Here is a 456,037-nt window from a genome sequence, read left to right as displayed (position 1 = left end):
GTTTGCGCGTTGGCGCTCCAGTCACGGGTGGCGCCAGCCCAGGATTGGCCGGCATTCAGTTGCGCGTTGAGGTTGCTGCTCACGCCAGGCTCTACGTAGGTGTAGGGCTTGGCCGCCGGCAGGTTGGCGATAATGGCCTTGGAGAAGTCGAGAATATTGGTGGTATAGCGCCCGCTGTTGCTGAACAGCCGGCTGCGGTAGTAATCCAGGCGTGAGGCATAGTCCAGTGGGCGTTTGGTATCGCCGAGCATGGCGCCGATGGTGAGGTTTTCCGGTTGCAGTTCATAGTTTTGCTTGAGGGCCGAATCGAACTTGCCGGACTGTGCGGCAAAGTCCTTGGCCGCAAGGTCGACGATATCGGCGTAGGCGAATCGCAGGTTTTTATACACATCGGTGTTGGGGCCAAACGAGGCAACGGCTTTTCTGAAGGCCGACTCCAGCACTTGCGACGTGTAGGGGTTGGCGTCATCGGCCCAGGCCACGGAGCCTTGGCCCAGCCACAGGGCCAAGCCGAGTGCGATAGGTGTGAGGGGTATCGATTTGGAGCCTGTAGCGCGCTTGCGTTTTTGCGACAAAGTGAAGCCATTACCTGCTGCGTCCATTTTCCTTTCCCTTTGAATATGTGCTTCGTCAATGAGCGATGTATCGGGCTTTTTGTAATAGGCAGGATCACGCGCAAGACCAACGCCGGGCCTTGAATAAATCGTCGAGTCAAAGCGATCGCGTTTCGACGGGGTGACGCAGTTTTCTTATAGTTTTCGGCGATAAAAAATGTAACAAAATAATTACAAAGCCTACAAGCACCCAGGACGCATTAACGAAGACAAATGTCGCCCATAACAAAAACCCCGAACTTCGCGAGAAATTCGGGGTGTTTTTTGGCATTTAGCCACTAACTACAGCATGGGTGATTACAGATGGGATTCGGCGTACTCGGCCAGAATCGAACGTGGCACCCCTTGCAGCGCGATGTGCACGCCGTTGGGGAAGTCTTTGAAGCGCTCCGTCAGGTAAGTCAGCCCGGAGCTGGTCGCGGACAGGTAAGGGGTGTCGATCTGTGCCAGGTTGCCCAGGCACACCACTTTGGAACCGGCACCGGCACGGGTGATGATGGTTTTCATCTGGTGAGGTGTGAGGTTCTGGCATTCATCGATCAAAATCAGGCTTTGCTGGAAGCTGCGACCTCGGATGTAGTTGAGGGATTTGAACTGCAACGGCACTTTGCTGAGGATGTAGTCGACGCTGCCATGGGTGTTTTCGTCATCCATGTGCAAGGCTTCGAGGTTGTCGGTGATCGCCCCCAGCCACGGCTCCATTTTTTCCGCTTCGGTGCCGGGCAGAAAGCCGATTTCCTGGTCCAGGCCCTGCACACTGCGGGTGGCGATGATGCGGCGATAGCGTTTGGTCACCATGGTCTGCTCGATGGCGGCCGCCAGGGCGAGGATGGTTTTCCCCGAGCCTGCGGCGCCGGTCAGGTTGACCAGATGAATATCCGGGTCGAGCAGCGCGTACAGCGCCAGGCTCTGATAGATATCACGCGGTTTCAGGCCCCAGGCTTCCTGGTGCAACAGGGGTTCCTGATGCAGGTCGAGGATCAGCAGCTTGTCGACCTGAATCTCTTTGATCCAGCCCACAAACCCCTGTTCGTCGATAATGAATTCATTGATGTGCACGGCCGGCAGGTTGTCGATCAGCTGTACCTGGTGCCAGGTGCGGCCATGGTCCTGACGGGTTTCGACCTTGCTCACAAGGTCCCAGAAAGAGCCGGTCACGGTGTGATAACCCCGCGACAGCATCGACACGTCGTCGACGAGCTGGTCGGTACTGTAGTCCTCGGCAGCGATCCCACACGCTCGTGCCTTGAGGCGCATATTGATGTCTTTGGTCACCAGCACCAGGCGCAGGTCCTTGTCGCGCGCGTGCAGGTCGATCAATTGGTTGATGATTTTGTTGTCGTTGAGGTTTTCCGGCAGCAGGCTGTTGGGCTCGCTGCGTTTACTCATCAGAATCGACAGCAAGCCCTTCGGCCCGCTTTTGCCACGCTGGATCGGCACGCCGACTTCAACGTCCTCGGGCGAGGCTTCACCCAGGGTCTTGTCGATCAGGCGGATCGCCTGGCGGCATTCGGCAGCCACGCTGTGGTGCCCGCTTTTGAGTTTGTCGAGCTCCTCAAGCACGATCATCGGGATGGCGACGTGGTGTTCTTCGAAGTTAAGCAGTGCGTTTGGATCGTGGATCAATACGTTGGTATCAAGCACATAAAGGATTGGCTGGTCGGAAGAAGGGTTACGTCCATGATCATCCATACTCGGTCACCTTTGTGGGAGCCATTCGACGCAATACCTGGGCGGTGCTGCGCCTCGATTCGACCACCGACTGCACCTGAGTGACGTCAAGTGCAGTGCCCACATGAGGAGTCTTGAAAGACGCCACCTGTGTTGCAGGGTTCGGCGATCTGACTTCGTAATACCGCAAAACCCATGACAGGAAAAAGCACTTTGACGCTTTTTTGAAGTTTATTTTTCAGGATGACGAATAGCACTAGCCGAGTCCCAGTGACCCCGTTAAAGTCGGAAGTCCGCCTGCATCGAAATGTCGCACAAAATCACCCCTGAAGCCCCCAATCCCTAACAGGGCCGGGCACTTCAGCGAAATGCCTCCCGGCAGTCCTGCCACCCCAAGCCACTTTGCGCCGTTGCCTGCAATAACATCGGCAATGCCACCCGCGCCTTGTCCTGGGTGTCGTGAAACACGATCACGCCCTTACGCCACAACAGCATCAACGTCAGCACCCGTTGCGCCGACTCATCGGCCTTGAGTTTGCCCGGTTCGTCCTGGGAGTCGATGTCCCACAACGCCACCTGCAAACCCTGGGACTGGAAGAAACCCTGGCTGTCGGCACGTCGCTGGCCATAGGGCGGGCGAAACAGCGGCACATAGTTTTCCGGCATCAGGTTCTGCACCAGCGCGGCGCTGCGGGTAATCGAGCTTTGCCACTCGACCCAATGGCTATGGGACCGGTATTGCCAACCCTGGGTGCCCACGCACTGGCCTTGGTACAAGGCCTGCACGTCACTGCTGGAACTGCGCTCTACGCGGGTTTGCAAACTGCTGCCAAGGGCGAAGAACGTGGCGTTCATCTTCTGCTTGCGCAGGTAGTCGGTGAGCCAGTCGGTATTGCCGCTGACCGGCGCCGGGCCGCCGTCGAAGGTCAGCAGGAACAGCCGGTCGTTCAACTCGTCGCCATTGCGTTCGTGGTCACCAAAGCGCAGCACCTCGCTGCCGATCTGGGGGAACAGCGCGGCTTTGCGCAACAGTTCGTCCAGGTAGCGCTCATGGAAGTTATGGCTGGGTCCGGCCCAGCCTATATAAAAGGAGTTATCGCTGACCTGGAACTTGCCGGCCTGCTCGCGCAGATCGTCCATGTTCTCCACCAGGTAGCAGAACGAGGCGTCCTCTTCACAGCTTTGCTGGGCGGCCGTGTAGTTTTCCAGCAAGCGCTGCCAGAGCTGTCGACGCAGGTCGTCGATGGCGGCCAGGTTGATGATCTTCAGGCCAAGACGTTGTTTGAGGGCGGCCTCATCCTGATTTTCGCTGGCCAGCAGGCTATGGGAGAACATCAGGATTTCGGCGCGTGAGGCGACATCGAACAGTGCCGGGCTGCTGAGCTTTTCGGGCCAGGTGCCACGGTCCAGGCTGGCCACATCCACCGGCGCGGCGTGGGCGTTCAGGCACAGTAAGCAGGCTGACAATAAAAGTGCTAGGCGCACGCAGGGTCTCCCTCTCCAGAGTTACCGCCCATCATAGCGGATCGTGCCTATCGCCATCATAGGTGGAGTCAAACCACTCAACCCCCTAGAATCCCTGCCACGATTACAGGAGCCAACTTCATGCTGATGGTGATTTCCCCCGCCAAAACCCTCGACTTCGAGTCAAAGCCGGTCACCCCGCGCTTTACCCAACCGCAATACCTCGACCACTCCCAGGAGCTGATCGAACAATTGCGCGAACTGAGCCCGGCGCAAATCAGCGAGTTGATGCACGTCTCCGACAAAATCGGTGGCCTCAATGCCGCCCGTTTCGGCAGCTGGACCCCGGCCTTCACGCCGGCCAATGCCAAGCAGGCGCTGCTGGCATTCAAGGGCGACGTGTATACCGGCCTGAATGCCGAGACCTTCAGCGATGCCGATTTCAGCTACGCCCAGGACCACCTGCGCATGCTCTCGGGCCTCTACGGCCTGCTGCGCCCGCTGGACCTGATGATGCCGTACCGCCTGGAGATGGGCACCAAACTGCCCAACGCCCGCGGCAAAGACCTCTACGCGTTCTGGGGCACGCGCATCAGCGAATGGTTGAATGAAGCGCTGGCCGAACAAGGCGACGACGTACTGCTCAACCTGGCCTCCAACGAGTACTTCTCGGCGGTCAAGCGCACAGCCCTGAACGCACGCATCATCAACACCGAGTTCAAGGACCTGAAGAACGGCCAGTACAAGATCATCAGCTTCTACGCCAAAAAGGCCCGGGGCATGATGAGCCGTTTTGTGATTGAAGAGCGCATCAATGATCCTGCCAAGCTCAAAGCATTTGATGTGCAGGGTTACCGCTTCAATGCGGAGCAGTCCAAGCCGGATAATCTGGTGTTCCTGCGCGATCACGCACCGGAATAGGGCCCGCTCTCACGCTGTAGTTCAACTGTGGGAGCTGGCTTGCCTGCGATAGCGGAGTGTCAGGTTAAGAAATACTGACTGATCCACCGCTATCGCAGCGATGCGGCGACCCGACAAGCCAGCTCCCACAGTTTTGTCTGCATTCCACGCCGAAAAAGTCATTTATTTGACGTCAAAAAATAAGCAGGCAGATTTCTAAAGAATCTTTCACTCGACATTCGTCATTTTTTTTCGTAGTGGCACCACTTTTTTCAAACACTAGTGGCACAAAACTATCCCCTCTCTTCAACTCCCCATAACCACTCGCCCAAATAGCAAGTGCTATCAATATAGTACCAGTGCCATCTTTTCTAATATTTCAAGAAATTTCCGGAAACAGGATGAGCGGCCAGGAACTTCACCCTCAAGCACCGCTCATACCACCGGTAACGAAATTCTCTGTTGCTGTAAGAGATGACTTACATGACCAACCCACGGAAGTAGCGAAGTTGTCATATTTCAACTTTGACTCAGGAGTCATATTGCCAATTGATCAGTTGATAGCGGCGACAAGGATGAATTGCCACGCACTATAAGGCCAAGCTTCCCCTAATGGGTCAGTGAGACAACCCAAGGCATTGATTTTCAAAGGCTATCAGCCTCTATCAAGGCCCTGCGGCACTGACGCCAGGCCCTTCTCCCAGGAAGGCCGGCTGCATTTGAGGGCAAGCTCCAATAACAAGGCCACGTTGCGCACACCTTGGGTGCACTTATTAGTCACTCGTCATTAAACATGCCTGCACGCGGTAAGTCGGCGTCTATTCGCCCAACTTTCGCGGCATCAGTGACGCTTGCAAACATGAACTCCAGCCATCTAATGGCCTGTATTAAACAAAGAGGTAATTGCGATGCGCATCAGCATATTTGGTTTGGGTTACGTTGGCGCAGTCTGTGCCGGTTGCCTGTCTGCCCGTGGCCACGAAGTGGTCGGCGTAGACATCTCCAAGGATAAGATCGACCTGATCAACGCGGGTAAATCGCCGATCGTTGAACCGGGTCTGGGCGAACTGTTGAGCCAAGGCATCGCAAACGGTCGACTGCGCGGCACTACCAACTTCGCCGACGCCATCCGCGATACCGACCTGTCGATGATTTGCGTGGGCACGCCGAGCAAGAAAAACGGCGACCTGGAACTCAACTACATCGAAGCGGTATGCCGCGAGATCGGTTTTGTCTTGCGGGACAAAACCACCCGTCACACCATCGTGGTGCGCAGCACCGTACTGCCAGGCACCGTGGCCAACGTAGTGATCCCGATCCTGGAGGACTGCTCCGGCAAAAAAGCCGGTGTCGACTTCGGCGTGGCGGTGAACCCTGAGTTCCTGCGTGAATCCACGGCCATCGCCGACTACGACTTGCCGCCGATGACCGTCATCGGCGAATTCGACAAAGCCTCCGGCGATGTCCTGCAGTCGCTGTACGAAGAGCTCGATGCGCCGATCATCCGCAAGGACATCGCCGTCGCCGAGATGATCAAGTACACCTGCAACGTGTGGCACGCCACCAAGGTCACGTTCGCCAACGAGATCGGCAACATCGCCAAGGCCGTCGGCGTCGACGGTCGTGAAGTGATGGAAGTGGTCTGCCAGGACAAGACCCTCAACCTGTCCCAATACTACATGCGCCCAGGTTTCGCCTTCGGCGGTTCGTGCCTGCCCAAAGACGTGCGCGCCCTCACCTACCGCGCCAGCTCGCTGGACGTGGAAGCGCCGCTGCTCAACTCGCTGATGCGCAGCAACGAGTCCCAGGTGCAGAACGCCTTCGATATCGTCGCCGGCCACGACAAGCGCAAAGTCGCCCTGCTGGGCCTGAGCTTCAAGGCCGGCACCGACGACCTGCGCGAAAGCCCGCTGGTGGAACTCGCGGAAATGCTGATCGGCAAGGGCTTTGACCTGAGCATCTACGACAGCAACGTCGAATACGCCCGTGTCCACGGTGCGAACAAGGACTACATCGAAGGCAAGATCCCCCATGTGTCGTCGCTGCTCAATTCCGACTTCGACGACGTGATCAACAACTCCGATGTGATCATCCTCGGCAACCGTGACGAGAAATTCCGTGCCCTGGCGCACAACGCTCCCCACGGCAAACAGGTGATCGACTTGGTGGGCTTCATGTCCCGGGCCACCAGTGTCAGTGGCCGTACCGAAGGCATTTGCTGGTAACAGCAACGGCAAGTTTCGCGCTGCACGTGTCCTGATCCCCAGCACGTGCAGTGCGGAGCCTTCTTCACCTTCGGATGACGCTCATGTCCAAGTTAAAACACGTACTGCTCCAATCCGCCGGCTGGCTGTTCTTCCTCAGCCTGCTGATGGGTCTCGCCCTGCTGCTGCCGGCGAGTACGTTCGACTCCGAGTCGAAGAATTTTATTTTCCTGATTGGCGCCGTCGGCATCTGGCGCTACTCGATGGGTGCTACGCATTTCTTTCGCGGCATGCTGTTCCTGTACGTGGTCTACCCGCACTTGCGCCGCAAGGTGCGCAAGCTGGGCAAGGCTGCCGACCCGTCCCACGTATTCCTGATGGTCACCAGTTTCCGTATCGACGCGCTGACCACCGCGCAGGTCTACAGCTCGGTGATTCGCGAAGCCATCGAGTGCGGCTTCCCAACCACCGTGGTGTGCTCGCTGGTGGAGATGTCCGATGAGCTGCTGGTGAAAAGCCTGTGGGAACGCATGAACCCGCCGGAGCGCGTAAAACTCGACTTCGTGCGCATCGCCGGCACCGGTAAACGCGACGGCCTGGCCTTCGGTTTCCGCGCCATCTCGCGCCACCTGCCGGATGACCGCGCCGTGGTGGCGGTGATCGATGGCGACACCGTGCTCGCCGAAGGCGTAGTGCGCAAGACCGTGCCGTGGTTCCAGCTGTTCGGCAATGTCGGTGGTCTGACCACCAATGAATTCTGCGAAGTGCGCGGCGGCTACATCATGAGCGAGTGGCACAAGCTGCGCTTCGCCCAGCGCCACATCAACATGTGCTCCATGGCCCTGTCCAAACGCGTACTGACCATGACCGGGCGCATGTCGGTGTTCCGTGCCAACGTCGTGACCGACCCGGGCTTTATCGCCGACGTGGAAAGCGACTCGCTGCAACACTGGCGCCTGGGCCGCTTCAAGTTTTTGACCGGTGACGACAAGTCGAGCTGGTTCAGCCTGATGCGCCTGGGCTACGACACCTTCTACGTGCCGGACGCCGCGATCCACACCGTGGAACACCCACCGGAAAAGAGCTTTATCAAGGCCAGCCGCAAACTGATGTTCCGCTGGTACGGCAACAACCTGCGCCAGAACTCCCGCGCCCTGGGCCTGGGTATGCGTCGGTTGGGCCTGTTCACCAGCATCGTATTGTTCGACCAGCGCGTATCGATGTGGACCTCCCTGCTCGGCCTGACCGTGGCGGTCATCGCCACCTTCAAATACGGCGGCGCGTTCATCCTCGCGTACCTGCTGTGGATCGGCATCACCCGCCTGATCCTGACCCTGCTGCTGTCGTGCTCCGGCCACAAGATCGGCCCGGCTTACCCGGTGATTCTGTATTACAACCAGATCATGGGCGCGCTGGTGAAGATCTACGTGTTCTTCCGCCTTGATCAACAGTCCTGGACCCGCCAGGACACCAAACTGACCCGCGATTTGGCCAGCTTTCAACGTTGGTTCAACACCTGGTCGTCTCGGACCATGACCTTCTCCGCCGGCAGCATTTTCGTCGCCGTGTTGCTGATGATGGTCTGACCCAGCCAAGCCTGAATTAACTAGGAAATCGAACATATGAACAGCCCAGTAAACGCCAACGTTGTCCACGAATCCGAAGCCCAGCGCCAACATGCCCGGGTCAAAATCCCGGCCAAGCTGCGTTTCTTCAACACCGACCGCACCCAGACCGAAGCACGGGTGATCGACCTGTCCGCCGGTGGCCTGGCGTTCACCGCCACCCAGCCGCTGACCGTCGGTGAAGTGCACAAGGGCCGCCTGCAGTTCGTGATCGATAACCTCGGTCTGGCGATGGATGTAGAGCTGCAGATTCGCTCCTACGACCGCCAGAGCGGCCGCACCGGTTGCCAGTTCCAGAACCTCGACGCCCAGGATATTTCCACCCTGCGCCACCTGATCACCTCGCACCTGTCCGGCGACATCGTGACCATGGGCGACGTGCTTGCCACCCTGCAACGGGACAACTTCACCAAGGCGCGCAAGGTCAAGGACGGCGGCAGCGGCATGAGCGCGTTCGGTCGCTTGCGCGCGGTGGTGTTCAGCGCCGGGATCTTCATTGTCGGCCTCGCCGCGTTCGGTTTTGTGTTCAAGTCGGTGTACGGCATGTACTTCGTCAGCCACGCGCAGGCGGGCCTGGTCAGCGTGCCCGGCATGAACGTGACCATGCCGCGCGACGGCACTGTGCAGAGCCTGCTCAAAGGCGACGCGGTTGCAGCCAAAGGCGCGCCACTGGCGACGTTCAGCACCAGCATGCTCGATGTGCTCAAGGGCCATCTGGACGAAGACCAGCTGCAACCGGCCAAGGTTGAAGAGCTGTTCGGAAAGCAAATGACCGGCACCCTGACCTCGCCGTGCGATTGCGTGGTCGCCCAGCAATTGGTCGCCGACGGCCAGTACGCCAGCAAGGGCGATGTGATCTTCCAGCTGGTGCCACGCGGCAGCCAGGCCAATGTGGAAGCGCGCTTTACCTATCGCCAGTTCGGTGACGTACGCCCAGGTACACAGGTGAGCTTCCAGGTCGCCGACGAAGAACAGCTGCGCACCGGCACCATCGTCAGTAGCACCAGCCTGAACAGCGCCGACTTGTCCTCCGACATTCGCGTGCAGATCAAGCCGGATGCGCCGCTGGACAGCACCTATGCCGGCCGCCCGGTGGAAGTCACCAGCGACCGTGGCCCTTCGCTGAACTGGCTGATCGATAAAGCCATGGCTCACGGTCTGTAAGCGGAGGACATGCCTGTGATGAGTCTCTCAAATACACCGAGGCCCCTGTGGGAATGCTCTTCTGTGGGAGCCAGGCTTGCCCGCGATGGCGGCGGCGAATCCAACACCGCCATCGCAGCGGTGCGGCGTCCCGACAAGCCTGCTCCCATACAGAGCAGATTTCACTCAGCCTCTGTGTTCTGCACATTGGCATTGGCAGTCTCTCTGACCGGTTGCGCCGGGCTGCCCGACCAACGCCTGGCCAACGAAGCGTTGAAGCGTGGCGACACGGCCACCGCCCAACAGAACTACCAGCAGTTGGCCGACCTCGGTTACAGCGAAGCCCAAGTCGGCCTGGCTGACATCCAGGTCACCACCCGCGATCCCGAGCAAATCCGCCAGGCCGAGGCCACTTACCGCGCAGCCGCCGATACGTCGCCACGTGCACAGGCACGTCTGGGCCGCCTGCTGGTGGCCAAACCCGGTGCTACCGAAGCCGAACAGCACGAGGCCGAAGGCCTGTTGAAAAAAGCCTTTGCCAATGGCGAAGGCAACACCCTGATCCCGCTGGCGATGCTGTACCTGCAATACCCGCACAGCTTCCTCAACGTGAACGCCCAACAGCAAATCAGCAAATGGCAGGCGGCGGGTTACCCGGAAGCAGGTTTGGCCCAGGTGCTGCTGTATCGCACCCAGGGCACCTACGACCAGCACCTGGATGATGTGGAGCGCATCTGCAAGGCGGCGCTGAACACCACCGATATTTGCTACGTCGAGCTGGCCACGGTTTATCAGAAGAAAGCCGAGCCGGAAAAAAAGGCCGAACTGCTCAAGCAGCTCGAAGCCGGTTACGCCCGTGGCACCGTCACCGCCCAGCGTGTCGACAGCGTGGCTCGCGTATTGGGTGATGTGACCCTCGGCCAGCCGGACGAAAAAACCGCCCAGGCCCTGCTGGAAAAAATCGCCCCCGGCTACCCGGCCTCCTGGGTCAGCCTGGCGCAACTGCTCTACGACTTCCCCGAACTGGGCGACGTCGACCAGATGATGAAGTACCTGGACAACGGCCGCGCCGCCGACCAACCGCGCGCCGAGCTGTTGCTGGGCAAGCTCTACTACGAAGGCAAGTGGGTACCGGCAGACGCCAAGGCCGCCGAAGCGCATTTCGAAAAAGCCGTGGGCCGTGAAGTCGCCGCCGATTACTACCTCGGCCAGATCTACCGCCGTGGCTACCTGGGCAAGGTCTACTCGCAAAAAGCCCTCGACCACTTGCTGACCGCTGCGCGTAACGGCCAGAACAGCGCCGACTTCGCCATCGCGCAATTGTTTTCCCAGGGCAAGGGCACCAAGCCCGACCCATTGAACGCCTATGTCTTCAGCCAATTGGCCAAAGTCCAGGACACGCCGGAGGCCAATGACCTGGCCACGCAGCTCGAAGCCCCGCTCACGCCTGAGCAACGCGCCGAAGGCCAACGCCTGGTGCAACAGGAGCTGGCCACGCGCGGCACCCTGGCCCAGAGCACGCTGCAACTGCACGCCCTGCAAGAAGAAGACGGCGAGGAATCCCTATGAAGCTCAACCCATTCGTCAAGGCCGGTATCGGCCTGACCTTCGCCCTGCTGTGGTCGTGCCCGACCCTGGCCGCGCTCACCGAAGCCAAGAACTTCGGCCTGGAAGTCAAAGCCACTGCGCAGTCCGAAGATGACCGCGACCTCGGTACGCAAAAAGGCGGCGACGTCAACGGCATCGGGCTCGACCTGCGCCCGTGGGTCTACGGTGAAAGCGGTGCGTGGAGCGCCTACGCCATGGGGCAGGCGGTCGTGTCGAGTGACATTATCGAGACCGACCCCCTGCAAGAATCGGCCGATGACGAAAATCAGCAAACCACCAACAACGACCGCAAGTCCAAGAAAAACTACCTGGCCATGCGCGAGTTCTGGGTCGGCTACAGCGGTTTCACGCCTTACCCGGGCGAACTGCTCAAGCTGGGTCGCCAACGCTTGCGCAATGACGACGGCCAATGGCGCGACACCAATATCGAAGCGCTGAACTGGACCTTCGATACCACCCTGCTCAAGGCCAATGTCGGCGTCGCCGAACGCTTCAGCGAATACCGCACCGACCTCAAGGAGCTGTCGCCCAAGGACAAGGACCGCCAGCACCTCTACGCCGACGCCGCCTACCAGTGGACCCCAGGCCAGTGGATCGGCCTGCGCGCCCACCACACCCATGACAACGGTAAGCTCGACTACCCGGAACCGGGCGTGGCGACCGACTCATTGGACAAGCGCGAAAACGGCGACCTGACCTGGCTCGGCATCGAAGCCAACAGTGACGCCTATAGCTTGAACAACAGAAACACGGTCAACTACTGGGCCAGCGTCACCGGCATGAAAGGCAACCGCGACACGGTCAATGCCCTCAATGCCGACGGCACCCGCCCAACCCAGGCCAAGCGCAGCGACGACGTGAATGGCTGGGCCACTGACATCGGCGTGCGCCTGCGTCTCGACCCGCAGTGGCAGGTCGGCGCGGCTTATTCCCGCGCCAGCGCCGAGTACGAGCAGAACGGCCTGCAAAGCAACCGTTCGAACTGGACCGGCACCCAGTCCCGCGTGCATCGCTTTGGCGAAGCGTTTCGCGGCGAGATGAACAACATGCAGTCCATGAGCCTGTTCGGTTCCTGGCAGCTGCGCGAGGACTACGACGCCAGCCTGGTTTATCACAAGTTCTGGCGCGTCGACGGCAACAAGCCGGTGGGCAGCAACGGCATCGATGCGGTGCAGAACAACACCGACGACGTGACCGGCGCGATCCTGTCCAGCACCTCGTTACCGCTGGCAGACGGCAAGAAAGACCTGGGTCAGGAAATGGACTTGGTGGTCACCAAGTACTTCAAAAAGGGCCTGTTGCCGGCCGCCCTCAGCCAGTCGATCGACGAGCCGTCGGCGCTGGTGCGCTTTCGTGCAGGCGTGTTCAAGCCGGGTGACGCCTACGGCAGCCAGGTCGACTCGTACATGCACCGCGCGTTTGTCGACGTGATCTGGAAATTCTGATGGGAGCCTGCGCAATGAATGCTCAAAGCCTACTCGTCGCGGCAATGCTGATGGCCAGCGCCACAGCCTTTGCCGATACGGCGGCCAAGGCGCCGACCATCGCCAAGGAACTGCAACAGGCCAAGACCTACACCATTTCCAGCCCGCCGACCGCGCCGCTGGAATTGCCCAAGCCTGCGCTGCCCGACCTGACCGGCTACACCGCGGCGGCGATGGAAAAGAAGATCGTGCGCAGCAAGCCGGGCAAAGTCAGCATCCGCCGCATGATGCAGGAAGACGCGCTCAAGGACTTTATCGGCGGCGATAACAAGATGGCCGAATGGGTGGTGCGCCAGCACGGCATACCCCAGGCGATCTTTGTCGACGACGGCTACATGAACCTCAAGGACCTGCTCGGCAAAGTGCCCAAGCAGTACCTCAGCGAAACCTCGCCGGGGGTGTTTTTGGCCAAGCTGCCGATTGTGGTCGGGCGCAAAGGCATCCTCGACATCGACAAAAAGACTCAGGAGCTGCGCCTGTCCCAGCAAGCCGGTTCGTTCCTGATCAACGACGGCCAGCTGTTTGTACGTGACACCAAAATCACCGGCTGGGACGAAAAGACCAACGGCCCGGCACTGTTCAAGTCGCCCAAGGAGTTCCGCCCGTTCCTGCTGGCCTGGGGCGGCACCGAAACCTACATCTCCAAGACCAAGATGGCCAGCTTCGGCTACGCCAACAGTAAGTCGTACGGCGTGAGTATTTCCCAGTACACGCCGAACATGGCCAAGGTGCTCAAGCGTGCGGAACCGACCGGCTGGATCATCGACTCCGAGTTCTCGGACATGTGGTACGGCTTCTACTGCTACGAGACCACGGGCTTTGTGATCAAGGGCAACACCTACAAAGACAACATCGTCTACGGCATCGACCCGCACGACCGTTCCCACGGCCTGATCATTGCCGACAACACCGTCTACGGCACCAAAAAGAAACACGGCATCATCATTTCCCGTGAGGTCAATGACAGCTTCATCTTCAACAACCGCAGCTTCGACAACAAGCTCTCAGGCCTGGTGATCGACCGTAACAGCGTCAACAACCTGATCGCCGACAACGAGATCTACCGCAACCACACCGACGGCATCACCCTCTATGAGAGCGGCGACAATCTGCTGTGGGGCAACAAGGTCATCGCCAACCGTCGCCACGGCATCCGCGTGCGCAACAGCGTGAACATTCGCCTGTACGAGAACTCCGCCATGGCCAACGGGCTGACCGGCGTGTACGGGCACATCAAGGATTTGACCGACACCGACCGCGACATCGCCCTCGACCCGTTTGACGCGAAAGTCTCGTTGATCGTGGTCGGCGGCGAGCTGGCCGGCAACGGCAGCGGGCCGCTGTCGATTGATTCGCCATTGAGCATCGAGCTGTACCGCGTATCGATGCTGGCGCCGACCAAATCCAGCGGCATCAGCTTTGCCGGCGTGCTGGGCGATCGCCAGGAAGAGATTCTCGACCTGCTGGTGCGCCAGCAGAAAGCCGTGCTGATCGACCCTGTCGAACGCCAGACCCAAATGCAGGACTGAGGATGACCCTTATGCACCCACACATGATCAAACTGCTGAGCCTCTCGGGTCTGACCCTCGGCCTGCTGGCGGCCAGCCAGGGCGTGCGCGCCGATGAAGTCAAAGCCCCCACGTTCACCGCCGAGCCGTGCTGCAGCCTGTGCCCGGCCGCCCATGACGCAAAGAACTACACCACGCGCTACCAGCAGAACTTCACCACCCTGGTGCAAGCCCAGGGCGACTGGCTGTTCCGTACCCAGGAAGATTTGCGCACCGAATTCGACACCAGCCCCGCCGGCTACAAACGCATGCAGCAACTGCACGATGCGTTCAAGGCCAAGGGCGTGGAGCTGGTGGTGGTCTATCAGCCGACCCGTGGCCTGGTGAACCGCAACAAGCTCAATCCCGAAGAAAAAGCCAAATTCGATTTCGACAAGGCGCTGGGCAACTACAAAACCATGCTCGGCCGCTTTGCCAAGATGGGTTATGTGGTACCGGACCTGTCGCCACTGACCAACGAACAACTGCCCGATGAACTGCCGGCCCACGACTTCTACTTCCGTGGTGACCAGCACTGGACCCCATACGGCGCCCAACGCACGGCAAAAATCGTCGGCGCCAAAGTGCGTGCCATGCCCGAGTTTGCCGATATTCCCAAGCGCGAGTTCGAAACCAAACGCTCCGGGCGCATGGGCAAGACCGGCACCCTGCACAACATGGCCGGGCAACTGTGCGGCACCAGCTACGCGATCCAATACATGGACCAGTTCACCACCGAGCCTAAAGGCGAAGCCGGTGACGGCGACCTGTTCGGCGATTCGGGTAACCCGCAGATCACCCTGGTGGGCACCAGCCACAGCGGCAAGAACTACAACTTCGCCGGCTTCCTGGAACAGGAAATCGGTGCCGACATCCTTAACGTCGCCTTCCCTGGCGGCGGCCTGGAAGGCTCGATGATCCAGTACCTGGGCAGTGACGAGTTCCAGAAAACCCCGCCGAAAATCCTTATCTGGGAATTCTCGCCGCTGTACCGCCTCGACCAGGAAACCATCTACCGCCAGATGATGGCGCTGCTCGACAACGGCTGCGAAGGCAAGCCTGCACAAATGAGCGCCAGCACCACGCTCAAACCCGGCAAGAACGAGTTGATGGTCAACAGCTCGAACAAAGACCTGCGCAACGCCAACCATCAGGTCGATATCCGCTTCGCCGACCCGTCGGTGAAAACCCTGCAAGCCACCCTCTGGTACATGAACGGGCGCCACGAGGACATCAAGATCGAGAAACCCGAAACATCCGATACAGACGGGCGTTTCGCCTTTGAACTGCGCACCGATGAAGACTGGGCCTCGCAGAACTTGCTGGCCGTGGAAGTGCAAGGCCCCGAAGCGGGCACTGCCGCGCAGAAAGTCGAAGCGAAAATTTGCACACGCAACGTGTTCCCGGCGAGTGGTCAACAGACCGCCCAGCTTGGGAAGTGAGGTTACTTATGCAGAAATTATTGATTCCAACGCTGCTGGGCCTGGCGATGTTCGCCGGTACAGTCAACGCCGCCGCACCACTGCGTCCACCCCAGGGCTACTTTGCGCCGGTGGAAGCATTCAAGACCGGCGACTTCAAGAATGACTGCGACGCCATGCCGGCGCCGTACACCGGCTCGCTGCAATTTCGCAGCAAGTACGAAGGCTCGGACAAGGCCCGCGCCACCCTGAATGTGCAATCGGAAAAAGCCTTTCGTGACAGCACTGCCGACATCACCAAGCTGGAAAAAGACACCAGCAAACGCGTGATGCAGTTTATGCGCGACGGCCGCCCGGAGCAGCTGGAATGCACACTCAACTGGCTTACGAGCTGGGCCAAGGCGGATGCGTTGATGTCCAAGGACTTCAACCACACCGGCAAGTCCATGCGCAAATGGGCGCTGGGCAGCATGGCCTCGGCCTATGTGCGCCTGAAGTTCTCCGACTCGCACCCGCTGGCTAATCATCAGCAGGAATCGCAGTTGATCGAAGCCTGGTTCAACAAGCTCGCCGATCAAGTCGTCAGCGACTGGGACAACCTGCCCCTGGATAAAACCAACAACCACTCCTACTGGGCCGCGTGGTCGGTGATGGCCACGTCCATCGCCACCAACCGTCGCGACCTGTTTGATTGGGCGGTGAAGGAATACAAGGTCGGCGCCAACCAGGTGGACGCCCAGGGCTTCTTGCCCAACGAACTGAAGCGTCAGCAACGTGCCCTGGCGTACCACAACTACGCGCTGCCGCCGCTGTCGATGATCGCCAGCTTTGCCTTGGTCAACGGTGTGGACCTGCGCCAGGAAAATAACGGCGCGCTCAAACGCCTGGGCGACAAGGTGCTGGCCGGGGTGAAAGACCCGGACATCTTCGAGCAGAAGAACGGCAAGGAACAGGACATGAAGGACCTCAAGGAAGACATGAAATTTGCCTGGCTTGAGCCCTTCTGCACCCTCTACACCTGCGCCCCCGATGTAATCGAGCGCAAGCACGGCATGCAGCCGTTCAAGACCTTCCGCCTCGGCGGTGACCTGACCAAGGTCTACGACCCGACGCACGAAAAAGGCAACAAAGGCAGCTGATATACAGCTGATCGTTCCCACGCTCCGCGTGGGAATGCAGCCAGGGACGCTCCGCGTCCCAAAAGCGGACGCAGAGCGTCCAGTGAGGCATTCCCACGCAGAGCGTGGGAACGATCACAACCTCCCGCGAAATCGTGGGGGGTTTGGGGGGGGCCGTTGGCCCTTAACTGTTGGTTAAACATGGAGAGATCGGGATGGTTTTCTCGTCCAATGTGTTCCTGTTTTTGTTCTTGCCGATCTTTCTCGGCTTGTACTACTTGAGCGGGCAACGCTATCGCAATCTGCTGCTGCTGATTGCCAGCTACGTGTTCTACGCCTGGTGGCGAGTGGACTTCCTGGCGCTGTTCGCCGCCGTGACGCTGTGGAATTACTGGATCGGCCTCAAGGTCGGTGCCGCCGGCGTGCGCACCAAACCGGCCCAGCGCTGGCTGTTGCTCGGCGTGGCTGTCGACCTGTGCATCCTCGGCTACTTCAAGTACGCCAACTTCGGCGTCGACAGCATCAATGTGATGATGAAGTCGGCGGGGCTGGAGCCGTTTATCCTCACCCACGTGCTGTTGCCGATAGGGATCTCGTTCTACATCTTCGAGTCCATCAGCTACATCATCGACGTGTACCGCGGCGACACCCCGGCAACCCGCAACCTCATCGATTTTGCGGCGTTCGTGGCGATCTTCCCGCACCTGATTGCCGGCCCGGTGCTGCGTTTTCGCGACCTGGCCGACCAGTTCAACAACCGCACGCACACCCTCGACAAATTCTCCGAGGGCTGCACGCGGTTCATGCAGGGTTTCATCAAGAAAGTCTTTATCGCCGACACCCTGGCGGTGGTGGCCGACCATTGCTTCGCCCTGCAAAACCCGACCACGGGCGATGCCTGGCTCGGCGCGCTGGCCTATACCGCGCAGCTGTATTTCGACTTCTCCGGCTACAGCGACATGGCCATCGGTTTGGGCTTGATGATGGGTTTCCGCTTTATGGAGAACTTCAAACAGCCGTACATCAGCCAGTCGATCACCGAGTTCTGGCGGCGCTGGCACATCAGCCTGTCCACCTGGCTGCGTGACTACCTGTACATCACCCTGGGCGGCAACCGTAAAGGCACGCTGACCACCTACCGCAACCTGTTCCTGACCATGCTGCTCGGTGGCCTGTGGCACGGTGCGAACATCACCTACATCGTGTGGGGCGCCTGGCACGGCATGTGGCTGGCGATTGAAAAAGCCATCGGCCTGAATACCGCGCCACGCAGTTTCAACGTGGTGCGTTGGGCCTTTACCTTCCTGCTGGTAGTCATGGGCTGGGTGATCTTCCGCGCCGAAAACCTGCACGTCGCCGGGCGCATGTACGGCGCGATGTTCAGCTTTGGCGAGTGGTCGCTGTCGGAACTCAACCGCGCCAGCCTCACCGGCCTGCAAGTGGCGACGTTGGTGGTGGCCTACGCAACATTGGCGTTCTTTGGCCTGCGCGACTTCTACACCAACCGCCCTGCCGAAAAAGCCAAACCGGCTGACCCAAGCCTGATCAAGGCAGTACCCGGCGACAACCCAGGCAGCATCCACCAGCCAGGTTTCAGCGTAGGCCAGGACGCCGCCGTGCAACCGGCCTACTGGACCGCTGACTGGCCACGCTACGCCATGCGCGCCACCGTGCTGCTGCTGTTCGTGGCGTCGATTCTGAAACTGTCGGCGCAGAGTTTCTCGCCGTTCCTTTACTTCCAATTTTGAGGGAGCCGACCATGACCCGTTCATTTCGCGTCCTCTATATCACGCTGTTCCTGCTGGTGCTGCTGGCCTTGGGCGTCTGGTCGACGCGCAGCTTCTTCGGCTTCAGCACCAACGCCGACGCCACCGTGCTCAACGGGCGCTGGACCAAGGCCGTCGAGACCCACTACGACGACGAGTTCCCGATCAAGCGCCTGGGCACCAACCTCTGGGCGGCGCTGGACTACAAGCTGTTCAATGAAGGCCGCCCCGGCGTGGTGCTGGGCCGCGACCACTGGCTGTACAGCGATGAGGAATTCAACCCCATCGTCAACGAAGACCAGAACCTGCAAGGCAACTACGCGCTGGTCGAAGGCGTGCGCCAAAAACTCAAGGCCCAGGGCATCCAACTGGTGATGGCGATCGTGCCGGCCAAGGTGCGCCTGTACCCGGAACACCTGGGTGAAGTGAAACCGGCGAGCATCCACGCCAACCTGTACGAGGACTTCCACGCCCGTGTAGCGGCCGACAAGATCATCGCGCCCGACCTGCTTGGCCCGCTGCAACAGGCCAAGCTGGGCGGCACGCAAGTGTTCCTGCGCACCGACACCCACTGGACCCCGGACGGTGCGGAAATCGCTGCCAAACAGTTGGCCAGGACCATTGCCGACAAGACGCCGCTGAGCGGCGAGCCACAGCGCTTTGTCACCGAAGCCGAAAAAACCGAACCGCACAAAGGCGACCTGCGCCTGTTCCTGCCGCTGGACCCGCTGTTCGAAAACCTGATGCCGCCTAAAGAGCCACTGCAAAAACGCGTCACGCACCTGGCGGAGAACAAAGGCGACGACGCCCTGTTTGCCGACAGTGAAACGCCAGTGGCCCTGGTGGGCACCAGCTACAGCGCCAACCCCAACTGGAACTTCGTCGGCGCCCTCAAGCAAGCCTTGCACAGCGACGTCATCAACTACTCCGAAGACGGCCACGGCCCGATCCTGCCGATGCTCAGCTACCTGAAAAGCGATGACTTCAAGAACAGCCCGCCCCAAGTGCTGATCTGGGAGTTTCCGGAACGTTATCTGCCCGTCAACAACGAAATCGGTGATGCCGACCCACAGTGGGTTGCGCAGCTTAAACAAGCCGGTTCGCGCCAACAGAACATGGCTTTGAACACTCAAAAATCCGAGACGCCCGACCGGGCGCAAAACTGAAAGAGAGGTAACTCACATGACTTTCACTACTACTCCGCGTCGTCTCGCCAAGACCCTGGCCATCGCTGCCGGCTTGAGCTTCGTATCGATGTCCGCCTTCGCCGGTGGTGACGCTGCGCTCTACGGCCCGACCGCACCGAAAGGTTCAAGTTTCGTGCGGATCTACAACGCATCGAACCAGGAAGTCAGCGCCACCGTCGGCGCGACCAATTTGAGCGATGTGGCGCCGCTGGCCAGCAGTGACTTCAGCTTCATGCCGGGCGGCGACTACAGCGCCAAGGTCGGCAGCCAGACCGTACCGGTCAAGCTCGCGGCCGATCACTACTACACCCTGGTCAACAGCGGCAGCGGCCAGCCCCAGCTGATCGAAGAGCCGCCGTTCAAGAACAAGCAAAAATCCCTGGTGCGTGTGCAGAACCTCAGCGACAAGGCCCTGACCCTGAAAACCGCCGACGGCAAGACCGACGTGGTCAAGTCGGTGGCCGCCAAGGGCCGTGGCGAGCGCGAAATCAACCCGGTGAAAGTGAGCCTGGCGTTGTACGACGGTGACAAGAAAGTCGGCGATGTAAAGCCGGTGGCTTTGGAACGTGGTGAAGCGGCGGTGCTGTACGTGACCGGCTCGGGTTCGAGCATTTCGCCAGTGTGGGTCAAGCGCCCCGTGTCGACCCGCTGATTAGTTTTCTGAACTGACACCCGCCCCTGTGGGAGCCGGGCTTGCCCGCGATGGCGGTGGTGAATCCAACACCGCCATCGCAGGCAAGCCAGCTCCCACACTGACCGAGGCAGTCAGTTCAGACCGAGACAAAAACAAGAGTGAAACGACAAACCTTCGTAGCTCTGACCCAATCGATTCAAGGAGAAACACCCATGATCCCAGTAATCCTTTCCGGTGGTAGCGGCTCACGTCTTTGGCCGCTTTCCCGCAAACAGTTCCCCAAGCAATTCCTGGCCTTGACCGGCGAACACACACTGTTCCAGCAAACCCTGGAGCGCCTGGTGTTCGAAGGCATGGACGCCCCGATCGTGGTCTGCAACAAGGACCACCGCTTCATCGTCAACGAGCAACTAAGCACGCGTAAGCTCGAATGCCAGCGCATCCTGATGGAGCCGTTCGGCCGCAACACCGCGCCGGCCGTGGCCCTGACTGCGATGATGCTGGTCAACGAAGGCCGCGACGAGCTGATGCTGGTGCTGCCCGCCGACCACGTGATCGACGACCAGAAAGCCCTGCAACGCGCCCTGGCCCTGGCCACTGTGGCGGCCGAGCGTGGCGAGATGGTGCTGTTCGGCGTCCCGGCGACCCGTCCGGAAACCGGTTACGGCTACATCAAGTCCAGCAACGATTCGCTGCTGCCCGAAGGCGTCAGCCGCGTGCAACAGTTCGTGGAAAAACCCGATGAAAAACGCGCCGTCGAGTTCGTCAAAAGCGGCGGTTACTTCTGGAACAGCGGCATGTTCCTGTTCCGCGCCAGCCGCTTCCTCGAAGAGCTGAAAAAACACGACCCGGACATCTACGACACCTGCGTGCTGACCCTGGAGCGCAGCGAGCAGGATGCCGACACCGTAACCTTCGACGAAGCCACTTTCGCCTGCTGCCCGGACAACTCCATCGACTACGCGGTAATGGAAAAAACCCAGCGCGCCTGCGTGGTGCCGCTGAGCGCCGGTTGGAGCGACGTGGGTTGCTGGGCCTCGTTGTGGGCGGTCAATGACAAAGACGTCAATGGCAACGTGAGCAAAGGCGATGTAGTGATCCAGGACAGCCGCAACTGCATGGTGCATGGCAACGGCAAACTGGTGTCGGTGATCGGCCTGGACAACATCGTGGTGGTGGAAACCAAGGACGCGATGATGATTGCCCACAAGGACAAGGTCCAGGGCGTCAAGCAGATGGTCAACACCCTCAACGAGCAAGGCCGCAGCGAAACCCAGAACCACTGCGAAGTCTACCGCCCGTGGGGCTCCTACGACTCGGTGGACATGGGCGGCCGCTTCCAGGTCAAGCACATCTCGGTCAAGCCGGGCGCGTGCCTGTCGCTGCAGATGCACCACCACCGTGCCGAACACTGGATCGTGGTCAGCGGCACCGCTGAAGTCACCTGTGACGAAAACGTGTTCCTGCTCTGCGAGAACCAGTCCACCTACATCCCGATCGCCTCGGTGCACCGCCTGCGCAACCCGGGCAAGATCCCGTTGGAGATTATTGAAGTGCAATCGGGCAGCTACCTGGGCGAAGACGATATCGAACGCTTTGAAGATATCTATGGGCGCTCCACCCCGGTCGAACGTGGCGTGTCGGTGAAAACTATCGCGCAGTAACACGGTCGTACAAGAAGCCCTCATCCAGCCCGTTGCGTCCCCTATCCGCAGTGGGCTGGGTGGGGGCTGCTCGTTCCCACGCTCCGCGTGGGAATGCCGCCTGGGACGCTCCGCGTTCCGATTCACGCCCGGTGCATGGGTGACGCAGAGCGTCACGGGATGCATTCCCACGCAGAGCGTGGGAACGATCGACAAAGCACCCCGCCAGCATTGACCCTTGCCCCCATCCTGCCTATCCTCGCGCCTGTCACGACTCATTCGTGATGAGGTTTGACGGCCTCGCAAACTCATAGGATCCCATTTTCATCAGGAGATCCATCATGTCCAAACAAACCACCCGCCCCACCCCCTTCGGCCCCAGCGACCGCAGTGAAGAACCTCTTTTTTGCGTACAACCCGGCATTCCCATCGAACATGCACTGGAACATGCCAGCTATGTTTTAGGCACCGCGCGCGTGCTCACCTTGGCGGCTCAAGACCTGTGCACCGAACACCAGAGCTACCTGAACTGGGCCAGCCTGCAATTGGCTGAAACCGGCTTGGCACTGGTTGAGGCTTCCATCGAAGGCTTGCAGGCAGATTCTTCTACTCAGTAAGTAAGTCTTCGCAGGCAAGCCAGCTCCCACAGGGGAACGCGCTCCAACGGTGGGAGCTGGCTTGCCTGCGATGGCGTCCGTCCGCTCAACACTTATCTCAAGCTACCCAATCCCACCTACGCTTACGTTAGGATGCTCGTTCCCTATTCGAGGTGGTCTCCATGTTCTTCGGCGTTCTCCTGATCATCACCTGGCTGATCCTGCTGCTGCGCTACCCCGCCAAAGCCTTGCCGGTATCGCTGGCCGCCGCCGTCGGCCTGGGTTTTGTCGCCATCTGGGTGGTGTGGCTGGACAGCCGCGAAGCTTCGCAACTGGCGCGCCTGGAACTGCGCATCAGCTACGCGCCTCAAGAGTGCCCGGCCGACCGCCCGTTGAAACTGGTGCTGATCAACGGCAACGACGTGCCCCTCACCGAATTGCGCTGGCGTCTCGCGGCCTATGCGCCGGGTGACACGGTGAACCTGGCCGATAACGTTTATGCGGCCCCACGCTATCGCGGCCCCGGCGAACTACAAGCCGGCGCCACTTGGGATGACTGTTTGCCCACGCCGCCCCTGCGCCCCGGCTACCGACCGCAAACCCTGGAATTTCGCGCCGAGCACCTGCAAGGCAGTTTCTCGGACTGACAAAGGATTGATCCATGCCCAACGTACTCATCACCGGTTGTTCCAGTGGCATTGGCCGCGCCCTCGCTGACGCCTTCAAATCCGCCGGCTTCGACGTGTGGGCCAGCGCCCGCCGCGAAGCAGACGTCGCCGCACTTGCCGCTGCCGGCTTCAATGCCGTGCTACTGGACGTCAACGACAGCATGGCCTTGCAGCGCCTGGCCGAACAACTCGGCGAACTGGATGTGTTGATCAATAACGCCGGCTATGGCGCCATGGGCCCGCTGCTCGACGGCGGCACCGAAGCTATGCAGAGCCAGTTCGAGACCAATGTATTTTCCATCGTCGGCGTCACCCAGGCGCTGTTCCCCGCACTGCGGCGCAGTAAAGGTTTGGTGGTGAATATCGGCAGTGTTTCGGGTGTGCTGGTCACGCCGTTTGCCGGTGCGTACTGCGCCTCGAAAGCGGCGGTGCATGCGTTGAGCGATGCCTTGCGTATGGAACTGGCACCGTTTGGTATTCGGGTGCTGGAAGTACAGCCGGGAGCAATCAACACAAGTTTCGCGAAAAACGCCGGCGCCCAGGCCGAACTGCTGATCAACGAACAATCGCCCTGGTGGCCCTTGCGCGAAGGCATTCGTGCACGCTCCCAGGCCTCGCAGGGAAACCCGACTTCGGCCGAGCAATTTGCAGCTCAAGTGCTCAAGGCTGTGCAACAACCAACACCGCCACGGATGTTGCGTGCGGGCAATGGCAGCCGAGCGCTGCCGTTGATGGCGGCGTTGTTGCCAAAAGGATTGCTGGAGAAAGTCCTGAAGAAGCGCTTTGGCTTGAGTGGCGTGTTGTAAGCAATCATGAAGCGCACCTGCCAAAAAACGGGATGAGTGCCATAATCGCCGCCTGCCTATTGAAACTGACTGGCCCCACAAGGGTATTGCGATGGAAATCAGAAAAATTCGACTGAATAACGTCGGTCGTTTTACCGACCTGGAAGTCGCCTTTGCGCCTACCGAAAAGCATGCGTCGAAAGTGACGGTGTTTGTGGGGAATAATGGGGCGGGGAAGACGACGATTTTGAAGTCGATAGCCACGTCGCTAAGTTGGCTGGTTGGCCGCATTCGCACCGACAATGGCGGTGGCAGTCCCATCCAAGAAGATGTGGTCACTAATGGTGAGCGATTCGCCTCAATTGATGCAGAAGTTAGTGGTATATCTCACCCGTCAGCATCAGCTTCCGCGAACTACTCATGGACACTTGCTCGCACCTTGCGAGGCCACAAAGCAAAGGTAAATAGCTCTCTAACTAAATTAACCGATCTGGCTGATCTCTATCGCTTTCATTTAGGGTTGGTTGACGAAAACGGCTCACTTCCACTTGTGGCTTTCTACCCTGTCGAAAGATCCGTCCTTGACGTTCCACTAACAATCCGAAAATCCGAAAAACCATTCGATCAGTTTGATGGATATGAAAACGCTTTAAATGGTGGCGTAGATTTCGGACGCTTTTTTGAATGGTTCCGTGACAGAGAAGATACTGAGAACGAGCAGGGCATATCCTCAGCCGTAATGGAACAGTTGAAAAAAATCTCTAGTTCGGATGAAAAACTAGCATCTGAACTGAAAAGTATGCACTTAGCATCACGCGATCCTCAATTAAATGCTGTGCGGTCTGCCGTCAACAAGTTTATGCCTGACTTTAGCAACCTTAGAGTCCAGAGAAAGCCTAGATTGCATATGGCCATCGACAAGCTAGGCAATACACTCAGTGTTTCTCAGCTTTCTCAGGGGGAAAAATCACTGATGGCACTTGTCGGCGACATTGCTCGCCGCTTGGCACTCATGAATCCATCATTGAAGAACCCACTTGAAGGCGCGGGTGTCGTCCTAATCGACGAAGTAGACCTCCATCTTCACCCTCAATGGCAGCGCCGTCTGATCCAGCAACTCACTGAAACCTTCCCCAACTGCCAATTCATCCTGACAACGCATTCTCCACTGGTGATCAGCGATACAAAGGATGTTTTGTGCTACGTCCTCGACGACGGTGAACTAGAAGAGCGCACTGGTCTCTACGGTCTAGACGCAAATCAGGTCCTGCGCAGCGTCATGGACACCGATGCACGCAACAGCGAGGTGCAGGACCGCCTAGATCGTCTACTGGATCTGCTGCAAGACAAAAAATTGAAAGAGGCTAAGGCTCTTTTCGAAGAACTTTCAGCAGACCTCCCCGCAGGTCATATTGAGCTGACTAAAGCATCCCTCCTGATTCGCAAGCTGGAGCTGCGCAGTGCGTAAGATCACCAAAGGAAATGAACCCGTAGCACTGACGCAATGGAGACGCATACACCCGAGGGGGCGCTATCCCGAGTTATCGCACGTTGAAAGAAACGCTATTCGACAAGCTTGTATAGAAGAGCAATACGGCCTATGTGCCCACTGCTGCAACGCAATTGCACTGAATAGCGCTCACAACGAGCACGTAGAGGCGCAAAGAGACGCCCAAAACCGCACGGTGGACTTCTCGAACATCGTAGCGAGCTGTAATCGACCTCAACAATGCGGGAACGCGCACGCACATCAGGCATTGCCACTCACCGCACTGATGGACGAATGTGAAACAGAGCTGAAATTTTATCTTTCAGGGCGAGTGGAAGGGTTGAGCCCAAGAGCTATCACGTCTATTCAGGTTCTGAATTTAGGGGATAGCCGCGAGAAAAACCGGGCGCTGTTCAATGATCGACGAGACATCATCAACGCGCTTCTTTTCAACAGCCGAATGGATGGTTCTGATCTCACTATAGAAAACATCGACCTGCTGATAATTCTTGAAGAAGAACTACAACAACCGGATGAGAACCGACAACTCAAGCCTTTCTCTCCTGTCTTGATAAACGTTATTCGCCAAATCACCGCCTGACCCTAGCCCTTCATAAAATCAATAAACGCCCGCACCTTCAGCGGCAAATGCCGTGTATCCGGGTACATGGCATAAATGCCTTGCGGGGCAAAGCGATGGTCCGCCAATAACCGCACCAACCGCCCCGCCTCCAGATCGCCCTGCACCAGCCATTGCGGCAGCACCGCCACACCATGCCCACGCACGGCGAAGGCCTGGAGAACCGAGGCGCTGTCGGCCACCAGCGCAGCAGGGCCGGAACGGTATTGATGCTCGCCGCCGGCGGGGTCGGTCAGGCTCAGCTCCGTCAAGCGGCCATGGCCTAACTTGGGCACGCGCTCCAACGCATCCAGGGTCTGCACCTGGGCAAACTCGGGCGCGGCTACGGCAAACACCTCATAGGTCGACAGCTGCACCGCCCGGTGATTGGAGTCGAGCAGTCGCCCCAGCCGAATCGCCACGTCAAAGCGCTCGGAGATCAAATCGGCATGGGTGGAAGATGTGGATAAGTGAATGTTCAAGTCTGGGTGCAGGCGCCGAAAAGCCTCCACCGCCGGGGCGACGACTGCCAGCGCGTATTCCACCGTGGTGGTGATGCGTAAGGTGCCTTTGAGTTGCGCATGTTCAGAGCGGGCTTCTTCCACCGCCAACCGGGCTTCTTCGAGCATGCGCGTGCAACGCAGGTAAAAGCGCTCGCCGGCATCCGTCAACGCCAACTGGCGGGTGTTGCGGGTCAAAAGGGTCACGCCCAGTTCTGCCTCAAGGCGCTTGAGGTTGAAGCTGACCACGGCGCGGGTCTGGCCCAGCCGGTCGGCGGCGGCGGTGAGCGAGCCAGCCTCGACCACGGCCTTGAAGGTGTCGAATCGGTCCAGGCTGACCATCGGCAGCCGCCTCCTTTGTCAAAATATTTTTGACAAACTAACAGGCAAACCGACGTATCCCAAACCCTGCATCACGCCTACCCTGCCCGCTTCACTCGCAGGATCGCGTTTATGACCTACCGCTCGAAAGTCGCCTGGATCTTTCTGCTGGGCTTTGCCCTGGACCTGGTGAACATGTTTGTCGCCACCGTCGCCTACCCGGATATCGCCCTGGAACTGCACGCCTCGGTGACGCAATTGGCCTGGGTCAGCAACGCCTACATGCTCGGGTTGACCGTGATCATTCCTTTTAGCGTGTGGCTGGCCGCCCTGTTGGGCGAACGCAACCTGATAGCCACCAGCCTGTTGCTGTTCGCCGGCGCCTCGGTGATGGTCGGCCAGGCCGGTTCGATTGAAGCGCTGATCGGTTGGCGTTTGCTGCAAGGTTTGGGCGGTGGCCTGCTGATCCCGGTGGGGCAAGCCTTGGCATATCGACATTATCCGCCCGCGGACCGCAGCTCACTGACGGCGCGCGTCATGTCGGTGGCCCTGCTGGTGCCAGCGTTGTCCCCCGCGTTGGGTGGCGTGATCGTCGACAGCGTGTCCTGGCGCTGGATCTTCTACGCCAACCTGCCGCTGGCGTTGATCACTTTGCTGCTGGCAGTGCTGTGGATAAAACCCGACGTGCCCGCGACCGTGCGCCCGGCACTGGATGTGGGGAGTCTCTTCACGCAAATCCGCAGCCCGATGCTGCGGGTGGCGATGCTGGTCTACCTGTGCATCCCTGGGATATTTATCGGCACCAGCCTGATCGCCATCCTCTATCTGCGCGGCCTCGGTTATGACGCCACACAGACCGGCGCACTCATGTTGCCGTGGGCACTGGCGTCGGCAGTGGCGATTTACCTGAGCAAAAAACTGTTCAATCGTTGCGGCCCAAAACCGTTGCTACTGGCAGGCATGGCCCTGCAATGCCTCGGCATCGTGTTATTGAACCAACCAACCTGGGTAATTCCCGCCTACGTTTTGATGGGCCTGGGCGGCAGCCTGTGCAGCAGCACCGCGCAAACCCTGGCGTTTCTCGATATTGGCGCCGAGCGCATGGGCCACGCCAGCGCCCTGTGGAACATCAACCGGCAGGTGAGTTTTTGCCTGGGCGCGGCGGCACTCAGCGCGCTGTTGTCGGCCTTGGATTCCTTCCCCATAACCTTCACGATAGCCGCAGCCCTGACACTGCTGCCCCTTTTTGCCGTGTTGCGCCTGGATACGTCTAGAGTCCGCACGCTGCTTCACCCTGCCAGCGAGGCATAGCCATGATTGATTACAGCGATTTTTTTGAAGAAGTGATCCAGACCCACGTCGAGATCGAACAATGGTTTGCCGGGGTTGCGCCCGAGGGCACGTTGCAGAACTTGCTCGCGCGGTTTTCGCCTGAGTTCAGCATGGTTGCGCCTGCCACCGGCGCACGGGTCAATGCGGCCGGTGTAAATGCGCTATTCACCCGCTTGGGCGGCATGCGCCCAGGGCTGAAGATCACCCTGAGCGAAATGGCCGGGATCGACCGGCATGCACGCGGAGCCACGGTGACTTATCGCGAGCATCAAATTGATGACAGCGGCACGCAGACTGACCGCCGCGCTACGGTGGTGTTCGAGAAGCGGGCCAGTGGCGCGCTGTTGTGGCGGCATTTGCACGAAACTTTTATAGCGCCCTAAAGTAATTAATTAGCTAGTTCCTACAAAAAAACGCGAACCGCCTGACATATCTAAAAGGCACGACTTATCAGGCTCTTTCACCTCTGTTTGCTTACAGGTGAAAGGATGCCAAGTGATTTCCTGAGAAACGGTGTACCGGATGCGCACACCACGACTCGCCAGCGACTGATCAATCTGCTGGACCTGCCCAAGCTTTATCGAACCATTGACGCCGACCCGGCCATTGTCGGGGCCGGGGTGGTGCATATCGGCAGCGATTATCAGGTGACGGTGCTTCGAGAGTTTGTGCCGCTTTGCAGTATCAACCCCAAGCGCGTGATTTTGCGGGAAGTGGCAGGGCAGACGATGACGGCCGATGAGTATGCCGAGCGGGTAGCAAGTTCGCCGCAAGAGTCGCAGCTATGGAGGGAGGCAGTGGGAATGACCCTGGCATGCGGTGGGGCTGTGATTGCGGTTATTGTTGCCAAGGCAGGCATCGCGTCAGCCCCTCTAAGTGCCGGCTCGAGTCTTGCTGTGACTTACATGGCTTATACCGCCGCAGCCGCCAGTGCTTTGCAATGCGGCAACGGTATTTGGCGAACCTACAAAGAACTCACCAACCCTGCTGAGAACACGTATTACGACAGTCTGAGTTGGTATCAGGCAATGACCGTCGCCTTGGACGGCATTTCGCTAGTGGGTGCGGGCAGCACGACCTTCGCCACGGTAAAGACCGTCATAACTATCAAAAATACAACAGGCCGCAACGTGGCCGACATCTTGAGGCATATGAGCCGCCAGGAACGCGCAAAGCTCACGAATGAAGTGCTGCGCCTGCAAAACCCTCGTCACCCTCGCGAAATAATTCGGTTAAAGCAGCTAGCCGGAACACTCCCCAAACGATTCAACAATGTCCAACTACGCCAGGACGTACTCATTCAATTAGCTGATCAAGTGAGTGCCGCGCTGGCCGTTACAGGCAGCGGTCTGTCCGGCAATATCAACTCTGTCGCTATCGGTATCTATGAGGCGTTTAGCAACCATGAACACTGACATTGTGAGTAAGCAGGGTCCCCAAACTTTACGTTATTACACCCGGCGCTTTGCATTCACGGTGGGCATGGCAGTATCCATGAGTCTGGTCAGTATTTCCGGCAACTTGTCACATAGCCTGTTGTACTACGCCCGCATAAATTACTTGCCAAGCGAATATGCCATCGTGGCGGCTCTGGTATTGCTGCTGGTCTTGTGTATTGGCATGGCCTTGACGGCGGTGGGGTTTCGTTTTGGCTCTGCGTTACTGGTAGGTGTTGCGTCGTTGAACGCTGTGCTTGCGGCCGACTATCTGGGAAACCACCGAGTGACGATGTTTGCAGTGCTTCCTTTATTGCAATCACTGTTCGGGCTGTTTCTCCTCCACACAAAAAATCATCGCCGCTACATCAGCATATTGCGTGTAAAACGTCGACGCAGACTCAGAGCCAACGCAGCATTTCTCTAGTCGCCCATGCATCTGAAGCGTGGTGCGGGGTTTTGGCAGCATGCGCATGAGACATTTGTGCTGCACTCCTAAAAGGCCATTGGCCATTTAATACCTGTCAGATCTGACAGTAGACGAGGTATTCCTCCAAGAACAGACTCAGACTGTTGCTTCGGCTATAAACGTCCCGTGCCGGCATGGCAGCGCCCCGCTAACCGATAAAGGCATACCAGCATGAACGCGGCCAACGCCCCTTCACAGTCCGGCACTCATGACCCAAGCTTTGGCGTAAAAGGAGAAATCACATTACATGAGATTCTGGCCGGGCATCCTGAACTGGTCGTGTTGCAGCTCTTCAAGGGGCTGACGACCGATAAAGAAGGCAACATTCTGTTCTGTGCCAACTTTTTTCAACACGGCCTCAATAACATATTTGGCTTAGGCCGCTTAGACGCCAACGGCAAACTTGATAAAGCGTTTGGCAAGGATGGCTTGGTCACCGGTAACTTCGCCCCCTCTGTGCCAGCCGGAGGTTCGAGGCTGACAGTTCAGCCCGACGGGAAAATCCTGATGCTGGGCTGGACATGGCGTGACAAAGGCAATGGTTGGGCAGACATAGTCGTTGCGCGCTTCGAAAGCAACGGTGCATTTGACACAACTTTTGCCAATCAAGGCATGTGCACTCTACTCACCCATCAGGACGAAGGGCTGACGGAAGACTCGACGACCGTGCACGTACAGAATGATGGACACATTCTGATCACCGCCAACTACTCCAAGCGCCACAATTCGTACTCGACAGTGGGCACCGTATTTCGCTTGAAACCCAATGGTGAATTGGACGCAGATTTGAACGGCAATGGCAGACTGGACTTCAAACTGGAGAACACCGCTGCCGCGACTACCGTTAACGCCTGTATCAGCCAGGGCGACGACCATAAAATCGTTATTGCCGGCCATGCCCGATTCACCCCTACACTCCATTCCGCAATGTTCGCCCGACTCAACCACGACGGCACGTTGGACAAAACCTTTGGTGATCCGCAAAACCCAGGTGTCTTCCGGGTGCAGGGCATTACCGACCACACCACCTTCAACGACCTCACCGAGCGCGCAGACCGCAGTCTTGTAGGCGCCGGCCAAGTCGGCATGAACTATGTCGAAGCTACAAGCGGGTTACTGTGCGCCATTACCCCCAATGGCGCACCGCATCAATTGTTCAATCAAGGCAACCCCTTGGTCAGTCAATTCAATAGCGCTTACGACAATGGCTGGTACACCATCATGAATACCGGCGCAGGCGACCTTGTCACAGCCTCATCAGGCAACATGATCTACGTGGCCAAATTCAACGCCGGCGGCGCACCGGATCCGGCCTTTAACAACCAAGGCTATAACGACTTGGATTCCCCAGTCAGGAACAACCCCGTGCTGCTAGCCGAGCTAGGCGAACAGAGAATCCTCATCGGTGCCAACATAGTCGGTGTGAACCCAGAGGGTATGGGGTCTCTGCAGTGTTTCTTTGGATAGTTTGAATATCAAGGAGACTCAAAGGTCGCGATCGACAATCACGGTGCAAGTGATGCCCGCCGCCAACAACACCCCGTCCGGCACCTGATCAATATGAATCCGCACCGGCACGCGCTGGGCCAGGCGCACCCAGTTGAAGGTCGGGTTCACATCGGCGATCAGCTCACGGCTCTCGGGGTTGTCGCGGTCGTAGATACCCCGCGAGATGCTTTCCACATGGCCCTTTAAGGTTTCGCCGCTCATCAGTTGCATGTCGGCTTTGTCGCCCACCTTCACATGGGGCAGCTTGGTTTCTTCGAAGAAGCCGTAAACCCAGAACGAGTTCATATCCACCACGGCCATTTTCGCCTCGCCGATTCGCGCGTAGTCGCCGCGATGCACATTGAGGTTGGTGACGTAGCCGTCCACTGCTGCCACCACTTGCGTGCGTTTCAAGTTCAGCTCGGCGGCTTCCAGCTGCGCCAGCGCGTGCTGGTAATCGGCCAGGGCCGAGTCGGCGATGTTGCTGGCGTCGTCGCGGTTTTCCCTGGAGATCACCAGCGCATCCAGGTCGGCACGGCGATGGGCGTTGACCTTGCGCATCTCCCAGGTAGCTTTGCGCGAAGCCACCAACGACTGCGCCTGCTTGACTGCGATGCGGTAGTGCTCAGGGTCGATCTGCATCAGCAGGTCGCCCTTTTTCACCAGCTGGTTATCACGCACCGGCACGTCGACCACTTCACCCGTGACGTCCGCCGCCACATTGATAATGTCGGCGCGCACGCGGCCGTCGCGGGTCCAGGGCGTTTGCATGTAATGCACCCACAGCGTGCGGCCAATCCAGATAGCCAAAGCCAGTACCAGCAAGGTCGCGAGCAGGCTGAAAAACTTTTTCATCGGGGCATTCTCAACGGTAGACGCTCAGCGCCAGGGCGCCGAACAGGCAAACGAACAGGCTCAGGCGCAACAACGCCGGGTGCCAGAAAAAACGGTACAGGTCGAACCCGGCCAGGAAGCGGTCCAGCGCCCAGGCCAGCACGGCCGCAATCAAAAACATCAGGGTCATGGTCGGCATATACAGGCCGTGGAACGCGATTTCACGGGGCATGCGGGGCTCCTTTCAGGGCCGCCAGTGGCGATTGCGGGTCGAGCAACGAGGTGCGGATAAAGTGCAGGTAGCTTTTGACCCGGCGCAGGGCCGAGGTGTCGAAGTGCGGGGCGAAGGGTTCGTCGGTGGCCTGCACGCGGCTGATCGCGTGGTCGACGGCGACCAGGCCACGCTCCAGGTTGCTTGCGCTGGGTTGCAGGAACAACCGCACCAGTGAGCGGCCCATCACGCGGATCGCCTGGCGCCATGGCTGGGATTCGGCATACGCCGGGTGCACCGGCAAAATCGCCTGTTCCTTGCGCAGCTCGATGATTGCGTGGCCGACCTCCAGCACCACGAACATCCAGCGCAGCAGGTCGCGCTGCACGTGCGGCTGGCCGGCGGCGAGGCCGTAGGCCTGGTGCAGCAAATCGCGGGTGCGGCTTTCAAAACTCGAGGCCAGGCCCTTGAGCTTGCCGCTGATCGCGTACACCACTTGCTCGCGCAGGTCCTGCTCCAAGCGGCGCCACAACCAGCGGCTGTTGGGCGGCAGGATAATCGCCCCCGCCGCCGCGCACACCAGCATGCCGATGATCATGGCGATGTAGTCGTTGATAAAGGTGTAAGGGTTGTAGACCGTGAGGTTGTCCGGCACCGAGCCGGTGCTGAAGAAGATCAACAGGCCGACGCCCACGCCGGCATATTGCGGGCGTGAGGCCAGGAACGCGCCGAAGATGATCACCGGCGCGAGCATCACGCACAGCAGCGGGAAGCCGTCGATCCAGGGGAACACGAAGAACATTTCGACAAAGCCCACCAGTGCGCCGATCAAGGTGCCGCAGGCCATCTGGAACGCCATGCGCTTGGGGTTGGGCGTGGCGGCGGACAGACCGACCGTGGCGGCGGCAATCAGGGTCATGGTTGCGCCGCTGGGCCAGGCGGTGGCCACCCAGTAGCTGCCCAGCACGACGAGGATGAACGATGCTCGAATCCCCGAAGCCGCGCAGGCCAGCCAGTTGGTCTTGGGGATAAAGGTCTCGTTCCACTGTTCGCGTTCATGGCTGTGTTCGGCCAGGGATGCGTGGGTCAGCGCGTAGTTGTGCAAGTCATCGACAAAGCGATAAAGCAGCTCATAGGCGGTATGAAAATCCAGCTGCTCGGCTTCGCTCGGGTTGCCCTCTTGAAAGGCCGCACGCAGAGCACGCACCTTGGCGGGCAGGCCGTCCTTGTAGGCGCTGAGCTGGTTGGCCAGCCGTGCGGCGTCGGGGCTGGTAAGTGCCCGGCCGGAGAAGCCGTCGAGCACTTCGGCAAGGTCCTGCAGGCCAGGCTTGATCGCCGCAACCACGTGATCGGCCGCATCGGTACGCAACCGTTCGAGCAACTGGTGCAGGGCGTTGAAACGCGTGGTGATGCTCATGAATTCGCTGTTGAGGCGGCTGAGCCGACCATTGCGCCGACGCATGTGCGGGTCTTCGAACACGGTGACACTGCGCAGCCCTTCCAGGCCCACCGCTTCAGCGATAAAGCGCACGTTGCTGGCCTCGAAACCTTCACGCTGGCTGCGCCCACGCAGGCCATCGGTGACGAACAGCGCAAATACGCCAAAACGCTGATACAAGGCGTTGCGCATCGCCGCGCTGGAGGTTTGCGGCAGGATCGCGGCGCTGACCACGGTGGAGCAGATAATCCCCAGGGAAATTTCCAACACCCGCCAGACCGCCGCCATGAACGCGCCGTCCGGGTTCGCCAGCGCCGGCAAACCCACCATCGCCGCCGTATAGCCGGCCAGCACAAACCCATAGGCGCGAAAGTTGCGATTACGCGTGGCACCCGCCGTGCAGATACCCACCCAGATCGCCAATGCGCCGAGGAACAACTCGGTGTTCTGCGCAAACAAGGCAATCAACAAGACCATCACCGTCGAGCCCGCCAAGGTGCCGAGGAAGCGATAGAAACTCTTGGCAAACACCTGGCCGCTCTGCGGTTGCATCACGATAAACACGGTGATCATCGCCGTGCGCGGTTGCGGCAACTCCAGGCGCATGGCCAACCATAGCGTGAGGAATGCGGCGATCAGCACCTTGAAGATATACACCCAGGTCACGCCATCACTGCGTGCCCAGTCGAAAAAACCACGGCGCCACTCAAGGGCGTGCAACCAGCGCAGCGGTGCAGGCAAGGGAGTCATTGCAATCTACTCAGTGATCGAACACGGCGAGCGCCGCCGGGGTTTTGCCGGGAAGTGTCTTGGCGTCCTGTGGTACGTCGTCGCCGGCGCCGAGCCCGCCACCCAATGCCGTAACCAGCTCGGCATGGGCACTCAGGCGCGCGGCCTGCACCTGTTGCTCGACCTGTTGCTGGCGGAACAACAAGGTCTGGGCGTTGAGCACATTGAGGTAATCGGTGAGGCCGCGCTGGTAAGCGATCATGGCGATGTCGTAGGTTTTCTGCGCAGAGGCCACCGACTGCGCGGCAAAGGTGGCTTGCTTGTCCATGGATTCGCGGCGGATCAACTGGTCGCTGATGCCCTTGAGCGCGTTGACCAGCGTCTGGTTGTACTTGGCCACGGCGATGTCATACCCGGCGCTGGCTTGGCCCAATTGCCCGCGCAAACGACCGCCGTCGAAGATCGGCAAGCTGATCGCCGGGCCCACGGTGTAGTTGAATTTCTGCCCGCTGAGAAACCCCAGCATCGTACCGCCGGTGGCCATATAGCCGAGGCTGCCGACCAGATCGACGTTGGGGTAGAAACCGGCATGCGCCACATCGATGCCGCGTGCCTGGGCGGCGACCTGCCAGCGGCTGGCGACCACATCCGGGCGTTGGCCGAGCAATTGCGCGGGCAGGCTTGAGGGCAGCTTCAGCGGCGCGGCCAGGGACAAACTCGGGCGTTGCAGTTGCGCGCCTTGGCCTGGGCCTTTGCCGGCCAATGCCGCGAGTTGGTTGCGGCTCAGGGCGATGTCTTCGTCGAGGGCATCGAGCTGGCGATGGGTTTCCGGCAGCGGCGTTTCGGCCTGGCTGACGTCGAAATGCGTGCCGATCCCGGCATTCAGGCGCTTGTTGGCCAGGTCGAGAATCTGCTGTTGCTGGGCCAGGGTGGCGGCGACGATATCGCGGTTGGCGAAGTGCAACGACAGCTGGATATAGGCGCGTACCACATTGTTCTGCAATTCGAGCTGGGCCTGACGCGCTTCGGCGGCGCTCATGTGCGCAAGGTCCACGGCGCGTTCGCTGGCATTGCTTTCGCGGCCCCACAGGTCGAGGGCGTAGCTCAGGCCCAGGGACGAGGTGTTGTCCCAGGTATTGGCACCGCTCAAGGCTCCCGGCCCGTAGAACTGATCTTTCGGCCAGCTGTGACGCTTGAGGGTGGTGTCACTGTTGACCTGCAGCGACTCGGCCGACTCGGCAATCCCTGCCATGGCCCGCGCTTCCCGCACCCGCGCGGCGGCCATGGCCATGCTCGGGCTGTTTTGCGTGGCGAGGTCGACCCAGCGGTTGAGCTGCGCGTCGCCATAGGCTTGCCACCATTGTGTGGTGGGCCAATGGGCGTCCTGGGCGGCGCTCTGGATCGCTTGGTCGGTAGCCAAGTGATTGTCGTCGAGGGCCTGGCCTTGGGGGGCGATTCCTCCGGTTCCGATGCAGCCGCTGATTGCTAACGATAAGGCCAAAACACTGAGAGCCTTCAGCGCTCTGTTGATGAGAGCCTTCAGCTCTCTGCTGATGCGACGCGGCACGGCGAACGAATTCCTGAGGTGGTGAGGCGGGGAAGGTGGCGCAATTCTAGGGGGCGCCATGGGGAACGATAAGCTGGCATTCCTGTGAATCTTTGTTACCGTTCAGGCGATAATCCGTTGGTAGGGATCACTGGACGGCGTAACTTTCTGTCACAATTTGCTATCTCCCTTGAGAACACTCCATGGACACTTTGCAAAACATGCGCGCCTTCAGTTGCGTGGCCGAGGCCGGCAGCTTCACCGCCGCCGCCGTGCAACTGGACACCACCACCGCCAACGTCTCGCGCGCGGTCTCCAACCTTGAGGCCCATCTGCAAACCCGCTTGCTCAACCGCACCACTCGCCGCATCGCGCTGACCGAGGCCGGCAAGCGCTACTTGCTGCGTTGCGAGCAGATCCTCGCCTACGTCGAGGAAGCCGAAGCGGAAGCCAGCGACGCCCACGCGCGCCCCGCCGGGCAGTTGAAAGTGCACACCATGACCGGCATCGGCCAGCATTTCGTGATTGATGCCATTGCCCGTTACCGGCGCACCCACCCCGACGTGACCTTCGACCTGACCCTGGCCAACCGCGTGCCGGACCTGCTCGACGAGGGTTACGACGTGTCCATCGTGCTGGCCAGCGAGCTGCCGGACTCGGGTTTTGTATCCCAGCGCCTGGGTATCACCTACAGCATCGCCTGTGCCTCGCCGGATTACGTCAAGGCCAAAGGCTGCGCGCAGCGGCCTCAGGACTTGCTCAACCACGCCTGCCTGCGCCTGGTCAGCCCGGTGGTGCAGCTGGATAAATGGACTTTCAATGGCCCCGAAGGCCAGGAAAGCGTGGCGATCAACACCTCGCCGTTCCTGGTCAACTCGGCCGATGCGATGAAAACCGCGATCACCAGCGGCATGGGCGTCGGCCTGCTGCCGGTGTACGCCGCCATCGAAGGCCTGCGCAACGGCTCGCTGGTCCGGGTAATGCCCACCTATCGCTCGCAGGAACTGAACCTGTACGCCATCTACCCGTCGCGTCAGTACCTGGATGCGAAGATCAAGACCTGGGTGGAATACCTGCGCGGTTCGTTGCCGGAGATTCTGGCGGCGCATCAGGCAGAGTTGGTGGCGTACGAGTTGAGCGGCAGCCTCGGCGGCACGCGCCTGGCGAACTGATTTATACCTGGCAACACAGATCAACTGTGGGCACATGGGGTCGGCGGTGTCCTGACAATTGTCGGCAGGAATGTTAGCGTGCTTACCATTCTCCCGTAGTCGATGAGCCCGCCTGCAATGAAAAAGACTGTCCTCGCCTTCAGCCGCGTCACCCCGGAAATGATCGAACGCCTGCAACAGGATTTCGAGGTGATCGCGCCGAACCCCAAGCTGGGTGACCTCAACGCTCAATTCAATGAAGCCCTGCCCCACGCCCATGGCCTGATCGGCGTAGGCCGCAAGCTGGGGCGTGCGCAGCTCGAAGGCGCGAGCAAGCTGGAAGTGGTGTCCAGCGTGTCGGTGGGCTACGACAACTACGACGTGCCGTACTTCAATGAGCGCGGGATCATGCTCACCAACACCCCCGACGTGCTCACCGAAAGCACCGCCGACCTGGCCTTCGCCCTGCTGATGAGCAGTGCCCGCCGCGTGGCCGAGCTGGATGCCTGGACCAAGGCCGGCCAGTGGAAAGCCAGTGTTGGCGCGCCGCTGTTTGGCTGCGATGTACACGGCAAGACCCTCGGCATCGTCGGCATGGGCAATATCGGCGCAGCCGTGGCCCGGCGTGGGCGCCTGGGCTTCAATATGCCGATTTTGTACAGCGGCAACAGCCGTAAGGCCCAACTGGAGCAGGAGCTGGGCGCGCAGTTTCGCAGCCTGGACCAACTGCTGGCCGAAGCGGATTTCGTCTGCCTGGTGGTGCCGTTGAGCGACAAGACGCGCCACTTGATCAGCACCCGTGAGTTGGGGCTGATGAAATCCAGCGCGATCCTGATCAATATTTCCCGTGGGCCTGTGGTGGACGAACCGGCACTCATTGAGGCGCTGCAAACCCAGAAAATCCGTGGCGCCGGGCTGGATGTGTACGAGCAGGAGCCGCTGGCCGAATCGCCGCTGTTCAAGCTGAGCAATGCGGTGACCCTGCCACATATCGGCTCGGCCACCCATGAAACCCGTGAAGCCATGGCCAATCGCGCCCTGGACAACCTGCGCAGCGCCTTGCTGGGCCAGCGTCCGCAGGATCTGGTCAACCCGCAGGTCTGGAAGGGCTGATACCAAGCTCATATGAGACGGTTTTTGTGTGGGAGCTGGCTTGCCTGCGATGGCATCACCTCAATGCAACTGGAAGACCGAGGTGGCTGCATCGCAGGCCAGCCAGCTCCCACACAAGCCCAGCCCGACAAAAAATCCGGTTAAAGCCTGGCTCCCCCAAGTCGATAACCTTCCATAGATCGTCCTCCCTGATCCACAGAAGGTTTTTATGTCCACCACCAAAGCCCGCGCAGATTCACTCTCGCTTCTGCTCTTTACCTTGCGCAGCGGCAAGCTGATGGCCATCAACCTGCTCAAAGTCAGTGAAATCATCCCCTGCCCGCCGCTGACCAAGCTGCCGGAGTCGCACCCGCACGTCAAAGGCATCGCCACCCTGCGCGGCGCCTCGCTGTCGGTGATCGACCTGAGCCGCGCCCTCGGCGAGATGCCGCTGCAAGACCCGAACGGTGGCTGCCTGATCGTCACCGATGTCAGCCGTTCCAAGCAGGGCCTGCATGTGCAGGCGGTGAGCAAGATCGTGCACTGCCTGACCACCGACATCCGCCCGCCGCCCTATGGCTCCGGCGGCAATCGCTCGTTTATCACCGGCGTGACGCAGGTCGAAGGCGGCCTGGTGCAGGTGCTGGATATCGAAAAGGTCATCCACGGCATCGCCCCGGCCCCCGTTGAAGCGGCGCCGACCGACTTGACCATGGAAGAAGCCGAAGTACTCGGTAACGCGCGAATCCTGGTGGTGGACGACAGCCAGGTGGCTCTGCAGCAATCGGTGCACACCCTGCGCAACCTCGGCCTGACGTGCCACACCGCGCGCAGTGCCAAGGAAGCCATTGATGTGCTGCTGGAGCTGCAAGGCACGGTCGAGCAGATCAACGTGGTGGTGTCGGACATCGAGATGTCTGAAATGGACGGTTACGCCCTCACCCGCACACTGCGCGAAACCCCGGACTTCCAGGAGCTTTACGTGCTGCTGCACACCTCTTTGGACAGCGCGATGAACAGCGAAAAAGCCCGCCTGGCCGGTGCCGACGCGGTGCTCACCAAGTTCTCGTCGCCCGAGTTGACCAAGTGCCTGGTGGTTGCCGCGCAAACTGTGGCGCAAAAGGGTCTGTAAGCGGTGGCGGAGTATTTTCAACTGCTGCGCCGCGACCTTACCGCCAGCCTGCCAGCCCCGCAGTGGCCGGCCAATACCCGGCTGGATCATTACCGCGATGAGCTGGCCCCGGCCATCCATGCCGTATTGCGCATGACCCAGGAACAGGGCGGCGGCCGTGTCCCCAGCCTGGCAGAGTGGCGCCGGCAGTTCATCACCGACGCCGAGTTCGATCCCACACTATGCCTGGTGGCCAGTAACGCAGACGGCATTCTGGGCGTAGCCCAGTGCTGGACCAGCGCGTTTATCAAGAACCTCTCGATCCATCCGTGCGCCCAGGGCCAGGGGCTGGGGCGTGCCTTGTTGCTGCACACCTTCCACGTGTTCAAGCAACGCGGCGAGCCCTATGTGGACCTGAAGGTACTGGAAAGCAACCAGCGCGCCCGACAGTTGTATGAAAGCGCCGGCATGGTGTTTGTGCTGCGCGACCAGGTGCCCGAAGACTGACCGGCACTGGCGCATAACTTGCTTCCACTGAGCCTGAACAGTGAATAGAGGCAAAAACCCGTCACCGTTCAAGAGTGCCCTCTGACCTTGCCTGGTGACAGATCCTCCATGAACACTCACTTTTCCTGCGTCGGTTGCGGCAAATGCTGCAGCGACCATCACGTCCCCCTGACCCTCGAAGAAGCCCGCAGTTGGGCGGCTGACGGCGGTGACGTCATCGTTCTGGCAGAAGGCTTTCTCGCCAGCGGCCTGGGCTTGCCGGTGCAACAACGCGAGCACGCCCAACTGCGCTCAGTGGTGGTCCCCAGCGGCAATACCGAGGCGTTTGTGGCAATTACCTTTGCCGCCTACAACGCCGGGCGTTGCCGGAATCTTGACGAAGACAACCGTTGCCGCATCTATGAACGTCGCCCGCTGGTGTGCCGCATCTACCCGATGGAAATCAACCCGCACATTCCATTGAACCCCGCCGCCAAGGATTGCCCGCCAGAGTCCTGGGAACAGGGGCCGGCGCTGATCGTTGGCGGTGAATTGATGGATGCCGAGTTGGCCGAGCTGATCCGCCGCTCACGCCAGGCCGACCGTGACGATGTGCAGACCAAGGAGGCCGTGTGCGCCTTGCTGGGTATTCGTACTACGGCGCTCAAGGGCGATGGGTTTACCGCGTACCTGCCGAACATGGCGGCCTTCGCCCAGGCGCTCGAGTGGGCGATTGGGCAACCCTCGGTGGCTAATGAGTGGGTGTTTCATGTGTCCGGCATGGACATCGCCGAGCAGGTGCTGGATGCGGGGGCGCAGATTGCCACTGAGGTGCCGGCCAACTATGCGTTTATTTCGTTGAGAGCGGCTTAGGCTCGATGCGGCCAGCTCCCACAGTTGAACGGGTATGGCTGCCTGTTGGCCATGGCATGCAAAACACTGGTGCAGCTCATGCTCCGCTCAATTAATTGGCCATCATTGAATGGAGGGCGGCTCATCCAAGTGATAACGCGCCAGGATCCGCTGGTATTCGCCGTTGTGCATCAATTGTTCAAGCGCGTGGTTGAGGTCGTTACGCAAGCGGGAGTCAAACTTGCGCACCGCAATGGCAATGCCGTTGCCTAACAGCTCACCGGACAAGGGCGGCCCCAGGAAGTCGAAATCCTGGCCATCCGGGGTGTCGAGCAGCGCCCTGCGAATTTCCACAGTGCCTTGCAGCGTCGCATCGATAGTGCCGGCCACCAGGCTGCGGGTCAGTTCGTCGTTGAGCCAGAAACTCTTGATGATGACGCCCGCCGGTGCCCACTGCGACCGCGCAAAGGCTTCGCGGTTGCTGCCCAGCAGTACACCGACACGCTTGCCCTTGAGCGAGCGTGTGTCGGGCAACAAGCCGGAGTCCCTGCGGGCGACCAGACGCGTGGTAAAGGGATACAGATTATCGGTGAACCCCACCAACCGACGCCGCCCGGAGGTGGCGGCCATGCCCATGATCGCATCGAACTGCCGGGCTTCGAGGGCCGGGAAGTCTTCGACAAGCACCTGGTCGACCCAGGTACAGCGCACATTCAACTGTGTACACAGGGCATTGCCCAAGTCGATGTTCAAGCCCACCAATTGACCTTGCGGGCTGCGACTCTGAAACGGCGGGAACTGCGCGGCAACGGCGAAGCGGATTTCGCGCCGGGGTTGATCATCGTCGGCCACGGCGTTGATCGACAGCAAGAGAGCAAGTGCTGCACACAGAGGTATCAGAGCCACGGGAAACATCCTTTTCCAGAAAGACCAGCCTTGAGCACCCGACACGATCCAAACGGTCGGGATGCAATCAAGGCGGTGCAAGCTTTCTAGAAACGGTCGTGGGTCTTCAATCAGAAATATCAGCAGGCGTTGTAGTCCACACCTGATAAAACGCTGATGGTTCTATTCTCAGCGTTTACCCATCGAGCGGCGAGTGCCCGGCGGCGCCATGCCCGGCGACTTGGTGTGACCGTTCTTGGCGCCATTCTTGTACCAGGGCTGGACGGCGTTTTTGGCCCCGGCCAGTTCACCCGGCTTGAACGGAAACTTGAACGCCGGGATCTCGGCTTTTTCAACGCTTTGAGCGTCAGCCGGATCGACGAGGTCGGCCGCTTCAACAGGGGGTTGTGTCGGGGAAGTCATGGAAGCTCCGGAGCGTGCAGAAAATGAGGCGGCGGCCGGCTTGCGGGCCACGCTGGCGCGCAGTATACCTGCGCGCCTCGGATCTTTAACCACCGCCGGTACGAATGGTCGGACTTTACTGACAGCGCTGTCAGTTAGCAGTCACCGTACTGACCGGGTTGGCGGGCTATAAAGAACCCTCACACTCCCGACCCTTTGCCCCGGCGCCACACCCCATGCACATTCAACGAAAAACCGCCCTGTTCGTGGGTGCCCTGGTGGTCGTGGCGATTGCAGCCTGGGCCTTCAACCGACCGGCGAAAAGCAAACTGGCGGTGTCTACCGCCATCCCGGTGCGGGTGGTGAGCGTCACGCAGCAGGACATTCCGCGATTTGTCAGCGGTATCGGCTCGGTGCTGTCGTTGCACAGCGTGGTGATCCGCCCGCAAATCGACGGCATCCTCACCAGGCTGCTGGTCAAGGAGGGCCAGTTGGTCAAAGCCGGTGACCTGCTGGCGACCATCGATGACCGTTCGATCCGCGCCAGCCTCGATCAGGCCAAGGCGCAGTTGGGTGAAAGCCAGGCGCAGTTGCAAGTGGCGTTGGTGAACCTCAAGCGCTACAAAGCGCTGAGCGTCGACGACGGCGTGTCCAAGCAGACCTATGACCAGCAGCAAGCCCTGGTCAACCAGCTCAAGGCCACGGCGCAAGGTAATCAGGCCGCAATTGATTCGGCCCTGGTCCAGCTTTCCTACACCCAGATTCGCTCGCCGGTCACCGGCCGTGTCGGCATTCGTACCGTGGATGAAGGCAACTTCCTGCGCATGAGTGATACCCAAGGTTTGTTCTCGGTGACGCAAATCGATCCGATCGCCGTGGAGTTTTCGTTGCCGCAACAGATGCTGCCGACCCTGCAAGGCTTGATCGCCGCGCCCTCAAAGGCCAGCGTCGATGCCTACATGGGCGCCGACACCGACGGCCAGACCGGCGACCTGCTCGGCGAAGGCCACTTGAGCCTGATCGACAACCAGATCAGCTCCACCACCGGCACCCTGCGCGCCAAGGCTGAATTCAATAACGCCTCGCAGCGCCTGTGGCCGGGGCAACTGGTGACCATCAAGATCCAGACCGCCCTCGACAAAAATGCCCTGGTGGTGCCGCCGACCGTGGTGCAACGTGGGCTCGATGCGCACTTTGTGTACCGCGTCAAAGGCGACAAGGTTGAGATCGTGCCGGTGCAGGTGGCGTATCAGGACAGCGACGTGAACATCATCAAGGGCGTGCAAGCCGGTGACGTGCTGGTCAGCGATGGCCAGTCACGGCTCAAGGCCGGCGCGCAGATCGAGGTGCTCAAAGAACCCCCGCAAGTGATCCAGACCGCCCAAGCCAAGGTGCAACCATGAGCGGCAGCCGTTCGCCGTCCGCCTGGTGCGTCGACCACCCGGTTGCCACCCTGCTGCTGACCTTTGCGCTGGTGCTGTTGGGGCTGATTGCCTTCCCGCGCCTGGCGGTGGCGCCACTGCCGGAAGCGGAATTCCCGACCATCCAGGTCACCGCCACCTTGCCCGGCGCCAGCCCGGACACCATGGCCTCATCCGTGGCCACGCCCCTGGAAGTGCAATTCAGCGCCATCCCCGGCATGACCCAGATGACGTCCAGCAGCGCCTTGGGCTCAAGCCTGCTGACCCTGCAATTTACCCTGAACAAAAGCATCGACACCGCCGCGCAGGAAGTGCAGGCGGCGATCAACACCGCCTCCGGCAAGCTGCCCAGCGACATGCCGAGCCTGCCGACCTGGAAGAAGGTCAACCCGGCGGACAGCCCGGTGCTGATCCTCAGCGTCAGTTCCGACAGCATGCCCAGCACCGAGCTGAGCGACTATGTGGAAACCCTGCTGGCACGCCAGATCAGCCAGATTGACGGCGTTGGCCAGATCAACATCACCGGCCAGCAACGCCCGGCGATTCGTGTACAGGCTTCGCCGGACAAACTTGCGGCCATCGGCCTGACCCTCGCCGATGTGCGCCTGGCCATCCAGCAGTCCAGCCTGAACCTGGCCAAAGGTGCGATTTACGGCGAGAACAGCGTGTCGACGTTATCCACCAACGACCAACTGTTTCACCCGGAGGAATACGGCCAACTGATCGTTTCCTACAAGAACGGCGCGCCGGTGCAGCTGCGTGATGTCGCCAAAGTCATCAACGGTTCGGAAAACGCCTACGTGCAGGCCTGGTCCGGTGACACGCCCGGGGTCAACCTGGTGATTTCGCGCCAGCCCGGTGCCAACATTGTCGAGACCGTGGACCGCATTCAAGCCGAGCTGCCGCGCCTGGAAGGCATGCTGCCGGCCTCGGTGCAGGTCAGCGTGTTGAGCGACCGCACCAAGACTATCCGCGCGTCCTTGCATGAAGTGGAAATGACCCTGCTGATCGCCATCTTGCTGGTGGTGGCGGTGATGGCGCTGTTCCTGCGCCAATTGTCGGCGACGCTGATTGTGTCCAGTGTGCTCGGCGTGTCGCTGATCGCCAGTTTCGCGCTGATGTATGTGCTCGGCTTCAGCTTGAACAACCTGACGCTGGTGGCGATCGTGATCGCCGTGGGCTTTGTGGTCGACGATGCCATCGTGGTGGTGGAGAACATTCACCGTCACCTGGAGGCGGGCCTGGATAAGCGCGAGGCGGCGATCAAGGGCTCCGGCGAAATCGGTTTTACCGTGGTGTCCATCAGCTTCTCGCTGGTGGCGGCGTTTATTCCGCTGCTGTTCATGGGCGGCGTGGTCGGGCGGCTGTTCAAGGAGTTTGCGCTGACGGCCACCTCGACCATCCTGATTTCGGTGGTGGTCTCGCTGACATTGGCGCCGACCCTGGCCGCCCTGTTCATGCGCGCGCCGACTCATCATGCCCATGACAAACCGGGTTTCAGCGAGCGCCTGCTCGCCGGCTACGCGCGCAACCTGCGCCGTGCGCTGGCGCATCAACGCAGCATGGCGGCGATCTTCATGGTGACCCTGGCGTTGGCCGTGGTCGGCTACGTGTTTATCCCCAAGGGTTTCTTCCCGGTGCAGGACACCGGCTTTGTACTCGGCACCAGCGAAGCGGCGGCCGACGTGTCGTACCCGGACATGGTCGCCAAGCACAAGGCTCTGGCCGAGATCGTCAAGGCCGACCCGGCGGTGGCCGCGTTTTCCCACTCGGTGGGCGTGACCGGCAGCAACCAGACCATCGCCAACGGCCGTTTCTGGATCGCCTTGAAAGACCGCGGTGACCGCGATGTGTCCGCCAGCCAGTTCATCGACCGCATCCGCCCCAAACTGGCCAAGGTGCCCGGCATCGTCTTGTACCTGCGCGCCGGCCAGGACATTAACTTGAGTTCCGGCCCAAGCCGCGCCCAATACCAATATGTGCTCAAGAGCAACGACGGCCCGACGCTCAATACCTGGACCCAACGCCTGACCGAAAAACTGCGCGCCAACCCGGCCTTTCGCGACCTGTCCAACGACCTGCAACTGGGCGGCAGCATCACCCACATCAGCATCGATCGCCAGGCGGCGGCACGCTTTGGCCTCACCGCCACAGACGTCGACCAGGCGCTGTATGACGCGTTCGGCCAGCGCCAGATCAACGAATTCCAAACCGAGATCAACCAGTACCAGGTAGTACTGGAACTCGACACCCAGCAACGCGGCAAGGCCGAAAGCCTGAATTACTTCTACCTGCGCTCACCGCTGACCAACGAGATGGTGCCGCTGTCGGCACTGGCCAAGGTCGACCCGCCCAGCGTGGGGCCCTTGTCCATCAGCCATGACGGCATGTTCCCGGCGGCCAACCTGTCGTTCAACCTGGCACCCGGCGTGGCATTGGGCGATGCGGTGATCATGCTCAACCAGGCCAAGAACGAAATCGGCATGCCGACCACCCTGATCGGCACCTTCCAGGGCGCCGCCCAGGCGTTCCAGAGTTCGCTGGCCAGCCAACCGTGGCTGATCCTGGCGGCGCTGGTGGCGGTCTATATTATTTTGGGTGTGCTGTATGAGAGCTTCGTGCACCCGCTGACCATCATCTCCACCTTGCCCTCGGCGGGCCTGGGCGCGTTGATCATGCTGTGGCTGCTGGGCCAGGACTTTTCGATCATGGCCTTGATCGGGTTGGTGCTGCTGATCGGTATCGTCAAGAAAAACGGCATCCTGATGATCGACTTTGCCCTGGAAGCCCAGCGCGTGCGCGGGCTGCCACCTGAGGAGGCGATTTATGAAGCCTGCGTCACCCGGTTCCGGCCGATCATCATGACCACCCTCGCCGCCCTGCTCGGCGCCGTGCCGTTGATGCTGGGCTCCGGGCCAGGCGCGGAACTGCGCCAGCCGCTGGGGATCGCGGTGGTCGGCGGCCTGTTGGTGAGCCAGGCGCTGACGCTGTTCACCACACCGGTCATATACTTGTACCTTGAGAAGTTTTTCCACAGGCCCAAACCAGCGCCGGCGCTGGCGACCACACACTAAAGGCGGGGTCATGCGCGTCCTGATTATTGAAGATGAAGAAAAAACCGCGGACTACTTGCACCGCGGCCTGACAGAGCAAGGCTACACCGTCGATGTAGCACGTGAAGGCGTCGAGGGCTTGCACCTGGCGCTGGAAAACGACTACGCGGTGATCGTGCTTGACGTGATGCTGCCCGGCCTCGACGGCTTTGGGGTGTTGCGCGCACTGCGGGCACGCAAGCAGACGCCGGTGATCATGCTCACCGCCCGCGAGCGTGTGGAGGACCGCATCCGTGGCCTGCGTGAAGGCGCCGATGATTATTTGGGCAAACCGTTTTCGTTCCTCGAACTGGTGGCGCGCCTGCAAGCGCTGACCCGCCGCAGCGGCGGGCATGAGCCGGTGCAAGTCACCGTGGCCGACCTGTGGATCGACCTGATCAGCCGCAAGGCCAGTCGCAATGGCCTGCGCCTGGACCTGACCGCCAAGGAGTTCTCGCTGCTCAGCGTATTGGCACGGCGTCAGGGTGAAATCCTGTCCAAGACCGCGATTGCGGAAATGGTCTGGGACATCAATTTCGACAGCGACGCCAATGTGGTGGAAGTGGCGATCAAGCGTCTGCGCGCCAAGCTCGACGGGCCGTTCGAACACAAGTTACTGCACACCATTCGTGGCATGGGGTATGTGCTGGAGAGCAGAAGTGTCGGCTAACTCCATCGCCGTGCGCCTGAGCGGCATGTTCACGTTGGTGGCGCTGCTGATCTTCGTGTTGATCGGCGGCGCGCTGTACCAGCAAGTGGATCGCGGCCTGGGCTTGTTGCCGGGCGCCGAACTGGATGCGCGCTACAGCGTGCTGGAGTCCTCGGTGAACCGCTTCGGTACACCCGATCACTGGGCAAAAATCACCGCCAAGTTGAAGTTGCTCGGCGAAGAAGACACGCGCATCCGCTTCTGGGTGGTGAGCAGCGACCCGAGCTACGAGTACGGCAACCCCACTGCGCAGATCCGCGCATTCGCCCAGGGGCCGACCGGCAAGCGCGACCTGCGCCTGCCTGGCCATGAATACCCGTTCAAAGTGTTGGTGAGCCAGTTCGCGGCCAAGGATCAACGCCCGTCACTGCGCTTTATGATCGCCATCGACACCGAGAACTTCCGCGCCACTCAGCACCATCTGTTGATGGTCTTGATCGGCCTGGCCTGTGTCGGCGTCGCGCTGGCGGCGCTGCTGGGCTTTTGGGTCTCGCGTATCGGCCTCAAACCGCTGGGCAAGCTCTCGGATGAAGCGCAAAAACTCGCCCCGCCCAAACTCTCCGGGCGCTTGCAGTTGTCGCCCTTGCCGCCGGAGCTGAGCCAGTTCGTCAACTCATTCAACGCCACGCTGGATCGGGTCGAACAGGCGTATTCACGCCTGGAGTCATTCAATGCCGATGTGGCCCACGAACTGCGCTCGCCGCTGACCAACCTGATCGGCCAGACCCAAGTGGCGCTCACCCGTGGTCGTTCGGCCGAGCATTACTTCGAGGTGCTGCAATCGAACCTCGAAGAGCTGGAACGCCTGCGCTCGATCATCAATGACATGCTGTTCCTGGCCAGCGCCGACCAAGGCAGCAAGGCCACCAAACTGATCGAAAGCTCCCTGGCCGATGAAGTCGCCACCACCCTCGACTACCTGGACTTCATCCTCGAAGACGCCCAAGTCAACGTGCGCGTGCGCGGCGACGCCTTGGTGCACATCGAAAAAGCCCACCTGCGCCGCGCGCTGATCAACTTGCTGAGCAATGCGGTGCAGCACACCGCGCCGGGGCAGATCATCGACGTGAGCATTGAAGTGCAGGAGCAGTGGGTGGCGATTGGGGTGACCAACCCCGGCGATGAAATTGCCAGTGAGCATTTGCCGCGCTTGTTTGAACGCTTCTACCGGGTGGACGCGTCACGCAGTAACAGCGGCGCGAATCACGGCCTGGGGCTGGCGATCGTCAAGGCGATTGCGCTGATGCATGGCGGCGATGTGTTTGTGCGCAGTGAGGGTGGCGGCAATACCTTTGGCATTACCTTGCCGGTCTAACTCTCCAAAACACCTCAATTCAATGTGGGCCAGCTCCCACACTGGATCTGCAGCCCCCCGACTGTTGCGGTTTGGGCAACAGTCATTATCTTGTTACACTCTATATCGCACCGCTCACCTGCGTTACTTTGACGCACCGATGAGCGCGACGGCAAGGCAGCTTCCCGCTCACCCGAATTTCCCTCGACTTATTTCCAGGGCTCTACACTGGGAATCTGTTTAAAGCCGCTGACTTCAGCGGCTTTTTTTTGCCGTAAAAAAAGGCCAGGCACGCCCTCACGACATTGGCCGTTTTCGATTGACCAAAGGAGCTAAACCGGTGAAGAACTCGCTGACGTTCACCCCGTTATTCCTCGCGATTGCAGCAACGATCGTCCCCCTTGCCCACGCGGCAGACTCGACCCCCGCTGACGGTTTCGTCGAAGGCTCAAGCCTCAAGATCAACACTCGCAACTACTACATGAACCGCGACCGCCGCGACATTCACACCGATGACAGCAAAGAATGGGGCCAGGGTTTTATCGGCACCTTCGAATCCGGCTACACCCCGGGCACCGTCGGCTTTGGTCTGGACCTCAATGCCATGCTCGGCCTCAAGCTCGACGGCGGCGGCGGCACTGACGGTTCCAGCATCCTGCCTTACGGCAGCGGCAACGGCAAAGCGCCTGGCTCGTTCTCCACCGCTGGCGGCACCTTGAAAATGCGCGCGTTCGACACCGAGCTCAAAGCCGGCGACCTGTTCCTTAACAACCCGGTGATCGCCGGCGGTATGACTCGCATGTTGCCGCAGACGTTCCGGGGTGTGGGCCTGACCAACCACAGCTTCGACGGCTGGATGCTCGAAGGCGGCCAGGCCAGCTTTACCAAGCTTTACAACCAAAGCGGCCACCGGCGCATCGGCACCAGCTACGGCACCTTGCCCGCCAACGCCGACAGCCAGCACCTGAACTGGGCCGGTGTGTCCTTCAGCGGCGTTCCGGGCCTGACCAGCAACCTGTACGCCTCCGAACTCAAGGACGTGTGGCACCAGTACTACTACGACCTGGACTACACCTACGCGCTGAACGACCTGGTCAGCCTCAACCCGGGCCTGCACTACTACCACACCCAGGACACCGGCCAGTCGTTGCTGGGCAGCATCGACAACAACACTTACAGCCTGCATTTCACCGTGGGCGTGGGCAACCACAGCCTCACCGCCGCGTACCAGCGGGTCAACGGCAACACACCGTTCGACTACATCACCCAGGGCGACAGCGTGTACCTGGACAATTCCCAGCAATACTCAGACTTCAACGGCCCCAACGAGCGCTCGTGGAAGCTCAAGTACGCCTACGACTTTGCAGGCCTCGGCATGCCTGGGCTGACGTCCGCCGTGTCGTATATCAGCGGCAAGACCGACCTGACCAGGGTCGACCCCAACAGCCGTGGCTACAGCGCCTGGTACAGCACCGACGGCAAAGACGCCAAGCACTGGGAACGCGACATCGACTTGAAATACGTGGTGCAAGGCGGCAAAGCCAAGGACCTGGCCGTGCGCCTGCAATGGGCAACCAACCGCGGTGGCAATGGCTACTCAGCGGTGGACCGGGATGTGGATGAATACCGCGTGATTGTGGATTACCCGATCAACGTGTTCTAGGCCAGAATCTGCCTGACGATGAATAGCTGATGTGGGAGCCAGCTCCCACACCAAACCTGCGTTTGCCTACTACGCTATTGGCATCCTCGAAGCAGAAGTACGCCCGATGAGCCCAAGTCTCAACCGACCCACCCGTCGCCCGGAACGCTTGTTGATTCTGGGCAGTTGCCTCACCGTGTTCCTGATCGTGGCGATCGTCACCGCGCTGCTGATTCGCGAACATGCCAACACCTTGCAGACCGCCAAGCGTACCGCCAATAACATCACCCAACTGATCGACGCCGATGTACTGCGCAACGTCGAACTCTACGACATGGCCCTCAAGGGCCTGATCGCCGCCACCGAACGCAGCGACCTGCAGGGTGTGTCCGCCAGTATCCGCCACCTGGTGCTGTTCGATCGCTCGGCCGCCGCCCCCTTCAAGGGTGACATTCTGCTGCTGGACCCCAGTGGTGAAGTGATCGCCGACTCCTCGCTGCTCACCCCCAAGACCGGTAACTTCGCTGATCGCGACTATTTTCAGGCACACCGCAGAAACCCTGAGCTGGGGCTGTATATCAGCCGCCCCTTCCTGGCCCGTTGCGTGTGCGATGACCGGTGGCGCATCGCATTCAGCCGCCGCGTGTCATCCCCGGACGGGCGCTTTCTGGGCGTGGCGGTGGCCTCAATGCGTCTGTCGTACTTCAAACAGTTGTTCAGCGGCCTGAACATCGGAAGCAACGGCACCATCAACCTGATCAACCACCAAGGCATCCTGCTGGCGCAACAACCGCTGCTGGAAGCGGACATGATCGACAAGGACTTGAGCCAACGCCCCAATGTCGCGCGCATGCTGCGCGAACGCGATGGCAGCTTTCGTGGCGTCTCCAGCGTCGACAACCAGCCCCGGCTGTATAGTTTCTCGAACGTGGGCACCTTGCCGTTGATTGTCGCGGTGGCGTTGTCCAGCGATGAAGTGTTTGCCCCATGGCGGCGTGCAGCGTGGCTGGTCAGTATGGCCACGGGCGTGTTGTGCATCGGCCTGTTGTGGCTCACCTGGATGCTGAGCAAGGAGCTGCGCCGCCGCCATCGGGCCGAACAAGTGCTGTCAGAACTGGCAGCCACCGACGCCCTCACCGGCCTTGCCAACCGCCGCACCCTGGACCAGCGCCTGCGCCTGGAATGGGACCGCGCACAACGCTCGACCGAGCCGCTGAGCCTGCTGATGATCGACGTGGATCACTTCAAGGACTTCAATGACCTGCATGGCCATCACGGCGGTGATGAAGCCTTGCGTGCGGTCGCCCAAGTCATCGAAGACAACATCCGCCGACCGGCTGATCTGGCGGCGCGCTACGGTGGCGAAGAGTTTGCGGTGGTGCTGCCGCATACCGACGCCAAGGGCGCCTGGTTGATTGCCGAACATATCCGCAGCAGCGTCGAGCATTTGCCACGGGTGGCCGGTGCCGACGGGCCGATCACGGTGAGCATCGGCATGGGCACGTGGCAAAAACGCAGCCGCATGGCACTTGAGGACTTGCTGCTCAATGCAGATCAGGCGTTGTATGAGGCCAAGCACACCGGGCGTAATCGCATCGTCGAGGCCGCAGCCCGCTAGACCTGATCGTTCCCACGCTCCGCGTGGGGATGCAGCCCTGGACGCTCCGGCGTCCCAAAGCGTGACGCAGAGCGTCAGAAGAGGCATTCCCACGCAGAGCGTGGGAACGATCGGCGCTCGGGGCGTGGGAATGATCGGCATAAAAAAAGGCCACCCGAAGGTGGCCTTTCAAAACTAAAGAAAGAGAGTTGTTACTTACACCGCCGCAACGGGACGCATGTAAGAGATCGGTGCGGTGCTGGCATCTTCGAAGGTCACGACTTCCCAAGCGTCTGTCTGCTCAATCAACTTGCGCAGCAGCTGGTTGTTAAGGGCGTGGCCCGACTTGAAGCCTTTGAACTCGCCTATCAGGCTATTGCCCAGCAGGTAGAGGTCACCGATTGCATCGAGGATCTTGTGCTTCACGAATTCGTCTTCATAGCGAAGGCCGTCTTCGTTCAGTACACCATCCGCGTCGACCACAATGGCGTTTTCAACGCTGCCGCCGAGTGCGAGGTTGTGCTTGCGCAGGTACTCGATGTCACTCATGAAACCAAAGGTACGGGCGCGGCTGACTTCTTTTACAAACGAAGTGCTGGAAAAATCCACGCTTGCACTTTGGGTGCGGTCACGGAATACCGGGTGATCGAAATCGATCTCAAAGCTCACTTTAAAGCCTTCGAACGGAACGAAGGTGGCGCGCTTGTCGCCGTCTTCTACTGTCACTTCCCGCAGAATGCGAATGAACTTCTTGGCTGCGTCCTGTTCTTCCAGGCCGGCAGATTGAATCAAGAATACGAAGGGTCCAGCGCTGCCATCCATGATGGGGACTTCGGACGCGGAGAGCTCGACGTAGGCGTTATCGATGCCCAGGCCAGCCATGGCCGAGAGCAAGTGCTCCACCGTGTCCACTTTGACGTCACCGTTGACCAACGTGGTCGACATCGTGGTTTCGCCAACATTTTCCGCGCGAGCAGGAATCTGCACCACAGGGTCCAGGTCGGCACGAACAAACACGATGCCGGTGTCGACAGGTGCAGGTTTGAGAGTCAGGTATACCTTCTCCCCGGAGTGCAGACCTACACCTGTGGCACGGATAATATTCTTCAGGGTGCGTTGTTTAATCATGGCTTGGACCGCTTCAGCGCAAATTGCGAACTGGTATCAACAAAGGCTGGCGATAATAGCAGACCAGACCTTTGCTGAACACCAATCACCTTCATAGCCCTGATACATTCCATTAATCGGCCTGACGACGCAAGAATGCCGGAATGTCCAGGTAGTCCAGATCATCCTGCGGGTTCAGGCTACGGGACGCCGCAGCACCGGCCTGAGCCTGGTTGCGCATCACGGTCGGACGGTCCAGGTCACGGTAGTTCACAGACGGCAGTTCCTGGCGCGCAGGCGCTGGAGCGGCAGCTTGCTGGCTGGCGTGGCTGTTGTGGCTGGTATGAACGGTATTGTCGATGACCTTCACAGGCTTCTCGATTTTTGCGCCCAGGCCGGTCGCAACCACGGTCACGTGCAGTTCATCGCGCATGTCCGGATCAATAACGGTACCGACTTTGACCATCGCGTGCTCGGAAGCGAAGGCTTCGATGATGCTACCCACGTCGGAGTACTCACCTAGGGACAGGTCAGGGCCGGCGGTGATATTCACCAGGATGCCGCGTGCACCTTGCAGGTTCACGTCTTCGAGCAACGGGTTGCGGATCGCCGCTTCAGTGGCTTCGCGTGCACGGTTCGGACCGCTGGCGCAGCCAGTGCCCATCATCGCCATGCCCATTTCGCTCATCACGGTACGCACGTCGGCAAAGTCGACGTTGATCATGCCTGGGCGCTTGATGATGTCGGAGATACCGCGAACGGCACCGGCCAGTACATCGTCAGCCTTGGCGAACGCGGACAGCAGGCTGGCGTCCTTGCCCAGGATGGTCAGCAGCTTCTCGTTGGGAATGGTGATCAACGAGTCGACGCTTTCAGACAGCAGACGGATACCTTCGTCGGCGATCTGCATACGCTTGCGACCTTCGAACGGGAACGGACGCGTCACCACAGCAACGGTCAGAATCCCCATTTCCTTGGCCACTTCGGCAATGATCGGGGCTGCACCGGTACCGGTACCGCCGCCCATGCCGGTGGTGATGAACACCATGTTGGTGCCTTGCAGCACTTCAGCAATACGCTCGCGGTCTTCCAGCGCGGCTTGACGGCCGACTTCCGGGTTGGCGCCAGCGCCGAGGCCTTTGGTCACCGCTGTGCCCAATTGCAGGATGGTCCGCGCGCCGATGCTTTTCAGCGCCTGGGCATCAGTGTTGGCGCAGATGAATTCAACGCCTTCAATGTTGCTCTTGACCATGTGATTGACAGCGTTGCCGCCGCCACCGCCAACACCGATTACTTTGATAACCGGGCTTGCGGGGATGTTGTCTACGAGTTCGAACATGTTCCCTCTCCTTTCGTTTTCTCTAGTTTTTTCGCCTACTACTGACTGCGGTGTTGCGGTAAATCTTTAGAAATTGCCTTTTACCCAAGCCTGCAGCCGCTCGAACAACGGCGCTTTGGCTTCGTCGTCGCCGCCACGGTAGCTGTCACGGATGCTCGGGCCCGACAGGGAAATGCCGTCGGTCTGCTTTTGCAGCCCGTACAACAGCAAGCCCACACCGGTGGAATAAATCGGGTTGCGCACCACGTCGCCCAGGCCTTTGACGCCATGGGGCACGCCCAGGCGCACGGGCATGTGGAAGATTTCCTCGGCCAGTTCGACCGCGCCTTCCATCTTCGAGGTGCCACCGGTCAGCACGATCCCGGCCGGGATCAAATCTTCGTAGCCGCTGCGGCGCAGTTCAGCCTGGATCAGGGTGAACAGCTCGTCGTAGCGTGGCTCGACCACTTCGGCCAGGGCCTGGCGCGACAGTTCGCGCGGTGGACGGTCGCCCACGCTCGGCACCTTGATGGTTTCACCGGCGCCGGCCAGTTTGGCCAGGGCGCAGGCGTAGCGGATCTTGATTTCTTCGGCGTACTGGGTCGGTGTCCGCAGCGCCATGGCGATGTCGTTGGTGACCTGGTCGCCCGCAATCGGGATCACGGCGGTGTGACGGATCGCACCTTCGGTGAAGATCGCGATGTCGGTGGTGCCGCCGCCGATGTCGACCAGGCACACGCCCAGCTCTTTTTCGTCGTCGGTGAGTACGGAGTAGGCCGAGGCCAACTGCTCAAGAATAATGTCGTCGATTTCGAGGCCGCAGCGGCGCACGCATTTCTCAATGTTCTGTGCGGCGTTGACGGCGCAGGTCACCACGTGAACCTTGGCTTCCAGGCGTACGCCCGACATGCCCAGCGGCTCGCGCACGCCTTCCTGGTTATCGATCACGTAGTCCTGCGGCAGGGTGTGCAGCACGCGCTGGTCAGCCGGGATCGCCACGGCCTGGGCAGCGTCGAGTACGCGCTCAAGGTCGGCCGAGCTGACTTCACGGTCGCGAATCGCCACGATGCCGTGGGAGTTCAGGCTGCGGATATGGTTGCCGGCCACGCCGACGAACGCCGAGTGAATCCGGCAACCGGCCATCAGCTGCGCTTCTTCAATGGCGCGCTGGATCGACTGCACGGTGGACTCGATGTTCACCACCACGCCTTTCTTCAGGCCCCGGGACGGATGCGTGCCGATACCGACGATTTCGATCACACCGTCTTCCCCGACCTCGCCGACCAGCGCCACCACTTTGGAGGTGCCGATATCGAGACCGACGATCATTTTTCCGCTTTGCACGTTTGCCATGGGTCCTGCCTCTTCTTAATTCTTCGCGACAGCGGGTTTGGCTGTCGTCGGCGCAGCTGGTTCACGCCAGCCGACGGCCAGGCCGTTGGCGTAACGCAGGTCGACGCTCGCAATGTTCGTAATCTGTTCTTTCAAGGTCTTGTCATAGATGGCAATAAAGCGGCGCATCTTTTCCACCAAGCGGTCGCGTCCCAGCAACAACTCGATGCCCGGGCCGGAACTGCCTGCCCCGGTGGTCAAAAACCAGCTGCCCCGCTCACGCAGTTCCAGGCGTGCGATGGAGAAACCCAGTGGCCGCAGCATCTGGCTCAACGCCTGATACTGCTGCATCACTTGCTGCTGCGCCCGCTGCGGCCCGAACAGCTGCGGCAGGTGCTCATAGTTGGCCACTTCACGCGGCGCAAACGCCTGGCCCTGGTTGTTCAACAGCGCGCCATCGCCCCAACGGGCCACGGGCAGTTGTTCTTCCAGGCGAATCGTCACCTGGTCCGGCCATACACGGCGGACTTCGGCGTGGGCGATCCACGGCATCTGTTCCAGCTCTGCGCGCATGCCCGCCAGGTCGATGGTAAAGAAGCTCGCCGCCAGGTACGGGCCGATGCGCTGCTGTACCGCTTGCTGGCTGATGTAGCTCAAGTCGCCCTGCACGCTGATCTTGGTGATCGGCCGGTCGGCATACGGCAACAGGCGTTGTGCGCCCTCGTAAGTGCCGAAGCCCAACGCCACCAGCAATACCGGCCAGAACAGCGCTTTGAGAAAACCAAAGTTGGCTTTCGGCAGGCGCGCCGACATCGGCTCTTTAGCCACCATTCGGCTGGCACCTCGGGGCACCGGCTTGCGGCTGGGCACTGGAGGTGGCTGATGACGAAGCGATGCGCCGTTCATGGGGTTAGCCTCTTGGCTCAATGCTTGCGGCCAGGATCGCCAGCACCAACTGCTGGAAGTCCAGACCGGCAGCACGGGCTGCCATAGGTACCAGGCTGTGATCGGTCATGCCCGGAGCGGTGTTGACTTCAAGGAACCAGAAATGCCCTTGGTCATCCTGCATCACGTCTGCCCGCGCCCAACCGGCGATACCCAGTGCCTCACAGGCTTTCGCCGTGAGGTCCATCAATTCCTGTTCCTTGGTTGCGTCGAGGCCACACGGGATCCGGTACTGAGTATCGGAAGCCACGTACTTGGCGTCGTAGTCGTAAAAGGTGTGGGGCGTGCCCAATGCGATAGGTGGCAATACCTGGCCACGCAGGGTGGCGATGGTGTACTCGGGACCCTGGATCCACTGTTCCACCAACACTTGCGAATCGTAGGTACTTGCCGCTTTCCATGCGTCGATCAATTCAGCGGCCGAGTTCACTTTGGCCATGCCGATACTGGAGCCTTCATGGGCAGGTTTGACGATCAAAGGCAGGCCCAGTTCCTTGGCTGCAGAAATACAATCGTCTTCGCTGCACAGCACGCTGTGACGCGGGGTTGGAATACCCAGGCTGTGCCACACCTGCTTGGTGCGCAACTTGTCCATGGCCAGTGCCGACGCGAGGATGCCGCTGCCGGTGTAAGGAATACCCAGGCACTCCAGCAAGCCTTGCATGCTGCCGTCTTCACCGCCACGGCCGTGCAGAATGATGAAGGCACGGTCGATCTTCTCGGCCTGCAAGCGGGCGAGGAAATCGTCGCCCACATCGATTCCGAATGCATTTACGCCGGCGCTTTGCAGCGCTTGGAGCACGGCATTGCCGGACTTGAGCGAGACCTCGCGCTCAGCGCTTTTACCGCCGAACAACACGGCCACACGGCCGAAGTCGGCAGGCGTGATGGTCGAGAACAGGGAGCCGTAGTCAGTGATCATTTCGACTTCCCCTTCGCCGCCGCAAACAGCGGGCTGGCGAGCAGCTTGGGCGCAAGGCCACCGATATCTCCGGCGCCCTGGCACAGCAGGATGTCACCGGCACGCAGCAGCGGCTTGACGATCGGCGCCAGGTCCACACCGCGTTCGATGTAGATCGGGTCCAACTGGCCGCGCTGACGGATGCTGTTGCACAGCTTGCGGCTGTCGGCGCCCGGAATCGGCTCTTCACCGGCCGGGTAGACTTCCATCAGCAGCAGCACGTTGGCATCGGCCAATACATTGACAAAGTCGTCGTACAGATCGCGGGTGCGGCTGTAGCGATGCGGCTGATACACCATCACCAGGCGACGCTCCGGCCAGCCACCGCGCACGGCTTTGATCACCGCAGCCACTTCGGTCGGGTGGTGACCGTAGTCGTCCACCAGCATCACGTCGCCGCCTTCTACCGGCAGTTGGCCGTAGACCTGGAAGCGCCGACCAACACCGGCAAAACGCGACAGGCCTTCGACGATGGCCTCATCGCTGACGCCTTCATCGGAAGCAATGCAGATGGTCGCCAGCGAGTTCAATACGTTGTGATTGCCCGGCATGTTCACCGACACGTCCAACGGCTCGCGGTCAGGGCGCAGCACGGTGAAGAAGGTTTGCATGCCTTCCTGGCGCACATTGATCGCGCGCACGTCGGCGTCTTCGCTGAAGCCGTAGGTCACGGTTGGGCGTTTGACCGATGGCAGGATCTCACGCACCACCGGATCGTCCAGGCACACCACGGCCAAACCGTAGAACGGCAGGTTGTGCAGGAACTCGACGAAGGTTTTCTTCAACTTGTTGAAGTCACCGTCGTAGGTGGCCATGTGGTCTTCGTCGATGTTGGTCACCACAGCGACCAGCGGCTGCAGGTGCAGGAAGCTCGCATCACTTTCATCGGCTTCGGCGATCAGGTAACGGCTGGTGCCGAGCTGGGCATTGGTGCCGGCTGCATTCAGGCGGCCACCAATCACGAAGGTCGGGTCCAGGCCACCGGCGGCGAACACCGAGGCGATCAGGCTGGTGGTGGTGGTTTTGCCGTGCGTACCGGCCACGGCAATGCCATGGCGATAGCGCATCAGCTCGGCCAGCATCTCGGCGCGTGGCACCACTGGAATACGGCGCTCAAGAGCGGTGGCCACTTCCGGGTTGGAGGTGTTCACGGCGCTGGACACCACCAGCACGTCAGCCTCGGCGGCGTTCTCGGCGCGGTGGCCGATGAAAATCTGCGCGCCAAAAGACTTGAGGCGATCAGTGACCGGCGACTCTTTCAAGTCCGAGCCGGACACCTGGTAGCCCAGGTTCAGCAGTACTTCGGCAATCCCGCACATACCCACGCCGCCGATGCCGACGAAGTGGATACGACGGATGCGGCGCATTTCGGGCTGCGGCATGGCTTTCTGATTCTCAACCATGGGCCACCTCCAGGCAGATATCGACCACGGTGCGGGTTGCGTCAGGTTTAGCCAGGCGGCTTGCGGTGCTCGCCATGCTGTTGAGTCGTTCCGGTTGCATCAAAACCTCGGTCAGGCGTGCGGCCAAATCGGCGGCGCCAGTCGTTCTTTGCGGCAGCAGGAAGGCAGCGCCCTCCCCGGCCAAATATTCGGCGTTGCGGGTCTGGTGATCGTCGATGGCGTGGGGCAAAGGCACCAGCAAGGACGGCAGACCGGCGGCGGCCAGTTCACTGACGGTCAGCGCACCAGCGCGACAGACCACCAGGTCGGCCCAGCCATAGGCATGGGCCATGTCTTTGATGAAAGGCTGTACGTTCGCCTCGACACCGGCCTCGCGATAGCGGGCAGCGGTGATTTCATCGTGGTTTTTACCGGCCTGGTGGAACACCTCGGGACGCAGGTCCACGGGCAGCAGCGCCAGGGCTTCGGGCAGCAATTTGTTCAGCGGTTCGGCGCCCAGGCTTCCGCCCAGGATCAGCAAGTGCGGCTTGCGCCCTTCCAGCGCCTGACGAGCAATGGCCATGAACAGTTCGGTGCGCACGGGGTTACCGGTGGTACGCAATTTGTCCGAGGCGCCGAAGGTCTTCGGGAACGCCTCGCACACCCGGCTGGCCAACGGCACCAGCAGGCGGTTGGCCGTACCGGCGACGGCGTTCTGTTCGTGCACGATCACCGGTACGCCGGCGAGCTTGGCGGCAACACCACCCGGGCCGGTCACATAACCACCGAAACCGAGCACGCACACCGGCTTCAACTCACGAATCACTTTGCGCGCCTGCCACACCGCCTTGAGCAACACGAACGGTGCCTTGAGCAGGGACAACTTGCCCTTGCCACGCAAGCCGGTGACGTTGATCAAGTGCAGCGGCAAGCCGGCATTGGGGACCAATTCGTTTTCGATGCCACGTGGCGTACCGAGCCAATGCACGGTGTAGCCACGGTTCTGGAATTCACGCGCGCACGCCAGGGCCGGGAACACATGGCCCCCGGTGCCGCCCGCCATGATCAGCACGTTAGCGCCCATGGTTCGGCTCCTCGGCAAAATCGCTCTCGCTGAATTCCATCTCTTCGCTGCCAAGGTGAGTACGGCTCTCCCACTCGATGCGCAGCAGCAAGCCCAGGCACACGCAGCAGATAACCAACGAGCTGCCGCCGTAGCTGAGAAACGGCAGGGTCAAACCCTTGGTCGGCAAGCGACCGATGTTTACCCCGATGTTGATCAGCACTTGACCGATCCACAAAAACGCCAGGCCGTAGGCGACATAGGCTGCGAAAAACTGCTTGGCTTTCTCGGCCCACAGACCGATGTAAAGCGCCCGCACACAGACGAACATGAACAGTGCAACGGTGCACAGCGAACCCACGGCACCCAGTTCTTCGGCAAGCACGGAGAACACGAAGTCGGTATGCGCTTCCGGCAGGTAAAACTGCTTCTGCACGCTATTGCCCAGCCCCACACCCAGCCAGCCGCCGCGACCAAAGGCGATCAGCGCCTGGGTCAACTGGTAGCCGGAACCGAACTGATCGGACCAGGGGTCGGTAAAGGTAATCAGGCGCGCCATACGGTACGGTTGCGCTTCCACCAGCAGGTAAACCGCGACCACCGCCAACACCACCATCATGGCGAACCGGAACAAGCCCACACCGCCGAGGAACAGCATGGCTGCCGCCGCGCCCATCATTACGACGGTGGCACCGAAGTCGGGCTCCATCAGCAACAGGCCAGCCATGGGCAGCAGCACGATGAACGGCTTGAAGAAGCCCATCCAGCTTTCGCGCACTTCCTTCTGGCGACGCACCAGGTAACCGGCGAGGTAGATCACCACGAACACCTTGGCGATTTCCGACGGCTGCACGTTAAACGCGCCGAAGCCGATCCAGCGCATCGAACCGTTCACCTCACGGCCGATGCCGGGCAGGATCACCATAATCAGCAAACCAAACGCGCCGATCAGCATCATCCAACCCAGGCGCTGCCAGGTGGCGATGGGGATCATCATGGTGACGATACAGGCGCCGAGGCCAATCACCAGGTACACCAGGTGACGGATCATCATGTACAGGGTGTTGCCCGACTGCACCGCGGCCACTTCCGAGGACGCCGAGGTGATCATGACCAGCCCCAGGCCCAGCAGCGCCAGGCAGCCGGCGAGCATCGGGAAATCGAGGTCGATACCACGACCGGTGATGATCGGCGATGGGTACGGCTTGATGATATTTCTGAAATTCATGCCAAGGCCTCCACGGCGCGAGCGAACAGCTGGCCGCGCTCTTCGTAGTTCTTGAACATGTCGAAACTGGCGCACGCCGGCGACAGCAGCACCGCATCCCCCGGCTGAGTCAGGGCCTTGCAGTGGGCAATGGCATCGTCCAGCGAGGTGGCGCGCACCTGCGGTACAGCGTCGCCCAACGCGGCGGCGATCAGGTCCGAGTCACGGCCGATCAGCACCACGGCGCGGCAATGTGCAGCCACCGGGCCTTTAAGGTCTTTGAAGTCGGCACCCTTGCCGTCGCCACCGGCGATCAGCACAAGCTTGCCGTCGATATCAGCGCCAAGCCCTTCGATGGCTGCCAGTGCGGCCCCCACGTTGGTGGCCTTGGAATCGTTGTAGTAGCTCACGCCATTGAGGTCGCGCACCCACTGGCAGCGATGCTCGAGGCCGCCGAAGGTGCGCAGGCTCGAGAGCATCGCATCAAATGGCAGGCCGACGGCGTGACCCAACGCCAAGGCCGCCAAGGCATTGGATTGGTTGTGCGCGCCACGGATTTTCAGCTCGCGCACCGGCATCAGGTTCTGGAATTCGAAGGCCAGGTATTTCTCGCCGTTCTCTTCACGAATGCCGAAGGCTTTGAAATCAGGTTTGCCCAGGCCAAAGGTCCAGCAAGGCATGCCTTCGCCCATCAGCGGACGGCTCAGGGCATCCTGGCGGTTGACCACAAATTGCCTGGCACCGCGGAAAATCCGGTGCTTGGCCAAGTGGTACGCCGGCAGGCCGCTGTAGCGGTCCATGTGGTCTTCACTCACGTTCAACACGGTGGCGACTTCAGCCCCCAGGTCGTGGGTGGTTTCGAGCTGGAAGCTCGACAGCTCCATCACGTACAACTCGACATCGTCACTGAGCAGGTCCAGCGCCGGCGTGCCGAGGTTGCCGCCCACGGCCACGCGCTTGCCGGCCGCAGCCGCCATTTCGCCGACCAGGGTGGTCACGGTGCTTTTCGCGTTGGAGCCGCTGATGGCCACGATCGGTGCCTTCGCGTGACGCGCAAACAGGTCGATGTCGCCGGACAGCTTCACGCCACGGGCCGCAGCTGCTTGCAGGGCCGGTGTCGCCAAGGCCAGGCCGGGGCTCACGTAGAGCTCGTCGGCACGGCACAGAAACTCGACATCCAGCTCGCCACAACGCACTTCCACGTGCGGGTAGTCACGGCGCAGCGTGACCAGCTCCGGTGGATTTTCCCGCGTATCGGCCACGGCAAACGACGTGCCCCGGTTCGCCAGGAAGCGAACCAGGGACATGCCGCTCTTGCCGAGGCCGACAACGATGCGGAAGTGGTCTGAAGCGATCAGGGACACTCGTTTCTACCTCAGTTTCAGGGTGGCAAGGCCGACCAGTACCAGAATCACGGTGATGATCCAGAAGCGGACAATCACACGTGGCTCGGGCCAGCCCTTGAGTTCAAAGTGGTGGTGAATCGGCGCCATGCGGAACACACGACGCCCGGTCAATTTGAAGGAAGCCACCTGGATGACCACCGACAGGGTTTCCATCACGAACACACCGCCCATGATGAACAGCACGATTTCCTGGCGGACGATCACCGCGATGGTGCCCAAGGCTGCGCCCAGCGCCAGCGCGCCGACGTCGCCCATAAAGACTTGTGCGGGATAGGTGTTGAACCACAGGAAGCCAAGGCCCGCGCCGATCAGCGCGCCGCAGAACACAATCAACTCACCCGCGCCCGGTACATACGGAATCAGCAGGTATTCAGCGAATTTCACGTTACCCGACAGGTAGCAGAAGATACCCAGCGCACCACCGACCATCACGGTCGGCATGATTGCCAGACCGTCGAGACCATCGGTCAGGTTCACCGCGTTGCTGGAGCCGACGATCACGAAGTAGGTCAGCACCACAAAGCCAACGCCCAGTGGAATGCTGGCGTCCTTGAGCATCGGAATGATCAAGGTGGTTTCGACGGCGCTTGGCGCGGTCATGTACAGGAAGATCGCGGCGCCAAGGCCAAACACCGACTGCCAGAAGTACTTCCAGCGGCTGGGCAAACCCTTGGAGTTTTTCTCGATCACTTTGCGGTAGTCATCGACCCAGCCGATCGCACCGAACAACAGGGTCACCAGCAGCACGGTCCACACATAGCGGTTATGCAGGTCGGCCCACAGCAAGGTGCTGATGCCGATGGAAGACAGGATCAGCGCACCGCCCATGGTCGGGGTGCCGGATTTGGACAGGTGCGACTGCGGGCCGTCATTACGAACCGATTGACCAATTTGCAGGTTCTGCAGGGTGCGGATCATCCACGGCCCCAGGAACAGCGACAAAGACAGCGCAGTCAGCACACCCAGGATCCCGCGCAGGGTCAGGTACTGAAAGACCGCGAAGCCTTTGTGGAACTGTTGCAGATACTCAGCCAGCAGCAGCAGCATTAATGTTTCTCCGTACTTGAGCCACACAAGGCCGCGACGACGTTTTCCATCACCGCGCTGCGCGATCCCTTGATCAAAATGGTTGTTTGTTTGTCGTGTTCAGCCGCCGCCAGCGCCTGGATCAGCTCGGCCTGGGTAGCGAAATGCCGCGCGCCGAGGCCGAAGGTGTCAACGGCGTGGGCCATGTTCGGGCCAACGGCGTACAGCGCGTCGACTTTGCCGCTCGCGTAGGCGCCCACTTCGCGGTGGGACTGCTCGGCCCAGTCGCCCAGCTCAGCGATATCGCCCAGCACCAGCACCTTGCGCCCGGCGAAGCTTTTAAGCAGGTCGATAGCGGCGCAGATGGAAGACTGGTTGGCGTTGTAGGTGTCATCAATCACACGCATGCCGTTGGTCGCCAGTTGCGCCACGGTGCGGCCCTTGACCGGCTGCACCGCGCCCAGGCCGGTGGCGATACCGAACAGCGATACGCCCAGGGCGCAGGCGGCAGCGGCGGCGGCCAAGGCATTGGCGACGTTATGGTTGCCCAGCAGGTTCAGTTGCACGTGCTCGCTGCCTTGCGGTGTGTGCAAGGTGAAGGACGGGCAACCACGGGCGTCGACGGTGATGTCGGCTGCGTGGAAATCAGCGGCGGCGTTGAGCACGGCAAACGTCAGCACCTTGCGACCGGCGGCGCGTACACGCCAGGTCTCGAAGGCCTTGTCGTCGAGGTTCAATACAGCCGTGCCCGAGGCATCCAGGCCTTCGAGAATCTCGCCCTTGGCTTCGACGATTTTCTCCGGGCCACCGAACTCACCCACGTGGGCGGTACCGGCATTGTTGATAATCGCCACGTGAGGCTTGGTCAGCGCCACGGTGTAAGCGATTTCGCCGACGCGCGAAGCGCCCAGCTCGATGACCGCCGCCGTGTGTTCCGGGGCCAGTTCGAGCAAGGTCAGCGGCGCGCCGAAATCATTGTTCAGGTTGCCACGGGTGGCGAGTACCGGCCCGCGCGTGCGCAACACGCCGGCGAGCAGCTCCTTGACCGTGGTTTTGCCGCTGGAACCGGTGATGGCCGCAACCGGCTTACCAAATGCGGCACGGTTCAGCGCGCCCAACTGGCCGAGGGCCAGACGGGTATCGGCAACCAGCAATTGCGGCAGCGCCGAGTCCGTGACTTCACGCTGCACCAAGGCCCCCACGGCACCTTTGGCGGCGACTTCGTTCAGGTAGTCGTGCCCATCGAAACGCGGGCCGGCCAGTGCAACAAACAATTGCCCCGGCTTGATGTTACGACTGTCGATACTGACGCCGTCGAAGCTGCAATCGCTCGACACTACGCGGGCCGACAAGGCCTGGGTCAGTTCGCTGAACGTCATCGCCTTAAGCATGGGCGACCTCCCAGGCAGTCAAGGCGTGATCAGCCTCGACCAGATCAGAGAAGGCATGGCGTTCGCCGTTGATTTCCTGATAGTCCTCGTGACCTTTACCGGCCAGCACCACCACGTCGTCAGCACTGGCGCTGGCGATCAATTGGGCAATGGCGGCGCCGCGACCAGCAACGAAGGTGGCCTTGGTGGCGTCTTTAAAGCCGACACGGATGTCGTCGAAAATCTGGCGCGGGTCTTCGCTGCGCGGGTTGTCGTCGGTGACGAGCACGCCATCGGCCAGGCGCTCGACGATTTCAGCCATCAGCGGGCGCTTGCCGCGATCACGGTCACCGCCGCAGCCGAACAGGCAGAGCAATTTGCCTTTGGCGTGTGGGCGCAGGGCTTCGAGGACTTTTTCCAGCGCGTCCGGGGTGTGGGCGTAATCGACCACCACCAGCGGCTGTGAACCGCCACCCAAACGCTGCATGCGACCGGCCGGGCCTTCGAGCTTGGGCAGTACCCGCAGGATTTCGTCCAGGGCGTAGTCCAGGCCAAGCAATGCACCAACAGCCGCCAGCACGTTGCTCAGGTTGAAACGCCCGAGCAAGGTGCTGCGCAAGTGATGTTCGCCCTGGGGCGTGACCAGCGTGGCGAGCACGCCTTCGTCATTAAATTGGGCTTCGCGGCAATACAGATACGCGCTGGCGTCTTCCAGGCTGTAAGTGATCAGGCGTGCTTCGCTGTCGTCGGCAGCCAGTTGGCGGCCGAAGGCGTCATCCAGGTTGACCACCCGGCACTTCAAGTCATTCCAGGCGAACAGCTTGGCCTTGGCGGCGGCGTACGCCTCCATGGTGCCGTGGTAGTCGAGGTGGTCGCGAGACAGGTTGGTCATCACCGCCACGTCAAACGCCAAGGCCGTCACGCGGCCCTGGTCCAGGCCGTGGGAAGAGACTTCCATGGCCACCGCCTTGGCACCGGCCTTTTTCAGGTCGGCCAGGGTCGCTTGCACGGCGATCGGGTTCGGTGTGGTGTGCAGGCCGCTTTGCAGCGATCCGTAAAAACCAGTGCCCAGGGTGCCGACAATGCCGCAATGCTGGCCCAGCAGATCGAGTGCCTGCGCGACCAATTGGGTCACGCTGGTCTTGCCGTTGGTGCCGGTCACGCCGATCAGGTTCAACTGACGGCTCGGGTCACCATAAAAACGCCCGGCGATGTCCGACAGCTGTGCAGCCAGACCCTTGACCGGAATCAATGGCACATCGGTGATCGGCAGCACGGTGGCGCCATCCACTTCATAAGCCACGGCGGCCGCGCCACGTTGCAGGGCATCGGCGATGTGCGCACGGCCATCGAGCTTGCCGCCGGGCACCGCCAGGAACAGGTCACCGGCGCGTACATTACGGCTGTCCAGGCTCAGCTCACGAATCAGCAGATCGCGTCCGGCGTGGGCAAAAATCTTGTTCAGGCTAAGAGACATCAGCCGCGCCCTCCATTGGCTTTGACAGCTGCGGCCGGTGGCCCGGCGTTCGCTTGTTGAGTCGGCGGCAGGTTATCCGGCGTGATGTTCATCAGGCGCAGGGTGCCGGACATCACTTTGCTGAACACCGGCGCCGATACCAGGCCGCCGAAGTAGCCGGCCTTGCTGGGTTCATCAATCACTACGACGATGGCGAAGCGCGGATCGCTCATCGGGCCGAAGCCGGCGAACAGCGAGCGGTAAGAGTTTTCGGCGTAGCCCTTGGTACCGACCGAGGTCTTACGTGCAGTACCGGACTTGCCGGCCACGTGATAAGCCGGCACCTGCGCCCGGAACACACCGCGCGGAGCTTCGATCACTTGTTGCAGCATGCCTTGCATGGTCTTGGCGACGTTTTCCGGGATCACCTGGGTGGCTTTCGGCGCTTCGTCGATGTGGATCAAGCTCAGCGGAACCATTCGGCCATTATTGGCCAATACAGAGAAAGCGTGGGCCAGCTGGATCGCGGTAACCGACAGGCCGTAGCCGTAGGAGAGCGTGGCAGTCTCTGCTTTTTTCCAGTCGCGGTAGTTCGGCAGGTTGCCCACGCGTTCGCCTGGGAAATCCAGGCCGGTGGGTTGGCCCAAACCGATTTTTTGCGCCAGGTGATAGATGGTCTCGCCGCCGATATCGAAGGCAACCTTACTCATGCCGACGTTACTGGAGTTGATCAGAATACCTGTCAGATCCAGCACCGGACCTTCGCTGCGGGACACGTCACGAATGGTGTATTTGCCCAACTGCAAGGTGCCTGGGTAAACCTCGACCTTGTCGGTCGGCTTCCAGCGCCCGGTTTCCAGGGCGGCACTCATGGAGATGGCTTTCATGGTCGAACCCGGCTCGAACACGTCGATCATGGCGCGGTTACGCATCATCGCCGGTTGCAGGTTGCGACGGTTGTTCGGGTTGTAGGTCGGCTGGTTGACCATGGCGAGAATCTCGCCGGTCTTGACGTCCATGATCACCAGGCTACCGGCCTTGGCGCCGTTCTCGATGATCGCGTTGCGCAGCTCGCGGTTGGCCAGGTACTGCAGACGCAGGTCAATCGACAACGCCAAGGGCTTGCCGGCCTTGGCGTTTTTGGTCACCTGGACATCTTTGATCAGTCTGCCGCGTCGATCCTTGATGACCTGCCGTTTGCCGGGCACGCCGGCCAGCCATTCGTCGTAAGCCAGCTCCACACCTTCACGGCCGTGGTCATCAATGTCGGTAAAGCCAACCATATGCGCGGTGGTTTCACCGGCCGGGTAGAAACGACGAAACTCCTCGATGCCATAGACACCGGGGACTTTAAGGTCGAGCACTTGCTGGCCCTGCTCGGGCGTCAGCCCACGCACCAGGTAGATGAATTCTTTGTTGGCCTGGGCTTCCAGGCGCTCGCTCAAGGCTTTAGGGTCCTGGCCCAGCGCGGCAGCCAGCTCAGGCCATTTGTCCTTGGCGGTTTGCAGTTCCTTGGCATTGGCCCACAGGGTGGTCACCGGCGTACTCACGGCCAGAGGCTCGCCGTTACGGTCGGTGATCAGGCCGCGGTGCGCAGGAATCGGGATATGCCGCAGGCTACGGGCGTTACCCTCGCCGATCAGGAAGTCGCGGTCGATCACTTGCAGGTCGATAATCCGCCAGGCAATCGCGCCGGCCATCAGGGCCAGGATGCCGAGCATCAGGCGGAAGCGCCACGGATAGAGTGCACCTTCGAGTTTCATCATGGCGCCACCATCCGCACTTCAGCTGCGCCAGGGATGTGCATTTTCAACTGCTCGGTGGCGAGCGTTTCGATGCGGCTATGGGCCGTCCAGGTGCTTTGCTCAAGAATCAACCGGCCCCATTCCGCCTGCGCTTTATCACGCACACTCAATTCCCCGTACAGGGTGTTGAGCAGTTGACGGTTGTAGTGGGCGCTGTAAGACACCGCAATCGCGGACACCAGCACGCCGACAAACAGCAGCAACATAAAGAAGCTGCCGCCCGGGAGGGGCTTGGCGAAAAGCTTGCTCACCGCAGCTTCTCCGCGACGCGCATAACGGCGCTACGGGAACGTGGGTTGGCCTTGAGTTCGGCTTCGGAGGCGAACTGCGCTTTGCCATGGATTTTGATTTTCGGCACAAAGGCCTCGAAACGCACCGGCAGGTTGCGCGGCAGGTTATCGGACTCGCCCTTGACCAAACGACGCATGAACAGTTTGACGATGCGGTCTTCCAGGGAGTGAAAGCTGATCACCACCAGGCGACCACCCACTTCCAGGGCGTCCAGTGCGGCTTCGAGGCCGGCTTCCAGATCGCCCAATTCGTTATTGACGTGAATGCGCAGGCCCTGGAACGCACGGGTCGCCGGGTTCTTGCCCTTTTCCCACGCAGGGTTCGCGACCTTGAGCACTTCAGCCAGGTCGGCGGTGCGCTCGAACGGCTGGATTTCACGGCGCTCGACCACGGCACGGGCCATACGGCCGGCGAAGCGTTCTTCACCGTATTCCTTGAACACGCGGGTGATTTCTTCATGGGGCGCAGTGGCGATGAACTGCGCAGCGCTGATGCCACGGGTCGGGTCCATGCGCATGTCGAGCGGACCGTCGTTCATGAAACTGAAGCCGCGCTCGGGGTCGTCAAGCTGTGGCGAAGATACGCCCAGGTCGAGCAAAACCCCGGCCACCTTGCCTGCCATGCCGCGCTCGGCGACTTCGGCACCCAACTCGGCAAAGCTGCGCTGCACAACGACAAAGCGGCCGTCTTCGGCCGCTAGCGCTTGCCCGGTGGCAATCGCTTGAGGGTCTTTGTCAAACCCGAGGAGTTTACCGTCGGACCCGAGCTGGCTGAGTATCAACCGGCTGTGCCCGCCCCTGCCGAAGGTGCCATCCACATAGCAGCCATCCGCGCGTACGGCGAGAGCCTCAACGGCTTCGTCAAGCAGTACGGTGATGTGGTTAAAGCCGCTATCAATAGTCACAGGATCAAATCACGCAGTTCGTCAGGCATAGCGCCCGGTTGTTGAATAGCAGCCAGGTCTGCTGCAGAAACAGCATCCCAGGCATCTTCGTCCCACAATTGGAACTTGTTCAGTTGGCCCACCAGCATTGCGCGCTTATCCAGCTTGGCGTACTCGCGCAAGCGCGGAGGCACCAGGAAACGACCACTGCCATCGAGTTCAAGGTCGACGGCATTACCTATCAGCAGACGCTGGAGGCGGCGGTTTTCTTCACGCAACGAAGGCAGAGCGCGCAACTTGGTTTCGATCAACTCCCACTCATCGAGGGGGTAAACACACAAACAAGGGTCAACGGCGTCAATCGTGATGATTAACTGGCCTGAACTTCGCGAAATGAGCTCGTCACGATACCGGCTCGGCATGGCGAGACGGCCTTTTGCATCGAGACTGATAGCGTTAGCTCCGCGAAACACAGATGCGTTTCTCCAAATTTTAGCGTTTTACGTTCAAAAAACCCACTTTGTGCCACTTTCCGCCACTTGCGCACACTATAGGAATGCGCCCACCACACCGTCAAGGCACGGATTCAAGGAAAAGCCTTACAGAACGGAGATTTAGGAGCGTAAAAGGAGGAGAAACGCGAGTTCAGCGTTGTTTTTGACTCAACAACCGCAAATAGCTCATGGAGCTATGGCTTAAAGTTAAAGTGATTTATTAAGAGTAAGATTTTTTTGGTATTACGAAGATGCATCTGCCAATGATTTGGCAGGGAGGGATTCTTGCGTTACTACCAGGTTTCTGTACGAGACTCGGACAGAAGGAAAAAAGGTGGAGAGTCGATCTATAAGCCGGGTTCTGTCTTGAACAGTCATTCGTCTACGATGGCCATCACTGGACATCTTTAGCAACCTACCCGGTCCCAGCGCGGGCCACGCCTTGGGACCCTATTTGGTCTTGCTCCAAGTGGGGTTTACCTAGCCACGAACTGTTGCCAGACGTGCGGTGCGCTCTTACCGCACCTTTTCACCCTTACCGGCACCGAAGTGCTTAGGCGGTTATTTTCTGTGGCACTTTCCGTAGGCTCACGCCTCCCAGGCATTACCTGGCACTTCGCCCTATGGAGCCCGGACTTTCCTCCCCCCCCTAATTTTCATAGAGGGCAGCGACTGTCCAATCGACTCTCCGCCGCGCAGGTTAACGGCACGACGGCTTCAGGACAAGTATTAAAAGTGCAGCAATGCCATCACGTTCGGACGGGATACCGGTTTAACCCCGGAACTATTCGGCCTTCTGCTTATCGAGCGCGACTTGATACAGCACATTCTTACGCAAGCCGGTAATTTCAGCCGTCAAGGCTGCCGCACGCTTTAGGGGCATCTCTTTAAGCAATAAATCGAGAATACGCATGGCCTCGCTGCCCACCGCGTCTTCATTTTCCGGTGCGGTCCAGCCGGCCACCAGCACCACACACTCACCGCGCTGCTGGTTGCTGTCGCCCTCGACGAACGCCCTGAGCTCTTCCAGTGGCAAGCCCTTGAGGGTCTCAAAGGTCTTGGTCAGCTCCCGGGCCAACAACGCCAGGCGTTCGCCGCCGAACACCAGCTCCATGTCCTGCAAGCACTCGAGAATGCGATGCGGTGCCTCGTAAAAGATCAAGGTACGCTGCTCTTCCTTCAACGCTTGCAGGCGCGCACGGCGCCCAACCGCCTTGGCGGGCAGGAAACCTTCGAAGATAAAACGGTCCGACGGCAACCCGGCAGCCGATAATGCCGCAATCAGCGCGCACGCTCCCGGAACTGGCACTACATTGATACCAGCGGCACGCGCCTGGCGGACCAGGTGGTAGCCAGGGTCGGAAATCAACGGAGTGCCGGCATCCGAGATCAACGCCACATCGTCGCCCGCCAGCAAGCGCGTGATAAAACGGCTGCCTTCTTCGCGTTCGTTATGCTCATGGCACGCGGCTAATGGCGTGCTGATACCAAAATGCTGCATCAAACGCTGGGAGTGCCGTGTGTCTTCAGCCGCGATCAATTTTACGTCGCGCAACACTTTCAGCGCCCGAGCACTGATGTCGTCCAGGTTGCCAATGGGCGTCGCCACGACAAAAAGCGAGCCTGCAGTGGAATTCAAAGGACCTGGAGCAGTCAAAACGCACACCTCGATGGTAAGGAAAAGTCGCATTGTAGCGCGTAGGCGCCTCGATAATATGCCCTCGAGGTCGGCCATCGATGCCGGCTCGCAACATTTACACGACCTAAATCGATGGTTTCACGCCAGTAACATCGCGCCTGGGCCAGTGCTTGGGTACAATTCCACGCTAATTTGATCGGTATCAGGAACACTTACATGATCGCTTGCCTGCGGCTGCTCTCCGCCCTCTGCCTCGCTGCCTTACTGGCCGCGTGCGCCAGCTCGCCCTCGTCCAGCCTTGGCGACCTCCCCCGGACCCCGGATGCCAGTATCGAGCAACTGCTCGAACAGGCCACCAACGCCAGTACGCCAGAAAAGGCCGCGATGTTGCGCCTGAGTGCGGCAGACCTGGCCTACCACCAGAACAACCCTGGCCGTTCGTCGCAGATTCTTGCGCAGGTGCCCCTGGATGTCCTGAAGCCGGCCGCCCAAGTGTTTGCCAGCACCCTGGCCGCGGAACTGGCCATGGCGCGCAATCAGCCCAAAGCGGCGCTGGCCGCCCTGAACCACCCCAGCCTGCAAAGCCTCAAAGAGCTGCCGGCTGACCAGCAGGTGCGAACCGGCAGCGTGCATGCACGCGCCTATGAAGCCGATGGCCAGACCCTGGCTGCCGCGCGTGAGCGGGTCGCCATGGCGCCCTTGCTGACGGGCGATGCCGCCAAGGACAACCACGAAGCCATCTGGGCGCTGGTCGCCGCGCTGCCTGCAGAGCAACTGCAAGCCAGCGGCAACCCGACCCTCGACGGCTGGATCACCCTGGCCCAGGCCATCAAGGGCGCCGGCACCCTGGAGCAACAGCAAGCCGCCATTGATACCTGGCGCGCGCAGAACCCAGGCCACCCGGCGGCAGTCAACCTGCCGACCCCGCTGACCAAGCTCAAGGAGCTGGCCAGCCAGCCGTTGACCAAAATCGCATTGCTGCTGCCGCAGGAAGGCCCATTGTCGGCGGTCGGCAAGGCGCTGCGCGAAGGCTTCATGGCCGCGCATTTCCAGGCTGAACAAGCCGGACAGAAGCCGCCGGTCATCGAGTTCTATGACAGCTCGCGCCTGACCTCCCTGGACGACTTCTATGCCAAGGCCAAGGCCGCCGGTGTGCAACTGGTGGTCGGCCCGCTGGAGAAACCCCTGGTCAAGCAGCTCGCCTCCCGTGGGCAATTGCCGATCACCACCCTGGGCCTCAACTACAGCGAACTTAACGAAAACCCGCCGCAACTGTTCCAGTTCGGCCTGGCCGCCGAAGACGAAGCCCGCGAAGTCTCGCGTCGCGCCCGTGCCGACGGCCTGCACCGCGCCGCCGCCATGGTGCCCCGTGGCGAATGGGGTGAGCGTGTCTATAAAGCCTTCCGTCAGGACTGGGAAGCCAACGGCGGCACCGTGGTGGGCGTCGAGTACGTCGATCAGCCGGTGGCCCTCGCCCAGCAGATTGCCGACCTGTTCCAGTTGCGTAAAAGCGAAGGCCGCGCCAAAAGCCTGCAAAGCACCGTCGGCACCGACGTCGCCGCGCAACCTTCGCGCCGCCAGGACATCGAGTTCATTTTCCTGGCTGTAACCCCGCAACTGGCCCAGCAGATCAAACCAACCCTGAACTTCCAGTACGCCGGTGATGTGCCTGTGTATGCGACGTCCCACGTGTTCAGCGCCAGCGGCGACAAAAACCAGTACCTGGACATGACAAACGTGATGTTCTGCGAAACCCCATGGCTGCTCAACACCACCGACCCGCTGCGCAACCAGGTTGCCGCGCAATGGCCGCAAGCCAATGGCAGCCTTGGCCGCCTGTATGCGATGGGCGTGGACGCCTACCGCCTGGCACCGCGCCTGGGCCAACTCAAGGCACTGCCGGACACTCGCATTGACGGCCTGTCGGGCAACCTGGGCATCGGCGCCTACCAGCGTGTCGACCGCCAGATGCCATGGGCGAAATTCGTCGGTGGCGAGATCCAACGCCTGCCGGACACCCCGCGCTGATGCCCGAGCGGTCCAGCGCACAAAGCGGCAAGGATGCCGAACAGCAAGCTCTGAACTATCTGCAACAACAGGGTCTGCGCCTTCTGGCGCAGAACTGGTTATGTAAACGCGGTGAGCTTGATCTGGTCATGCTTGACGGCGATACAGTAGTATTCGTCGAAGTCCGCTACAGAAAACACGCACAATGGGGTGGCGCGCTCGCCAGTATCGACGGGCGCAAGCGTCAGAAGCTGATACTCGCCGCGCAGTTTTTCCTGCAAAAAGAGCATCGCTGGGCTGACAGCCCTTGCCGTTTCGATGTGGTTGCCATGGAAAGCACACCGGCAGGCCCAGCTGATTTGAACTGGCTCAAAAATGCCTTCGACAGCTGATTGCCCGGATATCTTCACCACACACTTTTGCTCTTTGCTTTGCGGGCTGCACATTTCTGTGCCAAACAGCCGCGCTACTTAAGGTCACACAGATGGACATGCAATCCCGAATTCGCCAGCTTTTCCAGGCCAGCATCGACACCAAGCAACAGGCGATGGACGTACTTGCACCGCACATCGAGCAAGCCAGTCAGGTCATGGTCAATGCCTTGCTCAACGAGGGCAAAATGCTTTCGTGCGGCAACGGCGGTTCGGCCGGTGATGCCCAGCACTTCTCCTCCGAGCTGCTCAACCGCTTCGAGCGCGAGCGCCCGAGCCTGCCGGCCATCGCCCTGACCACCGACTCGTCGACGATCACCTCGATCGCCAACGATTACAGCTACAACGAAATCTTCTCCAAGCAGATCCGCGCCCTGGGCCAACCCGGCGATGTATTGCTGGCGATTTCCACCAGCGGCAACTCGGCGAACATTATTCAAGCGATCCAGGCCGCACATGACCGCGAAATGATTGTCGTAGCCTTGACCGGGCGCGACGGCGGCGGCATGGCCTCGCTGTTGTTGCCTGAGGACGTGGAGATCCGCGTTCCGGCCAACGTCACTGCACGCATTCAAGAAGTCCACCTGCTGGCGATCCACTGCCTGTGCGATCTGATCGACAGCCAACTGTTCGGGAGTGAAGAATGACCGTTAACCGCCTCAGCCTTTTGGCCATTACGCTGTGCCTCGCCATCAGCGGCTGCAGCACGGCAATCACTGCGACACGCGACACACCCATTCAGGATGACCGGGGCACACGCACATTCGGCAGCACCATCGATGATTCGCTGATCGAAACCAAGGTCAAGGTCAACGTCGCCAAGGCTGCTACCGACCTGGGCAACGGCGCCTCGCGCATTGTGGTCACCAGCTTCAACGGCGTGGTACTGCTGGCCGGGCAGACGCCGCGTGCCGACCTCAAGGCCCAGGCCGAACAAGCCGCCTCGACGGTTCAGCGGGTCAAGAAGGTCCACAACGAGCTGCAGGTCATGGACCCGATCACCCTGCTGGCCATCAGCAACGATGCGCTGCTGACCACCAAGATCAAGGCGCAGATGCTCACCGACAGCGGTGTACCCGGCTCGCGCATCAAGATCGTCACCGATAATGGCATCGTCTACATGATGGGCCTGCTGACCCAGGCAGAAGCCACCCGAGCGGCCAACCTGGTCCAGGGCGTGTCGGGCGTGCAGAAGATCGTGAAAGTGTTCGAATACATCGACTGATGTAATCGCCAGCCACAAAAAAGGGCGCCGTGCATTGACTGCACGGCGCCCTTTTTATTGCCCAGGGTTCACTGGTATTGCTGGTACGGGTTGCCCTGGAACTGGTTGTTCTGCTGCGGCGCCTGTTGTTGCTGCTGTTGACCAGGCTGGCCGTATTGCTGGCCGGGGATCGGGCCGAGGTTAACTTCTACGCGACGGTTCTGGGCACGGCCATTGACGTCAGCATTGCTGGCAATCGGGTTATCCGGGCCGGCACCACGGGCGCTCAGGTTGGTCGGGCTGACGCCTTGGGAAGTCAGGTAGTTGGCCACGCTCTGGGCACGACGCTGGGACAGGTCCATGTTCAACTGGCGGCTGCCCGTGCTGTCGGTGTAGCCGACGATCTGGATAGTGTTCTGATTGAACTGCTTCAGAGAGCCAGCCAGGTTATTGAGCGGCGTGTAGAAGCTACTGGCGATGGCATCGGAGTTAGTCGCGAAAGTGATATTACCCGGCATGATCAACTTGATCTGGTCACCCTGGCGCTGCACCTCAACACCGGTGTTGGCCATGCTTTCACGCAGTTTCTTTTCCTGCTGGTCGGCGTAGTAGCCATAACCGGCGGCGCCCAGGCCTGCAATAGCACCACCGATCAGTGCGCCCTTGCCACGGTTGTTATGGTCGATGGCAGCACCCGCCAGGGCACCGGCCAGAGCACCCAGGCCGCCGTATTTGGCGGTTTTGCTGATGCCCCCTTCGGAACCATTGCTGGCCTGTCCCTGGCTGCCGTCATAAGGATTAGGTGAAGCGCAGCCGGACAACAAGGCTACGGCGGTGGCAACAACAAGAAGACGACGCGGAGTAAACATGAAGGGAGCTCCTACTTTTGCATTCTGTGGTGCAAAGGACATTGGCAATCGACCTGTGCGGAGTTTGGAACGCGACAAGCGGTAAAAATTCCGTGGCCGCGCCCCGCGCCAGAACAAACTACTGGCCGCTATCACCGCCAGGGAAACCGTAGCAGACGCAGGCTGAACGCGACCTGCGTTTTTTTGCTACTGCGGTGCTTGAGAGAGAACAGCGCCGGTAAACGAATTATTGGCAGGCGTCCCCTCAAGCCCGCACAAACGGGTTCTCGCGCATCTCATCGCCCAAGCGGGTGTCCGGCCCATGCCCTGTCACCACGGTCGCGCCCTCATCCAGGGTGTACAACCGCTGCTTGATCGAGCGCACTATCGTCGCCTGGTCCCCGCCCCACAGGTCGGTACGCCCCACGCCGCGCTTGAACAAGGTGTCGCCGGCGATCAGCAGCTTGGCATCGGCAAACCAGAAGCTCATCGACCCCGGCGTGTGCCCCGGCGTATGCAGCGCCACCCCGCAACCACAGGCCAGCTCCTCGTCGTCCTCCAGCCAGCGGTCCGGCGACGGCACCGGCGTGTAGGGCACACGAAACATCTGGCATTGCATTTCCAGGTTATCCCAAAGAAATTGGTCTTCTTTGTGCAAATGCAGCGTGGCGCCGGTCTTCTCTTTCAACTGGCCGGACGCCAGGAAGTGATCAAGGTGAGCGTGAGTGTGGATAATGCTCACCACCTTGAGGCCCAGCGCATCGAGGCGCGCCAGGATCAGTTCGTGATTGCCGCCCGGGTCGACCACAATGGCTTTTTTGCTGATCGGGTCGCCGATGATCGTGCAGTTGCACTGCAACGGACCGACGGGGAAGGTTTCGCGGATCAGCACGGGTTTTTCGATATTCATGGGCGTTCCTGCAAGCTCTATGGCACATTCCAGGCGCAGTATGGTGGAGCTTGCTCCGGATTCGAAGAGCCTCAACTGCTAAGCTACTCAAGCGCCATGGAACCCGCACCGCAGCGTCGCATTTGGAGCAAGACGTATGGCCAATTCTCGGATCATCTGCGAACACTGCGATTGCGTGTACGAAAAGGTCACGCTCGCCAAACATCAAAAAGCCCTGTGCATCCGTTGCGCAGGCGTGCTGCAGCGCTACAACGGGCTGTCGGTGCAACAACGCCTGGCACTGACCGTCACCGCAGCGGTGCTGTGGACCTTTGCCAATTTCTATCCGGTGATGAGCATCAGCCTGCAAGGCCTCAAAAACAGCGCGACCCTGTGGGACTCGGTGGTCGCGCTGAGCCTGGGGCCGATCACTTTTATTGCGCTGGTGGCGGCGATCTCGATCATCATCGCGCCGGTGTTTCAGTTGCTGTTGCTGATATGGGTGCTGAGTTTCGCCCTGGCCGGCAAGCGCTCGCCAGCGTTCAAAGTGTGCATGCGCTGGCTGGAAGCGCTGAGGCCGTGGAGCATGCTCGAAGTCTGCCTGCTGGGTGCCATGGTTGCGGTGTTCAAGCTGGCGGGCATGCTCGACGTGATCCCCGGCACCGGCCTGTTCGCCCTCGCCGCCCTCGCCTTGTTGCTGATCCGCATCGCCGGGCGTGACGTACGCGACTTGTGGGACGCCGTATGAACTCGCCACCGACCGCCCGCGAACTCAACCTGTGCCTGTGCCATACCTGCGGCCAGCCGTGCGACATGCGCGACGAACCCAGCGAGTGCGAGCGCTGCGGTGCGCCGCTGCATCGGCGCAAACGCCACTCGCTGACCCGCACCTGGGCCTACATGCTCACGGCACTGGCGTTTTATATCCCGGCGAATTTATTGCCGGTGATGAACACTACGATGCTCGGTTCAGGCGCCGAAAGCACCATCATGAGCGGTGTGCTGGAGTTCTGGCAGCATGGCGCCTGGGACATTGCCCTGATCATTTTCATTGCCAGCATTGCGGTGCCGGGCATCAAGTTTCTCTCGCTGACCCTGCTGCTGGTCACCGTGCAACGCAACAGCCAGTGGGCGCGCAAAGAGCGCTCGAAGCTGTTTCGGTTTGTCGAGCTGATCGGCTACTGGTCCATGCTCGATGTCATTGTGGTCGCGCTGGTGGCCGCGCTGGTGAAGTTCCAGGCGCTGGGCACCATCGAGCCACGTCTGGGCATTTTGTTTTTTGGTCTGGTGGTGGTGTTCACCATGCTCGCGGCCATGAGTTTCGACCCGCGCCTGATCTGGGAAAACCCACACAACGAGGAGATCTCGGATGAGTTCACACAACACTGACACGGCTGCCGGTTCACCGGCGATCAAAACACGGCGCTTCAGCGTTTCGCTGGTGTGGATCGTGCCGATCGTGGCGGTGCTGGTGGGCATCTCGCTGGTGGTGCACAACGTTCTGCAACAGGGCCCGGTCATCGTCCTCAACTTCAAGACCGGCAACGGCCTGGTCGCCAATAAAACCGAGGTCAAATACCGCAACGTGGTGATCGGCCAAGTCTCGGATGTGGCCTTGAGCGATGACCAGAAAAGTGTCAACGCCACCATCAAGCTGGCCAAACAGGCGGAAAGCTTCACCCGTGAAGACTCCAAGTTCTGGGTGGTACGCCCGCGCATCGGTGCCGGTGGCGTGTCCGGCATCGATACCTTGCTGTCCGGTGACTATATCGGCGCCGATATCGGCCAGTCCGATACGCGCGCCAAACAGTTCAAAGGCCTGGAAAACCCGCCGCCCATCACCTACGGCGAGCCGGGCAAGCGCTTCACGTTGCATACCCAGGGCCTGGGCTCGCTGGATATCGGCTCGCCGGTGTACTACCGCAAGATCCCGGTGGGCCAGGTAGTGGCCTACGAGCTGGATGACGATGGCAAGGGCGTGAAGATCGAGGTTTTCGTGCATGCGCCCAATGATGTGTACGTCACCGAAAACACGCGATTCTGGAATGCCAGCGGCATTGACCTGAGCGTCGGCGCCAATGGTTTCGCGCTGAAAACCGAGTCCTTGTCATCGATGTTGGCCGGCGGCATTGCGTTCCAGGCGCCGCCCTACAGCCCCAACGACAAACCGGCCAACGAAGATCACACCTATGAACTGTTCGACGACCAGCAAAGCGCCCTCGCCCCGCCCAGCGGTCAAGGACAATACATGGCACTGCGTTTTGATCAGGCACTGCGTGGGCTCAAAGTGGGCGCGCCGGTGGAATTTCTTGGGGTCGAATTCGGCAAGGTGGTGTCGATCAACCTGGACTTCGATGCTAAAAAACGCAGCTTCCCGATCAACGTCGGCATCGTGATTTACCCGCAGTTGCTCGGCGAAGCCAACACCAAGCTGCTCAAGGCCACCAACCATGACCCCAACGATGAAGCGGGCGGCGTGCGCCTGATTGGCACCTTTATCGAAAACGGCCTGCGCGCCCAGGCCCGCAGCGGCAGCCTGCTGACCGGCCAGCTGTACATCGCTCTGGATTTTTTCCCGAAAGCCGACAAAGTCGCGTTTGACCCGAACCTGCGCCCGGTCAACATTCCGACCATCCCCGGCAATCTGGAACAGTTACAGGAGAAGCTCGAAGGCATCGTCAACAAGGTCAACCAACTGCCGATCGAACGCATCGCCGGCAACCTCGACGGCAGCCTGGTGGAGTTGCGCAAAAGCCTTGCCCAGTTCAACGCCAAGACCCTGCCTGGCGTGCAGAGCACCCTGGGTGACGTGAGCAAGACCTTGCAGTCGGCCAACTCAACCCTGGCCGAAGACTCGCCGCAGCGTGAACAACTGACCCAGACCCTGGATGAACTGGCGCGCATGTCGCGCTCCTTGCGCGAACTGTCGGACTACCTGGGCCGGCATCCGGAATCGCTGATCCGCGGTCGCCCTGACAACGCCGCGCCAACAGACCTGCAAGGGCCACCGCGCAAATGACCATTGGAGCCGCCATGACCTTTCCCTTGAAACTCACCCTGGTCGCCGCGCTGGTGCTGCTCGCGGCCTGTCGCAGTGAGCCGATTGCCTTCCACACCCTGACCCCGGTGCACTGGACTAACAGCACTCAAGCACAGGCCGGTGATATCCGCGTTGAAAGCATCAGCGTGCCGCCCCAGGTGGACCGCGCACAAATCGTGATTCGCCAGGGCGACAGTGGCGTGGCGATCCTTGAAACCCAGTGGTGGGCCGCAACCCTGGCCGATGAGCTGAAAAGCGCGCTGGTGGATCAACTGGCCAACAGTCATTCCCGGCAGCCCCTGTCGTTACGCGTTGAAGTGCAGCGATTCGACTCGGTGCCGGGTCAATATGCACTGCTCGACGTGCGCTGGCGCCTGCGGTCCACCAGTGGCGCAGATGTCGCACCGCTGGCCTGCCGCACTACCTTGCAGACACCGGCAGGCCCGAGCATTGATGACCTGGTGGTGGCGCATCAGAACAACCTCAAGCGCTTTGCCGCGCTGGTCAGCAAAACCGCCGACACGTCGCTCAAAGCCTGCCCGACTGCGCCGTAGCGAGACCACTAAGGGTGTACTCGGTCAAATGTGGGAGCCAGCTCCCACATAAGCCAGCTTCCACAGGAAAGCTCGCCCATTATCAGGCCAGCAGCCCCATCGACTTGGCCCGCGCCACCGCTTGAGTCCGGCGCTCGACACCCAGCTTGCTGTTGATATGGCTGGCGTGGGTTTTCACGGTGTGCAGAGAAATAAACAGCTGATTGCTGATCTCCTGGTTCGAACATCCTTGGGCAATCAACTGCAGCACCGCCAGTTCACGTGCGCTCAAGGTTTCAAGATTGGGCAAGGCCTCAACCACCGCAGCCACCGGCAACAGCGCCAACAAGCTCTGGTTCAGCACACCATGAGCCTCCCGGCCAAGCTGCTCACGCATCCAGTCCGGGTAACTTTCCAGCAGCCGCTGAAAGGGTTGCAACGCCCCACCGGAGCCAGCCTCAAGGGCGCGGGCCAATGCCCGTCGGGCCTGGTCTTGCTGCCCACACTCCAGCAGCAACTGCACCTGCTGGGTCAGGGCCATCAAGGCAATCATTTGCCGCCCACTGTTATGCGCCTGCTGCGCCAGTGCTTCGAGCCGTTGCAACGCGGCGGCCGGCTGATGACGGGTGGCGTCCAACGCGGCCTGTTGCAGCCCGATATGTTGCGGCAAGTGCGGGTGAAATTCCGGCGCCGCCGCTGCGTGTTCACCGTTGTAGGTTTGCCCCAGCCGGGTTAACCAGGCTTCTGCCAGGTCTGTGCGGCCTTGAGCCAGCCACAGCTCGCATTTGATCAAGGTGATCATCGCCAGGTAGTAGATCGGCGGCACATCCCAGATGTGCATCAAGCGCTCAGCTTCGGCAAGCTCGGCAAACGCCGTGGGGAAATCCCGGCGGCGCCCTTCATAGCTGGCAATCACACAATGCCCGATCAGTACACTGATATCCCGGCAGGCGCGGGCTTCGTTCAGACCCGCGCGTAGACGGACAAGGCCGGCCTCGGGCTGATAGCGCACCAGCAGCAGATAACCCTCGTACAGCGACAACCGCGCGCGCACCGCGTAGAGCCGCTGCGGCGCCAAGCCGTGCAGGCGTTGCAGGCCCTGGCGCACTTCGTCCAGGGAACGCAGGATTTCGCCGCGCGCCTGCAACACCCGCGCGCGATCGTAATGGGCCAACGCCTCGAACAGCGGGTTACCGACGCGCTGCGCCAGCTCCAGGGATTCGCGATTCAGGCCACGGGCACGCCACAAATCGGCATCGACGATGGCCAGGTTGGACAAGGTCGACAGGCACATCAGGCGCTGGCCATAACGTTTTTGCGGCAAGCTTTCCAACGCCTCGCTGCAATAACGCAGGGTCGACTCACGATCGCCTCGGCCACGGGCGATAATCCCGCTCAGCGCCAGCCATTGGGCCAGCATCGACTTTTGCGCAGTGGCCGACGGCGCCGGCAAAAAGCGGCTGAGGTAGCTGGACAGTTCTTCGGCCGCATCGAGTTGGCAGGCCAGCCCCAATGCCCAGCTGTAGAGCACGATCAAACGCGGCGTGCTGATCAGCAGGCTGTCGGGCAAGTCCATCTTCCAGCGCAGCAGCATGCCGACATTTTGCTCGGCCAGCAGTTGCTCCTCCGACAGGTTCTGCACCAGGTTCGCCGCCACATCCAGGTGGCCGGCACGTAACGCCTGCTCCACCGCTTCATCGATCAAGCCCTGGGTGTTGAACCAGCGGCAGGCCCGCAGGTGCAGGCTGGCAATCGGCACGGTGGCACTGCTCGCACGGCGGGTACGCAACAGGTCGGAAAACAGATGGTGGTAGCGATACCAGTGGCCCTGCTCATCCAGCGGCACCAGAAACACTTGGTGGGCCTGCAAATAACCGAGGATATGCGCGCTGTCGTGGGCTTCGCGCACGGCGTCGCACAGCTCGCTGCAAAAACGATCCTGTGGGGCGGTGTCATACAGAAAGGCTTGAACGTCTGCCGGCAGGCAATCGATGACTTCTTCCAGCAGATAGTCGCGGATCAGCCCTTCGCCACCGTGCAAATGTTGTGGCAACGCAGCCTCATTACCGGCTTCGGAAAGGGCCAGCAGCCAGAAGCGCAAGCCCGCCACCCAGCCCTCGCTGCGACGAATCAGGTTGTCCAGGGCTTCGCCGCGCAACGAGCTGCTGTGCCTGTCGAGTACCGCCAGCGATTCGTCGTGAGTCAGGCGCAGGTCTTGTTCATGCAGTTCCAGCAGGTGGCGCGAGAGCCGCAGCCGCGCCAGGTGCCAGTCCGGGCGTTGGCGGCTGGTGACCATGACCAGCAGCCCATCGGGTAGATGATTGAGGAAAAATTGCAGGCAGCGATCCAGCACCGGGCCCTGGGCCAGATGGTAGTCATCCAGCACCAGCAGCAATGGCGCTTGGGTGGACAGGTGCAGCGTCAGTTCGTCGAGCAAGCCGTCGAGCCATTCTTCAAAGGCAAAGGGTTGGTGACGCTGACGCATTTTCAGCAGGCCCAGGGATTGGCCACCCAGTTGCGGGAAGTATTGCTGCAAGCCGTCGAGCAAGCGCTCAAGGAAGCGGCCGGGGTCGTTATCCCGCGGGCTCAGGCCCAGCCACAGGCTTTGCCAATGCGTCGGCAGACTCTGGCAAAACTCCACCGCCAGCGAACTCTTGCCGAACCCGGCCGGGGCGCTCACCAGCAACAGTCGTCCCGCAAGGCCGGCACTCAGGCGTTCGCACAGGCGCGGGCGCAGCACATAGCCGTCAGGCAGCGGTGGCCTGTAGAAACGCGATTCCAGGGTCGGAATCACCGCGCTCGCAGGCCCTTGGATTCGGGACAGATCAGTCATCGCCGGGCTCTTGTAGAAGGCTGTTGTCGGCACTGCAGATGTCCGCAGACTAGCGGTAAAAGCGGCGGGTTTGTAGATTTTTGCGACATTTGCCTGAAAAAGAACTGCGACAAAAAATATCCCCACATAAAAAAGCCCCGAACCAGTCGGGGCTTCACGCTGAGGATGCGGCCTCAGTTAAAACAGCTTAGCGAACCCCATCCTGGCGCAAGGCCGCCGGGGAGAAGTCTGCGGTGGAGGCGGTGAAACCGAAGTCATAGGCCTGCTTCTCTTCGTTCTTCATGCCCAGGGCCAGGTAGCGGCCGGACTGCAGGTCGTAGAGGGTTTCGATGGCGTACCACGGCACTTGCTTGTCGTAGTAGTTCTCGGCATGAGCTTCGGCGACGCGCCACAGTTGGCCGCGACCGTCGTAGTGGTCGATGACCGCTGCTTGCCAGGTGTCTTCGTCGATGAAGAAGTCACGCTTGGCATAGATGTGGCGCTGGCCTTCCTTCAGGGTCGCGACCACGTGCCAGACGCGGCGCAGCTCATAGCGCGCCAGGTCCTGGTTGATGTGGCCGGCCTTGATGATGTCGGCGTACTTGAGCTTCGGATCGTCGATCTTGTAGCTGTTGGAGGCGATGTAGATTTCTTTCTTGCCTTCAAGCTTCCAGTCGTAGCGGTCCGGTGCGCCGTTGTACATGTCGAGGTTGTCGGAGGTACGCAGGCCATCGGCAGCAGTACCCGGCCCGTCATAGGACACTTGCGGCGCCCGGCGCACACGGCGCTGGCCGGCGTTGTAGACCCATGCCGAACGCGGCTCCTTAACCTGGTCCAGGGTTTCATGCACCAGCAGTACACCACCGGCCAGACGCGCCGGTGCGGTGACTTGCTGCTTGAAGTAGAACAGCACGTTGCCCGGGTTTTTCGGGTCGTAGTCCTTCATCTTGTCGCGGAACACGAACTGATCGCGGAAGTACACCAGGCTGAACGAGCCGTTGGTTTGCGGCGTGGCCTGGGTCACCAGGCGGGTCACGCTGCCGCCGCGATAGCGGGTGATGTGGTTCCAGATGACTTCCACGCCGCTTTTCGGAATCGGGAACGGAACCGCGGTTTCGAAGTTTTCCAGGCCGTTACCGCCGGACACCAGGTTGGTGTTGGTGGCGTTTTTCTTGATCGAGGCAAACACATCGGCCGGCACGGTAGCGCCACGATGGGTCGGATAGACCGGCATCTTGAAGGTGTCCGGGTAGCGCTTGAACATCGCGTACTGCCCCGGCGCCAGCTTGTCCTTGTACTGCTCGACGTTCTGCGCGGTGATGGTGAACTGCGGCTGTTCGCTGGCATACGGGTTGGCCAGGAAGCCACGGGCATCCACGGCGCCGGCATTGGTCGGCAGCGGCGACCATTTAGGGATGGTGCCGGCTGCGTTACCAGCCATTTCGGCGCCCATCGGCGTCAAGGTCGTGCCCAACTTGGCGGCTTCATCCGCCGAGACTGCCGCCATGACGTTGCTCGCCAGGATCGACAGCCCAAGCACACCCACGTGCAACAAACTTCTAGTTATTTTCATGTTCTGGTTCTTCCTGAAAACAGACTGCTTAAAGAGGTTGTGCTTAGAAGTTCACGCCGGCGCTCAGCGCGATGAAGTCACGGTCATCCACGGTGGTGAACTTGCCACCAAAGAAGTTGGTGTAGTTGAGGCTGACGGTGTAGGTGTTCTGGTACTCGGCATCCACACCCAGGCTGACGGCCTTGCGACCTTCTTCAAAGTTGCCGCCAGGGCCAGGCGAATACCCTTTGACGTCATGGGACCAGGCCACGTTGGGCTTGAGGTTCACGCCGGCAAACACATCCGGGTATTCCCAGATGGCCCGGGCGCGATAACCCCAGGACGTGGCGGTGGTGTAGCCATCATTGTTGCAGTTGGTGTTCAGGCCGGACGCATTCGGCAGGCCTGCGCCGTTGGCTGTCGAATTGTTAAGCGCATTGCAGAAGCCGCCGGGCAGCGTGCCAGGGCCGAAGACCGGATCACGGCCGTAACGTGCCTGGTTTTTGCTCTCCAGGCCGCCGACGTGGGTCACACCGATTTCACCCACGGTGGTCAGGCGGGTGGCGCCCATGACCTGGTCGAAGAAGTGCGTGAAGGTGGTCTGGAACTGGGTCACTTCCTTGCGGTTGTAGCCGTGCAGGTCCTGGCCCGGTGTGCCCTTGAGCACCGACGCATTGCCAAAGCCCGGAATCGGCGTGACGCCCGCGTACAGGATATCGGTGGTGCTCAGTTGTACCGGCGCGTTTGGCCGGTAGCTCAGTTCACCACTCCAGGCGGTGCCGGTAGGCAACGTGGTGGAGAAGCTCAAGCCGTAGAGGCGGATATCTTCCGGGTACTCGACGAAGTACTGGGAGCTGCCTGCCACGATCAATGGCCGCAAGGCCGCCAGCGGCCCCAGCGGACGGGTGAAGGCCGAGTTTGGCGCACCGGTGGCGCTGAAGATCGGCGCACGGCTGTGGTAGTTCATGAAGTACGCACCGAACTCCGTGTCCAGCGGCTCGAAGTTGTAGTGCATGGCCACGCCGAACTGGCCGCTGTCGCGTGCATCACGGTCACCGCCGCGACGTACCAGCACCCCTTCGTTGTTCACATCCACGCCCAGGGCGTTAAGGGTCGGCAAGGCCGCGCCAGGGATGGTGGAGCGCTTGTTCAGCACCCGCAGGTTATTGCTGCAACCATCCGAGATGACGTCCGGCTGGGAGAAGAATGTGCCGCAGTTATCCGTGACGGTCTGGTCCCATTCGAGCTGGTAGAACGCTTCGGCCGAGAGGTTATCGGTGAGGGTTTGCGACACGTAGAACATGTTGACCGGAATCAAGCCTTCCTTGATTTCGGCGCCCGGACGACGGAACGCAGACACGTCGATCGGGTTGATGGAGTTGATACCGCCACCGATGAAGGTGCTTTCACCCCAGCTCACCACCTGTTTACCGAACCGCACGTTACCCGGCTGATCGGCGATGGTGTAGTTGTGGTAGATGAAGGCATCGAGGATCTGCCCGCCGGAAGACTTGGCGCCCTCTTTGCGGTTGTTGTTGCTGACGTTCTTGAAGTCCAGGTCTTCGTTTTGCAGCGCGAAGTCATACCAGTACTTGCCACGCACAAAGATGCCGGTGTCGCCGTATTTCAACTCGAGGTCATGGATACCCTTGAAGATCTTCGAGAAGGAATCACCCTTGTCAAAGTTCAAGTGGCCGTCATCGGAGGTCTGCGATAACCCCCTGCCACCGTTGTTGGCACCGATCAGGTCTTTATTGCGACCGGCAGTCGACCAGCTCGCCCCCACCGACAGGGATGAGTCGAAGCTGCCTTCGATTTCACCGATGTTGAAACTGACGCCGAATGCAGGCCCGGCGAGCGTAGAAGCGAGACTGACGGCCAGGGGCAGTCTTGCCCGGCGCCAGAACTGGTTTACTGAGGTCATCGACGCTACTCCATGTGCATTATTGTTATGGCAGTGAGTTCTTTCGTCTGGATGCATGTAACGGCCGGAATACAACGACTCCAATGCCGAACGGCAACCGGGCCCCCATGGCCCGCAGCGCAACATCCGTGAAAAACTCTGAGTGGGACTATAGCCAGCAGGGGGTACCGCTTGATCCCTCTAAAGTGTGATTTGCATCACCAACCCGTCTGCCACAGTCCTTTCGCCACGCCGACGAAGGCCGGCGAGGCAAGGATGGCTGAAAATCCCAAAATCACAAGTGAAGCCACGAGTTAGAGCATTGCCGCGCCCGAACGGGCGCGGCGAAGGGGGTCAGAGCGTGGACAGGAACGTGCTGTTGTTGGCCTGCCATTCGATGATGTCAACGCGGATACGTTTTTTGTCGAGTTTGCCGACACTGGTCTTGGGAATTTCGGTAACAACGGCGATCTGGCTTGGAATCGCCCACTTGCTCAAGTGGCCCAGTTCGACAAACGGCTTGAGATGCTCTTTGAGCTCGCGGGCACCTATCACATGGCCATCACGCACCACCAGCAACGCAAACGGGCGCTCGCCCCACTGTGGGTCGGCGATGCCCACCACCGCTACTTCGCGTACCGCCGGGTGACGGCTGACCAAATCTTCGAGGGCCAATGACGAGATCCACTCGCCGCCGGTCTTGATCACGTCCTTGATGCGATCGCGAATATCGATCACCCCAAACGCGTCCAGCGTGGCCACGTCGCCGGTGTGCATCCAGCCGCCTTCCCACAGCTCGGCGCCCTTTTGCGGCTCGTTGAAATACCCTTCGCTGAGCCACGGTGCACGCAGCACCAGCTCGCCCTGTGACTCGCCGTCGGCGGGCAAGAAGTTGCCGTTGCCGTCGATAATTGCCGCTTCCACCAACGGCCCGGGCACGCCGGCCTTGATGCGGTAGGTGGTGCGCTCGTCCTCGGTGCCCGCCATCAACTCTTCGTTGAGGTGAGCGCAGGACACCAGCGGCCCGGTCTCGGACATGCCATACGCGGCCGTCAGTTGAATGCCCCGCGCCTTGGACGCTTCATACAACGTGCGGTTGAGCGCGCTGCCGCCGATGACGATTTTCCAGCCACCAAAATCCACATTCTGGGCGGCCTTGGCATTGAGCACCATTTGCAGGATGGTCGGCACGCAGTGGGAGAAGGTGACCTTCTCCTTGCGCCACAGCTCCACCAGGTATTCCGGGTCGTAGCGGCCGGGGTAGACCTGTTTCAAGCCAAGCATGGTTGCCACATACGGCAGGCCCCAGGCGTGCACGTGGAACATCGGCGTGATCGGCATGTACACGTCGTTGGTGCCCAGCAGGCGCACGCTGTCGACGCTGCCCATGATGGTCGCCACACCGATGGTGTGCAGCACCAACTGGCGGTGGGTGAAATACACGCCTTTGGGGTTGCCGGTGGTGCCGGTGGTGTAGAAGGTGGTGGCGACGGAATTTTCGTCGAAGTCCTGGAAGTCGTACTTGGGGCCGGCGGCCGCCAGCAGGGTTTCGTACTCACCGACCAGATTCGGCAGCTCGGCAGTCCTGGCCTCACCGTCGGTGAGCAGCAGGGTTTTGTCGACCGTGGTCAGTTGCCCGGCAATCGCCTGGTAGAGCCCCACGAACTCGCTGTTGACCAGCACAAAGCGGTCTTCGGCGTGGTTCATGGTGTAGAGAATCTGTTCCGGCGACAGACGCACGTTGATGGTGTGGATCACCGCGCCGATCATCGGGATGGCGAACATGCACTCCAGGTAACGGTGGCTGTCCCAGTCCATCACGGCAACCGTGTCACCGGCCTTGACCCCGGCTTCAGTCAGCACATTGGCCAGCCGTGCGACCCGCTCGATCAGGGTTGGGTAGGTATAGCGCAGCTTGTCGCGATAGATGATTTCCCGGGTTTTCTCGTAACGCGCCCCGGACATCAGCAGGCGTTTGATCAACAGCGGGTATTGGTAAGCGCCTTCGGCGGGCGGGATAACACGGGTCTGCAACATACGAATCCCTTATCTGACTGCACGGTCTTGGCTAAGACCTGCACTGTAGAGCGCTAATGTTTCAGCCAAATCAGCCAAAGGAATGATTTGCAGCGGCCAATGAATGCTAGCTTTGCGCCAGCATCCAGGATTTACATAGATCGAAATGTGGGAGCGGGCTTGCTCGCGAAAGCGCTGGGTCAGCCAACTTTTCAGCCACTGATACACCGCCTTCGCGAGCAAGCCCGCTCCCACATTTTGTCCGTGCCCACTCAGGTACAGCGTTATTTCATGCTGGTAAACGCCAACTTCACGCCAATGGCAATCAGCACCGCGCCCATGGTCCGATCAAACCAATGCCCCATCCGCGCAAACCCAGCGCGTACGCGCTGCTGGCTGAACAACATGGCCACCAGACAAAACCACAACGCCGTCGCCACCGCCAGGTACACACCGTAACCGGCCTGGATCGCCAGCGGCGTGTGCGGGTTGATCACCACCGTGAACAACGACAGGAAAAACAGTGTGGCCTTGGGGTTCAAGCCATTGGTCACAAACCCTGCGGTAAACGCCCCGCGTGGGGTGCGCTCGCCGACTTCAGGGTGCAACTCGCCTTCGGCGGGCGGCTTGGCCGGCTGCGCGCGCAGGGCCTTGAAACCGATGTACAGCAGGTACGCAGCGGCGGCCCACTTCAGCGCGTTGAACAGCACAATGGACTGCGACACGATCAAGCCGATGCCCAGCAGCGAGTACCCCACGTGCAGGAAAATCGCCGAGCCCACGCCCAGCGCGGTCCAGGTGCCGGCGCGACGGCCATGGGTCACACTTTCACGCACCACCACGGCGAAATCCGGGCCGGGGCTGGCCACCGCCAACAAGTGAATCAAGGCTACGGTCAAAAACTCGGCGACGTACATGCTCACTCCATTAAGTAACTGATTATTTCATCTGATAGGCTCGGCAGATTACGCCTTCGAACCTCGTCGCAAAAGGTACAGTTGAGAATGAACAATCGCCGCGCCGTCTTCCTTGATCACCCGTCCCTGGACCTGGGCGACCTCGACCTCAGCGAACTGCGCAACCGCTTCAGTGACTTGCAGTTGTTCACCGACACCACGCCGCAGAATGTGCTTGAACGCGTGCAAGGCGCCCAGGTGGTGATCAGTAACAAGATCCTCCTCAACGCGCAAACCCTGGCGGCCTGCCCTGAGCTCAAGCTGATCCTGGTGTCGGCCACCGGCACCAACAATGTCGACCTCGACGCCGCCCGCGCCCACGGCATTACCGTGAGCAATTGCCACGGCTACGGTACGCCGTCGGTGGCGCAGCACACGATCATGCTGCTGCTCAACCTGGCGACGCGCTTGAAGGACTATCAACTGGATGTGGCGGCAGGCAAATGGCAACAGGCCAGGCAGTTCTGCCTGCTGGACTACCCGATTGTCGAGCTGGAAGGCAAAACCCTCGGCCTGCTCGGCCATGGTGAACTGGGCGGCGCGGTGGCACGCCTGGCCGAAGCCTTCGGCATGCGCGTGGTGCTCGGCGCCATTCCCGGGCGCCCTGCCCGCGCCGACCGCGTGCCGCTGGATGAACTGCTCGCACAGGTCGACGCACTGACCTTGCACTGCCCGCTCAATGAACACACGCGCGACTTTATCGGCGCCCGCGAACTGGCGCTGCTCAAGCCGGGCGCGTTTATCGTCAACACCGCGCGCGGTGGTTTGATCAACGAACAGGCGCTGGCAGATGCCTTGCGCAGCGGCCATTTGGGCGGCGCGGCCACCGACGTACTGAGCGTCGAACCGCCCGTGAATGGCAACCCGCTGCTGGCCGGCGACATTCCTCGCTTGATCGTTACCCCCCACAATGCCTGGGGCAGTCGCGAAGCGCGCCAGCGTATCGTCGGCCAACTGGCTGAAAACGCCCGAGGCTTTTTCAGCGGTGCCCCGCTGCGCGTCGTCAGTTGATAAACTGCGCCCCTTTTCAAGGAGCAGACTATGGATCCGCGCAGTGAAGTACTGCTTCGTCAGGCCGAACTTTTTCAAGGCAACCTGCTACTGGTAGGTTTGCCTGCCGACGACTTGCTCGGCCGCCTGCCCAATGCCCACGGCTGGAGCTGGCATGCCGGCGACCAGGCGGCACTGGATGCGCGCTTTCCCGAGCGCAGCCAGTTCGGCGTGAACGTGCCCGAATGCGGGTTTGATGCGGCGGTGATTTTCCTTCCAAAATCCAAAGACCTCACCGACTACCTGCTCAACGCCGTGGCCGCACGCTTGCCCGGCGCCGAGCTGTTTCTGGTCGGGGAAAAAAAGGGCGGCATCGAAAGCGCCGCCAAGCAGATGATCCCGTTCGGCAAGCCGCGCAAGCTCGACAACGCGCGGCACTGCCAACTGTGGCAAGTCACCGTGGCCAACGCTCCGCAGGCGGTCGCGCTGGAAAGCCTGGCGCAAGTCTTCGAGGTGCCGCTGGCCGAAGGGCCGCTGAAGGTGGTGAGCCTGCCCGGCGTGTTCAGCCATGGCCGCCTGGATCGCGGCACCGAGCTGCTGCTGGCGCATCTGGATAAGCTGCCGAGCGGGCATCTGCTGGACTTTGGTTGCGGCGCCGGCGTGCTTGGGGCGGCGGTCAAACGCCGCTACCCGCATAACAGCGTGACGATGCTCGACGTGGACGCCTTCGCCGCCGCCAGCAGTCGCCTGACCCTGGCAGCCAATGGTCTGGAAGCCGAGGTGTTGACCGGTGATGGCATCGACGCCGCGCCGATGGGTTTGAACGCGATTTTGAGCAACCCGCCGTTCCATGTCGGTGTGCACACGGATTATTTCGCCACGGAGAACTTGCTGCGAAAAGCGGCGAAACACTTGGCAAAAGGTGGCGAACTTCGCTTAGTCGCCAACAGCTTCCTCAAGTACCAACCGCTGATCGAAGAGCATCTGGGCGTGTGTGCGGTGAAGGCCGAAGGCAATGGTTTTCGCATTTATCGTGCCAAACGCGGCTGATGGCGATTTGAAAAAGAACGCTTGCCGAATGGGTTTTGCCTTGGCAGAATCCGCTCCGTCCTAGGGGAGTAGTCTCCCACGAGCCTTACGCTCGTCCGGCATACGTCAACATACTTGGTCAGCAGACCATGGCGTATGCGACCCAGGAGTCCGCACAGACGGACCGGGGTTTGACAAGACCTATGACACGCACACCTTACCCGGGGCGGGAAGGCTGTACGTGTCATAGCCGTGTCGACCCGCCCCTGGAAACCTACCTGATGCTGGATTCATTACTCGTTCCTACCGCAATCGTTGCCTTGGCCGAAATCGGCGACAAGACGCAGCTGCTCGCGCTCATCCTTGCCGCACGCTTTCGCAAACCCTGGCCGATCATCGCCGGCATTGTCGCCGCGACTCTGGCCAACCATGCGGCCGCCGGTGCCGTAGGGGCCTGGTTCGGCAGTTTCTTCTCGGACGCGGTGTTGCACTGGATCCTCGCAGCGAGCTTCTGTGCCACCGCGCTGTGGACTTTGGTGCCGGACAAACTCGACGATGACGAAGCCAGTACCACGCGCAAATTCGGGCCGTTCCTGACCACGCTGATTGCGTTCTTCCTCGCCGAAATCGGTGACAAGACCCAGATCGCCACGGTGATGCTGGCGGCGCAGTACCCGGAGTTGTGGCTGGTGATTATCGGCACCACGCTGGGCATGCTGATTGCCAACGTACCGGTGGTATTGGCGGGTAATTTTGCGGCGGAAAAACTGCCGCTGACCTTGATTCGTCGACTGGCGGCTACGGCGTTTTTCGTCCTGGCGGTGGTGGCGGTGTACAAGGCCATGCAAAGCAGCGGCTGGATCTAAAGCTGTAAACCCCAACCAATGTGGGAGCGGGCTTGCTCGCGAAAGCGGTGTGTCAGTCGGTAAATATTTGACTGAACTGACGCCTTCGCGAGCAAGCCCGCTCCCACATGTGGATCTTCACAAGTCCTAGAATATCAGGATTTTTTGGCCTGCTGGTAAAGCGGCATCACCTTCGGAATCGCCGCCTGCAACGAGGCGATTCGGCTGTCGGAAGCCGGGTGAGTGCTCATGAACTCCGGCGGCGCGCCTTCCGACGCCTTGGCCATCTTGTTCCACAAGGTGATCGCGGCATTCGGGTTGTAGCCGGCGCGGGCCGATAGCTCGAGGCCGATCAGGTCGGCTTCGTTTTCATTGGCGCGACTGTTAGGCAAGGTCATACCGTAGTTGGCCACGGTATCGGCCAAGGCCAGGCTGTCCTGGCCCAGGCCGAACAACGCACCGGCGCCCTGCTTGGCCATCTCGATGCCATACGCCTTGGACATGGCCTCACGCCCGTGTTCACGCAAGGCGTGGGCGATTTCATGACCCATCACGGCGGCCAGCTCGTCGTCGGTGAGCTTGAGCTTGTCGATCAACCCGCTGTACACGAAGATCTTGCCGCCAGGCCCGCAGTTGGCGTTCATCTCATCGCTTTTGATCAGGTTCACTTCCCACTTCCACTGCGCCGCATCCGGGCGGAAAGTCGGCGCCTGGGCGATCAGACGGTTGGCGATGGCCTGCACGCGCTTGGCGTTGGCACTGGTCTTGTCGAGCATGCCCTTGCCGCTCGCCTCGCCCAGCGTCTGCTGGTAGGACTGGGCATACATCTGGTCGACTTCCTGGCTCGACAGCATGCTGAACATGTACTGCTTGCGCTCCACGCCAACGGCACCGCCGCTGGTGGTGTTAACCGACTGGCAACCTGCCAGCAGCATCGCTGCGCTGAGTACGCTTACTGCCAATGACTTTTTCATGACGCTCTCCCTGAAACCTGGTGCGTATCCTAGGCGGTCATTTGTATCAACGCCAGATACACGCGACGTTTAACCACTAACTTTCAGATACATCCCACACCCCCACAGCGGCGGCGAACAGCTCGTTTGCGACATCTCGCACTATTTTACCGGCCAAGCCTTAAGCCTCCAGAGCCCATGGCCGATACATAAAAGGCAGCCCACCTGCCCCTGCGCCTGGAGCCTCCATGAAATTCAAGTCGATTCAGTTTTCTGTCGCCGCACTGACCGGAGCCATCGTGCTGAGCGTGGTCGCGGTGCTGGTGCTCTATGCAGTGTTTGCCGGTGCCCGCACCCAGGAGTTGGTGCAGGAGCGCACCCAGGCACAGTTCGAGCAGATCATCGAGCAGCGTCTCACCGCCCTTGTGCAAACCCAGGCCACGCTGGTCCAGCGCGAACTGGAAGCGCCGCTGGTGACCGCCAAAGGCCTGGCCACCGCCAACGCCCTGCTCGCGATGAAAGACGCCAAGGGCGAACCCGCGCTGCAGGTCGGCCGTGAGCAATTGATCAACCTGCTGCATGAAACCGTGGCGCGCAACCCGAAAATCCTCGGCGCCTACATCGGCTGGGAACCCAATGCCATCGACCATAACGACGCCGCCTATGTAAACACCCCAATTGTCGGCATGGCCGCCGACGGCCGTTTCCTGCCGTGGTGGTACCGCAACGCCGATGGCAGCCTGGGCCTGGATAAGCTCGCCGACGTCAACGACCAGAAAATCCTGTCCACCGGCGTGCGCGCCAGTGAGTACTACCTGTGCTCCAAAGAGAGCAAGAAACCCTGCGCCATCGACCCGGCGCCTTACAAGGTCGGGAATGCGATGGTGATGCTCGCCTCGTTTATCGAACCGATCATGGTCGACGGCACGTTCCAGGGCATCGTCGGCGCCGACCTGTCGGTGAACTTTATCCAGGACATGCTCACCCGCGCCGACCAGAACCTCTATAACGGCGCCGGCGAACTCGCGCTGATCTCCAGCAACGGTCGCCTGGTGGCCTACACCAAGGACGCCGGCAAGCTTGGCGAAAAAGCCAGCGACCTGCTCGACAGCAACGAGCTGGCCAACCTGGCCCAGTTGAAAGTCGGCGAAGTGCGCTACGACATCGACAAGGAACACGGGCATATCGAACTGTTCCTGCCCTTCAACATCGGCCAGACCGAAGCGCGCTGGACCTTGATGCTGCAACTGCCGCTGAGCGCTGTGATGGCCGACTCGCAGAAGCTGCAAAGCGACCTGCAAGCCCAGCGCAAGACCGACACCTTCGGCATGGCTATGGTTGGCCTGTTGATCGCCGGTATCGGTTTGCTGGTGATCTGGCTGGTGGGCCATGGCATCGCCCGCCCGCTCAAGCAGATGGTGGCGATGCTTAACGATATCGCCCAAGGCGAAGGCGACCTCACCCGCCGCCTCACCAGTGATCGCGCCGATGAGCTGGGCGCGATTGCCAACGGCTTCAATACCTTCCTGATCAAGTTGCAGGGCATGATCACTCAGGTAGTGAGTTCGGTGCAGAAGGTCAGCGACTCTTCGGAACACACCGCCGACATCGCGATTCGCACCAACCAGGGCGTGCATAAACAGATGGTCGAGATCGACCAGGTGGCCACCGCTGTGCACGAAATGACCGCCACTGCGCAAGACGTGGCACGTAACGCCACCCAGGCCGCGCAAGCTGCCAGCCACGCCGACCAGGCCGCGAGCCAGGGCATGCGCATTGTGCGCGAGACGTCCACGTCCATCGGCGCGCTGGCTGAAGAAATCGGCAAAGCCGTGGGCGTGGTGCAAACCCTGGCCAAGGACAGCGAAAACATCAACGCGATCCTCACGGCGATTCGCGGAATTGCCGAGCAGACCAACCTGCTGGCGCTCAACGCCGCCATTGAGGCGGCCCGTGCCGGCGAACAAGGCCGTGGTTTTGCGGTGGTCGCCGATGAGGTGCGCAACCTGGCACAGAAAACCCAGAAGGCCACCGAAGAAATCCAGACCATGATCCAGCAGCTGCAACAAGGCACGCGGGATGTGGTGCGGGTGATGGAAGACAGCCAGAACCGTACCGACGAAAGCGTGCAGCACGCGGCGAAGGCGGCCCAAGCGCTGGAGACCATTACCCAGGCGGTGTCGGTGATCAACGACATGAACACGCAGATCGCCAGTGCGGCCGAGGAACAGAGCGCGGTGGCCGAGGACATCAATCGCAATGTGATCAATATTGGCCAGGTGGCCAATGAGGTGGCGGGTGGTGCGGATGAGTCCAGTGCAGCGAGTGCGGATCTGACCAAGCTGGCGGAGCAGCAGCGGCGGTTGATCAATCAGTTCAAGGTTTAGTGATCTGCGGTGGTTTTGAGCCCGCCTTCGCGAGCAAGCCCGCTCCCACATTTTGATTTGTGAACACCGTCAAATGTGGGAGCGGGCTTGCTCGCGAAGAGGCCAGCACATTCAACCTCAACCTGGCGTCAGGCACTCCGGCCCATTCAACTTCGGATCATTGACCATATTGGCCAACACCCGCTCGCGCAACGCGGCAGGCTCGCTGGCCAACAACCCCTGCAACACGTGCAGCGGCGTCTCAGGATTGAGCCACGCCTCTTGCCCCGCCGCATCCAGAATCAACGGCCGCCGCTGGCTCTGCGCGGCCTGGGTCACCACCGCTGTACTCAGCCACACCTGCTCCTGCACCGGATAAGCCTCCCAGATCGCCGCAAAAAACAGCGTCGAGCCTTCGCCCGGCGTCAGCCAATACGGGCGTTTACGCTGGGTGCCGCGCCATTCGTAGAAACCGTTGGCCGGCAACAGGCAGCGGCGCTGGCGCAAGGCTTCGCGAAACATCGGTTGTTCGGCCAGGGTTTCGGCGCGCGCGTGGGCTGGCGTGCGCGACAGGTCGGTGAGCCACGGTGGCGTGAGGCCCCAACGCGCACGGGCCAGGGTGCGCTGGCCTTCGCTCAGGCGCTGGATCAGCACCGAATCATTCGGGGAGATGTTCCACTGGGCCTGCTGGTCGGCCGGGAAGCCCGGCAAGGCAGCAAAGGAAGGGTTCCAGCGAAACAGGGCATAACGTCCACACATGGGGCAACACGACTCTTGGGGTAAACCGACCGACAGCCTAACAGACCAACACGTCGGGGAAGCTGTCGGGTTCATCGCCGGGCATGGGTTGGGCGCCGTTGTAGGCCGTAATCAATTCACGGGCGTAGGCAGCCTGGTCGTTGTGCACTTCCAGGCCCAACAGGCCGAAGATCGGCAATTCGCCGGTACCACCGAGCAAATGGCGCCCCACCAGGTGCGCCTCGATGCCTTCGCTGGCAAGCATCTGTTGCAGCAGCTCGCCTTCCATCAGGTTTTCCGGTTCATAGATCCGCTGCATGGGGTGTACCTGTTACTCGTTTTCGCTGCGCACGTTCAGCATCCATTCATCGCCGTGCACTTGCAGGTCGAAAATAATCGGCCGGCAACAGACCGGACAGTCCTCTATATATTCTTGATCACCGCCGGAAAGGTCCAGAACCGCTTCAGCCGGTTCACCACAATAAGGACAATCGTACGACTCGGTTTCCAGCATCGCGGTCTCCCAGGTGACTTGTGCGTATAATCGCCGGTCTATTTACAGGGCTATTCACGGCAGAGCCAATATTGCGGCCGCACCCTGATATTTCCTTTACTTACCCTAGCCGTTTCTAACAAGAGAGCATGATGGGCGAATTCGATACCATCCGACCTTACAACGACAGCGAAGTCCCGGCCGTGCTGGCGCGTCTGTTCAGTGACAAGGCCTTTCTGGACATCCTGACTCACTTTCGCTTCCCGCGCTTTGCCGGCGCCCTGGGCTGGCTGCTCAAGCCGATGATCGCCCGCAAGCTGCGCCGTGAATTTGCCGGCGTCACCACCGTGGCCACGCTGCAGGACAAAGTCGAGTATTACGTCGATCACACCATTGATCGCGCGACGGACGGCGTGACCTACACTGGCGTCGAGCAGCTCAAGTCCGGCACCGCCTATCTGTTTCTGGCCAACCATCGCGATATCGTGATGGACCCGGCCTTCGTCAACTATGCCGTATACCACGCCGGCCTGCCGACGCCACGTATCGCCATCGGCGACAACCTGCTGCAAAAGCCGTTTGTCAGCGACCTGATGCGCCTGAACAAGAGCTTCATCGTGCACCGCTCGATCACTGGGCGAAAGGAGAAGATGGCGGCGTATAACCTGCTGTCGGCCTATATCAACCATTCGATCCGCAACGATTGCCAGTCGATCTGGATCGCCCAGGCCGAAGGCCGCGCCAAGGATGGCGATGATCGCACCGAGTCGGCAATCCTCAAGATGTTCCATGTCAGCCGCAAGGACGAGCCGTTTGCCGAGGTGATCCAGTCGCTGAACCTGACGCCGGTGTCGATCAGCTATGAATACGACCCGTGCGACAGCGCCAAGGCCCGCGAACTGTACATCCGCGCCACCACCGGCACCTACAGCAAGGCGCCAGGCGAAGACGATGTGAGCATTGCGCTGGGTATTACCGGCTACAAGGGCCGCGTGCACGTGAACTTTGCCCCGCCGATTACCGAGCGTTTTGAAGACACCAAGCTGCTGGCCGTGGAAATGGACCGGCAGATTCTCGGCGGTTATCGCCTGTTCCCGGTGCATTACCTGGCGTACGCGCAGTGGAGCGACGCCGACCCGCAATTGCAGGTGCCGGCGGCAGCCGACGTGTTCCCGGCCGATGAGTTGGCCAAGGCCAAGGCGGAGTGGGAGCGGCGTTTGAATGAGTGCCCGGCGGAACACCGGCCGTACTTGGTGACGCAGTATGCGACCCCGGTAAGGAATCAATACCGGGTCAAGGCCGGGATTGCTCTCTAATCACCGAAGCAAAAAATGTGGGAGCGGGCTTGCTCGCGAAAGCGGTGGTTCAGTCAAAGATGTATCGACTGACACCCTGCATTCGCGAGCAAGCCCGCTCCCACATTTTGGTTTTGCAGTGGTTTTAGAGGTGGGTGCTGAGCCAGGACACGGCCAGCGCCAGGGCGAGGCAGCCAAACCCGACGCGGTAAGCCAGGCGATGCGACCGTTCGGTACGCACATCCAGAAACAACATCGGTTGGTCGATCGCGCGGTCTTCGCTTTGGGCGGTCAGGTCGGCCTGCGCTCGCTGCTCGCGCAGGCGGGTAATGAACAGCAGCGCTGCACCCGAGCAGGCCACCAATAAAGCCACAGCATTGATCAACAGTGCGGGCAGCGCCATCGCAAACCTCGGTAGACGAGTGTCCTGGTACCAATTCAGATACAAACCTGAATGATATTGGCCTCCTGCCGCTGAAACGTTCCGTCCCCCATGTACGGCTAATGTATCCAGTAATTTACAGCGTCACCTGAACGTCACCTTAACAAGCCACTCTGTTGCCCTTCGAACGCTTGGGAGCTTGTCATGCTGCACGCACAAAACCAGGATCGGCTGTACCTGATGGCCCAGAACGATGAGCAGGAAGCGCTGGTCGGCGGCCTCGCATTCAACGTCCAGGACCGCCACTGGCTGGTGTATTGCGCCCTCGGCGGGCACCAGCATGCCGACCTGCCGGAGCTGGACCTGCTCACAGGCGTGAGTGTGCTGGACTTTTATGTCGAAACGGCTGCATGAAGGCTACAGGCATAAAAAACCGGGCTCATTGCTGAGCCCGGTGATCGGGGCGTTGCGCGCCCGCCTGACGCTTACTGCGCGTTGAGAAGCGAACCGATGCTCGGGTCTTTGAACAAGCGCGTCAGGGCGTCGCTCAACACGTCGCTGACCAGCTTGGTGTTGGTTTCCTGGTTCGGCGACATACCGAAGCGCTGGTTCAGGGACGCGCCGTAGCGGCCACTGTAGCGGCGTGTACCGGCGCTGACGTCGGACTTGAAGGTCGCGCCGATGGAGGCTTCCGTCACATACAGGCCTTCTTTGGGCGACTGGTACTTGAGCTCAGCCAGGGTGATGGTCAACTGCGGCGCGCCCGGCGAGTTGGCCGGGGTAAAGCCCAGCAGGCGCACGGCGGCTTCAGCCTGGGCTTGCAGCTTGGGCAGCACATCCTGACCCTGGACCGAAATCAGCGCAGTCTCAGGGTACAGGCCACCACGGGAACCCAGGGTGGGCGAAGGACGACCATCTACCACGCGCACCGACACCGGCTGGCCATGGCCGACAGGCGCCAGTTGCGCCGTGACTTTAGGTTGCGGGCTGAGTTGTTGCGGGCTGTTGGCGCAGCCAACCAGGGTCAAACTGGTCACAGTGATCAAACCGAACAACAGGCGTTGCAACATACTCATTTCTCCAGGACTGGGTGCAAACAGGCCGCCAGTATAACGGCGCATGTGGGCCACCCACCAGCCATCCTGAACGTCAGCTGAAGGCGGGCTGAAATTACAATTTCGCATAATTTCGTCACTCCACTGTCATGGCACACTGGCAACCTTCGAGCATGTAACGTAACAGGTACAAAGCCATGCGCCTTCTTAAATCATTGTTCATGTCACACCCCCGCCATCGCCATTACGCACGGCTCGATGCCAACGGCCATTGCGTGGCGTTCAAGCAGTGCAGCCTGCCACCTGTGGGCGAGGGCTGGGTGGAAGTCTCGGAGACTCACCTGGGCTGGATGCACCGTCCATTGCCGATGAGTGCCCGAATCAGCCCGCAGGTTGCTCACAGGCATTCGCGGCACGCACTGGCTTCCTGAACAGCCCTAATAAAAGTCACAAAACACGCCCATTTCCCCGACGTTCTTCGCTACAATCTCCCCCCGATTATAAGGACGTCTCCTGATCGGGCCCCGCAGCACCGTTAATGCCTCGGTATTAACCCCCCAATCGCCCACAGAGAGCCGCCCACACAGATCGAGTGAAGCTGGCGCGCTTGCTGATTTCTTTGCAAACCACCCCTCTTTGCCGAATCTGCCAGAGCTGCCATTGCGCTCGGCCACTTGAGTTGTTTGCCCGTCTTGCTGCGTGTCGGCAGGGTTTACGGGCCAGGTGCCAGGCTGGGGCAGCCCTTTTTTGAGGTTCACGTCTTCAAAAGAGCGTGAAAAAACGGGTTTTCACAACTTCACAAGAGTGTGGCGAGCAAATGAATAGTTTGGCGTTTGTACAAGCACCATCAGCGTCTGGAACAGCCCAACCACACAGGACCGAGTACTCCTCAAACACCGGAGCTTGAGCCTGTCCGCTACGGATTGGTTGCACGAATCGCACGCTTTGACCATAAGTCGAATTGCCACAGGCGCCCATGAATGCGTTCATAGGCAGATTAGCCGGCAGGAAGCGTGTGCTGAAGTTGCAAAGAATTGCGAAACGGACATGGCGATCCTGGCCATGGGTAACCTGGGGCAACACGTGAACCGCCCCGTCACTCCTGGCAGCCATGCCGTCAATTTGGTGCTGCAGATTTTGGAGACGCGTTAAATGGCGCATAACGAAGCAGTCGACGTAGTACTGGTAGGGGCCGGCATCATGAGTGCCACCCTGGCCGTATTGCTCAAAGAGCTCGACCCCGGCCTCAAGCTGGAAGTCGTTGAGCTGATGGATTCGGGTGCCGCGGAGAGTTCCAACCCGTGGAACAACGCCGGCACCGGCCACGCCGGGCTGTGTGAGCTGAACTACACGCCGCAGGCCGCCGATGGTTCCATCGACATCAAGAAAGCCGTGCACATCAACACCCAGTTCGAGGTATCGAAGCAGTTCTGGGCGTACCTGACCAAAAAGGGCACCTTTGGCTCGTCCAAGTCCTTTATCAGCCCGGTGCCGCACCTGAGCTTCGTGCAAGGCGACAAAGGCGTGTCCTTCCTCAAGAAGCGCTTTGAAACCCTCAGCCAGCACCATGCGTTCTCGGACATGCATTACACCGAAGACCGCAATGAGATGGCCGAGTGGATGCCGCTGATGATGCCGGGCCGCCCGCTCGATGAAAAAATCGCTGCCACCCGCGTGATGAACGGCACCGACGTCAATTTCGGCGCCCTGACCAACCAACTGCTGTCGCACCTGACCAGCGCACCCGATGCCCAGGTCAAGTACAGCAAGCGCGTCACCGGCCTCAAGCGCAATGGCGCGGGCTGGACCGTGAGCATCAAGGACGTCAACAGCGGCAACAGCCGCGAAGTCGACGCCAAGTTCGTCTTCCTCGGCGCCGGCGGCGCGGCCCTGCCGCTGCTGCAAGCTTCGGGCATCGAAGAGAGCAAAGGCTTCGGTGGCTTCCCGGTCAGTGGCCAGTGGCTGCGTTGCGACAACCCGGAAGTGGTCAAGCACCACCAGGCCAAGGTTTACAGCCAGGCCGCCGTGGGCTCGCCGCCGATGTCAGTGCCGCACCTGGACACCCGCGTGGTCGACGGCCAGAAATCCCTGCTGTTCGGGCCATACGCCGGCTTTACCACCAAGTTCCTCAAGCACGGCTCGTTCCTCGACCTGCCGCTGTCGGTTCGCGCCGGCAACATCGGCCCGATGCTGGCGGTCGCTCGCGACAACATGGACCTGACCAAGTACCTGGTCAGCGAAGTGATGCAGTCCATGGAGCAGCGTCTGGAATCCCTGCGCCGCTTCTACCCTGAAGCCAAAGCCGAAGACTGGCGCCTGGAAGTGGCCGGCCAACGGGTGCAGATCATCAAGAAAGACCCGAAAAAAGGCGGCGTGCTGCAATTCGGCACCGAGCTGGTCGCGGCCAAAGACGGCTCGCTGGCCGCCCTGCTGGGCGCGTCCCCAGGTGCTTCGGTGACGGTTTCGATCATGCTGGAACTGATCGAGCGCTGCTTCCCGGCCAAGGCTGCCGGAGAGTGGGCGGCCAAGCTGCACGAGATCTTCCCGGCGCGGGAAAAAGTGCTGGAGACGGATGCTGAGCTGTATCGCAAGATCAATGCGCAGAACAACATCAGCCTGGAGCTGGTTGAGCAAAGCAACGAGGCTGAAAGCTTCGCTTGAGGTCTTGACGCGGAGCGTCAGTGGAGGCATTCCCACGCGGAGCGTGGGAACGATCAAACGCCCTTCGGGGCGTTTTTTTGTGGCCCGAATAATCAGCCGCGAGCGTTTTCGATCAGCTCGATGTACTCGGGTGCGTTGCGCTGGTCCTTGATCAGCTCGACGAAGGTCTGGCCATGCTCGTCCTTGCCGTCCAGGTCCAGGCCAGCCTCTTTGAAAAAGCCCAGGAAGCGCTCGAAGTCATCGATACGCAGGCCACGGTAGGCCTTGATCAGCTTGTGCAGGGACGGTGAAGTCGCGTCAACTGGCTCAAAATCCAGGAACAACTTGATCTGGTCGTCGCCGATCTCGTCACCAATCACCTGTTTCTTATCTTTACGCATTACCGACTCCAGCCTGCAGACATTACACGGGATTAGCAGTTTACCTGCGGCACACACGCTTCGGAAGCAACGAAAACCACTGTGGGAGCGGGCTTGCTCGCGAAAGCGGTGTATCAGTTTAAGTTGAGTTGATTGACCCACCGCATTCGCGAGCAAGCCCGCTCCCACATTGGATTACCTGCGGCCTCACGATTTAGCGCGAACGGCGCCTGTGTGCAGGTCCGCCCAGATATGCCCATTGGCATAACTGAGAAACTGTACATACACCGTGTCATTGCGCAGCAGGTCGACAATCACTCGATATTGCGCCATCGGGTAAGAAAGGGTCAGGGTCTTGCTGGCGTCATCAAACAGCGGCTTTTTCAGGCTTTTGCTTTCGGCGTCGAAATTGAGCACCACCTGGGCGATGGTCGCGCCTTTGTTCAAGGATTTGCCCTTGAGGCGGATCATCAACGGCGAAGTCACCGGAATCGGCTGTTGCGTTGATTGCCGCTGGTTACCCACCACCACCGCATATTCGGTAACTTGCAGCAGTTGCTGCTGGTCGGGCGTTTGCGCGCGCAGGGTGAGGTCATCCGGCGGCAGGAACTGGCTGTGCATCGGCGCGGGCGCGGCAGCCAGTGGCAAACTGAGAGTCAACGCCAGGGCGGCGCAGGTGCGTGTCAACAGGCTCATGGGCCGCTCCGTAGAAAGATAGCCGAGCACTGTAGCTCAATCGAACTGGGCGAGCATCCAGCGTTGGTACTCGGCCACACCGGCTTCGCCTTCGCGGGGCGCCCAGTCGGGTGACTCGCCCACGCCTATCGGTCGATACGGCCCGGCCTTGCATTCAAACATCACGCTATCGGGTTCCAGCACCACCAGGCCATGAAACACGCCTGGCGGCAAATCGACGCCTGCGCACTCACCGCCAGCCTGCAAAATGCGCTTGGCAATCACCTGGCCGGTGTCGCTGAACACCAGTATGCCGAGGCTGCCCTTGAGCACCAGCAAGGTTTCCGCCTTGTCGGCACTCAGGTGCCGATGCGGCGGCACATAGGTGTCGGGCTGCAGTCCGACGGCCAGGCGATGGCAGGGTTCTTCCATCTGATGCAAGTTGTGATGGTGCCGGCCGCGAGGGCTGGCAGCCGCTTTCTCGGCCAATTGCGCGAACAACGTCTGATCAAGAAAGCGCGCCATGGTTTACATCCCTTTAACCGCGTAGATGCCATTGGCGTTACGCCAGTAGCCTTTGTAGTCCATACCGTAGCCGAAAATGTAACGGTCGATGCACGGCAGACCGAAGTAATCGGCTTTGAGGTCCGGGCGGGCTTTGCGGTCGTGGTCTTTGTCGATCAATACGGCGGTGTGCACTTTGCGCGCACCGGCGTGTTTGCAGAAGTCGATGATCGCGCCCAGGGTGTGACCTTCATCGAGGATGTCGTCGATGATCAGCACGTCGCGGTCGATGAACGACACTTCCGGCTTGGCTTTCCAGAACAGGTCGCCGCCGCTGGTCTCGTTGCGATAACGGGTGGCATGCAGGTACGAGGCTTCCAGCGGGAATTGCAGATGAGTCAGCAATTTGCCGGCGAAAATCAGGCCGCCGTTCATCACGCAGAAGACCACCGGGTTGGTGTCGGCCATTTCGCGGCTGATGTGTGCGCCGACCTTGGCGATCGCTTCTTCGACTTGCGCTTCGGTGTACAGGCAGTCAGCCTCGCGCATGATTTGACGGATATGCTCGAGATCAGCGGACATGGCGCTCTCCAAGGGGGTGCTGTGGCAAGAAAAGCGGGCAAAGGTACGCATGTGAGGCGCAACGATCAAGCCTTAATGGACTAACGTACTAGATGTCTATAGGACAACACCCTCGGATAGATTAATCTAGGCCGGTTTTTTTGCCCGCCGCCGGAGCCTTTCCCATGCCCACTCGCGAGATCCGCCACCCGCTGATCCGACACAAACTCGGCCTTATGCGCCGTGCCGACATTAGCACGAAGAATTTCCGTGAGCTTGCTCAGGAAGTCGGAGCGCTGCTGACTTATGAAGCGACCAAGGATTTGCCGCTTGAAACCTACGAGATCCCCGGTTGGGCCGGTCCCGTACAAGTGGAGAAAATCGCCGGTAAGAAAATCACCGTAGTGCCTATCCTGCGCGCCGGTATCGGCATGCTCGAAGGCGTGCTCAGCCTGATCCCGGGCGCCAAAGTCAGCGCCGTGGGCGTGGCCCGCAATGAAGAAACCTTGCAGGCGCACACCTACCTGGAAAAACTCGTCCCGGAAATCAACGAACGCCTGGCAATGATCATCGACCCGATGCTCGCCACCGGCAGTTCCATGGTTGCCACCATCGACCTGCTGAAAAAGGCCGGTTGCAAGGACATCCGCGCCATGGTGCTGGTGGCTGCGCCCGAAGGCATCGCCGCCGTCGAAAAGGCTCACCCGGACGTGCAGATCTACACCGCCTCCATCGACGAGCGCTTGAACGAACACGGCTACATCATCCCAGGCCTGGGCGATGCCGGTGACAAGATCTTCGGCACCAAGCAGAAGGACGCGTGAGCATGCAGGATGAATTCAACGACCCGCTTTGGCGCCAGATCCTGTCTGGCGCACAAATGCTGTTTGTAGCATTTGGCGCGCTGGTGTTGATGCCACTGATCACAGGTCTTGATCCAAACGTCGCACTGTTCACCGCAGGCCTGGGCACGTTGCTGTTCCAGGTGGTGACAGGGCGGCAGGTGCCGGTATTCCTGGCATCGAGCTTTGCGTTTATCACCCCGATCATTCTCGCCAAGGGCCAGTTCGGCCTCGCGGCGACCATGGGCGGCGTGATGGCGGCCGGTTTCGTTTACACCTTCCTGGGCCTGGCTGTTAAGGTCAAAGGCACGGGCTTCATCGACCGCCTGCTGCCGCCGGTGGTGATAGGCCCGGTGATCATCTCGATCGGCCTGGCCATGGCGCCGATTGCCGCCAACATGGCGATGGGCAAAGCCGGTGATGGCAGCGAGCTGATCCATTACCAGACGGCGATGCTGATTTCGATGCCGGCACTGCTGACCACCCTGATCGTCGCGGTATTCGGCAAAGGCATTTTCCGCCTGGTGCCGATTATCTCCGGCGTGCTGGTCGGCTTTGCCATGTCGTTCTACTTTGGTGTGGTCGACACGGCGAAGATCGCCGCCGCGCCGTGGTTCGCCCTGCCCCACTTCACCGCGCCGGAGTTCAACTGGCAGGCGATTCTGTTTATCGTCCCGGTGGCCCTGGCCCCGGCGATCGAACATATCGGCGGTGTGATTGCGGTGGGCAGTGTGACCGGTCGCGATTACCTGAAAAAGCCCGGCCTGCACCGCACCTTGCTGGGTGACGGGATTGCCACCACCGCTGCCGGCCTGTTCGGCGGCCCGCCAAACACCACCTACGCCGAAGTGACTGGCGCAGTGATGCTGACCAAGAACTACAACCCGAAAATCATGACCTGGGCGGCCGTGTTTGCTATCAGCCTGGCGTTTATCGGCAAGTTCGGCGCGTTGCTGCAAAGCATCCCGGTACCGGTGATGGGCGGGATTCTGTGCCTGCTGTTCGGCTCGATTGCGGCGGTGGGCATGAACACGCTGATTCGCCACAAGATCGACCTGGGCGAAGCGCGCAACCTGGTGATCGTCTCGGTGACGTTGGTGTTCGGGATTGGCGGTGTGCTGGTCGGCACCGGCACTGGCCCGGATGACTTCGGCCTCAAGGGCATCGCCCTGTGTGCGGTGGTAGCGATTGGTTTGAACCTGCTGCTGCCGGGCAATGATGGCTGGAAGAACAAGAAGCCGGATGAGCCGTTGATCTAACTGGCTCAACGCAAAATAAGTGTGGGAGCTGGCTTGCCAGCTCCCACATTTTTTTATCTTCAGTGTGGCTTAGAGCTCACCGAGGCCATCGATCAGCGCCTGGTTCTGCTCTGGCGTACCGATGCTGATCCGCAGGAACTGGGCAATCCGCTCCTGCTTGAAGTGCCGCACAATCACCCCTTGCTCACGCAGCTTTGCGGCCAAACCCGCGGCGTCGTGCCGTGGGTGACGAGCAAAGATGAAGTTGGCCGCTGAAGGCAACACTTCAAAACCCTTGCCCTCCAATTGCGCGACCACCGTGTTGCGGCTGTCGATCACCTGCTTGCAGGTCTTCTCGAAATATTCACGGTCCTCAAACGCCGCCGCCGCCCCGACAATCGCCAGGCGATCCAGCGGGTAGGAGTTGAAGCTGTTCTTGACCCGCTCCAGCGCTTCGATCAGGTCCGGGTGGCCCACGGCCAGGCCTACACGCAAACCGGCCAGTGAGCGCGATTTGGACAGGGTCTGGGTCACCAGAAGGTTCGGGTAGCGATCCACCAGGCTGATGGCGGTTTCGCCGCCGAAGTCGATATAGGCTTCATCCACCACCACCACCGAATCCGGACTGGCCTTGAGGATCTGCTCCACCGCGTCCAGCGCCAGTACGCAGCCAGTCGGCGCGTTCGGGTTGGGGAAGATGATCCCGCCGTTGGGCTTGGCGTAGTCGGCCACGCGGATCTGGAATTGCTCATCCAGCGGCACCGGGGCGGACTTGATGCCGTAAAGGCCGCAGTACACCGGGTAAAAGCTGTAGCTGATGTCCGGGAACAGCAGCGGCAAGTCGTGCTGGAACAGGCCGTGGAAGATGTGCGCCAGCACTTCGTCGGAGCCGTTGCCGAGGAACACTTTGCCGGCGTCAACGCCGTAGTACCTGGCCACGGCCTGCTTGAGCAGGTCGCTGTTGGGGTCGGGGTACAAACGCAGGTTGTCGTTCAACTCGGCCTGCATCGCCGCCAGCGCCTTGGGCGATGGGCCGTAGGGGTTTTCATTGGTGTTGAGCTTGACCAGTTTGGTCAGCTTCGGTTGTTCGCCGGGTAAGTAAGGCACGAGGTCCTTGACGAAGGGGCTCCAGAATTTGCTCATGCCTCATTTCCCCTCTTCAAGGATGCGATATTCGGCGCTACGCGCGTGGGCGCTCAGCGATTCACCACGGGCCAGCACCGAGGCAGTCTTGCCCAGTTCGGAGGCGCCTTGTGGCGAGCAGAAGATAATCGACGAACGCTTCTGGAAGTCATACACCCCCAGCGGCGATGAGAACCGCGCGGTGCCGGACGTCGGCAGCACGTGGTTGGGGCCGGCGCAGTAGTCGCCCAGGGCTTCGCTGGTGTGGCGGCCCATGAAGATCGCACCCGCGTGGCGGATCGACGGCAGCCAGGCCTGCGGGTCGGCTACAGATAATTCCAAGTGCTCCGGCGCAATGCGGTTGGCCACTTCGATGGCCTGTTCCATGTCACGCACCAGAATCAGCGCACCACGGCCATTGATCGACTTCTCGATGATCTCGGCGCGGTCCATGGTCGGCAGCAGCGTGTTGATGCTGGCGGCGACCTTGTCGAGGAACTCGGCGTCCGGACTGACCAGAATCGCCTGGGCGTCTTCGTCGTGCTCGGCCTGGGAAAACAGGTCCATGGCGATCCAGTCCGGGTCGGTCTGGCCGTCGCACACCACGAGGATTTCCGAAGGGCCGGCGATCATGTCGATACCGACCTGGCCAAACACGTGGCGCTTGGCGGTGGCGACATAGATGTTGCCTGGGCCAACCACCTTGTCGACCTTCGGCACGCTTTCGGTACCGTAGGCCAGGGCTGCAACGGCTTGCGCCCCCCCAATGGTGAACACACGGTCGACGCCGGCGATGCAGGCAGCGGCCAGCACCAGCTCGTTGATTTCACCACGCGGGGTCGGCACCACCATGACCACTTCGGTTACGCCCGCCACTTTGGCCGGGATCGCGTTCATCAGCACCGATGACGGGTACGAGGCCTTGCCGCCGGGCACGTACAGACCGGCGCGGTCCAGCGGCGTGACCTTTTGGCCCAGTACGGTGCCGTCGGCTTCGGTGTAGCTCCAGGAATCCTGTTTCTGTTTTTCGTGGTAGCTGCGCACCCGCGCCGCCGCCACTTCCAGGGCTTGGCGCTGGGGTGCTGTGATGCGTGTCAGCGCCAGCTCCAGGCGTTCACGGGGCAGGATCAGGTCAGCCATGGACTTCACGTCCAGGCCGTCGAACTGACGGGTGAAATCCACCAGCGCCGCATCACCGCGCTCACGCACAGCCTTGATAATGTCGAGCACTCGCTGGTTGACCGAGTCGTCAGACACGCTTTCCCAGCTCAGCAGATGATCCAGATGATGGGCGAAATCCGGGTCGGCAGCGTTGAGTCGGGCAATTGCAGTGGACGTGGTCATAGCGAGGGCCTCAATAGAATTGGCAAAAACTCAGGCGCCCTAAACTAGCAGTCATTTCCGCTTGGGCACCTGAGAATTCTGGCTATGAGGCGGATAGACGGGCGCAGCCTAAGGCCGCGCGGGTGAGTCAACCGCGGTGTCGAGACTCCACTGCCTTGCGCAGGGTGTCGATCAACGCCTGGATACGGGCGTGCTGCATTTTCATGGAAGCTTTGTTGACGATCAGGCGGGAGCTTATGTCAGCAATGAAATCCTGGGGTTCGAGGCCGTTGGCACGCAGGGTGTTGCCGGTGTCGACCACGTCGATGATCTTGTCGGCCAGGCCGATCAGCGGCGCCAGCTCCATCGAGCCGTAGAGCTTGATGATGTCGACCTGACGGCCTTGCTCGGCGTAGTAGCGTTTGGCGACGTTGACGAACTTGGTGGCCACGCGCAGGCGACCTTTAGGCTCAACATCACCGACACGGCCGGCGGTCATCAGCTTGCACAGGGCAATACGCAGGTCCAACGGTTCGTACAGGCCCTGGCCACCGTATTCCATCAGCACGTCTTTACCGGCAACGCCGAGGTCGGCGGCACCATGTTCAACGTAGGTCGGCACGTCGGTAGCCCGCACGATCAACAGGCGCACATCGTCCTGGGTCGTGGGGATGATCAGCTTGCGGCTCTTGTCCGGATTCTCGGTCGGCACGATGCCCGCTTCAGCCAGAAGCGGCAAAGTGTCGTCAAGGATGCGGCCCTTGGACAGTGCGATGGTCAACATGGGAAACGTCAGTCCTTCATCAGGCTATTGCTGTCCGGTCGCAAACGGCGCCAGACACAGATCGAGGCCATTACAGCCTCGATTTGAAACAAATTCAGCTAACAGCAAACACAGCCCAGTGACGGTGTTTGCTGCTTCAGGAACTAGCCCGGTACGCGGCGGATTTTAGCGCCGAGCATCTGCAGTTTTTCTTCGATGCACTCGTAACCACGGTCGATGTGGTAGATGCGGTCGATCAGGGTGTCGCCGTCGGCGCACAGCGCCGAAATCACCAGGCTGGCCGAGGCACGCAGGTCGGTTGCCATGACTGGCGCGCCCTTGAGCTTGTCGATACCGGTAACGATGGCGGTGTTGCCTTCGACCTGGATCTTGGCGCCCATGCGGTGCAGTTCATACACGTGCATGAAGCGGTTTTCGAAGATGGTCTCGATCACAGCGCCTGTGCCTTCGGCAATCGCGTTCAAGGAAATGAACTGCGCCTGCATGTCGGTCGGGAACGCCGGGTACGGAGCCGTACGCACGTTCACGGCTTTTGGCCGCTTGCCGTGCATGTTCAGCTCGATCCAGTCCTCACCGGTAGTGATTTCAGCACCGGCTTCCTTGAGTTTTTCCAGCACGGCTTCCAGGATGGTCGGATCGGTGTCCTTGACCTTGACGCGGCCACCGGTAACGGCGGCGGCAACCAGGTAGGTGCCGGTCTCGATACGGTCCGGCATCACTTTGTAGGTGGCCGAGTGCAGACGCTTCACACCGTCGATAGTGATGGTGTCAGTGCCGGCGCCGGTGATGTTGGCACCCATGGCGATCAGGAAGTTGGCCAGGTCGACCACTTCCGGCTCGCGCGCAGCGTTTTGCAGCACGCTGCGACCGTTCGCCAGAGCGGCGGCCATCATGATGTTCTCGGTACCGGTGACGCTGACGGTATCGAAGAAGAAGTTGGCACCGCGCAAACCGCCTTCCGGCGCCTTGGCCTTGATATAGCCACCTTCTACGTCGATGACCGCGCCCATGGCTTCAAGGCCACGGATGTGCAGGTCGACAGGGCGCGAGCCAATCGCGCAACCGCCAGGCAGTGCGACTTCAGCTTCGCCGAAACGGGCAACCATCGGGCCCAGCACCAGGATCGAGGCACGCATGGTTTTCACCAGTTCGTACGGAGCGATCAGGGTCTTGATGGTGCGCGGGTCGATTTCGACAGACAGCTTCTCGTCGATCACCGGCTCAATACCCATGCGACCAAACAGCTCGATCATGGTGGTGATGTCGTGCAGGTGCGGCAGGTTGGCCACGGTTACCGGGCCATCGCACAGCAGGGTCGCTGCCAGGATCGGCAAGGCGGAGTTTTTTGCACCGGAAATGCGGATCTCGCCATCAAGGCGGGCACCACCGGTAATAATCAATTTATCCATAAGAATCTCGACGCCTTGGGGGCTCAGGTGCGCTCGGCCCAGGCCGCGCGGCTGAAAAATTTCATAGTGACCGCATGGATGCTGCCATTGGTGATCCACGGGTTCAAATGGGCATAGATCTGCTGTTGACGCTTGACCGGGCTCAATGCCGCCAGTTCATCGCTAATCACGTTCAGCTGGAAATTGCAGCCTTCGCCTTCAACTTCGACGTTCGTTTCGGGCAGCTTTCCTTCAAGGAAGCTTTTAACTTCTAGGGCCTGCATGCTCAACCTCTATCGGCGCCCAGTGCGCACGGGTCGCACATCATACAAAAAAGCCCCGCGCCTGCGAACCCCGCATAGCAGGACTCTGACGGGGGGCTTCTCTAATAATGTGTATTAAGGATGCGCCAACAGCTCGGTAATACCGGAAACCTGCGCGATTTCGCGCATGTCTTCGGGCATTGAGCGGATGCTGACCGGTTTCCTGGCCGCTTGCGCATCACGCATGAAGCACAGCAACAACGACAAGCCGACACTGCTGGACTTGGTCACCGCCGAGCAATCAAGCACCAGCGCAGGCGCGTTGCTGCTGTTGATCAGCGCCTGGCCCTGCTTGCGCAGCTCAGGCCCGGTGCGGTAATCCAGCACGCCGCTGAGGAACAACTCGCCGGCGTCACCAAGACGAACAGCCGACTCGGTCATTGCGCAGGCTTCCCGGCTTGTTTGTCGGTTTCTTCCTTGGCTTTGGCGACTTCACCGGCCCAACCATTGATGGTTTTGTCCAGGTTATTGCCATTACGCTGCATCGCATCAGCGAACTGATCGCGGAACAGCTTGCCGATGTTGATGCCGTTGATGATCACGTTGCGCAGTTTCCACTCGCCGTTGACCTTCTCCAGCGTGTACTGAACCGGGTAAACCGCGCCGTTGTTGCCCTTGACGGTCATGTTGACGCTGGTGCGGTCACCCGACTCATCCCCGGCTGGAGCGACGGTAATGCCTTGGTTGTTGTACTCAAGCAGGGCATTGCCATAGAACTGGAACAGGCCCTTCTTGAAGTTTTCCTGGAAGGTCTGCATCTGCGCAGGCGTGGCCTTGCGCGAATACTTGACCGTCATGATGCTGCGGGAAATGCCCTCGGCATCGACCACAGGACCCACAATGGTGTTGAGCGCTTCGTAGAACCTGGTGGGGTCTTGCTTGTACTGCTCTTTGTTGGCAGTCAGGTCAGCCAGCATCTTGTTGGTCGTGTCCTGCACCAGATCGTGCGCAGAACCCGCCGCGTTGGCCATCAACGGCAGCGCTGCCAGCAGCACCAGCAGGCCACGTCGCAAGGTAGAGATCATGAACAGGTTCCTCATTTGGCGTCTTTATTGACCGTATTGAGCAGGAATTTACCGATCAAGTCTTCAAGCACCAACGACGACTGTGTGTCGTGGATTGTCGAACCATCCTTGAGCAGGGCTGTTTCCCCACCCACGCTGACGCCGATGTACTTCTCGCCCAGCAGCCCAGCAGTGAGAATAGATGCAGTGGAGTCAGTCGGCAGATTATCTACCTTCTTGTCGACTTGCATGGTCACCCGGCCAGTGAAGCTGTCGCGATCCAGATCGATTGCCGTGACCTTGCCGATGGTTACACCAGCCATGGTCACTTTAGCTCTGACCGTCAAACCGGCGATATTGTCGAAGTACGCGTAAAGTTTATAAGTATCGGCGGTGGGGCTGGCCGAAAGGCCGCTGACTCGCAGGGCGAGCAACAGTAAAGCCAGGATGCCAGCCAGCAAGAAAAGGCCGACACCGATTTCCACAGTGCGGTTTTGCATCAGAAATCTCCAAACATCAAGGCGGTCAAAATGAAGTCAAGGCCCAGTACCGCCAGCGAGGCGTACACAACGGTCTTGGTGGTGGCGCGACTGATCCCTTCTGAAGTGGGCTCACAGTCATAGCCTTGGAATACGGCGATCCAGGTCACTACAAAGGCGAAAACGATGCTTTTGATGATGCCATTGAGCACGTCGCCGCTGAAGGTCACGCTGTTTTGCATGTTGCCCCAGTACGAGCCGTCATAAACGCCCAACCAGTCAACCGCCACCCACGAACCACCCCAGATGCCCACCACGCTGAAAATCATCGCCAGCAGCGGCAGGGATATGAAGCCGGCCCACAGGCGCGGGGCAACAATATATTTGAGCGGGTCCACGCCGATCATTTCCAGGCTGGACAACTGTTCGGTGGACTTCATGTTGCCGATTTCGGCGGTCAATGCAGAACCCGCACGCCCGGCGAACAGCAAGGCGGTGACCACCGGCCCCAGTTCACGCAGCAGCGTCAGGGCAACCATCTGCCCGACTGCCTGCTCCGAACCGTAGCTGGAGAGGATATTGAACCCCTGCAACGCCAGCACCATGCCGATGAATATCCCGGACACCACGATGATGACCAGGGACATCACACCCACCGAATGCAGCTGCTTGATCAGCAGGCCGAAACCGCCGCCAATGCCGCCACGCCCGAGCAGCGCGTGAAACAGGAAAATCGTCGAACGCCCCAGAACCTCGATCAAGTCGATGCCGGAGCGGCCGAAAAGGCGAACCTTCTCGATTAAAGATGTCTTGCGCATCAGCGCTTCCCCAGAAGATCTGAGCGGTAGTCCGCTGCCGGAAAATGAAAAGGCACCGGGCCATCGGGATCGCCGGTCATGAATTGGCGAATGCGCGGGTTGTCAGCGTTCATGAGCTCTTCGGGCGTGCCCTGCCCCAGCACCTGGCCATCGCCGACGACATAAAGGTAGTCAGCAATGCTCGCGGTTTCGGCCAGGTCGTGGGAAACCACGATGCTGGTGATCCCCAACGCATCGTTGAGCAGGCGGATCAGGCGCACCAGAACGCCCATGGCGATCGGGTCCTGGCCCACGAACGGCTCGTCATACATGAGAATCTGCGGATCGAGGGCAATCGCTCGCGCCAGCGCAACTCGGCGCTTCATGCCACCGGACAACTCGTCGGGCATCAGGTCGATAGCACCGCGCAGGCCCACGGCCTGCAATTTGAGCAGCACAATGTCACGAATCATTTCATCGGACAGCTGGGTATGCACCCGCAGCGGAAACGCTACGTTTTCGAAAACGTCGAGGTCGGTAAACAGGGCACCGCTCTGGAACAGCACGCCCATATGCTTGCGCGCATCGAACAGATCGCTGCGCGACAGGGTCGGCAGGTTCTGGCCGTTGACCCACACTTCGCCGGCGCTGGGCCGCAATTGCATGCCCATCAGGCGCAACAAAGTGGTCTTGCCGCAACCGGAAGGCCCCATGATGCCCGTGACTTTACCGCGGGGAATGCGAATATCGACGTTATTGAAGATGCTGCGCGAACCGCGCTTGAAGGTAAGGCCCTTCAGCTCGACCGCGTAGGCGTTATCGGCACTCATCTAATCTCCTTGGGATGCAGCCTTTCACTCAGACACCATGCGTGCGACTTTCGTTTGCAACAGATGCACAAAAGTTAGCGGCGTGGCTTGGGCCGACCGAACTGGCGGCGAACTATATCACTGCTGGTACAGAGCCCCCAAGGCCGGAACAGCCCTTGTTCAGATTCGGGACAGGGAAAACACCTGACTGAGCATAAATCCCAGGCACTTACAGAATAACTAGCGTGAGGGATTTGATCATTACCGCTATAATCGCCGACTTTTCGTCAGGCTATACGACTTCAGACATGAGCCAATCCAGCGACCTTATTCAATCCGCACAACGCACCATCCGCCTCGAGCTTGAAGCCGTAGAAGGTTTACTGGCCCATATCGACGCAGATTTCGTACGTGCCTGCGAGATGATTCTGGCCAGCAAGGGCCGCGTGGTGGTGGTCGGCATGGGCAAATCCGGCCACGTCGGCAACAAGATCGCCGCCACCCTGGCCAGCACCGGGACCACGGCGTTTTTCGTGCACCCGGCCGAAGCCAGCCACGGTGACATGGGCATGATCACCAAGGATGACATCATCCTGGCGCTGTCGAACTCCGGCACCACCAACGAAATCGTGACCTTGCTGCCCTTGATCAAGCGCCTGGGCATCAAGATGATCAGCCTCACCGGCAACCCGGAATCCACGCTGGCCAAGGCTGCCGAAGTCAATTTGAACGTGCATGTGGCCCACGAAGCCTGTCCGCTTAACCTGGCACCGACCTCCTCCACCACCGCCGCCCTGGTGATGGGCGACGCCCTGGCCGTGGCGTTGCTGGAAGCCCGTGGTTTTACCGCTGAAGACTTCGCGTTTTCGCACCCGGGCGGCGCGCTGGGTCGTCGTCTGCTGCTCAAAGTGGAAAACGTCATGCATTCGGGGGATGAGCTGCCCCACGTACAACGCGGCACCCTGCTCAAAGACGCACTGATGGAAATGACCCGCAAGGGCCTGGGCATGACCGTGATCCTGGAAGCCGACGGGCGCCTGGCCGGAGTCTTCACCGACGGCGACCTGCGCCGCACCCTGGACCGCACCATCGATATCCACACCGCGACTATCGATGCGGTGATGACGCCCCACGGCAAGACCGCCCGCCCCGAGATGCTTGCAGCCGAAGCGCTGAAGATCATGGAAGACCATAAGATTGGCGCGCTGGTGGTGGCCAATAGTGACGACCGCCCGATCGGCGCCCTGAACATGCACGACTTGCTGCGTGCGGGAGTGATGTAAATGACCAGCGACCTGCTGCAACGCGGCAAAAACATCAAACTGGCGATTTTCGACGTGGACGGCGTGCTGACTGATGGCCGCCTGTATTTCCTCGAAGATGGCAGCGAATTCAAGACCTTTAACACCCTCGACGGCCAGGGCATCAAAATGTTGATGGCCGCCGGTGTGCAAACGGCGATTATCAGTGGTCGAAAGACACCGGTTGTGGAACGCCGCGCACAAAACCTGGGGATTCCTCACCTGTATCAAGGCCGTGAGGATAAACTGGTGGTTCTGGACGAGCTTCTTGGCCAACTCAACCTAAGCTATGAGCAGGTTGCGTACCTGGGTGACGATCTACCTGACTTGCCGGTCATTCGCCGAGTGGGCCTGGGTATGGCCGTCGCAAACGCTGCGGCATTTGTTCGTGAACACGCCCACGGCATCACTACCGCGCGTGGCGGCGAAGGTGCTGCCCGCGAGTTCTGCGAATTGATCCTGCGTGCCCAGGGCAGTCTTGAAGCGGCCCACGCCGCCTACTTATAGAGCGTTTTATGCTGAGCAAAAAGATTCGCAACTTCCTGTTATTCGGAGTCATTGCCGCGCTGTTCCTGGCGGTGGGCTACTGGAATATCAGCCCGGAGCGCTTTCTCGACAAGCCTGTTGCCCAGGTTGACGAGGGGCTGATCGACAATTTCGCCACCAATGCCTATACGGTGCAGTTCACGCTTGAAGGCAAGGTCCAATACGAGATGACCGCGGAAAAAGTCGAGCACGTCAAGGCATCCGAAGTCAGCCTGCTGACCAACCCGGACCTGAACCTGTTCCGCGGCACCGACTTTCCGTGGCACGTCACCAGCAAACGTGGCGAGGTCAATGCGGACGGCACCCAGGTTGAGTTGATCGACTCGGTACGCGTTGCGCGCACCGATGAACAGAAGCGTGACACCATCATCACCAGCAGTCGCATGACCGTTTTCCCACAACAGCAATATGCGCAGACCGAGCAAGACGTTAGAATTGACGGCGCTGGCGGTGTATCGACTGGCAAGGGAATGAAAGCGTATTTGAAAGAAAGCAGGATACACCTGCTATCGAACGTAAGAGGACAGTATGAGGCTCGTTAAAACCCTCCCTATTTTGCTCGGTCTGGGCGCAGCACTGGGAAGCGTGAGCGCCTGGGCTCTGCCGAACGATAGCCAGCAACCGATCCGCATTCAGGCTGACGATGCGCAGCTGGATGACAAGCAAGGTGTCGCGACCTATTCCGGCGGCGTGGTCATTATCCAGGGCTCGATGAAGATTACCGGCAACACGGTAACGCTGACTCGCACCCCGGCGGGTGACATCGACGTGGTGACTTCGGTAGGCAACCTGGCTTACTTCGAACAGATGCAGTCGGTTACCGACAAGAAGCCGATGCAGGGCTACGGTAAGACCATCCAGTATCACGCTCAGCAGAACCGCATTGTCCTGATCGACCAGGCACGGGTTGTCAGCACTGACGGCAACACCACCGAAGGTGAAAAAATCACCTACGACACCGTCAAGCAGATCGCCACCGCCGGTCGCGCCAATGGCAGCAAGGTCACGCAACCCCGTCCTCGCATCGACATGGTGATCCAGCCGAAACAGAAAGACGCTGCCGCCCCTGCGCCTAAACCCGCTGCGAAGAAGACGAACTAATGGCAACCCTGAAAGCCCAGCATCTGGCCAAAGCTTATAAAAGCCGTCAGGTCGTACGCGACGTCAGCCTGTCGATCGACAGCGGCCAGATCGTCGGCTTGCTCGGCCCTAACGGCGCCGGCAAGACCACCTGCTTCTATATGATTGTTGGCCTGGTCCAGGCGGATCAGGGCCGTGTATTGATTGACGATCTGGACGTAAGCCACCAGCCGATGCACGGTCGTGCACGCGCGGGTATCGGCTATCTTCCCCAGGAGGCGTCGATCTTCCGCAAACTGTCGGTGTCCGACAACATCATGGCGATCCTCGAGACCCGCAAGGAGCTCGACCGTGACGGCCGTCGCAAAGAACTGGAAAGCCTGTTGCAGGAGTTCCACATCAACCACATCCGCGACAACCTCGGCATGAGCCTGTCCGGTGGTGAGCGTCGCCGTGTGGAAATCGCCCGCGCACTGGCTACCGCGCCGAAGTTCATCCTGCTGGACGAACCTTTTGCCGGTGTTGACCCGATCTCGGTTGGCGATATCAAGCAGATCATCCATCACCTCAAGGCCAAGGGGATCGGTGTACTGATCACCGACCACAACGTGCGTGAGACGCTCGATATTTGCGAAACCGCCTATATCGTCAACGATGGGCAACTGATTGCAGAAGGTGATTCCGCCACTATCCTGGCCAATGAACTGGTGAAGGAAGTGTACCTGGGTCACGAGTTCCGCCTGTAAACACGGTGATATCAGGCAGTTGCCAGGGGCGCGTGCAAGTCAATAAAAACCTCGGTTTTTTTATTGTTACCGCGCTCTAGGCAAAGCCCCTGATATCAGGCATATAATTTGCTTATGTTTGGCGCTCACGCGCCCTGTCGTGGATGGCGCATTGCGCCGGCGAATAAGGTGTTAAGCCCCTGCCATGAAACCATCGCTAGTCCTGAGAATGGGCCAGCAGCTGACGATGACACCGCAGCTGCAACAGGCCATCCGCCTGCTCCAATTGTCGACCCTGGACCTGCAACAGGAAATCCAGGAGGCCCTGGAGTCCAATCCGATGCTCGAACGCCAGGAAGAAGGCGACGACTTCGATAATGCAGACCCGCTGGCCGACAACATCGAGCAAAAACCCAACCCCGACGTGCAGGAACCGTCCTATCAGGAAACCGCCCCTACGGTGGATAACCTTGAGGAAGGCGAATGGAACGAACGCATTCCCAACGAGCTTCCCGTCGACACCGCCTGGGAAGACGTCTACCAGACCAGCGCCAGCAGCCTGCCCAGCAATGACGACGACGAGTGGGACTTCACTACCCGCACGTCCGCCGGTGAAAGCCTGCAGAGCCATTTGCTGTGGCAACTGAACCTGGCGCCGATGTCCGACACCGATCGCCTGATCGCCGTAACCCTGATCGACTGCATCAACAATCAGGGCTACCTGGACGAGACGCTCGACGAGATTCTGGAAGCCTTCGACCCGGAATTGGACATCGAACTGGATGAAATCGAAGCCGTCCTGCATCGCATCCAACAGTTCGAGCCTTCCGGCATTGGCGCTCGCACCTTGAGCGAATGCCTGTTGCTGCAACTGCGCCAACTGCCGGCCAAGACCCCGTGGCTCGTCGAGGCCCAGCGCCTGGTCACCGACTACATCGACCTGCTGGGCAGCCGCGACTACAGCCAGTTGATGCGCCGCATGAAGCTCAAGGAAGATGACCTGCGCCAGGTCATCGAACTGGTGCAGAGCCTCAACCCGCGCCCCGGCTCGCAGATCGAGTCCAGCGAAGCCGAATATGTCGTGCCTGACGTGATCGTGCGCAAAGACAACGAACGCTGGCTGGTGGAGCTGAACCAGGAATCGGTGCCACGCCTGCGGGTCAACCCGCAGTACGCCGGCTTTGTACGCCGCGCCGATACCAGCGCCGACAACACCTTCATGCGCAACCAATTGCAGGAAGCGCGCTGGTTCATCAAGAGCCTGCAAAGCCGCAACGAAACCCTGATGAAAGTGGCCACCCAGATCGTCGAGCACCAGCGCGGCTTCCTGGAATATGGCGACGAGGCGATGAAGCCGCTGGTCCTGCATGACATTGCCGAGGCTGTGGGCATGCATGAATCGACGATTTCCCGCGTGACCACACAGAAATTCATGCATACCCCACGGGGTATTTATGAGCTGAAATACTTTTTCTCCAGCCACGTCAGCACCTCCGAAGGCGGTGAATGCTCGTCCACGGCGATCCGCGCGATCATCAAAAAACTGGTTGCGGCGGAAAATCAGAAAAAGCCATTGAGTGACAGTAAGATCGCTGGTTTACTGGAGGCACAAGGCATTCAGGTCGCCCGTCGAACCGTCGCCAAGTACCGCGAGTCCCTCGGGATCGCGCCTTCCAGCGAGCGTAAGCGTTTGATGTGACGGGCGGGCCACAGCGTTCCAGTGGCAGGCGCTTTTGCCTGTCGCTTTATGCACTGGCAACGAAGGAGAAGCTGTATGCAAGTCAACATCAGTGGACACCAACTGGAAGTCACCAAGCCCCTGCGTGAGTACACCGAGAGTAAGCTGAACAAGCTTGCGGGGCATTTTGACAAGATCACCAACGTGCAGGTCATCATGGAGGTCGATAAGCTCAAGCAGAAAATCGAGGCCACCCTGCATGTACCGAATGCGAAGCTCGTCGCCAATGCCGAGCATGAAGATATGTATGCGGCGATTGACTCGCTCTACGACAAGCTGGACCGCCAACTCATAAAGCATAAGGAAAAGAATCTGCACCTGATGCAAGGTACAGGTCGTTAACTCTCCCCCATGATCCAACTTGAAACCATCCTGACCCCCGGCCGTTCCCTCGTGAACGCGCCGGGCGGCAGTAAGAAAAAAGCCCTCGAACACATCGCCAACCTGATCAGCCGTGAAGTGCCTGAGCTGGATGAGCAAGTCGTGTTCAAGGCCCTGATCGACCGTGAAAAACTGGGCTCCACCGGTTTTGGCAACGGCATCGCCATTCCTCACTGCCGCCTTGAAGGCTGCACCTCTCCCGTCAGTGCGTTATTGCACCTGCAGGAGAAAATCGATTTCGACGCCATCGACGGCGCCCCGGTTGACCTGCTGTTCGTTCTGCTGGTCCCGCAAGCCGCCACCGATGCGCACCTGGAACTGCTCCGGCAGATCGCCAGCATGCTCGACCGCAAGGACGTACGCGACAAACTGCGCAGTGCCAGCAGCAACGAGGCGCTATACCAGGTTGTACTCGATGAGCAAAACAGGCAGTAATCATGCGTTTGATCATCGTGAGCGGCCGTTCCGGCTCGGGTAAAAGCACCGCCCTCAACGTCCTTGAGGACAACGGCTTCTATTGCATCGACAACCTGCCGGCGGGCCTGCTGCCGGAGTTGGCCGAACGCGCCCTGATCCACACTGAACTGGCGCAACCCCTAGTGGCCGTCTCGATTGACGCCCGCAACCTGCCCAGCCACCTTGAGCGCTTCCCGCAACTGCTCGAGGAAGTACGCGCCAAGCATATTCATTGCGATGTGCTGTACCTGGATGCCGACGAGGAGACGCTGCTCAAGCGTTTCTCCGAAACCCGTCGACGTCACCCCCTCAGCAGCCCGCATCGCTCCCTGGCCGAAGCCATCGAGGACGAAACCTCGCTGTTAGGGCCGATCATTGACCTCGCTGATCTGAAGATCAACACCACGGACCTCAACCTGTATCAGTTGCGCGATGCGATCAAACTGCGCCTGCTGAACCAGCCGGAGCCGGGCACGGCCTTTCTGGTTGAGTCGTTCGGGTTCAAGCGCGGGATGCCGGTGGATGCCGACCTGGTGTTCGACGTGCGCTGCCTGCCCAACCCTTACTGGAAGCCGGAGCTGCGTGACCAGTCCGGTTTGGACCAGCCGGTGGCCGAGTACCTGGCGGCGCAACCGGATGTCGAGGAGATGTTCCAGGATATCTCCAGCTACCTGCTCAAATGGTTACCGCGCTTTGCCGCAAGTAATCGGGCTTATGTCACCATTGCCATCGGCTGCACCGGCGGCCACCATCGCTCCGTCTACCTGACCGAACGCCTGGGCCAGGTGCTGCAACAAACCCTCAAGAACGTCCAGGTTCGCCACCGCGACCTTAGCTGAAAGGAACACCCCCGCGATGCCCGCTCTGGAAATTGAAATCATCAACAAGCTGGGCCTGCACGCCCGCGCCTCGGCTAAATTCGTCGGCGTTGCCGGGCAGTTTCCTTGCCAGATCCGCGCCGGGCGCACGCCAGAGTCGATGGTCGACGGCAAAAGCATCATGGCCATGATGATGCTGGCCGCGGGCAAGGGCACTAAAATTCACTTGAAGACGGAAGGCGAACAAGAGCAGGAAGCGATGGACGCCCTGGTTAAGTTGATCAATAACTACTTTGACGAGGGTGAGTAAACCCACCCCTTGAGACAGGTGTGAGGCTGCAACGGCCTCACCCTAATGCGGTGTCCATCACCATCATCAGACAAAACCCGATGCACAACCCCAGGCTGGCAAGCTTTTCGTGACCGTTGCGGCGCGATTCCGGGATCACTTCGTGAGTCACCACCAGCAACATAGCCCCCGCCGCCAGCGCAAGCCCCAATGGCAACAGAACCTCAGCCAGACTCACCAGCCATGCACACAGCACGGCGAATACTGGCTCGACCAATCCTGACGCAGCGCCGATCAAGAACGCTTTGACCCGCGACATGCCCGCCCCTGCCAGCACCAGCGCGATCACCAACCCTTCCGGCACATCCTGCAGGGCGATGCCCATGGCCAGGCTGTCGGCATCCGGCATGCCGCCACCGGCAGAAACCCCCACCGCCATGCCTTCCGGAATGTTATGGGCAATGATGGCGAACACAAACAGCCAGATGCGCGGCGCAATAACCGGTTTGTCCGGCGTGCCCACCAGCATCTCCGGGCTCGCGCCGGAGACCTTGCGGTCCACCAGATACAACCCGTACGCGCCGAGCATGATGCCGAAGCTGATCAACCCACTGGCGCCCCAAGGTGAGAGCCCGAGGCCTTCAGCGGCTGCAATACCGGGCACGATCAGCGAAAATGCCGTCGCCGCCAACATTACCCCGGCACCAAAGCCCAGCAAGGTATCGCTCAGCGCGACCGGCATGCGGCGCATGACCAGCACGGGCACCGCGCCCAGCGCAGTGCCGAGCGCGCAGATCGCCCCACCCTGCAAAGCGCGCAGGATACGCGGTTCAAGGTTCAGCCAGGCCAGCCCATGGACCACCAGCAATGCAGTCCCTGCCAACAGCAACAGCGAGCCAAACGCATAACGAAACATTCGCCCGCTGCTGATCGCCAGTGTTTCAGTGCCCATAGTCGGCCTTAGATCTTGTTATAGGTTAAATATCAGGCCAGGGCGGCCTGGTAGCGTGCGGCGACTTCCGGCCAGTTGATCACGCTATAAAAGGCGTTGATGTATTCCGGGCGACGGTTCTGATACAGCAGATAATAAGCGTGCTCCCACACGTCCAGGCCGAGGATCGGCGTGTTGCCGCTCATCAACGGGCTGTCCTGGTTACCACTGCTTTGCACCACCAGCGTCTTCTGCGGGGTGACGCTCAGCCAGGCCCAGCCGCTGCCGAAGCGGGTCAAGGCGGCCTTGGTGAAGGCCTCTTTGAAACTGTCGAAGCCGCCCAATTGCTCGTCGATGGCTTTGCCCAGTGCACCTTCGGGTTTGCCGCCGCCTTTTGGCGACATCACCGCCCAGAACAACGAGTGGTTCGCATGACCACCGCCCTGGTTGATCACGGCAGCACGCAGTTTTTCCGGCAGTTGCTCCACGCTGGACACCAACTTCTCTACCGGCCAACCCGCAAACTCCGTGCCTTCGACCGCAGCATTCAGGTTGTTGATGTAGGTCTGGTGATGCTTGGTGTAGTGGATCTCCATGGTTTGCGCATCGATATGCGGTTCCAGGGCATCGTAGGCGTAAGGCAGGGCAGGCAAGGTGTAGGTCATATCAATGTGCTCCGTAGTGTGGAGTGATCGGTTGCGCCGCAGCACCACCCAGCAGGCGATGGGTACGCGGGTATTCGCCGTGATCGCTGATGAAATTCAACAGTTCGACATAGGTCTTGCTGCTCTGGCGCAACGCCGCCTCGCGCAATTGCGGGCTCAGACGCGGGTCCTGCATGGTCTGCAGCAGCCGCTGGTGAATGGCGCAGAGGTATTCCGCACTTTCCTCCGGCTGGTTGAGGCGCAGGTGCAGGTCCGCCAGGTTGTGATGGGAAATGACGCAAGCCGCCACTGCTTCGTCGGCATCCGCCCAACGCTCGAACAACACTTGAGCCAGGGCCAGGGCTTGCAAATAGGCTTCGCGAGCGTCGACCAGCTCGCCCGCCATAAAACAGCGATTGGCCCGTTCGATCGTGCGTTTCCAGTGCTCCATGGTGAGCCTCCAAAGCAGGGTCGGTGATTACACGCCGCCGGCCGTGAGCTTTTCCGGGTCCAGCAGGATCTCCAGTTGGCTACGTGGCAAGTCGGTGTGCTCGAGGGCGACATCGATCACCGGGCGGCCTTGCTGATAGGCCTTCTTGGCGATTTCAGCGGCCTTTTGGTAACCAATGATCGGGTTAAGTGCGGTGACCAGGATCGGGTTGCGCGACAGCGCTTCCTTAAGCTTGGCTTCGTTGACCTTGAAGCTGGCAATGGCCTTGTCGGCCAGCAGGCGGCTGGAATTGGCCAGCAGTTCGAGGCTGCTGAGCAGGTTCTGGGCGATGATCGGCAGCATCACGTTCAATTCGAAGTTGCCGGACTGCCCCGCCACAGTGATTACCGTGTCATTGCCGATGACCTGGGCGGCAACCATGGCGGTGGCCTCCGGAATCACCGGGTTGACCTTGCCCGGCATGATCGAGGAGCCTGGCTGCAAGCCTTCCAGTTCGATCTCACCCAAGCCTGCGAGCGGGCCGGAGTTCATCCAGCGCAGGTCGTTGGCGATTTTCATCAGCGACACCGCGGTGGCTTTCAGCTGGCCGGAAACGGCGACGGCAGTGTCCTGGGAGCCGATCAGCGCAAACAGGTTTTTGCCCGGTGTGAATTTCACCCCGGTCAGGCTGCTCAGTTGCTGACTGAAACGCGCAGCAAATTCGGGGTGTGCATTGATCCCGGTGCCAACCGCTGTGCCACCCTGTGCCAAGGCCTGCAAGCTCGGCAGCAAATCCTGCAGGTGGCCGATATTGGCCTTGAGCTGTTGCGCCCAACCATTAAGCACCTGGCTCATGCGCACCGGCATGGCGTCCATCAGGTGCGTACGACCGGTCTTGATGAACGGGTGGACTTCTTCGGCCTTTTGCTCGATGACCTGTACCAAATGCAGCAAAGCCGGCAGCGTTTGCTCATGCAGCACCAAGGCTGCGCTGACGTGGATAGTGGTTGGGATAATGTCGTTGCTGCTCTGGCCACAGTTCACGTGGTCATTGGGGTTGACCGGCTCGCCCAGCAAACGGCTGGCCAGGGTCGCAATCACCTCGTTGGCATTCATGTTGGAGCTGGTACCGGAGCCGGTCTGGAAGATATCCACCGGGAAGTGCGGCATGAAGTTGCCTTCGAGCAGGCCCTGGGCCGCGTCAACGATGGCCTTGCCTTGCCCTTCGCTGATTTGCTTGAGGTCGACGTTGACCTTGGCGGCGGCGGCCTTGGCCAGGATCAGGGCGCGAATGAATTGCGCCGGCATGCGCTGATGGCTGATCGGAAAATTGTTCACCGCGCGCTGGGTTTGCGCGCCATACAGGGCCTCGGCGGGTACTTGCAGCTCGCCCATGCTGTCGCGTTCGATACGAGTGTTACTCATCGTTTGATCCTTGCACCAGGTCGGAGTGAGAAATAGACGGCAGCAATTGGCAGGTCGCCAATTGCCAGGCAAAGGTCTGCCAGCGCTTGAGGCGGCAGGCACAGTGGGAAAGTTTTTCCAGGTCGCGCAGCGGGCGCCAGGCCTGGTCCAGGCACATGGATCGCCAGTGCCAGGGCAAGGCGATGTCGCCGGCGGTGTCGATCAAAAGGCGGAATGACGTTTCGGCGATCGTCCACGGATGGGTCGCGGTGCAGCACGCCAGGTATCGACCCTCGTTGAGGTAATGTTCGATCAGGCGCGGTTCATTGGGATCGAGACCGCAGCGAATCTGACGACTCATCCAACGCCAACTTTCCAGGTACGGATCCTCATGCAGGACAGAACTCATGATCCACGCTCATTCGGTAATGATATTTATTATTAAATGATATTGAGAATCAAAACAAGCATGGCAAATCGCGGCCATTAAAAAAGGCACGCCATCTCGAGGATGGTGTGCCTTTACATGAAGCGCCGCGCCGTTAACTGCCGGCGACGGTCATTCGCTCAATCAGCACCGAACCGGTGCGAATGTTACTGCGCAGCTCAAGGTCATTCCCCACTGCGACGATCTGCTTGAACATATCGCGCATGTTGCCGGCAATCGTCACTTCCTGGACAGCGAACTGAATCTCGCCATTTTCTACCCAGAAACCCGCCGCGCCGCGCGAGTAATCACCGGTCACCATGTTCAGGCCACTGCCCATCAGCTCGGTGACCAGCAGACCGCGCCCCATACGACGCAACAGCGCTGCCTGGTCTTCGTCGCCATGGGTGACGAACAGGTTGTGCACGCCACCGGCATTCGCCGTGCTTGGCAGGCCCAGCTTGCGACCGGCGTAAGTGCCCAGTACGTAGGACACCAACTCGCCGTTCTCGACGAACGGTTTGGCATAGGTGGCCAGGCCATCACCGTCGAATGCCGAACTGCCCATGGCACGCATCAAATGCGGGCGCTCATCGAGGGTCAGCCATTCAGGAAACAGCTTCTGGCCAATCGCACCCTCAAGGAACGAGGATTTTCGGTACAGATTGCCGCCGGAAATCGCGCCCAGGAAACTGCCGAACAACCCACCGGCCAGCTCAGCCGAAAACAGCACCGGCACTTCACAGGTTGGTACCGGGCGCGCGCCCAGGCGGCTGGCTGCACGTTGCGCCGCGCGCTGGCCGATGCTGACCGGATCGGCCAGCAATTCGCCCTGACGGCTCACGTCGTACCAGTAATCGCGCTGCATCTGGCCATTGGCTTCGGCGATCATCACGCAGCTCAAGCTATGCCGAGTGGAGGCATAACCGCCGATAAAACCATGGCTGTTACCGTAGACACGGCAGCCTTGATGTGTGCTCAACGTGGTGCCATCGGCGTTCTTGATGCGGGCATCGGCATCAAACGCGGCGGCTTCGCAGATCAGCGCCTTTTCGATCGCTTGCTCGGGCGTGATGTCCCAGGCGTGAAACAGATCAAAGTCCTTCAAGTCCTTGGCCATCAGTGCTTTGTCGGCCAGGCCCGAGCTTTCATCTTCGGAAGTGTGCTTGGCAATCGCCAGCGCGGCCGCGACGGTTTCACGAATCGCTTCCGGCCCACTGGCGGAGGTACTGGCCGAGCCTTTGCGCTGCCCGGCATACAACGTGATACCAAAACCCTGGTCGCGATTGAACTCGACGGTTTCCACTTCACGCTGGCGCACCGACGTCGACAGCCCCTGCTCCAGCGAAACGGCTACTTCACAGGCACTGGCCCCCTGGCGCTTGGCCTCGGCAAGGATCTGCTCGACTTGTTCCTGCAGTGCCGGTAACGCTTGCGGACCGACGCTTTGGGCTGCACTCATGGTTTTCTCCACTCAAATTCTGCTTTCGGTTAAGGCCATCGAGCGACCGGGCCGGACAAGCGGCCCCCGACTGGTTATCATGGCGGCGTTTCTTTGCGGACTGCCACCATGGTTGATTCTTACGACGACTCCCTCGATGGGGAGAAAAGCAAAACCCAGGTCAAACGCGAGCTGCATGCGCTGGTTGACCTCGGCGAGCGTCTTACAACGCTCAAGAAAGACTTGATTGCCAAATTGCCATTGACCGACGAAATGCGCCGGGCGCTTGCGGATGCTCCCAAGCACACCGCGAATATCGCGCGTAAACGGCACATCATGTTTATCGGCAAGCTGATGCGCGATCAGGACACCGACGCGATTCTGGCGTTGCTTGATCAAACCGATGCCTCCACTCGCCAATACAACGAACGCTTCCATAACCTGGAGCGCTGGCGTGACCGCCTGATTTCGGGCGATGACGCGGTGCTGGAGAAATTCGTGCTGGACTACCCGGACGCGGACCGCCAGCAACTGCGCTCCCTGATCCGTCAGGCCCAGCACGAGCAGGCGCATAACAAGGCGCCGGCCACCAGCCGTAAAATCTTCAAGTACATCCGTGAGCTGGACGAGACTCAACGCGGCCTGCGTTGATCCTCTTCCCCGGGTGGCGTTCTTCGCCACCCGAAGCTTGGGCCATTACGACCCCGTGCCACCCACGGTAATCGCATCGATTTTCAAGGTTGGCTGACCGACGCCGACCGGCACCGACTGCCCATCCTTACCGCACGTGCCCACACCGCTGTCCAGCGACAGGTCGTTACCGACCATCGACACCTTGCTCATCGCTTCCGGCCCATTGCCAATCAACGTCGCCCCTTTGACCGGCGCGGTAATCTTGCCGTCTTCGATCAGATACGCTTCGCTGGTGGAAAACACGAACTTGCCGCTGGTGATATCCACCTGGCCGCCGCCGAGGTTGGCGCAGTAGATCCCGCGTTTTACCGAGGCGATGATTTCTGCGGGGTCGCTTTCGCCACCGAGCATGTAGGTGTTGGTCATGCGCGGCATCGGCAGGTGCGCATACGACTCGCGACGGCCGTTGCCGGTACGTGCCACACCCATCAGGCGGGCGTTGAGCTTGTCTTGCATGTAGCCCTTGAGCACGCCGTTTTCAATCAGCGTGGTGCATTCGGTCGGCGTGCCTTCGTCGTCGACACTCAGCGAGCCACGCCGGCCGGCCAGGGTGCCGTCATCGACGATGGTGCAGAGCTTGGACGCAACCATTTCACCCATCCGCCCGCTGTAGGCCGAACTGCCTTTGCGGTTGAAGTCACCTTCCAGGCCATGGCCAACGGCTTCGTGCAGCAGCACGCCGGACCAGCCCGAGCCCAACACCACCGGCAAAGTACCGGCCGGCGCCGGAATGGCTTCCAGGTTGACCAGCGCCTGACGCAGCGCTTCACGGGCATACCCCATGGCGCGGTCGTCAGTGAGGAAATAACGGTAGTCGGTACGCCCGCCACCGCCATGGCCACCGCGCTCGCGGCGACCATTCTGCTCGACAATGACACTCACGTTGAAACGCACCAGCGGCCGCACGTCTGCCGCCAGCCCGCCGTCCGTGGACGCCACCAGAATGCGCTCCCATACGCCGGCCATGCTCACGGTCACTTGCTGAATACGTGGGTCGAGGGCGCGGGTGGCGGCGTCGATACGCTTGAGCAATTCAACCTTTTCCGCGCGGCTGATCACTTCCAGCGGGTTATCCGGTGCGTACAACTGGGCCACGTCCTGAGTGCTGAAGGCCTGCACGGTGCCATTCTGACCAGCGCGGGAAATCGAGCGCGCCGCACGCGCCGCCAGGCCCAGGGCTTCAAGGGTGATGGCGTTGCTGTAGGCAAAACCGGTCTTTTCACCGGATTGCGCGCGCACGCCTACGCCTTGGTCAAGATTGAAACTGCCTTCCTTGACGATGCCGTCTTCAAGGGCCCACGACTCGGAAATCTGGCCCTGGAAATACAGGTCGGCCGCGTCGATGCCTGGCCCGGCCAGATCACCGAGCACGGTTTGCAAACTTTCGATGGTCACGCCACCGGGTGCCAGGAGGTGTTCACTGACTGAGGACAACAACTCGCTCATAGGTTTGGCCTTAAATTCATCGTTCTGAAGCAGGCCGCTGCGCGCCCTGCGAGAAAAAGCGCCGATGATTGACCACCGGCATGCGCGTCCTTATCGACGCCTGTTCGCTGCTATCACGTTCGGCCAACAACACCGCTTCGCCTTGATCCTGTTGTGCCAGCACACGCCCCCAAGGGTCGACAATGGCTGCGTGGCCAAAGGTTTCCCGTGGCCCCGGGTGCACACCGCCTTGAGCGGCGGCCAATAAGTAGCATTGGGTTTCGATGGCCCGTGCTCGAATCAGTACATCCCAATGCGCAGCGCCGGTCACCGCCGTAAAGGCCGAAGGCGCAGTAATCAATTCTGCCCCCGCCGCACGCAGTTCGCTGTACAGCTCGGGGAACCGCAGGTCGTAGCACACCGTCAGGCCCAAACGCCCCACCGGCGTGTCCGCCACCACCACATTGCTGCCGAAAGCATAGTCGTCGGATTCACGATAACGGCCCCTGGCATCTGCAACGTCGACATCAAACAGGTGCAATTTGTCGTAACGGGCGACGATTTCGCCCTGATCATCGATCAATAGCGAGCAAGCGTTTGACTTGGCGTGCGGTTGGTCCTGGGGCGGCAACGGCAAAGTGCCGGCCACTATCCATAAGGTGAGGTCGCGGGCGGTCTGTTTCAACCAGGGCAGGATCGGGCCTTCACCCAAGGCTTCGGCGCGACCAATATCGGCCACGTCGCGGCGGCCCATGGCGGCGAAGTTTTCCGGCAGCACCGCAAGCTTGGCCCCGCCCGCTGCCGCTTGCTCCAGCAAGTGCCGGGCCTGGGCCAGGTTGGCCAGCACATCGCTCTGGCTGACCATTTGAATTACCGCAAAGGACATGGGCCGACACTCCGTAATAGGCATGCGGCCATGCTACTCCACAGGCTCTCAGTTTGGCTTTTCAAATGGCTTGTCGAAGGTGATTTTTGGATCCTTCCACGGGCCCTGCACCTTGTATTGCACGCTGGCGAAGCGCGAAACACGGTCACCGATCAGCTTGTCGATCAGGAACAACGCGCCGCCAATGGCGGGCGCGCCGACAATCAGCGCAGCAATCGGCAGGTTGTTGGTCACCGGCAACGTGACCAGCAGTTTGGCGTCGACACGGTCAGCCACCAGGTCCAGGGTGCCATTGAGTTCCAGGTTGGTGGAAGGGCCGGTCATGGTGATGGGTTCACGGGTGACGAACACCCCATCACTGGCGGCCAGCAAGCCTTTGACCCGGTCATAACTCAAGCCCTTGCCAAGCAGGTCCGAGAAGTCCAGGCGCAACCGGCGACCGATGGAGTTGAAGTTGAGCAAACCAAACACACGCAGGGCCTGGGCGCCACCTTCAACTTCGACAAACTGGCCTTTACGAAATGCCGCATCCAGGCTACCGGAGAAACGCTTGGGGCCCACCCACGCCGGCGAACCCGGCCAACGGCCATCCACATCCAGGTGGAAGTCTTCGCTGGTCACGGTCGGCGCAAAGCCCCAGCCCTTGAGCACATCGGCAATGTTCTTGCCGTCCAGGCGGCCCTTGTACCAACTGCTGCTGGCCCCCGGCGCGCCTTCCCAACCGCCGGCACCGTTAAGCTGCATGCCCTTGAGGCCGAGGTTGAGGTTGTTGAAGGCCAGGCCTTTGGCAGTCGGGCGGATCTTCAGCGACCAGGCGCCCACCAGATCGGGGCCCTGGAACAGCTGGTTGATCGCGATATCCAGCGCAGGGATGTCCTTGGGGTCGATATCCGCCAACGGGTCCGGTGCGTTTTCGTCGGCCTGCACGGTCGGGTCCACAGCCGGCAGTTTTACGTATTGCAGGTTGATCGCAATCGGCGCGCCCTTGGCGTCCGGCAGGTTGACCGTGCCCTTGGCCTGCTGGCTGTCGAGCTGCAAGCCCCAGGCGGCGGGCTTGCGGTCGAGCTGAAGATTGGCCTGATCCAGCTGGGTGCCAAAACCGGTCAGTTTGCCGACTTTGAAGTCGGCACCACTGAGCAATTGCTTGGCGCTGCCGCCCGGGTCGTTACCGGCGTAACGGTTGGCCAGTTGTTTCCACGGGTCGATGTCCAGTTCCGACAGCACACCGCGAATACGCAAACCTTTGGCTGCGGGCAATACGGCATTGCCGGCGCCAAGGAACAACTCCCCGCGCCCGTCATTGAATTTGTCCGGCGGCGAGGCAAAGGTGAAGCTCGCCAGCTCGCCATAATCGAACCAGTAACGCCGCTCGGCACCCTGCAAGGTCATGCGAAACACACTGTCACGGCCCTGGTTGGCGGGCATGCCGAAGGGCGCCGGCAGGTCTACCGCCACGCCTTTCATGGTGGAGCTGACCATCAGTTGGCTGTCGGCGCCGTCCAGTGTGAGCTGCAGCTGGTACGGAATATCACCGGACACCGGCAACGGTTGGCTGATTTTCAACCAATCGGTCAGGCGTTTGACCGTGACCTGGCCTTTGGCGGTGACGCGGGTACTGATGTTGCCCGACTTGCCATCGGCAGCAATTTGCGCGGTGATCGGCCGATCGAATGCCTGGGCCGAGATGTTCTGGCCACTCAAGCCCTTGCTGCTGTCGAAGCGGAAGTCGCCCTTGAGCTGTGTCAGGTCCAAGGTCGGCTCCGCCAATTGCAAACGGGCTTTGTCGGTCTTGAAGTCCACCACGATCTTGGGCTCGGTGCCTTTGACCAGCGGAATGTCCAGGTCCAGGTTGCCTTGCAGGTCACCGTCGCCCTTCCAGCCGGCAAAGGTTGACCCTGTACCTATCGGCGCATCCTGCAGGATCTTCAGACCATCACCCAGGCCGCCCGAAAACCCGCCGGTGATCAGCAAGTGGCTGTCTTTACCGGCCGGTGCGTGGGGAATATTGACGTAGACGTCCTTGACCTTGGTGTCGAGCAACTGGCCCTTGCTGGCCAGGATGCGCACGCCGCTCTCCTCGACAAACACTTCGCCATTGACCTTGCTCACATGCGGCCAACCCGGCTGGAAGGCCAGTTCGGCGTCATGCACCTTGAAGAACAAGCTGATGTTGCGCGCAGCGGGCAGCGCGTCATGGTTGAGCGAGCCCTGGTACTGGAAGAACCCTTGGTCCACCGCACCTTTGAGAATTGCGGTGCGCAGCCATTCATCCAGGGACGGGCTCAACACGGCCGGCAAATACTTGGGCGTGAAACGGCCATCGCCATCGACCATACCGACCCGCAGGTCCATGTAATCTTCCTGGGCATGGTCAAAATGCAGGCGAATCAAGAAGTCGGCAGCCACTTTGCCCTCTTCGCCCAGCACCTTGATGTACGGGGCTATCAGGGTGAAGCCTTCCTTATCCAGCTTCCATGTCAGGCGCGCGTTGGCCTGAATGTACTGCCAGGGCTTGGCGAAGATCGGGTACAGGTGCAGGGAAAAATCCTTGCTGTCCATACGCAACTCACCCTGGCCCAAATCGCCACTGATGCTCCCGGATACGTTCCGTGCGGCCGGCGCACCGAAGTACGCGTCAAAACCGATGCGCTCAAGGTTGGCGGCGAAGCTGACTTTTTTATCGGTGGTGTCCTGCGGACGGAAATCCACCAATACATTGCGCAACACGCCCGTGGCCTTCAGGTGCTCAATGGTCTTGGCAAAACCTTCCGGCAATGGCGCCAGGGCATTCAACAGCGGGGTAATCGGGGTGAGGTCAAGACGATCAGCCTGAAGCTTCCAGGTTTCCAGGTCTTTGTCGGTTGCCACGCTTTGTTGCAGTTGCAGGTGTGATTCCCAACGGGTGTCGCCGATGTTCATCGCCAGCGAATCGAACAACACCTTTAGGCCACTGTCACTGCGTTGCAGGTAGGCGGTCAGGGCGAGGTTTTCGATATGCACAGGCTTGCGGTCGGCGTAACTGCCCTTTACTTGCGCTGAGTTGAGGCGCACCACGGCACTTTGCACGGTGCCCTTGGCCCAATTGAGCCAGAACTCGCCACCGGCTTTGAACTGGGCGAGCTTCCATTGCTGGGTCAGCCTGGCGGGAATCCATTTGGCCCAGTCACTTTGGGGCAGGCTCAGGTAGGCTTCGACTTCACCCTCTTTCCATGCGCTGGCGCGAATACGGCTGCGCAGGCTCAGGGCCAGAGGCTGGCCGTCCGGCAGGGTGAGGCGCGCATCCAGGCGTTGGCGGGTGTTGCCGGTATGCAGGCTCAGGCCCACATAGGTCAGGGTCAATGGCGCCTGGTCGAACGGCTGCAATGTCACCTGGCTGTCGAGCAACGACACGCGCTTGACCATCTGCATGCGCGTGAGCAACTGCTGCGGGTCCAGCGGCTGGTCGTCCTGTACCGGCAAACCTTGCAGCGCCCAGTGGCCGTCCTGGTCTTCCTTGACACTCAACTGCAGGCCGCTGACTTCGAGGTGGGCGATACGCACTTCGCGGGCCATCAGACTGGCCCAGATATCCGGCACCACTTCAACCTGATCCAGGCGCAAGGCGCTGTTGCCTTCGCCGACCATCACGTCGTGGGCCATCAATATCGGCGCGAAACCACTCCAGCGCCCTTCGAGGCTGCCGATGTGCAGGGGCATTTGCACCGCAGCCTGTGCCTTGGCTTCAACTTCGGCGCGGTACTCCGCCACCAGTGGGACCAACTCACGACCCAGGCTCACGTACACCGCCGCCAATACCAGCAGCAAGGCGCACAGGCCCAGGCCCCAACGGGTCAAGGCGGCAAAAAAGCGTGTCAGACGCTCCATGTCAGGCGACCCTCAAGGCAGTTAGCGGACGGCAGATCAATGCCTGCCGGTCTCGAATAAAGAAAGCGATTGGGGATCAGAGCAGCACCACGTCGTATTGTTCCTGGGAATACATGGTTTCGACCTGGAAACGAATGGTGCGCCCGATAAAACCCTCCAGCTCAGCGACGTTACCGGACTCTTCATCCAGCAATCGGTCGACCACTTTCTGGTTGGCAAGCACTCTATAGCCTTCGGCCTGGTAGGCACGTGCCTCCCGTAAGATTTCGCGGAAAATCTCGTAGCAAACCGTTTCCGGGGTCTTCAGTTTGCCGCGTCCCTGGCAACTGCTGCACGGCTCGCACAGCACTTGTTCAAGGCTTTCGCGAGTGCGTTTGCGGGTCATCTGCACCAGGCCAAGCTCGGTGATGCCGATGATATTGGTCTTGGCGTGGTCGCGCTCCAGTTGCTTCTCCAGGGTGCGCAGCACTTGACGCTGGTGCTCTTCGTCTTCCATGTCGATGAAGTCGATGATGATGATGCCGCCCAGATTGCGCAGGCGCAGCTGACGGGCAATCGCAGTGGCCGCTTCGAGGTTGGTCTTGAAGATGGTTTCTTCGAGGTTGCGATGGCCCACGAACGCGCCAGTATTGACGTCGATGGTGGTCATGGCCTCCGCCGGGTCCACCACCAGATAGCCGCCGGACTTGAGCGGCACTTTGCGCTCCAGGGCTTTCTGGATTTCATCTTCGACACCATACAGGTCGAAGATCGGTCGCTCGCCAGGGTAATGCTCCAGGCGGTCGGCAATTTCCGGCATCAGCTCGGCGACAAATTGCGTGGTGCGCTGGAAGGTTTCCCGCGAGTCGATGCGAATTTTCTCGATCTTGGGGCTGACCAGATCACGCAAGGTACGCAACGCCAGACCGAGGTCTTCATAGATGACGCTCGGCGCACCAATGGTTTTGATCTGTGCGCCGATCTGGTCCCACAGCCTGCGCAGGTAGCGGATGTCCATGAGGATTTCGTCGGCGCCGGCGCCTTCAGCGGCGGTACGCAGGATAAACCCGCCGGCTTCCTTGATGCCTTCGGCCGCTACGCAGTCGCTGACCACCTTTTTCAGGCGCTCACGCTCGGCTTCGTCTTCGATCTTGAGGGAAATACCCACATGCGCGGTACGCGGCATGTACACCAGATAGCGCGAAGGAATCGACAGTTGCGTAGTGAGCCGCGCGCCTTTGGAGCCGATGGGGTCCTTGGTGACCTGCACCACCAGGCTCTGCCCTTCGTGCACCAGGGCGCTGATGCTTTCCACTGCTGGGCCTTCACGCAGGGAGATTTCCGAGGCGTGGATAAACGCAGCACGGTCCAGGCCGATGTCGACGAAAGCCGCCTGCATGCCCGGCAATACGCGCACCACTTTGCCTTTATAGATATTGCCGACGATCCCGCGCTTCTGGGTGCGCTCGACGTGCACTTCTTGCAGAACACCGTTTTCTACCACCGCCACGCGCGATTCCATCGGCGTGATATTGATCAGAATCTCTTCACTCATGGCTGGGTCTCGTTCAGGCGTTTTCACAATAGTGACCGATCGCTTAAGGCTTGGCGCGCAAATCAAGGCGTTCAGCGCGCGGTAAGGTTTTGCCAACAGGGTATGCCGAATTGGTCGAGCAGTTGCGCGGTTTCGCACACCGGCAGGCCGACCACAGCGGAATAGCTGCCATTGAGCCCGGCGACAAACACCGAACCCAGCCCCTGGATAGCATAGCCGCCCGCCTTGTCCGCAGGTTCGCCACTGTGCCAGTAGGTTGTAGCTTCCTCGACAGAAATAGTGCGAAAACCTACACGACTGCTTACACAACGGGTTTCGCAGCGCTGGCCGTCGGTGAGGGCTATGGCGGTGAGCACTTCATGTTCACGACCGGAAAGCGCCATCAGCATCGCCAAGGCATCGGCCTGGTCCACGGGCTTGCCAAGGATCTGGCCATCCACGATCACCGCCGTATCGGCGCCCAGCACACAGGCGCCCGAGGCGTGTTCAAGCGCGGCAAAACCCGCCGTGGCCTTGCCGCGCGCAAGGCGCTCGACGTAGGCAACGGCGGGTTCATGGGTAAGAGGGGTTTCGTCAATGGCGGCACTGACCACGGTGAAAGGCACACCGATCTGGGTCAACAGTTCACGCCGCCTCGGTGAGCCCGAGGCCAGGTAAAGCGAATTCATTGCAGACTCTCCCTGTAGGGTTTGATAACCAGGCAGAGCCTCGCAATCCATTCAATTGATTTTATAGCGACGACGTAACCCACGCAGGCCGAAACTGACCCAAGGCCACAACAGCGCACTGACTAACGCCGGCAACACCAGCGCCAAGGTTGGTTGGCGGTTGCCGGTCAAGGCGCTGAGCCACAGTTGCACCAACTGCGCGAGGCCGAAGATCACCAGGATCACCAGGCACTGTTGCCACATCGGGAACATGCGCAAACGCTGCTGCAACGACAGCACCAGGAAGGTAATCAGCGTGAGGATCAATGCGTTCTGACCCAGCAAGGTGCCATAGAGCACGTCTTCCGCCAAGCCCAGGCACATTGCCGTAACCATCCCGACTTTGTGCGGCAGGGTCAGCGACCAGAAGGCCAGCAGCAACGCCAGCCAGAGCGGTCGCAGGATCTCCATGAATTGCGGCAGCGGCGAAACGCTGAGCAGCAAACCGATGGCGAAAGTCAGCCAGACGATCCAGCCATTACGCGAATGAGTACCGGCCATTATTCCTCCCTCTGCCGCGTGGTTGCCGGGGCTGCGGCCGCTGGCCGAGCGGCAGGCGTGGCGGCAGGCGTTGTCGCAGGCGGTTTGGCTGCGGCGGGCTTAGCCGGGCGGGCGTTGTGGGCGGCAGGTTTGACGGGCGTCGCCACCGGCGCTGCCGGAGTTGCCACCGGTGCAGGCGGCCCAACAAAGGCTGGCTTGGGCACCGTTGCGGGAACGATCGGCGTTGTACCGTTCTGCTTGTCTTCCGCTTCCTGGGCTTGAGCGGCGTCGTTGACGCGCTCTTCCGGGGTGCGGTTGTCGCTGAACACCAGCAGCAGGTAGCGGCTGCGGTTCAAGGCAGCGGTCGGGACTGCACGCACAATGGCAAACGGCTGGCCGGAATCGTGGATCACTTCCTTGACCGTCGCCACCGGGTAACCCGCCGGGAAGCGCTGGCCCAAACCGGAGCTGACCAGCAGGTCGCCTTCCTTGATGTCGGCGGTGTCGGCCACATGCCGCAATTCCAGGCGTTCCGGGTTGCCGGTGCCGCTGGCAATGGCGCGCAGGCCGTTACGGTTGACCTGTACCGGAATGCTGTGGGTGGTGTCCGTCAGCAACAATACCCGCGAGGTGTAGGGCATAAGCTCCACTACCTGGCCCATCAGGCCTCGGGCATCGAGCACCGGCTGGCCCAGCACGACACCGTCGCGCTCACCCTTGTTGATGATGATACGGTGGGTAAAGGGGTTGGGGTCCATGCCGATCAACTCGGCCACTTCGACCTTCTCGTTGACCAGTGCCGAAGAATTGAGCAACTCGCGCAGCCGAACGTTCTGCTCGGTGAGGGCCGCGAGCTTTTGCATGCGCCCCTGCAACAGCAGGTTTTCAGTCTTGAGTTTTTCGTTCTCGGCGACCAGCTCGGTACGGCTGCCGAATTGGCTGGCCACACCCTGGTAGAGACGCTGCGGCAGGTCGGTGATCCAGTAAGTCTGCATCAACACCAGCGACATCTGGCTACGCACGGGCTTGAGCAGTGCAAAACGGGCATCGACCACCATCAGCGCGACCGAAAGCACGACCAGCACCAATAAGCGCACGCCCAATGAGGGGCCTTTGGCGAAAAGCGGTTTAATAAGCCGCTCCTCCCAGGCAAATGTTCTCTTTATTCATACGGCATCAAACCGGCCTGGATGCAGATTGAAGAAGATAAACGCCAACAGGCAGCACTGCAAAGTGCTGCCTGTGGGCGAAGCATGGCGCAACCAACGATCTTATTCGCTGGAGAGCAGGTCCATGGTGTGTTTATCCATCATTTCCAGTGCACGACCACCGCCACGGGCAACGCAGGTCAGCGGGTCTTCGGCGACGATCACCGGCAGGCCGGTTTCCTGGGCCAGCAGCTTGTCGAGGTCACGCAGCAAGGCGCCACCACCGGTCAGCACCAGGCCACGCTCGGCGATATCGGAAGCCAGTTCCGGCGGCGATTGCTCCAGAGCGCTTTTCACAGCCTGAACGATAGTGGCCAGGGACTCTTGCAGAGCTTCCAGCACTTCATTGGAGTTCAGGGTGAAGGCACGTGGAACGCCTTCGGCCAGGTTGCGACCGCGAACATCCACTTCGCGAACTTCGCCGCCCGGGTAAGCGGTGCCGATTTCCTGCTTGATGCGCTCAGCGGTAGATTCGCCGATCAGGCTGCCGTAGTTACGACGCACATACGTGATGATCGCTTCGTCGAAACGGTCGCCGCCTACACGCACGGATTCGGCATACACCACACCGTTCAGGGAAATCAGGGCGATCTCGGTAGTGCCACCACCGATATCCACCACCATCGAACCGCGCGCTTCCTCAACCGGCAGGCCGGCGCCGATTGCGGCAGCCATAGGCTCTTCGATCAGGAACACTTCGCGGGCACCGGCGCCAAGGGCCGATTCACGGATGGCACGACGCTCCACCTGGGTGGACTTGCACGGAACGCAGATCAGCACACGAGGGCTGGGCTGCAGAAAGCTGTTTTCGTGAACTTTGTTGATGAAGTACTGCAGCATCTTTTCGCAGACGCTGAAGTCGGCGATCACGCCGTCTTTCATCGGACGAATGGCAGCAATATTGCCTGGTGTACGGCCGAGCATGCGCTTGGCCTCGGTGCCTACGGCAACGACACTTTTCTGATTACCATGGGTCCGAATGGCCACAACCGATGGCTCATTCAGAACTATACCGCGCTCGCGCACGTAAATAAGGGTGTTGGCAGTGCCCAGGTCAATGGAAAGATCGCTGGAAAACATGCCACGCAGTTTCTTGAACATGGGGAAAGGACCCTAGGCAACGCGTGGGTAAAAAAGTGCGGCAAACTCTAACAACGACAGGGATTTTGGGCAAGGCGCCAATGTGCTAAATTGGCCGACTTTCTGTGCACCAACCCCCACAATCGCGGCCTTATGACCGTAGAAATGCGGTAGTGTTCCGACAATCTAACACACGGATGCCCTCCGTTCTGTTTTCCACTGGAGAAACCCATGGCGCTTGAACGCTCCGACGTGGAAAAAATCGCGCATCTGGCCTCGCTTGGCCTGAATGACGCCGATCTTCCACAGACCACCGCAGCCCTGAACAGCATTCTCGGGCTGGTCGACCAAATGCAGGCCGTGAATACTGACGGCATCGAGCCCCTGGCTCACCCGCTGGAAGCCAGCCAGCGCCTGCGCGCAGACGTTGTGACCGAGCGAAATAATCGCGAGGCCTACCAGTCCATCGCGCCAGCGGTCGAAAACGGCCTGTACCTGGTTCCGAAAGTCATCGACTAAAGGGAAAGAGCCTTTCATGCATCACATGACTCTGGCCGAGATCGCCCGCGGTCTCGCCGACAAAAAGTTTTCTTCCGAAGAGCTGACCCAGACCCTGCTGGCGCGTATTGCCGCGCTGGACCCCAAGGTCAACAGCTTTATCAGCCTCACCGAGGAGCTGGCCCTGAGCCAGGCCAAGGCCGCCGACGCACGTCGCGCCAACGGTGAAAACGGCGCACTGCTGGGCGCACCGATCGCCCACAAAGACCTGTTCTGCACCCAGGGCATTCGCACCAGCTGCGGCTCGAAGATGCTCGATAACTTCAAGGCGCCCTACGACGCCACCGTGGTGTCCAAGCTGGCTGCCGCCGGGGCCGTGACTCTGGGCAAGACCAACATGGACGAATTCGCCATGGGTTCGGCCAACGAGTCGAGCTACTACGGCGCAGTTAAAAACCCGTGGAACCTGGAACACGTGCCCGGCGGTTCATCGGGCGGTTCGGCTGCCGCCGTTGCTGCGCGCTTCCTGCCGGCCGCGACCGCCACCGACACCGGCGGCTCGATCCGCCAGCCCGCAGCCTTCACCAACCTCACCGGTTTGAAGCCGACCTACGGTCGCGTTTCCCGCTGGGGCATGATTGCCTACGCCTCCAGCCTCGATCAGGGCGGCCCGCTGGCACGCACGGCAGAAGACTGCGCAATATTGTTACAAGGTATGGCCGGGTTCGATAAACAGGACTCCACCAGCATCGATGAGCCGGTGCCGGACTACAGCGCCAGCCTTAATACCTCGCTTAAAGGCCTGCGTATCGGCGTGCCGAAAGAGTATTTCAGTGCCGGTCTCGACCCGCGTATCGCCGAATTGGTGCACAACAGCATCAAAGAGCTGGAAAAGCTCGGCGCCGTGATCAAGGAAATCAGCCTGCCGAACAACCAGCACGCGATTCCTGCGTACTACGTGATCGCGCCGGCAGAAGCCTCCTCGAACCTGTCGCGTTTCGACGGCGTGCGTTTCGGCTACCGCTGCGAAAACCCGAAAGACCTCACCGACCTGTACAAACGCTCCCGTGGCGAAGGCTTCGGCGCCGAAGTGCAACGCCGGATCATGGTCGGTGCCTACGCGCTGTCCGCCGGTTACTACGACGCGTACTACCTCAAGGCGCAAAAGATCCGCCGCCTGATCAAGAACGACTTCATGGCCGCCTTTGAAGAAGTCGACGTGATCCTCGGCCCGACCACGCCGAACCCGGCCTGGAAGATCGGCGCCAAGACCGGCGACCCGATCGCCGAGTACCTGGAAGACCTCTACACCATCACCGCCAACCTCGCGGGCTTGCCGGGCTTGTCCATGCCCGCAGGTTTCGTCGATGGCCTGCCGGTCGGCGTGCAATTGCTCGCCCCGTATTTCCAGGAAGGCCGCCTGCTCAATGTGGCGCACCAGTACCAGTTGAACACCGACTGGCACACTCGCACCCCTACCGGCTTCTGAGGAGAACACTATGCAATGGGAAGTTGTGATCGGGCTGGAGATTCATACCCAGCTCGCCACCCAATCGAAGATTTTCTCCGGTAGCGCCACCACGTTCGGCGCAGAACCCAATACCCAGGCCAGCCTGGTAGACCTGGGCATGCCCGGCGTACTGCCGGTGCTGAACGAGGAAGCGGTGCGCATGGCGGTGATGTTCGGCCTGGCGATTGACGCCGAGATCGGCCAACACAACGTGTTTGCGCGCAAAAACTACTTCTACCCGGACCTGCCCAAGGGCTACCAGATCAGCCAGATGGAATTGCCGATCGTCGGCAAGGGCTACCTGGACATCCCCCTGGAAGACGGCACCATCAAGCGTGTCGGCGTCACCCGTGCGCACCTGGAAGAAGATGCCGGCAAGAGCCTGCATGAAGAATTCAACGGCGCCACCGGCATCGACCTGAACCGCGCCGGCACGCCGCTGCTGGAGATCGTCTCCGAGCCGGACATGCGCAGCGCCAAGGAAGCCGTGGCTTACGTCAAGACTATCCATGCGCTGGTGCGTTACCTGGGTATCTGCGACGGCAACATGGCCGAAGGTTCGCTGCGTTGCGACTGCAACGTGTCGGTGCGGCCAAAAGGCCAGGCCGAGTACGGCACGCGCTGCGAGATCAAGAACGTCAACTCGTTCCGTTTCATCGAGAAGGCGATCAACACCGAAGTGCGTCGCCAGATCGAGCTGATCGAAGACGGCGGCAAGGTGATCCAGCAAACGCGCCTGTATGACCCGAACAAAGACGAAACCCGCGCCATGCGCAGCAAAGAGGAAGCCAACGACTACCGTTACTTCCCCGACCCGGACCTGTTGCCGGTGATCATCGAAGACTCGTTCCTGAATGACGTGCGTGCCACCCTGCCGGAATTGCCGCCGCAAAAACGCGAGCGTTTCCAGGAACAGTTCGGCCTGTCGGTCTACGATGCCAGCGTACTGGCCTCCAGCCGTGAACAAGCCGACTACTTCGAAAAAGTCGTGAGCATTGCCGGCGACGCCAAGCTGGCGGCCAACTGGGTGATGGTTGAGCTGGGCAGCCTGTTGAACAAGCAGGGCCTGGAGATCGACGAAGCCCCGGTGACCGCCGAGCAGTTGGGCGGCATGCTGCTGCGCATCAAGGACAACACCATCTCCGGCAAAATCGCCAAGACCGTGTTTGAAGCGATGGCCGCAGGCGAAGGCAGCGCCGACGACATCATCGAGAAGCGTGGCCTCAAGCAAGTCACCGACAGCGGCGCTATTTCGGCCGTGCTCGATGAGATGCTCGCCGCCAATGCCGAGCAAGTTGAACAATACCGTGGGGCAGACGAAGCCAAGCGCGGCAAGATGTTCGGCTTCTTTGTCGGCCAGGCGATGAAAGCCTCCAAAGGCAAAGCCAACCCGCAACAGGTGAACGAACTGCTCAAAAGCAAGCTCGAAGGCTGACACTTGATCGTTCCCACGCTCCGCGTGGGAACGCCTCACTGGACGCCCCGCGTCCGCTTTTGTGACGCGCAGCGTCACGGGCTGCATTCCCACGCAGAGCGTGGGAACGATCAATTGGGGGGGTTGTTGAACATGAAGCGTCTACTCGGCCTCCTGGCCCTGTTCTCTCTGCTGGCCGGTTGCGCCAGCGGCCTCATCGACCCCAACGGCTACGACGAAACCGGCACCGCCTCCTATTACGGCGCCAAGCACCATGGCAATAAAACCGCCAGCGGTGAACCCTTCAACCAAAACGCCCTGACCGCCGCCCATCGGCGCTTGCCCTTCGGCACGCGGGTCAAGGTGACCAATCTCGACAACAACAGATCCGTGGTGCTGCGTGTGAATGATCGCGGCCCGCACACCCGTGGTCGCCTGATCGATGTTTCCCGCAAAGCGGCTGAGCAGCTCGGTATGCTGGGCCGTGGCACCGCGCGGGTTCGCGTGCAAGCGCTGAGCAACTGACAGGAGTCTTGGCTATTTCCGCACTCACCGCCCTCTCGCCCTTCAGCCTGCTCGAATTGGTCAGCGGCCTGCTGCTGCTGATCCTCGGCGCCGAAATCCTGGTGCGCGCCGCCGTGCGCCTGGCGGCCAGCCTCAAGGTGCGGCCGCTGATCATCGGCTTGAGCATCGTCGCCTTCGGCAGCAGCGCGCCGCAGATGACCGTCAGCCTGCAAGCCACCCTGGCCGGCAATACCGATATCGCCGTGGGCAGCGTGATCGGCAGCAGCATTTTCAACATCCTCGTCACCCTGGGCCTGTCTGCGTTGATCATCCCGCTGCGGGTATCGCGGCAACTGGTGCGCCTGGACATCCCGGTGATGATTTGCGCCGCGCTGCTGGTGTTTACCCTGTCGGCCAATGAAGAGCTGACGCCCGCTGACGGGCTGGTACTGCTCGCGGCGCTGGTGGCCTACCTGGGTGTGCTGCATTACCAGACCCGCCATTCCCGGCGCCCGCGCACGCTGGACACCGTGGCCAGGGCGCCGTGGTTGAGCAGCGTGTTGCTGATGCTCGGCGGGCTATTGATTCTGGTGCTGGCCGGGCACTTGCTGCTGGGCGCGGCGGTGGACGTGGCGAGCGACCTGGGCTTGTCGGAACGCATCGTTGGCCTGACCTTGATCGGCGTCGGCACTTCGTTACCGTGCCTGGCCACCTCATTGATTGCCGCCGTGCGCGGCGAGCGCGAGATTGCTGTGGGCAATGTGATCGGCAGCAGCCTGTTCAACCTGCTCGGTGTGTTGGGGTTTACTGCATTGGTAGCGCCGTCACCGCTGTCGGTATCGCCCAACGCCCTCGATTTCGACTTGCCGGTGATGCTCGCCGTGGTGGCGCTGTGCCTGCCGGTGTTCTACACCGGTTACCGGGTCACCCGCGCCGAAGGCCTGGTATTGCTGGGCCTGTACCTGGTGTACGCGTTGCATGTGGTCTCGTTCACGTTCGGCATGCCCCTGGCTACCCGGCTTGAAAAACTGATGCTGTATTACGTCCTGCCGGCGCTGGTGGCGTTTCTGCTACTCAGCACGCTGCGCGCCTGGCGCCGCCAACACAAGAGGGAAGCGCAATGACCGATCAGAAAAAGCCCGGAGTTGAGATGCGTCGCTAGGTAATGGGCGACGTGTTCGTCGATCGCGCCCTGGGCAACGCCACCGAGTTCACCCAGCCGCTGCAGGATTTTGTCAACGAACATGCCTGGGGCAGCGTGTGGAATCGCGAAGGCTTGCCCTTGAAGACCCGCAGCCTGATCACCCTCGCGGCCCTGACCGCACTCAAGTGCCCACAGGAACTCAAGGGCCACGTGCGCGGCGCACTGAACAATGGCTGCACGGTGGAAGAGATTCGCGAAGCGCTGCTGCATTGCGCGGTGTATGCGGGTGTGCCGGCGGCGATTGATGCGTTTCGGGCGGCGCAGGAAGTGATTGAGGCGTATCAGGCAGACCGGTAGTGACTGTTAGATAGCCATCGCAGGCAAGCACACCAAAAACCTTAGATCCACCCACCCGCCTGCAACACAAAAATCCCGATATTGGTGGTCACCGCCGCCATCAAGGTGGTGATCACAATAATCGCCGCCGCCAATTCATGGTTACCCTCGGCAGCCCTGGCCATGACAAAACTCGCCGCCGCCGTCGGCGCACCGAAATACAGGAACAAAATCCCCAACTCCGGCCCGCGAAAGCCCAGCAGCCACGCGCCCAGCGTCGCGAACAGCGGCAGGCCGATCATCTTCACCAGGCTGGCACTCAAGGCCATGCTGCCGCTTTTGCGCAAGGCCGCCAATGACAAGGTGCCGCCAATGCAGATCAGTGCCAGCGGCAAAGTCATGTCCGCCAGGTACTGCCCGGATGACTCCAACCACCCCGGCAAGCCGATCTTGAAGATCGCGAACGGCGCAGCGACGATCACGCTGATGATCAGCGGGTTGGCTATCACGCTTTTGAAGATGCTCCACGGGTCGGACTTGATCACCGGGCTGTACACCGCCAGCACGATGGTCGACAGCGTGTTGTAAAACAGAATCACCAGCGCCGCGAGAATCGCGCCCAGGGAGATGCCGTAGTCGCCGTACATGCTGGCCGCCAGCGCCAGGCCGATCACGCCGTTATTGCCGCGAAACGCGCCCTGGGCATAAATGCCACGGTCTTCACGCGGGCAGCGAAAGATCGCCCAGCCCCAGGCCAGGGCAAAGCTCAGCAGCGTGGCGACGGCAAAGTAGATCAGCAAACCGGGCTTGAGCGCCGAATGCAGGTCGGCGTGGAGGATGCCGAGAAACAGCAGCGCCGGCATGGTGACGTTGAACACCAGCGACGATGCAACGTGGATGAAGTTGTCGTTGATCCAGTTGATGCGCTTGAGCAGCACCCCCAAAAACAGCATGGCAAACACCGGCGCGGTGATGGTCAGGGTGGTGAGGAAGATAGCCAGCATGCCGGGGAAAACCTTGGTGGGTGTCGTCAGGTGACTAATGATAAGCCAGATTCACCTGGATCGTTCCCACGCTCTGCGTGGGAATGCAGCCCAGGACGCTCCGCGTCCCATTCACAGCGGACGCAGAGCGTCCAAAGAGGCATTCCCACGCAGAGCGTGGGAACGATCAGTCGTCGGTCTCAGGTAATGGGTGCAGGGTTGAACAGGGTGATGTCGTTATGCAGCTTATGTTGCTCCGCCCACGTCTGTTTCTTGCCGCTGGCCACCTCCAGGTAGAAGTGGAACAGCTCCCAGCCCAACTCCTCGATGCTCGCGCGCCCGGTGGCGATGCGCCCGGCGTCGATATCAATCAAGTCCGGCCAGCGCTGCGCCAATTCCGTGCGTGTCGACACCTTCACCACCGGCGCCATCGCCAGCCCATACGGCGTACCACGCCCGGTGGTGAACACATGCAGGTTCATCCCGGCCGCCAGTTGCAGGGTGCCACACACAAAGTCGCTGGCCGGCGTGGCGCAAAAGATCAGGCCCTTGCCCTTGAACCGCTCACCCGGGCCCAGCACGCCATTGATCGCGCTGCTGCCCGATTTGACGATGGAGCCCAGGGACTTCTCGACAATGTTCGACAACCCGCCCTTCTTGTTACCCGGCGTGGTGTTGGCGCTGCGATCCGCCTCACCCTTGGCCAGGTAACGGTCGTACCAGTCCATTTCCCTGACGAGTTCCTGGGCAACTTCCTTGTTCTCGGCGCGCGACGTCAGCAGATAGATGGCATCGCGTACTTCCGTGACTTCGGAAAACATCACCGTCGCCCCGGCGCGCAACAGCAAATCCGAGGCATAGCCCAACGCCGGGTTGGCGGTGATACCGGAAAACGCATCACTGCCGCCGCATTGCATGCCCAGGATCAACTCGGACGCCGGCACGGTTTCCCGGCGGCGCTGGTCGAGTTTCTTCAAGCGGGTTTCGGCCAGCGCCATGATCTGCTCGATCATTTCGGTAAACCCGTGGCTGGAGTCCTGCAAGCGGTACAGCCAAGGCTCCCTGAGGTCGACGGAACTGTCGTTGTCGTGCATCACCTGCCCGGCCTGCAACTTCTCGCAGCCCAGGCTGATCACCAGCGCTTCGCCGCCCAGGTTGGGGTTGCGCGCCAGGTTGCGCACGGTGCGAATCGGAATATAAGCATCGGTGGCAGTGATGGCCACGCCACAGCCGTAGCTGTGGGTCAGCGCCACCACGTCGTCAACGTGCGGGTACTTGGGCAACAACTCGTCCTTGATGCGCTTGACCGCATGGTCCAGCACACCGGTGACGCACTGCACCGTGGTGGTAATGCCAAGGATATTGCGCGTGCCGACGGTGCCGTCGGCGTTGCGGTAACCCTCAAACGTGAAGCCTTCCAACGGCGCCTGAGTGGCAGGCACCTCGGTCGACAGCGGCAAGCTGTCCAGCGGCGGCGCAGTGGGCATGCGCAACTGGTCTTCCTGCACCCAACTGCCGCGCGGAATCGGCGCCAGCGCGTAGCCGATGGTCTGGCCGTAGCGAATAATCTCACCGCCTTCGGGGATGTCTTCCAGGGTGACCTTATGGCTCTGCGGAATGAAATCCACGGTGACCAGGCCGTCCGGAAACTCGGTGCCGGCCGGCACGCCCTGGTCGTTCACCACGATCACCACGTTATCGCGCGCGTGCAAACGGATCGAGCGCGGCGAGTCGGCATGTTCAATCAACTGCATTACATCGCCCCTCAGGAGTGCGCTTGGGTAAGGTTAGTCAGTTCCGGCCCTTTGCTTGGCGGCTCTTTGAGCACCACGCGCTTGATCGGGCCGACAATCACCAAATAGCTGAACACCGCCAGCAGCGCGTTGGCGCCGACGAACACCAAGGCCCATTTGAACGAGCCGGTGGTGGCGATGATGTAACCAATCAGGATCGGCGTGCTGATGGACGCCAGGTTGCCGAACATATTGAACAAGCCGCCACTGAGCCCGGCGATTTGTTTCGGTGAGGTGTCGGACACCACCGCCCAACCCAGTGCGCCAACGCCTTTGCCGAAGAAGGCCAAAGCCATGAAGCCCACCACCATCCATTCAACGTCAACGTAGTTACACGCGATGATACTGCTGGAGACCAACAAGCCGGCAATGATCGGCGCCTTGCGCGCAAAAGTCAGCGAATGGCCTTTGCGCAGCAGGTAGTCGGAAATCACGCCGCCGAGTACGCCGCCGATAAAGCCGCAGATCGCCGGCAACGAGGCAATGAAACCCGCCTTGAGGATGGTCATGCCGCGCTCTTGAACCAGGTACACTGGAAACCAGGTCAGGAAAAAATAGGTGATGCCATTGATGCAGTACTGGCCCAGGTACACGCCGAGCATCATGCGGTTGGTGAGCAGTTGGCGGATGTAGTCCCACTTCGGCCCGTCGGTTTTCTGGCCTTTGGTTTTGTCCTGGTCCATGTCGACCATCGCACCGTTGGCCGCGATGTGGTTGAACTCGGCCTCGTTGATCATCGGATGCTGGCGCGGGCTGTGGATAAGTTTGAGCCAGATCAGCGAGAACAGGATGCCGATGCCGCCCATCACAATAAACACATGCTGCCAGCCGAAGGTGTAGACGATCCAGCCCATCAGCGGTGCAAACAGCACCGTGGCGAAGTACTGCGCCGAGTTGAAAATCGCCGACGCTGTGCCGCGCTCAGCCGTAGGAAACCACGCCGCCACAATACGGGCGTTTCCGGGAAACGAAGGCGCCTCAGCCAGGCCCACCAAAAAGCGCAGCATGAACAGCGCCACAATCGCGGTGGAGACCCCAAATTCACCCACATAGCCTTGCAGCACGGTGAACAGCGACCAGGTGAAAATGCTCAGCGCATAGATTTTTTTCGAGCCGAACCGGTCCAGCAGCCAGCCACCGGGAATTTGCCCGGCCACGTAGGCCCAACCGAATGCAGAGAAGATGTAACCGAGGGTGACCGCGTCAATGCCGAGGTCTTTTTGCAGGCTGGAGCCGGCGATGGCGATAGTGGCTCGGTCGGCATAGTTGATCGTGGTCACCAGGAACAGCATGAGCAGGATCAAATAGCGGACGTGAGTCGGCTTGGTCGCTTGCATGAAGAAGTACTCCCACTAATTATTTTTTTTGCGGGTAATCATTTCTGTTTTAAGTGCAGGAACCGCTTTGTGTGGGAGCTGGCTTGCCTGCGATACAGGCACCACGGTGTGTCAGTTACACCCTGGTGATGCAATCGCAGGCAAGCCAGCTCCCACATAAGCCGGTGCCTACCGGGCCATTTCCTACGACCCGATGTAGCTGGTTTTCACCACTGTGTAGAACTCTTGCGCATAGCGACCTTGCTCACGCGAACCATAGGACGAACCCTTGCGGCCACCGAACGGCACGTGATAATCCACGCCGGCGGTCGGCAGGTTGACCATCACCATCCCGGCCTGGGAGTGACGTTTGAAGTGGTTGGCGTATTTGAGCGAGGTGGTGGCGATGCCCGCCGACAAGCCGAACTCGGTGTCATTGGCCATGGCCAGCGCCGCCTCGTAATCGGCGACACGCACCACGTTGGCCACCGGGCCGAAGATCTCTTCACGGCTGATACGCATGGCGGCTTCGCTGTCGGCAAACAGCGTCGGCGCCAGGTAGTAGCCTTCGGTGTCACAGGTCACCAGGCCGCCACCGCTGACCAGCCGCGCGCCTTCGCTTTGGCCGATGTCGATGTACTTCATGTCCTGGTCCAACTGGGCCTGGGAGACCACCGGGCCAATGTCAGTGCCGCTTTTGAGCGCGTGGCCGACTTTGATCGACTTCATGCGCTCGGCCATGGCCGCGACGAACCGGTCGTGGATACCGGCAGTGACGATCAAACGGCTGGAGGCCGTGCAACGCTGGCCGGTGGAGTAGAACGCGCTCTGTACCGACAGTTCGACGGCCTGCTTGAGGTCGGCGTCATCGAGGATGATCTGCGGGTTTTTACCGCCCATCTCCAACTGCACTTTGGCCTGGCGCGACACGCAGCTGACCGCGATCTGCCGGCCCACGCCCACCGAACCGGTAAAGCTGATGCCGTCGACTTTCGGGCTGTTGACCAACACATCGCCGACCACACGGCCGCTGCCCATCACCAGGTTGAACACACCGGCCGGGAAACCGGCGCGGGAAATGATCTCGGCCAAGGCCCAGGCGCAGCCCGGCACCAGTTCGGCCGGTTTGATCACCACACAGTTGCCGTAGGCCAGGGCCGGGGCGATTTTCCACGCGGGAATGGCAATCGGGAAGTTCCACGGCGTGATCAGGCCGACCACACCAAGGGCTTCGCGGGTGACTTCCACGTTCACGCCCGGGCGCACCGAAGGCACGTAATCGCCAGACAAGCGCAGGCACTCGCCGGCGAAGAATTTGAAGATGTTACCGGCGCGGGTCACTTCGCCGATGGCTTCGGGCAGGGTCTTGCCCTCTTCACGGGCCAGCAAAGTGCCGAGCGCTTCGCGGCGGGCGAGAATTTCGCTGCCGACTTTATCCAGTGCATCGTGGCGCGCCTGGATGCCGGATGTGGACCAGGCCGGGAACGCGGCGCGGGCGGCATCGATAGCAGCGTTGACTTGGGCTACGTCAGCCTTGGCGTATTCGCCAATGACATCGGACAACTCCGACGGGTTGATGTTGTTGCAGTAGTCGGCACCGGCCACCCACTCGCCGTTGATGTAGTTTTCAAAACGTTTGGCTTGGGACACACATTCTCTCCTGACGCAAAAGGCCGCTGATTGCTCAGCGGCCTTGTGGATAAGTTACTGCGGACCTTGCTTGTCGATCAGCGCGGCCAGGGCTTCGTATTCTTCCGGCAGCAGGTCGGTCAGTGGCGTACGCACCGGGCCTGCGTCGTAACCAGCAATCTTGGCGCCGGCCTTGACGATGCTCACCGCGTAACCGGCTTTACGGTTGCGGATATCGAGGTAAGGCAGGAAGAAGTTGTCGATGATCTTGGCAACAGTGGCGTGATCGTCCTGGGCAATCGCGTGGTAGAAGTCCATCGCGGTTTTCGGGATGAAGTTGAACACCGCCGAGGAGTACACCGGCACGCCCAGGGCCTTGTAGGCTGCGGCGTAAACCTCTGCAGTCGGCAGGCCGCCGAGGTAGCTGAAACGGTCGCCGAGACGGCGGCGGATCGACACCATCAGCTCGATATCGCCCAGGCCGTCTTTGTAGCCGATCAGGTTCGGGCAGCGTTCGGCCAGGCGTTCGAGCAAGGGCGCAGTCAGGCGGCAAACGTTGCGGTTGTAGACCACTACGCCGATCTTGACCGACTTGCACACGGCCTCAACGTGGGCGGCGACGCCGTCCTGGCTGGCTTCGGTCAGGTAGTGCGGCAGCAGCAGCAAGCCTTTGGCGCCAAGGCGCTCGGCTTCCTGGGCGTATTCGATGGCCTGGCGGGTCGAACCGCCGACACCGGCCAGAATCGGCACGCTGGTGGCGCAGGTATCAACAGCAGTCTTCACCACTTGGGAATATTCGCTGGCGGCCAGGGAGAAAAACTCACCGGTGCCGCCGGCGGCGAACAAGGCGGTGGCGCCGTAAGGGGCCAGCCATTCCAGACGCTTGATGTAGCCCGCCTGGTGGAAGTCACCCTGGGCATTGAAATCGGTTACCGGAAAAGACAGCAGACCGTGGGAGAGGATGGACTTCAGTTCTTGTGGATTCATTATTCGAACACCCTGGATGAAGACTTTCTGTCGAAAGGTTGTTGTTGGTTTTGGTGATGTCGTACGTCATCGTACAACTATAAAAAGATTCGTCAACAGCAATTCATCCGGCTTCATTCGTAACCACGTGTTTAAACGCAGCTTCTTGACGTAGGAAATTATTCCTCTATGCTCCGAACAACTGTATATACATACAGTTATTACGGAAGATTCCTACGACATAGCAAGGAGCTAACATGTCAGGTCTTGAACTCGCAGCCCCCGAAAAAACACCACCCACCCTACGTTTTGAAGGCGGTGAACACACTGCCATCGGCGATGACACGCTGCTGCGTTTCGTCAAGGAGGCCCCGGCGATCCCTGCGCGACACGTTGAACTGCACCTGCCCAACGGCCTGGCGCTGACCTACGGCCAGGTAATCGCCCTGGGCGGCGACTTCTATGGCGTTCCCGGCCAGGCCATCAGCGAAGGCGCCTCCCCGACCGAGCGTGTGCAACGCTTTACCGCCGCCTTCAACTCGCTGGCGGTGCTGCCGGCCTCGCGTGAAGAAGCCGGGAAAATCCTCGCGGTCATGCAAAAGGAAATCAACGCAGTCAACCAGGCAATCCGTGACGGCAAACAACGCCATGAAGCCTATGACGCGCTGGGTGATACGTTGTCCGAGGAATGGAACCGCATCACCGGCGGCGGCAGTGCGGTTTCGGCGCTGATTCCACTGGGGCGTTACTTGAAGCTGGCCGCAGACAACGCCGACCACTTTGGCGAATGGGCGCTGTCGGCGTACCTGGCCGGCCATACGGCGGCGCTGCAACAGGCGGTCATCGCGCACCAGACCGGCACCGACCAGGCACTGGAACTGGCGTATGCAATGAACAGCTTTGCCGATCACTTTTTGACCGATCTGTTTTCAGCTGGCCACCTGCGCGTGCCGCGCAAGCAATTGGCGGCGGTGGTCACACCCGGAGAATTGGGCTCGCTGATCAGCCGCTTCATGCACGACGAAGACAGCAAGTTCGGGCTCAAGGTACGCAATGCCAAAGGTGATCAATGGCACGCCTATGGGGACAAGCGCTACTTCGATGCGATCGACGCGGACAATCGGGCCATGGTCAAACGTGCGGTACAGGCGTCGGCCGATGAGATCTTCGAGACCTTTATCAGCGGTATCGCGCCCTCCCCGGCCAGCTTCAAGGCACCGTTATATGTGCCGGACCTGAATGCTGCGCAGAACCCGGCGAACAACTTTTCGCCGCTGTTCAAGATGGAGGGTGACAAGGTGCTGCGCCGCAAGGACGTGAATGACCTGAACGACAAGCACTGGACCAATGATTGGTGGGGTTGGAGCACTTACCTGCTGCTCAAGGACTACAAGCCCAACCAACCGGCCAATTAAGTAAACACAAAACTCCAGGCCAAAGAGGTCAAAATGTGGGAGCGGGCTTGCTCGCGAAGGCGTTTTTTCAGTGAATGCATGTGCAGACTGACACACCGCTTTCGCGAGCAAGCCCGCTCCCACACTTGGATCGATTTACTCCCGACACCGCTCGGTTGTCCGGTTAACCGCGCTGCGCCTGCGCCTCTTCATGGGCATGGCGCAGCCGCTCACGGCTGTTGGTCAAATGCAGGCGCATGGCTGCGCGCGCCGCGTCCGAATCCTGGCGGGCAATCGCCTCATAAATCTCTTCGTGTTCGCGGCTCAGGCGGCCCATGTAGTGCTGCTGATCATCATGGGCCAGGCGCGCCGAATTCAGGCGGGTACGCGGAATGATGCTGGTACCCAGGTGGGTCATGATGTCGGTGAAGTAGCGGTTGCCGGTGGACAGCGCGATTTCCAGGTGGAACGCGAAGTCTGACGCCACCGCGTCCCCTGCGTGGGCCGCGCTTTCATTCAACGCATCGAGGGCTGCGCGCATCGCGGCCAATTGTTCGTCACTGCGGCGCAACGCGGCAAGGCCGGCGGATTCCACTTCCAGGCTGATACGCAGCTCCAGAATCGCCAGCACATCACGCAGCGTTACTACCGTGGCCGGGTCGATCCGGAAACCGCTCGGGCTGGGTGTGTCCAGCACAAAGGTGCCGATACCGTGGCGAGTTTCCACTTGGCCCGCCGCCTGCAAGCGCGAGATGGCCTCACGCACCACGGTGCGGCTGACCCCATGGGCTTCCATGATGGCCGACTCGGTGGGCAACTTGTCGCCGCGTTTGAGCTGGCCGTTACGGATCTGCTCGGACAACACCGTGACCAATTCCTGGGCAAGGCTGCGGCGCTTGCGGGGAAGACGAGGGGCGGTGTTGGCGTTTTCCATGACGAATGATCTTTCTCGGCGAACTTGAGCCCGCATCATAGCCCATGGCGGTTGTACGATCACCGTTCTGACACGACTTTCATCCATATCCTTTACGCAAAAAAATGCCCCGGCACAGGCCGAGGCATTTTCAGGGCTCACACGAAGGTGAACGCCGCTTACTTCACCACTTTCAGGCTCGGCCGACCGCTTGGACGCGGCGGCTCGGAGTCCGGTGGCGGTACATCATCACCGTCTTCGCCTTCGATCGCTTCGTCATCCTCGAAAGGCGACTCCAGATCAAACACCATGCCCTGGCCATTTTCCCGGGCATAGATCCCGAGGATGGCACCAATCGGCACGAACAGCGTATGCGGCACGCCGCCAAAACGCCCTTCGAAGCTGACGGCTTCATTGTCCATGTGCAGGTGGCGCACAGCACTTGGCGAAACGTTCAGTACGATCTGCCCGTCACTGGCAAAACCCTGCGGCACGTCAACCTTGGGAAATTCAGAGTTGACCAGCATGTGCGGGGTGCAATCGTTGTCCACAATCCACTCATAGAGCGCGCGGACCAAATAGGGTCGACTGGAGTTCATCAGCGGCTCCTTAAGCCTTAGCGCATGTCGCGTTCGACACCAGACAGACTCGCCTGGAAAGCCTCACGCGCAAACTGGCGCTCCATGTAATCAAGCAACGGCTTGGCCGGCCGTGGCAGTTCAATGCCCAGGATCGGCAAGCGCCAGAGTATGGGTAATAGGCAGCAATCCACCAAGCTTTGTTCCTCACTGAGGAAAAAAGGCTTGTCGGCGAACAGCGGCGAAACGCCGGTCAAGCTCTCGCGCAATTCCTTGCGCGCTTGCACACGAACGGCTTCTTTACTGCGTGTATCCAGGATCACATCCACCAGCCCGCACCAGTCACGCTGGATCCGATGGATCAGCAGGCGGCTGTTGGCACGCGCCACCGGATACACCGGCAGCAAAGGGGGATGCGGGTAACGCTCATCCAGGTATTCCATCACCACGGTTGACTCCCACAACGCCAGGTCACGATCGACCAGGGTGGGCAAGCTGCCGTAAGGGTTCACTTCGATCAGTTTCGGCGGATGACGACCTGCCTCCACACTGATGATCTCGGCGCTGACACCCTTCTCTGCGAGCACGATGCGTACTCGGTGGGAATAGTGGTCGGCGGGGTCGGAGTAACAGGCCAACCGATTGGTCACGCCCATGGCGGTCCTCCTCGCTTGTTGAAATTATGGAAAGCTCAAAAACGAGCGCGCCCAGAGAGCATCCCTGTAGTGCCTGGTTCAACCAGACCGCTACGTATTCAGAGATGCCGCTGGGCGCGCAAGATTAACAGCAATTGCTTACGGTTGGATCAATGCACATCCTTCCAGTATTCGCGTTTAAGCAGATAAGCGAACACGAAGAAGAAGGCCAGGTACAGCAACACATAGGTACCGATGCGCTGATGCTGCAATTTGACCGGGTTGGCCGAGTAGGCCAGAAAGGTCACCAGATTCTTGACCTTCTCGTCGAACTGCTCTTCGTTCAGCGTACCGGTCTTGGGCACGATGGTCAGTTGATCGCACGCTTCGTGTGTCAGAGGCGTGCCGGTCAGCGGATCATATTGCTTCTTGCCGTCTTCAACGACCTGAACCTGCTTGCATCCTACCACTTGGCGACCCTGCAGGCCGACCAGAACGTTAGGCATGCCGACGTTCGGGAAGACTTTGTTGTTCACGCCGTAAGGGCGCGCCGGGTCTTCGTAGAAGGATTTGAGGTAGCCATACAGCCAATCGGTACCGCGCACGCGCGCCACCAGGGTCAGGTCGGGCGGCGCAGCGCCGAACCAGGCCTTGGCATCCGCCGGCTGCATGCCGATGTTCATGTGGTCGCCGATCTTGGCGCCGGTGAACACGGCGTGGCTGAGCATCACCTCATGGGGAATGCCCAAGTCATCGGCAACCCGCTCGTAACGCTGGAATTTGGCGCTGTGGCAGCCCATGCAGTAGTTGGTGAACGTACGCAGGCCATCTTGCATGGCGGCCTTGTCGGACACGTCGATATCGACTTTTTCCAGCTCCGCGCCGTGCTCGGCCGCGAAGGACAGTAGCGGCAGCGCCGCAAGGATCAAAGCAACGAATAACTTTTTCATCAGCCAGTCACCCTTTCCGGAACCGGTTTGGTCTTCTCGAGCCGGGTGTAGAACGGCATCAGAATGAAGTAGGCGAAGTACAGGAAGGTGCAGACCTGCGACAGCAGCGTGCGCTCAGGGGTCGGCGCCAATACGCCCAATACGCCCAGGATCACGAATGCAATGCAGAACACCCACAGCCAGATCTTGCTCAGCCAGCCTTTGTAGCGCATCGACTTGACCGGGCTGCGGTCGAGCCACGGCAGTACGAACAGCAGCGCAATCGACGCGCCCATGGCCATTACGCCCATGAGCTTGTCGGGGATCGCCCGCAAGATCGCGTAGAACGGCGTGAAGTACCAGACCGGGGCAATGTGCTCAGGCGTCTTGAAGGCGTTGGCCTGTTCAAAGTTGGGCTTCTCGAGGAAATAACCGCCCATCTCCGGGAAAAAGAACACGATCGAGCAGAAGATGAACAGGAAGACCACTACGCCGACGATGTCTTTGACGGTGTAGTACGGATGGAATGGAATGCCATCCAGCGGGATGCCGTTTTCGTCTTTGTGCTTTTTGATGTCCACGCCATCGGGGTTGTTGGAACCCACTTCGTGCAGCGCCAGGATGTGCAGTACTACCAGGCCCAGAATCACGATAGGCAATGCAACGACATGCAACGCAAAGAAGCGGTTCAGAGTGATGCCGGAGATCAGGTAGTCACCACGAATCCACTGGGTCAGGTCGTTGCCGATCACCGGGATAGCACCAAACAGCGAGATGATCACCTGGGCGCCCCAGTACGACATCTGGCCCCACGGCAGCAGGTAGCCCATGAAGGCCTCGGCCATCAGCGCCAGGTAGATCAGCATGCCGAACACCCACACCAGCTCGCGTGGCTTCTGGTACGAACCGTAGAGCAGGCCACGGAACATGTGCATATACACGACGATGAAGAACGCCGATGCGCCGGTGGAGTGCAGCAGACGCAGGATCGAGCCGTACTCGACGTCACGCATGATGTATTCGACGGAGGCGAACGCCTCTTCCGCCGACGGCGTGTAGCTCATCGTCAGCCACACACCGGTGACGATCTGGTTGACCAGCACCAGCAACGCCAACGAGCCGAAGAAGTAGAAGAAGTTGAAGTTTTTTGGTGCGTAATATTTGCTGAGATGGTCTTCCCACATTTTAGTGGCGGGGAAGCGCGCATCCACCCAATCCATGAACTTGCTCATCAGGCTTTCTCCCCCTCGTCGACGCCAATGACAATGACACTGTCAGTCTCGTAGTGATGTGGCGGCACTGGCAGGTTCAGTGGTGCGGGTTGTGACTTGTAGACGCGACCGGCGAGGTCGTAATGGGAGCCGTGGCAAGGGCAGAAGTAGCCACCGACCCAATCCTTGCCAAGGTCGGCAGGAGCAACTTCCGGGCGGAAGGTAGGCGAGCAACCCAAGTGGGTGCAGATACCGATCAGCAGCAGGATCTCTGGCTTGATCGAACGGATTTCCTTATCGACGTAGGCGGGCTGGTCGGAGTTCTTAGAGTCGGGGTCAGACAGCTGACCTTCGATTTTCTTCAGATTCCCCAGGATCTCCTCAGTACGACGAACGATGAAGACCGGCTGACCGCGCCACTCAGCAATCATCTGCTGGCCTGGGTCGATCTTGCTGACATTCACCTTCACCGGTGCACCTGCGGCTTTCGCCTTGGCACTGGGAAACCATGACCCCACGAACGGGACCGCAGCCCCCACCGCTCCTGCAGCACCCACCACGGATGTGGCTGCTACCAAGAAGCGACGCCGGCCTGCATTCACGCCGTCATTGCTCATTCAGTCCTCTCCCATCAGCTTTTTGGCCTGTTAAATCAGGCGTCTACTAAGTGTTGAATCTTTACTTATAAAAATTTTGTCGGATGGTAATGAAAAGCCCCACGTATGACAAGGGAATTGCCCTGGGCTCAGCCTCCAGGCCTTGTAGTATAGGGGGTCTACGGATGTGGCAAGTTGTCACGGCGAAATTTATGCATAAATCGCAGGCAATAAAAAACGCCCAGCTCCGTGAGGAGTTGGGCGTTTTTGTGGAACGTAAAGCGAATTAACGCTTCGAGTACTGCGGACGCTTACGCGCTTTACGCAGACCGACTTTCTTACGTTCTACTTCACGAGCATCGCGAGTTACGAAGCCAGCTTTGCGCAGAGCGCCACGCAGGGTTTCGTCGTACTGCATCAGAGCGCGAGTGATACCGTGGCGGATTGCGCCAGCTTGACCACTTACACCGCCACCGATAACGGTGACGTAGATGTCGAACTTTTCAACAGTCTCGGTCAGTTCCAGCGGCTGACGAACTACCATGCGGGCAGTTTCGCGACCGAAGAAATTTTCCAGAGTGCGGTTGTTGATCGAGATGTTACCAGTACCCGGACGCAGGAAAACGCGAGCGGTAGCGGTTTTGCGACGGCCAGTGCCGTAATTTTGAGTCGCCGACATAATGAACTATTCCGTTAAAACTTCAGTTCTTGGGGCTGCTGAGCAGCATGAGGGTGTACAGCGCCCGCATAGACTTTCAGCTTGCGAAACATATCGCGACCCAGTGGGCCCTTAGGCAGCATACCTTTGACCGCGATTTCGATCGGGGCTTCAGGCTTCTTGGAGATCAGGCCTTCGAAGTTCGAAGACTTGATACCGCCTGGGAAACCGGAGTGACGGTAGTACATTTTGTCTTGCGCTTTGTTGCCGGTAACACGTACCTGCTCGGCGTTGATGATGACAATGTAGTCACCGGTGTCAACGTGAGGGGTGTACTCAGGCTTGTGCTTGCCACGCAGACGGCTGGCGACTTCAGTGGCCAGACGACCCAGGGTCTGACCAGCGGCGTCGACGACAAACCAGTCGCGCTGAACTGTTTCCGGTTTTGCAGTAAAAGTTGTCATTCTTTAATAGCCTCAGGGGCCGCCCTGTAAATTAGACGGCGGATCTTACTGAATAGTGCGTACTTTGACAAGTCAAAGGCAGCCGGATACAGACGCTATCGGGGGCTCGGGTCGGCGCGTCCGTTCAACGGCAAGATTCTTCGGCAGGCGGCGCATCACTTCCACTGCAGAAAGAGGTGGGCAATTATGCAGATTGCGAAAAAAAATTCAACCTGCTTTTATGATTGTTTTCCCCGAAGGAGTACCCGATGGATTATCGACAGCTGGGCCGCACCGATCTGAACGTAAGCGCGATCGCCTTGGGCACCATGACCTGGGGTGAGCAGAACAGCGAGGCAGAGGCCTTCGCACAGATCGAACGGGCCAAGGCCGCAGGGATCAACTTCCTCGACACCGCCGAAATGTACCCGGTGCCGCCCAAGGCCGACACCTATGCCACCACCGAGCGTTATATCGGTAATTACTTCAAGAGCCGCGGCGACCGTGCCGACTGGATCCTCGCCAGCAAGATCGCCGGCCCCGGCAATACCATCGACTACATCCGCGACGGCCACCTGCGCCACAACCGCAAGCACATCGTCGACGCCCTGGATGCCAGCCTCAAGCGCCTGCAAACCGATTGGATCGACCTCTACCAGCTGCACTGGCCGGAGCGCAGCACCAACTTCTTTGGCCAACTGAGCTACAAGCACAAGGACGAAGACGACCTGACCCCGCTGGAAGAAACCCTCGAAGCGCTGGACGAACAGGTCAAGGCCGGCAAGATCCGCCATATCGGCCTGTCCAATGAAACCCCGTGGGGCACCATGAAGTTCCTGGCCCTGGCCGAAGCCCGTGGCTGGACCCGCGCCGTGTCGATCCAGAACCCCTACAACCTGCTCAACCGCAGCTTTGAGGTGGGTTTGGCGGAAGTGGCGATTCGCGAGCAATGCGGCTTGCTGGCCTATTCACCGCTGGCCTTCGGCATGCTCAGCGGCAAATACGAAAATGGCGCACGCCCGGCCAAGGCGCGCCTGACCGAGTACAGCCGTTTCAGCCGCTACTTCAACCCGCAGTCGGAAGCCGCGTGCAGCCGTTATGTGGCCCTGGCGCGGGAACATGGCCTGGACCCGGCGCAGATGGCCCTGGCGTTTGTGACACAGCAGCCGTTTGTGACCAGCAATATTATTGGCGCCACGAGCCTGGAGCAATTGGACAGCAACATTGCCAGTGCTGACTTGAAGCTGTCCAAGGAAGTGCTGGACGGGATTGAGGCGATTCAGAAGGATCATCCGAACCCTGCGCCTTGATTGATTTGTAGATAGCTATGATCGTTCCCACGCTCTGCGTGGGAATGCCGCCCTGGACGCTCCGCGTCCGCGCTTGAAGGTATGACGCAGAGCGTCACCGGATGCATTCCCACGCAGAGCGTGGGAATGATCCGATGGGCGTCAAAGCGCCCGCGCAATAATCTCCTTCATGATCTCATTGGTCCCCGCATAAATGCGCTGCACCCGCGCATCCGCCCAGGCCCGCGCAATCGGGTATTCCCACATGAAGCCGTAGCCACCGTGCAACTGCACGCACTCGTCGAGCACCTTGCATTGCAGGTCCGTGGCCCAGTACTTGGCCATCGCGGCAGTGGGCACGTCGAGCTTGCCTTCCAGGTGCAGCGCCATGCATTTATCGACAAACACGCGGCCGATCTGAATCTCGGTGGCCATCTCCGCCAGCTTGAAGCGGGTATTCTGAAAGTCGGCAATCGCCTTGCCGAACGCCTTGCGCTCGCGGGTGTAGTCCAGGGTCCACGCCAGCGCAGCTTCGGCGGATGACAGCGCGCCAATCGCCACCGTCAGGCGCTCCTGCGGCAGTTCCTGCATCAAATACGCGAAGCCCATGCCTGCCTGGCCGAGCAGGTTTTCCTTGGGCACGCGTACATCCTGAAAGAACAGCTCCGAGGTGTCCTGGGCCTTCATACCGACCTTCTCCAGGCGCTTGCCCTTGTCGAAGCCTGGCGTATCGGCTTCCACCAGAAACAGGCTGGTGCCCTTGGCGCCGGCCTTGGGGTCGGTCTTGGCCACCACGATCACCAACTCGGCGAGGTAGCCATTGGTGATAAAGGTTTTGGAGCCGTTGATCACGTACTCATCACCATCCGGCACGGCGGTGGTCTTCACACCTTGCAGGTCCGAACCGGCACCCGGCTCGGTCATGGCGATGGCCGTGACCATCTCGCCGGAGATCAATTTTGGCAGGTACTTTTGCTTCAGCGCCTCACTGCCGTAATGCAGGATGTAGGGCGCGACGATGTCCGAATGCAAGGAAAAACCGATGCCGGTAAGGCCCAGGCGGCTGATCTCTTCGATCACCACGGCGCTGTATAAAAAGTCCGCGCCCAGCCCGCCGTATTCTTCCGGCAAGTGCGAACACAGCATCCCCGCCTCCCCCGCCTTGCTCCACAGGTTACGGTCGATATAGCCCTGCTTTTCCCACTGCCCATGAAACGGCGCGGCGTGCTTTTCAAGGAAGGTGCGCACGCTCTCGCGGAAGAGTTCGTGCTCCGAGCTGAACAAGGTTCTGGGGATCATGGGTCACCTGCGTGGATTGTCGGACAAAGACCAGACCACAGAGCCTATGCCGCGAAGGCGTCACAGGACACTGGACACATGCGACAAAAAATAAGACGATCCAGCCGTCTGGTGACCACTTTCCCCTATAAGAATAAATGAAATTATGTCTAACCAAATCTCCACGCCCTTGCGGCGCGTCAGCATTTTGGCCATTGATCGGGTATTCGCTTCCACCCTCATGCAAGCCAAGGATTTCTTCCACCTCGCCAGCCTGCGTTATGGCAAACAGCAAGGCCTGGGCCTGACTCCGGCATTCGAAACGCGCCTGGTAAGCCCCGACGGGCAGTCGGTACGCAGCTTCAGCGATGTGATCATGCCGGTGGACGGCGGCCTGGAAAACGCCGACATCATCGTGTTGCCGGCCTTCTGGGATGACTTCGAAGCCCTGTGCACCCGCTACCCGCAAGTGCTGCCCTGGTTGCGCGAACAACATGCGCGTGGCGCGGTGCTGTGCGGCGAAGCCACCGGCGTGTTCTGGCTGGCCGAAGCCGGGCTGCTCGATGGTAAAGAGGCGACCACTTACTGGCGCTTCTTCAACGCCTTCAGCGAGCGTTTCCCCAAGGTGCAGCTCAACCAGGACAAGCACCTCACCGACGCCGACAACCTGTACTGCGCCGGCGGCACCACCTCGGCGTGCGACCTTTACATCTATCTGATCGAGCGCTTCTGCGGCGCCAACATCGCCCAGGCGGTGGCCCGCGACATCCTTTACGAAGTGCAGCGCAACTACGCGCCAGGGCGCATCGGTTTTGGCGGGCAGAAGCTGCACCAGGACGTGATCATCCTGCAGATCCAGCACTGGCTGGAAGAGCACTTTGCCGACAAGTTCCGCTTCGAAGACGTCGCCCGGGAGCACGGCATGAGCATTCGCAACTTCATGCGCCGCTTCCAGACGGCCACGGGTGACAAGCCGCTGCATTACCTGCAACGGCTGCGCATCGAGACGGCCAAAGGTTTGCTCTCGGGCAGCCGCAAGAGCATCAAGACCATCAGCTATGAGGTGGGGTACGACGATGCGAGCTTCTTTGCGCGGCTGTTCCGGCAGCATACCGAGCTGTCGCCAAACCAGTATCGGCAGCAGTTCCAGCAAGCCGCTTGAGCCCGGGTGTACACAGTCCCATGTGGGAGCTGGCTTGCCTGCGATAGCGGTATATCAGCGGATACACTTGCTACTGACACACCGCCATCGCGGGCAAGCCCGGCTCCCACAAGCGATCTCCATTGCTCTGGACACCCCCATAAAAAAGGCCTGCATCACTGCAGGCCTTGGTCATCTCATGCCCATCGCTTACGGCTTGTGCCCACGCGACAGGAACTCGTGGGATTGCATTTCCAGCAAGCGGCTCAGGGTGCGCTGGAATTCGAAATTCAAGCGACCGCCCGTGTAGAGGTCCTTGAGCTCGACTTCCGCCGAGATGATCAGCTTGACGTTACGGTCGTAGAACTCATCGACCATGTTGATGAACCGCCGCGCGATGTCATCGGTAGTAACGCTCATCTGCTCCACGCCGCTCAAGATCACCGCGTGGAAGATCTTGCCCAACTCGATGTAGTCGTTCTGGCTACGCGGGCCGTCGCACAGCTGGCGAAATTCGAACCAGGCCACGTCATCGCAGGTACGCAGGGCGATGATTTCGCGGTTCTCGATCATCAGCTTGTCGTTTTCCACCGCCTGGGTGCATTCCGGCGTCAGCGCGCGGAAGCTTTTTTTCAGGCTTTCATGCGCCGCTTCGTTCAGCGGGAAGTGGAACAGTTCAGCCTGCTCAAGGTGACGCAGACGGTAGTCGACACCGCTGTCGACGTTGACGATCTCGGTGTTCTGCTTGATCAGCGCGATGGCCGGCAGAAAGCGCGCACGTTGCAGGCCGTCCTTGTACAAGCCGTCAGGCACGATGTTCGAGGTGGCGACCAGGGTCACGCCGTTCTTGAACAGCTCTTCCATCAGGGTACCGAGGATCATGGCGTCGGTGATGTCGGAGACGAAGAACTCATCGAAGCAGATGACCCGCGCCTCGTCGGAGAAGCGCTTGGCGATGATGGTCAGCGGGTTTTTCTCGCCCGGCAGCGTCTTCATTTCTTCGTGCACACGCTTCATGAAGCGGTGAAAGTGCGTACGCACCTTTTCCTTAAAGGGCAGTGCTTCGAAGAAGGTGTCGACCAGGTAGGTCTTGCCACGGCCCACGCCACCCCAGAAGTACAGGCCTTTGACCGGCGTGTGGTCTTTCTTGCCAAACAGCTTGCTGAACATCCCTGGCTTGTTGTGCGAGGCCGCGACCAGGTCGTCGTACAGGCGCTGCAAATGACGCACCGCATTTTCCTGGGCCGCGTCATGGAAGAACTCAGGGCGTTTCAGATCAGCTTGATATCGTTCTAGGGGCGTCATAATTTCGTTAGCAAGGCAACAAAAACGGGCCGTCACTGTAACGACGGCCCTGGATAATGGCAATCAACCCTTGGTCGGGTTAATCCTCGATGGGGGTCAACGCAACGCGCAAGGCGGCGATGGCTGCATCGCGCGACGTTTCGTCGGCAAAGTCAGCGCTATCGGCCACGGCCGCACCGTCCAGCCATACGCTGAAGCCTGTGGCCTCAGTACGTAGATCAAGCGCGTCGCCGTTTTGCAGTTGCTTGGTCACTGCGCCCGCTGTTTTGCCATCGGCAAAATTGCGCGACAACAGCAATTGCTCGCCCTCGGCCGACAGCAGGCGGAAGCGGAAACTACCGTCGTCTTCACGAAAGCTTACAAATCGCGCAGCTTTCGCGGCTTTCTTCTTGGCCGCCACCGGCGCGGCGCCCTGGTTGACGAACGAGCGCAGGCCCACGGCTTCACGCAGCTCGGCAAGGAACGGTGCGGCCACGGCGCGGGCTTTCTTGGCGCCGATCAGCAGCAGGTCTTCCATGTCCGAGGGGCGCGACATCAACTGGTGGTAACGCTCGCGCGGCTCGCTCAGTTGGCTGTCGAGCAGTTGGAACAGGCGGTTCTTCGCTTCGCCCCAGCCCAGGCCTTGCAGCAGCTCGGCGCGGAACTCTTGTTCCTGAGCCTTGCTGGCAAATGCCTGGAACAAGGTGAACAGGTGCGAGTTGTCCGGGTCCTTGGCTTCGCCGGGCGCGCGCGAGTCGGTGACGATCCGCGAGATGGCGTCCTTCATGTCCTTGGCGCTGGTGAACAACGGGATGGTGTTGTCGTAGCTCTTGGACATCTTGCGGCCATCCAGGCCCGGCAAGGTGGCGACGCTTTCTTCGATCAACGCCTCGGGCATGGTGAAGAATTCTTTACCGTTGCCGAACAGGTGGTTGAAACGCTGGCCGATGTCGCGGGCCATTTCCACGTGCTGGATCTGGTCACGGCCCACCGGCACCTTGTGCGCGTTGAACATCAGGATGTCCGCCGCCATCAGCACCGGGTAGCTGTACAGGCCCATGCTGATGCCCGCGTCCGGGTCTTCACCGCTTTCGACGTTCTTGTCCACCGAGGCCTTGTAGGCATGGGCACGGTTGAGCAGGCCCTTGGCGGCAACACAGGTCAGCAGCCAGGTCAGCTCGGGGATTTCCGGGATGTCGGACTGGCGATAGAAGGTCACCCGGTTCACATCCAGGCCACCGGCCAGCCAGGTCGCGGCGATTTCCATGCGCGAGCGCTGGATGCGCTGCGGGTCATCGCACTTGATCAGGGCGTGGTAGTCGGCCAGGAAGTAGAAGGAATCGGCATTCGCGTCCTGGCTGGCGAGGATCGCCGGGCGGATCGCACCGGCGTAGTTGCCCAGGTGCGGCGTGCCGGTGGTGGTGATGCCGGTGAGGATACGGGTACGAGTCGTCATGGGTAATCGCTTATCAGACTGCTATCAATTCGAGAGGCGCGGCAGCACCAGATCCTTGAGATCGGTGAGCTTGCCATGAAAAAAGTGTCCGCATTCTGCCACTTTCAGCAGCTCATGGGGGCGTTTGAGGGCGGCGGACCAGTCGTAGACCAGTTGAGGGTCGACCACTTCGTCGGTTTCCGGCTGGATCAGGGTCAGTGGGCAACCTTGGGGCAGCACATCGCTATCACGCAGGCGCATCACCGCAGCGGCGACCATAAACAGGTGCGCAAGCTTTTCGCCCTTGGCTTCCAGGCGGCCACCGAGGCTGGCCGCGACATAGCCGCCGAAGGAAAAGCCGAGCAGGGTAATCGGCAGCTCGGGGTGTTTTTCCCGCAGCCAGGTAGCCGCCGCTTCGGCATCGTCCACTTCACCGTTGGCCATGTCGTGAGTACCGGCGCTCGCGCCGACGCCACGGTAATTGAAACGTAAAGTAATCAAACCAGCATCGCGGGCAGTACGCTGCAGGGTCGAAACGACTTTATTGAGCATGGTGCCACCTTGCACCGGGTTAGGGTGGCAGATCAGCGCCAGGCCACGTGGCTCGGGGTGATCCAGGTACAAGGCTTCCAATTGGCCTACCGGGCCAGCGATCAAAACGGGGGTTTCACGCATGAGCAAGGAATGAACTCCGTGACCTCTCAAAGGGTCGACTCGTCTAGCTAAAAGTCTGTGCATGGCATCATTGCGAGCTTAATCGCGGTATACAGCGCAGGTTTGAGCCGTTAACGTAAAGCAAAGCCGTTTATAGAGGAAGGACTCGTGGAACACTCGCTCTTAGTTTGGTTGTTGCCGACTCTTGCCCTGGTTGCCGGTGTCGCCATTGGATTCCTGGTTGCCCGCTTGCTGCCGAATGCCGCGCCTAACCGCACGCAGCGTCAGTTGGATGACATTCAGGAACGTTTTGACAGTTATCAGAACGAGGTTGTTACCCACTTCAACAGCACCGCGACCCTGGTCAAGAAGCTCACTCAGAGCTACCAGGAAGTACAGGATCATCTCGCCGATGGCGCCAACCGCCTCGCCCTCGACGACATCACCCGCCAGCGCCTGCTGGCCGCGTTGCATTCCGATGCACCGCAAGCCCCACGGGAGCGCTTGACGCCACCGCGGGAAAATCAGGAGCCACCACGGGACTACGCGCCAAAAACGCCGAACGCCCCAGGCATGCTGGACGAGCATTACGGCTTGAAGAAGTAAGTTATTTTCAAGCGATAAAAAGCCCGGCTGATCGATGATCAGCCGGGCTTTTTTGTGGGTGCTTATTCTCAAGAACAGTGGAGATCCACTGTGGGAGCGGGCTTGCTCGCGAAAGCGGTGGATCAGTCAAAACAACTGCAACTGACAGACCGCATTCGCGAGCAAGCCCGCTCCCACATTTTGATCGAGCTCGCCTCAGGAGACGGGTTGCTCCTGCAACAGCCCACCCTCAATCCGCACATGCCGCCCATGAAAACGCTTGAGGCTGCTGCGATGGCCGACACTGACGATACTCAACCCCGGCAGCTCATCGATCAACGCTTGATACAAGCTCGCCTCATCCTCTTCATCCATGGCCGAGGTGGCTTCGTCCATGTACATCCACTGCGGCGCGAACAACAAGGCACGGGCAAAGGCCAGACGCTGCTGCTCACCGGGTGAGAGCATCCGCTGCCAGTGGTTGGCCTCATCCAGGCGGCTGACCAGATGGGGCAAGCGGCAGGTTTCCAGGACCTGTGCATAACGTTCGGCCGGGTAGGTGCTGTCGTCTTGTGGATAACTCAACACGGCCTTCAGGCTGCCAATCGGCAAGTAAGGCTTTTGCGGCAGGAACAGATAACGCGCCGCCGGCAGGCGAATGCTGCCGTGGCCCGCCGGCCACAAGTTGCCCATGGCGCGCAGCAACGTACTTTTGCCGCTACCGGAACGCCCACTGAGCATCACGCGCTGGCCAGGCTCTACGGTCATGTCGGCGTCGGTGAGCAGATGGCGGCCGTCGACCAGGTCCATGCCCAGGTCTTTGACCACCAGTTGCTCGCCTTGCGGGCGCACATCAATGGCCGGAGCACGTTGCTCGTTTTCGCTCATGGCCTGGTGGAAGCTCAGCAAACGGTCACTGGTCGCGCGCCAGCTGGCCAAATCGGAGTAAGCGGTGATAAACCAGCTGAAATTGCCCTGCACATTGCCGAATGCGGAGTTGATTTGCATCAGCTCGCCCAGTTCGATCTTGCCGGAGAAATAGCGCGGTGCTGCCACGATAAACGCAAAGACGATTGCGATCTGCTCATAACCGGCGGTGAAGAAGGTCAGGCGCTTGGACACTTTCATGATGTCCCAATAGTTGTGCCAAACCTTGCCGAACCGCGCACTCAAACGCTGATTTTCGTTTGGCTCGCCATTGTACAAAGCAATGCTTTCGGCATTTTCCCGCACGCGCACCATGGAGAAGCGCAAGTCTGCTTCGAAACGTTGCTGCTGGTTGCTAAGACCGATCAAACGACGACCGATCAGGTGCGTCAGCCAACTGCCGACGGCGGCATACAGCAATGCGCACCAGAACATGTAGCCGGGGATGGTGATACCGAACACTTCGATGCTGCCCGAAACGCCCCACAGAATGATCGAAAACGACACCAGGCTGACAACGTTGCGCAGCAGCCCCAGACTCAAGCTCAACGTCGTCGACGTGAAGTTATTGAGGTCTTCGGAAATACGTTGGTCCGGGTTATCGGTATAACCGCCCTGTTCCAGCTGGTAGTAGTTCTTGTGGCTAAGCCAGCGCGCGAAATACTTTTCGGTGAGCCAGGCACGCCAGCGAATCGTCAGCATCTGAGTCAAGTACAGGCGGTAGACCGCAGCGACAATCGCCACGGCGGCGAGCATGCAGAAATAGCCGATCAGTTGCCAGAAGGCGGCCGTGTCCTTCTTCTCCAGGGCGTTGTAGAAGTCCTTGTACCAATGGTTGATCCAGACCGAAAAGGCCACACTGAACAGCGAAAGAGCAATCACTGCTGCCAGCAATACCCAGGCTTTGCCCTTCTCTTCGCTGCGCCAGTAAGGCGCTATCAGCGCCCAGGTTCGGCGAAAAAAATGCCCACGCACCGCGTCGTTGACCGCGGAATACTCAGCGTTCTGATTCATCGTTCAGGCTCTGTAAGAAAATGTGACAGGCGTTTGAACCGATCATAGACGATCGGTTCAGGGCTCCGTGCAGCCTGAAGCGGATTGTTCAGACTTTGTTCAGCGCCGTACCGGGCGTTTCTGCAACTTGCGTTGCAGCGTACGTCGGTGCATGCCCAACGCGCGGGCGGTAGCGGAGATATTGCCTTCGTGTTCGGTCAGCACGCGCTGGATGTGTTCCCACTGCAGGCGGTCCACCGACATCGGGTTTTCCGGCACCAGGGTGTCGAGGTCGGCGTGCTCGGAGAGCAAGGCAGCCAGCACGTCGTCGGCGTCGGCCGGCTTGCACAGGTAATTGCAGGCACCGCGCTTGATGGCCTCGACGGCGGTGGCGATGCTGGAGTAACCGGTGAGGATCACCACGCGCATTTCCGGGTCCAGCTCCAGCAGCTTGGGCAGCAACACCAGGCCGGAGTCACCGTCCATTTTCAGGTCGAGCGCGGCGTAGTCCGGCAGGTCGGCCTGGGCGATGGTCAGGCCTTCTTCAGCCGAACCTGCGGTGCTCACGCGAAAGCCACGACGGCTCATGGCGCGCGCCATCACGCGGGTAAAGGTGGCGTCGTCATCTACCAGCAACAGGTGCGGCAGTTCTTCGCCTTCGACTTGGATCTCGTCACTCATCGATATCTCCTCGTGCGACACGGGGCAGGCGCAGCTCGGTGAGCGTGCCACCTTCCTCATGACTATAGAGCTTCACTGAGCCGCCCGCGCGGGTCACGCTGGCCTTGCTCAAAAACAGGCCGAGGCCGAAGCCTTTGCCCTTGGTGGTAAAGAACGGTTTGCCGATCTGTTCGGCAATGGCCAGCGGCACGCCCGCGCCGTGGTCACGAATACTGATGGTGACGTTTTCCGCGTCCCAGTCCAGCTGTACGCCCAGGCCTTCGGGGCAAGCGTCGGCGGCGTTGTTCAGCAGGTTGAGCAAGGCCTGGGTCAGGTCCGGCGGCGGCGCCATGCGCGGCACACTGCCCTGCCCTAATAGATGAAAACGGTAACTGGCTTCGGGACGCATCAGGTGCCAGCGGTTCAGGGCTTCGTCGAGCCACTGGGTCACGTCCTGCATCTCTACCGCCAGGCGGCGATTGGCTTCGGCCGCGCGCACCAGTTGCTGCAAGGTCTGCTTGCACTGCTTGACCTGTTCGCGCAACACACCGAGGTCTTCTTGCAGCACCGGGTCGTGATGGTCCTGGGTCATTTCGTTAAGCAGCACGCTCATGGTCGCCAATGGTGTGCCCAATTCGTGGGCGGCGCCGGCGGCTTGAGTGGCGACGGCCAGCAATTGCTGGTCGCGCAGGCCTTCTTCGCGGCGAATAGCGCGCAGTTCTTCCTGACGGCGCAGTTCTTCGGCCATGCGTGCAGCGAAAAACGTGATCACCGCAGCAGACAGCGCGAAGCTCAGCCACATCCCGTAGATCTGCAGGTTTTCGCGGGCGATGGGAAAGGTTTGCAGCGGATAGAACTGCGCCAGCAGCAAGGTATAGAGCGTCAGCGCAATTCCCGACAGCACCACCGAGTAGCGCCATGGCAAGGTCACGGCGGCGATGGTCAGTGGCACCAGGTAATAAGAAACGAACGGGTTGGTGGAACCACCGGAGAAATAAAGCAACACACTGTGGATAAACAGGTCGCAGGCCAACTGGAGCGCATATTCCAACTCGGTCACCGGCCACGTAGTGCGCAAACGGATGGCGGTGAACGCGCACAGCACCGTGGAAAACGCCAGGGTCACACCCAGTTGCAGCCACGGCAGCGGCAGCAGGTCGAACCAATAGGCAAGCCCGACGGAGCCGGCCTGTGCGGCCAGTACCAGGGTACGGATGAACGTCAGGCGCCAGAGGTTCTGGCGTGTGGCGGAAGTCAGTTTTACGGCGGCGAGCATGAGCTCTCCCGGTGAGCGCTGCAGGCGGATCGGCACGAGTATAAACGAAGCAGACCCGCTGGCACGGCGCGTGTGGCTCTTTGACGCAGGCCGGCCAAACGACCGTTCGTCGGCACCACCACCACTTGTAGCGAATGTGTAAACCCGAAGAACCCGATGCCACCGTCTACAGTCTTAACCAACACGACTACCTCAAGGAGCTTCCATGTCTCGTTTCACTCGCAGTGCAGCTGTTATTACCCTCGGCGTCGCCACCCTGGCCAGCCTGCCTGCGCTGGCAGCCGAAGGGCTGAACTACAACCAGATTTCCCTGCGCGCCGAGGTCAGCCAGGAGGTTGCTCGCGACAAGATGATCGTGACGCTTTACACCGAGTCGCAAAACGCCGACCCGGCCAAACTCGCCGCAGAAATCACCACCACCATGAACAAGGCGCTGGGCCAGGCGCGCGAAGTCAAGGCTGTGACCCTGCGTCAAGGCAGCCGTAACAGCTACCCGATCTACGACAACAAGAACCAGAAGATTACCGGCTGGCGTGAGCGCGCCGAACTGCGCCTGGAAAGTGCCGACTTCCCTGCCCTGTCCAAGCTCACCGGCGAGCTGCTCAATACCTTGAAAATGGAGAATATGGACTTCGCCATCGCGGATGCCACGCGCAAGTCCAGCGAAGACGCGTTGCTTAAAGAAGCGGTTGCCGCATTCAAGGCCCGCGCGCAACTGGCCACCGATGCACTGGGCGGCAAGGGCTACAAGATCGTCAACCTGAACTTCAACACCAACGGTTACCCGATGCCTTACGCCCGTGGCGGCATGATGATGAAGGCAGCCATGGCGGATTCGGCCCCCACACCGGAAGTGGAAGCGGGCACCAGCCAGGTCAGCATGAGTGCTGATGGGGTGATTGAAGTCCTGCAGTAAGTCTTACGATTAAAAAACGGTGCAGCCTTGATGGCTCGCACCGTTTTTTTTTGATTGTTTAATTTGGAGGACGGCGAGCTGTCAGTTTTTTCCCAAACGCCGTAGGCCGCGCCTTATAAAGGTTATTTTCGTACAACGTACCCGCCCGCCGTGGAACCCTGCGCAAGTATTAAACCACCCAGTTACGAGCAACTGATGCTTTCAAACTCTAACCCGTAAATTCCATTTAGCGGATGTACGAGTAAATCAGTTTTCCTCTTTGGCTTATGCCATTACGCAACCGTAAGCACATAAGTCGATCAGAGGTAAAACAAGCGTGTTCAGAACCCACATAAGTCATGACATATCGTAATGTCGCGGCGTGCGTAATGCCGGCCCTGATATTTCGCGTCATGCAACTATTGTTGATAACTCATGAGTAAAGCGCCCCGATCATGAATATACGCCCGCCCGTGCTGTCGCCCTATACCAACCCTGCCAATACACATCCGAAACCTGTCGTCACGCCGCCAGCGGAAAATACACGCCCAAGTGCGCTGACCGGTCCAGGAGCGGAAACTTCAGGCCCGGGGCAAAAACCGAGCACCGCCCCAACCCCCAACCATGAGCTTGATTTCGCCAAAGGGGTGATTTATGGGTCAATCACCGTTCCCCCGCCCACGGCAAGCTATACGCAACAGGAGCGCCTACAGCGGGTCGACGCCTTCGCCGGTCGTGTAGTAACGCAAATCAAGAACATAGAAAGTGGCGAAGAAGGTGAAAGCAATATCCGGTTCCAGAAGACTCGTCAGTTCATGGAACCTGCCGGTTACTTTAGCGGCGGGTTACTGGCTGCCGGCTTGGATCCACATGAGAAAATAACGGTAACATTTAACTCATACGTTGGAAAATGGAAGCCGGAAGTCAAGACCAACACCGACACACGCACTTATTTTGCTTGGGAGATTGCAGCGGGCGCTCTAAAGCACGATAGGCCGGCCGCCGGCGGCCTACTCAACTTCCAAACAATGGAAATCAAGCCAGAAGACCGGAGCAAAATTAACGATTTGGAGGCCCTGGGCAAAAAGCTTCAAGACCACTGGAAAGATGACATAGCCAAACCCATGAGCGACAAGTCGGGTGCATTGGCAAAGCGCTCGGGCAAAGCCGATGCCTATGTCGTCAAGGGCACCTTACAAAGCCTGCGAAACGACAAGGCTATTTATAAAGCGCTGACACCTGAAGGTCGAGCAGCGATTGATCGCACGCTCGACAAGAACGGCAATGTGGTCATCCCAAATATATACGGCTACCCACTGGCCGGTTATGCGTTTATCCCTTATGTCAATTATCACGGCGATTATGACACCCGCCCCAATCAAGGCCTGATGATTGACTTGAAAAACGGTACGGTCAGTGAGCTGAAGGGAGATGATGAATTTGCGCGCTGGGCCAAAAACAATCGTGAAGCACTACTGGCCAGCTTCAATGGCGAAGACAAACAAGGTGGGAAAGATGCTCATTGGCCACCGGCGAGCACCGTCCTCGACAACTTGATTGCGGGTAATCATGCGCACTACCCCGGACGTCATAACCTTCTCAGCGATAAACAAGTCTCCGTCAGGGAGACATTTAATTACACCCAGTCGCGCAAAGAAAGTTATTACTTAAATTTTGGAGACCTGAAATCCGGCATTGCAAGGGATTATCAGGAGATTAACGCCAACAATGCAAAGTGGGCCGATCAAACCCAGGTATTTGGTTCTTCGCAGCAAACGTGGAAGGAAGCCAAAGAGTTGTGGGGACGCACCTTCGGCTACGTGCCCGTCCTTGGTAATGCGGGCAACATTTTCTTCGGTATTCATGACTCCATTTATGGCAAGACCGCCGAAGATCGCGTTGGCGGCACCGCTGCTGCGGTGATATCGAGCCTGCAGCTGGTGCACGAAATCACACCTGCCGTGGTAGAGGCCGGCCTTGGCGACATCCCGACAGCCGTTAACCCCTCATCATCCGGGCACTACAGCTGGAACTACAACGAGCTGACAACAGATTTTGAACTGGTGCGAAAATCACAAACATCTAACGATGTTGATACCGGCTCAGCTATACCAGCGAGTGCACCCAGCGTCCCGGCGGCCGATAAGCCTTCCCTGACCTTTGCGGGAATGCGTGAAGTGGAGTTCAGGGGCAAGGCGTATTTCGCAGCCGATAAGCCCGATGCCCTGGACGGCACAAGTTACTTGTTACGTGTGCAAGATCCAAAGGATCCAACAAAACTGGTGAGTAGCGGGATTGTTGCCAAGCCTGATGCAGCGGGCGTGTGGAAAAAAATCGGGGTGGAGGGTGGTGGAAAATGGTTCTGGGATCGTACACCTTCACCCACGCTCAGTGATGACCTGAAGTCGCCACCTTCGTTTGCCAATCAATTCCTCGATCTGGAGGGAAAAAAAATTAACGCGGCTGAAAGAGTCGATGAATTCTTGAAAATAAATGAACGGACGCACTATGAGTTTGCCACCCGAAACTACGAAGAGAACGGGAAAATCAAATCGAACTTCAATGTGTCCTGGAAAATCGACGAGACTGATTTTTCCGTTGAGCCAGGAGAAAAAGCACGCGTTACGGAACACAGTACCAGCGAGTACTCACCCAACTTTGTCCTGGATGTAAATCGTAATACTTACATCGTCACACGCACCGAAAACGGGCTGCTGAGTACCGCACCGTTGGATGCCGTGGCAGACTCGGCTGAAAATATCAGGAAAGCACGGCTGAAACAGTTTGAGGATGCCATCCCTGACGCCGACTTGCGCGCCCGCATTTCCGAGGTAGCCCATCAGGGCTCCATAGCACCCGCTATCATCGAGTTGAATACGGATGGCTCGATGCTGCAAGAGGGCTACCGCTTCGGCGCCGACGACACTCAGTATCACATTGAATACGACAGTTCCAAGAACGAGGCCAAGGTTCAGATCATTTCCAGAGGGCACCTCAATAACGGGGACCTGGATATAGAACACGTTCCCGGCGTAGAGGTAACGATCAAGAGAACGTTCACGATACGAGAGGGTAACGAGTTGGACAGCGCCTATACGATCGACAGCAACGCTCCATCCAGCATTGAAGTAACCGTCAAACCCCAACCGGAGCCGGAGAATAAACCAGCCCTTACCTGATCCCCTGAACGGCGGTAACCTCGGTGACCGCCGTTTTCGTTCGGGCAGCTTTTACAGGCTTGCCACTTCAGGGGTCTTTAATGGACAGAATCACCTTAAAACCGTTGCTACTCGCCGCCGGCCTCTTGGCCTGCATGCCCATGGCTCACGCCGCGAGCACCCTGGTCTACTGCTCCGAAGCCAGCCCCGCCGGCTTCGACCCCAGCCAGTACACCAGCGGCACCGACTTTGATGCCTCCGCTGAAACCGTCTTTAACCGCCTGACCCAGTTCAAGCGCGGCGGTACCGAGGTAGAACCTGGCCTGGCAACAAGCTGGGATGTCTCCAAAGACGGTCTGACCTACACTTTCCACCTGCGCGACGGGGTCAAGTTCCACACCACTGACTACTTCACCCCGAGCCGCGACTTCAACGCAGATGACGTACTGTTTACCTTCAATCGCCTGCTGGATGCCGATAGCCCGTTTCGCAAGGCTTATCCATCCGAATCGCCGTACTTCACCGACATGGGTTTGAACACCACGATCAAAAGTGTCGAAAAACTCGACGAGCACACCGTGCAGTTCAACCTGAACAACGTCGACGCCTCGTTTGTGCAGAACCTGGCCATGAGCTTCGCCTCGGTGCAATCGGCCGAGTACGCCGCCCACTTGCTGAAAGAGGGCAAGGCCGAGCAAATCAATCAAAAGCCCGTAGGCACCGGGCCATTTGTGTTCAAGCGCTACCAGAAAGACTCGCAGATTCGCTACGTGGCCAATAAACAGTATTGGAAACCTGAGGATGTGAAGCTCGACAACCTGGTATTCGCCATCACCCCGGACGCCGCCGCGCGCCTGCAAAAGCTCAAGGCCGGGGAATGCCAGGTCAGCGGTTACCCGCGCCCGTCCGACATTGAAATAATGAAACAAGACCCCAACCTGCGCGTGCTGCAACAGGCCGGTTTCAATTTGGGTTTTCTGGCCTACAACGTGACGCATCCTCCGCTGGACCAGCTCAAGGTGCGCCAGGCGCTGGACATGGCCATCGATAAGCCGGCAATTATCAAGGCTGTTTACCAAAGCGCCGGACAATTGGCGCAAAACGCACTGCCACCCGCGCAGTGGTCTTATGACCCGACTATCAAGGATGCGCCCTACGATCCGACCAAGGCCCGGGCGCTACTAAAAGAAGCAGGGGTTGCACCAGGTACCACCATCAATTTGTGGGCCATGACCGTCCAGCGGGCTTCCAACCCCAACGCGCGCATGTCGGCACAAATGATCCAGCAAGACTGGGCGAAGGTCGGTATCAAAGCCAACATCATCAGCTACGAATGGGGCGAATACATCAAACGCGCCAAAAATGGCGAGCATGACGCGATGATTTACGGCTGGACCGGTGACAATGGCGACCCCGATAACTGGCTCGGCGTGCTCTACAGTTGTGCCGCCGTGAAGGGCAGCAACTACGCCAAATGGTGTAACCCGGCCTACGACAAACTGGTGCAGCAGGCCAAGGTCAGCAACGACCGCGAGCAACGCATCAAGTGGTATCAACAGGCACAGAAAATCCTTAAGGAACAGGTACCTATAACGCCTATTGCGAACTCGACGGTTTTCCAGCCACTGCGTAAAGAAGTGCAGGACTTCAAAATCAGTCCGTTTGGGCTGACGCCGTTCTACGGTGTCAGTCTAGATAAGTAACAAGGGCGCCCCAACCGAGTGCGCCAGACGCCTCGGCTGGGCTTTTTTGGTGCGCTCGATGCACCGAAAAAACCCTCTATATATATGCATTTATGTACAAACTTTCATAAATGCGACATTCCTGTACGTTCGTACCACAGTTTGCCTCTTGCAACGGTTCAGCATCTTGCAATGGGTATGGCCCCTGCATAAGTATCCGCAGGCCGACTCACGAGGTCGCCCTCACCACCAAAAATGACAACAAATCATGAGGCCAACATGCTTAAACACGCAGTCCTTCCGCTTTTAGTGAGTGCTGGCCTTATGGCCGCTGCTCCTTTCGCCCATGCGGCGAGTAACCTGGTGTTCTGCTCCGAAGGGAGCCCGGCCGGTTTCGACCCAGGCCAGTACACCGCCGGAACAGACTTCGATGCCTCGGCCGAAACCATGTTCAACCGTCTGACCCAGTTCGAACGCGGCGGCACCGCTGTGATTCCTGGGCTGGCCACCAGCTGGGACGTGGCCCCGGATGGCCTGACGTACACCTTCCACCTGCGTGATGGCGTGAAATTCCACACCACTTCGTACTTCAAGCCGACCCGTACCTTCAATGCCGATGACGTTCTGTTCACGTTCAACCGCATGATCAACAAGGACGATCCGTTCCGTAAAGCCTACCCCACCGAGTTCCCGTACTTCACGGACATGGGGATGGACACCAACATCAAGAACATCGAGAAAGTCGATGACCACACCGTCAAGTTCACCCTTGGCACTGTGGACGCCGCCTTCATCCAGAACCTGGCGATGAGTTTCGCCTCCATCCAGTCGGCCGAATACGCCGCTCAACTGTTGAAGGAAGGCAAGCCCGCGGACATCAACCAGAAGCCAATCGGCACTGGTCCGTTCGTGTTCAAGAGCTATCAGAAAGATTCGAACATTCGTTACACCGGCAACAAGGACTACTGGAAACCTGAGGATGTGAAGATCGATAACCTGATCTTCGCCATCACCACCGACCCGTCGGTGCGCATCCAGAAGCTCAAGAAAAACGAATGCCAGATCACCTTGTTCCCACGTCCGGCCGACCTCAAGGCGCTGGGCGAAGACAAGGACCTGAAACTGCCGCACCAGGCCGGTTTCAACCTGGGCTACATCGCTTACAACGTCATGCCGGTGATCAAGGGGCAGACCGCCGCCAACCCACTGGCCGACCTGCGTGTACGTGAAGCGTTGGACATGTCGGTGAACAAGCAGCAGATCATCGACTCCGTGTACCAGGGCGCAGGCCAACTGGCCGTCAACGCCATGCCGCCGACCCAGTGGTCCTACGACACCACCATCAAGGATACGAAGTTCGACCCAGCCAAGGCCAAGGAACTGCTCAAGGAAGCCGGCATTAAAGAAGGCACCGAGATCACCCTGTGGGCCATGCCGGTTCAACGGCCGTATAACCCGAACGCCAAACTGATGGCCGAGATGCTGCAGAACGACTGGAAACAGATCGGCCTGAAGGTCAACATCGTCAGCTACGAGTGGGGCGAGTACCTCAAGCGCTCCAAAGGCGGCGAGAACCAGGCCATGATCATTGGCTGGAGCGGCGACAATGGTGACCCGGACAACTGGCTGAACGTGCTGTTCGGCTGCGACTCGCTGGCCGGTAACAACTTCTCCAAATGGTGCGACAAGAAATTCGACGGCATCGTCAAAGAAGCCAAAGCCACATCGGACGTCGCCAAACGCACCGAGCTGTACAAGCAGGCGCAACATATCCTCAAAGATGCAGTCCCGATGACACCTATCGCGCACTCGACGGTGTATCAACCCATGCGCAACACCGTGCAGGACTTCAAGATCAGCCCGTTTGGCTTGAACTCCTTCTACGGCGTTAGTGTAAGCGGCAAGTAAGACTCAGTAGCGGCGACGTTTCATAACGTCGCCGTTATTGCATCCGCCTAGACCGTAGGAAACAGACCACAACCGCAACATTGCCTTCCTACAGCAATGAACTGCGACTTGTGCATCCGTTACCTACAAGGTCAATCCGTTTTGGCGCATTTACTGCAAGCTCCGCGACCCATACCGTCGTAGGACAGCAGAAGCGCCAATCCAGGAAAGGCACTTGCTGCGTGTGGGATCAGTGATGTCCACCAGGCCTGACGCCTGGGTGATTGCTCGCTGATGACAACAACAAACAAGGATCGGGATCGTCATGCGCCATACCACTGTTCTATCCGCAATTTTTGGCACCAGCCTGCTGGCTGTGGCCACGATGGGCCAAGCTGCCGAAAAGAAGAGCCTGGTGTTCTGCTCTGAAGGCAGCCCGGCAGGGTTCGACACCGCGCAGTACACCACCGCCACCGACAACGACGCGGCGGAACCTTTGTACAACCGCCTGGTTGAATTCGAAAAAGGTGCGACTGACGTGGTGCCTGGGCTGGCAACCAAGTGGGATATTTCCGAAGACGGCCTGACTTACACCTTTCACCTGCGTGAAGGGGTGAAGTTCCACAGCAACAAGGAATTCAAGCCGACACGCGACTTCAATGCCGACGATGTGCTGTTCACCTTCAACCGCATGCTTGACCCTGAATACCCGTTTCGCAAGGCCTACCCCACCGAGTTTCCGTACTTCAACGGGATGAGCCTGAACAAGAACATCGCCAAGGTCGAGAAGACCGGCCCCTACACCGTGGTGATGACCCTGAACACGGTCGACGCCGCGTTTGTACAAAACATCGCGATGAGCTTTGCCTCGATCCTGTCGGCCGAGTACGCCGAACAGTTGCTCAAAGAGGGCAAACCCAGCGACATCAACCAGAAGCCGATCGGCACTGGGCCGTTTGTATTCCAGCGCTACCAGAAAGACTCGCAGATCCGTTATGTGGGCAACAAACAGTACTGGGACCCAAGTCGCGTCAAGCTGGACCAACTGATTTTTGCCATCAACACCGACGCCTCGGTGCGGGTGCAGAAGCTCAAGGCCGGCGAGTGCCAGATCACCCTGCATCCGCGCCCCGCTGACGTCGACGCGCTCAAGGCCGATCCAAACCTGCAACTGTTGACCAAGCCAGGTTTCAACCTCGGCTACATCGCCTACAACGTGCGCCACAAACCCTTCGACCAGCTCGAAGTGCGCCAGGCGCTGGACATGGCGGTGAACAAGCAGAGCATCCTGAATGCCGTGTACCAGGGCGCGGGCCAACTGGCGGTCAACGCCATGCCGCCGACCCAGTGGTCCTATGACGACAGCATCAAGGACGCCGCCTACAACCCGGAAAAGGCCAAGCAACTGCTCAAGGCTGCCGGCGTTAAAGAAGGCACCGAGATCACCCTGTGGGCCATGCCGGTGCAGCGCCCGTACAACCCCAACGCCAAGCTGATGGCCGAGATGCTGCAAAGCGATTGGGCCAAGATCGGCCTCAAGGTCAAGATCGTCAGCTATGAATGGGGCGAATACATCAAGCGCACCAAGAACGGTGAGCACGATATCAGCCTGATCGGCTGGACCGGCGACAACGGTGACCCGGACAACTGGCTGGGCACCCTCTACAGCTGCGACGCCATCGGCGGGAACAACTACTCCATGTGGTGTGACCCGGCGTACGACAAGCTGATCAAGCAAGCCAAGGTCGTGACCGACCGCGAACAAAGGACTGTTCTGTACAAGCAGGCGCAGCAATTGCTTAAACAGCAAGTGCCGATCACGCCAGTCGCCCACTCGACGGTCAACCAGCCGTTAAGCGCCAAAGTCGAAGGTTTCAAAGTCAGCCCCTTCGGCCGCAACGTGTTTTCGGGCGTCAGTCTCAACCCATAAGAAAATAACCGGATGGTGCGGAGCCAAATCGGCTCCGTGGCAAACGTGCAGCCTTTTGTTGGGATTTATCCTACGGCAAACGTTTGCACTAGCTTGAACGAGTTACACACCCAATAGCCGGTTCACCTAAAAAGACCGGCATTAAAAAGAGAACCAAAGGAGCTCCACCCATGAAACTGAGCAGCAAAGCGCTTCTGGCCCTGGCCATCAGCAGCATCACGGCCACCGCATTTGCGGAAACCCAGAGCCAGGACTTCGTCCCCACCACATTGGCCGGCACCAGCGCCCAAAGCGAGGCCAAGGGCTTTGTCGACGGCGCAAGCCTGGGCGGTACCACCCGTAACTGGTTCTCCAACGAACAGAAGTTCCGTGGCGGCAAGTTCACCTACCAGAAGCACGGCGAAGCGCGCACTGATGCTTACCGTACCAACTGGGTACAGGGCACCATCCTTAACCTGAGCTCAGGCTTTACCCAAGGCACCGTGGGCGTCGCTACCGAAGTCGCGGCCTACAACGCTATCGTGCTGGACCGCAGCAAGCGCGACATCAAGGGTGGTTCCAACCGTACCCTGGCCGACTCCGACGGCGATGCAGTCGATCAGTGGAGCAAACTGGGCCTGGCCAACGTGAAGTTCCGTGTGTCGAACACCACCTTGACCGCCGGTCGCCAGAACTTCAGCAGCGGCATCGTCGACACCATCGGCAACCGTGCACTGCCATCGAGCTTCGAAGGTTTCGCCCTGAACAGCGAAGAATTCAGCAACCTGTCGTTCCAGGGCGCTTACTTCGACCGCGTGTCGCCACGTACCGAACAGAGCCTGTCGAAATTCCGCAGTGAATACGGCAATGGTCAGGAAGCGGATCACGTCTACACCGCCGGTGTGAACTACCAGCCGTTCAAGAGCCTGAAAACCAGCTTCTTCGGCGCTCAAGTCAAAGACTTCTGGAACCAGTACTACTTCGGCGCCACCCACGAACTGGGTGATGCTCAGACCCTGGCCCTGACCACCGGCCTGAACTACTACAAAACCGTCGACGAAGGCAAAAAGTTGATGGGCAAGATCGACAACGACACCTACTCGCTGTCGCTGGGCCTGACTCACCAGGCTCACAGCCTGACCTTCTCGTACCAGGAAGTTAACGGTAACGAATACTTCGACTACCTGCACGAAACCAACGGCATCTACCTGGCCAACTCCCTGACGTCCGACTTTAACGGTCCGAACGAGAAATCGTTCCAGGTCGCTTACGGCATCAACATGGCCGAATACGGCGTGCCGGGCCTGAAGTTCAACATCTACTCGGCTCGCGGCTGGGGCATCGACGGCACTCACTACACCGGCGACGGCGGCCGTGCCGGCTTCGCTTACAACGGCATCCAGTCCCAGGATGGCGAGAAACACCAGGAATACGGCATCGGCACCTCGTACGCCCTGCAAAGCGGCCCACTCAAGGCCACCACCATCCGTGGTACCTACGTGACTCACCGTGCCAGCGCCAACCAGGCTGACGGCAACATCCGTGAGTTCCGTCTGGTCACCACCATCCCGTTCAACATTCTTTAATTAGCGCCAGGTAGACGGCGGGCTCATCACGAGCCCGCCGTCTACGCTTGTCTGGTTTAATCGATTGCAGAGGGCTCTGAATGAAAATGCTCCCGCTACAAGCTGCCATTGCCGCTGCGCTGCTGAGCGTTGCGATCGGCGTTTCGGCCAAACCGCTGGTGGTCTGCACCGAAGCCAGCCCGGAAGGTTTTGACCCGGTGCTGTACACCACCGCTGTCACCGCTGACGCTGCCGCTGAAACCATGTTCAACCGCCTGGTGGACTTCAAGCCCGGCACCACCGAAGTTGTACCGGCACTGGCCAAGGCCCTGCCCGAGATCAGCGCCGATGGCCTGACCTACACCTTCCACCTGCGTGACGATGTAAAGTTCCACACCACCGACTACTTCAAACCCACGCGCAACATGAATGCCGACGACGTGCTTTGGAGCTTTCAGCGCCAGCTGGACCCGAATCACCCTTGGCACAAAAAGTCCCTCGTGGGCTACCCGTACTTTGAAAGCATGGGCTTCAAGGAACTGCTCAAGAGCGTAGAGAAGACCGACGATCACACCGTCGTCTTTACCCTGACCCGTCCTGAAGCACCGTTTTTGGCCGACCTGGCCATGGCGTTTTCCTCGATTCACTCCGCCGAATACGCCGACCAGTTACTCAAGTCCGGCAAGACCGATGACCTGAACGCCAAGCCTATCGGCACCGGCCCGTTCATCTTTACCCGTTACGCCAAAGACGCGCAGGTGCGTTTCAAGGCCAACCCGGACTACTTCCGTGGCAAGCCGCCGGCTGACCCGCTGATTTTGGCGATCACCACCGACAACAACGTGCGCTTGCAGAAGCTCAAGGCCAACGAGTGCCAGATCGCGCTGTATCCGAAACCGGATGACGTGCCGAGCATGAAGGCCGACCCGAACCTGAAGGTTGCGGAGCTGGCGGCGATGACCACCGCCTACACTGCGCTGAACACCACCCACAAGTACATGAGCGACGCGCGGGTGCGTCACGCGATCAACATCGCGTTCGACAAAAAAGGCTACAACGAATCCCTGTACGGCAAAGGCAACGCCATCGATGCCACCGGCCCGTACCCGCCAACCCTGCTGGGTTTCAGCGACAAGCTGAAAAACCCGTCGCGTGACCTCGACAAGGCCCGCGCCCTGCTCAAGGAAGCCGGTGTACCGGAAGGCACCGAGTTCACCCTGTTCACCCGTAATGGCGGCGGCCCGACCAACCCGAACCCGATGCTCGGCGCCCAGCGCATGCAGGCGGATCTGGCGCAGATCGGCCTGAAGGTGAACATCAAGGTCATGGAATGGGGCGAGATGCTCAAACGCGCTAAAAATGGCGAGCACGACATGGTTTCCGCCGGTTGGGCAGGGGACAACGGGGACCCGGATAACTTCCTCACGCCAAACCTGAGTTGCGACGCAGCGAAAAACGGCGAAAACTACGCCCGCTGGTGTAACAAAGAGTTTCAGGACTTGATCGACAAAGCGCGCGCCATCGAGGAACCCTCGAAACGGGCCGCACTCTACGAACAAGCCATGGATGTCTTCGAAAAAGACCAACCGTGGATTCCCATGGCTTACCCGAAAATGTTCACCGCCATGCGCAAAAACGTCGAAGGCTTTACCCAAAGCCCTCTGACCACAAATAACTTCGCCACCACCCAGGTGAAGTAAATAAGAGAAGACGCTCGGCACCGTCGACATTGACGGTGCCGAACCTGCCTAACCGGCTGATTGAGGTACACAACAAGATGTTTAGTTTTATTGCCCGCCGATTGGGGTTATTGATCCCCACGTTTTTCGGCATCACGTTGCTCACGTTTGCGTTAATTCGCATGATTCCCGGCGACCCCGTAGAAGTCATGATGGGCGAACGCCGTGTCGACCCCGAGATGCACGCACAGGCAATGGAACGCCTTGGCCTGAACAAGCCGCTCTATGCGCAATACTTTGACTATGTAGGCAAGCTCGCCCACGGCGACCTCGGCGAATCGCTGCGCACACGCACCAGCGTGTGGACCGAATTCACCGCCCTCTTCCCTGCGACCCTGGAACTGTCCATGGCCGCCCTGTTGTTCGCCGGTATCCTGGGCCTGTTGGCCGGGGTGATCGCGGCCCTTAAACGAGGATCCCTGTTCGACCATGGGGTGATGGGCATCTCCCTCGCGGGATATTCGATGCCGATCTTCTGGTGGGGCCTGATCCTGATCATGTTCTTCTCGGTGAGCCTGGGCTGGACCCCGGTTTCCGGGCGTATCGACCTGCTCTACGACATCGAGCCGCGCACCGGCTTCATGCTGATCGACACCCTGCTGGCTGACGAGCCGGACGCATTCTGGGATGCCCTGCACCACCTGATCCTGCCCGCTATCGTGCTCGGCACCATCCCGCTGGCGGTGATTGCGCGGATGACCCGTTCGTCGATGCTCGAAGTGCTGCGCGAAGACTACATCCGCACCGCCAAGGCCAAAGGTCTGTCGCCGGCGCGCGTGGTATTCGTGCACGGCCTGCGTAACGCGTTGATTCCGGTGCTTACCGTCGTCGGCTTGCAAGTCGGCACCCTGCTGGCCGGTGCGGTACTGACCGAAACCATCTTCTCGTGGCCCGGCATCGGCAAATGGCTGATCGAAGCCATTGGCGCGCGGGACTACCCGGTGGTGCAAAACGGCATTTTGTTGATCGCCTGCCTGGTGATCCTGGTGAACTTCGTGGTGGATATCCTCTACGGCTTCGCCAACCCACGCATCCGTCACCAGCGCTGAGATCATGACCATGACCACACCTACTCAAGTGTCAGCAGTCGATCAAAGCCTGCTGTACCCGTCCCCGTACAAAGAATTCTGGCAAGCCTTCTCCAAGAACAAAGGTGCGGTTGCCGGCCTGCTGTTCATGTTGCTGGTGGTGTTTTGCGCGCTGTTTGCCCCGTGGGTAGCGCCGCATAACCCGAGCGAGCAATACCGTGACTTCCTGCTCACCCCGCCAGCCTGGCTGGAAGGTGGCCAGATGCAGTTCCTGCTGGGCACCGATGAACTGGGCCGTGACCTGCTCTCGCGCCTGATCCAGGGCTCGCGCCTGTCGTTGCTGATCGGTTTGTCATCGGTGGTGATGTCGCTGATTCCGGGCATCCTGCTGGGTCTGTTCGCCGGGTTCTTCCCGCGCCTGCTCGGCCCAACCATCATGCGCTTGATGGACATCATGCTGGCCCTGCCATCGCTGCTGCTGGCTGTAGCCATCGTCGCGATCCTCGGCCCTGGCCTGATCAACACCGTGATCGCCATCGCTATCGTGTCGCTGCCTTCGTATGTGCGCTTGACCCGCGCTGCGGTGATGGGCGAGTTGAACCGTGACTACGTGACCGCCGCCCGCCTCGCCGGCGCCGGCCTGCCACGCCTGATGTTCATCACTGTGCTGCCCAACTGCATGGCGCCGCTGATCGTACAGGCCACTTTGAGCTTCTCTTCGGCGATCCTCGATGCCGCGGCCCTGGGCTTCCTCGGCCTTGGCGTACAACCGCCAACCCCTGAGTGGGGCACCATGCTGGCTTCGGCCCGTGACTACATCGAACGCGCCTGGTGGGTGGTGAGCCTGCCTGGTTTGACCATTTTGCTCAGCGTGCTGGCAATCAACTTGATGGGTGACGGCCTGCGCGACGCGCTGGACCCGAAACTCAAGAACGCCGCCTGAGGAGATTCCCATGTCACTGTTAGAAATCAAGAATCTCAACGTGCGCTTCGGCGACAAGACCGCCGTACCGGTGGTCGATGGCCTCGACATCTCGGTCGACAAAGGCGAAGTACTGGCGATCGTTGGCGAGTCGGGCTCGGGTAAATCCGTGACCATGATGGCGCTGATGGGCCTGATCGAGCACCCCGGCATCGTCACCGCTGACGCGCTGAACTTTGACGGCAAGGACATGCTCAAGCTGAGCAACCGCCAGCGCCGCCAGATCGTCGGCAAAGACTTGGCGATGGTATTCCAGGACCCGATGACCGCGCTGAACCCCAGCTACACCGTGGGTTTCCAGATCGAAGAAGTGCTGCGCCTGCACCTGAAAATGTCCGGCAAGCAAGCACGCAAGCGCGCTATCGAACTGCTCGAAAAAGTAGAGATCCCAGGCGCTGCCAGCCGTATGGATGCCTACCCGCACCAACTGTCCGGTGGTATGAGCCAGCGTGTGGCAATCGCCATGGCAATCGCCGGCGAGCCGAAACTGCTGATCGCCGATGAACCGACCACGGCACTGGACGTGACCATCCAGGCGCAGATCATGGAACTGCTGCTGGCCCTGCAAAAAGAACAGAACATGGGCCTGGTGCTGATCACTCACGACCTCGCGGTCGTGGCTGAAACCGCCCAGCGCGTGTGCGTGATGTACGCAGGCCAGGCCGTGGAAGTCGGCCAGGTGCCGCAACTGTTCGACATCCCGGCGCACCCGTACAGCGAAGCACTGCTCAAGGCGATTCCCGAGCACAGCCTGGGCGCCACGCGCCTGGCCACGCTGCCGGGTATCGTGCCCGGTCGTTATGACCGTCCGCAGGGTTGCCTGCTGTCGCCGCGCTGCCCTTACGTGCAGGAATCCTGCCGCGCCCAGCGCCCCGGCCTTGACCCGAAAAGCAACAGCCTCGCGCGCTGCTTCTACCCCTTGAACCAGGAGGTGGCGTAATGGCCGTCGTTCTTACCGCCCGCGACCTCACCCGTCACTACGAAGTGTCCCGTGGCCTGTTCAAGGGCCATGCGCTGGTACGTGCGCTCAATGGTGTGTCGTTTGAACTGGAAGCCGGCAAGACCCTCGCCGTGGTAGGCGAATCGGGTTGCGGCAAATCCACCCTGGCCCGCGCATTGACGCTGATCGAAGAGCCGTCTTCGGGCTCCTTGAAAATCGCCGGCCAGGAAGTGGCCGGCGCCGACAAGGCCCAGCGCAAGCAATTGCGCAAAGACGTGCAGATGGTGTTCCAGAGCCCCTACGCCTCGTTGAACCCGCGCCAGAAGGTCGGTGACCAGCTCGGCGAGCCGCTGCTGATCAATACCAACCTGTCCGCCGCCGAACGCCGCGAGAAAGTGCAGGCAATGATGAAGCAAGTGGGCCTGCGCCCTGAGCATTATCAGCGCTACCCGCACATGTTCTCCGGCGGTCAGCGCCAGCGCATCGCCCTGGCCCGCGCCATGATGCTGCAGCCCAAGGTGCTGGTGGCGGATGAGCCGACCTCGGCGCTGGACGTGTCGATCCAGGCCCAGGTACTCAACCTGTTCATGGATTTGCAGCAGGAATTCAACACCGCCTACGTGTTCATCTCCCACAACCTGGCAGTGGTGCAGCACGTCGCCGACGACGTGATGGTGATGTACCTCGGCCGCCCGGTGGAAGTCGGCCCCAAGGAAGACATCTACGCCCGCCCGCTGCACCCCTACACCCAGGCGCTGCTGTCGGCCACCCCGACCATCCACCCGGACCCGAACAAGCCGAAGATCAAGATCGTCGGCGAACTGCCCAACCCGCTGAACCCACCGCCTGGCTGCGCGTTCCACAAGCGCTGCCCGTATGCCACGGCGCGGTGCAGCAGTGAGGAGCCGCAGTTGCGCGCATTGGATAACCGTCAGGTGGCTTGCCACTACGCGGAGCAGTTTGTGGCATAACGAGATCGCTGGATCGTTCCCACGCTCTGCGTGGGAACGCCGCCCAGGACGCTCTGCGTCCGTCGCTCGATTGAGGCGTGACGCAGAGCGCCACAGGATGCATTCCCACGCGGAGCGCGGGAACGATCGACTTAGAGGAGTTCTACCGCCCCACCCGTCGGATTGCGCATCAGTCCGGCAGGTGGGGCTTTTTTTCATCTCGACTCAGGTATCGCTGTCACCTTCAGGGGTGTCATCGTCATCTGACGGCGCTTGCTGGTCATCGTCATCCTTGGAACCGCCCTGGTCTTCATCACCAGGCTCTGCCTCGCTGTTGGCCAACTGCAAGCCACCCACCTGCGCCGTCTTCGCCGCCACATAGCCTGGGGCCTGGCTCTGTACGGCCGTACTGGCCCACGCCGATGAAGCGCCCAGCGATAACATCACCAACACTTTCAGCAACAGCACCAAACGTTGAAAGATAGTCATGGTCGATTTCCGTCCAGTCAGTGAAACACGTGCGCCAGTGTTCGACCGGCGCTGTGAATGAAGCTAGTTCCGTTCTCGGGTTTCTGCCAATAAGGCCTCAGGTATCGCCGTCATCGTAGGTTTCGCTGTCCTCACCTTCGTTGTAGGGGTTTTCTTGATCTTCCTTGGGCGCGGGCTGAGCCTGGGGCTGCCAGCTGCCGGAGTTGACCTCCTTCTGCTTTTTCTTGGTGACCGGGCCCGTGTCTTTCCACTGTGGCGTGCCGGTATCCGCCAGCGCCGCTGTGCCGGCCAGCCCCAAAGCCGCCAGCAGCATCAGCTGGACGGCACGTTGAGTTATACGCAAGGTCGCCTCCGGATCCGTCGGTGAATGGGTGAAGTATTTGAATACGCTAGTCCGGATGCGGGGTTCGCGCCAATGTCCCAGACAGATGAAGATCAAAATGTGGGAGCTGGCGTGCCTGCGCCCACATTAGGTCGGCAGCGCGCGCACAAAAAAGGGCGAAGCCATGACAGCTTCGCCCTTTGGTGTACCGCGCGGACCTTAGTGGTGTTCGCGCGTCGCACGGAATTTCACATCCGGCCAGCGCTCTTCCATAAGCGCCAGGTTGACCCGCGTCGGCGCCAGGTAGGTCAGGTGACCACCGCCGTCGATCGCCAGGTTTTCCACGGCCTTGTTGGAGAACTCTTCCAGCTTCTTCTTATCGCTGCAATCGATCCAGCGCGCGGAGTACACAGTGATGGGCTCGTAGGAGCATTCAACCTTGTATTCCTCTTTCAAGCGGCTGGCGACCACATCGAACTGCAGCACACCGACGGCGCCGAGAATGATGTCGTTGCTGCGCTCAGGGAAGAACACCTGGGTGGCGCCCTCTTCGGCCAATTGCTGCAAACCTTGGCGCAGTTGCTTGGACTTGAGCGGGTCACGCAGGCGCACGCGGCGGAACAGTTCCGGGGCGAAGTGCGGGATACCGGTAAAGCCCAGCGCTTCGCCTTCGGTGAAGGTGTCGCCGATCTGGATGGTGCCGTGGTTGTGCAGGCCGATAATGTCGCCGGCAAACGCTTCTTCCAGTTGCTCACGCTCGGAGGAGAAGAACGTCAGGGCGTCGCCGATGCGCACGTCCTTGCCGGTGCGCACGTGGCGCATCTTCATGCCTTTTTCGTATTTGCCGGAGCAGATGCGCATGAAGGCAATACGGTCGCGGTGTTTCGGGTCCATGTTCGCCTGGATCTTGAACACGAAGCCGGTGAATTTCTCTTCGACCGGTTCCACGGTGCGCTCGTTGGCAACCCGGGCCAGAGGCTTGGGTGCCCAATCCACCACGGCGTCGAGCACGTGGTCGACACCGAAGTTGCCCAGGGCAGTACCGAAGAACACCGGCGTCAGCTGGCCGTCTAGGAATTCCTGCTGATTGAACTCGTGGCAGGCGCCCTGCACCAATTCGAGCTGGTCGACAAAACGGTCGTACTCGTCACCCAAGTGGGCGCGGGCTTCGTCCGAGTCGAGTTTTTCGATGATCTTGGTTTCGGTGCGTTCGTGACCGTGGCCGGCGGTGTAGACAATGATGTAGTCATCAGCCAGGTGGTACACGCCCTTGAAGTCGCGGTAGCAACCGATCGGCCAGGTGATCGGCGCGGCCTTGATCTTCAGGACCGCTTCGATTTCATCCAGCAGCTCGATCGGGTCGCGAATATCGCGGTCGAGTTTGTTGATGAAGCTGACGATGGGCGTGTCACGCAGGCGGCACACGTCCATCAGCGCGATGGTCCGTGGCTCAACGCCTTTACCGCCGTCGAGGACCATCAAGGCCGAGTCCACCGCAGTCAGGGTGCGGTAGGTGTCTTCGGAGAAGTCTTCGTGGCCCGGGGTGTCGAGCAGGTTGACCATGTGATCGCGATACGGGAACTGCATGACCGACGTGGTAATGGAAATACCCCGTTGCTTTTCCATCTCCATCCAGTCGGATGTCGCATGGCGGTCGGATTTGCGGGATTTCACCGTGCCGGCCACAGCGATTGCCTTGCCCATCAGCAACAGCTTCTCGGTGATGGTGGTTTTACCGGCATCGGGGTGGGAAATAATGGCGAAAGTGCGGCGTTTCGCGACTTCGGCGGCCTGGTGGGTCATGGGAAATCGCCTGGCAGGTGAGTCAAAAAAGGGCGGCGAGTATAGCGCAAACCCCAGGCGCCGGACCACCGTTCACCCGATTGGGGGTGGCTAAATGCTGCCAAGTATGGAACCTTTTAAAAGGTAGAGACGTCCACTCCCCTGCTACCGCACTCGGAACAGGGGCTGAAAAATCAGCAAGTTAGCCTGACGAGGCTGCGCTCATGGCTCGATCGCATACCGCGTTGCCGGTATCGGCGAGCTGCTTTTCGCGAACCTATTCGAAGGCAGCCAGCAATGGCATTGCCGCCGGAGAATGTGTTCGCCGACAAAAGAAAAAAAGGAGTCCGCCTGTGGCTATTCGCTATGGCAAAGGGCTGATAGGAGGTGCGGTTGTCGTCGCACTCCTGGCCCTGCTGGTCCACTGGATCGGCATCAACACGATCGAGATGTACCGCGACGATTTGTTGTTTTACCTGCAAGCACACCTGATCCTCGTTCTAGTCTCCATGCTGGCCGCCCTTGTTGTGGGCATCCCCGCCGGTATCCTGCTCAGCCGACCGAACATGGTCGGGCGCGCAGAACGCTTCATGCAGATCTTCAACATCGGCAACACCGTCCCTCCCCTGGCTGTACTGGCCATCGCCCTCGGCGTCCTCGGCATCGGCAGTGGCCCCGCCATCTTCGCGTTGTTTCTCGCCTCGTTGCTGCCCATCGTGCGCAACACCTACGAGGGCCTCAAAAACGTTCAAGGCTCACTCAAAGAAGCCGCCACCGGCATCGGCATGACGCCGCGCCAGGTGCTGTTTCGGGTGGAACTGCCTAACGCCGTGCCAATCATCATCGGCGGCGTGCGCGTGGCCCTGGCGATCAATGTGGGTACTGCGCCACTGGCGTTCCTGATTGGCGCCAACAGCCTGGGCAGCCTGATTTTCCCCGGCATCGCCCTGAATAATCAGCCGCAACTGCTGCTCGGCGCCGCGTGCACCGCGCTGCTGGCCTTGCTGCTCGACGGTCTGGTGACCATGGCCAGCCGCCTCTGGCTGGAACGCGGAGTGCGTGCGTCTTAAGGCTTGGCAAAGGAAATCACATGAAAAAACTGACCTTGATATTGAGCTGCGTCCTGCTGTTTGCAGGCATTGCGCAAGCCGCCGAAAAACCAGTAATTCGCATCGGCGCCCGGGTGTTCACCGAACAGACCCTGCTCGCCGAAATCACCTCCCAATACCTGCGCACCAAAGGCTACGACACTCGCGTGACCGGCGGCCTGGGCAGTAACCTGGCGCGCAGTGCCCAGGAAAGCGGGCAGCTGGATTTGATCTGGGAGTACACCGGCGTGTCGCTGGTGGCTTACAACCACGTCGATGAGAAGCTCGACAGTGAACAGTCCTACGCTCGGGTGAAAGAACTCGACGCGAAAAAAGGCCTGGTCTGGCTCTCTCCGTCGCACTTCAGCAATACCTACGCCCTGGCACTGCCTGAAAAAGTGGCCAAGGAACATCCTGAGATCAACAGCATCAGCGACCTCACCCAGGCCATGGCGCAACACACCCAGGAAAACCGCCTGGTCGCCCTGGACACCGAGTTCGCCAACCGCTCCGACGGCCTGGCCGGCATGGTCAAGCTGTACGACATGAACCTCACGCGCAAAAACACTCGGCAGATGGACGCCGGCCTGGTCTACACCGCGCTGCGTAATGGCCAGGTGTTTGCGGGCTTGGTCTACACCACCGACGGTCGCCTGAATGCCTTCAAATTGAAGCTGCTGGAAGACGACAAGCACTACTTCCCGGACTACACCGCCGCGCCGGTGGTGCGTCAGGTTTATCTCGACGCCCACCCGCAATTGGCCGCCGACCTGAAACCGCTGGCCGCGCTGTTCGACGACGAAACCATGCGCCAGCTGAACGCGCGGGTCGACGTCGACCATGAAAGCCCATCCGCCGTGGCCGCAGATTTTCTGCGCCAGCATCCCATCAGCCAATAAGAGGAGAAGACATGGAATTTTTAAACGCCTTTTCCCATCTTGATTGGGCCCAGGTCCTGCACCTGACCTGGCAGCACATCACGCTGGTCGGCATTGCGGTCATCCTGGCAATCGTCGTGGGCGTGCCCCTGGGCGTGCTGATGACCCGTTTCCCGTCACTTGCCGGCCCGTTGCAAGCCAGCGCCACGGTGCTGCTGACCGTGCCGTCCATCGCGTTGTTCGGCCTGCTGCTGCCGTTCTACTCCAAGTTCGGCCAAGGCCTGGGGCCGATGCCGGCGATCACCGCCGTGTTCCTCTACTCGCTGCTGCCGATCATGCGTAACACCTACCTGGCACTGACCGGCGTTGAGCCGGGCATTCGCGAAGCCGCCAAAGGCATCGGCATGACCTTCGGCCAGCGCCTGCGCATGGTCGAACTGCCGATCGCCGTGCCGGTGATCCTCGCCGGTGTACGCACCGCCGTGGTGATGAACATTGGTGTGATGACCATCGCCGCCACCATCGGCGCCGGTGGCCTGGGTGTACTTATTCTGGCTTCCATCAGCCGCAGCGACATGTCGATGCTGATCGTTGGCGCCGTACTGGTCAGTCTCCTGGCCATCTTCGCCGACCTGCTTCTGCAATGGCTGCAACGCTCGCTGACTCCAAAAGGACTGCTCAAATGATCGAACTTCAAAACCTGACCAAGACTTTTCAAAGCAACGGCAAAACCGTATCCGCCGTGAACGACGTAAGCCTGACCGTCAACGAAGGCGAGATTTGCGTATTCCTCGGCCCGTCGGGCTGCGGCAAGAGCACCACGCTGAAAATGATCAACCGCTTGATCAAGCCCACTTCGGGCAAGATTTTGATCAATGGCGAAGACACCACCGACCTCGACGAAGTGACCCTGCGCCGCAACATCGGCTATGTGATCCAGCAGATCGGCCTGTTCCCGAACATGACCATCGAAGAAAACATCGTGGTGGTGCCCAAGCTGCTCGGCTGGGACAAGCAGAAATGCCATGACCGTGCTCGCGAGTTGATGAGCATGATCAAGCTCGAACCCAAGCAGTACCTGCATCGCTACCCACGCGAATTGTCGGGCGGCCAGCAGCAGCGCATCGGCGTGATCCGCGCGCTGGCGGCGGATGCGCCGTTGCTGCTGATGGACGAGCCGTTCGGTGCGGTCGACCCGATCAACCGCGAAATGATCCAGAACGAGTTTTTCGAGATGCAACGGGCGCTGAACAAGACCGTGATCATGGTCAGCCACGACATCGACGAAGCGATCAAGCTGGGCGACAAGATTGCGATTTTCCGTGCCGGCAAGCTGCTGCAGATCGACCACCCGGACACGCTGCTGGCACACCCGGCTGACGAGTTCGTGAGCAACTTTGTCGGCCAGGACAGCACCCTCAAGCGCCTGCTCCTGGTGAAAGCCGAAGACGCGGCGGACAACGCCCCGTCGGTAAGCCCGGAAACCCCGGTGGCCGAAGCGCTGGAGTTGATGGACGAGACGGACCGCCGTTATGTGGTGGTCACCTGCGCCGAGAACAAGGCACTGGGGTATGTACGACGCCGCGACCTGCACCGTCAGACCGGTACGTGCGGCCAATACCTGCGCGAGTTCAACGCCACGGCGGCGTATGACGAGCATTTGCGCATCCTGTTGTCGCGTATGTACGAGTTCAACCGTTCGTGGTTGCCGGTGATGGACGCTGAGCGGGTGTTCCTCGGTGAAGTGACCCAGGAGTCGATCGCCGAGTACCTGAGCTCCGGTAAGTCGCGTGGGGGCAAGACCAGCATCGTGTCGCCGGCCGAGACTGCACTCGCATGACCTGACGCGCTGCGGTCAAAATGTGGGAGCGGGCTTGCTCGCGAAGGCGGAGTGTCAGTCACAGGATGCATTGGCTGATACACCGCATTCGCGAGCAAGCCCGCTCCCACATTGGATCTTCACTGTGCCTGAAACACCTCAAATTGCCCCATCCGGGGAACATCAATCCGTCACACCTGTCGGTTACATAAGTAGCTGCACGCGACCTCGCGACGAACGCGTGCAAAAACGCGACATTTTTAGTTGATCTATGGCCCCTCACGTCCTAAAGTTCGCGCCGAACGTCCATGCTGGAAACGATCCATCCGGCTCAAGTACTGACGACGAGACAGCAAGGCCAAGGGAAGCGGTTATTCCCATGGCCTTTTTGCTTTCGGCGACATGCCTTGGGAAGTAGGCGAACCAAAGTGGGGATACGGAGGACGTTCATTTGCACCCATTGATCAATTTAGTTTGCCCTTAGGAGTCCCCAGCATGTCGATCAACGTCGAAGATTATTTCGCGCGCGCCACTTTTGACAAAATGAAGGCGTTCGCCGACAAGCAAGAAACCCCGTTCGTGGTGATCGACACCGCGATGATCAGCCAGGCCTACGATGACCTGCGCGCCGGTTTCGAATTCGCCAAAGTCTATTACGCGGTCAAGGCCAACCCGGCCGTCGAGATCATCGACCTGTTGAAAGACAAGGGTTCGAGCTTCGACATCGCGTCTATCTATGAGCTGGATAAAGTGATGGACCGTGGCGTCAGCCCGGACCGTATCAGCTACGGCAACACCATCAAGAAATCCAAGGACATCCGCTACTTCTACGAGAAGGGCGTGCGTCTGTTCTCCACCGACTCCGAAGCCGATCTGCGCAACATCGCCAAAGCCGCGCCGGGTTCGAAAGTGTATGTGCGTATCCTCACCGAAGGCTCAACCACGGCCGACTGGCCGTTGTCGCGCAAATTCGGCTGCCAGACCGACATGGCCATGGACCTGCTGATCCTCGCCCGTGACCTGGGCCTGGTGCCTTACGGCATCTCCTTCCACGTCGGCTCGCAACAGCGCGACATCAGCGTGTGGGACGCGGCGATCGCCAAGGTCAAAGTGATCTTCGAGCGCCTGAAGGAAGAAGACGGCATTCATCTCAAGCTGATCAACATGGGCGGCGGCTTCCCGGCCAACTACATCACCCGCACCAACAGCCTGGAAACCTACGCCGAAGAAATCATCCGCTTCCTCAAGGAAGATTTCGGCGACGACCTGCCGGAAATCATCCTGGAACCGGGCCGTTCGTTGATCGCCAACGCCGGTATCCTGGTCAGCGAGGTGGTACTGGTTGCACGCAAATCGCGCACCGCCGTCGAGCGTTGGGTGTATACGGACGTGGGCAAATTCTCCGGCCTGATCGAAACCATGGACGAAGCCATCAAGTTCCCGATCTGGACCGAGAAGAAAGGCGAGATGGAAGAAGTGGTCATCGCCGGCCCAACCTGCGACAGCGCCGACATCATGTACGAAAACTACAAGTACGGCCTGCCGCTGAACCTGGCGATTGGTGATCGTTTGTACTGGCTGTCGACCGGTGCGTACACCACCAGTTACAGCGCGGTTGAGTTCAACGGCTTTCCGCCGCTGAAGTCTTACTACGTGTAAGAACGTTGCACACAAAAAACCCATGACATGTCATGGGTTTTTTATGGGGGCTATGTTTCATCGATCTTCGCAGCCCACAGCGTGACGCGCCTGATAGATTCAAACAACAATGTCCTCACGTGCCACTTTTCCGCGGACATAAACTTGCATGTCCATCTTGCCATCACCTGTAGTGTCCATCCTCAACAGCGTCTGCTGGCCGGTGCGGTCGTAACTCACAAGCACGTCACCGGGCTGGGTGATAAACGTTGGATTGTTCGGGTTTTGCGGTTTTGTGCGATCAAGGGGCAACCTGGACACAAGGTTCAGCGGGCCTGATTGTCGGCGCATGCCGGAAAGGTCGATCTTGTCCTTGCCGCTGACAAAATCCATCACCAGGTTCGGCTTGCCGCTGGAGGTGGCGTCAAAGACAAAGGTATCCGCCCCCTCTCCACCCCACATCTGCGCGCCACCACTGCCGCCGTAAAGGAGATCGCGATTGCCACCGCCGCGCAGGACATTGAAAGCGGCATTGCCGATCAATATGTTCTTGCCTTTGCCGCCCCTGGCCTCCTCAATCGTCACGCCATGAGCGATGCCAACGTTACCCAACAACCCGCCGACTGAAGAAAGCGAGCCCTCATTAAGGTTTATCGTCTGATCTTGAGTGAATTCAGAAAAATCGAGGGTGTCCCAACCGCCACCATCCCATACCGCGAACAGCGGCTTATCCTGGGAAGTTTTCAAGCTGTAGTGATCACGATGGGTATTGGAGTTGAAGCCGTAAACCGTATTGCCTTTACGGGTGGAATAGTTGGCACCATATTTTGATTGGATCCCCGCCATGTCATCAATCATCAGGCTGACCGGGTGCACACTCTCTTCAGCGGCGTTGAATAACGGAGTGTTATAGCTCATGACCGTGTAGTTTTTCCAATCCTCCAAATAATCTGGGGGTTCAAGCGCTTCATTTCCTTCAGGATGCGGATGGTCCAGACCAAGGCCATGCCCCATCTCGTGGATCAAGTTAGAGCGCCAGCTTTCCTCACTGACTAAATCTTCATCAAAACCCTCCAACGTAGTGAACTTGCTGTTCCGATCCAGATGGCGCAGCCAGACTTCGCCCTGATGCTCTGCGTTGCCCGGAAGCGGCAGGTAAGCAAACCCTCCTCCGGCGGCTTTATTGCCAGTGCTGTAAGCTCTATAGGTCAGGTGCCCTTCACCTGCAGCGCTGCCTGTTTTTTCTGTGAACGTTACATTGGCAACATCGGCATATTCCTGCTGTGCTTTCCTGAAAAATTCTTTCTGCCTCAAGGTAAGCGGTATTATTTTCTCGACATTCTTTTTGCTGAGGTCAGCGCGGTATTCTTCGGACTGCCGTGGTTGAGCGGTGGAGAACTCATAAGTAAGTTCCGTCTTGCCGTTACGATTGCGATCGCTCCAGCCTGCGCCTGAACGGGTCAGTCGGGCGGCCACTTGAGCGCTGGTCAGTGAAGGTTCATCGTCCTCAGATTTGAGGTCACCGCCTCGTTGGTTGTGTTCGAGAACTTTCTGAATCCGCTCATATCCCGTTAAGCCAGATGGCTGATTGACGTTCATCATCAACACTTACTCCAGAGGTTTGCCAGGAGCAGTGCCTACCTAAAGGCACCCTTCTGCCGTTTGTGGAAAAGAGCCACAAACATGTCACTTATCAAGCCATAAAATGACCAGACTCATCTGGCAGCAAGATCAGACCATTCGGCTTCAATTGTAGTCTGCACGCGCTTGCTCGCTGCGCCAGCGCCGGTATCCTGGTCAGCGCAGTAGTCCACCGGCTGCAGCGCGATTGAGTTCAACGGCTTTGCACCGCTGAAGTCATACTACGTGTAAAATCCGCGTACATAAAAAACCCATGACATATCATGGGTTTTTTTATAGGTGTCTACATTTCAACGATCTTCGCGCACGTGCCATAAGCGCAAAATATAGAGTGTTGATTCTTGAATTTCGTAGCGCATTTCGTAATGACCCACCAACAGTCGTCTTACGCCCTGCGGTTCAATTTCTTCAACGCATTCACCGATGCGCGGGTTACTCAACGCGCTCAAAGGTGCTTGGGAAAGTGGCTGCACCGTACGCGCCGCCGCCATGGGATTTACAACGGCCAGGAAGTCGAAAAGTCGAGCCAGATCTGATAAGGCCTTACTGGTCAACTTCAACGCCATCAGCGAGGTACCGGCAGCGGCGTATCAGTGCTTAAACTATCCGCCCAGGCTTGAACCGCTTGCTGATCAATCACCCGACCGGCATCGACATCGGCCATGGCCTCACGTGTCAGCCGACTGCGCTCTTCCTCCATATCGACCCAATCGGCGAGCGCTTGCTTGACGATCCAGCCACGCAAACGATCCAGCCGTGCCGCCATCTGATCGACTTTTTGCGCCAAGGCCGTGGGGACGTGAGCGGTCAGTACTTTAGTGTCAGCGCCCATAAATCCTCTCTTCGCAGCACTGCGAAACATACGATTAAATCTGAATCAGCTTCATTCATAGTGATTTAGAGTGGTGCAGCAACCGCTAACCCATGCCGCCCATCGTTAAATTGAGCCACTCGCTGCTCGAAGTCCTTAGCCAAAGACCTGATTTGCGGCTGCGCTGCCTTTAACAGCGCCTTGTGCGCGGTGCGCAAAAACTTGAGGTTCCCCCCAGCCAGCGCCTTGCGCAGCCAGCCCAGCGCCTCCTCGATCTGGCCCCTATCAGCCAACACCGCCGCATAACTGAACTGCCCGCGAAAATCCCCGCCTTCGGCTGAGCGCCGATACCACGCCACGGCCGCGTCCAGATCCTGAGGGCAATACTGCCCGTCTTCCAGATACCGCCCCAGCAGGTTCATCGACTTGGCATGGCCCTGCTCTGCCGCCAGCCGGTAAAACGCCAGCGCTTGCGGCCGGTCTTCAACAACACCTCGGCCGGTGGCCAGCAGATTCGCGTAGTTGTACTGGCCCCAATCCAGCCCAGCGTCTGCCGCCAGACGATAATTGCGCGCCGCCGCTGCTTCATCGACGGCGCAACCCCAGCCATGCTCCAGGCAACGCCCGGCCATATTGCGCGCCATCCAATGCCCGCCATGGGCCGCGATCTGGAACCAGCGCAGTGCCAGCGCTTCATCGCGTGCAATGCCGCGCCCTTCCAGCAGGATTTGCCCGAGCAACGCTTGAGCGTCGACCACGCCTTCCTTGGCCGCCATCAAAATCGCCTGGGCGGCGCGCACCGGGGAGTCGTCGAGCATGCTTTGCAGTTGCTCGACGTTGAGCACTTCTTCGCGGCGCAATAAAAAACCCATGCTTACACCTCAACCCAGCGGCGCAGCAGATTGTGGTAGGTGCCGGTGAGCTGGATCAGCGCCGGGTGGTCGGGTACGTCACGGGTCAATTGCTGGATAGCGCCGTCCATCTCGAACAGCAACGTGCGCTGGCTGTCTTCGCGCACCAGGCTTTGGGTCCAAAAGAACGAGGCATAGCGCGCGCCACGGGTCACGGCGTTGACTTTGTGCAGGCTGGAACCGGGGTACAAGACCATATCGCCCGCCGGCAGTTTTACCCGTTGCAGGCCGAAGGTGTCCTGAATCTCCAGCTCACCGCCGTCGTATTCCTCCGGGTCGCTGAAGAACAGCGTGGACGACAAATCCGTGCGCACCCGCTCATGACTGCCCCGCGCCTGGCGCACGGCGTTGTCGATATGGAAATCAAAACTGCCACCGGCCGTGTAGCAGTTGAGCAACGGCGGGAAGACTTTGTGCGGTAACGCCGCCGACATAAACAACGGGTTGTTCCACAAACGCTCGAGCATCGCCGCACCGATTTCCTTGGCCAGCGGGTGGCCTTCGGGCAACTGCAGGTTGTGCTTGGCTTTGGCGGATTGGTGCCCGGCAGTGATTTTACCGTCGGCCCACTCAGTGTTTTCCAGGGCTTGGCGAATGCGCAGCACCTCCTCGCGAGAGAACAGGCCGGGAATATGCAGCAACATGAGGCAATACCTGAAATCAGAGAGGCGCTAATGGTATTGATTCTTATCTGCCCTGTAAAACACGGCAGACGAATGAGTGGGTAAAAACCGTAAGGCAAAAGTGTAAAGAATGTAAATTCAATGCGAATAGTAATGTATCGCAATTGATAGAAAGTCTTGTTGACCCTATATTCCGCGGCCTCACCTCCTTGGGGAAAGGACTTGTTATGTCGCGCACTACGCTAAAAACACCTGCCAGTTCACCACGCATGCTGGCTTCGGCCATCGGCGTTGCACTCAGTGCCAGCTCTGCCGCCCAACTGGCGCAAGCGGCCGAAAGCACCGAACCAAAAGGCGAGCGCAACAGCATCTCCCTCGGCGCCACCAGCATTACCGGCCAGGAACAGGACAACACCTCCTACCAGGTCGAAAAAGCCTCGTCGCAAAAGTACACCGCGCCGCTGGTGGACACCCCGCGCTCGGTCACCGTGGTGCCGCAGCAAGTGCTCAAAGACACCGCCGCCACCTCGCTGCAGGATGCCTTGCGCACCGTACCGGGCATCACCTTTGGCGCGGGTGAAGGCGGCAACCCCCAGGGCGATCGCCCGTTCATCCGTGGCTTTGACGCCCAGGGCGACACCTACCTGGATGGCGTGCGCGACACCGGCGGCCAGAGCCGCGAGATCTTCGACATCGAATCGATCGAAGTCAGCAAAGGCCCCAACTCCTCGTTCGGCGGTCGCGGTTCGGCCGGTGGCAGCATCAACCTGGTGAGCAAGACGCCTCAGGCGCGTGACTTCACCAACGGCGGCTTTACCTACGGCTCCGACCAGACCCGCCGCTACGTGCTCGACGTGAACCGTCAGTTCCTCGACAACGCCGCGTTCCGTTTGAACCTGATGAGTCACGAACAGAATGTGGCCGGCCGCGACACCGTCAACTACGACCGCTGGGGCGTGGCACCGTCGCTGACCTTCGGCCTGGGCACCCCGACCCGTGTCAACTTCAGCTACTACCACATGGAAAGCAACGACCTCCCGGATTCGGGCATTCCGTATGGCTACAGCTCGCCGACCGCCACTGCCCACGGGCATGACAAACCCACCGATGGCGGCGACAGCAACAACTTCTACGGTTTGAAAGACCGCGACTTCCGTAAGACCCGCGCCGACATCAGCACGTTCTCCATCGAGCACGACCTGAACGACAACATGACGCTGAAAAACACCCTGCGCCATGGCAGCACCGGCCAGGATTACGTACTCACGCAGCCGGATGACAGCCAGCGCAACGTCAGCCGTTTCGGCACCGTGTGGCGCCGCGCCAACACCCGCGTGTCGACCACCGACACCACCACCAACCAGACCGATCTGTTCGGCAACTTCCAACTGGCGGGCATGAAGCACACCTACTCCACCGGCCTGGAATTCACCGGTGAAGAAACCCGCGTCAGCGGCTACACCGTCAGCCCGAACAGCAACCCGACCTGCACCGTGGCCAAAGGCAGCCTGGGCGGCCAGTGCACCTCGCTGAGCAACCCGACACCGGATGACGCCTGGACCGGCAGCGTAGCCCGCAACTACATGGGCACCAACACCAAGGCCACCAGCCGCGCCGCCTATGTGTTCGACACCATCGAGCTGGACCCCAAATGGCTGCTGAACGTCGGCCTGCGTTACGACACCTTTGATACAGAAGCCAACACCAACGCCGCTGCCGGCCGCAGCAAGCTCAAGGACGACAGCCAATTCTTCAACTGGCAGGCGGGTCTGGTCTGGAAGCCGCTGGAAAACGGCAGCATCTATACCTCCTACGCCACTTCGGCACAGCCGGTTGGCGGCCTGGTGGGTGAAGGGCAAGAAACCAATGGCTTCGTTACCGGCATCAACACCAGCGACCTGAAACCCGAAGAGACCGTCAACTACGAGCTGGGCACCAAGTGGGACCTGTTCCACAACCGCCTGTCGTTGACGGCAGCCGTGTTCCGTACCGAGAAGAAAAACACGCGAATCCTGGTGGACTCCAATACCTTCGAAAACGGCGGCGAATCCCGTGTCGATGGCCTGGAACTGTCGGCCAGCGGCAAGCTCACCGATCAATGGCAAGTGTTTGCCGGCTACAGCTACCTGAAAAGCGAACTGGTCGACCCAGGCAAAATCGGCAACCGTCAAAACGTAGTGTCTGCCGGCTCCAACAAAGGCAACCAAATGCCTAACACGCCGAAGAACACCTTCAGCCTGTGGACCACTTACGACATCACGCCAAAACTGACCATCGGCGGCGGCGCGTTCTACGTCGATCAGGTGTACGGTGACCCGGCCAACACCGTCTACGTACCGGCCTACACCCGCTACGATGCGATGGCCAGCTACAAGCTGACCAAGAACGTCGACCTGCAATTGAACGTGCAAAACCTGACCGACAAGACCTACTACGACAAAGCCTATGCGGCGCACTTCGCCAACCAGGCCGCCGGGCGTACGGCGCTGTTGACCACCAGTTTCCACTTCTAAACCCGGTCAACGTTCAGCCAGAAGCCCCACGCATCGGATGCGTGGGGCTTTTGCGTGTAAAACAGAATATTTCTCGTTAGCCCACGGCATAATGCGCGCCGTGACAACGACATCCAGATGAGCGAGGCGGTCCGACGTGTTGAAAAAAACCCTGTTCCAATTGCACTGGTTCTTCGGCATCACCGCCGGGCTGGTGCTGGCGTTGATGGGGATGACCGGGGCTGCGGTCTCGTTTCAGGATGAAATCCTGCGGGCGCTGAACCCCACAGTCTTGAAGGTCGAAAAACGCGAAGCCGGTGTGCTGCCGCCAGCCGAACTGGTGCGCAAGCTTGAGGCCACCGAAGGCAAGACCGTATCGATGCTGTGGGTGGAAAGCGACAGCGGCAACGCCGCGCGCGTGTTCTTCACCGCCCCGCCGGGCGAACGGCGTGGCCAGATGCGCTACTTCGACCCCTACACCGGCGATTACATGGGCGATGCCGTCGGCCAGGATGTGCTCGGCTTTATCTTGCAGTTGCACCGCTTCCTCGCCATGGGCGAAACCGGGCGTAACATCACCGGCGCCTGCACCCTGATCCTGGTGTTCTTCTGCCTCTCCGGCCTGTACCTGCGCTGGCCGCGCCAGGTGGCGAGCTGGCGCGCCTGGCTGACGCTGGACTGGCGCAAGAAAGGCCGCAGTTTCAACTGGGACCTGCACTCGGTATTCGGCACCTGGTGCCTGCTGTTCTACCTGTTCTCGGCGCTCACCGGCCTGTATTGGTCCTACGACTGGTACAGCCAGGGCCTGAACAAACTGCTCTCCGACGCACCGCAAAACGAGCGCCTGCGCAAGCGGGGCCCGCCGCCCGAAGGCGCGGCGCCGGTGGCCAACTATGACGCGATCTGGAGCAGCATCTACGCCAACGCCGGCCCCGGTTTGATCGCCTACAACATTCGCATGCCGTCCGTCGCCGGGGAGCCGGCCATTGTGTATTACCTGCTCAACTCATCGCCCCACGACCGCGCGCTGAACCAGATCAACCTGGACCCTGCCACCGGCGAGGTCAAATCCCACGACCCGTACGCCGGCAAGACGCTCAAGTCCCAATTGCTCACCAGCATTTATGCACTGCACACCGGCAGCTATTTCGGTTGGACCGGGCGGATCATCCTCACCCTCAGCTCGCTGATGATGCCGTTGTTCTTTATTACCGGCTGGCTGCTGTACCTGGACCGTCGCCGCAAAAAACGCCAGGTGCGCGACGCCCGCAAAGGCCTCGGCGCCAACCACAGCGACGCGCCGGCCTGGCTGATCGGCTTTGCCAGCCAGAGCGGTTTCGCCGAACAGTTGGCCTGGCAAACCGCCGGGCAATTGCAGGCCGCCGGTTTGCCGGTGAAGGTGCAGCCGCTGGGCAGCGTCAGTCAGGACGACTTGAGCCAAACGCAGCACGCGCTGTTCGTGGTCAGCACCTTCGGCGATGGCGAAGCGCCTGACAGTGCGCGGGGTTTTGAGCGCAGCGTACTGGGTCAGGACTTGTCGCTCAAAGGCCTGAACTACTCGGTGCTGGCCCTGGGTGATCGCCAATATGAACACTTCTGCGGGTTTGCCCGGCGCCTGCATTTCTGGCTGACCCACCAGGGCGGCACGCCGTTGTTCGCGCCGGTGGAAGTCGACAGCGGCGACAGCGAAGCACTGCTGATATGGCAACAGCAACTGGGCCAACTCACCGGCCACGCGCCGGCAGCGACCTGGCAGGCGCCTCAGTTTGAAAACTGCACCCTCACCCATCGCACCCTGCTTAACCGCGACAGCGTTGGCTCAGACATCTACCTGCTGGGCCTCACGCCGCCTGCGTCGCAAAGCTGGCTGGCCGGTGACCTGGTGGAAGTGCTGCCGCGCAATTGCCCGTGGGCCATCGAGCATTTCCTCGCCGGCCTGGGCCTGGTCGGCAGCGATGGTGTGTTGATCGACGGCCTGGCGCAAACCCTCAACCAGGCTTTGGCCACCCGCCAACTGCCGGACAACCGCGCGCACCTGGTCGGCCTGCACGCACAGGCGCTGGTCAACGCACTGGTGCCCTTGGGCACGCGCGAATACTCCATCGCCTCGATCGCCAGTGACGGCGTGCTGGAGCTGATCGTACGCCAGGAACGCCACCCCGACGGCAGCCTGGGCCTGGGCTCCGGCTGGCTGACCGAATACGCCGCCATCGGCTCCGGCATCAGCCTGCGCCTGCGCCGCAACAGCGGCTTCCACTTGCCCGAAGCGCCGGTGCCGCTGATCCTGCTGGGCAACGGCACCGGCCTGGCCGGCCTGCGCAGCTTGCTTAAAGCGCGTATTGCCGATGGCCAACAGCGCAACTGGCTGTTGTTCGGCGAACGCAATATCGCCCACGACTACCTGTGCCAGGACGAGCTGCAAGGCTGGCTGGCCAGCGGTGACCTGGCGCTGCTGGACCTGGCGTTTTCCCGCGACCAGGCAGAGAAAATCTACGTACAGGACCGCCTGCGCGAATCGGCAGACGTATTGCGTAGATGGCTGGCCGAAGGCGCCGCAATTTATGTGTGCGGCAGCTTGCAGGGCATGGCCACGGGTGTGGATCAAGTGCTGCACGAGGTGCTGGGCAGCGAAGCGGTGGAGCGCTTGATTGAGCAAGGCCGCTATCGTCGGGATGTGTACTAAGCCCTCATACCGATCGTTCCCACGCTCTGCGTGGGAATGCATCCTGTGACGCTCCGCGTCACCGCCCTAAAAGCGGACGCGGAGCGTCCATGGCGGCGTTCCCACGCAGAGCGTGGGAACGATCGTCCTCAGGCGGGTTGCAGTTTTTGCTCGAACACCGAGACCCCATCCAGGTCGCGCAGGATCACGGTCAACTCCGCCGTCTGACCATCAATCTGCACCTCACCAAAAAACTGAAAACCGGCAAACGGCGAGGTGTTCTGCGCAGGCGGTGCCTTCTGGAACACCACCTCCGGCCCGAAGGTTTTATCCAACTGATTAGGCCCGAAGCTCCCCGCATTCAGCGGCCCCGCCACAAACTCCCAGAACGGCTCGAAATCCTGGAACGCCGCACGGTCCGGGTGGTAATGATGCGCCGCGCAGTAATGCACATCCGCCGTCAACCACACATGGTTGCGCACCTGCTGCGCGCGTAAAAAACCCAACAGCTCGGCAATCTCCAACTCACGACCCTGGGCCGGGCCTGGGTCGCCGTTGGCGATGGCTTCCCAGCGCGGCACGCCAGGGCTGACTTCACCGTCGGGCACGCCCAGGCCGATAGGCATATCGGCGGCGACGACTTTCCACTGCGCTTGCGAGGCCTTGAGTTCGCGCTTGAGCCAGTCCAGTTGCTCACGGCCCATAAAAGGTTTTTCGCCGCCCAGGTTGTTGTCGTTAGGCCCGCGATAGCTGCGCATATCCAGCACAAACACATCCAGCAACGGCCCATAGCTGAGCTTGCGATAGATGCGCCCGCCGCCATCGGCGCTCTGGCGGCGCATCGGTGAATATTCCAGCCAGGCCTGGCGTGCGCGGCCAACCAAGGTGTTGATGTCCCTGGTCTGGTAACGCTCGTCGAGCACCTTGCTCGGCGACCAGTTGTTGATCACTTCGTGGTCGTCCCACTGCCAGATCTGCGGCACTTCGGCATTGAAGCGGCGCACGTTTTCATCCAGCAGGTTGTAGCGGTAATTGCCGCGATACTCGTCGAGGGTTTCGGCGACTTTGCTTTTGGCTTCTGTGGTGATGTTGCGCCAGATGCGCCCATCTTCAACGGTCAGCTGCGCCGGCACCGGGCCGTCGGCGTAGATGGTGTCGCCGCTGTGGATAAAAAAGTCCGGCAGGCGCAGGCGCATGGCTTCATAAATGCGCATGCCGCCGATGTCCGGGTTGATACCAAAACCTTGGCCCACAGTGTCGCCGCTCCACACAAAACGGATGTCGCGACGTTGCTGCGGCACGCTGCGCAAGTGGCCGAACCACGGCTCGCTGGCGACGCCGGTCTGGGCGTCTTCAAAGTGCACACGGTAGAAAATCGCCTGATCAACCGGCAGCCCGGTGAGTTCGACACGAGCGGTAAAGTCGGTGCGGCTGTCGGCCAGCGGCGAAATGAATTTGCGCGGGTTGCTGAACACGCTGCGGGTGTCCCACTCCACCACCATCTTCGCCGGGCGGTCGCTGCGGCTCCAGATCATCGCGCGGTCGCCCAGCAAGTCGCCGGACTGCACGCCGTCGGTGAGTTGCGGGCGGTCCTTGACCGAGGCGATCACCGCCGGCGCCAGCCCCGGCAGCAACAGCCCGGCGCCAACGGCTTGCATCACACGGCGACGGCCGAGATCGAAGTGGCTCATGCGGGTGCCCTCTTGAGTATCAAAAGGGAAACTTAAACACGGGAGCATGAAGCGGATGTGACACCGACCGTAAGAACACCAGCTCCCACATTTTGAACAGTGTCAGGCCTTGGCTGAAGTGACCGCCATCTCCGCCGCCTCCGGGCGTTTGATCAGCGCATACACCAACCCGGTCACCAGGCTGCCCGCCACAATCGCCAGCAAATACAGGAGCGCATGGTTCATCGCATTCGGAATCACCAACACAAACAAACCGCCATGGGGCGCGGCGAGTTTGCAGCCGAAATACATCGACAGCGCGCCGGTCAAGGCACCACCGGCGATGCTGGCCGGAATCACCCGCAGCGGGTCTTTGGCCGCAAACGGGATCGCGCCTTCAGAGATAAAGCACAGGCCCAGGATCATCGCGGCCTTGCCCGCCTCGCGTTCGGTCTGGGCGAATTTGCGCCGCGCCAGGAAGGTGGCGATGCCCATGCCAATCGGCGGCACCATGCCAGCGGCCATGGTCGCCGCCATCGGTGCACCGCTGGACGCGGCCAGCAGGCCGACCGAAAACGCATACGCTGCCTTGTTGATCGGCCCGCCCAAATCCACGCACATCATGCCGCCCAACAAAATGCCCAGCAGCACCGCATTGGTGGTGCCCATGGTGCTGAGAAAATCCGTCAGCCCCGTGAGCAACCGCGCCACCGGCGGGCCGACCAGGTAAATCATCGCCAGGCCCGTGAACAGGCTCGCCAGCAGCGGAATGATCAGGATCGGCTTGAGCGCCTCCAGGCTTTGCGGCAACTGCACCGCGCGGGTGATCAGTTTGACGCAGTAACCAGCAAGAAAACCGGCAAGGATGCCGCCGATAAATCCGGCGCCCAAGGTGCCCGCCAGCAAGCCGCCGATCATGCCCGGCGCGAGGCCCGGACGGTCGGCAATCGAATAAGCGATGTAGCCCGCCAGCAACGGCACCATCAGCATAAAGGCCTGGTCGCCGACGGTTTTGAGGGCGGCGGCCAAGGTGCCCTTTTCTTCAAAAGCATGGATGCCGAACACAAACGACAAAGCGATCAACAGCCCGCCCGCCACCACCATCGGCAACATGAACGACACGCCGGTGAGCAGGTGTTTGTACACGCCGGTTTTTTCTTTTTTGGCGACCGCACCGCTGCCGGCGTTTTCTACCGCGCCTTCGGCCAGCGCCTTGTTGAGCGTGGCCTCGGACTGCTTGAGGGCGATGCCGGTGCCGCAGCGGTAAATCTTCTTGCCGGCGAAACGCTCGGTGGCGACTTCGATATCCGCCGCCAGCAACACTACATCGGCATCGGCGATGGCCTGCGCGCTCAACGGCGTGCGTGCGCCCACCGAACCCTGGGTCTCGACCTGCAAGTCATAACCCAACCGCTTGGCCGTTTGCTGCAAGGCTTCGGCGGCCATGAAGGTGTGGGCCACGCCGGTCGGGCAGGCGGTGATCGCGACGATGCGCGGGGCATTCTTCGCCGCCACCGGGGCTTGGCTGGCGACGTACTCCTGGGCTTCTTCGGCGCCACGGCGCAGCACCGCGTCGACATCCGCCAGCGCCTGGGCCGGCGTGCTCTGGAAGACACGCTTGCCGACAAACCGCTGCATATCCACCGGTGTGCTGCTGACCAGCAACACCCACTCGGCCGCATCGATCGTGGCTTGGGACAACTGGCGCTCCGGGCGCTGCACATCCACGACTTCGGTGCTGGTGCTCCAGCCCTGGCGCTGTGCGGCGGCGTCCAACAAGCGGGCGCACAGCACACTGGTGACCATGCCGTTCGGGCAGGCGGTAACAATGGCTAACTTCATCACAAACCCTCTTATTGTTCTGTCAGCGTGCGCACGTGGACGCCGCTTTCGAGGCGCGCCAACTGCGCGTCATCGCTGATGCCAAAACCGATCTGCGTGACCGCCATGGCGGCAATCGCCGTGGCCCGGCGCAAGGTGACTTCCGGCAGATCACAGCTGAGCAACCCGTGCAGCATCCCGGCCAGCAACGAATCGCCTGCACCCACGGTGCTGGCGACGCTGACCTTGGGCGGCGTGGCCTGCAGCGCGGTGCCCGGGCTGAACCAGTTGACACCGTCGGCGCCGTGGGAGACCACCACATGCTCCACACCTTGAGCATGCAAACGTTCGGCGGCCTGGGCCTGTTGTGCGATGGTGTCGGTGGGGCAATCGAGGGCTTCGGCGAGTTCTTCGGTGTTGGGTTTGATCAACCACGGGCCGGCCTTGATGCCGGCGCGCAAGGCTTCGCCGCTGGTGTCGAGGGCGACTTTCAAACCAAGGTCTTTCAACGCGTGTATCAGTTCCTGAAACCACTGTGCACTGACGCCACGCGGCAAACTGCCGGCGACCACCACCGCATCGAATTCAGGGCCGATGATCGCGACCATTTTGAGCAGTTGTTTTTGCGCCTGCTCACTCACCAACGGCCCCGGCGCATTGATGTCGGTGACCCGACCATCCTGCTCGGCAATCTTGATGTTGCTACGGGTTTCGCCCGGCACGCGGATGAACACGTCACCAAACCCGCGGCTGGCGATCAGTGCCTCGAAAGCCTCAGGGTTTGAAGCGCCGAGAAAACCGCCCACGCTCACGTCATGCCAGAGGTCCGCCAGCACCTGGGCGACATTCACGCCCTTGCCGGCAGCATGGGTCAGCAGGGTTTCGCTGCGGTTGACGGCACCCGGTTCCAGGTGTGCCAGACGTACCGTAAGGTCCAACGCCGGGTTCAGCGTCAGGGTCAGAATCTTCGCCATTTACACGGCCTCCACTAGGGCTCGTACTTCGGCGGGCGAGCCCACCACGAGCGCTTTTTGCGCCAGGCCCTGGGCCTCGCTCAGACTGAATTCACGCACCCGCGCCTTCACTTCGGGAATGCTGCGGGCCGACACACTCAACTCATCCACACCCAGGCCGACCAGCACCGGCACCGCCAGCGGGTCCGCCGCCAGTTCGCCGCACACGCCGACCCATTTGCCATGGGCATGGGCGGCGCGCACGGTGATGTCGATCAGTTGCAACACGGCCGGGTGCAGGCCATCGGCCTGGGCCGACAAGGTTGGGTGGCCACGGTCGATGGCCAGGGTGTACTGGGTGAGGTCGTTGGTGCCGACGCTGAAAAAGTCGACTTCCTTGGCGAGTACCGGCGCCAGCAAGGCGGCGGACGGTACTTCGATCATGATGCCCAGTTGCAGGTCGGCTACCGGGATTTCCAGGCGCAGGCGCTCGGTCATATCGCGGGCGGCACGCCATTCATCGACGCTGCCGACCATGGGAAACATGATGCGCAGCGGGCGGTTGTCCGCCGAGCGCAACAGCGCACGCAATTGCGCCTCCATAATCTGCGGGCGCTGCAAGGTCAGGCGAATGCCGCGCACACCGAGGAAGGGGTTTTCTTCCTCGGCAATCGGCCAATACGGCAGCGGTTTGTCGCCGCCCACATCCAGGGTGCGCACCACCAGCGGGCGACCGCCCAGGCCGTCGAGCACACGGCGGTACTCGGCTTCCTGGGTGGCCTCATCCGGTGCCTGCGGGTGGGCCATAAAAATCAGTTCGGTGCGCAACAGCCCGATGCCTTCGGCGCCCTGCTCCACCGCCGCCGCAACGCCGGCGCTTTCACCGATATTGGCGAACACTTCCACGGCATGGCCGTCGCGGGTCATGGCCGGTTCGTGACGCTGGGCCGAGGCCGCTTGCAGGCGCTGTTCGCGGGTGTCGCGTTCGACCGTGGCGCGTTGCAGCGTGGCCGCGTCGGGGTCGACATGCAGGCGGCCGCGCTGGCCGTCGAGCAATAGCTGTGTGCCAGCGGCCAGCAACAACACCGCCGCGCCGGCGCCTACCAACGCGGGGATGCCCAAGGCACGCGCAACAATCGCACTGTGGGCCGTGGCGCCGCCACGGGCGGTGAGGATGCCGGCGACGCGGGTGGGGTCCAGGCGCGCAACGTCAGAGGGGCCGACTTCATCCATCACCAGGATGTAAGGTTCGCTCGGCTCCTGGGCGGTCTCAAGGCCGCACAATTGCGCCAGCACCCGGCGGCCAATATCACGCAGGTCGGCGGCGCGCTCGGCGAGCAAGGCATCCTGCAACGACTCCTGCTGCTTGGCGGCGGCTTCGATCACGCTCATCCACGCCGCTTGCGCGCTCTCGCCTTGCTTGAGGCGCGTGTCGACTTCGTCGGTCAGCTCCGGGTCGTCGAGCATTTCCTGGTGGGTGATGAAAATCTCGCGGATCGCCTTGGATTGGCTGCGCTCGATCAAACCCTGGATATCAGCGCGCACCTCGGTGAGCGCGGCGTGCAGGCGCTGGCGCTCAATGGCCGCAGACTCGCCACGCAGCGGGTAATCAAAAACCTGTTGGGTCTGGATATGCGCAGGGCCGATGGCAATGCCAGGCGCGGCGGCGATAGCCTGGACCTGGCTGCCGGACACGGGTGCGCTGATCGCGGGTTCATTATCAAGAGGCGCTGGCTGGGCACTGACGGTCGGCAGCGGCTCGACTTCTTCGCCAAGCCCTTGCTCCACCGCTGCCAACAGCGCGGGCAACGCATCATCGGCAATCGCAGGTTCGGCGACAAATTCCAGCACCTGGCCGCGACGGGCGCCGAGGCTCAGCAATTTGCTCAGGCTTTTTACCGACACCGCGCCCACCGGGCCGTCGACGATGCGCACGCGGATATCGCCGTCAAAACTTTTCGCCAACTGCGCGAGGATCTTCGCCGGCCGTGCATGCAAACCATGGGCATTGGCCAGGGTGATGCGCGCACTCGGCCAGTCCGGTGGCAACTCGCCGCCAAGCACTTCAAGCACGGCACGGCTGCTGGTAGCACGGCCCAATTCCTGGCCGCGCCCTTCAATCAACAAGGCGCACAGGCGTTCGAGCAAAGTCTGATGGGCTTCCCCAAGGCTGGCCAGGCAGAACAGGCCATTGAGGGGCTGGCCGAGGTAACGCATCGGTTTGTCCGGCGTCACGAACGCAAGGCCAGGGCGCTTCACCGTCTGCTCACTGTGCAGCCACCACAGGCCATCGCCCAACGGCAGCGCGTCGACTTGCTGCAAGACGGCGGCGAAACCATTACTCACACAATCGGCCTGACGCAACAGGCGTGCGCCGCGCCAGACCAGCTCTTCAAAATCGTCGGCCGACACGCCCAGGCTGATCATCTGCGCATCCAGCGCCAGTTCCTGCGGTGCGCCTTGCAGCAGTTTCAGCAAGGCTTCGGCCGAGCCGGCACGGCGCAGCGCCTGGCCCAGGTCGGTTTCACCGAGGGCGCGGGTGAGCAGTTGCAGCAGGCGCAGGTGTTCATCGGATTTGGCCGCGATGCCAATCGCCAGATAGACGATCTGGCCGTCGCCCCAATCCACCCCTTCGGGGAATTGCAGCAGGCGCACGCCCGTGGAAAACACTTGGTCGCGGGTTTCCGGCGTACCGTGGGGGATGGCGATACCCTGGCCGAGAAAGGTCGAGCCTTGGGCTTCACGGGCTTGCAAGCCGCTCAGATAACCCTCGGCGACCAGGCCGTCGGCCACCAGTTTGTCCGCGAGCAGGTGCAAGGCAGCAGATTTATCCACAGCCACCTGGCCCATGGAAATCTGCTCTACAGTGAGCTCAAGCATGCCGTTCTCCTAGTTAGTGCAATGTGGGCACTAGGTATTGTTTTGAATAAATCAGCGCAGGCGCGTTCAAAAATAGCTGACTGAGTGGTCAATTGGCAGTAGCCACTCAGCGGCGAACATCGTAAAAATACGCCTGCTGAAACGTTTAATCTAGAATTTATGGCAGATTATGCGCTAATTATGCAAGCTTGAAGGACCACTCGGCACTTGAGCTCAGACAATAGTCGTGTGCAGGAATCGGTTACGATTGGACAAAATGTCGGGGCAAGCTCTAAAAAACAAGGAAATCCCGGTTTGAAACTCAGTGATATTGCACGTCTGGCCGGTGTGTCCGTTACCACCGCCAGCTATGTCATCAACGGCAAAGCCGAGCAGCAACGCATCAGCAACGCCACCGTCGAGCGGGTGCGTGCCGTGGTCCAAGCCCATGGCTTTACGCCCAACCCTCAGGCCGCCGGGCTGCGCAGTCGGCACACGCGCACCTTGGGTTTTATCTTGCCCGACCTGGAAAACCCCAGCTACGCGCGCATTGCCAAACTGCTGGAACAAGGCGCGCGGGCGCGCGGCTACCAACTGCTGATCGCCAGCTCCGATGATGAAGCCGACAGCGAACGCCAGCTGCTGCAACTGTTCCGCGCGCGGCGCTGCGATGCGCTGTTCGTCGCCAGTTGCTTGCCGGCCAGCGATGACAGCTACCGCGAGCTGCAAGCCAAGGGCCTGCCGATTATCGCCATCGACCGGGTGATGGAACCCGGGCACTTCTGCTCAGTGGTCAGCGACGACCGCCAGGCCTGCCAGCAACTCACCAGCAGCCTGTTGCAGCCGTTGCCCAAGCAGATCGCGCTGATCGGTGCGCACCCGGAACTGAGCATCAGCCAGGAACGCGCCGCGGGTTTCCGTGAAGCCTTGCGCGACTTCGAGGGCGAGGTGCTGATCGAACAAGGTGAGGCTTTCAGCCGTGACTGTGGCCGCCAGTTGATGGAAGAACTCCTGCAACGCCTGGGGCATTTGCCTGACGCGCTGGTGACTACGTCCTACGTGCTGCTGCAAGGTGTGTTCGATGCGCTGCATGACTTCCCGCTCAAATCCCGGCCGTTGCGCCTGGGCACGTTCGGCGACACCCAACTGCTCGACTTCCTGCCCTTGCCGGTCAACGCCATGGCCCAGCAACATCAACTGATCGCCGACACCGCCCTGCGCCTGGCCCTGGCGGCCATCGAAGAAGAACAGTACGAGCCCGGCGTGCATGCCATCGGCCGGACCTTCAAGCAGCGCATACACGAGGCTTGAGCGTGGAGCTGATCGACACCCACACGCACCTGGACTTCCCGGATTTCGACACCGATCGCCGGGAAGTCCTCGCTCACAGCCGCCAACTCGGCGTGCAACGCATGGTGGTGCTGGGTGTGTATCAGCAGAACTGGCAACGGCTGTGGGACCTGGTCCAGGACGATGAAGGTTTATTCGCCGCCTTCGGCCTGCACCCGGTGTATCTGGATGAGCATCGCCCCACCGACCTGATCGAGTTGGGTGATTGGCTGACCCGCCTGCACGGCCATCGGCAACTGTGCGCCGTCGGTGAGATCGGCCTGGATTACTTCCTCCAACAGCTGGACCGCGAACGCCAGCAAAGCCTGTTTGAAGCGCAGCTGAAACTGGCCGTGGACTTCCAGCTCCCGGCCCTGCTGCACGTGCGCCGCAGCCACGCGGCGGTGATTGCCACCCTCAAACGCATCCGCCTGCCACGGGGCGGCATCATTCATGCGTTTGCCGGCAGCGTTGAAGAGGCCCGCGAGTACATCAAACTCGGTTTCAAACTGGGCCTGGGCGGCGCGGCCACCTGGCCCCAGGCGCTGCGCATGCACAAGGTGCTGACCCAGTTGCCGCTTGAGGCGCTGGTGCTGGAAACCGATGCGCCAGACATGGCACCCGCCATGTACCCCGGCCAGCGCAACAGCCCGCAACACTTGCCGGACATCTGCAAGGCCTTGGCCGAACGCATGGGCATCAGCCCTTCAATGCTGGCCGAAACGAGCACACGCAACGCGTACGAGCTCTTCAACTGGTAGCCCATTGACCGCCTGCAGTTCCAGGGTGAGCCGCTGCCGGTGGCGCACATAGCGCAACATCAGAAAGTGGATCAGCACCCCCAGCAATGAAACGTTGAGCTGCCCGACCATGCTGATCAGGCCCAGCCACTCGGCCACCATCGCCACGATCAGCACCACGCTGGTCAATACCATCAAGCTTGGGTGCACCATGGCCCAGTGATCCAGGGATTTGAACTGGCGCAGTTGCCTGGGGCAGTTCACTTCCAGAACCCACTGACAATACGGGCAATCAAACGGCTCACGGATGGCAATGGCGTTCAATTGCCAGGGCTTGAGTTCGAAGGTGATGTCGCAATGGGCGCAGTGCCCTTTGATGCCGATAACCGCCGTCATCGCGTTGCCTCCCGAGACCCCTGAGTGGGTAAAACAAATTCTCACCCAATCACAGTCTCAAAACAGACACAGCGAAAAATCGGGACAGGCACCACAAACAATCGAGTCTATTCCTACGTACAGGTCTTACACGCGAAATGCCCCGATCAAGTGCTTCAGCTCAATGACCTGCAATGACAGCTGCCGGCTGGCGGCCTCGGTCTGCTGCGCGCCCTGGGCCGCATGTTCGCCGGCTCGATTGATTTCGACGATGTTCTGATCGATATCGTGCGCGACGGCGGTTTGCTGCTCGACGGCAGCGGCGATCTGCTGGTTCTGGTCGACGATCATGCCCACGGCGCCAAGGATATTTTCCAGGGCCTGCTGGACCTTTTCCGACTGAGCCACGGTGCCGTTCGCCATGGTATGGCTGGTGCCCATGGCCTTCACCGCCGCGCCGACACCGCTGTGCAAACGGCTGATCATCTGTTCGATTTCTTCAGTGGAATGCTGGGTACGTCTTGCCAGGGTGCGCACTTCATCGGCCACCACCGCAAAACCACGCCCCTGCTCACCGGCACGCGCCGCCTCGATCGCCGCATTGAGCGCCAGCAGGTTGGTTTGTTCGGCGATGCTTTTGATCACCTCCAATACGCTGCTGATGGACTGGCTGTCGGTGGCCAACTGGTTGATCACCCGCACCGATTCATCAATCTCCGAGGCCAGGCGTGCAATGCTGCCTTGCTGGGATTGCACCAGGCCACGGCCGGTGACGGTTTCGTCGTTGACGCTTTGGGCGCTGTTGACCGCCGTCGCCGCGCTGCGTGCCACTTCCTGGGCGGTGGAAGACATCTGGTTCATCGCCGTCGCCACCTGTTCAATCTGGCTTCGCTGGCCGGACACCGCCTGATTGCTTTGCGAAGACACGGCCTGCACCTGGCCGGCTTGCAGCTCGACCTGGCTGACGGTGTGCCCCACGCGTTCGATCAAGTCATGGATCTTGGCCACAGTGCCGTTGAACACTTGGCCCAGGTCGCCCAGTTCATCGCGACTGCGGGCCTCAAAGGTGACGGTCATGTCGCCGGCCGCCACTTTGTCCATCATCGCGCCCAGGCGGCGCAAGGTGGTGCGCGTGGAGGCATAGAAGCCTGCATACAAATAGAAGATCAGCAGGAACACCGCCACCAGGGCGCACACCAGCACCACCATGTGCAGGCGGTTTTGCGCCAGGCGCTGCTGCAGTTGCTGCTCAAGGAACGTCAGGGTGGCGTCATTGAGCTGGTAGGTCTGGGCCATCAGTCGGCTGACATCGTCGTAGAAACCTTGCCATGGCGCGTCGAGGGTTTGCGCCATGACAACCTGCTCTTCGAACAACTCGCTGCCTTGCTTGAGGCTGGCACTGCTGGCTTGGGCCTGGCTGTCGAGCGCCGTATGCGCGGCGGTACTGGCGCCCAAGGCATCCTGCAGCTTCAAGGCGTATTCAGCCTGGAGTTTTTCCAACTGTTGCAACAGTTCTTCAAAGCGCGTGCTGGAGGATGAATTGAGAAAGCCCTGGCCCAGGGAGTACGCGCCCATGGCCCGCCCCTCGCCGAGGGTTTGGGTGACTTGCGCGGTGACGCTGGTGAGCAGCTCACTGAGCTGGCGCAAATCAGTCTGAGGGTCACGGCTCAAGCCGGACTGGCTGGCAATGATCTGGCTGAGCATCTGCGCCTTGTTGAGTAATTTGCCGATCAGCGCGCTTTTGCTCAGCAGCGAGGTTTCCTGTTGCTGGGCCTTGAAGGCGGCGATCAACTCGTCGCGCTTGCCCTCGAAGGCGCTGGCTTGCTCGGGGTCGGCGGTCATGGCGTTGAGGCTTTGCAGGCGGCTCAGCACGCCCTGCTCCAGGGCACTGATCTTGCCTTCAAGATCGCCGGCCTTGCCTGATTGCCCCAGCACCGCGTTGATCTGCACCTGATTGTTCAGAGTCTCCAGGTCACGCCGCAACGCCAGGCTGCTGCCGAGCAAATCGAGGCTTTGCAGTTCGATACGGGTGCCCTGGAATTGCGACCAGGAGTCACGCACCAGAAAATAGTTGGTCGCCAGCATCGGCAGCAGGAACAGCACGCTGATCAGGCTGAACTTCATGCCGAAGCTCAGGCGGTTCATCAGGGCGACAGCGGGATAGAGCAAGCGCTTCACGGTTGAGCTCCCTTTCTTATTTTTATTGAGGCGCAGGGCGGCGGCAGATAGCCACTATTTGGCGCTCTGACTGTATAGCTCAATTTGAAAGGGAGTTTTGTAACGTAAGGTTAACGGCTTGGAAATTCACCACAGACTTGTGTGGGAGCCGGGCTTGCCCGCGATACAGGCACCGCGGCTTTTCAGTTATGCCGAGGTGATGCTATCGCAGGCAAGCCAGCTCCCACATTTTGAACACATGCAGCCTTGCTGTTGCTCTGGGCTAAGGCAACACCGTCCAGATCGCGAACCCGGCATACCACAGCACAGCGGCCCGCAGCAGCAGTTCCCACAGCCGATCCAAACTGTTGATGCCATCGGCGCCCACCACCGGTGGTGGAATTTCAGCCGCCACCAGGCCGACTTTTTCCATCAGTTGCGCGGCGCTGATGTCCCAGCTCAACAGCTCATGCAGCATCACCCGGCTAACCGCGACAAAATTACCCACCAGGGCAAAGCTGGCCGCCAGCAAACGCACCGGCAGCCAATCAAAGGCGTGACGCAATTGCCCGGCGCGCTCGGCGACCAGCGGGTTCTGGCTGTTCTCGCTGGCCAATGCCAACAAGCGATAAGCCAGGGCCGCGACCGGGCCGAGCAGGAAATACCAGAAAATCACCGCAAAAAAGCTTTGGTAGGCCTGCCACAGCAAATGGCCTTGAACCCGCTCCAGCAGTTGCTCGCCACTGTCGGCGGCCACTTTCAGGTCGCGCTCGGCTACGTGCTCGGCAGCTTGCAGGTCACCGCGCCGCCAGGCGTCGCGAAACGGCCCAAGCTCGCCCAGCAGATCGCCGCGCCCCAGGCTGTAGATCACCACCAGCAAATGCACCGGCAACGCCAACAGACCATAAGCCACGGGCTCCAGCACCAACAGCAACAACCCCAGCAAGGCCACCGGCAACAACACCAGCAGTACCAGGATCAGCCAAGGCTGCTTGCCCATGCGCGGGCTCGTTTCCAGCTTGGCCAGTTCGCGCAGCCATCCGCCATCACGTTGCAACCGCCGACGCAGGGCCGAGAACTTCTCGATCCACACCGCCAGCACCAATACCAGGAAACTCATCGTGCGTGTCCTCCATCCTGCAGGGCGCTGCGAAAGCGCGTCCAGTCAAAAGCCGGGCCCGGATCGGTCTTGCGTCCCGGTGCGATATCACTGTGGCCACAAATACGCTGCGGGGTAATGCCTGGGTAGGCCGCCAACAGCTGCCGGGTCAGGTCGAGCAGCGCCACATATTGCGCATCGGTAAACGGCAGTTCGTCCGTGCCTTCCAGTTCGATCCCGAGGGAGAAGTCATTGCACACTTCACGCCCCTCGAAGCTGGAAATACCAGCATGCCAGGCACGGTCCAGGCACGACACAAATTGTGTCACCGCGCCGTCACGTTCAATCAGAAAATGCGCAGACACACGTAGGTCGACAATGCCTTCAAAGTAGGGATGTTCCGTGACATCCAGGCGATTCTGGAAAAACTCATGCACCTTGCCAGTGGCAAACTGCCCCGGCGGCAGGCTGATGTTATGCACCACCAACAGTGAGATCTCGCCGGCGGGGCGCTCGTTGAAGTTGGGCGACGGGCAATGACGGATGCCCTTACACCAACCGCTGGTGGGGTCCAACTGCATACGGGCTCCTTGAATAAGTCGAGGTGTTACCAGTATGCCGCGTTCAGCCCTGCGGTTGCGATCACTTGCCGCGATTGAGTTGGCGCAGGGTGCCAATCACCGAAGCCAGCGCGCGGTCGAACAGCAGCCCCTCGTCAAGGTTGCGCAGCGCGCCCTGCTTGAGGGCCATGGCCAATTGGCCGGCACTTTTATCGAGGACTTTGAGCCCCGTGCGGCTGACAAAAATATAGCGATTGGTCGGCGCCATGATGGCCTTCAGCTTGCAACGCAGCCGGCTGCCATCGTCTTGCTGGAACTCGAACCAGTTGCCAATGCGCAACTGCTGGACCTTGAACAACGCCGGGTCATCACTGGGCAGGCTCGGGGTGGGGTCAGGCACGTCGCTACCGAGCGAAAACGGCTCACGCACTTCGATCAGCGTGTCCAGGCGCTCGCCGTCGAACGACTGCAGGTGCATGGCCTGCAAACGTACAAAAAATTCGCGGGTGCTGAAGGGGTCGAACGCTGCACTGGTCAACCCATCACGCAAGGCTTTGAGCAGGCCGGGCAGTTGTTCAAGCAAGTGCCGGCCGGCCTCGGTGTCTTTTTGCAGGCTGACGCTCCAGATCAATTCGTCCAGGGTGCGCACGGCCGCCTGCCATTGCACTGACTGCTCGCCCTGCTTGAGGCTGGCCAGCAACAGCACCTGGCTCCAGGCCTGCTGAATAAATTGCACCACGGCCTGGGGCAATACTCGGCCCACCAGTCGTCGATTGAGCACCTCGGCCACCCGCTGGCGTGCAGCGTCTGTGCGCACCCGGCCTTCCTCGGCCTCACAGGTATGCTGTTCGAGCAATTCGCTGCGCTGGCGCTCGTCTGCGGTAAAGGCGCTGAACTGCGCCAGCACCTGAGGAAAAATCGCCACGTCTTCGACGAACTCATTCAACAGCCGCTGTACCACCTGCTCAGTGCGCAGGTACAGGTTGTCACGCTGATAGTCATCACGCGGGCTCCATGTCATGGCCGCACCGGCGATTTCATTGAGCAAGCGTCGCGCCGGGTGGCCGGCGCGGCTGAAAAAACTCTTGTCCAGCACCGCCACCTTCAACAGCGGAATCTGCAAACGTGCGATCAAGGCCTTGAACACGTCAGGCACGCAGTGGTCAGCGAGGATGAACTCGAACAACAGCGCGACCAGGTTGATCACATCCTCATCGGCGTCTTCCACCACACGGGATTTACCGCTCTTGACGCTCACACGGGTCAACAACTGCTCAAGCTGGTTGCGCAGGTCGAAGTCGTCCTCGGCCTCGGGCTCCGGCACATATTGCTGCAGGTGGGAGAGTAGGCGCAGCAAATCGCGGGTGGCGATGGGCTGGGGTTCGGCGCTGGCTTCCAGGGTGGGCGCGACGCTGCCACGCACGGCAGCGAGCAACTTCTGCAACGCGGCGAAGGCTTGCTGGCCGTTTTCATCCATGGGCGGGTCGACAATCGGGAGGTTGCCTTCAGGCTGCTGTTCACGCGCCGCACACCCACCGGGGCGACGGGACGGCACGGCCTTGAGCTGCGGCAAGACGCCAGTGGCGACCAACAGTTGGTTGGCCTCCGCGTACAGTTGGTCGGCGTCACTGAGCACATACTTCTCGAACAGCTTGAGCATGATCAGCTTGACGCGAATCTCCACTCCCAGGCTGCGCCCCGCACGCAGGAAGAACTCGCACAGGAGTGCCGGGCCCAGCGGGTTATCGCGCTCATCCAGGGGGTTGCCGAGCAACGCGCCCAGACGCGCGGTCAATTGCCCCAGCGCCAGGCCATCGCGATGGCGCACCCGGCCGAGCATGGCCTCCAGCGCGACAGCTTTTTCCAGCTCATCACTGGACGTACCCGGCGCTGCCTCATAGGACACCACCGGCACCAGGTGAAACTCACCGCGCTCGGCCTGGCCCAGGTCGATAAATGCGGCGAACAATTGCTCCATGAACACGCGCTCGAAATTCTTGCGCTTGAGGCGCAGGTCACGCATGGCTTCAAAGAAAATATGGTGGTCAACATTGCTGCGGGCCTTGTCGGCCATTTCAAACAAGGTGTCGTCAGCGTTATCGAACAGTTCCTGCAAACCTTGCTGCAACTGCTGCGCAGCCTTGTCGCGAACCTGCAACAACACCACCGGTAGGCGCGCGAGCGGCGATGGCGTGGCCTGTGCCCGATTGATGGGCACCACCTTTCCGTCAATGTGCATCCTGGCCTCCTGAAACGGCGGTGTTGAGTTGGGGAAAATCGGCTACAGGCCCCATCGGGCGGTAAACACAGGTTATCTCCAGGACGTCAAAGCTATGACGCCAATCGCAAGGCGCGAGATTATCTTGCAAATGGGGGCTGTTGCGCCAGTGAACTCTGCCAATGCGCTGTAAATGAGTGGCGAGTATGGGTTCGGCGGCGCGCTGCCCCTATAATCGAGGCACTTTGTTTGTGGAGCCTGTTATGCCGAATCTCCGTCTTGCCGACCTCACCGCCGAAATCGAAGCCAACGTGCGCCGCGCACTGCTGGAAGATATCGGCAGCGGCGACATCACTGCGCAACTGATCCCGGCCGAACGGCTGGCCAAGGCCACCATCATTACCCGCGATGCGGCCGTTATTGCCGGCACTGCCTGGGTGGACGCGGTGTTCCGCCAGCTCGACCCACGGGTTGCAGTACATTGGCAGGTGGCCGACGGTGAGCGTGTGAGCCCCAATCAAGTGCTGTTCCACCTGGAAGGCCCGGCACGCTCGCTGCTGAGCGGCGAAAGGTGTGCGCTGAACTTTCTGCAGATGTTGTCAGGCGTCGCCACGCGCGCGCAGTACTTGGCGGACTTTGTCGCCAGCACTCAGGTCAAGTTGCTGGACACCCGCAAAACCCTGCCGGGCCTGCGCCTGGCGCAGAAGTACGCCGTAACTTGCGGCGGTTGCCACAACCATCGCATCGGGTTGTATGACGCGTTCCTGATCAAGGAAAACCACATCGCCGCCTGTGGTGGGATTGCCGAGGCGATTACCGCCGCCCACAAGATCGCGCCGGGCAAGCCGGTGGAAATCGAAGTGGAAAGCCTGGAGGAGCTGCGTGAGGCACTGGCGGCGGGCGCCGATATCATCATGCTCGACGAGTTGAGCCTGGATGACATGCGTGAGGCCGTGCGCCTGAATGCCGGCAAGGCCAGGCTGGAAGCCAGCGGCGGGATCAATGAAACCACCTTGCTGCCCATCGCGCAGACCGGGGTGGATTACATTTCCATCGGCGCAATGACCAAGGATGTGAAGGCGGTGGATTTGTCGATGCGCCTGAGCCTCTGAGCAAGCAACATCCGAGCAAAAGGAGCGAGGTTGCTCGCTCCTTCAATTTCGCGCTCAGATCGCGAGATTATTCATCCCGCAATACTCGTTCCAGTCAACGCCCAGTACCTCGGCGGCCTCCTTGTGCAAGGCCAGGCGCGCCGCTTCGAACTCTTGCGGCGTCGAGGTGTACTTGAGGCTCAGTTCCCACGGCTGCAGGCCCTGGGCCTCGGCCTCATCCTCGAACGCCCACTGGATCTGGTCCTTTTGATCATCGGCGCTCAGGTCCTTGATCTCGTCCAGCAGTTCCGGCGATTCCGCGACGTATTTTTTAAGGGCTGCTTCGTGCCGCTGTTCCTGGGTCATTTCTTGTGTGGTCATGTTGTTCTCTTAGATCATGGAATGGGGATGCATCTGGGTCATCAAGGTTGCGCAGATACAAAAGAGTGGGCACGAATGCCGCCTCGTCTGGCCTTCAGAACCATTCTGGGATCATCTGAAAACGTTGCCTTTGAAACAGTGTCGCCGTTGAAACAGTGTTGCCTTGTGCCCGAGACAGGAGTCGAACCTGCGACCTTCGCGTTACGAGTGCGCTGCTCTACCAACTGAGCTACACGGGCGGTGGGCTAAAGCTAGCACCGCATTGGGCAGGCGGCAACAAACTCGCTGACCGCCCGGCAGGCATTACGCCCCGTCGGCGCCGCAACCCTTGGCGGCATACTGCGCCTCGACCGTGGTGGCACAGGCCCAACCCTGGGTGGCGCTGCGCGTCAAGGTAATGGTCTTGCCCAGTACCGGCGCCGGCGCGTCGAGGATTTCGCAGGTGATGGAGCCGGCGCCCGTGGCCACATCGCCGGCTACGGTGATCGTGCAATTGGCGGTCGGGCTGGTGCCACCGACCAGCGCCAGGGTCGGCACAGTGCCCTGGTTAAGGGTGTCTTCAAAACCCGCCTTCAACGCCGCAATTTCAGCCAGCCCCGCCGTGAACTTGGCCTTGGCCTGGTGCTTGGTGTACATGGGCAGACCGATGGTGGCCAAAATGCCGATGATTGCCACGACGATCAACAACTCGATCAAGGTAAAACCTTTCTGACGCATCACATTCACTCTCCAGAATAAAAACCTTATCAAGGCGCGTCCTGCGCCCCGCAGTGTGCAGCGGCGCCAGTGTACTCATCCGTGAGCGCCCAATTGTGGGTAAGACGCACATTCTGACATTTTATCGTGCGCCAACGAGCGGTCCGAATCCGTCACCTGACTAAGCTATAAATCTACGACGACCTGTGTGCGGACCTTTGCCATGAATGACGCTTCAACGATGTACGCCTGGGAAGGCACCAACCGCAAAGGCCGCCGGGTGGCCGGGCAAACCACCGGGCATAACCTGGCACTGGTCAAGGCACAATTGCGCCAGCAGGGGATTTGCCCAGGCCGCGTGCGCAAAAAGTCTTCGCACCTGGCACCTTTTGCAGCGCCGATAAAACCCGCCGATATCGCGCTGTTCACGCGCCAATTGGCGACCCTGTTAAAAGCCGGCATTGCGCTGCTGCAGGCGTTCGACATCATCTGCGAAGGCTTCGAAAACCGGCAGATGCGCGCGCTGATAAAAGCCTTGAAACAGGAGATTGCCGCCGGTAATAGCCTGGCGGCAGCGCTGCGCAAACAGCCGCGTCACTTTGATGATTTGTATTGCAACCTGATTGCCGCAGGCGAACAGGCAGGCGCCCTGGAAACATTGCTCGAGCGGGTGGCGATTCACCTGGAGAAAAGCCAGCAGCTGAAAGCGCGAATCAAAAAAGCCATGACCTACCCTATCGCCGTGATCGTCGTCGCCTGCCTGGTCAGTGCAGTGTTGCTTATCCACGTGGTGCCGCAGTTCCAGAACCTCTTCGCCGGGGTAAATGGCCAACTGCCAGGCTTCACCTTGCTGGTGATTGCGCTGTCCAACTTCCTGCAGCACGCCTGGTGGATGCTTGCCTTGGGGCTAGGTTTGGCAATAGCCGCGCTGCGCCATGCCTATCGGGCTTACCCGGGGTTTCGTGACGGGCTGGATGCCGCTTTGTTGAACGCGCCCCTGGCGGGCACACTGCTGAGGCGCTCAGCCATCGCCCGCTACGCCCGCACACTTTCAACCACCTTTGCCGCGGGCGTGCCATTGGTGCAGGCTCTGGACTCCGTGGCTGGCGCGACGGGCAATGGAGTGTTCACAAAGGCGATCGAACATATGCGACACGATGTATCCACAGGTGTGCCGTTGAACCAATCCATGGCCCACAGCGGGCTGTTCCCCGGCATGGCCATCCAGATGACGGCCATCGGTGAAGAGTCAGGCACCCTGGACCTCATGCTGGAAAAAGTCGCCAACCACTATGAAGCCGATGTGGAGAACCTGGTCGATAACCTCACCAGCCTGATGGAGCCGCTGATCATGGTGGTGCTGGGGGGTATTGTCGGCGCATTGGTGATTGCCATGTACCTGCCGGTGTTCCAGTTGGGGTCGGCGTTTTGAGCCTGCTGCCGAGTGAACAGCCCTGGGTCTTTGTCGGGATGGCGTGGGTGCTCGGCCTGATCGTCGGCAGCTTTCTCAACGTGCTGGTGTGGCGCCTGCCGAAGATGCTCGCGCGCGAATGGCGCGCCCAGGCCCAGGAAATACTCGGTCTGCCAGCCGATCCTGTCGGCCCGACCTACAACCTGATGCATCCCAACTCGTGCTGTCCGCATTGCAGCCAGCCGATTCACCCCTGGGAAAATATCCCGGTACTCAGCTACCTGATGCTCAAAGGCCGCTGCGCCCGCTGCCGCGAATCGATCAGCGCCCGCTACCCCTTCACTGAACTGACCTGTGCGCTGCTCTCGGCCACTGCCGCCTGGCATTTTGGCTTCGGCTGGCAAGCTGGCGCAGTGATACTGCTGAGTTGGGGGTTGCTGGCCATGAGCCTGATCGACGTCGATCATCAACTGCTGCCGGATGTGCTGGTGTTGCCACTGTTGTGGCTGGGGCTGATCCTCAACAGCGGCGGCTTGTTGGTGACGCTGCCCGATGCGCTGTGGGGCGCAGTCATAGGCTACATAAGCCTGTGGGCGGTGTTCTGGGTGTTCAAAGTGATCACCGGCAAGGACGGTATGGGTTATGGCGACTTCAAGCTACTGGCCCTGCTCGGTGCCTGGGGTGGCTGGCAGATCCTGCCGATGACGCTGCTGATAGCGTCGCTGCTGGGGGTGTTCGCCGGCCTGATCCTGATGCGTTTGCGCAAGTCCCAGGCATCGGTGCCGATGCCATTTGGCCCGTGCCTGGCAATTGCCGGCTGGATTGCATTGCTCTGGGGTGGTCAAATAACCGACTTCTATTTGCAGTCTGTCGGTTTCAGATGACCACTTGTGTCGCAACACCCTGGATTCTAGGCCTCACCGGCGGCATCGGCAGCGGTAAAAGCGCGGCCGCCCAGCACTTTATCGACCTGGGCATTGACCTGGTCGATGCCGACCATGCCGCGCGCTGGGTGGTCGAGCCCGGCCGGCCGGCACTCGCACGCATTTCCGAGCATTTTGGTGCGGGCGTGTTGCACCCGGACGGCCAGCTGGACCGCGCCGCCCTGCGCAAGCTGATCTTTGAAGTGCCCGAAGAACGTCGCTGGCTGGAAGCCCTGCTGCACCCGTTGATCGGCGAAGAAATTCGCAGCCATCTGGCGCGTGCGCAATCGCCTTACGCAATCCTGGTGTCGCCGCTGCTGATCGAGTCCGGCCAGTACAGCATGACCCAGCGCATTCTGGTGATCGACGTGCCGCAATCGCTGCAGATTCAGCGTACCCTGCAGCGCGACGGCATCAGCGAACAGCAGGTGCAGGCGATCCTCAAGGCTCAGTCCAGCCGTGAAGACCGTCTGAACCATGCCGATGACGTGCTGGTCAACGACAAGGACCTCGCCTGGCTGCACAGCGAGGTCGAGCGACTGCACCACTTTTACCTTACTTTGCGTGGAGGCCGATCATGAGCCAACCCTTGACCGTCGACTGCCCAACCTGCGGCGCACCCGTGGAATGGAAACCCGACAACCTCAACCGGCCGTTCTGCTCGGACCGCTGCAAGCTTATCGACCTTGGCGCCTGGGCCGCGGAAGAACACAAGATTCCGGTGAGCCCGGATGCCGAGGACGAGCTGTTCTCCGAAGACCTGCCGCCGCGCCATTAAGGCCGCATAAAGGCGTATTCCTGCTGGTCGTCGAGGTTCTCTGCAAGGTATTGCAGCTCGTCGGCCAGGTCTTCAAAGCTGCGCACACCCTTGCTCTGCTGCACCACCGCACTGAGCATGGCGCGCAGCGTGAGGCCTGGGTCAAAGCCGATTTCCTGTGCCGCGTCCTGGCTTCTGCGCAACTCTTGCCGCGCCCATTCGTACACACTCATAGTCCGTGCCCCACCCTGCTCAGTAAAATTTCGCAGAGCATGGGCCTGCGCGGCCGCCTGGGATTTGATCTGGATCAACGCCGCGAATCGTCGTCCTTCCACGGCGCCGACAGGTAGCGCGTGCGGTTGAAGGTCTCCAGCCACTCCGGGCAGAACACCACCAGGGCACTAATGACCATGCCGTTGATAAACGCCTCGGGGAAGATGATCAGCCACAGGTAACCGACGAAGTCCTCCAGCCACTCCGGCATGGCAAAACGGCCGTCAAACCACAGCAGTCCCAACGCCGCCAGCAGGCACAGCAGTGCTGACAGCGCCGCGGCGAAAAAGCCGGAACAGAAGATATACACAAAAGGGTTTCGCGGTTGCGCCCGCTCAACCAGCAGCGCGCAGGTCTCGGTGACCAGCACCGGCAAGCCGATCAGCAGCAGGCCATTGACCCCGACGGCTGCAAGATCTTGACGCCCGAGCAACACCAGCCCCATCTGCGCGGCTAACCCGCCGACGATAGCCAAAGGCCAATCCAGCAGCAGCGTCACGGCGGTCATGCCGATAAAGTGGTAAGACACGCCCGTGTCGAAATCCCGCCGTACCAGCCAGAGCATAAACAGCGCAAACACGGTGCCGAAGAGCAGATGCTGGCGCCGCCGGTCGGCAAACAACTCGACCCACGGCGCTCTCAGGGTCGCCCAAATAACCAACGGCGCATACAACAGCCAGCCGATGACGAGCGTTTCCGGCGCCAGCACTGCAGCGCTGATCACGAGCGTAATGCCTTTGCAAAAAACCTCACCACACACCTCGTCCATGGAGTTGCTGTTGAGTGGCCAGTCTACACCGGCGTTTCAAAGCAAGACTTCCTGTGGTCATCAATTGGACGCTAAGCTGCCAATATGGATGACTCAGATTATTTGCGCCTGCTCACCGTAGCGGCCGAACAAGCCAACGCGTTCTTGTCCAATGCCCGCAAATGGGAGCGTGAGCGTTGGGTCTGCCAGCGCCTGCTGCAGGGCCTCAACGTGCCCTACCGTGTCGAAGAGTTTCACCCCGCCGGCCAGGAGCCTCCGGACGTGTTGTTTCGCGATGCCAGTTTCGAAGTGTTTTTCGTGCTCGATGAAGGTCGGCGCCTGAACGACGAATGGCGTGATGAATTACTGCGCCGACGCAGTGCGTTTTCCCTGAGCCAACTGGTGCGACGCGAAGCCAAGCCACGGCGTATCCCCGCCCACGAGTTCCTGTTGCGCCTGGCGCCGACGTTGCGCAAAAAAGCGCATAACTACAAAGAACGCGGCATGGACCTGGGCGAGCTGGACCTGATTGCCTTCACCAGCCTCAAACGCGAAGTGCTGGACCTCAACAGCCATTTCCCACCGCCTACCGAATACCTGCGCCAGGGTTGGCGCTCGCTGTCATTGGTAGGCCCGACCTTTGCGCGCGTGCTGTTTGCCCACCCGGACGCACCCGACTTCTTGCGCAACAACCTGGGGCGCAGCATAGTATTCGACGTGGGCATCAGCCTGTGACGCGGGCACCGGCTACGCTTGTGGCGAGCCCGCCAACCTCCTGACTGTAACGTGGCGCCCTTTTGCAACGTCTACCTGACGAGGCCTTTATGACCAGCCGCCTGAACCCCGATGACCAACAGCATGTCGAAGAGTACCTGCAACTCTCCCAAAACCGAGTTGAGCGCAAGCCTTTCCGGCCGTGGCTGCTCCTGGGTGTGGTGCTGCTGGTGGTGATCGGGCTCGGCCTGCTGAGCCGCCTTTTGAGTTACCTGACGCTATGAGCTGCGTGGCGCTCGCGAGGGTAACTGCTCCGATTTCTTTTAGCCTTGCGAGATATCCCCATGACCCATCGTATTATTATCGTCGGCGGCGGCGCCGGCGGCCTGGAGTTGGCTACCCGCCTGGGTAAGACTCTGGGCAAGCGCGGCACCGCCAGCATCACGCTGGTGGACGCCAACCTCACCCATATCTGGAAACCGCTGCTGCACGAAGTGGCCGCCGGTTCGCTGAATTCTTCGGAAGACGAGCTCAATTATGTCGCCCAGGCCAAATGGAACCACTTCGAGTTCCAACTGGGGCGCATGAGCGGGCTTGACCGCGAACAGAAAAAAATCCAACTGGCCGCCACCCTCGATGAAGAAGGCCGCGAGCTGGTGCCCGCACGCGTACTGAGTTACGACAGCCTGGTGATCGCGGTCGGCAGCACCACCAACGATTTCGGCACCGAGGGCGCGGCGCAGCACTGCCTGTTCCTCGACACCCGCAAACAGGCCGAGCGCTTCCATCAACAGTTACTCAACCACTATCTGCGCGCCCACGCAGGCCAGACCGATGTGGAAGAGAACATCAGCGTCGCCATCGTCGGCGCTGGTGCGACCGGCGTCGAGTTGGCCGCCGAGCTGCATAACGCCGCCCATGAACTGGCCGCCTATGGCCTGGACCGCATCAAACCGGAAAACATGCACATCACCCTGATCGAAGCCGGCCCACGGGTACTGCCCGCGCTGCCGGAGCGAATCGGCGGGCCTGTGCACAAAACCCTGGAGAAGCTTGGGGTGACGGTACTCACCAACTCGGCGGTCAGCGAAGTGACGGCGGATGCCTTGATCACCAGCAGTGGCCAGGTCATTCCAGCGAGCCTGAAGGTGTGGGCTGCGGGTATCCGCGCACCGGCCTTCCTCAAGGACATTGACGGGCTGGAAACCAACCGCATCAATCAATTGCAGGTGTTGCCGACCCTGCAAACCACCCGCGACGAAAATATCTTCGCCTTTGGCGACTGCGCCGCCTGCCCACAACCGGGCACCGACCGCAATGTGCCGCCACGCGCCCAGGCCGCTCACCAGCAGGCTTCACTGTTGGCCAAGTCGCTGAAACTGCGGATCGAAGGCAAGGACCTGCCGAGCTACAAGTACACCGACTACGGTTCGCTGATTTCGCTGTCGCGTTTTTCGGCAGTGGGTAACTTGATGGGCAACCTGACGGGCAGCGTGATGCTCGAAGGCTGGCTGGCGCGGATGTTTTATGTGTCGCTGTACCGCATGCACCAGATGGCGTTGTACGGGTTCTTTCGCACGGCGATGCTGATGCTGGGCAGCAAGATTGGGCGTGGGACTGAGCCGCGCCTTAAATTGCATTAACAACACGGTCCTGAATGGGACCTTGTAAGTGTGGGAGCGGGCTTGCTCGCGAATACGGTGGCTCAGTATTAGATGTACTGGCTGGCACACCGCTTTCGCGAGCAAGCCCGCTCCCACATTTGTTTTGTGGTGAGCCAAGGATTTGCGCGCACAAAAAAAATCCCCGTATCTTTCGATACGAGGATTTTTAATATGGTCGGGGTAAGGGGATTCGAACTCCTGACATCCTGCTCCCAAAGCAGGCGCGCTACCGGACTGCGCTATACCCCGGTAAAAAAAAGGCGACCTTTCAGTCGCCTTCTTCGATCAGTGCTTTTGGCCTCTGATCTTAAGATTCGATTCCAGCGTTAACTGGTCTCAAAAATGGTGGGTCGTGTGGGATTCGAACCTACGACCAATTGGTTAAAAGACAATTGGTTCTAGTGCTTCAAAGCCCAGGATCGTGTTCGCTACACATAGCTGTTTCCGTGGCCTCGCAGCCTCTAATGAACCCACATTAGAGGCTCCAAACCATGAAAATCTCTGCGGTCGTTTCGACCAAAGGCGGCGTAGGCAAAACCACCATCGAGGCCAACCTCGGCGCTTTTTGTGCGGATGCAGGCCTGCGCGTGCTCCTCATCGACCTAGATCCTGCACAGCCCTCACTCTCCTCGTATTACCAATTGGTCGACGAAGCTCAGGGGGGCATCTACGACCTGCTGGCATTCAATATCACCGAATCAGCCAAGATCATATCCAGCACCGCGATACCAGACCTGTCGCTTGTCATTTCCAACGACATCAACAACCAACTGAACAGCCTGCTCCTGCAAGCACCTGACGGACGGTTGCGGCTCGCCAACCTGATGCCGGCGTTCAAAGATCATTTCGACCTGGTACTGATTGACACCCAAGGCGCCAGATCGGCCATGCTCGAAATGGTGGTCCTAGCCTCTGATTTGGTCATATCCCCACTTCCGCCCAATATGCTCGCTGCACGGGAGTTCAGCCGGGGAACCATGCAGATGTTGGACGGCCTGCGCGCCTATGGGCGCCTGGGCATGAAAATCCCACCCGTGCGGATAGTCGTCAACAATCTCGACCAAACCACTGACGCGCAAATGATCGAGCAGTCGGTACGGGAAATTTTCCAGGACAATGACGAAATCAACGTTCTGGATAGCGTCGTCCCCAGCGCAGTGGTGTTTCGTAGCGGTTCTTCCCTGGGCGTCCCAGTACACCGCCTGGAATACCGACAGCCTTCAAACCGAATATCCCCGGCAGCCCTAGTCGTCATCCGCCGTTTGGCCATTGAGCTTTTCCCAGAATGGCGTGACCGCTTCGAGGCCATGACCGAGGAAAAGGTAGCCAACTTGGTGAGGGAGGGTCGTTGAAATGGCGAAGCCCTCCATTACCGACGCCCGCAGTATTACTGCAGATCTCATCCTAGAGGTTGGCAAGTACTACAGCGCTCAGCAATTGCGCAGTTTGCAAGCCAAGCTCAGTGGAACCGCACGAGAAATCCGAGCCCTGACAAGCGGTTGCCATCTACCCGGTCGGATTGGCGCCCAGTTGAGCGTTGAACAGATTCAGCTTTTGCAAGACGCCGCGAAGCTAATCGAGTCAGTGAACTCGAACATAAAGCACGCGAAGGAAAAGCGCGGCCGCGACGAAAGCCTAGCCAAACGCCGTCAGCAAAGTCGATATGCCGAAGCCAAACGCCTGGTAGCTGAAACATATCTAGAACCTTTTGTTCCTGAGTCAACGGCTTTGGACCCTCTCCTAGATACTCTTAAAACAGCGCTGACGCTCAATCGCGCAGACGTTTTCAGGAATGGTTATTCACCTAGGGAGTTCAATCTCAGGCTCCGTGATTACCTGTCGCCTGCCAGAACTCGAAAGCTTATTGGCTGGACCAGTCCAAGTGCTTTTTGGATAAGCACGGTTCTCTCTCTGCGTAATGACGTTGCGCAAACTGTTGAGCAAGAGATTGCTTACGACGATGGCTCGAGTGTTCAAGACCGTCTTGATGCCTTGAAACAGAAGGTTGCGGACTGTCTTGCACAGACTCACCTCTCTGCTGATGAGGAAGAAACACTTCGCCTGTGGTCAGAGGCGCTCTCCCCCAGCCTTCAGCAGGAAGGGGGCGAATGATGGACAAGCAAAAAGTCCTCAGCAAGGTTGCCAAACTCATGGCGCTGGCCAAGTCACAAGGCGCTGCCCCAAACGAAGTGGAAATTGCACTTCGTCAAGCTCGCCATTTGATGAAGCAGTACAACCTGGAACACACCGAAGTTGCTGCCCATACAATCGAAGAAGCCATTGTGGGTACCAAAACCCGTAGGGCACCGCAGGATTGGCTGCACAACCTGGCCTCAATCTGCTCCCAAGCCTTCGATTGCAGCCACTTGGCGTATTTCAATCCGCTGCTTGGCTGGTCCTTCAAGTTCTTGGGGAAAGGCATTTCACCCGAGCTGGCAGCTCACACCTATTCAACGCTGCATCACCAGCTTGTCGCAGCCCGACGAGCTCATGTTGCCCAGCAGAAGCGCTGCCAACTAAAAACCAAACGTCACCGTGGCCAACTGTTTGCAGAGGGCTGGCTCAATGCCGTCGCCTCTAAGGTGAACCAGTTTGCAGGCGGGATAGACGAAAACACTGCGCTGGAGATCCAAGCCTACCTGGAATGGCACCATCCAAAACTAACACTAGCCATTATCAAGCCCATCGAAGCCAAAGGTCATGACACCCGCTCTTTGCAAGCGGGATGGGACCAGGGCAAGCATGCCAGGCTGCATCGTGGTGTTGGACAGCAGTCACAAGGAGCCCTTGGGCATGGGGGGTAGCCAGTGAGAACTCATTCGCTTTCACCTTTGGCCATGGCGGCGCTGGAACAAGCCCGATCCCAACTTGGGCTTGCCCCGGTTCACACACACCATGTTTGGAGTGAGGCTGAAGAGCGCACGCTCATTGCCCGCTATCCAGATGAACCGACTCAGGTCCTAGCCGCCGAATTGGGGCTCAGCGTCTATCAGGTCTATGCCAAAGCCAAACGGCTGGGCTTGAGCAAAAGCGCCGAGTTTCTTCGCAGTAGTCTCTGTGGCCGGCTTGACGGCAAGTTGGGCGCTGAATTCCGCTTTCCCAAGGGTTCTGTCCCATGGAATAAGGGCCTTAAGGGGCTCCCCTCCTCTGGCCGCATGACTCAGACGCAGTTTAAGGCGGGCAATAAACCGGGGAACTGGCTGCCTGTTGGCAGCCTGCGCACGACTCCTGACGGCTATCAGCAGAAGAAAATCACCGATACCGGTTACCCACCTGTTGACTGGAAAGCGGTGCACGTACTGCTTTGGGAGGAGCATCACGGTCCTGTCCCTTTAAACATGTGCGTGTGCTTCAAGGACGGCAACAAGGCCCATATAGCCCTGAATAACCTGGAGTTGCTGACGAGGGCAGAACGCATGCGTCGTAACACCATTCATCGGTATCCGGAAGAGCTGAAATCCGCAATACGCGCTATCGGCAAACTCAAACGCACCATCCGGGAGGTTGAAAATGAAGAACAAGATTGAAGATCTACGTAATCACCTGTTCGTCGCGATCGAGAGCCTCCTGGACCCGGAAAAACCAATGGAAATTGAACGGGCTAAAGCGGTAGCGGAGGTTGCTCAGGTCATGATCAATTCAGCGAAGGTTGAAGTCGACATGGTCAAAGCCCTGGGGGCACGCAACGGGAGTGGTTTTCTTCAGATAGGTCAGGAGTCAGGGAAATGAATCACCTTGACCTCTCACCGCCCTACTCCGTAGAGGCTGAACAAGGTGTGTTAGGTGGGCTACTGCTCGACAACAACACCTGGGATCTCGTCGCGGACAAACTGGATGCCTCTGATTTTTTTCGACACGACCATCGGTTGCTGTTCCGGACAATGGCAAGCCTTGCTGACAAGTCGATTCCGTTCGACCTCGTCACCGTCCACAACGCGTTGGAGGAGCCTGACGAAGCCGGAGGGCTGGGCTATCTGGGCGAGCTGGCCAAAAACACGCCGTCTGTAGCCAACATCGAGCATTACGCATCCATCGTGCGTAATCGCTCTCGGCTCAGACAGCTCATGTCCCTTGGATACCAATGCTCTCGCGAGGCGACAGACCCGTTGGCAAGTGCGGAGGATGTTCAAGAATCAATTGAACAGCAACTGTTCGCTTTGGGTGAGGGCAAGAGCGCAACGGAATTCGTCAATATCAACCAGTGCCTGACGAATGTCGTCGAACAAATAGACGAACATTTCAACGGCAATATCACCGTGACCGGCCTGCCTTCAGGCCTGGAGGATCTGGACGAGCTGACGTCGGGTTTTCAAGAAGCCGACCTGATCATCCTCGGCGCGCGCCCGTCTATGGGGAAGACCTCTCTGGCCTTGAACTTCATAGATACGGCTCTGCAGGCAAAGCTTGATCGTACAGTTCAGGTTTTCAGCATGGAAATGCCGGCCAAAGCATTGATGTATCGATTGATGGGCATCCTAGGCCATATCGATCTGGGCAGGCTATTGAAGGGCAAGCTCGATGATGATGATTGGCCGAAGCTGACAGCAGCGGTTTCTCGTATCAATGGCTATGGCGAGCGCCTGGTCATCGACGACTCATCAGCGCTCACGCCTGCAGTAATCAGAGCCAAATCTCGTCGAGCAGCTCGTCGCTTCGGGCACCCGAGCTTGATCCTGATCGATTACCTGCAGCTCATGCGCTGCCCAGGCCAGGAAAACAGAGCCAACGAGATCAGCGCTATATCCCAATCCCTCAAGGCCCTGGCGAAAGAGATGAATTGCCCGGTGGTTGCGCTTTCCCAGCTCAACCGAGAACTGGAGCGTCGGCCAAATAAGCGTCCGATCAACGCAGACCTGCGTGATAGCGGTGCGATTGAACAGGACGCGGACCTGATTATGTTCGTCTACCGGGACGAGGTGTACCACCCTCAGAGCGAACACAAAGGCATTGCAGAAATCATTCTCGGCAAGGCGCGTAACGGCCCAACTGGGACCGTACGAACAGCCTTCATCGCCAATCAGACCCGGTTTGCCAACCTCAGTCCCAACGCCGGCTGGCAAGGGGCTCAAATATGAAAAAGCACACCTCAGCGATGAATACTCTCGTCCTCATCACTCACTGGTGCCTTCAATGCGATAGCCACCACCCAAAACATCAAGTGAGTGGCGCTCCAGCCTTACCCGGCGGTGAAGTGGACGAGCTTATTTGCCCTACTTGCAATAGCTATAACATCGAGGAGCTTCAGGAGGTGTCGGATGCACAGTAGCACCGAGCTATTTCCTAGAATCCATGCCGGTGCCGTGTTCGAAGCCTCTGCCGTGGCTCATGCCCATAAATCTGGGATAAACCCAGTGGAGCTCGACGCATTAGCTCAAGCGATCGGCCGCGTTGCTCGTGACCACAGCACCGTGGTCCCAATGAGCATGCGTGAGGATCTGTTGGAGTTTGAGAAGCTCGGCTACGTCGAGCTGACCAACACGCCCAGCGCAACAATTACCGTTGAACTGCTCTGCGCGGGCGCCTTGCTATCCAGCTACTTCTGGTCGGTTTGGGTGCCCCGCTACCTCCAGTGCTGCTCGCTGAAAGTGGCCGTCATGTCTCACCTGCAACACCCCGCGGAAGTTCAGCACTGCAGCGTGGTGTTCCGCGTCCCGGGAGCACGTGAGGCTACGCGTCACTTTTTGCATGAGCTCGGTACCAAGTTTCCTGGCGACCAGGCTGAAATCATCGCGATCCAGACCGGTAACGTTCTGGCAGCCAGGGATGCAGAGCTATGACCACCAATCTCCTACGCGGAAAAAGCGAGAGCCTTCGTGTACTCGTGAAGTTTGCTGAAGCGAATGGCTGGACGGTGTCTCGCACTCAAGGTGGCCACATCAAGTTCACCAAGTCTGGCCTTGGATCGATTTACACCTCATCAACCGCAAGCGATTACCGCTCAGGCCTTAATGCCAAAGCCTGTATTCGTCGTGCTGATCGAGCTCAAACCCTACACTCGCAGGAGGCAATCTAATGCCTATCCGTCATTGCATCGTCCACCTGATCAACAAAAAACCCGATGGCACACCAGCTGTTCTCCAGGCACGCGATTCGGAGCTATCCGAATCGGTCGCCATCGAGAACATGCTTGCCGACCTCAACGAGAGCTATAACGCCAAACAAGGCAAGGCCTGGGGTTTCTTCCATGCCGAGTCCGGCGCGCACCCGTTTAGCGGCTGGTTAAAGCAGTACTTTGAAGGTGGCCAGGACTTCACCGCCTTCAGCCACACGGCGGTCGAGCATCTGCAAAAGCTGATGGAAGAATCCAACCTCTCCACCGGTGGCCACGTACTGTTTGCCCATTACCAGCAAGGCATGACCGACTACCTAACTGTTGCCCTGCTCCATCACAGTGAAGGCGTGGTGGTCACTGAAGATCTGGACGTCACTCCTTCACGCCACCTGGACGTTGGCCAGCTGCAGCTGGCGGCGCGTATCAACCTGTCCGAGTGGCAGAACAACAAACAGTCCAAGCAGTACATCTCCTACATCAAAGGCAAGAACGGTAAGAAGATCTCGGGGTATTTCAGCGACTTCATTGGCTGCATGGAAGGCGTCGACGGCCCGGGCGAAACCCGCACCCTCCTCAAGGCGTTCAGCGACTTCGTTGAAAACGAAGACCTGCCAGACGAATCGGCCCGCGAGAAAACCAAGGCCCTGGTGGACTACGCCACCAGCCAGGCCAAGCTCGGTGAACCCATGGGACTGGAGGAGCTGTCGGGCTTGATCGATGAAGATCGGCCCAAGGCGTTCTACGACCATATCCGCAATAAGGACTACGGCCTGTCGCCGGAAATCCCCCTGGATAAACGCACTCTCAACCAATTCCGTCGGTTCACCGGCCGTGCCGAAGGCTTGTCCATCAGTTTTGAAGCCCATCTGCTAGGGGACAAGATCGAGTACGACGAGGCGTTCAATTCATTAGTCATCAAGGGGTTACCGACCCAACTCACTGATCAGTTGAAACGTCGCTGAACACACTTTCTACCCTAGGCACCGGAGCCCACTATGAGTAACAAACCAAAGCGTCTGCATGAAGAAAAATTCGTTATTCGCCTTCCCGACGGGATGCGCGAACGCATCGCGTTGGAAGCACGTGACAACGCCAGGTCGATGAACTCAGAAATTGTTTATCGGCTGGAAACAACTGCCGAACTTGAAGCCGCTCTGGATCGTGCTTTGAAAATCATTGACCAGCTCTTGGCGGCAAGCCCGGCTTACGAGCAGCCAGGAGCCAGAGTATGAAAGCGTCTTTGGCCCAGACCATGAAAGATAAGCTGTTGCTGCCGGCGTTTGAATCGAAGTCGCCCGTGGCAGAGCGAATGAGTGACCCCATCGTCGATACCCCCATGCTGTTGACCCTCGACGAAACGCTGCCGTATGACGAAAACCCAAGGACGACTCGTAACCCGAAGTACGATGAAATTAAGGAGTCGATACGAAATCGGGGCCTCGATACGCCACCTCCCGTCACCCGTAAACCTGGGGAAGACAAGTACCGGATCCGCAACGGCGGCAACACTCGCCTGGCAATTTTGAACGAGTTGTATCGTGAGACCGGCGACGAGAAGTACTTCAAGTTCCACTGCCTATTTCGCCCCTGGGACGCCGTTCGGGGCGAAATCATCTCGCTCACCGGCCACTTGGCAGAAAACGACCTGCAAGGCCAGCTCCTGTTCATTGAGCGGGCTATTGGGGTCGATAAAGCGAGAGCCTTGTATGAAACAGAGGCAGGGGATTCTATCTCATTGCGTGAGCTTTCCCGGCGGCTGTCATCGGATGGCTACCCTGTCTCTGCATCTCACTTGAGTCGTATGCAGGACAGCATCCGTTACCTGCTCCCAGCAATACCTGGAGTACTTTACTCAGGGCTGGGCGTAGATCGGATCTCCAAACTGCTTGCGCTACGCAAAACAGCTCTTCAGTGCTGGGATCGCAATTATCAAGAGCAGGAGCAGCACCTTGATTTCGATACGCTCTTCCAAGATGTACTGTCCCAGTTTGAAGGCGACGCTGAAGAATTCCTATTCCAGCGATTTCAAGACGAACTGATAGATCAGCTAAAAAAACCGCTGAACCTCGGCTACGAGCAGATACTGTTGGAAATCACTCAGAACCAGGACCAATTGCGCCGGTCTACGCCGGTTCTTGAGCTGCCACAGTACCCTGCATCGCAATTTGATGGGGGGACTCAACTTAACGTTTCAAACAATGGCATTGAGGCTAATCAGAGCCCTCTACAACTACCCCCTATTCCTTCGGGGGGCAGCACACATAAGACGACGCCCTCCAAAGAGAGTCCTTCACCTCAAGGGGTGCAACGGCAATTGGCCCCTACTCCGCAGGAGCAAATGAGCCCACAAGATCGCCAAGCACGTATCGATGGGCACGTTGCGAGCCCTGTGAAGACTTCTCCCAGAGTCGACAAGATTAAACGGGAGCTCGCTGCGCTTGACGGTGAGGTCTTGCCCGACTTCGCCTCCAATGCCTTGGTGGCCATCCCTGTTCAAGCTGGCGGACTCAATCCCATTTCTGACCTTTGGTACATCGAACGCGAAATAGACAATACCGCGACCCTGCGTCAGCACATCGCTCAATTGGCTCGCGAAATAGCCAGCTCGGTCAAAGCCCCAGGTCAATTTATCGATATCAATGGTGGCGTCGGGTTCAGCTACCGACACCCCGAGGCGGAAGTCGAAATCACTGCCACAGCCCAACATACCTTGACGCTGCTCCAGTCTTTGAGCGGCTCGATGGCCATCGTACTGAAAATGATTCAGCAGCAACCCGAGCTTCAAATCGACGCGTTGGCTGACTTCGAGTTCGCAGCCGGGCTGGGCCACATCTTACTGGGCCAGCCTCACACAAAAGATCAGCCCCCTGAAAGTGAATGCCGTCTCAGCGACGGCGCTCTAGTGAAGCTGTTCCGCATTATCCGTCTCGCAAGACGTTTGATTGACCTGGAAATCCATTCAGTCGCCAACAACGGTCCGAGTTCAGCCAGTTAACACACGGACTCTACAAGGGGGAGTCGTCATGTCCAAGACACCAATAAATGAAGCAATCCTGTCACAGGTGCTTCATCACATGCGTAATGGTCAACTTCGGCGCTGCATCGAAATGGGTCTGGAGCCAGAGATATTGGCTCAGCTCCAACAACCCTCAGTTCTGAGCTTGCTGCTTAACACTCCCGTGTCTTGGTGCAACGTCACCATTGATGGGGACATGGTAAAAAAACTACTGTCAGGCGCGCAGCGTTCTGATGAAGAAGTACGCATGATTGAACGTGCGCTGCGACTTGGCGCGACCACTCAAATGCTGCAACAGTTCTTCGGGCTGTCTCCGCAGGATGTGGCACTTCAACGCCTCATGATCGGCGTGACGGCACGTCGTGGCCGTTGGCGGGAATTCAGTGAGGAGATGGACGCTCAGCTTTGGTACCGATGGACGCACCTAATGCAAGAGCATCAGGTTGAGCTTGGCGACAGTCTCGCGCTGCTGGACATCGCCATGTTGGTCGCCGAGGAACTGAATGCTCCACAGGATATTAGCCCAGATGAAACCCACGAAAACTTCAGCCTGGCCATCATCTGGCATCGCATTCAGTCCTGGATAAAGGAAGGGCTTTATCCTCCTGCAAACCCTGGCCTTCCGAGAAGGCTACAGCTTGTGTCTTCTCAACGACTTGCACAGCCTGCAGCGACATCGGTGGAAGGTGACTCTGTATTATGAGGTTGTCTCGGCTCCCCTTGTCGACGCTTTTAGACTCGGCCTCGGGTCACCTTGAAGCTCACTTGCTTCAGAAAAAAGAGTCGGCGCCTCCGGGGATTGAAGGGTCTTCCCCCTACTCCGGAATTATTTTCAGCGGGAACCCACACGAAACGGTACCTCGCCGATTGCTTTTGGATGATCGCTTAACTCCGCTTGAAAGAAACACCTGGCAGGTATTTCGCCTACTGATCAATGACGACGGCCTTACGGCGTTCCCAACCTATGACCAACTGCGGCCATATTTGGGTATGCAACCCGGTAGGCCGGCCTCACGTGAAACTGTGTCAAAAGCATTAGTAACCCTACGGCTTACCCGTTGGCTTAGCCTGGGGCGACGGGTGCGCAATGACCTGAGCGGACAAGTGCAAGGCAACGTCTACCTGCTTCATGACGAACCGGTCACACCGGCCGAAGCTCTAGAGTTCGACAAGGATTACTTGCAGCTACTCGCGCAGTCAATGCAGCACCAGACCAATGTGATTCGCGAAGTAGCAGAAATTGCCTGGAAGGAATTTGCAGCTGATCCTGACGTTGGCCAACGCTTACCTAGCCGGCTGGACATCATCGAATCCCGAATGAATAGCCAAGCCTGGACCAAAGCGCAGGCTCCAGTCGCTCTTAAAGCGGCTGAGTTCGGAATCCGAACTCAGCGAAATATAGCTCTATCCCCACTGAGTTCGGATACCGAACTCAGTAAAAAAGACGAAGAGCGAATCGCTTTTGAGCAGAGTTCGGATGCCGAACTCAGCCGTAAATCCCTGAGTTCGGACTTAGTTCGGCATCCGAACTCATATAGTACGTATACAGATACACACAAAGATGTTTGTAAAAGCTCTGTACATGTACCGCCCACACCAAACGACATGGCTGCCGATTTACTCGGTGCGCTGCATCGTCTACCGGTCGAGCAGAAACAGAACGCGGTTTTGGCGCTGCAGAAGGTTCCTGCAGAGTTGAAACCGGCGCTCATCAAACAATGGGTCCACCGCTGTGACTCGGGAGGGGTCCGTAACCCGCTGGGTTACTTGATGACGCTCGTCGGAATGGCCATTCGTGGCGACTTCAACAGCCAATGGAGCCCTGACGACAAGGCAACAGCGAGCTCCGAGCGTGAAGATGCTTCAGTCCCGCCAGAGGGCCCAGAGCAGCCTACGAAGACGGTTGCTCAGCCTCGTAGCCCTGAGTCGATACAAACCGCGAAACACACACTCAGCGGAATGTTGCATTTGCTGAAGCCCAATCGGGGTACACCTCCATGAAGTTTGGTGTAGAGCGAGCCTATGGAAGTGATGCGGCCCGCATCACCCTGGCAGGATTCGATATCGGTGTCGGCCACCACGCGAGTGGTGTGGCCCACACCACCCAGCTAAGTTCCGGCATCAGTGGTCGACGCTACGCAAGTGTTGCGGGCCGCAACACCCTAACAGGATCCGGCATCAGCGGAGATCACTACGCAAGTGGTGCGGCCCACACCACCCAGACAAGATTCGGTATCAGTGGTCGTCGCTACGCAAGTGTTGCGGCCTGCAACACCCCGACAGGATCCGGCATCAGCAAAGCATTCGATTACAGCCCGAAACGCTGCGCAGCGCTGTCGCGCTACTCAGATTACGGTGCTGTACCCATTGACAATAATTGGGCAGAGAACCAGATCCGACGATGGGCTCTTTGACGTAAGAACTGGCTCTTAGCAGGGTCGCTACGCAGCGGGCCAGTGAAATTGGGCAACTGCTCTCCCGCATCAGTGTGGCTGGCCTGATTTATCAAAGCCTAATTCACCAATATTGGTTCACGGGACTACATCCAAATGCGAGTCTCGCCACATAGCCAACAGCCAACCTCCTTGGTTTTTAAAGCCATCATTGAGGAGTATCAGGGATTGAATTCGATTCAATATGAAGTGCCTGAAGTCTCTGCGAGATTCACACCATGCAGCTAGGATTTCCATACCTTCAAAGTAGCCAACACCCATTGGCCAGACGGTACGCTCCGTCTCGACGGATTCTTTACTCACATAAACTATGCGAATTTTTTTCTCATGCCGTATGGCATCGCGTAAGCGCTTAGCGTCGAAACCGTATGCATCGCGAGCTTTATGGGATGCAGCGAATAATGCCGTTTTGAACAATCTATCAGCAACGGATGGCGGTAGTACGGCTTCTGCTTTTGACAGCACATCGAGCGCCGCTTGAGCTAACGATCTGTCAGGTTGCTGTGCTACCCAACGCATGCCGAGCATCAGTGCATCAAGTTCTTGTTCATTGAACATGAGAGGCGGAAGTATGAACCCTGGGCGTAGGATGTATCCAATGCCCGCCTCACCCCGAATGTCGGCGCCTTGGGCTTGCAACGTGGCAATATCACGGTACACCGTACGCAGACTTACTGACAGCTCTTGCGCAAGCCTTCTTCCGGTCACTGGATGACGGCATGCGCGCAAAATTTGTACAAGGGAAAGAAGCCGTTCAGTGCGGGTCATGCATTAATGCTGACATTTTTTGTCAGCAGAGTCGAATAGCATGTGAGCTTCGACATTCGAGGACATCTCATGAAAAGCCCAAACTTGTTCCTGTTGTATGTAAAAGATCCTCAGAAAAGCCGCGTTTTCTACGAAAGTTTGCTTGACCGGAAGGCGCAATCTGCATTCCCCAGTTATGTATCATTTCTGCTTGATAATGGTACAGCTCTGGGCCTCTGGTCGACTGGCGCCAAGGACTTCAAAAGTGGAGGCAGCGGTAATCGTAGCGAAGTTGCCTTTCTGGTTGAGACGGAAGTCCAGGTCGAGAGTCTCCATCAACAATGGACAGCTAAGGGCTTCGACATTGAGCAATCGCTCCACCATGCTGTATTTGGACTGACATTTGTTGCACTCGATCCCGATGGTCATCGATTACGCGTGTGCATGCCTGACTGACTTTTGATTCTGGGTATGGGACTGAAGAAAAGTCCACGCTTTGCTTGCTTCGGTCATGACAAAGCCAGCGAAACTGACGCACGCATACAGTGTCCGTCAGTTTCGCTTTGCCGTGAGTTCGCCGGACGCTTACGTTGAAACTCCAAATGGAAGACTTGGAATGACTCGAATTATTGAAATTCTGATGTACACCTTAAAGCCAGGATCGGGACTGGACTTTCATCAAATAATGCAGAATGTAAGTGTTCCGCTTCACCTGGAAGCTGGCATAGATGTCGTTTCTTATGGCTGCTCATTACATGATTGTGATAGCTATCACCTGATTCGTTCCTATGAAAGCGAGACCCATCGCCAAGCCTCTCAAAGGACTTTTTACGCAAGCGCTGCCTGGAAACAGGGCCCGAGAGAAGACATTATCAGTCGGATTGAAATCAGTACAACGACAGTTATAGCGCTCACTCTAGACGCAATTGATGCCATCAGAGCTTCCGTAGATCTCTCTAGAGTCGGAGCTCGACCCGCGTAGCTAACATCGACCGAGGCAGACCCAGTAGCCCTAAACGCCGGATCCAGGAAGATATGTTAGACGGACAGTTACGACGCTAAGCAAGTGTTGCGGCCCGTAACACCCCGACAGGATCCAGCATCAGCGGAGGCCACCACGCAAGTGGTGCGACCCACACCGCCCGAACAAGATTCGGCATCTGTAGTGGTCGACGCTACGCAAGTGTTGCGGCCCGCAACACCCCAACAGAATCCGGTGCCAGCGGAGGCCACCACGCAAGTGGTGCGGCCCAAACCGCCCAGACAAGATTCGGCATCAGTGGTCGACGCTACGCAAGTGTTGCGGCCCGCAACACCTCAGCAGGATCCAGCATCGATGGTGGCAGTAATGTGAGTGGTGCGGCTCGCATCACCTTGCCATTAACCGATATCGTCCCCGACAGCAACACAAGTGATGCGGCCCGCATCACCCCGGAAGGATCCGGCATCAGTGAAGGCCATCAGCTCACTGGCGAGTTACAGCTCTTCTTATATAGAAGCATCAACAAATCCCCTTCCATCGGGCTACGCATTTAATGCTGCGTCTCCTATAACCAAATTGCAGCATTGGGCAAGTCAATCCTATTCCCAAGGAAACACTGCACCATGGCTGATAACTTCCGGCTCAACATCGGTTCACTGCGCAGCGATGTGAAGCTCACCCTTCACACTCACCATGCCGCTCGTATATGGATGGGGCGCCCTAAAAATGACCTCAAAGCCGGCATCATCGGTCTGTCGGGGTTCTGCACTGTCGTCAATCGAATGTCTCGTGGCGCCCAACAGGATGACCCCTACTCTGACTGGTGGATGATCCTCCTTGAAGAAAAGATTAACGACTCCAAGGAAGCGCTAAAGACCATCGAAGATCGCCTGGACACAGCCATGGCCTCTCTTCCGCCGGCCATCAGCATTAGCGAAAACCTCTCGATCCAGCCTGTCAGCCTCCCGCTGTACATCTCCAATCCCCTGGGATTTCAGGCTGTGTACCTCCTGACGAACTACGACGAAATTGTCAGACGCATTCTGCTGGCCCAGCACGTTGGCCTTGTCGGGCGGCACGATATGGAAACCTGGATTGATGAAGGCGCAGCGGTACTGCGGAGACTGTTTGGCCTGGCCCAGATCTATAAATACTCAGGCGCTGCTCGCGACGACTTTGCCGCAAACAATGCCAAAGCTGAAGCAGCCCGCAAAATGTACGAGCGCTACGGTGAGCTGCCACAGGACATCCTGGAAGGCACCCGCCGTTCGAATTTCGCTCCACCGATCATCCGCGGTCAGCAGCAAACCGAGACGGATGATCATCTCGATGACTCCGTTGAGGGTTAAAGAGCATGGGCCAGATTCCCTCCAATGAAGGGTCGCTGCAACAGACCGCCTTCCGGCCACTGCAACAGGAAGCCTTCCAGCGACTGCAACAGGCCGCCTCACTAAAAGGCCTTTTAAAGCCTTTTAAAGGTAAGGGGGAGCTGACCCAATTTGCCGATCTTTGCCGAGCTCAAGAATCGGACTTAAAAGCTCTTGCCCAGGAAGTGCTGAGCCAGGCCCGCCGATATCCATTCACCCTTGTTCCAGTGCGACTCACTGAACAGAACACCCAAGCCGGTACCCAGTTTCTGCGCTGGCAGAAAGTGACGGACCGTCGGATGGGCGTGGGAGTTTGGGCAGAGATGATGAGCTCACCCAGAACACCGGAATCCATGCTGCAGGACCTCTACGTGATGGAGCTGCAGCGCATCACCTTGAACATGCAAATGAGTTTGTTGCACTCGATTACCAAACAGGCCGCCGAGTGCGCCGAAAAAATGGGCCAGGCAGAGGCCGTGTACACCGCTCGACTGCAGCAGCTCACCAATCAAACGCAACATCCATAACGTCGGAGAACACTCATGTCCACACCCGTACAAGGCTGGGAAGGCAATATCGGCTCCACCCCGGAATTCAAAGAGTTCGCCAACGGCAACAAGGACCCACGAAGGCTCATGCGGGCCAACGTCTACTTCGACAACTCGATTCCGGACGGTAAAGGCGGATACGAAGATCGAGGGGGATTCTGGGCAAACGTCGAGTGGTGGCACAAAGATGCTGAACACTACTCGCACCTATTTCAGAAGGGCATGCGCGTGATCGTTTCCGGCCGAGCCGTAATGGATCGCTGGGAAAAAGACGGTGAGGAAAATGCAGCTCTGAAGGTTCAAGCCTCGCGGGTCGCCATCTTGCCGCACAGGATTGCGAGCGTGACCCTGTCACCTTCGCAGAGCCAAGGCAGCACGTCACGTGATCAATCCAGTCCGCAGCCTGCGCCTGATTTCGACGAATACCCGGACCCTGACCGTCCGTTCTGATTACAGGGGCTTAATTTCGGGCCCCAATCGTGAAGCTTGTGGTGGAGGGAAACCCTCAACGTCTTTCCCTCCCCAACCGTGAAGCCTTAAGGTGTATGACAATGCGGGACGATGATGAGATGAGGTGTCCAGATGGCTGGCTTCTGGTGGCTGCGGATCACCCCACTTTGGGGCGGCTGTACTGGCGGTACTGTGATGAAAGCGACGTAAACGCAGCAGACTACTACGGTATCACCGATAACATTCAACTCGCCTCCTGGATCAAAGCTGGTTGGCGTGATAAAGACGTCTGGGCGAATGACTATAGTGACATGAGCTCATTCGTCGCACGAAGATTCATACAAGAGCTTTTAAATCCGGATCGCTACGACACCAACTACTTCGAACTTTTCAACTGGGATGATGAGTCTGAGGATCTTGAGCTTCATGGCGATTTACACGATTTGCAACGTCGAAGTGGTCAATCTGTCGAGTTATTCGTACATTGGCTAAAGGCCGCCGATTGGTTCGACGCCCCGGCATCTGACTGTAACAATTTCCCGTAAAAAATCGCGCCATGCGCGGATCTGCTGGTAGATGAATTTTAGCATCGAGGAGCAACCGGCATGGGTGATAACGCCTTCTTGCCTAAAACCTCTGACAAGCGACATTCCAACAACCCTCACCTGACGGTTTTTGCCACTGGTGCGGCCGCTGCGCGGAAAGGGCTACGGGTGTATGACTGCCCTTACCAACACCCCGCTATGCGTGCGTCGTGGCTAAAGGGCTTTGCCCAGGCACAGCAGCTATCGCTGGACCTATAGCCACATAATGCCCTCCCCCACGCATTGACCATTTCCTATTGAAGCCCTACCTGCCTGACGCAACAGTCCCGCTCTGATTATTTGAGAGGGACACAACGTGAAGCTATTGATCATCGAAGCACCTGGTAAGCTGAAAAAGCTCCAGCCAATGATGAAGAAACTACGCCCAGGCGAAGACTGGCAGGTGGTTGCAAGTGGTGGGCACATCCGCGACCTGCCGGCCAAAGGTCAGGACGACAGCATGATCACCACCGGAGTACGTAAAAACTACACACCCGTGTATGAGATCCTGGATAAGAGCGCCAGGGCCGTCAAAACCATCAAGGCAGCAGCGAAACAGGCCAGTGAAATTTACCTCGCAACCGACCCTGATCGTGAAGGTGAAAGCATCAGCTGGCACATCCAGCAGGTACTGGCGGTCAAATCCTACAAACGCATTACCTTCAACGAGATCACTCTCAAGCGCGTTGAAGAGGCACTGGCCAATCCTCGACAAATCGATCTGAACAGAGTTGCCTCACAGGAATGCCGGCGTGTGCTTGACCGCTTGGTGGGGTACCTGGTGACCCAAGAGTTGCGGCGCCTGATGGGCAAACCTACTTCCGCTGGCCGCGTTCAATCACCCGCCGTGTTTCTTGTGGTCTTGCGCGAACGCGAGATCCGCAACTTTCAGGTGATCAATCACTTTGGCGTGCGTCTGTTCTTTGCCGATGTAAGTCGGGGCACCACTTGGTATGCCGAGTGGCAACCGGTACCGGATTTCGCAAGCAAGGACTTCCCCTATGTTCAGGATAGCAACCTGGCTCAGCACGTCGCCGGCACTCGAAATGTGGTCGTCGAGTCCTGCGAGGATCGCAAGGCCGAGCGTCATCCTCCTGCACCATTCATCTCATCCACTCTTCAACAGGCCGCCAGCAACGCGTTGAAATGGGATCCGGACAAAACCATGCAGGTGGCCCAGCGCTTGTACGAGCAAGGCGTGATCACTTATCACCGGACGGACAACCCCAATGTTCCGGATGAAGCCATGGACGATATTCGAACGGTTGCTAAAGCCCTCGGGATGACGGCCGTCGACGAACGGAGGACGTTTAAGTCCGCGGAAGGCGCGCAGGAAGGCCACCCTGCCATCACACCAACATATTGGTCCGAAAGATCCGCCGGTGAAAACGATGACGAACTGGCCCTGTACAAGTTGATCTGGGTTCGGGCATTGGCCAGCCAGCTCGAAGCCGCCATCTACGACGTGCGCACTGCTAAGCTGCTCGCCATTGGTCCTGGCGGAAAAGCGCTGCGCTTCACTGCATCGGGCAAAACACTCTGCCACCAGGGATGGCTGAAGGTGCTCAAGGGCGATGATACGGATGAGGAGGAAGACGCAGAAGCAAACAACCCCGTGCCAGCGCTCACTCCAAAACAGATTCTGTCAGTCCACAGCGGCGAACTGCTCAAAAAGAAAACCCAACCACCTTCACGCTACACCAAGGCCAGCCTGATCAAGGAAATGGAACGGCGCGGTATCGGTCGTCCCAGTACATTCGCCTCGATCTTGAAGAACATCACCAACAAAGGCCTGATCGAGGAAAAGAGCCGCAAGCTGGTACCGGCGCAGCTAGGGGAGGAAACTATCGCGAAGCTGGAAGGGTTCTTCAGTTTCGTGGAGCTGGATTTTACGCGGGAGCTGGAGCGCGACCTGGACAAAATCGCCCAGGGCCAAGACACCTACGGCGCCGTCGTTGCACGTCTGCATAAGCGACTGGAAGAGGAACTGTCTCAGCAACGTGGAATGCCGAGTGTGGCCATGACCTCCGCGCCACGCGCAGCTGCATCTGGTGGTGCTTTCAACTGTCCGAAATGCAATCAGCCCCTCGCAAGGCGGCAGAAGAAAGGAGACGGTGGATATGACTTTTGGGGGTGCACGGGCTTCAAATCGAATGGTTGCAAGGTGAGTTTTCCAAACTTGAATGGCAAACCCGATCTCAATAAACCCAGAGGGGGTTGACCTCTGCCATTGTCGATACAAATCACCGTCAACGCCGTTACGCATTAACCCTGGAAGCCGACCGCGCCTATACCTGACATTCCTCTGCGAAATTGCAGAGGAGGTCATGGGTGAGCGAACAGAAGAGACAATCGGTGTTGGGACTGCGCCTCTTAGCGCCGAATCTGGAGAAGTTCTCTGACCGACAAATTGAAGTTGCTCAGACCTGGGCTTTGCATTTTAGCGTACCGCCCGCCCGACTGACCTCATTCATAGAAACCTACCTGAGTTCAACCGTTCACACTCGGTGCTGGTGCGTCACCCTGCCCTCACCAAATGATCAAATACGTCCAGTGTTGGCCAGAATCGGCGATCACCTCCAGTACTTCGATGGTCATCTGGTGAAGGCCTGCAAAATCACTGGCAAGGACCGCGTCCACAAGAAAAAACCCACCGCACTAGTGGCCCAGCAGCTCTTGCTCAGGTTTGAAAAACGCTGGTATGCAGACGTCCTCCTGACCTCTTTCTGCAGGTCGGCTGGAGAGAGGGCGCAAGACCTATCGATTGAAGATCTCGGGAGCTTCAATCGCAGTCGCTACGATGCAACGGTGAGCAACAATCGGTACTTCAATCCTCGAAACCGCTTTTACCTGAAGCAGATTGGCAGCACGCTGAAGCAGTTTTGCCAGTGCCTGGACCAGGAGCTTCTGTTCGCTATCCGTTCGGCGCAATGCCCTTCCCCAAAGCTCTATAACTGGCTGGCTCAAGGCGACCGGATACGCCGAATGCAGGCGCTTAAAGCTCAACCGGTGCTGGTCCCCCTCTTATTGTTGGTAAATCAGTGGCCGTGGCCGTGGGATGGTCAGCAACAGGTTTTCCTAGACAGTCCCTGGGAACAACTCCAAGAGTTTAGACCCACCTGGTGCGACGACACCTACTTGGTGGAATCCAGAGAGTGCCTGGTAGGCCGCATCGCGGACGCTGGCCTCCCACTTATCGACATCTTGGCATGGCTCTTACAAGCGCCAAGAACATCAGTTCGGTACTTGGGCCAACAACGCGTTTTTGATACCGGCAGCGCATTGACGCGAATAAGCCGAGAAGGTCCGGAGACCCCGTGGCATCGATTGGTGCTTGGAGCCTCAATGGGCAACCGCCGCCCCTCGACTAAGACGCACTGGAAGACTTTTTTTGCATTGCTGGATAAGATTCCCTATCAACTTTTGGAACATACAAAAGACTGGGGCAGGTTGTTCTCAGGATGCCCGATAGAGTGGTCCAACCCTGATTGGCCTCAAATTGCTGATCAGCTGCAAGATCTGAATGATGTTTTTAATAGCATTGATGAAAGCCACGGACCCGATGCCCGTGAAGCACTGCAAAAACTCAAAAGCTTCATTGCTACTGCAACTTATCACCAGATCGCCAGCTTGGTAGATGGCTTCCACCTGGCATTGATAGACATACGTGAAGCTCTTGATGCCGCAGATCCGCAAACAAAAACAGACTCTTTAACTCCGTGGAGACCGCTGCTTAGTTCAAACGACACACCACTCGTAAGCCCGAATGGGCTGCAAATTGTCGAGCTGACATGCCCAGCGGACCTTGATGCAGAACATCGAGCGCTGGGCCATTGCATTGATGGTTACGACTACAGCGCTTATCGGGGCAACTGTCGTCTTTTTTCAGTACGCGAAAACGGGCAATCATTGGCCTCTGCCGAAATCCAAATGGATGAGAGTGCCTGGGGCGAGACACCGGCAACATTGACTCCTAAACACCTGGTCACGATACAACTGAGGGGGCTCCGCAATCGCACACCTAAATCGGGCTCAAGGGTTGACCGGGCTTACCAGTGGTTTTGGGCAAAGATCAAATCGGGTGAACTGGCCATCAATCTGGAATGGCCCGACCAAACCCTATCCATGTCTCGCTATACAAATCGAAACCGGAAACAACTACACGCTCAAGGGTGCGCGGAATGGATCAACCTGCGCCTGAGCAGAACATGAGCCGTCCGCGTCTCATAAACGGCCGGCAGGAACTGGTCGAAAAGGTGACCTTCGACGGCTATGACTTCGGGATCCTGCTGCAGTACGTCGAGGGGGCCAACCGCCTGTTTCTTGAGCGTGATGGTTTCTACATCCGTCGTGCGGAGCATCCACATCATCGATATTGGCGATTGCCGAAAGGCAAGTTATTGGACGACCTGAATCTGCTCTTTCACCGCCTGATGGAGTTGACCGAAAGCCGTTTCAACGAGAGCTGGCAGACCTTCTCCGCAAAATTTGCAGACGCGCAACAATCACCAGACCGGCAAGCATTCACCTGGGGTTTAACTTTCAGAATTGCCCCTCTGGCACAGGGCGGTGTTCTGCTGTCGGGCGATTATCACCCTGGCGCAGTCGCTGTATCACGGCGCATGCACGGCGTGTTCCTCGGTCAGTCCAAGTCTTGGCGCATTGACTCGACCGCCGAACTGGTGCGCTCCAACCTCATCCTAGAGCTTGGGCTTTCTGAAGATCAGTTCGAGATCCTCGACACCGTGCAGGAGCTGCTGACCGACGGATCTATTGTTCCAGCTGATGAAGTAACTCGCATTAGCCTCGGAGGTCCGCCCCAGGAGCGCGCTGCTCAGTCTGGTAACGATGACGTTTCAACCGACGTTTACCTTGCCGCTGTGCCATCGATCGAGCGGACCGAGTTCACCACTGAACAAATCGACCAGGCCCTGGCGAGTTATTCATTGCTCGGCCATCAACCAGCGGGCATCCGGCATCTGCTGCAACGGACCAGCGCATTGCTCGCCGATGATATGGGCCTAGGAAAAACACGTCAGGCCATCATCGCTGCCGCTATTCGAGCGGGAGACCGCCCCATCCTTGTCATCACTTTGTCGACTCTGATTATCAACTGGCAACGTGAAATCCAGATGGTGTATCCCGAAGCCAGAATAGGTCAGCAGGTATTTGATCCGTCGTTGCAGTGGACCATCATCAACTACGAGCGTTTGGGCGACTATGTCCTGCAGGCCGGCCATTTTGAAGTGATGATCATCGATGAGGCTCACCGTCTGAAAGAGCCCACCGCCGCGTGGACGCGCCATGGCTTCGACATTGCAGCCAAGGTTCCCAATCGCTATTTATTGACCGGGACTCCGGTGCTCAATCGAGAATCAGAACTTCACACGCTTCTACGACTGTCAGGGCACCCCGTTGGAAAGCTGTCACTGAAGGAGTTCTGCGAACAGTTCGCCGGCAGTCCGGAATTTCGCAAGAATCTTCGAGATGCGATTGGCGACTGGATGCTTCGTCGACGTAAAGACGTGCTCACAGATCTCAAGGGCAAGCAGCGTCAGACTTTGCCGGTAGAGCTTTCAGTCGAGGAACGTCGTGAATACGACCGGATACGCCTTGAAGACAGACCAAGTCTCGCCAGGCTCGGTTCATTGCGCCAATTGCTGGAGCAGGTGAAGGTTCGGGTCGTCATGGAGCTGCTGTGCGAACTGGATGTGGAAGACAAAGTCATCTTGTTCTGTGAGTTCAAGGACACTGTCAGCACCATGCGAGCGGAGTGCGAGCAAGCCGGATACGGTTGCGTTACTGTGGTAGGCAGTGACTCCCTCGGCAAACGCCAAAAAGCGATCGACCGCTTTCAAAGTGATCCTGACACCAGAGTGTTCGCTGCGACCACATCTGCCGCCGGTACCGGAAATAACCTGACTGCTGCCAACTATGTCATGTTCCTGGGGCTGCCCTGGACGCCAGGACTACAGGATCAGGCTGAGGATAGAGCCTACCGGAATGGGCAGCTACGCATGGTTGTGGTGAAAATCCCGCTGGTGGAGAACACCATTGATCAGATGCTATGGCAAATGCTGATGGATAAACGACAACTAGCGAGCGACCTGATAGAGCCGGATGCAGCGGCCAACGCAAGATCCGAACTGGTGAATTACTTATAAGCAGTTCATTAGGCTTTCCTCAAGTCTGGATTCCACAATATTCTTGTGCAGACAGCTTGGTTTAAGCACCCGCCTTATGTGTAAAATTCGCGAAGGTAGAAAAATTGTTATGGGGTAGTTATGAGAAGAACGTCTTTTCCAGTTAAGCTGTACTTTCTAGTAGCCACCGCCCTCATGTGTGCGCTATTTGCGCTCTTAAGCCGCTACGAGACACACCTCCCAATACGTGCCATTTTCAAGCTTGTTGGATTTGGAAATGCGAGCCTTGTTGAACACTTCACCACAGGCTTCGCGGTACCAGCTGCATTTGTAGCGATAATTCTATTCGCCACCTCCATTACAAATAAGCCACATTTCATAAAGTCGGAGATTCGAATATTGGCATTTGTGAAGTTTCGTAGATGGCTGACGACAAGGGTACGCCCCAGTTACCTCACCCATTGGACGGGTGCTTTAGCATGTAGTTATGTCCTGCTCTCCCTGCAATGGGAAATGGGCCAGGTTGCAGCTCATGGTTTTTTTCAGACGGATCAGTTCTGCATGGACCTTGGGGGAGCTGCAGCATTTTGCGTGAGCATGTGGGCTCTTCTTGAAAAAAACCGCAGGCGTGCGAAAACAAATCGATCATTTTCATTGGCGTAAGAAATCGCCGTTCTAGCAAAGCTAACGCTCGCTTAAAAACCTTACGACGCAGTTCTCTATTTCCTGCTGCGTCGTCTATGACTGGCTGTCACTGTGCCTCCATCATCAAAGGGGGCCTTTCGGCACATGATCAGGCACTTCACCACACTCTCCCTGCTCGCACTCGTCGCCAGTTGCGCAACTCATACGCCGCAGACGCCTAAGCCGGCGTTTGATAGTAGTCGTAACCCGGATATGTTGACGCCGGACCTCTACCCCAGCGGCGCCGTGCCTGAAAAGGAATCGGTCGTGCGCTACGGTCGTTACACCCTGGTCAGTACCTTGCCTGACTCGGGTCAACGTGACCTGATGGCTCAGATCATTGACATCAGCATTCCTGCCAACATGCAACCCAATGTGCGCGATGCCATGCAATACGTCGTCGACCGTTCAGGCTACACGCTGTGCTCGCCCGACACCGGTCACGTCAACATCCTTTACACACGACCACTCCCAGCGGCCCAGTACAAGCTAGGACCAATGACACTGCGTAACACGCTGCAAGTGCTCGCGGGTCCGGCCTGGCAGGTGAAGGTGGATGAAGTGAATCGCCAGGTGTGTTACGTACTGCGGCCTGGTTACCAGCTCCCGGATTCATCGCGACCTGTGCCAACACAAGTGGCAGCTGCCTCCACACCTTCAACTCCATTGCCTTCAACGACTCCGAAAAACACTACCAGCGGCGAAACGCCCAGTACCGTTGTCGTCGCCGCCGTACCGACACCGACGCCAATCAACACGGCTTCAGCGGCACCTACAGCAGCAACGCCAGTATCTACCCCAGCAGTACCCGCCAAGGATGGCTCCATTACGACCTCGTCAGGTAAGCCCACATCGAGCCAGACAGTCATCTCCCCAATCAAGGCTGCGTCCACTCAGACTGCAAGTATTGGAAAATCTGAAAACGTTGCCCCAAATACTTCCGTCGCGCCAAAGCCTGCTATCGCGGTGGTAACCGCTCAAAAGCCGCTGGCCCAGATATGGACGGCGTCCACTGGCTCAACCCTTCGGCAAACCGTAGAAGCCTGGGCGGCTAGGGCTAAGTGGACGCTAATTTGGAAGGTCGACGACTTGGATTACCCCATCGACGCCCCGCTTCGGTTTGAGGGCAGCTTTGAGGAGGCTATCAAAGAGATCTTTCCGCTGTACGACTCAGCCCCTCGCTCATTCGTCGTAGACGGCAGCCCAGCACAGTTGGTGCTTTACATCGCAGAGAGGAAAAAATGATGACTGCAGGCCTCTGGATCCGAGGCACAGCCTCATTGCTGATCATGACTCTGATCAGTTCCTGCTCACTGCAGCGGGTGAATGAGTCGGCCAGCCGTGCCGAAAACGACGCAGCGACCGCCTCTCAATACAGCCGCTTCCTTCGCAATCAGCAGCAAGAGCCTGCACGCGAAACCGTGGTATTCAGCGACAAGCCATGGGTCTCAAAACAACCCATGGTCGCCAAGCGCGGTTTGCCACTGTCCATGGATTGCGACATTACTTATCGCCCGTCTTATAACGTTGGGATCGCAGAGGTCGCGAACTACATCACGAGCGAGTGTGGCGTTCCAGTCATCGTGGCTCCAGATGCGATCGACCCAAGCGTTCTATCCATTCGTAATCAAGGTAACGCAGGATCTAATACGCCACCGGTTATGGCATCACCGGATAACCTGTCCAGTTTCATGCCAGCCGGTGTCATCGGCAACATGCCGAGCAACGCCCGATCTACGGGTATGGATGGTCTCTTTGCGACTCGTACGTTCCCAGTTAAGTACAGCGGCAAGCTTTCTGGTTTGTTGAATCAGGTGACCGCTCAACAAGGCCTGGCATGGAACTATTTATCCGATGATCGCAGCGTGCACGTTACCTACTTCGATACCAAAACCTTCGATGTCTGGGCGTTTGGTGATGATCAGGTCATCGAAAGCACCGTGAAATCCGGTTTGCTGACCTCCACTGGCAGTGGGAGCTCCGGAGGGGGCGGCGGATCTTCATCATCTGGCGCTTCGGGCGAGTCTGGCAGTAACCAGAGCACAACCGTCTCAATCAAGACATCACTGATCGGAGATATCGAAAAAAACGTCACGGCGATGCTCAGCCAACAACCACCAGGCCGGATGTTTCTCTCTCGGTCGACCGGCACATTGACGGTTAGCGACCGACCAGAGGTCCTTTCCAACGTTTCGAAATACTTGAGCTCGATCAACCGCAGCATCACTCGCCAGGTGCTGTTCAACGTCAAAGTCTTCGAGGTGACCCTCAGCGATAAGGACCAGAATGGGCTGGACTGGACCGCGGTCTATACCAACCTGAACAACAAGTGGGGCTTCTCCCTTAAAAATGCCACAACGGGCATTGGCGCAAATGCGGTCTCAGGCTCTCTGAGCATCTTGGACACCTCCAAGTCGCCCTGGGCGGGATCTAACTTGATCATAAAGGCACTGTCGGAGCAGGGCAGAATTTCAAATGTCCGTTCGCCGTCGGTGACCACGCTCAATTTGCAACCGGCCCCTATCCAGATCGGCAACGTCCAAAGCTACATCGCCTCGAGTTCGACAACTACGACCGCCTCTGTTGGATCGTCTACCTCACTGACCCCGGCGACGATCACCAGCGGTTTCAACATGATGTTGCTTCCACGGATTATTGATCAGGACAATCTGCTGCTGATGATCACCCTGAGCATGAGCAGCAAGCCCACCTTCACCCCCTTCACAAGCAATGGTTCAAGCGTTCAAACCGCCGATTACGACACCAAGAACCTGTCTCCCAAAGTCAAATTGCGTAGCGGCCAAACCTTGGTTTTGACCGGGTTTGAGGAGAACAGTGAAAACGCGACCAAATCCGGTGTCGGTGATCCTGGATTCTTCGGCCTGGGCGGTAGTCGCATCCGCAACACCGAGCACAATGTGTTGGTCGTGCTGATTACACCTGTTGTTGATAGCGACACTGGCAGCCCGAGCGCCCTGAATCTTCCAGCCGCCAACGATCCGTGGGGCTCTTGCCCCAGCCCTTTGCTGCGTTGCAGCGCATTCAAGGGGTAAGCCATGGTCGCGGAGATCGCCAAAAGCACTCGCTCGGCGCGCGTGCAGGTGCTGCAGCACAGAGGAAAATCGTTCGTCACAGGCCTACGCTGGCATCCATTGGGTAGCGTCACCGGCCACATGAAGGAAGCCCGGCAGTACGGCCGTGAACACCAGTTAGATATCGTCGCCATTCGCAGAACACCGGCAATCATTCAGGCTGGTTTCGTTGCGCGCAGCGACGAAGTCACCAAAGGCATGTACTCACTCGCAGCGACGCTCGCTGGTCAATTGGGAGACTCGTGGATTGCGGCCTGGAGAACGGACGCTGACCTCGACCAATATGCCCTTGTCGCGGTGTTTCAAGGTGGCGTGATCTCTGGCTGCGACATGATCGGCACCGGTGCCGAGGTTCGTCGTAGAGTCGTTCAGCAACGCAGTCGCGGCATCAACTTCGACCAAGAGTACCTGCCCACAGAGTTTGAAATGGGTGGTCAACCACTGGACGTGGAAGAGCTACTGCAACCCTCGCATCTGAAACGTGAATACCGGCTTCGACCACTTGTCTTTGGGCTATCCAAAGCGGAACTGGTGCAACTGGCGATTGTTGGTGCGCTGATCGCTGCTGGCACCATCGGGTGGCTTCAATGGCAGAGTCATCAGGACCTGATAGCCAAAGAAGCAGCTTTCCAGGCCGAACAACTTCGCCTGGCAGAGTTAGCCAGGCTGCAGCAAGAATCTGGCGTGGAGCAGTTGCCCCAGGCGCTGGAGCATCCTTGGGCTAAACGCCCTTCTGTCCAAGACTTCCTTGAGGGTTGCAGCAGCGGCATTTATCAGTCTCCCCTGTCCATCAAAGGCTGGTTGTTCACAAGTGCCGCCTGCGACGGTGCAAAGGTCTTGTCATCGTACAAACGCACGGGCAATAGCACAGCAGACGCTCTGATACAGGCAACACAGGGCCACTATGCTGATCGGCCGGTCTTCTTTGACGACGGCAATTCGGCCACGTTGAAGCTCGACATTTCCTTGCCAGCAGCCGGTGATGAACCTCTCAAGGAAGCGATCGTCATGCTGGCGAATTTGTCTTCCTGGCTGCACAACTTCGGCCAAAGCCCCGTTTTGAAAGAGGTGCCGGTCGTAGTGCCCATCCAGCCGGCATTACCTGGTCAGCCTGCTCCACCACCCCCACCACCTCCTCAATGGAAACAATTCGAGTTGCGCTACACCACGGGGATTACACCACTCGACTCTTTATCCGGCGCTCCAAGTCAGGGGCTTCGTCTTACAGAAATCAAAGCGGATTACAAAGCCGACCATCTTGAGTGGTCAGTTATAGGTGACCTATATGCGAAGTAAAATTCAGCAGTTTTTCTGCCTGGTTATTGCTGCCGGACCCTCTATTGGCTGGGCAGCGGAAAACAGTGTCTCCGGTGTCAACGTAGGAGAGCTGGCCATCGTTCAAAGTCAGACGATCCTCCTCAAAGCGCAGGCTGAAAGAGCTCAGGCTCAGCGGTCAATCAATGGCGATGACAACCATTCAACCGCTCAGTCACCGGCCTCATTCGTCCCTCAAGGCCTTCTCCCACCACCTATTACCGCCGCACGCGCAACTGATACCCAGCAAGAACTGCCTGTCGTCAAGGCCATATTCGGCTCCGCAAGACGGCTTCGTGCCACGTTGCTCTACAGCAGCGGATTTGAAGTGAACGCAGATGCCTTGTCGCGGGAACTCCCAGGAGGCTACCGAGTGGCGAACCTCACCGTAGACAGCGTGACACTGGAACGTGATGGCAAGCGCTTCCCCCTCGGGTTTTCCAATGTTCCACCGGGAAGCGCTTCCAGTACCAACAACCCCGTCTCCAGCAGTATCCCGCCGGCCTCCATGCTGCCCGGGTTGATCCAAGGTCAACGGTGAAGGTACGACCCAATGACGACTTTGACTGAAACACCAACTGAAGCAGAACCAGTCCTCGATGATGCCGCTGCCGCGCTGCTGAGTTCGCATCAGCAATTGCTCACTGCGCCTGGCGGATCTTTCGAGCTGAAACCGGAGTTACGTCAGCTGTGCGCATTGACCAGCGATGGAATTCTGTATGTGTCCGCCCAGCACCAAACGGATGCCTATGTCATGGCATTCGAGGATGAGTTGGAACACAAGAATCATCAGTTTGAAGTAAAGATCTGCCCGATGAGCACGATCAAGGCGCTCTACCAGGCGAATGACGACGCGAATGGTAGAGCCCTCTCGACCACCGAGACCAAACGCCAGGCGCAGGTCGTACAGCTGCTAGGCAAGGCCCACAGGGATAATGCAAGTGATGTTCACTTTGTGGTGGGCCACGACATCACCAGGATCTTCTTTCGTATCCACGGGCTCTTGTGGGAAGCAGAGCAGCATCAAAGTCAGGTGGGTCTTGAGCTCTGCTCATCCCTCTACAACAGCATGTGTGATGTTGCGAAAGACCACTACCAACCACAAGTCAGTCAGGACGCACGTATCAAACGATCCTACGTGGATCAACTTGGTCTGTTTGGTGCTCGGGTTGCCACCAGGCCGCTCGTAGAGGGTCCTTTGATGGTTCTGCGTCTGCTGTATGACGACAAAACCAAAATGACCCTTGAGGCTCTCGGTTTTCTCCCTGAACAAATTGAGGCGTTCAGCCGTATCCGAAGCTTTCCTTATGGCGTGAACTTGGTCACCGGTCCCACAGGCTCCGGCAAATCCAAGACTCAGCAGGTCAACCTAAACCTGCTCTATGAAGAGTGTGGTGGCACAAAACACATTTTGACCATGGAGGATCCGCCCGAATATCCAATCATGGCCAACCAGTCCCCTTTGGGCTCAGGAGAAACCTGGAGCGACGGCATCACCAACACGATGCGACTCGACCCGGACGTCCTGATGTATGGGGAAATCAGAGACCTGGCATCGGCCCAAGCGGCTTTCCGTGGCGGGATGACCGGGCACCTGGTGTCTTCTACTTTGCACACCAATAACTCGGTGGCAGGGCTTCAGCGGCTAATTGATATGGGGGTAGACCGCTACCTTGTGACAGATCCCGCGTTGATGACCAGCATCGTCAATCAGTCCTTGCTTCCCGTGCTATGCCCCCACTGTCGTGTACCTGCCGCAGCTCACCTGGACCAGCTCAACGGTGCATTGGCGCAACGCCTACGCGTCCTGGATGCGGTCGATCTGACCTATCTCAAAGGCCCTGGGTGCCCTCAATGCAAAGGTTTGGGTGTCGTTGATCGTACGGTAGCCGCGGAGGCGCTCATCACCGACAACAATTTCATGCACGTTTTCAATAAAAAAGGGGCCAGTGCAGCACGTCGTTACTGGGTGAAGGAAATGGGCGGCATCACTAAAACTGCCCACACAATCCTCAAGCTCAAACAAGGTTTGGTAGATCCACGTCACGCCGAAATGATGGTGGGGCCCTTGGACTTTGACCGGCAAACCCTGGAGCTCGCCCATGCTGAGTGAAGTCAGAGCCGTGCTAAACCGCTGGGCAGAAACCTTCTACGCCAAACAGTTCGGCAAGAACGAGCGAATTCAATTTTATGAAAGCCTTATGGGCATCCATGGGGATGGCGTTCAACTTGAGGATGCCCTGAATACTGTTGCGCGAGCATTCAGTGATAACGGCCAAAAACGGCATCCCGTGTCGATTGCCTGTCGTGAAATCGCGCAATCGGTCAAAGGAGGTAAGTCGTTCAGCGTGTCATGCGAAGGCTGGGTGCCTTATGACGAAAACTCACTGATCGCTTCCGGGGAAGATACCGGCAACCTGGTGCAGGCCTTTAGAGACTGCGTGAGGATCATTGAAATACGCCAGAGGATCGGCAAGCTGGTGGCCTCAGCCACAGTTTACCCTTCGGTGGTGTGGAGCGTTATGGCAGCGCTGCTTTACGTCATCGCCATGTGGATGGTGCCTTCAATGACAAAGCGCTCCAATCCCGATGCCTGGACAGGTGTGCCGGCGTTTCTCTACGCCCTATCGAATTTCGTGACCCACTACGGACTGGTGACGCTGATCGCGGTCGTCATCTTCATCCTCGTATCGATCTTCACCCTGCCTGTGTTTTGCGGACTTCAGATCACGGCCGCCAGCCCGTCATGGAAGCTACAGTTGAACAAATTGCTCCAGGTCCTGAGAGTCCGAGCAGAGCGCCTTCCCCCTTGGTCGGTCTACAAGGCGCTTCACGGTTCCATCTTTTTGCTCAACATGGCCGTGATGTTGCGCTCGGGCATCAACCAGCTCGATGCATTGAAGTCGCTGCAGCGCAACGCCTCTCCGTGGCTCAAGGAACGGTTGAGCGCCATTCATTACGGCGTCAGTGCCGGCAAAAACTTCGGTACCGCCTTGAAACTTGCAGGCCATGAGTTTCCAGACCCAATGGCCATGCATTTTCTTGAAGTGCTCGCCACCCGCAAAGGCTTCGCCGAGTCGATGGAAAGGTTTTCCAACCGTTGGCTGGAGCAAACGCTCCAGCGTGTCGAGGCCATCGCGAAGTCGCTTATTGGGGTGTCCTCGATGGCCATGGGAATCATGATGATTCTGGTGGTGATCGGCATCTTCCAGTTGGCCGGCAATGTGACAGAAACGCTTAAATAAACCCAAATGAGGTCGTAAAGATGAGAACTAATACCCGCCAAAACCAACGCGGATTTCTTTCCCTGGACGGGATGTTCTGGCTGATGCTGATCGCCGTGGCACTCGGTTTTATCGTGTTCATGGGGTACAGGACGTTCGGCAGCTCGGACGTCACCATCGAACAGAGCAACCTGGGCACCTTGCTGAGCAATACAAAAAGGCTGAAAAGCACAACTGGGTACGCAACAGCCGGTACCAACCTGGCCCCGTCTTTGATCAACCTGGAGGCCACGGGCGGTATGAGCATTAACGGCAACGCCTTATCCAACCGTTGGAACGGGGCCGTTACTGTGACCAGTAATGGTATGACCTTCACCATCACCGAATCCAACCTTCCTAAGAATGCCTGCATCACGCTTGCGTCCAACATGGCCAAGGACAAACAGACCACGACGGCGATCAACGGTGGTACTGCCATTGCCGGCGAAATCACAGCGGTAGCCGCTGCGACCAGTTGCTCATCGGATGCCAATACCATCGCCTGGACTTCGTACTAAGGAGTCCAGTGTGAGCGTGATCTCCGAAGCAGAATTCGTCGACCTGTACCTAGGCGACGGTTTTGCCGACGCAAAAGGCCTACCGGGACAGGCGCGAAGGGTTGAAGCACCTGTCGAGTGGCGAACATCGCTTGAGCGCTTACGTATGCAATGTGAAGCGAAATACGCCGAGACTCAGGATCCTGAGTTCGCTCTGATTGAAGATGGAGTGGTCCTTCGCGTCACCCAGCTACTGGACTTAAACGGCAAGCCCGTTTTCGTCCTGAGCAAATCATCGGTTCAGATCCGCCCCTTGGACATGTTGGGCTTGCCTGATTACCTCCAGGATGAACTGATGAGTGAAACAGTTCGTGGCCTGATTTTTATCTGCGGCGAAATGGACTCTGGGAAAACTTCCAGCGCGGCCTCGCTGGTAAAAGCGCGTCTAGAAACCTGGGGGGGGATTTGTGTCGCTGTGGAGGATCCACCGGAACCCTATTTGAACGGTCAACACGGCAATGGACGCTGTATCCAGGTTCCAGTCTCACGCAGGATGGGCGGCTACGAGGAAGCATTGATATTGGCATTACGCACCCGAGCCGATTTGTTGTTTGTCGGTGAGATTCGCGACAGTGCAACCGCCGCACAAGTTATCCAGGCGTCCATCAACGGGCACCTGATTATTTGCACCGGCCATGCCGGCAGCGTCACTCAAGGTATTGAGCGTATATCAGCCCTAGCTCAGCCCCTGCTGAATAACGCCCGTGAATTACTTTCCAAAGGGCTTGTAGCCGTCATTCACCAGGCTTTGTCGACGGGCAGTGAAGGCAGTCGTCGACTGACACTGCAGAGCCTGCTCTTTACGGGAGCTGACAGTGCCAGCATTCGAGAAAAAGTCCATGCAGGGAAGACCACACTGCTGGAACAAGATATCGCCCACCAATCATCAAGGAGCCTCTGGAATGACCAGTAAAAATAAACAGCGAGGCTTCCTAAGCCTGGATATGGCAATCGGATTGCTCGTATTTGGTGTCGTTGTGACTTTGGCGATGGTATGGCAAATCAAACAAATGGATGCCCAGGATTATCGAATTGCGGCCGATCAACAGCGAACAATTTCAGAGGCCCAGGCTAAGTACCTGAAAGATAATTTCAACGTAGTACTCGCCAACGCGTCGGCGACCGTGCCAGTGCAAATTACGGTGCCGATGCTCATCAACGCTAACTACCTGCCTGCCGGTTACAGTTCCACCAATGTTTTCGGGCAGACCATCCTAGGCCTTGCCCGAAAACCAAATCCCAATCAGCTAGAAGCGATTGTCGTCACCACGGGCGGACAGACGCTCCCAGAAATGGGGGGCCGTGCCATTGCTGAAAACCTTGGAGGACCTGGTGGTTTTATATCTACATCCAACCCGAACGTCGTTCAAGGCATCCGCGGTGGCTGGCAAGTCGCGCTGAGTAATTACTCCATTGCGCCTGGGCCAGGCCACACCGCCAGTGCACTGTTTCTCATGGACGGCGCCTTGGCCAACGACTACTTGTATCGAAATGCTGTGCCAAACCACCCTGAGCTCAACACGATGAATACTGACCTCGGTATGGGCAACCACAACATTAATAATGCGGGGAGCATCTCCGCCTCTGGCAACGTTACGACTGGTGCCGACGTGACAGCGCGCAACGTCACAGCCACGGCGAATGTGAACGCGGCGAACGCGAACGTCACGGGCGAAACGTACACGGGTGGATGGTTCAGAACTCGGGGCGACACTGGCTGGTACAGCGAAAAATGGGGAGGTGGTATCTATCAGAACAGCCCCGATTGGGTCCAGGTGTACAACGACAAAAACTTCTCCACAGGCGGCCAGCTTTGGGGTGGAAAGATCACTTCAACCGGCAAAATAACTGCCTACGATCGAATCGCTACCAACGAATTCATCTCCGTCGGTGGACTTGCTACAGAAGGTTCCGCCTGCAGCGATCGCACGCTCATTGCAAAGAGTGCAGTGGGAATAATGCTCTCTTGTCAGCAAGGTGTATGGACAGCGAATAAGGGCGATCCAGCTGGTGTAGGAACTGGTTTCATGACAGGCATCGCAGGGCAGTATGTAAACAGAATCACTGGGGGCTATAGCTGCCCGACTGGATTAGTCCCAAACTTAATTGGAGGTATCCAAATTGGTGGCTGCAACCCTTGTTTGAGTTATTCCTGTAGCAAGCCGTAGACCAATCAGCAGCTTGCCAGCTCGCTGATTGAATTAGTTACAAGGAGCGATGACCATGACATTGAATTGGGCTGTTTTGATGATTCTGATCATTGCAACGGGGATCTTGATGGAAACCCAACAGCAAGCGCAAACCGCTTCCGACTTCGCCACTATTGATTCGCTAGGACGCAACTTTCTGATTTACCGATCCGCTGCCGCTGGATTCGCGCAGTCCAATCCAAGCTTTTCTGGAAGACCTGATGACGCTGCACTGAACCTGCCGACGTGGTTTGTGAAACCGCTCGGTATTGAGGCCTACATCAATGCCGGAACAACCTACACCTTTTACAACGGCACTGCGCCGGCAGGGATGCCCTCGACGCTGGTCGATCTGACTCAGTCGACTACTGTTGGCGTAAATCGCGCGGGAGTGCTTGTCTCCCCGAAAGCTGGAGTGACTGGTATCCCGATTCCATCTGTTATACCTGACGGTGCCGTCACTGCAGTGAACTGACCAAAGCCCAGGTCAACACTGGCTATGTTGCATATCGCCCAGCCTAACAACATAATGCACGCAACAACGTTTCCACCCCGTTGGCTACTGGCGGTCATCAGTAGCGCCCGGAGATGCGGTTCGCCTCATCTCCATCCCCAAAGCACGCTGAGCTCCGGGAAGGGCGTGCGGATCTGGTTCAAAGCTCTCCCTGTGTCTCCCTGTTCAAGCCAGACACGCAGCCGTCTAACTCGTGAATTGCGAGTTCAAAGGCACAAAGAGCTTTGTTGAGGTTCGAAGCACAGTAATCTCAGGGCCACACTGGTGTTGTGGCCCACATTTTTTAAAGCTCACACAATGGGTAGCCTGATGATCTTGTGAAGGATTATCAGGCTACCCCTTGGTAGCTGCTTTTCCCTGCCGGTGGCCCGCCGGCGAAACGCAGGGCTCCCTTTGTGCGCGGATGCGTGCCTTATGCTAGCTGGCCTCAGCCACGATAATCGGCCAGGTGTTGGAAGTAAGACGTTCAGATCACAGCCCAGGGATCAATAACGCCTTCATCCCGCACAGGTGGTATTTTTTTCTTAAAGACGCTTCTTACTACATCCGAGAGTGACTGTTGACCCAGCTACTCTCGGTAGCTTCTCCTGTCGACCTGAACCTGTTTTGCCCTCCCCGAAATATCCCTCCCCGCTTGACACATCACCATCCCCCCTTCGATGATATGGACGTGCTTTGCTGACGTCGTCAGCATCATGCCCAGGCAGTTAGGATCTTGAAGACTGCGATACGATGTTCGTGTCAGATCCGCCCAAGACCGCTGAGCTTCTGGTAGCGCGGTCGGTCGACAATCGTCGATGGAAGCACCTTATGCAACTCACCTCGCGGGGAATCACTTCCCCAACAGGGTCAGTGGGTTCTCCGCATTCATCCTGCAGGAGAATCACCATGTCCAAACTTGCTTATGGCTTCGGCTTCGCGCTTGGCACCATCACGCGACAATTTCTGCGTGCGGTAAAGAAAACCAGCGCTGCGCCCACAGCTATCCATACCAAAGCAGCTCCGTTGCTTCCACCGCCCTGCGTACCTGAGCGTCTCGTACGTGAGATGGATCATGTACCGGCAATAACTCGTAAAGGTGTCGACCTGAACCTTTGGTACGCGGCGAACACTCGAGTGGTCCAAAAGCCTGCTCGTAAATCGCGTAAGAAGCCGGCTGCACCCTCGTTGGTGCCAGCAACTTGCTAAGTCTGCGCCCTTCGCCTCTGTAGGGAGCCTTCCCAACGGGAAGGTTTCCTCGGAGTTTTCCCGGTAGGGGCTTGACAAGCGACAATCGTATTTCCATGATCTGCACATGTATCGCTGACGTCGTCAGCAACATGCCCAAGTAGTCTGGATCCGCAAGACTACGATGCGGTTTTCCGCATTGATCCACTCCCAAGATCGCCATAGCTTCCGGTAGCGCGATCAGTCGACTTAGTCGATGGAAGCACCTTTCCCACCCATGACGGGCCTATCCCGTCAGGGCAGGCCTCTCACTTTTGGAGGTCTGATGAAAACTGAACTGGCTCTCTACCAGGCGTTGATTTCGATTAACGTCCCGGAACAGAAGGCAAATGCTGTTATTGAAGCTTTGGAGACCGACATGCTTTCACGTTTGGCTACCAAGGCAGATTTAACTGCTATTGCTGCAGAGTTCAAATCTGAAATTTCTCAGCTTGAAGTCAAGCTCACCATTCGCATGGGCGTCATGTTGTCTGCAGCTGTCGGTGTAATGATCACTGCAATGAAGCTGATGCATTAAACAACCTTGAGCTCCACCCACCCTCGCGGGGAATACTTTCCCCCCTAGGGCGAAGTGTTTCTCCGCTTTCTGTTATTTCGAAACTGGAGAATCACCATGAGCACTAATCAATCCAACGAAGCAAAATTCTTCGACCTTCACACCACTGGTATCGGTTATCTCAACCGTATCCGTGAAGTGAAACCTCGCGGCAAAGGTAAGCCATTCATGGCAGTTACCGTTGCGGCACTGCGCGGCTCGATGGATGATGCCGAGTATTCCTATATCGACTGCAACGTGGTCGGCGCTGAAGCTGAAAAGCTGATTCGTCGCAGCCAAGCAGCCGTTGAAGCCGGAAAGAAGGTCCTTGTGAGCTTCCGCATCGGTGATATCTGGACCGACGCATTTACCTACGAAAAAGGCGATAAAAAAGGTCAACCTGGAGCAAGCCTCAAGGGACGCCTGTTGTTTATCGGCTGGATCAAGGTGGATGGGGTAACTGTCTATGAAGCCAAACCGAAAGACTCTGCTGAGCCCCTTCCTGCCGAGGATGGTGCTGCTGGAGATGATTCGGATGACGCCCATGGACAACCAGAACCTGAACAACGTCAATCTGCATGATTGAAATCATGGCGCCCCCTGGGCGCCTTTCAATATTCGTACCGAAGGGAACGCCACCCTTCGGGATTGGTGATTTCCGAACCCTGGAGATAAACCATGATGATGAATCCTCAACGACTGCCGCTGCTGACCGAAATTGGTCTTTTAGCTGCTCAAGCTAGTGTTTACAGCCAGCTGGATAAACTACTTCCGAGCAACCCGGCGCTCGATCCCGATGACGACCCGCGCTACACCCTTACTTCTGACCTTTGGTTAGAGGTCCTGGATGGCGTTATCTCATTGGCAAAGATGGACCATCGAGATGAATTCACTCCCAAAAACAGCCCACTGTTATCGGAGTACGGACTTCTCAAGGAATATCGAAGAGCTCGCTGGGAGTTGGAAGATGAACTTATTCATCCCGAATACTACTAACTCGCTATTAACACACTCTGCAAACTCTGCATCAACCCCTTCAACTGCTACTTGCGCAGCGGAAATGGAGAAGGCGCAGAAATCAATTAACCTCTGGCTTTCTCAAGGGGCAGAAGCGGAAAGGATGGGCGACACGTTCTGGGCAGAGTTATCGGCCGAGAAGGTGACTAAGTACCAATCGATTCTAGCAAGCCTTCAAAAGACAGCATAAATCACACAGCTGACAATACCCCGCCGGGAACCATCTCCCGAACGGGCCAGGTGGTTTTCGCACCTGGAGATAAACATGCAAACCACCACTAACCTCGTGTCATCTGACCTGCTCAAGCTCCCGGTCGTTTTAACACCTCGGGCCTGGCAGGAAGCGGTGCATATTGAAAACCCAAAGGATGCAAGTGTTGTCAGTGAGCGACTGGGCGAAGTTGTCCTGGAAGCCTACCGAGAACTGCATTTGCAACCTGACAGCACACAGATCCATTTCGGCCTCTATCGTTTATTGCCTGCCGGCAATAGCACTGATCGAGTCTGGCTGGACCTAAAACTTGACCGCATAGAATCACCGCCAGGCGTTTTCTATCTGTACATCTCACTCAAGGAAGAAACTCATACTTCTTGCCCGTAATCCTTCGACATTCACAGCACTACCCAAAGCCCGACACCTGTCGGGCTTTTTTCGTTCGTAGCAGTGTGGAGCTGCCCCATGATCAACATCCCCGGCCAACTGGCCATCCGTACCATCAGCGGCCGTAATGGCGAATTCAACGTCGGACGGCTTTCGACCTCTATCGGTGAGTTCGTGATCAAAGACGCACTCCTTGATCAGTACGATGAAGGCAAATACCGAGGCGACTTTCTGATAACGGAGATCCGTCCTTCGTATTACTCCACAGCAGGCCGCCTGGTCGTTGAGATCCGTGCAAAGCTGGAAAGCATGAGCCTCGACGACGTCGACAATCTGACACCAGAAGACGCCGCCAGGCTCTCGCCAAACGAGCCTGACCCTATGGATGAAGAGTCTTCCTCCAACCTCTCCAAGCCAGTGCAGCGGAATAATCCGCCCGCAGTACCGGCCTCCAATAAACAGGTATCAAAAGAGGATGCCCCGTTTGGGATGACCCCGACCGGCGGAACCAACGACCTCGAGGCAGATGCCGAGTTGTTCGGCACAATCTGGCCTCTGAGCGATACAGTCAGGCTGGACACAACTGTTGATCGTCAGCAACTACGCCAACAGTGCAGTCGGCTCTCTGAACTCGGCTATGTACACAACTTCAAACTGCAGGTATGGAATATCTCCGATACCTGACGAAGCCCGCGATACGCCAAGCCAATCGGCACAACCCATGAGGGGCTCCCTCCTGGGCGCTCCTCGACTTAGCAGGAGCAGCACATGAATCCAATCTTCAATAACCTGACCCAAGAAATCCTTGAAAACATCGAAGATCAGCTCGCAATAACGAGGTATCGACGAATGAGGAGCTTTGGGACTTCTTCGTAGAGGAGCTCGAAATGACGGCAGAACAAGCCGATGCCGCCGTTGCCCTTCGCCCCAAATACCTGGGGCAAATCTTTCTCACTGGGCACAGCCCTCTATTTCAAGACGAGACGGTCTCGTTTGACCCGAACGAAAAAACGCTCAAATCGGACGACCAGCTGTTTCCCAAGCAATAACACTTACTGCTAACACCCCCGAGGGGCTCACCGCCCCTCGGGGCGGGTTCCCCCTCCATTATGGAGGTTCCCATGCCCAGCCCTACCCCGCTCTTCCCAATCGAGGAGTGCAATGATCTCTTCGTCGACGCTTGCGCGTGTGACGAACAACGCAACCTGGTGTTCCTCTCTGCATGGGGTCGAGACACGGCGCTGCAGGAGTTCCTGGCCAGGCTGACCCTCGGCACGACAGAAGATGGTCTAAGCCAGTTTCACATCGTTGTAGATGGCCAAAGTCTTCCTGTCTTTCCCAACATCGATCTGTTGGAAAAGAGCACCACGCGACAATTGCGCGGTACGTTATTCGGCAGCTTGATTCACCTCTGGTTGTTTGACCGACGCTGCGTACAGCCGGATCGGGCCAACCACTTCGCCTACGCCCTTCTTGAGAATGGGCAGTCACCTCATCAACGGCTTTGGCCGTTGATACAGGACACCTGTCCATTACCGCTGCTGCCACATTGGCAGGAGCAGGTAATGGGGTTGCTCACCCAACACGACATGCTGCAGCTGTTACCTGGAACGTCCGGCGCTGTAGCGGCATGGCGTTTGTCGTTGCAACTCGACGTCCTCGAACCTGCTTTAGGCGATCTCATTCGCCAAGGGCAACTCTCAACCCACGCTCAGTTTTGAGCCTTGATCCAGGAGCCTCATCATGGCCTTGATGTTCCCACGCTTGGCGCGCAACTTCGCTCGCAATGGCTACTACCCCACTGACGAAACGACGCTGGAACGGGCCCTGCAGGCGCTGGCACCCTCTCCAACCGGCAAGATGCGGATTTTTGATCCCTGTGCTGGTGAGGGTGTTGCACTGGCTGAAACGGCTCATGCGCTCGGACGTGACCGCGTAGAAACCTACGCAGTCGAGTATGACCAGGAACGTGCCAATCACTGCAAGACACTGCTGGATCGCGTGCTGCATAGCGATCTGATGGACACCATGATCAGTCGACAGGCCTTTGGCTTGCTCTGGCTCAACCCACCCTACGGTGACCTGGTCGCTGACCATGCAGGTGCCTCACAGTACCAAGGTAACGGCCGTCGGCGCCTGGAGAAGATGTTCTATCAACGGGCGCTTCCACTGCTGCAGTACGGCGGGGTAATGGTACTGATTGCTCCGCACTACGTGCTGGACGATGAGCTGTGCGGTTGGCTCTGCAATCACTTCACTGAACTGCGGATCTACAATGCCGCTGATCCAACCTTCAAGCAGGTGGTGATTTTCGGTATACGGATCCGCCGCCAGGACCTGGCTCGACCGCAAGAGGTCAAATACGTACGCGCACGCCTTCAGGCAATCGGCGCCGGCACATTGAGTGCGGAAGCGTTACCAACGAGTTGGCCATGGGAGCCCTACAGGGTTCTCCCAGCATCCACTGAGCTGGAACACTTCTACCGTATTAGCCTTGAACCTGAGCAGCTAAGCGATGAGGTGAAACGCCTTCGTGGCATGTGGCCGGACTTCACACTGCATTTTGGTCAAAGCGGCGCTCAGCCACGACCTCCAGTAAGGGAACTCTCGCGTTGGCACTTGGCGTTGGCCTTGGCTGCCGGCGCGATATCCGGCGTGGTGACATCCAAAACCGGTCGCGTATTGGCACTCAAGGGCGACACCTACAAAGATAAGGTCCGCAAGACCGAGTTCACCGAAGACCAGGACGGCAACGTCTCAGAGGTAAGGATCCTGACAGATCGTTTCGTACCCATTATCCGGGCATGGGACATGACACCAGGCTCTAACAATCTCGGACAGGTCATCACCATCAGCTCATCGGCGGATACGCCGCATGAACCTGATGAGGCGGTGGCACAGCCAACACTGACCCCACCACCACGAGTGACATTTGAACCGGGCCGCTTAGTGCTGACCCAGTCGGTGCACCATCTGGTGGAGCATGGACATCTCGATCCAAGCACTTACTTGCGACGGCATTTCTCCGGCGACTGGGGTGAACTGCCCAATGAAGACTGGAGCAGTAACCAACGGGCTCTGACATCTGGGGATCGATTGTTCTCCTGTTATGACATATGCGCCGGCGATGAGACCCGGCTCTGGATCATCACCGAAGCTGACCGAAGTGCAACAACCGTGTTGCTGCCATCGGACTACTGACCCACCACGCCAACCTGGCCATCCATAAATCAACCCGCAGGGTATTCACAATACCCGTCGGGGTGTCGTGCATGCCCTGTTTCATTCCTTACGGAGAAACAAACATGAACGACCTATCAAACACCGCACGCCCACCTTTGACTATCGGCTTGACCGAATTCATCGACGAATTCGGTGATGAGTTGCTGGATTCGCTCAACCGCTCTAACCCACCGGTTTACGCTGGCAACATCAACGAAATTCGCCAACGGATCATGAACACGCTCAAACGCCAACCGTTCCCGGCGCAAGCCGAGGTTGTCCAGGCCGTTACCGCACTGCTGCTGGACCGCAGCGAGCAAGCCGCTGTCATCAACGCCGAAATGGGCACAGGTAAAACCATGATGGCCATTGCTATTGCGGCCGTGATGCACGGCGCTGGCTACCGTCGCACGATGGTGGTTTCACCTCCTCACCTGGTCTATAAATGGCGGCGAGAGATTCTTGAAACCATCCCAGATGCTCGGGTTTGGGTGCTCAACGGCCCCGATACCCTGGTCAAGCTGCTCAAGCTGCGTGATCAACTGGGAGATCCCTACGATGGTCGACAGGAGTTCTTTATCCTAGGGCGCGTGCGCATGCGGATGGGGTTTCACTGGCGTCTCGCGTGTTGGTCACGTCGCTCTGCCGGCGGACACCGCTTTGCAGGCTGCCCAGATTGCGGTCGACTTCTGGAGGATCTAGAAAGCAACCGGATCACTGTCGAAGAGTTTCACCGAGAGGAACGCCGTCAAAGCTGCCCTCACTGTCATGGCCAACTCTGGACGCTGATGCGTCCAGGCAAGGCTGAAAACGGAACGCGTCGGGCAACCATACTGAAGTCGATGTGCCGAATTCCGACCATCGGCCCAATACGTGCAGACAGATTGCTGAATGACTTCGGGGAGGATTTTCTCGCCTCGATGCTGATCGATAACGTCAGCGAATTCATCAACCTAATGGACGCCAAGGCCAACTTCATCTTCAGTGACCGGCAAGCCAAACGCATGGAACGTGCCATGGCCAACATTGAGTTTGGCTTTGGTGAAGGCGGCTATCAACCCACGGAATTCATCAAGCGGTACTTGCCTGATGGATATTTTGACCTGCTGGTGGTGGACGAAGGGCATGAGTACAAAAACAGCGGCTCTGCCCAGGGCCAAGCCATGGGAGTACTGGCAGCAAAAGCACGTAAAACCGTGCTGCTGACTGGAACCCTCATGGGTGGCTATGCCGATGATCTGTTCTACCTCCTGTTCCGAATACTTACCCGGCGAATGATCGAGGACCGTTACAAACCAAACTCGCGCGGAAGTATGGCTCCGGCCGCGATGTCATTCATGCGCGACCACGGCGTATTGAAGGACATTTACACCGAGCGGGACAACGTGTCACACAAAACAGCCAAGGGAAAAAAACTCTCGGTGCGGACGGTGAAAGCCCCAGGCTTCGGCCCTAAAGGCATTCACCGCTTTGTGTTGCCGTTCACCGTGTTTCTGAAACTTAAAGATATCGGTGGCAACGTGTTGCCGGCGTACCAGGAGGAATTTGTCGATATCAGCATGTCTGCAGAACAAGCGTCGGTCTATCAGCAATTGGCAGGAAAACTGACGCAGGAACTTCGCCAGGCATTGGCCCGTCGAGACACTACCTTGCTAGGGGTAGTACTCAACGTGCTGCTGGCTTGGCCTGACTGCTGCTTTCGACCGGAGATTGTTAAGCACCCTCGTAGCAAAGATACCTTGGCGTTCGTCCCCTCGATCTTTGCAGATGAGCAAAAAATGCCGAAGGAGAAAGCACTGCTCGACCTCTGCCTCACGGAAAAAGCCAAAGGCCGGAAGGTTCTGGCCTATACCGTGTACAGCGGCACTCGTGACACCACCTCTCGCCTGAAACGAATGCTGGAGCAATCTGGTTTAAAAGTAGCGGTCCTGAGGGCGTCAGTGGATACCGCCAGGCGCGAGGATTGGATCCTCGACCAAGTAGACAGAGGTGTTGACGTACTGATCACTAACCCGGAGCTGGTAAAGACCGGATTGGATTTGCTCGATTTTCCGACCATTGCGTTCCTGCAGACGGGGTACAACGTGTACACCTTGCAACAGGCAGCTCGACGGTCATGGCGGATTGGGCAAAAGCGGCCGGTGCGGGTGGTTTTTTTTGGCTATGCTGGCAGCTCGCAGATCACCTGCCTGCAGCTGATGGCCAAGAAAATCGCCGTGGCTCAAAGCACGTCGGGAGATGTACCAGACTCTGGTCTAGACTCCCTGAACCAAGATGGGGATTCTGTTGAGATGGCACTCGCAAGGCAACTCATTGCTTCATAGTTTGGCGGCCACCTTCGGGTGGCCGTTTTTATGATAAAGCCCCAATTTACTAGAGCCCCCTCGACGAACCAAAAACCATGCGCCCTAGAAAACCTATTTCCTACTGCGCCTGACAGACAGGTTTGAGAGGGTGTCTTCGCTTTTGCGCGAGGACGCTCATGAACCTATCACGCCCGACTCGAACCACTCTGATACTAAGCCTCTGCCTTGTAGTTCTGGCAGGCACGCTGGGCTATCAGCACCATCAACTCTCTCAGCTCAGCAACAGTATGGCCGCAACCGCTGACAAGGAGTCGCTAGATGCACTGCTGGCACGGCTAGGCAAAGTCGATGAGCGACTAGACACGGTAGATGGCAAGCACCTGGTGACCAACGAGGACTTCCGCTCCGGCCAGCAGGCATTGTCGAACCGGATCGATGCCGTACAGGCTTATGCAAAGCAAGCGACCGAGTCGACGCAAGAACTCACGCGTAATGCTGCGTCCTCAGGGGAGCTGGTAGTGCTCAAGGCCAGCGTCGAAACACTTGATAGCCGTATTCACGAACTAAGTAAAACCCAGATCAAGCAACCTGCTGCTCCCTCCAAGCCTAAAGCCGTTGCCCGCAAACCACCTCCTACCCCAAAGCCCAACACCGGTGTCGTTATACCTCAGGCGCCGCCCTTCACCGTCGTCGGTATCGAATATCGCGGCGGTGAACGCTTTTTGTCCGTAGCACCGCCTGGCAGCACGCAGTTGAATCAAATTTACCTTATCCGACCTGGTGACGCTGTGGCGGGCACCGCCTGGCGACTCAACGCGCTGGACGGAAGATCCGCACGCTTTGACGTGGCCGGAACACCTCAAACCGTAACCGTCGCGCAATAGGACCTCCTTTATGCACTCCCCTACCACTTCTTCGAAAACGATGAAGCCCAAGAACATTTTGGGTTTCATTGCAGGCTTGGCCACCTTCGCGTTTGCATACGGCTGTCATGCGGCTTCGGGGCAATCAACGTCGATCTCGAACACTCAGAACAGTGAAGTTCACAACTTTTCTCAAGGAGCCAGTCAGACAGAACTCGCCCGCGAGTGGGGATTAACCCCTCAAGAATGGTCCCGTTTTCAAACTGTGATGGAGGGCCCTCGCGGAATCTATTCGCCAGGCCTGGATCCTCTGACAGCACTTGGCATCGAAGCGAAGTCGGAGGAGGAGCGCCGACGCTATGCAGAGCTGCAGGTGCGAGCCGAGCGACAGCGTATCGATAAGGAATTGGCGTACCAAAGGGCCTATGACCAAGCCTTCGCACGTCTTTACCCCAATGAAAAAGTCATCCAACTATCGTCCAACCCTGCATCTGCTCCTGGCTCGGGAGCGTTAACTGCTGTGAAAGGCACTGGACGACTAGCCGTCTTTGTTCAAGACAGTTGCAACGCATGTATTGACCGCGTCAAAGACTTACAAAACCAGAAACAGTCCTTTGATCTGTACTTCGTTGGTAGTCAAGGTGATGACGAAATAATTCGCCGCTGGGCCATCTTGGCCGGAGTCGAACCGGCCAGCGTGCGAAGCCGACAGATCACACTGAATCACGATGCCGGTCGATGGCTTGGCCTTGGACTCGGCGGTGAGCTGCCGGCCTTGGTACGCGAGGTGAATGGACAATGGCAGCGTCTGTAATTCGCGCGGCTTTAACGGGGGGGCTACTGCTCACCGCGGCATTTGCTAACGGTGCCGAGGTTCCGCCACCGGCCTATCAGTTGATTGCCCTGCCAGCTGGCGTTCCGTCCGAGGTGCTGTACTCAGTTGCACTGCAAGAGAGCGGCACCCGACTTCGCGGCCAGATCGTCCCCTGGCCCTGGACGTTGAATGTCGCCGGCGCCGGATATCGCTTTGCGACACGCAGCGATGCTTGCAGAGCGTTGATGATCGCGCTTCAGACCGCAGGCCCAAATAGAGTCGACGTCGGTCTTGGACAAACCAACATCGGTGCCAACGGCCACCGTTATAGCTATCCCTGCGAAGGGCTGGATCCGTACAAAAACCTCTCGGTGACGGCCCAGATCCTGGCTGAGCAAAAAGCCAAAGGAGGCGATTGGATCACCGCTGCTGGCCGATACCACCGCCCTGCCGGAGGCGAACCCGCTGCCCGATACCGACGAGCTTTTGCCAAACACCTCAGCCGGGTCACCGGTATCAACCTGATGGCGAATAATCCATGAATAGATTGCTACATCTGCCTGTTTTGCTGTCTTTGGCCTCCCCCATGGCAGTGCATGCCACCTCGCTGATTGTTGTTGAAGACCGAGGGGGGGGTTCCGCTCTGCCCTACTACCAGGACTTGGCTCCAGAACCTACCGAGCAGTCAGCACAGTCAGAGAATATTGGTGTGCGTGGGCAAGGCTCGTTTCCAGTGCGCTCTGACCAACTGACACCCGGGCAGGTCCAGGGCCGGGTAATCAACGCACCTGGCCTGCAACCATTGTTTCTTGTAGGTGACGATGAAGGCTCCAGAAAGTGGTTATCACAGCGTCGCGATCAGTTACAGCAACTGCAGGCAGTTGGCCTGGTGGTTAACGTGGCCAGCGCCGAGCGGTTTGCCGAAATCCAACGATGGGCAGGAAATCTACATGTGGTCCCGGCACCATCAAATGATCTGGCACAGCGCCTTGGAGTCCAGCATTACCCGCTGCTGATCACTGCCACAACGATCCAGCAGTGACCAGGGTATGGCCTCTCTTACGCACATCACCTTGGTTATCAAGCAACCGGATGACCCTCGAGCAGGCCAGTTGCTTTTTGAACAAGTCACCTATGTCGCCAAGCTCTATGGCGGCACCGTCATCGCTCGCGTACCTGGTGACGAGGTGGAGCTATGTCAGCGGCTGAAAGAACGCCTGCCCGAGGCAGTTGAGCAAGCGAGGCAAGAGTTGGCCAATTCATCATCACGCATCAAAGGAGGATCCCGGCCCCATGAAGCTGACCAAGAAGCAACGCTGCGAGCTTCACGCTAAATTCGCGGGCCATTGCGCATACTGCGGTGTGCTGTTGGGTGACCGGTGGCATGCGGACCACAAGGAAGCAGTATGGCGAGAACCTGAAAGGGTGAACGGCAAGTACACCGGCGCCATCATTTTGGGGCTGCCGGAGAACCACACCATCAGCAACATGATGCCCGCGTGCGTGCCGTGTAACTTGAGCAAGGCAGCGATGCCATTGGAGGTCTGGCGAAAGCGCATTGCTGATCACGTCAACTCCCTTAACAGCTACCACCCCATATACCGCCTGGCCAAGTCCTATGGGCTGATCGTTGAGACAGGCAAGCCAGTCGTTTTCCATTTCGAAACAGTGGGGCCACTGTCCCCTTTCACTCATAGGAAGTGATCCATGGCCACCTCCTACACAATTGAGTCGCTACTACGCCCTGCCGTCGAGCTGTACACAGTTTGCGTATGTGTCGCTGCGGCATTGCTTTGTATTTTCGCGCCATGGGCGGTTGCTCTGACGCCATTATTCGGCATGGTTGCCGGTACAGGCTTTCTAGGGCTGGGGTTCGTCCGCCTCAAGCAGGCGTTGGTGGTGCTGCGTTACCGACGCAATATTCGGCGTCTACCCCACTACACCATGACCAGCAAAGACATGCCGGTCAGCAATGAGCGGCTATTCATCGGTAAAGGCTTTCGCTGGACCCAAAAACATACTCAGCGGTTGATGGAGACTTACCTCCCAAAATACGCCGAGTATGTCGAGCCCACCTCTATCTATACCTTTGCTCGCAGAATTGAAGAGCGTTTGGAGTTCGCGCCCTTTCCACTCAAATTGCTGTCAAAGGCTACCTCGTGGGATGTGCCATTTAACCCGGCGCGTCCACTTCCTCCAGTCGGGGGGCTACCGCGCTTGCACGGTATAGAGCCGAACGAAGCGGATGTCAGCCTGCCACTGGGTGAGCGGGTTGGACACTCCCTTGTATTGGGGACTACTCGTGTTGGAAAAACCCGCCTGGCAGAGTTGTTTATCACCCAAGACATCAGACGTACCCGCCGTAGCCCCCGGCGCCGCGTTCGGATGGGGCGTCGTGTGCAACCCGTTCATCGAAGCCAGCGCAATGTAGAAATGAACCTGGACCGCGAAGTGGTGATTGTCTTCGACCCGAAAGGCGATGCTGACCTGCTCAAGCGCATGTACATCGAGTGCAAGCGTGCCGGCAGACTGGAAGAGTTCTATGTATTCCATCTGGGCTGGCCCGACCATTCCGCACGTTACAACGCCGTGGGCCGGTTTGGACGGATCTCAGAGGTTGCAACCCGCATTGCCGGTCAACTTTCTGGTGAAGGCAACTCAGCGGCATTCCGCGAATTTGCCTGGCGGTTCGTCAACATCATCGCGCGCGCTTTGGTGGCCCTGGGACGTCGACCGGATTACGAGCAGATCCTCAAGCATGTGACCAACATTGATGCGTTGTTCCTTGAGTATGCACAGAAGTACTTCGCCGAACATGATCCCAAAGGCTGGCAAACCATCGTTGAATTGGAAGGCAAGATTGATCGTAAGAACCTGAGTTTTGCGATGAAGGATAGACCGCTGCGCGTGGTGGCCCTGGACATGTACCTTACCCAGCAACGCAACTCCGACCCCGTGATGGAGGGCCTGCGATCAGCGGTACGCTATGACAAAACCTATTTCGACAAGATCGTGGCCAGCCTTCTGCCATTGCTGGAAAAACTGACTACCGGACGAATTGCAGAGCTGCTATCTCCCGACTACATGGATCTTGAAGATCCGCGCCCAATCTTTGACTGGATGCAGATCATCCGCAAACGCGCAGTGGTCTATGTCGGCCTGGACGCTTTATCTGATACAGAGGTGGCTGCAGCGGTGGGCAACTCGATGTTCAGCGACCTGGTGTCAGTTGCGGGCCACATCTATAAGTTTGGCATCGATGATGGCTTGCTCGGGGCTACCGGCGGCAAGGTAGCAATTAACGTGCATGCGGACGAATTCAACGAACTGATGGGCGATGAATTCATACCGATGATCAACAAAGGCGGTGGTGCCGGAATGCAGGTCACGGCCTACACCCAAACCATGAGCGATATTGAGGCAAAAATTGGTAACCGGGCTAAAGCTGGCCAAGTCATCGGTAACTTCAACAACCTGTTCATGTTACGTGTACGTGAGACTGCAACCGCCGAGTTGCTGACCAACCAGTTGCCCAAGGTCCAGGTGTTTACCAGCACACCAGCGAGCAGTGCAAATGACGCTATTAACGGCAACACCGCTTTCACCTCTAACACCCACGATCAGATCCAAAGTGTCAGCGTACCGATGATCGAACCGGCGCATGTGGTTGCCCTACCCAAAGGGCAATGCTTTGCCCTGATAGAGGGCGGGAATTTGTGGAAGATTCGTATGCCGTTGCCGGCAAGCGATCCCGATGAAGTGATGCCCAAGGATCTTCAGGCCTTGGTTGAGGGCATGCGTAAAGGATCCGGAACCAGCAGCGACTGGTGGCAAGCGCCGGGATATGACGCATTAAGTGAATCGCTTCCTGATGACTTGGTAGACGACTTCCGTCAGATGGCCAATAACGGAAAAGACGCGTAGGCCTGAGAGAAAATAGCCATGGCCGATATCGCGGAAAAAGCCCAGCAACAACAGAAAGGTCAAAAAAACTTCCTGGGCATGCTGTTCTCTACCCCTTTTCATTTCTTGGGGGTGATGTTCGGCTCCCTGCTCGGCGCCATCGTCGTTGAATGGCTTTGCATGTACACGTTCTGGCCGGATGCCGGCTGGAATCACGCTCAGCAGATGTTCCAACACGAACTGGGCTGGCTGTCCCAGGATCTGCTGCACAGCGTTGTCATCAAAGAACCGGGGCGTACGGCAACCTGGCTGGCACAAACGGTCTATGACTGGCTGATGGTGAAAACCGGCATGCAGGACAACATAAATTCACTGACACAGTACGCTCGCTCAACATCACCACAACAAACGGGAACCTTGAACCTTCGCTACGAACTCGGTCGGGCGATGATCAAATTCCAGGACTATGGCTTAGCCGCGTTATACACAGTCCTGACCTTCTGTGTGCGAATGGTCATTCTGACGTTGACGATTCCACTGTTCGCCCTGGCGGCGTTCACTGGCTTGGTCGATGGCCTGGTGCAACGTGATCTACGAAAATTCGGCTCCGGCCGCGAGTCAAGTTACCTGTATCACAAAGCCCGGGGGACGATCATTCCGCTGACCATCGTGCCCTGGACGGTCTACCTGGCCATCCCCATCAGCATCAGCCCCCTTTTGATTCTGTTGCCCTGCGCCGTGCTGTTGGGTGTGTCCGTTTACATCACCGTCTCAAGCTTCAAAAAATACCTTTAGGAGCTGCCCATGCAGTGGACTCAAGAACAGCAGCCCATCATCCATTCCACGGCTGACAAGCTGCTGGTTCAGGCTTTTGCCGGTACCGGCAAAACCACCACACTGGTGGGCTACGCCACACAACACGCCTCGGTAAAAATGCTATACCTCTGCTACAACAAATCCGTCGAGCTCGCTGCCAGGGGCCGCTTTCCACGCAGAAACGTGGTGTGTAAGACGGCGCATGGCCTCGCATATGCAGTCTATGGCAGTCAGTACGCCACCAAGCAGACCAATAACTTGCGCCTGACGGATATCGCAAGGGCCATCAACACCCAGGACTGGGAGCTCGTGCGGGATGTCCTCAGTACGCTTAACAACTTCATGGCCAGCGCCGATGACGAGTTGGGCCGTCTGCATTTTCCCAGGTTCCAGGGGCAACGAATGCTCACAAGTGCCCAGGAACGTTTCCTAAACAATGCTTTAAACGTGGCTAAAACCATCTGGAACCGGATGATCGATCTGCATGACACAGGAATGTCGATCACCCATGACGCGTACTTGAAGCTGTATCAGCTAAGCAAGCCCGACCTGAGCGAACGATTTAACGCCATCCTGCTCGATGAAGGTCAAGACGTGAACCCAGTTATTGCCGACATAGTAAAAATACAACGGGTCCGCAAGGTGGCAGTCGGTGATCCCCACCAGCAGATCTATCGCTTCCGCGGCGCAGAAGATGCGCTCAACAGCGACTGGATGGCCGACGCCGAACGTCATTACCTGACCCAAAGCTTTCGCTTCGGCCCTGCCGTCGCGCATGTGGCCAACATCATTCTTTTCTACAAGGGTGAGACAAGAAAGCTGCAGGGGTTAGGTTGCAATACCCTGGTTAAACGGGCTCTGCCTGAAGATCTACCGCATCGCACGTTTATCCATCGTACTGTCACCGGCGTCATCGAGAACGCTCTGCAGCTAGTCGCAAGCAACCCCAAGATTTTCTGGGTCGGCGGTATCGACAGCTACTCGCTACGCGACCTGGAAGATCTATACCTATTCAGCCGCAACCGTAACCAGGAGGTGCAGAACCGCAGGCTGCTGCGAGATTACCGGGAATTTTCACAGTACGTGGAAATTGCCGAGGTAAGCCAGGATACGGAGATGTTGCGATCGATCAAGATTATTACAGCCTATCCGGACCTGCCCCAGCGGATCCATACCTTACGTTCCCGCTCGGTAGATAACGAGCTAGACGCCACAGTGACACTCACGACTGGGCACAAGGCCAAGGGGCTGGAGTGGGACTTTGTCAGCCTGTATGACGACTTTAGCGCTGATCCGCTTTCACCCGATATCGAGCAAGGTCGTAAAGATGACGAGTTGAATTTGCTGTACGTGGCGGTGACGCGAGGGATGAAGATCCTAGCGTTGAACTCAATGGTGCTTTCTATTATGCAGCGCTATGTCGATGCTCGGCCAAAAGCAGACTTATGACAGAGCAGCTCGGTTAGCCAGTGTCCACTTATTCTCCTGGCGGCTGACCAGCGTAGCGCGTACTACGCCGCCCTCCACCAGGGCGCGCAGTGCTTCTTCTTGAATTCCATTGTTCATGATTAACCGTGCCTCCTGACTCGATCGGTAAAGTCGCTGACCTGCGTGGGCGTCAGGCAATTCAACTTACCGAAGGTCGCTAGGTGCTGGATCATTGCTTCCTGACTGCCGGGCTCGCGGGCGGCCATGCGCCGGCAGGTCTTGTCCAAGATCAACGCGGCCAACTCCGGGTTTTCGACCCTCGTGGCGTCGAAGGCCTGTGCGATGGCGATGGCCAGTTCGCCCAGGTCTGGGTCCTCCCGCTGAAGCGCCTTTAGCGCATTCATCTGCCGCGCGGTGATGGGTAGCGACACGTCTCGATTCCTTTGCAAGCACGCTCACGCCAAGCGCAGCGGTAATGGTAGACCAGCCTGCCGGAGCCTGGTTTCCACCGGGCGCAAAAAAGCCCGCCGGATCTGGCCTTGATGTGGGGGCCTTTTGAACATAAGCGGCGTTATTAGAAACGCAAAATGAAACGAGTTTTGCTCGAAGGTAGTTTTAAGCCGTGGAAAAAAGAATATTCTCGTTTGGCAACTCGACATTCCAGCGTTTCGATCGATATAAAGAATCGCTATCCCTTGTAAGCAATCTCGTACAAGGAAGAGCCTTTCCAAGCCTAAATCAACCTGGCGCGTGTAAGAGATTGGCTATACCCGACGCTAACAATTGGTCAATTAATATACAGATTCGAATTAATTTTTTTGGATGAAGCTTCAAGGCCGAATACATTAGCCATAATCGGTATTCGTATATAATTTTATCCACAGCTTTATGCACAGAATAAAAAGTTATCCCCGACAAAAAAAGATGAAGAAATGTCTTGCTGTTGGCGCGCGCCGTCATTACAGTGGCACAAGAACGCAAAAAGACGCGATTAGTCAAATTAATGACAAGCGTCACAAAAGATTGGCTTTGGCCTAAAAGAAAAGTCCTGCGAAAGCAGGACTCAATCGGCCGTAAAGGGGGAACGTTGTCGAGACTCCCCCCCAATACGGCTACCCAAGTGCATGACCTGAGGAGCGAGATTCTAAGCGTACGCACCTAGTTGTACAAGCTATGGCTAATTGCGACTGCTTTTCCTCGGGAATTGCGCATTAAACGCCTAAGGAGAATCCTCATGGCTAATGGCAAAACTCCCGGTTCGAACACCGGTAAGAATGGCGGTATTTTTCAAGAACAAGGGCCACGCGGCGGTAAGCGTGACAACTTCACTACTGTTCCTGACAATACGCGCCTTCCTCCAACCAGCCGTCCTGACTCTACATGGGTACCAACCCATAGGACTCCAGATAGCAACCGCTGACGTTAGATAAAGAAACCCACCTGAGAAAGGTGGGTTTTTTTTGCCCTAAATTCAGCCCCCCCGTGCCCACCTCGCGCCACATACTTATGCACCAAAGTAGCGCACCAGTCCCATGGTGGTCCCATGGGGCTATTTTTTGGACGCAAAAAACCACAAACCCCCGACTTTCTCTAGGAAAATCAGGGGATTGCGTTTTCAGAATGTGGCGGTGAAGGAGAGATTCGAACTCTCGCACATTACCACTGGCCGATTGCTGCCCCTGGCGAGAGGCATAAAACGGCCGATTCTGTTGAAAAAGTCGGTTCGCCCAAATGGCCTGAATATTGGCCGGTGAAAACGCCTTTTTTACACGCTGCTACGTGAAATCTGAGCCTGAAAGCCTCAGCCCAAAGTAAAAATCTCAATCTCAGGCGCGTACTTTTCTGCCGTGGCAACCATGACCGAATTTTTCAACAGAATCGGCCAATAGCTGCCTGTCGGGACCGGCTGGAAACGACCCGAAGCGGCTGTTCACGAGTGAGTTCTGTCGTCCAAAAACGGAAACCAAGAATGTCTACGAAAACCAGGGTGATTCAAATTGCCTTGAGCAGCTGCGAGTTACTCGGAACCTAAGAGCTTTCTAACCTCGGCGATAATTTTGATTTAGGGATGCGTTTCCAGCTTCGATACTGAGATTCATTTAGGCGCAGAGCGGATACCTCAGCGATGCTGACCGGATAACCAGATACCCTCGTCAAGCCAGGCGAGAAGGGCGACCGGGGATAATGGTTTGGAGAAGTAATAACCTTGGCCCTGCGCACAGCCCCAACCTCGCATCAGGTGGTAGTGCAGCTCCGTTTCAATCCCTTCCGCCACGACGGAAAGACTAAGATTCCGCACCAAGCTGATCAGGCCTCGGATGATGTGCCATTCGTTGTTACCCGGCTGAAGATCAGCCAGCAGTGAACGATCGAGCTTGACGCTGGTTGCCGGAATCTGGCGCAGGTAGGCCCAGTTACTGTAACCACTGCCAAAGTCATCAATCCCAATGGCAACGCCGAGGTCGCGAAAGCGTTGCAGCTGATCCCTCACGGCCTGGAAGTCGGTTACCAAGACACTCTCGGTGAATTCGAGCTCAATGAGTCTTGGTTCTACCTCGAAGGCTTGCAGGGCCTCGACCAACTGACTGAACAGATTCCCGTCAGTCAGATCCAGTGCCGAGACGTTCAAGGAGACTGTCATTTCCAAGCCCTGAGCTCGCCATTCTGATATCTGCTCGCAAACGCGCCGCACTACCCAGCCGGTGATGTGGCGAATGGAAGCTGTGGTTTCGGCCAGCGGGATGAATTCAGCAGGGCGAATCTCACCTAGCGTCGGATGCGACCACCGCAGCAGTGCCTCAACAGCAACGCACCGGTTGCTGGCAAGATCTACACGAGGTTGGTAGACCAGCCTGAACTGATCAGCGGTGGCAAGTGCCGGTTCAATGTCATTGAGCAGTGCGGTGCTGCGACGCAGGCCCGAATCGATCGCGGGATCGTAATCGAGCCAACGCTGCTCGCTTCGGCGCGCAGCATCAGTGATGCTGGACATCAGGCGCACGATATCCGTGGGCGGGCCGGATTCGCGGTTAAGCTGCAGTACGCAAATCCCTACATCGGAGAAAACGGGGATATCCGCACAGTACAGAGGCCTTTCGAACGCAAGCACTATGCTGTCGACTAGGTTGGACAGTGACAGTGTCCGGTGACTTAGTAAGGCGACGAAGCCCATGGTGCCAGAACGGTACAAACGCGTCTCTCCTGGCAGCAAGTTCAAGACCAGCTCTTTGACCGCCAGCATGAAGTTGGTAAAAAACTCGCTGCCTAGCGACTTCGCCAAACTGTCCATCCCCGATGCGGAGAGCGGCTCTATAAGGATGGCGACCCGGTCCTCCTGATCAGGTGCCCGCAGAATGTCTGCCTCAAATCGCTGCCGGTTGGGTAAGCCAGTCATCGGATCGATGTAATGCGAGCGATGCATGGATTCCAAACGCGCCACCACTACCTGGGCCGCGTTGCGCAGAAAGGTTTGCCCTTGCTCGTCCATCGGCGCGTGCGCTGTATTGTCAATCACGCAGAGCCTGCCCAAGTTGCGCCCTGATGTGACCGTCAGCGGAGCACCTGCGTAATAGCGGATGAATGGAGCGCCTATTACCAACGGGTTGCTCAAGAAACGCGGGTCAGTGACAGGGTCGCATATTTCCAACACGCCCCCTTCGTCGAGACTGTGGACGCATAAGGACATTTCGCGTGACGTTCGTTCGATTTCCATGCCCACACGGGCTTTGAAAACCTGGTAGTCGCGCTCAATGATGCTGACCAGCGAAGTAGGCACCTTAAAATAGCTGGCGACCATCGCCACGATGTTGTTGAGCACAGGGTCTGAGCCGCTTTCAACGTCAGAGGTCAAACGGTCTACGTCGACCAGCCGAGCGCGTTCCTCTTCGGACGATAAGTTGCACGTGGTCATGTCGGCTACTATGAGTGATAAGTCGGTTGAAAACACCAAGAGCAGGCGTTGATTCGATTCCTTGAGCTTACCACGGAGCCAAATTCCCGCAATTATGGTTAGTCATTACACTGTTAGTCACAAACTATAGGCCCTGGTTGTGAGCCGCTTAATGCTGAAGGAGCGGTTGCCGATAATTATCTGCGGTGGCGAACTGTAGTCGTACCGGCTACCGACAATTCGCTCCTCAGTTCTCCGACCGAGCCCCCGAAGGAGCAACATTTGATCAGTATTCTCTCTCGCTGTCTCGAGTTGGTACGCCGATTAGCGCGAAATCAGCCAAGCCCTCCGGTTAGCTACGCGGGTACCGTCATGGTGATTGCGCTTTGTGCCGCCGTGCGCGCTCAGCTTCCATTCACAGCACTACCGTACCTGTTTTTCATACCGGGGCTGATGTTCATCGGTTTCTTCTTCGGCGTTGGATCGTCGGTCCTGGGCTGCGTGCTGGCAGTGCTCACCGCACAATATTTCTTCATTGGTGAGATTGGATTCAATGATGGTTTTGCCGCCTGGGCCAGTAGCGCGAGTTTCACCCTCGTGACTTTTGGAATGGCTTTTGTTTGCGCTTTGTTCCGAAGAACCTTGAGCGCCCTCTACGATGTCAACGATCGCCTGGAGCATGAGGTCGAGCGTCGTACATTGGAGCGAGATGGTATCTGGAACGTATCCCCTGATCTGATCTGTACGCTGTCCGAGGGCGGGGACGTCGTGGCGATGAATCCGGCCTGGCATTCCGAAACTGGGTTTACAGATCAGGAACTCAAGGGCGGTGCATTTTTCAGCTTCATCTCCCCCTCACAGCTGTCGGATACTCTACGCACCTTGGGCACAGAGGCTATCGCAGAGCTCGATACCCTGGGCTTTCGGGCGAATGGCAAACCGCTCCACCTGAACTGGCGAATAACACGTCGACAGGGGCTGTATTTTGCGGTCGCGCGGGACATTACTCTATACAAGGAACGACAAGAAGCGCTCGAACAAGTGAGCTCGCAGTTGCAGCAGAGCCAGAAGATGGAAGCAGTGGGCCAGCTAACAGGTGGACTGGCCCATGACTTCAATAACCTGCTGACCGTGATCACTGGCAGCTTGGACATGCTCGACCGACGTATCGCCCAGGGCAAGCAAGAGGATCTACCACTGTACTTAGGGCTCGCACGAAATGCTTCTGCCCGAGCAGCGTCTCTGACCCACCGGCTGCTGGCCTATGCTCGACGTCAACCACTTGCGACCTCAGTGGTCGACCTGGCGTTGTTAGCTCAAGAAATGAGGGAGCTCATCAGCAGGAGCCTCACGCCGCGGATCGAACTGGAGCTAGTGGCGCCAGAAGAAACTTTGCTGTGCTTATGTGACGGCCACCAATTGGAAAATGCCATACTGAACCTTTGCATAAATGCACGCGACGCTATGCCTCATGGAGGTCGGCTGCAGATCGAAATTAGCCAAACCCGCGTTGATACCGTGGATGGCGTTACAGCGCTGAATGCAGGGCAATACGCACTTTTCCGGATATCTGACAACGGGGTGGGTATGCCACAAAGCGTGCTTGAGCGCGCTTTCGACCCATTTTTCACCACCAAACCCCTAGGCTCTGGAACCGGCCTAGGCCTCTCGATGGTCTATGGCTTTGCCCAGCAATCATCAGGTGAAGCCTGGATCGAGTCAGTAATGGGGGTAGGGACTACGGTGAGCCTTCTCCTGCCATTGCATCATAGTCAGGCCGCTACTGTTGACGTCAGCGTACCTAGTAGTATTGAACACGATTTCCAGGCAGATAACGCCAGAATAATCGTGGTCGATGACGAGGTCGTTATTCGTGACCTTATTAGTGAAGCGCTGGAAGAAGTCGGCTATCAAGTGACCAAGGCTGGAACCGCTGCACAAGCACTTCGGGAGCTGGAAGCACAAGCAGAGGCAGCGTTACTGATCACGGATATCGGTCTGCCGGGCAGTATGAGTGGCGATGAATTAGCGATGGTGGCGCTCGACAAACGTCCGACGCTCAAAGTCCTTTTCATTTCCGGCTTCGTAGAAAACGCTGTCCCGGCGATCGCACTAAAGAGCGACCAGATCGAACTCCTGCTGAAGCCCTTTGCCCTAAAAGAGCTGAAAGCAGTTGTGAATCGCCTAATCTCTTAACGATGAGCAGGCTCGATGGCTCAGGCACACGCCGTGCAATTGGCCACCTTCGTGCCTGACCGCCCTCGAAGTCAATGACGGCATCTTTTACAGTTTGCGAACTACCGTCAGCCAATCCCATTGCTTACATTGCGTTCAACCGAGCACTATTCCTTGATCGAGTAGCTCACAGCAGCTTCGACGTAGGCTCACGACAAACTTGCAGATAAATCCTGTGGGCGCCTGGTGGCGATCAGGAGCGCTGGGGTGGTGTGTTTCATTTGCGGAGTAAGCGGAGGACGGGCTTCTTGCTTGCAGAGCGAAGGCTGCAGGTTGGCACGCGACCGCTTTTGGCCGAGGCTGTGTAAAAACGTTTTCGAGCACGTCAGGTACTCACCACGGGACTGGAAATCGCGCATCTGCGCGAAATCCACATCTGCTGACGTGCCGATAAATTTCAGATTTAACGTAGGCGCGCGCACTTCAATTTTGGCGAAGTGTTTTTACACACTCTGGGCCGATTTCTGCCGCTGGTGACGGGCAGCATTCGGCCCAGAGTGTGTAAAAACGCTCAAGGCCTCGTCGTCTTGGATCATTGACGTTCGTGGCTGAACGAGCGCATGGCAAATACTGCGTATTGCATCAGCCGCGACCTGGAACACGTCAACTCTGTTTATAGCCTCTGGGATGGGCCAAAATCAGCTTTTTTATGCCGATAGCGCCTTCATCAAACCGTGAGCACCGATGAGTTTCATGACTCGTTTCATGTTGTAGGCGAGCACATTTAAACTCATCTCCGCGCCCACCCCGGCCAGCTTTCGCGTCAGGAAGTGCGTCGCACCCATCCATTGTTTGAGCGTCCCGAAGGGATGCTCAACCGTCCGCTTTCGGACTCGCATCATCTCCGGCGCTTTGCTCAGCCGAAGCTGCATCTCCTCCAATACGGCTTCATGCTCCCAGCGTCGAACCCGTCGTTCCGTGCTCGGAGTGCATTGCGACTTCAACGCGCAGCCCTGGCATTTCGAACTCCAGTAACGGTGCAACGTCAGGCCTTTTTCAACGTTGGTATAGCGCCAGATCAGCGCCTCTCCAGCCGGGCAAATGTATTCGTTTTTTGCCGCGTCATAGAGGAAGGCATCGTTATTGAAACGCCCGTCTGCCTTGGCTCCAGAGGTCATCGGCTTGGGCACATAGGCGGTGATGCCGGCAGCGTGACAAGCCAGGATTTGTTCGCTTTTGAAGTAACCTCGATCAGCCACTACCGACAACGTTTCTGACGCCATAGCCTCGCGGGCCTGCTTGGCCATTGAGCTGAGTTGATCGCGGTCGGAACCGACGTTGGTCACCTCATGTGCAACGATCAAATGGTGCTGAGTATCGACCGCTGTCTGCACGTTGTAGCCGACGATTCCCGTGCCACGCGTCTTCATGGAGCGGGCGTCTGGATCGGTCAGTGAGACCTGTTTATCCGGCGATTCATTGAGCTGGATTTCGATCGCTTGAAGCTCCTTCATTTGAGTTTTGAGCTTGGCGATTTTCTCTTCCAGCCGCACGGCGCTAGGCTCGGAAGCTGTGGGTTCTTGCCGATCGGCAGCATCGAGTGCAGCCAGGTAACGCTTGATGCTCGATTCAATTTCTTCCATTCGCCGCTTCAATTTGGCGCTGGTGAAATTGCGGTCGCGGTTGTTGACTGCTTTGAATTTACTGCCATCGATGGCGACCAGATTTTCTCCGAACAGTCCCAACTGCTGACACAGCACAACGAACTGGCGACAGACGCCTTGAATGGCCTTGCTGTTGTCTTTTCGGAAGTTGGCGATGGTCTTGAAATCCGGCATCAAACGCCCGGTCAGCCACATCAGCTCGACGTTGCGTTGGGCTTCTCGCTCCAAACGTCGGCTCGACTGGATGCGGTTGAGATAACCGTAGATATAGATCTTCAGCAGGATCGCGGGGTGGTAAGCCGGCCGGCCTGTGTCAGCAGGAATAGCACCCTCAAAACCCAGACTGACCAGGTCGAGTTCGTCGACAAAGACGTCGACTACCCGCACCGGATTGGTATCGCTGACGTAGTCGTCGAGGCTCTCGGGAAGTAAGGTGCCTTGGCCTCGATGTTCACCTTGGATAAAGCGCTTCATGGGCGATCCCTGCGATGAAATCCTCAGAAATCATAGCAAGAGTTCGCGAAGGCGTTTTTACACACTCTGGGCCAGAAGCAGTCGTTCAATTCTCTACAAAATCAGGGGCGGTTCATTAAAGCCAGATTACTGGTCGCCATCCTCGTGAGCCATCTGAACAAACCGATATAGCGGTGAGTCCTCTGGCGCATGTCGATATACCAGTGTGAGAGGAACCGTGTAGCTGGATTGAGTATCAAGATCTCGATATTTCACACTTTCTCGATGCAACGATCTCAAGGTTTCAGGCACGATAGTGATCCCCTTGCCCGCTGCAACCAGCGTGACTGCGGAAAGCAATCTTGGTACATCGGCTACGATGTGCGGCGTGAACCCGGCCTCTAAAAAGGCAGCAAAAAGCACGTCCTGGATGCCTGGTCCACTAGCCCGCCGATAAAGAACAATGCCTTCTGCTCTCAAAGCTGACAAACCAATGGGACCGGATTCCTGCGCCAGATGATGTCCGATCGGCAACGCGACAACCATGGGCTCTTGACACAGTACAACCGATTTCAGCATGGGATATCGCAGAGTTGTTGATCTTACAAACACAGCATCCAGCGACTCCTCCAACATCGCGTCAAGTAAATCCCGCGTTGTATCTTCGTGAGTATCAAGCGCGACCGTTGGATATCTCGTGTTAAATGCCCGTATCAGCTGAGGAACTTTTGGGTGCAAGGATGCAGAGCTCGTATATCCAACGGCGATCCGTCCATACTCGCCGCGAGCAGCCTGCTGTGCCCGCGTGACCGCCCGATCTACGTTGGTCAGCAGCTCTCGAGCTTCCTTTAAGAACACATGGCCCGCTGCATTGAGACGAATGCTGCGAGGGGTGCGGTCGAACAGTTGCACCTCCATTTCGCGCTCCAAATCCCGAATTTGTGAGCTGAGTGGCGGCTGCTGAATATTGAGGCGCTGCGCTGCACGAGTCATATGTTCTTCTTCGGCGACCACAACGAAGTAGCGCAAATGACGAAGCTCCATGACGATAATACCTTTTATATATGCTTATGATATTTTTGATATATTTTACATTACATATGAGCGTCCATACCATCTTGTAGTCGCAATAATTTGCAGGGTCTGTTATGAGTATCGACTTCCACTCCAGTAACAACAGGTATACCTACGCCGCCCGAGACGCCGACAGCGGATGGGCAACGGCTATTAATTCCATGCTCGCCCCATCAGGTAAACGCGTGGCGGATATCGGATGCGGAGGCGGGATCTACTCCATCGCCTGGAGCAAGCTGGGAGCTAGCGAGGTTACTGGCGTCGATTTTTCCGCCGAGATGGTCGCCGCCGCTCGGGAAAAATCAGCAGGGCAGCCTGGAGTTTCCTTCCAAGTGGGCGCCGCTGAGAACACACACTTGGCGAATGAAAGCATGGATATTGTTTTCGAGCGTGCACTTATTCACCACCTCAAAGACTACGACGCTTGTTTTTCCGAAGCTTTTCGCGTGCTTGCCCCTGGCGGGAAGTTGCTCATTCAGGACCGCACGCCTGATGACGCGCACGTTGCTGGGTCGCCTGTGCACATTCGCGGGTATTTTTTTGAATGCTTTCCTCGACTACAGGAAATTGAAGCCAGCCGAAGGCCTACTGATGATCGAGTTGTAAGCGCCTTATTGAAGGTCGGGTTTGAAAATCCACAGGCTACCCAGCTCTGGGAAATCAGAAAGACCTACGAGAATTTTGAAGACTTGGAATCTGACCTGCGCAATCGTACCGGCCGATCTATCTTGCACGAACTTGATGATGAAGAATTGACCCACTTGATCTCATTCATTGGTGCCCGTGTCGATACTGATAAGCCGATCAAGGAAATGGACCGTTGGACATTATGGCTTGCTGAGAAACCTTAGGCTTGCTTACGATTTAAATTAGTGAGTGGCCGCTCTGGGTCGAAGGCTGCTGCCCGCGGGTTACTGTTTGGACGCATCGAGGTCATTGATGACGTCCAAACTTATCCAAACACCGTTCTGCCAATAGTTTGTTTAAAGTTTGGCGTGACAGTGTAAGCTTCAATAGAAACGTAAGCCGAGCTTAGTTTTTTGGCATCATATGGCTAAGGGACTGGCCGATCATCAGAAGCGCTCATTGAATATCGCGGGCAAGGTGAGCTCCTTGACGAAGCTTGCTGAAGATAGGCTCAAGGTCATGCGAACTACCTGTACGACGTCATGTACAGGAATCAAGTAGCCTTCACCACGTTGCTCGGCAAGCCCCCTCGGAGTGCTCATTGGGTCTTCGGTATTTAGATCGCCTAAGTTCAAACAGGTCACGCCCAGGCGTTGCTGTCTGTAACCTTCGCGCAATGCATCGGCGATACCCCGCAACGCAAACTTCGAGGCTCCAAAAGTGACTTCTGATCTACCACTTTGCGGCAAGCCAGAAGTTGAACCAGTCAATATGATTCTTGGGTTAGCGCTTCTGAGCAGAACTGGGAGCAGCCGTTTTATCAGCATAATGGTCGAAGTGATATTGCAACTGACAATAGCTTCCACTTGGTCGTCGTTGTCTGCCAGGAAGTTGTATGCGGGATTAAAGGCAAACTCTTCCCATATTCCTAAGTTGTAGATCAGCGTATCAAGCCCGTCATCCACCACGGCCTGCTCGATTATTTGAGCAGCCTTTACGGGTTCACCAAGGTCTGCTTCTACCCAACGCATAACGACACCGGCGTTATGTGTAAGGTTTGTGGGGCGGGTGCGAGAGACACCTATCAAGGTGTCCCCATGCTCGCCCAATCCGTCAATTAGAGCTCTGCCCAACCCCTTGCTCGCCCCGACTACCAAAGTTCTCATTATTGCCTCCTTGACCTACGCGGCCACCGCATGGCGTGTATGTAAGCACACGATTAATCGCCTAGAAACAAAGGTCCCCCTAGTCTTCAGCGCGCTCGTTCGCTTCCTTGATGATGCCCGGTGTATCTCGCAGCCGGAAGGTAGCGGTGCCTTCGCCGGCAAACCGGCTTCTTTAACGGTTATTCGACAGTATCAGTTTCGGCTTGCCTGGGTACGCCACAACACAGGCCAATACACCTGATCCAGCCCCATGCATGGGATCATTTCAGCCGCATGCGTCAGCGTGAAACCGTTTCCATCGTAACGCCAGCGCAGCGCAGTGCCACAATTGCCCATACTCATCGCCCTTACCTGACTGCTAAGTTCACCCGTGGCCGGATCAAACTCTACGAAGCCCTGGGGCTCTCTTTCCGGCAGGTTTGGCACTTCGGCGATCAGCGCTGCACGCGCCTGCTCTGGGTGGTCCAGGGGCGATTGGTAAATAGTGTAGAAACAGTTGTAGGCCCCACAGCCGGTTTCGATGATCACTAGCGCTTGATCTGAACCCAAGGCGTACGCTTTGGCTTTTGGCGCGACACCTTCATTCAGATCTTCTTGCCATGCCTCGCGCGTGGCAACCAACACGGCATCCGTGATCTCTTTTGCTTTGTCCGGAGTCAGCGCGGCAGGTGCCTGCCAACTTGGCGCTATTGGAGCGACAGAGGCTTGCGGCACGCTGCCAGCGGGCGCCGGCCCCTTGGAGATCAGTGCGTCCTGCGTGCCGACCCGACCCTGAACCGAGTCCATCAGCAGCAGCGCCGCACTCATCCCGCTTAGCGATGCGTACGATTTACCCTCCTTGAACGGCAGTACCAGGTAGTTCCCGTTGCGCAATTCTGTGATCAGGGCTTGGGCTGACTTACCGTTCAGCGCAAACACCTCGGGTGTATCGCCTTCTTTCAGTTCGCCAGGCTCAAATTGAGACTTGAGTGGTTTGTCATCCAGTGTTGGCTGGCCGCGTGGTTTTGTGTAGCTGAACACCCCGACATGCAAGGCGCCCTGCGGGCCGGCTTCACGTGTGATTCGTACGCTGAACGTTGAAAAGCCAGTGTCGTCACGCTGCTGTACGGCACTTATGGCAGTGCATGTTCGTGTGTTATCGCAGCCGATAATCCAGTCTTTGATTTCGCGCGCCAACGGCACCTTCTCGGCAGCGTGGACGCAGCCAATGCCTGCAGCCATAAGGAATATGAAAGTGCTTCGTATCATCAGACAGACGCCTTTGAACAAGTAAAGCCTATTAGGACAGAATTATTTGCTCATACCTATTGCATGGCCGCCAGTCACAACAGAATCGCCGTATTGAACAATCGGCAAGCAAAAATGGGGGCAGCCCCTAATCCCAGTCAGTTAAGCGAACATCGCCCTCTGTAGGAGCGAGCTTGCTCGCGAAAAACGTCAACGATAACGCGTGTTTCCTGAATGAACGCGGTGCCTGTGAGTTTTTCGCGAGCAAGAGCTAGGCGCCCCCTCGCTCCTACAAAAAGCCTTAACTGACTGGCATTAGGGGCAGACCCTGATTTCACGCAACAACCATAACCCGGCTCTACCATACAACCGCTCAGGAATCGCGCCGAGTGCCCTGGCGCAGCGCATCAAGATGTCGCTGTGCGTGCGCGGCTTGGCAATAGCTGTTGAGGATGTGTGCAATCTGGTCGCAATCCAGGGTGATGCCTTCATGCACCAGGCCGGCAGACAGGATGCGGATCTGCGGCTGGGGCTTTTTGAGGGCCATGGCCTGGTTGCCGAATATCTGTCGCGCGGAGCGATGAACAGGCAGGGGCGCATCGGCACGCAACATCAGTTTCTGCTCCGTCAGCCAGCCTTCGTCATTGATGGAGACGTCGACAATGTCCAGCAGATCCACGGGTGCGCTCAGGGTGTCCGCAAACAGCTGGCGGCGGGTCAAACGCATAAACACGTGTTGCCCGGCGTTGCGGTGCTGCCAGGTGATCAATGCAAACACCACCGCCATCACCGCAGCACACACGGCCAGGCTGGTGGCCCCGCTATTCAGGGCGTACCCCAGCAAGCCCAGGGCAACCAGCAAAAACAGCGGGCTGCGCACCTTGTAGCGGCGCGAGTTGGTGAATTCGGTCTGCTCGGGTACACGCTGGATAACTTGCTCAAGTTCGGCGATCGCACGCTCGCGCTGGGCGTCGCGGGAGTCGGCGTATTCCTGGCTGAGTGCGCCGGCGAGATCCGACAGCGGATCGGAAGGTTGGGTCATGGGTCATCCTCTTTGGACGGTTGGTATCGGCGGTGATACGGGCTGCGTGGCAGCCGACGACGCCGTATGGGTGAGCTGGCTGAACCAGTGTCGGTCGTGTTCGGTGGGTACACGGGTGGCCTCGGCCAGCAGCGCGTCATCCAGGGTTACGCCCAGTTGCTGGAGGCGGAGTGCCGTCGGCGGGTGTGTATCGAACGGGTGCGCGATGGCGTGGTTCAGCGCCGCGTGGTTCAGACGCAGCGGCGTGTGTCGAAGGTGGTCGGCCAGGGCCTGGATTAGGTTGGAGTGGCGCTCGGCGAGCAGCGTGTTGATTTCAGCGTCCAGCGCGATCACCCGCAACAGCGCCTGGCAGAACAGGCGCTTGCCGCCGATGTTGCCGCCCACCCTATCCGCGGCCAATTCCTGAGCGCGGCCCCAGTGATGCACCGCCAGTTGAAAGTAATGCAGGAAACGTTGCGTCATCCAGATCGCCGGGCGCTCGATCCAGGCCGGGTCGGCATCCTCGGCACGGATAAACGCAAAGTGCAGGCACATCAGGCTGAAATGCGCACCGATCTCGCTGCCCCGCTCGGTGTCACGGCTACAGAAATGGCCCAACTCATGACCGATGATCGACTCGGTCTCGGCCTGGCTCAGGGTCGAGAGGTAGGTCAGCGGCAGGTAAAGGGTGCGCCCGCGGAGCAAGTCGCCGGCCGGTTGCAGGGCTACATCAACGCTGGTGACGAAAAACGATTGGTCGATGCCCACCACTATATGTTCGGGCACCGGCGCACCGGTGGCTGTGGCCAGTTGCTCAATCCATGTCCACAAGGCCGGGGCTTTGTCACGCCCCATCCGGTGCCCCAGGAACGCCGAGGACGGGCTATCCAGCGCATGCCATTGCTGGCGCAGACGCCCGATCAACAGGCAGCCCGCCCATAGCACGGCAGTCAGCGGCACCGCCACCAGCAGTATGAGCCAGCCACCGGCTTTCAAATGGCTCCAGCCCCAGCTCAGCTCATACAACAGACTCAGGGCCAACGAGCCCATCAACAGCCCGGTGTACGCCGCCAGCCAATGCCCCAAGGCACGCCAGCAGAGGAACAGGCGGTCGTAGAGAAAATCCCTGGACTTCAGCGCACGCCAGGCATCCAGCCTCAGTTTGAGCCACGTCGCAGGCCCGGCCACCAACGCGGCGAGGGCCAGCCAGTAGGCCAACCCTGCCAACACCTGACGCACGCGGAGCCAGGCGTAGTCGCCGCCGATATTCTGTGCTTCGCGCAGCACGTCATCGACGCGTCCGCTTTGCACACTGGCCCAGGTCATGAGCACCACCGGCAGCAGCAATATCGTCAGCGGCCACGACCACCGCACGAACCGGCCCATGGCTCAATTGGCCTGCAAATAATCGGTCAAAAACGCCTGTGCATTGCCTTGGCTGGACAGGAACTCGTCATAGCCGACATTCAGCGCCTGCGATTCGCCAGGCAGGTACAGCTCGCCCCAGCCTTTTTGCAGCACCAGTACCACGAATTTTTGGCCGTCCACGGTGATGGAATAGCGGGTGTCCTTACTGGTCTTTTCCACGGTCATCTTCTGGATCTTCATGTTCCAGTCGTGGTCCACACCCTCCAACTGCACCAGCGCCTGATTGTCATTGCGCGCACCGATGCGCAGAGTCCAGACTTTCACGCCGCCTTCGCCGGCATAGGCCAGCACTTTTTCCGCGACTTCCGGGCGGTTTTCAGCCTGGGCGCCACCCGCGATCACGGCCAGAACCAGGCACAGCAGCGCTGCCCACTTGCGATACATCAACATTTAGGGTTTCCTCGGCAGTTCAAAGGCGACCATTGAAATCAACGCTCCGGCGCCTGCCAAGGGGTGCGGCCGTGACGCACAACAATAAGGCCGTGACGCACAACAAATGATCGGGCCGCCCAATGTCGATATCATGCAACGCTGCCCACCAGCCCTGACGGACACTTTGCCAATGGACCGCCGAAACCCCTATCTGGACACGCACTTCTGCTTCGATCACCCAGAGGCCCTGAACCAGGCCGGTGTATTCGATGACAGCGCGCGGCAGGTCATGGGCAGCGCGATCGGCCATTACCGCGCGCAGACGCTGCGGTCGCAGCTGCAGTATTTCGACTGCGATCTGCAATTCCCCGACCCGTTGCGCATCCACAAGGTGCTGCCAGACAGCGTGTGCATCGTGCACGTACTGGGTGGGCAATGGCAGCATCGGGTTGACGGTTGGCTAAATGAATACACGCCCGGCGCGCCGCATGTGCTGGGCTTGAGTGAAAGTATGGAAGCCATGGACCAGATGCCTGCCGGCAGCCGTGCGCGCATGGCCGGACTGCGCATCGGCGGCGACTATCTACGCGAATTGGCTGAAGAAGACCCGTCACTGCAATCGCTGGCCAGGCTGCTCGACGATGGCATGCACTTTTCCGAACTGCACGGCTGCCGTGTCGTCGGGCGTTTGTTCGAGCGCCTTTATCACTCGCCCTACCAGGGGACGCTGGAACGGCTGAATCAGGAAAGCCTGAGCCTGGCCGTGCTGGTCGAGCTGGCGACGCACCTGGCGCCACAGCCGGCCAATCCTGAGACCGCGTTGCGCAGCCATTCGGACCTGGCGCACGAAGCACGCTTCAAGCTCGACGCCAACCTGATGAACCCACCCGGCACTCTGGCGCTGGCACGGGAACTGGGCGTGGGTGAAACCACCCTGAGACGTGCCTTCAGCCGGGTGTACGGCCAGTCGATGCTCGATTACCTGCGCAAACAGCGCCTGGAACTGGCGCGCAGCCTGCTGCGCCAGCGCAAATGGCACGTGGCACAGATTGCCCACCGCCTGGGCTACGCCAACCCTGCCAACTTCAACCATGCCTATAAGGCGTATTTCGGCCATGCGCCAGGGGCGGAATTCTGACGTTCGCTGCGCCTGCTCTGTCGGCTTACGCATCAGTGCGCCGAAAGGCTCACCTCTTTGCGTCTTGCTCGGCGCATCGTCAGCGTTCTAGACCCACTCGTGCCCTTCGGCCGCCCACTGTCTCTCGAGGCAATTGCTCGAATTTTCGAGCGGTTGTCTCCTCTGTGCTTATAGTCCGGCATCGACGGAGTTAAATGCATTGAAAACATGTTCGGGGTTGAAGGGGCGTCCATGGCAGGCCGCTATCGGCCGATTCTGTTGGAAAAGTTGGCCATGGTTTCCGCGGCAGAAAAGTAAGCGCTTGAGATTGAAATCTTTACTTTGTGCAGAGGATTCGGGCTCAGATTTCGCGTAGCTGTGCGCAAAAAATGCATTTTGAGCAGTCAGTACGCGGGCAGTCTGGAAGTACCGACTTTTTCAACACAATCGGCCAAAAGAGGAATTCGATCCACTACCGCCCAGCACAAAAGCGAAAACCTCTCGATCTGTGAAAGCTAGTCTGCAAGGGTACGCATCATTTCCTCGACCACCGGCTTCGTGTATTTCTCACTGGTGTCAGTCTCCGGTGGGTCGTTACTGCGGAACCATTCACCTTGATCGAATGCTTGGTAAAGCGAGAAAGCGGGCTGAGGCATGTCGTTAGTCATGCCTAATTCAACCACGGCATTTATGATCCCGTTCATAACGCCGTCGCAAAAGTCATAGAGCAGAGATCCTTGTAGATAGCCTTCCGCAACCGCGACGGACAGTTCGTTCAGCACATCATGCGGTGCAACGTCGAACCTTTCGCAAATGGGAACAAGATCACTCAGCGTCAAACCGTCTGATTCCGCTTTCACCGACAGTTCCTTGAGTTCGATCTTCGGCAAGACCATGATCATGAGCTTCTTCCGGTTAAGTGCGAAGGTAGCGGTTACAGATTGGCCGCACAGCGCTGCCACAGGTCAATTCCATGCTGCAATACGGGTTCATCGTCGGTCAACTTCAGCTACAGGCAATGTCAGCTTTTGGCCGATTTCTGCCGTTCGCGACGGGCTGCAATCGGATCTCACCAGCCAAACCTCAGAAATCACTCGCTTAGCAACAAACTATTTCAGATTGCTGGCACGCGCTCATTATTGAAACCCTGGTAGCTCTGCACATCGAGGACGTCGCCATGGGCCATCAGAAATTTGAATACCACACTGAGTTCTCTCCCTTTCAGTACGTTGTCAGAACCAAAAAGCTCTTCATGTTCAAGTCCGAAGAGCCCACCACTGAACCCGACACCCAGGGTTTTCTGGAAGATTCTGAACGTCAAAACCGCCTTGCTCAATTAGGCAGCGAAGGCTGGGAGCTGGTCAGTGTCCAGCCCGTGGTCAAAGGAGAAGTCAAGGTTGGCAATCAAAACGCGCAAGGCTGGGCTTACGGATTCGCCTTGCCCATCGGGTATCTGCTGTTCTTCAAACGCCCTATCCACAGTGATTGATGATGTTAGTACCGCCAGAAGAAATCCTTACAGTCCTGAATATGGTTTTCTTGCGGCGACCATAGCTTGATCACGGCAAGCTGACGGCATCAGGAATGACTAGAGCCCAGCCGTGATCCAGTACCCGCCTCTCACTGCACTCACTCGCCGAATTGCCTTGCCAGGTCTCATCGTACTTATCGGATGCAGTCTGCCTGTCTCTCATGCGGCCGCTGCTTCAGCCTCTGAACAGGCCAACTTGGACGTGATGATCCGCCAGTTAAATGCCTTGGAGGACACCGCACGTCGTAGCGCTCAAGTGGCCGACGAACCTGGCAAGCGTTACTTCTTCGATTACCAGCGCCTAGCAGGTGATATCGCCCGAATTCGTCATGGGTTGGAGGGCTATCTAACCCCATCCCGAGCCCAGCCTCGTGATCCTGTTGAGCTGTCAGGCCAATACACGACAGAAGAACGCAAGCCATGAGCATGAGCGGCGCTCAGGCTGCTGCGTTTCAAGCGGCGGGAGGGTTCCCTGCCTCGACGAGCTACCTGTTTTTCGTCGGCGTCGCTGTAGCCATCATCTTTATGTGGGGCGCCTGGGCTATCTGGAGCTGCTACCGAGGATGGGCCACTGGCAACCTTGATCGAACGATTGCCTCGACCTCGGTCGTCCGCATCCTACTGCTTTGCATGATCCTCACCACATTTGTTCTTAGTTGACCCTATGGGAGATACACCATGACTTCATTCTTAAAACCGGGCTGCATGCTGATCGGGTTGCTTGCGCTCCCCCAACTGGCCATGGCGGCTCTTCCGCAGTCTCAGCCTCCTACCCGGGGGGAAGGCTCTAACCTGATGCAAACCATGCAGAACTACGCCTTTGACGGTTTTTCTTTGCTTGGCCTCATTATCTGCGCCGTCATTTTCAGTGGTGTTGCTTGGCATGCCTTCGGCACCTATCACGAAATTCAACTTGGCAAGAAGAAATGGGGAGATCTGGGGGCGACGGCCGCAGTTGGCGTCGCCATCCTCGGTGTCGCTATTTTTCTGGTCACCAAGGCTACAAATATTCTTTAAAGAGCCGTGGCCATGACAGAACTCTCAGACGATGGGACCCTGATTTTCCTTCCAGTGCGATTGAACAATCAGCCAGTCATCATGGGCGGCCTTACCGCTGACGAAATGTGGGCCACCTTGGCGTTAAGTACCGGCGCAGGGCTGTTGATCGGAATTCCGGCCGCGATATTGACCCAGATTTTGGCACTTATCATAGGCGCAGCCATGCTCTGTGCAGTCCTTGGGCTGTTTCTTGCCAGTCGTTTCTTGCGTCGGTGGAAACGCGGCAGGCCAGATACATGGCTATACCGCCAAATGCAATTGAACATCGCACGGTTTTTTCCGACCTGGAATAAAGCCCTGCTGATCACACGTTCAGGTGCGTGGACCTGCCATCGAACGGAGGTTCAATGACTTACCGTAAAAAAGTAGACGCCCAGTTGGCCCACATCAACAGCCTGCGCATGGTCATTGGCCTGCTTGTTGCCCTGGGTCTGTACATGGCTTATGGCTGGCAGAGCGCACCGCGTGACCTGACTGTTCATGTGCCTCCAGATCTGCGTTCAGGTAGCACCCGCAAGTGGTGGGATATTCCACCGGAGACGGTATACGCCTTCGGGCTGTACATTTTTCAGCAGATGAATCGCTGGCCCGTTGACGGTGAAACCGACTACGAGGACAACATTACCCGCTTGGAAAGCTACCTGACGCCCAGCTGCAAAGCCTATTTGCAGAAAGATTTCGAGCTACGCCGCAATAGCGGTGAACTGCGCAAACGTGAGCGGGGTGTATTTGAAATTCCAGGCAGAGGCATCGACGATAAGTCTGAGCAACATATTGAACAGCACAGCATCAATGACTGGACCGTCAACCTGGACATCACCGCTGACGAGCACTACGGTGGGGAGCGCGTAAAGCGGGCATTTGCTCGCTATCCGTTAAGAATTATCCGATTCGACGTCGATCCCGAAAAAAACCCTTTCGGCCTGGCCTGGGACTGTTATAGCAGCAATCCACAACGCATCGAAGTCTCCGCAGAAACGACCAGAGCAGGAGGCAAATGATGACACGCCGCCTACTGATCATCGGGCTCTTAGCCCTTCACTTCTGCGGGTTGGCCAACGCCGTCGAAATCTTGCGCTGGGATCGTATCCCTATAGCACTGCCCTTGATCGTGGGTCAGGAGCGTATTGTCTTTGTGGACCAAAACGTACGGGTGGGTGTGCCTCGTAATCTCGTCGACAAACTGCGCGTGCAGAGCACCGGTGGTGCCCTCTACCTGTTGGCGAAAGAGCCGATTGAACCGACTCGCTTACAGCTGCAGATCATGAACTCCGGTGAGATCATGCTCGTGGATATCATCGCAACGGTAGGGAAACCGAATCAGGCCGCACCAGAGCCCGCAAAAATAGTTGCCGGGGAAAGCCTCGCGACACGTTACGGGCAAGTCGACGCCAAACCTACAAACCGCCAAGCTGCCGCCCCCTCGGTCCAATCCGGCGCACAAATCGCCGAGGATGATCCGCCGACGCCCCGGCGCGAAACGCCACTGCCTGTGGTCATGACACGCTATGCCGCCCAGATGCTTTATGCCCCACTGCGCACCGTTGAACCCGTGGAGGGGATTGCTCAGATCAATCTCAAGCGCGGTTTGGACCTCACCACCCTAATGCCGACATTGCCGGTCGAAGCCTCTGCCTTGGGGTCGTGGCGGTTAGACGAGTATTGGGTCACCGCGGTGAAACTACGTAACACAAGCGCCCAAAACCTCACATTGGATCCGCGTGACCTGATGGGTGACTTTGTCACCGCGACTTTTCAGCATCCCTACCTTGGAGCCAAGGGTGATGCCAGCGATACCTCGACGGTCTACCTAGTGACCCGTGGCCACGGTCTAGCCGAATCGTTGTTGCCGGCAGCCATCAGCCAGATCGATCCGAAGGGAGGTCGTCGTGAAGAGTAATCCACTTGTTAAATACCTGGTCATACCGTTCGCGATCTTGGCGATGTTCGTGATGGTTAAATTGTTCAGTCGCGGCAGTGCCGTAGAGCAGGTTCAGGCACCAGAAACGGTCGCGCTCAGTGCGGACGAGGCCAAAAAGCTGGGTGTTGACGGTGATACTCCCGGTGACACGCTGCGCACCATTGTAGTGGAAAGCCGACAGCTCAAGGACCAAGTCTCCAATGCTTTGAAGAACAATGATGAGTTGAAACAACAGAATATTGAGCTGCAAAAGCGCTTGCAGACCATAGACCAAAACGTCGACAACAAATTACAGAACGTCCAGCAAACGCTGAAACAAGAGTCGCAGCAACAAAGCCAAACCATCCTGGATACGCTGCAGCAGCAATACAACACCCTGAGCAACAAAAGCGGCAGCGGTAGTTCATCTGGAGCGGACTTGCCGATCGGCTTCGGCGTTCAGCCAGGTGATGGTGAAGGCTTCAAAGGCGGACCTGGCGCGGACGTTGTTTGGATAGAGCCGCAGGACGCAACGCCGGTCGATGTCAACGGCAAGCCCATCGCTGCTGGGTCAAATCAAACGGCAAGCGGTTTCAATTTCCCGACCTCTTTTGGCGAGTCCGTGGACCGAGGTCAAAATGCACTGCGCACGGGCGCTCAAAGTGTTGCGAATGAAATCTCGCCACAGGAGGCCCGCAAACAGGTGCGTAAGGTCTATACCTTGCCGCAGAACTCGACATTGATGGGTTCGGTGGCCATGTCCGCGCTGATCGGCCGGGTGCCCATTGACGGCACTGTAAACGACCCTTACCCGTTCAAGGTATTGATCGGGCCGGACAATCTCACGGCCAATGGCATCGACTTGCCCGACGTCGCAGGCGCGGTGGCCAGCGGAACAGCGTCTGGCGATTGGACCCTGTCTTGCGTACGCGGGCAGATCAAAAGCCTGACGTTCGTCTTCAATGACGGCACTGTGCGCACGCTGCCACAACCTCAGGAAGAAACGAATGGAAGTCAAAATAGTAACAACCAGAACAATGGCAACCAAACCACCATTCAGGGTGGCCTGGGCTGGATAAGCGATGCCTATGGCATTCCTTGTATAAGTGGCGACCGCAAAAGCAACGCCTCGCAATACATTGGCTCGCAGGTACTGATTACCGCCGCCGGCGCAGGTGCTGCCTCCCTCATCAAGTCAGATGGAAAAAGCGGCTCTTTTATAAACCCTCAGTCCGGGACCATCGGTTCTGTCGGCGGCTCGGGCAGTGAAGCCATGGGCAAAATCATTGGTCAGGGCGTCAATGACGTCTCCAGCTGGATCAACAAACTCTACGGGCAAGCTTTCGCAGCGGTGTATGTACAACCCGGGGCAAAGATAGCTGTGCACCTGGACCAACAGCTGACCATCGATTACGAACTCAATGGCCGCAAGGTCAACTATCGCTCAGGAGCCCGTAATGTTTCGACTGCGCTTGACTAATCATGGCTTAAAACTAGGTGCATACCTGGCCATCGCCCTACTCGCCTCGGCCTGTTCCACCAACAAAGACGAATTGCTCCCCCATGGGGACCGCACAATGATGGACGTTTGGGATCAAGGTTCCAGCGGCTCAAGCAACTCGAGCAGCCGCCAGTTGCTCGATGCCCGCCAGGATCTGCGACGACCATTGCAGCCTAATCAGGCGGGGGCTCTGGACGACAACGCCAAATTTACACGCACAGCTCAGAACGAGATTTACAGCCAGTTTAAGCGCCTGCCCAATCCGGACCTGGTCATGTATGTCTTTCCTCACTTAGCGGGTTCAGACCCTGCACCGATTCCGGGGTACACCACCGTATTCCCACTGTACCAGCGCGTGCAATACGCCATGCCCGGTGAACGCACGGAGGCATATTGATGGGATTATTTGAGTGGTTTAAAACACGACGAACCTCAGACCGCATCGAGCCCGATCTCGCATCAAATACTTCCGAGCACGTCGACGTGCTGGCATCAGTGACTGAGTCCTTTGAGGCAGCGACTGAGCGCTATTTCTCACGCCTGGCTGCCATGGGCATTCCGTCACCAAGCGATTGGCGTAACCCCAAGAAAAAACCAGCCACTACCGCTGACGTTGATCGGATGTATGACGTGAACCCATCCTTTGTGGACCTTCTGCCCTGGGTAGATTACCTGCCAGGGGAGAAAGCCATGCTGTTGGAAGATGGCGCGTCACGTGCTGCGTTCTTCGAACTAACACCTATTGGAACCGAAGGTCGAGATCCCGATTGGTTACGCAAAGCCCGGGACGCCCTGGAAAACGCTCTGCAGGACTCTTTCGATGAGCTGGAAACCTCCCCGTGGGTCGTGCAGTTGTACGCTCAGGACGAAACCAGTTGGGACAACTACCTGCAGCTATTACACGACTACATTCAACCGCGGGCACAAGGCAGTGACTTCACCGAGCTCTACTTGAAGCTGATGAAGCAGCACCTGGAAGCTATTTCCAAGCCAGGCGGGCTGTTTGAAGACACTAAGGTCAGCCAGTTGCCTTGGAGGGGCCAGCAACGGCGTGTTCGCATTGTTGTGTACCGACGTACCCAGGGTGCTCAAGCGGACGTGCGCGGCCAAGCCCCTGGTCCTTACCTGAAAATCATCTGCGATCGCTTAATAGGCGGGCTGGCTAACGCCGGCATCAAAACCCATCGCATGGATGGCCACGCTATCCGTCACTGGCTGATTCACTGGTTCAATCCACGGCCTGACCATCTCGGCCCTGCAGACGCTGATATCCGCCGGTTCTATGAGGTAGTTTGTAAGCAGGTGCCGGCAACGGAGGAAGGCGAGCTACCGCTAGCCAGTGGGACCGACTTTTCGCAAAACCTGTGTTACCGCGAACCGCTGTCGGACACAGAGAAAGGCCTGTGGTACTTCGACGGACTGCCCCACCGCGTTGTGATGCTCGATCGTCTGCGAGAAGCACCCAAGACAGGACACCTGACCGGCGAAACTCGCAAGGGCGGTGATGCACTGAACGCGCTGTTCGACAAAATGCCAGAGGACACCATTCTCTGTATCACCCTCGTGATCACTCCTCAGGACATCCTTGAAGGGCATCTGGAACAGCTCTCGCGCAAGGCTGTTGGTGACACCCAGGCCTCGATCCTGACCCGCGAAGACGTCGCCACCGCCCGCCAATTACTCGGCCGCAAGCACAAGTTGTACCGAGGCAGCGTAGCATTTTACCTGCGGGGGAACGACGACGCGCAATTACAGGAACGTAGCTTGCAATTGAGCAGTGCATTACTGGGCGCCGGCATGGAGCCGGTGGAACCTCGTGATGAAGTGGCCCCTTTAAACTCATACCTTAGATGGCTGCCCGGCAATTTTGATCCCAGCGAGCGCAAAGCACTGGAGTGGTACGCGCAACTAATGTTCGCTCAGCATATTGCGAACCTAGCCCCCGTCTGGGGACGGTCGACCGGAACCGGGCATCCAGGCATCACCCTCTTCAACCGTGGGGGCGCGCCGATCACCTTCGATCCACTGAACAAGCTGGACCGTCAGATGAACGCTCATCTGTTTATCTTCGGCCCCACCGGCTCGGGTAAATCGGCCAGTGCGACGAATATCCTTAGCCAGGTCGTTGCCATCTATCGACCGCGCCTGTTCATTGTAGAGGCCGGCAACAGCTTTGGCTTGCTCGGTGATTTCGCCAGCAAGTTGGGCTTGACGGTAAATCGTGTTCGGCTGGCCCCAGGGTCAGGCGTCAGCCTGGCCCCCTTCGCAGATGCAGTGAAACTCATTGAGCCCAGCCAGAACGTAAAGATTCTCAAGGCTGATGATCTTGAGGCCTCGGACGAGCACCTGGCCAGCCAGACCGAAGATGAACAACGCGACATCCTGGGCGAGATGGAAATTGCGGCCAGGCTGATGATCACGGGTGGTGAAGAAAAAGAGGACGCCCGCCTTACTCGTGCCGACCGTAGCGCCATCCGCCAATGCATATTGAATGCAGCGAAAAAATGCGTGACGGAACAACGTATCGTTCTGCCCGAAGATATCCGTGAAGCGCTGCGAGAAATGGGACTCGAACCCGGTATTCCAGACGCCCGAAGCTCACGATTCTTGGAGATGGCGGAAGCCTTGTCCATGTTCTGCATGGGCACCGAAGGCGACATGTTCAACCGTCCAGGTACGCCGTGGCCGGAAGCGGACATTACCATCGTTGATCTAGCCACCTACGCGCGCGAGGGCTACAGCGCGCAGATGGCCATCTCCTATATCTCGCTGCTCAACACAGTCAACAACATTGCAGAGCGAGACCAGTTTAAAGGCCGCCCACTGATCTTCTTCACTGATGAAGGCCACATTCAGTTGAAGGTGCCATTGCTGTCCCCCTACTCCGTCAAGATCACCAAAATGTGGCGAAAGCTCGGCGCCTGGTTCTGGATGGCCACCCAGAACGTTGACGACGTGCCGCCAGAGGCCTCAGCCCTGCTCAACATGATCGAATGGTGGATGTGCTTGAACATGCCGCCTGATGAGGTGGAGAAGATCGCGCGGTTTCGTGAACTGACTCCTGCACAGAAGTCGATGATGCTGTCAGCGCGTAAAGAAAGCGGCAAATTCACCGAGGGCGTCGTGTTGTCCAAAAGCATGGAAATGTTATTCCGGGCGGTCCCGCCCAGTTTGTACCTGGCCCTCGCAATGACCGAGCCGGAAGAGAAAAAGCAACGCTTCGACATCATGCAAGCCAAAGGCTGCAGCGAGCTCGATGCCGCCATTGAAGTTGCTGCAACGCTAGACCGCTATCGCGGTATCGAACCTCACATCATTACTTTCCCCGAGCAAGTCACGGCCTTGGAGCGCCAAGCATGAGAGCATTGAATTCCCTGACCCAGAACCTGATTGAAAGTCTGACCCAGCTGCTTGAACAACCAGGTGAAGACGCCCTTCAAACCCTTGAGGTGTGTGCACCCGTTTTGATAGAGCAACTGCAACAGGTTTTGGTTCGTGCGGTGGATCGTCGTGACATCGAGTCCCAGCTTCAAACGGCGTTAGCCAACTGGCTTCGACAGCACCCTCAGCCCGAGAGTGCTGAACACGCCCTCCTTGAAGCACTGCGTAATCAAGCACTCTTGTCATCGAAGCCTACGGCCGAGCTCCACACATGATTCGGTCTATGGGGGCAGTGGGATTTCTAGGATTATTTTTGGTTACTGTCGGCTTTGCAGTCCTCAAAAGCGAGGTGCAAACACGACAACATTCAGGCCCCTGGACGTTCGGGCAGGTTAATGCCCGCTGGACTGTGACAGAGTTTGCGGATCTGGAATGTCCTTATTGCAAGGCCTACACGCCGGCTCTGAAGGCCTGGGTCCAGAAGCAGAAGAGCGTGAACTTGCAGTGGCACCACCTGCCATTGGATTTTCACGGTTCGGCCGCGATAAACGAAGCCAAAATCGTTGAATGTGCGGGAGAGTTGGGTGGCGCGCTGGCATTCTGGCAAGCCGTCGATCAGATCTTTGAGCAAACCCGTAGCAACGGCCTCGGCTTTAATGGTCAGCTGGAGATAAGCCACGTCAATCGCCAAGCGCTAATGGACTGTGCTGTTAACAATAAACAGATTTCTCAACGCATTAGCCGGCAGACGGAAGAAGCCATAAAGTCCGGGGTTTCAGCGACACCGACCGTGCTGATTAGAGACAACAAAACGGGTAAGTCGCTAAAACTTGAGGGACCTGCCGATGAGGTGATGTTGCTGTCGGCAATTGACTTGTTGATACAAAAAAATAACTAGCTCCGCACCATATTTGCACTACCGAGTCGCGCGGCAGACGACGGCACCTCGTGTCAGGTGTCAGATGAATACTGTATCTGTACAAATTTTGCGATGACCTTCGCGCCCACTTCGATGGACTAGTACATTTGTACTATTGTCTGAAAATAAAAGTTCGCAGAATGTAATCCACACCTATTTCATAGGTGAGAGTCTGCAAGCTCAACTCAAGATATATAAAATATGACATAGAGAATCATCAATGCATTTGGGCCTAAAAAACCAAGAGGACTGAACAAGATGAAAAAAATTTCCACGCTTGACCTGTTGTTCGCTGCGATCATGGGTGCTTCGCCGGCTGCTTTCGCCGCCGACTTGGTCGATGTGTCCAAACCTCCCAGCCAGGTTGCCCAAGGCGCGCCCGCGCCGGTTAGCCTGCAAGCGGAGCACGGTAGCGACTACGGTCCGCTGATCGCCTGCGGCACCGGGGGCTCATCCTCGGTCCGGAGGTTGGAGGAAGTGGGGGGTAGCTGCTCAACCTCGGTCCGAGGTTGAACGCGGCGGGACGGCTGGACGATATGTTCCTGGTGATCGAGTGTCTGCTCTGCGAGGATCAGGCACGCGCTTGCGAGTTTTTGGATTACTTTTAGGCTAGGTACGAGCAATTTCGCTCAGGGAGAGACTTATGAAACTGCGCTATATCTTTTTTTCCGCTTTGTTAGCTTTTTGCTTCGGCGCTAATGCATCGGCTGCCGGCAAAAATCCTTTCACTCAGCCATGTCGTGCAGATGATGGCTGCACTATTCCTTATGTTCACTGGGAAGAGGGTTAATTTGCAAGGGACCTAACCCCGTGCAGAATCCTGTCCCATCCAGTAGTTTTTTGCCTCGGCCAGCTCCGGCCGAGGCAACCCCTCGCAACCTACACTCATCTGGTCGACCTCTGCTGACCGATTTGCCCCCCTCCCGTCCGTCAAAACAATTTCAATGCTGGTCAACCCGCTTTTGCCCTTAATGGCAATAAAGATCGTCTAATGGTCACTTATCGACAAAAACGGCCGTGATGCTCGCGCCTCCATAAGTCCTGATAAAATACGTTATCACCCTAATAGCCCTGGAAGGCTCGACATGACGTTTTACATCGCTCCGTCCTACGATTCGCACTACTCCTGCCCGAATGGTCATAACAACAGCAGTGGTGCCATCGACGTTGATAGACGGACCTGGACCTGCACTCAGTGTCATCATCCGCTTGATATTGACATGACCGACAGTTCCGGGCTCACGCTGACCGTTGAGCGTCACCCTGCGAAGACTATTCGCAAGGGTGACCATATCGTGTGGGACAAAGGGAATTCTCACCTGGCCTCGGGTAAGGTCCACCGCTCCTTTGCACCGGACAGCAAACAACAGGCCACACACTGGACATTGTTTGTCGAAGGTTACGGCTCTGGAACGGTTCCGGCTAACCAGTACATCAACCGAATTTGAAACCTGGCCACCGTGAGGATCGCCCTATGTCGCAATTCGACCCGCTGCGCGATTTCTACCAGCGCCGCCAAATCGTCCGCCTGGATGCGTTGGCCAGCGGCGTACAGTTGGTCAACCTACGCAGCGAATCCCCCCGGGGCAGTTTCGTGTTTCCCGGTACCGACTACCTGGACAACATCGAGGTCGGTGGCCACCCGGTTGGCCACGTCGATTACGGCCTCAGTCCGCTGGGCGATCGCGTGTACATCAACATGCTCGAAATCGAACGGGCACAGCGGGGGCAGGGCATCGGCCTTGCCGTGCTGTGGCAGCTGTGGCGCACGCACCAGGTGCCCATTGTGCCGCTGGATCAGTGCACCTCATCCGATGGTTTCTGGTACCGGGCTCGCCGGCGATTCGCAGCGGCCGGCGCCGTGCTCGGTGAGGAGCTGCGCGGCGACGAGCGACAAATCCTGGAACAGCAACGCTGGCAGCACCTGGTGCCGGAATCTGTAAACGACCGCTCCCACCGTAAATATTGGGAATGGGTCGCCAGTGAACATGCGGCAGGTCGACCTGCAGGGCCGGGCATACGATGAATGAACTCAATCCCCCCCAGTCCACCGCCGTGCTGTTGCCGATCGGCGAACGCCGTCTGAGCGCCGTTGAATTCCAGCAGTTGGCCAGCGTGCCGGCAGCCGTGGAATGGTTCGCCAATATCGACAACCCACGCACCCGACGCGCTTATCAAAACGACCTGGAAGACTTCTGCGGATTTGTCGGGCTCACCGGCGCCGATGAATTCCGCGCAGTTACCCGTGCGCACGTGTTGGCCTGGCGCGCCCAGCTGGAAACGCGGGGCCTGGCAGGGGCCACGGTCCGGCGCAAACTAGCGGCGCTGGCCAGCTTGTTTGATCACCTCCTGGAGAACAACGCCATTGCCGGCGGTAACCCCGTGCATGGTGTCAAACGGCCCAGGATTGAAACCAACGAGGGCAAGACGCCGGCACTCGGTGACGACCAAGCTAAAATGCTGCTGACGGCGCCGGATGACTCGACGTTGAAGGGGATGCGCGACCGCGCCATTTTGGCGGTGCTGCTGTACCACGGCTTGCGCCGTGAGGAAGCCGCGCAACTGATGACTGGTGATATGCAGGACCGGCGCGGTATCAAACACCTGCAGGTAAGAGGGAAGGGCGGTAAAACCCGCTATTTGCCGCTGCACCCGGTCGCGGCTGAACGGATTCATGAGTACCTGGAGCGCGACACTCTACGCGAGCCAGGCAATGGCCCGCTGTTTCGCTCAATCCGCGGTCGCACCGCCGGCGGGGCAGTTACGGGTAACGGCATCTACAAGGTCGTGGCCCATTGGGCACAGGCGGCGGGCATCGACGTTGACGGGTTGGGCGTACACGGTCTGCGGGCCACAGCCGCGACCAATGCGCTTGAGCATGACGCCGATATCGCCAAGGTCCAAGTTTGGCTGGGCCATGCCAATATCAGTACGACGCGCCTCTATGATCGGCGCGGCCAGCGGCCGGAAGACTCCCCCACCTACAAAGTGAAATACTGATGGCCACAGGCGGTTAAATTACGGTCCAATCCGGCGTGTACATGAGCGCGAGCCAGCCCGCACCGGCCAGGAATGGGCCGAAAGGTTGAGGGCTTTTGCGATCGATTTTACCCGTCACCATCCCTACGCCAAAAAACACCGTTGCGGCCAGGGTCGACATCAAAAGCACGCCTGGCAGGATCTGCCAGCCCCCCCAGGCGCCGAGCATGGCCAACAGCTTAAGATCGCCTTGACCCATGCCCTCGGTATCGCTGAACAGCTTACTAACGCCACGTAAAAGCCACAGCACCAAGTAGCCTCCAACGGTTCCCCACACTGCACTGGTCAACGAGGTGAACAGCTCAACGCTATTGACGATCAATCCCAACCACAGCAGCGGCAACACCAGCACGTCGGGCAGCAGCTGGTGTTCAAGGTCAATCAGGCTCAAAGTCAACAACCCAGCCACCAGGACCATGGCCGCGAACGCGGCCGGGCCCACCCCATAATGCAGCCCAGCCCAGCCCGCGAGCAGACCCATGGCCAGCATGGTCAGCCCCACGCGCAGGCTGAAGTGATCCGGTCGCCATGCCAAACCGAGTTGGCCCGGGCCATCAGGGTTTCGCGCAATGCCCAATGTCTCCGACGCATCGAGCAGCCACTGGCGCTCCACCGCATAAGGCAATCGCACCACCACGGCGCTGACCGGTAGGCCGCCCAGCAGTCCTAACAGGAACAGGCCCATTGGGAAGAATTCGTACACGCTAATCCTCCTAAGCGCCATTCACAGGCGTGGCCTGGCTCTCTTCCCACCATCACTGCCCTGGGGAGTGAGGACCGTCCACATCGCTTTGCATCCCCACCAGCGGACCTTCGGCATCCGGCATGGCTTCACCTGCTTCTTCAGCAGGAATGTCTGCGGTCTTCTGATGCTCCAACCCGCTGCACGGCAATGCCACGACGCTTAACCGCTCCGCAAAGTAGGTGTCGAACAACTGCCAATCTGGGTACTCATCCGGTGCCACGCTCAGCGCGGTCAGGCGACCGATTAAGCCACAAAGCCAGTCTGCGCACTGCAAAGTCTGGAACAGGTAGCTTTCTCCCTGCAACGGCGGCTCAATCATCGTGCGGCATTTTTCGGAGGCATCTTCGAACATGGCCAACGTACAGGCTTCAACGTTGCGCTCACGCCACTCGTTGCCGGCTTTCTGCTCATCCAACACCAGGATAAACGTCGAGCCTTCCTTAGCGCAGAAACGGTCAATTTTGCGCACGGACTGCAACAGCTGCCGCTTGAACGTCTCAGTCGAGTCATGCGCATCAGGGTCGGTGGTCTTATGTTCCCCGGTGTAGAACACATGCCCCTTGATACCCTTGATATGGGTTAGCAGTCGGAAGGTCGAGCGTCTTAACTCTTTGTACTTTTGAACGTTCCTGGGCGCGTACAGCTGCGAGCCCTTTTTTTCCCACTGGTACGCCGGCAGATTGCCGGGGTTGTCGTGCACCAGGTCGTAGGACAGCAGCTGGCACTTTAGTTTGTAGAAGTAAATCGCGAACTCGCGCACTTCATGGGCAGGGATAAGCATGCCGCCGAGGCCAAATACAGGGCTGGTTTTGTACTTGGGGTGGTTCCGAGCGACGTACTGACCGACGTGGCCAAACTCATCCAGGTAAGCGACATAATGCATGCCGAGTGATTTCCCTATGCCAAAAACACGAAAGCCCGCAGCGATTTCTCGCAAGCGGGCCTCGGAAGGTAGGCACATGGTTAACCATATGCGTTGATCAAATAATAGCAATCAGTGAGCCGCTATTCAACTATTTGTTGAATAGCGGCTCCAGGGCCCTCGCGCCTAGGGGCGCCTGCTCCTCGATGGTCGAGCCAGGAGCTGATTCGTTGGTACCAAGACGCTCACCAGTGTCAATGAACTCGTACTCAGGACGGATCTGCACCTGGCGACCATAGGGGGTCCAGTAGGGTACTTCGACCTTGTGTTCAATCACGCCGATCAAGCGGCCATCGTCTTAAACAAATGTTTTCATGGTGTTGCCTCATGTAGGTGCGGTATTCGCGGTGATCATGATGAGGCATTTATTTCGTAGTCCTCGTTGAGGGTTTCCGACTCCCTCAGCTCCAGCTGACTTAACCGCGTGTGTACTGGCAAAGGCCGCTAAATGGCATACTGCTGGTCTGCGGTCTATTCATTGATCCAGACTCTGGATTTTGTTCTTAACCACCCCGTGAAAAAAATGACAAATGCCCGAGATTGCTGCCATCAGCATGATAAGAGGTGCCCAGCCTTCGGCAATGGCTTTTTGGTCCATTGGTTGTTCAGCGGCCAAACCCAACATAACGATGGCCATCATCGCGAAAACAACTAGCACGCCGCAGAAAAATGCAGATCTATACGCTTTGCGTAATTGCGCCTCAACTTTCAGTAGGTGGGCTTTTTCGTTTCTCATTGCTGCATCCTTTTGAGTGCTTTTTGCTGCCTACTCGTTAGCTTTGTGGTTTGCCTTCTCGCGCCACTTGCTTTCGGCGCCTGATTGGGTAGTGCTGCGAACGTCGATTCGTTCGCCGCGAAAGTCTCCATACGCACGGTAGGAGCTGCCGTCCTTGCAACGCTTGGGCTTGATAGTACCGCTGAGCAGCGCCTTTTGGAAACTGATCAGCCCTGTGTGAGGGTCGGTAATTGCTGGCATGTGAGTTCTCCTACGCGGTCTTGAGGATCGAAAAGCTTTCCTTTCCTACGCACCTGGCCCCATGTTGACGGCGGGGCTTGGATGTACCTGGTGCGTTTTCCTATCCACTTCGGCATGCAAGTGGTTTCTGTTTAGAGCCGGCTAGCGGCTCACTTTGCCCGAACGCACGTCGAGGTAAAGTCGATTGGCTGTGGTCATGCCGCCGCAGTACATGAAATACATACCTTCACCTTTGACAGGCGATGCCATCCACCCACCGATTTCTTCGAAGTCACCGGCAGTGCAGGTGCCGTTGTCTATAAGCTCACGGGTTGCTTTGGTGAACTGGGCGGGGTAGAGAGGGTAATCATCCGAGTTTTTGACCAGTACGTCGTCACCGGAAGCTCCCTCCCTTGGGTCTGCAGGTCTGTCTTTTGTAAGCGACTTTGTAGGCACCCACTCTGCGAACATCCCGTTATTGATGCCGTTGCTGGCGACGCACGCGGAGTTACCGCTCTTCACGTATTCACTGAAGCCACCCGAGCAAGAAGCTGAGTAGGGCTTGGTTACGCGGACCCACGCGCCTTTCGTCTCCAAATCCTCGACGCCTTCGCGGAACATTAGCTGACCAGCAACCCCACATTTAACGGATGGACAGGTATGACGCGCCACTCGGTCGGCAGCTACCCAGAGACTCGGTTCTGCAACAGCAATGTTAACGGACGTCAATAAGGCCATGGCAGTGAGCAAGGCGGGCATTTTGGTTGCGATTTCCATGTCGTAATTCCTTTGTTTTCGCGGACACGAAAATGGGCGTCCTCCTAACCCGCACCGCTGCGAGGAAGGACTTGGTCGTACCTAGGCCATTTCCGGTGCAGCGAAGAGTGTGTTGGCTGGTTTCGCGGCAGGAAGAAGACAATTTTGTTCACGACTAGTCGCGCAGGCCTACCGGAAAGCCGGCAGAGACCTCGTGACAGATGCTGTTTTTTGCCACCCAGGAGAGCTTTTAAGGAGTGCCATGTTGATTGAAGTATCTGGAGTGCTTAGAAATCTTCCGGCAGGTGAAGAGACGCAATGGCGGGAAGATACTGATAACGTTCAGGCCATGCGAGACTCGACCAACAAACTCTTACAGGAAGCTCGCAAACTAGCTCCGCAGATAGAATCGCTCAACGATATAGATGCTTACCTTGTGGAGCATCAGGATGGAGATGCTCATCTGGTGCAAGCTCTGCGCTCATCAAGGTATCTGGATCTTTGGTCGGATGAACTCGTAAGGAATTCCTGGCAGTACCATGCCGCTCTGATGGACGGGTTCGATGGCTCGGATCTACGCAAACAGACATATTGCGAAGGACTACTTGCAGACAATGAGCGAGGGCCAAACCGGTTTGTCATGAATCATGCAGGGTATGTAGCCGTTCATGCTCTTCACCCTCGAAACTATTTTGCCCTAAAAATCGAGCTGTACGAGCGACTGGCGCATCTGCACGCTCAGCGAATTGCGGCGGCAACTGGTTGGCTAGAGCGTAGAGGATTGCTGGAGCCTACTGCCCCCACTTTACTTCGTCCACACACGCCAGAATGGTTCGCTTCTCTACGCGAGTGGAATCCCCAGCAGGCGGCAATGACGAAAGCAGCTATTGCGGCAGCAAAGAGTTCTGATGCTTGCGGGATTTGTGCAGATGAGCCTGCCCGTGATTTCGCTCTAATCAATCCAGTTGCTGCTGGTCCTGGTACGCTAAGGCTATGTGATGACTGTTACAACATCCGTTCAATCGACGAACCGATGAAGCCTTTCGACTGAACATTCACTTCAGGCTTCGAGCGTCAGGGATAGCGGACATCATGATAAGTCTGAGCCCGGCCGTAGCTGATTCGTGCGCGCGACTGGCAGCCGCAATGGTCTAGGGCGACTCAACCCCCAGCAGTCATTTTGACTCCGACCGTTACGCTATGTGAATCCCCTAAAGCTAAGCGATATAGCTAAAACGGATCTGGCCCCCCTTCAACACCTGTAAAAGTTACTTCGGGAGGATCGCCCTCTCGCTGCCACCCAAACTGATAAATCAGCCATTGATGATCGCCCTCACTCCGATCAGCTATGAGCAGAAGCGTCTAGCCCACCCTGAGTAACAAATTCGCATTTTCTTCACTTCTTGTACTGACCAGTTGCGTCGTTCTATCAATACTCATGAGCCGTATTCCTGTGATAATCAGCAGAACGATAGCCAAGGGAGAGTTTGCCCCTCATTGCTCACCGTTGTGAGTCGGCGAGGAGCCGGGGAGCCGGTCGGCAACAGCAACCTCCGGTTAAACGTAGGAGGAACTCGATGAAGAGGTTCGATCCCATACTCAACGAGTTTACGTTCGCCAATATCGGCGTCCGATGACCCGGATACCTACACCAAAACGCCCAGTACCTTATATTCCTTCTCCCTACGAGATCTGTAATCAATCCGACTGCGGGGACCTTCACTTGCATTCAAAAACCGTCACTCCGCAGCAGTTGCAAGCACAAATTGCCGCATCGCTGCACTCGGTCAAGGCATACGAGCTACCGGCTGTGTGCGTTGCTCTCGGTCTTGCGGACGGTATTCAAGAAGAGGCTTACGCGAGCAAGCGCACCTATGTGAAATCACGAATAGGTCATCTCGCTATGCCTGAGCTAGTAGAACTAGCTCGTAAGGTGGTCGAGCGATTCGAAGATGCTCATCTCGATGACTTATTGAGTGAACTCAGCACCCCTGACTCACATCGTATCTCGGACATCACACGTCGGGCCATACTGGCGGAGCTGGATCAGCTATACCCTCTGTTCGGTGAATTGCCACCACTCGACGGGCTGGAAATTTTGCATCCTGAATGGGGGATGGTGGGTCCTGAAGGCACCTTTCTTCACACCTTGCACGACGATATTATTCAACACTTTGTCGCCAACGAGGACTATTCCAACTCCACTGCTTTGAAGCATTGCGGAGCCATGACGTGCGCACAGCAACGATTCATAGCCCTAATAGAATTGATCTTGTCGCCCTTGTGCCGGACCGACGCTGAGCAAGTGCTGCTGGCACCGAAACTTGAACACTTGTTTTCTGCAGACGGATTTACTGTTGCGTTAACTCGGCATGTCTCTCGGCGGGCAGTCTACGGTGTTCGGCGTAGAGCGGCAGGTGTTGCCGGGTCTCCGAAAAATCTCATTTTTGCGTCGATAAATACGAAGCCAGATATCTATTTCACTGACGCCATCGACAACAACCTGGCGATTCAGAATGAGCATGATGCTCTGATCTACGATCGAGCACTGAGCGGAAAAGGGCTTCTTTGGAATGATCTTGTCGGCTGGTGGAGCGACCTCCATCGAGCCACCGATCATGACTTAGCTAGGAAGGGCCTGTACGGAAGGCTCAGCGCCGCAGTCCGTGAGACTGGGTCAGTGGGTGAGGCCGTGCTATTTGATACCTACTATCGCACCTTGGGCCCAACTCTCCAGGATCGACTTCCCGCGCTCATTCCACAGGTTTACCTCCATTACGATCCTAAAACTTCCTATCAAAGAGGACCTGACAAGGTTTTGGTACGCGAGCGAATGGATTTCCTACTCTTGCTCGACCACGACGTGCGCGTAGTCATTGAAGTCGACGGGCAGCACCACTACGCAGTCAACGGAAAACCATCGCCAAAGCTGTACGCCCAAATGGCTTCAGAGGACAGACAACTGCGTCTGCGCCGGTATGACGTCTATCGTTTCGGAGGAGCAGAATTTCCGGATTCCCGGATGGACAACGGCACAGTAAGAATCGGCGATGAATCCCGGACACTGGCCAGTTCTTTCTTCAATAAACTGTTTGCCCTTCATGGACTGCTTTAGCGCTAAAGCTAGGCTACATGAATGCCCAAGAGGCCCAACGCGATATCAGCCATTACCTGATGCATCGTTAAAACTGGATTCGACCCAACCAATTCAACGGTGGGTTGGCACCAGCGCATGCCAAGAAAAAACTTAACGTCGTGCCCGGGATTAGTTGACCACTACATATCGCAAGGCTTGCCGCTGGATTGAGGGTACGCTTGCGTAGGTGTTCGAAGGACTGGAATCATTTTACTGCTATCGCATAGTTAAACATTATGTCCAAATGGCCTCACTGGTCACCGCGACGCATAAGTTCAGATGATCTTCAGGGAGCGAAGTGATATGCATATCGAAACTGTTTGGATTCGAAATTTCCGACGTCTGAAGGACACACGCATCGATTTGGCGTCTGACATTTCCATCTTCGTTGGGGCCAACAACAGCGGTAAAACATCTGCCGCGCACGCTTTGCAGCTCTTTACCTCGGCTTCGAAGGACCGGTTTACCCTCCATGATTTCAGCTCGGAGTGCTGGGACGCCATCAACGCTTTCGGAGAAGGGGATGACCGAGTTGAAATGCCAACCATATCCATCGACATCTGGTTTTGCGTCACCCCAGATGATCTGCATCGAGTAGTAGATCTGCTACCCAGCCTGGAGTGGCAAGGTAACCGGGTTGGTATTCGAGTGGAGCTCGCAGCAGCAGATGCCGGCGTACTAAGAAGCAGTTTCCAAGAAGCACGCGCCAGTGCACGACATGCTCAGATGCAGCCAGCAGGGGAAGCCGCGGCACACGGAAACGTGGAACCACCTATTGTGCACGACGGGTACAACCCGCGACCGCGTGACCTTTGTGACTTTATTGCAGACACAGTAGGTGACAGGCTACGGCGTGATTTCGAATTACGGTACTACATACTCGATACTGCCGGATTTGACGCTGGGTTTAAACAGCTTGATGGGTACGTGCCTCTACGCCTGGTTCCTGATAACGGTCGCAGTGGCAGGGACGTGCTGGCTAGCCTGGTAAAGGTCGATTGTTTGCATGCTCAGCGTCACCTATCCGACTCTAATGCTGGATCTCGATCCGAAGATCTCTCCCGCTGTTTGAGTCGCTTTTATGAACGGAACCTTGAGAAGCGCGGCGAGGATTATGACGCTCAACGCGCCCTATATCAGTCTGAGAGTCTGCTGAATGACCATCTGGAACGTGTATTCGGTCCCACATTGGAACGTTTGGCCGATTTGGGCTATCCAGGGGTAAATAATCCTCGGCTACTGATCAAGACTGCATTGAACCCTGCGACCATTCTGAGCAGCCATGAGGGGGCACGTGTTCACTATGCTCTCGGCGCTCTTGGGACGGCAGAGGTAACGGCTACCCTGCCTGATAGGTACAACGGGCTCGGGTTCAAAAACCTAATTTACATGGTTGTTGAGCTACTCGATGCTCACGGTAGATGGTTGGACATTGAGGAAAATCGACCACCACTCCACCTGATTTTTATTGAGGAGCCGGAGGCGCATCTTCATGCTCAGTTGCAGCAGGTCTTTATTCGGAAGGTGTTGGATATCCTCGCCGTGCCCGAGGAAGACGCGCCATATTGCACGAGCCAGCTTGTAGTTTCGACGCATTCACCTCACGTCCTTTACGAGCGAGGATTTAAACCAATTCGATACTTCAGGCGAGTAGCTGATGCTGGCATACAGCAATCTCAAGTGCTCAGCATGGCAGCTTTTTATGAGGCGGCTGTAAATCCTAACGATCCAAATGACCGCACTAGGGATTTTCTTGAGCGATATCTCAGGTTAACTCACTGCGATCTATTCTTCGCTGATGCCGCTATTTTGGTTGAGGGGAACGTCGAGCGGCTGCTGATGCCGCAAATGATTGCTAAAACTGCACCTCGGCTTCAATCGAATTACTTGAGTGTTTTGGAGGTAGGTGGTGCGTTCGGCCATCGATTCAAAGGCCTCATTGAGTTCTTAGGTCTCACTTCTCTGATATTGACCGACATTGACAGTGTTTCGCCGCCCGAAGCGGTTGCTCTACCCGCGGACGGCGAGTTACCTGTTGATGAGGATCCAGCGGATGCAGAGCCTGACGACAATGAGGACGCTGAGGAAGCTGAAGCGAGACGCAAAGGGCGCAAGGCGTGCATGGTTCATGAGGCTGGAGCACTTACGTCAAACCAAACGTTGATCAAGTGGCTGCCTGGGTGCATCTCGATTGAAAATCTTCTAGCTGCAACTGCCGAGCAGCGCACTCAACTCCGATACGAAGAAGGCGGTGCCCCTGTACGCATTGCTTACCAGACGCCAGTAGAGGTGGTATGGGGTGCAGCGACTGAAATGAGAACAGGAAGGACATTGGAGGAAGCGTTTGCACTTCAAAATCTGACTTGGACTCAGCATCTGGACCGTAAGGATCTGGGCCTACGCATCAAGGGTTCCAACAATCTGGACATCGTAGGTATTGCTGAGCGCCTCTACCGTAAGGTCAAAAGCTCAAGCTTTCGTAAAACTGATTTCGCTCTCGGGCTTCTGGCGCAAGAGCCATCGGCATGGACGGTGCCCAATTACATTTCGGACGGTCTACGTTGGTTGGAAGATATGGTCGCCCCACCACCTGCGATGGCAGATCTAGAGGAGCCTCATAACGGAGGTGGGGTATGACTAAGCGTATCGGTCAGCCGGATACTCAAGCAGATATCGAGCTTCGAATGTGCTTGGACCAGCGTCCTCAACGCAGTTTTGTTATGGTTGCTGGTGCAGGTTCTGGGAAGACGACGTCGCTGGTAAAGGCCCTTGCGCACCTTGGCCAGACGCGAAGACTAAAGCTCAACGTGCGTGGTCAGAGAGTCGCTTGCATTACCTACACTGAAGTAGCGGTCAAGGAGATCTGGGGGGACGTAGGTAACGATCCGTTGTTCCATGTATCGACGATTCATAGCTTTCTGTGGGCGGTAATCAGGCCATTCCAAGTGAACTTGAAGGTTTGGGTCATTGCAAGGATCCACGAGAAAATCGCCGACGCGCACCAGCATCACGACAAGCCTCGGACTCGAGCAGCTACTCGTGAGCGGCTCATGAGAGATATTGCGCGTTACCAGCGTCACCTTGAGGCCGTAAGGCATTTGACTCACTTCAACTACGGAGCCGGAAGCGATTTCGGACGTGGTGTACTCGGGCACTTCGACGTTATTTCGGCGGCGGTCGAGCTAATCGAGCAGAGCCAGTTGCTTAGGGATGTCATCGCCAGCAGGTATCCAGTCCTTTTCATTGATGAAAGCCAAGACACGCGTCCGGAAGTTGTGGCTGCCTTCAAAAGGATTGCAGAGACGACTCCTGTAGAGTTCAGCCTCGGATTTTTTGGAGATCCGATGCAAAAAATCTATCTTGAAGGTGCAGGAGTCATTGAGCCGGGCGCAGGCTGGGAACAAATCACCAAGCCCGAAAACTTTAGGTGCCCGAAGCGAGTGCTCCAGGTAGTGAATGCTATTCGAGAGTCTGATGACGGTTTGTCTCAAACACGTGGCCGGATGAGTTGGGTCGATGGCAATCCAGCACCTGTCATGGGATCTGCACGATTCTTCCTACTGAGAGCGGATGACAATCGCTCTTTGAAGCTGGCTAAAGTTCGTGAGTGGATACGGCGTGCGAACGATGACCCCCATTGGGAGAGTGATGATCCTGCTGCTGACGTAAGGGTATTGGTGGTCGTACATCGGATGGCGGCGGCTCGCCTCGGCTTCCCTAATCTTTACGCTGCTTTGAACGACAACAATGCACCGCCGTCCGTTAAGGAGGGCCTTAAGGATGGCACAGCATGGCCACTGCGGCCGTTTCTAAATTACTTGCTACCCTTGGCAACTGCGGTTTCAGAAAGCCGAAAGCTCGATGTGATGACTTTTCTGCGCTCGGAATGTCCGTTACTGCATCCAACGGCTCTAGTCGGAGGTGATCCGGTAGCGGTGCTTCATGCATTGCAAGCGTCTACGACAGAGTTGGCAAGACTCATTTTTTCGAGTGATGCATTGCTCCTGGACGTGCTTGTTCACTGCCAGGCAGCGGGTTTGCTGCAACTGGACGAAGCGTGGACAAAATACCTGGGCCCAGACCGCATAGATGACGATGATGATCCTGAGATACCCGCCGTGTCGGCTTTCTTACGTTGTGATGTCGGTGAGTTGGTTGGCTATCGTCACTACCTCGAAGATCTTTCGCCGTTTGCGACCCAGCAAGGGGTAAAGGGGGCTGAGTTTGAGCGCGTTTTGGTGCTGATAGATGACGAAGAGGGCAGAGGGCAAAAGCTGTTCTCCTACGAAAAGTATTTTGGCATTGTGGAGCCCTCAGATACTGATATGGAAAACCTTGCGGAGGGCAAGGATAGTGTGATCGATCGCACCAGAAGGCTTTTCTACGTGTGCTGTTCTCGAGCGACCAAGGACCTCGCTGTCGTGATGTTCGTGCAAGACATCGAAAATGCCCGAGAAAAGATTGCGGGGACCGGAATCTTCGATCCAAACGACATCGTAGATGAGGCTGCGTTAGAGGCCGCCTTGACGTGAATTCGGAATGTTGTTGAGCTCAATTCTTCTGTTTGTACACAGAACTCTTGCTGGATGTTAAAGAGAAAAATCGCCCGTATAAAATATGTTTATCTAAAATCATGAGCTTGATATAGAAATTATGCAAAAGTCAGGGAAAATTCGGGCTGGTAACTTATCATTGGATAATCGTGTCTTTGTCAAGCGGCGAGGTGAAACTCAGGACTTACATGATCAAAGAGTATGGTCTGAGTTGCGTAAGTTCAATGCGTTTAATGCCTCTAATCTGATTTTTAAGATGGCGTCGCATAAAGATCTGCCCGCTAAGTTTTTACCCGTATATGGCGCATCCAGAGACCATTACGATATACGTCACGCCGCTTCAGAATTGTCTCCTAATAATTATATAGCTTGGCTACTAGGTAGTTTCACTGCCAAAGCAGATCTTATTTCTGACTTTTGTAACCGAAGAACTCTAATAAATAGTGAGATACTCAAAGGTAGGGCCAGCGAAGCTTTGAGTGAAATTTATTCACTGAATAACGTATGTAAAAGCTGGTGGGCGATTTTTTTAGAGGTCCACGTTGCGAAAGAATTAGAAAATAGAGACACTCGGCAACTTGTTCAAGAACTCCCTTCCAGATTTCCTCGAGGAGAGATCAAAGGGCGTGTCATAGATCTTCAGTTGATGTCAGAGAGTAGCTCGGTACAGGTCTTTGTTCTCGATTTGCTTGGCCGGATGAATGAATATCGCAGCTCTGGACTGCAGGATGCAATTGATAATGGCGCACTTGAATCATGTCAATTCCTACCTATAAATCTTGATTCAAAGCGCATAGTTAAAATTGAAAAACTTAAAAATCACTGGTTCGAGTCGATTATAGATCAATATATAATTTTTAAAGACGTTATTTGTGAGTGTGAAGCCGCAGGCCGATTACCCGTGGATTTACGTGCTGCTATTTTGGAGCTAGCAAAGGTAGTAGATGATATAGAACTACAAGCCATTTTAGGGCTCGAACAAGCCGTAGCCCCTGAGGTGACCGCAGTTTTGGATGACTACACTAAAGGGGACTATGAAAGCGCTATTCGCAGAATACATACCTTGCAGAGCCAGGGCTCGGACAAAATATTTGGTCTCATCGAGGTCTATGCAAAAGCAAAAATTTATACGGGCACTACTTTAGAAAGTGGAACATTTTTTGATCAGCTTGCAATTGAGTTAGCCGCAGTATTGCAATGCGACAAAAAAACACCGGAGAAAATAGGTTTTCTCAATCAGATATGTGTGAAATTCAAGCACGAGTCATGGGCTAAATCTTTAAACTTTCATTTGCTTAGCGCATTAGAGGAAGTGGAAAGCGATCAGGATATAGAAAGTGCACGTTTGCAAACTGGCATCTTGGGGCGACTAAATACTCCAAAAGCAAAGACGCGAAATTATCGGTTTCCTGTACAGCTGGATGAGACTAGTAATATCCCTTTGCATCGTCAAGTTAAGTACTCTACGAGCGATCAGCTTTCGACAGAAATTGAGAAACCATTGTTTCCGATACTTTCAGACTTTTTAAAGTTAAAGTCCAGAACGTTTATACTCAAGGAGCAATTTATCGACGGGATTAATTTTGCTGTCAATGAGTATTTAGATAACAGTGTTAGTTGCTATCATCTACCAATGAGGACGCTATGCGAGATAGCCGGAGACATTCCAAAACTAAGTAATGACGTTTTTATTTCTTGTCTTATTGCTTATGAAATTTATAATCGGGAGTATGGCGGCATCTTCGAGGAGGATAAGGCCGAGCTGTTCGAGGAACTTATGAAGTTTAACGGCTCTCATAGGCCGTCGCAAATCTTTCAGAAAGATAAATTTACTAAAGTCGAAGCATACTTCCTTAAAAATATATGTATCCCTTCTCAGCTTGATAACCTCATCCACTACACGTCCAACGATGATGTGGTTCACGAGCGTGTTGCAATATTAGACCTTTTGATTAGTGCAAAATCTGAGGGGTTTGAACAGCTAAGATATGAGAAAGATAGCGTACTGGAAACGATGTTCTCTGAGAAGCTGCGTGCAAAAATTGAGTCTGCAAAGTTGTTTGTGGATGTTCAGGCGTTGGAGTCTCAGAGAAAGCACGTTTATCATTCATTATTCGAACAAGCTAAAAGTACTAAAGGCGGTATAAATTTAGACCCTCTGCCGTTGGATAATGATACTGCTAGCTCGCATGATATATTTGAAATTGTTCAGGGCAGTGCTCTTGCTTCCAACAGAAAGACACAGATTTTATACGAGATATTTCATACTGCGGTTCGTGATTTTGCGCTGAATGAACACTATGGGCTTGATAAATACTTGAGTGCTGAAATTAGGCATATCGTATTCACTACCCAGTTGAGATCGTGTTTCGAAAAGACTCGATTGGTGACGAGTCAAAAGGAAGGCGTATATCTTTCTAATGAATACTGGGTAAACAAGTACAACTTTGTGCATATAAGCATTGTTGAGCAGATAGATAATCTGCTGAGAGCTTTTTCTGAAAAAGTTGACAACATTTTAGGTGAGGTCAATGAGTGTTTTAGAGTCGAACTCTATGACCGTGACTCGGCGAACGTATTCGATTTTCTTGCATATCATTTTAGGCTTGTGGCGATTTCTGAAATAGTGTCACGCTCCAATAGTGCGGATGAGTTTTTTGGTCAGCTTCTAGATTATATGTGGGAGCTTGCAAGCAATAGTGCTAAATCCGCTCAAGAGTTAATTAATGATCATTTAGCCATTGAGATTCTTCGTGCTCTCACAGAGCTTGAGGCTGAGCTGAACTATGTTAAGGGCGATGTAGCCGTTGTAGATTTAATGCAAGAAATTAAAAATGCCCGTTCATATTTTACTAAAGAAATAGAGCTTGTCCTAAATTGGTTCAGGTTCGTTGGGGCCGATGACTCCAAAAATCTGGAGCGTCTAGGTGTTGTCGTTGATGCGACGATGTCATCTTTTGACTCAATATACGGTCACAAATATAAGAAACCCGTTTTTGCTACTAGTGGCAGTGCGTTATCTCTTAATTATAGAGAGGCGCGAGCACTTTTTATTTGCTTATTTACGGCTTTGGAAAATGCATGTAAATACGGTGGCAATATCGATCCAGTAACTGTTTCAGTTGTCTCTGAATGCGACCATACATTGATTGTGATAAAAAACGTTGTTAAGTCTTATCCAGACTTAACAGCAGAAGAACTAGTTTGTAGAGAAAAAGCCAAGTGGTCTCCCGAATATTCGAATTTAAATCGAGAAGAGGGAGGGAGTGGCCTTTACAAAATTTATAGCACTTTGTCTAATTCGTCCTCAGGCTTCAAATTTGACATCGAGGCGGACGAAAATTCTTTCACTGCATCAATTGGGCTCTGTCATGAGAATTTTGATTATCGAAGACAACTTGTTAAAACGCGAGAAAGTAGTGAGCTTTCTTAACTCCGCTTACGATGTTGAACTCGTGGAGGCCGCCTCTTATAACAGTGGTTTAGTAGCTGCTGAAAACGGAGTGTATGATTTCATGATTATCGACATGAGCATGCCGACTTTCGATCGTAGCGAGACCACCCAGGGTGGCCGGTTCAGAGCTATCGCTGGGAAAGAAATAGCTTCAAAATTGAGTAAGGCTGGAAAGCTCGCTCCGTTCGTAGTTCTTACTGGATATAAAGACTTTAGTGTGAACTCTCAGAACTTAAGTATTGAGCAGATCCATGACCTCCTGTCTACTCTGGGAGAACAGTACAAGGGATGTATAATTTTTAATTCGGCTGAAATACTTTGGCAAGAGCAGCTTGCAAGTGTTATAGGTGCTATTTGATGTTGAAGATTTTAGTTGTGGATGACTCGGTTAGCCGAGTTGAGTTAATAAAGAAAGCGCTTTTTAATAGTGAGCTCCGCTCTCATATAGATGTACGGTATACTGATACGGCTGATAAAGCTCGTATCGAGTTGCTCGAGCTGTATGATCTAATGATATTGGACGTGGTAATTCCAAAAAAGGTTGGTGGAGTTCCACAGGCACTGCAAAGCTCTCGCTTGGTCGATGATTTATGTAGTAATGGTAAAGATTATATACGTCCCAAGCTGGTAATTGGCCTAACGGCAGACGTAAGTGAGCTAGGCGTATATCGCGAAAACTTCTATAGAATCGCATCGGTAGTGCTGCCGGCCCATCTAAATAGTCAGGACTGGCTAGATTCAATTTTAGAGCAGATAGGCATATTGGTTCACGCAAGTCAAAAGGCAAGTAAGCTTCGCAAAGATAAGCTTCTTTTGACTATTCACGGGATACGAACTCATGGGAAGTGGCAAGCTGGCTTAAATGAAGAGGTTAGAAAGTACTCCCGCTCATTTGTTCCTGTCGAGGTAAAATACGGTTTTTTTGATTTGCTTTCATTTTCTATACCTTGGTTGAGGAATAGAAAAGCTAAACAAGCGGCTGACCAGGTAAAACAAATACTAAAGGAACACTCTGAGAAAGAAATTAGCATTGTCGCGCATAGTTTTGGTAGCCTCGTATTATCGCAGGCACTTAAAGATCACAAGCTGTTATCTCCTGTCAAACATGTGATTTTATGTGGCAGCCCACTACCTCACAAATACTGTCTCAATCACATTGTAGAAAGCTCTGAGATCACAGTTAATGAATGCGGTACGCTGGATTTTGTTTTGGTGGCGGCCAAGTCATTATTGTTAGGCTTAGGAGATGCAGGACGGGTAGGCTTTCGTAGAAGTAACTCTCACAACTTTATCAACCGGTTTTTTTCCGGTGGACATAGTCTTTATTTTGAAGCGAAAGCAGGCCAGCCAACGTTTGCGGAAAAACATTGGCTGCCTATTATTTTGTCCGAGTCACTTCCTCCGCAAATTGACGAAAGGGAGAATTTCTTTGGCGAGGATTTAATAGATATACTTATTAAGTTAATGGGACTGCTAAAGCCGTTTTTATATATTGGACTAGTTGGGCTTATTGCTTGGCTGTTTCTATGATGACGTGTATTTTGCTGAATTATTTGGCCCCTATCTATTGTAGTATCCACCGGGTCAGTCAATAGTCGTTCTCTTTCGGTCATGATCAAATAAAATGTGGTAGTCAACTCCATGCAAATGGTTATTCAGGACGAATTCAGTTGGTGCGGTAATACGAGGTGTCGATGCGTTGAAGCCAAACTTAACCCCCTTCCTCGTGCTAGATCGCCATCAAGCCGAGTTTATCCATTTGCTTTTCCTTGTTCGCCGCAAAAATGACGCCTTTTCCGTGGAGGCGCATGCTGAGGCGGGCCTCTCTAAGTTAAACTGCCCACAGCAGAGGAGAACAGCATGATCAGTGGTGAACGTCTTAGCGAACAGCAAGCTATCACCGGTTTGAAGGTGGCTTTGCGGATCATTGGCGCCTGGGAAGCCACGCCCAGTCAAGCGTGCCGGATTCTCAGGATTTCGCCTGCGACCTACCGTCGCGTATCGCGTGGCATTGCTGCAGGTCAGCGGCTCGATCAAGATCAGCAGCAACGCATCGGAATGGTGCTGGGCATCCATGCTTCGCTGCGAAGGGTCTTCTCCAACCAGGCAAACGTGAGAGGTTTCCCTGGTTTCAAGAACGACAATCCGTTTTTTGCCGGCCGATCGCCGCTGGAAGTCATGGCTCAAGGCGACATGATTGCACTTTACGAGACCTACAAGCGGATCGAGCACCTGGACTAGCCAGCTGAGAGTGCGACCCGTATCACAAAGACATTGAGGACATCACCATCCTGCTCGACGGATGTCTAGAGCTATTGGCGGAAGTCAGTAAAGCCAGCGAAGAGCTCAGGGATTAGATGGCTGCGGGCGTCGGCTAGCGGTATTGATTATGCAATTTAAATCTCAGGATCTGTTCGGGCGAATCCTGGGCGCGCCAGACTTGTTCATCAACGCATGAAGGGCCTGAGCGCGCCCGCATGAGATATCAAACAAGAGCCGTAAGAGCATAAGCGAGCAGCCAACCACGACATTGTAGTTGCCCAAATAGACGGGACACGAGGCTTTTTTGTCGTTATGGATGGCACCTCGAAGCAGGGAAGCCGCCAGCTTGCTCAAGACTTGGTTCACGGTTTGGTCAAGGCCTACCAGAGCCAAATCGCCCAAGTCACAGATGACTCTAGACCAGATCTGGTCAAACAATTGCTCAACGGTATTCTGACTGAAATGCACCGTCAGTTGTTCACCAATCAGACCGCAACCGCGAGCTACCTGAGCCCATTAGCTAAGTCCCTTAGTCGCAATCTTACGGTCAACGGCGTTTTTTAAATGACAATCTTTGCAAACGGCTTGTAGCGTCGCTCCCCGATGAGCCTCAAGGGTATACACGAGCGCTGAATTGTCTGCGGATAGGCTGAAAGGCTCTTCGCTCCACCAATTGAAGCCACGGAATGCAGCATCAAATTCAAACGTCTGCATGTTGCGAATTGCCTGACGGGCTATCTCTTGAAATTCGGGGCTCACGTGATCCACTTCAGTAGAGGGAAGAAGGCCACATCGTTCGCAGATTGGAAACGAGCGCCTTCGCGCAGATAAGAAGGGGGTTGATGCCAAGCGCAGAGCGGATTCAATCCAGTCGTTCTGATCTCTAGGGTCTAAGCACTGAGACCATGACACCTTATGCCATCCATTTGGATCAAAGCTGCCGTAAAAGTCATATCCGCCACCTGGTCGATACGACATCCGGAAATAGCTCGGGCGCAGTTTGTGGACTGAGCAGTAGTAATGCTTCTCGGCGATCAGGCCAGAGATCAGGTCATCTGCAAAGACCTCCTCAAGCTTCCGCTCTTTGAGGCGTAACCGGATGCAGGCTCTTAACTGTGTTTTGTTCATCCCTGCAAAGAAAATTGCACCTCGTGACATCCGCTTGTCCTCCCCAGCCCGAAGGGCCCAATCTAGCGGCACGGTTGCTTTTATGCACGTGTAACTTTTGGGCGATAGATTCGTGACCAGCAACGCATCGGAATGGTGGAGCTAGTTACGCAGTTAGCTGCGTAGGTAGCCGCCCTGTCCATCGTTTCAAACCTGCAATAATGAACTCCTCATTTCGGACCGCCGGCCCATTTTAGAGTAGAGAATTTCTTGCGATGCAAATGTTGCTCGGGACGAAGATCTAGGATTCAGATCTAGCAGGATCTCCCAATTTTACCCCAAAAATAATCTCCTAATTATCAATTGCTTAAGATAATTAAATCGCTTTTGGGAGTAATAAAGGGTAACTCCCCTGGATCATCCGCATTGATGGTCAGCATGGTGAAGCTGTGCAGTTTCTCCCCGGTACCGGGAACACGCCACTGCTCCCATAGGCCCGCAATACCCATTAACTCATCGTCTGCCCGCACAATCCGCGTTGCAATCGGTTTACCCGTTCGCCAGTCTGGTTCGTAAATGGCCGCTGCAGGAATAATGCAGTGCTGGGCCTTTCGCCAAGCCGTGCGGTACGACGGCTTTTGACTGGCCGTCTCCGATCGGCAATTGTAGGTGCTGCGTACGATTTTGGTGTCCTTGCTCCAGGTCGGAATCAGCCCAAACGCGCCTGTCAGCGCTTCCAGCAACGCAGGCGATTCCTCGTCGACGTGCTCCGCACAGCGAATGAAAGGCCCGATATAGCCTGGGTACAGTTGCAACTTACCCTGCTCGAACGGCTCAACGCCGAATGTCTCGGCCACCCGCTGCGGCGACGGTGCTTCGTAATGACTGCACATACACAAACTCCCTCCGGATCCGATGCCTCAATTGGCATTTACCGTCCATAACTGGTCAAGCCTGGTGGTGTAGCCCGGACTTTTCAGCTCACGGCGCATCGCCCAGGCCGGCGCCGCCGGCACAGAGGCGGTACGCAGCGTGCCTCGACCCCAGCGGTTATTGATTTCGTCCAGGACGTTCATCACCTTGTCGGCCGTGGCAGGCTGTGTGTGCGCAAATAGGTCATCGGTAAATTCACCTGGTTGACGCAGATCCATCAGCAACACCTCGGCTTTGCTGTATCGGAACCCAGGCCGGAACAGGCGTTCCACTGCCCGCGTGGCTTCCTTGGTGATCAAGCGTACGTCATTGGTGGGATAGGGAAGCTCAACCAGCACGCCGTTAGCGTAACGTGCCTCGTCCGGGTTAAACATGCCGGTGCGAATGCTCACGCGGATCTTCTTGCACAGCGAATGCTGGGCTCTCAGCTTTTCTGAGGCGCGCTGCGCGTAGGTGGCCACCGCCTCCTTGATTGGCTCAAGTGTTTCGAGGCGCACGCCAAACATTCGGCTGCAGCAGATCTCCTGCTTGGCCGGCGCCGCATCTTCCAGGGCCAGGCACGACGTGCCGGCGAGTTCACGCACCGTCTTCTCCAGCACCACACTGAATTTACGGCCGAGCAACCCGGGGTCGGCCTTGGCCAGGTCCATGGCCGTGTGAATACCCAGGGCATGCATGTGCGCCGTCATACGTCGACCAATGCCCCACACCTCTTCAACGGCCGTATTACGCAACACCCAATCGCGTTTAAAGGGGTCGCACAGATTCACGACGCCGCCTGTTTGCGCCTGCAGACGCTTCGCGGTGTGGTTGGCCAACTTGGCCAGGGTTTTGGTGTGGGCAATGCCCACACCCACGGGAATACCTGTGTGTTTTAGGACCTTGGACCGAATCGTCCGCCCGAACTCTGTGAGGTCGCCCGGCATCCCCGAGAGGTCGCAGAAAATCTCGTCTATGGAATACACTTCGCTGTCGCAAACCATTGATTCTATGAGGGTCATCACCCTTTCAGACATTTGACCGTACAGCGCGTAATTGCTGCTGAAAGCCACAATTCCGTGCCGACGTAGCGTGTCCTTGATCTGGAAATAGGGCGCGCCCATTTTGACGTAAGGTTTGGCGTCGTAAGTACGGGCGATCACGCACCCGTCGTTGTTACTGAGAACAACAATGGGCGTGTGGGCCAGATCCGGCCGGAAAACGCGCTCAACGGCGCCGTAGAAATGATTGCAATCTACCAGGCCGAACACGGGCAAGCCCGCGTAGAGCGCAGTTCTAACGTGCATGGTCGCGAACGCTGTAGTTCACCACACCCCATATCACCAGTTCGTCCCCCTCCATGACGTACCTGGGCGGAAATTTGGGATTTTCGGCCATCAGTACCACCTGATCATCCAGCTTGTGCAGACGCTTGCACACGCACTCTGCATTGAGTGCTGCAATGACGATATCGCCATGCCGCGCCGTTTTGCTTCGATCAACCAACACCAGGTCACCGCTGAAAATCCCGGCGCCTTGCATGCTGTCGCCTTGGATCTTGGCCAGGTACATGTGGGGGGCTCGGATTTCAAACAGCTCATCGAGCGAAATCAATTTTTCAAGGTGGTCCGCTGCCGGCGATGGAAAACCGGCAGACACCTGGGAGGAATACAGCGGGAGTGATACCCCACCACTGGCAATGGGACCAAGAAGGGTCACGCTCATAAACCTGGCCTGAACAATAACTGTATGGATACACAGTTAACTGCGCAGCGGAGGTCACGTCAATTTGAGCCGACCAAATGCCCTCCGACCTGAATTGAGCGCTGTCGAAAACCCATACCACTCGAACTCCTATTTCTTACTGCACTGAACGCGGCCATCCGGTTTCCTGTACCTGAACCCACTTCAGGTACGGTGCGATGAACCCTTTCAATAAACCTTCCCGCACGACGAGGCTTTGGCTTGCCTGCATGGCCTTGACGCTCCTATCTGCCACAGCGCACGCTGAAACATGGGTCATCACTGATCAGGCACATCCTGTATCCGCACCTACTGCCGTGCGTATCATTCGTCTCGACGACCAGCAACGCCTCGAAGAGCTGCTGTCTCGACAGCTTCCTAACGATCAACGCCAGGCTGAAGCAACCATTCAGCGTTACTTGGCAAGTCCAGCCGGCAAACGTCTGCAAAGCGACCTGGTTCAAGCACAGCAGGGCATTACAGATGCCTGGAGTGTGGGGGTTGAAAAAATTCCCGCAGTTGTCGTCGACCGCCGCTACGTCGTGTACGGGGAGGCGGACGTGGCAAAAGCCATAGCGCAGATTGATCGAGCTAGGAGCCTGTCACGATGAGACGCTCACGCTTAGCGATCCGCCCACTGTCACTGGCCATCGCCTTCAGCTTGTCCTTCAGCGCATCAGCTGCGATCACTTCGGCCACAATCATTGCTTCGACGCTGTCGCCGACCTGTCTGGAATACAGAGTCGTCGGCATTTGCTATTGGCTGCTCTGCACACCCTTCGGCTGCAAGGTCAAAACTTCGACCAAGGTTCGTCACTACGTCCCGGACGCCGTGGTGTCTGCATACTCTAATACGGGGATGAACCCCTGGATAGAGATGTCGCCTCTCGGCACACCTAACCCGATGGCTCAAGCAGGTAACGATGGCACCACCAACCACGTCGCCGAAAACAACATGATCAAGTTCAAGGAAGCCGACGTGATCGGGCATCCTGGTGGTGCGGCACTGAGTCAGTTCGCCAGCGCCTCTGGCTATGTCTGCAAGGGCGCAACGTTACCACTTGTCCCCTACTTCCTCAGCACCCTGGACCCCATAGCCTGGCGGTACGGCGTACCTGAAGCTGTATACCCCGAGGCGCTCATCCCAGGGATGCGTGAGGTCGGTAGCCTGCTCACTGCAAGCAGCTGGGGGAATGTCTATCCACGCAGTGGTTTTCTTAATCAAGTCGATGACTACAAGACCGGTGCCGTAATTGCACAGCGCGCCGGTGACGTGACCACCCGACTGGGTCAGGTCCATGTCTACCTACCGATGCTTGCCCTACCCTACCCTGGTTACTGGCCAGCGGGAGCACTGCGCGAAGGTGACGCCTCCACCGGTAAGTGGCAGGAACTGACCCCGGTGCTCAATCCCACCTGCGCAACATTTCCAACCATCACACCCAATATCGATGCCCAGGACGGCGGATACGCCTGGGCGCTCTGGCGTCCGTATTCGTGCTGCCAACGTCGTGGCCAGACCTTTCTCGGCAGTACGGACTTCCTATGAACCTCAGTGATCGGAGCACCACATGAAACTGACACCCTTGGCGATCTGCCTCATCTGCTGTTTTAGCAGCGCAGTAGCTCAATCTGCTGACCCAATCAATGTCTCGTCCTCTGGCAGCGTCATCGGCGACGACGTGCTCTACAACATCGGCGGGGGGAACGCCGTGACAATGGGGAGCGCCGGCAACATGGACAGTATTTCCGTCGGCGGTGGCTGGAACAACAACCTGGTCTGCGGAAACATGAGCATGAGCAACACCCTGCAGAACCAGTTGAATGGTGCCACCTCTGGATTCCAAAACATCATGAGCTCGGTGGTGCAGAACGCCACCAGCGCCGTCGCCTCGCTGCCAGCCTTGATCCTCCAACGTGCAAACCCAGCGCTATACAACCTCATCACGAATGGCATCTTGCAGGCTCGATTGGACTTTGACCGGTCCAAGGGCACCTGCAGGGCCATTGGCGAAAAAATGGCGGATATCGCCGGCAATCAAATGGGCTGGGGCAAGCTCGCTGAAGGTCAAGCAATGAGCCAGGCGCTGACATCCAACACGGATGCAGTGTCGGCTGTGGAGCAGGTCGAAAAGAAAGGTGGCAACGATGGCGTCACCTGGGTTGGGGGTGATCGAGCAGGAGGTTCCGGCCAGAAGCCAATCCGCATTGTCGGTGACGTCACCAAAGCGGGTTACAACCTACTGAACAAACGCGCGGCCGGCGACACCGGCTCGATCAGCAAAGACAGCTGCAACAACGGCATGGTCTGCAATGTCTGGTCATCGCCCCAAGAGGCGACCTCATTCGCCAATCGCGTGCTGGGAGAACAGCAACAACAAACCTGTGACAGTTGCCCTAAAACGGTGACAGCAGCAGGTGTAGGCCTCACGCCGCTGATCCAGGAAACGTATGACACAAAGCTTAAAGCGCTGCAGGAGCTGCTGACTGGGAGCAAAAGTTTATCGGTCGAAAACCTAGAGGCCGCAAGCAGCAACTCTCTGCCCATCACCCGTGGTGTTGTGGCGGCTCTCAAGGATGAGCGAGATCAAGACGTACTCGCTCGCAGACTTGCCTCCGAAGTCGCGCTGTCGGATGTACTGGAGAAAGCCTTGACCCTTCAACGCACCCTGATGGCAGGTAGCCGAGAACCAAACGTCGCGGCTAACGACCTGGCCGTTCAGGCAGTCGGCCAGCAGAGCTCGTCGCTGCAACAGGAAATCAGCAACCTGAAGATGGAGCTGGACATGCGTCAGCAGCTCGCGAAGAACTCACCACTGACCATCATTGAGCGTGGTAAGGCTCGGGCAGAAGACTCACGCGGCGTGTTTCCAGGAGATCCAGAAACGGATCGCCTGAATCAGTTGCAATCACCTACCAAGAGCAAATAGTGAGGTGTAGGCCATGACTGATATTCAAGATCCTGTCGCCGCCCCCAACCGCTCACTGACTCGACGAGTCGGACGGGGCATTCTAGTTGTTCTAGGCACTCTACTAGCCGCTACAGCACTCGTGGTGTTACTCAACGCCGTCTTGATGAGCATGTTCGACAGTGCTGAGCAATGGCAAGCATGGCGTGTCGACAACTACTGGCCGCTCTTCACCTGGCGACTGATGCTTTATATCGCACTGACGGTTGCCTGGCTCAAGCTCAAGGCTCGTTTGCCGCAATCGAGGCGCAAAGGCCTGTTGAAGATCGAGGTCATGGTGGTTTTATTGTTTGCCATGGTTGAGATGAGCAAAGTGCTGTATCAGGCAGGAGGTGTCCAGTGACGCTCTACACCAATGACTATCTGGAGTACTACCTCACGCTGGTCGGCTGGATCATCAACAACGGCATCTGGGACATGATTTCAGATACCGGCCTGTTCGCCCTGCCCTTCTGCATAATCGTGATTCGAGAATGGCTCAAGGTCCGTGGTGAAGGGGCTGATGAGGGTAACAAAGGCGTGCTGTCACTGGCCCGAATCGAGACCAATATCTATGTTGGCTACGTCGTCGTCGCATTCTTCGCAGTCCCTGCCGTCAATGTGAGCTTCGATACCTTGGCGTTCGATCAAAGTAGAGCCCAGCAATGCCAGTACAACTTACCCAAACCAGCTGACACGGGCTGGAACACGACATTTAGCTCTTTGGCTGGAAAGAGTGCGCAGATGCCAATGTGGTGGGCATTTATGCATGCGTTGTCAAAAGGGTTGACCAGCGGGGCGGTCGCAGCCATCCCTTGCGGGACCGACCTGCGACAAATGCGAATGGACGTAAACAACACCAAGATCAATAACCCATTGCTGGCACAGGAAATCGGCGACTTTACTCATGACTGTTATGGACCTTCACGCGCCCGCCTCTTCATGCGTCAACCAGACATGGGCACGAAAGCCAATGATCCCCAGTTCTTGCAGGATCTTAGTTGGATCGGCTCCCACTTCTTGCTGAACACTTCGGGCTACTACGACACGGACTACTCCAAGACACCCAGAACGTCCTGGCCATACAACGCTTCGCGTGATGTGGGGTTGCCACAAGTGAGCGGAGGTGGAGGATATCCAACGTGTAAACAATGGTGGTCCGATAGCGGAGTAGGTTTACGAGATCGTATCAAAGATCAAGTCTCACCTGACCTCATGACAAAAATGCTTGGTTGGGCGAAGTGGCTGTCCCAGGACGAAGTGACCGACTCGCTTGTTCGGCAACTGGTCTCGCCGTCGAACCAGGTGAAAGGAGATGTTTATACAGACTACGGTGGGCAAATAAACGGGACGGTGTGGAATGGCGCAGCTCGCGCAGCCGGCACTCTTGGAGTTGCGCTGGGATCCATGGCCTACTTCCCGGCTATGGACATGGTTCGTCAGGCCTTACCAATGGTTATGGCGTTTTTGAAGATGGCGATGGTGATTTGCATCCCGCTTGTACTGATCGTCGGCGCTTATCAGTTGAAAGTAGCCATGACCATGACAGTGGTTTTTTTTGCGCTGATCTTCGTGGACTTTTGGTTTCAACTGGCAAGGTGGGTAGATACAACTATCTTGGACGCCCTGTATGGAGCAGGCTCACCCCATTTGTCATTTGACCCTGTCATGGGATTGAACGCTACGACTCAGGATGCAATCCTGAACTTCGTGATGGGTTCGATGTTTATCATCCTGCCAGTGTTTTGGATGGGCGCGCTGGGATGGGCAGGGGTGAGCGCAGGAAAAGCATTGGAAGGCCTTACCAGCGGAACAAAAGATGTTCAAAAGGCAGGTCAGGAAGGGGTGAATACTGTCAAACGTAGCGTTATGTAACGTAAGGGTCTCACATCATTGATAAGAGACCCTTAATCATCGTCGTCTACACGTTGACCAGCAACATAGTACCCATAGCCATCGGGGCCATAACATTGACCATACTCTATTTGGTTTCTGCGAGGCGTAGGTCTGTGATTCAACGCCCAGAGCCCTCCACCCAAAACCAAGGTAAATACTGCAACGCTGATAATCCCGCTGAAAATGTCTGCAGAAAAATATAGGAGTACGGCAGCCACAACCAGACGCTTGACCCAACGCAGGGTACGGTTCTGACTGCACCAAACGAGGCGCGCAGCCTGACCCAGGCCATAGCCTAAGCGATTTGCTACTCCCTGAGAGGTCTGTGCGGTCATGGTGCGTCTCCTTCTTACCCGGTCTAGGGGCGATTTGACATTACTTATAATACCGATTTTTCTCTGCTGCAAGATCATGAGACAAACGGCCCTTGCCTTCGGCACCAGATGCCCGCCCCCCTTTCACAACAAAAATGGCCCAAAAGGTAAAAGGTTATGTAGAAGCGAATGGAATGGTTCACAAGGGTAAAAGCCTTACCCGAAAGGGCCGCTTTCAGCGGGAAAAAGGTCCAATCTCATCAACGGATCTCCCGAGGCCGATTAATTTCAACTAACTCGGCTTCTGTCAAATTACTAAGCAAAGAAAAATAATCGGCTCTCGACTCAGACGTCAAGGGTTGGATAGGACCTAAATGAAGAAGCGTTGAAACGGCCTGATCAGGCGTCATCTCGCTACTAAGTGGGGCTCTCTGCCCAGAGTAATAAACCTTGTCAGACGCGATAGCTACATCCAGAAGTTCACGTACTTCACCATAACGAGCGGAACGCGCAGCGGTTAGAAAAACTCCATCAAAAACGACCAAGACGCTATCAACGTGAGGAATAATATATTTAGCTAAGGCGACAACCAGAGGAAGGTTGTTGTTCCACCTTGCTTCTTCCTCGTCAATATCATTCCCTACGCTAGCAAAAAGAATGATCTCGTCACACTTATTGTCACGTATCAAATCACAAAGTGCCCAAACATTATCTGAGGTTGATTTCGTAGCGTAGCGAAGTGAAACCATCATTTTTTTCCTCACATGGTCGATCTGCGGCGCCGTGCCCTTAGACCAAAACGAGGATAATTCTGCATTCCTTTCTGCGTCACCACCATAGAAAGATGGCTCTTCGCCAAAAGAAATACCCGAGACCACCAGTGATCCTTTCCTCTTGCTCGCCCCCCTTTAATAGGAGAAAAGCCTGCCCCATGAATCATTTACGGAGCAGGCGATGTTCTCTATTTTCCGCCGCAATAAAGCGCTACCCGCCCAAAGCCCCTCCCCTAACGGTTTTATACAGCCGGCCTCTAGCCAAGCACTACTGGCATCGCCACGCCGTCAGAAACTACTGGAGAACATTTGGCAGCGCGCATCGTTATCTCGCTCACAGTTTGTCGAGCTCTATCGGCGTCCACTTGAGCGCTACGCGGAGTTGGTCCAGCAGCTCCCTGCTTCGCAAAACCACCATCATGCACACCCTGGCGGCATGCTGGATCACGGGCTTGAAATCGTCGCCTATGCCTTGAAAATTCGACAGAGCTACCTGCTTCCTATAGGCGCACCGCCGGAGTCTCAATCAGCACAGGCTGAGGCCTGGACTGCCGCTGCGGCTTATGGCGCTCTGATACACGACCTCGGCAAGATCGCCGTCGACGTGCACGTCGAGCTGGCAGGAGGTAAAACCTGGCACCCGTGGCACGGCCCAATCGATCGTCCCTATCGATTCCGCTACGTGAAAGGACGAAATTACCAACTTCACGGAGCCGCTGCCGCACTGATCTACGCGCAGATCCTGTCCTCAGAAATCTTAGATTGGCTCAGTAATTTCCCCGAAGTGTGGTCGCAGTTAATCTTCATTTTGGCTGGTCAGTACGAACATGCCGGCATTTTGGGCGAGATCGTGGTCAAGGCCGATCAGGCGTCCGTCGCTCAGGAACTCGGAGGAAATCCAGCCCGCGCGCTGTCCGCGCCCAAACAGTCTTTGCAGCGCCAATTGGCAGATGGGTTGCGTCACCTGGTCCGAGATACATTCAAACTGAATCAACCCGATGGACCGTCAGATGGATGGCTGACACAGGATGCTCTTTGGCTGGTTAGCAAGCCTATTGCTGATCAATTGCGAGCCTATTTGCTGACCCAAGGCGTTGAGGGTGTACCCAGTTCGAATGCACCTTTCTTCAACATGCTGCAAGATCAGGGGGTGATCCAAACCAATGCCCAGGACAAGGCAATCTGGAAAGCCACGATAGACAATGGTCGTGGCTGGCGAAACACCTTCACCCTGCTGAAACTCTCACCGGCACTGATCTGGAATGATCCAAATGATCGGCCAGCAGCGTACCCGGGGACGCTTGAAGTAGAAGCTGGCAATCCGGCAGAAGAGCCCCCGACAGAAAACCCTATCGCCGCACCTGCGAAAACCTCGCCTGTAAACGTTGAACCTAATGCTACTCCAGCAGTTTTAGCGCCGGCAGAGTTATCACCCTTTGAAACACAGCAGCACCCTTCGAGCAATCCTGCCGAAATTGACGCACTACTGACACTCCTTGGTAATATCAATGAGCCATTAGAAGACACCAAAAATAATCAGGTCTCATCGGCCCATCCCGCGCCTCCGAAACTGGATGACATCCAGCCTTCCCAAACCTCCAATCAAGGAGGTGCGCCTTTAGCAATAATCGAAGAAGTCAGTCCGATGCCTAGCAATAACACCGAGATCGGTCAGGGATTTGTTGAATGGCTTAAGAAAGGCATTGCATCCCGGACCATCATTATCAACGATACCAAAGCGCTGGTTCATACCGTAGCAGGGACCGCTATGCTGGTAACGCCTGGAATTTTCAAGCGCTACGTCCTTGAATTCCCCCATATCGAACAGCAAGCCAAAGTACAGCAAGTCAGCGCCTGGCAGCTGGTTCAACGTAGTTTCGAGAAACAGAAACTTCATCGAAAAACGCATAAGAGTCTGAATATTTGGACCTGTGACGTCGTTGGACCTCGAAAATCCAAGCAGCTCAAGGGGTACTTACTACTAGACCCGCGAACAATCTTCTCTGAGGTTCCCTTCGACAATATCAGCCTGTCCTTGAAGTCAGAAGCAACGGAGCCGCCACAATGACGACGCCCTCGAATCTGACGGAGGAATACATCTTCGCCCATGATCTGCGGCCTGCCAGTGCAAAGATCTATCGTGCCTCGACCAAAGCACTACTTAAGCATTTCCGAACGGCCTCAGTTGAGGAGATCGATCATCGTGCGGTTCTGACATGGCGAAAAAAAGTCCTTGAGAACGGATTATCCAAACGCAGCTGGAACACCTATTCAAATCACCTTCGAACTGTTTGGGGCTACGCCATAGAACACGGCCTGATGACCCATACCACGATCAACCCATTCAAGAAAACCAGCGTTATCCCACCAAAGCGGGCCAGCAAGACAATCAATGGAGACGCCATCCAACGAGCACGCAACTGGCTCATATCCCTTGTAGGCCAAGAACGTTGTACGCATGAACGTAGCCAGATCACACCTGCCTGGTTCTGGCTCAGCGTCTTCGAGATGTTTTATTACACAGGCATACGTCTGAATGCCCTGCTGTGCCTGCGCTACAAAGATATCGACTGGGACAGCCAGATGATCTTGGTCCGCGGTGAAACAGAGAAGACCCATCGGGAGTTTTTCCTCCCCATTATGGAAGGACTCGCTCCACACTTATCCAGGATCCTGGGGGAGGCCGAGAAAATAGGTTTTTCACCAGACGATCAACTGTTCAACGTCAACAGATTCTCTCGTCACTTCCATGGCAAGGAAATGAACATCGACCAGGTGGAGTCAATGTACGGCAAGCTCACCGATAAGATCGGCGTGCGCATGACCCCTCACCGCTTCAGGCACACATTAGCAACAGACTTGATGAAGCAGCCTGAGCGAAACATTCATCTCACGAAAAGCCTGCTGAATCATTCGAATCTAGCGACCACGATGAATTACATAGAGGCGGACTACGACCATATGCGTGCTGTTCTGCATGAGCGGAGTCTGGCTCAGGGCGCTCTAAGCCGAGTGAGACGGGTTGATCCAAGTGGCACACCCTCTGCCCCCTTACCCGCCAAGATAGGTGTGCACTCACAGGAAACCGCTCAACCAGAGCCCAAGAAGCTGCCAGCTCCACAACAATCTAGCAGCACAGAGGTCAGTATTGATCGGCCGACCAAGTCGACTGGCCGAGGCGCGCTACAGAGGGCTCTCGAGCTCGCATCTGCGCAACTGCATCGCGAGTCAACGACATGCTCTATGGACCCACCAGTAGATCAAGTAGAGCAGAGTCTACTATTGACGCTAATGGCGAGCGGGCTTGGTGTCGGCACATTCAGGAAACGCACCTCAACTGAGCATTCAATGCGAAGCTCATCATTTTCCCGAGCATCGCCTTAGTACGATCATAGTCAAAGCGCACTGGCTATAGGGTATTCTGGTTGGCCAGAGGCTTTCGCATGCCCGGAATAAAGCACCAGGTCGAAATCCGGATTTTTTCAGACGAACGGTACCACTTTGCTCAAGGCAAAAAAAAGGCGCCATAAAGACGCCTTTTTCATTAAATATGGTCGGGGTAGGGGGATTCGAACTCCCGACATCCTGCTCCCAAAGCAGGCGCGCTACCGGACTGCGCTATACCCCGGAATGCGCATCGCAAAACCGATGCACATTGACATCATGACGAACCAAAACTACTGTTCGCCTCAGACGGCTGCATGTCTACGGCGATATCTAAGTGCTGTAACACTTTCCAAAACCGTAAAACCGCCTCTATCAGAGCTAGAACCTCTGATTCTAAGATTTGATTCCAGCGCTAACTGGTCTCAAAAATGGTGGGTCGTGTGGGATTCGAACCTACGACCAATTGGTTAAAAGCCAACTGCTCTACCAACTGAGCTAACGACCCAAAAATGGTCGGGGTAAGGGGATTCGAACTCCTGACATCCTGCTCCCAAAGCAGGCGCGCTACCGGACTGCGCTATACCCCGGTTTTGAAATTGGCTCCGTGACCAGGACTCGAACCTGGGACCCAATGATTAACAGTCATTTGCTCTACCGACTGAGCTATCACGGAACTACATATTTCAAATGTACAACTTCTACTGCTTTACAACCTTCTCTTCGGCTTGTCCGTATCGCTACGTTCACGTCTCTGAGGCGCGCTATTCTACAATCTTAAAAACCCCTGTCAACCCTTTAAATTGCTTTTAAGACAATGATTTGCGCTTGTTTCTGATTTCTTCTTGGGGAGAAGAAACCCGTGGGCTGACGTTGCTGCGGGGCGCACTTTACAAGCCTTTGCCTTACAGTTCAACGCCCTATCGAAAAAAAAGACCCCGCAATGCGGGGCCTCCTCTTATCGCCATACAGGCCAGGCTTAGTGGAAGACGATTTCGTCGTTTTCCACCGTGGCCGCCACGCTGGTCCCCGGCATGAAGCTGCCCGACAGGATCAACTGCGCCAGCGGGTTCTCGATCCAGCGCTGAATCGCACGTTTCAGAGGCCGTGCGCCATACACCGGGTCGTAACCCACCGCGATCAACTTGTCCAACGCCTCGCTGCTCAGCTCTAGGTCAAGCTCGCGCTCGGCCAGGCGGCTACGCAGGCGGCCCAACTGGATCTCGGTAATACCCGCGATCTGATCCCGCGCCAGAGGCTCGAAGATCACCACTTCATCGACCCGGTTGATGAATTCCGGGCGGAAGTGCGACGTCAGCGCGTCCATCACCGCCGCGCGCTGGGCCTCACGATCACCGACCAGCTCCTGGATCTGCGCCGAGCCCAGGTTGGAGGTCATCACGATCACCGTATTGCGGAAGTCCACCGTACGCCCGTGGCTGTCCGTCAACCGGCCATCCTCCAGCACCTGCAGCAAGATGTTGAACACATCCGGGTGGGCCTTCTCGACCTCATCCAGCAGGATCACCGAGTAAGGCTTGCGACGCACGGCTTCGGTCAGGTAACCGCCTTCTTCATAGCCCACATAGCCTGGAGGAGCACCGATCAAGCGCGCCACCGAATGTTTCTCCATGAATTCGGACATATCGATGCGCACCATGGCCTCTTCAGTATCAAAGAGGAACTCGGCCAACGCCTTGCACAACTCGGTTTTACCCACGCCGGTTGGGCCGAGGAACATGAACGAGCCGCTCGGGCGATTAGGGTCGGACAAACCCGCCCGCGAACGCCGTACCGCGTTGGAGACCGCTACCACGGCCTCTTCCTGGCCAATCACACGCTGGTGCAGCAGGCTTTCCATCTTCAGCAGCTTGTCGCGCTCGCCTTCAAGCATTTTCGACACAGGAATGCCGGTCCACTTGGAGACGACTTCAGCAATTTCCTCCTCGGTCACTTTGCTGCGCAGCAGTTGGTTCTCGGGCTTGCCGTGCTGGTCGACCATTTGCAGGCTGCGCTCCAGGTCCGGGATCACCCCGTACTGCAACTCGGCCATGCGGTTCAGGTCGCCTTTACGACGTGCTGCTTCCAGCTCCTGGCGGGACTGCTCGATCTTTTGCTGGATCTGCGCAGAACCCTGCACTTCGGCTTTTTCCGAGGTCCAGATTTCTTCGAGGTCCGCATACTCACGCTCCAGGCGCAGGATTTCTTCCTGAAGTTTTTCCAGGCGTTTTTTCGCTGCGTCGTCCTCTTCTTTCTTAAGCGCCTGGGATTCAACTTTCAGCTGAATCAGGCGTCGGTCCAGACGATCGAGCACTTCCGGCTTGGAGTCGATCTCCATGCGAATGCGGCTGGCCGCTTCGTCGATCAGGTCGATGGCCTTGTCCGGCAACTGGCGGTCGGTGATATAGCGATGGCTCAGTTTGGCCGCCGCGATGATCGCGCCGTCAGTGATCGCCACCTTGTGGTGCACCTCATACCGCTCTTTGAGGCCACGCAGGATGGCGATGGTGTCTTCTTCGCTGGGTTCTTCCACCAATACTTTCTGGAAGCGCCGCTCAAGGGCCGCATTCTTTTCAATGTACTGACGGTATTCGTTGAGCGTGGTCGCACCCACGCAATGCAGCTCACCGCGCGCCAACGCCGGCTTGAGCATGTTGCCGGCATCCATCGAGCCTTCGCCTTTACCGGCGCCGACCATGGTGTGCAGCTCGTCGATAAACAGAATGATCTGCCCTTCCTGCTTCGACAGTTCATTAAGCAGGGATTTGAGGCGCTCTTCGAACTCGCCACGGAACTTGGCACCGGCGATCAGCGACCCCATGTCCAGGGACAACAGGCGCTTGCCTTTAAGGCCGTCCGGCACTTCACCATTGATGATGCGCTGGGCCAGGCCCTCGGCAATCGCGGTCTTACCCACGCCGGGCTCACCGATCAATACCGGGTTGTTCTTGGTGCGACGCTGCAACACCTGGATAGTGCGCCGAATTTCGTCGTCACGGCCAATCACCGGGTCCAGCTTGCCTTCTTCGGCGCGCTTGGTCAGGTCGACGGTGTATTTGTCCAGGGCCTGGCGCGACTCCTCATGGTTGGGGTCATTCACCGCCTCGCCGCCACGCAGGTTATTAATGGCGTTTTCCAGGGCTTTTTTGCTCACGCCCTGGCCCAACAACAATTTGCCAAGCTTGCTGTTGTCGTCCATCGCGGCGAGCAGCACCAGTTCGCTGGAGATGAACTGGTCACCTTTCTGCTGGGCCAGACGATCGGCCTGGTTAAGCAGGCGCGCCAGATCCTGCGACATGTTCACGTCGCCGGTAGGGTTTTGGATTTTCGGCAGTTGGTCGAGCTCTTTGCTCAACTCTTTGCGCAGGCTGTTGACGTCAAAGCCCACCTGCATCAACAACGGCTTGATAGAACCACCTTGCTGTTCGAGAAGCGCCTGCATCAAGTGCGCAGGCTCAATCGCCGGGTGGTCGAGGCCGACCGCCAGGGATTGGGAGTCCGAGAGTGCCAACTGCAATTTGCTGGTTAAACGATCAATACGCATTAGTCACCTTCCTTTTGAGCAGGCCGGAGCTAGAAATACACATCCTGAATGAAGAAACCTGCCAGATACCCTTATAGATGGGGGGGATTCTGCAAGATTCAAGCAGCTGATCGTTGATGTGGATCAGCATTGATCCAAGTCAGGAGAGTCTAGCGCTCAAGCCAGATAAGGGAGGCGAACCGACCGGTGCGCGGGCTGCGCCGGTAGGAAAAAAAGCGTGGGTCGGTGACGGTGCATAAACCACCACCATATACAGCAGTCACACCGCGCGCGGCCAGGCGCAGGCGCGCCAGCTGGTAGATATCGGCCAGGTACTTGCCGGGGTTATGGCTGGGTGCAAAGGCCTCGGCCGTGGCTGGCAGTTGCTGCATGAAGGCTTCACGCACTTCGGGCCCGACTTCAAAGGCTTGCGGGCCAATGGCCGGGCCCAGCCAGACAAGTACTTCTTCGGGTTCGGCATTCAAGCTTTCGAAGGCAGCTTCCAATACACCGGCCGCCAGCCCGCGCCAACCGGCATGGGCAGCCGCCACGCGGGTACCGGCGCGGTTGCAGAACAACGCGGGCAGGCAATCGGCGGTCATTGAGGTGCAGGCGACGCCGGGAGTGCTGGTCCAACTGGCATCGGCTTCAGCGATACGCGAAGGGTCAGCCTCCACCACTGTTACCCCATGAACCTGGCGTAACCAGGCAGGCTGGATAGAGAAAGCATCGGTGACGCGGCGGCGGTTCTCAAGGACAGCCTCGAGACTGTCCTCAACATGATCACCCAGATTAAGGCTGTCGAACGGCGCCGGACTGACGCCGCCCGCACGGGTGGTGACGCAAGCTTTGACTCCCGACGGCGCGGGCCAGTCAGGAATCAGCCAGTCATTCACCCGACAAATGCCTCGCGATCCTGCTTGAGCAACGACAACAACCAGACCAGATCGTCCGGTAGAGGCGATTCCCAGCTCATCCGCTTACCGCTCGTCGGATGATCCAGTTCCAGGAAACGTGCATGCAGTGCCTGGCGCGGGAAGGTTTTCAGCGATTCAACCATGGTCTGGCTGGCCGCTGGCGGAATACGGAAGCGACCACCGTAGGCCGGATCTCCGACCAACGGGAAGTTGATGTGCGCCATATGCACGCGAATCTGGTGCGTGCGGCCGGTTTCCAGCTTCACCCGCACATGCGTGTGAGAGCGAAAACGTTCGAGCACACGGTAGTGGCTGACGGCCGGCTTGCCGCCTTCCATCACCGCCATACGCTGGCGCTGCTGGCCGTGGCGGCCGATCGGGGCGTTGATCTTGCCACCCGCCACCACCACGCCGATCACGATGCATTCGTAGATCCGGCTGACACTGCGGGCCTGCAATTGTGTGACCAACTGCGTCTGCGCCTGAATGGTCTTGGCCACCACCATCAAGCCGGTGGTGTCCTTGTCCAGGCGGTGCACGATGCCGCAGCGCGGCACGTTGACGATGTCCGGCACGTGGTGCAACAAGGCATTAAGCAAAGTGCCATCAGCGTGCCCGACCGCCGGGTGAACCACCAGGCCTGCAGGTTTGTTGATGACCAGGATGTCATCATCTTCATAGACGATATCCAGCTCGATGTCTTGGGCGACCCATTCTCCCTGGGCTTCCTGCTCGGCAGTCAGCTCAAGAATCGCACCGCCATGGACTATGTCTCGCGGGCGGATAACCGCTCCATCCACAGTCAGGCGGCCGTCTTTGATCCAGGCGGAAAGGCGCGAGCGCGAGTGCTCAGCGAATAATTGTGCGGCGACTTGATCGAGGCGTTGGCCGCCCAATTCGGACGGCACCTCTGCGCGAAGTTCAATTTTATCGGACATGCTCAGACTAGGCGTGGCACAGCCTTTGGTTTCGGCTGCGCGCTTGTGGTTAAATACGGCGTCTTTTGCCCCGAGGCTTTCAACGGGGCGCTCATCATAACAGGACGGCCCCGCCCAAGACAGCGGCCGTCATAGGGACGCAAGCCGCCATGCAAGTGAAACACCTGCTGCTGATCGCCATCCTCGCCATGACTGCTGCTTGCTCGTCAACAAAGGAAGTCGTCGACGAAAACCTGAGCGAAGTCGAGCTGTATCAATTAGCTCAAAAAGACTTGGACAATAATAGCTACACCAGTGCCACAGCCAAGCTGAAGGCCCTGGAGTCGCGCTATCCGTTCGGGCGCTACGCCGACCAGGCACAGCTTGAGCTGATCTACGCCAACTACAAGAACGCGGAGCCGGAAGCTGCCAAGTCCGCCGCCGAGCGTTTTATCCGGCTGCACCCGCAGCACCCGAACGTGGACTACGCCTACTACATGAAGGGCCTGACCTCGTTCGACCAGGACGTTGGCCTGCTGGCGCGCTTCCTGCCGCTGGACATGACCAAGCGTGACCCTGGTGCTGCCCGCGACTCCTTCAACGAGTTCGCCCAGCTCACCAGCCGCTACCCCAACAGCCGCTACTCGCCGGACGCCAAGCAGCGCATGATCTACCTGCGCAACCTGCTGGCCTCCTACGAGATTCACGTGGCCGACTACTACCTGACCCGTCAGGCGTATGTAGCTGCCGCCAACCGTGGCCGTTATGTAGTTGAGAACTTCCAGGAAACCCCATCCGTGGGTGATGGCCTGGCGGTGATGACCCAGGCTTACCAGGCCTTGCACCTGGATGCATTGGCAACCACCAGCCTGGAAACCCTGAAGCTCAACTACCCGGACTCCCCAAGCCTGAAAGACGGCCAGTTCGTGCCTCGGGTAGCTGAAGCAGACAACCGTTCGTGGTTGAGCAAATACACCCTGGGCCTGATCAGTTCCCGTCCACCGCTGCCGCCGGGCGAAACCCGCGCCAACCAGGACGTGATGAAGCAGTTCCAGGACGCCAAGGAAGCCATTCCTTCGGAGCTCAAGCCGCATGACGCCAATGGCGACGTGATCGAAGAAGAAGCACCGCAGGCCCTGGGCAACAATGAAGACCGTTCGTGGTTCAGCTACATGACCTTCGGCGTGTTTGACTGATTGCACACAGCGTCATCAAGAAGGAGCCTCTCGAGGCTCCTTTTTTGTGGGCGCCTTGTTATTGCACTGTGCGCTTGCCACGCGCTTGGCTAAACTGGCGCATTCCCTGTCGAGAAACTGCCCATCATGCTTCGTCTACTGTTCTGGATTGCCGTCATTGCTGCCGCGGTATGGTTCTGGCGCAAATTCAAAAGCCCGGCGACTAAACAGCAGCGCTCCGCTGAGCCGGGCGCGGCCATGATGGTGCGCTGCGCCCACTGCGGCGTGCACCTGCCGCAGGACCGCGCACTCAGTTCACGGCAGGCGTGGTACTGCACCCAGGCGCACCTGGAACAAGGGCCGAAGTCTATCCAGCGTTGATCCGACCGGCGGGCGCATACGGCGCCGGGTCGATAACAGGGGTACGGCCCAGCAGCAAGTCAGCAAACAGTTGGCAGGATGCCGGCGCGAGTACCAGCCCATTGCGATAATGCCCGCAATTGAGCCAAAGCCCTTTGAAACCGGGTACTTCACCGATGTAAGGGATACCTTCCGGTGAACCGGGGCGCAAACCGGCCCAGTGGCCTACGACCTCGGCATCTGCCAGCGCGGGAATCAATTCCACCGCCGACGCCTTCAGGCTTTCCAGGGCAGAGTCGGTCGGGGTCTTGTCGAACCCTTCGTGCTCCAGCGTGCTGCCGATCAGAATGTGCCCGTCACGCCGTGGGATCGCATAACGCCCCTTGGCCAGCACCATGCTCGACAAAAAATCCGACGCACATTTGTACAAAATCATTTGGCCTTTGACCGGCTCCACCGGCAGCGACAGGCCCAGCTTGCCGAGTATTTCGCCGCTCCAGGCACCCGCCGCCAGCACCACCTGGTCGCCCAGGACTGGCCCCGCCGGGGTGTTCACACCCACGACGTCGCCACCTTCAATCACGAACCCCTCCACTTCGCACTGCTCATGAAGGGTCACGCCCGGTAACGCCAACAGCGCGGCCTTGAGGGATTTGACCAGACGTGGGTTACGTACGTTGGCCACGTCCGCCATGAAGATCGCCTGGGAATACCCACCACCCAGCACCGGCACGGCGTCATGGGCGGCCGACACATCCACCTTGCTCAACGGCCGGCCTTCACGGGCAGCCCAGGCCAACGCCTGGGCTTCATCTTCCAGGTCCAGCCAGTAAAGGCCGGTGGTGTGAACCTCTGGATCAACCCCGGTGGCCGCAAACAGTCGCTGTGCCAACTGCGGGTAAAAATCCTGCGACCAATGGGCCAGTGCGGTGACCGCCGGGCCGTAGCGCCATGGGTACAGCGGCGAAACGATACCGCCACCCGCCCAGGAAGACTCCTGCCCCAGCCTGGAGCGCTCCAGCAGCACCACGGACTGCCCCTCGGTGGCGAGGTTGAACGCGGTCAACAAGCCGATAACACCGCCACCCACAATCACCACTTGCTGTTGCTTAGCCATCATTTGATCCAGCCGATAAAAAGGGAAAAGCGCACCCGGCGCCCATTCATCCAGCACTCTCATCATTGCCCCCAGCACGCAAGGCGCGACATTTCAGGTATCGCGCCCGGATTACTGCGTACGCCGGTGCTGGACAAGCTGAACTCACCGCAAGGGTCATTCGCCATGATGGCGCCCACTGCAGGCGAGGCGACCAGGGTAAATGCCTCGGGGCTCAACGCAGTGCTGATTCTATAGTGATCACTGCCGGCACTGGCGCCGCCTGCATCAATAAAAGTGCCGTGGCGCGTGTAAAAACGCTCGAGGTGCTGCGCCTGCTCAGTCAGCAGTGCAACGATCTGCGCGCGGTAGGCTTTTTTCACCTGCCCGGTATACGCGGGGTAAGCAATCCCGGCCAAAAACGCGATGATGGCGACCGTGCCCAGTAACTCGATCAGGGTAAAACCTTGGCAATCCTTGCCCATTGATATGCTCCTTACTATTGAAGTTGTCGCCATAGGACTCGATGAACGTTCAGGCCTCCCTCTGCCTGTGCATAGACCGCCTCCAGCACCGTGCGCACCTGGCCACTGCTCCCAACTGCGGTCACGCGGTACAACGCGGCCGGTGTTCCGGCAGGCAAACCCGCCAGCGCAAAGCCCACTCCCAGGGATTGCACGCCATATAGCCCGCCTTTCAGGGCAACCCAAGTGACCGCCGAAACAGGGTGTGTGCCTGCCGCCACCACCCGCGCCGATTCCATCGGCGGCGCACAGGTGGTGATTGCCCGACACACCGGCAATGTCGCGCCGGCCCGTCGGATCACCGACTCCCCCAACCGCAGGCCACTTTCGGCGCTTTGGAAGGATTGGTTTCGATGCCAAACGCTGCCGGTAATCTTTTGTTGGGACACCGCCCCTTGCATTGATGCCAGGCCGATCAGTGACAGCATCAGCAGAAACACCAGGCTGATCAGCAAAACCATGCCGGTTTGCCGCGCAAAAACCCCTTGATGATTGAACATGCCGCCCTACCCCAGCCGGTTTCGCAGGGCTGCTACGACGCTGTAGGCCTGGTCTTTCACACGCCCGGCCGGGTCTTGCAGCGTCATCCGCAGGCGCACGCTGCGGATCAGCGATTCATCCGCCGGTCGGGATTCATAGCGCGCTACCTGAGGCGAACCTGGCTTGCCTGCCACGCCGAAACTGATGTCGAAGGCCTGCACGTTGTCCAACAGCACCGACTTGGCCGGCGCCGCAGGGGTACTGACCTTCAGTTGCCCGGTTTCATAGGTGTAGGTGAGTTGGCGCAGCGCAAAGCGGATCTGCCCCGGCATCGGTGGCGGTGAACTCCCCGCGTAGGCCTGGGCCGTGCCGAGGCAGTCAGAGAGCACCGTCCAGTCTGGCGTGCCGCCCTCGCCTGCAACCTCGGCAGTGACCAGCGTCAGCGACCAGGCGCTGCCTGCAGAGTCCCAGCCGAGAGGTCGATAAAAGGCTGGCGGTGCGTTGTCGATAGAGGCTGTCGCCAGGCAGCCGAACATGCCTGTCTGGCGGATATCCTGGATCATCTTGCCCAGCACAAACCGCGCATCATCCTGCAGCACCATGGCGGCCTGTTGGCTGGCGTGAGTCGCGCGAGCGCTTATCGCCACCTGGCTGACACCCAGTACCAGCAGCAACCCGACCGCCAGTGCGAGCAACATCTCCACCAGGCTGAAACCACGCACAGAGCGTCTCATTGGGGCGCCTGCGGTTCGCCGTCAATGCGGCTGGTGAGGGTGAAGGTTTCCCGCGCCCCACGAGTATTCGCCCCACGGGAGTCATCCCAACTGATGCTCACCGTTACCTCGCCACCGCTGATCACCACCGAGCCTTTGGCATCCTCGCCGCCGAAGCCGATGATATTGGCCTCGAAGTCATGCAGGTCCAGGTCCCGCACGCTGGCCGTCGGGGTATTGGCGGGAGCGCTTTGCATGAGTGCCCATGCGTAGTCGGCGCCTGAGTTGGCGCGGATTCGATCGAGCATATCGTAGGCAATGAAACTGGCCTGGCTGGTCATCCTTGCACTGTCGGTGTACTTGAGTGCATTGAGCTGGGTCATTGCGGCGCCCAGCAACCCGATGGCGAGAATCAGCACCGCCACCAACACTTCGATCAAGGTCATACCGGTTTGTTGTCGAGGCAGTGCGCAGGGAAAAAGTCTGTTCGGGCAGGCAAGCATTACCGTCGTCATCCGTGTCGAAGGCCAAAAAAAAGCAGCGCAGCACTGCTGTACGAGCCAAGACTAGTGCCGGTTCTTGCCCCGCGCCGCAATCGGAACAAAGGGAAATACTTTGGACATAAAGGCCATCATCCAGCCCCGCCGCCGGGCGCTATACCTAGGTCTCCAAACCCATTTTTACCCTTGCCCGTGGAGGGACAGACTATGCAACAACGCGGTTTCACCCTGATCGAACTTCTGTTCGGCCTGCTACTGGGTGGCATCCTGGTGACCGTGGCAGTGCCTGCCTTCAAGGGTTTGCTTGCGTCGCAGCAGCAACGCAGCGCGGCACACTCGCTTGCCGAAGGCCTGCGGTTGGCGCGCACTGAGGCAATCACCCGCAATCGCCCAGTGATCATTCAGGCGCTGGAGAACGATTGGAGCCGAGGATGGCAAATCATCGTGGATATAAGCGGGCGCGGTGAGCCGGGTAGCGACAACCGGATACTGCTGGAACGGCAGGGCAATGGGCGCGTGATGATGGCGGGCAATGGGCCTGTCAAGAACCAGGTACGCTTCAGCGGGCTGGGTGAACCGGTGTTTGCGGGGGGTGGCTTCCGTGCCGGTACGGTGCACATCTGCGGCACCGACCCGGTACAGAGCCGCTATCAAGTGGTGCTGGCGCCCAGTGGGCGCATCAGCCTGCGCAGTGAGGCCACCGAGCAGGCGCTGTGCAGCTCCGGCACCGTGGCACTCAGAGCAGTGAGCGAACCCGCAGCTCTTTGGGCATCGAGAACGTGATGTTCTCTTCGCGACCGGCCAATTCATCCGCGCCGGTAGCGCCCCAGGCCTGTAATTGCTGGATCACACCACGCACCAGCACTTCTGGAGCCGAAGCACCTGCGGTGATGCCGATGCGCTCAACGCCATCGAACCAACTGCGCTGCATGTCTTCGGCGCCGTCGATCAGGTAGGCCGGCGTGGCCATGCGTTCCGCCAGTTCGCGCAAGCGGTTGGAGTTGGAGCTGTTAGGGCTGCCCACCACCAGGACCACATCGCACTCGTCGGCCAGCTGCTTGACCGCGTCCTGACGGTTTTGCGTGGCGTAGCAGATGTCGTCCTTGCGTGGGCCGCCAATTGCCGGGAAGCGTGTGCGCAGGGCATCGATCACACGGCTGGTGTCGTCCATCGACAGCGTGGTTTGGGTCACGAAGGCCAGGCGATCCGGGTTTTGAACCTGCAACTCGGCGACATCTTTTTCGTCTTCCACCAGGTAGATAGCGCCGCCATTGCTGGCGTCGTACTGACCCATGGTGCCTTCGACTTCCGGGTGACCGGCGTGACCGATCAGGATGCACTCACGGCCGTCGCGGCTGTAACGCGCGACTTCGATGTGTACCTTGGTGACCAGCGGGCAGGTGGCGTCGAACACCTTTAGGCCACGGCCAGCCGCTTCGGTACGGACAGCCTGGGACACGCCGTGGGCACTGAAGATAACGATAACGTCGTCCGGCACCTGGTCGAGTTCTTCGACAAAGATAGCCCCGCGTGCGCGCAGGTCTTCAACCACGAATTTGTTGTGGACGACTTCATGGCGCACGTAAATCGGCGGCCCGAACACTTCCAGGGCGCGATTGACGATTTCGATCGCCCGGTCCACACCGGCGCAGAAGCCACGGGGGTTGGCGAGTTTGATTTGCATGCTGTGCCTCGTGTCTTGCAGCCACCTTGAGCCAGGTCTGACGCTGACTCAACTGACAATGAAGATCAAAGGTGGGAGCGGGCTTGCTCGCGAATGCGCAGTGTCAGTCACCGAACTATTAGACTGATCCACCGCATTCGCGAGCAAGCCCGCTCCCACATTTTAGACCGCGTACGGCCAATTAGAGCGCTTTAACGTCGATGATTTCAACGTCAAACGTCAAGGTTTTACCGGCCAACGGGTGGTTGAAGTCGATGGTCACTTGCGCGTCATCGAAGGTTTTAACCACGCCGGGCAGCTCGGTGTTCGCCGCATCGTTGAAGATCACCAACAGGCCTTCCGACAGGTCCATGTCCTGGAACTGCGAGCGCGGGATGATCTGCACGTTTTGCGGGTTGGGCTGGCCAAAGGCGTTTTCCGGCAGGATCTGCAGGGTGCGCTTGTCGCCGGCCTTGAAACCGAACAGTGCCGCTTCAAAACCCGGCAGCAGGTTGCCGTCACCGACCTTGAAGGTCGCCGGGGCTTTGTCGAACGTACTGTCGACCGTGTCGCCATTCTCCAGGCGCAATGCGAAATGCAAAGTGACTTCCGTGTTCTGGCCGATGCGTTGCTCAGCCAATACCTGATCAGTCATTGACGGTCTCTCCGGTTTTCTTGCTTTTGAACATATCCAACGCCAGCATGATTGCACCGACGGTGATGGCGCTGTCGGCAAAGTTGAACGCCGGGAAGTACCAGCGGTTCTGCCAATGCACCAGAATAAAGTCGATCACATGGCCCAGGGCAATGCGGTCGTACAGGTTGCCCAGCGCGCCGCCCAGCACCAGGGCCAGGGCGATTGCCAGCCAGGTGTCATCGCGGCCCAGGCGCTTGAGCCAGACCACAAGCACCGCACTGACCACCACAGCGATCAGGGCAAACAGCCAGCGCTGCCAGCCGCCGCTGTCAGCCAGGAAGCTGAAGGCGGCGCCGGTGTTGTAGGCCAGGGTCCAACTGAAGTAGTCAGGAATGACCACGATCTGCTGGAACATCTGCAGGGAGCCTTCGAAGTGAGCCTTGCTGACCTGGTCAATGACCAGGACCAGCACGCTCAGCACGAGCCAACCCAGACGTCCGAAACGGCTGGTTTTAGGCATAGTGGCGAACCTCGCCAGCACCGCTGATGTTGTCCACGCAACGGCCGCAGATTTCCGGATGCTCCGGGTTCACGCCGACGTCTTCACGGCAGTGCCAGCAACGGGCGCACTTGGGGAAGGCCGACTTGACCACTTTGAGCTTGAGGCCCGGTACTTCGGTGGCCACTGCGTCCGCAGGGGCCTGGGCAAACGGTGCCAGGCTTGCAGTCGAGGTGATCAGCACGAAGCGCAGTTCGTTGCTCAGCTTGGCCAGGTCGGCGGTCAGGCCTTCCTCGGCAAACAGGGTGACTTCGGCTTGCAGGTTGCCACCGACGGCCTTGGCCGCGCGCTGAACTTCCAGCTCCTTGTTCACCGCAACCTTGACGGCCATTACGCCTTCCCAATACTCGCGGCCCAGTTCGAAGTTGGCCGGCAATTCGGTCAGGCCTTCGTACCAGGTGTTGAGCATCACCGACTCGTTACGCTCGCCCGGCAGGTATTCCCACAGTTCGTCGGCGGTGAAGGCCAGGATCGGCGCGATCCAGCGCACCAGCGCTTCAGAGATGTGGTACAGCGCGGTCTGCGCCGAGCGGCGCGCCTTGCTGTTGGCGCCGGTGGTGTACTGGCGGTCCTTGATGATATCGAGATAGAAACCACCCAGCTCCTGCACGCAGAAGTTGTGGATCTTGGAGTACACGTTCCAGAAGCGGTATTCACCGTAGTGTTCCTGCAACTCGCGCTGCAGCAACAGGGTACGGTCCACGGCCCAACGGTCCAGGGCGAGCATGTCCTCGGCCGGCAGGATGTCGGTGGCCGGGTTGAAACCGGTCAGGTTCGACAGCAGGAAGCGTGCGGTATTACGGATACGGCGGTAAGCATCGGCGCTGCGGGCCAGGATCTGGTCCGACACGGCGATTTCGCCCGAGTAATCGGTCGACGCGACCCACAGACGCATGATGTCGGCGCCCAGGGTGTCGTTGATCTTTTTCGGCTCGATCACGTTTTTCAGCGACTTGGACATCTTGCGGCCCGTCTCGTCGACGGTGAAGCCGTGGGTCAGCAGTTCGCGGTACGGCGCGTGGTTGTCGATGGCGCAGCCGGTCAACAGCGACGAGTGGAACCAGCCACGGTGTTGGTCCGAGCCTTCCAGATACAGGTCGGCACGCGGGCCGGTGGCGTGGCCCATCGGGTGCGAACCGCGCAGCACGTGCCAGTGGGTGGTGCCGGAGTCGAACCACACGTCGAGGGTGTCGCTGATCTTGTCGTACAGCGGCGCTTCGTCGCCCAACAGCTCGGCAGCGTCCAGCTTGAACCAGGCTTCGATGCCTTCCTGTTCAACGCGCAGCGCCACTGCTTCCATCAGCTCGACGGTGCGTGGGTGCAGCTCGCCGCTTTCCTTGTTCAGGAAGAACGGGATCGGCACGCCCCAGTTACGCTGGCGGGAGATGCACCAGTCCGGGCGGTTGGCAATCATCGAGTGCAGGCGCGCCTGGCCCCAGGCCGGGACGAACTTGGTCTCTTCGATGGCTTTGAGCGAGCGCACACGCAGGGTGTCGCCGCTGGTCGGCTCTTTGTCCATGCCGATAAACCACTGCGCGGTGGCGCGGTAGATCAGCGGGGTTTTGTGACGCCAGCAGTGCATGTAGCTGTGCTTGATGGTGTCGGATTTCACCAACGCACCGACTTCGCTCAGCTTGTCGATGATCGCCTGGTCGGCCTTGAAAATGAACTGGCCGCCGAAGAACTCCAGCGACGGCACGTACACGCCATTGCTCTGCACCGGGTTGATGATGTCGTCATTCACCATGCCGTACTTCTTGCAGATGACGAAGTCATCCACGCCATAAGCCGGCGAGCAGTGAACAATGCCAGTACCCGAACCCAATTCCACGTAGTCAGCCAGGTACACCGGCGACAGACGGTCGTAGAACGGGTGACGGAAGTTGATCAGTTCCAGCGCGGTGCCGGTGGTGGTGGCGATGACCGAACCTTGCAGTTCGTAGCGTGCCAGGCAGGCTTCGACCATTTCTTCAGCCAGCACCAGCAGGCGATCACCGACGTCCACCAGGGCGTAGGTGAATTCCGGGTGCACGTTCAGCGCCTGGTTGGCCGGAATGGTCCACGGGGTAGTGGTCCAGATCACGATGGCTGCAGGTTTTGGCAGGCTCGACAGGCCAAACGCTTGGGCCAGCTTGGCGTCGTCGGCGATCGGGAAGGCCACGTCGATGGTCGAGGACTTCTTGTCTTCGTACTCGACTTCCGCTTCTGCCAGGGCCGAACCGCAGTCGAAGCACCAGTTCACGGGTTTGAGGCCCTTGAACACGAAACCGCCTTTGACGATTTCGGCCAAGGCGCGGATTTCACCGGCCTCGTTCTTGAAGTTCATGGTCTTGTACGGGTTGTCCCACTCGCCGAGGACGCCCAGACGAATGAATTCGGACTTCTGCCCTTCGATCTGCTCGGTGGCATAGGCACGGCACAGTTCGCGGGTTTTATCCGCGCCCAGGTTCTTGCCGTAGGTCACTTCGACTTTGTGCTCGATCGGCAGGCCGTGGCAGTCCCAGCCCGGAACATAAGGCGCGTCGAAACCCGACAGGGTTTTCGAACGCAGGATCATGTCCTTGAGAATTTTGTTCAGCGCATGACCGATGTGGATAGTGCCGTTGGCATAAGGAGGGCCGTCGTGCAGGACGAACTTCGGACGATCCTTGCCAATTTCGCGCAACTTTCCGTACAGGCCAATACTGTCCCAGCGCTGCAGGATCTGCGGTTCGCGCTGTGGCAGGCCGGCCTTCATTGGGAAGGCGGTGTCCGGAAGGTTTAGCGTGGCTTTATAGTCGGTCATTTAAGGCTCTTCGGTTAGCGATGGGCGCTAGGTGCGGCTAGTGCACGGGCGGCGGCGACATCCGCATTGATCGCCGTTTTCAACGCCTCAAGGGAGGCGAAACGCTGCTCTTCACGCAGCTTCTGGTGGAAAACCACCGTTAAACGCCGGTCATACAAATCACCGGCAAAATCCAAAAGGTGAACTTCCAGGTGGGCCTTGCCATCACCTGCAACCGTGGGCCTGACGCCTATGTTGGCGACTCCCGGCCACGATTGGCCGTCGATGTCGACACTCACCAGGTAAACCCCGGTGAGCGGCACACGACGACGTTTGAGCTGCACGTTGGCGGTTGGCGTGCCCAGTTGGCGCGCCAGCTTCTGGCCGTGCAATACCCGCCCGGCAATGCGGAACGGGCGACCGAGCAAACGCTCGGCCAAGGCGAAGTCGGCTGCCGCCAGGGCGTTACGCACCTGGGTACTGCTCACGCGCAGGCCGTCCAGTTCGACGGTTTGCGCGGCTTCGACGGTAAAACCTTGATTCACACCGGCGTGTTGCAGGAAGTCGAAATCGCCGACGCGGTCGCAGCCGAAACGGAAGTCGTCGCCGACCTCCAGGTGCTGCACGCCCAGGCCATCGACCAGAATGCGGTCGACGAACTCGGCGGCGCTGAGGCTCTGCAAGCGCTGGTTGAAAGCCAGGCACAGCACACGGTCAACGCCCTCTTCAGCCAGCAGTTGCAGCTTGTCGCGCAGGCGGGCCAAGCGGGCCGGCGCCGTCTCGGGAGTAAAGTATTCCCGCGGCTGTGGCTCAAAAATCACCACGCAGCTGGGCACGCCCAACTCGACCGCACGTTCACGCAGCCGACCCAGGATAGCCTGGTGGCCACGGTGAACACCGTCAAAGTTGCCAATAGTGGCGACGCAGCCCCGATGCTCGGGGCGCAGGTTGTGGAGACCTCGAACCAGCTGCATAACGCGCTTCTTGCTCATAAAGTGGTCGATTATAACCACACCCAGCCCCGGACGACAGGCAACAGCGCAGGCCAAATGGATCGAATCGATAAAACAACCGTTTTATCACGGCAAAGTCTCTAGCCAAGCGACTTTCGATTGAAATCACGCAGACGGAAGCCTTGCAGCAGCAACATCCCGAAGTACACCACCACACCCGCAACAACCAGAACACCCAGGCGCATGAAGCGTTCAAGCATATGGCCTTGATCCCAGGCGGGCATGAAGCGCATCAGGCCCAACAACACCGCCGACATCATCGCCACCGCCACCAGCAGCTTGAGAGCAAACAGGCCCCAGCCCGGCTGCGGCTGATACATCTGCTGCTTGCGCAGTTGATAAAACAGCAGCCCTGCGTTGATGCAGGCACCCGCGCTGATGGCCAGGGCCAGGCCGGCATGGGCCAACGGGCCGATAAACACCAGGTTGAGCAGTTGCGTGACGATCAAGGTGAAGATTGCGATCTTGACCGGCGTGCGGATGTTTTGCTGGGCGTAGAAGCCCGGCGCCAGCACTTTGATCACGATAATGCCGAGCAGGCCGACGGAGTAGGCGACCAGCGCGCGCTGGGTCATTGATGCGTCAAACGCGCTGAACTGGCCGTATTGGAACAACGACACGGTCAACGGCTCAGCCAGAATGCCCAGGGCCAGGGAACACGGCAACACCAGCATAAAGCACAGGCGCAGGCCCCAGTCGAGGATGCGCGAGTACTCCTGGCGGTCCTTGCTGGCATAGGTGCGCGACAGCGTCGGCAGCAAGATTGTGCCCAAGGCCACACCCAGTACGCCGGACGGCAACTCCATCAAGCGATCGGCGTAGTACATCCAGGAGACCGAACCGGACACCAGCAAGGATGCGAACGCGGTGTTGATGATCAGGGAAATCTGGCTCACCGACACACCCAGGATCGCCGGCAACATATTGCGCATCACGCGCCATACGCCGGTGTCCTTGAGGTTCAGGCGCGGCAGCACCAGCATGCCGATTTTTTTCAGGTGCGGCAGTTGGTACAGCAGCTGCGCCAGGCCGCCGGCCAGCACCGCCCAGCCCAGGGCCATGACCGGTGGATCGAAGTACGGCGTCAGGAACAGCGCAAAAATAATCATGCTGACGTTCAGCAATGTCGGCACGAAGGCCGGTACCGAGAAACGGTTCCAGGTATTGAGGATCGCCCCGGCCAGGGATGACAGCGAGATCAGCAATATATAAGGAAAGGTCACGCGCAGCAGGTCAGTGGTCAGCGCGAATTTTTCCGGGGTATTGGCAAAACCCGGCGCCGTGGCCCAGATCACCCAGGGCGCGCCGAGCATGCCGACGAGGGTTACCAGCATCAGTACCAGGGTCAGCAGGCCCGAGACATAGGCAATAAAGGTACGGGTCGCTTCTTCGCCCTGCTGGGTTTTGTATTCGGCCAGGATCGGCACGAACGCCTGGGAAAATGCGCCCTCGGCGAAGATCCGCCGCAGCAGGTTGGGCAGTTTAAAGGCAATAAAGAAGGCATCCGTGGCCATGCTGGCGCCGAAAATGCGTGCCAGCAGGGTGTCACGCACAAACCCCAAAACCCGGGAGATCATTGTGATAGAGCTGACGGCAGCCAACGATTTGAGCAGATTCATTGAAAGAGTTTGCGCCTTTAGATAAAGAGCAGGCGAACAAAGCGCCCACTTATGCGATACTGCGCGCCTGCAACAGCACAGAGCCAAAGCTCGCGAGTTTACAGGTCAAGCGCCGGAAATAAATCACCCGCCTCTTCAGATCGACCACTCAGCAGTTCGCATCAGCCGCCCTTGACAACCCATCAAGTCATCGGCATGATTCGCGGCCTATTTTGTTTGCTATTTCCTAAAAAGTCTTTCGAGGAGCTCGACGGTGGCCAACACACCTTCCGCCAAAAAACGTGCAAAACAGGCTGAGAAGCGTCGCAGCCACAACGCCAGCCTGCGTTCCATGGTTCGTACCTACATCAAGAATGTAGTTAAAGCCATCGACACCAAAGACGCTGAAAAAGCTCAAGCTGCTTACGTTCTGGCTGTGCCTGTTATCGACCGTATGGCCGATAAAGGCATCATCCACAAGAACAAAGCCGCTCGTCATAAGAGCCGCCTGAATGGCCACATCAAGGCTCTGAACGTCGCTGCAGCAGCCTAAGTGGTAACAACTGCCACGTAACTCAGGTTGCGTAACAGTTAAGAAATGCCCCGTACCGAAAGGTCCGGGGCATTTTTGTTTGTGCTCAATAACGAGGGGTGCACACTGATCAACATGTGGGAGCGGGCTTGCCCGCGATCGCGCTGGGTCAGTGGTGAACAGGGTGGCTGACACGCCCTCATCGCGGGCAAGCCCGCTCCCACACCTGAACTGCGGTGTATTTTCAGGCGCAAAAAAAAAACGCCCCGAACCAGTCGGGGCGTTTTTGCTACCTATTGATCAAACCACAATCAATGGTGGTGACCGCCTTCACCGTGGACGTGGCCGTGGGCCACTTCTTCCTGGGATGCGTCGCGGATGGCAACGATCTTCACTTGGAAGTTCAGGCGCTGGCCAGCCAGAGGGTGGTTGCCGTCGACAGTCACGTCGTCGCCGTCCAGATCACGGATGGTGACGATCTGCATCTGGCCGTCCGGGGCGGATGCGTGGAACTGCATGCCCACTTCCAGCTCATCAACACCTTCGAACATGCTGCGGCTCAGGGTGCTGACCAGTTCGGCGGAGTATTCGCCGTAGGCATCTTCAGGTTCTACGGCGACAGTCAGTTCGTCACCGACGCTTTTGCCTTCCAGAGCCTTCTCCAGGCCCGGGATGATGTTACCTGCGCCTTGCAGGTAGACCAGCGGCGCGCCGCCGGCGGAGCTGTCGATGACCTCACCAGCGTCGTTGGTCAGGGTATAGTCGATGGAGACAGCCTTGTTAGCGGCGATCGTCATGGGGCGAGACCTTTTGCATAAGAATGAAGAACGGACAAGTCTAAACAAGGATTTGCCCGAAAGCGAACAGAACCCGGACAGACGGAGCCGATCAACGGCATCCTTCATCCTCGGCTTCCACCAGGACGGCGACGGCCACTGGGTGGCCGAGCTGTCCTGCGGCCACACCCAGCACCTGCGCCACCAGCCGCCATGGCAGTCGCGCGCCTGGGTACTGGATGCTGCGCAACGCCTTGAAAAAATAGGCCAACCCTTTACGTGCGGCTGGTGTGCGCAAGCGCCTGAATAACGATAACCTTGGTGCCTGATTCCCGGTAGGCGCTCAGCCATAGAGCGCCACCGAAGCCATGCACCTCCAGAGAATTCGCATGCAGACTTTTTTTATCGCGCCCACCGATTTTGGTGTGGGTCTGACCTCCATCAGCCTTGGGCTGGTGCGTACCCTTGAGCGGGCCGGGCTGAAAGTCGGCTTCTTCAAACCGATTGCCCAGCCACATCCGGGCGACACCGGCCCCGAGCGCTCCACCGAACTGGTGGCGCGCACCCACGGCCTGAAGCCACCACACCCCTTGGGCCTGGCCCATGTGGAGCGCATGCTCGGCGACGGCCAGCTCGACGAGTTGCTCGAAGAAATCATCACCCTGTACCAGCAGGCCGCCGTAGGCAAGGACGTGCTGATCGTCGAAGGCATGGTGCCGACCCGCAGCGCCAGCTATGCGGCGCGGGTCAACCTGCACCTGGCCAAGAGCCTGGACGCCGAAGTGATCCTGGTGTCGGCGCCGGAGAACGAAGTGCTCACCGAGCTCTCGGGCCGTGTGGAATTGCAGGCCCAACTGTTCGGCGGCCCCAAAGACCCGAAAGTGCTGGGCGTGATCCTCAACAAAGTGCGCACCGACGAAAGCATGGAAGCCTTCTCGGCGCGCCTCAAGGAGCACTCGCCCCTGCTGCGCAGCGGCGATTTCCGCCTGCTCGGCTGCATCCCTTACCAGCCCGAACTCAACGCCCCGCGCACCCGCGACGTGGCCGACCTGATGGGCGCGCAGATCCTCAACGCCGGCGACTACGAAACCCGGCGCATGACCAAGATCATCATTTGCGCGCGCACCATGCGTAATACCGTGGAGCTGCTCAAGCCGGGCGTGCTGGTGGTAACGCCGGGCGACCGTGACGACATCATCCTCGCCGTCAGCCTGGCCGCAATCAACGGCGTGCCCCTGGCCGGTTTGTTGCTGACCAGCGACACCCTGCCCGACCCGCGCATCATGGATTTGTGCCGTGGCGCCTTCCAGGCCGGGCTGCCGGTGTTGTCGGTAAGTACCGGTTCCTACGACACGGCGAACCAGCTCAATAGCCTGAACAAGGAAATCCCGATCGATGACCGCGAGCGTGCGGAGATCATCACCGATTTCGTCGCCAGCCACCTCGATGCGCGCTGGCTGCACCAACGCTGCGGCACGCCACGGGAAATGCGCCTGTCGCCGGCGGTGTTTCGCTATCAGTTGATCCAGCGCGCCCAGGCCGCCAACAAGCGCATCGTGTTGCCCGAAGGCAGCGAGCCGTTGACCGTGCAGGCCGCCGCTATCTGCCAGGCCCGGGGCATTGCGCGCTGCGTGCTACTGGCCAAACCTGCCGATGTGGAAGCCGTCGCCCGCGCCCACGGCATCGAACTGCCCGAAGGCCTGGAGATTCTCGACCCGGACCTGATTCGCCAACGCTACGTCGAGCCAATGGTCGCGCTGCGCAAGAGCAAGAGCCTCAACGCGCCGATGGCCGAGCAACAATTGGAAGACACGGTGGTGATCGCCACCATGATGCTCGCACTGGACGAAGTGGACGGCCTGGTCTCCGGGGTGATCCACTCCACCGCCAACACTATCCGCCCTGCCCTGCAGCTGATCAAAACGGCGCCGGGCTGCACCTTGGTGTCGTCGGTGTTCTTCATGCTGTTCCCCGAGCAGGTGCTGGTATACGGCGACTGCGTGATGAATCCGCACCCCAGCGCCGTGGAGCTGGCGGAAATCGCCCTGCAAAGTGCCGACTCCGCCGCCGCGTTCGGCATTACGCCACGGGTGGCGATGATCAGCTATTCCAGCGGTGATTCGGCCAGCGGCGAAGAAGTCGAAAAAGTCCGCGAAGCCACCCTGCTCGCCCACGAACAGCAAAGCTCGCTGCTGATCGACGGCCCATTGCAGTACGATGCCGCCGCCAATGAAACCGTGGCAAGGCAGTTGGCGCCCAACAGCCAGGTCGCCGGCAAGGCCACGGTGTTTGTGTTCCCGGACCTGAACACCGGCAACACCACGCACAAGGCCGTGCAACGCAGCGCCGATTGCGTGAGCCTGGGGCCAATGCTGCAAGGCCTGCGCAAACCAGTGAACGACCTGCCGCGCGGCGCACAAGTGGACGACATCGTGTACACCATCGCCCTGACGGCGATCCAAGCCGCCAACCGACCTATGGATATCTAAATGCTGGATTTTCTACCTGCCGCCGTGCGCGGGGTCATCGCGTCCTTGTTGTTGGCGCTGAACACGATCCTCCTGTGTTCGTTCCTGTTTATCGTCGCGCTGTTCAAGGCGCTGCCATTTGCCAAACGCTTCAGCGAATGGCTGATGAACCACACTCATGAAGCCTGGGTGACGAATAACAAGGGCTGGATGAACCTGGTGCGGCGCACGCGCTGGCACCTGAAGGGCCTTGAAGGCCTGGACTACCAGCACTCGTATCTGGTGACCAGCAACCACCAGAGCTGGGTCGACATCATGGTGCTGCAATACGTACTCAACCGGCGCATTCGCCCGCTGAAGTTCTTCCTCAAACAAGAACTGATCTGGGTGCCGGTGATCGGCCTGGCCTGGTGGGCGCTGGGCTTCCCGTTCATGAAGCGCTACACCAAGGCGTACCTGGAGAAGCACCCGGAGAAGAAAGGCAAGGACCTGGAAACCACGCGCAAGACCTGTGCGAAGTTTCGCGACAACCCTGTGGGTATTTTCAACTTTGCCGAGGGCACGCGGTTTACGCCAGGCAAGCATGCACAACAGAAATCGCCGTTCCGTTACCTGCTCAAGCCCAAGGCCGGTGGCATTGCGTTTGTGCTGGATGCCATGGGCGAGCAGCTCAAGTCATTGGTGAACGTGACCATCCACTACCCGGCCGGACGCCCAGGGTATTGGGATTTGTTGTGCGGGAATGTGAAGGACGTGGTGGTGCACTTTGAAGAAGTGCAGATTCCGGCCGGGTTTATCGGCAAGAATTATGAGCAGGATGGGGAGTATCGGTTGGCGTTCCAGGGGTGGATTAACCAGCTGTGGGAAGACAAAGACCAACTGCTGGCCAAACTGCACACAGACTTCCCGGATAACAAGTGATCAAAATGTGGAAGCGGGCTTGCTCGCGAATACGGTGGTTCAGCCACACATGTATTGACTGACACTCCGCTTTCGCGAGCAAGCCCGCTCGCACATTTGACCGAGTAGTTTCAAGAGTCCATGAAAAAGCCCGCCACCGAATCATCGGTAGCGGGCTTTTTTGCGGCGGCGAGGTTTAGATCGCGCCGCGCTGACGCAACAGCTCCAGCACTTGCTTGACGCTGTCTTCCAGCGACGTGGCCTGGGTGTCGATCACCAAGTCGGCATTCAACGGCACGTCGTACGGGAAAGACTCGCCAGGGATGTTATCCCCACCCGCTGCGTACAGGCCCTGCGGATCACGTTCGGCGCACACCAGCGGCGAGGCTTGCACGTAAACGGTGAGCAAGCGGTCGCTGCCGATCAACGACTTGGCCTGTTCACGGCCTTCGGCATCCGGCGCCACAAACGCGGCCAGGGTCAACAGCCCCGCTTCGTTGAACTGACGCGCCACGTGAGCAGCACGGCGCCAGTTTTCAGTACGCCCGGCGCGGTCCTGCGGCAAGCCCTTGTTCAGGTCGTGGCGCAGGTTCTGGCCATCCAGTACGAACACCGCACGGCCCATGTCGAACAGCTTGCGCTCAACTGCATAGGCCAAGGTGCTTTTGCCGGCGCCGGACAGGCCGCTGAACAACACGGTGGCCGGTTGCTGGCCGAAGCGCAGGGCGCGTTCTTCGGTGGCTACATGGGCGAGGTTGCCGTGTTGCGCAGTGCCACCATGGCCCACCGGCGGCGCGATGATCATGCCCGCAGCCACGGTGCCGTTGGTCAAACGGTCGATGACGATAAACGCACCGGTGGTGCGGTTGCTGTCATAGCCATCCAACGCAATGGCGGCGTCGAGGCTGACCTTGACCCGGCCAATCTCGTTCAGTTGCAGCGAACTTGCCGGGCCTTCGGCCAGGGTGTTCACGTCCACGCGGTGCACGATGCTGGTGATCGAACCCGGCACGTAGCTGGTGGCGCGCTTGATGTCGTATTTCTTGCCCGGCAGCATCGGCTCTTCGGCCATCCACACCAGCATGGCGTCGAAAGCGTCGGTGACTTGCGGCACGTTGTCGGCATGCACCAGCAGGTCGCCACGGGAGATGTCGATCTCGTCTTCCATGGTCAGGGTCACGGCCTGGCCTGGGCCTGCGTGTTCCAGCTCACCTTCGAAGGTGACGATGGATTTGACGCGGCTGCTCTTGCCCGACGGCAACACCACCACTTCATCGCCCTTGTGCACGATGCCGCTGGCCAGGGTGCCGGCGAAACCACGGAAGTTCAGGTTAGGACGGTTGACGTACTGCACCGGGAAACGCAGGTCGGTGTAGTTGCGGTCGTTGGCGATCTCGACGGTTTCGAGAATCTCCATCAGCGACTGGCCGGTGTACCAGGGCGAACGCTCGCTCTTGTTCACCACGTTGTCGCCCTTGAGCGCCGACATCGGCACGAACGCCATGGTGCTCGGTTTGAACGCAATGCCTTCGGCGAACTTCAGGTAATCGGCCTTGATCGACTCGAATACGCTTTGGTCGAAGCCATTGATGTCCATCTTGTTGACGGCAATCACGATGTGCTTGATGCCCAGCAACGAGGCGATATAGCTGTGGCGGCGGGTCTGGGTCTGCACGCCGTAGCGGGCGTCGATCAGAATGATCGCCAGGTCACAGGTGGACGCACCGGTGGCCATGTTGCGGGTGTACTGCTCATGGCCGGGGGTGTCGGCGATGATGAATTTGCGCTTGGCGGTGGAGAAGTAGCGGTAGGCAACATCGATGGTGATGCCCTGCTCACGCTCGGCCTGCAGGCCGTCGACCAGCAAGGCCAGGTCGATATCATCGCCGGTGGTGCCGGATTTTTTCGAATCACGGGTAATGGCTTCCAGGTGATCTTCGTAGATCATCTTGGAGTCGTGCAGCAGGCGCCCGATCAGGGTGCTCTTGCCGTCGTCGACGTTGCCGCAGGTCAGGAAGCGCAACATCTCTTTGCGCTCGTGCTGGCCCAGGTAGGCGAGGATGTCCTCGCTGATCAAATCAGATACGTGCGACATGACAGCCCCTTAGAAATAGCCTTGACGTTTTTTATCTTCCATGGAGCCTGCGCCATCGTGGTCGATGACCCGGCCCTGGCGCTCGGAAGTTCGCGTCAGGAGCATTTCCTGAATGATGTCCGTCAGCGTCTCGGCTTCGGACTCCACCGCGCCCGTCAACGGGTAGCAGCCAAGGGTACGGAAACGTACTTTCTTTTTGACGATTCGGGCTTTGTCTTCGTCGGACAAGTGCTCGAGGATGCGGTCGTCGTCGATCATGATCAACGTGCCGTTCTTCTCGATCACATCGCGTTCGGCGGCGAAGTACAGCGGCACAATCGGGATGCCTTCAAGGTAGATGTACTGCCAGATGTCCAGCTCGGTCCAGTTGGACAGCGGGAACACACGGATCGACTCACCCTTGTTGACGTTGCCGTTGTAGACGTTCCACAGCTCCGGGCGCTGGTTCTTCGGGTCCCAGCGGTGTTTGCTGTCGCGGAACGAGTACACGCGCTCTTTGGCGCGGGATTTCTCTTCATCGCGACGGGCACCACCGAAGGCTGCGTCGAAACCATGCTTGTCCAAGGCCTGCTTGAGGCCTTCGGTCTTCATGATGTCGGTGTGCTTGGCGCTGCCGTGGGTGAACGGGTTGATGTTCTGCGCCACGCCATCGGGGTTGATGTGGGTGATCAGGTCCAGGCCCAGCTCTTCGACCATTTTGTCGCGGAACTTGTACATCTCCTGGAATTTCCAGCGGGTGTCGACGTGCATCACCGGGAACGGCAATTTGCCCGGGAAGAAGGCCTTGCGCGCCAGATGCAGCATCACGGCGGAGTCTTTACCGATCGAGTAGAGCATCACCGGGTTGTCGAACTCGGCGGCGACCTCGCGGATGATGTGGATGCTTTCCGCCTCCAGCTGTTTCAGATGCGTCAGTTTGTCGACCATGGTTACTCACGGAAAAACGATCTTATGGACGGCCAGCGGGCCGTGTTCGAGCGGGGCATGCTAGCACAGCACCTTCTTCTATTCAGGGAGCCAGCTAGATCGAAACGGTATATGAATATGCCCCACAGTTTGGGGTGGAACTGGTTCAAGCCAGCTCCCACATTAGATTGGGTTCGGGCAATCGATGAACAGATGCTCCAGCGCGAAACGCCGTGCCAGATAGTCACCCAACGCCTGCACGCCATACCGCTCGGTGGCGTGGTGCCCGGCAGCAATGAAGCTGATGTCGTTTTCCCGCGCGCTGTGGAAGGTTTGCTCGGACGCTTCGCCACTCAAGTACAGGTCGACGCCGGCGGCAATCGCATCGTCGATGTAACCTTGCCCGCCGCCGGTGCACCAACCCACCCGGCGGATCATCTCGCTGCCTTCGATCAACAGCGGCTCGCGCCCCATCACGTCCTGCACGCGGCGGGCGAAATCACGCGGCGACAAGGGTTCGGCGAGGGAGCCGACCAGGCCGACGATCTTCGGGTTGTTCGGGTCCAGCGGGCCTTCGACGGTGATGTCCAACTGACGGGCGAGTTGCACGTTGTTGCCCACATCCGGGTGCAGGTCCAGCGGCAGGTGGTAGGCCAGCAGGCTGATGTCGTGATTGAGCAGGGTTTTCAGGCGCCGCTGCTTCATGCCGGTGATGCAGGGGTTTTCGCCCTTCCAGAAATAACCGTGGTGCACCAGCACCAGGTCGGCCTGGGCTTCAACCGCTGCATCCAGCAACGCCTGGCTGGCCGTGACGCCGCTGACGATGCGCATCACCTGCGGGCGCCCCTCGACCTGCAGGCCATTGGGGCAATAATCGGCAATTTTTGCGCTGCCAAGGTAGCGGTCAGCTTCCTCGACCAGGGTGCTAAGGGGGACAGCCATAAAAGACTCCTAAATATCCCGTTCCGAGGCGCTCGCAGCCTCGTATAATGCGCGACATTATGGGCGCTCTCCCGCCCCCTGCAACCTGTCAGGACTTACTTGATGCTCAAGGCACTGCGTTTTTTTGGATGGCCATTGTTGGCTGGCGTGCTGATCGCGATGCTGATTATTCAGCGTTATCCCCAATGGGTGGGCTTACCCAGCCTTGATGTGAACCTGCAACAGGCCCCGCAAACCAGCTCCGTGGTGCAAGGCCCGGTCACCTACGCAGACGCCGTGGTCATCGCCGCGCCCGCCGTGGTCAACCTGTACACCACCAAAGTCATCAACAAACCGGCGCACCCGCTGTTTGAAGACCCGCAATTTCGCCGCTATTTCGGCGACAACGGCCCCAAGCAACGCCGCATGGAGTCGAGCCTGGGTTCGGGTGTGATCATGAGCCCGGAAGGCTACATCCTCACCAACAACCACGTGACCACGGGCGCCGACCAGATTGTCGTGGCCCTGCGCGACGGCCGTGAAACCCTGGCCCGTGTGGTCGGCAGTGACCCGGAAACCGACCTCGCCGTACTCAAGATCGATTTGAAAAGCCTGCCCTCCATCACCATCGGCCGCTCCGAAGGGCTGCGCGTGGGCGACGTGGCACTGGCCATCGGCAACCCTTTCGGGGTTGGCCAGACCGTGACCATGGGCATTATCAGCGCCACCGGGCGCAACCAGTTGGGGCTTAACAGCTACGAAGACTTTATCCAGACCGACGCGGCCATCAACCCCGGCAACTCAGGCGGCGCGCTGGTGGATGCCAATGGCAACCTGACCGGCATCAACACCGCGATCTTCTCCAAGTCCGGCGGCTCCCAGGGTATCGGCTTTGCGATCCCGGTGAAGCTGGCGATGGAGGTGATGAAGGCGATCATTGAACACGGTCAGGTGATTCGCGGCTGGATGGGCATTGAAGTACAGCCGTTGACCAAGGAACTGGCCGAGTCGTTCGGCCTGACCGGTCGCCCAGGCATCGTGGTCGCCGGGATTTTCCGCGATGGCCCGGCGCAAAAAGCCGGCCTGCAGTTGGGCGATGTGATCCTGAGCATCGACGGCGAACCTGCCGGTGATGGCCGCAAATCGATGAACCAGGTGGCGCGGATCAAGCCGACCGACAAGGTGGTCATCCAGGTGATGCGCAACGGCAAAGAGCTCAAGCTGGTGGCGGAAATCGGCCTGCGGCCACCGCCGGCGCCGGTCAAAGAAGAGGAATAACGGCTGTGGGAGCCCGTGCGCGAGCTCCTGTAACCTAATGTTTCGAAAGAAATCCATTCTCATTAGTCATGTTATATTGTTTCAATATCGCTATTGGAACGCTCTATCATGCCGTCTCGAAGATTTGCCCCCCTGGCTGGCCTGGCCATGGGCTTGTTGCTCGACCCCGCCTACGCCGAAAACAACAGCGTCGAACTGGACACCATCAGCGTCACCAGCGATGCCTATGAATCCGCCACCGGCCCGGTCACGGGCTACCGCGCCACCCGCTCCGCCAGTGCGACCAAAACGGACACGGCCCTGCGCGACATCCCACAATCGATCAGCGTAATTCCTGCCTCGGTGCTCAAAGACCTGGGCAGTACCAACGTGGAGCGCGCCCTGGAATTTGCCGGCGGCGTGTCCAAACAGAACAACTTCGGCGGCCTTACGCTTTACGAATACAGCGTGCGCGGCTTCACCACGTCGGAGTTTTACCAGGACGGTTTCAGCGCCAACCGTGGCTACCCGAGCACACCGGACGCGGCCAATATCGAGCGCATCGAAGTGCTCAAAGGCCCTGCCGCCAGCCTCTATGGGCGTGGTGATCCGGGCGGCACCGTGAACATTGTCACCAAGAAGCCGCAGCCCGAAGCCTTCACCACCGTGCAAACCAGCGCCGGCAGTTGGGACCGCTACCGCACTGCGCTGGATGTGAACACCCCGCTGGATGACGAAGGCCGCGTGCTGTCGCGGGTCAACCTCGCAGTGGAAGACAACCACAGCTTCCGCGATCACGTCGACGCCCAGCGCGTGTTCGTCGCACCGTCTTTCAGCTGGCAATTGGACCCGGACACTCGCCTGTTGGTAGAAAGCGAATTTGTGCGCCACAGCTCCACCTTCGACCGTGGCATCGTCGCGCCGCACGGCATGTCCCGCTCGACCTTCCTGGGCGAACCCAACGATGGCGACATCCGCAACCACAACAACCGCCTGCAAGCGGCCCTGGAACATCACCTCAACGACGCCTGGCAACTGCGCCTGGCCAGCCACTATAAACAAGGCAGCCTGTGGGGCGATGCTTCGGAAAGCCGCGCACTGAATGCCGACGGCCATACGGTCAATCGCCGTTACCGCGAACGCTCCACGGGTTGGCACGACAGCATCACCCAGCTTGAACTGCGCGGCCTGTTCGATATCGGCAGTTGGCAGCATGAGTTGCTGATCGGCACCGAATACGAGGACTATCGCAAGAAGGAGCGCGTCACCGCGATCGGCGGCAGCCTCTACCCTATCGACATCTACACACCCGTCTACGGTCAGCCCAAACCTAGCGGCGCACGTTCCGGCACCGACTTCTATGAGCAGGTGAAAAGCCAGGCGTTGAACCTGCAAGACCAGATCATCTTCACCGACCGCCTGCGTGGCATGGTCGGCGCACGCTTTGAGCATTTCGAGCAAAGCACCGACGACTTCACCCGCAACCACGCCAAGAGCCGTCAGACTCACGACGCCCTCACCCAGCGCGCCGGCTTGCTCTACCAACTGACGCCGCAAATCGGTGTGTTTGCCAACGCCTCCACCTCGTTCAAGCCCAACAATGGCCTGGACGCCGGCGGCAAATCCTTCAAGCCGGAAGAAGGCGTGGGCTATGAAGTGGGCATCAAGAGCGAGCTGTTCGACGACCGCCTGAGCACCACCCTGGCCGCCTTCCATATCGACAAAGAAAACGTGCTGGCGCTGGACCCGTCCACCGACACCAACCGCGCCATGGGCAAGGCGCGCAGCCAGGGTTTTGACCTGCAACTGACCGGGCAACTGACGGACGCGATACGCGTGATCGGCGCCTTTGCCTACATCGACGCCGAAGTGACCAAAGGCGACAAAACCATTCCCGCCGGCAGCCGGATTCTCGGCGTGGCCAAACGCAGCGGCAGCCTGCTGGGCGTGTATGAGTTTCAGGACGGCGCACTGCGCGGCTCAGACCTGGGCGCGGCGTTTACCTACGTCGGCGATCGCTCCGGCGAGGCCGGCGGCAGCTTCGAGCTGCCGGCGTATCACACCGTCGACCTGCTGGCCCATTACAAGGCCAGTGACAAGGTCACCGTGGGCTTGAACCTCAATAACTTATTTGACGAAAAATACTACGAGCGCTCCTACAGCAATTACTGGGTGATGCCCGGTGAGCCGCGCAACTTCACCGTCAGCCTGACCCTCAACCTGTAACAGGACGTCAACATGCAAGCCTTCAAATCCCTGGCCGTCATCGGCCTGCTGTTTGCCACCCAAGTCTCGGCCCACGGCCTGTGGACCGAACAGCGGCGCGGCAATATCGAAGTGATCTACGGCCACGGTGCCGAGGACAACGCGTTCAAGGCACAGAAAATCAGCGGTGCCTGGGCGTATGACGCGGGCGGCAAGATGATCCCGGTGACCGTAGAGCGCCTGCCCGACCACGCACGCCTCAAGCCGCTCAAATCACCGGCCGTGATGGCCGTGGCCCTGGACAACGGCATGTGGTCGCAGACGCCAGACAAAAAGTGGGTCAACCAGGGCCGCAGCCAAGTGCCGGGGGCGATTCAATCGACCCAGACCTTCAAATACAGCCTGGCGATTTACCAGCCGGGGGCGAAACTGCCCAAGCTGGACCAGATCAAGCTGCTGATCCTGCCGGAAGTCGACCCGCTGACCGTAGGGCCAGGCAAATCGTTGCCGGTGCGGGTGCTGCTGGACGGCAAGCCTGCGGCGGGTATCAAGCTGGTAGGTGATTATCGCAATGCGCCGAACACCGTGAGCACGGAGACCGACAAGGATGGCCGCGCCCAGGTGCTGGTACGTAATGAAGGGTTGAATGTGATTGCCGCACAGGTGGAGATTGCGCTCAAGGACAACGCTGACGTAGCCACCCGAGGGCTGTTCACTTCGCTGACCTTCCTCGGCGAACCGCACCACGAGTAAACACCGAAACTCAAAGTTGGCACCATCAATGTGGGAGCGGGCTTGCTCGCGAAGGCGGAGTGTCAGTCACCGGATGTATTGACTGATCCACCACATTCGCGAGCAAGCCCGCTCCCACATTTAGCCTGTGTTTGGCTTGATTAGAGTGACAACGGCGCCCGCTCGCACAGCGTATTAAGCGCCACCGCCCACTGCGGGTCATCGTTCAAGCACGGCACCAGCACCAACTCCTCGCCCCCTGCCTCGCGGAACTGCTCCAGACCGCGATCGCCAATTTCCTCCAGGGTCTCGATGCAGTCGGCGACAAACGCCGGGCACATCACCAGCAGCTTTTTCACGCCTTGCCCGGCCAAGGCTTCCAGGCGGGCTTCGGTGTAGGGTTCGATCCACTTGGCGCGGCCCAGCCGTGACTGGAACGCCACCGACCACTTGCCCTCCGGCAATCCCATGCGCGCGGCAAAGTCGCGCGCCACGCTGAAGCACTGGGCGCGGTAGCAGGTGGCGAGCACCTCGGGCGAAGCGTTCTTGCAGCAGTCAGCATCCTTGAAGCAATGCTGGCCTGTGGGGTCGAGTTTTTTCAGATGGCGCTCAGGCAATCCATGGAAGCTCAGCAACAAGTGATCGAATGCCTGCGCCACGTACGGCCGGGCGCTGGCGACCAAGGCGTCGAGGTATTCCGGCTGATCGTAGAACGGCTGCAAGATAGAAAACTGCACATTGAGCTTCTTGTCGCGGACCACACGCTTGGCTTCTTCGATCACCGTGGTCACGGTGCTGTCAGCGAACTGCGGATACAACGGCGCCAGGGTGACTTTTTGAATGCCTTGAGCCGCGAGGCGCGTGAGGGTGGTTTCAAGCGACGGCTCGCCGTAGCGCATCGCCAACTCCACCGGGCCGTGGGTCCACTGCTGGGTCATTTGCGCTTGCAAGCGACGGCTCAGGACCACAAGCGGCGAACCTTCTTCCCACCAGATCGAGGCGTAGGCATGCGCCGATTGCTCAGGGCGCTTGATCAGGATCAGCGACACCAGCAAGCGCCGCACCGGCCACGGCAGGTCGATCACGTAAGGGTCCATCAGGAACTGATTAAGGTAGCTGCGCACATCGGCCACCGAAGTGGATGCCGGTGAACCCAGATTGACCAGTAACAACGCGTGATCCGTCATGCAACATCCTATGGCTAGAGGCGGCTGGATAAATCTTCCAGGGCCGCGTGCAACTCAGTGAACTGAAAAGTGAAGCCGGCGGCCAGCAACCGTTCGGGAACGGCTTTCTGCCCGCCCAACAGCAGCCCGGACAACTCGCCCAGGCCGACCTTCAAGGCAAACGCGGGCATCGGCATGAACGCCGGGCGGTGCAGCACCTGGCCCAGGGTTTTGGCGAACTCGCGATTACGTACCGGGTGTGGCGCGCAGGCATTATAAGGACCGCTGGCATCGCCGTTGTGCAGAAGAAAATCAATCAGGGCGATTTGATCTTTGATATGGACCCACGGCATCCACTGCCGACCATTGCCGATCGGCCCGCCCAGCCCCAGTTTGAATGGCAGCAGCAGCCGCGACAAAAAGCCGCCCTTGGCCGACAACACCAGGCCGGTGCGCACCAGCACCACGCGGGTGCCGAAGGCTTCGGCGCGCAACGCGGTTTCTTCCCAGGCAATGCACAACTGGCTGGGGAAATCGTCCTGCACCGGGCCGCTGGCTTCGGTCAGTTCGCGCTCGCCACCGTCGCCGTACCAGCCCACTGCAGAACCGGAAATCAACACCGCCGGCTTTTGCGCCAGGCCTTGCATCCAAGCCAGCAAGGTCTCGGTGTGGCTGATGCGGCTGCTCCACAGCAATGCCTTGCGCTTTTTGGTCCACGGGCGATCGGCAATCGGCGCGCCGGCCAGGTTGACCACCGCATCCACCGTGCCGATCACGTCCTGCAAGCGGCCAACACCGAGCACCTCGGCACCGCACCATTTGGCCACGGTATCCGGCTCACGGCTCCACACCGTCAAGCGATGCCCCTGGGCCAGCCAGTGCAGGCAGAGTTGGCGACCGATCAAGCCCGTACCGCCGGTCAGCAAAATATGCATGGGTTTCTCCTCATGTAACGTTTGCCGCCCATCGCTAGTCTATTTTATAAGCAGGGATCTTTTGTAATTGGGCGTTACGTTGGTTTCAGAGGCCAATTCAAGCCTCACCCTTAACCCCTCACCTTTAACAATAGGTCACGCCGTTAGAACAGGTACGCCAAAACTTATACCAAAAAACAATATTGTACAGCTATGGGTGTCGGCGTAGTCTGTACTCAAAGGTAAAACGAGGCCCCCCATGACTGTTCCCATCGCGATCATCGGCACCGGCATCGCCGGTCTTTCCGCCGCCCGAGCGTTACGAGACGCGGGGCACGTTGTACAACTCTTCGATAAAAGCCGTGGCAGTGGCGGCCGCATGTCCAGCAAGCGCAGCGATGCCGGTGCCCTGGACATGGGCGCGCAATACTTCACGGCCCGCGACCGGCGCTTCGTCAACGAAGTGCAGCGCTGGCAAAGCAACGGCTGGGCCGAACAGTGGAAACCGCAGTTGTACAACTTCAAGTCCGGCCAGCTTACGCCCTCCCCCGACGAGCAGATCCGCTGGGTCGGCACGCCGCGCATGAGCGCCATTACCCGCGCGCTGCTTGATGACTTGCCGGTGGAGTTCGGTTGCCGCATCACCGAAGTGTTCCAAGGCAAACAGCACTGGAACCTGCTGGACGCCGACGGTGGCAATCATGGCCCGTTCAGCCACGTGGTGATTGCCACGCCGGCGCCCCAGGCCACCGCCCTGCTGGCTGCCGCGCCCAAGCTTGCAAGCGCCGCCGCCGGGGTGAAAATGGACCCGACCTGGGCCGTCGCCCTCGCCTTCGACACGCCGCTGGATACGCCGATGCAAGGCTGCTTTGTGCAAGACAGCCCGCTCGACTGGCTGGCGCGCAACCGGAGCAAACCCGGGCGCGACGCCACCCTCGACACCTGGGTGCTGCACGCCACCAGCGCCTGGAGCAAGGCCAACCTCGACCTGCCCAAAGAGGCAGTGATCGAACACCTGCACGGCGCCTTCGCCGAACTGCTGCACAGCGCCATGCCCGCGCCGTCCTTCAGCCTGGCCCATCGCTGGCTCTACGCCAGGCCGTCGGAGCGGCATGAATTCGGTGTGTTGGCCGACGCCGACCTGGGCTTGTACGTGTGTGGTGACTGGTGCCTGTCCGGGCGGGTCGAAGGCGCGTGGCTCAGCGGCCAGGAAGCCGCACGCCGCCTGATCGAACACCTGCAATGAACCGTCTCAACCCGACGAAATTGCTGTTGTCGAAGTGGACAGCAGCACGCCCGCGCAACAAGGAAAAACACTTTTTGGTCACCGAGTTGTTTCGTGATGACGAAGGCACCGTGCTCGAAATCGAACTGCAAGCGGTCATGACCCGCCGCGCCGAACGCCTCCCGTGGCAAACCCTGCAAAATGCCGAAGACTGGCACATGGGCTGGAAATAGCGGGCGCTGAAAAAACTTATACAAATAATTTGACTTGTACAGCATCAAACCTATGATGAGATTTAGTTGTACAGAATTATAAATCTGTACAGGAATTTCGCAGAGGGTTGAGCATGTCCAGCAGCGCAAAACCGAAGATCGCTATCAGTGCCTGCCTACTCGGCGAGAACGTGCGCTTCAACGGCGGACACAAACAATCCCTGCTGTGCAGCCAAACCCTCGCCGACTATTTCGACTTCGTGCCGTTGTGCCCCGAAGTCGCAATTGGCCTGGGCATCCCCCGCGAACCGATTCGCCTGGTGGGCGACCCTGCTCATCCGCAGGCCGTCGGCACCGTGCACCGTGAACTCAATGTGACGCAGCCCCTGGACGATTACGGCCAGCAGATGGCGGTGGAACACACAGACCTGTGCGGCTATATCTTCATGCAAAAGTCGCCGTCGTGCGGGCTGGAGCGGGTCAAGGTCTATCGCGACAACGGCACGCCCGTCGATGGCGGCGGGCGCGGCATTTATGCCCAGGCGTTTTGCGCACGCCACCCCAACCTGCCGGTGGAAGAAGACGGCCGGCTGAATGACCCGGTGCTGCGCGAGAACTTCCTCACCCGCGTGTTTGTGTACGCCAGCTGGCAACAATTGCTGGCTGAAGGCATCACCCGTCACCGCCTGTTGGCGTTCCACGCGCGCTACAAATACCTGCTGATGGCCCACAGCCCCGTGCATTACAAAAGCCTTGGCCACCTGCTGGGCAGCATGGGCAAGGGCATCAACCTGGATGAACTGGCCGCCGGCTATTTCAGCGAGTTGATGAGCGGCCTGAAAAAATGCGCCACCCGCGGCACCCACACCAATGTGCTGCAACACATCAGTGGCTACCTCAAGCAGGCCATCAGCGCCGATGACAAGCAGGAAATGCAAACCGTCATCGGCCAATACCGCACCGGCATCGTGCCGCTGGTGGTGCCGCTGACCTTGCTCAAACATCACTTTCGCCAACACCCGGACCGCTACATCGCGCAGCAGGCCTACTTGCAGCCGCATCCGGAAAATCTCAGCCTGCGTAATGCGATCTAGACCATGACACCTGCCCTGCAAGACGACCCTGTCGAAGACATCGCCCAAGCCATCGAAGACGGCTGGCTGCCGATTCGCGAAGTGGCGCGCCAGACCGGCGTCAACGCCGTGACCCTGCGCGCCTGGGAGCGCCGTTATGGCCTGATCGTGCCCCAGCGCACGCCAAAGGGCCATCGGCTGTTCAGCGCCGAACACGTGCAACGCATCCACACCATTCTGACCTGGCTCAACCGTGGCGTGCCGGTCAGCCAGGTCAAAGGCTTGATCGATTCCGCCCAGGCCAGCCCCGACAGCGTCGAAAATGAATGGCATGTGCTGCGGCATAAACTGCTCACCGCAATCAGCGAACTGGCCGAACGCCGGGTCGACGACCTGTTCAACCAGGCCATGGCGCTGTACCCGCCGCGCACCTTGTGTGAGCAGTTGATGCTGCCGCTGCTCACCGCGCTGGAGCAACGCTGGCAGGGCCAGTTCGGCGCACAAATGGAGCGGGTGTTTTTTCTGTCCTGGCTGCGCAGCAAGTTCGGCGCGCGCATTTACCACAACAACCGCCAGCTCCAGGGCGCACCGTTGCTGCTGGTCAACCAGTCCGACGTGCCGCTGGAGCCGCACCTGTGGCTCAGCGCCTGGCTGGCCAGCAGTGCCGACTGCCCCGTGGAGGTTTTTGATTGGCCTTTGCCGACCGGCGAATTGGCCCTGGCCGTGGAACACCTGCAACCGCGTGGGGTGCTGCTGTATTCAAGCAAAGCCCTCCACCTGTCGGCACTCAGCAAACTTTTAGGCGGCATCAATTGCCCAATTTTGATTGCCGGACCAACGGTATGCATCCACCAGGACGAGTTAGCCGTATTAACCCGTGACACTCCTGAATTGTTCGTGGCCGAAGACCCGTTGTCGGCCCACCAGTTATTGATCCAGCGTGGAATTGTCTAAATGCATTTGATCTGGTTGCGCACCGACTTGCGCCTGCACGACAACACCGCCCTCGCCGCCGCCTGCCAGCGCGGCCCGGTTGTCGCCGTGTACCTGATCACGCCGCAGCAATGGCTGGCCCATGATGATGCGCCCTGCAAAGTCGATTTCTGGCTGCGCAACCTCAAGCACTTGAGCCAGGCCCTTGGCGAACTGAACATTCCCTTGCTGATTCGCACCGCCGACACCTGGGACCAGGCGCCCGCCGTGCTGGGCAAACTGTGCCGGGAACTGTCGGTGGACTCGGTGCACATCAACGAGGAATACGGCATTCATGAGAGCCGTCGCGATGTGGCCGTGGCTAAAGCTCTGGAGGCTGACGGGGTGACGTTCCACAGTTACCTCGACCAGCTGTTTTTCCAACCTGGCAGCGTGCTGACCAAAACCGGCACTTACTTCCAGGTATTCAGTCAATTCCGCAAAGTCTGCTACAACCGCCTGCACAGCGCCTTGCCGCGCCTGGTGGCGACGCCGCAACAACAGGCACCGCTGGATGTGCACCGCGACGCCATCCCGGATCAGGTCGAAGGTTTCGAAACACCCAGCGACACCTTGCGCGCCCTCTGGCCGGCGGGTGAGGAAGAAGCCCGGCGTCGCCTCGACACCTTCGCCGACCAACAGATCAGCTACTACAAAGACGAACGCGACTTCCCGGCCAAACCCGGCACCAGCCAGCTCTCGGCCTACCTCGCCGCCGGTGTGGTTTCACCACGCCAGTGCCTGCACGCCGCCCTGCAAACCAACCAGGGCGAGTTCGAAAGCGGCGATATCGGCGCCATCACCTGGATCAACGAGTTGCTGTGGCGCGAGTTCTACAAACACATTCTGGTCGGTTACCCACGGGTCTCGCGCCACCGTGCGTTCCGCCCGGAAACCGAGGCGCTGGCCTGGCGCGATGCGCCCAAGGACTTGGCCGCCTGGCAACAAGGGCGCACCGGCCTGCCGATTATTGACGCGGCCATGCGCCAACTGCTGGAAACCGGTTGGATGCACAACCGCCTGCGCATGGTGGTGGCGATGTTTTTGACCAAGAACCTGCTGATCGACTGGCGCGAAGGTGAGCGCTTCTTTATGCGCCACTTGATCGACGGCGACCTGGCCGCCAATAACGGCGGCTGGCAGTGGAGCTCGTCCACCGGCACCGACTCGGCGCCGTATTTCCGGATTTTCAGCCCGTTGAGCCAGTCGGAAAAGTTCGACAGCGAAGGGGTGTTCATCAAGCACTGGCTACCGGAGCTGGCGGCGCTGAACAAGAAGGAAGTGCACAACCCCGAAGCCGCCGGTGGCCTGTTCGGCGTGGCAGATTACCCACGCTCGATTGTCGACCTGAAAAAATCCCGCGAGCGTGCACTCGCCGCCTTTCGCAACCTGCCTTCACGCCAGGAGGTCGCCGAACATGAGTGACTTCCTGCAGCGGTTCGCCCAGGCCTTTACCACCCTGGACAAGCACAACCTGCACCTGCTCGACAGCTTGTACAGCCAGGACATCGCCTTCACCGATCCGCTGCACGAAGTGCACGGGCTGCCCGCTTTGCGCAGTTACTTCGCCCAGATGTACAGCAACATCAGCCAGTTGCGTTTTGACTTCCACGGCTTCGACCAGGTCGCCGAAGGTGAAGGCTACCTGCGCTGGAAAATGAGCTTTTGCCACCCGCGCCTGGCCAGTGGCAAGGTGATCCGGGTGGAAGGTTGCTCGCACCTGATGTGGCGCGACAAGGTCTACCGCCATCGCGATTATTTCGATGCGGGCGCGTTGCTCTATGAACACCTGCCGGTAGTCGGCCCTGTGGTCAGTTGGCTAAAAAGGAGAATGGGATGAGCCTTGTACCGCCCCGCCGTTATTGGTTGACCGGTGCCAGCAGTGGCATCGGTGCCGCTCTGGCCGTCGAACTGCTCAACAGTGGCGCGCATGTGGCGCTCAGCTCGCGCAGCAAAGGCCCGCTTGAAGCGTTCGCCCTGCGTTACCCAGGCCAAGTGCTGGTGGTGGCCGGCGACCTGACCGACAGCCAGACCGTGCGCGAGATCGGCGAACACATCGGCGAGGTCTGGGGTTCATTGGATACGGTGATCCTCAACGCCGGCACCTGTGAGTATGTCGACGCCCGGCAATTCGACTCCTCCATCGTCGAGCACGTGGTGCGCACCAACCTGCTTGCCAGCAGCTATTGCATCGAAGCTGCACTGCCGCTGTTGCGCAAAGGGCTCACCCCACATCTGGTGGGCGTCGCCAGCGCCGTGACCTACCTGCCAATGCCACGCGCCGAAGCCTATGGCGCGTCCAAGGCCGGGCTGCGTTACCTGTTCGAATCGCTGCGCATCAGCCTTTCGCCGGAGAACATCGACGTCACGGTGATCAGCCCGGGCTTTGTCGACACGCCACTGACCGAACGCAATGATTTCCCGATGCCGCTGAGCTGGTCCGCCGAGAAGGCTGCCAGGCATATCTTCGCCAAGCTGGAAAAACGCCCGCTGGAAATCGCCTTCCCGGCGATGTTTATCGCCACCCTGTGGCCATTGTCGAAGCTGCCCAACCGCGCACAACTGATTATCGGCAAACGCATGCTGCGCAGCCCGCCACCGAAGAAGGACGACCTGTGAAGATCGCCATCATCGGCAGCGGTATCGCCGGGCTGACCAGCGCTTACCTGCTCAGCCGGCGCCACGACATCACGCTGTTTGAGGCGGGCGAGCGCATTGGCGGGCATACCCACACCGTCAATGTCACAGTTGAAGGTCAAAGCTATGCCGTGGACACCGGTTTCATCGTGTTCAACGACTGGACCTACCCCAATTTCATCCGCCTGCTCGGGCAGATCGGCGTGACCTTCAAGCCCACCGAAATGAGCTTCTCGGTGTGCGACGAGAACGCCGGTTTCGAATACAACGGCAATAACCTCAACAGCCTGTTTGCCCAGCGCCGCAATATTCTCTCGCCGGGATTCTGGGGCATGTTGCGCGACATTCTGCGCTTTAACCGCCAGGCACCGCTGGACCTGCAAGAGCAACGCATCAGTGCCGACATGACCCTGGGCGATTACCTGGAAGCCGGTGGATACGGCCCACGCTTTATCCGCCATTACATCGTGCCGATGGGCGCGGCGATCTGGTCGATGTCCCTGGCGGACATGCTCGGTTTCCCGTTGCAGTTCTTTGTGCGGTTTTTCAAGAACCACGGCTTGTTGTCGGTGAACAATCGGCCGCAATGGTGTGTGATCGAAGGCGGTTCAAGCAGCTACATCGAACCGCTGACCCGCAGTTTTCGCGAGCAGATCCGTCTCAATTGCCCTGTGGATAAAGTCGAACGCACAGACGAGGGCGTGGTTATCCACAGCCCCGCCGGCAGCGAGCGCTTTGACCGCGTGGTGTTTGCCTGTCACAGCGACCAGGCCTTGGCGTTACTGGCCGACCCGAGCCAGGCCGAGCAGGACATTCTCGGTGCCCTGCCCTACGCCGACAATGACGTCGTGCTGCACACCGACACGCGCCTGCTGCCCGAGCGCAAACTGGCCTGGGCCAGCTGGAATTATCGCCTGAGCGGCACCGCGCAAACCCAGGCGGCCGTCACTTACGACATGAACATCCTGCAAGGCATCCACAGCGACACCACTTTTTGCGTCAGCCTCAACCAGACGCCGATGATCAACCCGCTGAAGATCCTTGCGCGCTACACCTATGCGCATCCGCAATACAGCCTGGCAGCGGTGGCGGCACAAAACCGCTGGGAAGAATTACACGGCGCGCGCCACACCTTTTACTGTGGCGCCTACTGGGCCAACGGCTTTCATGAAGACGGCGTGACCAGCGCATTGCGCGTGGCCCAGGCCTTTGGCGAAACCCTATGAACAGCGCCCTGTACAGCGGCTGGATCGCCCATCGCCGGTTTGCGCCCAAGGCCCACGCCTTTCGCTACCGCATTGGCCTGCTGTACCTGGACTTGAGCGAACAAGACGAAGTGCTCGGGCTCTCGCCCCTGGCCGGCAACAGCCGGCTGGCGCCCTTCGGCTTTCGCCAGCAGGACTACCTGCGTGAATTTACGCGTCACGGCATCAGCTTGAGCGATGCCGTGCGCCAGGAAGTCGGCAAGGCACTGGGGCGCGAGCCCCGGGGCGTTATCTGCCTACTGACCCAGGCCCGCAGTTGGGGCCTGGCTTTTAACCCGGTGAGTTTCTTCTACTGCTTCGAGGCCGATGGGCAATTGGCCGCGATCCTGTGTGAAGTGACCAACACCCCGTGGCGCGAGCGCTACCACTATGTGCTGCCGGCCCAGGCGCTCGGCGCCGAGGAACACCAGCACTTCGCCGTGGCCAAGGCGTTCCATGTGTCGCCGTTTTTACCCCGCGACCTGGAATACCGCATGAGCTTCAGCCCGCCGGCCGACAGGCTTGGCGTGCACATGGCTGATTGGCAGGGCACGCAAAAAGTCTTCGACGCCACCTTGAGCCTGCAAAAAGAAACGCTGACCCGCGCCAGCCTGCATCGCTACCTGTGGCGCTTTCCGTGGATGACCGCCAAGACCTGCCTGGCGATTTACTGGCAAGCCATGCGCCTGCTGCTCAAACGCACACCGATTTTTTCCCATCAGGCCGCCGATGGCGCCTCTCGCACCGCAGTCGGGTATACCAAGGATCGCCGCCATGAAATCCCCTAGCTTATCGGTCAAGACCAACCGCCTGAACGTCAACGGCGTGACCAGTGCGCTGTTGCGCAAAGGTGTACTGCGCCAGCTCAGCCAACTGCGCCACGGCCAGTTGGTGGTGATCGAAGACGGTGAACGCCAAGTGTTCGGCGCACGCGAAGCGCATCTGTTGGGCGAAATCCAGGTCCACGATTCGGCAGTCTGGGGCCTGGTGGCGGCCAATGGTTCGATCGGCGCCGGCGAGGCGTTTATCCACGGTTACTGGAGCAGCCCGGACCTCACCGCCGTGGTGCGCGTGATGGTCAGCAACCTGGATGTGCTCGATGCCATGGAAGGCGGCCTGGCGCGCTTGGCGCGACCCTTCACCCAAGGCCTGCACTGGCTTAACCGCAACACCCGCAAGGGCTCGCAGAAAAATATCGCCGCCCACTATGACCTGGGCAACGACTTGTTCGAGGAATTCCTCGACCCGACAATGATGTATTCAGCGGCGCAGTTTCTGACCCCCGATGACAGCCTGGAACAGGCGCAACTGAATAAACTGGAACGCATCTGCCAGAAGCTCGCGCTCAAACCCACCGACCATTTGCTCGAAATCGGCACCGGCTGGGGCAGCATGGCGCTGTATGCGGCGCAGCACTATGGCTGCAAGGTCACCACCACGACCTTGTCCAAAGAGCAGTTCGCCTACACCGAAAAACGCATCGAAGCCTTGGGGCTCAAGGAGCAGGTGACGCTGCTGCTGCAGGACTACCGCGACCTGACGGGCCAGTACGACAAACTGGTGTCCATCGAGATGATCGAAGCGGTGGGCCATCGCTTTCTGCCGACCTACTTCAAGCAATGCGCGCACCTGCTCAACAGCGACGGGCTGATGCTGCTGCAAGCCATCACTATTCGTGAACAGCGTTATGAGAAGGCCAAAAACAGCGTCGACTTTATCCAGCGCTATATTTTCCCCGGCGGCGCCCTGCCCTCTGTGCAGAACATGCTGCAGATCGTCAGCCGCGACACCGACATGAACCTGCTGCACATGGAAGACTTCGGCTTGCACTACGCGCGCACCCTGCGCCTGTGGCATGAGAACTTCCGTCGCGCCCATGGTCGTCTTGCCGAGTTGGGCTACGATGAGTACTTCCTGCGCCTGTGGGAATTTTACTTGTGCTACTGCGAAGGCGGGTTTATGGAGCGAACGATCGGTACCGCGCAGCTGCTGCTGGCCAAGCCTGCGGCGATCAACCCGCCGTTGCTCGGGCGTTTCAATGCTTAAAACCCTGGCCAATGCCGTGCTGTTCCAGTGCGGCTGGTTTGCCTGTGTGCTGGGCGGTGACAGCCGCTGGTTGTGGGTGGGCGCGGGCGTGCTGGCCATCCACCTGCTGTGGACAAGTTCATGGTCGGAAGAAGGCCAAGTGATCCTGGCCGTGACCCTGTTGGGCACCGTGGTTGATACCTTGTTGCGCACCTTTGGCGTGTTTCACTTCGGTTTTCCAGGGCCGCTGATTCCCTTCTGGCTGATCATGCTCTGGGCACTGCTCGCCACCACACTGCGCCATTGCCTGGCCTGGAGTGCACAACCCTGGTGGCGCGCCAGCCTGTTGGGGGCGGTGGGTGGGCCACTGTCTTATTACGCCGGCAGCCAATTGGCCGGTGTGCGTTTGGGCTACGACACAACGCTGACGCTGATCGGCCTGGCGTTGCTCTGGGCGCTGGTGTTCCCGGTATTGCACTGGGTGGCACGGCAGCTTGGGCACTGACGTCCGTCAGAGCATTCATACGCAAGCAACGCGCTTGCCTTACACTGCGCGCCTATGACCAACATCCCCCACACACAAATCACCGAACCCGCCGTCACCTGCTCGACGTGCGCAGCCTGCTGCTGCCAGCTGGAAGTCATGCTGATCACCGACACCGGCGTGCCGGAGCGCTATATCGATACCGACGATTGGGGCGGTGAAGTGATGCTGCGCCTGGATGACGGCTGGTGCGCGGCCCTGGATCGGGACACGATGATGTGCACGATTTACGAGCGGCGGCCGTTGATCTGTCGGGAATTCGAGATGGGTGCGCCGGAGTGCCTTGAAGAGCGCCAAGGCATTGCGACGGCGTATCGCTGAGCCCAAGACTGATGAAGATCATAATGTGGGAGCGGGCTTGCTCGCGAAAGCGCAGTGTCAGTCGATGCATCAGGCGTCTGACACACCTTCTTCGCGAGCAAGCCCGCTCCCACATTTTGACTGTATTCCAAGTCAAGCTATGTGGGAGCTGGCTTGCGCAGGGTTGAGAGTTACAACGGGTAGGTGTAGTGCAACGAGTAGCTCTCTACCCCGTCGTTATTGCTGCTGATGCCCGCATTGGAATAGTGCGTGGCGCGAATGCCCACTTCATGCCCGCCGGCAAAGCGCAAACCGAAGCCCAGGCGGTCTTCGAACTGGAAGGCCTGGCCGATGTTGTTGTCTTCAACCCGCGTGCGTGAAAACACCGCCACACCGATACCCGCTTCGATGTATGGCTTGACCTTCTCCCCGGCAAACTCATACACAAACACCGGCGAGAACGACAGGCTGCTGACACTCGCGCGTTTGTCGCCGTCCCAGTAGGTGTAAGCGCCACTCCAATAGCCGGTCAGTCGGCCCGTATCACTCTGCCACCAGCTTTTATCCCAATCCGACGTCAGCCCCAACCGATAGGTCAAGGTCGAATCGCTGGTCCCCCCCACCCCAAATTCCAGGCCGGCGGCCTGAGCCGAAACTGAGTGTCCCACCACAGCGGCCGCAATCGCAGCCAAACAGAACAAGCGCTTCATAAGAGCACATCCTTTGAGATCGAAGTTGTAGGGTTTGTACAGGCTAACGCTATAGAAGCTTGCGCGATGCCAGAAGTTCAGCTTCTAACCGCGATGTTTCACGAATTTTTCACAAGCCAAAATTACGCACAACGCCAGAAGATTTCCAGAGTGTCGGTAGGATATTTCTTAGGTGATCGACGTCGTCGCTGGTCCAGAACTGCGCTGGCTCAGGATTGCCAGGCGACAGCAGGTCACGCTCGCCCAACAGACGCTTGAGCTGGCGGGCCACGGCAGCGCCGGTGTCGATCAGGACGATGCTGGGGGGAAGCATCTGTGCCAGAAGCGGCTTGAGGAAGGGATAGTGGGTGCAGCCGAGGATGATGGTGTCGCAACCTGCGTTGAGCAGCGGGGTGACATAGCCCTGCAACAACTGGCGCAGTGCGGCACTGTTGAGGTCGCCGGTTTCGATCAGTTCAACCAACCCCGGACACGGCTGGGTAATCACCCGCACATCGGTGGCGAAGCGATCGAGCAGCGCGGCGAACCTGGCGCTTTGCAGGGTGCCGGTGGTGGCCAGCACGCCGACCACGCCGCTGCGGGTGGCGGCCGCCGCCGGTTTGACAGCAGGTTCCATGCCCACCAGGGGCCAGTCGGGATAGTCCTGGCGCAAATCAGCCACGGCGGCGACGGTTGCGGTATTGCAGGCAATCACAAAGGCTTTGGCGCCTTTTTCGCGGAAAAACCCGGCGACCAAACGGCTACGTTCAAGAATGAAAGCCGGGGATTTTTCACCGTAGGGGATGTGCCCGCCGTCAGCCACGTATAACAACGACTCATGGGGCAACAGTTGCTGAATTTCATCCAGCACCGACAGGCCGCCGACGCCGGAATCGAACACACCGATGGGCGCGTCCTTAACCATGGGCCGTCCCGCAAACGCTGCAGCCGGGGTCGCGCTTGACGCGCAGCTCGCGAAAACGCGTGGTCAAGGCATCGATCAACAGCAAACGCCCCACTAGGGGCTCACCAAAACCTGCCAGCAACTTCAAGGCTTCCAGTGCTTGCAGGCTACCAACCAGCCCGACCAACGGGCCGATCACACCGGCTTCGCTGCAGGTCAGCTCGGTGTCGCTGCCGTGCCCATATAAACAGTGGTAGCACGGGCTCTCGGCGCGCCGTGGGTCGAACACCGACAATTGGCCTTCCAGGCGAATGGCCGCGCCGCTGACCAAAGGCTTGCCCGCTGCAACGCAAGCGGCGTTTACGGCCTCACGGGTAGAGAAGTTGTCGCTGCAATCGAGCACCACATCGACCGCCGCCACTGCGGCGGCGAGTGAATCGGCATCCAGCGCAGTGCGATGGGCGACCAACGCGATTTCCGGGTTGATGGCGGCCAGACGACGCATGGCCGAATCTACCTTGGTCTGCCCGACGCTGTCGGTATCGTGGATGATCTGGCGTTGCAGGTTGGTCAGGTCGACGGTATCGAAGTCTGCCAGGTGCAACTCACCCACACCGGCGGCGGCCAGGTAAAGCGCGACCGGCGCGCCGAGCCCACCGAGGCCGACAATCAGCGCGCGGGCGTTTTTCAGGCGCAATTGGCCGTCGATGTCGACGTGCTGCAACAGAATCTGTCGGCTATAGCGCAACAGTTCCTGGTCGGTCAGCACGGGCGGCGCCCCAACGTGATGCGTTCGTGGCCACCGAGGTCGATGCGGCTGTGGACCTCATCAAAGCCCTCACCCGACAACAAATCACGTACCGCCCCAGCCTGGTCGTAACCGTGTTCGAGCAGCAACCAGCCACCGGCATTCAAGTGGGCCGGGCTCTGGGCGATGATCAACCGCAAATCGTCCAGCCCATCATGGCCTGCCACCAAGGCACTGGCGGGCTCAAAGCGCACATCGCCGGCCACCAGATGGGGATCGTTATCGGCAATGTAAGGCGGGTTGCTGATGATCAAGTCGAAGTGCTGGCCTTGCAACGCGCTGAACCAATGGCTGTTCAACACCGAGGCGTTCTTCAGGTGCAGGCGCTGGCGATTGCGTTCGGCCAGGGCCACGGCTTCGAGCACACGATCGACCGCAGTGACCTGCCAGGCCGGGCGCTCGCTGGCCAGGGCCAGGGCGATGGCGCCGCTGCCCGTGCCAAGATCAAGAACCCTGGCAGGCGTGGACGGCAGCAATTCCAGCGCGGCCTCTACCAGCAACTCGGTTTCCGGGCGCGGAATCAGCGTGTGCGGTGCGACCTCCAAATCCAGCTTCCAGAAACCCTGCTGCCCGAGGATGTAGGCCACCGGCTCACCCGTGCGACGACGCTGCAGGTAATTGGCAAACGTCAGCGCGTCTTCGCTGCTGACGATTTTTTCCGGCCAGGTGTGCAGGTAGCTGCGCGATTTGCCCAGGGCAGCGGCCAGCAACAGCTCCACATCCAGCCGCGCGGTGGGCGAGTCTGGCAGGTCGGCGGCGCGCAGGAGGCTGGCAATAATGGTCATTTATTCACCTATCGCCGCCAATTGATCAGCCTGGTATTCGGCCAGCAACGGCTCGATTACCGCGTCAACGCCACCGGCGAGAATCTCGTCGAGGGAATACAGGGTGAGGTTGACCCGATGGTCGGTGACCCGGCCCTGGGCAAAGTTGTAGGTGCGAATGCGTTCGGAGCGGTCGCCCGAGCCCACCAGCAACTTGCGCTCGCTGGCAATTGCATTGGCGGCGGCGCTGGTCTGCTGGTCGTTAAGCTTGGCCGACAGCCAGGACATGGCCCGCGCACGGTTTTTGTGCTGGGAACGTTCTTCCTGGCACTCGACCACGATGCCCGACGGCAAGTGGGTAATGCGGATCGCCGAGTCGGTCTTGTTCACGTGCTGACCACCGGCGCCCGACGAGCGGTAGGTGTCGACACGCAAGTCTGCCGGGTTGATCTCGATGGCTTCCTGCTCGTCCGGCTCGGGCAACACGGCCACGGTGCACGCCGAGGTGTGGATACGGCCCTGGGATTCAGTCGCCGGAACCCGCTGCACGCGGTGCGCGCCGGATTCGAATTTGAGCTTGCCGTAGACGTTGTCACCTTCGACCCGCGCGATGACTTCTTTATAGCCGCCGTGTTCGCCTTCGTTCTCGGACAAAATCTCGACACGCCAGCCACGTCGCTCGGCGTAGCGCGAATACATGCGGAACAGGTCGCCGGAGAAGATCGCCGCTTCGTCGCCACCGGTGCCGGCGCGGATTTCGAGGAACACGTTACGTCCGTCGTTCGGGTCTTTGGGCAGCAGCATGCGTTGCAGGTCGCCTTCGAGCTCGACCAGCTTCTCTTTGGCTTCGCGGACTTCTTCCACGGCCATTTCGCGCATGTCCGGGTCGCTGTCTTTGAGCAGCGCCTGGGCGCCCTCGAGGTCGGCCCGCACTTTCATCAGGCTTTTATAGGTGGCCACGATAGGCTCAACTTCGGCGTATTCCTTGGAATAGGCACGGAACTTGGTCTGATCGGAGATGACCTCGCCATCGCCGAGCAAGGCGGTCAGTTCTTCGAAACGGTCCTGGAGCACGTCCAGTTTATTGAGCAGTGACGCTTTCATTGCGGTTTTTTATCCGAAGAGCTATCTGACGCGCCCTCACCGAGGGCAAAGAGTTCCTGGGCCATGGCCAGCGCATCGAGGCGGCCTTCGGCGGTAAGCTTTTTCAACTGAACGCTGGGGGCGTGGAGCAATTTGTTGGTCAAGCCACGCGCCAGTTGCATCAGCACGTCTTCGGCGCTGCTGCCGTTGGCCAGCAAACGCTGGGCCTTGATCAATTCTTCATCACGCAGGCGTTCGCCCTGCTGACGATACGCCTTGAGCACATCGACCGCCGCCAATTCACGCAGGCGCACCATAAAGTCTTCGGCGCCGGTGCTGACCATTTCTTCGGCGGCCTGGGCCGCGCCCTGGCGACTCTTGAGGTTTTCGGCGACCACTTCGTGCAGATCGTCGACGCTGTAGAGGTAAACGTCGTCCAACTCGCCGACTTCAGGCTCGATATCGCGGGGAACGGCGATATCCACCATGAAGATCGGCTTGTGCTTGCGCAGCTTCAATGCACTCTCGACCGCGCCTTTGCCCAGGATCGGCAGCTGGCTGGCGGTGGAGCTGATGACGATATCGCTGCGCACCAGCTCGGCCGGGATGTCAGACAGCAACACAGCATGGGCGCCAAACTGCTCGGCCAGGATACTGGCGCGCTCCAGGGTGCGGTTGGCGACCACAATACGCTTGACGCCCAGGTCGTGCAGGTGGCGGGCGACCAGGGTGATGGTTTCACCGGCGCCGATCAGCAGCGCCTGGCTGCGCTGCAAGTCACTGAAAATCTGTTTGGCCAGGCTGACGGCGGCGAACGCGACGGACACCGGGTTTTCACCGATGGCAGTGTCGGTGCGCACCTGCTTGGCCGAATTGAACGTGGCCTGGAACAAACGGCCAAGCAACGGGCCGACGGTGCCGGCCTCGCGGGCCACGGCGTAGGCGGATTTCATCTGGCCGAGGATCTGCGGCTCGCCCAACACCAGCGAGTCGAGCCCTGCGGCGACGCGCATCATGTGACGAACTGCCGCATCCTCTTCGTGCACATAAGCACTGGCGCGCAGGTCGTCGAGGTCCAAATGGTGATAATCGGCCAGCCAGCGCAGCACCACATCCGCCGAAAGATGTTCCTGCTCTATATAAAGCTCGCTGCGATTGCAGGTCGAAAGGATCGCAGCTTCGCGGCTGTCGGTGAGCCGGCAGAGCTGCTGCAAGGCCTCAACCAACTGCTCTGGCGTAAACGCCACGCGCTCGCGCACGTCTACGGTTGCAGTCTTGTGGTTAATACCGAGTGCGAGGAAGGCCATTCAATATCGCTGATGATGTCGGGAAGCCGACAATTGTCCTACTTCGAAAGATCCAGAACAACCACCGTCGTCTATTGTCCTAGTAGCTTGTGCCTATAAGGGCGCCCACTGAGACTCGGTTATGTTTGGCCGAAGGCTTGTGTCATGATGATCCGACCGCAGGTTAGTCGTCCTCTTCCTATATGAATAGATCTTCCGCGTTGCTCCTTGCTTTTGTCTTCCTCAGCGGCTGCCAGGCCTTGGCACCCGTGTCGCCGGACGGTACGCCGCCGGTCGAAGACAGCACCCCCGCCCCTGAAAAGCCCAAGGTTTACTCCTCGTTCAATGAAGAAACGATCTATAGCCTGCTGACCGCCGAACTCGCCGGCCAGCGCAATCGTTTCGATATTGCCCTGGATAACTATGTGACCCAGGCCATCAATACCCAGGACCCGGGCATTTCGGAGCGTGCGTTTCGCATCGCCGAATACCTGGGGGCTGACCAGGCCGCGCTGGACACCTCGCTGATCTGGGCGAAAAACGCCCCGGACGACCTGGAAGCGCAACGCGCGGCGGCTGTGCAACTGGCCCGCGCCGGGCGTTATGACGACTCCATGGTCTATATGGAGAAAGTCCTGCAGGGCAAGGGCGACACGCATTTCGACTTCCTCGCGCTGTCGGCGGCCGACACCGACCAGGACACGCGCAATGGCTTGATGAAAAGTTTTGACCGCCTGCTGCAAAAACATCCGAAGAACAGCCAGCTGATTTTCGGCAAAGCCTTGCTGCTGCAACAGGATGACGAAGCCGACGCCGCCCTCAAGCTGCTGGAGCAGAACCCGCCGGAAGACGGCGAGATCGCCCCGATTTTGCTGCGCGCACGCTTGCTGCAAAACCTCAATCGCGGCAAGGAAGCGATTCCACTGCTGGAAAAAAGCATCAAGAAGTATCCGGGCGACAAGCGTTTGCTGCTGACCTATGCGCGCATGCTGGTTGAGCAAGACCGCATGGAAGACGCCAAAGTGCAGTTTGCCAACCTGGTCCAGCAATACCCTGACGACGACGAGTTGCGTTACTCGCTGGCATTGGTGTGCCTGGAAGCCAAGGCCTGGGACGAGGCCAAGGGATATCTCGAAGAGTTGATCGAGCGCGAAAGCCATGTGGATTCGGCGCACCTGAACCTCGGCCGCATCGCTGAAGAACGCAACGACCCGCAGGCTGCGCTGCTTGAATACGCCCAGGTCGGCCCCGGCAATGACTACCTGCCGGCCCAGTTGCGTCAGGCCGATATCCTGATGAGCAACGGCCGCACCGACGAAGCCGAAAAACGCCTGGCGGCGGCACGCGCTGCCGAGCCGGACTATGCGATCCAGCTGTACCTGATCCAGGCCGAGACGCTGTCGGCCAACAAGCAGGGCGAACGCGCCTGGAAATTGCTGCAACAAGCCTTGCTGCAATACCCCGACGATTTGAACCTGCTGTATACCCGCGCCATGCAGGCGGAAAAACGCAATGACCTGGCGCAGATGGAAAAAGACCTGCGCCTGATCATCAAGCGCGACCCGGACAACGCCATGGCGCTCAACGCCCTGGGCTACACCCTGTCGGACCGCACCACGCGCTACGCCGAAGCCAAGGTGCTGATCGAACAAGCCCACAAGCTCAACCCGGAAGACCCGGCCGTGCTCGACAGCCTGGGGTGGGTGAATTACCGCCTGGGCAACCTGGACGAAGCCGAACGCCTGCTGCGCCAGGCACTCGAACGCTTCCCGGATCAGGAAGTGGCCGCTCACCTGGGTGAAGTGCTGTGGGCCAATGGCAAACAGCGCGAAGCGCGACAAATCTGGGAAAAATTCCTCAAGGAACAACCCGAAAGCCCTATCCTGCGCGGCACCATCAAGCGCCTGACCGGATCCGAGACCCTTTAAGCTTATGTTCTTGCGCCACGTTATTGTTTTCAGTTTCATCGCCCTGCTCGCCGGTTGCGCGGGCATTGGCAGCCGCGAATCCGTTGAAGGCCAGGGCAGCCCGGCGCAATGGCAGCAGCACAAGGATCAGCTCAGCAGCATTGACGGCTGGCAGATCGACGGCAAAGTCGGGGTGCGCGCACCAAAAGATTCCGGCAGCGGTACGTTGTTCTGGCTGCAACGCCAGGACTATTACGATATTCGTCTGTCCGGACCACTGGGCCGCGGCGCAGCACGCCTGACCGGCCGACCAGGGCAAGTGAGCCTGGAAGTGGCCAACCAGGGCCGCTATGAGGCAGCCACGCCGGAAGAATTGCTGGAACAGCAGATAGGCTGGAAGCTGCCGGTTTCGCACCTGGTGTGGTGGGTACGCGGCTTGCCCGCGCCGGACAGCAAAAGCCGCCTGAGCCTCAACGGCGACAGCCGCCTGGCCACGCTTGAGCAGGATGGCTGGCAGGTCGAGTACCTGAGCTACGTGGAACAGAGTGGCTACTGGCTGCCTGAGCGCATCAAACTGCATGGCACCGACCTTGACGTCACGCTGGTGATCAAGGAATGGCAACCGCGCAAGCTGGGGCAATAACGTGACCTCAGAACGCTTGACGCTACCCTCTCCGGCCAAACTCAACCTGATGCTGCACATTCTTGGGCGCCGTGAAGACGGCTACCACGAACTGCAGACGCTGTTTCAATTTCTCGATTACGGCGATGAGCTGACCTTCGCCGTACGCGACGATGGCGTGATCCAGCTGCACACCGAATTCGAAGGCGTGCCCCACGACAGCAATCTGATTGTCAGGGCGGCGAAAACACTTCAGGCGCAATCCGGTTGCTCGCTCGGTATCGACATCTGGATCGATAAAATTTTGCCCATGGGCGGCGGCATCGGTGGCGGCAGCTCAAATGCCGCGACCACCCTGCTCGGTTTGAATCACTTGTGGCAACTGGGCTGGGACCACGATCGCCTGGCCACGCTGGGCCTGGCACTGGGCGCCGACGTGCCGGTTTTCGTGCGTGGGCACGCGGCTTTTGCCGAAGGCGTCGGGGAGAAACTCACCCCGGAATACCCCGAAGAGCCGTGGTATGTCGTGCTTGTTCCGCAAGTATCTGTAAGTACAGCAGAAATTTTTTCAGATCCACTGTTGACACGTAACTCTCCTCCCATTAAAGTGCGCCCCGTTCCCAAGGGAAACAGTCGAAATGACTGCTTACCGGTTGTAGCAAGGCGTTATCCAGAGGTACGTAACGCTTTGAATTTGTTAGGTAAATTTACCGAAGCAAAATTAACCGGAACTGGAAGTTGTGTGTTTGGGGGCTTCCCAAACAAAGCTGAAGCTGATAAAGTCTCGGCCCTTCTTACAGAGACCCTTACAGGGTTTGTAGCAAAGGGAAGCAACGTTTCGATGTTGCATCGCAAGCTGCAAAGTCTGCTCTAAAGGAACCGAGTACTGGGTACTCGTTGCAACAGATACAGGGGCGTCGCCAAGCGGTAAGGCAGCAGGTTTTGATCCTGCCATGCGTTGGTTCGAATCCAGCCGCCCCTGCCATTTTCTAATACTCATCCAGGTTACCCTCAGCCTCTAGGTACTGCGCGTGTCCAAGATGATGGTCTTTACGGGGAACGCCAACCCCGATCTGGCTCGACGTGTCGTACGTCAGCTGCATATCCCTCTCGGTGACATCTCTGTCGGTAAATTCTCCGACGGCGAAATTACAGCCGAGATCAATGAAAACGTCCGCGGTAAAGATGTTTTCATTATTCAGCCGACCTGCGCTCCGACCAACGATAACCTGATGGAACTCGTCGTGATGGCTGATGCCTTCCGCCGCTCCTCAGCGACTCGAATCACAGCTGTAATCCCTTACTTTGGTTATGCCCGTCAGGATCGCCGTCCGCGTTCCGCACGTGTGGCTATCAGCGCGAAAGTCGTGGCTGACATGCTGACCGTGGTAGGTATCGACCGTGTTCTCACGGTTGACCTGCACGCTGACCAAATCCAGGGGTTCTTCGATATTCCGGTAGATAACATCTACGGCTCCCCGGTATTGGTGGATGACATTGAAGACCAGCGCTTTGAAAACCTGATGATCGTGTCCCCGGACATTGGTGGCGTCGTGCGTGCACGGGCTGTTGCCAAATCCCTGGGCGTGGACCTCGGGATCATCGACAAACGCCGTGAGAAAGCCAATCACTCTGAAGTGATGCATATCATCGGTGATGTCGAAGGGCGTACCTGTATTCTGGTTGATGACATGGTCGACACCGCCGGCACCCTGTGCCACGCGGCGAAAGCCTTGAAAGAGCACGGTGCAGCAAAAGTCTTCGCCTACTGCACACACCCTGTGCTGTCGGGCCGAGCGATCGAGAACATCGAGAACTCCATGCTGGACGAACTGGTGGTGACTAACACCATCCCGTTGTCCGCAGCAGCTCAAGCCTGTTCGCGTATCCGTCAACTGGATATCGCACCGGTAGTTGCCGAAGCGGTTCGCCGCATCAGCAACGAAGAATCGATCAGCGCGATGTTCCGATAAGGGTCAAACCTTACGAAACATCCCACTGACGAAAAGCGCCCCGCCCCAGCATTCTGTTGGGGCGGGGCTTTTTTGCCCATATCGCCTTTAGCGCTGGTCGCAAACGCTGGGGCGAATGTGGTTATTTTGGAGATACAACATGAACGATTTTACTCTGAATGCTGAAGCGCGTTCCGACCTGGGGAAAGGTGCGAGCCGCCGCCTGCGTCGTCTCGCGAGCCTGGTTCCAGCTGTAGTTTACGGTGGCGACAAAGCCCCTGAATCCATCAGCATGCTGGCCAAAGAAATCGCCAAACTGCTCGAAAACGATGCTGCTTACAGCCACGTTATCGAACTGAACGTTGGCGGCAAAAAGCAAAACGTGATCATCAAGGCTCTGCAACGTCACCCGGCCAAAGGCCACGTGCTGCACGCTGACTTTGTACGCGTTATTGCCGGTCAGAAACTGACCGCTATCGTTCCAGTTCACTTCGTTGGCGAAGAAGCTCCGGTCAAGAAAGGCGGCGAAGTCTCGCACGTCCTGAACGAAATCGAAGTGACTTGCCTGCCGAAAGACCTGCCTGAGTTCATCGAAGTCGACCTGTCGGCTCTGGAAATCGGCGCCATCATCCACCTGTCCGACCTCAAAGCCCCTAAAGGCGTTGAGTTTGTTGCACTGGCTCACGGTGATGACAAAGCTGTTGCAAACGTTCACGCTCCACGCGTTGCACCAGAAGCTGAAGAAGGCGCTGCAGAGTAATTCACTCTGTATTGCCGGAGCTTGAGGAAACATCGCGGACCGGAACGTAGCGAGAAAGCGGGCGATAACGCGGCGTTTACTCTTGAGTAAATGATCTTTTGTTGTCCACTTTCGCCGCACGCAGGTGTCGGCGATGTTACCCACAACTCCAAAGGAAGGGCCCCTGTCGTGACTGCCATTAAACTGATCGTTGGCCTGGGAAATCCAGGCGCCGAATACGAACAGACCCGGCATAACGCGGGGGCCCTTTTTGTTGAGCGCATCGCCCACGCGCAAGGTGTGAACCTTGTGGCCGATCGCAAGTATTTTGGCCTGACCGGGCGCTTCTCGCACCAGGGTCAGGATGTTCGTCTGCTGATTCCCACCACCTACATGAACCGCAGCGGCCAGGCTGTCGCGGCGCTTGCGGGCTTCTTCCGGATCAAACCCGAAGAAATCCTGGTGGCCCATGACGAACTGGACCTGCCACCCGGTGTTGCCAAGCTCAAGCTCGGCGGCGGGCATGGCGGGCACAACGGCCTGCGCGACATCATCGCGCAGTTGGGTAATCAGAATAATTTTTACCGTCTGCGGCTCGGCATTGGCCACCCAGGCGTTGCCAGTATGGTTTCAAATTTCGTCCTGGGTCGTGCGCCACGCGCCGAACAGGAAAAACTCGATGCCAGCATCGACTTTGCCCTCGGCGTGCTGCCGGATATCTTCGCCGGTGAATGGAACCGCGCGATGAAAAACCTGCACAGCCAGAAGGCCTGACTCTTACCGAGGGGAAACACCATGGGATTCAATTGCGGCATCGTCGGCCTGCCCAACGTCGGCAAATCCACTCTGTTCAACGCCCTGACCAAGTCCGGTATTGCGGCGGAGAACTTTCCCTTCTGCACCATCGAACCCAACAGCGGTATCGTGCCGATGCCGGATCCGCGTCTGGACGCGTTGGCGGCGATCGTCAATCCCAAGCGCATCCTGCCGACCACCATGGAGTTCGTCGACATCGCAGGCCTGGTGGCCGGTGCGTCGAAAGGTGAAGGCCTGGGTAACAAGTTTTTGGCCAACATCCGCGAAACCGATGCCATCGCCCACGTGGTCCGCTGCTTTGAAGACGAGAACGTGATTCACGTCTCCAACAGCGTTGACCCGAAACGCGACATCGAGATCATCGACCTCGAACTGATCTTCGCCGACCTGGACAGCTGCGAGAAGCAACTGCAGAAAGTTGCGCGTAACGCCAAAGGCGGCGACAAGGACGCAGTGGTCCAGAAAGGCCTGCTGGAGCAGTTGATCGCGCACTTCACCGAAGGCAAGCCGGCACGCAGCCTGATGAAGAACATGGGCGTCGACGAGAAAGCCGTGATCAAAGGCTTCCACCTGCTGACCACCAAGCCTGTGATGTACATCGCCAACGTCGCCGAAGACGGCTTCGAGAACAACCCGCTGCTCGACGTGGTCAAGGCCATCGCCGATGAGGAAGGCGCCATTGTGGTGCCGGTGTGCAACAAGATCGAAGCAGAAATCGCCGAGCTGGATGACGGCGAAGAAAAAGACATGTTCCTCGAGGCCCTGGGCCTGGAAGAGCCTGGCCTGAACCGCGTGATCCGCGCCGGTTACGAAATGCTCAACCTGCAGACCTACTTCACCGCCGGTGTCGAAGAAGTCCGCGCCTGGACCGTCAAGGTCGGCGCCACCGCACCACAGGCCGCCGGCGTGATCCACACCGACTTCGAAAAAGGTTTTATCCGCGCCGAAGTCATCGCCTACAACGACTTCATCCAGTACAAGGGTGAAGCCGGTACCAAGGAAGCCGGTAAATGGCGCTTGGAAGGCAAAGAGTACATCGTCAAGGATGGCGACGTGATGCACTTTCGCTTTAACGTATAAGCGCCATCTGCGGTTTTGCCGCAAACAAAAAGCCGATGCACTGCGTCGGCTTTTTTGTGGGCGGTTGTTTGCCCGTCGGTAATTACCATTTTGTTGTTTATGTGAAAACTTAAGATATTTCCTATTTATTGCGCAAACAGCAGCTCAACCGTTTCGAATGATGTTAAGCGACAAGTTAATGACTTTTCCTACGCATGCCTGGCTTACTCTTACCTGCATACTCGACGAGAAATCTTATACTTTACGCTCTGCCCAAGTACGTTCTGAATAACAGCCTTTTAATCGTAAATAATCACGAGAGTGGAGCACCCATCCGATGTCGGCCGCCGATCACGAAGAACGCGAAACCGATACGCCATTCATTGATGGCTCGGACATTGAAAATACGATCAATAGCACAGCGACACTTAATGTTGACATCTTGTTGCTCGGGGAAACCGGCACCGGCAAAGATACCCTGGCACAACGCGTGCATCGCCTGTCAGGCCGTCGAGGCAACTTTGTTGCTGTCAATTGCGCCGCCATCCCGGAAAGCCTCGCCGAAAGCCAATTGTTCGGCGTTAACAGTGGTGCTTATACCGGGGCTGTGCAGTCACGCGCAGGGTTTATCGAAGCGGCTCACCTGGGTACGTTGTATTTGGATGAAATCGACAGCATGCCGCTTTCGCTTCAAGCCAAGCTATTGCGAATGCTCGAATCACGCGGCGTTGAACGGCTCGGCTCAACACGCTTCATCCCGGTCGACATGCGCGTCATCGCGTCCGCTCAACAATCGCTGCATGACATGGTTGAGCAAGGCAGCTTCAGGCGGGACCTGTATTTTCGCCTGAACGTGATCAACATCAAGCTGCCACCGCTGCGTGACAGACGTGAGCGCATCGTACCGTTGTTTCTGGAGATGATTAAACAAGAGGCAGAGCACTTCAACTGCACAGTCCCTCACCCCACCAGCGAACTGCTCCAGCAGTTGCTGTGCCATCCGTGGCGGGGCAATGTCCGCGAGCTACGCTCCACGGCCAAGCGTTTTGTCCTTGGGCTACCGCCTTTATCGGCATCGACTGGCCAACCTTTGGAACTGAGCCTGAAAGACCGTCTGCAGCGTATTGAGAAAACACTCATTGAAGAGTCTCTACATCGTCACACTTACAGCGTGGATTGTGTAGCGTCGGAGTTGGGGGTTGCCAAACGCACCCTCTATTATCGAATGAAGCAGCTGGGTGTTGCACTCAATGCATGCGCACCGTTTCAGGGAGCCCAGTAAGCCATGAAACACATTGAAACAAGTAACCATCAGCCGTTGGAACTGTTTCCACAGGCTTCGCCACTTAGTGTACGAGCGTCGATTATCGAATAATGATGTAGCACGATTAATCGAAAGGCTTATTGCAAATACCTACCAACTTATGAAACCAAAGGTGAAAGTATGAGTTCTCCAATCGGCGGCGGTGGCGGCATGAGCAGCAAAGAGCTTTTTGGTCAAATGAAAGCCCTGACTGAGGAAAAAAACAAAGAAACGCTGGAAATGGCAAAGCTGGATAAAGACGCCTCGATTGCCAGTAAGTGGGGCCAGATAATTAACAAAGTACAATAAGTAGCACAGGCTTTCTCCTGTTTATTAACTCGAGAAAGCCTCCCTATTTTTCTGAGGGAGATGTATATGCGCACAACGCTTGGAAAAGAGCGGGAAATCTATTCAGGTGCCCCTGGGGTTCCCGCCGAAAGAAGCATCGATAGTGCCCACGACGCGCATTTCTTCAACGCGGCACTGGAGCAGAACATCACTTACCCGTCGGTTCCCCCCACCCCAGGAAACAGTCGGTCGCTGGTGGACCAATCAGAGCGGTTGAAATCCAACAACGAAAAAATCCCCAAGCTGCTGCGTGAATATTCCAAGACCCATAACGAGCTGAAAATTGCGAATGCCACACAGACCATTATTGAATCAAAAGAAATCCTCAACATCGGCGTCAAGGTCATAAAACACTGCGCTTCGTTCGTTGAGAAAGCCACTAACCTGCAATAGGTAAACCATGCGCCGCTGCCGCTTTATTCTCTTATGGCTCACCCTCTTATCGGTGCTGAGCGGATGCGGTGAAAGCGTCGAACTGCACCGCAAGTTATCCGAGCAGGAAGCCAATGAGGTGATCGCTGAATTGGCAGACAAGCACATTCGGGCACAAAAACAGCTGGAGAAAGACGGCGTGGTCGTTCGCGTGCGCACAGCAGATATTGCTGCCGCCGTCCACACGCTTGCGGCCGCCGGGTTGCCAAAGACTGCACGGTCCACGTTGGGCGACGTCTTTCGCAAGGAAGGTGTCATTTCTACACCACTTGAGGAACGTGCCCGCTATATCTATGCGTTATCCCAGGAGCTGGAAGCGACCTTGTCCAATATCGACGGGGTTCTCGTGGCCAGGGTACACGTGGTATTGCCTGAGCGGGTCGCACCGGGAGAGCCGGTACAACCGGCCTCGGCATCGGTCTTCATCAAGCATGATCCACGGCTGGAACCTGACAGCCTGCTGCCGCGCATTCGGCGGATGGTCGCCAGTAGCATACCGGGCATGACAACGGCCCTTGCAAACTCGCAAAAATTGACCGTGATCTTCGTACCGGCTACCGCCTATAAGGAGAAGCAGCAACTCGCCTACTTCGGGCCATTTCTGATTAAGTCGGGTGATCTCGCTTTTTGGCACACCCTGCTTACATTATTCGTTATTGTCCTGATAGCGGGGTGCGCAGCTGCGGTGTTCTGGCTGAAAAAGGTGCGCGCTGCCCAACAAGCCGAGCCGAATGCAAATGACGCATGACAGCCTCACCTGGGCCAAGTGGTGGGCCTGCCCCTGGCTCGACTCGCCGCACGATTGGCCGCCCTTCACCCCTTCATTGCCCTATTCGAAAACACTCTGCCAGAGCCAGCATGCGGCAATGGCAACGTCATTGGGAATTGACCCATGTCTGCCTGTCGAACCGTCTGCAGCACTGTTGCAGCTGGTACTTGAACCTGCGCAACGCAGAGATCTCATCCTCGCGCTGGTCGGCGGTGTTTACCAGATCAAGACCCCCACGCCATTGAGCCAGGACCTGCAACTCTGGTGCGTACGCCTTTCAAAGGCACTGATGCCCAACACCCTGCAAATCAGCACGGAAGACCCCCTGCACTATTTACGCGCCTGGGTAGAACCCTCCGTATGGCAGCGGCTGCGTTTGAGCTTTGACCGCCACCGGGTGCTCGCCCTTGAGCAGACCCCTCAACTGGGTGATACCCACGACAAGCTCGAAACTATTTGGAAGGCCGCTATATGGCGCACCGGTGCGTCACACAATGAGCCGGTGTTTTCCTTTGCAGAGGAGTCCCAGGACGATGCTGTGCAAACGCACGATTGAGCTACGCAAGCCGCTTTCTTCACAAACCCGTTCGTTGATTCCTTTGGAAACTTTGGCGGACTGCGCACGCGATACCGAATTGTTAAACAGTGCCCGGGATCAGGCCGATGAAATCCTGCGCCAGACCCATTTGCAACGCGACCAATTGCTGCTGCAGGCACAACATGAGTTCTGGCAACGCGCCAATCGCCAATTGCACCTGTGGCACGCGCAACAGCAGGCGATCCTCGACAACATCGAACGCATCGCCACATCAGTCACCCACAGCGCAATTCGCAGTTTGCTCGAGGACACTACGACGACGCAGCGGGTGTCAGCCATGCTCAAGCAAATGCTCGTAGCCCAGGCCCCGGCGATCCGCGCAAAGTTGGTATGCAACCCACAGGATCAGGCCGATGTAGAGCATTGGCTGGCTCAACATACCGAGGCGCCCTGGCGCCTGCAGTGTGACGAGTCCATTGAGCCACAGGTGCTGATCCTGGAGGCGGAGGAAGGCAGCTTCCGTATCGACTGGGCATCTTCGATCAATGCGCTGTTGGTGCCTCACTCGGACTTTGCTTCTGAGGAATGAACGCGCCACCGACCTGCTGCATTTTTTTACCGGATATTTAAAAAATCGTGGAACGGATCCCAAGTGCAAACCACATAAAAATTACACGTTCAACGGAGATCAGCATATGAAACTCGACGCACGCGAGGGCGGGCAAATCTTCAGGGATTTAAGCAAAAACAACCGGCAGTTCGAACAGCTCGGTCAGGACGTGCCTGACGAATTATCTTCGAAAGAGTTTTCATCGCTGATGGGTGAGCACTTGAGGCTCAAACAAGACTTGATGCTACAGACAACGGCCGCCGGAGCGGTTCTCGGTCATCGGGCCGAGATGGGAAAAATCATTTTCAATGGGACCTGAGAGTTTCACCGCGCAGCTCACTCAGTGGCTGATGGGGACAGAGCAAGACATCACACTGCTGGAGGGCGACGACGCCATAACCCTGCGTCGTTACCCTCAGTGTTTTTTGCTATGCGCTCAACTTACCCATCAGCCACCGCCCACTCAATCAGCAATGGAAACATGGCTACGACTGGGAGGGGCAAGCCTTGCGCATTTTCAGGGAGCGCTTTCGGTCGAGCCCTCCACTGGGCAGCTCTGGCTACTTCAATGCGTCTGGCAAGAAGCCAATCAGGCGGCTCTTTTTAACCAACTCGAATCCCTCCTCAATCAGCGCGACACCTGGCGTTCCACGGCCAAGCGGCTGGCCGGAACGCCCCCAAGGCTTGGGCCCACTCCGCTGCGTGCGCAGTTTTATTAACTAGAGAACCCTGTATGAACAACCCCGTTTACAAGCGTTTACGCTTGTCTATCAGCTCGGCCTGTGCGCGATTCAAACACGCCGGTTGGCGTCTTCCAGTGGTTTTGACGTGCCTGCTGATGCCTCTGCAAAGCCTCCTTGCCGCCATTCCCTCGGAATGGCGAAACACGGCATATGCCTATGAGACCCAGTACAAGCCCGTGCGCGAAGTGCTTGAAGACTTCGCCCAGACCTTCGGCACCCAACTGCAAATCGAAGGCCTGCTGGAGGGCGTCGTCAATGGCAAAATACGCGCTAACACGCCCCAGTCCATGCTCGACAGGCTGGGAGTCGAACACCGCTTCCAGTGGTATCTGTACAACAACACCCTGTACATCAGCACACTGGATCAACAAGAGTCTGCACGGCTGGAGGTTTCGGCGGAATCGATCCCCGACCTCAAAAAGGCCCTGACCGATATCGGCCTGCTCGACAGCCGATTTGGCTGGGGTGAATTACTGGATGAGGGCGTCGTACTCGTCTCCGGCCCTAAACGCTATATCGAGCAGATCAAACAATTCAGCAGCCAGCGCAGATCCCCGGATGAAAAACAGAGCGTACTGACGTACCCGCTCAAGTACGCCAACGCGGCGGATCGCATCGTTGATTATCGCGGGGAGAAGCTGACCATCGCGGGGGTGGCCAGCGTGCTGCGTGGGTTGCTGGAGCCCCGTTCCTCCGCAGTCGCCAGCGCCACCCAATCTGCCGGCACGGCCTCACAGCCAGGCCTGATAACGCCTAACGTCCCGCGGCTGAACAATCCGCTGCTGGAGCAGATGTTCGCCAACCCTGGGAACTCAGATGCTCTTTCGACGGGCGCCTCACTTGGCCCCCGCGCCCCACGCCCTACCAGCCGAATCCGGGTTGAAGCCGACGTGCGCAATAACGCAATTCTGATCTACGACCTGCCTGAGCGCCAAACGATGTACCGCGAGTTGATCACCCAACTCGACGTTGCGCGCAAGCTGGTGGAGATCGACGCAATCATCCTCGACATCGAACGCACAAAGTTGCAAGAGTTCGGGATTGAATGGGGTTTTCAAAACAGCCGTTGGCGCGGCGGCGTCAATGTGGCGCCGGGCACGACCTCTCAGTTGTCGATTGGCAACCCAGGGCGCTTCTACGCGCACATACGAGCCCTGGAAGCCCGAGGGCTGGCAACCCTGGTCTCCAACCCTTCGGTGCTCACCCTGGAAAACCAGCCGGCGGTCATCGACTTCAACCGTACGCGGTACCTGACGGCCGGGCGGGACAACCCAAGCATTTTACCCGTGACCGTCGGCACCAGCTTTCAGGTGGTGCCACGGGTGATCACCAGCCGTGGTGGCCACCAGATCCATTTGGTGGTGGATATTGAAGACGGTAACTTCGACGACTCCCGCACAGAGCCCAATGACCTTGATGTTCGTCGCGGCAAGGTCAGTACCCAGGCCGTGATGGCGGAAAAGCGCTCACTGGTGGTCGGTGGCTTCCATGTCACAGACAACAAGGACAAAAAAAGCAAGGTGCCGCTGCTGGGCGATATTCCGTTGCTGGGCAAGGCATTGTTCTCCTCGACAGAACGACAGAACAGTCGACGCGAGCGGCTGTTCATCCTCACCCCACGGGTCATCGGCGACCAGTCTGACCCTTCGCGTTACTTGCCCCAGGAGGACCAGGCCCAGTTGCAGGCAGCCCTCAAACCCCTGGCGCGCCGGCAAGCCGCCCATCAGCCGCCCATAAACCGCAGCGATATCACCAGCGCCCTGGCGCACCTGGTCAGCGGCGAAGTGCCGGGCGGCTTCAAGGCAGGGCCAATGCCTCTGCAGTTGAACACCCTGTGCGCCACGCGCGATCTGTTGGCGCTCAACAGCGAGCGCAGCCAGTGGTACACCGGCCCACACTTCAATGTGGCGGTGGTAGTCCTGCGCAACCAGATCAAACGCAACGTGCGCATCGATGAAAAAGAATGCAGTAACTCACAAACGCTGGCGGTCACTGTCTGGCCGCGCGCCTGGCTCAAGCCGGGTGAAGAAGCTGAAGTGTTTATTGCCATGCGGCCCGTCGTGAAAGATGAACACATCGGCGTACCCCGCCCTTCCCTCCTCACCGCCCCCTTGAAGACCAAGCCATGAAGCACGCAATCTTGAGCATTATCCTGATCGGCGCAGCACTCAGCGCCGCAGGTTGCACGCCAACCTGCAAGGGCGACTCCTGCACGCGCCCGCAATCGAGTCGTGACAAAATGGTGGTCTGGTGGCCGCCAGAGATGCGCGTAGACTCCGGCCCCTCTGGGGAGCGGGCAGACCACCAGACCATTTCCCTGGAACGATGAGCCTCACGACACAGCCTGACGATGCACCGCATCGTCAGGCTTTTTTGGCCGACGTGCGCAGTGGCGTTGCGGCTCACCTGCAGCTGCTCCCTGGTATCCACCTGTGTACGCTGCAAGCCGGCACCCGCCCGGGGTTGGCCTTGCAGGTGGCGCGCGAAGCGCTGCAAGCCGGGCAGGTGCAACGGGCACTGGAACGACGTTTTGAACAAGCCGTGAGGTATGACGGCTGCTTTGTCTATCTCGATGCGCAGGGCAATTTGCTCATCTGGCGCCCGCTGCCAGCTCAACACGACGCGCTTGATAGTGCCATCAGCCGCCTGCTGTCACTGGCCAACCTTGATGCATTGGATGCTCACGCCACGCGTTGATCAGCGCTGTTCCAACTCCGGCAATTCCAGGGTTTCACGCTTGGCCTCATCATCCAACTCACGCAAGGTGCGATAGATCAGCGCGACGGCCTGCAGGGTTTCACGGGGGATACTGGCACCCAGTTTATGGGTGTAGAGCGTGCGGGCCAGCCATACACACTGGATGACCGGCACGTCAGCCGCTTTAGCCCTTCTGATCAGCTCACGCGCGTCGCCATCCGTGCCTTTGTCCACCAGCAAAGGCAGCGGCGTCGTGCCGGGGCGGTAATACAACGCGACGGCAAAGTGCGTTGGGTTGACCACCAGCATGTCGGACTCTTCCAGCTTGGGCAGCTTGACCTTCGGCTCTTCCTGAGCCAATTGCTGCGCCAGCGAACGGCGCTGGCCCTTCACATGGGGGTCGCCCTCCATGTCCTTGTATTCCTTGACGACTTCGACCTGGGTCATGCGCATGCGCTTGGCAAAGAAGTGCTTCTGCAGCGTCAGGTCGATAAGTGCCAGCACCAGCAACAGGCCCAGGCACGCATGCAGCAGGTAGCGAAACAGCTCGATCAGCGCCAGGATATAGGAGGGCAGGTCGCTGTTGGCCAAATTGATCAAAGCCCCAAGGGAGGGACCGATCACCGCGTACAACACCACACCTATCAGCACGGCCTTGGCGACCCCCATCAGCAGGTTCATCAGCGACTGCGCGGAGAACATCTGCTTGAGCTGATTAAGGGGGTTAAGACGCTTGAAATCCAACTTCAGAATTTCTGGCGCGAACAGCAAGCCGAACTGCATCCAGCTGCTGATCAGCTTGACGGCGATCGCCACTGAAGCCATCAGCAACGCAAAGGAAAAAAATACCACCATGGCGTCGAGCAGCACCTCTTCCAAGGCTGCCACAAAGGGACGGCTGAGGCGCGATATCGGCAACAGCAGCATTTCCTGAAACCGCTGCAGGCTGCGGTCAGCGGTCCATAGCGCGATCTCGCTGATGGCCGTCAGCACCATAAGCTTGCCGACATCCTGGCTTTGGGCAACCTGGCCTTTCTTGCGTTGATCACGCAGTTTCTTGGCACTGGCCGGGTGTTTTTTCTCACCGGAATCACTCATGGCATCCCCACCTTGAACATCAACCCAAGGGCGTGCCTGAGTTCTGTCAGCAGGCTTAAGCGGCCGACGATCAGGTCCTGCAACAATTCAAAGTACAACAGCAAAATGCCAATACCCGCCAGGCATTTGACCGGCGGAGCCAGCGTACTCACCTGCAACTGCGGGCTATAAAGCCCCAACAGTGCAATGCCAAACTCCAGCAACAGCAGTACCGCAATAAAAGGTGCGGCGTAGAGCATCATGTGGGTGAACGTGTCGCCGAGCAGGTTGAGAAACACGCCAAACCCATTGGCATGCGGAAGTGGAAACCATACGGTTGGCGGCCAGATCGAGTAACTGTCCCAGATCACCTGCGTCAGTGCCCCAAGCCCCAGGGTGGCCATCAACAAAAAAATCGTCAGTTCCTTGAACAAATGCCCGATGGGTGTCGCATCCGGACCAAGCGAAGGGTTGAGCTGACCACCGGCCAAGGCTCCCCGCTGGTTATCCAGCAATGCCCCCACCGCCTCGAACAACCAGAACGGCATCGACAGTAATACGCCCAGCAAGGTCCCCAGGGCCGCCTCCTTGAGCACTAACGCGCTGAGCATCAGCGTAGAGAATTCCTGGTCGGCGAAGGTTGCATGGATGCCCGGTGCAGGCAGCAGCGCCAGTGCCGCCACAATGGTATGACGCGGCATGCCACGGATATGTTGAAAACAAAACGCCGCGACCAGGAAGGCACACGGATAGATTCGCGCCATGCCGATCAACAGGCTGGGCAGGTAGTCAAAATACTGCAGCACAGGCAAGACCTCAGTTCAGCGCGGAGCGAGAGATCATCTCGAATGTCAGATTGATCAGTTGAATCAACTCCACACCGATCCAGCGCCCCGTCATGACCAGCGTGATCCCCACTGCCACCAGCTTTATGCCAAACGGCAAGGTCTGGTCCTGTACCTGCATCAGCGCCTGTACAAGAGAGGTCAGTACACCGACTACCACCGCCACAATCAACGGCGGTGCCGACAACACTACGACCAGTAGCATGCCCTGCTTGAACAGCACGATCGGTTCCATACGCCACTCAGAGATAAGAAAAGAAGAGGCTGTCGAGCAGCCGTGACCACCCGGAAACCATCACGAACAACAACAGTTTGAGCGGCAGGGAAATGGTCATCGGCGAGACCATTTGCATGCCCAGTGCCAGGAGCAAATTGGAGACAATCAGGTCGATCACAATGAACGGAATATAGATGAGGAAGCCGATCTCGAACCCTGCCTGCAATTGCGACAGCACAAAGGCAGGCACCAACAGAATCAGGTCTTCTCGCTGAACTTCCTGGGCCATGGCTGCCGGCCATAGGCGCCCAGTGTTCTCCAGCAAGTGCGTCAACACATCCGGGTCAATATTGCGCAGCATGAATGCCCGCAAGGGTTTGATCGCCTCCCCGCCGGTGTGCAGGGCCATCTGCACACTGCTCAAATCCAGCGGCGATACCTTGATGGTTTCGGCGATCTCGTAACCCACCGGCGCCATGATGAACAGCGTCGCCGCCAGTGCGATGCCATTGATGGCCATGCTGGGGGGTACTTGCTGCACGCCTATCGCGTTGCGGGTAATCATCAGCACAATGACAATTTTCAAAAACGCCGTACACACAATCAACAGCATGGGCATCAGCGACAATGCCCCCAGGAAGAGTGCAAGTACGAAGGGGTCTATGCCCTGAATGCTCATCGAGAAAAAACCACTCGCGTCACCTGCAGGCCCAGGCGCCCATCCACTTCCACCAGCTGCCCCTGGCCGATCGGCCGATCTCCGTAATAGAGGCCGGCCATTCCCGGCGCATAACCGGTTATACCTAATACTGAACCCTCAACCAGATTGCGCAGCTCGCCCAGCGTCAGGTTCAGCATTCCACAACGCACACTTAACGCCATGCTCAAGTCATCGAACGGTTCGTGCCCGAATACTTCCGCCACAGGTTCATCTTCCGGCTCAGCGTAATAGGATGCTGAAAAGTCCTCGTCCACACTCGTGTCCTCTATAGAAGTCAGGGTCAGGCACAGCGGCCCGGTTTCATCGTCAATGCAGCCGTGCAGGCGCTGCCTGCCAACCTGCACGTAGCCATTGCCCTGGGCTTGAAAAAAAGCCTGTTCGAGCACCAGCACATCACCCACCCGCAGGCTGCGCACGTGTGCGATGGGTAGCTGCACGGTCCCAAGGGGCACGGCAATTGCCAATTTGAACTGCGCCGGCATCGGCGCGGCGATAGAGCGCCAAGGTGCGGCCTCGCACATCGCCAGAAAGCTCTGGTGGGCCAGCCACATGTAGCCCACGACCCGAGAGTCCCCCAATGTCACGCTGAATCGGCAGCCGAAACCCACTGGGCGCGCAGTCACCCGCAATCGCATATAGCCAAACAGCGCTTTCACTTGGGGGCTAAGGTGGTGCTCAAACAGCGCCCAGAACCACGAGTGAGGGTCGTTTCCAGCCTTGGCCAATGGCACAGGGCATTCACCCAGCAGGCTCAACAAAGGCCCCGCCTCAGCGAACGCCAGCACGCCGAGGGCGGTTTCAAAGCACAGTGCTTCCCCACCAACAGGCGTACGCCCGGGCTCGATCAGCAGCTCACCCTCTTGCCCTGCCACCTGAAACGGCAAACGCAGCCCGCGCCCCAGCCTGCGGCGCGCAGCCACCGTGTCTTGCTTGACTACAGGCAACGCCAAAAAGGGCACCTTCATCACGAACGGTCACCTGGCAGGTACAACCTGACCGTTTGCCCCAAGGCTTGCGTACACCGTTCCTGGCACTGCTGCCGCACGCCACGCAGCCAATGGTTGGTGGCATCGTCTTGCGCATCCAACTCTATGGCCCAGGCGTTCTGATCACGGTGTACCAAGGCGTTGATCCGGCCTTGGCGTGGCATGCACAGCACGAACTGCAGCGGCCACTGCGCACCCGCCTGAATAGGTGCCACTAATTGCTCGATCAACACATCGGCCCTGGCTGCCTCAACTGAGGCCTTGATATCCAGGCGCGAATGCCCAAAACGTTTCTCTGCAGCACCGCCTGCAAGCAGATGCGCAAACAGTCGCCCTTGCTCCAAGGGAACGTAGCCGCCAACGCCAGGCTCGCGTTCCTGCCGTAGCTCACGCGTGCGGCGGTGCTCAGGCGTGGTATTTGAAACCTGTGTCATAGCGAATCCTGAGCGAGTAAATTGGACAGTTCCTGAAGTTTTTCGACCTGGCGCAAACATTCCGTGGCGTGTTTCTGGGCACTGTCCACCTGGATGTCCCTGTCCTTGTGCTGCGCTTGCAGTGCCTGCACCTGGCCTTCGTCCCGCTGAGTGCTTGCCGACAACGACCGTTCTTGTACTCCCCAGGACTTCAGCGCTTTGAGCGTCAGCACCTGGCCCTGATGCTGGCTGAGCAACTGCGCACTTTGCCGAGCCTCCTCCTGACGGGTTTGCTCAAGGGTTTGCTGGGCATCCTGGATATGTGCCAGCAGGGTTTGCCGCGCTCGTTTGGCCTCACGCAAGGCCCGTTCAGCACGGTCGGCCCGATGACGGCGCAGGCGCCGCAGGGTCTCGATTTCAGCCATCGACACGTCAGAATGGGACATAGGCCGTCAGCTCCTTGAGTTGTTCCAGTGTTGCCGCCATCGGCGAGGGTTCACGCAAATCCTGGCGCAGGAAACTGTCCACTGCGCTGCGGCTGTCTACCGCCAAGTCGGTCAATGCATCGCTACCCGGCTGGTACTCGCCCAGCTTGAGCATCAGCTCGATCTGCTGGTACGCCGATAACAGCCGTCGTAGCGCCGTGCCGGCCTGGATATCCCCAGGCTCGGCGACGTTACTCAAGATCCTCGAAAGACTGGCCAATACGTCCACTGCCGGATAGTGCCCACGCTCGGCCAGCTTGCGAGACAGCACGATATGGCCGTCCAGCAGCGAGCGCACTTCATCGGCCACCGGGTCGCTCATGGAGTCCTGCTCGATCAGCACCGTATAGATCGCCGTGATCACACCTTCGCGCGTCAACCCGGCGCGCTCGACCAACCGCGGCAACAGGCTGTATACCGAAGGTGGCAGGCCACCACGGCCCAGAGGCTCGCCGGCGGCGAGGCCAATTTCACGCTGGGCCCTGGCGAACCGCGTGAGGGAATCGATCAAAAGCAGCACGCGCTTGCCCTGGCGTCGGAAGCCTTCGGCCAAGGCTGTCGCCGTGAAGGCTGCGCGTGCCCGCTCCATGCTCGAACGATCAGACGTGGCACACACCAATACTGCTTTGGCGCGCAGTTGATCATCGAGCTCATGATCAAGAAACTCGCGCAGTTCTCGGCCTCGTTCGCCGATCAGGCCGAACACAATCACGTCACACTCAACGTTACGGGCAATCTCCGCCAGCAGCGTAGTCTTGCCGCAGCCAGCCCCGGCAAACAGGCCGACGCGCTGCCCCTCCCCCAGCGTCAACAGACCATCGATCGAACGCACACCGGTGGCCAGCGCGCGGTTGATGCGCGGCCTTTCGGTGGGCAACGGCGCTTCGCACAAAACCGCACTGGTATCCGGCGAGTCGACCAGCGCAAAAGCGCTGGCGCCTTCTCCGGTAATTGGCCGCCCAAATCCATCCAGCACCTGGCCCAGCAACTTCTCGCTGACCTGTACCTGATGGGAGATGCCCAGGCGCTCTACGCTGGCCCCCACGCGCACACCTTCCAGGTTACCCAGCGCACTGAGTACCGCGTCCTGCTGGTCGAAACCGATAATTTCGGCGAGCATGTAATCGCCCTGCTTTTCCACCTGGCACAAGTCGCCTATGCGTGCCTGAGGCAGTCGACATTGCAATAACATGCCGTTCACACGCTGCACGCGCCCGCGCATCGTCACAGGCGCAAAACCTGCCAGCGTCCGGGTCTGTTGCCGTTGCCATGTGTCGAGGCGCGCCTGCAAGTCCGTAATCACCAGCGCACCTCATAGCGCTGCGCACCCTCGAAAACCACCTTGCTGTTGTCAATCATCACCAGGCGCAAGTCGTCCACTTGGTCGCCCACAAACAGTCGGGTGCCATCCTCCAGTACGACGTGACCGTTCGCCCCTCCAATGATCTGAACGATCTTGAACGGCAGCTCGTTGTCGTGCGCACGCACTCGGCTGATCACTGGCACCACGCTGTCGAACTGCTCACCGAAACGGCCGAGCATGCGTGTCACCAACGCCAGATCCTCCTCGGAAACATCGCCGTTAAGCGCAACCTGGCCATTGATGACCTGCAAACTGACCCGCTGGATCAAATCACGCTCACTGAGCATATTCAGCAACTGCTGGCGCACCTCGAACGGTGAGGCCAATTCGACTTTCTGCGGCACTGCCGGCATCAGCGAGGCCTGGGGATCACGCTCCCCGGTGGAAGCGATGCCCGCCAACATGATGATGACTGCAACCACCAGCACCACACTGATCAAGCGCTTTTGCTGCGCGTGTCCAAGGGCCGACAATTTGAACGTCCGGGGCGCTTCTTTGGCCATAACCGTGGCTGACGTTGCCGGGGCGGGCGTTTCGGGCCAGGGCTGATCGGCCAAGGCGACATACAGCCGAATGGCGCCCATACCAAATTGTTCGCCCAACTCCAGAGGCGTGATCTGCGCCACTACCTGCCCTTTTTCACCCTGCAACAACCCCGCCTGGGCCTGCACCGACCATGTGGATCCGACCAGCCGCAACAACGCATGCTGCTCGGCGATCCCCGGATCACTCAGCACCAAGTCAGCCTCAGCATGAGCACCGATGCTCCACTGCTCACCGAACAGCGGCAGCGCAGCGCCTTGGTGCAGGCCATCGAGAACACGCAGCTCGAACATTATTGGTCGCTCCGCTGTGCTGAAACCGGCGCAGTCTTCATGCCGCCGTACCACGCATCAGATCGGTCTGGCCGAGATCAAATCGGCCCAATACTTTCACCTTTGAGGTGCTTCCCAATTCGGCAAATGACATCACGGGTACATGGTTGAACTCTTCGAGCAAAAGAGTGCGCAAGGGGCTGCGCAAATCCTGCGCAACCAGCATCACGCTCTTGGTTTTGGGGCGAGTCACGAAGGCTTGGTTGAGCAGGTTGATCAGTGACGCGCTGCTGTCATTATCAAGGGCGAAGAACACCCCGGTCTGAGTCTGGCGCAGCGATTCGCGCAGCACGTTTTCGGTCTGTGGAGACAGTAGCCACGCATGCAGGCCGTCGTCCTCACTGTACTGGTGGAAAATCTGCGATTTGAGCGCAATACGCGCATAGTCCGCCAAAGCGTCCGGCTCTCGTTCATGCTGGCCGTATTCAATCAGCGACTCAACAATCAACCTCACGGCACGCAGCGGTACCCCTTCGCCAGCCAAGCGTTGCAGGACAGCCGAGAAACGCGACAGCGGCATGATTCGCTGTAGCTCCTGCACCAGTTCCGGCTGGTTGTGCTCAAGCCAGCTGAGAATCGACTTGCTCTCCTGGATCCCCAGGAACTGGGGACCGGAAAGCATCATCGCCTGCTTCATGCGCTCGACGATCAGGTTCGTCGAAGTGAAGCGCTCAAGCGTGGGATCATCAAGCAGAGGATCATCTGGCGCCAACCACACCCAATCCTGCTCTTCGCGCTCGACCAGGCCCGGTATCGCGTGCTCCGGTATCTGCGCCAAGGCTGTACGCTCCACGGCCACCTGCTTAACGACCGAAGCCTTGATCATCGGCACTTCGTGTACGCAGAAGCGCATTTCGTCGTCTGCCAACGAGTCGTCGAGTTCGACTTCGAACGGCGGCAGCGTCAGCCCGATATTCGCAACGAGTGCATTTCGGGTTTGACGAAGGCCATGAACCAGATCAACCACCTCAGGCGTTCCACGCAATACGGGAGAAAACTGCAGGAGATAGGGGCGAGACGGGTCAAACCCGCGCAAGTCCTCTTCACCGTTTTCTTCCGGGCGCACGGCCTGCTTGACCTCGGCCGCGGGAGCCTCTTGCCGTTGACGCTGACGAGCAAGGTAATAGCCCAGGGAGCCCGTCATCAGTGAGATAAGAATGAATACCAGGGTCGGCATACCGGGCAACGCCGCAAACGCGAGCATGCCCACCGACGCAATCATCCAGCTCTTGGGTTCGCTGGTCATCTGACGAGCGATTTCTGCGCCCATGTTAGTGACGCCCCGGCGCCCGTCCGGCGCGGCGCGGGTGATGATCATCCCCGCCGTCAGCGAGATCAGCAGCGCGGGGATCTGTGCAATCAAACCATCACCGATGGTCAGCACCGAATACAACGCAATGGATTCGCTGGCGCTCATGCCATGCTGGAACATACCCGTGGAAAAGCCACCCAACAGGTTGATCAGCACGATCACCAGACCTGCAACAGCATCGCCCTTGACGAACTTCATGGCGCCGTCCATCGCCCCGAACAGCTGGCTCTCGCGGGACAACTGATCGCGCTTGTCCCGCGCCTGATTGCCGTCGATCAGCCCTGCACGCAAGTCGCTGTCGATAGACATTTGCTTGCCAGGCATCGCGTCCAGGCTGAAGCGTGCGGCCACTTCGGCAACCCGCTCGGAACCCTTGGTGATGACCAGAAAGTTGACCAGGGTGAGGATCATGAAGATCACCAACCCTACCGCCAGGTTGCCACCCACCACAAAGTTGCCGAACGCCTCGACGATGTCGCCGGCATCCTGCTCCAGCAGGATCAACCGCGTGGTCGCAATCGACAGTGCCAGACGAAACATCGTGGTGAGCAACAGAATCGAGGGGAACGACGAAAACGCCAAAGGCCCGGGCAGGTAAAGCGCCAGAACGATCAACAAGCAGGCAATACAGATGTTGAGCGCGATGAGGATATCCACCAGCCAGGTCGGCAGCGGCACGATGAAGATAAAGACAATGGCCAGTACCACTACAGCACCAAGGACTTCAGCACGTTGTGCGACCTTGAGCAGCCAGTGGTTGATAAACGCCAGCGCCGTCACATCAACGCCCTCGGCTCAGCCTGGCCCTTCTCCAGGCGCGTGAACTCATCCATCACGAGCAGGAAGTTATGCAAAGCCTCCTCGCGCCCACGCGAGTCGCGCCATAAGGCCGCAGGCAAACCCTTGATCACGGGATAGAGCGCATTGAGCGAGGCCAACTGGCGAGCCGCCGCATCCCCAGCCAATTCATCCGCCAGCAGTTGAACCTCGGAGGGGGCAATGCCATTGCCGGCATAACCCAATAGACGCTGCAACAGGTCAACGGCGTCGTGTTCAACGTTCAAACGCTGAACCAGTTCTTGGCAATTAGACAGTACCCCGCCCAACTGACCACAGCTCTGTAACCCCAACAAAAGCGTGCGCAATTTAGCGGTGGGAATCGATGAAACGTACGCCGCAATATCATCCGCCAGCGCCCGGCGCATGAGATTGAGCCCGACCTCAAACTGCTCGCCACCGTACTCTTTCAAAAGCGCCTGCATCATGCTGGCCAGGGATTGGCGCAATACCACATTGGCGTAGTAGAGCGTACGTATTGCCTGGCATTGCGCAGGATCATCACTGCCTGACTGCAAGGCCAGGGCAATATTGAGGCCCGCCTGGATCTCCCTCTTGTACTGAATCTCCAGCTTGGCCAGCGCAGCACGTGCCAGCGCTGCCTCGCTTTTGACTTGCGCGTCACGCGTCGACGCTGCCTGGGTCTGGCGCACGAGTGCTTCGGCTTGCGCCGTCAGCTGACGAAGCACGACATAGGTACGTGCAGGGTCTCCACCCGTGAGGTCGACTAACTTTTCGAGACTCTGCTGGCGCTCCAGATACTGCCTGGCCACGATGACCATCTTTGCCAGGCTTTTCTGGGCGGGATGGCCGAGTCGATCATAGATCTGCGCGAGCTGCTCGACAGGTGTGACAGGCCCGCTAATGGCGCGTCGGGTCAACGCGGTGCTGTGAGCGGCGGCTTCCTGGCTGAAAATACCGGCGAGCGCATCCAGACCTGGCGCGACATCCGGCGATCGGGCCGGGGCGACCTTCTCGGCAACGGACGGCTCCAGGCGCTGGATTCGGTTCAGATCGGGGTTGAATTCGACTTTCATGGGCATGCCAGGACAGGGAGTTTGTGTCTCTATGTGGCAACCCCGAGCCATACAGTTCCATCAAAACCACAAACGCTCTCTGCTTTGAAAATACCCGCACAAAATCACCTGCCGTTTTGCAAATACCTGCGCAAAATCACACCATTTCAATATATTTATATATATAAATCAGCAAGTTAAGAGATTTTTTCATTTGGCACAGCCAGTGCTAAAGGGTTCACGTCGAACTTATTTCGATAGCGTCTACCCTGAGGAAAAAATCGTGAATATCCCTATTGAAGCTTTAGCGCAGCTTGTCGGCGACTCGCCTCAATTCATGCTCCAACTGACGGACGACCAGCAGAAAAAACTCCGGCGTTTTATTCATAAACGCGTACTCAACCCCGAAGACGCTGACGATATCCTGCAACTGACCTACCTGGAGGCTTGGCGCAACCGAGAGCGGTTTAGTGGCCAGGCCACCCTCAGTACCTGGATGTGCGGCATTGCGCAGAATCTGGTGCGCAACCATTTCCGGCGCCTGTATGCCAAACCGGTGCATTGCGAATTCGATGAATCGCTGTGGCATGGTCAAGAGGAAAACAAGAATCTGGATTGGGAATTCGAGATCAACCGCCGACTGGAAAATACCTTGAGCGCCATCGATCACTTACCGGCGGAAATGCGCAAGACGCTCTACGCTTCGTTGGAAACCGATGGTAGTTACCAAGACACCGCCGACGTGCTGGACATCCCTATCGGCACCGTTCGCTCACGCCTGTCACGTGCGCGCGAACACTTGAAACGCGTCACGCACAAACCGTCGCAACCGTAAGCTGGCCCTGGGGGGCAAGCGTTGGGCGGCAGGGATATCTGCCCAACCGAATTACACTTTTTTCGTACGCTGAAATCGGATCACAAGCCGCGCCTGATGGCACCCTGGAGATCATCCTCAAATGGCCTGCAGCGCCACACCCTTGCGATCACGCATTCAATACAGTCAGCACAACACCGCAAAGCCCATGTGGGAGCAAGCCCCAGCTTGTATCTTCGTGGCTGAAATACCCGTATTCGCCACACCACTCGTCGCCGTTTGGCCTTATTCTGTTTAAACAGTTGAAAGCGTAGATAAATTTTTAAAATAAACGCTTGACGCATATGCGTTCTACGCGAATAATGCGCGCCACTTGGCTACGTAGCTCAGTTGGTTAGAGCATAGCATTCATAATGCTGGGGTCCGGGGTTCAAGTCCCTGCGTAGCCACCAAGTACTAAAAACGGCTTACCGAAAGGTAGGCCGTTTTTTTATGCCTGCAGAAAAGCCCTCAGGCATACTCGCCCCCAACCACAAGGAGGCGATACGTGAACCCCCTCTTCCCCACCAATGGCATCACCACCGACCGGCTGACACTGCACGCCGCTCACCCTCGTCACGCCCTGGCCTTGCAAGCGCACCTGGTGCAAAACCGCGCCTACCTTCAACCCTGGGAGCCGGCTCGCAATGATGGCTTCTTCGAACTCAGCGCCATTACCCAGCGCCTCGAAGTCATGGCCGAGAAAACCGCCAACGGTGAAGCCTTGCATCTGCTGATACTGCGCGACCGCCGGATAATCGGCAGCTGCAACTTCAACAACATCGTGCGCGGCGCGTTCGAGGCCTGCCATCTTGGCTACGCACTTGATGAAACGGCCCAAGGCCAAGGGTTGATGCGCCAGGCGCTGAGCGCTGCGATTGACTATGTGTTCGCTGAGATGAAACTGCATCGAATCATGGCCAACTACAGGCCGGAAAACCAACGCAGTGCACGCCTGCTTGAGCGGTTGGGCTTTGAGCGAGAGGGGTACGCGCGGGCCTACTTGAAGATCAATGGCGCGTGGGCGGACCATGTATTGACGTCGCTGATCAACCCCGTGAACGGTGACGCATGAGCCTCAGCGTATTCGCAATCATCATGCTGGGCGCCGCCCTTCACGCCACCTGGAATGCGGTGGTCAAAGGCGGCGTCGACAAGCTGCTGACCACCTGCATGATCGCCTCCGCCGCTTCTTTGATTGCGCTGGCGGCCATCCCGTTTCTGGCGCTGCCGGCCAGAGAAAGCTGGCCCTTCATCGGCGCATCGGTGGTATTGCAGGTGCTGTATTTCGTGCTGGTGGCCTCGACCTACCGCATTGCCGACATGAGCCAGACCTATCCGATCATGCGCGGCACGGCGCCGCTGCTGGTGGCATTGGTGAGTGTGCTGGTGTTGCACGAGCCGCTGTCGGCATATGCCTGGCTTGGCATTGGCGTGATCTGCCTGGGTATCTTGAGCATGGCCGCAGCGCCCTCGGCCGGGCATAACAAAGGGCTGGTGCTGGCGCTGATAAACGCTCTGGTGATCGCCGGCTATACGCTGATCGATGGCCTTGGCGTGCGCAAGTCCGGCGCACCCGCGGCTTACACGCTGTGGATATTTTTGCTGACGGGCATCCCGCTTGCCGCGTGGGCTTTAGCCGCCCGGCGTGCAGCGTTCTGTCACTGCGTCGCCCACCACTGGCGGCTTGGCGCCGTCGGGGGCGCAGGCACTGTGGCGTCATACGGTCTGGCGCTGTGGGCGATGACACACGCACCTATCGCGACGGTTTCGGCCTTGCGTGAGACCTCAATCCTGTTCGGCGTAGTGATTTCGGCCTGGGTGCTCAAAGAGCATCTCACGCGGACTCGCATCATTGCCGCCGGCATTATTGCCGTTGGGGCGATGGTGTTGCGCCTGGGCTGACCTGGACACATGCGCACAAAAAAACTGAGGATCTGTACTTTGACGCTCCAGGTAACCCGCTGCTAGTGTCCTGCTTCCCTACATGGAGCACCTGTGATGAAACTGGATATCTATCAAGTCGACGCGTTCAGCCAACAGGTGTTCGGTGGTAACCCCGCGGCCGTGTGCCCGCTGACCGAGTGGTTGCCCACCGAGCAACTGCACCACATCGCCGCCGAAAACAACCTTTCGGAAACCGCCTTTTTCGTGCCCCGTGGCGAGGTCTATGAGTTGCGCTGGCTCACCCCCGAAGTCGAAGTGGACCTGTGTGGCCATGCGACATTGGCTGCCGCCTGGGTGTTGATTCACAAGCTGCCGAATGCGCCTGAAGTCTTGCGCTTTGCCACCCGCAGCGGTGAGCTTCGCGTGACGCGCAATGGCGACGAACTGGCAATGGACTTCCCGGCCAAACAGCCCGAGCGTTGCGAGCCGCCAGCCGGCCTGTTGAGCGCGCTGGGGCTCGAACACGCCGAGGTGTATGCCACTGATGACTATATCGTTCTCGTTGAAGACGAAGCCCAGGTCGCGGCCCTCGCGCCAGATTTTGCACGCCTCAAGGGCCTGCCCAAACGCGGGATAGCCGTGACAGCCAAAAGTACACGCTTTGATTTTATTTCCCGTTGGTTTGGCCCGAACGTGGGCGTCAATGAAGACCCGGTGACCGGCTCGGCCCACACCTCGCTGGCACCGTTCTGGGCCGAGCGCCTGGGCAAGTCGCAGTTGAGCGCCGAACAGGGCGGCAAGCGCCGTGGGCAACTGCGGTGTGAACTCAATGGCGACCGCGTGATCATTTCAGGCCATGCCGCACTCTACCTGCAAGGCACGATTTACCTGTAAAAAGGACCACCCAAGGACAACAGATCATTCTCAAAATGAACGGAGTTCAGCGCGTGTTTTCGATTTCCCGCCGTCAACTGTCGATGATTGCCGCAGCGCTCGCGCTGGCCGGCTGTCACACCCCCGTCAACGAACAGCCTCCGGCACCGGAATTGGGCTCGGGTTACCGCACCGACCTCACCACCCGCCACGCCGAACGCCATATGGCCGCCGCCGCCAACCCGCTGGCGGCTGAAGCCGGGCGCGAGATGTTGCGCCAGGGCGGTTCGGCGATTGATGCGGCGATTGCGATGCAGGCAGTGCTGACCCTGGTGGAGCCGCAGTCATCCGGCATCGGCGGTGGCGCGTTCATCATGCTGTGGGATGGCAAAAATGTGCACGCCTATGACGGCCGTGAAACAGCACCCGCCGGCGCGACTGAGCGCTTGTTCCTGAAGGCCGACGGCACACCCATGGCGTTTCCCGAGGCGCAGATTGGCGGGCGCTCGGTCGGCACGCCGGGCGTCTTGCGGGCACTGCAGATGGCGCACCAGAAGACCGGGCACCTGCAATGGGCCAAGCTGTTTGAACCGGCGATTCGACTGTCGGAGCAAGGCTTTGCGATTTCCCCACGTTTGCACGCGCTGATTGCTGCCGACCGCTACATTCCCCAGTCGCCGGAAATGGCGGCCTACTTTCTGAACGCCGATGGCTCGCCTAAAGCCACCGGTACACTGCTGAAAAACCCGGCACTGGCTGCGGTGTTCAAGCGCATCGCCAAGGAAGGGCCAGACGCGCTGTACCAGGGGCCGATTGCCGATGAAATCGCGCGCAAGGTCCAGGGCAATCGCAATGCGGGCAGTCTCTCGCAGGCCGACCTTCGAGGCTACACCGCCAAGGAACGCACGCCGCTGTGCACCGATTACAAGCAATACCGGGTGTGCGGCATGCCGCCGCCGTCGTCGGGCGGGATAGCCGTCGCGCAGATCCTCGGCACCTTGCAGGCGGTGGAGGCCCGTGACCCGCGCCAGGCCATCGCGCCGATGAAACCGGTGAAGAGTGCATCGCCTGCGGGCCTTGAGCCTACGCCCGAAGCCGTGCACCTGATCGCCGAAGCGGGGCGCCTGGCTTTTGCCGACCGCGCGCTGTATGTGGCCGACTCGGACTTCACCCCGGTACCGGTCGCGGGCCTTGTCGCACCCAACTACCTGGCACAGCGCGCCGCCCTGATCGGCGAACGCAGCATGGGCATTGCCAAGCCGGGCACGCCGGCGGGCATCCAGGTGGCCTACGCGCCGGACCGCTCGCCGCTGCGCATCTCCACCTCGCAAGTGGTGGCGGTGGATGACCAGGGCGGCGCTGTGTCGATGACCACCACGGTAGAAGCGGCGTTCGGTTCCCACGTGATGGTTCAGGGCTTTTTGCTCAACAACCAGATGACCGACTTTTCGTTTATCCCGCAAGAAAACGGCCGGCCGGTGGCCAATCGCGTCGAGCCCGGCAAACGCCCGCGCTCGGCCATGGCCCCGACCCTGGTGTTCGACCGCCAGAGCGGCGAGCTGCTGGCGACGGTGGGCTCTCCAGGCGGTTCGCAAATCATCGAGTACGTGAGCAAATCCCTGGTGGCCATGCTCGACTGGAACCTCGACCCGCAAGCCGCCATCAGCCTGCCCAACTTCGGCAGCCGCAATGGCGCGACCGAATTGGAGGCCGGCCTGTTCAGCCCGGCGTTGAAACAGGCGCTGCGCGACAAGGGCCACGCGTTGAGCGAAATCGATATGACCAGCGGTATCCAGGCCATTGTTCGCACGCGCGATGCTCAAGGCAAGGTCACGCTGAGCGGCGGCGCCGACCCTCGGCGCGAAGGCGAAGCAGTCGGCGACTGAATGTTCTACGAACGGAGAGAGTGCCGTGCAGCAGGCTGATAATCTCGGCGCCCTCCCCGGCGTCGACCATGGTTTTTGTTCAATCAATGACCCGGCGCGCCCGGACGCGGTGTTCATCTGCAAGCAGGTGCACAGTGCCACGGTGATTGAATGGCAGGCGCAGCTGGCGACCAACAGCGTGGCGGCCGATGGCGTGTTTACGCGCAAGCATCAACCGATTGCGGTGATCACAGCCGATTGCCTGCCCATTCTTATCGCGGCTCAAGACGGTGCGAGGGTCGCCGCGGTGCATGGCGGTTGGAAGGGGTTGCAGGGTGGGATCATCGCCAATGCCGTGCAGCAATTTGCCGACGAAGGCATCGCCGTGGAGCAGTTGCAGGTGGCTATCGGACCGTCGATCAAAGCGTGTTGCTATGAAGTGAGCGAGGACTTTATAGCGCAGTTTCAGGCCGACCAAGGCCACCTGTGGCGTGACGGTCGGGCGCCGTGGAGCTTCGTACAACCGGCGCCATTGCTGCCCCCCGAAATTGCCCCGCCCTATGCCAGGCAAACGGGAAGTGCCTGGTTTGATTTGAGCGGCTACGGGGTGATGTTGCTGCAAGCAGCAGGATTCAAGCGTGAGCAGATCGACGTCAGTGAAGTGTGTACATATTGCACTTCCGCCAGCTTCGCCAGCTATCGCAGGCGCATGCATCACCCTGAAGAAGCGAAGACGTTGATCTATTCGTGGATTGCTCGCACAGACCGGTGAAAGATAACCTACAACCTCTATTCTCAAATTCCGTTCAAGGGTTGCTGCGCAAAGTGCCATGTCATTTTTTGCGGTAAAAAGCCCCTTGAGCAGACGCCCCTCCCCTGCGATTTTCTGGCTCGTTCCTTCTTGCCAGAGGCTACGTCAAAGACGTAGTATTTCGCGTGTTAACGATCATAGAGTCTCCGCTTTTCAGCAAGCTATGGCCCGACTATTGGACCGAAGAGGAAAGAGGCGTTTTCATGGCTTTTCTAGCCAGCCATCCTGAAGTCGGAGCGGTTGTGCCTGGTTCGGTTGGCTGCCGCAAGGTTCGTTGGAGCCAGGACGGCCGTGGAAAAAGTGGAGCGGTGCGAATCATCTACACCACACAATTGGCTTGCGGCGCCCTGGTAGCTCTACTGATCTACGGAAAGGGCGCTACCGAGAATATTCCAGCGCACATCCTGAACAAAATCGCGAAGGACATGAACCATGCCACTCACTGAGAAACAACTGAAGGAACGTGACGCCAAACGCAACATTGGCGAAGAGTTGCTGGCTGCCATTCAGGATGTGAAAGCGGGACACTATGGCGCCGTACATCACGTTGAAACCACTCAAGCAGCGGAGGCAAGAAGTAAGACAGGACTGTCGCAATCCAAATTTGCTGAGCTTTTGGGGGTTTCGGTAAGAACGCTTCAAGAGTGGGAACAAGGCCGTCGCGCGCCCTCAGGCGCGGCGCGTTCACTGTTGCACATTGCAACCATAAGACCAGACGTGTTTCGCGAGGTGCTTAGTAACGCCTGATGGCGTTACTAGTCCGCTGTCGGGTCATTATCGGCTGATCTTAAGCCCCTTACGCCCTGCATGCCGCTCCAGCGCCAGCTCGATCAACCGGCTCACCAGCTCGCTGTAACTCATCCCCGCCGCCTGCCACAGCTTCGGGTACATGCTGATACGTGTGAAGCCTGGCAATGAGTTGATCTCGTTGATCAGCACTTCACCGTCATCGGTGAGGAACACATCAACCCGTGCCAGACCCGCGCAACCCAATACCTCAAACGCTTCGATAGCCAGGTGGCGAATGCGCTCGCTGGCTTGGACGCTGATATCGGCCGGCACCACCACTTGGGCCGCCTGCCCGTCGATGTATTTGCTGTCGTAGGAATAGAAGCCGTTGCTCACCACAATCTCGCCACAGCCGCTGGCGATGGGGTTGTCATTGCCCAATACGGCGCATTCGATTTCACGGCCTTGAACGGCAGATTCCACCAGTACTTTCTCATCGAACCCCAAGGCCAGCTCTACGGCGGCCTGGTACTCGGCTTCGTTACCTACCTTGCTCACGCCCACCGAGGAACCCTGGTTGGCGGGTTTGATAAACATTGGCAAACCGAGCTTATTCACAGCCGTTTCGAACGAAGTACGCGCTGCATTGCGTCGGGTCAGGGTGATAAACGGTGTGACGGCAATACCGGCATCGCGTAGCAGACGCTTGCTGACGTCTTTGTCCATGCAGACCGCTGAGCCCAGCACGTCGGAACCGACGAAAGGCAGGTCGGCCATGCGTAGAAGGCCTTGTAGGCAGCCGTCTTCGCCAAGGGTGCCGTGGACGATCGGGAAGATTACGTCGATGTGTTCCAGCAGGCCCTGCCCGGAGGTTTCCACCACTTGCTGATTGGCCTTGCCCGGTACCACTGCCAGTTCGCGGTTGGAGTGGTTGAGAGCGATGAGCGCCGGGTTTTCCTGGTTGATCAGGAAGTTCGACGTGTCGTTGAGGTGCCAGTGGCCGGCCTTGTCGATGCCGATCAAGATGGGTTCAAAGCGCGAACGGTCCAGCGCATCGACGATATTGCGCGCCGACTGCAACGAGACTTCATGCTCGGCCGAACGGCCACCAAAAATAATACCTACCCGCACCTTGCTCATGACCCGGCCTCACCATTGAAAGTAAGGCTTCTTACCATGAGCGGTCAGCGATTCGCTACCAGATGTGCGCCGAACAGCAGGTAGCAACCCCCGGCAAAGCGGTCGAGCCATTTGCGTGAACGCGCGTAAAGGTTGGCCATGCGTTCGCTGGAAAACACCAGGGCAACGCTGGAATACCAACTGAACGACAAGGTGGCCATGGTGATGACCGCCAGGGTAAGCAGCGCTGGCGAAGGGGATGGCGGCATGGTCGAGGCAAAGGCCGTGGCGACGAACAGCGCAGCCTTGGGGTTGGACAAATTGCCCAGTAACCCGAACCGCCACGCAGAGAACAATGAGCGGCGCGGCGCGTCGGGCAGAACCGTCTGGCCCGAAGCCGGAGCCGAGCGTTTGAACAATTTGAGCCCGAGGTAGATCAGGTAACAACCGCCGATGATCTTGAACGCCAGGTAGAGCATCGGCGCAGCAGTAAACAGCGACTTGATGCCCAGGCCGCCCGCCAAGCCCCAAATGATCGTGCCGCTGGCCACGCCCGCCGAGGCCACAACGCCATGGCGCCTGGAGCAGCTGGCAGCCAACTTCGCGGTGTTGAAAAAGTTTGGCCCAGGCGTCACCACAGCAACCGTCCACAGCAGTGCCAGCGAGACCAACGGGGCCACATAGGCGGGGTTGAAAAAATCCATGGGCCAGCTCCGTCAGCGCAGTGCACGAACCTGGATCATAGGCCTCGACTCACGCTTGCACAATCGTACAAGACCCCGGCAGACAACCGCTGCAGACTCGGTTAACGTGTTTCCACCACTACATGTGACAAGTCATCATGGGCCAACCCACTTCCACCCTCGACTGGCTGCACCGCGCCCCGCACGCCAGCGGCCTGGACCGTATCGAGGCGTACTTTGCCGGTTTTGCGTTCGACCCGCATCGCCACGACACCTACGCCATCGGGCGCACCTTGTTTGGCGTGCAGAGCTATCACTACCGCGGTTGCATGACCCACAGCCTGCCGGGTCGGACCATGGTGATTCACCCCGATGAATCCCATGATGGCCGCGCCAGCAGTGTGGAGGGTTTCAAGTACCGCATGATTTATGTGGAGCCGGCGTTGATCCAACAGATTCTCGGTGGTCGGCCATTGCCGTTTATCCACAACGGTTTGTCGACTGACCCGCGCCTGTTTCGCGCCAGCGAAGTGTTGCTGCAAAGCCTGGACTGCCCGATCGACCCGATGCAGGAACAGGACGCCCTGTTCGACCTGGCACACGCGCTGAACGCGGCATCCGGCGCAATCATCAGCCGCAAATCCTTCGATTATGTTGCCGCCGAGCGCGCCCGTGAGTTTATCCACTGCGCCCTGGGCCGCAGCATCACCCTGGATGAAATGGCCGACCACTGCGGCCGCGATCGCTGGGCGCTGTCGCGAGACTTTCGTTTGTTGTTCGGCACCAGCCCCTACCGCTACCTGACCATGCGACGGCTGGATTTGGTGCGCAGCTTGCTGGCCCAAGGCCAATCGCTGGTGGACGCGGCCCTGACCGCAGGGTTCACCGACCAGAGCCATATGACCCGGCAATTTCGCAGCACCTACGGCATGCCGCCGTCGCGGTGGGTGAAGATGCTTGGGCGCTGATTGGCCCATCTGAAATGCGATTAAACCTGTGGGAGCTGGCTTGCAGCACGCTGCAGCCGTGGCTTACAACTGGCGCCCGACAACCGGCGCGCCGATGCTGAGGAAATTGCCGCCGGCGATATGGTGCAAGGTGCGCAATTCGTCATGCCCTTCGAAGTGCCAATGCCCGTCGCTGAACACGCGCTCGTCGGCGTAGGCGGCGACCACTTCGCCGAGGAACAGGTCGTAGGTCTGCTGGTTGTGCGGCTCGGGCAGCAAGCGGCACTCCAGCCAGGCCACGCAGCCTTCCAGCAGCGGTGCCTGGGTGTGTTCGCCACTGAAGGTGTGCAGGCCGTAGGCGGCGAACTTATCCGTTTCCGAACCGCTGGTATTGCCGACCGTCTGCACCAGATCGGCCTGGGCCACACAGGGCACTTGCAACACAAAGGTGCCGGCGCCTTCCAGCAGTTGCCGGGTCCAGGTGGACTTGTCCAACACCACGGCGACTTTGGGCGGTTCAAAATCCAGCGGCATGGCCCAGGCGGCAGCCATGATATTGCGTTTGCCGTCGTGGGCGGCACTCACCAGCACCGTCGGCCCATGGTTGAGCAAGCGGTAGGCCTTGGACAGCGGAACGGGGCGACGGTGGGTCGGGCTCATGGAGGGTCGGCTCTTCAAGCAAGAAAAAACCTACGATACCTCAAGCATAAGCCCTACGGGTCAGCTCGACAGCTGATTGGCGAACTGCCCCACCGCGCTGACGACTTTTTGCGCGCCGTCCTGAATCTCCACAATCACCGTGCCCGCCTCGGCCGCCAGGGCCAGGCCTTGCTCGGCCTGCAGGCGACCGTCGTTCATCAAGGTGACCGCATCGCGGGCCATGTCCTGGTTCTGGCGCACCACGCCGACAATCTCTTCGGTGGCTTTGCTGGTACGCGAGGCCAACTGACGTACCTCATCGGCCACCACCGCAAAACCACGGCCCTGCTCACCGGCACGCGCCGCTTCAATGGCTGCGTTGAGCGCCAGCAGGTTGGTCTGTTCGGCGATGCCGCTGATGGTCTTGACGATGGTGCCGATCACTTGGGATTGCGCATTCAACGCCTCGATGCCATCACCGGCCTGTTGCATGTGCTTGGCCAGATCACGCATCACATCCACCGCCTGGGTCACTACAGTGGTGCCGCGCTGGGCGCTGTTGTCGGTTTGCAGCGAGGTGCTGTAGGCGATGTTGGCAGCTTCGGCCACGGCTTGTTCCCGATTGACCTGATCGGTAATCACCGTGGCGAACTTGACCACTTTGTACAGCCGGTCATTGGCGTCCAGCACCGGGTTGTACGTAGCTTCCAGCCAAACCGTGCGGCCGTGGCTATCGATCCGCTTGAAGCGTGCGGCAACAAACTCACCGGCGTTCAGGCGCTTCCAGAACTGTTGGTATTCGGCGCTGTTGTACTCCTGCGGTTCGCAGAACATGCGGTGATGTTTGCCCTGGATCTGCGCCAGGCTGTAGCCCATGCCACCGAGAAAGCGGTCATTGGCCGTGAGTACATGCCCGTCGAGGTCGAATTCGATCACCGCCGTGGAACGCACCAGCGCAGTGATCAGGTTTTCGTGCTCGCGCGACGCCTCGATGGTGCGGGTGAGGTCGCTTGAGTAAATCGAAAAATGCTTGATGCGCCCTGCCGAGTTGCGCACCGGCTGCACGATCGAGCGCAGCCACGCTTCCTTGCCGTTGCCACGTATCAGGCGCACGGCGCCGGCGAAGTGTTCGCCGCGCACCAGGGCATTTTTAAAGCGCAGCTGGAATTCGTCCTGACGCACATGCGGCGGCACCAGCTCATCAATGTGACGCCCCACGATGTTGCTGGCCTGGTAAACCAGTTCTTGCAGGAAGTTGGCATTGGCCCACTCCACCCGGCCGTCGGCGTCCAGCGTCAGGCACAGCATTTCACTTTCCAGGCTCTCCTTGACCTGCTGCAAGCTCGACAATTCTTCGCGAAGAGCAGACAGCTCTTGCTTGAGGCGGGTATTGAACATGGGGCACCGATGGGCTTTTGGGGAGGTGTGTCTGACCTGCATCGGCGCTGCCGGCGTTTTCTGAAGCGCTTTTTTTCGCCGCCCCCCACTGTTTTTTGGATCCATTAACCGCCGTTGTTTCGACACACGCCCATCACTTGATACTCCAGGGTATTGAGCTTGCCGGTGGAGTCTTCATAGGTCATGCGCGACGGCACCGCCTCGCAGGCGCGGATCGGCGGCGTCACGTTGACTACCTTCTCAATGTCCAACTCCATGCCATAGCGATAGGTCTGCACCTCGGGCGCGGGTTTGCCCTTCTTTTCGGCGTAAGCGGCCATGGCCTTTTCATTGCGCTCCATCATCAGGGCAAAAGTGCGGTCCCCGCCGCCTTCGGCCAACGCGCCAAAAGACAGGGCAGCGACCAAGACACCCAGGGCAACTTTAAAAGCATTCATTATTAGTTCCTCGTCTGAAAAGTTCAGTGACGAGATTAATCAACCAACCCTGACGCAATGTTCACCAAAGCATTACTTATTTGTTAGGTGGCCGTAAGTTTCCAGAATTGTAATGTTCACGCAATGAGTTCGTTATCCACGGTTTGCAACTATCGGCCCGGGCCAGATCAATAAGAACGCCCGACTCTATAAGAAGCTGAAAACTGCCAATAACCAGGAGCGAACCATGCGCATTACTAACCATATCCTTCCCTTATCCTTGCTCGCCGCACTGCCCCTGGCGGCCGTAGCCGTAGAGACCAAGCCCGAAGGTTTTATCGAAGGCAGCCGCGTGAACGTGCTGGCGCGCACGTTTTACTTCAACCGCGATGATCGCAAGGGCCAGTCAAGCCCTACCGGCAACGGTTACTCCGAGGCCCTGGCGCAAGGCTTGACCGGCAAATTCGAATCCGGGTTTACCCAAGGCACTGTAGGGTTTGGCCTGGATGCGTTTGTCATGTACGGCCTCAAGCTCGACTCGGGCACCGGTCGCAGCGGCGGCAAGGGTTCGTTCGCGGTGTTGCCGGTAGACAGCGACAACCACCCCGAAAGCAGCTACAGCAAATTCGGCGGTGCGGCCAAACTGCGGGTACTGGACACGGTGATAAAGGCTGGCGATGTGTTCCCCGCCACGCCGGTGGTGGCCGCTGGCGATTCGCGCTTGTTGCCGCAAAGCTTTCGCGGCGTCACCGCGCAGAACACCAGCCTTGAGGGCTTGAGCCTGCAAGGCGGGCGCTTGAGCGGCATGAGCCAGCCGAGCGAAAGCGGCATGAACAAAGGCTTTGCGACCTTCTATGCAGGCAAGGTCGACTCACCCTGGATCGGCTATTTCGGCGGCGACTACACGGTGAACAAACACCTCAGTGTCAGTGCGTACAGCAGCCGCCTGAAGGACGCCTGGGACCAGTACTACGTCGGCATCAACGCCAGTTACCCGCTGAGCGACGACGTGTCCTTGTTCGGCGACGTCAATTATTACAAGGCCGTGGACGAAGGCAAAAAACTGCTCGGCGAATTCAACAACAACATCTGGAGCGCCAGGCTCGGGGTCAAGGTTGGCGCCCACAGCCTGGCCCTCTCGCACCAGCGCAACAATGGCAATGACGACTTCGACTACCTGCGCCAGTCGGACTCTATCTTCCTCAATAACTCGATCCAGTACAGCGACTTCAACTCGCCCAAGGAACGCTCGTGGATGGCGCGCTACGACCTCGACATGCAGGCCTTCGGTATTCCCGGCCTGTCATTCATGACCCGCTATGCCAAAGGCACCGGCGCCGACTACAGCAACGCCAACGCGGTGTACATGCGCCGCGACGCCGCCGGTAACCCGCTGACCGATCAACGCCGGTGGGAACGGGATATCGAGGCCAAATACGTGGTGCAAAGCGGCAGCCTCAAGGATTTGTCCTTGCGTTTACGCCAGGCCACGGTGCGCTCCAGTGCGTTCGAGTCAGACCTGGAGGAAGTTCGCTTGATTGCCGAGTACCCACTGGTTGCACTGTGACTCCTTACATTCGCTTGCCGTTAACTAACATCTGTTCACAAATAGCCAGTTATCAAAACTGTAATATTGAGCTCAGCTTCCCGTTAAGTTGAAGTTCCTATACTCGGATCAACTTATTTGCACCGAGCAACATTCATCTCTAGAAGCTTTTTTGTAGCTCCTTTGGAAAGAGATGAATTTTTAACGCCCCTCGGGGCGTTTTTTTTTGCGGGCAGGTTTAGCAGCGACCAATGGTCGCAGTTGACCCTGAAGCTACTTCACAGTTCAGACTTTTCCTACTCACAAAACACCTGATTCCATAAGGAAATGGAGCCCTTCTCCCCCAGTAAAAGGTAAAACCCCCATGCGTATCCTTGTGGTTGAGGACGAGCAAAAAACCGCCGACTACCTGCAACAGGGCCTGAATGAAAGCGGCTATGTAGTGGACTGCGCGTCCAATGGCATCGACGGCCTGCACCTGGCCGGGCAGCACGCCTATGAGCTGGTTATCCTCGACGTCAACCTGCCGGGCAAGGATGGCTGGGAGGTGTTGGAGCAGCTTCGCCGCAATGGCACGCAACGGGTGATGATGCTGACTGCCCGTGGCCGCCTGGCCGACAAGATCAAGGGCCTGGACATGGGCGCCGATGATTACCTGGTCAAGCCCTTCGAGTTTCCCGAGCTGCTGGCGCGAGTGCGTACCCTGTTGCGGCGCAGTGAGCATATCCCGCAGCCGGACGTGTTCCGCGTATCGGACCTGGAACTGGACCCGCGCCGCCATCGCGCCTATCGCGGCCCCCGGCGTATCGACCTGACCACCAAGGAGTTTGCGCTGCTGCAGGTGCTGATGCGCCAGACCGGCGAAGTACTGACCCGTACGCAGATTATTTCGCTGGTGTGGGACATGAATTTCGACTGCGACACCAATGTGGTGGAAGTCTCCATCAGCCGCTTGCGGGCCAAGGTCGATGACCAGAGCGAGGTGAAACTGATCCACACCATTCGCGGCGTGGGTTATGTGCTGGAGGCGCGCGGATGAAAGCCGGCAGTTTGTCGATGCGCCTGGGCTTGACCGTCAGCCTGATGGGCGCGGGCCTGGTGCTGTTGCTGGCGACCCTGGCGTACGTGGCGCTGACCCACGAGCTGGAAAAGCTGGCGCGCAAGAACCTGGAAAGCAAGATGGAGCAGATCCAGCACAGCCTGGCCCAAGGCCTGGACGCCAACCGCATTCGCGCCCGCCCGCACTCATTGATGGACCTGGTGATCGGCCACGACAATTTCTACCTGACCATCGTCGGCACCGCGCCGGATGAAAGCGTACTGCTGAGCATTGGCGCCAAGCCCCAGGAGCCTTTGCTGACGGACTTCGCCCCCAGGCAAACCCTCGGCTACCTCAATTGGGCCGACAGCAATGACAACCAGGTGCTCAGCGCCTCCAGCCTGATGCGCCTGGCCAATGGCGAACGGGTGCGCGTGCTGCTGTCGCTGGACCGCATGGACGATCAAGCGTTGCTCAGTGCCTACCTGCGCGCCACCTTGATTGCCTTGCCGATGCTGCTGATCCTGATCGGCATGGGCGCCTGGTGGCTGGTGCAACGCGGGCTCGCGCCGTTGAAGCAGTTCAGCCATGTGGCGGCCAAAGTCACCACCCAGGACCTGACCCACCGTTTATCCATCGACAACCTGCCCCATGAGCTGGGCGAATTGGCCCATGGCTTTAACGTGATGCTCGACCGTCTGGACGCGGGGGTGCAACAGCTGTCGCAATTCTCCGATGACCTTGCCCATGAAATGCGTGCGCCACTGACCAACCTGATGGGCAAGGCCCAACTGACACTGTCCCGCCAGCGGCCACCGGAGGAATACAAAGCGGTGCTGGAATCCAACACCGAAGAGCTCGAACGCCTGGCGCGCATCGTCTCCGACATGCTGTTTCTGGCCCAGGTCAGCCATCCGGCCGCGCGGGGCTCATTTACCCACGTGTCGCTGGCGGACGAGGCCCATCGCGTGATGGATTTGTTTGCCTTAAGTGCCGAAGACAAACAACTGACCCTGACCCTCAGCGGCGATGCCCAGGTGCAGGGCGACCGCCTGATGATTCAACGTGCGCTGTCCAACCTGCTGTCCAATGCCATTCGCCACAGCCCGGCGGCCTCGCATATTTCGCTGCTGGTGGAGGCCTATGGCAATCAGGTTGCGCTGTCGGTCAGCAACCCCGGCCCCGGAATCGAGGCGCAGCACCTGCCGCACCTGTTCGAACGTTTCTACCGCGTCGACAGCAGCCGCGCCCGCACCGAAGGCGGCACCGGGTTGGGCCTGGCCATCGTGCAATCCATCATGGCCCTGCACCAGGGGCAGGCTGACGTACGCAGCCTGCCCGGCGGCTTTACCTTGTTTCGCCTGGTGTTTCCTCGGGTACTGCCTGAATAGGGAGTGCGCACTTCAAACCCCAGCAATTCGATGTGGGAGCTGTCGAACTCCAGCGAGGCTGTAAAAGGTGGGTCAGGCAACTTATATCTCGCCTGTGCCGCCGCCTTCGCAGCCTCGCTGGGGCTCGACAGCTCCCACATTTGATTGCTGCACTGCATACGCATCATTCCTCCCTGCGATGCGCCCACTGGTAAAGCGCCGGCAGCACCAGCAAGGTCAGCAACGTAGAGGAAATAATCCCGCCGATCACCACCGTCGCCAGCGGCCGCTGCACTTCGGCGCCGGTGCCGGTGGCGAGTGCCATGGGGATAAACCCGAGTGACGCTACCAGCGCCGTCATCAACACCGGGCGCAAGCGCGTCAGCGCGCCTTCGTTGACCGCCAACGCTAACGGGCGCCCTTCTTCACGCAGGTTGCGGATAAAGGCAATCATGACCAGGCCGTTCAGCACCGCCACACCCGACAACGCGATAAAGCCCACACCCGCCGAGATCGACAGCGGAATATCGCGCAGCCACAACGCCATGATTCCACCGGTCAAGGCGAACGGAATCCCGGTAAACACCAGCAAACCATCCTTGAGGTTGTTGAACATCATGAACAGCAACCCGAACACCAGCAGTAACGCCACCGGCACCACAATACGCAAACGCTCGGAGGCTTCCTTCAACTGTTCGAACTGGCCACCCCAGGTGGTCCAGTAACCGGCGGGCACCTTTACCTGGGTGCTGATGGCCGTCTCGGCCGCCTCAACAAACGAGCCGATATCACGCCCTCGCACGTTGGCGCTGACGATCACCAGGCGCTTGCCATTCTCGCGGCTGATCTGGTTCGGGCCGAGCACCAGGTCCAGGCTCGCCACCTGGGACAAGGCAATAAACCCCAACTGCCCCGCCGCATTACCGGCCTGGGCAGGCACCGGAATCAACAGCCGCGACAGGCCCTCGATATCGGTGCGCAATGCGTCGGATAACCGCACAACCATGTCGAAACGCCGGTCGCCTTCGTACAACGTACCGGCCTGGCGCCCACCCACGGCCACGGCAATGGTGTCCTGCACATCGCCCACATTCAGGCCAAAACGTGCGGCCTTGTCACGGTCGATATTGATCGTCAGCACCGGCAGGCCGGAGGTCTGTTCCACCTTCACCTCCGAGGCGCCATCGAGCTTTTGTAAGGTTTCGGCGATTTCCCCGGCGGTCTTGTTGAGCACCGCCATGTCATCGCCAAACACCTTCACCGCCACGTCACTGCGCACCCCGGAAATCAGCTCGTTAAAACGCAACTGGATCGGTTGCGACAATTCATACGCACTGCCCGGCACAATCGCACTGGCGCGCTGGATATCGGCGATCAGCGCTTCGCGCGACTTGTTCGGATCCGGCCATTGGTCCTTCGGCTTAAGCATCACGTAGCTGTCGGAAATGTTCGGCGGCATCGGGTCGGAAGCGATTTCCGCCGTGCCGGTGCGCGCAAACACCCGCTCGATTTCCGGCACTTGGGCGATCAGTATTTTTTCCAGCTGCTGCTGCATCTGCACCGATTGCGTCAGGCTGGTACCGGGTACGCGCAAAGCCTGCTGGGCGAAGTCGCCTTCGCTGAGGCTGGGGATAAATTCGCTGCCCATGCGACTCGCCACCGCGCCCGAAGCGACGATGGTCAATACCGCCAAACCGAATACCAAGGCACGACGCGCCATGACCCAATCCAGCACCGGCCCATAGACCCGACGTGCAGTGCGCATCACCAGGTTTTCTTCTTCCTTGACCTTGCCGGTCACGAACAGCGCTATTGCGGCGGGCACGAACGTCACCGACAGAATCATCGCGCCCAGCAGCGCAATCACCACGGTAAACGCCATGGGATGGAACATCTTCCCGGCCACGCCAGTGAGGGCGAAAATCGGCAGGTAAACCACCATGATGATCAACTGCCCAAAGATCAGCGCCCGCCGTGCTTCCTTGGCCGCCGCGAACACTTCGTGCAGGCGCTCGCTGCGCGTTAACAACCGCCCATGCCGCTGCTGTGCATGGGCCAGGCGGCGGATCGCGTTTTCGACGATCACCACTGCGCCGTCGACGATGATGCCGAAGTCCAGCGCACCGAGGCTCATCAGGTTGGCGCTGACCTTGTTGGTGAACATGCCGGTAAAGGTGAACAACATTGCCAGCGGAATCACCATCGCCGTGATCAACGCCGCGCGGATATTGCCCAGGAACAGAAACAACACCGCGACCACCAGCAGCGCGCCTTCGAAGAGGTTTTTCTTCACCGTGGCGATGGCTTTTTCCACCAGGTTGGTGCGGTCGTAGACCGTGACGGCGACCACACCGGCGGGCAGTGAGCGGTTGATCTCTTCGAGTTTTTTCGCCACGGCCTGGGACACGGTGCGGCTGTTTTCGCCGATCAACATGAACACCGTGCCCAACACCACTTCCCGGCCGTTTTCGGTGGCCGCGCCGGTGCGCAACTCGCGGCCGATTTCGACTTGCGCCACATTGCGCACGCGGATCGGCGTGCCATCCGAGCTGGTGATGACAATGTTGGCGATATCATCAATCGACGCCACCTGACCCGGCGCACGGATCAGCAATTGCTCGCCACTGCGCTCGATGTAACCGGCGCCGACGTTGGCATTGTTGCGCTCCAGCGCCGTGACCAGATCACCCAACGTCAGGTTGTAGGCCGCCAGGCGCTTGGGGTCCGGGGCTATCTGGTATTCCTTGGCGAAGCCGCCGATGGTGTTGATTTCGGCCACGCCCGGCACATTGCGCAGTTGCGGCTTGATGATCCAGTCCTGGATCACGCGCAGGTCGGTCGGCGTGTAGGGCGTGCCGTCGTCCTTGCGCGCGCCGTCTTCGGCCTCGACGGTCCACAGGAAAATCTCCCCAAGGCCGGTGGAGATCGGCCCCATCGCAGTTTCGATACCCAACGGCAATTGCCCGCGTGCCACTTGCAGGCGCTCGTTGACCAATTGGCGGGCGAAGAACAGGTCGGTGCCGTCTTTGAAAATCACCGTCACCTGGGACAACCCCGCGCGCGACAACGAGCGCGTCTGCTGCAAACCCGGCAACCCGGCCATGGCGGTTTCAATCGCAAAGGTAATGCGCTGTTCGGTTTCCAGCGGTGAAAAACCGGCCGCCGCCGAGTTGATCTGCACCTGCACGTTGGTGATGTCGGGCACCGCGTCGATGGGCAACTTCTGATAGCTGGCGATGCCGACACCGGCCATCAACAGCACCGCCAGCAGCACGATGAGGCGCTGCTCGATGGCAAATTGGATAAGGCGCTCAAACATGGGGAATCACTCGCAGGATCAATGGGCGTGCTCGGCCGAGCCTTTACCCAGTTCGGACTTGAGGATGAAGCTGCCGACGGTGGCCACCTGCGCCCCGGCTTCAAGGCCCTGGCGCACTTCGACGTAGCCGTTTTCGCTTACACCGAGTTCGAGGTGGCGGGTGATGAAGCCCTGCGCAGTGCGCACGAACACCGAAGGTTTGTCCTCGACGGTCTGGATCGAGGTTTGCGGCACGGTAACTTTGGCCTGGTAGGTGTCGGTGGCCAATTGCACCGTCACAAACAGGCCCGGGCGCCAGGCGTCATCAGGGTTAGGCACGGTCACGCGCACGGTGGCGGTACGCGTCTGCTCGCCGAGCAAATTGCCGACGTAGGCCACAGTGCCCTGCACCTCGGTACCCATTTCCGTGGAGATGACCTTCACCGGTTTGCCGACCCGCACCTTGTTCAAATCCTTGGGGAACACGCCGAAGGTGACCCACACCTGGGACAGGTCCGAGAGCGTGAAGGCGTTGCTGGTCTCGCTGACCACTTCGCCGACGCCGAGGTGTTTTTCCACCACCACGCCGGCAAACGGCGCTCGCAGTTCATAACGATTGCCACCGACCAGAACCGCGCTGCCGCTGAGCGCGGTCATCTTCTGGCGCGCGTTGTTCAGAGCGATTTCGGCCTCTTGCAAGGTCTGCCGCGCCAGCAGGTAATCCTGCTCGGCGGAGATTTCGTCCTTCCACAATTGGCGCTCGCGCTGGAAGGTAGTGCGCGCCAATTCGACCCGACGCTCACTGGCTGCCAGCTCGCTGCGCTGGTCGGAAATTTGCTGGCTGGAGATGACCGCCAACAGCTCGCCTTTCTTCACCGACTGCCCAAGGTTGACCTTGACCGCCTCCACCACACCGGCCGCACGCGGGACGATGTGCGAGGTACGGTCCTCGTCGAATCGCACTTCCCCCGGCAGCGTCAACACCGTGCTGATCGAGCGCGGTTGCGCCTGGGCGAGTTGGATACCGGCGGCCTGGATCTGCTGTTCAGTGAGTTCAAGCGCGCCTTCTTCTTCATCGGCGACGGCAAAGCCAGACAGCATCAAGCCCAGGGCGACGGCCAGCGCCACGCCATGTGTATGTTTCATAAAGGACTCCAGAAAAAATCAAAACCGGGCGAGGTCGCCGTAAATCCGTTCGATACGCACCCAGGCATCCGTGGCCTGGGCGGTCGCCGCGAGGTATTGGGTGCGTGCGGCGATCAAGGTGCGTTGGGCGTCGAGTACGTCGAGGAAGTTGAACTTGCCCATCTCGAAGCCACGGGTGGCGCTGTCCACCGCGCGTTGGGCGGCGGGCAGGATCTGTTGGTTGAAGGCGCGCACTTCGGTATCGGCGGTTTGCCACAGGTCCAGAGCCTGGCGGGTCTCGGTGCGCAGGCGCAGTTCGACGGCGTTGCGCAGGTCGCGGGCCTGGTCGGCGCGGCGGTTGGCGGCCAGCACATTGCCCTGGTTGCGATTGAACAATGGGATCGGCATCGACACGCCCACCACGTTCACACGTTCACGCACGCTGGCGTCGTACTGGCTGCCGATCGATACATCGAGGTCGGGAATCCGCTGGGCTTTTTCCAGGCCCACGCTGGCCTCGCTTTGCTGGATGTGCAGTTCGGCCAGGCGCAACTCAGTGGTTTGCTCCAGGCGCGCCAGCAAGGGTGCGGAGGGCGGCAACGGTGGTGCGGATCGGCTTTGCGTGGCGACCGCCTGAAAGTCAGGGTTGGCGCTGCCGGTGCTGGCGGCGAGACGGCGGTAGGCATCCGTGAGGCCGATCTGCGCGCGATTCAGTTCAAGGCGGATCTCCGACAGTTGCACCTGGGCGCGAGTGGCTTCTACCGGCGACGACTTGCCAGCTTTGACGCGGCCATTGGCGACCACCAGGCCGCGCTCGGCCAAGGCCATCGAGCGTTGCGCCAGGTCGAGGCGTTCCTGGGCTCGCAGGGCGCCGTAGTAGCTGTCGATCACATCGGCGCGCAGGCCGTTGCGACGTTGCTCCAACGTCAACGCGGCGGCATCCTGAGCGCGCGTTGCCACATCGATACGCGCCCCACGCTTACCACCCAGCTCCAACGTCTGGCTGAGTTTTATCGTGGTGGTACGCGAGTTGCGGCGGGTGTCTTCGGCATCCCAGGAAGCCACTGGATTGGGGATCAAACTCGCCTGCTGGCGGCCGCCTTCGGCAATATCGATTTCCCATTGCGCGGCGGCAAGGTCGGGGTTGTTGGCGAAGGCGGTTTGCAGGGCTGAATCAAGAGTCAGGGTTTGCGCCTGGGCAGCGTTCGCCGCTACCCACAACGCTGCGCCCCCCAAAAATGTTCTAAACGAAAGTGCCATAACGAGAGTTCCACGCCCATGAAGTCGCTGAGGTTTCCCAGCGGGGGCAATGTAGCTTTCGCGACTTATCAGAGCGGTGGAGCAAAGATTACAAATCCGACAGGCACAGGCTCAAGCGTGCACCTCGTCAGGGTCGTCGTGATGAAAACCTTCGCCTTCGACCTGCAAGGTGACGTGGGAAATCTCGAATTGTTCGTGCAGCAATTCCGTCACCCGCGTGAGGATCTGTTGCTCGGTGCCTTGGGACGAATCCGCAACCAAATGCGTGCTCAGTACATTCTTGCCGCTGGTCAGCGCCCAGATATGCAGGTCGTGTACGTCATTGACTCCAGGCACGCTGCGAATGGCCTGCTCAACCTGATCGATATCCATGCCGTCCGGCACGCCCTGCAGCAGGACATTCATGCTTTCCTTGAGCAGCGTCCAGGTGCGTGGCAACACCCAGAAACCAATCGCCGCCGCCACCACGGAGTCCACCCAGCCCCAGCCGGTAAACATGATCACCAGCGCCGCGATGATCACGCCGATGGAACCGAGCATGTCGCTCCAGACCTCCAGATAAGCGCCCTTCACATTCAGGCTCTCACCGCTGGCAGCACTGAGCAGGCGCATGGCGATCAGGTTGACGATCAGCCCCAATACCGCAATCACCAGCATGCCGGCGGACTGGATTTCGGCTGGCGCCTGCAACCGTTGATAGGCCTCGTAAAGGATGTAAAACGCTACGGCGAACAGCAGCAGCGCATTGAAGGCCGCCGCCAGGATCTCGAAACGCGCATAACCAAAAGTGCGCTTGCGGTCGGCCGCACGCTTGGCGACCTGAATGGCCACCAGGGAAATCGCCAGGGCCAGGGCGTCGGTCATCATGTGCGCGGCGTCGGACAACAGCGCCAGGCTACCGGTGACAAAAGCGCCGATAACCTCGGCAATCATGAAGCTGCCGGTCAGCCCCAGGGCCATCCATAACTTGCGTTCGTGGCCGGCACGTACTTGGGCGTGGCTGTGTCCTGCGCTCATGAAATGTCCTCGTGGTTTGTAGTCCGTTGATCATAGAGCTATAGGCCAAATTCCCGCGCATACCTTGCAAACTTGTCACGCGCCCGCCAGCTCATCGTTAAATTGAGCGCACCAAAATCGCCCATGCAAGCGCTGCGGCGGTTCTATCAGGTATGCTTTTCGAGCAGGAAACAAAAAGAAACAAATTAACCAACCTGTTCGATAAGGAGTCCCGTTTTGGAGTTATCGACTGCCGCGTGGATGGTTCACGACACCCGCCTCATGTTCTGCGTTCTGCTGGCCATCGCCAGCATCATTGTGTTGATCAGCGCCACCAAGCTGCCGCCGTTCCTGTCGATCCTGATCGGCACGTTCATCGCCGGTGTCGGCGCCGGGTTGCCGCCTGAAGAAGTCGCCAAAGCCTTCAGCAAAGGCGCCGGGGCGATCCTCGGTGAAGCCGGGATCATCATTGCCCTGGGCTCGATGCTCGGCGCGCTGATGGCCGAATCCGGCGCGGCCGACCGCATCGCCACCACCTTGCTCGGGTTGGGCAAGGGCAAGTCACTGCCGTGGGTGATGGCGCTGGTGGCCATGGTGATTGGATTGCCGCTGTTCTTCGAGGTCGGCCTGGTGATGATGGTGCCGATTATCTTCGTGATGGCCAAACGTTCGAACCAGCCACTGCTGAAAATCGCCATCCCGGCGCTGGCGGGCATGACCACCCTGCACGCCCTGATGCCACCGCATCCGGGGCCGTTGATTGCGGTGGGCGCATTGCACGCCGACCTGGGCCTGACCATGCTGCTGGGCTTCTGCCTGGCGGTGCCGGCCGTGATTCTCGCTGGCCCGCTCTATGGCAACTGGCTGTCCAAGCGCCTGCACGTGGATGAGCCGGCCGACATCGGCGCGCTGTTCAGCGCCCCGCCCAAGGCGCCGCGCCAGCCGAGCTTTGGTGTGTCGCTGCTGATCATTTTGTTGCCGGTGATTTTAATGCTCGGCAGCACCTTGGCCAAAGTCGCGTTGCCAGCCGAAAGTACCGTCGGCCTGACCTTGAAGTTCCTCGGTGAACCGCTGATCGCCCTGGGCCTGGCCGTGATCGCTGCCGTCATCTGCCTGGGCTGGGCCGCCGGTATGCCGCGTGCCGAAGTCGGCAACACCCTGCGCAAAGCCCTGGCGCCCATCGCCGTGTTGCTGCTGACCATCGGCGCCGGCGGCGGCCTCAAGCAAACCCTGCTGGACGCCGGCGTCAGCCAGACCATCAGCAAGGTCGCCGAAGGCGCGCACATGCCGTATCTGCTGCTGGCCTGGCTGATCGCCGTGGCCCTGCGCCAGGCCACCGGCTCGGCGACGGTCGCTACCACCACCACGGCGGGCATCCTCGCGCCGATGATGGCCGGGCTGGCCGCAACTCAGAGTTCCTTGGTTGCACTGGCGATCGGCGCGGGCTCGGTATTCTTCTGCCACGTCAACGACGCCGGGTTCTGGATGGTGCGTGAGTATTTTGGTTTGCAACTGAAACAGACGATTTGGGTGTGGTCGGTGTTGCAGACCATTGTTTCGGTGGTTGGGCTGGTTGGTACGCTGCTGCTCTGGCACTTTTTGACCTGACCCTCAGGCGGCCAAGGTGTGGCGCTTGCCAAACAGCGCCACACTCGCCACCCCCACCGCGCCCATCACCCCGCAATACCCCACGCAAATCCACGGGCTGGTCGGCATCAACGCGATCAGCAACAGTGGCGTTGTACTCGCCCACAACGCATAGGCAATGTTGTAGGTAAACGAAATCCCCGACACCCGCACCTGTGCCGGGAACAGGCCGACCATCACCGATGGCACCGCGCCTACCACACCGCAACTCAAGCCCGCCACGGCATACGCCGCGCCCAGCCACACGCCGCCGCTGATCAGGCTGGCATACAGCACCGCAATGCCCACCGGCAGCAACAGGCTGTAGACCAGCACTGCGCGCCAGGCGCCGATGCGGTCGACCAGCAAACCGGCGAGTACGCAGCCTATATTGAGGAAGACGATACCCAGCGCACTTAGGGCGAAGGTGTGGCTGGGGCCCATGCCGAAGGTTTTTTGCATCATGGTGGGCGTGATGACCACCAACACCACGACTGCCGAGGTCAGCACGCAGGTGAGGATCATCGCCGGCAGCAACACCGCGCGATGGTCGCGCAGCACGGTGCGCAACGGCATTTCAGCGGCAGCCTGGCGGCGAGCCTGCATTTCGAGGAACACCGGGGTTTCGCTGAGCCAGCGGCGCAGCCATACGCCGATCACACCGAACACGCCGCCGAGCAGAAACGGGAAGCGCCAGGCGTAGTCGAGGATCTCGGCGGGGGTAAAGATCTGCGCCAGCAAGGTGGCGGTGAGTGCACCGAGCAAGTAGCCAAAGGTCAGCCCGGCTTGCAGGAAGCCCAGGGCGTAGCCTCGGTGGTGTCGCGGCGCGTGTTCGGCGACGAAGGTCCAGGCGCTGGGCACTTCGCCGCCCACTGCGGCGCCTTGCAGCACCCGCAGGGCCAGCAGGATCAGCGGGGCGAAATAGCCGATTTGCGCGTAGGTGGGCATGATCCCGATCAGCAGACACGGCAAGGCCATCATCAGGATGCTCAGGCTGAACACGCGTTTGCGCCCCAAGTGATCGGCGAAGTGCGCCATCAGGATGCCGCCCAGCGGGCGCGCCAGGTAGCCGGTGACGAAGATGCCGAAGCTTTGCAGCAGGCGCAGCCATTCGGGCATTTCCGGCGGGAAGAACAATTGGCTGAGGGTCAGCGCAAAGAACACAAAGATAATGAAGTCGTAGATTTCCAGCGCGCCGCCGAGGGCGGCCAGGCCCAGGGTTTTGTAGTCGGAAGGGGAAAAACGCTGCGCCCGTGGGGAAAAGGTGGCAGTCATGTGGAGGCTCGGCAGGCAAACAAAATGGCGTGCAGGTTATGAGCTGCGCCCAGTGATGGCAATCGCGACAGATATATTTGTTTTCCTCATGGATCGATGAAGATAACTGCATTCCCATATCAATGCCCGTAGCGGAACATGCCGTAAAACTGCCAACACCCATAATAAATACAAGAGGAAAGACTCGTGGCCGATGCTATCGAAGAAAGCCGCTACGCCCGATTTGCCCTGCGCTGCTCCAACTTCGCCGAACGCTGGTTTCCGGACTCCTGGGTGTTTGCCGCCCTGGCGGTGATCATTGTTGCCGTGGCGACCCTGGGCATGGGCGCCGCACCCACCGAAGCCGCCAAGGCGTTTGGTGACGGGTTCTGGAGCCTGATCCCGTTCACCATGCAGATGGCCTTTGTGGTGATCGGCGGGTATGTGGTGGCCAGTTCGCCGCCCGCCGTAAAACTGATCGACCGTCTGGCACGTATCCCCAAGAATGGTCGCTCGGCCGTGGCGTGGGTCGCGTTGATTTCCATGGTCGCCTCTTTGCTTAACTGGGGCTTGTCCCTGGTGTTCGGTGGCTTGTTGGTACGCGCACTGGCCCGCCGCACGGATTTGCGCATGGATTACCGCGCCGCCGGTGCTGCGGCTTATTTGGGATTGGGCGCCGTGTGGGCACTGGGGCTGTCGTCGTCGGCCGCGCAGTTGCAGGCCAACCCGGCCAGTTTGCCGCCGTCGATCCTGTCGATCACCGGGATGATCCCGTTCACCGAGACCATCTTCCTGTGGCAATCGGGCGTGTTGTTGCTGGCGCTGATCGTGGTGTCGCTGATCATCGCCTACGCCACTGCACCCGGCCCCAACAGCGCGCGTGATGCCAAGGCCTGTGGTGTCGACCCGGCCTTCAATATGCCTAAACCACAACCGCCGACGCGTCCGGGCGAATGGCTGGAACACAGCCCGCTGCTGACCATTCTGCTGGCCTTGCTGGCGGCGGGCTGGTTGTTCCATGAGTTCTCGACCAAACCTGCGATCAGCGCGATTTCGGGGCTCAACACCTATAACTTCCTGTTCATCATGGTCGGCGCGCTGCTGCACTGGCGCCCGCGCAGCTTCCTGGATGCGGTGGCGCGTGCCGTGCCGACCACCACGGGCGTGCTGATCCAGTTTCCGTTGTACGGCTCGATCGCTGCGTTGATGACCGTGGTTAAAGGCGGTGACGGCCAGACCCTGGCGCACCATATCTCGTTGTTCTTCACCTCCATCGCCTCCCACGACACTTACGCGCTGTTGATGGGCGTGTACTCGGCGGTGCTGGGCTTCTTTATCCCGTCGGGCGGTGGCAAGTGGATTATTGAAGCGCCTTACGTGATGCAAGTGGCCAATGACCTGCAATACCACCTGGGCTGGGCGGTGCAGATCTATAACGCGGCAGAGGCGCTGCCGAACTTGATCAACCCGTTTTATATGCTGCCGCTGCTGGGCGTGCTGGGGCTGAAGGCGCGGGATCTGATCGGGTTTTCGTTTGTGCAGTTGCTGGTGCACACGCCGCTGGTGTTGTTCCTGCTGTGGGCGTTGGGGACGACGTTGAAGTATTTGCCGCCGGTGATGCCGTAGGGCATCAAAGCGCGCTTTCCGATGAAATGTGTAGAGGCTTTCCCACTCATTGCAGTGACAGCCTCTGACTTCTGCCTTGAATTACCACCCACAAACGCCAAAGAAAATCCGATGATGCCCCTGTCCAAATCACTGGAAGAGTTGATCAATGATATTTACAAGGACGACCACGTTTCGTTCGTCGAGTACAAAGCTCTGCGAGACGATGCCGATCGGCGTATGGCTGCCGTCGTCAACGAGTTTGGCCTGCACAATAACGTGACAGCCTTTCAAAAAGTGATGGACGTGGCCATGCAGCTTTTGCAAACCACGGTCATCGATGCAAAAAAAGCCAAGCTGACCGACACGGGCGAGGCCCTCGTCAAGGATGCGTTGACGGCTCAAGTGGCGTACTTGCGCGTGGGCAGCCAACTGGCACTGCACTTGCTGTGACTACCCTTTAGCTTTCTAACCGCTGTCTTCGTTCCGTCACATTGCATTGCTACCGTCCTGCGAAATATCTTGCAACAATCAGCCAGCAGGAACGCCCAGCAATGAGTGACGAGCACGAAGACCGCCCTTCTCCCGATTTTGTAACCCAACCGGCCGTGGACACCAGCCGTCGGCGTTTCCTCGGGGGCGCGGCGGTGCTGGGGGTCGGTGCGACGTTGAGTGCCTGCGGCAGCACCAATGACGCACCTGGCAAGCCAGAGGTGCGGCCGCTTACACCGCAAGAGCTGGACAAGGCCCTGCACGAGCAGGTGAAGACAGTCGTGGTGATCTACGCCGAGAACCGCAGCTTCAACAACCTGTTCGCAGACTTCCCTGGCCTGGAAAAACCACTGTCGGCGCTCTCAGCAGCCGACGTGCAGCAACGTGACCGTGATGGCAGCTTGCTGACGAGCCTGCCGCCGGTCTGGGGCGGCGTGTTGCAAGTGGGCCCGCAAAGTGTGGACGGGGTGACTTACCCCAGCGAAGTGCAATTCCAGGAAAACCTGCCCAATGCGCCATTCGCCCTCAAAGGCCCGAATGCCGAGGACCTGCCGCTGAGCCTGGTCACCCGCGACTTGTGGCACGTGTTCTACCAGAACCAGATGCAGATCAACGGCGGCAAGAACGACAACTTTGTCGCCTGGGCCGATTCCGGCGGCCTGGTGATGGGTTACTACGCCCAGAGCCGTTATTCCCTGCGTCTGTGGGACGTGGCCAAGGAGTTTGTGCTGTGCGACAACTTCTTCCAGGGCGCTTTCGGTGGCTCGTTCCTCAACCACCAGTACCTGATCAGCGCCACCGCGCCGTTTTATCCGAATGCAGCGCAATCAGTGGCCAAGGCACAGATCGCCACGTTGCAAAGCGATGACCCCACCGACCCGCGCCTCAAGCCGCTGGACAAGTCGCCGGCCAGCGCCATGAGCGGCCCGCCGCAGTTCGGCCCCAGCGCGCTGACGCCGGATGGCTACGGCGTGAATACCCTTGCGCCGCCGTATTGGCCGACCTGGATCCGCGACCCGCAAAACCCGGACTACTCCAAACCCGATCTGCCCAACGTGCTGGTGCCGCAAACCCACGAACACATTGGCGACAAACTGTCGAAAAAGAACGTCGACTGGGCCTGGTACGCCGGTGCCTGGCAGGCGACCCTGGACCAGTTCAAGGACTCGGGCGGCATCCCGAAGATTCCCAACTTCCAGTACCACCACCAGCCGTTCAACTACTTCAAGCAACAAGGCCCGCAAAACCGTGCCGAGCGTGACAAGCGCTTGCGTGACGGCGGTTTGGGCGATGACTCCGGCACCAACAAGTTCTTCGCCGATGCCCAGGCCGGCAAGCTGCCCGCCGTGACGTTCTACAAGCCCCAGGGCAACCTGAACATGCACGCCGGCTACGCCGATGTGGCCTCGGGCGACCGCCATATCGCGCGCGCCTTGAAAGTGTTGCAAGAGAGCCCGCAGTGGAAAAACATGGTGGTGGTCGTCACTGTCGATGAAAACGGCGGCTGGTGGGACCACGTAGCCCCGCCCAAAGGCGATCGCTGGGGGCCGGGCACGCGGGTTCCGGCATTGGTGGTGTCGCCGTTTGCACGCAAAGGCACGGTGGACCATACGGTTTACGACACCGCGTCGATCCTGCGTCTGATCACCCGCGTGTTCCAGCTGGAGACACTGGACGGCCTCAAGCAGCGCGATGACGCGATGATCGCCCGCGGCCAGAAGCCCATGGGCGATTTGAGCAACGCCTTGCAGTTCAACCGGTAGGTTTTCTTATCCAATAGCGACATGCCCGGCGATTTAGCACGCGGTTTTCCTGGTCAACCGCTACTGTGTGCAAGTGGGCTTTCACCCCGCGCAGACGGGCTTTCGCTGACAAGGAACCAACTATGTTTAAACCGACCAGGCTGTCCTTCACCCTGGCTGCACTGCTGGCCAGTGCGGTTGTACAGGCCGACATCGAAGTACCACTGGGCAGCACGCAACGCGTCACCCAACTGTTCGCGTTCCCCAATAACTGCAATGTGATCTGCTTTCGGCCATGGACGCTGGAGCAGACCGCCGAGCACTATTTGAACCAGAGCTTGCAGCGCGACGGGTACAGCCGCGCCAAGGTCAGTGTGAAAACCCATGACGGCCAGGTCTCAGCCACCTTCAGCGGCGTGCCCGAGCACTACGGCCAGCCCCTGACCACGCTGCTCAACACCGCCGACCTGGCGTATCGGGGCGCCAGCAAACTTAACAGCGACGGCAAATGGGCCTACAACTGGTACTTGTTCCTGCCGCTGGGCATGGCCCTGGAAAACCGCAAGAGCATCGAACTGTTGCACTTCCCGCCCGACTACTCGCTGACCCAGGCCCAGGACTACCTGGAGTCGGCCACCACCGACCGCTGGGCCACCTTGCTCACGGACAATGGCATCCCGGCCACGGAAACACCGGCCTACCAGACCATCATCGATATTGCGCCGATCGCCGCACCTTCCAATGCGGGCAAGGACCTGGAAAACGTCTACAGCTACTTTGCCGACTACCAGACCCGCATGGTCAAGGAGCTGAGCCTGCACGCCAACGGCTCATTGCCGATGGTCGCGTTCGGTGCGCCTGTGCGTAACTGGATCAAGCAACAGTACGGCCAGACCGTTGCCGTGCTGGGCCTGGCGCAGATCAGCCCGGCTGCCGGTAAAACCGTGTCGGTATTGGGCTCCAACCACCCGAGCTACATCTGGTATGCGGCGGATCCGGCCAGCTATGACGGCAATGAACAAAAAGCCGATGAGGCCGGTTTGAAAGTGATGGGCCAAGACTTGAGCGCCGCCTGCTGGCAGGCCGGCATGGGCCAGAAACCTGCCAGTGACCCGAACGTGTTGCTCAAGGCGTGCATGAATACCTGGCAAGTCACGCGCAAGGAGCAGACCTGTGAGCTGTTCTACACCTCGGTACGCAATTTGACCCCGGAACAAGCCAACGCCAAATGCGCCACCCCGCCCATCAAGGCGCAGTTGAAACAACTGAAAGACGCCGCCCCGATCCCCGCTGTTACCGCCCCGGCGCTGTAAATCGTACAAAATATAACCGGTTTCTACTGTCAGATCTGACAGTAGAAATCGGCTACAACTTCGGCGAGTCTTGAACAGCACCCATCCGCTGCAAGACTGGAAGTCAGCCCCCACCGCAGGTCGATGCAGCCTAACCCAGGAGAGTTATGAAAACTCAAGCCATGGATAAGGCTAAAACCGCTGTGAGTGACTGCCTTTACCCCTTCAAGACGGTGCTCGCTGAACAAGGCTACCCCTCCACCCGACACTTCCAGGTCGTACGCGATGCGAATGGAATAGGGGCCGCACTCAAGGCGTGCGTCGCCTTTGACACCCGCGTGCGCATTGCCAGAGTGTCCGGCTACGCCTTGGGCGAGCGACGTGCGCACACCTTGCAGCTCTCGTCACGCATTCACCTGTATGACCCGTGGTTCACACGTCTGATGTTGCACTCGTGCAATCCGAACGTGTTTTTCGATGCCACCTACCTGGAAGTCTGGACCGTACAGCCTATTGCGCCTGGCACCTTGCTGACGATGGATTACGCCACCACCGAAGATGCGCTGTTCCGGCAGTTCGCCTGCCAATGCGGCGAGCTGAACTGCCGGGGCTGGATCACCGGCGCCAAAGAGAAGTTGAACGCCGAAGGTGAGGCGTTCATGGCCCAGTGGCGAATGCGCAAACGGCCTTAGGCTTCGCCCAGTGGGCGCAGGCGATATTGCGGCGGCAGTTGCTCAAAGCCACTGATGGTGGTGTTCAAGCTCTTCCAGCGGCCATCCTTGATGCCGTAGATGCAGCCGTGAATCGACAGGCTCTGCCCACGGTGCCAGGCATTTTGCACAATGCTGGTGTGGCCGACGTTGGCAACCTGCTGAATCACATTCAGCTCGCACATGCGGTCCACCCGCTCCTCTTCGGTGGGCAACTGGGCCAGCACCTCGCGGTTTTCGTAGTAAAGGTCGCGAATAGTGCGCAGCCAGCCGTCGATCAGGCCGAACTGGCGGTCCTGCATCGACGCACGCACGCCGCCGCAGCCGTAGTGGCCGGTGACGAGGATGTGTTTGACCTTGAGCACGTCCACCGCGTACTGGATCACCGACAGGCAATTGAGGTCGGTGTGCAGCACCACGTTGGCCACGTTGCGGTGCACGAACAGGTCGCCGGGCAGCATGCCGACGATTTCGTTGGCCGGAACGCGGGCGTCGGAGCAGCCGATCCACAGGTATTCCGGGGTTTGCTGGCGGGCGAGCTTGGCGAAGAATTCGGGATCTTCCTGTTTGATCGCATCCGCCCAGCGTTCGTTGTTATCAAGCAGGTCTTGTAGTTCGTTCATCAGGGAAAGCCTCAGGAATGATGCGCAGCTTTGTGACAGACAACCGCTCGTCCGGGTCACGCCCAGGCGCAATTAGCTTGAATCTTTAGGGCGCCGTGCCTGTCCACACACTATAAGCCCCACAGTATGAGGATTGGCCATGACTGAATCACGACGTCCCTACGGCGCTACACAGCCCGAACCGATTGATGACAACGAAGACCGCATGGGCGAGATGCGCGAGCTGGATTTTGACGAGCAAGAGCCGACCGCGGAAATCGGTGATGAGCTGCCGCGCCGCGAGCGCGAACACCTGATGCCCGACGAACGGGTACGTGAAGCCGGCATGACCGGGGCTTCGACCGACGATCATGAGTCCACGGATGATGACATGAGCCCGGAAACGCTGATCCATGAGGATGGCGCGCGGGATGCTCGTGAGGCCGGTGAGGATAATCCGGCGGATTATGACCTGAGCATTGTGGATGAGGACGAGATTGGCGGCGGGAATGGGTTGGATGAGGCCGAATTGGCAGATATTGACCCGATAGACGGTAACCGCTGACATAACACCGTTGAGCCTGTGAATACTTCCCCTGTGGGAGCCGGGCTTGCCCGCGATGCAGGCGCCTCGGTATTCAGCCGGACCGAGGTGATGCTATCGCAGCCAAGCCAGCTCCCACAGGGGCCGGCTTGCACATCGGGTTTTATTCTTAGTCGACCAGGGTGCAGGCCATGACGACGGCATCTTCGCGCCCACCCACGGCCGGGTAGTAATCGCGACGACGGCCGATTTCGTTGAAGCCGTAGCGCTCATACAGCCGGAATGCGCCGGTATTGCTGTCACGCACTTCCAGGAAGCACTCCCGCGCATTGGCGGCGTAAGCGCGGGACATCAGGTGCTCCAGCAGCGCCAACCCCAGGCCACGGCCCTGGTTTTCCGGTTTAACGGTGATATTCAACAAGTGCGCTTCATCCAGGATGATCTGCACCACACCGTGGCCCACCTGCTGCTCACCTTCAAACATCAGCCAGATCTGGTACTTGCCCAGCCCATCGAGAAAAATCCCACGGGTCCAAGGATGGCTGAACGCCGCGTATTCAATCTTAAGGACGGCATCGAGGTCCGCCTCGGTCATCGGGCGGAACGATAAAGCTTCACTCATCGGTACTTTTCCAGCGCGCCATCAGCCGGCGCATGGCTTGCCAGACATCAGCCTTACGCTGTGGCTCTTCCATTAATAATTCCAGGCCCGGCAAGGCCCATACCGAGCCCAGGCCTTCGACCTGCAGCTCGCGATACCAGGCTTCGGCGTTCGCCTCACCGGCAAAACGCACGGCGGGCAGGCCGATCAGCCACAGGCATACGCAGGGTTCGTCTTCCAGGCGCGCCGAGACAAAACCCTGGACGAAATCCCGTGCGGCGTCGGGGCCCTGGTCCATGTTGCCGCGCACCAGCAGTGGCCAGCGCACGGGGTCGCCGACGATTTGCGGGCTGTCGGGCAGGCCGGCGGCGCGCAGCATGTCTTTTAGCAGCATGTAGGCCGGGTCGCGGGTCTGAAAACGCTCGCCGGTGGGCAGTTCCACCAGCAGCAGGCAACGCCCGGCCCGCAGTAACTGCAGGGCGAAACGTGGCGGCGGCACCACCGCAGCCTTGGCCACCGGCGCTGGCGCTTCGGCCGCCACGGGCTTGACCACGGGAGACGGGCGCGGCACTTCAACTTTCACGCGCTCGACAGCTGGGCGAGCCTCTGGCGTGGGTTTGACCACCGCCACCGGCGCAGCGGCTTCCTCGCCCGACACCTCGAACGCCTCATAGGGCTCAAGCGCCTGCAGCAGCTCGGGCCGCGACGGGGCGGCAAACGGCAGTTCGGTGCGGGGCAGCCAGTTGACCACCTGCATGGCGGTCAAGTAAGCGCGACGTCGGGACTCGATAAGCACAGCTCGGCCACTTGTGGATAACTAAAGAGCAGGGATTCTACCGCTGTTCGGTAACAATCGCCCACTGCGCACTGACCGGCTGTGGATAAATCCCGCGCCTGATGCAGTACAATCGCGACTTTTATTCGCAAACCAGCCGGCCATTCCGATGATCGAACCCAAGCGCGTCTTGCGCGCCCTCGCCGAACACTGGGCCCTGCTTGAGCCACTGTGCGAACACTTCGACCAAGGCACCTTGAGCCTGAGCGAGCTGCGCGCACAACTGGCGGCCCAACAACTGGACAGCACGCCACAGGACATCACCAGCCTGTTGGACGTGTGGATTCGCCTGGATATCCTGGTGCCTGTCGCCAAGAGCCCGAACCGTTTCGAGCTCAACGCACAGATCCACGACTTCCTCGCCTATCTTCGCAAGGAGCACCGGCTTGGCCTGTGCCTGGAAATCGAAGCCTACCTGCGCCACCTTGAGCGTCTGGCCGGTTACATCCAGGACGCCTTTGACATCCGAGATGGCCACGACCTGGCCCGCCAACTGCGCTTGCTGGATATGCGTGTGCGGGACGTGCTGAAAAAACTCGCCAACGACGAACAGGCCCTGGCGGCCGTGGCCGACCGCGCCAAGACCAGCGACCGGCAGATCCCGTTGCGCCAGCGTTACGCTGAGGTATTGGCGACCTGGGACGAATACGTAGAACCGATGATCCAACTGGTGAACGCCGACGGCGCCTTCGAGCAAGGCGTGCGCAAGGTCGAGAATGTGCTGCTGCGTATGCTCACCGAGCAGCAACGCCTCGGCCACCTGGTGGACGACGACATGCTGCTGCGTACTCACGCGCGCATTCTCGAAATGCAAACCAGCGCCCAGCTGACCTTGCGCCATGCCCGCGAACTGCTGCTGCCGCTGCGTGAAGAAGCGCGCCGCCATAACGCCGTAACCCGTGGCGCCGCGCTGGCCTTGTCGGCCATTCGCCGTAAAGGCCTGGACGCGGTGCCGCAAGCGGCGATGCCAATGTTTACCCGCCCGCAAAGTACTTTCCTGGGCAGTGCCAGCCAGGTCGAAGCGTACGTGTATGCCCTGGCCAATTTCGAGCCGAAGCCGGCGCGTTTCCCCAAGGCGCACAAATCCCACAAGGGCGAAGCCCAACGTGCGCCGCGCACGGTCAAGGAAATGCTCGAACGTTGCGAAGACGCGTTGCCGATGCCGGACCTGATGACCTGGCTGCTGGAGCAGGAACCGGACGGCGCCACCGATGAATTGCTGTACTGGTTCTCACGGCTCTCGCGCGAAAAACGCTTCAAGCGCGAACGCCTGGAACGCCGCGACTACCACACACACGAGCACCAGGTCAGCCTGCGCTCATTCGCCCTGCTCCCGGCTGGCACCGATGCCACCGAGAATTCTGCGAGCACGCCTTATGCATCTTGATCTATCCGAACTGTCCCAGCTGGCACCGATCTTTCGCGAGCTGTTCAAGGGTTACCACGTCAGCCGCCGCGACCCGGAGCTCTATGCGCAGTTGTCTAATTTCCAGGACCAGTACCGCTCGTTGTTCAAGGCCCTGGGGTTTGAGCTGGTGTGTGACACACGCGGTTTCTATTACTTCGTACCAGACACTGCCGTGGCTGCGGCGCAGGTCAACAAGACCGCGCAACGCCTGGCGCTGTTCACCTTCATCATCGTCGAACACCTGGCCGACCAGGGCCGCGACCCGATCGCCGTGCTCGACGGTGGCAGCCTGGGCCGCGATGAGTTGCCATCGTTGCTGGAAAAGTACCGCGACCTGTTTATCCAGGCCGAAGTGCAGACCCAGGAAGAGCTCGAAGAAAAAATCATGCGCCGCATGACCCAACTGGGGTTTGCCAGCGAAGACAACGGCATCTATCGCTTCCTGCCGCCGATGCACCGTTTCCTCGATGTGTGCCTGTCGGTGCAGCAGGACCGTGACCTGGCCGCCAGCGTGCACAGCGTGTTGCCACTGCCGGCGCCGGTGATCATCGACGAAGACAGCGATGAAAAACTGCTGAAAACCGATGACCCGCTGGACTTGAGTGACTTTGCCGAAGATAGCGAAGAAGACGCCCTGGCCCGCGCCATTGCCGAAGAACAGGAGACCGACGCATGAGTAAGGAACGCTACGGCATCCGCCGCTTCGCCCTATTGAACACCGCAGGTTACAGCCTGGGCTTGTTCCCGCTGGAAGAACCGTTGTCGGTGTACGGCGCGAATAACCTGGGTAAATCTGCGTCGATCAACGCCTTGCAGTTCCCGATCCTGGCGCGCATGTCGGACATGAGTTTCGGCAAGTACACCCTGGAACAATCGCGGCGCTTCTACTTTGCCACCGACACCAGCTACATCCTCGTGGAAGTCTCGCTGCCCCACGGCCCCCACGTGATCGGGGTGGTCGGGCGCGGCCCGGGTGGTGGTTTCGGTCACCAGTTCTTTGCCTATGCCGGCAAGCTGGACTTGGCCCATTACCAGAAGAACGACACCTGCCTGCGTCAGAAAGAGCTGTTCACCAACCTTGAGCGCGAAGGCCTGAAAGCCTATGAACTCAAGCCGGATGAACTGCGCCGTTTGCTGGTCGGTGGCCATACGTCAATCCCGCTGGACCTGACCCTGATTCCGCTGCGTTCCACCAGCGAACAGAGCCTGAAGACTTTCCGCGCGCTGTTTATCAACCTGCTGCATATGCGTGAAATCACCGCGGCCAAGCTCAAGCAATTGTTCCTGGACGCGTTCGAACACAGCCTGCGTTCCGGCAGCGTGGACTACATCGCCGCGTGCGAAGAAGCCTTCCGTGATGTAAGGCGCATGGAGCAGGACTACAACTCGCTGGTAGCTGCCGGGCCGTTGGTTGAGGCACTCGCCAATGGCGTGCGCTTGCGCGATGTATTGCGCGGCAAATTGCATCGCCTGTCGCCCTTGCTGGATTCGTTGCTGGGTACCTGGTCGGACTACGCCAGTGCGCGCAAGGAAGAGCTGACCATCCAGGCCGAGCACTACCGTAACGAGCAGGACGCGCTGCAAAACGATCAGCGCGGCGGCACCCAGGAGCTGATGCGCCTGGAGCGCGAGATCAGTGGCATCCAGCGCTGGCTGGGCGAGTTGTCGGTGCTCAAGCATCGCTTTGCGCTGGTCGATGACGTCAAGGTACTGGAGCAGCAACTGCTGGCGGCCAAGGATGCCCACGATGAATTGGCGGGCGCCCTGGCGCAATCCCGTCAGTTCAGCGCCGAGGACCTGGATGAGCGCTTGCGCGACCTGGAAAAACGCTTGAAGTCGGTCAAGCAGCAGCTCGACCACGCCGATAACAACAGTTACGCCAAACTGCGTGAAGAATTCTCACAGCAGGACGTCGAGCGTCTGATGCGCCTGTTCAACAGTTCGTTGTTCAGTTTGCCGTTGGGCGAGCATGGCATCACGCTGGATGAGGACGGCCAGTGGGTTAAATCCCTGGAGCAGATCCTTGATGGCTTCAAGGGCGAGAAATTTGAAGTGCCGGGGCTGTCGATCGACATCTCCCACATCGAGCCACCGGCCTTGCAGGCACTGGCCGATCGCGCGGCGTTGCGCGATCAGAAAGAGCGCCTGGAAAAAGAACTCAAACAGCTCAAGACTCAGCAGGCCGTAGCCTCTGACCGTGCGGCGAGCAAGACCCAGACCGAAGCGCTGTACCAGCAAGTGCTGGATGCGCAGAAGGCGCTGGAAGACTTCCGTCGTGCACAAACCCTGAGCGCGGAAGAAGGCGAAAAGCTGGAAAACCTGGCGCAGATGGAAGCCGCGCAAGACGAGTTGAAACGTTCCAGTGATGCCTTCACCGAGCGTGTCCAGCAGTTGTCGGCCAAGCTGCAACTGGTCGGCCGTCAGATCGGTGATATGGAAGCCAAGCAACGCACGCTGGACGACGCACTGCGCCGCCGCCAGTTGTTGCCGGCCGACTTGCCGTTCGGCACGCCGTTCATGGACCCGGTCGACGACTCCATGGACAACCTGTTGCCATTGCTCAATGACTACCAGGACAGCTGGCAAGGTTTGTTGCGCGCTGATGGCCAGATCGAAGCGCTGTATGCGCAGGTGCGCCTCAAGGGCGTGGCCAAGTTCGACAGCGAGGATGACGTGGAGCGTCGTCTGCAATTGCTGATCAACGCGTATGCGCACCGCACCGATGAAGCCCTGACCCTCGGCAAGGCGCGCCGTGCGGCAGTTACCGATATTGCGCGGACCTTGCGCAATATCCGCAGCGACTACGACAGCCTTGAGCACCAGTTGGCCTTGTTCAACCGCGAGATCAACAAGCGTCAGGTATCGAACCTGCAAAGCTTCCGCATCGTGCTGGCGCCGAACAAGGAAGCCCTCAAGCATATCGACCAGATCATCCACAGTGCCGGCCAGTATGAAGAAGGCGAAACCCTGTCGGTGTTCGACCTCAGCCAGAGCGCCGAGCAGGACAACAAGAACGAAGAAGCCAAGGAATACCTGGCCCGTCTTGTGGCTGCCAACCATAACCAGCTGGGCCTCAAGGACTTGTTCGAACTGGCATTTGAAATCACCAAGGTGCATGGCCAGCCGGTGATCCACACCGACATCGATGGCGCAGCGTCCAACGGCACCACCATGACCATCAAGGCGCTGACCAACATGTACTTGTTGTTGCACTTGATGGACCGCGACCAGGCCGGGCGCGTGCGCTTGCCGTACTACCTCGACGAGGCGGCGGACATCGACGAGAAGAACCAGGCAGCGTTGCTGGAAACCAGTTTGCAGCTGGGCTTTGTGCCGATCCTGGCCAGTGTGAAGCCGCAGGTGTCCGCCCAGGTGGCGATCGACCTGGAAGGCGGCAGCGGGCCGAATGGTATCTACATTGATGAGGCGGACTGGAAGTACATCCGTCGCCACGATGTGGTGAAGGCGACGGTGAACGTGCAGGCGGATGAGCCGGAGTTGGATGAGGTTTAAGCCACTGCGCTGAAATGCAAAAGGCCGCGATCTGTATGGATCGCGGCCTTTTTTATGGGCTGGGGTTTTGCAGTGATGTTGAGGGCCTCATCGCGGGCAAGCCCGGCTCCCACATTGGAATGCATATCCCTGTGGGAGCCGGGCTTGCTCGCGATGGCCGCGCCTCGGTCTATTTGCCGAGCGGGATTTTAGGCGCCCAGGTCAGCCACTCATCCTCAAACTTGTCAAACAACGGGAACGTCTGCTGCGGTCGCGCCGCATTGCCCATGCGCTCGCCCTCTGGTGTGGCAAAGGCAATGCCGCCGGCAACCAACGTCTCCAGGGATTCCGTGCGTACCGTCGCACCTTTGAACAAGCCGAAGTCCAAACCGAACCCACTGGTATTCCAGAAGCGGCTGCCACTGCGCACCAGCGGTGCATATTTAGCTTCGATCAGGATATGAACCAACACGCGGTCGGCGGTCTGGCCCAGTTCGTAACCGGTAACTTTACCTACAGTGACTTCACGGTAAGTGACCGGCACGCCTTCCTTCAGCGAACCACGGCGTGCAGCACTGAGGACCAGGCTCAGGCCTTCTTGCTGGTGAACAGCCTCTGGTGGTTTGTCCAACGCGACGAAGCTCTTTTGCGGCCCGGCATTTTTCACGGCGGGTTGCACTTCGATGTATTGGCCGGTGACCAGAGTCTCCAGGTTCGCGGTTTTCATCAGGCCCAGCTCAGGCTTGACCACCCAGAACTGGCTGCCGCTGCGTGCGATGCGATCAGCCACTTGGGTGATCCTTGCACTGAGCAGCACCGACTGCATGTCGGCGCTGAGGTCGACGTTCTCGATCTTGCCCACGTCGAGACCTTTGAAACGTACTGGCGTGCCAGGGCGCAGACCGTCGGCGCGATCAACCTTGATGGTCACCAGGGTGCCATGCTGGTTGGCCGCTTCGCGATCGGCAAACAGACGGAAACGCGGGATACGTTTTTTCAACGGCACATTCTGTTCCGGGGTTTCGAAGGCGATACCGCCAGCCATCAGGCTGGCAAGGGATTCACTCTTCACCTGGATGCCGCCGGTGAGGCCGCCGGTCAAGGTGACGCCGCTGGCGTTCCAGAAACGCGTCGAACCGTTGACCAGGTTTTCGTATTCCTTCTCGATGTGAACGCCGATCACCAACTGCTTGTTCTTGCGCGAAAACTGGTAGCTCTGCACCGAACCGACCTTGACCTGTTTGTAGAGGATCGGGCTGCCGACATCCAGTGAGCCGAGGTTATCGGTGAACAGCACCATGTGCAGGCCGGGGGAGCGCAAATCCAGAGGTGGCGCTTTGGCGCGGGCAACATACTCACGTTGCGGTGCGCTGCCTTTGTCGCCTGGCCGGATGGCGATGTAGTTACCCTTTACCAACGCCTCCAGACCGGTGATGCCGGCCAGGGAGATGGACGGCTTGACCACCCAGAACTGGGTGTCTTGCACCAGGTAGTCTTCGGCGAGCGGGTCGAGGGTCAACTCGGCATGGGCGCTGGACAGGTCCGGGTCAATCTTCAGGGTTTTCAGGCTGCCGACCTGGATGCCTTTGTACATGACCGGGGTGCGCCCGGCCTGCAGGCCTTCGAAGTCGGTGAGCTTGACCTTGACCTTGATGCCGGCGGCGGCGGCGTCGAAATCCTCATAAAGACGGAAAGGCAGGCTCGGATCCGTCGGCGGGCTGTCCTTGCGATTTTCAGGGGTGGCGAACGCGATACCGCCGGCGACGATGCTGGACAGCGACTCGCTGCGCACTTTTACGCCGGACAGGTTGGCATCGATGCTGATGCCGCTGGCGTTCCAGAAACGCGTGTGTTTGCGTACGAGACTGGCGTAAGTCGGCTCGATATAGACCTTGATCTCGACGGTGCTCTGGTCCTCGGACAGCAGGTAGCTTTTGACCTGGCCAACCTGGATCTGTTTGTAGAACACCGGACTGCCGCGATTGAGCGAGCCGAGGCGATCGGCTTTAAGGGTCAAGTGCAGGCCAGGCTTGGCGTCAGATAAGGGTGGTTCTTCGGAGAGCGCCTTGAATTTGCGCGTGGGCTCGCCGTCGCCAGGGCTGGCGGCAATGTAGTTACCCGAGACCAGAGTTTCCAGGCCAGTAATACCGGCGAGGCTGACGCTGGGTTTTACCAGCCAGAAGCGTGTGTTGGTCTTGAGGTATTGCTCGACGTCCTTGTTCATCTCGATGGTGGCGATCACCCCGCGATTGCTGCCTTCGTCATCCAGGGCCAAGGCTTTGACCTTGCCCACCGTCATGCCTTTGTAGACCACTTCGGTTTTGTTGACCTGGATGCCCTCGCCACTTTCAAAGCGCACCTGGATCTCGAGGCCCTGTTGGGAATAGGCACGCCATCCCAGCCAGCCGCCGATGATCAGCGCAATCAGGGGAAGCACCCAAATGGCCGACCAATTGGAGGCCGGGCGGGTTTTAGCTTTAGGCAAATCACTCATGGTCGTCGTCCGACTCCGTGTTATCCCAAATCAGTCGGGGATCAAAAGTTACTGCGGCAAGCATCGTCAAGATCACCACACTGGCGAACGCTGCAGCACCAAGATTGGCCTCGACGCTGGCAAGTCGCCCAAAGTTAACAACCGCCACCAGGATGGCGATCACGAAGATATCCAGCATGGACCAGCGGCCAATGAATTCGATAAAGCGGTACATGATAATGCGTTGTTGTGCGGACAGCGGTTGATGGCGCTGCACCGAGAACAGCAACAGGCCAATGCCCACCAGCTTGAACGTCGGCACCAGAATGCTGGCGATAAACACCACCGCAGCGATGGGAAACATTCCGTGCTGCACCAGCTGAATCACGCCCGCCATGATAGTACTGGGATCACCCTGACCGAGAGAGTTGATGGTCATGATTGGCAACAGATTGGCCGGGATATACAGGATTGCTGCAGTGATCAGCAACGCCCAGGTACGCACAAGGCTGTTGGGGCGACGCGCATGGATCAGCGCACCGCAACGGGTGCACAGCTGCTCATCGGTATCAGCCTCTTGCTTGTTCAGCTCGTGGCATTCGGTACAAATCAGAATGCCTGCATCAATCGCCCGCATGATCATCCTCTCCTGAAAGCGCTTGCCAGATCTGGTGGGGCGACATCACCACCTCCAGCAGTACTTGAACCACTAATAGGCTGACGAAGCAGACAAGCCCCAGGCCAATGGTGATGGAGGCCATGTCCGCGAGCTTGACGATCGCGACCAGCACGCCCATCAGGTAAACCTCCAACATCCCCCAATCCTTGAGGTGATGGTAAATGCGGTAGAGCAACAGGCCATAACTGCGGCCGATGTTCCAACGGATACTGAGCAAAACCGCCAATTGGCAGAGCAGTTTGAGCAGGGGAATGCCCATGCTGCACAGGAAAACCACAGCCGCGACACCTTGCATGCCGGTATCGAACAGACCGACCACGCCGCTCCAAACGGTGTCCTCCGAGGACTGCCCGAGAAGATTGAGCTGCATGATGGGTAAAAAGTTCGCGGGGACGTACAGCAACAGTGCCGCCAGCACCAAAGCGAGGCTTCGCTCAACCACGTTGTGGCGGTGAGCGTAAAGCTCGTAACCGCAACGTGGGCACTGGGCCTTTTCACCGAGGGCGAGTGCGGGTTTGCGCATCAGCAAGTCGCACTCATGGCATGCCACCAGATCCTCCAGTGGTAACTGCGACACCTCGACGGTATCAACCGGATCGGGCATAGATAGGGCTCGAACTCTAAAAAAGGTTAGGTGCCTATTCTAATGGTCTGGTTCAGAAATAACTGTGCAAATTTGTCGGCAGCCTTGGGCTGGTTTGGCTTTTCGACCGCCAAAAACAAAACCCCTGATTGCGTTAGCAATCAGGGGTTTCGGAATTTAATCTTGACGATGACCTACTCTCACATGGGGAAACCCCACACTACCATCGGCGATGCATCGTTTCACTACTGAGTTCGGGATGGGATCAGGTGGTTCCAATGCTCTATGGTCGTCAAGAAATTCGGGTACTGAGTCGTAGCCAGTTGGCTTCGCTTCAGCAAATTGGGTATGTGACAGCTTTCGGTGTTTTGTGAGCGTCGAACTTTCGGTTCATCTCGTCTTCACACACCGCAATCTGATGCTCTTTATTAGAGAGTCGACTCAAATTGCTTGGGTGTTATATGGTCAAGCCTCACGGGCAATTAGTATTG

Annotated in this window: 430 protein-coding genes, 8 tRNA genes, 1 rRNA gene, 1 other RNA gene, 8 pseudogenes and 1 riboswitch (1 of these 449 cut by a window edge); of the genes and pseudogenes, 253 read left to right on the top strand and 195 right to left on the bottom strand. The window is 58.7% G+C overall.

What is annotated here, in order from left to right:
• The 3 genes from BLV67_RS02245 to BLV67_RS02235 all read right to left on the bottom strand — a co-directional run.
• A protein-coding gene (locus BLV67_RS02245; RefSeq protein WP_069786119.1) for an autotransporter domain-containing protein crosses the window boundary here: on the bottom strand, positions 1–602 show its 5' end (the start). Its footprint begins 3,133 nt before the window's first position; only the first 602 of its 3,735 coding nucleotides appear in the window; the start codon lies at positions 600–602; the stop codon falls past the left edge of the window.
• 309 nt (positions 603–911) lie between these two features.
• On the bottom strand, positions 912–2,306 hold the full coding sequence (locus tag BLV67_RS02240) for a PhoH family protein (protein WP_012722339.1): 1,395 nt from the start codon (positions 2,304–2,306) through the stop codon (positions 912–914).
• Positions 2,307–2,645: 339 nt separating this feature from the next.
• On the bottom strand, positions 2,646–3,770 hold the full coding sequence (locus BLV67_RS02235; RefSeq protein WP_069786118.1) for a polysaccharide deacetylase family protein: 1,125 nt from the start codon (positions 3,768–3,770) through the stop codon (positions 2,646–2,648).
• Between the two features lie 120 nt (positions 3,771–3,890).
• On the opposite strand from BLV67_RS02235, the gene yaaA reads away from it, so the two are divergent.
• From yaaA to BLV67_RS02135, 18 genes are all read left to right on the top strand, one after another.
• Positions 3,891–4,670 carry a peroxide stress protein YaaA gene (gene yaaA / locus BLV67_RS02230; protein WP_056858945.1) on the top strand — a complete coding sequence of 260 codons (780 nt, stop codon included), beginning with the start codon at positions 3,891–3,893 and terminating at the stop codon, positions 4,668–4,670.
• Positions 4,671–5,557: 887 nt separating this feature from the next.
• Positions 5,558–6,874 (top strand): nucleotide sugar dehydrogenase, encoded by a 1,317-nt coding sequence (locus tag BLV67_RS02225; RefSeq protein ID WP_065912575.1) that lies wholly within the window; start codon positions 5,558–5,560, stop codon positions 6,872–6,874.
• 83 nt (positions 6,875–6,957) lie between these two features.
• Positions 6,958–8,439 (top strand): mannuronan synthase, encoded by a 1,482-nt coding sequence (gene alg8 / locus BLV67_RS02220; RefSeq protein ID WP_069786117.1) that lies wholly within the window; start codon positions 6,958–6,960, stop codon positions 8,437–8,439.
• A gap of 36 nt (positions 8,440–8,475) precedes the next feature.
• A complete protein-coding gene (locus tag BLV67_RS02210) occupies positions 8,476–9,642 on the top strand; it encodes an alginate biosynthesis protein Alg44 (RefSeq protein ID WP_065912574.1) in 1,167 nt (388 codons plus the stop codon).
• 9 nt (positions 9,643–9,651) lie between these two features.
• A complete protein-coding gene (gene algK / locus BLV67_RS02205) occupies positions 9,652–11,190 on the top strand; it encodes an alginate biosynthesis TPR repeat lipoprotein AlgK (RefSeq protein WP_083269301.1) in 1,539 nt (512 codons plus the stop codon).
• A complete protein-coding gene (locus BLV67_RS02200; protein ID WP_069786116.1) occupies positions 11,187–12,674 on the top strand; it encodes an alginate export family protein in 1,488 nt (495 codons plus the stop codon). The genes algK and BLV67_RS02200 overlap by 4 nt, the downstream gene beginning before the upstream one ends.
• Complete coding sequence (gene algG / locus BLV67_RS02195) at positions 12,674–14,242, top strand: mannuronan 5-epimerase AlgG (protein ID WP_065912571.1); 1,569 nt, start codon at positions 12,674–12,676, stop codon at positions 14,240–14,242. Before BLV67_RS02200 ends, algG begins: the two co-directional genes overlap by 1 nt.
• Before the next feature lie 11 nt (positions 14,243–14,253).
• Positions 14,254–15,702, top strand: a complete 1,449-nt coding sequence (locus tag BLV67_RS02190) for an alginate O-acetyltransferase (RefSeq protein ID WP_065929276.1) — start codon at positions 14,254–14,256, stop codon at positions 15,700–15,702.
• An 8-nt stretch (positions 15,703–15,710) separates the two neighbouring features.
• A complete protein-coding gene (locus BLV67_RS02185; protein WP_069786115.1) occupies positions 15,711–16,820 on the top strand; it encodes a mannuronate-specific alginate lyase in 1,110 nt (369 codons plus the stop codon).
• Between the two features lie 194 nt (positions 16,821–17,014).
• A complete protein-coding gene (locus BLV67_RS02175) occupies positions 17,015–18,547 on the top strand; it encodes an MBOAT family O-acyltransferase (protein ID WP_069786114.1) in 1,533 nt (510 codons plus the stop codon).
• Between the two features lie 11 nt (positions 18,548–18,558).
• Entirely contained in the window at positions 18,559–19,731 is a 1,173-nt protein-coding gene (locus tag BLV67_RS02170; RefSeq protein WP_069786113.1) for an alginate O-acetyltransferase, read from the top strand.
• 16 nt (positions 19,732–19,747) lie between these two features.
• Positions 19,748–20,404: an alginate O-acetyltransferase AlgF gene (locus BLV67_RS02165; RefSeq protein WP_017135222.1), complete on the top strand. Its 657-nt coding sequence runs from the start codon at positions 19,748–19,750 to the stop codon at positions 20,402–20,404.
• 194 nt (positions 20,405–20,598) lie between these two features.
• Positions 20,599–22,050: a mannose-1-phosphate guanylyltransferase/mannose-6-phosphate isomerase gene (locus tag BLV67_RS02160; protein ID WP_065912564.1), complete on the top strand. Its 1,452-nt coding sequence runs from the start codon at positions 20,599–20,601 to the stop codon at positions 22,048–22,050.
• A 320-nt stretch (positions 22,051–22,370) separates the two neighbouring features.
• Entirely contained in the window at positions 22,371–22,646 is a 276-nt protein-coding gene (locus BLV67_RS02155) for a DUF3077 domain-containing protein (RefSeq protein WP_065912562.1), read from the top strand.
• Positions 22,647–22,807: 161 nt separating this feature from the next.
• Entirely contained in the window at positions 22,808–23,272 is a 465-nt protein-coding gene (locus BLV67_RS02150; protein ID WP_069786112.1) for a multidrug transporter, read from the top strand.
• Between the two features lie 14 nt (positions 23,273–23,286).
• Entirely contained in the window at positions 23,287–24,099 is an 813-nt protein-coding gene (locus tag BLV67_RS02145; RefSeq protein WP_069786111.1) for an SDR family oxidoreductase, read from the top strand.
• Positions 24,100–24,190: 91 nt separating this feature from the next.
• Positions 24,191–25,546 (top strand): AAA family ATPase, encoded by a 1,356-nt coding sequence (locus BLV67_RS02140; RefSeq protein ID WP_069786110.1) that lies wholly within the window; start codon positions 24,191–24,193, stop codon positions 25,544–25,546.
• A complete protein-coding gene (locus tag BLV67_RS02135; RefSeq protein WP_069786109.1) occupies positions 25,539–26,168 on the top strand; it encodes an HNH endonuclease family protein in 630 nt (209 codons plus the stop codon). Before BLV67_RS02140 ends, BLV67_RS02135 begins: the two co-directional genes overlap by 8 nt.
• A 2-nt stretch (positions 26,169–26,170) precedes the next feature.
• On the opposite strand, the gene BLV67_RS02130 is transcribed toward BLV67_RS02135, so the two are convergent.
• Positions 26,171–27,028 (bottom strand): LysR family transcriptional regulator, encoded by an 858-nt coding sequence (locus BLV67_RS02130; protein WP_069786108.1) that lies wholly within the window; start codon positions 27,026–27,028, stop codon positions 26,171–26,173.
• A gap of 111 nt (positions 27,029–27,139) precedes the next feature.
• Here BLV67_RS02130 and BLV67_RS02125 point away from each other — a divergent pair, with 111 nt between their 5' ends.
• The 5 genes from BLV67_RS02125 to BLV67_RS02105 all read left to right on the top strand — a co-directional run bounded on the left by BLV67_RS02125 (position 27,140) and on the right by BLV67_RS02105 (position 31,711).
• Positions 27,140–28,318, top strand: a complete 1,179-nt coding sequence (locus BLV67_RS02125) for an MFS transporter (RefSeq protein ID WP_069786107.1) — start codon at positions 27,140–27,142, stop codon at positions 28,316–28,318.
• Positions 28,319–28,320: 2 nt separating this feature from the next.
• Positions 28,321–28,722, top strand: a complete 402-nt coding sequence (locus BLV67_RS02120; RefSeq protein WP_069786106.1) for a DUF4440 domain-containing protein — start codon at positions 28,321–28,323, stop codon at positions 28,720–28,722.
• A gap of 105 nt (positions 28,723–28,827) precedes the next feature.
• Positions 28,828–29,754 carry an Ssp4 family T6SS effector gene (gene ssp4 / locus BLV67_RS02115; RefSeq protein ID WP_069786105.1) on the top strand — a complete coding sequence of 309 codons (927 nt, stop codon included), beginning with the start codon at positions 28,828–28,830 and terminating at the stop codon, positions 29,752–29,754.
• Entirely contained in the window at positions 29,744–30,202 is a 459-nt protein-coding gene (locus BLV67_RS02110) for a hypothetical protein (RefSeq protein ID WP_240034982.1), read from the top strand. The genes ssp4 and BLV67_RS02110 overlap by 11 nt, the downstream gene beginning before the upstream one ends.
• A gap of 213 nt (positions 30,203–30,415) precedes the next feature.
• The gene (locus tag BLV67_RS02105; protein WP_069786104.1) at positions 30,416–31,711 is read left to right on the top strand and encodes a delta-60 repeat domain-containing protein; all 1,296 of its coding nucleotides are present in this window, start codon (positions 30,416–30,418) and stop codon (positions 31,709–31,711) included.
• 18 nt (positions 31,712–31,729) lie between these two features.
• On the opposite strand, the gene BLV67_RS02100 is transcribed toward BLV67_RS02105, so the two are convergent.
• The 4 genes from BLV67_RS02100 to BLV67_RS02085 are packed head-to-tail and all read right to left on the bottom strand — an operon-like array spanning position 31,730 to position 36,511.
• Entirely contained in the window at positions 31,730–32,587 is an 858-nt protein-coding gene (locus BLV67_RS02100) for an efflux RND transporter periplasmic adaptor subunit (protein WP_069786103.1), read from the bottom strand.
• A 10-nt stretch (positions 32,588–32,597) separates the two neighbouring features.
• A complete protein-coding gene (locus BLV67_RS02095) occupies positions 32,598–32,798 on the bottom strand; it encodes a DUF1656 domain-containing protein (protein WP_003171907.1) in 201 nt (66 codons plus the stop codon).
• The gene (locus BLV67_RS02090; RefSeq protein ID WP_069786102.1) at positions 32,788–34,965 is read right to left on the bottom strand and encodes an FUSC family protein; all 2,178 of its coding nucleotides are present in this window, start codon (positions 34,963–34,965) and stop codon (positions 32,788–32,790) included. The genes BLV67_RS02095 and BLV67_RS02090 overlap by 11 nt, the downstream gene beginning before the upstream one ends.
• A 10-nt stretch (positions 34,966–34,975) precedes the next feature.
• On the bottom strand, positions 34,976–36,511 hold the full coding sequence (locus tag BLV67_RS02085; protein WP_069786101.1) for an efflux transporter outer membrane subunit: 1,536 nt from the start codon (positions 36,509–36,511) through the stop codon (positions 34,976–34,978).
• A 182-nt stretch (positions 36,512–36,693) separates the two neighbouring features.
• Between BLV67_RS02085 and BLV67_RS02080 the strand changes: the two genes are divergently transcribed.
• The 5 genes from BLV67_RS02080 (at position 36,694) to BLV67_RS02060 (ending at position 41,203) form a co-directional block, all read left to right on the top strand.
• The gene (locus tag BLV67_RS02080) at positions 36,694–37,662 is read left to right on the top strand and encodes a LysR family transcriptional regulator (RefSeq protein ID WP_058419353.1); all 969 of its coding nucleotides are present in this window, start codon (positions 36,694–36,696) and stop codon (positions 37,660–37,662) included.
• 117 nt (positions 37,663–37,779) lie between these two features.
• Positions 37,780–38,754 (top strand): 2-hydroxyacid dehydrogenase, encoded by a 975-nt coding sequence (locus tag BLV67_RS02075; protein WP_065912540.1) that lies wholly within the window; start codon positions 37,780–37,782, stop codon positions 38,752–38,754.
• A gap of 208 nt (positions 38,755–38,962) precedes the next feature.
• Positions 38,963–39,865 carry a chemotaxis protein CheV gene (locus BLV67_RS02070; RefSeq protein ID WP_017138169.1) on the top strand — a complete coding sequence of 301 codons (903 nt, stop codon included), beginning with the start codon at positions 38,963–38,965 and terminating at the stop codon, positions 39,863–39,865.
• A gap of 3 nt (positions 39,866–39,868) precedes the next feature.
• On the top strand, positions 39,869–40,351 hold the full coding sequence (locus tag BLV67_RS02065) for a GNAT family N-acetyltransferase (protein WP_065912538.1): 483 nt from the start codon (positions 39,869–39,871) through the stop codon (positions 40,349–40,351).
• A gap of 108 nt (positions 40,352–40,459) precedes the next feature.
• Entirely contained in the window at positions 40,460–41,203 is a 744-nt protein-coding gene (locus BLV67_RS02060) for a YkgJ family cysteine cluster protein (RefSeq protein ID WP_065912537.1), read from the top strand.
• Between the two features lie 102 nt (positions 41,204–41,305).
• Here BLV67_RS02060 and BLV67_RS02055 read toward each other — a convergent pair whose 3' ends face one another.
• Positions 41,306–42,088, bottom strand: coding sequence for a transporter substrate-binding domain-containing protein (locus BLV67_RS02055; protein WP_065929274.1), 783 nt, complete (start codon positions 42,086–42,088; stop codon positions 41,306–41,308).
• Between the two features lie 168 nt (positions 42,089–42,256).
• A complete protein-coding gene (locus BLV67_RS02050) occupies positions 42,257–42,490 on the bottom strand; it encodes a hypothetical protein (RefSeq protein ID WP_069786100.1) in 234 nt (77 codons plus the stop codon).
• A gap of 215 nt (positions 42,491–42,705) precedes the next feature.
• Between BLV67_RS02050 and BLV67_RS02045 the strand changes: the two genes are divergently transcribed.
• From BLV67_RS02045 to BLV67_RS02020, 6 genes are all read left to right on the top strand, one after another.
• Positions 42,706–43,872, top strand: coding sequence for an efflux RND transporter periplasmic adaptor subunit (locus BLV67_RS02045; RefSeq protein WP_069786099.1), 1,167 nt, complete (start codon positions 42,706–42,708; stop codon positions 43,870–43,872).
• The gene (locus tag BLV67_RS02040) at positions 43,869–46,964 is read left to right on the top strand and encodes a multidrug efflux RND transporter permease subunit (protein ID WP_065912534.1); all 3,096 of its coding nucleotides are present in this window, start codon (positions 43,869–43,871) and stop codon (positions 46,962–46,964) included. The genes BLV67_RS02045 and BLV67_RS02040 overlap by 4 nt, the downstream gene beginning before the upstream one ends.
• Before the next feature lie 10 nt (positions 46,965–46,974).
• Positions 46,975–47,652 carry a heavy metal response regulator transcription factor gene (locus BLV67_RS02035; RefSeq protein ID WP_017138176.1) on the top strand — a complete coding sequence of 226 codons (678 nt, stop codon included), beginning with the start codon at positions 46,975–46,977 and terminating at the stop codon, positions 47,650–47,652.
• A complete protein-coding gene (locus BLV67_RS02030; RefSeq protein ID WP_065912532.1) occupies positions 47,642–49,006 on the top strand; it encodes a heavy metal sensor histidine kinase in 1,365 nt (454 codons plus the stop codon). Before BLV67_RS02035 ends, BLV67_RS02030 begins: the two co-directional genes overlap by 11 nt.
• Before the next feature lie 319 nt (positions 49,007–49,325).
• Positions 49,326–50,648 carry an OprD family porin gene (locus BLV67_RS02025; RefSeq protein WP_069786098.1) on the top strand — a complete coding sequence of 441 codons (1,323 nt, stop codon included), beginning with the start codon at positions 49,326–49,328 and terminating at the stop codon, positions 50,646–50,648.
• A 106-nt stretch (positions 50,649–50,754) separates the two neighbouring features.
• On the top strand, positions 50,755–52,245 hold the full coding sequence (locus tag BLV67_RS02020; RefSeq protein ID WP_065912528.1) for a diguanylate cyclase: 1,491 nt from the start codon (positions 50,755–50,757) through the stop codon (positions 52,243–52,245).
• A 195-nt stretch (positions 52,246–52,440) separates the two neighbouring features.
• Here the strand turns inward: BLV67_RS02020 and lpxC are convergent, their stop codons facing one another.
• The 18 genes from lpxC to rsmI form a co-directional block, all read right to left on the bottom strand.
• Positions 52,441–53,352, bottom strand: a complete 912-nt coding sequence (gene lpxC / locus BLV67_RS02015) for a UDP-3-O-acyl-N-acetylglucosamine deacetylase (RefSeq protein WP_003171886.1) — start codon at positions 53,350–53,352, stop codon at positions 52,441–52,443.
• Between the two features lie 112 nt (positions 53,353–53,464).
• Positions 53,465–54,670 carry a cell division protein FtsZ gene (gene ftsZ / locus BLV67_RS02010; protein WP_056858975.1) on the bottom strand — a complete coding sequence of 402 codons (1,206 nt, stop codon included), beginning with the start codon at positions 54,668–54,670 and terminating at the stop codon, positions 53,465–53,467.
• Positions 54,671–54,736: 66 nt separating this feature from the next.
• On the bottom strand, positions 54,737–56,002 hold the full coding sequence (gene ftsA / locus BLV67_RS02005) for a cell division protein FtsA (RefSeq protein WP_017138181.1): 1,266 nt from the start codon (positions 56,000–56,002) through the stop codon (positions 54,737–54,739).
• A gap of 15 nt (positions 56,003–56,017) precedes the next feature.
• Positions 56,018–56,887 (bottom strand): cell division protein FtsQ/DivIB, encoded by an 870-nt coding sequence (locus tag BLV67_RS02000; RefSeq protein WP_065912523.1) that lies wholly within the window; start codon positions 56,885–56,887, stop codon positions 56,018–56,020.
• Positions 56,888–56,891: 4 nt separating this feature from the next.
• On the bottom strand, positions 56,892–57,848 hold the full coding sequence (locus BLV67_RS01995) for a D-alanine--D-alanine ligase (RefSeq protein WP_065912517.1): 957 nt from the start codon (positions 57,846–57,848) through the stop codon (positions 56,892–56,894).
• Positions 57,845–59,290 (bottom strand): UDP-N-acetylmuramate--L-alanine ligase, encoded by a 1,446-nt coding sequence (murC, locus tag BLV67_RS01990; protein WP_065912514.1) that lies wholly within the window; start codon positions 59,288–59,290, stop codon positions 57,845–57,847. Before murC ends, BLV67_RS01995 begins: the two co-directional genes overlap by 4 nt.
• Positions 59,283–60,353, bottom strand: a complete 1,071-nt coding sequence (gene murG / locus BLV67_RS01985; RefSeq protein WP_017138185.1) for an undecaprenyldiphospho-muramoylpentapeptide beta-N-acetylglucosaminyltransferase — start codon at positions 60,351–60,353, stop codon at positions 59,283–59,285. Before murG ends, murC begins: the two co-directional genes overlap by 8 nt.
• Positions 60,343–61,560: a putative lipid II flippase FtsW gene (ftsW, locus tag BLV67_RS01980; RefSeq protein WP_065912510.1), complete on the bottom strand. Its 1,218-nt coding sequence runs from the start codon at positions 61,558–61,560 to the stop codon at positions 60,343–60,345. The genes murG and ftsW overlap by 11 nt, the downstream gene beginning before the upstream one ends.
• Positions 61,557–62,903 carry a UDP-N-acetylmuramoyl-L-alanine--D-glutamate ligase gene (gene murD, locus BLV67_RS01975; protein ID WP_069786097.1) on the bottom strand — a complete coding sequence of 449 codons (1,347 nt, stop codon included), beginning with the start codon at positions 62,901–62,903 and terminating at the stop codon, positions 61,557–61,559. The genes ftsW and murD overlap by 4 nt, the downstream gene beginning before the upstream one ends.
• A gap of 6 nt (positions 62,904–62,909) precedes the next feature.
• Positions 62,910–63,992 (bottom strand): phospho-N-acetylmuramoyl-pentapeptide-transferase, encoded by a 1,083-nt coding sequence (mraY, locus tag BLV67_RS01970; protein WP_017138188.1) that lies wholly within the window; start codon positions 63,990–63,992, stop codon positions 62,910–62,912.
• A complete protein-coding gene (locus tag BLV67_RS01965) occupies positions 63,992–65,362 on the bottom strand; it encodes a UDP-N-acetylmuramoyl-tripeptide--D-alanyl-D-alanine ligase (RefSeq protein WP_069786096.1) in 1,371 nt (456 codons plus the stop codon). The genes mraY and BLV67_RS01965 overlap by 1 nt, the downstream gene beginning before the upstream one ends.
• Positions 65,355–66,818, bottom strand: a complete 1,464-nt coding sequence (locus BLV67_RS01960) for a UDP-N-acetylmuramoyl-L-alanyl-D-glutamate--2,6-diaminopimelate ligase (protein ID WP_069786095.1) — start codon at positions 66,816–66,818, stop codon at positions 65,355–65,357. The genes BLV67_RS01965 and BLV67_RS01960 overlap by 8 nt, the downstream gene beginning before the upstream one ends.
• A complete protein-coding gene (locus tag BLV67_RS01955; RefSeq protein ID WP_163005432.1) occupies positions 66,818–68,560 on the bottom strand; it encodes a peptidoglycan D,D-transpeptidase FtsI family protein in 1,743 nt (580 codons plus the stop codon). The genes BLV67_RS01960 and BLV67_RS01955 overlap by 1 nt, the downstream gene beginning before the upstream one ends.
• Positions 68,560–68,853, bottom strand: a complete 294-nt coding sequence (gene ftsL, locus BLV67_RS01950) for a cell division protein FtsL (RefSeq protein WP_056858984.1) — start codon at positions 68,851–68,853, stop codon at positions 68,560–68,562. Before ftsL ends, BLV67_RS01955 begins: the two co-directional genes overlap by 1 nt.
• A complete protein-coding gene (gene rsmH, locus BLV67_RS01945) occupies positions 68,850–69,797 on the bottom strand; it encodes a 16S rRNA (cytosine(1402)-N(4))-methyltransferase RsmH (RefSeq protein ID WP_017138192.1) in 948 nt (315 codons plus the stop codon). Before rsmH ends, ftsL begins: the two co-directional genes overlap by 4 nt.
• On the bottom strand, positions 69,794–70,249 hold the full coding sequence (gene mraZ / locus BLV67_RS01940; protein ID WP_003171868.1) for a division/cell wall cluster transcriptional repressor MraZ: 456 nt from the start codon (positions 70,247–70,249) through the stop codon (positions 69,794–69,796). Before mraZ ends, rsmH begins: the two co-directional genes overlap by 4 nt.
• Positions 70,250–70,604: 355 nt before the next feature.
• Positions 70,605–70,958: RNase P RNA component class A (gene rnpB, locus BLV67_RS01935), an RNA gene on the bottom strand.
• A gap of 96 nt (positions 70,959–71,054) precedes the next feature.
• Positions 71,055–71,960: a 16S rRNA (cytidine(1402)-2'-O)-methyltransferase gene (gene rsmI / locus BLV67_RS01930; RefSeq protein WP_167365867.1), complete on the bottom strand. Its 906-nt coding sequence runs from the start codon at positions 71,958–71,960 to the stop codon at positions 71,055–71,057.
• Positions 71,961–72,125: 165 nt separating this feature from the next.
• On the opposite strand from rsmI, the gene BLV67_RS01925 reads away from it, so the two are divergent.
• From BLV67_RS01925 to BLV67_RS01910, 4 genes are all read left to right on the top strand, one after another.
• On the top strand, positions 72,126–73,937 hold the full coding sequence (locus BLV67_RS01925; protein ID WP_065912499.1) for a penicillin-binding protein activator: 1,812 nt from the start codon (positions 72,126–72,128) through the stop codon (positions 73,935–73,937).
• Positions 73,937–74,308, top strand: a complete 372-nt coding sequence (locus BLV67_RS01920; protein ID WP_069786093.1) for a YraN family protein — start codon at positions 73,937–73,939, stop codon at positions 74,306–74,308. Before BLV67_RS01925 ends, BLV67_RS01920 begins: the two co-directional genes overlap by 1 nt.
• Positions 74,309–74,400: 92 nt before the next feature.
• The gene (locus tag BLV67_RS01915; RefSeq protein WP_007904374.1) at positions 74,401–74,994 is read left to right on the top strand and encodes a phosphoheptose isomerase; all 594 of its coding nucleotides are present in this window, start codon (positions 74,401–74,403) and stop codon (positions 74,992–74,994) included.
• Positions 74,991–75,572, top strand: coding sequence for a BON domain-containing protein (locus BLV67_RS01910; protein ID WP_017138196.1), 582 nt, complete (start codon positions 74,991–74,993; stop codon positions 75,570–75,572). The genes BLV67_RS01915 and BLV67_RS01910 overlap by 4 nt, the downstream gene beginning before the upstream one ends.
• Positions 75,573–75,640: 68 nt before the next feature.
• On the opposite strand, the gene BLV67_RS01905 is transcribed toward BLV67_RS01910, so the two are convergent.
• Positions 75,641–76,420 (bottom strand): YiaD family glycine zipper/OmpA-like lipoprotein, encoded by a 780-nt coding sequence (locus BLV67_RS01905; RefSeq protein WP_056858988.1) that lies wholly within the window; start codon positions 76,418–76,420, stop codon positions 75,641–75,643.
• Positions 76,421–76,664: 244 nt separating this feature from the next.
• Positions 76,665–77,309, bottom strand: coding sequence for an MBL fold metallo-hydrolase (locus tag BLV67_RS01900; RefSeq protein ID WP_056858989.1), 645 nt, complete (start codon positions 77,307–77,309; stop codon positions 76,665–76,667).
• A 136-nt stretch (positions 77,310–77,445) separates the two neighbouring features.
• On the opposite strand from BLV67_RS01900, the gene BLV67_RS01895 reads away from it, so the two are divergent.
• The 4 genes from BLV67_RS01895 to BLV67_RS01880 are packed head-to-tail and all read left to right on the top strand — an operon-like array spanning position 77,446 to position 80,882.
• Complete coding sequence (locus BLV67_RS01895; RefSeq protein ID WP_069786092.1) at positions 77,446–78,036, top strand: paraquat-inducible protein A; 591 nt, start codon at positions 77,446–77,448, stop codon at positions 78,034–78,036.
• On the top strand, positions 78,033–78,677 hold the full coding sequence (locus tag BLV67_RS01890; RefSeq protein ID WP_069786091.1) for a paraquat-inducible protein A: 645 nt from the start codon (positions 78,033–78,035) through the stop codon (positions 78,675–78,677). Before BLV67_RS01895 ends, BLV67_RS01890 begins: the two co-directional genes overlap by 4 nt.
• Positions 78,658–80,307: a PqiB family protein gene (locus BLV67_RS01885; protein ID WP_069786090.1), complete on the top strand. Its 1,650-nt coding sequence runs from the start codon at positions 78,658–78,660 to the stop codon at positions 80,305–80,307. The genes BLV67_RS01890 and BLV67_RS01885 overlap by 20 nt, the downstream gene beginning before the upstream one ends.
• Before the next feature lie 14 nt (positions 80,308–80,321).
• A complete protein-coding gene (locus tag BLV67_RS01880; protein WP_069786089.1) occupies positions 80,322–80,882 on the top strand; it encodes a PqiC family protein in 561 nt (186 codons plus the stop codon).
• Between the two features lie 82 nt (positions 80,883–80,964).
• On the opposite strand, the gene BLV67_RS01875 is transcribed toward BLV67_RS01880, so the two are convergent.
• The 5 genes from BLV67_RS01875 to BLV67_RS01855 form a co-directional block, all read right to left on the bottom strand.
• A complete protein-coding gene (locus tag BLV67_RS01875; protein ID WP_069786088.1) occupies positions 80,965–83,694 on the bottom strand; it encodes a winged helix-turn-helix domain-containing protein in 2,730 nt (909 codons plus the stop codon).
• Positions 83,695–83,881: 187 nt separating this feature from the next.
• Positions 83,882–85,246, bottom strand: a complete 1,365-nt coding sequence (locus BLV67_RS01870; RefSeq protein WP_058419333.1) for a DUF1329 domain-containing protein — start codon at positions 85,244–85,246, stop codon at positions 83,882–83,884.
• Between the two features lie 43 nt (positions 85,247–85,289).
• Complete coding sequence (locus tag BLV67_RS01865) at positions 85,290–87,149, bottom strand: DUF1302 domain-containing protein (protein WP_069786087.1); 1,860 nt, start codon at positions 87,147–87,149, stop codon at positions 85,290–85,292.
• A gap of 333 nt (positions 87,150–87,482) precedes the next feature.
• Positions 87,483–89,165 carry a fatty acid--CoA ligase gene (locus BLV67_RS01860; RefSeq protein ID WP_065930305.1) on the bottom strand — a complete coding sequence of 561 codons (1,683 nt, stop codon included), beginning with the start codon at positions 89,163–89,165 and terminating at the stop codon, positions 87,483–87,485.
• Between the two features lie 263 nt (positions 89,166–89,428).
• Positions 89,429–90,061: a LysE family translocator gene (locus BLV67_RS01855; protein WP_065930304.1), complete on the bottom strand. Its 633-nt coding sequence runs from the start codon at positions 90,059–90,061 to the stop codon at positions 89,429–89,431.
• An 87-nt stretch (positions 90,062–90,148) separates the two neighbouring features.
• On the opposite strand from BLV67_RS01855, the gene BLV67_RS01850 reads away from it, so the two are divergent.
• The 3 genes from BLV67_RS01850 to BLV67_RS01840 all read left to right on the top strand — a co-directional run bounded on the left by BLV67_RS01850 (position 90,149) and on the right by BLV67_RS01840 (position 92,985).
• The gene (locus BLV67_RS01850; protein WP_065930303.1) at positions 90,149–91,111 is read left to right on the top strand and encodes a 2-hydroxyacid dehydrogenase; all 963 of its coding nucleotides are present in this window, start codon (positions 90,149–90,151) and stop codon (positions 91,109–91,111) included.
• Positions 91,112–91,141: 30 nt separating this feature from the next.
• Complete coding sequence (locus BLV67_RS01845) at positions 91,142–92,140, top strand: class I SAM-dependent methyltransferase (RefSeq protein ID WP_069786086.1); 999 nt, start codon at positions 91,142–91,144, stop codon at positions 92,138–92,140.
• Positions 92,141–92,190: 50 nt separating this feature from the next.
• Positions 92,191–92,312: riboswitch (yybP-ykoY riboswitch) on the top strand.
• Between the two features lie 88 nt (positions 92,313–92,400).
• Complete coding sequence (locus BLV67_RS01840; RefSeq protein WP_016974259.1) at positions 92,401–92,985, top strand: TMEM165/GDT1 family protein; 585 nt, start codon at positions 92,401–92,403, stop codon at positions 92,983–92,985.
• 134 nt (positions 92,986–93,119) lie between these two features.
• Here the strand turns inward: BLV67_RS01840 and BLV67_RS01835 are convergent, their stop codons facing one another.
• Positions 93,120–93,938: a M48 family metallopeptidase gene (locus BLV67_RS01835; RefSeq protein ID WP_065930301.1), complete on the bottom strand. Its 819-nt coding sequence runs from the start codon at positions 93,936–93,938 to the stop codon at positions 93,120–93,122.
• A gap of 227 nt (positions 93,939–94,165) precedes the next feature.
• On the opposite strand from BLV67_RS01835, the pseudogene BLV67_RS33600 reads away from it, so the two are divergent.
• A pseudogene (locus BLV67_RS33600) lies at positions 94,166–95,446 on the top strand (methyl-accepting chemotaxis protein); the annotation flags it as partial.
• Positions 95,447–95,461: 15 nt separating this feature from the next.
• On the top strand, positions 95,462–96,304 hold the full coding sequence (locus BLV67_RS33595; RefSeq protein ID WP_370694352.1) for a methyl-accepting chemotaxis protein: 843 nt from the start codon (positions 95,462–95,464) through the stop codon (positions 96,302–96,304).
• A 117-nt stretch (positions 96,305–96,421) separates the two neighbouring features.
• On the opposite strand, the gene BLV67_RS01825 is transcribed toward BLV67_RS33595, so the two are convergent.
• Genes BLV67_RS01825 through BLV67_RS01815 form a run of 3 tightly spaced genes read right to left on the bottom strand, consistent with a single transcriptional unit; the run spans position 96,422 to position 97,535 of the window.
• Entirely contained in the window at positions 96,422–97,042 is a 621-nt protein-coding gene (locus BLV67_RS01825; protein ID WP_056859005.1) for an SOS response-associated peptidase, read from the bottom strand.
• Positions 97,043–97,079: 37 nt separating this feature from the next.
• On the bottom strand, positions 97,080–97,340 hold the full coding sequence (locus BLV67_RS01820; protein WP_065930298.1) for a putative signal transducing protein: 261 nt from the start codon (positions 97,338–97,340) through the stop codon (positions 97,080–97,082).
• Positions 97,341–97,352: 12 nt separating this feature from the next.
• On the bottom strand, positions 97,353–97,535 hold the full coding sequence (locus BLV67_RS01815; RefSeq protein WP_065930297.1) for a CPXCG motif-containing cysteine-rich protein: 183 nt from the start codon (positions 97,533–97,535) through the stop codon (positions 97,353–97,355).
• A 131-nt stretch (positions 97,536–97,666) separates the two neighbouring features.
• On the opposite strand from BLV67_RS01815, the gene BLV67_RS01810 reads away from it, so the two are divergent.
• The gene (locus BLV67_RS01810) at positions 97,667–98,830 is read left to right on the top strand and encodes a 1-acyl-sn-glycerol-3-phosphate acyltransferase (protein ID WP_176727909.1); all 1,164 of its coding nucleotides are present in this window, start codon (positions 97,667–97,669) and stop codon (positions 98,828–98,830) included.
• Between the two features lie 124 nt (positions 98,831–98,954).
• On the opposite strand, the gene BLV67_RS01805 is transcribed toward BLV67_RS01810, so the two are convergent.
• On the bottom strand, positions 98,955–99,212 hold the full coding sequence (locus BLV67_RS01805; protein ID WP_069786084.1) for a hypothetical protein: 258 nt from the start codon (positions 99,210–99,212) through the stop codon (positions 98,955–98,957).
• A 183-nt stretch (positions 99,213–99,395) separates the two neighbouring features.
• On the opposite strand from BLV67_RS01805, the gene BLV67_RS01800 reads away from it, so the two are divergent.
• Positions 99,396–99,605: a hypothetical protein gene (locus BLV67_RS01800; RefSeq protein ID WP_056859008.1), complete on the top strand. Its 210-nt coding sequence runs from the start codon at positions 99,396–99,398 to the stop codon at positions 99,603–99,605.
• A 71-nt stretch (positions 99,606–99,676) separates the two neighbouring features.
• On the opposite strand, the gene BLV67_RS01795 is transcribed toward BLV67_RS01800, so the two are convergent.
• On the bottom strand, positions 99,677–100,261 hold the full coding sequence (locus BLV67_RS01795; protein WP_017138217.1) for a YajG family lipoprotein: 585 nt from the start codon (positions 100,259–100,261) through the stop codon (positions 99,677–99,679).
• A 182-nt stretch (positions 100,262–100,443) separates the two neighbouring features.
• Between BLV67_RS01795 and BLV67_RS01790 the strand changes: the two genes are divergently transcribed.
• Positions 100,444–100,677: a hypothetical protein gene (locus BLV67_RS01790; RefSeq protein WP_074854393.1), complete on the top strand. Its 234-nt coding sequence runs from the start codon at positions 100,444–100,446 to the stop codon at positions 100,675–100,677.
• Positions 100,678–101,398: 721 nt separating this feature from the next.
• Positions 101,399–102,907 (top strand): malate dehydrogenase (quinone), encoded by a 1,509-nt coding sequence (mqo, locus tag BLV67_RS01785; RefSeq protein ID WP_069786082.1) that lies wholly within the window; start codon positions 101,399–101,401, stop codon positions 102,905–102,907.
• Positions 102,908–102,999: 92 nt separating this feature from the next.
• Here mqo and BLV67_RS01780 read toward each other — a convergent pair whose 3' ends face one another.
• The 4 genes from BLV67_RS01780 to BLV67_RS01765 form a co-directional block, all read right to left on the bottom strand.
• Entirely contained in the window at positions 103,000–103,287 is a 288-nt protein-coding gene (locus BLV67_RS01780; protein WP_065930292.1) for a PA4642 family protein, read from the bottom strand.
• A 186-nt stretch (positions 103,288–103,473) separates the two neighbouring features.
• Positions 103,474–103,962, bottom strand: a complete 489-nt coding sequence (locus BLV67_RS01775) for a hypothetical protein (protein ID WP_069786081.1) — start codon at positions 103,960–103,962, stop codon at positions 103,474–103,476.
• Between the two features lie 36 nt (positions 103,963–103,998).
• Positions 103,999–104,466, bottom strand: coding sequence for a WbuC family cupin fold metalloprotein (locus BLV67_RS01770; protein WP_069786080.1), 468 nt, complete (start codon positions 104,464–104,466; stop codon positions 103,999–104,001).
• A 3-nt stretch (positions 104,467–104,469) separates the two neighbouring features.
• Positions 104,470–105,027 (bottom strand): hypoxanthine-guanine phosphoribosyltransferase, encoded by a 558-nt coding sequence (locus BLV67_RS01765; protein WP_069786079.1) that lies wholly within the window; start codon positions 105,025–105,027, stop codon positions 104,470–104,472.
• Positions 105,028–105,191: 164 nt separating this feature from the next.
• On the opposite strand from BLV67_RS01765, the gene upp reads away from it, so the two are divergent.
• Together upp and BLV67_RS01755 are read left to right on the top strand one after the other, a co-directional pair.
• Entirely contained in the window at positions 105,192–105,830 is a 639-nt protein-coding gene (gene upp / locus BLV67_RS01760) for a uracil phosphoribosyltransferase (RefSeq protein ID WP_017138223.1), read from the top strand.
• A 2-nt stretch (positions 105,831–105,832) separates the two neighbouring features.
• Positions 105,833–107,107 carry a uracil-xanthine permease family protein gene (locus BLV67_RS01755; protein WP_017138224.1) on the top strand — a complete coding sequence of 425 codons (1,275 nt, stop codon included), beginning with the start codon at positions 105,833–105,835 and terminating at the stop codon, positions 107,105–107,107.
• Positions 107,108–107,176: 69 nt separating this feature from the next.
• Here BLV67_RS01755 and hisC read toward each other — a convergent pair whose 3' ends face one another.
• The 10 genes from hisC to BLV67_RS01705 all read right to left on the bottom strand — a co-directional run bounded on the left by hisC (position 107,177) and on the right by BLV67_RS01705 (position 115,136).
• Positions 107,177–108,229, bottom strand: a complete 1,053-nt coding sequence (gene hisC, locus BLV67_RS01750) for a histidinol-phosphate transaminase (RefSeq protein WP_069786078.1) — start codon at positions 108,227–108,229, stop codon at positions 107,177–107,179.
• Between the two features lie 3 nt (positions 108,230–108,232).
• Positions 108,233–109,552 (bottom strand): histidinol dehydrogenase, encoded by a 1,320-nt coding sequence (hisD, locus tag BLV67_RS01745; protein WP_056859015.1) that lies wholly within the window; start codon positions 109,550–109,552, stop codon positions 108,233–108,235.
• 127 nt (positions 109,553–109,679) lie between these two features.
• Entirely contained in the window at positions 109,680–110,315 is a 636-nt protein-coding gene (hisG, locus tag BLV67_RS01740; RefSeq protein ID WP_003188599.1) for an ATP phosphoribosyltransferase, read from the bottom strand.
• Between the two features lie 143 nt (positions 110,316–110,458).
• Positions 110,459–111,724 (bottom strand): UDP-N-acetylglucosamine 1-carboxyvinyltransferase, encoded by a 1,266-nt coding sequence (murA, locus tag BLV67_RS01735; RefSeq protein WP_017138227.1) that lies wholly within the window; start codon positions 111,722–111,724, stop codon positions 110,459–110,461.
• Positions 111,725–111,747: 23 nt separating this feature from the next.
• Positions 111,748–111,987 carry a BolA family protein gene (locus tag BLV67_RS01730; protein ID WP_065930287.1) on the bottom strand — a complete coding sequence of 80 codons (240 nt, stop codon included), beginning with the start codon at positions 111,985–111,987 and terminating at the stop codon, positions 111,748–111,750.
• Positions 111,988–112,101: 114 nt separating this feature from the next.
• Positions 112,102–112,407 (bottom strand): STAS domain-containing protein, encoded by a 306-nt coding sequence (locus BLV67_RS01725; protein WP_065930286.1) that lies wholly within the window; start codon positions 112,405–112,407, stop codon positions 112,102–112,104.
• Positions 112,404–113,051: an MlaC/ttg2D family ABC transporter substrate-binding protein gene (locus BLV67_RS01720; protein ID WP_056859018.1), complete on the bottom strand. Its 648-nt coding sequence runs from the start codon at positions 113,049–113,051 to the stop codon at positions 112,404–112,406. The genes BLV67_RS01725 and BLV67_RS01720 overlap by 4 nt, the downstream gene beginning before the upstream one ends.
• An 11-nt stretch (positions 113,052–113,062) precedes the next feature.
• Positions 113,063–113,530: an outer membrane lipid asymmetry maintenance protein MlaD gene (gene mlaD, locus BLV67_RS01715; protein WP_005784855.1), complete on the bottom strand. Its 468-nt coding sequence runs from the start codon at positions 113,528–113,530 to the stop codon at positions 113,063–113,065.
• Entirely contained in the window at positions 113,530–114,327 is a 798-nt protein-coding gene (gene mlaE / locus BLV67_RS01710; RefSeq protein ID WP_056859019.1) for a lipid asymmetry maintenance ABC transporter permease subunit MlaE, read from the bottom strand. The genes mlaD and mlaE overlap by 1 nt, the downstream gene beginning before the upstream one ends.
• Complete coding sequence (locus tag BLV67_RS01705; protein ID WP_005784851.1) at positions 114,327–115,136, bottom strand: ATP-binding cassette domain-containing protein; 810 nt, start codon at positions 115,134–115,136, stop codon at positions 114,327–114,329. Before BLV67_RS01705 ends, mlaE begins: the two co-directional genes overlap by 1 nt.
• A 287-nt stretch (positions 115,137–115,423) precedes the next feature.
• Here BLV67_RS01705 and BLV67_RS01700 point away from each other — a divergent pair, with 287 nt between their 5' ends.
• The 10 genes from BLV67_RS01700 to BLV67_RS01655 all read left to right on the top strand — a co-directional run bounded on the left by BLV67_RS01700 (position 115,424) and on the right by BLV67_RS01655 (position 122,470).
• On the top strand, positions 115,424–116,398 hold the full coding sequence (locus BLV67_RS01700) for a KpsF/GutQ family sugar-phosphate isomerase (protein WP_069786077.1): 975 nt from the start codon (positions 115,424–115,426) through the stop codon (positions 116,396–116,398).
• Positions 116,399–116,923, top strand: a complete 525-nt coding sequence (locus BLV67_RS01695; RefSeq protein ID WP_034118123.1) for a KdsC family phosphatase — start codon at positions 116,399–116,401, stop codon at positions 116,921–116,923.
• Positions 116,924–116,931: 8 nt separating this feature from the next.
• Entirely contained in the window at positions 116,932–117,504 is a 573-nt protein-coding gene (gene lptC, locus BLV67_RS01690; RefSeq protein WP_065930283.1) for an LPS export ABC transporter periplasmic protein LptC, read from the top strand.
• Positions 117,491–118,063, top strand: coding sequence for a lipopolysaccharide transport periplasmic protein LptA (gene lptA, locus BLV67_RS01685; protein WP_065930282.1), 573 nt, complete (start codon positions 117,491–117,493; stop codon positions 118,061–118,063). Before lptC ends, lptA begins: the two co-directional genes overlap by 14 nt.
• Positions 118,063–118,788, top strand: a complete 726-nt coding sequence (lptB, locus tag BLV67_RS01680) for an LPS export ABC transporter ATP-binding protein (protein WP_016974288.1) — start codon at positions 118,063–118,065, stop codon at positions 118,786–118,788. Before lptA ends, lptB begins: the two co-directional genes overlap by 1 nt.
• A gap of 184 nt (positions 118,789–118,972) precedes the next feature.
• Positions 118,973–120,466, top strand: coding sequence for an RNA polymerase factor sigma-54 (locus tag BLV67_RS01675; RefSeq protein ID WP_065930281.1), 1,494 nt, complete (start codon positions 118,973–118,975; stop codon positions 120,464–120,466).
• Between the two features lie 75 nt (positions 120,467–120,541).
• A complete protein-coding gene (gene hpf, locus BLV67_RS01670; RefSeq protein WP_003171804.1) occupies positions 120,542–120,847 on the top strand; it encodes a ribosome hibernation-promoting factor, HPF/YfiA family in 306 nt (101 codons plus the stop codon).
• Positions 120,848–120,856: 9 nt separating this feature from the next.
• Positions 120,857–121,321, top strand: a complete 465-nt coding sequence (gene ptsN, locus BLV67_RS01665) for a PTS IIA-like nitrogen regulatory protein PtsN (protein ID WP_069786076.1) — start codon at positions 120,857–120,859, stop codon at positions 121,319–121,321.
• Between the two features lie 2 nt (positions 121,322–121,323).
• Positions 121,324–122,181: an RNase adapter RapZ gene (rapZ, locus tag BLV67_RS01660; RefSeq protein WP_056859026.1), complete on the top strand. Its 858-nt coding sequence runs from the start codon at positions 121,324–121,326 to the stop codon at positions 122,179–122,181.
• Between the two features lie 16 nt (positions 122,182–122,197).
• The gene (locus tag BLV67_RS01655) at positions 122,198–122,470 is read left to right on the top strand and encodes an HPr family phosphocarrier protein (protein ID WP_017138240.1); all 273 of its coding nucleotides are present in this window, start codon (positions 122,198–122,200) and stop codon (positions 122,468–122,470) included.
• A 37-nt stretch (positions 122,471–122,507) separates the two neighbouring features.
• On the opposite strand, the gene BLV67_RS01650 is transcribed toward BLV67_RS01655, so the two are convergent.
• From BLV67_RS01650 to pmbA, 6 genes are all read right to left on the bottom strand, one after another.
• On the bottom strand, positions 122,508–123,401 hold the full coding sequence (locus tag BLV67_RS01650; RefSeq protein ID WP_069786075.1) for a ZIP family metal transporter: 894 nt from the start codon (positions 123,399–123,401) through the stop codon (positions 122,508–122,510).
• A 32-nt stretch (positions 123,402–123,433) separates the two neighbouring features.
• Positions 123,434–124,045 (bottom strand): superoxide dismutase, encoded by a 612-nt coding sequence (locus BLV67_RS01645; RefSeq protein ID WP_065930276.1) that lies wholly within the window; start codon positions 124,043–124,045, stop codon positions 123,434–123,436.
• A 1-nt stretch (position 124,046) separates the two neighbouring features.
• Entirely contained in the window at positions 124,047–124,475 is a 429-nt protein-coding gene (locus tag BLV67_RS01640; RefSeq protein ID WP_065930275.1) for a hypothetical protein, read from the bottom strand.
• 27 nt (positions 124,476–124,502) lie between these two features.
• Positions 124,503–125,879: a class II fumarate hydratase gene (locus BLV67_RS01635; protein WP_065930274.1), complete on the bottom strand. Its 1,377-nt coding sequence runs from the start codon at positions 125,877–125,879 to the stop codon at positions 124,503–124,505.
• The gene (locus BLV67_RS01630; RefSeq protein ID WP_065930273.1) at positions 125,872–126,267 is read right to left on the bottom strand and encodes a FagA protein; all 396 of its coding nucleotides are present in this window, start codon (positions 126,265–126,267) and stop codon (positions 125,872–125,874) included. The genes BLV67_RS01635 and BLV67_RS01630 overlap by 8 nt, the downstream gene beginning before the upstream one ends.
• 133 nt (positions 126,268–126,400) lie before the next feature.
• Positions 126,401–127,747 (bottom strand): metalloprotease PmbA, encoded by a 1,347-nt coding sequence (pmbA, locus tag BLV67_RS01625; RefSeq protein ID WP_065930272.1) that lies wholly within the window; start codon positions 127,745–127,747, stop codon positions 126,401–126,403.
• Positions 127,748–127,855: 108 nt separating this feature from the next.
• Here pmbA and yjgA point away from each other — a divergent pair, with 108 nt between their 5' ends.
• Entirely contained in the window at positions 127,856–128,377 is a 522-nt protein-coding gene (gene yjgA / locus BLV67_RS01620) for a ribosome biogenesis factor YjgA (protein WP_017138246.1), read from the top strand.
• 45 nt (positions 128,378–128,422) lie between these two features.
• Here yjgA and tldD read toward each other — a convergent pair whose 3' ends face one another.
• The 8 genes from tldD to mreB all read right to left on the bottom strand — a co-directional run bounded on the left by tldD (position 128,423) and on the right by mreB (position 139,624).
• Positions 128,423–129,865, bottom strand: coding sequence for a metalloprotease TldD (gene tldD / locus BLV67_RS01615; protein ID WP_012722229.1), 1,443 nt, complete (start codon positions 129,863–129,865; stop codon positions 128,423–128,425).
• A gap of 16 nt (positions 129,866–129,881) precedes the next feature.
• On the bottom strand, positions 129,882–130,730 hold the full coding sequence (locus BLV67_RS01610; protein ID WP_069786074.1) for a carbon-nitrogen hydrolase family protein: 849 nt from the start codon (positions 130,728–130,730) through the stop codon (positions 129,882–129,884).
• 48 nt (positions 130,731–130,778) lie between these two features.
• On the bottom strand, positions 130,779–134,594 hold the full coding sequence (locus BLV67_RS01605; RefSeq protein WP_069786073.1) for a YhdP family protein: 3,816 nt from the start codon (positions 134,592–134,594) through the stop codon (positions 130,779–130,781).
• A 76-nt stretch (positions 134,595–134,670) separates the two neighbouring features.
• On the bottom strand, positions 134,671–136,128 hold the full coding sequence (gene rng, locus BLV67_RS01600) for a ribonuclease G (protein ID WP_010213134.1): 1,458 nt from the start codon (positions 136,126–136,128) through the stop codon (positions 134,671–134,673).
• A 71-nt stretch (positions 136,129–136,199) separates the two neighbouring features.
• Positions 136,200–136,796, bottom strand: a complete 597-nt coding sequence (locus BLV67_RS01595) for a Maf family protein (protein WP_069786072.1) — start codon at positions 136,794–136,796, stop codon at positions 136,200–136,202.
• Positions 136,797–136,847: 51 nt separating this feature from the next.
• The gene (gene mreD, locus BLV67_RS01590) at positions 136,848–137,336 is read right to left on the bottom strand and encodes a rod shape-determining protein MreD (RefSeq protein ID WP_017138250.1); all 489 of its coding nucleotides are present in this window, start codon (positions 137,334–137,336) and stop codon (positions 136,848–136,850) included.
• Entirely contained in the window at positions 137,336–138,400 is a 1,065-nt protein-coding gene (gene mreC, locus BLV67_RS01585; RefSeq protein WP_425272295.1) for a rod shape-determining protein MreC, read from the bottom strand. Before mreC ends, mreD begins: the two co-directional genes overlap by 1 nt.
• Positions 138,401–138,586: 186 nt before the next feature.
• The gene (gene mreB, locus BLV67_RS01580; RefSeq protein ID WP_002555108.1) at positions 138,587–139,624 is read right to left on the bottom strand and encodes a rod shape-determining protein MreB; all 1,038 of its coding nucleotides are present in this window, start codon (positions 139,622–139,624) and stop codon (positions 138,587–138,589) included.
• 210 nt (positions 139,625–139,834) lie between these two features.
• Here mreB and gatC point away from each other — a divergent pair, with 210 nt between their 5' ends.
• From gatC to BLV67_RS01550, 6 genes are all read left to right on the top strand, one after another.
• Complete coding sequence (gatC, locus tag BLV67_RS01575; protein WP_003188556.1) at positions 139,835–140,122, top strand: Asp-tRNA(Asn)/Glu-tRNA(Gln) amidotransferase subunit GatC; 288 nt, start codon at positions 139,835–139,837, stop codon at positions 140,120–140,122.
• 16 nt (positions 140,123–140,138) lie between these two features.
• Positions 140,139–141,590, top strand: coding sequence for an Asp-tRNA(Asn)/Glu-tRNA(Gln) amidotransferase subunit GatA (gene gatA, locus BLV67_RS01570; RefSeq protein ID WP_065911562.1), 1,452 nt, complete (start codon positions 140,139–140,141; stop codon positions 141,588–141,590).
• 10 nt (positions 141,591–141,600) lie between these two features.
• The gene (gatB, locus tag BLV67_RS01565; RefSeq protein WP_065911566.1) at positions 141,601–143,046 is read left to right on the top strand and encodes an Asp-tRNA(Asn)/Glu-tRNA(Gln) amidotransferase subunit GatB; all 1,446 of its coding nucleotides are present in this window, start codon (positions 141,601–141,603) and stop codon (positions 143,044–143,046) included.
• Positions 143,047–143,178: 132 nt separating this feature from the next.
• Positions 143,179–143,550: a septal ring lytic transglycosylase RlpA family protein gene (locus BLV67_RS01560; RefSeq protein ID WP_065911567.1), complete on the top strand. Its 372-nt coding sequence runs from the start codon at positions 143,179–143,181 to the stop codon at positions 143,548–143,550.
• Between the two features lie 56 nt (positions 143,551–143,606).
• Positions 143,607–144,653, top strand: a complete 1,047-nt coding sequence (locus BLV67_RS01555; protein ID WP_074854412.1) for a calcium/sodium antiporter — start codon at positions 143,607–143,609, stop codon at positions 144,651–144,653.
• A gap of 41 nt (positions 144,654–144,694) precedes the next feature.
• Positions 144,695–145,030 (top strand): carboxymuconolactone decarboxylase family protein, encoded by a 336-nt coding sequence (locus tag BLV67_RS01550; RefSeq protein ID WP_244160688.1) that lies wholly within the window; start codon positions 144,695–144,697, stop codon positions 145,028–145,030.
• Between the two features lie 41 nt (positions 145,031–145,071).
• Here the strand turns inward: BLV67_RS01550 and BLV67_RS01545 are convergent, their stop codons facing one another.
• The 5 genes from BLV67_RS01545 to kdgD all read right to left on the bottom strand — a co-directional run bounded on the left by BLV67_RS01545 (position 145,072) and on the right by kdgD (position 151,717).
• Positions 145,072–146,013 carry an AEC family transporter gene (locus BLV67_RS01545; RefSeq protein WP_017138257.1) on the bottom strand — a complete coding sequence of 314 codons (942 nt, stop codon included), beginning with the start codon at positions 146,011–146,013 and terminating at the stop codon, positions 145,072–145,074.
• Positions 146,014–146,192: 179 nt separating this feature from the next.
• Positions 146,193–147,746, bottom strand: coding sequence for a galactarate dehydratase (garD, locus tag BLV67_RS01540; RefSeq protein ID WP_069786070.1), 1,554 nt, complete (start codon positions 147,744–147,746; stop codon positions 146,193–146,195).
• An 11-nt stretch (positions 147,747–147,757) separates the two neighbouring features.
• Entirely contained in the window at positions 147,758–149,122 is a 1,365-nt protein-coding gene (locus tag BLV67_RS01535; RefSeq protein WP_069786069.1) for an MFS transporter, read from the bottom strand.
• A 183-nt stretch (positions 149,123–149,305) separates the two neighbouring features.
• Positions 149,306–150,751, bottom strand: coding sequence for an aldehyde dehydrogenase family protein (locus BLV67_RS01530; protein WP_069786068.1), 1,446 nt, complete (start codon positions 150,749–150,751; stop codon positions 149,306–149,308).
• Positions 150,752–150,805: 54 nt separating this feature from the next.
• A complete protein-coding gene (gene kdgD / locus BLV67_RS01525; protein WP_017138261.1) occupies positions 150,806–151,717 on the bottom strand; it encodes a 5-dehydro-4-deoxyglucarate dehydratase in 912 nt (303 codons plus the stop codon).
• Between the two features lie 236 nt (positions 151,718–151,953).
• Between kdgD and BLV67_RS01520 the strand changes: the two genes are divergently transcribed.
• Positions 151,954–153,111, top strand: coding sequence for a phospholipase (locus BLV67_RS01520; RefSeq protein WP_069786067.1), 1,158 nt, complete (start codon positions 151,954–151,956; stop codon positions 153,109–153,111).
• A 163-nt stretch (positions 153,112–153,274) separates the two neighbouring features.
• On the opposite strand, the gene BLV67_RS01515 is transcribed toward BLV67_RS01520, so the two are convergent.
• From BLV67_RS01515 to rplM, 8 genes are all read right to left on the bottom strand, one after another.
• The gene (locus tag BLV67_RS01515) at positions 153,275–154,024 is read right to left on the bottom strand and encodes a FadR/GntR family transcriptional regulator (RefSeq protein WP_069786066.1); all 750 of its coding nucleotides are present in this window, start codon (positions 154,022–154,024) and stop codon (positions 153,275–153,277) included.
• 158 nt (positions 154,025–154,182) lie between these two features.
• Positions 154,183–154,602: a ClpXP protease specificity-enhancing factor gene (locus BLV67_RS01510; protein WP_069786065.1), complete on the bottom strand. Its 420-nt coding sequence runs from the start codon at positions 154,600–154,602 to the stop codon at positions 154,183–154,185.
• A gap of 17 nt (positions 154,603–154,619) precedes the next feature.
• On the bottom strand, positions 154,620–155,237 hold the full coding sequence (locus BLV67_RS01505; protein WP_017138266.1) for a glutathione S-transferase N-terminal domain-containing protein: 618 nt from the start codon (positions 155,235–155,237) through the stop codon (positions 154,620–154,622).
• Between the two features lie 149 nt (positions 155,238–155,386).
• Complete coding sequence (locus tag BLV67_RS01500; RefSeq protein WP_068932034.1) at positions 155,387–156,166, bottom strand: cytochrome c1; 780 nt, start codon at positions 156,164–156,166, stop codon at positions 155,387–155,389.
• Entirely contained in the window at positions 156,166–157,377 is a 1,212-nt protein-coding gene (locus BLV67_RS01495) for a cytochrome b (protein ID WP_017138268.1), read from the bottom strand. Before BLV67_RS01495 ends, BLV67_RS01500 begins: the two co-directional genes overlap by 1 nt.
• On the bottom strand, positions 157,377–157,973 hold the full coding sequence (petA, locus tag BLV67_RS01490) for a ubiquinol-cytochrome c reductase iron-sulfur subunit (protein WP_003216040.1): 597 nt from the start codon (positions 157,971–157,973) through the stop codon (positions 157,377–157,379). The genes BLV67_RS01495 and petA overlap by 1 nt, the downstream gene beginning before the upstream one ends.
• Positions 157,974–158,238: 265 nt before the next feature.
• Positions 158,239–158,631: a 30S ribosomal protein S9 gene (rpsI, locus tag BLV67_RS01485; protein ID WP_003216038.1), complete on the bottom strand. Its 393-nt coding sequence runs from the start codon at positions 158,629–158,631 to the stop codon at positions 158,239–158,241.
• Positions 158,632–158,645: 14 nt separating this feature from the next.
• Entirely contained in the window at positions 158,646–159,074 is a 429-nt protein-coding gene (gene rplM / locus BLV67_RS01480; RefSeq protein WP_003171742.1) for a 50S ribosomal protein L13, read from the bottom strand.
• A 248-nt stretch (positions 159,075–159,322) separates the two neighbouring features.
• On the opposite strand from rplM, the gene BLV67_RS01475 reads away from it, so the two are divergent.
• Complete coding sequence (locus BLV67_RS01475; protein ID WP_065911578.1) at positions 159,323–160,363, top strand: NADP(H)-dependent aldo-keto reductase; 1,041 nt, start codon at positions 159,323–159,325, stop codon at positions 160,361–160,363.
• 141 nt (positions 160,364–160,504) lie between these two features.
• On the opposite strand, the gene BLV67_RS01470 is transcribed toward BLV67_RS01475, so the two are convergent.
• A complete protein-coding gene (locus tag BLV67_RS01470; RefSeq protein ID WP_069786064.1) occupies positions 160,505–161,641 on the bottom strand; it encodes an acyl-CoA dehydrogenase family protein in 1,137 nt (378 codons plus the stop codon).
• Between the two features lie 220 nt (positions 161,642–161,861).
• Here BLV67_RS01470 and BLV67_RS01465 point away from each other — a divergent pair, with 220 nt between their 5' ends.
• The gene (locus tag BLV67_RS01465) at positions 161,862–162,782 is read left to right on the top strand and encodes a GlxA family transcriptional regulator (RefSeq protein WP_170875816.1); all 921 of its coding nucleotides are present in this window, start codon (positions 161,862–161,864) and stop codon (positions 162,780–162,782) included.
• Positions 162,783–162,971: 189 nt separating this feature from the next.
• On the opposite strand, the gene zapE is transcribed toward BLV67_RS01465, so the two are convergent.
• From zapE to BLV67_RS01450, 3 genes are all read right to left on the bottom strand, one after another.
• Complete coding sequence (gene zapE, locus BLV67_RS01460) at positions 162,972–164,066, bottom strand: cell division protein ZapE (RefSeq protein WP_065911585.1); 1,095 nt, start codon at positions 164,064–164,066, stop codon at positions 162,972–162,974.
• 79 nt (positions 164,067–164,145) lie between these two features.
• Positions 164,146–165,501, bottom strand: coding sequence for a tryptophan--tRNA ligase (locus BLV67_RS01455; protein WP_065911587.1), 1,356 nt, complete (start codon positions 165,499–165,501; stop codon positions 164,146–164,148).
• A gap of 24 nt (positions 165,502–165,525) precedes the next feature.
• Positions 165,526–166,155, bottom strand: coding sequence for an alpha/beta hydrolase (locus tag BLV67_RS01450; RefSeq protein ID WP_065911589.1), 630 nt, complete (start codon positions 166,153–166,155; stop codon positions 165,526–165,528).
• 147 nt (positions 166,156–166,302) lie between these two features.
• Between BLV67_RS01450 and BLV67_RS01445 the strand changes: the two genes are divergently transcribed.
• Positions 166,303–166,740: a Z-ring associated ZapG family protein gene (locus BLV67_RS01445; protein ID WP_017138275.1), complete on the top strand. Its 438-nt coding sequence runs from the start codon at positions 166,303–166,305 to the stop codon at positions 166,738–166,740.
• Positions 166,741–166,935: 195 nt separating this feature from the next.
• On the opposite strand, the gene BLV67_RS33590 is transcribed toward BLV67_RS01445, so the two are convergent.
• From BLV67_RS33590 to BLV67_RS01430, 4 genes and pseudogenes are all read right to left on the bottom strand, one after another.
• The gene (locus BLV67_RS33590; RefSeq protein WP_425272294.1) at positions 166,936–167,529 is read right to left on the bottom strand and encodes an ATP-binding cassette domain-containing protein; all 594 of its coding nucleotides are present in this window, start codon (positions 167,527–167,529) and stop codon (positions 166,936–166,938) included.
• Between the two features lie 90 nt (positions 167,530–167,619).
• A pseudogene (locus BLV67_RS33585) lies at positions 167,620–168,660 on the bottom strand (ABC transporter ATP-binding protein/permease); the annotation flags it as partial.
• A gap of 99 nt (positions 168,661–168,759) precedes the next feature.
• A complete protein-coding gene (locus BLV67_RS01435; RefSeq protein WP_003171731.1) occupies positions 168,760–169,320 on the bottom strand; it encodes a response regulator transcription factor in 561 nt (186 codons plus the stop codon).
• Positions 169,313–170,575 (bottom strand): ATP-binding protein, encoded by a 1,263-nt coding sequence (locus BLV67_RS01430; RefSeq protein WP_017138277.1) that lies wholly within the window; start codon positions 170,573–170,575, stop codon positions 169,313–169,315. The genes BLV67_RS01435 and BLV67_RS01430 overlap by 8 nt, the downstream gene beginning before the upstream one ends.
• A gap of 205 nt (positions 170,576–170,780) precedes the next feature.
• On the opposite strand from BLV67_RS01430, the gene BLV67_RS01425 reads away from it, so the two are divergent.
• The 11 genes from BLV67_RS01425 (at position 170,781) to BLV67_RS01375 (ending at position 187,331) form a co-directional block, all read left to right on the top strand.
• Positions 170,781–171,491 (top strand): SIMPL domain-containing protein, encoded by a 711-nt coding sequence (locus tag BLV67_RS01425; RefSeq protein WP_065911593.1) that lies wholly within the window; start codon positions 170,781–170,783, stop codon positions 171,489–171,491.
• A gap of 434 nt (positions 171,492–171,925) precedes the next feature.
• On the top strand, positions 171,926–174,649 hold the full coding sequence (locus BLV67_RS01420; RefSeq protein ID WP_244160687.1) for a hypothetical protein: 2,724 nt from the start codon (positions 171,926–171,928) through the stop codon (positions 174,647–174,649).
• Positions 174,650–174,729: 80 nt separating this feature from the next.
• Positions 174,730–176,331 (top strand): ABC transporter substrate-binding protein, encoded by a 1,602-nt coding sequence (locus BLV67_RS01415; protein WP_069786063.1) that lies wholly within the window; start codon positions 174,730–174,732, stop codon positions 176,329–176,331.
• A gap of 258 nt (positions 176,332–176,589) precedes the next feature.
• Complete coding sequence (locus BLV67_RS01410) at positions 176,590–178,218, top strand: ABC transporter substrate-binding protein (RefSeq protein ID WP_065911597.1); 1,629 nt, start codon at positions 176,590–176,592, stop codon at positions 178,216–178,218.
• Positions 178,219–178,582: 364 nt separating this feature from the next.
• The gene (locus BLV67_RS01405) at positions 178,583–180,127 is read left to right on the top strand and encodes an ABC transporter substrate-binding protein (protein WP_370694350.1); all 1,545 of its coding nucleotides are present in this window, start codon (positions 178,583–178,585) and stop codon (positions 180,125–180,127) included.
• Between the two features lie 170 nt (positions 180,128–180,297).
• A complete protein-coding gene (locus tag BLV67_RS01400; protein WP_065911599.1) occupies positions 180,298–181,692 on the top strand; it encodes an OprD family porin in 1,395 nt (464 codons plus the stop codon).
• 80 nt (positions 181,693–181,772) lie between these two features.
• Positions 181,773–183,371 (top strand): ABC transporter substrate-binding protein, encoded by a 1,599-nt coding sequence (locus BLV67_RS01395; protein WP_069786062.1) that lies wholly within the window; start codon positions 181,773–181,775, stop codon positions 183,369–183,371.
• 77 nt (positions 183,372–183,448) lie between these two features.
• Positions 183,449–184,459 carry an ABC transporter permease subunit gene (locus tag BLV67_RS01390; RefSeq protein WP_056859204.1) on the top strand — a complete coding sequence of 337 codons (1,011 nt, stop codon included), beginning with the start codon at positions 183,449–183,451 and terminating at the stop codon, positions 184,457–184,459.
• A gap of 10 nt (positions 184,460–184,469) precedes the next feature.
• Positions 184,470–185,381: an ABC transporter permease subunit gene (locus tag BLV67_RS01385; RefSeq protein ID WP_065911602.1), complete on the top strand. Its 912-nt coding sequence runs from the start codon at positions 184,470–184,472 to the stop codon at positions 185,379–185,381.
• Between the two features lie 10 nt (positions 185,382–185,391).
• Positions 185,392–186,360, top strand: coding sequence for an ABC transporter ATP-binding protein (locus tag BLV67_RS01380; protein WP_017138287.1), 969 nt, complete (start codon positions 185,392–185,394; stop codon positions 186,358–186,360).
• Positions 186,360–187,331 (top strand): peptide ABC transporter ATP-binding protein, encoded by a 972-nt coding sequence (locus tag BLV67_RS01375; protein ID WP_017138288.1) that lies wholly within the window; start codon positions 186,360–186,362, stop codon positions 187,329–187,331. The genes BLV67_RS01380 and BLV67_RS01375 overlap by 1 nt, the downstream gene beginning before the upstream one ends.
• Before the next feature lie 204 nt (positions 187,332–187,535).
• On the opposite strand, the gene BLV67_RS01370 is transcribed toward BLV67_RS01375, so the two are convergent.
• The 3 genes from BLV67_RS01370 to BLV67_RS01360 all read right to left on the bottom strand — a co-directional run bounded on the left by BLV67_RS01370 (position 187,536) and on the right by BLV67_RS01360 (position 189,924).
• Positions 187,536–187,799 (bottom strand): hypothetical protein, encoded by a 264-nt coding sequence (locus BLV67_RS01370; RefSeq protein ID WP_069786061.1) that lies wholly within the window; start codon positions 187,797–187,799, stop codon positions 187,536–187,538.
• A gap of 97 nt (positions 187,800–187,896) precedes the next feature.
• The gene (locus BLV67_RS01365) at positions 187,897–188,142 is read right to left on the bottom strand and encodes a hypothetical protein (protein ID WP_065911606.1); all 246 of its coding nucleotides are present in this window, start codon (positions 188,140–188,142) and stop codon (positions 187,897–187,899) included.
• Positions 188,143–188,340: 198 nt separating this feature from the next.
• Positions 188,341–189,924 carry a peptide chain release factor 3 gene (locus tag BLV67_RS01360; RefSeq protein WP_017138290.1) on the bottom strand — a complete coding sequence of 528 codons (1,584 nt, stop codon included), beginning with the start codon at positions 189,922–189,924 and terminating at the stop codon, positions 188,341–188,343.
• 332 nt (positions 189,925–190,256) lie between these two features.
• Here BLV67_RS01360 and BLV67_RS01355 point away from each other — a divergent pair, with 332 nt between their 5' ends.
• The 5 genes from BLV67_RS01355 (at position 190,257) to BLV67_RS01335 (ending at position 195,347) form a co-directional block, all read left to right on the top strand.
• Positions 190,257–190,973, top strand: a complete 717-nt coding sequence (locus tag BLV67_RS01355; protein ID WP_065911609.1) for an ABC transporter permease — start codon at positions 190,257–190,259, stop codon at positions 190,971–190,973.
• Positions 190,974–190,993: 20 nt separating this feature from the next.
• A complete protein-coding gene (locus tag BLV67_RS01350) occupies positions 190,994–191,890 on the top strand; it encodes a glycine betaine ABC transporter substrate-binding protein (protein ID WP_069786060.1) in 897 nt (298 codons plus the stop codon).
• An 11-nt stretch (positions 191,891–191,901) separates the two neighbouring features.
• Positions 191,902–192,555, top strand: a complete 654-nt coding sequence (locus BLV67_RS01345) for an ABC transporter permease (protein ID WP_017845447.1) — start codon at positions 191,902–191,904, stop codon at positions 192,553–192,555.
• Positions 192,552–193,709: an osmoprotectant ABC transporter ATP-binding protein OsmV gene (locus BLV67_RS01340; RefSeq protein ID WP_053131666.1), complete on the top strand. Its 1,158-nt coding sequence runs from the start codon at positions 192,552–192,554 to the stop codon at positions 193,707–193,709. Before BLV67_RS01345 ends, BLV67_RS01340 begins: the two co-directional genes overlap by 4 nt.
• Positions 193,710–194,183: 474 nt before the next feature.
• A complete protein-coding gene (locus BLV67_RS01335) occupies positions 194,184–195,347 on the top strand; it encodes a type III PLP-dependent enzyme (protein WP_053254366.1) in 1,164 nt (387 codons plus the stop codon).
• Between the two features lie 99 nt (positions 195,348–195,446).
• On the opposite strand, the gene BLV67_RS01330 is transcribed toward BLV67_RS01335, so the two are convergent.
• The 5 genes from BLV67_RS01330 to BLV67_RS01310 all read right to left on the bottom strand — a co-directional run bounded on the left by BLV67_RS01330 (position 195,447) and on the right by BLV67_RS01310 (position 199,333).
• Positions 195,447–196,928, bottom strand: a complete 1,482-nt coding sequence (locus BLV67_RS01330) for a M10 family metallopeptidase C-terminal domain-containing protein (RefSeq protein ID WP_069786059.1) — start codon at positions 196,926–196,928, stop codon at positions 195,447–195,449.
• 329 nt (positions 196,929–197,257) lie between these two features.
• On the bottom strand, positions 197,258–197,533 hold the full coding sequence (locus BLV67_RS01325; protein ID WP_069786058.1) for a type II toxin-antitoxin system RelE/ParE family toxin: 276 nt from the start codon (positions 197,531–197,533) through the stop codon (positions 197,258–197,260).
• Positions 197,533–197,799, bottom strand: coding sequence for a CopG family ribbon-helix-helix protein (locus BLV67_RS01320; RefSeq protein WP_069786057.1), 267 nt, complete (start codon positions 197,797–197,799; stop codon positions 197,533–197,535). The genes BLV67_RS01325 and BLV67_RS01320 overlap by 1 nt, the downstream gene beginning before the upstream one ends.
• 65 nt (positions 197,800–197,864) lie before the next feature.
• Positions 197,865–198,650, bottom strand: coding sequence for a tetratricopeptide repeat protein (locus BLV67_RS01315; protein ID WP_074854391.1), 786 nt, complete (start codon positions 198,648–198,650; stop codon positions 197,865–197,867).
• A gap of 2 nt (positions 198,651–198,652) precedes the next feature.
• Entirely contained in the window at positions 198,653–199,333 is a 681-nt protein-coding gene (locus BLV67_RS01310; RefSeq protein ID WP_056859067.1) for a Fe2+-dependent dioxygenase, read from the bottom strand.
• Positions 199,334–199,539: 206 nt separating this feature from the next.
• Between BLV67_RS01310 and BLV67_RS01305 the strand changes: the two genes are divergently transcribed.
• Together BLV67_RS01305 and BLV67_RS01300 are read left to right on the top strand one after the other, a co-directional pair.
• Positions 199,540–201,825, top strand: a complete 2,286-nt coding sequence (locus BLV67_RS01305; RefSeq protein ID WP_069786055.1) for a TonB-dependent receptor — start codon at positions 199,540–199,542, stop codon at positions 201,823–201,825.
• A gap of 136 nt (positions 201,826–201,961) precedes the next feature.
• On the top strand, positions 201,962–204,487 hold the full coding sequence (locus tag BLV67_RS01300) for a PepSY domain-containing protein (RefSeq protein WP_069786054.1): 2,526 nt from the start codon (positions 201,962–201,964) through the stop codon (positions 204,485–204,487).
• 128 nt (positions 204,488–204,615) lie between these two features.
• Here BLV67_RS01300 and BLV67_RS01295 read toward each other — a convergent pair whose 3' ends face one another.
• The 4 genes from BLV67_RS01295 to ptsP all read right to left on the bottom strand — a co-directional run bounded on the left by BLV67_RS01295 (position 204,616) and on the right by ptsP (position 211,790).
• Complete coding sequence (locus tag BLV67_RS01295) at positions 204,616–206,157, bottom strand: alkaline phosphatase D family protein (RefSeq protein ID WP_069786053.1); 1,542 nt, start codon at positions 206,155–206,157, stop codon at positions 204,616–204,618.
• Between the two features lie 102 nt (positions 206,158–206,259).
• Positions 206,260–207,978 (bottom strand): PTS fructose-like transporter subunit IIB, encoded by a 1,719-nt coding sequence (locus tag BLV67_RS01290; RefSeq protein WP_069786052.1) that lies wholly within the window; start codon positions 207,976–207,978, stop codon positions 206,260–206,262.
• An 11-nt stretch (positions 207,979–207,989) separates the two neighbouring features.
• The gene (pfkB, locus tag BLV67_RS01285) at positions 207,990–208,931 is read right to left on the bottom strand and encodes a 1-phosphofructokinase (RefSeq protein ID WP_069786051.1); all 942 of its coding nucleotides are present in this window, start codon (positions 208,929–208,931) and stop codon (positions 207,990–207,992) included.
• Entirely contained in the window at positions 208,932–211,790 is a 2,859-nt protein-coding gene (ptsP, locus tag BLV67_RS01280) for a phosphoenolpyruvate--protein phosphotransferase (protein WP_065911630.1), read from the bottom strand.
• A 294-nt stretch (positions 211,791–212,084) separates the two neighbouring features.
• Between ptsP and cra the strand changes: the two genes are divergently transcribed.
• On the top strand, positions 212,085–213,080 hold the full coding sequence (gene cra, locus BLV67_RS01275) for a catabolite repressor/activator (protein WP_065911632.1): 996 nt from the start codon (positions 212,085–212,087) through the stop codon (positions 213,078–213,080).
• Between the two features lie 2 nt (positions 213,081–213,082).
• On the top strand, positions 213,083–213,859 hold the full coding sequence (locus tag BLV67_RS01270; RefSeq protein ID WP_069786050.1) for a TatD family hydrolase: 777 nt from the start codon (positions 213,083–213,085) through the stop codon (positions 213,857–213,859).
• Here the strand turns inward: BLV67_RS01270 and BLV67_RS01265 are convergent.
• The 6 genes and pseudogenes from BLV67_RS01265 to BLV67_RS01245 all read right to left on the bottom strand — a co-directional run bounded on the left by BLV67_RS01265 (position 213,806) and on the right by BLV67_RS01245 (position 220,268).
• Positions 213,806–214,234 carry a hypothetical protein gene (locus BLV67_RS01265; protein ID WP_069786049.1) on the bottom strand — a complete coding sequence of 143 codons (429 nt, stop codon included), beginning with the start codon at positions 214,232–214,234 and terminating at the stop codon, positions 213,806–213,808. The two genes, BLV67_RS01270 and BLV67_RS01265, sit on opposite strands and share 54 nt — an antisense overlap.
• Before the next feature lie 126 nt (positions 214,235–214,360).
• Positions 214,361–215,065: a methyl-accepting chemotaxis protein gene (locus BLV67_RS33580; RefSeq protein WP_425272293.1), complete on the bottom strand. Its 705-nt coding sequence runs from the start codon at positions 215,063–215,065 to the stop codon at positions 214,361–214,363.
• 153 nt (positions 215,066–215,218) lie between these two features.
• Positions 215,219–215,422 (bottom strand): annotated as a pseudogene (locus tag BLV67_RS33575) (HAMP domain-containing protein); the annotation flags it as partial.
• A gap of 1,231 nt (positions 215,423–216,653) precedes the next feature.
• A complete protein-coding gene (gene ampE, locus BLV67_RS01255; RefSeq protein ID WP_065911640.1) occupies positions 216,654–217,490 on the bottom strand; it encodes a regulatory signaling modulator protein AmpE in 837 nt (278 codons plus the stop codon).
• Positions 217,487–218,050 carry a 1,6-anhydro-N-acetylmuramyl-L-alanine amidase AmpD gene (gene ampD, locus BLV67_RS01250; protein WP_069786047.1) on the bottom strand — a complete coding sequence of 188 codons (564 nt, stop codon included), beginning with the start codon at positions 218,048–218,050 and terminating at the stop codon, positions 217,487–217,489. The genes ampE and ampD overlap by 4 nt, the downstream gene beginning before the upstream one ends.
• 61 nt (positions 218,051–218,111) lie before the next feature.
• Positions 218,112–220,268 carry a DUF1631 domain-containing protein gene (locus tag BLV67_RS01245; protein WP_069786046.1) on the bottom strand — a complete coding sequence of 719 codons (2,157 nt, stop codon included), beginning with the start codon at positions 220,266–220,268 and terminating at the stop codon, positions 218,112–218,114.
• A gap of 242 nt (positions 220,269–220,510) precedes the next feature.
• On the opposite strand from BLV67_RS01245, the gene nadC reads away from it, so the two are divergent.
• On the top strand, positions 220,511–221,359 hold the full coding sequence (gene nadC / locus BLV67_RS01240; RefSeq protein WP_065911645.1) for a carboxylating nicotinate-nucleotide diphosphorylase: 849 nt from the start codon (positions 220,511–220,513) through the stop codon (positions 221,357–221,359).
• A gap of 54 nt (positions 221,360–221,413) precedes the next feature.
• Here nadC and BLV67_RS01235 read toward each other — a convergent pair whose 3' ends face one another.
• The 3 genes from BLV67_RS01235 to BLV67_RS01225 form a co-directional block, all read right to left on the bottom strand.
• On the bottom strand, positions 221,414–221,719 hold the full coding sequence (locus BLV67_RS01235) for a DUF6388 family protein (protein ID WP_068931343.1): 306 nt from the start codon (positions 221,717–221,719) through the stop codon (positions 221,414–221,416).
• Between the two features lie 166 nt (positions 221,720–221,885).
• A tRNA-Thr gene (locus BLV67_RS01230) sits at positions 221,886–221,958 on the bottom strand.
• 64 nt (positions 221,959–222,022) lie between these two features.
• Positions 222,023–222,436 carry a pilin gene (locus BLV67_RS01225; RefSeq protein ID WP_069786045.1) on the bottom strand — a complete coding sequence of 138 codons (414 nt, stop codon included), beginning with the start codon at positions 222,434–222,436 and terminating at the stop codon, positions 222,023–222,025.
• A 202-nt stretch (positions 222,437–222,638) separates the two neighbouring features.
• Here BLV67_RS01225 and BLV67_RS01220 point away from each other — a divergent pair, with 202 nt between their 5' ends.
• The 4 genes from BLV67_RS01220 to yacG are packed head-to-tail and all read left to right on the top strand — an operon-like array spanning position 222,639 to position 225,527.
• Positions 222,639–223,847, top strand: coding sequence for a type II secretion system F family protein (locus BLV67_RS01220; protein ID WP_069786044.1), 1,209 nt, complete (start codon positions 222,639–222,641; stop codon positions 223,845–223,847).
• Positions 223,844–224,710: a prepilin peptidase gene (locus tag BLV67_RS01215; RefSeq protein WP_069786043.1), complete on the top strand. Its 867-nt coding sequence runs from the start codon at positions 223,844–223,846 to the stop codon at positions 224,708–224,710. The genes BLV67_RS01220 and BLV67_RS01215 overlap by 4 nt, the downstream gene beginning before the upstream one ends.
• Complete coding sequence (gene coaE, locus BLV67_RS01210) at positions 224,707–225,330, top strand: dephospho-CoA kinase (protein WP_069786042.1); 624 nt, start codon at positions 224,707–224,709, stop codon at positions 225,328–225,330. The genes BLV67_RS01215 and coaE overlap by 4 nt, the downstream gene beginning before the upstream one ends.
• On the top strand, positions 225,327–225,527 hold the full coding sequence (gene yacG / locus BLV67_RS01205) for a DNA gyrase inhibitor YacG (protein ID WP_017134507.1): 201 nt from the start codon (positions 225,327–225,329) through the stop codon (positions 225,525–225,527). The genes coaE and yacG overlap by 4 nt, the downstream gene beginning before the upstream one ends.
• Here the strand turns inward: yacG and BLV67_RS01200 are convergent.
• Together BLV67_RS01200 and BLV67_RS01195 are read right to left on the bottom strand one after the other, a co-directional pair.
• Positions 225,524–225,739: a hypothetical protein gene (locus BLV67_RS01200; RefSeq protein WP_003171680.1), complete on the bottom strand. Its 216-nt coding sequence runs from the start codon at positions 225,737–225,739 to the stop codon at positions 225,524–225,526. The genes yacG and BLV67_RS01200 overlap by 4 nt on opposite strands.
• 74 nt (positions 225,740–225,813) lie before the next feature.
• Positions 225,814–226,503: an energy-coupling factor ABC transporter permease gene (locus tag BLV67_RS01195; RefSeq protein WP_065911661.1), complete on the bottom strand. Its 690-nt coding sequence runs from the start codon at positions 226,501–226,503 to the stop codon at positions 225,814–225,816.
• 129 nt (positions 226,504–226,632) lie between these two features.
• On the opposite strand from BLV67_RS01195, the gene BLV67_RS01190 reads away from it, so the two are divergent.
• From BLV67_RS01190 to BLV67_RS01180, 3 genes are all read left to right on the top strand, one after another.
• Positions 226,633–227,262, top strand: coding sequence for a DUF1780 domain-containing protein (locus tag BLV67_RS01190; protein ID WP_069786041.1), 630 nt, complete (start codon positions 226,633–226,635; stop codon positions 227,260–227,262).
• 89 nt (positions 227,263–227,351) lie between these two features.
• Positions 227,352–227,525: a DUF3094 family protein gene (locus BLV67_RS01185; RefSeq protein WP_017134503.1), complete on the top strand. Its 174-nt coding sequence runs from the start codon at positions 227,352–227,354 to the stop codon at positions 227,523–227,525.
• A gap of 60 nt (positions 227,526–227,585) precedes the next feature.
• Positions 227,586–228,884 carry an NAD(P)/FAD-dependent oxidoreductase gene (locus BLV67_RS01180; protein ID WP_056859093.1) on the top strand — a complete coding sequence of 433 codons (1,299 nt, stop codon included), beginning with the start codon at positions 227,586–227,588 and terminating at the stop codon, positions 228,882–228,884.
• A 193-nt stretch (positions 228,885–229,077) separates the two neighbouring features.
• Here BLV67_RS01180 and BLV67_RS01175 read toward each other — a convergent pair.
• A tRNA-Pro gene (locus tag BLV67_RS01175) sits at positions 229,078–229,154 on the bottom strand.
• Between the two features lie 242 nt (positions 229,155–229,396).
• Here BLV67_RS01175 and BLV67_RS01170 point away from each other — a divergent pair.
• The 14 genes and pseudogenes from BLV67_RS01170 to BLV67_RS01100 form a co-directional block, all read left to right on the top strand.
• Positions 229,397–230,257 (top strand): ParA family protein, encoded by an 861-nt coding sequence (locus BLV67_RS01170; RefSeq protein ID WP_069786040.1) that lies wholly within the window; start codon positions 229,397–229,399, stop codon positions 230,255–230,257.
• A gap of 1 nt (position 230,258) precedes the next feature.
• Positions 230,259–231,017 carry a hypothetical protein gene (locus tag BLV67_RS01165; protein ID WP_069786039.1) on the top strand — a complete coding sequence of 253 codons (759 nt, stop codon included), beginning with the start codon at positions 230,259–230,261 and terminating at the stop codon, positions 231,015–231,017.
• Positions 231,014–231,709: a DUF2786 domain-containing protein gene (locus BLV67_RS01160; RefSeq protein WP_069786038.1), complete on the top strand. Its 696-nt coding sequence runs from the start codon at positions 231,014–231,016 to the stop codon at positions 231,707–231,709. The genes BLV67_RS01165 and BLV67_RS01160 overlap by 4 nt, the downstream gene beginning before the upstream one ends.
• A 3-nt stretch (positions 231,710–231,712) precedes the next feature.
• Positions 231,713–232,432 carry an HNH endonuclease signature motif containing protein gene (locus BLV67_RS01155; RefSeq protein ID WP_083269300.1) on the top strand — a complete coding sequence of 240 codons (720 nt, stop codon included), beginning with the start codon at positions 231,713–231,715 and terminating at the stop codon, positions 232,430–232,432.
• Positions 232,416–232,634, top strand: coding sequence for a hypothetical protein (locus BLV67_RS01150; RefSeq protein ID WP_032877851.1), 219 nt, complete (start codon positions 232,416–232,418; stop codon positions 232,632–232,634). The genes BLV67_RS01155 and BLV67_RS01150 overlap by 17 nt, the downstream gene beginning before the upstream one ends.
• Positions 232,631–233,980 carry a replicative DNA helicase gene (gene dnaB / locus BLV67_RS01145; RefSeq protein ID WP_069786036.1) on the top strand — a complete coding sequence of 450 codons (1,350 nt, stop codon included), beginning with the start codon at positions 232,631–232,633 and terminating at the stop codon, positions 233,978–233,980. The genes BLV67_RS01150 and dnaB overlap by 4 nt, the downstream gene beginning before the upstream one ends.
• Before the next feature lie 180 nt (positions 233,981–234,160).
• On the top strand, positions 234,161–234,682 hold the full coding sequence (locus tag BLV67_RS01135) for a putative protein CP11 (protein WP_069786035.1): 522 nt from the start codon (positions 234,161–234,163) through the stop codon (positions 234,680–234,682).
• Positions 234,679–234,918: a type II toxin-antitoxin system HicA family toxin gene (locus BLV67_RS33220; RefSeq protein ID WP_074854389.1), complete on the top strand. Its 240-nt coding sequence runs from the start codon at positions 234,679–234,681 to the stop codon at positions 234,916–234,918. Before BLV67_RS01135 ends, BLV67_RS33220 begins: the two co-directional genes overlap by 4 nt.
• Positions 234,918–235,919: a nucleoid-associated protein YejK gene (gene yejK, locus BLV67_RS01125; protein ID WP_069786034.1), complete on the top strand. Its 1,002-nt coding sequence runs from the start codon at positions 234,918–234,920 to the stop codon at positions 235,917–235,919. The genes BLV67_RS33220 and yejK overlap by 1 nt, the downstream gene beginning before the upstream one ends.
• Positions 235,920–235,952: 33 nt before the next feature.
• On the top strand, positions 235,953–236,189 hold the full coding sequence (locus BLV67_RS33460; protein ID WP_032877856.1) for an Arc family DNA-binding protein: 237 nt from the start codon (positions 235,953–235,955) through the stop codon (positions 236,187–236,189).
• On the top strand, positions 236,186–237,952 hold the full coding sequence (locus BLV67_RS01115; RefSeq protein WP_069786033.1) for a ParB family protein: 1,767 nt from the start codon (positions 236,186–236,188) through the stop codon (positions 237,950–237,952). The genes BLV67_RS33460 and BLV67_RS01115 overlap by 4 nt, the downstream gene beginning before the upstream one ends.
• A 28-nt stretch (positions 237,953–237,980) precedes the next feature.
• Positions 237,981–238,676, top strand: coding sequence for a DUF2857 domain-containing protein (locus BLV67_RS01110; protein ID WP_069786032.1), 696 nt, complete (start codon positions 237,981–237,983; stop codon positions 238,674–238,676).
• Complete coding sequence (locus BLV67_RS01105; RefSeq protein WP_069786031.1) at positions 238,673–239,974, top strand: STY4528 family pathogenicity island replication protein; 1,302 nt, start codon at positions 238,673–238,675, stop codon at positions 239,972–239,974. Before BLV67_RS01110 ends, BLV67_RS01105 begins: the two co-directional genes overlap by 4 nt.
• A gap of 275 nt (positions 239,975–240,249) precedes the next feature.
• Positions 240,250–240,384 (top strand): annotated as a pseudogene (locus tag BLV67_RS01100) (IS66 family transposase); the annotation flags it as partial.
• 120 nt (positions 240,385–240,504) lie between these two features.
• Here BLV67_RS01100 and BLV67_RS01095 read toward each other — a convergent pair.
• A complete protein-coding gene (locus BLV67_RS01095; RefSeq protein ID WP_069786030.1) occupies positions 240,505–241,194 on the bottom strand; it encodes a helix-turn-helix transcriptional regulator in 690 nt (229 codons plus the stop codon).
• A 69-nt stretch (positions 241,195–241,263) separates the two neighbouring features.
• Here BLV67_RS01095 and BLV67_RS01090 point away from each other — a divergent pair, with 69 nt between their 5' ends.
• The 38 genes from BLV67_RS01090 (at position 241,264) to BLV67_RS00905 (ending at position 279,613) form a co-directional block, all read left to right on the top strand.
• Positions 241,264–241,629 (top strand): VOC family protein, encoded by a 366-nt coding sequence (locus tag BLV67_RS01090; RefSeq protein ID WP_074854388.1) that lies wholly within the window; start codon positions 241,264–241,266, stop codon positions 241,627–241,629.
• 1,149 nt (positions 241,630–242,778) lie between these two features.
• The gene (locus BLV67_RS01080; protein WP_060765247.1) at positions 242,779–243,504 is read left to right on the top strand and encodes a PFL_4669 family integrating conjugative element protein; all 726 of its coding nucleotides are present in this window, start codon (positions 242,779–242,781) and stop codon (positions 243,502–243,504) included.
• Between the two features lie 5 nt (positions 243,505–243,509).
• Positions 243,510–244,049 (top strand): DUF3158 family protein, encoded by a 540-nt coding sequence (locus BLV67_RS01075; RefSeq protein WP_069786028.1) that lies wholly within the window; start codon positions 243,510–243,512, stop codon positions 244,047–244,049.
• Positions 244,050–244,064: 15 nt separating this feature from the next.
• Positions 244,065–244,520: a single-stranded DNA-binding protein gene (locus BLV67_RS01070; protein WP_069786027.1), complete on the top strand. Its 456-nt coding sequence runs from the start codon at positions 244,065–244,067 to the stop codon at positions 244,518–244,520.
• A gap of 101 nt (positions 244,521–244,621) precedes the next feature.
• On the top strand, positions 244,622–245,065 hold the full coding sequence (locus BLV67_RS01065; RefSeq protein ID WP_069786026.1) for a hypothetical protein: 444 nt from the start codon (positions 244,622–244,624) through the stop codon (positions 245,063–245,065).
• Between the two features lie 60 nt (positions 245,066–245,125).
• Entirely contained in the window at positions 245,126–245,323 is a 198-nt protein-coding gene (locus BLV67_RS01060) for a CrpP family ICE-associated protein (protein WP_069786025.1), read from the top strand.
• 97 nt (positions 245,324–245,420) lie between these two features.
• Positions 245,421–247,325 (top strand): type I DNA topoisomerase, encoded by a 1,905-nt coding sequence (gene topA, locus BLV67_RS01055; RefSeq protein WP_069786024.1) that lies wholly within the window; start codon positions 245,421–245,423, stop codon positions 247,323–247,325.
• A 110-nt stretch (positions 247,326–247,435) separates the two neighbouring features.
• On the top strand, positions 247,436–249,316 hold the full coding sequence (locus BLV67_RS01050; protein ID WP_069786023.1) for a hypothetical protein: 1,881 nt from the start codon (positions 247,436–247,438) through the stop codon (positions 249,314–249,316).
• The gene (locus tag BLV67_RS01045) at positions 249,313–251,268 is read left to right on the top strand and encodes a DEAD/DEAH box helicase (protein ID WP_069786022.1); all 1,956 of its coding nucleotides are present in this window, start codon (positions 249,313–249,315) and stop codon (positions 251,266–251,268) included. Before BLV67_RS01050 ends, BLV67_RS01045 begins: the two co-directional genes overlap by 4 nt.
• Before the next feature lie 768 nt (positions 251,269–252,036).
• Positions 252,037–253,176, top strand: a complete 1,140-nt coding sequence (pilL2, locus tag BLV67_RS01040) for a PFGI-1 class ICE element type IV pilus protein PilL2 (RefSeq protein WP_069786021.1) — start codon at positions 252,037–252,039, stop codon at positions 253,174–253,176.
• On the top strand, positions 253,176–254,984 hold the full coding sequence (gene pilN / locus BLV67_RS01035) for a PilN family type IVB pilus formation outer membrane protein (RefSeq protein ID WP_069786020.1): 1,809 nt from the start codon (positions 253,176–253,178) through the stop codon (positions 254,982–254,984). Before pilL2 ends, pilN begins: the two co-directional genes overlap by 1 nt.
• Before the next feature lie 3 nt (positions 254,985–254,987).
• A complete protein-coding gene (pilO2, locus tag BLV67_RS01030; protein ID WP_069786019.1) occupies positions 254,988–256,319 on the top strand; it encodes a type 4b pilus protein PilO2 in 1,332 nt (443 codons plus the stop codon).
• Complete coding sequence (gene pilP / locus BLV67_RS01025; RefSeq protein WP_069786018.1) at positions 256,309–256,878, top strand: type IV pilus biogenesis protein PilP; 570 nt, start codon at positions 256,309–256,311, stop codon at positions 256,876–256,878. The genes pilO2 and pilP overlap by 11 nt, the downstream gene beginning before the upstream one ends.
• Positions 256,879–256,890: 12 nt before the next feature.
• The gene (locus BLV67_RS01020) at positions 256,891–258,450 is read left to right on the top strand and encodes a GspE/PulE family protein (protein ID WP_069786017.1); all 1,560 of its coding nucleotides are present in this window, start codon (positions 256,891–256,893) and stop codon (positions 258,448–258,450) included.
• On the top strand, positions 258,440–259,582 hold the full coding sequence (locus BLV67_RS01015; RefSeq protein ID WP_069786016.1) for a type II secretion system F family protein: 1,143 nt from the start codon (positions 258,440–258,442) through the stop codon (positions 259,580–259,582). Before BLV67_RS01020 ends, BLV67_RS01015 begins: the two co-directional genes overlap by 11 nt.
• Before the next feature lie 20 nt (positions 259,583–259,602).
• Positions 259,603–260,118 (top strand): type 4 pilus major pilin, encoded by a 516-nt coding sequence (locus BLV67_RS01010; RefSeq protein WP_032905001.1) that lies wholly within the window; start codon positions 259,603–259,605, stop codon positions 260,116–260,118.
• 10 nt (positions 260,119–260,128) lie between these two features.
• The gene (locus BLV67_RS01005; RefSeq protein WP_069786015.1) at positions 260,129–261,070 is read left to right on the top strand and encodes an ATPase, T2SS/T4P/T4SS family; all 942 of its coding nucleotides are present in this window, start codon (positions 260,129–260,131) and stop codon (positions 261,068–261,070) included.
• A complete protein-coding gene (pilV, locus tag BLV67_RS01000) occupies positions 261,060–262,325 on the top strand; it encodes a shufflon system plasmid conjugative transfer pilus tip adhesin PilV (protein ID WP_069786014.1) in 1,266 nt (421 codons plus the stop codon). Before BLV67_RS01005 ends, pilV (BLV67_RS01000) begins: the two co-directional genes overlap by 11 nt.
• Before the next feature lie 55 nt (positions 262,326–262,380).
• The gene (gene pilM / locus BLV67_RS00995; RefSeq protein ID WP_069786013.1) at positions 262,381–262,821 is read left to right on the top strand and encodes a type IV pilus biogenesis protein PilM; all 441 of its coding nucleotides are present in this window, start codon (positions 262,381–262,383) and stop codon (positions 262,819–262,821) included.
• A 927-nt stretch (positions 262,822–263,748) separates the two neighbouring features.
• Positions 263,749–264,048 carry a hypothetical protein gene (locus BLV67_RS00990; protein WP_074854386.1) on the top strand — a complete coding sequence of 100 codons (300 nt, stop codon included), beginning with the start codon at positions 263,749–263,751 and terminating at the stop codon, positions 264,046–264,048.
• 304 nt (positions 264,049–264,352) lie between these two features.
• Positions 264,353–264,604, top strand: a complete 252-nt coding sequence (locus BLV67_RS00985; protein ID WP_069786012.1) for a hypothetical protein — start codon at positions 264,353–264,355, stop codon at positions 264,602–264,604.
• Between the two features lie 96 nt (positions 264,605–264,700).
• Positions 264,701–265,204, top strand: a complete 504-nt coding sequence (locus tag BLV67_RS00980) for an STY4534 family ICE replication protein (RefSeq protein ID WP_069786011.1) — start codon at positions 264,701–264,703, stop codon at positions 265,202–265,204.
• A 96-nt stretch (positions 265,205–265,300) separates the two neighbouring features.
• Positions 265,301–265,618 carry a hypothetical protein gene (locus BLV67_RS00975; RefSeq protein WP_069786010.1) on the top strand — a complete coding sequence of 106 codons (318 nt, stop codon included), beginning with the start codon at positions 265,301–265,303 and terminating at the stop codon, positions 265,616–265,618.
• Between the two features lie 286 nt (positions 265,619–265,904).
• Positions 265,905–266,240, top strand: coding sequence for a hypothetical protein (locus tag BLV67_RS00970; RefSeq protein ID WP_069786009.1), 336 nt, complete (start codon positions 265,905–265,907; stop codon positions 266,238–266,240).
• Positions 266,241–266,318: 78 nt separating this feature from the next.
• The gene (locus BLV67_RS00965) at positions 266,319–266,924 is read left to right on the top strand and encodes a DUF3275 family protein (RefSeq protein ID WP_069786008.1); all 606 of its coding nucleotides are present in this window, start codon (positions 266,319–266,321) and stop codon (positions 266,922–266,924) included.
• A gap of 203 nt (positions 266,925–267,127) precedes the next feature.
• Entirely contained in the window at positions 267,128–267,289 is a 162-nt protein-coding gene (locus tag BLV67_RS33210) for a hypothetical protein (protein ID WP_244160686.1), read from the top strand.
• A gap of 72 nt (positions 267,290–267,361) precedes the next feature.
• Entirely contained in the window at positions 267,362–267,961 is a 600-nt protein-coding gene (locus tag BLV67_RS00955) for a hypothetical protein (protein WP_069786007.1), read from the top strand.
• Positions 267,962–267,983: 22 nt separating this feature from the next.
• Positions 267,984–269,441, top strand: a complete 1,458-nt coding sequence (locus BLV67_RS00950; protein ID WP_069786006.1) for a DUF6094 domain-containing protein — start codon at positions 267,984–267,986, stop codon at positions 269,439–269,441.
• 104 nt (positions 269,442–269,545) lie between these two features.
• Entirely contained in the window at positions 269,546–271,786 is a 2,241-nt protein-coding gene (locus tag BLV67_RS00945) for a DEAD/DEAH box helicase (RefSeq protein ID WP_069786005.1), read from the top strand.
• Positions 271,787–271,944: 158 nt separating this feature from the next.
• Positions 271,945–272,652 (top strand): methyl-accepting chemotaxis protein, encoded by a 708-nt coding sequence (locus tag BLV67_RS00940; protein WP_069786004.1) that lies wholly within the window; start codon positions 271,945–271,947, stop codon positions 272,650–272,652.
• A gap of 40 nt (positions 272,653–272,692) precedes the next feature.
• Positions 272,693–273,445 (top strand): TIGR03759 family integrating conjugative element protein, encoded by a 753-nt coding sequence (locus BLV67_RS00935; RefSeq protein ID WP_074854411.1) that lies wholly within the window; start codon positions 272,693–272,695, stop codon positions 273,443–273,445.
• Entirely contained in the window at positions 273,430–273,987 is a 558-nt protein-coding gene (locus BLV67_RS00930) for a lysozyme family protein (RefSeq protein WP_008437382.1), read from the top strand. Before BLV67_RS00935 ends, BLV67_RS00930 begins: the two co-directional genes overlap by 16 nt.
• Positions 273,984–274,487 carry an integrating conjugative element protein gene (locus BLV67_RS00925; RefSeq protein WP_069786001.1) on the top strand — a complete coding sequence of 168 codons (504 nt, stop codon included), beginning with the start codon at positions 273,984–273,986 and terminating at the stop codon, positions 274,485–274,487. The genes BLV67_RS00930 and BLV67_RS00925 overlap by 4 nt, the downstream gene beginning before the upstream one ends.
• Positions 274,488–274,494: 7 nt before the next feature.
• Entirely contained in the window at positions 274,495–274,779 is a 285-nt protein-coding gene (locus BLV67_RS32210; RefSeq protein ID WP_124376261.1) for a hypothetical protein, read from the top strand.
• Complete coding sequence (locus BLV67_RS00920; protein ID WP_069786000.1) at positions 274,739–275,149, top strand: HNH endonuclease; 411 nt, start codon at positions 274,739–274,741, stop codon at positions 275,147–275,149. The genes BLV67_RS32210 and BLV67_RS00920 overlap by 41 nt, the downstream gene beginning before the upstream one ends.
• A gap of 3 nt (positions 275,150–275,152) precedes the next feature.
• Positions 275,153–277,369, top strand: coding sequence for a type IV conjugative transfer system coupling protein TraD (gene traD, locus BLV67_RS00915; RefSeq protein ID WP_069785999.1), 2,217 nt, complete (start codon positions 275,153–275,155; stop codon positions 277,367–277,369).
• Positions 277,370–277,387: 18 nt separating this feature from the next.
• Positions 277,388–278,143: a TIGR03747 family integrating conjugative element membrane protein gene (locus BLV67_RS00910; RefSeq protein ID WP_069785998.1), complete on the top strand. Its 756-nt coding sequence runs from the start codon at positions 277,388–277,390 to the stop codon at positions 278,141–278,143.
• 9 nt (positions 278,144–278,152) lie between these two features.
• Entirely contained in the window at positions 278,153–279,613 is a 1,461-nt protein-coding gene (locus BLV67_RS00905) for a UvrD-helicase domain-containing protein (protein WP_069785997.1), read from the top strand.
• Positions 279,614–279,732: 119 nt separating this feature from the next.
• Here BLV67_RS00905 and BLV67_RS00900 read toward each other — a convergent pair whose 3' ends face one another.
• Together BLV67_RS00900 and BLV67_RS00890 are read right to left on the bottom strand one after the other, a co-directional pair.
• Positions 279,733–280,023, bottom strand: coding sequence for a hypothetical protein (locus BLV67_RS00900; protein ID WP_069785996.1), 291 nt, complete (start codon positions 280,021–280,023; stop codon positions 279,733–279,735).
• A gap of 1,688 nt (positions 280,024–281,711) precedes the next feature.
• Complete coding sequence (locus BLV67_RS00890) at positions 281,712–283,502, bottom strand: sensor domain-containing phosphodiesterase (protein WP_069786170.1); 1,791 nt, start codon at positions 283,500–283,502, stop codon at positions 281,712–281,714.
• Between the two features lie 261 nt (positions 283,503–283,763).
• Between BLV67_RS00890 and BLV67_RS00885 the strand changes: the two genes are divergently transcribed.
• Positions 283,764–285,677 (top strand): ATP-binding protein, encoded by a 1,914-nt coding sequence (locus BLV67_RS00885; RefSeq protein ID WP_069785995.1) that lies wholly within the window; start codon positions 283,764–283,766, stop codon positions 285,675–285,677.
• 686 nt (positions 285,678–286,363) lie between these two features.
• Here BLV67_RS00885 and BLV67_RS00880 read toward each other — a convergent pair.
• Positions 286,364–287,794, bottom strand: coding sequence for an IS1182 family transposase (locus BLV67_RS00880; RefSeq protein WP_069785994.1), 1,431 nt, complete (start codon positions 287,792–287,794; stop codon positions 286,364–286,366).
• A 126-nt stretch (positions 287,795–287,920) separates the two neighbouring features.
• The gene (locus BLV67_RS00875; RefSeq protein WP_069785993.1) at positions 287,921–288,817 is read right to left on the bottom strand and encodes a LysR family transcriptional regulator; all 897 of its coding nucleotides are present in this window, start codon (positions 288,815–288,817) and stop codon (positions 287,921–287,923) included.
• Between the two features lie 104 nt (positions 288,818–288,921).
• Here BLV67_RS00875 and BLV67_RS00870 point away from each other — a divergent pair, with 104 nt between their 5' ends.
• Positions 288,922–289,698 (top strand): class I SAM-dependent methyltransferase, encoded by a 777-nt coding sequence (locus tag BLV67_RS00870; protein ID WP_069785992.1) that lies wholly within the window; start codon positions 288,922–288,924, stop codon positions 289,696–289,698.
• Between the two features lie 222 nt (positions 289,699–289,920).
• Here the strand turns inward: BLV67_RS00870 and BLV67_RS00865 are convergent, their stop codons facing one another.
• The 5 genes from BLV67_RS00865 to BLV67_RS00845 all read right to left on the bottom strand — a co-directional run bounded on the left by BLV67_RS00865 (position 289,921) and on the right by BLV67_RS00845 (position 294,706).
• Positions 289,921–290,640: an SDR family NAD(P)-dependent oxidoreductase gene (locus BLV67_RS00865; protein WP_069785991.1), complete on the bottom strand. Its 720-nt coding sequence runs from the start codon at positions 290,638–290,640 to the stop codon at positions 289,921–289,923.
• A 192-nt stretch (positions 290,641–290,832) separates the two neighbouring features.
• A complete protein-coding gene (locus BLV67_RS00860; protein WP_069785990.1) occupies positions 290,833–291,888 on the bottom strand; it encodes a DUF1176 domain-containing protein in 1,056 nt (351 codons plus the stop codon).
• 352 nt (positions 291,889–292,240) lie between these two features.
• The gene (locus tag BLV67_RS00855) at positions 292,241–292,909 is read right to left on the bottom strand and encodes a hypothetical protein (RefSeq protein ID WP_069785989.1); all 669 of its coding nucleotides are present in this window, start codon (positions 292,907–292,909) and stop codon (positions 292,241–292,243) included.
• Positions 292,910–292,912: 3 nt separating this feature from the next.
• Positions 292,913–294,262, bottom strand: a complete 1,350-nt coding sequence (locus tag BLV67_RS00850; protein ID WP_244160685.1) for a M48 family metallopeptidase — start codon at positions 294,260–294,262, stop codon at positions 292,913–292,915.
• Positions 294,263–294,277: 15 nt separating this feature from the next.
• Complete coding sequence (locus BLV67_RS00845) at positions 294,278–294,706, bottom strand: hypothetical protein (protein WP_069785987.1); 429 nt, start codon at positions 294,704–294,706, stop codon at positions 294,278–294,280.
• Positions 294,707–294,878: 172 nt separating this feature from the next.
• Between BLV67_RS00845 and BLV67_RS00840 the strand changes: the two genes are divergently transcribed.
• Entirely contained in the window at positions 294,879–295,826 is a 948-nt protein-coding gene (locus BLV67_RS00840; RefSeq protein ID WP_069785986.1) for a helix-turn-helix transcriptional regulator, read from the top strand.
• A gap of 494 nt (positions 295,827–296,320) precedes the next feature.
• Here the strand turns inward: BLV67_RS00840 and BLV67_RS00835 are convergent, their stop codons facing one another.
• Positions 296,321–296,707 carry a hypothetical protein gene (locus BLV67_RS00835; protein WP_141722683.1) on the bottom strand — a complete coding sequence of 129 codons (387 nt, stop codon included), beginning with the start codon at positions 296,705–296,707 and terminating at the stop codon, positions 296,321–296,323.
• A gap of 275 nt (positions 296,708–296,982) precedes the next feature.
• On the opposite strand from BLV67_RS00835, the gene BLV67_RS00830 reads away from it, so the two are divergent.
• The 17 genes and pseudogenes from BLV67_RS00830 (at position 296,983) to BLV67_RS00755 (ending at position 309,096) form a co-directional block, all read left to right on the top strand.
• Complete coding sequence (locus BLV67_RS00830; protein ID WP_069785984.1) at positions 296,983–297,294, top strand: hypothetical protein; 312 nt, start codon at positions 296,983–296,985, stop codon at positions 297,292–297,294.
• 151 nt (positions 297,295–297,445) lie between these two features.
• Positions 297,446–297,760 (top strand): integrative conjugative element protein, RAQPRD family, encoded by a 315-nt coding sequence (locus tag BLV67_RS00825; RefSeq protein WP_244160693.1) that lies wholly within the window; start codon positions 297,446–297,448, stop codon positions 297,758–297,760.
• Positions 297,757–297,996, top strand: a complete 240-nt coding sequence (locus BLV67_RS00820; RefSeq protein ID WP_032877922.1) for a TIGR03758 family integrating conjugative element protein — start codon at positions 297,757–297,759, stop codon at positions 297,994–297,996. Before BLV67_RS00825 ends, BLV67_RS00820 begins: the two co-directional genes overlap by 4 nt.
• Before the next feature lie 18 nt (positions 297,997–298,014).
• Positions 298,015–298,353, top strand: a complete 339-nt coding sequence (locus BLV67_RS00815) for a TIGR03745 family integrating conjugative element membrane protein (protein WP_069785983.1) — start codon at positions 298,015–298,017, stop codon at positions 298,351–298,353.
• A gap of 12 nt (positions 298,354–298,365) precedes the next feature.
• Positions 298,366–298,746: a TIGR03750 family conjugal transfer protein gene (locus tag BLV67_RS00810; RefSeq protein WP_069785982.1), complete on the top strand. Its 381-nt coding sequence runs from the start codon at positions 298,366–298,368 to the stop codon at positions 298,744–298,746.
• The gene (locus tag BLV67_RS00805; RefSeq protein WP_069785981.1) at positions 298,743–299,396 is read left to right on the top strand and encodes a PFL_4703 family integrating conjugative element protein; all 654 of its coding nucleotides are present in this window, start codon (positions 298,743–298,745) and stop codon (positions 299,394–299,396) included. The genes BLV67_RS00810 and BLV67_RS00805 overlap by 4 nt, the downstream gene beginning before the upstream one ends.
• Entirely contained in the window at positions 299,396–300,295 is a 900-nt protein-coding gene (locus BLV67_RS00800) for a TIGR03749 family integrating conjugative element protein (RefSeq protein WP_069785980.1), read from the top strand. The genes BLV67_RS00805 and BLV67_RS00800 overlap by 1 nt, the downstream gene beginning before the upstream one ends.
• Entirely contained in the window at positions 300,285–301,775 is a 1,491-nt protein-coding gene (locus tag BLV67_RS00795; protein ID WP_069785979.1) for a TIGR03752 family integrating conjugative element protein, read from the top strand. The genes BLV67_RS00800 and BLV67_RS00795 overlap by 11 nt, the downstream gene beginning before the upstream one ends.
• Positions 301,753–302,193, top strand: coding sequence for a TIGR03751 family conjugal transfer lipoprotein (locus tag BLV67_RS00790; RefSeq protein ID WP_069785978.1), 441 nt, complete (start codon positions 301,753–301,755; stop codon positions 302,191–302,193). The genes BLV67_RS00795 and BLV67_RS00790 overlap by 23 nt, the downstream gene beginning before the upstream one ends.
• Entirely contained in the window at positions 302,193–305,156 is a 2,964-nt protein-coding gene (locus BLV67_RS00785) for a conjugative transfer ATPase (protein ID WP_069785977.1), read from the top strand. The genes BLV67_RS00790 and BLV67_RS00785 overlap by 1 nt, the downstream gene beginning before the upstream one ends.
• On the top strand, positions 305,153–305,452 hold the full coding sequence (locus BLV67_RS00780) for a hypothetical protein (protein ID WP_069785976.1): 300 nt from the start codon (positions 305,153–305,155) through the stop codon (positions 305,450–305,452). The genes BLV67_RS00785 and BLV67_RS00780 overlap by 4 nt, the downstream gene beginning before the upstream one ends.
• The gene (locus BLV67_RS00775) at positions 305,449–306,075 is read left to right on the top strand and encodes a DsbA family protein (RefSeq protein WP_069785975.1); all 627 of its coding nucleotides are present in this window, start codon (positions 305,449–305,451) and stop codon (positions 306,073–306,075) included. The genes BLV67_RS00780 and BLV67_RS00775 overlap by 4 nt, the downstream gene beginning before the upstream one ends.
• Positions 306,076–306,593: 518 nt before the next feature.
• A pseudogene (locus BLV67_RS33205) lies at positions 306,594–306,680 on the top strand (hypothetical protein); the annotation flags it as partial.
• A 59-nt stretch (positions 306,681–306,739) separates the two neighbouring features.
• Positions 306,740–306,886, top strand: coding sequence for a hypothetical protein (locus BLV67_RS32860; RefSeq protein WP_167365866.1), 147 nt, complete (start codon positions 306,740–306,742; stop codon positions 306,884–306,886).
• Between the two features lie 295 nt (positions 306,887–307,181).
• Positions 307,182–307,544, top strand: coding sequence for a hypothetical protein (locus BLV67_RS00765; RefSeq protein WP_069785973.1), 363 nt, complete (start codon positions 307,182–307,184; stop codon positions 307,542–307,544).
• Between the two features lie 26 nt (positions 307,545–307,570).
• The gene (locus tag BLV67_RS00760) at positions 307,571–308,122 is read left to right on the top strand and encodes a GNAT family N-acetyltransferase (protein WP_069785972.1); all 552 of its coding nucleotides are present in this window, start codon (positions 307,571–307,573) and stop codon (positions 308,120–308,122) included.
• Complete coding sequence (locus tag BLV67_RS00755; protein WP_069785971.1) at positions 308,119–309,096, top strand: tyrosine-type recombinase/integrase; 978 nt, start codon at positions 308,119–308,121, stop codon at positions 309,094–309,096. The genes BLV67_RS00760 and BLV67_RS00755 overlap by 4 nt, the downstream gene beginning before the upstream one ends.
• Before the next feature lie 13 nt (positions 309,097–309,109).
• On the opposite strand, the gene BLV67_RS00750 is transcribed toward BLV67_RS00755, so the two are convergent.
• The 5 genes from BLV67_RS00750 to BLV67_RS00725 all read right to left on the bottom strand — a co-directional run bounded on the left by BLV67_RS00750 (position 309,110) and on the right by BLV67_RS00725 (position 312,534).
• Entirely contained in the window at positions 309,110–309,820 is a 711-nt protein-coding gene (locus BLV67_RS00750) for a prepilin peptidase (RefSeq protein WP_069785970.1), read from the bottom strand.
• A gap of 70 nt (positions 309,821–309,890) precedes the next feature.
• On the bottom strand, positions 309,891–310,763 hold the full coding sequence (locus BLV67_RS00745; protein WP_069785969.1) for a DUF3800 domain-containing protein: 873 nt from the start codon (positions 310,761–310,763) through the stop codon (positions 309,891–309,893).
• A 514-nt stretch (positions 310,764–311,277) separates the two neighbouring features.
• Positions 311,278–311,538 carry a hypothetical protein gene (locus BLV67_RS00735; protein WP_069785968.1) on the bottom strand — a complete coding sequence of 87 codons (261 nt, stop codon included), beginning with the start codon at positions 311,536–311,538 and terminating at the stop codon, positions 311,278–311,280.
• Positions 311,539–311,568: 30 nt separating this feature from the next.
• Positions 311,569–311,778 (bottom strand): hypothetical protein, encoded by a 210-nt coding sequence (locus BLV67_RS00730; protein ID WP_069785967.1) that lies wholly within the window; start codon positions 311,776–311,778, stop codon positions 311,569–311,571.
• A 141-nt stretch (positions 311,779–311,919) separates the two neighbouring features.
• Complete coding sequence (locus BLV67_RS00725; protein WP_069785966.1) at positions 311,920–312,534, bottom strand: hypothetical protein; 615 nt, start codon at positions 312,532–312,534, stop codon at positions 311,920–311,922.
• A gap of 241 nt (positions 312,535–312,775) precedes the next feature.
• Between BLV67_RS00725 and BLV67_RS00720 the strand changes: the two genes are divergently transcribed.
• The 9 genes and pseudogenes from BLV67_RS00720 to BLV67_RS00680 all read left to right on the top strand — a co-directional run bounded on the left by BLV67_RS00720 (position 312,776) and on the right by BLV67_RS00680 (position 325,897).
• Positions 312,776–313,564 carry a hypothetical protein gene (locus BLV67_RS00720; protein ID WP_069785965.1) on the top strand — a complete coding sequence of 263 codons (789 nt, stop codon included), beginning with the start codon at positions 312,776–312,778 and terminating at the stop codon, positions 313,562–313,564.
• Positions 313,565–314,236: 672 nt separating this feature from the next.
• Positions 314,237–315,628: an AbiJ-related protein gene (locus tag BLV67_RS00715; RefSeq protein WP_069785964.1), complete on the top strand. Its 1,392-nt coding sequence runs from the start codon at positions 314,237–314,239 to the stop codon at positions 315,626–315,628.
• An 8-nt stretch (positions 315,629–315,636) separates the two neighbouring features.
• A pseudogene (locus BLV67_RS32190) lies at positions 315,637–315,786 on the top strand (IS3 family transposase); the annotation flags it as partial.
• Between the two features lie 166 nt (positions 315,787–315,952).
• Positions 315,953–318,286: an ATP-dependent nuclease gene (locus BLV67_RS00705; protein WP_069785963.1), complete on the top strand. Its 2,334-nt coding sequence runs from the start codon at positions 315,953–315,955 to the stop codon at positions 318,284–318,286.
• Positions 318,283–320,181 carry a UvrD-helicase domain-containing protein gene (locus BLV67_RS00700; RefSeq protein WP_069785962.1) on the top strand — a complete coding sequence of 633 codons (1,899 nt, stop codon included), beginning with the start codon at positions 318,283–318,285 and terminating at the stop codon, positions 320,179–320,181. Before BLV67_RS00705 ends, BLV67_RS00700 begins: the two co-directional genes overlap by 4 nt.
• Before the next feature lie 160 nt (positions 320,182–320,341).
• Positions 320,342–323,635, top strand: coding sequence for a hypothetical protein (locus BLV67_RS00695; RefSeq protein ID WP_141722682.1), 3,294 nt, complete (start codon positions 320,342–320,344; stop codon positions 323,633–323,635).
• Complete coding sequence (locus BLV67_RS00690) at positions 323,622–324,014, top strand: response regulator (RefSeq protein WP_167365864.1); 393 nt, start codon at positions 323,622–323,624, stop codon at positions 324,012–324,014. Before BLV67_RS00695 ends, BLV67_RS00690 begins: the two co-directional genes overlap by 14 nt.
• Positions 324,014–325,186: an alpha/beta hydrolase gene (locus tag BLV67_RS00685; RefSeq protein ID WP_069785959.1), complete on the top strand. Its 1,173-nt coding sequence runs from the start codon at positions 324,014–324,016 to the stop codon at positions 325,184–325,186. Before BLV67_RS00690 ends, BLV67_RS00685 begins: the two co-directional genes overlap by 1 nt.
• Before the next feature lie 330 nt (positions 325,187–325,516).
• The gene (locus BLV67_RS00680; RefSeq protein WP_069785958.1) at positions 325,517–325,897 is read left to right on the top strand and encodes an antitoxin Xre-like helix-turn-helix domain-containing protein; all 381 of its coding nucleotides are present in this window, start codon (positions 325,517–325,519) and stop codon (positions 325,895–325,897) included.
• Between the two features lie 537 nt (positions 325,898–326,434).
• Here BLV67_RS00680 and BLV67_RS32185 read toward each other — a convergent pair.
• The 4 genes from BLV67_RS32185 to BLV67_RS00660 all read right to left on the bottom strand — a co-directional run bounded on the left by BLV67_RS32185 (position 326,435) and on the right by BLV67_RS00660 (position 329,662).
• Entirely contained in the window at positions 326,435–327,076 is a 642-nt protein-coding gene (locus tag BLV67_RS32185) for a hypothetical protein (RefSeq protein WP_141722681.1), read from the bottom strand.
• Between the two features lie 308 nt (positions 327,077–327,384).
• Complete coding sequence (locus tag BLV67_RS00670) at positions 327,385–327,918, bottom strand: SOS response-associated peptidase (RefSeq protein WP_083269297.1); 534 nt, start codon at positions 327,916–327,918, stop codon at positions 327,385–327,387.
• 27 nt (positions 327,919–327,945) lie between these two features.
• Positions 327,946–329,244: a translesion error-prone DNA polymerase V subunit UmuC gene (umuC, locus tag BLV67_RS00665; protein ID WP_069785956.1), complete on the bottom strand. Its 1,299-nt coding sequence runs from the start codon at positions 329,242–329,244 to the stop codon at positions 327,946–327,948.
• Positions 329,234–329,662, bottom strand: a complete 429-nt coding sequence (locus BLV67_RS00660) for a LexA family protein (protein ID WP_069785955.1) — start codon at positions 329,660–329,662, stop codon at positions 329,234–329,236. Before BLV67_RS00660 ends, umuC begins: the two co-directional genes overlap by 11 nt.
• Positions 329,663–329,859: 197 nt before the next feature.
• Here BLV67_RS00660 and BLV67_RS00655 point away from each other — a divergent pair, with 197 nt between their 5' ends.
• From BLV67_RS00655 to BLV67_RS00635, 5 genes are read left to right on the top strand one after another with little or no spacing between them, the layout of a single operon-like run.
• The gene (locus BLV67_RS00655) at positions 329,860–330,291 is read left to right on the top strand and encodes a TIGR03757 family integrating conjugative element protein (protein WP_176727908.1); all 432 of its coding nucleotides are present in this window, start codon (positions 329,860–329,862) and stop codon (positions 330,289–330,291) included.
• Positions 330,288–331,229, top strand: coding sequence for a TIGR03756 family integrating conjugative element protein (locus tag BLV67_RS00650; protein ID WP_069785953.1), 942 nt, complete (start codon positions 330,288–330,290; stop codon positions 331,227–331,229). Before BLV67_RS00655 ends, BLV67_RS00650 begins: the two co-directional genes overlap by 4 nt.
• 22 nt (positions 331,230–331,251) lie before the next feature.
• Positions 331,252–332,610 (top strand): integrating conjugative element protein, encoded by a 1,359-nt coding sequence (locus BLV67_RS00645; protein WP_069785952.1) that lies wholly within the window; start codon positions 331,252–331,254, stop codon positions 332,608–332,610.
• A 13-nt stretch (positions 332,611–332,623) separates the two neighbouring features.
• The gene (locus BLV67_RS00640) at positions 332,624–332,992 is read left to right on the top strand and encodes a hypothetical protein (protein WP_069785951.1); all 369 of its coding nucleotides are present in this window, start codon (positions 332,624–332,626) and stop codon (positions 332,990–332,992) included.
• The gene (locus BLV67_RS00635) at positions 332,989–334,503 is read left to right on the top strand and encodes a conjugal transfer protein TraG N-terminal domain-containing protein (protein ID WP_069785950.1); all 1,515 of its coding nucleotides are present in this window, start codon (positions 332,989–332,991) and stop codon (positions 334,501–334,503) included. Before BLV67_RS00640 ends, BLV67_RS00635 begins: the two co-directional genes overlap by 4 nt.
• Positions 334,504–334,535: 32 nt before the next feature.
• Here BLV67_RS00635 and BLV67_RS00630 read toward each other — a convergent pair whose 3' ends face one another.
• Entirely contained in the window at positions 334,536–334,859 is a 324-nt protein-coding gene (locus BLV67_RS00630) for an Ac45/VOA1 transmembrane domain-containing protein (RefSeq protein WP_069785949.1), read from the bottom strand.
• 239 nt (positions 334,860–335,098) lie between these two features.
• Entirely contained in the window at positions 335,099–335,716 is a 618-nt protein-coding gene (locus BLV67_RS00625) for a hypothetical protein (RefSeq protein WP_176727907.1), read from the bottom strand.
• Positions 335,717–335,792: 76 nt separating this feature from the next.
• Between BLV67_RS00625 and mobH the strand changes: the two genes are divergently transcribed.
• Complete coding sequence (mobH, locus tag BLV67_RS00620; RefSeq protein WP_069785948.1) at positions 335,793–337,679, top strand: MobH family relaxase; 1,887 nt, start codon at positions 335,793–335,795, stop codon at positions 337,677–337,679.
• Positions 337,676–338,995 (top strand): site-specific integrase, encoded by a 1,320-nt coding sequence (locus BLV67_RS00615; protein ID WP_069785947.1) that lies wholly within the window; start codon positions 337,676–337,678, stop codon positions 338,993–338,995. Before mobH ends, BLV67_RS00615 begins: the two co-directional genes overlap by 4 nt.
• Positions 338,996–339,162: 167 nt before the next feature.
• Here the strand turns inward: BLV67_RS00615 and BLV67_RS00610 are convergent.
• The 7 genes from BLV67_RS00610 to rluD all read right to left on the bottom strand — a co-directional run bounded on the left by BLV67_RS00610 (position 339,163) and on the right by rluD (position 344,373).
• Positions 339,163–339,239 (bottom strand) — tRNA-Pro (locus tag BLV67_RS00610).
• Between the two features lie 188 nt (positions 339,240–339,427).
• Positions 339,428–339,503, bottom strand: a tRNA-Lys gene (locus BLV67_RS00605).
• 5 nt (positions 339,504–339,508) lie between these two features.
• Positions 339,509–339,585: transfer RNA gene (locus BLV67_RS00600), tRNA-Pro, on the bottom strand.
• Positions 339,586–339,595: 10 nt separating this feature from the next.
• A tRNA-Asn gene (locus BLV67_RS00595) sits at positions 339,596–339,671 on the bottom strand.
• A gap of 303 nt (positions 339,672–339,974) precedes the next feature.
• The gene (gene clpB / locus BLV67_RS00590; RefSeq protein WP_069785946.1) at positions 339,975–342,539 is read right to left on the bottom strand and encodes an ATP-dependent chaperone ClpB; all 2,565 of its coding nucleotides are present in this window, start codon (positions 342,537–342,539) and stop codon (positions 339,975–339,977) included.
• Positions 342,540–342,688: 149 nt separating this feature from the next.
• Positions 342,689–343,414 (bottom strand): peptidoglycan editing factor PgeF, encoded by a 726-nt coding sequence (pgeF, locus tag BLV67_RS00585; RefSeq protein WP_069785945.1) that lies wholly within the window; start codon positions 343,412–343,414, stop codon positions 342,689–342,691.
• The gene (rluD, locus tag BLV67_RS00580; RefSeq protein WP_017137596.1) at positions 343,411–344,373 is read right to left on the bottom strand and encodes a 23S rRNA pseudouridine(1911/1915/1917) synthase RluD; all 963 of its coding nucleotides are present in this window, start codon (positions 344,371–344,373) and stop codon (positions 343,411–343,413) included. Before rluD ends, pgeF (BLV67_RS00585) begins: the two co-directional genes overlap by 4 nt.
• A gap of 149 nt (positions 344,374–344,522) precedes the next feature.
• On the opposite strand from rluD, the gene BLV67_RS00575 reads away from it, so the two are divergent.
• Both BLV67_RS00575 and BLV67_RS00570 read left to right on the top strand, forming a co-directional pair.
• Positions 344,523–345,548 (top strand): outer membrane protein assembly factor BamD, encoded by a 1,026-nt coding sequence (locus BLV67_RS00575; protein ID WP_017137597.1) that lies wholly within the window; start codon positions 344,523–344,525, stop codon positions 345,546–345,548.
• A gap of 126 nt (positions 345,549–345,674) precedes the next feature.
• Positions 345,675–345,908 (top strand): PP0621 family protein, encoded by a 234-nt coding sequence (locus tag BLV67_RS00570; RefSeq protein ID WP_069785944.1) that lies wholly within the window; start codon positions 345,675–345,677, stop codon positions 345,906–345,908.
• Here the strand turns inward: BLV67_RS00570 and thiO are convergent.
• The 5 genes from thiO to pilV (BLV67_RS00545) form a co-directional block, all read right to left on the bottom strand.
• Positions 345,895–347,004, bottom strand: coding sequence for a glycine oxidase ThiO (gene thiO, locus BLV67_RS00565; RefSeq protein ID WP_069786168.1), 1,110 nt, complete (start codon positions 347,002–347,004; stop codon positions 345,895–345,897). The genes BLV67_RS00570 and thiO overlap by 14 nt on opposite strands.
• A gap of 62 nt (positions 347,005–347,066) precedes the next feature.
• Complete coding sequence (locus BLV67_RS00560) at positions 347,067–347,468, bottom strand: type IV pilin protein (RefSeq protein WP_069785943.1); 402 nt, start codon at positions 347,466–347,468, stop codon at positions 347,067–347,069.
• Positions 347,469–347,482: 14 nt separating this feature from the next.
• Complete coding sequence (locus BLV67_RS00555; protein ID WP_069785942.1) at positions 347,483–348,007, bottom strand: pilus assembly PilX family protein; 525 nt, start codon at positions 348,005–348,007, stop codon at positions 347,483–347,485.
• A gap of 6 nt (positions 348,008–348,013) precedes the next feature.
• Entirely contained in the window at positions 348,014–348,721 is a 708-nt protein-coding gene (locus tag BLV67_RS00550; RefSeq protein WP_069785941.1) for a PilW family protein, read from the bottom strand.
• Entirely contained in the window at positions 348,718–349,203 is a 486-nt protein-coding gene (gene pilV / locus BLV67_RS00545) for a type IV pilus modification protein PilV (RefSeq protein ID WP_065929626.1), read from the bottom strand. Before pilV (BLV67_RS00545) ends, BLV67_RS00550 begins: the two co-directional genes overlap by 4 nt.
• Positions 349,204–349,407: 204 nt before the next feature.
• On the opposite strand from pilV (BLV67_RS00545), the gene BLV67_RS00540 reads away from it, so the two are divergent.
• On the top strand, positions 349,408–349,983 hold the full coding sequence (locus BLV67_RS00540) for a GspH/FimT family pseudopilin (protein ID WP_069785940.1): 576 nt from the start codon (positions 349,408–349,410) through the stop codon (positions 349,981–349,983).
• Here the strand turns inward: BLV67_RS00540 and ispH are convergent.
• The 6 genes from ispH to murJ all read right to left on the bottom strand — a co-directional run bounded on the left by ispH (position 349,937) and on the right by murJ (position 357,455).
• Complete coding sequence (gene ispH / locus BLV67_RS00535) at positions 349,937–350,884, bottom strand: 4-hydroxy-3-methylbut-2-enyl diphosphate reductase (protein ID WP_017137605.1); 948 nt, start codon at positions 350,882–350,884, stop codon at positions 349,937–349,939. The genes BLV67_RS00540 and ispH overlap by 47 nt on opposite strands.
• A 181-nt stretch (positions 350,885–351,065) precedes the next feature.
• A complete protein-coding gene (gene fkpB, locus BLV67_RS00530) occupies positions 351,066–351,503 on the bottom strand; it encodes an FKBP-type peptidyl-prolyl cis-trans isomerase (RefSeq protein ID WP_010213263.1) in 438 nt (145 codons plus the stop codon).
• Positions 351,504–351,510: 7 nt separating this feature from the next.
• Positions 351,511–352,020 carry a signal peptidase II gene (gene lspA / locus BLV67_RS00525; RefSeq protein WP_056859105.1) on the bottom strand — a complete coding sequence of 170 codons (510 nt, stop codon included), beginning with the start codon at positions 352,018–352,020 and terminating at the stop codon, positions 351,511–351,513.
• Complete coding sequence (gene ileS, locus BLV67_RS00520; protein ID WP_056859106.1) at positions 352,013–354,844, bottom strand: isoleucine--tRNA ligase; 2,832 nt, start codon at positions 354,842–354,844, stop codon at positions 352,013–352,015. The genes lspA and ileS overlap by 8 nt, the downstream gene beginning before the upstream one ends.
• A 14-nt stretch (positions 354,845–354,858) precedes the next feature.
• Positions 354,859–355,797: a bifunctional riboflavin kinase/FAD synthetase gene (gene ribF, locus BLV67_RS00515; RefSeq protein ID WP_016971190.1), complete on the bottom strand. Its 939-nt coding sequence runs from the start codon at positions 355,795–355,797 to the stop codon at positions 354,859–354,861.
• Positions 355,798–355,916: 119 nt separating this feature from the next.
• Positions 355,917–357,455 (bottom strand): murein biosynthesis integral membrane protein MurJ, encoded by a 1,539-nt coding sequence (gene murJ, locus BLV67_RS00510; RefSeq protein WP_069785939.1) that lies wholly within the window; start codon positions 357,453–357,455, stop codon positions 355,917–355,919.
• A gap of 253 nt (positions 357,456–357,708) precedes the next feature.
• Between murJ and rpsT the strand changes: the two genes are divergently transcribed.
• Complete coding sequence (gene rpsT / locus BLV67_RS00500; RefSeq protein WP_003171647.1) at positions 357,709–357,987, top strand: 30S ribosomal protein S20; 279 nt, start codon at positions 357,709–357,711, stop codon at positions 357,985–357,987.
• A gap of 290 nt (positions 357,988–358,277) precedes the next feature.
• On the opposite strand, the gene BLV67_RS00495 is transcribed toward rpsT, so the two are convergent.
• On the bottom strand, positions 358,278–358,763 hold the full coding sequence (locus BLV67_RS00495) for an FKBP-type peptidyl-prolyl cis-trans isomerase (protein WP_027606858.1): 486 nt from the start codon (positions 358,761–358,763) through the stop codon (positions 358,278–358,280).
• Here BLV67_RS00495 and BLV67_RS00490 point away from each other — a divergent pair.
• The 3 genes from BLV67_RS00490 to BLV67_RS00480 all read left to right on the top strand — a co-directional run bounded on the left by BLV67_RS00490 (position 358,762) and on the right by BLV67_RS00480 (position 362,131).
• Positions 358,762–359,052, top strand: coding sequence for a DUF3565 domain-containing protein (locus tag BLV67_RS00490; protein WP_341865562.1), 291 nt, complete (start codon positions 358,762–358,764; stop codon positions 359,050–359,052). The genes BLV67_RS00495 and BLV67_RS00490 overlap by 2 nt on opposite strands.
• A 79-nt stretch (positions 359,053–359,131) precedes the next feature.
• Positions 359,132–361,231, top strand: a complete 2,100-nt coding sequence (gene pta / locus BLV67_RS00485) for a phosphate acetyltransferase (protein ID WP_065929631.1) — start codon at positions 359,132–359,134, stop codon at positions 361,229–361,231.
• Complete coding sequence (locus BLV67_RS00480; protein WP_065929632.1) at positions 361,232–362,131, top strand: acyltransferase; 900 nt, start codon at positions 361,232–361,234, stop codon at positions 362,129–362,131. It abuts the gene before it with no gap.
• Between the two features lie 175 nt (positions 362,132–362,306).
• Here BLV67_RS00480 and cysN read toward each other — a convergent pair whose 3' ends face one another.
• The 3 genes from cysN to BLV67_RS00465 form a co-directional block, all read right to left on the bottom strand.
• Positions 362,307–364,205 carry a sulfate adenylyltransferase subunit CysN gene (gene cysN, locus BLV67_RS00475; protein ID WP_065929633.1) on the bottom strand — a complete coding sequence of 633 codons (1,899 nt, stop codon included), beginning with the start codon at positions 364,203–364,205 and terminating at the stop codon, positions 362,307–362,309.
• A gap of 9 nt (positions 364,206–364,214) precedes the next feature.
• Positions 364,215–365,132, bottom strand: coding sequence for a sulfate adenylyltransferase subunit CysD (gene cysD, locus BLV67_RS00470; RefSeq protein ID WP_003171640.1), 918 nt, complete (start codon positions 365,130–365,132; stop codon positions 364,215–364,217).
• Between the two features lie 162 nt (positions 365,133–365,294).
• The gene (locus BLV67_RS00465; protein WP_065929635.1) at positions 365,295–366,053 is read right to left on the bottom strand and encodes a Nif3-like dinuclear metal center hexameric protein; all 759 of its coding nucleotides are present in this window, start codon (positions 366,051–366,053) and stop codon (positions 365,295–365,297) included.
• A 102-nt stretch (positions 366,054–366,155) separates the two neighbouring features.
• Between BLV67_RS00465 and algW the strand changes: the two genes are divergently transcribed.
• The 3 genes from algW (at position 366,156) to BLV67_RS00450 (ending at position 370,247) form a co-directional block, all read left to right on the top strand.
• A complete protein-coding gene (gene algW, locus BLV67_RS00460; protein WP_056859113.1) occupies positions 366,156–367,310 on the top strand; it encodes a Do family serine endopeptidase AlgW in 1,155 nt (384 codons plus the stop codon).
• Positions 367,311–367,418: 108 nt separating this feature from the next.
• Positions 367,419–369,515, top strand: a complete 2,097-nt coding sequence (locus tag BLV67_RS00455; RefSeq protein ID WP_069785938.1) for a TonB-dependent siderophore receptor — start codon at positions 367,419–367,421, stop codon at positions 369,513–369,515.
• Positions 369,516–369,527: 12 nt separating this feature from the next.
• Positions 369,528–370,247: a DUF4198 domain-containing protein gene (locus tag BLV67_RS00450; protein WP_065929637.1), complete on the top strand. Its 720-nt coding sequence runs from the start codon at positions 369,528–369,530 to the stop codon at positions 370,245–370,247.
• 140 nt (positions 370,248–370,387) lie between these two features.
• Here the strand turns inward: BLV67_RS00450 and hemH are convergent, their stop codons facing one another.
• Positions 370,388–371,413: a ferrochelatase gene (gene hemH / locus BLV67_RS00445; RefSeq protein WP_065929638.1), complete on the bottom strand. Its 1,026-nt coding sequence runs from the start codon at positions 371,411–371,413 to the stop codon at positions 370,388–370,390.
• A 14-nt stretch (positions 371,414–371,427) separates the two neighbouring features.
• Entirely contained in the window at positions 371,428–372,327 is a 900-nt protein-coding gene (locus BLV67_RS00440) for a TIGR01777 family oxidoreductase (RefSeq protein WP_065929639.1), read from the bottom strand.
• A 238-nt stretch (positions 372,328–372,565) separates the two neighbouring features.
• On the opposite strand from BLV67_RS00440, the gene BLV67_RS00435 reads away from it, so the two are divergent.
• The 12 genes from BLV67_RS00435 to BLV67_RS00380 all read left to right on the top strand — a co-directional run bounded on the left by BLV67_RS00435 (position 372,566) and on the right by BLV67_RS00380 (position 382,559).
• Positions 372,566–373,552 carry an NAD(P)/FAD-dependent oxidoreductase gene (locus BLV67_RS00435; protein WP_017137621.1) on the top strand — a complete coding sequence of 329 codons (987 nt, stop codon included), beginning with the start codon at positions 372,566–372,568 and terminating at the stop codon, positions 373,550–373,552.
• The gene (locus BLV67_RS00430) at positions 373,549–373,764 is read left to right on the top strand and encodes a TIGR02450 family Trp-rich protein (RefSeq protein ID WP_065929640.1); all 216 of its coding nucleotides are present in this window, start codon (positions 373,549–373,551) and stop codon (positions 373,762–373,764) included. Before BLV67_RS00435 ends, BLV67_RS00430 begins: the two co-directional genes overlap by 4 nt.
• A 113-nt stretch (positions 373,765–373,877) precedes the next feature.
• Positions 373,878–374,837, top strand: coding sequence for a YbgA family protein (locus tag BLV67_RS00425; protein WP_065929641.1), 960 nt, complete (start codon positions 373,878–373,880; stop codon positions 374,835–374,837).
• A gap of 3 nt (positions 374,838–374,840) precedes the next feature.
• On the top strand, positions 374,841–375,770 hold the full coding sequence (locus tag BLV67_RS00420; protein ID WP_069785937.1) for a MerR family transcriptional regulator: 930 nt from the start codon (positions 374,841–374,843) through the stop codon (positions 375,768–375,770).
• Complete coding sequence (gene phrB, locus BLV67_RS00415; protein WP_069785936.1) at positions 375,771–377,213, top strand: deoxyribodipyrimidine photo-lyase; 1,443 nt, start codon at positions 375,771–375,773, stop codon at positions 377,211–377,213. It begins immediately after the preceding gene.
• A complete protein-coding gene (locus BLV67_RS00410; RefSeq protein ID WP_065929644.1) occupies positions 377,206–377,628 on the top strand; it encodes a nuclear transport factor 2 family protein in 423 nt (140 codons plus the stop codon). Before phrB ends, BLV67_RS00410 begins: the two co-directional genes overlap by 8 nt.
• On the top strand, positions 377,625–378,407 hold the full coding sequence (locus BLV67_RS00405) for an SDR family NAD(P)-dependent oxidoreductase (RefSeq protein WP_065929645.1): 783 nt from the start codon (positions 377,625–377,627) through the stop codon (positions 378,405–378,407). The genes BLV67_RS00410 and BLV67_RS00405 overlap by 4 nt, the downstream gene beginning before the upstream one ends.
• Entirely contained in the window at positions 378,404–379,651 is a 1,248-nt protein-coding gene (locus BLV67_RS00400; RefSeq protein ID WP_069785935.1) for an NAD(P)/FAD-dependent oxidoreductase, read from the top strand. Before BLV67_RS00405 ends, BLV67_RS00400 begins: the two co-directional genes overlap by 4 nt.
• Positions 379,648–380,457 (top strand): DUF1365 domain-containing protein, encoded by an 810-nt coding sequence (locus BLV67_RS00395; RefSeq protein ID WP_069785934.1) that lies wholly within the window; start codon positions 379,648–379,650, stop codon positions 380,455–380,457. The genes BLV67_RS00400 and BLV67_RS00395 overlap by 4 nt, the downstream gene beginning before the upstream one ends.
• Positions 380,444–381,715: an SAM-dependent methyltransferase gene (locus tag BLV67_RS00390; RefSeq protein WP_065929648.1), complete on the top strand. Its 1,272-nt coding sequence runs from the start codon at positions 380,444–380,446 to the stop codon at positions 381,713–381,715. Before BLV67_RS00395 ends, BLV67_RS00390 begins: the two co-directional genes overlap by 14 nt.
• Positions 381,708–382,199, top strand: coding sequence for a DUF2878 domain-containing protein (locus tag BLV67_RS00385; RefSeq protein ID WP_069785933.1), 492 nt, complete (start codon positions 381,708–381,710; stop codon positions 382,197–382,199). The genes BLV67_RS00390 and BLV67_RS00385 overlap by 8 nt, the downstream gene beginning before the upstream one ends.
• 54 nt (positions 382,200–382,253) lie before the next feature.
• Complete coding sequence (locus BLV67_RS00380) at positions 382,254–382,559, top strand: YkgJ family cysteine cluster protein (RefSeq protein ID WP_056859129.1); 306 nt, start codon at positions 382,254–382,256, stop codon at positions 382,557–382,559.
• A gap of 170 nt (positions 382,560–382,729) precedes the next feature.
• On the opposite strand, the gene BLV67_RS00375 is transcribed toward BLV67_RS00380, so the two are convergent.
• The 6 genes from BLV67_RS00375 to hemA form a co-directional block, all read right to left on the bottom strand.
• On the bottom strand, positions 382,730–383,248 hold the full coding sequence (locus BLV67_RS00375; protein ID WP_065929650.1) for an acyloxyacyl hydrolase: 519 nt from the start codon (positions 383,246–383,248) through the stop codon (positions 382,730–382,732).
• A gap of 109 nt (positions 383,249–383,357) precedes the next feature.
• Positions 383,358–384,152 (bottom strand): glutamate racemase, encoded by a 795-nt coding sequence (gene murI, locus BLV67_RS00370; RefSeq protein WP_069787940.1) that lies wholly within the window; start codon positions 384,150–384,152, stop codon positions 383,358–383,360.
• Complete coding sequence (locus BLV67_RS00365) at positions 384,145–384,900, bottom strand: molybdopterin-synthase adenylyltransferase MoeB (RefSeq protein ID WP_056859132.1); 756 nt, start codon at positions 384,898–384,900, stop codon at positions 384,145–384,147. Before BLV67_RS00365 ends, murI begins: the two co-directional genes overlap by 8 nt.
• Entirely contained in the window at positions 384,894–385,724 is an 831-nt protein-coding gene (gene prmC / locus BLV67_RS00360) for a peptide chain release factor N(5)-glutamine methyltransferase (RefSeq protein WP_065929652.1), read from the bottom strand. Before prmC ends, BLV67_RS00365 begins: the two co-directional genes overlap by 7 nt.
• Positions 385,725–386,807 carry a peptide chain release factor 1 gene (prfA, locus tag BLV67_RS00355; protein WP_069787939.1) on the bottom strand — a complete coding sequence of 361 codons (1,083 nt, stop codon included), beginning with the start codon at positions 386,805–386,807 and terminating at the stop codon, positions 385,725–385,727. It abuts the gene before it with no gap.
• Positions 386,804–388,093, bottom strand: a complete 1,290-nt coding sequence (gene hemA, locus BLV67_RS00350; RefSeq protein WP_065929654.1) for a glutamyl-tRNA reductase — start codon at positions 388,091–388,093, stop codon at positions 386,804–386,806. The genes prfA and hemA overlap by 4 nt, the downstream gene beginning before the upstream one ends.
• A 182-nt stretch (positions 388,094–388,275) precedes the next feature.
• On the opposite strand from hemA, the gene BLV67_RS00345 reads away from it, so the two are divergent.
• The 18 genes from BLV67_RS00345 to BLV67_RS00260 all read left to right on the top strand — a co-directional run bounded on the left by BLV67_RS00345 (position 388,276) and on the right by BLV67_RS00260 (position 402,607).
• On the top strand, positions 388,276–390,000 hold the full coding sequence (locus BLV67_RS00345; RefSeq protein WP_056859136.1) for a tetratricopeptide repeat protein: 1,725 nt from the start codon (positions 388,276–388,278) through the stop codon (positions 389,998–390,000).
• A gap of 4 nt (positions 390,001–390,004) precedes the next feature.
• On the top strand, positions 390,005–390,622 hold the full coding sequence (lolB, locus tag BLV67_RS00340) for a lipoprotein insertase outer membrane protein LolB (RefSeq protein WP_069787938.1): 618 nt from the start codon (positions 390,005–390,007) through the stop codon (positions 390,620–390,622).
• Position 390,623: 1 nt separating this feature from the next.
• Positions 390,624–391,475: a 4-(cytidine 5'-diphospho)-2-C-methyl-D-erythritol kinase gene (gene ispE, locus BLV67_RS00335; RefSeq protein WP_069787937.1), complete on the top strand. Its 852-nt coding sequence runs from the start codon at positions 390,624–390,626 to the stop codon at positions 391,473–391,475.
• A gap of 36 nt (positions 391,476–391,511) precedes the next feature.
• Positions 391,512–391,586: transfer RNA gene (locus BLV67_RS00330), tRNA-Gln, on the top strand.
• A gap of 46 nt (positions 391,587–391,632) precedes the next feature.
• Entirely contained in the window at positions 391,633–392,574 is a 942-nt protein-coding gene (locus BLV67_RS00325) for a ribose-phosphate pyrophosphokinase (RefSeq protein ID WP_003208392.1), read from the top strand.
• Positions 392,575–392,713: 139 nt separating this feature from the next.
• A complete protein-coding gene (locus BLV67_RS00320; protein WP_065929657.1) occupies positions 392,714–393,313 on the top strand; it encodes a 50S ribosomal protein L25/general stress protein Ctc in 600 nt (199 codons plus the stop codon).
• A 168-nt stretch (positions 393,314–393,481) separates the two neighbouring features.
• Positions 393,482–394,066: an aminoacyl-tRNA hydrolase gene (gene pth, locus BLV67_RS00315; RefSeq protein ID WP_010213318.1), complete on the top strand. Its 585-nt coding sequence runs from the start codon at positions 393,482–393,484 to the stop codon at positions 394,064–394,066.
• Positions 394,067–394,087: 21 nt separating this feature from the next.
• The gene (ychF, locus tag BLV67_RS00310) at positions 394,088–395,188 is read left to right on the top strand and encodes a redox-regulated ATPase YchF (protein WP_017137643.1); all 1,101 of its coding nucleotides are present in this window, start codon (positions 394,088–394,090) and stop codon (positions 395,186–395,188) included.
• 316 nt (positions 395,189–395,504) lie between these two features.
• Positions 395,505–396,449 (top strand): sigma 54-interacting transcriptional regulator, encoded by a 945-nt coding sequence (locus BLV67_RS00305; protein ID WP_065929660.1) that lies wholly within the window; start codon positions 395,505–395,507, stop codon positions 396,447–396,449.
• Between the two features lie 162 nt (positions 396,450–396,611).
• On the top strand, positions 396,612–396,779 hold the full coding sequence (locus BLV67_RS32855; RefSeq protein ID WP_158235269.1) for a hypothetical protein: 168 nt from the start codon (positions 396,612–396,614) through the stop codon (positions 396,777–396,779).
• A gap of 66 nt (positions 396,780–396,845) precedes the next feature.
• The gene (locus tag BLV67_RS32175) at positions 396,846–397,211 is read left to right on the top strand and encodes a hypothetical protein (protein ID WP_141722750.1); all 366 of its coding nucleotides are present in this window, start codon (positions 396,846–396,848) and stop codon (positions 397,209–397,211) included.
• Positions 397,212–397,218: 7 nt separating this feature from the next.
• Entirely contained in the window at positions 397,219–397,998 is a 780-nt protein-coding gene (gene sctJ, locus BLV67_RS00295) for a type III secretion system inner membrane ring lipoprotein SctJ (protein WP_065929662.1), read from the top strand.
• The gene (locus tag BLV67_RS33080) at positions 397,988–398,575 is read left to right on the top strand and encodes a type III secretion protein (protein ID WP_176727935.1); all 588 of its coding nucleotides are present in this window, start codon (positions 397,988–397,990) and stop codon (positions 398,573–398,575) included. Before sctJ ends, BLV67_RS33080 begins: the two co-directional genes overlap by 11 nt.
• Entirely contained in the window at positions 398,553–399,146 is a 594-nt protein-coding gene (sctL, locus tag BLV67_RS00285) for a type III secretion system stator protein SctL (protein ID WP_065929663.1), read from the top strand. Before BLV67_RS33080 ends, sctL begins: the two co-directional genes overlap by 23 nt.
• Positions 399,147–399,252: 106 nt before the next feature.
• Entirely contained in the window at positions 399,253–399,486 is a 234-nt protein-coding gene (locus BLV67_RS00280; RefSeq protein ID WP_065929664.1) for a hypothetical protein, read from the top strand.
• 414 nt (positions 399,487–399,900) lie between these two features.
• On the top strand, positions 399,901–402,039 hold the full coding sequence (gene sctC, locus BLV67_RS00270) for a type III secretion system outer membrane ring subunit SctC (RefSeq protein ID WP_069787935.1): 2,139 nt from the start codon (positions 399,901–399,903) through the stop codon (positions 402,037–402,039).
• Positions 402,036–402,239: an HrpT family type III secretion system protein gene (gene hrpT / locus BLV67_RS00265; RefSeq protein ID WP_065929667.1), complete on the top strand. Its 204-nt coding sequence runs from the start codon at positions 402,036–402,038 to the stop codon at positions 402,237–402,239. The genes sctC and hrpT overlap by 4 nt, the downstream gene beginning before the upstream one ends.
• A complete protein-coding gene (locus BLV67_RS00260; RefSeq protein WP_065929668.1) occupies positions 402,236–402,607 on the top strand; it encodes a transcriptional regulator in 372 nt (123 codons plus the stop codon). The genes hrpT and BLV67_RS00260 overlap by 4 nt, the downstream gene beginning before the upstream one ends.
• Here BLV67_RS00260 and sctU read toward each other — a convergent pair whose 3' ends face one another.
• From sctU to BLV67_RS00205, 11 genes are read right to left on the bottom strand one after another with little or no spacing between them, the layout of a single operon-like run.
• Positions 402,608–403,705 (bottom strand): type III secretion system export apparatus subunit SctU, encoded by a 1,098-nt coding sequence (sctU, locus tag BLV67_RS00255; RefSeq protein WP_065929669.1) that lies wholly within the window; start codon positions 403,703–403,705, stop codon positions 402,608–402,610.
• Positions 403,702–404,490, bottom strand: coding sequence for a type III secretion system export apparatus subunit SctT (sctT, locus tag BLV67_RS00250; RefSeq protein WP_065929670.1), 789 nt, complete (start codon positions 404,488–404,490; stop codon positions 403,702–403,704). Before sctT ends, sctU begins: the two co-directional genes overlap by 4 nt.
• 10 nt (positions 404,491–404,500) lie before the next feature.
• Positions 404,501–404,764 (bottom strand): type III secretion system export apparatus subunit SctS, encoded by a 264-nt coding sequence (gene sctS, locus BLV67_RS00245; RefSeq protein ID WP_065929671.1) that lies wholly within the window; start codon positions 404,762–404,764, stop codon positions 404,501–404,503.
• A 7-nt stretch (positions 404,765–404,771) separates the two neighbouring features.
• On the bottom strand, positions 404,772–405,425 hold the full coding sequence (sctR, locus tag BLV67_RS00240) for a type III secretion system export apparatus subunit SctR (protein WP_065929672.1): 654 nt from the start codon (positions 405,423–405,425) through the stop codon (positions 404,772–404,774).
• Positions 405,422–406,432 carry a FliM/FliN family flagellar motor switch protein gene (locus BLV67_RS00235; protein WP_068931442.1) on the bottom strand — a complete coding sequence of 337 codons (1,011 nt, stop codon included), beginning with the start codon at positions 406,430–406,432 and terminating at the stop codon, positions 405,422–405,424. Before BLV67_RS00235 ends, sctR begins: the two co-directional genes overlap by 4 nt.
• Positions 406,432–406,887 (bottom strand): type III secretion system HrpP C-terminal domain-containing protein, encoded by a 456-nt coding sequence (locus tag BLV67_RS00230; RefSeq protein ID WP_065929674.1) that lies wholly within the window; start codon positions 406,885–406,887, stop codon positions 406,432–406,434. Before BLV67_RS00230 ends, BLV67_RS00235 begins: the two co-directional genes overlap by 1 nt.
• On the bottom strand, positions 406,884–407,312 hold the full coding sequence (gene sctO, locus BLV67_RS00225; protein ID WP_069787934.1) for a type III secretion system stalk subunit SctO: 429 nt from the start codon (positions 407,310–407,312) through the stop codon (positions 406,884–406,886). Before sctO ends, BLV67_RS00230 begins: the two co-directional genes overlap by 4 nt.
• Positions 407,299–408,654: a FliI/YscN family ATPase gene (locus tag BLV67_RS00220; protein ID WP_065929676.1), complete on the bottom strand. Its 1,356-nt coding sequence runs from the start codon at positions 408,652–408,654 to the stop codon at positions 407,299–407,301. Before BLV67_RS00220 ends, sctO begins: the two co-directional genes overlap by 14 nt.
• On the bottom strand, positions 408,651–409,550 hold the full coding sequence (locus BLV67_RS00215) for an FHA domain-containing protein (protein WP_065929677.1): 900 nt from the start codon (positions 409,548–409,550) through the stop codon (positions 408,651–408,653). The genes BLV67_RS00220 and BLV67_RS00215 overlap by 4 nt, the downstream gene beginning before the upstream one ends.
• Positions 409,551–409,587: 37 nt before the next feature.
• Complete coding sequence (gene sctV / locus BLV67_RS00210; RefSeq protein WP_069787933.1) at positions 409,588–411,681, bottom strand: type III secretion system export apparatus subunit SctV; 2,094 nt, start codon at positions 411,679–411,681, stop codon at positions 409,588–409,590.
• Positions 411,678–412,775, bottom strand: a complete 1,098-nt coding sequence (locus BLV67_RS00205) for a TyeA family type III secretion system gatekeeper subunit (RefSeq protein WP_065929719.1) — start codon at positions 412,773–412,775, stop codon at positions 411,678–411,680. Before BLV67_RS00205 ends, sctV begins: the two co-directional genes overlap by 4 nt.
• Positions 412,776–413,037: 262 nt before the next feature.
• Between BLV67_RS00205 and BLV67_RS00200 the strand changes: the two genes are divergently transcribed.
• The 9 genes from BLV67_RS00200 to BLV67_RS00160 all read left to right on the top strand — a co-directional run bounded on the left by BLV67_RS00200 (position 413,038) and on the right by BLV67_RS00160 (position 419,790).
• Entirely contained in the window at positions 413,038–413,589 is a 552-nt protein-coding gene (locus BLV67_RS00200) for an RNA polymerase sigma factor (protein WP_065929679.1), read from the top strand.
• 354 nt (positions 413,590–413,943) lie between these two features.
• A tRNA-Met gene (locus BLV67_RS00195) sits at positions 413,944–414,020 on the top strand.
• 95 nt (positions 414,021–414,115) lie between these two features.
• Complete coding sequence (gene rimJ, locus BLV67_RS00190) at positions 414,116–414,682, top strand: ribosomal protein S5-alanine N-acetyltransferase (RefSeq protein ID WP_068932764.1); 567 nt, start codon at positions 414,116–414,118, stop codon at positions 414,680–414,682.
• A complete protein-coding gene (locus BLV67_RS00185; protein ID WP_069787932.1) occupies positions 414,679–415,512 on the top strand; it encodes an EamA family transporter in 834 nt (277 codons plus the stop codon). Before rimJ ends, BLV67_RS00185 begins: the two co-directional genes overlap by 4 nt.
• Before the next feature lie 96 nt (positions 415,513–415,608).
• Positions 415,609–416,388: a PhzF family phenazine biosynthesis protein gene (locus tag BLV67_RS00180; RefSeq protein WP_069787931.1), complete on the top strand. Its 780-nt coding sequence runs from the start codon at positions 415,609–415,611 to the stop codon at positions 416,386–416,388.
• Between the two features lie 35 nt (positions 416,389–416,423).
• Positions 416,424–418,253 (top strand): gamma-glutamyltransferase, encoded by a 1,830-nt coding sequence (gene ggt, locus BLV67_RS00175; RefSeq protein ID WP_074854381.1) that lies wholly within the window; start codon positions 416,424–416,426, stop codon positions 418,251–418,253.
• Between the two features lie 25 nt (positions 418,254–418,278).
• On the top strand, positions 418,279–419,004 hold the full coding sequence (gene pgeF / locus BLV67_RS00170; protein ID WP_069787930.1) for a peptidoglycan editing factor PgeF: 726 nt from the start codon (positions 418,279–418,281) through the stop codon (positions 419,002–419,004).
• A gap of 242 nt (positions 419,005–419,246) precedes the next feature.
• Positions 419,247–419,489 carry a hypothetical protein gene (locus BLV67_RS00165; protein ID WP_244160683.1) on the top strand — a complete coding sequence of 81 codons (243 nt, stop codon included), beginning with the start codon at positions 419,247–419,249 and terminating at the stop codon, positions 419,487–419,489.
• Positions 419,476–419,790, top strand: a complete 315-nt coding sequence (locus BLV67_RS00160; RefSeq protein ID WP_069787928.1) for a helix-turn-helix domain-containing protein — start codon at positions 419,476–419,478, stop codon at positions 419,788–419,790. The genes BLV67_RS00165 and BLV67_RS00160 overlap by 14 nt, the downstream gene beginning before the upstream one ends.
• A 27-nt stretch (positions 419,791–419,817) precedes the next feature.
• On the opposite strand, the gene ddlA is transcribed toward BLV67_RS00160, so the two are convergent.
• On the bottom strand, positions 419,818–420,912 hold the full coding sequence (gene ddlA, locus BLV67_RS00155) for a D-alanine--D-alanine ligase (protein WP_065929694.1): 1,095 nt from the start codon (positions 420,910–420,912) through the stop codon (positions 419,818–419,820).
• A 44-nt stretch (positions 420,913–420,956) separates the two neighbouring features.
• Positions 420,957–421,595 carry a LysE family translocator gene (locus BLV67_RS00150; RefSeq protein ID WP_069787927.1) on the bottom strand — a complete coding sequence of 213 codons (639 nt, stop codon included), beginning with the start codon at positions 421,593–421,595 and terminating at the stop codon, positions 420,957–420,959.
• Positions 421,596–421,732: 137 nt separating this feature from the next.
• Between BLV67_RS00150 and BLV67_RS00145 the strand changes: the two genes are divergently transcribed.
• Positions 421,733–422,542 carry an AraC family transcriptional regulator gene (locus BLV67_RS00145; RefSeq protein ID WP_069787926.1) on the top strand — a complete coding sequence of 270 codons (810 nt, stop codon included), beginning with the start codon at positions 421,733–421,735 and terminating at the stop codon, positions 422,540–422,542.
• 63 nt (positions 422,543–422,605) lie between these two features.
• On the opposite strand, the gene BLV67_RS00140 is transcribed toward BLV67_RS00145, so the two are convergent.
• From BLV67_RS00140 to BLV67_RS00130, 4 genes and pseudogenes are all read right to left on the bottom strand, one after another.
• The gene (locus BLV67_RS00140) at positions 422,606–423,181 is read right to left on the bottom strand and encodes a flavin reductase family protein (protein ID WP_069787925.1); all 576 of its coding nucleotides are present in this window, start codon (positions 423,179–423,181) and stop codon (positions 422,606–422,608) included.
• A gap of 60 nt (positions 423,182–423,241) precedes the next feature.
• Positions 423,242–423,673: pseudogene (locus tag BLV67_RS33570) on the bottom strand (methyl-accepting chemotaxis protein); the annotation flags it as partial.
• A gap of 108 nt (positions 423,674–423,781) precedes the next feature.
• A pseudogene (locus tag BLV67_RS33565) lies at positions 423,782–424,468 on the bottom strand (PAS domain-containing protein); the annotation flags it as partial.
• 194 nt (positions 424,469–424,662) lie between these two features.
• A complete protein-coding gene (locus tag BLV67_RS00130; protein WP_065929699.1) occupies positions 424,663–424,995 on the bottom strand; it encodes a DUF2790 domain-containing protein in 333 nt (110 codons plus the stop codon).
• A gap of 226 nt (positions 424,996–425,221) precedes the next feature.
• Between BLV67_RS00130 and BLV67_RS00125 the strand changes: the two genes are divergently transcribed.
• The 3 genes from BLV67_RS00125 (at position 425,222) to BLV67_RS00115 (ending at position 428,950) form a co-directional block, all read left to right on the top strand.
• On the top strand, positions 425,222–426,541 hold the full coding sequence (locus BLV67_RS00125; protein ID WP_069787924.1) for an OprD family porin: 1,320 nt from the start codon (positions 425,222–425,224) through the stop codon (positions 426,539–426,541).
• Positions 426,542–426,884: 343 nt separating this feature from the next.
• The gene (locus tag BLV67_RS00120; RefSeq protein ID WP_069787923.1) at positions 426,885–427,559 is read left to right on the top strand and encodes a heavy metal response regulator transcription factor; all 675 of its coding nucleotides are present in this window, start codon (positions 426,885–426,887) and stop codon (positions 427,557–427,559) included.
• Positions 427,556–428,950: a heavy metal sensor histidine kinase gene (locus BLV67_RS00115; protein ID WP_069787922.1), complete on the top strand. Its 1,395-nt coding sequence runs from the start codon at positions 427,556–427,558 to the stop codon at positions 428,948–428,950. Before BLV67_RS00120 ends, BLV67_RS00115 begins: the two co-directional genes overlap by 4 nt.
• 163 nt (positions 428,951–429,113) lie before the next feature.
• Here BLV67_RS00115 and BLV67_RS00110 read toward each other — a convergent pair whose 3' ends face one another.
• The 4 genes from BLV67_RS00110 to BLV67_RS00095 form a co-directional block, all read right to left on the bottom strand.
• A complete protein-coding gene (locus tag BLV67_RS00110) occupies positions 429,114–432,248 on the bottom strand; it encodes a CusA/CzcA family heavy metal efflux RND transporter (protein ID WP_069787921.1) in 3,135 nt (1,044 codons plus the stop codon).
• A gap of 18 nt (positions 432,249–432,266) precedes the next feature.
• Complete coding sequence (locus BLV67_RS00105) at positions 432,267–433,373, bottom strand: efflux RND transporter periplasmic adaptor subunit (RefSeq protein ID WP_069787920.1); 1,107 nt, start codon at positions 433,371–433,373, stop codon at positions 432,267–432,269.
• 18 nt (positions 433,374–433,391) lie between these two features.
• The gene (locus BLV67_RS00100) at positions 433,392–434,612 is read right to left on the bottom strand and encodes a TolC family protein (protein WP_069787919.1); all 1,221 of its coding nucleotides are present in this window, start codon (positions 434,610–434,612) and stop codon (positions 433,392–433,394) included.
• A gap of 111 nt (positions 434,613–434,723) precedes the next feature.
• Complete coding sequence (locus tag BLV67_RS00095) at positions 434,724–435,629, bottom strand: cation diffusion facilitator family transporter (protein WP_069787918.1); 906 nt, start codon at positions 435,627–435,629, stop codon at positions 434,724–434,726.
• 216 nt (positions 435,630–435,845) lie between these two features.
• Here BLV67_RS00095 and BLV67_RS00090 point away from each other — a divergent pair, with 216 nt between their 5' ends.
• Entirely contained in the window at positions 435,846–437,216 is a 1,371-nt protein-coding gene (locus BLV67_RS00090) for a GntT/GntP/DsdX family permease (protein ID WP_056859179.1), read from the top strand.
• A 3-nt stretch (positions 437,217–437,219) separates the two neighbouring features.
• On the opposite strand, the gene BLV67_RS00085 is transcribed toward BLV67_RS00090, so the two are convergent.
• Entirely contained in the window at positions 437,220–438,509 is a 1,290-nt protein-coding gene (locus tag BLV67_RS00085; protein ID WP_069787917.1) for an MFS transporter, read from the bottom strand.
• 186 nt (positions 438,510–438,695) lie between these two features.
• Between BLV67_RS00085 and BLV67_RS00080 the strand changes: the two genes are divergently transcribed.
• From BLV67_RS00080 to BLV67_RS00060, 5 genes are all read left to right on the top strand, one after another.
• On the top strand, positions 438,696–440,114 hold the full coding sequence (locus BLV67_RS00080) for a short-chain fatty acid transporter (protein ID WP_074854380.1): 1,419 nt from the start codon (positions 438,696–438,698) through the stop codon (positions 440,112–440,114).
• Positions 440,115–440,225: 111 nt separating this feature from the next.
• Positions 440,226–440,546: a hypothetical protein gene (locus BLV67_RS00075; protein ID WP_069787915.1), complete on the top strand. Its 321-nt coding sequence runs from the start codon at positions 440,226–440,228 to the stop codon at positions 440,544–440,546.
• A 101-nt stretch (positions 440,547–440,647) separates the two neighbouring features.
• Complete coding sequence (locus tag BLV67_RS00070; protein ID WP_065929709.1) at positions 440,648–442,348, top strand: acid phosphatase; 1,701 nt, start codon at positions 440,648–440,650, stop codon at positions 442,346–442,348.
• Between the two features lie 122 nt (positions 442,349–442,470).
• The gene (locus BLV67_RS00065) at positions 442,471–443,640 is read left to right on the top strand and encodes a hypothetical protein (RefSeq protein WP_065929710.1); all 1,170 of its coding nucleotides are present in this window, start codon (positions 442,471–442,473) and stop codon (positions 443,638–443,640) included.
• 146 nt (positions 443,641–443,786) lie between these two features.
• Positions 443,787–444,311 carry an SET domain-containing protein-lysine N-methyltransferase gene (locus BLV67_RS00060; RefSeq protein WP_065929711.1) on the top strand — a complete coding sequence of 175 codons (525 nt, stop codon included), beginning with the start codon at positions 443,787–443,789 and terminating at the stop codon, positions 444,309–444,311.
• Here BLV67_RS00060 and can read toward each other — a convergent pair.
• Positions 444,308–444,952 (bottom strand): carbonate dehydratase, encoded by a 645-nt coding sequence (gene can, locus BLV67_RS00055; RefSeq protein ID WP_017134532.1) that lies wholly within the window; start codon positions 444,950–444,952, stop codon positions 444,308–444,310. The genes BLV67_RS00060 and can overlap by 4 nt on opposite strands.
• A 139-nt stretch (positions 444,953–445,091) precedes the next feature.
• Between can and BLV67_RS00050 the strand changes: the two genes are divergently transcribed.
• Positions 445,092–445,496 carry a hypothetical protein gene (locus BLV67_RS00050; protein WP_056859187.1) on the top strand — a complete coding sequence of 135 codons (405 nt, stop codon included), beginning with the start codon at positions 445,092–445,094 and terminating at the stop codon, positions 445,494–445,496.
• Positions 445,497–445,644: 148 nt separating this feature from the next.
• Here the strand turns inward: BLV67_RS00050 and rimI are convergent, their stop codons facing one another.
• Positions 445,645–446,097, bottom strand: a complete 453-nt coding sequence (rimI, locus tag BLV67_RS00045; protein WP_003188286.1) for a ribosomal protein S18-alanine N-acetyltransferase — start codon at positions 446,095–446,097, stop codon at positions 445,645–445,647.
• Positions 446,090–446,833, bottom strand: coding sequence for an energy transducer TonB (locus tag BLV67_RS00040; protein ID WP_065929712.1), 744 nt, complete (start codon positions 446,831–446,833; stop codon positions 446,090–446,092). Before BLV67_RS00040 ends, rimI begins: the two co-directional genes overlap by 8 nt.
• 187 nt (positions 446,834–447,020) lie before the next feature.
• Between BLV67_RS00040 and mksB the strand changes: the two genes are divergently transcribed.
• The 3 genes from mksB to mksF are packed head-to-tail and all read left to right on the top strand — an operon-like array spanning position 447,021 to position 451,832.
• Entirely contained in the window at positions 447,021–448,298 is a 1,278-nt protein-coding gene (gene mksB, locus BLV67_RS00035) for an Mks condensin complex protein MksB (RefSeq protein ID WP_056859189.1), read from the top strand.
• Positions 448,288–448,995 (top strand): Mks condensin complex protein MksE, encoded by a 708-nt coding sequence (gene mksE, locus BLV67_RS00030; protein ID WP_069787914.1) that lies wholly within the window; start codon positions 448,288–448,290, stop codon positions 448,993–448,995. Before mksB ends, mksE begins: the two co-directional genes overlap by 11 nt.
• Positions 448,992–451,832 carry an Mks condensin complex protein MksF gene (gene mksF, locus BLV67_RS00025; RefSeq protein WP_056859191.1) on the top strand — a complete coding sequence of 947 codons (2,841 nt, stop codon included), beginning with the start codon at positions 448,992–448,994 and terminating at the stop codon, positions 451,830–451,832. The genes mksE and mksF overlap by 4 nt, the downstream gene beginning before the upstream one ends.
• 169 nt (positions 451,833–452,001) lie before the next feature.
• On the opposite strand, the gene BLV67_RS00020 is transcribed toward mksF, so the two are convergent.
• From BLV67_RS00020 to rrf, 4 genes are all read right to left on the bottom strand, one after another.
• Positions 452,002–454,305, bottom strand: coding sequence for a PqiB family protein (locus tag BLV67_RS00020; protein WP_069787913.1), 2,304 nt, complete (start codon positions 454,303–454,305; stop codon positions 452,002–452,004).
• Positions 454,298–454,921 (bottom strand): paraquat-inducible protein A, encoded by a 624-nt coding sequence (locus tag BLV67_RS00015; RefSeq protein WP_017134539.1) that lies wholly within the window; start codon positions 454,919–454,921, stop codon positions 454,298–454,300. The genes BLV67_RS00020 and BLV67_RS00015 overlap by 8 nt, the downstream gene beginning before the upstream one ends.
• Positions 454,908–455,567, bottom strand: coding sequence for a paraquat-inducible protein A (locus tag BLV67_RS00010; RefSeq protein WP_069787912.1), 660 nt, complete (start codon positions 455,565–455,567; stop codon positions 454,908–454,910). The genes BLV67_RS00015 and BLV67_RS00010 overlap by 14 nt, the downstream gene beginning before the upstream one ends.
• 160 nt (positions 455,568–455,727) lie before the next feature.
• A 5S ribosomal RNA gene (gene rrf, locus BLV67_RS00005) occupies positions 455,728–455,843 on the bottom strand.
• Positions 455,844–456,037 lie beyond the last annotated feature (194 nt).

This window comes from Pseudomonas salomonii, from assembly GCF_900107155.1.
GTDB classification, from domain to species: Bacteria; Pseudomonadota; Gammaproteobacteria; order Pseudomonadales; family Pseudomonadaceae; genus Aquipseudomonas; species Aquipseudomonas salomonii.
The sequence above is the reverse complement of the archived record's forward strand: the minus strand, read 5'-3'. Positions and strand labels throughout refer to the sequence as shown.

What these genes read in the sequence shown, in the direction of transcription:
- BLV67_RS00540 (WP_069785940.1), top strand. Translation starts at nt 349,408, where the DNA reads ATGCAACAACGCGGTTTCACCCTGATCGAACTTCTGTTCGGCCTGCTA.
- pilL2 (WP_069786021.1), top strand. Translation starts at nt 252,037, where the DNA reads ATGATCAGGCACTTCACCACACTCTCCCTGCTCGCACTCGTCGCCAGT.
- BLV67_RS01190 (WP_069786041.1), top strand. Translation starts at nt 226,633, where the DNA reads ATGGATGACTCAGATTATTTGCGCCTGCTCACCGTAGCGGCCGAACAA.
- BLV67_RS00570 (WP_069785944.1), top strand. Translation starts at nt 345,675, where the DNA reads ATGCTTCGTCTACTGTTCTGGATTGCCGTCATTGCTGCCGCGGTATGG.
- BLV67_RS01890 (WP_069786091.1), top strand. Translation starts at nt 78,033, where the DNA reads ATGAACTCGCCACCGACCGCCCGCGAACTCAACCTGTGCCTGTGCCAT.
- ssp4 (WP_069786105.1), top strand. Translation starts at nt 28,828, where the DNA reads ATGCCAAGTGATTTCCTGAGAAACGGTGTACCGGATGCGCACACCACG.
- BLV67_RS01090 (WP_074854388.1), top strand. Translation starts at nt 241,264, where the DNA reads ATGAAAAGCCCAAACTTGTTCCTGTTGTATGTAAAAGATCCTCAGAAA.
- BLV67_RS02155 (WP_065912562.1), top strand. Translation starts at nt 22,371, where the DNA reads ATGTCCAAACAAACCACCCGCCCCACCCCCTTCGGCCCCAGCGACCGC.
- BLV67_RS00630 (WP_069785949.1), bottom strand. Translation starts at nt 334,859, where the DNA reads ATGACCGCACAGACCTCTCAGGGAGTAGCAAATCGCTTAGGCTATGGC.
- BLV67_RS00180 (WP_069787931.1), top strand. Translation starts at nt 415,609, where the DNA reads ATGAAACTGGATATCTATCAAGTCGACGCGTTCAGCCAACAGGTGTTC.
- yaaA (WP_056858945.1), top strand. Translation starts at nt 3,891, where the DNA reads ATGCTGATGGTGATTTCCCCCGCCAAAACCCTCGACTTCGAGTCAAAG.
- murC (WP_065912514.1), bottom strand. Translation starts at nt 59,290, where the DNA reads ATGGTTGAGAATCAGAAAGCCATGCCGCAGCCCGAAATGCGCCGCATC.
- BLV67_RS00385 (WP_069785933.1), top strand. Translation starts at nt 381,708, where the DNA reads ATGCTTAAAACCCTGGCCAATGCCGTGCTGTTCCAGTGCGGCTGGTTT.
- BLV67_RS00020 (WP_069787913.1), bottom strand. Translation starts at nt 454,305, where the DNA reads ATGAGTGATTTGCCTAAAGCTAAAACCCGCCCGGCCTCCAATTGGTCG.
- ampE (WP_065911640.1), bottom strand. Translation starts at nt 217,490, where the DNA reads ATGAGTTTCCTGGTATTGGTGCTGGCGGTGTGGATCGAGAAGTTCTCG.
- BLV67_RS01655 (WP_017138240.1), top strand. Translation starts at nt 122,198, where the DNA reads ATGCCCGCTCTGGAAATTGAAATCATCAACAAGCTGGGCCTGCACGCC.
- BLV67_RS01520 (WP_069786067.1), top strand. Translation starts at nt 151,954, where the DNA reads ATGTCAGGTCTTGAACTCGCAGCCCCCGAAAAAACACCACCCACCCTA.
- BLV67_RS00845 (WP_069785987.1), bottom strand. Translation starts at nt 294,706, where the DNA reads ATGTTGATGTATCGCAAGTGGGCAGCGCTGCTGTGCCTGGTTCTGGCC.
- sctL (WP_065929663.1), top strand. Translation starts at nt 398,553, where the DNA reads ATGCTGTGCAAACGCACGATTGAGCTACGCAAGCCGCTTTCTTCACAA.
- algG (WP_065912571.1), top strand. Translation starts at nt 12,674, where the DNA reads ATGGGAGCCTGCGCAATGAATGCTCAAAGCCTACTCGTCGCGGCAATG.
- pilP (WP_069786018.1), top strand. Translation starts at nt 256,309, where the DNA reads ATGCGAAGTAAAATTCAGCAGTTTTTCTGCCTGGTTATTGCTGCCGGA.
- BLV67_RS02075 (WP_065912540.1), top strand. Translation starts at nt 37,780, where the DNA reads ATGAAAAAGACTGTCCTCGCCTTCAGCCGCGTCACCCCGGAAATGATC.
- BLV67_RS02090 (WP_069786102.1), bottom strand. Translation starts at nt 34,965, where the DNA reads ATGACTCCCTTGCCTGCACCGCTGCGCTGGTTGCACGCCCTTGAGTGG.
- pfkB (WP_069786051.1), bottom strand. Translation starts at nt 208,931, where the DNA reads ATGGCGAAGATTCTGACCCTGACGCTGAACCCGGCGTTGGACCTTACG.
- BLV67_RS02210 (WP_065912574.1), top strand. Translation starts at nt 8,476, where the DNA reads ATGAACAGCCCAGTAAACGCCAACGTTGTCCACGAATCCGAAGCCCAG.
- BLV67_RS33595 (WP_370694352.1), top strand. Translation starts at nt 95,462, where the DNA reads ATGATCACTCAGGTAGTGAGTTCGGTGCAGAAGGTCAGCGACTCTTCG.
- BLV67_RS00150 (WP_069787927.1), bottom strand. Translation starts at nt 421,595, where the DNA reads ATGGATTTTTTCAACCCCGCCTATGTGGCCCCGTTGGTCTCGCTGGCA.
- BLV67_RS00230 (WP_065929674.1), bottom strand. Translation starts at nt 406,887, where the DNA reads ATGACACAGGTTTCAAATACCACGCCTGAGCACCGCCGCACGCGTGAG.
- BLV67_RS00560 (WP_069785943.1), bottom strand. Translation starts at nt 347,468, where the DNA reads ATGGGCAAGGATTGCCAAGGTTTTACCCTGATCGAGTTACTGGGCACG.
- BLV67_RS02050 (WP_069786100.1), bottom strand. Translation starts at nt 42,490, where the DNA reads ATGACTTCCCCGACACAACCCCCTGTTGAAGCGGCCGACCTCGTCGAT.
- BLV67_RS02060 (WP_065912537.1), top strand. Translation starts at nt 40,460, where the DNA reads ATGAACACTCACTTTTCCTGCGTCGGTTGCGGCAAATGCTGCAGCGAC.
- BLV67_RS00100 (WP_069787919.1), bottom strand. Translation starts at nt 434,612, where the DNA reads ATGGCACTTTCGTTTAGAACATTTTTGGGGGGCGCAGCGTTGTGGGTA.
- sctO (WP_069787934.1), bottom strand. Translation starts at nt 407,312, where the DNA reads ATGTCCCATTCTGACGTGTCGATGGCTGAAATCGAGACCCTGCGGCGC.
- rimI (WP_003188286.1), bottom strand. Translation starts at nt 446,097, where the DNA reads ATGAGTGAAGCTTTATCGTTCCGCCCGATGACCGAGGCGGACCTCGAT.
- BLV67_RS01765 (WP_069786079.1), bottom strand. Translation starts at nt 105,027, where the DNA reads ATGTCCGCTGATCTCGAGCATATCCGTCAAATCATGCGCGAGGCTGAC.
- BLV67_RS01400 (WP_065911599.1), top strand. Translation starts at nt 180,298, where the DNA reads ATGAAACTGAGCAGCAAAGCGCTTCTGGCCCTGGCCATCAGCAGCATC.
- BLV67_RS00440 (WP_065929639.1), bottom strand. Translation starts at nt 372,327, where the DNA reads ATGCATATTTTGCTGACCGGCGGTACGGGCTTGATCGGTCGCCAACTC.
- BLV67_RS00095 (WP_069787918.1), bottom strand. Translation starts at nt 435,629, where the DNA reads ATGAGCGCAGGACACAGCCACGCCCAAGTACGTGCCGGCCACGAACGC.
- BLV67_RS02150 (WP_069786112.1), top strand. Translation starts at nt 22,808, where the DNA reads ATGTTCTTCGGCGTTCTCCTGATCATCACCTGGCTGATCCTGCTGCTG.
- BLV67_RS01360 (WP_017138290.1), bottom strand. Translation starts at nt 189,924, where the DNA reads ATGACCCACCAGGCCGCCGAAGTCGCGAAACGCCGCACTTTCGCCATT.
- BLV67_RS01450 (WP_065911589.1), bottom strand. Translation starts at nt 166,155, where the DNA reads ATGCGTGAAACCCCCGTTTTGATCGCTGGCCCGGTAGGCCAATTGGAA.
- BLV67_RS01510 (WP_069786065.1), bottom strand. Translation starts at nt 154,602, where the DNA reads ATGAACTCCAGTCGACCCTATTTGGTCCGCGCGCTCTATGAGTGGATT.
- BLV67_RS01045 (WP_069786022.1), top strand. Translation starts at nt 249,313, where the DNA reads ATGAGCCGTCCGCGTCTCATAAACGGCCGGCAGGAACTGGTCGAAAAG.
- BLV67_RS01470 (WP_069786064.1), bottom strand. Translation starts at nt 161,641, where the DNA reads ATGATCCCCAGAACCTTGTTCAGCTCGGAGCACGAACTCTTCCGCGAG.
- BLV67_RS01425 (WP_065911593.1), top strand. Translation starts at nt 170,781, where the DNA reads ATGTCTCGTTTCACTCGCAGTGCAGCTGTTATTACCCTCGGCGTCGCC.
- BLV67_RS01845 (WP_069786086.1), top strand. Translation starts at nt 91,142, where the DNA reads ATGGATCCGCGCAGTGAAGTACTGCTTCGTCAGGCCGAACTTTTTCAA.
- hemH (WP_065929638.1), bottom strand. Translation starts at nt 371,413, where the DNA reads ATGACGGATCACGCGTTGTTACTGGTCAATCTGGGTTCACCGGCATCC.
- mqo (WP_069786082.1), top strand. Translation starts at nt 101,399, where the DNA reads ATGGCGCATAACGAAGCAGTCGACGTAGTACTGGTAGGGGCCGGCATC.
- BLV67_RS00820 (WP_032877922.1), top strand. Translation starts at nt 297,757, where the DNA reads ATGAGCATGAGCGGCGCTCAGGCTGCTGCGTTTCAAGCGGCGGGAGGG.
- BLV67_RS00205 (WP_065929719.1), bottom strand. Translation starts at nt 412,775, where the DNA reads ATGAAAGTCGAATTCAACCCCGATCTGAACCGAATCCAGCGCCTGGAG.
- BLV67_RS01700 (WP_069786077.1), top strand. Translation starts at nt 115,424, where the DNA reads ATGAGCCAATCCAGCGACCTTATTCAATCCGCACAACGCACCATCCGC.
- BLV67_RS01870 (WP_058419333.1), bottom strand. Translation starts at nt 85,246, where the DNA reads ATGAAAATAACTAGAAGTTTGTTGCACGTGGGTGTGCTTGGGCTGTCG.
- BLV67_RS01855 (WP_065930304.1), bottom strand. Translation starts at nt 90,061, where the DNA reads ATGTACGTCGCCGAGTTTTTGACCGTAGCCTTGATTCACTTGTTGGCG.
- mreD (WP_017138250.1), bottom strand. Translation starts at nt 137,336, where the DNA reads ATGGCCGGTACTCATTCGCGTAATGGCTGGATCGTCTGGCTGACTTTC.
- sctC (WP_069787935.1), top strand. Translation starts at nt 399,901, where the DNA reads ATGAACAACCCCGTTTACAAGCGTTTACGCTTGTCTATCAGCTCGGCC.
- BLV67_RS01015 (WP_069786016.1), top strand. Translation starts at nt 258,440, where the DNA reads ATGCTGAGTGAAGTCAGAGCCGTGCTAAACCGCTGGGCAGAAACCTTC.
- BLV67_RS02040 (WP_065912534.1), top strand. Translation starts at nt 43,869, where the DNA reads ATGAGCGGCAGCCGTTCGCCGTCCGCCTGGTGCGTCGACCACCCGGTT.
- ptsN (WP_069786076.1), top strand. Translation starts at nt 120,857, where the DNA reads ATGATCCAACTTGAAACCATCCTGACCCCCGGCCGTTCCCTCGTGAAC.
- BLV67_RS00965 (WP_069786008.1), top strand. Translation starts at nt 266,319, where the DNA reads ATGATCAACATCCCCGGCCAACTGGCCATCCGTACCATCAGCGGCCGT.
- BLV67_RS01955 (WP_163005432.1), bottom strand. Translation starts at nt 68,560, where the DNA reads ATGAAACTCGAAGGTGCACTCTATCCGTGGCGCTTCCGCCTGATGCTC.
- gatC (WP_003188556.1), top strand. Translation starts at nt 139,835, where the DNA reads ATGGCGCTTGAACGCTCCGACGTGGAAAAAATCGCGCATCTGGCCTCG.
- BLV67_RS01775 (WP_069786081.1), bottom strand. Translation starts at nt 103,962, where the DNA reads ATGAGCCTGTTGACACGCACCTGCGCCGCCCTGGCGTTGACTCTCAGT.
- mobH (WP_069785948.1), top strand. Translation starts at nt 335,793, where the DNA reads ATGTTCTCTATTTTCCGCCGCAATAAAGCGCTACCCGCCCAAAGCCCC.
- BLV67_RS02110 (WP_240034982.1), top strand. Translation starts at nt 29,744, where the DNA reads ATGAACACTGACATTGTGAGTAAGCAGGGTCCCCAAACTTTACGTTAT.
- BLV67_RS00660 (WP_069785955.1), bottom strand. Translation starts at nt 329,662, where the DNA reads ATGAGCGTGACCCTTCTTGGTCCCATTGCCAGTGGTGGGGTATCACTC.
- BLV67_RS00430 (WP_065929640.1), top strand. Translation starts at nt 373,549, where the DNA reads ATGAACCGTCTCAACCCGACGAAATTGCTGTTGTCGAAGTGGACAGCA.
- lolB (WP_069787938.1), top strand. Translation starts at nt 390,005, where the DNA reads ATGTTCTTGCGCCACGTTATTGTTTTCAGTTTCATCGCCCTGCTCGCC.
- BLV67_RS01505 (WP_017138266.1), bottom strand. Translation starts at nt 155,237, where the DNA reads ATGGGCGTGACCAATCGGTTGGCCTGTTACTCCGACCCCGCCGACCAC.
- BLV67_RS01515 (WP_069786066.1), bottom strand. Translation starts at nt 154,024, where the DNA reads ATGGAAAACGCCAACACCGCCCCTCGTCTTCCCCGCAAGCGCCGCAGC.
- BLV67_RS01435 (WP_003171731.1), bottom strand. Translation starts at nt 169,320, where the DNA reads ATGAGTGACGAGATCCAAGTCGAAGGCGAAGAACTGCCGCACCTGTTG.
- BLV67_RS00145 (WP_069787926.1), top strand. Translation starts at nt 421,733, where the DNA reads ATGGGCCAACCCACTTCCACCCTCGACTGGCTGCACCGCGCCCCGCAC.
- murA (WP_017138227.1), bottom strand. Translation starts at nt 111,724, where the DNA reads ATGGATAAATTGATTATTACCGGTGGTGCCCGCCTTGATGGCGAGATC.
- BLV67_RS00375 (WP_065929650.1), bottom strand. Translation starts at nt 383,248, where the DNA reads ATGAAGCGCTTGTTCTGTTTGGCTGCGATTGCGGCCGCTGTGGTGGGA.
- BLV67_RS00645 (WP_069785952.1), top strand. Translation starts at nt 331,252, where the DNA reads ATGAAACTGACACCCTTGGCGATCTGCCTCATCTGCTGTTTTAGCAGC.
- BLV67_RS00830 (WP_069785984.1), top strand. Translation starts at nt 296,983, where the DNA reads ATGGGCCATCAGAAATTTGAATACCACACTGAGTTCTCTCCCTTTCAG.
- BLV67_RS01350 (WP_069786060.1), top strand. Translation starts at nt 190,994, where the DNA reads ATGAAAAAACTGACCTTGATATTGAGCTGCGTCCTGCTGTTTGCAGGC.
- BLV67_RS32855 (WP_158235269.1), top strand. Translation starts at nt 396,612, where the DNA reads ATGAGTTCTCCAATCGGCGGCGGTGGCGGCATGAGCAGCAAAGAGCTT.
- BLV67_RS01345 (WP_017845447.1), top strand. Translation starts at nt 191,902, where the DNA reads ATGGAATTTTTAAACGCCTTTTCCCATCTTGATTGGGCCCAGGTCCTG.
- ftsZ (WP_056858975.1), bottom strand. Translation starts at nt 54,670, where the DNA reads ATGTTCGAACTCGTAGACAACATCCCCGCAAGCCCGGTTATCAAAGTA.
- BLV67_RS00495 (WP_027606858.1), bottom strand. Translation starts at nt 358,763, where the DNA reads ATGACGATCGCCGCTAACAAGGCTGTCTCCATCGACTATACCCTGACC.
- BLV67_RS00650 (WP_069785953.1), top strand. Translation starts at nt 330,288, where the DNA reads ATGAGACGCTCACGCTTAGCGATCCGCCCACTGTCACTGGCCATCGCC.
- murI (WP_069787940.1), bottom strand. Translation starts at nt 384,152, where the DNA reads ATGGTTAAGGACGCGCCCATCGGTGTGTTCGATTCCGGCGTCGGCGGC.
- BLV67_RS01545 (WP_017138257.1), bottom strand. Translation starts at nt 146,013, where the DNA reads ATGCTGGCTATCTTCCTCACCACCCTGACCATCACCGCGCCGGTGTTT.
- BLV67_RS01755 (WP_017138224.1), top strand. Translation starts at nt 105,833, where the DNA reads ATGCAGGATGAATTCAACGACCCGCTTTGGCGCCAGATCCTGTCTGGC.
- BLV67_RS02200 (WP_069786116.1), top strand. Translation starts at nt 11,187, where the DNA reads ATGAAGCTCAACCCATTCGTCAAGGCCGGTATCGGCCTGACCTTCGCC.
- BLV67_RS00465 (WP_065929635.1), bottom strand. Translation starts at nt 366,053, where the DNA reads ATGGCTGTCCCCCTTAGCACCCTGGTCGAGGAAGCTGACCGCTACCTT.
- BLV67_RS01200 (WP_003171680.1), bottom strand. Translation starts at nt 225,739, where the DNA reads ATGAGTGTGTACGAATGGGCGCGGCAAGAGTTGCGCAGAAGCCAGGAC.
- BLV67_RS01560 (WP_065911567.1), top strand. Translation starts at nt 143,179, where the DNA reads ATGAAGCGTCTACTCGGCCTCCTGGCCCTGTTCTCTCTGCTGGCCGGT.
- BLV67_RS01235 (WP_068931343.1), bottom strand. Translation starts at nt 221,719, where the DNA reads ATGACCACACAAGAAATGACCCAGGAACAGCGGCACGAAGCAGCCCTT.
- BLV67_RS00920 (WP_069786000.1), top strand. Translation starts at nt 274,739, where the DNA reads ATGAAGCTGACCAAGAAGCAACGCTGCGAGCTTCACGCTAAATTCGCG.
- mksB (WP_056859189.1), top strand. Translation starts at nt 447,021, where the DNA reads ATGATCGAACCCAAGCGCGTCTTGCGCGCCCTCGCCGAACACTGGGCC.
- BLV67_RS02145 (WP_069786111.1), top strand. Translation starts at nt 23,287, where the DNA reads ATGCCCAACGTACTCATCACCGGTTGTTCCAGTGGCATTGGCCGCGCC.
- BLV67_RS00140 (WP_069787925.1), bottom strand. Translation starts at nt 423,181, where the DNA reads ATGAGCCCGACCCACCGTCGCCCCGTTCCGCTGTCCAAGGCCTACCGC.
- BLV67_RS00125 (WP_069787924.1), top strand. Translation starts at nt 425,222, where the DNA reads ATGCGCATTACTAACCATATCCTTCCCTTATCCTTGCTCGCCGCACTG.
- BLV67_RS01420 (WP_244160687.1), top strand. Translation starts at nt 171,926, where the DNA reads ATGAATATACGCCCGCCCGTGCTGTCGCCCTATACCAACCCTGCCAAT.
- BLV67_RS00305 (WP_065929660.1), top strand. Translation starts at nt 395,505, where the DNA reads ATGTCGGCCGCCGATCACGAAGAACGCGAAACCGATACGCCATTCATT.
- ddlA (WP_065929694.1), bottom strand. Translation starts at nt 420,912, where the DNA reads ATGAGCAAGGTGCGGGTAGGTATTATTTTTGGTGGCCGTTCGGCCGAG.
- BLV67_RS01115 (WP_069786033.1), top strand. Translation starts at nt 236,186, where the DNA reads ATGAAAGCGTCTTTGGCCCAGACCATGAAAGATAAGCTGTTGCTGCCG.
- BLV67_RS01295 (WP_069786053.1), bottom strand. Translation starts at nt 206,157, where the DNA reads ATGAGCCACTTCGATCTCGGCCGTCGCCGTGTGATGCAAGCCGTTGGC.
- BLV67_RS00950 (WP_069786006.1), top strand. Translation starts at nt 267,984, where the DNA reads ATGGCCTTGATGTTCCCACGCTTGGCGCGCAACTTCGCTCGCAATGGC.
- phrB (WP_069785936.1), top strand. Translation starts at nt 375,771, where the DNA reads ATGCATTTGATCTGGTTGCGCACCGACTTGCGCCTGCACGACAACACC.
- BLV67_RS01725 (WP_065930286.1), bottom strand. Translation starts at nt 112,407, where the DNA reads ATGACCGAGTCGGCTGTTCGTCTTGGTGACGCCGGCGAGTTGTTCCTC.
- BLV67_RS00115 (WP_069787922.1), top strand. Translation starts at nt 427,556, where the DNA reads ATGAAAGCCGGCAGTTTGTCGATGCGCCTGGGCTTGACCGTCAGCCTG.
- BLV67_RS00725 (WP_069785966.1), bottom strand. Translation starts at nt 312,534, where the DNA reads ATGGAAATCGCAACCAAAATGCCCGCCTTGCTCACTGCCATGGCCTTA.
- BLV67_RS32860 (WP_167365866.1), top strand. Translation starts at nt 306,740, where the DNA reads ATGAAACTGCGCTATATCTTTTTTTCCGCTTTGTTAGCTTTTTGCTTC.
- rsmI (WP_167365867.1), bottom strand. Translation starts at nt 71,960, where the DNA reads ATGCGACTTTTCCTTACCATCGAGGTGTGCGTTTTGACTGCTCCAGGT.
- ftsA (WP_017138181.1), bottom strand. Translation starts at nt 56,002, where the DNA reads ATGGCAAACGTGCAAAGCGGAAAAATGATCGTCGGTCTCGATATCGGC.
- BLV67_RS01135 (WP_069786035.1), top strand. Translation starts at nt 234,161, where the DNA reads ATGCACAGTAGCACCGAGCTATTTCCTAGAATCCATGCCGGTGCCGTG.
- BLV67_RS01840 (WP_016974259.1), top strand. Translation starts at nt 92,401, where the DNA reads ATGCTGGATTCATTACTCGTTCCTACCGCAATCGTTGCCTTGGCCGAA.
- BLV67_RS00280 (WP_065929664.1), top strand. Translation starts at nt 399,253, where the DNA reads ATGAAACTCGACGCACGCGAGGGCGGGCAAATCTTCAGGGATTTAAGC.
- BLV67_RS00655 (WP_176727908.1), top strand. Translation starts at nt 329,860, where the DNA reads ATGAACCCTTTCAATAAACCTTCCCGCACGACGAGGCTTTGGCTTGCC.
- BLV67_RS01475 (WP_065911578.1), top strand. Translation starts at nt 159,323, where the DNA reads ATGGATTATCGACAGCTGGGCCGCACCGATCTGAACGTAAGCGCGATC.
- BLV67_RS00555 (WP_069785942.1), bottom strand. Translation starts at nt 348,007, where the DNA reads ATGTTCAATCATCAAGGGGTTTTTGCGCGGCAAACCGGCATGGTTTTG.
- BLV67_RS01595 (WP_069786072.1), bottom strand. Translation starts at nt 136,796, where the DNA reads ATGAATTCGCTTTACCTGGCCTCGGGCTCACCGAGGCGGCGTGAACTG.
- mksF (WP_056859191.1), top strand. Translation starts at nt 448,992, where the DNA reads ATGAGTAAGGAACGCTACGGCATCCGCCGCTTCGCCCTATTGAACACC.
- BLV67_RS00410 (WP_065929644.1), top strand. Translation starts at nt 377,206, where the DNA reads ATGAGTGACTTCCTGCAGCGGTTCGCCCAGGCCTTTACCACCCTGGAC.
- BLV67_RS00120 (WP_069787923.1), top strand. Translation starts at nt 426,885, where the DNA reads ATGCGTATCCTTGTGGTTGAGGACGAGCAAAAAACCGCCGACTACCTG.
- yjgA (WP_017138246.1), top strand. Translation starts at nt 127,856, where the DNA reads ATGGTTGATTCTTACGACGACTCCCTCGATGGGGAGAAAAGCAAAACC.
- BLV67_RS00815 (WP_069785983.1), top strand. Translation starts at nt 298,015, where the DNA reads ATGACTTCATTCTTAAAACCGGGCTGCATGCTGATCGGGTTGCTTGCG.
- BLV67_RS01165 (WP_069786039.1), top strand. Translation starts at nt 230,259, where the DNA reads ATGGCGAAGCCCTCCATTACCGACGCCCGCAGTATTACTGCAGATCTC.
- BLV67_RS01370 (WP_069786061.1), bottom strand. Translation starts at nt 187,799, where the DNA reads ATGACTATCTTTCAACGTTTGGTGCTGTTGCTGAAAGTGTTGGTGATG.
- BLV67_RS01220 (WP_069786044.1), top strand. Translation starts at nt 222,639, where the DNA reads ATGAATGACGCTTCAACGATGTACGCCTGGGAAGGCACCAACCGCAAA.
- BLV67_RS01495 (WP_017138268.1), bottom strand. Translation starts at nt 157,377, where the DNA reads ATGAGCAAGTTCATGGATTGGGTGGATGCGCGCTTCCCCGCCACTAAA.
- BLV67_RS01095 (WP_069786030.1), bottom strand. Translation starts at nt 241,194, where the DNA reads ATGACCCGCACTGAACGGCTTCTTTCCCTTGTACAAATTTTGCGCGCA.
- BLV67_RS00185 (WP_069787932.1), top strand. Translation starts at nt 414,679, where the DNA reads ATGAGCCTCAGCGTATTCGCAATCATCATGCTGGGCGCCGCCCTTCAC.
- BLV67_RS01730 (WP_065930287.1), bottom strand. Translation starts at nt 111,987, where the DNA reads ATGCAGGCCCTAGAAGTTAAAAGCTTCCTTGAAGGAAAGCTGCCCGAA.
- alg8 (WP_069786117.1), top strand. Translation starts at nt 6,958, where the DNA reads ATGTCCAAGTTAAAACACGTACTGCTCCAATCCGCCGGCTGGCTGTTC.
- BLV67_RS00070 (WP_065929709.1), top strand. Translation starts at nt 440,648, where the DNA reads ATGAGTGACGAGCACGAAGACCGCCCTTCTCCCGATTTTGTAACCCAA.
- can (WP_017134532.1), bottom strand. Translation starts at nt 444,952, where the DNA reads ATGAACGAACTACAAGACCTGCTTGATAACAACGAACGCTGGGCGGAT.
- BLV67_RS00750 (WP_069785970.1), bottom strand. Translation starts at nt 309,820, where the DNA reads ATGGGCCTGTTCCTGTTAGGACTGCTGGGCGGCCTACCGGTCAGCGCC.
- BLV67_RS01790 (WP_074854393.1), top strand. Translation starts at nt 100,444, where the DNA reads ATGCGCCTTCTTAAATCATTGTTCATGTCACACCCCCGCCATCGCCAT.
- BLV67_RS32175 (WP_141722750.1), top strand. Translation starts at nt 396,846, where the DNA reads ATGCGCACAACGCTTGGAAAAGAGCGGGAAATCTATTCAGGTGCCCCT.
- BLV67_RS00260 (WP_065929668.1), top strand. Translation starts at nt 402,236, where the DNA reads ATGAGCCTCACGACACAGCCTGACGATGCACCGCATCGTCAGGCTTTT.
- BLV67_RS01305 (WP_069786055.1), top strand. Translation starts at nt 199,540, where the DNA reads ATGTCGCGCACTACGCTAAAAACACCTGCCAGTTCACCACGCATGCTG.
- cysD (WP_003171640.1), bottom strand. Translation starts at nt 365,132, where the DNA reads ATGGTCGACAAACTGACGCATCTGAAACAGCTGGAGGCGGAAAGCATC.
- BLV67_RS00990 (WP_074854386.1), top strand. Translation starts at nt 263,749, where the DNA reads ATGTCCAAACTTGCTTATGGCTTCGGCTTCGCGCTTGGCACCATCACG.
- BLV67_RS00880 (WP_069785994.1), bottom strand. Translation starts at nt 287,794, where the DNA reads ATGAAGCGCTTTATCCAAGGTGAACATCGAGGCCAAGGCACCTTACTT.
- BLV67_RS02240 (WP_012722339.1), bottom strand. Translation starts at nt 2,306, where the DNA reads ATGGATGATCATGGACGTAACCCTTCTTCCGACCAGCCAATCCTTTAT.
- lspA (WP_056859105.1), bottom strand. Translation starts at nt 352,020, where the DNA reads ATGCCTAAAACCAGCCGTTTCGGACGTCTGGGTTGGCTCGTGCTGAGC.
- sctU (WP_065929669.1), bottom strand. Translation starts at nt 403,705, where the DNA reads ATGAGTGATTCCGGTGAGAAAAAACACCCGGCCAGTGCCAAGAAACTG.
- BLV67_RS01430 (WP_017138277.1), bottom strand. Translation starts at nt 170,575, where the DNA reads ATGCTCGCCGCCGTAAAACTGACTTCCGCCACACGCCAGAACCTCTGG.
- prfA (WP_069787939.1), bottom strand. Translation starts at nt 386,807, where the DNA reads ATGAAAGCGTCACTGCTCAATAAACTGGACGTGCTCCAGGACCGTTTC.
- rpsI (WP_003216038.1), bottom strand. Translation starts at nt 158,631, where the DNA reads ATGTCGGCGACTCAAAATTACGGCACTGGCCGTCGCAAAACCGCTACC.
- BLV67_RS01080 (WP_060765247.1), top strand. Translation starts at nt 242,779, where the DNA reads ATGGCTGATAACTTCCGGCTCAACATCGGTTCACTGCGCAGCGATGTG.
- BLV67_RS00985 (WP_069786012.1), top strand. Translation starts at nt 264,353, where the DNA reads ATGAAAACTGAACTGGCTCTCTACCAGGCGTTGATTTCGATTAACGTC.
- BLV67_RS00940 (WP_069786004.1), top strand. Translation starts at nt 271,945, where the DNA reads ATGAACCTATCACGCCCGACTCGAACCACTCTGATACTAAGCCTCTGC.
- BLV67_RS00320 (WP_065929657.1), top strand. Translation starts at nt 392,714, where the DNA reads ATGAACGATTTTACTCTGAATGCTGAAGCGCGTTCCGACCTGGGGAAA.
- BLV67_RS01920 (WP_069786093.1), top strand. Translation starts at nt 73,937, where the DNA reads ATGCCCGAGCGGTCCAGCGCACAAAGCGGCAAGGATGCCGAACAGCAA.
- BLV67_RS00130 (WP_065929699.1), bottom strand. Translation starts at nt 424,995, where the DNA reads ATGAATGCTTTTAAAGTTGCCCTGGGTGTCTTGGTCGCTGCCCTGTCT.
- BLV67_RS01910 (WP_017138196.1), top strand. Translation starts at nt 74,991, where the DNA reads ATGACCGTTAACCGCCTCAGCCTTTTGGCCATTACGCTGTGCCTCGCC.
- BLV67_RS33080 (WP_176727935.1), top strand. Translation starts at nt 397,988, where the DNA reads ATGACGCATGACAGCCTCACCTGGGCCAAGTGGTGGGCCTGCCCCTGG.
- BLV67_RS00345 (WP_056859136.1), top strand. Translation starts at nt 388,276, where the DNA reads ATGAATAGATCTTCCGCGTTGCTCCTTGCTTTTGTCTTCCTCAGCGGC.
- BLV67_RS00870 (WP_069785992.1), top strand. Translation starts at nt 288,922, where the DNA reads ATGAGTATCGACTTCCACTCCAGTAACAACAGGTATACCTACGCCGCC.
- BLV67_RS00785 (WP_069785977.1), top strand. Translation starts at nt 302,193, where the DNA reads ATGGGATTATTTGAGTGGTTTAAAACACGACGAACCTCAGACCGCATC.
- pta (WP_065929631.1), top strand. Translation starts at nt 359,132, where the DNA reads ATGCAGACTTTTTTTATCGCGCCCACCGATTTTGGTGTGGGTCTGACC.
- BLV67_RS00780 (WP_069785976.1), top strand. Translation starts at nt 305,153, where the DNA reads ATGAGAGCATTGAATTCCCTGACCCAGAACCTGATTGAAAGTCTGACC.
- BLV67_RS00860 (WP_069785990.1), bottom strand. Translation starts at nt 291,888, where the DNA reads ATGATACGAAGCACTTTCATATTCCTTATGGCTGCAGGCATTGGCTGC.
- BLV67_RS00455 (WP_069785938.1), top strand. Translation starts at nt 367,419, where the DNA reads ATGCCGTCTCGAAGATTTGCCCCCCTGGCTGGCCTGGCCATGGGCTTG.
- BLV67_RS00420 (WP_069785937.1), top strand. Translation starts at nt 374,841, where the DNA reads ATGACACCTGCCCTGCAAGACGACCCTGTCGAAGACATCGCCCAAGCC.
- BLV67_RS01405 (WP_370694350.1), top strand. Translation starts at nt 178,583, where the DNA reads ATGGGCCAAGCTGCCGAAAAGAAGAGCCTGGTGTTCTGCTCTGAAGGC.
- BLV67_RS01290 (WP_069786052.1), bottom strand. Translation starts at nt 207,978, where the DNA reads ATGAAGTTAGCCATTGTTACCGCCTGCCCGAACGGCATGGTCACCAGT.
- BLV67_RS01610 (WP_069786074.1), bottom strand. Translation starts at nt 130,730, where the DNA reads ATGTCCTTTGCGGTAATTCAAATGGTCAGCCAGAGCGATGTGCTGGCC.
- BLV67_RS02130 (WP_069786108.1), bottom strand. Translation starts at nt 27,028, where the DNA reads ATGGTCAGCCTGGACCGATTCGACACCTTCAAGGCCGTGGTCGAGGCT.
- BLV67_RS33210 (WP_244160686.1), top strand. Translation starts at nt 267,128, where the DNA reads ATGACGGCAGAACAAGCCGATGCCGCCGTTGCCCTTCGCCCCAAATAC.
- BLV67_RS32210 (WP_124376261.1), top strand. Translation starts at nt 274,495, where the DNA reads ATGGCCTCTCTTACGCACATCACCTTGGTTATCAAGCAACCGGATGAC.
- BLV67_RS00890 (WP_069786170.1), bottom strand. Translation starts at nt 283,502, where the DNA reads ATGACCACGTGCAACTTATCGTCCGAAGAGGAACGCGCTCGGCTGGTC.
- BLV67_RS33460 (WP_032877856.1), top strand. Translation starts at nt 235,953, where the DNA reads ATGAGTAACAAACCAAAGCGTCTGCATGAAGAAAAATTCGTTATTCGC.
- BLV67_RS00760 (WP_069785972.1), top strand. Translation starts at nt 307,571, where the DNA reads ATGTCGCAATTCGACCCGCTGCGCGATTTCTACCAGCGCCGCCAAATC.
- ychF (WP_017137643.1), top strand. Translation starts at nt 394,088, where the DNA reads ATGGGATTCAATTGCGGCATCGTCGGCCTGCCCAACGTCGGCAAATCC.
- BLV67_RS01340 (WP_053131666.1), top strand. Translation starts at nt 192,552, where the DNA reads ATGATCGAACTTCAAAACCTGACCAAGACTTTTCAAAGCAACGGCAAA.
- BLV67_RS01800 (WP_056859008.1), top strand. Translation starts at nt 99,396, where the DNA reads ATGCTGCACGCACAAAACCAGGATCGGCTGTACCTGATGGCCCAGAAC.
- ggt (WP_074854381.1), top strand. Translation starts at nt 416,424, where the DNA reads ATGAACGGAGTTCAGCGCGTGTTTTCGATTTCCCGCCGTCAACTGTCG.
- BLV67_RS00705 (WP_069785963.1), top strand. Translation starts at nt 315,953, where the DNA reads ATGCATATCGAAACTGTTTGGATTCGAAATTTCCGACGTCTGAAGGAC.
- pilN (WP_069786020.1), top strand. Translation starts at nt 253,176, where the DNA reads ATGACTGCAGGCCTCTGGATCCGAGGCACAGCCTCATTGCTGATCATG.
- BLV67_RS00755 (WP_069785971.1), top strand. Translation starts at nt 308,119, where the DNA reads ATGAATGAACTCAATCCCCCCCAGTCCACCGCCGTGCTGTTGCCGATC.
- petA (WP_003216040.1), bottom strand. Translation starts at nt 157,973, where the DNA reads ATGAGCAATGACGGCGTGAATGCAGGCCGGCGTCGCTTCTTGGTAGCA.
- BLV67_RS01825 (WP_056859005.1), bottom strand. Translation starts at nt 97,042, where the DNA reads ATGTGTGGACGTTATGCCCTGTTTCGCTGGAACCCTTCCTTTGCTGCC.
- BLV67_RS00480 (WP_065929632.1), top strand. Translation starts at nt 361,232, where the DNA reads ATGCTGGATTTTCTACCTGCCGCCGTGCGCGGGGTCATCGCGTCCTTG.
- BLV67_RS01075 (WP_069786028.1), top strand. Translation starts at nt 243,510, where the DNA reads ATGGGCCAGATTCCCTCCAATGAAGGGTCGCTGCAACAGACCGCCTTC.
- BLV67_RS01245 (WP_069786046.1), bottom strand. Translation starts at nt 220,268, where the DNA reads ATGCACATTGACGGAAAGGTGGTGCCCATCAATCGGGCACAGGCCACG.
- BLV67_RS01170 (WP_069786040.1), top strand. Translation starts at nt 229,397, where the DNA reads ATGAAAATCTCTGCGGTCGTTTCGACCAAAGGCGGCGTAGGCAAAACC.
- BLV67_RS01815 (WP_065930297.1), bottom strand. Translation starts at nt 97,535, where the DNA reads ATGCTGGAAACCGAGTCGTACGATTGTCCTTATTGTGGTGAACCGGCT.
- BLV67_RS01150 (WP_032877851.1), top strand. Translation starts at nt 232,416, where the DNA reads ATGAAGAACAAGATTGAAGATCTACGTAATCACCTGTTCGTCGCGATC.
- hemA (WP_065929654.1), bottom strand. Translation starts at nt 388,093, where the DNA reads ATGGCCTTCCTCGCACTCGGTATTAACCACAAGACTGCAACCGTAGAC.
- BLV67_RS00855 (WP_069785989.1), bottom strand. Translation starts at nt 292,909, where the DNA reads ATGACCCAACCTTCCGATCCGCTGTCGGATCTCGCCGGCGCACTCAGC.
- BLV67_RS00930 (WP_008437382.1), top strand. Translation starts at nt 273,430, where the DNA reads ATGGCAGCGTCTGTAATTCGCGCGGCTTTAACGGGGGGGCTACTGCTC.
- rplM (WP_003171742.1), bottom strand. Translation starts at nt 159,074, where the DNA reads ATGACAACTTTTACTGCAAAACCGGAAACAGTTCAGCGCGACTGGTTT.
- pilM (WP_069786013.1), top strand. Translation starts at nt 262,381, where the DNA reads ATGACATTGAATTGGGCTGTTTTGATGATTCTGATCATTGCAACGGGG.
- BLV67_RS00805 (WP_069785981.1), top strand. Translation starts at nt 298,743, where the DNA reads ATGACTTACCGTAAAAAAGTAGACGCCCAGTTGGCCCACATCAACAGC.
- BLV67_RS33590 (WP_425272294.1), bottom strand. Translation starts at nt 167,529, where the DNA reads ATGGACCTGGTCGACGGCCGCCATCTGCTCACCGACGCCGACATGACC.
- BLV67_RS02035 (WP_017138176.1), top strand. Translation starts at nt 46,975, where the DNA reads ATGCGCGTCCTGATTATTGAAGATGAAGAAAAAACCGCGGACTACTTG.
- hpf (WP_003171804.1), top strand. Translation starts at nt 120,542, where the DNA reads ATGCAAGTCAACATCAGTGGACACCAACTGGAAGTCACCAAGCCCCTG.
- kdgD (WP_017138261.1), bottom strand. Translation starts at nt 151,717, where the DNA reads ATGAATCCACAAGAACTGAAGTCCATCCTCTCCCACGGTCTGCTGTCT.
- BLV67_RS00640 (WP_069785951.1), top strand. Translation starts at nt 332,624, where the DNA reads ATGACTGATATTCAAGATCCTGTCGCCGCCCCCAACCGCTCACTGACT.
- lpxC (WP_003171886.1), bottom strand. Translation starts at nt 53,352, where the DNA reads ATGATTAAACAACGCACCCTGAAGAATATTATCCGTGCCACAGGTGTA.
- BLV67_RS00680 (WP_069785958.1), top strand. Translation starts at nt 325,517, where the DNA reads ATGATCAGTGGTGAACGTCTTAGCGAACAGCAAGCTATCACCGGTTTG.
- BLV67_RS00765 (WP_069785973.1), top strand. Translation starts at nt 307,182, where the DNA reads ATGACGTTTTACATCGCTCCGTCCTACGATTCGCACTACTCCTGCCCG.
- zapE (WP_065911585.1), bottom strand. Translation starts at nt 164,066, where the DNA reads ATGACGCCCCTAGAACGATATCAAGCTGATCTGAAACGCCCTGAGTTC.
- BLV67_RS02070 (WP_017138169.1), top strand. Translation starts at nt 38,963, where the DNA reads ATGTCCACCACCAAAGCCCGCGCAGATTCACTCTCGCTTCTGCTCTTT.
- BLV67_RS01455 (WP_065911587.1), bottom strand. Translation starts at nt 165,501, where the DNA reads ATGACGACTCGTACCCGTATCCTCACCGGCATCACCACCACCGGCACG.
- mlaE (WP_056859019.1), bottom strand. Translation starts at nt 114,327, where the DNA reads ATGCGCAAGACATCTTTAATCGAGAAGGTTCGCCTTTTCGGCCGCTCC.
- BLV67_RS01880 (WP_069786089.1), top strand. Translation starts at nt 80,322, where the DNA reads ATGACCTTTCCCTTGAAACTCACCCTGGTCGCCGCGCTGGTGCTGCTC.
- BLV67_RS00720 (WP_069785965.1), top strand. Translation starts at nt 312,776, where the DNA reads ATGTTGATTGAAGTATCTGGAGTGCTTAGAAATCTTCCGGCAGGTGAA.
- BLV67_RS00905 (WP_069785997.1), top strand. Translation starts at nt 278,153, where the DNA reads ATGCAGTGGACTCAAGAACAGCAGCCCATCATCCATTCCACGGCTGAC.
- BLV67_RS01415 (WP_069786063.1), top strand. Translation starts at nt 174,730, where the DNA reads ATGGACAGAATCACCTTAAAACCGTTGCTACTCGCCGCCGGCCTCTTG.
- BLV67_RS00450 (WP_065929637.1), top strand. Translation starts at nt 369,528, where the DNA reads ATGCAAGCCTTCAAATCCCTGGCCGTCATCGGCCTGCTGTTTGCCACC.
- BLV67_RS00110 (WP_069787921.1), bottom strand. Translation starts at nt 432,248, where the DNA reads ATGTTTGAGCGCCTTATCCAATTTGCCATCGAGCAGCGCCTCATCGTG.
- BLV67_RS01900 (WP_056858989.1), bottom strand. Translation starts at nt 77,309, where the DNA reads ATGAATATCGAAAAACCCGTGCTGATCCGCGAAACCTTCCCCGTCGGT.
- BLV67_RS01465 (WP_170875816.1), top strand. Translation starts at nt 161,862, where the DNA reads ATGCAAGCCAAGGATTTCTTCCACCTCGCCAGCCTGCGTTATGGCAAA.
- BLV67_RS00810 (WP_069785982.1), top strand. Translation starts at nt 298,366, where the DNA reads ATGACAGAACTCTCAGACGATGGGACCCTGATTTTCCTTCCAGTGCGA.
- BLV67_RS00925 (WP_069786001.1), top strand. Translation starts at nt 273,984, where the DNA reads ATGAATAGATTGCTACATCTGCCTGTTTTGCTGTCTTTGGCCTCCCCC.
- pilV (WP_069786014.1), top strand. Translation starts at nt 261,060, where the DNA reads ATGACCAGTAAAAATAAACAGCGAGGCTTCCTAAGCCTGGATATGGCA.
- BLV67_RS00575 (WP_017137597.1), top strand. Translation starts at nt 344,523, where the DNA reads ATGCAAGTGAAACACCTGCTGCTGATCGCCATCCTCGCCATGACTGCT.
- ftsW (WP_065912510.1), bottom strand. Translation starts at nt 61,560, where the DNA reads ATGAATTTCAGAAATATCATCAAGCCGTACCCATCGCCGATCATCACC.
- lptC (WP_065930283.1), top strand. Translation starts at nt 116,932, where the DNA reads ATGCTGAGCAAAAAGATTCGCAACTTCCTGTTATTCGGAGTCATTGCC.
- BLV67_RS01630 (WP_065930273.1), bottom strand. Translation starts at nt 126,267, where the DNA reads ATGAGTTCTGTCCTGCATGAGGATCCGTACCTGGAAAGTTGGCGTTGG.
- BLV67_RS00875 (WP_069785993.1), bottom strand. Translation starts at nt 288,817, where the DNA reads ATGGAGCTTCGTCATTTGCGCTACTTCGTTGTGGTCGCCGAAGAAGAA.
- BLV67_RS00015 (WP_017134539.1), bottom strand. Translation starts at nt 454,921, where the DNA reads ATGCGGGCGATTGATGCAGGCATTCTGATTTGTACCGAATGCCACGAG.
- mreB (WP_002555108.1), bottom strand. Translation starts at nt 139,624, where the DNA reads ATGTTCAAGAAACTGCGTGGCATGTTTTCCAGCGATCTTTCCATTGAC.
- BLV67_RS32185 (WP_141722681.1), bottom strand. Translation starts at nt 327,076, where the DNA reads ATGTCACGAGGTGCAATTTTCTTTGCAGGGATGAACAAAACACAGTTA.
- BLV67_RS02020 (WP_065912528.1), top strand. Translation starts at nt 50,755, where the DNA reads ATGAGCCCAAGTCTCAACCGACCCACCCGTCGCCCGGAACGCTTGTTG.
- BLV67_RS02045 (WP_069786099.1), top strand. Translation starts at nt 42,706, where the DNA reads ATGCACATTCAACGAAAAACCGCCCTGTTCGTGGGTGCCCTGGTGGTC.
- mraY (WP_017138188.1), bottom strand. Translation starts at nt 63,992, where the DNA reads ATGCTGCTGCTGCTGGCTGAGTATCTGCAACAGTTCCACAAAGGCTTC.
- BLV67_RS01905 (WP_056858988.1), bottom strand. Translation starts at nt 76,420, where the DNA reads ATGTTTACTCCGCGTCGTCTTCTTGTTGTTGCCACCGCCGTAGCCTTG.
- sctJ (WP_065929662.1), top strand. Translation starts at nt 397,219, where the DNA reads ATGCGCCGCTGCCGCTTTATTCTCTTATGGCTCACCCTCTTATCGGTG.
- BLV67_RS01180 (WP_056859093.1), top strand. Translation starts at nt 227,586, where the DNA reads ATGACCCATCGTATTATTATCGTCGGCGGCGGCGCCGGCGGCCTGGAG.
- traD (WP_069785999.1), top strand. Translation starts at nt 275,153, where the DNA reads ATGGCCACCTCCTACACAATTGAGTCGCTACTACGCCCTGCCGTCGAG.
- BLV67_RS00425 (WP_065929641.1), top strand. Translation starts at nt 373,878, where the DNA reads ATGTCCAGCAGCGCAAAACCGAAGATCGCTATCAGTGCCTGCCTACTC.
- BLV67_RS01390 (WP_056859204.1), top strand. Translation starts at nt 183,449, where the DNA reads ATGTTTAGTTTTATTGCCCGCCGATTGGGGTTATTGATCCCCACGTTT.
- BLV67_RS02000 (WP_065912523.1), bottom strand. Translation starts at nt 56,887, where the DNA reads ATGAACGGCGCATCGCTTCGTCATCAGCCACCTCCAGTGCCCAGCCGC.
- BLV67_RS01860 (WP_065930305.1), bottom strand. Translation starts at nt 89,165, where the DNA reads ATGTTGCAGACCCGTGTTATCCCGCCCGCCGAAGGCGCTTACCAATAC.
- BLV67_RS01770 (WP_069786080.1), bottom strand. Translation starts at nt 104,466, where the DNA reads ATGGCGCGCTTTCTTGATCAGACGTTGTTCGCGCAATTGGCCGAGAAA.
- BLV67_RS01265 (WP_069786049.1), bottom strand. Translation starts at nt 214,234, where the DNA reads ATGACGGCGGTTATCGGCATCAAAGGGCACTGCGCCCATTGCGACATC.
- BLV67_RS01780 (WP_065930292.1), bottom strand. Translation starts at nt 103,287, where the DNA reads ATGCGTAAAGATAAGAAACAGGTGATTGGTGACGAGATCGGCGACGAC.
- BLV67_RS00380 (WP_056859129.1), top strand. Translation starts at nt 382,254, where the DNA reads ATGACCAACATCCCCCACACACAAATCACCGAACCCGCCGTCACCTGC.
- BLV67_RS01065 (WP_069786026.1), top strand. Translation starts at nt 244,622, where the DNA reads ATGCGGGACGATGATGAGATGAGGTGTCCAGATGGCTGGCTTCTGGTG.
- BLV67_RS00010 (WP_069787912.1), bottom strand. Translation starts at nt 455,567, where the DNA reads ATGCCCGATCCGGTTGATACCGTCGAGGTGTCGCAGTTACCACTGGAG.
- BLV67_RS01395 (WP_069786062.1), top strand. Translation starts at nt 181,773, where the DNA reads ATGAAAATGCTCCCGCTACAAGCTGCCATTGCCGCTGCGCTGCTGAGC.
- BLV67_RS00835 (WP_141722683.1), bottom strand. Translation starts at nt 296,707, where the DNA reads ATGATCATGGTCTTGCCGAAGATCGAACTCAAGGAACTGTCGGTGAAA.
- BLV67_RS02105 (WP_069786104.1), top strand. Translation starts at nt 30,416, where the DNA reads ATGAACGCGGCCAACGCCCCTTCACAGTCCGGCACTCATGACCCAAGC.
- BLV67_RS00040 (WP_065929712.1), bottom strand. Translation starts at nt 446,833, where the DNA reads ATGCAGGTGGTCAACTGGCTGCCCCGCACCGAACTGCCGTTTGCCGCC.
- BLV67_RS01960 (WP_069786095.1), bottom strand. Translation starts at nt 66,818, where the DNA reads ATGTCTCTTAGCCTGAACAAGATTTTTGCCCACGCCGGACGCGATCTG.
- BLV67_RS02170 (WP_069786113.1), top strand. Translation starts at nt 18,559, where the DNA reads ATGACCCGTTCATTTCGCGTCCTCTATATCACGCTGTTCCTGCTGGTG.
- BLV67_RS01185 (WP_017134503.1), top strand. Translation starts at nt 227,352, where the DNA reads ATGACCAGCCGCCTGAACCCCGATGACCAACAGCATGTCGAAGAGTAC.
- BLV67_RS01550 (WP_244160688.1), top strand. Translation starts at nt 144,695, where the DNA reads ATGGGCGACGTGTTCGTCGATCGCGCCCTGGGCAACGCCACCGAGTTC.
- BLV67_RS01320 (WP_069786057.1), bottom strand. Translation starts at nt 197,799, where the DNA reads ATGGGCGCTGACACTAAAGTACTGACCGCTCACGTCCCCACGGCCTTG.
- BLV67_RS01810 (WP_176727909.1), top strand. Translation starts at nt 97,667, where the DNA reads ATGGGCGAATTCGATACCATCCGACCTTACAACGACAGCGAAGTCCCG.
- BLV67_RS01885 (WP_069786090.1), top strand. Translation starts at nt 78,658, where the DNA reads ATGAGTTCACACAACACTGACACGGCTGCCGGTTCACCGGCGATCAAA.
- mlaD (WP_005784855.1), bottom strand. Translation starts at nt 113,530, where the DNA reads ATGCAAAACCGCACTGTGGAAATCGGTGTCGGCCTTTTCTTGCTGGCT.
- BLV67_RS01605 (WP_069786073.1), bottom strand. Translation starts at nt 134,594, where the DNA reads ATGGAGCGTCTGACACGCTTTTTTGCCGCCTTGACCCGTTGGGGCCTG.
- BLV67_RS01160 (WP_069786038.1), top strand. Translation starts at nt 231,014, where the DNA reads ATGATGGACAAGCAAAAAGTCCTCAGCAAGGTTGCCAAACTCATGGCG.
- BLV67_RS00050 (WP_056859187.1), top strand. Translation starts at nt 445,092, where the DNA reads ATGACTGAATCACGACGTCCCTACGGCGCTACACAGCCCGAACCGATT.
- BLV67_RS01925 (WP_065912499.1), top strand. Translation starts at nt 72,126, where the DNA reads ATGATCGCTTGCCTGCGGCTGCTCTCCGCCCTCTGCCTCGCTGCCTTA.
- BLV67_RS00165 (WP_244160683.1), top strand. Translation starts at nt 419,247, where the DNA reads ATGGCTTTTCTAGCCAGCCATCCTGAAGTCGGAGCGGTTGTGCCTGGT.
- BLV67_RS02095 (WP_003171907.1), bottom strand. Translation starts at nt 32,798, where the DNA reads ATGCCCCGTGAAATCGCGTTCCACGGCCTGTATATGCCGACCATGACC.
- BLV67_RS01795 (WP_017138217.1), bottom strand. Translation starts at nt 100,261, where the DNA reads ATGTTGCAACGCCTGTTGTTCGGTTTGATCACTGTGACCAGTTTGACC.
- BLV67_RS00435 (WP_017137621.1), top strand. Translation starts at nt 372,566, where the DNA reads ATGACTGTTCCCATCGCGATCATCGGCACCGGCATCGCCGGTCTTTCC.
- BLV67_RS00390 (WP_065929648.1), top strand. Translation starts at nt 380,444, where the DNA reads ATGAAATCCCCTAGCTTATCGGTCAAGACCAACCGCCTGAACGTCAAC.
- BLV67_RS00065 (WP_065929710.1), top strand. Translation starts at nt 442,471, where the DNA reads ATGTTTAAACCGACCAGGCTGTCCTTCACCCTGGCTGCACTGCTGGCC.
- BLV67_RS01675 (WP_065930281.1), top strand. Translation starts at nt 118,973, where the DNA reads ATGAAACCATCGCTAGTCCTGAGAATGGGCCAGCAGCTGACGATGACA.
- BLV67_RS01995 (WP_065912517.1), bottom strand. Translation starts at nt 57,848, where the DNA reads ATGATCACTGACTACGGCTCCCTGTTCTCGACCATCACGCCTGCCGAC.
- BLV67_RS00405 (WP_065929645.1), top strand. Translation starts at nt 377,625, where the DNA reads ATGAGCCTTGTACCGCCCCGCCGTTATTGGTTGACCGGTGCCAGCAGT.
- lptA (WP_065930282.1), top strand. Translation starts at nt 117,491, where the DNA reads ATGAGGCTCGTTAAAACCCTCCCTATTTTGCTCGGTCTGGGCGCAGCA.
- BLV67_RS02160 (WP_065912564.1), top strand. Translation starts at nt 20,599, where the DNA reads ATGATCCCAGTAATCCTTTCCGGTGGTAGCGGCTCACGTCTTTGGCCG.
- BLV67_RS00955 (WP_069786007.1), top strand. Translation starts at nt 267,362, where the DNA reads ATGCCCAGCCCTACCCCGCTCTTCCCAATCGAGGAGTGCAATGATCTC.
- rluD (WP_017137596.1), bottom strand. Translation starts at nt 344,373, where the DNA reads ATGTCCGATAAAATTGAACTTCGCGCAGAGGTGCCGTCCGAATTGGGC.
- gatB (WP_065911566.1), top strand. Translation starts at nt 141,601, where the DNA reads ATGCAATGGGAAGTTGTGATCGGGCTGGAGATTCATACCCAGCTCGCC.
- BLV67_RS00550 (WP_069785941.1), bottom strand. Translation starts at nt 348,721, where the DNA reads ATGAGACGCTCTGTGCGTGGTTTCAGCCTGGTGGAGATGTTGCTCGCA.
- BLV67_RS00775 (WP_069785975.1), top strand. Translation starts at nt 305,449, where the DNA reads ATGATTCGGTCTATGGGGGCAGTGGGATTTCTAGGATTATTTTTGGTT.
- BLV67_RS33220 (WP_074854389.1), top strand. Translation starts at nt 234,679, where the DNA reads ATGACCACCAATCTCCTACGCGGAAAAAGCGAGAGCCTTCGTGTACTC.
- BLV67_RS02120 (WP_069786106.1), top strand. Translation starts at nt 28,321, where the DNA reads ATGATTGATTACAGCGATTTTTTTGAAGAAGTGATCCAGACCCACGTC.
- ispH (WP_017137605.1), bottom strand. Translation starts at nt 350,884, where the DNA reads ATGCAAATCAAACTCGCCAACCCCCGTGGCTTCTGCGCCGGTGTGGAC.
- mksE (WP_069787914.1), top strand. Translation starts at nt 448,288, where the DNA reads ATGCATCTTGATCTATCCGAACTGTCCCAGCTGGCACCGATCTTTCGC.
- lptB (WP_016974288.1), top strand. Translation starts at nt 118,063, where the DNA reads ATGGCAACCCTGAAAGCCCAGCATCTGGCCAAAGCTTATAAAAGCCGT.
- BLV67_RS01310 (WP_056859067.1), bottom strand. Translation starts at nt 199,333, where the DNA reads ATGTTGCTGCATATTCCCGGCCTGTTCTCTCGCGAGGAGGTGCTGCGC.
- BLV67_RS00980 (WP_069786011.1), top strand. Translation starts at nt 264,701, where the DNA reads ATGAGCACTAATCAATCCAACGAAGCAAAATTCTTCGACCTTCACACC.
- BLV67_RS01915 (WP_007904374.1), top strand. Translation starts at nt 74,401, where the DNA reads ATGGACATGCAATCCCGAATTCGCCAGCTTTTCCAGGCCAGCATCGAC.
- BLV67_RS01865 (WP_069786087.1), bottom strand. Translation starts at nt 87,149, where the DNA reads ATGACCTCAGTAAACCAGTTCTGGCGCCGGGCAAGACTGCCCCTGGCC.
- murJ (WP_069785939.1), bottom strand. Translation starts at nt 357,455, where the DNA reads ATGAATCTGCTCAAATCGTTGGCTGCCGTCAGCTCTATCACAATGATC.
- BLV67_RS00060 (WP_065929711.1), top strand. Translation starts at nt 443,787, where the DNA reads ATGAAAACTCAAGCCATGGATAAGGCTAAAACCGCTGTGAGTGACTGC.
- BLV67_RS00935 (WP_074854411.1), top strand. Translation starts at nt 272,693, where the DNA reads ATGAAGCCCAAGAACATTTTGGGTTTCATTGCAGGCTTGGCCACCTTC.
- thiO (WP_069786168.1), bottom strand. Translation starts at nt 347,004, where the DNA reads ATGGCTAAGCAACAGCAAGTGGTGATTGTGGGTGGCGGTGTTATCGGC.
- rapZ (WP_056859026.1), top strand. Translation starts at nt 121,324, where the DNA reads ATGCGTTTGATCATCGTGAGCGGCCGTTCCGGCTCGGGTAAAAGCACC.
- tldD (WP_012722229.1), bottom strand. Translation starts at nt 129,865, where the DNA reads ATGAGCGAGTTGTTGTCCTCAGTCAGTGAACACCTCCTGGCACCCGGT.
- BLV67_RS01835 (WP_065930301.1), bottom strand. Translation starts at nt 93,938, where the DNA reads ATGAAAAAGTCATTGGCAGTAAGCGTACTCAGCGCAGCGATGCTGCTG.
- BLV67_RS00730 (WP_069785967.1), bottom strand. Translation starts at nt 311,778, where the DNA reads ATGCCAGCAATTACCGACCCTCACACAGGGCTGATCAGTTTCCAAAAG.
- BLV67_RS01805 (WP_069786084.1), bottom strand. Translation starts at nt 99,212, where the DNA reads ATGGCGCTGCCCGCACTGTTGATCAATGCTGTGGCTTTATTGGTGGCC.
- BLV67_RS01325 (WP_069786058.1), bottom strand. Translation starts at nt 197,533, where the DNA reads ATGGCGTTGAAGTTGACCAGTAAGGCCTTATCAGATCTGGCTCGACTT.
- BLV67_RS00670 (WP_083269297.1), bottom strand. Translation starts at nt 327,918, where the DNA reads ATGTGCAGTCATTACGAAGCACCGTCGCCGCAGCGGGTGGCCGAGACA.
- BLV67_RS01330 (WP_069786059.1), bottom strand. Translation starts at nt 196,928, where the DNA reads ATGATGAACGTCAATCAGCCATCTGGCTTAACGGGATATGAGCGGATT.
- BLV67_RS00685 (WP_069785959.1), top strand. Translation starts at nt 324,014, where the DNA reads ATGTTGAAGATTTTAGTTGTGGATGACTCGGTTAGCCGAGTTGAGTTA.
- BLV67_RS02185 (WP_069786115.1), top strand. Translation starts at nt 15,711, where the DNA reads ATGCAGAAATTATTGATTCCAACGCTGCTGGGCCTGGCGATGTTCGCC.
- garD (WP_069786070.1), bottom strand. Translation starts at nt 147,746, where the DNA reads ATGCAGTTGATTGAACATGCCGACTCGCCGCGCTCGATCCGTTTGCAC.
- BLV67_RS01010 (WP_032905001.1), top strand. Translation starts at nt 259,603, where the DNA reads ATGAGAACTAATACCCGCCAAAACCAACGCGGATTTCTTTCCCTGGAC.
- cysN (WP_065929633.1), bottom strand. Translation starts at nt 364,205, where the DNA reads ATGTCGCACGTATCTGATTTGATCAGCGAGGACATCCTCGCCTACCTG.
- yacG (WP_017134507.1), top strand. Translation starts at nt 225,327, where the DNA reads ATGAGCCAACCCTTGACCGTCGACTGCCCAACCTGCGGCGCACCCGTG.
- umuC (WP_069785956.1), bottom strand. Translation starts at nt 329,244, where the DNA reads ATGCACGTTAGAACTGCGCTCTACGCGGGCTTGCCCGTGTTCGGCCTG.
- BLV67_RS02175 (WP_069786114.1), top strand. Translation starts at nt 17,015, where the DNA reads ATGGTTTTCTCGTCCAATGTGTTCCTGTTTTTGTTCTTGCCGATCTTT.
- BLV67_RS01640 (WP_065930275.1), bottom strand. Translation starts at nt 124,475, where the DNA reads ATGGAGCACTGGAAACGCACGATCGAACGGGCCAATCGCTGTTTTATG.
- BLV67_RS00970 (WP_069786009.1), top strand. Translation starts at nt 265,905, where the DNA reads ATGCAAACCACCACTAACCTCGTGTCATCTGACCTGCTCAAGCTCCCG.
- BLV67_RS01315 (WP_074854391.1), bottom strand. Translation starts at nt 198,650, where the DNA reads ATGGGTTTTTTATTGCGCCGCGAAGAAGTGCTCAACGTCGAGCAACTG.
- ampD (WP_069786047.1), bottom strand. Translation starts at nt 218,050, where the DNA reads ATGCAGTTGGACCCCACCAGCGGTTGGTGTAAGGGCATCCGTCATTGC.
- BLV67_RS01070 (WP_069786027.1), top strand. Translation starts at nt 244,065, where the DNA reads ATGTCCACACCCGTACAAGGCTGGGAAGGCAATATCGGCTCCACCCCG.
- nadC (WP_065911645.1), top strand. Translation starts at nt 220,511, where the DNA reads ATGCCGAATCTCCGTCTTGCCGACCTCACCGCCGAAATCGAAGCCAAC.
- BLV67_RS00910 (WP_069785998.1), top strand. Translation starts at nt 277,388, where the DNA reads ATGGCCGATATCGCGGAAAAAGCCCAGCAACAACAGAAAGGTCAAAAA.
- BLV67_RS02165 (WP_017135222.1), top strand. Translation starts at nt 19,748, where the DNA reads ATGACTTTCACTACTACTCCGCGTCGTCTCGCCAAGACCCTGGCCATC.
- BLV67_RS01020 (WP_069786017.1), top strand. Translation starts at nt 256,891, where the DNA reads ATGACGACTTTGACTGAAACACCAACTGAAGCAGAACCAGTCCTCGAT.
- coaE (WP_069786042.1), top strand. Translation starts at nt 224,707, where the DNA reads ATGACCACTTGTGTCGCAACACCCTGGATTCTAGGCCTCACCGGCGGC.
- BLV67_RS00075 (WP_069787915.1), top strand. Translation starts at nt 440,226, where the DNA reads ATGATGCCCCTGTCCAAATCACTGGAAGAGTTGATCAATGATATTTAC.
- algK (WP_083269301.1), top strand. Translation starts at nt 9,652, where the DNA reads ATGCCTGTGATGAGTCTCTCAAATACACCGAGGCCCCTGTGGGAATGC.
- dnaB (WP_069786036.1), top strand. Translation starts at nt 232,631, where the DNA reads ATGAATCACCTTGACCTCTCACCGCCCTACTCCGTAGAGGCTGAACAA.
- BLV67_RS00490 (WP_341865562.1), top strand. Translation starts at nt 358,762, where the DNA reads ATGGGGCGAGACCTTTTGCATAAGAATGAAGAACGGACAAGTCTAAAC.
- BLV67_RS00235 (WP_068931442.1), bottom strand. Translation starts at nt 406,432, where the DNA reads ATGAAGGTGCCCTTTTTGGCGTTGCCTGTAGTCAAGCAAGACACGGTG.
- BLV67_RS01635 (WP_065930274.1), bottom strand. Translation starts at nt 125,879, where the DNA reads ATGAGTAACACTCGTATCGAACGCGACAGCATGGGCGAGCTGCAAGTA.
- pilV (WP_065929626.1), bottom strand. Translation starts at nt 349,203, where the DNA reads ATGCTTGCCTGCCCGAACAGACTTTTTCCCTGCGCACTGCCTCGACAA.
- BLV67_RS02125 (WP_069786107.1), top strand. Translation starts at nt 27,140, where the DNA reads ATGACCTACCGCTCGAAAGTCGCCTGGATCTTTCTGCTGGGCTTTGCC.
- BLV67_RS00790 (WP_069785978.1), top strand. Translation starts at nt 301,753, where the DNA reads ATGTTTCGACTGCGCTTGACTAATCATGGCTTAAAACTAGGTGCATAC.
- BLV67_RS01105 (WP_069786031.1), top strand. Translation starts at nt 238,673, where the DNA reads ATGAGGTTGTCTCGGCTCCCCTTGTCGACGCTTTTAGACTCGGCCTCG.
- ileS (WP_056859106.1), bottom strand. Translation starts at nt 354,844, where the DNA reads ATGACCGACTATAAAGCCACGCTAAACCTTCCGGACACCGCCTTCCCA.
- BLV67_RS01380 (WP_017138287.1), top strand. Translation starts at nt 185,392, where the DNA reads ATGTCACTGTTAGAAATCAAGAATCTCAACGTGCGCTTCGGCGACAAG.
- BLV67_RS00975 (WP_069786010.1), top strand. Translation starts at nt 265,301, where the DNA reads ATGATGATGAATCCTCAACGACTGCCGCTGCTGACCGAAATTGGTCTT.
- BLV67_RS01110 (WP_069786032.1), top strand. Translation starts at nt 237,981, where the DNA reads ATGTCCAAGACACCAATAAATGAAGCAATCCTGTCACAGGTGCTTCAT.
- ribF (WP_016971190.1), bottom strand. Translation starts at nt 355,797, where the DNA reads ATGCAGCTGGTTCGAGGTCTCCACAACCTGCGCCCCGAGCATCGGGGC.
- BLV67_RS00945 (WP_069786005.1), top strand. Translation starts at nt 269,546, where the DNA reads ATGAACGACCTATCAAACACCGCACGCCCACCTTTGACTATCGGCTTG.
- BLV67_RS33580 (WP_425272293.1), bottom strand. Translation starts at nt 215,065, where the DNA reads ATGTCTTCCACCGCCCAGGAAGTGGCACGCAGCGCGGCGACGGCGGTC.
- upp (WP_017138223.1), top strand. Translation starts at nt 105,192, where the DNA reads ATGCCCACTCGCGAGATCCGCCACCCGCTGATCCGACACAAACTCGGC.
- pmbA (WP_065930272.1), bottom strand. Translation starts at nt 127,747, where the DNA reads ATGAGTGCAGCCCAAAGCGTCGGTCCGCAAGCGTTACCGGCACTGCAG.
- BLV67_RS02100 (WP_069786103.1), bottom strand. Translation starts at nt 32,587, where the DNA reads ATGAAAAAGTTTTTCAGCCTGCTCGCGACCTTGCTGGTACTGGCTTTG.
- BLV67_RS01875 (WP_069786088.1), bottom strand. Translation starts at nt 83,694, where the DNA reads ATGACTGATCTGTCCCGAATCCAAGGGCCTGCGAGCGCGGTGATTCCG.
- BLV67_RS01705 (WP_005784851.1), bottom strand. Translation starts at nt 115,136, where the DNA reads ATGAGTGCCGATAACGCCTACGCGGTCGAGCTGAAGGGCCTTACCTTC.
- yejK (WP_069786034.1), top strand. Translation starts at nt 234,918, where the DNA reads ATGCCTATCCGTCATTGCATCGTCCACCTGATCAACAAAAAACCCGAT.
- gatA (WP_065911562.1), top strand. Translation starts at nt 140,139, where the DNA reads ATGCATCACATGACTCTGGCCGAGATCGCCCGCGGTCTCGCCGACAAA.
- BLV67_RS01720 (WP_056859018.1), bottom strand. Translation starts at nt 113,051, where the DNA reads ATGATCTCTACCTTGCGACGTGGCCTGCTGGTGCTGCTGGCAGCGCTG.
- BLV67_RS01965 (WP_069786096.1), bottom strand. Translation starts at nt 65,362, where the DNA reads ATGCTTAAGGCGATGACGTTCAGCGAACTGACCCAGGCCTTGTCGGCC.
- algW (WP_056859113.1), top strand. Translation starts at nt 366,156, where the DNA reads ATGCTCAAGGCACTGCGTTTTTTTGGATGGCCATTGTTGGCTGGCGTG.
- rng (WP_010213134.1), bottom strand. Translation starts at nt 136,128, where the DNA reads ATGAGTGAAGAGATTCTGATCAATATCACGCCGATGGAATCGCGCGTG.
- BLV67_RS01500 (WP_068932034.1), bottom strand. Translation starts at nt 156,166, where the DNA reads ATGAAAAAGTTATTCGTTGCTTTGATCCTTGCGGCGCTGCCGCTACTG.
- hrpT (WP_065929667.1), top strand. Translation starts at nt 402,036, where the DNA reads ATGAAGCACGCAATCTTGAGCATTATCCTGATCGGCGCAGCACTCAGC.
- murG (WP_017138185.1), bottom strand. Translation starts at nt 60,353, where the DNA reads ATGGGCGCTAACGTGCTGATCATGGCGGGCGGCACCGGGGGCCATGTG.
- BLV67_RS00615 (WP_069785947.1), top strand. Translation starts at nt 337,676, where the DNA reads ATGACGACGCCCTCGAATCTGACGGAGGAATACATCTTCGCCCATGAT.
- BLV67_RS01385 (WP_065911602.1), top strand. Translation starts at nt 184,470, where the DNA reads ATGACCACACCTACTCAAGTGTCAGCAGTCGATCAAAGCCTGCTGTAC.
- hisD (WP_056859015.1), bottom strand. Translation starts at nt 109,552, where the DNA reads ATGACCACGTCCACTGCAATTGCCCGACTCAACGCTGCCGACCCGGAT.
- BLV67_RS00840 (WP_069785986.1), top strand. Translation starts at nt 294,879, where the DNA reads ATGGACCGCCGAAACCCCTATCTGGACACGCACTTCTGCTTCGATCAC.
- ptsP (WP_065911630.1), bottom strand. Translation starts at nt 211,790, where the DNA reads ATGCTTGAGCTCACTGTAGAGCAGATTTCCATGGGCCAGGTGGCTGTG.
- BLV67_RS01335 (WP_053254366.1), top strand. Translation starts at nt 194,184, where the DNA reads ATGTCGATCAACGTCGAAGATTATTTCGCGCGCGCCACTTTTGACAAA.
- BLV67_RS00745 (WP_069785969.1), bottom strand. Translation starts at nt 310,763, where the DNA reads ATGCATTATGTCGCTTACCTGGATGAGTTTGGCCACGTCGGTCAGTAC.
- BLV67_RS01645 (WP_065930276.1), bottom strand. Translation starts at nt 124,045, where the DNA reads ATGACCTACACCTTGCCTGCCCTGCCTTACGCCTACGATGCCCTGGAA.
- BLV67_RS01895 (WP_069786092.1), top strand. Translation starts at nt 77,446, where the DNA reads ATGGCCAATTCTCGGATCATCTGCGAACACTGCGATTGCGTGTACGAA.
- hisC (WP_069786078.1), bottom strand. Translation starts at nt 108,229, where the DNA reads ATGAGCAAATTCTGGAGCCCCTTCGTCAAGGACCTCGTGCCTTACTTA.
- BLV67_RS00800 (WP_069785980.1), top strand. Translation starts at nt 299,396, where the DNA reads ATGACACGCCGCCTACTGATCATCGGGCTCTTAGCCCTTCACTTCTGC.
- hisG (WP_003188599.1), bottom strand. Translation starts at nt 110,315, where the DNA reads ATGTTGACCATCGCACTGTCCAAGGGCCGCATCCTTGACGACACTTTG.
- BLV67_RS02080 (WP_058419353.1), top strand. Translation starts at nt 36,694, where the DNA reads ATGGACACTTTGCAAAACATGCGCGCCTTCAGTTGCGTGGCCGAGGCC.
- BLV67_RS01375 (WP_017138288.1), top strand. Translation starts at nt 186,360, where the DNA reads ATGGCCGTCGTTCTTACCGCCCGCGACCTCACCCGTCACTACGAAGTG.
- BLV67_RS00085 (WP_069787917.1), bottom strand. Translation starts at nt 438,509, where the DNA reads ATGACTGCCACCTTTTCCCCACGGGCGCAGCGTTTTTCCCCTTCCGAC.
- BLV67_RS02190 (WP_065929276.1), top strand. Translation starts at nt 14,254, where the DNA reads ATGCACCCACACATGATCAAACTGCTGAGCCTCTCGGGTCTGACCCTC.
- BLV67_RS02225 (WP_065912575.1), top strand. Translation starts at nt 5,558, where the DNA reads ATGCGCATCAGCATATTTGGTTTGGGTTACGTTGGCGCAGTCTGTGCC.
- clpB (WP_069785946.1), bottom strand. Translation starts at nt 342,539, where the DNA reads ATGCGTATTGATCGTTTAACCAGCAAATTGCAGTTGGCACTCTCGGAC.
- BLV67_RS00395 (WP_069785934.1), top strand. Translation starts at nt 379,648, where the DNA reads ATGAACAGCGCCCTGTACAGCGGCTGGATCGCCCATCGCCGGTTTGCG.
- BLV67_RS01650 (WP_069786075.1), bottom strand. Translation starts at nt 123,401, where the DNA reads ATGGGCACTGAAACACTGGCGATCAGCAGCGGGCGAATGTTTCGTTAT.
- BLV67_RS01225 (WP_069786045.1), bottom strand. Translation starts at nt 222,436, where the DNA reads ATGCGTCAGAAAGGTTTTACCTTGATCGAGTTGTTGATCGTCGTGGCA.
- pilO2 (WP_069786019.1), top strand. Translation starts at nt 254,988, where the DNA reads ATGGTCGCGGAGATCGCCAAAAGCACTCGCTCGGCGCGCGTGCAGGTG.
- BLV67_RS01850 (WP_065930303.1), top strand. Translation starts at nt 90,149, where the DNA reads ATGAACAATCGCCGCGCCGTCTTCCTTGATCACCCGTCCCTGGACCTG.
- BLV67_RS02140 (WP_069786110.1), top strand. Translation starts at nt 24,191, where the DNA reads ATGGAAATCAGAAAAATTCGACTGAATAACGTCGGTCGTTTTACCGAC.
- BLV67_RS01410 (WP_065911597.1), top strand. Translation starts at nt 176,590, where the DNA reads ATGCTTAAACACGCAGTCCTTCCGCTTTTAGTGAGTGCTGGCCTTATG.
- BLV67_RS00700 (WP_069785962.1), top strand. Translation starts at nt 318,283, where the DNA reads ATGACTAAGCGTATCGGTCAGCCGGATACTCAAGCAGATATCGAGCTT.
- BLV67_RS00160 (WP_069787928.1), top strand. Translation starts at nt 419,476, where the DNA reads ATGCCACTCACTGAGAAACAACTGAAGGAACGTGACGCCAAACGCAAC.
- prmC (WP_065929652.1), bottom strand. Translation starts at nt 385,724, where the DNA reads ATGACCATTATTGCCAGCCTCCTGCGCGCCGCCGACCTGCCAGACTCG.
- BLV67_RS00735 (WP_069785968.1), bottom strand. Translation starts at nt 311,538, where the DNA reads ATGAGAAACGAAAAAGCCCACCTACTGAAAGTTGAGGCGCAATTACGC.
- sctR (WP_065929672.1), bottom strand. Translation starts at nt 405,425, where the DNA reads ATGAGCATTCAGGGCATAGACCCCTTCGTACTTGCACTCTTCCTGGGG.
- BLV67_RS00105 (WP_069787920.1), bottom strand. Translation starts at nt 433,373, where the DNA reads ATGAAACATACACATGGCGTGGCGCTGGCCGTCGCCCTGGGCTTGATG.
- BLV67_RS01535 (WP_069786069.1), bottom strand. Translation starts at nt 149,122, where the DNA reads ATGCAAGCGACCAAGCCGACTCACGTCCGCTATTTGATCCTGCTCATG.
- BLV67_RS01695 (WP_034118123.1), top strand. Translation starts at nt 116,399, where the DNA reads ATGACCAGCGACCTGCTGCAACGCGGCAAAAACATCAAACTGGCGATT.
- BLV67_RS01060 (WP_069786025.1), top strand. Translation starts at nt 245,126, where the DNA reads ATGGGTGATAACGCCTTCTTGCCTAAAACCTCTGACAAGCGACATTCC.
- BLV67_RS00865 (WP_069785991.1), bottom strand. Translation starts at nt 290,640, where the DNA reads ATGAGAACTTTGGTAGTCGGGGCGAGCAAGGGGTTGGGCAGAGCTCTA.
- BLV67_RS00215 (WP_065929677.1), bottom strand. Translation starts at nt 409,550, where the DNA reads ATGTTCGAGCTGCGTGTTCTCGATGGCCTGCACCAAGGCGCTGCGCTG.
- BLV67_RS01820 (WP_065930298.1), bottom strand. Translation starts at nt 97,340, where the DNA reads ATGCAGCGGATCTATGAACCGGAAAACCTGATGGAAGGCGAGCTGCTG.
- sctS (WP_065929671.1), bottom strand. Translation starts at nt 404,764, where the DNA reads ATGGAACCGATCGTGCTGTTCAAGCAGGGCATGCTACTGGTCGTAGTG.